A 452,164-nucleotide genomic window follows, 5' to 3' on the forward strand; every position below is an offset into this window, starting at 1 on the left:
AGCGTGCGCCGGCGCAGCTGCCACAGGCGGGAGCCAATCCGGTCATTGGCCAGGGTCGGGAACGTGTCGCCCCACCAGCCGTAACGCTGGTCATCGTCCAGCAGGTCGCCGGCCTCGGCGCGCCGCCAGGTCAACAGGCTGATCACCACGGCGCGCTGCCAGGCGCGTTCGGACTCGGCATCGAGCAGCGTCATGCCGTCACCACCGGCTTACCGCTCTGCTGGTTACCTTTCGCCACGCCCTCATGCGGGTGGTTGACCTGGCTGACGCCGGCGGCGATCTGGTCGCCCTCGGAAACGATCTGGCCCGTGGTGCGGATCACCGGCGTATCGAACTCCACGGCCTTCTCGGCCTTGACCTTGAGCGTCAGCGTCTGGATCTCAATCACGCGGCCACGCTTGAAGTGCAGGCAATCGCCCTCGTCGGTGTACACGGCCACCTCGCCGCTCTTGAGCGCCTGCAGGCGAAAGCGCCGGTCGGCGACGCACACGACCACCCCATGGGAGCGGTCGCCGCCCAGGAACGCCGCCAGCGCCTCGGCGCCGGGCAGCGGGTTGGACGTAAAGCCGTAGGGCTCGAAGTGCTCCATGCCGTCTTTTACTTCGTCGGCGGTAAGGCGCATCTGCAGGCCCTGCAGCTTGCGGCCAGCATCGACCAGGGCGACCACGCCTCGGGCGAGAAAATTTCTCATGGGTTTCATTGGCCAGGCTTCCAGTCGGCGGGGATCAGGTATTCGAAGTTGTCGGCCTTGCCGCCCTTCTTGAGCTTGCGCGACTTGTGCGGGTCTTTCGGCTCAGGGTCGAAGCCATCCGGCGGGCCTACCACGATGTTGGCCACGGTGCCGGCGTCATCGAGCACGTACTCGATTTCGCTGATGAGCATGTCGCGGTCGATGCCGATCAGCGGGTCGACCACGCGCACGATCATGTTCGGCACCCACAGGGCGCCGGTGGACTGCCGCCACCCTTGAATCTTGTAACGCAGTGTCAGCGCCTTGCCCATGCGGCTCCCGCGCTCCCAGTTGGCCCGCGCCTGGGCCAGCTCCGGGGTCATCTGGCCACTTTCGTGGATCAGCAGCACCCGGCGCCGGGTGGCGCGCGGATCGGTGACGCCGGCCTTCACTTCGCTGGCCGCCGCGCCGTAGTCAGTGTCGGTGCCCGAGCGCTGACCGGTAACGCGGTACTCGGAAAACACCCCCGAAAAATCCAGCTCAGCGCTGCCGGTCAACAGGTTCTGTCCCAGTTCCAGGCGGTCGACGGCACGGCCGGCGCTGCCCGGTTTGATGATCACCACCCGCCCCCGGGCGTCATCGGTCGACAGCAGCCGCGAAAGCGTCAGCAGGCGGTCGATGGACTCGAAGGCAGTTTCGCCCGGTTCTATCTGGTGGTCGGCCAGCTTGGTGGTTTCCGCCACCTCACTCAGCACCCGCACCTCGTAGGGCTCGGCCAGCGCCTGCACGATCTTCTGCACGCTCTGCCCGCGCCACTGGCCGGGCTTGTTCACCGCCGAGCAGTCCACCAGGTCGGCAGTCAGCGAACGGCCGGCGACCGAGCGTTCGACGCTGCGGGCGTCGTAGCTGATCGGCGTGCCGAACACCCAACCCGTCAGCACCAGGTCGGCACCGATCCGCACTTCGCAGCGGTCGCCCTGGCGCACCGGGATTTCCTGCACCTGGCCCGGCCAGCTCCACGTCACACCCAGGCGAAAATCCCGGGCCTGGCGTTCGATACCGGCGCTGATGCTGACTTTCTTCCAGCCGCGATAATCCAGGCCGTTCACGCTCAGCGTGACAGCGTTTTGATGATCCATGGTTTCACTCTCGGGCGATGGTCAGCGCGCCCACGGGCAGGAAGCCCGGGTGCTGCACCTTGTTACGCGTAACGATTTCCTCGGCGCGGGTGGCATCGCCGTAGCGCTGGTACGCCAGCACCACCGCCGGCAGACTTTCCCGCGTGGTCACTTCACTCAGCCGCACGCCGGCGCGGGCCACTTCGGTCAGGTGCGCCCGCACCTGGTTGCGCACCACCTCCAGCCGCTCGACATGCTCGACCGGCGACGCCAGGGCGGCCAGCCACAGGGCGTCGCTGATGGCGTCACGCAGCGCGACCACGTCTGCAGTCACCGGCACCTCGGGGCGCTGAATCGGGGCCACCACCTGCTGCTCCAAGGTGGCGAAGCCGGTCAACGGCTCGGGCGCCTGCACCACCGGCATGGCCACCGCCTCGCGCACGGCCAACACGATCAGCGCGTCGCGCACCAGCTCGCGGGCAGCGGTGACCACGGCGGCGGTGTCGGTTCCTCCGGCCGGTGGCGGCGCGTTGGCCAACTGGCGGGCCTGCTCCACCTGGCCGGTGATGGCCCGGCCGGACTCGGCGAAGCTGGAAAACTCCGGCGTCGCCTCGGGCAGCGCCGCGACGGTGCGGGCAAACTCCGGATCGGCCTCCAGGCTGGCCGAGTCGCCGCCGCTGGACGGCCCCCAGCGATAGCCCGATGACCGTGAACTGCCGCCGACACTGGCGAACTGCCCTCGGATCATCGCCGCGAAGTTGCCCGGGGCGTTGATCAGCATGTCAGCCAGCGCCTCCACCGAGCTGACCAGACCCGTCAGTTGGCGAAGCTCCGAGGCAATGGCCATCTGCACCCCGGCCACACCGTTCTGCAGCGCGACCACGGCCAGGCGCGCCCGGTTGACCACCGCCATCGCGGCCTTGTACCGGGCAATCGCCGATTCCAGCAGGCTTTCCGATGAGTCCTCCAGCTGCCGCGCCGTGTTCGGCACGCCGGCAGGAAAGCCCTTCTCGCCGTCCTCCACAAACACCAGGTCAAAGCGGACCATGCCGCCTTCACGGCGCTCATGGCTGACGCTACAGACCGTCGCGGTGGCCGTCAGCCGGCCATACCAGGGGTGGACCAGCTCGCCCGCCCCGGGCTTGTCCAGGGCGTTGAGCAGGTTGTCACGCTGGAAATAGCAGTCCTCCCCGATTACGAAGGCGGCCAGCTTGATTTCCCGCGTGACGCGGCCCAGGTCTTCCACCAGCGGCTTGTCCCGCTGCGGATACTCATGCGTCTGTGTGCGCCGTCCCGCCGGCATGCTGTCGTTGTCGACGTGGAACGGCACGCCCCGGAATGAGGCCGGGTGCAGCTGATCCCGCCAGGTACTCATGACGCCCTCCCCAAGGATCGGTAGCCCACTTGCGGGCTGACCTGCAGCCCGGGTTGATTGGTGTCGGCCTGCTCCACCCGCATGCCCGGCGGTGCGTTGTCGAAGCGCACGACCATTTGCCCTTCCAGCTGGGCTTTGCTTGCCTGGGTCGCCTGCTGCACCAGGGAACCCCGCGACGCGGCCAGGGCACCGGGTGCCGGCGCCGACAGACTGGTTTGCCCAGGACGCGACAGCAGGCCCATTTCAGCGCGTTTCGCCGCCTCCTGCGGGGTCAGCCCTTTGGCCAGGCTTTCTTGTGCATGCTCGGCCATCTGCGAGGCCGACAGCGGCATCGCCGCCCACGGTCCCGGCTGATTCGGCGCACGCATCAGGCTGGCCACGCTGGTGGCTTCGGGCATCAGTTGCACCGGCTGCGTCATCGGCTTGACCAGCGCCCCCGGTACCGGCTCGCCGGCAGCGTTGCGCGCCTTCTGCTGCTCGGCCCAGTCGTTGACCTTGGCCGTCGCCGCGCTGATCACGCCGTCGCCGCTCGACTCACTGTCAAAGCCCAGGAATTTCATCATGGGCTCGATGATGGGTCGCAGCTTGTCCCAGATCCCCTTGAAAAAGCCGGTGATGGGCTCCCAGTGCTTGATGATCAAACCCAGCGGCGACCAGTCAAAGACCGACTTGAGGAAGTCGAAGAACGGCACCGACAGGGCTTTGACCAGTTCCCACAGCGCGCCGAAGAACGCCGTCAGCGGCTCCCAGTTGGCGACGATCTGGCCCAGCGGTGACCAGGCGAAAGCGGTTTTCATCCACTCCCACACCGCCATCGCCGGGGCCTTGATCTTGTCCCATACCGCTTGGAAGTACGGCGCCACGGTCGACCAGTTGGCAATCAGCACACCGGCGGCAATGGCGATACCCCGGACGATCATGCCCACCGGGCTCATGCTCGCGACCCCGTTCATCAGGGCCAGCGCCGCCGAGGCCCCGGCCGTGGCCAAGCGCAGTACGGTGAAGCCCACCGCCGCACCCAGCAGCCCTTTGATCAGCCAGGGATGCGCCCCGGCCAAGCTGGTCACGCCGCTGATGATCGGCCCCACCGTCGCCATGAAGTCGTTGAGCGGGGGCAGCAGCATGCTACCGACCGTGATACCCAGGCGGGTCACCCGGTTCTGCAACAGTTGCATGGCGTTGGCCGTGGTTTCCGACCGCGACTTGTACTCGGCTTCCATCGAGCCGGCATAGGCCGTGGCGTCGCCCACCTTCGTCAGGTTGCCACTCAGCAACTGCAGGTTGGTCACCAGTGGCGTAATGGCCGCCACCGACTCGCTGCCAAACAGATTGGTCAGCAGCGCCGGACGCTTGGCCGCGTCCACCTGGGAGATCCGCTTGAGCAGGTCCAACATGGTCGCCTGGGAATCTTTCTGCATCGCTTCCGCGACCTGCTTGGAATCCAGGCGCAACGACTTGAAGGCCTCGGCCTGCGACTTGGTGGCCGCCGAACCCTTGGTCATCGCCAACATGAAGTTTTTGATGCCGGTCGCCGCCACGTCCTGCTTGACGCCGACGCCGGCCATGGTCGCGCCGATGGCCGCCACCTGCGCGGATGACAGCCCCGCCACCTCGCCCAGCGCGCCCACTTCGGTAATGATCGCGGAAATTTGCTTGGTGTTCGCCGGCCCGGTGTTGCCCAGGTAGTTGATCCGGTCGGCCAGCGCGACCACCTCCGTCTGGTTCATGCGGAACGCCGTCCGCCACTTCGCCATCATTTCCCCGGACTCCGAGGCCGTCTGATCGAAGGCGACGCCCATTTTCACGGCGTCTTCGGCGAACTGGTTCAGCTCTTCCCGGGCAATGCCGGACTGGCCGCCGGCGGCGACAATCTGCGCGATGCCCTCAGCCGCCATGGGCAGCCGCTCGGACAGGTTCAGCACGTCGTCGCTCATGGCCTTGAACTGGGCCGGTGACTCGAAGTTGACCACCTTCTTGACGTCGGCCATGGCGCTTTCAAAACCGATAGCCGCCTTCACACCCATGACGAACGGGGCCGCAATCGCCCCGCCCTGCAGGGCCTCACCGAAGGTGATCTTGCCAAGGCCCGAGCTGTTCAACTGCTTGCGCAGCACTGCGGCGTTTTTGCGAACACCGTTAAGCACCGGTGACAGCTTGTCGACGCCGGTAATCAGCGCCTTGAGTTGGAATTTATCCGCCACCGCCTCCCCCATTCAGCGCGTTAATGCGCCACGCGTTTTCCTCACTCTCGAACAACGTGTCGAGGGTCCAGCCCAGCACCTCGCCCGGGGTGGCTTTCCACCACCAGGCAAGGTCGTAGGCCAGCTCGGTCAGGCCGCCGACTGCTTCGAATCTTGGGGCATGAAAAAACCCACGATCAGCCAGCCGATGGTGTTCAGGTCAGCAAGGTCCAGCTGGTTCACCGAACTGGCCGGGATGGCAGCGCAGATCGCGATGTACTTACCGACCGCTTCGACCTCCATGATCGGGTGGCCGCTCTCACCAACGACGTAGGGCAACGCCTTGATTGCGCGGCACTCCTGCACGGTCGGGCGGCGCAAGGTCAGTTCGGTGACCTCTTCACCATGGGCCTGGATTGGGGTAGCGAGGGTGTGAGTTACAGTGGTCATTACTGCCAGTCTCCTTGGATGCCTTCGAATTTGAGCGAGACCTTGGCGTCATCGCCGGTCACTTTGATTTCTTCCACCAGATACGCGCCGCTCAGCACGTACACCGAGCCGTCGGCCAGCTCGGCGGTGATGGTCATGCTGATCCCGTTGGCCAGCTTGGCCCGGGGGAAGTTGGGGGTTTTCACCGCGTCGACCACCACATAGGGGATCAGGTCTTCTTCCTTGAAGTAGCCCCGCGTGATCGTTTCGCGCTTTGTGTCCGACAGCGGGCATTCCACGCCGCCGGTGATCACCAGCTGATCACCGTCGACCTTCACAAAGCAGGTGCCCGCGACTTTCTGACCCATAAAGGGCACTCCCATAAAAAAGCCCGCACTGGGCGGGCTGGGGTTGAACGATGAGGGTTACGCCGCGTCCGGGTACTGCAGGCGGAACTGGTACAGCAGCGCGAACACTCGCAGCTGGTTCACCAGGTCCGGCGGGAACAGCACACTCAGGCGGTTCGGGTTCTTCGGGTCGCGCTCCACGATCAGGTACTGATTGAACGCCTCGGCGTTCTCGACAATGCCCTCACGCTCAAGCGCGCCATAGGCCGCGATCAGCTCGCCGCGAATCACCTTCGGCGTGACGATGGACTGGCCAGGGCCGAAGCGCGTCCCGTCGTTGGCCAGCTTGTGACGGCCGTACTTGCTGGTGATGATGCTGCGCAGGTAGCGAATCACGTAGGCCGACTGGTGCAGCGTCTCGCTGTCCAGATAGGAGTCATCCGGCTGGCCGTAGGCGTTACGCTGGTAGGTCGTAACGGCCCGCTCGATGCGGTAGCTGCCGCCGTTGTAGACGGCGGTGGCCACCCCGCTGGTCAGCAGCGATTGCCGCTCGGTCAGGGTAAAACGGTCACTCGCCTGCGCCGGGTCGATGCCCGTCAACGCGCCGGTCTGCGTCGGTCGCGCCGGGTCGGCACTGATGAACACAGCGGTACGTGCCGCCCAGGCCGCCGCCACTTCCCACGCCGGCTGCGGCACGCCGCGCTCGAAGCCATGCACGGAGACATGCGGATCGTTGCGCAGGCGCCCAGCGGCGACCAGCTGGCCCAACGTGCCGCGCTGCGCGCTGTACACATGGCCATAGAGCTGCTTCGCCCAGGACCAGCGGCCGGCGCTGTCGTCCATGGCGGTTTTCCAGGCGCCCAACGTGTCGGCATCGGTCCAGGGCTGGGCGATGAACTCGAATTCTTCGTCGCCCAGCGCGGCCAACGCCGCCGATACAGCCGGGGTGCCGGCGCCGTTGGTCATGGCCGTGGCCACCAGCGTCAGGCCGGCCGGCGTAGTCTCGCCATTGGCGCGCCCCAGGCGGTTCAGCTGGACTTGGATATCGTTGCCCAGCTCGCCCTTGAACTTGGCCTGCAGGGTGACCACGCCGGCGGCGGCCGTGGCCGTCACCGGCAGGTCAATGGCGGCATTGATGGCCGCCGCCAAGCTGGCCGCCACGGCCTCGGCCGAGGCCCCGACGACGGCATCGGCGCGCACACGCTGGCCAGCCACGTACAGATTGACCAGGCCGGCCGTGGCGACGCTGCCCGTTACGGTAACGGTGGCGGTCGCGGCCGCGCCGGTGGCCACCTTGAGCGGCAGACACCAGACCTCGCCGGCAACGTCGATGGCCCGCCAGCGTGCATGCATAGCGGCCAGCATCGAGCCGGTGCCGCCAATGTCCTTGGCGTCGCTGGTCTTCGACACCAGCACCAGGCGGCCGATTTCGTCGCTCTCGGCATCGTCGTTGACCTGGCCGACGATCAGCCGGCGCAGGCTGGACCCGCCGCTGTTGGCCATGGAGTTGTCGACTTCGGCATAGAACAGCGGCACGCGAATGTCGCTCGGGATGTTGCTGAAACTGACGCTCATCGCGCTTTGCTCCCCCGGGTGGTGGTCTTCTGTTCCAGGGCGTCGCCGTCGATGATACGGCGCTCCCAATAGGCATCACGGGGCACTGCAGCCCCCTCGGCGGGCAGGTACTTGCCCGGCTGATCCGGCAGCGGGCAATCGCGCCCCGGTGCCGGCTTGAGGTGAATCGTGGTCATGGGTTCAAGTCCTCACGGATGGTGAACTCGACCCGCCCGTCTGGCCCCGAGGCCGTGACGTTGGGGTCTTTCAGGGGGTTGAGGAAGTCCAAACGGGTGTCGATGCCTTCCAGGGCTGGCAGGCCGGCCAGCTGCCATTCCTGCCAGGTCTGCGGCTTGCCTTCGCCGGTCTGCTCCCAGCGGCCGAGCTGGAAGTCGGCATAGAAGCGATAGCGGTAGACCATGCGGTCGCGGTCGAGCAGCACCAGTTGACCGCCGTCGTACAGCAGCGACCCCGATTCGTCGTCCGGCTCGAAGCCCACCAGGGCACGCCACAGCTGGGCGCGCACGTCGTGCAGCACGTCGACTACCGACTGGCCGCGCTCATCATCGGTCGGCAGCACGACACACACGTCGATGACGTCGCGCACGGCCTGGGTGTAAACGTTCTGCGCTTGCGGCTCGTCGGCCGAGTCGCCAACAGCGATCACATAGGCCGCCGGCGGCTTCATCTTGGCGCTGTCGGCGGTCGGGTCCCAATCCAGTCCGCCGGCCACGCGCCCTTCGAATCCAGGCGCATAGGCGCGCAGCTGCTCGATCACAGGCGTGATTTTCATGTCAGGTACTCAGTTAAGCAGCGCGGCGGCAAAGGCCTGCTGCAGGATGCGCCGCACCTCGTCTCGGCTGTCGACAAGGGCGTCGGTCATGTAGTTGTCGCGGGGTTTGATCCGCCACCCGCCCCCACTCTTGCGGCGCACGCCGTAGTGCAGGTAGGCGGGATAGAAGGCCCTCATGCTCGCGGTCTTGCTGGGTGCGACACGCACCAGAAAGCCCGAGCGCGACACCTTGTAGCCGATGGAGTCGGTGGTGGCCCCGCTACGGTTTATGGGGTAGCCGTCCTGGCCACCGCCGAGCGCTAGATTCATCTGTGCCCGGCCTGTGATCAGCTGGCCAACCTTGCGCATGCCGGCGCGGATCTTTCGCTTGTTGAAGGCCTCTTGGTCGAACTTGTCAAAGCCCTCGACATGCAGATAGCCGTCAATCGAAACGGAGTTGGCCACGGCCACCTCCCGCCGGCGCATTCGCCGCCTGCAGCTCCTCGACCTCGATCACCGACCACACCTGCCGCCCGCGCATACCGGTAGCCCGCTTGACGCGGAACACCCGGCCGCCGGCGACCAGTTCATGCCGCGTGTCCAGGTCCCGCACGAATCGACAGTAGATGCGATGCGTAATGGTCGTCCCGGTCTGCACCGACCCGGTGTAGGTGGCCGTGCCTAACGGCTCGATCTTGCACCACCGCTTGGCCACTACCTCGAAATGCGAGTCCAGGCCGGAACCGCTGGGCGTGTCGTTGCGGATGCGCACCACCGCCCGGGTGCGCAGTTCGCCCGCTTCCGGCTCCCTCACAGCGTAAACCAGCGGTAAGGCTGCACCAGGGCGTCATAGGCCAGCGGCAGCGCCTTGGTGCCGTTGCTGGTCGACTCGGTGACCGGCTCGCGGTTGCGATGCCAGTGGGCGACCAACAGCAGCATGGCCAGCGCCACGTCATCCGTTACGGGTAACGCGTTCTCCGGCGCATCGATCGGCAGCAGCCCACGCAGGTAGGCTTCATCGCCGGTCGCGTCTGCCGGCGCGTCGGCCGGCAGCGTGACCCAGTACAACCGCCGGCCGCTGTCCTTCTCGACCTGGCGACGCGCTGCGCGGGCGTAGGCCTGCAGCAGCGTGTCTTCCTCGGTTTCGTCCAGCTCCAGCTTGCAATGGCTCTTGATCTGCTCAAGCGTCAGCATGGGCACCCCTCCCGTCAGGCGGTCTTGCCCACCAGGTGCTTGATGGCGGCCGTGTCCTGCAGCACCAGGCCGAAGCGCACGAACGCCAGGAAGCCGACCTGGCCGTACTCGGCGTAACGCTCCACCAGGCGCTTGAGGGTCAGGCTACGGACCGCGCGCAGCACCAGTTCGTTGAAGTCGCCGGCATACATGAATTTCTTGCCGGCGCCGATATCGGCGATGGCCTGATCGATCACGTACTGATACTTGAGGATGGTGGCCGGACGGTCGCTGTCGATGCCGGGCAGCCACAGCGGGCGATTGTTGGCGTCCACCATTTCTTCCATCGCCTGCAGCGTCTTGTCGTTGAACGCCAAGCGGAACTTGGCGGCCGCACGATACGCCGGGTCAACGGAGTGAATCAGGTTGTTGACCTCCTGCCAGGTGAAGGCGGTGGCCTTGGCGGTCATGGCACCTTGAGGGGTCGAGTATTCCAGGCCCTTCGGTTGCGCCGGCGTGTCGGCGGTTTCACCGGCGCCGGTGCCCTGGACGATCAGGCGGTTACGGGTACGCGACACGCGCTTACCGATACGGCCGGCCAGGTAGCCTTCCATGTCAATGCCCGAGTCCTGCAGCAGCTGTTCAGAGACGCGGATAATCTTCGAGCTGATGGTGTGCGACCCCATGGTGCCCATCCCGAACTCGACGTCCTTTTCGCCTGCTGCCTTGTTCTCGCCGATCAGCTCGCCTTCTTCCTCGCCGCCGTTGCTGGTGGCCCAGGCGATAGGCGCGCCGTTGTCGGTCTGCAGCAGTTGGCACACCGAAGCAATACCGCCGTAGGTCACCAGCGATTCGATCACCTTGGCCTGCAGGGTGGTCGGCACGGTGAAACCGCCCGCCTCGTTCGGATTGGTGCCTTGAGCACGCATTTCCAGAACCACGGAACGCTGCTCGGGGGTCAGATACTCCAGGCCGCGACGTACCCAGTTATCCCAGGCGCTGCGCTGCTCGGCCTCCGCCTCGTTCTTCGGTGCGCCGGCCGGACGCTCACGGTCCAGACCTTCGACAAAGCTCTGATCCTGGGCGCGCAGTTCTTCTTCACGCTCGATCTTCTCGCGCAGCCCCTTGAGGTCGGCTTTCATGCCTTCCCACTTGGCGCGGACTTCGCCGGTCCAACCGTCGTCCGGGGTGGTGTCATGCAGCGAGCGCATTTCGGCCGACAGCTTGTTATAGGCTTCTTTCATTTGTTGCAGGGTCATAGCTCCCCCTTGGGATCACAGTTCAGTTAGGTCAAGCAGGCGCTCGCGGGCCTCGCGCTCAAAATGTGCGCGGGCTTCGTCGCCTTCGGTTTGCGCCTGCTTCCAGGCAGTCAGGGAGCGCTGGGCAGCGCTGGAGTCGGGGTAAGCCGGGAACGCCACCGGCCCTACGTCGCGCAGCTCGGCAATCTTGAAGATCGTGCGCACGATCAGGCCGTCTTTCTCCTCGTGCCAGGTATCGCCGCCCTTGGCCACGCGCATGGCGAAGCTGCTGCCGCTCATGTCGCCACGGCGCAGCGGCTCGACCACCAGGTCGCGGATGGTCTGCGTATTGGGCGTATCGATTTCGTAGGCCAGGCCGCGCTCATCCACGGTCAGGCGCAACGTACCGCTGGCCGTGCGGCCCAGCAGGTAGGTCGGGTTGTGGTTGAACAGCGCTCGGGTGTCCTGGTTCAGCACGTCATCGAACGCGCCCGGGGCGATGATTTCCACGAAGGTGCCGCCCAGCAGGTCGCTACGCTGGTTGAAGACAGCGGCATAGCCGGCGATCTTTGGCGCGCTGCCCTGCTCATCCGACTGGACAGCACGAAGCTCGCAATGCTGCGCCTGCAGCATGCGTTGTTCGAATTCACTCATGGGTTATTCCTGCTTCGTTACGGGTAACGGCTTGCCGTCTGCGCCGAGCAACTGCGTGTTGACGTTGAGCAACATCGAGTCGAGGCCTTCCAGCTGGTTGAGGTCTTCCAGCACGCGCACTTCGTTGCGGCTCATCCAACCGTCTTGAATGGCGATGCGGTAGAACTCGGCGCGCTCTTTTGGGGTGCCGCGCAACAGGCCGGCCAGGTTGAACTTGACGTAGTAGCCGGCCATGCGCTCGGCGCGGGTGAAGACGCGGCGGTTTACTTCTTCCTCCCAGTTCTTCACCCACGGCATGACCGTGTGGCGCACGAACTGGATGGCCTGTTCGCTGATGTTCGAGAACGTGGCCTTTTCCAGGTCGTTGATCATGTGCGCCGGCACGTTGAAGATGCTGGCAATCTCGCTGCGGGTCAGCTTGCGAGTCTCGAGAAATTGCGCATCCTCGGGCGCGATGGTCAGCGCCTTGTAATCGAGGTCGGCGGGCAACAGCAGCGTCTTGTTGTCCGAACGCTTGAGCCGTTCCACGGCGGCGCGCCAGACCGTTTTCAGGCGCTCCCAGCTGGTGTTATCCAGCTTCCCGTCCTTGACGGTGACCAGGCCCGTGGGCCGGCCGCCGCCCTCGAAAAACTCCTTGCCGTAGCGCACAGTGGCCATGCCCAGGCCAATGGTGTCTGCGTTCTGCCGAATGGGGCTGATACCCATGCGCCGGTGCGAGCCGATGGCGCGCAGGTGGATCATGTCCTCGGGCGACACCGCCAGCGGCGCGCCGTCTTCATCCTGGGTCGAGTACACCCAGCGATTGCCGTTCTTTACCAGTTCGGTGTGTTGCGGCTCGTGCATTTCCAGCGACAGCAATTCACCGCGGCGGCTGCGCACCGTGCGGGTGTAGCCGTTGCCCCAGCCGAGCACATGGGCCTGCTTGGTTTCCCGCCAGCGGTAAGAGGTCTGCCAGGTGTTCGGCTCATCGTGAAGCAGGTAATGGGCCGGGTGGTCGGTGGCCACTTCGATCCGCCCGTTGACCTTACGCAACACGCTAAGCGGCAACTGGGCCATGGAGCTGGACAGCACGTAGATGCAGGCATACACCGCCGTCAGACGCATGGCCGAAGCCGGGCTGACGCTGATGCCCTGCCCTTCGAACAGGTATTCGGTCAGCTCCTTGCTGTTCATCGGCGTGCTGGGCACTTCCAAGCTGCTGCGCTGCTCGAACATCGCGCCCAGGATCATCGCCACACCGCCTTGGCGGCGCCGGCCACCAGCAGGCCGCCACCGACCATCAGGGCCACACCCGCCCCAAACTGGACGTAGAGGCCCGCGACGAACAGGCAAAAGCCTGCCGTCCCGATAGATTCAGGAAGCCATTTCATCGTAGGGGCTCACATAGCTAATAGGTCGTCTTCGGTCAGGCTGGCCAACAGCCCTTCCGGCTCAAATTCGCTGACCATGGCGCGGTTCATCGCCATCAGCGCGGCGACAATGCCGTCGATTTTGCGCATGTCGGTCTTGCCTTCGTCGGCCTTCATCGGCGTGATGCATCCCTTGAACGGACGCACCACGACGTTGCCGGCCTGCCAGGCCAACACTGGGTCGCTGGAGTGGCGCACGCGACCGGACAGCAGCGCCGCTTCCAGCTCGCGCATGGGCAGGTTCATGCTGGCCACGCCGCCGCCCATTTCGACTACCTCGGCGCCGTCCTTCTGCAACTGGTGGGCCAGCTGGGTGGCGCGCCATTTGTCGTAGGCCACTTCCTGCACATCGAACATGCCAGCGAATTCGCCCACCATGTCGCGCACCAGGTCGAAGTCCATTTCCTCGCCGTCGCACACCTCCAGCAACCCAGCGTTGGCCCAGGCCTCGTAAGCGGCCTTGTTGGGGCCGCCCCGCTCTATCGCGCCTTCGGGCAAGAACGACTTGCAGAAGATGGTCCAGCGGTTGACCCACTTGCCGCTCCCCGGGACCAGTTCCACCTTGTCCAGGAACACCAGCGACACCGCGCAGATATCCGACTTGCTGGCCAGGTCAATGCCGATCCAGCAGCGCTGGCCCAGGAACTGATCCAGGGTCAGCGTGGGGTCGCCGCACGCCTCCCAGTCGGCCATGTTCAGCCAGGCTTCCTTGGCGCTTACCCAGATGTTGAGGTGCTTGGTCTTGAACGCGTTTTGCCGTGACGGGTAACGCGTCGCGTCGGCCTGGCGCTTCAGCAGGTACTCAGCCCCGACTGAGACGCCGTAGTTGGGGTTGGCCTTGCGCAGGATCGCCGGGTCTTTCCAGTCGTCGTCCTCGTCAATCGTGTAGATGATCCCGAACAACTCGTCGTTCGGCACCGTCCCTTCCAGCTTGTCGATCACCTGGGCGCGCTGCAGGTAGCACGGCCCGGCGATGTTGTAGCCCGCCGTGGTGATGGCGAACATCATCGGCTGATCGCGGGCGCCCATGCTGGTCAGCATGGTTTCGTAGAGCGCGGCCGAGGTGTGTTCGTGGAACTCGTCCACGATGGCACAGCTCGGCGACTGACCGTCGCCGGGGTCGCCGATCAGCGGTTCGAACTTGCTTTCGTCACCGATCACCGACAGGTTCTTCGCCGCGACTTGGATGCCGAAGGCCTCGACCAGCTCGGGCGTGCGCCGCACCATCTGCCGCGCCGGCTTGAACACCTCCCAGGCCTGCCGCTCGGTGGTCGCACCGCAATACACCTCGGCGCCGAACTCCCCATCCATGACCAGCATGTACAGGCCGACACCAGCGGCCAGCACGCTCTTGCCGTTCTTGCGCGGCACCTCGATGTACACCTCGCGGTACCGTCGGCGGCGGGTCTTCTTATCGACCCAACCGAAGATGCTGCAGAAGATGAACAGCTGCCACGGCTCAAGCTTGATCAGCTCGCGCAGCGCCGCCCATTTGCCCTTGGCATGCGGCAGCAGCTGGATGAACACCGCCACCTGCTCGGCGGTATCGCGGTCGAAGGTCCAGCGAAAATTGCGCTTCTTCGACTTGGCCAGGTCATCCAGATGGAGCTGACAGGCCCGACGCACGTACTTGCATGCTGCGATCTTGCCGGCCACTACGTCGCGGGCGTACTTGTTCGCCGCGTTTACGTTCGGGTAGCTGGCCATGTCCTAACTCACTTAGAGGCCCGCCCTCCTTTGAGCACGATGAACGGGTTTTCTGGTTTCTCCGGCCCGCCACTGCCCATCAGGCGCGCACGGCTGGCCGGGTCCAGCCCGAGGGCTGCCCCGAAGCTGGCCAGCTGACGCAGCGCCTCATTGATCACGGTGCAGGCGGGGTTCTTCTTGAGCACGCCTTTGGCGTCCACGACGGTGATGCCCTTGCTGGCCACTTCTTCCTCAGCAAACCGCCACCGCTCGTAAGCGGCGCAAAAGACCGCCAGGTTGTGCGTGTCGGTGCGGGTCATGATCCCGGTCTGGGTCAACCACGGCGCAATGGCGCCCCACATTTCAACGGCCCATTCCCCCAGCCACTCCGGGGCGTCCGGGGTTTCCGCCAGGGGCGCCGGCGCGGGGCCGTCCTTCTTGAGTTTTCGCTTGCCGGGGTTGCCCTGCAGCAGCTTGAGGGCGGTAGGTTTCGCGGGTCGCCCCATCGTTCAGGCCTCCCGATTTTCTGGAATGCGATTTTTTTTAATTTCGCGGGTGTGTAAAAAAGGCTGGGCGATCGGTGGAGAGAGACGAAAGCTGTAGGGATTTTGCCCCGCCCCCTCATTTGGCCGATTTTTGACCACTTTTCGCTAATTTTGCCCGCAGACTCTCGCCATCGATTAAGGCAGTCAGATGTATAAACGGACGCTTTGGCACTCCGTCAGCGGCATGCATGTATGCGTCAATTGCTGCCACTAACTCATGTTGAACACGCGAAATCAGCTCTGGAATTCCAAGCTTATGAATGTTTTTCCAGCAGTACAGCGCTCGATCCAGGTGCCAGTCACCATGGCAGATCAGCTCGGTACTTCGGCTGCGCTTGATCGCTCTTTCGCGCAAACGCATTGCCTCACGCGCCAGGCGGACGGCCTGACCGAGCCCGTGCCGACTCTGCCGCCGTTTTGAACTTGTGGCAGTTTTCATTGATGGCAAACAGGTTGGATGGGTCATTCGTTCCCCCTTCGAACTTCGGTATGCGATGGTCAACCTCTGTTGCCGGCAGTCGCCGACCATTGCAGTCATGGCACTGGCACAGATAGCGATCTCGTTTGAGTACTGCCTTGGCAAGCTTGCGCCATGCCCAGTCATAGCCACGCTGCTCAGCAGTGCCACGGCTTGGGTTGCTCCAACCACTTGCAAGCGAGCCATGCGCGGTGCAGTAACCGTGGCTATCGCCGGTTTTGCCGGGACACATAGGAACACGACACGGGCGCTTGGCCTTGGGCGGCATAGATCAGCCCTCCACCTTCTTGCCCATGAAGCGGTCGGAGTACTCACGCAGCTTATCCACCCCCATGAAACCAACCATGCAACCGGCGAAGACCGAAAGGTTGGCAGGTAGAGCGAAGTACTCCAGCACTGGCAACAGGCTTACTGCTATAAGGCCGCAGATGGCGCCTTCGAGCAGAACTTTTCGGCCTCGGCCACCTCCATAAATGACTCGAAACATGGCCACTGCGGCGGCAATGCCGCCAGTGGAAAGCTGGGGTTGGTGCGCTATCAGCCAAGCTAGCGTTGCGGCCCAAAGGCCGGGATCTTTCTCAGGCATATGGGCCATCTCAGTTCCTCCCGCTATCGGGAGCGCAAATGAAAAAGGCCCGCCGGAGTGGCGAGCCTTTCGAAGTAAGTCGGAAGCGGGAGCTTACCGCATGATCGTCGGACGCTGGGTCAGCCACTGCGTGGAAGCGTCATTCGCAGAATGGAAACACCAACTCCTTGGCTGGGAACTGTCAGTGTCACGTTGCGTTGCCAGCCGGACACGCTGCTATGAAAACAGAGCGATTCCATATGGACAACCTTTGTTTTCGCGGCGAGGAATAAGGAATAGCGGCCAGGAGGTCCCGGGCTAGCCAAATGAAAGAGCCCAGCGGAAGCTGGGCTTTGGCCTAAGCAACGGGCGTTACTCATGTGGCATATCCGCCTCTTCTGGATTTACACGCTGCGTTTCGACCTCCTCATGATCCTCTTCCTCATCGATGAGTGGGTCGTCATCCACCGAGTCTGGCTCGGTAGCGATATTTGGATTCCTTCCGCCCGGTTCTCTTGGATCACTGCTCATAGCGGCATACCTCAAGTGGATTATCAGATGTCACACCTAATTTGATGACTACCGACACCAACCTGTTCGTTCTTATTTCAAGCCACCGGTCGCTTTGTTACAGGGCACCGCTCTCGCCCTACCGACTGTCTAAAACCTGGAACACTGGAGATAAACAACCACTCAAGGCTCAGCAATCAGCGAAACTGAGCATATCGCGTACAATGCAAAGCCCAGCGCATGGCTGGGCTTCTCTCTTTGGTAATCACCAGAAATAGGCGAATTCATAAACAAGCTCTTCAAATAGCCTTATGGAACAAATTCACAATTACTCCAGTGGGCGCTCGTTAAAGCTATAGCGCTCGGCATTGGATGCCCGCGATGGGTCCGGCGGACCTTGCTTCTGCCCGCCTCGAAATGGTCGCTTATCAATGTACTCATTGCGGCCGTCGGGACGAGCTGTTTTGGCATCCTCTTCTCGACCGTTTTGCAAGTCACCCTGCCCGTGTCTCCTGCCACCCTGGCCATTATTCCCTTCTCTGGTCATACACACCTCTCAATGCTCAGAAGTCCTGAGCTATATTGAGTATGCGCTTATTAAGACCAAGAAATTATTTATCGGACCACCGGCAAAAATAGAAAACACCAATTAACGAGCGTAGCAAAATATTCCTCTAAAGCGTTTCACGTCGAGGCGCAGGCTATAATTTCTTGTTGAAAGTCATCAGGATAATGTCCCACACAGGGTGATTGCCGCCATGGCAGAAGAGAGCGATTCGATACCCAGCAGCGATATTCTCTTCGACGATGCCGCCTGTGGATTGTTGCTGACGGCGGAAGGCGGCGCTATCAAGAGGGTCAATCTGACCTTTTGCCGCTGGATCGGGTACTCCAAACAGGAGCTTTTGAATCGTCAAATTCAGACCTTGATGAGCGATGAGGCGCGCGCCTTCCACCAGACCCATTGGCTCCCACTCATGCATGTACAGGGAGCAATTTCAGATGTGAAGTTCGACCTCGTTCACCGAGATGGCCACCTCATTTCAATGATGCTCAACGGCATCAGGTGCGAGCATGCAAGCGGTATTTTTCACGAGCTAACGCTTTTCAAGACGCGAGACCGCAACCGATATGAACGAGAGCTGCTCAATGCTCGCATGCTCGCAGAGCGGCACCTGGCAAACCACCTGAAATCCCAGCGAGCCCTGGACGTGGCCCAGGGCAAGTTGCGGCTGACCTATGCGGCAGCGGAAGACAGGGCCCTATTTGCGGAACAGATGATAGGCATCGTTAGCCATGACCTACGAAACCCATTGGCCGCAATCAAAATGGCTGCCAACCTACTGGCACGCAAGCACCTAGATTCCAAGACGTTGCAGACCGTAGGCCACATCACGCATTCGGTAGGCCGGGCACAGCGTCTGGTGGCGGACCTGCTCGACTTTACGTTGGTACAGGTTGGACGTGGCATCGCGGTGACAAGGGAGCCCGTCGATCTGCACATGCTGGTGGAGGAGTGCCTGGAAGAACTACGGTTAGTTTTCCCAGGCCACGAACTCATCCACCAGATCGCTGGGCAAGGAGAGTTCAGCGCGGACAGCGACCGGCTCTATCAGCTTCTTGGGAATTTGATTGCCAACGCTATCGCCTACGGCGCACCCAACGGCAGCGCGACCGTAGAATCCCGCATTTCTGATGAGGAGGTAATTCTCGCCGTCCACAACCTAGGCACGCCGATCCCTGAAGAGCTGATCAAGGATCTGTTCGAACCCATGATACGTGGAAGCCATGACAATGCAGGCCTCCGAAGCATCGGGCTGGGTCTTTTCATCGTGCGCGAAATAGTGAGAGCTCATTCCGGGGAAGTGATCGTGACCTCCTCCGCAGAGAAAGGCACGACGTTCACTGCGTCATTCCCCACACTGACGACTCTGGACCACTCAGCAGAACCACCTAATGACTAGGTCTGAGTACCGGCCCAAAAAGGCAGAAGGCTCCGTATTCCGCAGTAGACTTTCCCTCCCACAGAACGTAGTCATGCTGCTTCCCGACTAGCTTCCAGCACACAATCGATCCAGGCTACACCCGCCTTGATGAGTTCGCGAGCCTTCATCTCGCTGCAACCATAATGCCGCCCCACTCGTATGGCAGGCCACTTGGCACCATAGTAAAGCCAGACCATATCCCCCATCTGCTGATCACGCCGGCACAAGCGAGCCACGGCTCCGTCGACCGTCATAGCCAGTTCATCAGTAATCGAAAATGTCTTGGAAGCCGACGGCAAATGATCGCGCATCAGGGCAAAAGCTGGCGACGTGTAGCCGGGTATTCCCATGCCTTCCATCCGCCACCAACCCCATTGTTCAAGCATGTATTCAGTGTCCCCCAATGGGCGATGCAACGGTTTCCTAATGTTCATCCTTCAGTCCCCAGTGTAATTGGTGCCACCAGCGCCGAGCCGGTTGCTTTCCTGATACCCGGCCGCTGGCCCCGTGGCCCGCGCCATCCTCAACTGCTCGATCTGCCGTGTCGCCGCTTGCAGCCTCATGCTGAGCTGGGTCACCAGGTCATTCAGGGCCAAGGCCTCGCCGGTTGAAGCCGCCACCCAGCCCGAGGCGTTGCAGCGTTCGCATGACAGCTCGTAAAACACCCCCTTGATAAGCCCTCTCCCACGGCATTCAGGGCATTGAGCCAGCTCAATCACCGGCTTCTTCAGGGCCGGTCCGTGGCTCTTTTTCATGCTTTCGAATCCTCACTAGTAACAAATTCGGTAAGGTTGCTCGAAGCCGCGCCATTAGCGGGCTGCGCGCCGTTATGAGAAATCTCGGATAAGGCCTCTGTAAGGCCGTGAATGGCACCGAAGCCAATGCCGTCTAACCAGGCGTGCCACTTCTCCAGGGCTGCCCGGCGCTGCTGCATAGCCTGGGTGTGGATGTAGGTGCTGGCGATCTTTCCCAGCGAGTGATTCAGCAGCATCTCGCCAATGTGGCCGTCAATGCCGAGGTCGGTCCAAGTGCTGCGGGACACCTTGCGCAGGTCATGACTGGTCCACGCGCCCCGCCCCAGCCGGGTGAAGACAGCACTGGCCTGCGTCTCGCTGAGCGGCAGCCCGCGTCGACTCGGGAACAGGTAGGCGCCCTGGTAACCTTGAGCCTGCTGAATCGCCCAGTATCGGGTTAGCAGTGCTTGCAGCTGGGCGGTCAGAGGCAAGCGGTGCTCGGTGCGGGTCTTGGTGTTCGCCGCTGGGATAAACCACTCGGCCGCCGCTAACGAGACATCAGCCCAGCGCGCCACACGGGTCTCGCCGATTCGGGTGCCATGGGCCAACATCATCAGGGCCAGCATGGCGTCACCAGGGGTCGCGTCGAAGGCCTGGGCCAGTTGCTGCATCAGCTCGGGCAGTTGCACGTCACGCAGGCGCGCCGCCTTCGGCAGAATCTTGGCCTTGGTGAAGTCATTGAAGCGCATCCCGGCCATGGGGTTCCCATCGATCAGGCCCAGCTTCAAGGCCTGGCGGAAGGCGGTCAGCAACAGGGCGAACATCTGCCGCAGGTACGAGAGCGACACATCGGCCTGAGCCGGCCACATCAGTCGTTTGTCGAGAGAGTCGGCACTCACGTCCGTAAGGGCGAGATCCGCCAGTCGCGGTTTCAGGTGCTGAGCGATGGCAGACCGCGCGCCTGCCTTGCGCTTCGCCGACAACGAGCGATCGCGGGCCATCCGGTCGCCGTACCAATCCAGGAGCTGGCCCACGGTACCCATGCCGGACGCCACGGGCGCGGTGGCCGGATCTCGCAGCAGGCGCCGACGCAGCGCGGGCAGTTCGGCAATCACCGCTGCAACGCCCAAGTCGGGCCAACGTGCGACCGGCACCCACCTCTTGCCGCGCACCAGGTGCCAGGTGCCACGCTCGCGAGTGATCCAGAACCGCAGGTACAGGCCAGGGTGACGAGGGTCGCGCAGGTCGCGTACGGCCTTGTCGGCAGCCTGCCGGCGGACTTCGACCTCGCTGAACTTCACTTCCCGGGTCGCACTCATGCGATCAGCACCCCTTCGTTGATCAAAGAGGCCTGGGTACGCATCACGCCCTCAGCGTGGTACCGCCGCGCTGCGTCGCGGTCGACATTGCGGCTACGGCCATCACAGGCGTCATGGCAGGCGCTGCAGGCCCAAGCGCCCTGCATGTCGTGTGGTTTCATGCCGACACCGCAAGTGCCTGCCATGCGGTAATGCGCAAGCACGGTGGTTTCTGGATTGCCGTTACACACCCCGGGAATGCGTACTTGGCACTCCCGGCCGCGTGCGGCCTTGGTCAGCTTCGATTGCCGCATGGGCTGTCTTCTCCATGAAGGTCAATGACGGTGTAAGCGCTCGGCCACATGAGTTGGCCATGCGCGACGGCCGAGGCTTCGTCGCGATAGAGCGCAATGGGTGGATGCGAGGTACTGGAGAGCCCGAACAGGTCGGAGCGGCAGTACAGCGCGTATCGGTATTCGGTGAGGTCAGGTGCGGGAAGCTCGATCATCGGCCGAGCATCCTGGATCGGATCGCCGCCAGGGCTTCATTCCCCACTTTTGGCGTGCGCTGGCCTGGCACCTCCGCAGGGAGAGCCAGCGGCATCCTCTGCAACGGCTCACCTGCGACCAGGCGCCGAACGGCAATCGTGTAGTTGCGCTCGAACAGCTTGGCGCTCACATCGGTAGCCAGCTTGTTCAGGTTCTCGAAACCACTTTCCTTGGCGGCATGCCAGACCGCGTCATGGGTCCATTTGCCCTTCCCTGCCATGGCGGGATGCGCGTTACGGCAAGCTTCACGGAAGGCAGCAGCCAGCGGGGGAAGGCCCAGCATTTCCGGCGAAGGCTGGCACCACTCGATGAACTTCCCGGGCGCCGGGATGAACTCGCGGCCGGATTGCCGGCAGCGCATCAAACCGAACTGCAGTTGCTCCGGGGTGTTGATGCCAGCCTCGAGAAACGCAGTCAGCCATTGCTGCTTGGCGGCCTTGTACGTTGCTTCGTCCGGCCACGCTCGCTGCCAGGCGCTGCAGATCGTGCGCAGATCACGGAACAGATCGTTGATCACTGCCGCAGTTTTGCGATTGAGCTCGGCCTTCACATCGGCGGGCAGCGAGTAATCCGAGGGCACGTATTGGCCAGCCTGGACCTTTGCCCACAAGCCATGGGCCACGGTTGCAACCTGATTCATTGGCCGCCCCCTTCCCCGATCCACGATGTGTCATCGTCATCGAAGCTGGAGCGCTGCGATCCGCCGGTGCGAGCAACGGGCGAGCGCGCAGCACGGGCGAGATCGGACTTCACCCAACTGACCAGGGCGGCCAGCCACTGCTTTTCGGTTTGGGCCAGGCCCTTGGCATCGTGGTGGAGCACAAAGCCGGAAATGGCAACCGCGTTGAATTGATCCAGGGTCAAGCCTGCACGACGGGCATAGGCTTTCAGCAGTTCCGGATTCGGTTCCCAGTCAAGGGACATTGCGAACGGCTCGCGCTGAGAGAGAGTAGATTGGTTCAATGACGGATTGGGTGCAGCTCCTGCACCCCGTTCGGTCGTGAGCTGCACCCCGTTCTGCTGTGAGCTGCACCCCGTGCCTTGAGCTGCACCCCGTTCGGAACGAGGTGCACTAGTTTCACCCCGTTTGATTTGAAGGTCGTACACAACCGGACGACGGTCACGTCGGTCAATGTGGGCGGCCGCAATGGCTTGGTTGCCTTCCACTATCAGGCCTGCTTTTGCCAGCTCGCCAAGCTTGGTGCGTACGGTACGCTCGGACAGTCCAGTGTGTTCGGCGAGAGTAGCGGCAGACGGAAATGCGCCCCTACCACTTACACCGGCATAGTTCGCGAGACAAAGGAGCACATGCCTCGCCGGCGCATCTTTGAGCACGGATGTAGGTAGCTCCATCGCCCACGCCATAGCTTGGACGCTCACATCAACCCCCAAGTACGTAGTTGATTCGAGATAAGTGGAGCTGCAGGCGCAGAGTTGCCTGCACCAAAAGTAGGATGCATACTTGTCCCCGATAGAAGCTGTTGAAGAAGCCGGGCTGCCACCCGGTTTTTTTATGCCTGCGATTCAGGCGTTAGGGGTGTCCGATGCATCCGTGGTAGCTTTTTGCTTCCACACGAAAAGGTCCAAGGAGACCGGACATGTCAAAGGGTTTGCACATCAACCCCATTGCCGGATGGCAATTCAAAGCTGTTGAGCATCTGCAGCTGGTCTTGATGGAAATCAGCTATCTTTCCACTCCCTTCCAAAATCTTGATGAGGCTCAGAAAGCTCCGCTACTGGGCCTGACCGCTCAAGAAGCACGAGAGCTGAGTGAGGCACTGAGAAGATCTGCAGAGCATCTGGAAGGACTACAGATGAGATCACCTGAAGGTCCGAAGCACTAACGGTGAAACAGGCGGGTGCCACGCTCGCCTCTTTGTCATCCTTTCCCGACACCATCCCCCTCTCCTACTGGTTAGATTCACAGGTGTTTTGGTCATCTAGTGACTCATGACCCGACAAAGCAAAATTCCCTTGTCAGGCCACCAGTTCAGGCCAAATCACATGCCAGTCACTGGGGCGGAGCTGCCGCCTAGTCACCGAGCCAGCACTAGCTAGCTCGGTCTTAGCAGCCATCTCTGCTGAAGCGGACTTGTGTCCATAAGCAACCAGCCTCAGGTATGCCCGAGACGTTCCTGTTTGCGCGATCTGGTCATCAGTCGCCGTTTTGAGCCACTCCAGCAGCCCGTTCTTTCTGGTCCGCATGTCCGGGCCTCCATCATGGTCCATCGAATTATTACCGACAGGTAATGATTAAACAATACCTGCAGGGAATTTACCTTTTGGTAACGTTTTCAGATCATTGCTCAATGGAAATCTCAGATACCCGCCGCGACAATTTGCGGCTCCTCATGAACTCGCGCTTCGAAGGCAAGCAGGCCCGTATCGCTGACGCCCTAGGGAAAAGTGCGAACTACATTTCCCGGTGCCTCGCACGACCTGATAGCGCAGGCGCAAAGAAGATCGGGGAAGACCTTGCCCGCGAGATCGAGGAAACCCTCGGCCTCCCTCGCTATGCGATGGATCAACCTGGGCTATCTGCTAAGGGCGTGACAGAAATTCAGGCGAATGCCGAGGTAGTCGGCTCATTTGACGTCTGGGACGACAACACGCCGCTGGCTGACGACGAGGTCTATGTGCCGTTTCTCAAGGAAGTAGAGCTTTCCGCAGGCCGGGGCCGCACTGCAGTGGAACAGGCTAGCGGTCGTAAGCTTCGCTTCGGCAAGCTAACCCTGCGCCGGCAAGGCGTTCAGCCGAGCGATGCCGTATGTGTGACCGTAAGCGGGAACAGCATGGAGCCAGTCCTTCCAGATGGAAGCACCGTAGGAGTAGATCAAGGCAGAACCGCAGTGGTAGACGGCAAGATGTACGCCATAAATCACGGCGGCCAATTGCGCGTGAAAACGCTATACCGTCTGCCCGGTGGTGGGGTACGCCTACGTAGCTATAACCGTGACGAACACCCGGATGAGGAATATTCGGCGGAAGAGCTTGTCTCCAAGCAGATCCTAGTGATTGGTCGAGTGTTCTGGTACTCAGTGCTTCTATAGCCCGCACCCTCCAATCGAAGCCCGCCATCGCGGGCTTTTTTTCGCCCGCCCGAAAAAAGATTACCTATAGGTATTGACCAAACATGTTACCCAAAGGTAACTTTAATTCGTCGCCGGATCGACACCGGCCAGCAACGAAGGCAGCGATGAACAGGCCTCAACTGTTCAGAGGGGTGGCAACTGCCCTGGGCGTGCAGCGTAAAGCGCCAATGCAGTTTTCCAGCGGGTATGTGCCGCGGCTGGAGAGAAGATTTCACTGGCTGGCCTTGGGAACAGGGCCAGACGGGAAATCAACCGTCCTGAGAGCAAGACGATGACCAAGGCCGAACAGCTCCTGAACGCAACTGGCGAGAAAATCAAAGCCGCCGCGCTCCGCCGCGAGATCCTGGACCATGCCACGCAATTCACTTTCGACGACGGTAGCTCGATCCAGTGCCGAAAACTGTCTGGTCGATCTGCCTTCGCTCGCGGTGGCTGGCACCTGAAATCCAACTGAGCATCCAGCAAAACGTCAGCCTGACGTTAACTGCCCGATCGCCTGGTCTTCCCCAGCACCAGGCTGCATCGGAGAGCCCTTCCCGACCCTACATCAACATGTTCAGGGAGACAGGCGGGATAGGCTCTCCAATGCAGCCCACCAAGGACCACTCATGGAAACGATCACCTGCGGCACATGGACAGGCCACCTTGGCAAAGGGCTGGCTCCCCGCGAGCTGGAGGCGCTGCTTGGCGTCGCCCAGGGCATGACCGCCAAACAGATAGCCCAGCAGATGCAGATCACCCCGGGCACAGTCGCCAACCGCATCGAAAACGCCATGTTCAAGCTCGGCGTAGCGCGCCGAGCAGCTGCGGTGGCCGAAGCGATGCGGCGGCAGATCATCAGCCCGCTGTGTATCGCCCTTGCCGGCCTGATCGCTATGCATGCGGTTGTCAATGGCCATTAATTTTGACCCACTTTTGGCCAATAGAATTGACCCACTTGCTCACCGCTAACCGCCGGTTTTCTGCTTCAAACGATAGCTCTCACCTCCCAGCATAAAGATGTGTGAATGGTGGATCACGCGGTCGATGATGGGCACGGCCACGTTGTCGTCATGGAAGAACTCGCCCCAGCTGGTGAAGTCCTTGTTGGTGGTCAGGATGACCGAGCGGTACTCGTACAGGTTGTTGATTAACTGGAACAGGTTGTACCGGGCTTGGCGCGTCATCGGCAGGTAGCCCAGCTCATCGATGATCAGCACGTCGTATTTGCTCAGCTGATTAAGGCGCTTCTTCAGCTCGCCCTTCATTTCCGCCAGCTCCAGATCCTCGACCAACGCCAGAGCCGTGCGGAACAGCACCTTGTAGCCCGCCTGAACCGCCTTGTGGCCAATCCCAATGGCCAAGTGGGTCTTGCCCACACCCGGTGGTCCGATGAACACCAGGTTGTCGCGGTTGTCGATAAAGCTGAAGTCCAGCAAGGTGCTGACCTGGCGCTTGGTGATGGTGGTCTGGTGCCGGTAATCGAAGGCCTCCAGATGCTTCTCCGAGGGGAACTGCGCCTGCTTGAGGTTGCGGCTTACGCGGCTACTGGAGCGGGCGTTAAGCTCATGCTCGACCAGTGACTGGGCGAAGCTCAGGTAGGACAGTTCATTGGCTTCGGCTCTGGCCAGCAGGGTGGCCAGCTCACCCGCGGTCGCGCTGAGGCGCAGGCTTCGGTACTGCGCGATAGTGCTGTCGAGCAGGCTCATTGGGTCACCCCGTGGCCAGTCGACTGGCCAATGCGGGCATAAGCGTTCAGGTCGGCGTGACTAACCTGGCTACCGGCCTCTGGCGCATAGTCATGGTCGCCGATGATCCGGCCCCGCGCCTTGGCTTGCTGCCATGCTTCGAGGTAGCGCTTGAGCCCGGTGGCGGTCAGTTCACTGCGCTCGCACAACTCGCCGAGCAACGCCGTATCAACCGGCGCATGGGCCATGAGCAGGTCGCGTGCAGCAACCAGCTGATCCTTGTAGATACGCGGCGAAGTACGCTTGAGCAGTTGGCACAGGGTTGCCCCAAGGGCATCGGGCAGGATCGAGTCGATGCCGCGCTCCAGGTCGGTAATGCGCTGGGCATGGTCTCGGTAATGGTTGTTGTTCTTGATCATCCGGCCCTTGGCCTTGCACAGGTCATGGGTGGCTATGAGTTCACCGCTCTCCAGGTCATGGATCAGCAACTGGTTGTCCTGTGCGCTGACACCGACACGGGCTTGCTGCCAGGCCATGGGTACCGAGTACTTGTTGGCCTGCCATGAGATCAAGCCGGTCTTGTCGACCTTGCGGGTCTCCCTTGTCGGCGCCACGTGCAGCAGGTTCTGCGGGACGAGATAGGGCTTGAGCTGACTACGCTCCAGTGCCTCGAAATGCGCTCTTGGATGCTGCCCCGTCGTGCCGTGCACGCGTGCGTTGGCGACAGTCTCGAGCCAATCATTCAGGTGCTGTCGGACGGCGGCCTCGTCCTGGAAGTGCTCGCCGTAGAAGCAGTCACGCTTGACGTACTTGACCCCGGCCTCCACCTTGCCCTTGCTCTCCGGGTCATAGCCCTCGCAGGCATGGATGCGGTACCCGACGGTAGTCGCATACTGGTGGAAGCGCTGGTTCAGCGTCAGCTCACGGTACTGCTCGTTGATCACCACCATCTTGGTCTGATCGTAGATGCACTCCTCGGTGACGCCGCCGAAGTAGCGGAAGGCCTCGTCGTGCATCTGGATAAACCGTTCGGTATCCAGCGGCCGGAAGTTCAGACCGACATACATCAGCCGTGAACAGGACAGCACAAACACCACAAAATGAACGACACGCTCCAGGCCGCCAATCATGACGCCTCGCAGCTCACCGGGGTCGACCTGACACTGCACGCCAGGCACTGACTCAACGACCGGCTCGTAATAGCGCAACTGGCCACTGGCAACCTGCTGCTTGAGCGCTTGCACATAGCGGCGAATGCTCCGGTCTGACACCGCCAGCTCGGTGGTGCGCTCCCTCAGGCGACGGGCCAGCTTGACTGCGCTCAGGGCTGGAAACTGACCCAACTGATTAATCAGATAATCGCGGTGCTCGTCGAGCACCTTGGTGCGTGAAGGGTCAGCAATGGTAGCGCTGATCTGCATCTCATCCAGGTGGAGATACTTGCGTACGGTGTTCCGGGAAATCCCCAGCTCACGACTGATGGCACGGACCGACAGGCCTCGGCCCTGGTCATACAACCCCTTGATCTTGTGAATCACAACCCACTCCTTCAATGATCTGTCCCCGGCCTGTGCATAAGGCGGGTGACGCTACATGGTCGGTGGCCAATGCCACTATGGGTGGGTCAAAATTGTTGGCCAGAGGTGGGTCAGTTTAATTGGCCATTAACACATGCGGTCATCGATGACAGCGATCCACTGCGCCGCGACCGAAGAGCGCCCGAGCGGCGCACTGCCCAGATTCGAATCGTTCGCAAGGCCGAGGCCTTCGAGCACTACGCCTGAATCCCAACAGAGGATCATCCTATGCACCACTCCATGCAACGGCGCGTGGACGGCCTGGCCGCCCTACGTGCACGCTCCCTCATGGCTACCGCCGAGTTCTACGAGATGATTGGCCGCCCTGCCCCAGCGCCCGATGCTCTGTTTCAGGCAGTCGCCAAGGGCAAGGCTTGGCACATCATTGAGATTGCTACCGGCAAGACCAAGAGATTCTGCTTTAGCCACCGTGCGGCCATGCGTTTTATTGAGGCGATGGAAACAGGCAAGCGATCCAGCATTTCCCGCACCGCAGATTAAACGGAGGTGACGTATGGCGATGGACCAGGCAGAGCGCGACCGGCGCCGGCGCGAGAAGTCAGCAAAGCACCAGGAAGAGGACCTGCGCTTGAAGGTTCGACCAGGGACTAAACAGGCCCTGCTGGAGCTGATGGAGTGGTCCGGGATCGAGGAACAGGGCGAGGCTATGACGCTGATGATTCATCGCCTGCATGAGCTAACCCGAGACGAAGCGGTCAAGCTGCTCAAGCCTCCGCGCCACACGATTGAATTGAGCCATTCCGTGGCGCGAAAGCTAGACCGGTTCCGAATCAGTCGCGAACTTCGCACGTCCGGCCTGATGCTTGGCGATGATCCGGACGATTCCGGGATTTATGTTATAGATCAACTGAGCAGTGCTTGATCCATTGCCCAATCGCCAAAATCTACTTCGCTATCGTGACTTCATGCATTGCCAAACTGATGGCCATTGCTACATCTCCAGTACGACGCTGATCGATGGTTAGCACCTTGCCGCCTTCCTCTTCATTCAAGGCGCAAGCCCTATCATAAACTTCCCCCAAATTGACACCCAGGTCCTTTACGGCTGCGAGTACGCTTCTCAACGCCTGGTCTTTTATGCTTGCGAGCTCTTCGGACATCGTTCCTCCTTGTGCCCGGCCCCATGCCGGTCACCCGTAATACCCCATCCCACCCCAAATTGCCACCATGCCGCCACCAGCACGGAGGGCGGCGCATACATGGAGTACCGCAATGCAAGTCGAGACCTCGACAGTCACCAAGCTGCTGATCACTGAGGTACCGAACCTCGACCGAATCAGCGTGTACCTCGAAGACCTGGCGCCCTGCAAAGGCAAGATCACCGTCAGCTGCCACGACAAGACCTGGCACGCGTACTGGGGCGGCATGTGGGATGGCCTGAATGTGGCCCAGTTCTTCTGCAAGCTGCACGACGCCTACATCATCGGCTACTTCGACCGGTCGTTGAGCTCTCGCCGGTTCAGCGGTGAGGCTCTGGCCGACAAGGCGAGGAAGGTGATCGTACAAATGCGGCATGACCGGGACCTTGACGCAGAAGATGCCCGGAGCCTGTTCGACGAGGCCGAGGATGTTTGCCACACCAGTTCGCTTGACGAGTGCGGCGGCGCCCACCGCGAGTTCATGCATCGCGTGTTTGGTGACGACTGGTGGAACCTGCCGGCCGATGCCATGGAGCCAAATCCAGATTGGGCCTACCTCTGCCGCATCATCGCGACAGTGCAGCAGGCCCTAACCAAGCAGTACCCGATCGCCTCCTGACCCTCTGGCGCTGCTCGCCAGCGCCTTCCCCATCCAGCGATCGCGCCGAACCGGCGAGTACTGCGCGCCCGGCCAGTCAAAAAATTCGCTACTTTTTGCCGCGCTTGATGGCTTAGCTCCGTTCGCGCCTAAACCTCGGAATGTTGAGCTGATATTTTTTTGGATCGATTTTCGCCCTATACAGCTCGATCTTCACGACCCGATGTTTGTTAGCCTCTTTTACCGCTGTGCTCAACGCCGAAAAATGCTCCTCTGAAATATTACATCCAGCAATTACGCTTTTTATGATAGACGGTTCATAGCTGTAGATTCCTGGACCCCGAATGTAGTCAATTACCCTCTCCTCCTGCTCGTAGGCCCACTCCGTGCTCTTGGCGAGAAAAACATTTTCAACATCTCCATGGCTCATCTCGCTCCATCGCTTAATAACAGGCCGCTCGGCGACGTACTTCACGGGAAATGGCACTAACCATTTTGGGTGAGTGCCCTCTGCACCTGCCGAAAACTCATGTGGCTCTAAGAATTCAACGACAAATCCAGTGTGTTTATCGGCGTAATGGGACCACATCAACACATGCCATGGAGTCCTGCTGAGAGAAACGATGCCTACTCGGGACATAGACCCTTCCTGAAAGGCACCGCTATCAAAAGCTATGTTAGTTCTATTGACCGCTTTCTGGCGTGCGCGCAAGCGATCAGCTGGACTCTTATCTGGATTATTTATAAGCGCGAATAAATCTGGCCGATCGCTTTGCGGTGAGGCGCTAGACTTGTAATAAGGATTGCAGTCAAACGGATCATTGAAAGCGGAAGGCGCAGAGAACTTCATGCTGTATTGAGTAATCAAGTTCAATACAAGCATATCTTTATCAAATGAAACGTACTTATACAAATACCGCCCTATCACTTCCGCCCACTCCTTTGTTAATCGACCAGTAACTATACCGGCGAGGTATCCCCATGCCCACAGAAAACCGATCCAGCAACACAGAGATGGTCAGTGTGCCGCGTGAGCGCGCCCTGCAGCTAATCAACCTTCTGGCCGGGGTTGCCGGCGCCGCACACTGGCTTGCCGATGACAGCGAGGATTGTGGGGACGAAGGAATCGACTGCCAGCGAGTCTACTTCGAGGCCTTGAGCGACGCACTGGACAAATGCGAGGAGTTACCGGAGCTGCCTACCAGCGTGTACGTACGTGACGGCTGGCTACGTGCTGCTGACGAGCTGCGCGCTCTACTGGCTCAGCCATCCGAGCAGCATCAGGGTGAGCCGGTGGGCTATCAGCAGCGCACAATGACCGACAGACCAGGTTCACAGTGGACGCCGTGGCGCGAATGTTGCGACGCCACGCGAGCCAGGTACTCGCAAGAGGTTGGACAGTACAACCAGCACGGGATCATGCGCGAGATCCGACCTGTGTTCGCCAGCGCTGCCGATCCTGGCGAAGTTGAGCGCTTGCCCACTCGCTCCTATCGCTAACTTCTAGGGCAACTGATCGGGGTCGTGGCTCAGGGGATTAAGAGGGTCCGTCAGAACCTCGCCGGCAAACGTCCCATCCGAGGCCGTCAACCCGCTCTCAGGCGGATTGAGTGTCGCAGCATGAAGCATCCACTTTTCGAAAGCTTCTCGGTGCGCCACTTGCGACGCTAACCAGGCGGCGTCCCTAAATCGTCCGTACGCTACCTGGGCCATTATTGAAGACGTGATAGCTTCAAGCTCACGCAGCAATTGGTAAGCGATGTATCGCTCATCTGACTGTGGCATTTCGGTTCTCGCAATGAAACAACAGCCCCCTCCAAAGGAGGGACACTATATTGACATCAGCGATTCCAATTCGATCAATACTTTTTTCAGCCTGCTCGTAAGGAGCACATCTGTGAGCTGCCACCGGGAGAATACGCATCTTGGCCACCCGGCAAGCGCACGACTTAGGTAGAGCCGCCCAGCCAGATTTAAGTCGGTCTTGGACCCAAGACGACTGACTGAGCAACCAAACGAATCATGACGAACGCGCCGGGCGAGGTCTGTAGGAAAAGACTGATCCCTTCTAAGCCCGGCGACACCCCGACAGGACGCCCGCTAGAAGTAGCCCGGCACCTGGGCCCAGCAGCCCCACAGATGCATATCCAAAAGCAGCTTGGCCAGAGGCACCAACGGCGGCGAAGGCTGCGCCCACAGCAAGCAGGGGGATACCTACCAGGTAAAACGGTTTGGCTGTCTTGCCCATATCGATCCTCCTGAACAAGACCCCATTTAATCACACCTTGCCGCCATCGGCGGCGTGGAGACCATCACATGCAAACCGAGATTCTTTCGGACGAAGAGCTAGCCGAGCTGACTGGCTATAAGGCCAGGGGATATCAGCGTCGCTGGCTAGAGGAACGTGGCTGGGTATTCGTTGAAACCCGCAGCGGGCGCCCACTGGTTGGCCGCCATTACGTTCGTATGAAACTGGGCATGAGCCTTGGAGTAATGCCAACGGCGTCACCACCACCTGTAGTTCCTGCGTGGACACCTGACATTTCGAAGGTGAGGTGAAATGCGTCCTAGGAAGACCGAAAACAGGGATTTGCCTCCGGGTGTGTACCGAAGAAAGCGGACCAGTAAGAGCAAGAAAAATCCCGACAAGGAATGGATTAGCTACTACTACCGGGACAAGTCGGGCAAAGAGATAACGTTGGGCACCGATCTGAGCCTGGCCCGACTGAAGTGGGCAGAGCTAGAGGCAAAGGAGAAACCCAAAGACCTGGTCACCATGAGCGCCATCTTCGACCGCTACGAGCGCGACATCATCCCGAAGAAGGCGCAACGTACACAGAAGGACAACCTGGCAGAGATACGCCAGTTGCGAAACTACTTCGACAAGGCCCCAATCGACGGCATCACCCCTGCGCATGTGGCGAAGTATCGCGATGCCAGGACCGCCCCAGTCAGGGCGAATCGCGAGATCGCCACCCTATCGCACATCTTCAACATCGCCCGGGAATGGGGGCTCACAACCAACGAGAATCCGTGCCAGGGCGTGCGCAAGAACAAGGAAGTACCGAGAGACTTCTACGCCAACGACGCGATCTGGAACGCGGTTTACGCGAAAGCGGTGGGCGAATTGAAGGATGCCATGGATTTGGCGTATTTGACGGGCCAGCGTCCGGCGGACGTGCTGGTGATGAGGAGGGACGACATCGAGGACAAGGCCCTCGGCGTAAAGCAGAAGAAGACCCAGAAGAAACTGCGGATCATGCTTGAGGTGGACGGAGTAGAGAGCAGCTTGGGCGCGCTGATCAGAAAGATCCTGGAGCGCAACGCACCGCACAGCTCGCCATACCTACTGCTGACTGATAACGGGAAACGCGTTACGGCGCCGATGCTTCGCCACCGATGGGACGATGCCCGGGAGGAAGCCGTGAGGGAAGCGGTTGCCGCTGGTGACCAGGTGCTGGCCGGCCGTATCAGCCAATTCCAGTTTCGTGACATTCGCCCGAAAGCAGCCTCGGAAATCACCGATGTTGACCACGCTAGTCTGCTCCTGGGCCATACCAAGGGCGACATCACAGAGCGGGTTTATCGCCGAGTTGGAGCCCTGGCGAAACCCACCAAATAGGGAAAGTTTCGGAAGCGCTTCCACAATAAACCATTCCCAAGGGTGTTCCCACGGGTAGTTTTACTATGCCCCAAAAACGCAAAAAGCCCTGAAAAATCAGGGCTTTGAATGTGGCGGAAGCGTAGAGATTCGAACTCTAGGATAGTTGCCCATCGACGGTTTTCAAGACCGTTGCCTTAAACCACTCGGCCACGCTTCCAGCTGTTTTGCGGCGGCAATAATACCTTAATGTAACAAGCTGTCAAACTCTCTGTGTCGCGGCTTGCGACAGCTCTGATATGCTCTGCACCATACGTTCCACTACCGCAGGTCTCGGACCGCGGTCTCACCCCAAAGGAGTGCGCCATGCGCGAACAGGATTACGCCGTCCAACACGGCCAGCAGGTCGAGCAGCAGGAGGTCAGCAAGGTCCTGCGCAACACGTACAGCCTGCTGGCCCTCACCCTCGCCTTCAGCGGCATCATGGCCTTCGTCGCCCAGCAGATGCGTGTCGGCTACCCAAACATCTTCGTGGTGCTGATCGGCTTCTACGGCCTGTTCTTCCTCACCAACAAGCTGCGTGACTCGGCCTGGGGCCTGGTATCCACCTTCGCCCTCACCGGCTTCATGGGCTTCATCCTCGGCCCGATCCTCAACCGCTACCTGGGCATGGCCGGTGGCGCCGAAGTGGTCAGTTCGGCCTTCGCCATGACCGCCCTGGTGTTCGGCGGCCTGTCGGCCTACGTGCTGATCACCCGCAAGGACATGAGCTTCCTCAGCGGTTTCATCACCGCCGGCTTCTTCGTCCTGCTGGGTGCCGTGGTGGCCAGCTTCTTCTTCCAGATCAGCGGCCTGCAACTGGCGATCAGCGCTGGCTTCGTGCTGTTCTCGTCGGTCTGCATCCTGTTCCAGACCAGCGCCATCATCCATGGCGGCGAGCGCAACTACATCATGGCTACCATCAGCCTGTACGTGTCGATCTACAACCTGTTCGTCAGCTTGCTGCAGCTGTTCGGCATCATGGGCCGCGACGACTGATTTAAACGGTTGCCAACGCCTCAGGAAAAGCCCGCTTCGGCGGGCTTTTTCGTGCCCGTTGGACAGCGGCGGGCACCTCACAAACATTGACTTAAAAGTCAGCTTATTAGCGCCTTCCTCCGCGATTGTGCGCCCATCGTGCTTGCCTCTACCGCAATGGCCGTTCTGCCCGTAGAATGCGCTCCTTTTTTCTTCCGGGGCGGCATTTTCCCATGAGTTCACACGAACACGGCCCAGGCGCGGCGGCGCCTGCCAATGAACTGGTCCTTGGACTGGAGGACAAGCCTCGCCTGCTGATCGGCCTGCTGGCGGCTCTGCAGCACTTGCTGGCGATCATCGTGCCGATCGTCACGCCGGGCTTGCTGATCTGTCAGGCGCTGGGCGTGTCGGCGCGCGACACCAACCTGATCGTGTCGATGTCGCTGGTGATCTCGGGCATCGCCACCTTTGTCCAGTGCAAGCGCTTTGGGCCGTTCGGCGCCGGGCTGCTGATCGTGCAGGGCACCAGCTTCAACTTCGTCGGCCCGCTGATCGCCGGCGGCGCGCTGATGGTCAAGCAGGGCACGCCAGTTGAAGGCGTGATGGCGGCGATCTTCGGCGTGGTCATCGCCGGTTCGTTCGTGGAAATGGGCGTGTCGCGCATCCTGCCCTTCGTCAAGCGCCTGATCACGCCGCTGGTGACCGGCATCGTCGTACTGATGATTGGCCTGACCTTGATCAAGGTCGGCTTGATCAGCATGGGCGGCGGCTTTGGCGCCATGGCCAACGGTACCTTCGCCGATGGCGAGAACCTGCTGCTGTCGGGAGTGGTGCTGGCGATCATCGTCATCCTCAACCGTGTCCCGGTGGTATGGATGCGCAGCTGCGCCATCGTCATCGCCCTGGCGGTGGGCTACGCCCTGGCCGGCTACCTGGGCCGCCTGGACTTCACCGGCATGCACCAGGCCGCGCTGTTCCAGGTGCCGACGCCGCTGCACTTCGGCCTGGGCTTCTCCTGGTCGCTGTTCATCCCGATGCTGGTCATCTACTTGGTCACCTCGCTGGAGGCCATCGGTGACGTGACTGCGACCAGCAAGGTTTCGCGCCAGCCGGTCGAGGGCCCGGTATGGATGCAGCGGATCAAGGGCGGGGTGCTGGTCAACGGCGCCAATTCGCTGCTGGCGGGCCTGTTCAACACCTTCCCCAGCTCGATCTTCGCCCAGAACAACGGCGTGATTCAGCTGACCGGCATCGCCAGCCGCCATATCGGCATCTGGATCGCCGCCATGCTGATCCTGCTGGGCCTGTTCCCGTCGGTTGCCGGGGTGATCCAGGCAGTGCCGGAGCCGGTGCTCGGCGGCGCGGCCATGGTGATGTTCGGCGCCGTCGCGGCCTCGGGCATCAATATCCTCGCCAGCACCCGCCTCGACCGCCGTGCCCTGCTGATCATCGCCGTGTCGCTGTCGCTGGGCCTGGGCGTGGCCCAGGTACCGGAGTTCCTCGCGCATATGCCGGCGGCGCTGCGCAACGTGCTGGAGTCGGGTGTCGCCACCGGCGGCATCTGTGCCCTGGTGCTCAACTGGTTCCTGCCAGAAAGCAAAGACCAGGCCTGAGCCCCGCCAGCCAGAGCAGAAGCCCGTGCCCACCCGCACGGGCTTTTTGCTTTATCATGGCCGCATTCATTTGCTCGAGCCTTACATGAAATTCGCCATCGCGGTCTTTTCCCCGGCCCATGCGCCCTCCTCGCGCCGCGCCTTGCGCTTTGCCGAGGCGGTGCTGGCCGGCGGGCATGAAATTGCCCGGCTGTTCTTCTACCAGGACGGGGTACACAGTGCTTCGGCCAATATCGTCGCGCCCCAGGATGAGCTGGACGTGGCCGCGCAGTGGCGTGCCTTCGTCAGCGATCACCGGCTCGACGCCGTGGTGTGCATTGCCGCCGCCCTGCGTCGTGGGGTACTCGACGACACCGAGGCCAACCGCTACCAGCGCCCGGCGGTAAACCTGCCAATGCCGTGGGAGCTGTCCGGCCTGGGCCAGCTGCACGAAGCCGCGCAACTGGCCGACCGCCTGGTCTGCTTCGGAGGTGATTGAAATGGCCAAGTCCCTGCTGATCATCAGCCGCCAGGCGCCGTGGAGCGGCCCGTCCGCTCGCGAAGCGCTGGATATCGCCCTGGCCGGCGGCGCCTTCGATTTGCCGCTGGGCATGCTGTTCCTCGATGACGGCGTGTTCCAGCTCGCCGCCGCACAGCAGCCAGACGCCGTGCAACAGAAGAACCTGGCCGCCAATCTCCAGGCCCTGCCTATGTTCGGTGTGGAGGAGTTGTTCGCCTGTGGTCACAGCCTCGCCCGCCGAGGGCTGGACAACGACGCCCTGTCACTGCCGGTGGAAGTGCTCGACAACGCCGCGCTGACCGCACTGATTGCCCGTTTCGACCAGGTGGTGACGCTCTGATGACGACCCTGCATGTAATCGCCCATTCGCCCTTCGGTGACGAGCGCCTGGCCAGTTGCCTGCGTCTACTCGGCCCGCAGGACGCGCTGCTGCTGTGCGGTGACGCCACCTACGCGCTCCAGGCCGGCACCGAGCCCTTCGCTGCCCTGCAGGCCGCCAATCTCGGCGAGCGCCTGTTCGCCCTCGCCGAAGACCTGCAGGCCCGCGCCCTCGACAGCCAATTGGCCAAGGCAGTGGACTACCCCGCCTTTGTCGAGCTCACCCTGCACCACGACAAGGTCAACAGCTGGCTATGAGTACCCTGACTGTCGGCGATCGCAACATCGCCCTGGACAAGGACGGCTTCCTGGTCGAGCTGCAGGACTGGTCCCGCGAAGTCGCCGAGGCCCTCGCCACGCGGGAAAGCATCGCCCTGACCGCAGACCACTGGGAAATCCTCGAGCTGTTGCGCCAGTTCTACCAGGAGTACCAGCTGTCGCCGGCCACCCGCCCGCTGATCAAATACACCGCGCTCAAGCTTGGCGCCGAGAAAGGCAACAGCCCACACCTCAATCGCCTGTTCAACGGCACCCCCGCCAAACTTGCCGCCAAGCTGGCGGGCCTGCCCAAGCCGACCAACTGCATATGACCGAGCCACAGCTGAACGAAACACGCCCTTTGACCCTGGAAACCCCGGCCGAGCACCCGTTCGCCGAATTCGTGCGCATCCTCGGCAAGGGCAAGCGTGGCGCCCGCGGCCTGACCCGCGAGGAAGCCCGCGCCGCGATGACCCTGCTGCTCGAGGGCAAGGTCGAGGACACCCAGCTGGGTGCCTTCCTGATGCTGCTGCGGCAAAAGGAAGAAAGCGCCGAGGAGCTGGCCGGCTTCACCGAGGCCCTGCGCGCCCACCTGCACGCGCCCCAGATCACCGTTGACCTTGATTGGCCCAGCTACGCCGGCAAGAAGCGCCATCTGCCATGGTACCTGCTGGCGGCCAAGTGCCTGGCGGGCAACGGTGTGCGCATCCTGATGCACGGCGGCGGCGCCCATACGGCGGGCAGGCTGTACACCGAGCAACTGCTCGACCTGCTGGGTATTCCGCTGTGTCGCAACTGGACGGTCGTGGAGCAAGCCCTGGACAGTCGTCAACTGGCCTTCTTCCCGTTGCAGGACTGGGCGCCACAGCTTCAGCGCATGATCGACCTGCGCAACACCCTGGGCCTGCGCTCGCCCATCCACTCCTTGGCCCGGGTGCTCAACCCGCTCGGCGCCCGCTGCGGCCTGCAGAGCATCTTCCACCCCGGCTACCAGGCGGTGCACCGCGAGGCCAGCCGCATGCTCGGCGACCACACAGTGGTGATCAAAGGTGACGGCGGCGAGATCGAGGTCAACCCGGATGTCATCAGCCACCTGTACGGCACCTCGGCCGGCGAGGCCTGGGACGAGGAGTGGCCGGCCCTCAGCGCCCAGCGCCATGTGAAGCCAGCCAGCCTGCAGCCCGAGCACCTGCTGGCGGTATGGCGTGGCGAGGCACAGGACAGCTATGGCGAGCTGGCCGTGGTCGCGACCATGGCCCTCGCCCTGCGCGGGCTGGGCCAGGACCGCGAGCAGGCGTTCAGCCGCGCTCGCGACTACTGGACCAACCGCAGAAGCATCGAATAAGCCGATAGATAGGGCGCAGTCTTTGCGCTATTTATTCGAACGCTTTTCACTAGACTGAGCTCCAACGACAAACGACTTTGTTCCGAGGAGCTTTGCAATGGGCCTTTTGATCGATGGCCGCTGGCATGACCAGTGGTACCAGACCAGCCAGGATGGCGCGTTCAAGCGCGAGAACGCTCAACGCCGCAATCAACTGCCCGCCGCCGAGGCCGGCCGTTATCACCTGTACGTGTCACTGGCCTGCCCCTGGGCGCATCGCACCCTGATCTTCCGCGCCATCAAGGGCCTGGAATCGCTGATCGACGTCTCCGTGGTCAGCTGGCTGATGGGAGAGCACGGCTGGACCTTCGACCGGCAGCAGGGCTCCAGCGGCGATCATCTGGACGCATTGCAGTACCTGCACCAGCGCTACACCCAGGACGACCCGCACTACACCGGGCGCGTAACCGTGCCGGTGCTGTGGGACAAGCAAGAGAAGCGCATCGTCAACAACGAGTCTGCCGAGATCATCCGCATCTTCAACAGCGCATTCAACGAACTGACCGGTAACACCCTGGACCTTTACCCCGAGCCGCTGCGCGCTACCATCGATGGGCTCAACGAACGTATCTACCCGGCCGTGAACAACGGCGTGTACCGCGCAGGCTTCGCCACCTCGCAGGAAGCTTACGAGGCCGCCTTCGACGATGTCTTCAACGAACTGGACCACCTGGAAACACTACTGGGCCGCCAGCGTTACCTGGCCGGTGAGTACCTGACCGAAGCCGATGTGCGGTTGTTCACCACGCTGGTGCGTTTCGATGCGGTGTACCACGGGCACTTCAAGTGCAACCTGCGCCGCTTGAGCGACTACCCGAACCTGTCCAACTGGCTGCGCGAGCTGTACCAGTGGCCGGGCGTGGCGGGCACGGTGAACATGGAGCATATCCAGAAGCACTACTACATGAGCCACAAGACCATCAACCCGAACGGCATCGTGCCCAAGGGGCCGTTGCAGGATTTCGGCTTGCCGCATGACCGGGAGCGGTTAATGGGCAAAGGGATCTGGAAGGCTTGATAAAGCTGGGGCTGCTTTACAGCCCACCGTCGGCAAGCCGGCTCCCTCAGGGGCTTGTATGATCCTGTGCGAGCCGGCTTATCGTGGCGATGGGCCGCAAGGCGGCCCCAGTCATTTCAGGCGTCTTGCGCGCCTTCGAACCACGCCAGCTTCTCGCGCAACTGCACCACTTCCCCGACGATCACCAGGGTCGGCGCATGCACTTCGTGGCGTGCCACCAACGCTGGCAGGTCGGCCAGGGTGCCGGTGAACACCCGCTGGTTGCGGGTGGTGCCCTGCTGCACCAGCGCAGCCGGCGTACTCGCCGCACGGCCATGGCGGATCAACTCGGCGCAGATGGTCGGCAAGCCGACCAGGCCCATGTAGAACACCAGGGTCTGGGCCGGAGCCACCAGGTCATTCCAGGGCAGGTTGCTGGTGCCATCCTTCAGGTGGCCGGTAACGAAGCGCACCGACTGGGCATAGTCGCGGTGGGTCAGTGGAATCCCGCCATAGGCCGAACAACCACTGGCTGCCGTGATGCCCGGTACCACCTGGAACGGAATACCTTCGTCGGCCAGCTCCTCGATCTCCTCGCCACCCCGGCCAAAGATGAACGGATCGCCACCTTTGAGCCGCAGCACGCGCTTGCCCTGGCGAGCGAGGTCGACCAGCAGGCGATTGATCTTGTCCTGCGGCACGGCATGATCGGCGCGGCGCTTGCCGACATAGATGCGCTCGGCGTCACGCCGACACATATCGATGATGGCAGGAGCCACCAGGCGGTCGTACAGCACCACGTCGGCCTGCTGCATCAGGCGCAGGGCGCGGAAGGTCAGCAGGTCCGGATCGCCCGGCCCCGCGCCCACCAGGTACACCTCGCCGCCCTGCTGCACCGGCGCGCCATCGACCATCGTCTGCAACAGGCGCTCGGCCTCGGCGCCCTGCCCGGCCAGCTGGCGCTCTGCGATCGGCCCCTGGAACACGGTTTCCCAAAAGCCACGACGCTGGTTCACGTCAGGGTACAAGGCCTTGACCTTGTGACGGAAGCGCGCCGCCAGCCCAGCCAACTCGCCGTAGGCGGAAGGGATCCAGGCCTCCAGCCTGGCGCGGATCAGGCGCGCCAACACTGGAGCGTCGCCGCCGCTGGAAACCGCCACCACCAACGGTGAACGGTCGACGATGGCCGGAAAGATCACCGTGCACAGGGCCGGCGCATCCACCACGTTGACTGGCAGGCTGCGCGCCTGGGCCTCGGCCGAGACCTGGGCGTTGAGCGCCGAGTCGTCGGTCGCCGCGATCACCAGCCGACAACCGTCCAGGTCCGGGGCCTGGTAGCCACGCACCAGGACTTCGCCCCCGCCCTCTCGGGCCATTGCGGCGAGCTGGCTGTCGACCTCAGGCGCTACCACCCGCAGCGCGGCGCCAGCATCGGCCAGCAGGCGCGCCTTGCGCAAGGCGATCTCGCCGCCGCCGACGACCAGCACACGGCCACCCTGCAGCTTGTGGAACAGCGGCAGGTAGTCCATTCAGCGAATGACCTCGACGCCACCCATGTACGGTTTGAGCACTTCAGGCACACGGATCGAACCGTCGGCTTGCTGGTAGTTCTCCAGCACGGCGACCAAGGTACGACCGACGGCCAGGCCCGACCCATTGAGGGTGTGCACCAGCTCCGGCTTGCCGGTTTCCGGGTTGCGCCAGCGGGCTTGCATGCGGCGCGCCTGGAAGTCGCCGCAGTTGGAGCAGGAGCTGATCTCGCGGTACTTGTCCTGGCTTGGCACCCAGACCTCCAGGTCGTAGGTCTTCACCGCGCCAAAGCCCATGTCGCCGGTGCACAGCGCCAGTACGCGGTACGGCAGCTCCAGCAGCTGGAGCACGCGCTCGGCGTTGGCGGTCAGGCCTTCCAGCGCTTCCATCGACTTGGACGGCTCGACCACCTGGACCATCTCGACCTTGTCGAACTGGTGCTGGCGGATCATGCCGCGGGTGTCACGGCCCGAGGCACCGGCCTCGCTGCGGAAGCACGGGGTGTGGGCGACCAGCTTCAGCGGCAGCTGCTTGGCGTCGAGGATCTCACCCGCCACCAGGTTGGTCAGCGACACTTCGGCGGTCGGGATCAGGTAGAAGTCAGCCTCGCCTTCGCGGGTGATCTTGAACAGGTCTTCCTCGAACTTCGGCAGCTGGCCGGTGCCCTGCAGGGCCGGGGCCTGCACCAGGTACGGGGTGTAGTGCTCTTCGTAGCCGTGCTCGCCGGTGTGCAGGTTGATCATGAACTGCGCCAGGGCGCGGTGCAGGCGGGCCACCGGGCCACGCAGCACGGCAAAGCGGGCGCCGGACAGCTTGGCCGCAGCCTCGAAGTCCAGGCCACCGCTGACCTCGCCCAGGGCGACGTGGTCCTTGATTTCGAAATCGAAGGCCTTCGGCGTGCCCCAGCGGCGCACTTCGACGTTGTCGTCTTCGCTGGCGCCGACCGGCACGCTGGCGTCCGGCAGGTTGGGGATGGTCAGCAGGATGCCGTCCAGTTCCGCCTGGATGCCATCCAGCTCGGTCTTGCCGGCGGCCAGCTCGTTGGCCATGCGCTCGACGTCGGCCATCAGCGGGGCGATGTCCTCGCCCTTGGCCTTGGCCTGGCCGATGGACTTGGAGCGGGCGTTACGCTCGGCCTGCAGCTGCTCGGTGCGGGTCTGCACGGCCTTGCGACGCTCTTCCAGCGATTCGATGCGCGCGACATCCAGGCTGAAGCCACGGGAGGCCAGGCGGTCAGCCACTTCCTGAAGTTGGCCGCGTAACAGTTTGGAATCGAGCATATCGTTCTCTCGTTATAAGTAGGTGTTGGTTCAGAATCGGGTCAGGGACAGGCCAGCCCAGGTCGCGAGCAGGCCGCCCACCACGCTGATAATGGTATAGCCCAAGGCCAGCGGGACCTGCCCGCTTTCCATCAGGCGCACGGTATCGAGCGAGAAGGAGGAAAAGGTGGTCAGGCCGCCGAGAAAGCCGACGATCAGCCCGGCGCGCAGCTCGACCGGCACCAGCGGCTTGTGCAGGAACAGCCCGTACAATAGGCCGATCAGCAGGCAGCCAACCAGGTTGACCGCCAGCGTACCGGCATAGAAGTGTCGCGGCCAGTGGGCCGTGACCCAGTTGGCAGTGGCGAAACGCAACAGCGTGCCGGCGATGCCGCCGGCGCTGACTGCGGCAATCAGTGCAATCACGGTTTTCTCCGCTGGCGGGGGCTGGCGCGATCGAGCTCGGCCAGGTGCTTGAGTTTCTCGCCGATCTTCAGTTCCAGGCCACGGGGCACTGGCTGATAGTACTGGCGCGGTTCGAGCTGCTCGGGGAAATAGTCCTCGCCGGCGGCATAGGCGTCCGGCTCGTCGTGGGCATAGCGGTACTCCTCGCCATAGCCCAGTTGCTTCATCAGTTTGGTCGGCGCGTTGCGCAGGTGCAGCGGCACCTCCAGCGAGCCGTGCTCGGCGGCCTCACGCATCGCCGCCTTGAAGCCCATGTAAACGGCGTTGCTCTTCGGCGCGCAGGCGATGTAGGTGATGGCCTGGGCCACCGCCAGCTCGCCCTCGGGGCTACCCAGGCGCTCCTGCACGTCCCAGGCTGCCAGGCACAGGCTCAGGGCGCGGGGGTCGGCGTTGCCGATATCCTCGCTGGCCATGCGCACCACGCGCCGGGCGATGTACAGCGGGTCGCAGCCGCCGTCGAGCATGCGCGCATACCAATACAACGCACCGTCGGGGTTGGAGCCGCGCACCGACTTGTGCAGTGCCGAGATCTGGTCGTAGAACGCCTCGCCACCCTTGTCGAAGCGGCGGCGGCTGTCACCGAGCAGGCTCTGCAGCAGCTCGACGCCGATCTCGCCGCCATCTTCGGCCAGGTCCGAGGCGTTCTCGAGGAAGTTGAGCATGCGCCGGCCATCGCCGTCGGCGGCGGCCATGAGCATCTTGAAGGCTTCGTCACCCACCCGCAGGTTGCGCTTGCCCAGGCCGCGCTCCTCGCTCAGGGCGCGATCGACCAACTTGCGCAGCGCGGCCTCGTCCAGGCTCTTGAGCACATAGACCCGTGCCCGCGAAAGCAGCGCGTTGTTCAGTTCGAAGGACGGGTTCTCGGTGGTCGCGCCGATGAAGATCAGCGTGCCGTCCTCCACGTAGGGCAGGAAGGCGTCCTGTTGCGACTTGTTGAAACGATGCACTTCATCGACGAACAGGATGGTGCGCCGGCCATACTGTCCGGCCTGCTGCTTGGCCACCTCGACGGCCTGGCGGATCTCCTTGACCCCGGCCAGCACCGCCGACACCGTTTCGAAGTGGGCGTCGCAGAACTGCGCCAGCAGCCGCGCCAGGGTGGTCTTGCCCACCCCGGGCGGGCCCCAGAAGATCATCGAGTGCAGCGCACCCTGCTCCAGCGCCTCGCGCAGCGGCTTGCCGCGCGCCAGCAGGTGCTCCTGGCCGACGTACTCGTCCAGATTCGACGGGCGCAGGCGGGCGGCCAGGGGCTGGGCGACGGGTTCGCTTCGAAACAGGTCCATCACGGGCTCCGCTTACTCCTTGATGACGTCCGCGCCCTTGGGGATGTCGAACTGGAACTTGCTGTCCGGCACCGCCTGGTTGGCCTTGACGCCATTGAACAGGATGTTGGTGCGCTGGCCGACGCTGTCGATCAGCTGCATGTCATTGATCAGCCCCCGGCGGAACGACACGCGCAGCGAGTCGAACAGGGTGTCCTTGGTCTTGGGCTTCAAGGTGAAGTCCATGACCTCACCCTGCTCCTTGGAGGTGATGTCGAAGCTCTGGCTGATCTTCGACACATCGCCGGACAGCAGTAGCGCCGGGGTCTGGTTCAGGCGCACGTCGAGCTTCTTGACGGTGGCCTGCTCCAGGTCCGGGTCCCACAGGGTGACGTTCTTGCCGTCCGACACCACCACCTGCTCCTGGGGCGCGTCGGTGTGCCAGTAGAACAGGCCCGGGCGCTTGACGGTCATCTTGCCGTTGGTCTCCTGCAGGCTGGTGCCGCTGGCATCCAGGGTCAGCTGGGAGAAATTGGCCTCGATGGTCTGCGACTTCTCCAGCAATTGCGTCAGGCGCTGGACGTCCTGTTCGCCGGCGTGGGCCGACAGGCTGGCCGCAGCCAGGGCAGAAACCAACAGCATGCGAATCGCGCGCATGGAAATCCTCATTGCACAGTGAAGGGGCCGGGCGCCGTCTATGGCGCCCGGCAGGTTGTTCATCAATCGCGTGGGCCGCCCGGGGCAATCACTTCCCGCGAGCCGTTGCTGTTCATCGGCGTGACCACACCGGCCATTTCCATCGCCTCGATCATGCGCGCGGCGCGGTTGTAGCCGATCTTGAGCTTGCGCTGCACCGCCGAGATCGACGCCCGGCGGCTTTCCAGCACAAACTGCACGGCTTCGTCGTACAGGGCGTCGCTTTCCGAGTCTTCGCCATCGCCGCCGCCACCGCCACCGCCGTCGAAGCCGCTGCCGGCCTCTTCGACGCCATTGAGGATGTCGTCGTTGTAGTCCGGCGCGCCGCGCAGCTTCCATGCTTCGACCGTGCGGTGCACTTCGTCGTCGGAGACGAAGGCGCCATGCACGCGGATCGGCAGGCTGGTGCCCGGCGGCATATAGAGCATGTCACCGTGGCCGAGCAGCTGTTCGGCGCCGCCCTGGTCGATGATGGTCCGCGAGTCGATCTTGCTCGACACCTGGAACGCCATGCGGGTCGGGATGTTGGCCTTGATCAGGCCGGTGATCACGTCCACCGACGGGCGCTGGGTGGCGAGGATCAGGTGGATACCGGCGGCACGGGCCTTCTGGGCGATACGCGCGATCAGTTCCTCGACCTTCTTGCCGACGATCATCATCATGTCGGCGAATTCGTCGACCACCACCACGATGGTCGGCAGGGTCTTCAACGTCGGCGGCTCGTCGTCCATGCTCTCGCGACGGTACAACGGGTCATGGATGACTTCGCCGGCTTCCTGGGCGTCCTTGATCTTGCGGTTGAAGCCCGCCAGGTTGCGCACGCCCATGGCCGCCATCAGCTTGTAGCGCCGCTCCATTTCGGCGACGCTCCAGCGCAGGGCGTTGGCGGCATCCTTCATGTCGGTGACCACCGGGCACAGCAGGTGCGGGATGCCTTCGTAGATCGACAGTTCGAGCATCTTCGGGTCGATCATGATCAGCCGCGCGTCTTCCGGGCCGGACTTGAACAGGATCGACAGAATCATCGCGTTCACCCCCACCGACTTACCGGAGCCGGTGGTACCTGCCACCAGCAGGTGGGGCATCTTGGCCAGGTCGGTGATCACCGGCTTGCCGCCGATGTCGTGGCCCAGGGCCAGGGTGACCGGCGACTTGTTCTCGTCGAACTGCGGCGACGACAACACTTCGGAGAAGCGCACCATCTGGCGGTTCTCGTTGGGGATCTCGATGCCCACGGTAGTCTTGCCGGGGATCACCTCGACCACGCGCACGCTGGTCACTGCCAGCGAACGCGCCAGGTCCTTGGCCAGGTTGGCGATGCGGCTGACCTTCACGCCCGCGGCCGGCTGGATTTCGTAACGGGTGATCACCGGCCCCGGGTGGATCGAGTCCACCGCGACTTCCACGCCGAATTCCTTGAGCTTGATCTCCAGCAACTGGCCGACACCGGCCAGGGACTCAGGCGAGTACTCGATCTTCTTCTGCTCGGCCGGGTCGAGGATGGAAATGGACGGCAAGGTACCTTCCACCGCGCTGTCGATGAACAGCGGCGCCTGTTTTTCCTTCATGACCCGCTTGCTCGGCTCCGGCGCCTTGTCCGCGGTCGGCGGGATGATCACCGGGGCGGCGGGCTGTGCGCGAGCTACCACGGTTTCGCGCGGCGCGGCCGATTCGCGGGCCACCGCAGCTTCGCGCGGCACCACCGGGCGGGCCGGCGGCTCGTCACGCGTCATCACAGGTTCGGCGCGCTCGCGCAGCTGCGCCTTGGCCGGCTCGCGCCTGTCGCCTTTGCCGCCCAGGTCAAAGACCGGGTCGTCGACTTCACGCAGCTGGGCTTCCAGGCGCTTGCGCTCATTACGCGCCTCCCACCAGCGGCTGGCTGCGCCTTGCACCAGTTCGAACAGGTCGAGGGTGATCTTGCCCGTCAGGTCCATCACCTTGAACCAGGACAGGTCGGTAAACACCGTCAGGCCGAACAGGAACAGGGCAATGAACATCAGCGTGCTGCCCTGCACGTTCAGCAGGTTGCGCGCCAGATCGCCCAGGCTTTCGCCCAGGGCACCGCCGGCGGAGAACGGGATGTTCGCCGAGGGGTGGAAGTGGATATGCGCCAGGGCCGCGCCCGACAGCACCAGGAACACCAGGCCGATCAGCCGCCAGGAGAACAGCCAGCCGCTCCACTGCCAGGGCTGGTGGCGCTCGCGGAAGATCTGCCAGGTCTTGATCGCCAGCAGCAGCGGGAAGATGTAGGCGAAGTAGCCGAGCACCATGAACAGGATGTCGGCGAAATAGGCCCCGGCGCGGCCGGCGGCGTTCTGCACCTGCTCGGCGTTGCTGGTGTGGCTGAAGCCCGGGTCGGCGGTGTCATAGGTGACCAGTGCCATCCACAGGTACAGGCACAGGGCGCCGACGGCAATCAGCGCACCTTCCTTCAGGCGATAGTGCAGCTGCTGCCGCCACAGGGGCACTGGCAAGGGGGCTGGGGTTGCGGTGGATTTCTTCAAAACGCGTCTATTCCTGCGCGTGCTGCGCGTCCAATAGTGATTGGCCGGTCACCGGCCAATGAACCACTACTTTTAACATTACTGCCCACCCGCCGCCATGGCGGCACGCTGTATGGCGCGTGAACGGGGCGACTTTCATATTGATGCAATTTGAGCATGCATTTTCTTTTGTGACAAAGGCTTATGCTGTGTTTTTGCGCAGGTGTGACAGCAAATGTGCCAGATGGTGCCGGTGGCGGCTCGAATGGGTGGTTGATTGGCGGTAGATTCTGCCAGGTCCGGCCCTGTCGCGGGGCAAGTCGGGTCGCCGCATCGCCGCTCCCACGCGGACCGCGCCCGCGAGGACGGTCGTTGACCTCATCCACAAGCCACGCCATGCTGGAGGCCCTCCCCTCCCCCGCCGCTCAAGAACCCCATGCTCACCTGGCTGACCCGCGACTCGCTGACTTTCCCGCCCCTGGAAAAGGCCCTGCACGACCCCAACGGCCTGCTGGCCGCTGGTGGCGACCTGACCCCGGAGCGCCTGGTCGCAGCCTATCGCCACGGCTGCTTCCCCTGGTACCAGGACGGCCAGCCGATCCTCTGGTGGTCGCCCGACCCGCGCACCGTGCTGTTTCCGGACGAACTGCATGTCTCGCGCTCGCTGGCCAAGCTGATCCGCCAAGGCCGCTACCAGGTGAGCTTCGACAGCGACTTCGCGGCGGTGATTGCTGCCTGCGCCGCGCCCCGGGACTACGCCGATGGCACCTGGATCACCGACACCATGCGCGCCGCCTACTGCGAGCTGCATCGGCGCGGCATCGCCCACTCGGTCGAGGTACGCCGGGAGGGTGAACTGGTCGGCGGCCTGTATGGCCTGGCCATGGGCCGCCTGTTCTTTGGCGAATCGATGTTCAGCCGCGCCGACAATGCCTCCAAGGTGGGATTCGTGACACTGGTCGAACACCTGAAGCAGGCAGGCTTCGTGCTGATCGACTGCCAGATGCCCACCGACCACCTGCACAGCCTGGGCGCCCGCGCCATCAGCCGGGCCAGCTTCGCCGATTACCTGGCGCAACACCTGGATCAGCCCAGTGCGGCCAGCTGGGTTGCCTAGGCGAGTTCCCGGAGCTGGCTTACACTTAGATACAACGTCTCACCTAAGGGGTTGATCATGACAGAGCTGGCGCGGTTGAAGTTCTATGCCACTCAACCCCACTCCTGCAGCTACCTGCCGGATGAGCAGGCAACCACACTGTTTCTCGACCCTAGCCAGCCGATGGATGTGCATGTCTACGCCGACCTTTCGGAAATGGGCTTTCGTCGCAGCGGCGACCACCTCTATCGCCCGCATTGCCAGCAGTGCAACGCCTGCGTGCCGGCGCGCATTCCTGCTGCGCGCTTCATTCCCAACCGCCAGCAGCGACGCATCCTCAAACGTAACGCCGACCTGACCGTCACCGCCGCCCGTCCAGCGTACAAGGAAGAGTACTTCGACCTGTACCGGCGCTACATCGAGCAGCGCCACGCCGATGGCGACATGTATCCGCCAAGCCGCGACCAGTTCTCCACCTTCCTGGTGCGCGACCTGCCGTTCTGCTGGTTCTACGAGTTCCGCCTGGAAGGCCGACTGCTGGCCGTGGCGGTGTGCGATATGCTGCCCAACGGCCTGTCAGCGGTCTACACCTTCTACGAGCCCGAGGAAGAGCGCCGCAGCCTCGGCCGCTACGCGATCCTCTGGCAGATCACCGAAGCCCTGCGCCAAAACCTCGAGGCCGTTTACCTTGGCTACTGGATCAAGAACTGCAAGAAGATGAACTACAAGACCCAGTATCGCCCCATTGAACTGCTGATCAATCAGCGCTGGGTCACCCTCAACTGAAAGGCATTGGCTTGAAACACAATTTTCGGGCATAATCCACGCCACTTTTTTGCCCGGTGCAGTCGTGCGTCGGGCCATCACTGGATACCGAGGGCTTTACTGCATGTCGAAAGAAGACAGCTTCGAAATGGAAGGCACTGTCGTCGACACCCTGCCCAACACCATGTTCCGCGTGGAGTTGGAAAACGGGCACGTCGTTACCGCGCACATCTCTGGCAAGATGCGCAAGAACTACATCCGTATTCTCACTGGCGACAAGGTCCGCGTCGAACTGACGCCGTACGACCTGAGCAAGGGCCGCATCACCTACCGTGCGCGCTAAGCTCAAGCCATGAAAAAGCCCGGCCATTGTGCCGGGCTTTTTTGTGGACGCTTAAAAGCATCGCGGGGCCAGCCCGCTCCCACGTCAGTTTCTGCTGGCATGGGAGCGGGCTGGCCCCGCGATGGTCGTTACGCAACCTCGGCCGTGGTCTCGTAATCGAACACCAGCTCATCATCGCGCAGGTCGATGTGCACCACACCGCCATGCTCGGCCAGCTCACCGAACAGGATCTCTTCGGCCAGCGGCCGCTTGATCTTGTCCTGGATCAGCCGCGCCATTGGCCGCGCGCCCATCTGCACGTCGTAGCCCGAGGCCGCCAGCCAGCCGCGCGCGGCGTCGGTGACCTCCAGCAGCACACGCTTGTCTTCCAGCTGCGCCTGCAGTTCGATAAGGAACTTGTCGACAATGCTCTTGATCGTCTCGTGGGACAGGCGGCCGAACTGGATGATGGTGTCCAGGCGGTTGCGGAATTCTGGCGTGAAGCTCTTGCGGATGACCTCCATGGCGTCGGAGGAGTGGTCCTGATGGGTGAAGCCGATCGAGGCCCGCGCGGCAGTTTCGGCACCGGCGTTGGTGGTCATGATCAGGATCACGTTGCGGAAGTCCGCCTTGCGCCCGTTGTTGTCGGTCAGGGTCCCGTGGTCCATCACCTGCAGCAGCAGGTTGAAGACTTCCGGGTGGGCCTTCTCGATTTCATCGAGCAGCAGCACGCAGTGCGGCTGCTTGGTGATGGCCTCGGTCAGCAGGCCACCCTGGTCGAACCCGACGTAGCCGGGCGGCGCACCGATCAGCCGCGACACAGTGTGCCGCTCCATGTACTCGGACATGTCGAAGCGTACCAGCTCGACCCCCAGGGCCTTGGCCAGCTGCCGAGCAGCCTCGGTCTTGCCCACGCCGGTGGGGCCGGCGAACAGGAACGAGCCCACCGGCTTGTCCGGTGCCTTGAGGCCGGCACGGGACAGCTTGATGGCAGTGGCCAGCGAGTCGATCGCGGCATCCTGGCCGAACACGGTCAGCTTCAGGTCACGCTCAAGGTTGCGCAGCAGCTCCTTGTCGGAACTGGTGACATGCTTTGGCGGGATCCGCGCGATCTTGGCGACGATATCCTCGACCTGCGGCACGTCGATGCGCTTGACCCGGTTGGCTTCCGGCTGCAGGCGCTGATAGGCGCCGGCTTCATCGATCACGTCGATGGCCTTGTCCGGCATGTGCCGGTCATTGATGTAGCGCGAAGCCAGTTCGGCGGCGGCGCGCAGGGCCTCGTCGCTGTACTCGATGTTGTGGTGGCTTTCGAAGCGGCCTTTCAGGCCACGCAGGATGCCCACGGTGTCTTCCACCGACGGCTCGGTGACATCGACCTTCTGGAAGCGACGCGCCAGGGCACGATCCTTCTCGAAGATGCCGCGGAACTCCTGGAACGTGGTGGAGCCGATGCAACGGATCTCACCGGACGACAGCAACGGCTTGAGCAGGTTGGAGGCATCCATCACGCCCCCGGAAGCCGCGCCGGCACCGATGATGGTGTGGATCTCGTCGATGAACAGGATCGCCTGCGGCCGTTTGCGCAGCTCGCCGAGCAGCGCCTTGAAGCGCTTCTCGAAGTCGCCACGGTACTTGGTGCCAGCCAGCAGCGCGCCGAGGTCCAGGGAATAGACCACGCTCTGGGCCAGCAGGTCGGGCACCTGGCCATCGACGATGCGCTTGGCCAGGCCTTCGGCGATGGCTGTCTTGCCGACGCCGGCCTCGCCGACCAGCAACGGGTTGTTCTTGCGCCGACGAGCTAGGATCTGCGCGACGCGCTCGACCTCCTGCTCCCGGCCAACCAGCGGATCGATACGACCGGCACGGGCCAGTTCGTTGAGGTTGCTGGCGTAGGCGTCCAGCGGGTTGCTGGAAGAGGAAGCCTCGCCGCCCTCCTCATCCTGCATGTCCTGGTCGCTGTCGGTGTTCGGACCATGGCCCGGCACCTTGCTGATGCCATGGGCGATGTAGTTGACGACGTCGATACGCGCCACGCTCTGCTGCTTGAGCAGGAACACCGCCTGGCTTTCCTGTTCGCTGAAGATCGCCACCAGCACGTTGGCGCCGGTCACTTCGCGCTTGCCGGAGCTCTGCACGTGGAACACGGCACGCTGCAGCACGCGCTGGAAGCCCAGCGTCGGTTGCGTCTCGCGGTCCTCGTCATGCACGGGGATCAGCGGGGTGGTGGAATCGATGAACTCCTGCAGGTCGTGCTTGAGCTTGTCGAGATTGGCGCCACAGGCGCGCAGAACGGTCGCGGCAGCCTCATTGTCAAGGAGTGCCAGCAGCAGGTGTTCGACGGTCATGAACTCATGACGTTTCGAACGGGCCTCCTTGAAGGCCAGATTGAGGGTGACTTCGAGCTCGCGGTTTAACATAGCTTCACCTCATACCCAAGTGGTCGGCGATTAACCGTCCTTCTCGATTTCACAGAGTAGCGGATGCTGGCTTTCCCTGGCGTATTGGTTGACCTGCATGGCCTTTGTTTCGGCGATGTCACGGGTAAACAATCCGCACACTGCCCGCCCTTCGGTATGGACGGTCAGCATGATCTTGGTCGCCAGCTCGCGGTTCAGATTGAAGAACGTCTCGAGCACTTCGACGACGAAATCCATTGGCGTGTAGTCATCGTTGAACAAAACCACCTTGTACATCGGTGGCGCCTGCAGGATCGGCTTGGCCTCCTGGACGGCAAGGCCCGCGCCATCGTCCTCGTGCCCGTCCTCATGCGACTGCGGGCGATCCTGATTGAATGTTAGTCGAATCTCACTGAGTACATGCATGGAAAGAATTTCATCATGATCGACAGGTTAAGGTTGTGGGTTGACCGCGCAGGCCCCTCCCGGCGCGGGCGCCGGCTGACCTTGACTATCGGCAAAACGGTGTTACAACCAATAAGAACCCACCGTGGTCGATAAAGATCCGCGCAGTCAACCAGATTTTCTCGCAAGGTTCGTATGCGGATGAAGTGGATGATACTCCAGTGATGGAGTCCTTTGCAGAGGGACATAGGGATGGCAAGCGGTAAAGTCAAGTGGTTCAACAATGCCAAGGGCTACGGATTCATCAACGAGGACGGTAAGACCGATGATCTGTTCGCCCACTATTCAGCGATCCAGATGGACGGGTACAAGACGCTGAAAGCCGGCCAATCCGTGAACTTCGAGATCATCCAGGGCCCCAAAGGGCTTCACGCGACAGAGATCAAAAGCGCCACCAGCACGGTACAGGCCAGCGCCACGAACCCAGGCAGCACCGTCGAAGTCTGATCTCTGAGCTGTCTGCCGGTAAACGAAAAAACCGGTCGCCCCTTTAACAAAGAGGCGACCGGTTTTTTCACGCTTACATGTGCTTGATCAGCGCCTCGCCAAAGCCCGAGCTGCCGACCAGGGTCGCGCCCTCCATCAGGCGTTCGAAGTCGTAGGTCACGGTCTTGGCCGCAATGGCGCCATTGGTGCCCTTGATGATCAGGTCCGCGGCCTCGGTCCAACCCATGTGGCGTAGCATCATCTCGGCCGACAGGATCACCGACCCCGGATTGACCTGATCCTTGCCGGCGTACTTCGGCGCGGTGCCGTGGGTGGCCTCGAACATGGCCACGGTGTCAGACAGGTTGGCCCCCGGCGCGATGCCGATACCGCCCACCTCCGCCGCCAATGCGTCGGACAGGTAGTCGCCATTGAGGTTGAGCGTGGCGATCACATCGTACTCGGCCGGGCGCAGCAGGATCTGCTGGAGCATGGCGTCGGCGATGGCATCCTTGACGATCACCTCGCGGCCGGTCCGCGGGTTCTTGAACTTCATCCACGGGCCGCCATCGAGCAATTCGGCGCCGAACTCGTCGCGAGCCACCTCGTAGCCCCAGTCCTTGAAGGCACCTTCGGTGAACTTCATGATGTTGCCTTTGTGCACCAGGGTCAGCGACTTGCGGTCGTTATCAACGACATATTGCAGAGCCTTGCGCACCAAGCGCTTGGTGCCTTCCTTCGACACCGGCTTGACGCCGATGCCGCAGTCCTGGTCGAAGCGGATCTTGGTGACGCCCATTTCCTCCTTGAGGAACTTGATCACCTTGTTCGCCTCGGGCGAGCCGGCCTTCCACTCGATACCGGCATAGATGTCCTCGGAGTTCTCGCGGAAGATCACCATGTCGACGTCGCCTGGCTTTTTCACCGGGCTCGGCACGCCCTGGAACCACACCACCGGACGCAGGCACACATACAGGTCGAGTTGCTGGCGCAACGCCACGTTGAGCGAACGGATGCCGCCACCGACCGGTGTGGTCAGCGGCCCCTTGATCGACACCACGTAGTCTTTCACCGCATCCAGGGTTTCCTGGGGCAGCCAGGTGTCCTGGTCATAGACCTGGGTGGCCTTCTCGCCGGCATACACCTCCATCCAGGCGATCTTGCGCTTGCCGCCATAGGCCTTCTGCACGGCGGCATCGACCACCTTGATCATCACCGGCGAGACGTCCACGCCGATGCCGTCGCCTTCGATGTAGGGAATGATGGGGTTATCGGGAACATTGAGCGAATGGTCTGCATTGACGGTGATCTTGGCACCATCAGTCGGAACCTTGATTTTCTGGTATCCCATGCTGCACTACTCCGCTTTTCCTGGTGTGATTGGAAATCGTGCGATCCACTGAGCCTAAACCACATCCGCCGACCTGCAAGGCAGGAGCCCGCCAACACCGGCAAACAGGTGGCAAATGCCTGCGGCAACACGCCACATTGCCCCTACGTCTTTGGTCTTATAAATGCGCTGATACCACTTCGCCTTGCTGATTAGCCCAAAGGGTTTGATATACTCCGGCGCGACCATAGGGTCACCGGGGCGAACCCTAGGAAAATGCGGCTCGCCCTTGGTCATGAATGACCACAAAGCCTGGGTCGTTACCGCGGCCCAGCACTTGACGCTCGACTGATGCATCCACCATCACCGCTCGCAGCCTCTCGACTTTCCGCTCATGGCGTCGCCAGGGCGAAGCGCCTACCCTGCGCACCTCGAGACTCGAGTACGCTCAGCACATAGAGAGTTAACCCGCATGCCCACCCGTTCCAAGATCATCTACACCTTCACCGACGAAGCCCCCGCCCTCGCCACCTACTCGCTGCTGCCGATCGTCGAGGCCTTCACTGCCTGCGCCGACATCGCCGTCGAAACCCGCGACATCTCCCTGGCCGGCCGTATCCTCGCCGCCTTCCCGGAGCAACTGGGCAGCGAGAAGCAGGTAGGCGATCACCTGGCGGAACTGGGCCAGCTGGCCACCACCCCTGAAGCCAACATCATCAAGCTGCCGAACATTTCCGCTTCGGTTCCACAGCTGAAGGCCGCGATCAAGGAGCTGCAAGCCAAGGGCTTCAACATCCCCGACTACGCCGACGAGCCGGCCAGCGCCGAAGAGAAAGAATCGCGCGCCCGCTACGACCGCATCAAGGGCAGCGCCGTGAACCCTGTCCTGCGCGAAGGCAACTCCGACCGCCGCGCGCCGCTGTCGGTCAAGAACTACGCCCGCAAGCACCCGCACAAGATGGGCGCCTGGGCCGCCGACTCCAAGTCGCACGTTGCCCACATGACCCAGGGCGACTTCTACGGCAGCGAGAAGGCCGCGCTGATCGAGGCTGACGACAGCCTGCGCATCGAACTGGTCGGCAAGGACGGCAGCACCACCGTGCTGAAAGAAAAGACCGCCGTCAAAGCCGCCGAAGTGATCGACTGCGCCACCATGAGCCGCAAGGCCCTGAAAGCCTTCATCGCCGAGCAGATCGCCGATGCCAAGGCCTCCGGCGTGCTGCTGTCGGTGCACCTGAAAGCCACCATGATGAAGGTTTCCGACCCGATCATGTTCGGCGTGATCGTCGAAGAGTTCTACAACGACGTGCTCGTCAAGCACGCCGCCGCACTGGCCGAAGTGGGCTTCAACGCCAACAACGGCATCGGCGACCTGTACGCCCGCATCAAGGACCTGCCTGCTGAAAAGCAAGCCGAGATCGAAGCCGATATCCAGGCCCTGTACGCCGTTCGCCCGGCCCTGGCCATGGTCAACTCGGACAAGGGCATCACCAACCTGCACGTACCGAGCGACGTCATCGTCGACGCCTCGATGCCGGCGATGATCCGCGACTCGGGCAAGATGTGGAACACCGCAGGTGAGCTGCAGGACGCCAAGGCCGTGATCCCGGACCGCTGCTACGCCGGTATCTACCAGGCCACCATCGAAGACTGCAAGGCCAATGGCGCCTTCGACCCGACCACCATGGGCAGCGTGCCGAACGTTGGCCTGATGGCGCAGAAAGCCGAAGAGTACGGCTCCCATGACAAGACCTTCCAGATCAAGGCCGACGGCGTCGTGCGCGTGGTCGATGGCAAGGGCAAGGTCATCCTGGAGCAGAACGTCGAAGCCGGTGACATCTTCCGCATGTGCCAGACCAAGGACGCGCCGATCCAGGACTGGGTCAAGCTGGCCGTCAACCGCGCCCGCCTGAGCAACACCCCGGCGGTGTTCTGGCTGGACCCGGCCCGCGCCCACGACGGCGTGATGATCGAAAAGGTGCAGCAGTACCTGAAGGATCACGACACCGCCGGCCTGGATATCCGCATCCTGGCCCCGGTCGACGCCATCAAGTTCTCCCTGGCCCGCATCCGCGAAGGCAAGGACACCATCTCGGTGACCGGCAACGTGCTGCGCGACTACCTGACCGACCTGTTCCCGATCATGGAGCTGGGCACCAGCGCCAAGATGCTGTCGATCGTGCCGCTGATGAACGGCGGTGGCCTGTTCGAGACCGGCGCCGGTGGTTCGGCACCAAAGCACGTGCAGCAGCTGGTTGAAGAGAACTTCCTGCGTTGGGACTCGCTGGGTGAATTCCTGGCCCTGGCCGCTTCCCTGGAGCACTTGGGCAACACCTACGACAATCCGCGCGCCAAGGTCCTGGCCAACACCCTTGACCAGGCCACCGGCAAGTTCCTCGACACCAACAAGTCGCCTTCGCGCAAGGTTGGCGGTATCGACAACCGTGGCAGCCACTTCTACCTGACCCTGTACTGGGCAGAAGCACTGGCCGCCCAGTCCGACGACGCCGCCCTGCAGGCGCGCTTCGCCCCGCTGGCCAAGACTCTGAGCGAGAACGAAGCGACCATCGTCGCCGAGCTCAACGCCGTCCAGGGCAAGCCGGCCGACATCGGTGGCTACTACGCCCCGGATGCCGAGCTGACCGCCAAGGTGATGCGCCCAAGCCAGACCCTGAACAGCGCCATCGCCGCACTGTAAGGTTCGCTTGACGTAACAACACAAACCCCGGCCACGCACCGGGGTTTGTGCTTTCTGGGACTGGGTCTGCTGCGCAGCCCCCAGCATGCAAAAGGACAACCCCAATGACCTGGCAACCCCACATCACTGTCGCCACCGTCGTCGAACACGAGGGCAAGTTCCTTTTCGTCGAGGAATTCAAGGCCGGCCAGCATGTCTTCAACCAGCCCGCCGGCCACCTCGAAGCCAATGAAACCATCACCCAGGCCGCCCTGCGCGAAACCCTCGAGGAAACCGCCTGGGAAGTCGAGCTCACCGGCGTGGTCGGTATCTATCTGTACACCGCCCCCAGCAACGGCGTCACCTACCAGCGCATCTGCTTCGTCGCCCGCCCCGTGCGCCACCACCAGGACCGCGCCCTGGACAGCGACATCGTCCGCGCCGTATGGCTGACCCGCGACGAACTGCTGGCCGAGCCGTCGCGCTGGCGCAGCGAGTTGGTGCCACGCTGCCTTGACGACCACCTCCAAGGCCCACTGCACAGCCTTGACCTGCTGCGCGACTGACGCCGGTTTGATAGAATCGGCGTTTTTCCCCTCTGATACACATCGGTAGCCATGACCAGCCCAGCACTCAAAGACCCCGCCAAGACCCGCGTCATCGTCGGCATGTCCGGCGGCGTGGACTCTTCCGTCTCCGCCCTTCTGCTCATGGAGCAGGGCTACCAGGTGGAAGGTCTGTTCATGAAGAACTGGGAAGAGGACGACGGCACCGAATACTGCACCGCCCGCGAAGACCTGGCCGACGCCCAGGCCGTGTGCGACCGCATCGGTATCAAGCTGCACACCGCCAACTTCGCCGCCGAATACTGGGACAACGTGTTCGAGCACTTCCTCGAGGAGTACAAGGCCGGCCGCACGCCGAACCCGGATATCCTCTGCAACCGCGAAATCAAGTTCAAGGCCTTCCTCGACTACGCCCTGTCCCTGGGCGCCGACCTGATCGCCACCGGCCACTATGTGCGCCGCCGCGACACTGGCGAGCTGACCGAGCTACTCAAGGGCCTGGACCCGAACAAGGACCAGAGCTACTTCCTGCACGCCGTCGGCGGCAAGGAGATCGCCCGCACCCTGTTCCCGGTGGGCGAACTGGAAAAGCCCGAGGTACGCGCCATCGCCGAGAAACACGGCCTGGCCACCGCCAAGAAGAAGGACTCCACTGGTATCTGCTTCATCGGCGAGCGCCGCTTCAGCGACTTCCTCAAGCAGTACCTGCCGGCCCAGCCGGGCGAGATCCAGACCACCGAGGGTGAAGTGATCGGCCAGCACCACGGCCTGATGTACCACACCATCGGCCAGCGCCAGGGCCTGGGCATCGGCGGCCTGAAAGACGCCAGCGACGAGCCGTGGTACGTGCTGGAAAAGGACCTGTCGCGCAACGTGCTGGTGGTCGGCCAGGGCAACGAGCACCCGTGGCTGTTCTCCCGCGCCCTGCTGGCCTCGGAAATCTTCTGGGTCAACCCGATCGACCTGTCCAGCCCGCGCAAACTTACCGCCAAGGTGCGCTACCGCCAAGCCGACCAGCAGTGCACGCTGGAGCAGACCGCCAGCGGCTACCGCGCCGTGTTCGACGAGCCGCAGCGCGCCGTCACCCCGGGCCAGTCGGTAGTGTTCTATGACGGCGAGGTATGCCTGGGCGGCGGCGTGATCGAAGTCGCCGAGCCCTGGAGCCCGCGCCCATGAACAACCTCCAGGAGCAACTGATTGCCCTGGGCGGCGTGTTCCAGGCCGCCGTGCTGGTGGACCGCATCGCCCGCACCGGCCAGGCCAGCGAAGCCAATATCGGCTGCATGCTCGGCAGCCTGCTGGTGGTCGACCCCAAGGACACCCTGGAAGTGTTCGGCGGCGACGACATCAACCTGCGCGACGGCTACCGGGCGCTGGTCGGCGCCCTGGAGCGCGACCCCAGCAGCCTGCAACGCGAGCCGCTGCGCTACGCCCTGTCGATGCTGGGCCTCGAGCGCCAGCTGAACAAGCGTGGCGACATGCTCGATACCATCGGCAACCGCCTGCCGCAGATCCAGTCCCAGGCCGAGCATTTCGGCCTGGTTCATGAAAACGTCATCGCCTCCAGCGGAGCCTTGTACCAAGACACCCTGAGCACCCTGCGCCAGCGCATCCAGGTGCATGGCGACATGCGCTTCCTGCAGCAGGCCAGCAACGCTTCGAAGATCCGCGCCCTGCTGCTGGCCGGCATTCGCGCCGCGCGCCTGTGGCGCCAGCTGGGCGGGCACCGCTGGCAGCTGGTGTTCAGCCGGCGCAAGCTGCTCAACGAGCTGTACGGGATGATGCGTACCGCCGATTGAAATGAACCGTGGGAGCGGCGGTGCCCCGCCGCTCCCACGCCAGACACCACACGCTTCGAAATGGCCCGACCTTTGGTCAGCCACCCGACCCGGGCGCGTTTTTCATGTATGATATGCGCCCTTCCAAAAGCCTGACTGTCCGAGAACACCCCATGCAGCTCTCCTCGCTCACTGCGGTTTCCCCTGTAGACGGCCGTTATGCCGGCAAAACCCAGGCCCTGCGCCCCATTTTCAGCGAATTCGGCCTGATCCGTTTCCGCGCCCTGGTCGAAGTGCGCTGGCTGCAGCGCCTGGCCGCCCACCCGCAGATCGGCGAAGTGCCGGCGTTCAGCGCCGAAGCCAACGCCGTGCTGGACAGCCTGGCCACCGATTTCAAACTCGAGCACGCCGAACGCGTCAAGGAAATCGAGCGCACCACCAACCACGACGTCAAGGCCATCGAGTACCTGCTCAAGGAGCAGGCCGCGCAGTTGCCTGAGTTGGCCAAGGTCAGCGAGTTCATCCACTTCGCCTGCACCAGCGAGGACATCAACAACCTGTCCCACGCCCTGATGCTGCGCGCCGGCCGTGACGAAGTGCTGCTGCCACTGATGCGTCAGATCGCCGAAGCGATCCGCACCCTGGCCCACACCCACGCCGCCGTGCCGATGCTGTCGCGCACCCACGGCCAGCCGGCCTCGCCGACCACCCTGGGCAAGGAACTGGCCAACGTCGTCTACCGCCTGGAGCGCCAGATCGCGCAAGTGGCCGCCGTGCCGCTGCTGGGCAAGATCAACGGCGCCGTGGGCAACTACAACGCCCACCTGTCGGCCTACTCGCAGATCGACTGGGAAGCCAACGCCCGCGCCTTCATCGAGGACGAGCTGGGCCTGGTGTTCAACCCCTACACCACCCAGATCGAGCCGCACGACTACATCGCCGAGCTGTTCGACGCCATCGCCCGCTTCAACACCATCCTCATCGACTTCGACCGCGACGTCTGGGGCTACATCTCGCTGGGCTACTTCAAGCAGAAGACCGTTGCCGGCGAAATCGGCTCCTCGACCATGCCGCACAAGGTCAACCCGATCGACTTCGAGAACTCTGAAGGCAACTTAGGGATAGCCAACGCGCTGTTCCAGCACTTGGCCAGCAAGCTGCCGATCTCGCGCTGGCAGCGTGACCTGACCGACTCCACCGTGCTGCGCAACCTGGGCGTGGGCTTCGCCCACAGCGTCATCGCCTACGAGGCCAGCCTGAAGGGCATCGGCAAGCTGGAAGTCAACGAAGCCCGTATCGCCGCCGATCTGGATGCCTGCTGGGAAGTCCTGGCCGAGCCGATCCAGACCGTGATGCGCCGCTTCAACATCGAGAACCCCTACGAGAAGCTCAAGGAGCTGACCCGTGGCAAGGGCATCACCCCTGACGCGCTGCTGACCTTCATCGACGGCCTGGACATGCCGGCCGAAGCCAAGGCCGAGCTCAAGCAGCTGACCCCGGCGACCTACATCGGCAACGCGGTGGCCCAGGCCAAACGCATCTAAGCTGACCGTCGCGTGCAACGCCCGGCCTGGCCGGGCGTTTTTATTCCCGTACGAAAATTACGTTTTTTCAATAGGTTGAACATGAATTCTGATACTCCACTGCAACTGTTGGGCGGCCTCACGGCCCGTGAATTCCTGCGCGACTACTGGCAGAAGAAGCCACTGCTGGTACGTCAGGCCTTCCCTGACTTCGTCAGCCCCATCGACGCCGATGAGCTGGCTGGCCTGGCCCTGGAAGAGGAAGTCGAGTCGCGCCTGGTGCTCGAGCACGGCGAGCGCCCGTGGGAGCTGCGCCGCGGCCCGTTCGCCGAGGACGCCTTCAGCGACCTGCCCGAGCGCGACTGGACCCTGCTGGTACAGGCCGTGGACCAGTTCGTCCCGGAAGTGGCCGAGCTGCTGGAGGAATTCCGCTTCCTGCCCAGCTGGCGTATCGACGACGTGATGATCAGCTACGCCGCGCCTGGCGGCAGCGTCGGCCCGCACTTCGACAACTACGATGTATTCCTGCTGCAAGGCGACGGCACGCGCAACTGGAAAGTCGGCCAGATGTGCAACAGCGACAGCGCGCTGATCGACCACGCCGACCTGCGCATCCTCGCTGATTTCGAGCAGAGCGACGAGTGGACCCTGGAACCCGGCGACATGCTCTACCTGCCGCCGCGCCTGGCCCATTACGGCGTCGCCGAGAGCGAGTGCCTGACCTACTCGGTCGGCTTCCGCGCCCCAAGCGCCGCCGAAGTGCTGACCCACTTCACCGATTTCCTCGGCCAGTTCCTGCCGGATGAAGAGCGCTACAGCGATGCCGACGCCCAGCCGGTCAGCGACCCGCACCAGATCCAGCACGATGCCCTCGACCGCCTCAAGGCGCTGATCGACAAGCATATGTCCGACAAGGACCTGCTACTGACCTGGTTCGGCCAGTTCATGACCGAGCCGCGCTACCCTGAGCAGGTTGTCGGTGAAGAGCTGAGCGAGCAGGAGCTGATCAACTACCTCGAACAGGGCGCCGTGCTGATCCGCAACCCAAGCGCACGCATGGCCTGGTCCGAGCTCAACGACGACCTGATGCTGTTCGCCAGCGGGCGCAGCTGCCCACTGCCGGCCAAACTGCGCGAGCTGCTCAAGCTGGTGTGCGCCGCCGATGCCCTGCACATCGACAACCTTGGCCAGTGGCTGCAGGACGAAGACGGCCTGATGCTGGTACAACAGCTGGTCATGCAAGGCAGCCTGGGATTCGCCGATGAATAAGATCAGTGTTCGACTGGCCGACTGGCACAAGGACAATGCCGACATCCACCGCATCCGCAGCGCCGTGTTCGTCGCCGAGCAGCACGTGCCGCCGGAGCTGGAATTCGACGCGGAAGACCCGACCGCCGTGCACTTCCTGGCCCTGGAGGGCGACTACCCGATCGGTACTGCGCGCCTGCTGCCTGACGGCACCATCGGCCGGGTCTCGGTGCTCAGGGACTGGCGCGGCTTGAACGTGGGCGATGCATTGATGCGTGCGGTCATTGTCGAGGCGCAGAACCGCGACCTTACCAAGCAGATGCTCAGCGCCCAGGTACATGCCACTCCATTCTACGAGCGCCTGGGATTCCGCGTGGTCAGCGAGGAATTCCTTGAGGCAGGCATCCCGCACGTCGACATGGTGCGGGATTCGCGCGAAATCGCCTGAGCACTGGGCCGGCTAGCGCCGGCCATCGCCGGCAAGCCGGCTCCCACACCGACCGCGCCCCTCTCAAGCCAAGCGCCGTCGCTGTGGGAGCCAACTTGTCGTGCCGACGAACCGCAACCCCAGGATCAAGCAATCACGATCTGCCCATCCCCAACCCCCTGCCCCGCAATCCCCACCAGCGTCACGCTGTCCCCGCCGAACTTCAGCACCAGGTCATCCCCCACCTGGCTGGCATGGGCACGCCAGTCCGGCGCGGCGGTGCCGCCTTCCACGCCAATGAATACCAGCCGATCCTGGCCTGTGAAGTCCAGCACCCGGTCCTGGCCGAAATGGCCGCTGAACAGGAAGGTGTCGCGCCCGCCGCCACCCATCAGCACATCGTTGCCCGAGCCACCGACCAGCACGTCATTGCCGGCGCCGCCCTGCAGACGGTCGTCACCGCCCAGGCCGAACAGCCACTGCCCCTGATTACCCGCCACCAGCTGGTCGCTTGCCTGGGTGCCGTTGAGCGAGGACGCATAGGGGGTGATCTTGCCGCTTTCGAACAACCCCTGCGCCGCCACCGCGTGACTGACTTCCTTGCTGAAGATCAGCAGGCTGGACTCCTTGCTCACCAGGTTTTCGACATTGCGCACCAGGCTGATGCCGCCCTCGGCGTCACGCACGTACAGCGTGCCTTCGCCATCCCGGGCGATGCTCAGGTTGGCCAAGGCATCCTGCAGCTTCAGGGTGTCATGGCCGGCACCGCCGTCGATCAGGTTGAAACCGCCGTCATCGCGGAAGGTATCGTTGCCGGCCCGGCCTTCGAGGTAGTCGTTGCCGCGCCCACCACGGATCAGGTCGTCCTTGTCCGAGCCGATGATGAATGTGCTGCCCTTGTGCGGCTCGGCATTGCGGTTGAGGTCCTCGACCCAGGTCGAGCCACGGGTCACGTCCGATAGGTTGCTGACCAGGATGGTCGAGTCGCGGCTGGTCCACTGATAGAAGGAGGAGTCCAGCACACGCCCAAGGCCATCGGTGTAGGCCGTCGGCAGGTGCGACAGCCAGGTGGCGATGTTGCCGATGGAGAACGGCAGCAGGTTCCAGGCGTCGGACGCGTAGTGGTCATTGAAGTTGACGATGTTGTTGGTGGCCGAGGCCTTGGCGCCGTCGTGCACGCCCAGGGTGCCCCAGGTTGCCGAGGTGCCGTCGAGCACACGGAACACCGGGTCGTTCTCGTAGCCGATATTGAGCACCTTGCTGGCGTCGGCGGCCTGGGTTGGCGAGGCGAAGGCCACGTAGCGCGCATCCTGGTAGAAACCGCCCCAGCGCGAGCCGCTCAGGTCGGCCAGGCTGTTGACTGCCAGGCCGCCGAGGCTGTGACCACTGACGGTGATATCCGCGCCGCTCAGGCCGTTGGCCTTGGCAAAGGCCGCCACATCGGCGAGCAACTGCCCGAATGCGTTGCCGGCGTAATCACGGGCATAACCTGCCGGGCCGATCGCCGCCAGCAGGTCGTTGATGGCGTCGCCGATGGTGTCGCCCAGCAGGTTCTCGCGTGGGCCGCTGGTGCCGCGAAAAGCGATACCGATAGCGCTGAGCTGGCCGGCGGCATCATAGCGGCCGAGGATCTCCACCTGCGCCGAGGTGTAGCCCGGCGCTTCGCCGTGGAAGGTGCCGCGGGCGTCGGTCTTGCCCTGGTAGCCCAGTTGCGCCGCGCTGATCGGCGACCAGCCGGCGGCCTTGACCTGGGCCAGGGCCCGGGCTTCGGAGTCGGGGTTCCAGGGGATACCGGGGATCACGCCCTGGCTGTCGGTGCCGCCGATCAGCGCCTTGACCAGCGTGGCCGGCAGGCCAAGGCCGAAGCCGTATTTCTGGTAGCCGGCGCTGAAGCCATCGTCGATGCCATGGTAGGCGTAGGTGGCCAGCGCCATGGCGTCCTTGTACAGCGCAGAGGAGGCAGTGCTGTCGAGCTGTCGGTAATCGAATACGGGCATTGGTTTACATCCCTGTTGTTCTTGTAGGAAGGACACCCCAGCGACATCGTCCGGTGACACGACTGACGGGCGAAAGGCAAAGCTGGCACGCATTTGCCACCTCGTCCAACCCGAAGGGATGACGTCCCTGCCAAAGATGCAGGCAAAAAACCTGTACATGCATACAGATAAAACTTGCCTGCACGCCCTGCCTTGCGCATCCTAGGGGGCAACTTTCACGATGAAGCGTTTTCGGCCATGCGCCTCTTTCTCTGCGAAAAGCCCTCCCAGGCAAAAGACATCGCCAAGGTCCTCGGCGCCCAGCGCCGCGGCGATGGCTGCTGGCAAGGCACCGATGTCTGCGTGACCTGGTGCATCGGCCACCTGCTGGAGACCGCCCCGCCGGACAGCTACGACGAGCGCTACAAACGCTGGACCCTAGAAGACCTGCCGATCATCCCGAAAAAATGGAAGATGACGGTCAAGCCCAAGACCGCCAGCCAGTACAAGGCGGTCAAGCGCCTGCTGGGCGAAGCCCGCGAACTGGTGATCGCCACCGATGCCGACCGCGAGGGCGAGATGATTGCCCGCGAACTGGTCGAGCACTGCCGTTACCGCGGGCCGATCCAGCGCCTGTGGCTGTCGGCGCTGGACGATGCCTCGATCCGCAAGGCCCTTGGGCGCCTGCTGCCCGGCCAGGAGACCTTCAGCCTCTACCATTCGGCCCTGGGCCGCTCGCGGGCCGACTGGCTGATCGGCATGAACATGAGCCGCCTGTTCACCCTGCTCGGCCGCCAGTCCGGCTATCAAGGCGTGCTGCCGGTGGGCCGGGTGCAGACTCCGACACTGCGCCTGGTAGTGGACCGCGACCGCAGCATCGCCGATTTCGTACCCGTGCCGTTCTGGGCCATCGACGTGCAGCTGGAAAGTGCGGGCGCCGTGTTCAACGCCCAATGGCGCGCCCCCGAGGACGCCTGCGACGATCAGGGCCGCTGCCTGAAACAGGACCTGGCGCAACAAGCCGCTGCCGCCATGCAGGCTGCCGGCAGCGCCCGGGTGCTGAAGATCGCCACCGAACGGGTGCGCGAAGCCGCGCCGCTGCCCTTCGACCTCGGCACCCTGCAGGAACTGTGTTCAAAGAAGCTCGGCCTCGGCGCCCAGGAAACCCTGGACATTGCCCAGGCCCTTTACGAAACCCACAAGCTCATCACCTACCCGCGCAGCGACAGTGGGTACCTGCCCCTCAGCCAGCATGGCGAGGCCGCAGCCATCCTCGCCGCCTTGCAGCGCGCCGACAGCAACCTCGCGCCACTGCGGGACCACCTGGACCCACAGCGCCGTTCACGGGCGTGGAACGACCAGAAGGTCAGCGCCCACCACGGCATCATCCCCACCGCCGCCGCCAGCGACCCGGCGCGCCTGCCACCCAAGTACAAGGCGGTGTACACCCTGATCCGCGCTCGCTACCTGGCTCAGTTCCTGCCCAACCATGAGTACGACCGCACCCAGGCCGAGTTCGATTGCGCCGGCCATGCGTTGCGGGCGGTGGGCAAGCAGATCGTCGAACCGGGCTGGCGCCGGGCATTGCCTGAGGCGCTGGCCCCGGCCAAGGGTCGCGAAGCGCCACTGGCCCAAGTGCTGCCGGCGTTGCGCGAAGGCCAGGACTGTTCAGTGCGGGATCTGCAATTGAAGGACCTGTGGACCCAGCCCCCCAAGCCTTTCACCGAAGGCGACCTGATCAAGGCGATGAAGAACGTCGCCAAGCTGGTGGACGACCCCAGGCTCAAGCAGAAGCTCAAGGAAACCACCGGCATCGGCACCGAGGCGACGCGCGCCAGCATCATCCAGGGCCTGCTCGACCGTGGCTACCTGGTCAAGAACGGCAAGGCCCTGTCGGCCACGCCTGCCGCCTTCAGCCTGATCGACGCCGTGCCCCGGGCCATCGCCGATCCTGGCACCACGGCGATCTGGGAGCAGGCGCTGGACATGGTGCAAAGCGGGGAAATGAGCCTGGAGGAGTTCGTCGCCCGGCAATCGGCGTGGATGGGCAAGCTGGTGCAACGCTGCAGCGGCATGCGCCTGACCATCAGCGGGCCGGCGGCGGGCAAAGCCGCGGCACCTTGGAAGAAGAAGCGCAAAAGCGCTGGCAAGGGCAAGTCAGCAGCCGGCAAACCCCGACAGCCGCGGCGCAAGGCAGCTACCTAGCACGATGACGCCATCTACTGGCGAAATGAAAATCCTCTGCTATTTTTTCATGAAAATAATCAGAAAAAATTTCACGAGGCCCCGGCATGTTCAAGCAATCCGCCCAGCACGTCGCCAGCTACTACGCCCGCACCTACCCCGCCACCATCCCTTTGCGCCCCACCCTGCAGGGCGCCCACGACACCGACATCCTCATCGTCGGTGCCGGCTTCAGCGGCCTGCATACGGCCCTGCGCCTGACATTGGCCGGCCAGCGCGTGACCCTGCTGGAAGCCAGCCGGGTGGCCTGGGCCGCCTCGGGGCGCAACGGTGGCCAGGCACTGCTGGGCTGGTCGTGCGACATGCCCCCGCTGGAGCGAGCCCTGGGCCTGGAGCGCAGCCGGCGCCTGTGGGACAGCATGTGCTGGGCCGCCGGCGAGCTGCGCGAACTGCCCCTGCGCCATGGCTTCGACGTCGATTACCGCCTGGGCAGTCTGTGGACCGCCGTGTTGCCGCGCCGGGTAAAACTGCTGGAGGACGCCCAGCGTGAAGCACAGGAGAAGCTCGACTACGACTGCCTGCGCCTGATCGACCGCGAGGAACTGTCCGAGTGGGTCGACAGCCCCCGCTACCAGGCCGCGCTGTACGATCCCAATGGCGCCCACCTCAACCCGCTGAAGCTGGCCCAGGGCCTGGCCGCCGTGATCGAAGCGCATGGCGGGCGGATCTATGAGCAGAGCCAGGTGATGGGTTACCAGGAACACGCCGACGGCTTCGCCGCCCGAACCGATCAGGGCGAGGTGCGCAGTCGCGTAATGGTGCTGGCCTGCAACGCCTATATCGACCGCCTCGACCGCACGCTGTCGCGTCGTCTGCTGCCGGTGGGCTCATACCAGGTGGCCACGGCGCCGCTGGACGCCGACTTCGCCGCCTCGCTGCTGCCACGCAACAGTTGCGTGATCGACAACCAGTTCGTCCCCGACTATTTCCGCCTTACACCCGACCACCGCTTGCTGTTCGGCGGTGGCTGCACGTACCTCGGTGGCATCCCCAAGGACGTCGCCGGCGCCACCCGGCCGTACCTGGAACGGGTGTTCCCACAGTTGCAAGGGGTCGCCATCGAGCATGCCTGGGGCGGCCACATCGATTGCAGCATCCAGCGCACGCCGGATATCGGGCGCCAGGGCCAACGTTACTGGCTGCAGGGTTTTTCCGGCCACGGCGTACTGCCGACCCTGGCCGGTGCACGCGCGGTCAGCGACGCGATCCTCGGTGACGACGACCTGCTGAAGCTTTACCAGGGCATCGATAACGGCCGCTTCCCCGGTGGCGACCTGCTGGCCGCGCCGCTGGAGGCGGCGGCCAAGGCCTGGTACAGGATGCGCGATCATGTCTGACGATATCCAAACCCTCGCCCGCCAGGTCCGCGACCTGCGCAAGCATCGGGGGTTGACCCTCGACGAGCTGGCAACTCGCGTCAACCGCTCGCTGGGCTTCCTCTCCCAGGTCGAACGCGGCCTGTCGCGGCCGACGGTGGCCGACCTGACCGCCATCAGCGAAGCGCTGCGCGTACCGACCACCTATTTCTATCAGGCCGTGCCGCCCCGCGAGATCGACTGGGTGACCCGCCCCGGCGAGCGACGCACCCTGTACTACGCCGCCGGGGTCACCGACGTGCTGGTCTCGCCGACCCTCAATGGCCGCTTCGCCATGCTCGAAAGCCACCTGGCGCCCGGTGCCAGCAGTGGCGAGGGGCATCTGGACGACAGCTCGGAACAAGGCGGTTTCGTCCTCGAGGGCGAGCTGACCCTGTGGCTCGAGGGCCGCGACGACGCCGTCACCCTCAGGCCCAACGACAGCTTCCAGCTGCCACCCCACAGCCAGTTCCGCTACGCCAACCTGACCGCCCGAACGACCCGGGTTCTCTGGGTCTTCCGTTGAGAGCATGCCAATGACAAGTACAACAGGCTTCCCCGACCTGCTCAGCGAAGTGCGCGCCTTCCGCGCCCGACACCCCGACGTGCGCTACGTTGACCTGATCAGCCTGGACATCCCCGGGCATTTCTACGGCAAGCGCTACCCCATCGACATGCTGGAAAACGTCGCCGCCGGCAGCCCGCTCAAGCTGCCGCAGAACTGCGTACTGCTCGGCGTGCAGGGCGGGCTGTTCCCGATCGGCGACTACTGCTTCAACGACGGCGACCCGGACGCCCCGCGCCGCCTGGTACCCGGTACGCTCAAGCCGGTGAACTGGGAGCGAGAGCCGCTGGGGCAGATGCTGATCACCTCGGACGGCACTGCGGCGCCCATCGAATTCGAACCCCGCGAGGTGCTGGCCCGCGTCCTGCAACGCCTCGAAAGCCGAGGCATCCGCCCGGTGGTGGCGTTTGAACTGGAGTTCTACCTGTTCGACAGGACGCTGAAGGAGGGCCTTCCGCAGTTCCCCCGCGACCCGGCCAGTGGCGATGCCGACGACCAGCCGAACATGCATATCGAGCGCCTGTCGCGCTTTGCCGACGTACTGCGCGAAATGGTCGAGACCGCCAATGCCCAAGGAGTGGACGCCAATGTCATCACCGCCGAACTTGGCCCCGGCCAGTTCGAGATCAATTTCGGCCATTGCGACGATGGCCTGCGCGCCGCCGACTGGGCGGCGCTGTTCTGCCGCAGCACCCGGGGCGTGGCGCTCAAGCACGGGCTGCGCGCCTCGTTCATGAGCAAACCCTATCTGCACGCGCCGGGCAGCGGCATGCATGTGCATGTCAGCCTGTACGACCCGGCGGGCAACAACCTGTTGTCTGCCGATAACCAACGGCCGCTGCGTCATGCTGTGGCCGGTTGCCTGGCGTTGCTGCCGCATTGCATGCCGATATTCGCCGCCAACCATAATGCGTTTCGCCGCTACGGGGCCATGGTCAACGCCGCCAGCCGCGCCAGCTGGGGCTTCGAGGATCGCGACGCCTGTATCCGCATCCCTGAGTCGGATCCGCGCAACCTGCGGATCGAGCATCGGCTGGCCGGGGCGGATGCCAATCCGTACCTGGTGCTGGCGGCGATCCTGTGCGGCATGGAGCACGGGCTGGATGCCGCGCAGGAGCCCATCGCGCCGCTCAACGAGGACCGTGGCAGCGGGATCGATTTTCCCAAGGACATGCTCGGCGCGGTGGCGGCGATGCGTGGGCATCCGGCGGTCAACGAGGGGTTGGGCGCGGAGTTCGTGATGGTCTATTGCGAGAACAAGCGCCAGGACCAGCTGGCGTTTCTCCATGAGGTCAGCGCGCGGGAGTATCGCTGGTTCCTGTGACATCCCTCGCGGGGCAAGCCCGCTCCCACGCGCTACGAACAGACGTGGGCGCGGGCTTGCCCCGCGATGAGGCGGCACTGGCAACCCCTACCATCCGGGATTACCATGTGCCCCTCTAGCGCGGCCGTTTGCCGCACCCCGCCGTCCAGCCTGCCCGTGCCCTCATGCCCTTCGAACTCACCGTAGAACCGCTCACCCTGCTGATTCTCGCCCTGGTCGCCTTTGTTGCAGGTTTCATCGATGCCATCGCCGGTGGCGGCGGCCTGCTGACGACCCCGGCGCTGCTCACTGCCGGCATGCCGCCGCACCTGGTGCTGGGCACCAACAAGCTCAGCTCGACCTTCGGCGCGGCCACGGCCAGCATCACCTACTACCGGCGCAAGCTGTTCCATCCGGCGCAATGGCGCCTGGCGATCGTCGGTACCCTGGTAGGCGCGTTGATCGGCGCGGTGGTGGCTCACTACATGCCGGCCGAGTGGTTGAACAAGATGCTCCCGGTGATCGTGTTCGCCTGTGGCGTCTACCTGCTGTTCGGCGGAACACCGAAGGCGCCGGTGGATGCCGATGCGCCGATCAAAAGGAAGTGGCAGTTTCCGCAGGGCTTCACCCTGGGCTTCTACGACGGCGTGGCCGGGCCGGGTACCGGTGCTTTCTGGACCGTGAGCACGTTGCTGCTCTATCCCATCGACCTGGTTCGGGCCAGTGGTGTGGCGCGCAGCATGAACTTTGTCAGCAACATTGCGGCGTTGACGGTGTTTGTCATTTCCGGGCAGGTGGATTACATCGTTGGGTTGTGCATGGGGGTGTCGGTGATGGGCGGGGCGTTTTTTGGGGCGCGTACGGCGATCAGCGGGGGTAGCAAGTTCATTCGGCCGGTGTTTATTACTGTGGTGCTGGCGTTGACTGTGCGGTTGGCTTGGCAGCATTGGTTTGGGTAGGGATCAGAAATTTGGCTCTGGCCCTGGCTCGATTGTTTTGATTTTGCATACATCTTCTTGAAATGTATCGACATCTAGTCACCTTTTCGCCTTTACGTGAACTGACCCCCGAAAGTTGGACACCTGATCCCCAACCGGAGGGTGTTCCATGACGAAATACAACCTGGCACTCAAGCAGATACTCATCGAAGAGTGCCTTTCTGCCCGCAGTGTTCATGAGGTGGCGCTCAAGCATGACCTGAGTCCATCGCTGTTACGCCGCTGGGTAAAGGGCTACGAGCAACACGGTGCAGCCGGTTTGATTGCCAAGTACAGCCACTACGACGCGCAGTTCAAATTGAAGGTTTTGCAGTGCATTGAGCAAGACGGACTGTCCGCTCAGCAAGCTTGCGTGCAGTTTGATATCCGCGGCCCGAGTAGCATCAGGCAATGGAAAAGGTTGTACGATAAAGGCGGAGTAGAAGCCCTTCACCCGCGCCGTACCCGAGAGTTCAGCATGCCCCGCAAACCATCAAAACAGTCCAGCACAAGCCCGCCCACTCCAACGGACAGCGAGCTGACACCAAAGCAAATGCTCGAAGAGCTGGAATACCTGCGCGCGGAGAATGCTTATCTAAAAAAGCTCGATGCCTTGATCCAAGCGGACCCTCGAACTGCGCAGGCAAGAAAACGCAGGCTATCCAAGGATTGAGGCGCGGGCATCGACTTGCTCTGCTGCTACGTGCTGCAGGGCTGGCACGCAGTACCTTTTATTACCAAAGCAAAGTGCTGGTGGCTGACAAGCATGCTGCTCTCAAAGAGCGCATCAACAGCCTCTATCACGGAAATAAGGGGCGGTACGGCTATCGTCGCATCACTGCGGCCCTCGGGCACAATGGCGAGGTGGTCAACCACAAGAAGGTGCAGTGTCAATGGCCATTAATTTTGACCCACTTTTGGCCAATAGAATTGACCCACTTGCTCACCGCTAACCGCCGGTTTTCTGCTTCAAACGATAGCTCTCACCTCCCAGCATAAAGATGTGTGAATGGTGGATCACGCGGTCGATGATGGGCACGGCCACGTTGTCGTCATGGAAGAACTCGCCCCAGCTGGTGAAGTCCTTGTTGGTGGTCAGGATGACCGAGCGGTACTCGTACAGGTTGTTGATTAACTGGAACAGGTTGTACCGGGCTTGGCGCGTCATCGGCAGGTAGCCCAGCTCATCGATGATCAGCACGTCGTATTTGCTCAGCTGATTAAGGCGCTTCTTCAGCTCGCCCTTCATTTCCGCCAGCTCCAGATCCTCGACCAACGCCAGAGCCGTGCGGAACAGCACCTTGTAGCCCGCCTGAACCGCCTTGTGGCCAATCCCAATGGCCAAGTGGGTCTTGCCCACACCCGGTGGTCCGATGAACACCAGGTTGTCGCGGTTGTCGATAAAGCTGAAGTCCAGCAAGGTGCTGACCTGGCGCTTGGTGATGGTGGTCTGGTGCCGGTAATCGAAGGCCTCCAGATGCTTCTCCGAGGGGAACTGCGCCTGCTTGAGGTTGCGGCTTACGCGGCTACTGGAGCGGGCGTTAAGCTCATGCTCGACCAGTGACTGGGCGAAGCTCAGGTAGGACAGTTCATTGGCTTCGGCTCTGGCCAGCAGGGTGGCCAGCTCACCCGCGGTCGCGCTGAGGCGCAGGCTTCGGTACTGCGCGATAGTGCTGTCGAGCAGGCTCATTGGGTCACCCCGTGGCCAGTCGACTGGCCAATGCGGGCATAAGCGTTCAGGTCGGCGTGACTAACCTGGCTACCGGCCTCTGGCGCATAGTCATGGTCGCCGATGATCCGGCCCCGCGCCTTGGCTTGCTGCCATGCTTCGAGGTAGCGCTTGAGCCCGGTGGCGGTCAGTTCACTGCGCTCGCACAACTCGCCGAGCAACGCCGTATCAACCGGCGCATGGGCCATGAGCAGGTCGCGTGCAGCAACCAGCTGATCCTTGTAGATACGCGGCGAAGTACGCTTGAGCAGTTGGCACAGGGTTGCCCCAAGGGCATCGGGCAGGATCGAGTCGATGCCGCGCTCCAGGTCGGTAATGCGCTGGGCATGGTCTCGGTAATGGTTGTTGTTCTTGATCATCCGGCCCTTGGCCTTGCACAGGTCATGGGTGGCTATGAGTTCACCGCTCTCCAGGTCATGGATCAGCAACTGGTTGTCCTGTGCGCTGACACCGACACGGGCTTGCTGCCAGGCCATGGGTACCGAGTACTTGTTGGCCTGCCATGAGATCAAGCCGGTCTTGTCGACCTTGCGGGTCTCCCTTGTCGGCGCCACGTGCAGCAGGTTCTGCGGGACGAGATAGGGCTTGAGCTGACTACGCTCCAGTGCCTCGAAATGCGCTCTTGGATGCTGCCCCGTCGTGCCGTGCACGCGTGCGTTGGCGACAGTCTCGAGCCAATCATTCAGGTGCTGTCGGACGGCGGCCTCGTCCTGGAAGTGCTCGCCGTAGAAGCAGTCACGCTTGACGTACTTGACCCCGGCCTCCACCTTGCCCTTGCTCTCCGGGTCATAGCCCTCGCAGGCATGGATGCGGTACCCGACGGTAGTCGCATACTGGTGGAAGCGCTGGTTCAGCGTCAGCTCACGGTACTGCTCGTTGATCACCACCATCTTGGTCTGATCGTAGATGCACTCCTCGGTGACGCCGCCGAAGTAGCGGAAGGCCTCGTCGTGCATCTGGATAAACCGTTCGGTATCCAGCGGCCGGAAGTTCAGACCGACATACATCAGCCGTGAACAGGACAGCACAAACACCACAAAATGAACGACACGCTCCAGGCCGCCAATCATGACGCCTCGCAGCTCACCGGGGTCGACCTGACACTGCACGCCAGGCACTGACTCAACGACCGGCTCGTAATAGCGCAACTGGCCACTGGCAACCTGCTGCTTGAGCGCTTGCACATAGCGGCGAATGCTCCGGTCTGACACCGCCAGCTCGGTGGTGCGCTCCCTCAGGCGACGGGCCAGCTTGACTGCGCTCAGGGCTGGAAACTGACCCAACTGATTAATCAGATAATCGCGGTGCTCGTCGAGCACCTTGGTGCGTGAAGGGTCAGCAATGGTAGCGCTGATCTGCATCTCATCCAGGTGGAGATACTTGCGTACGGTGTTCCGGGAAATCCCCAGCTCACGACTGATGGCACGGACCGACAGGCCTCGGCCCTGGTCATACAACCCCTTGATCTTGTGAATCACAACCCACTCCTTCAATGATCTGTCCCCGGCCTGTGCATAAGGCGGGTGACGCTACATGGTCGGTGGCCAATGCCACTATGGGTGGGTCAAAATTGTTGGCCAGAGGTGGGTCAGTTTAATTGGCCATTAACAGTGCAGCGACTGATGCAGTTGATGGACCTCAAATCTCTGGTAAAAGTTAAGAAATATCGCTCGTACCGAGGCTCCGAGGGGGTTGTTGCATCTGATCTACTCAAACGCAAATTCAAGGCAGAAGCCCCCAATCAGAAATGGGCAACCGACGTGACAGAGTTCAAGGTAAAGGGGCAGAAGCTGTTTCTCTCGCCTGTGATGGACCTGTACAACGGCGAGATCCTTGCTTATCAGATCAACCGGCGTCCTGAGTTCAAGATGGTTTCGACAATGCTGGAGCAAGCCTTCGAGCGGCTGAATCCAGGTGACACACCGATACTGCATTCCGATCAAGGCTGGCAGTATCAACAGCCAACTTACCGGCATATGCTGGCTGGGAAGAATATCGAGCAGAGCATGTCGCGTAAGGGCAATTGCCTGGACAACGCCGCCATGGAAAGCTTTTTCGGCACGCTCAAGAGCGAGTTTTTTTACCTGGAGTCGTTTGAGAGTGTTGAGCAACTGGCATCAGGACTAGAGGATTACATCGCCTACTACAACCAAGAACGCATCAGTCTCAGACTGAATGGCTTGAGTCCGGTAGAATTCCGAACCCAAGCGCTGGCCGCATAGCGCTACCTGTCCAACTTTCGGGGGTCAGTTCAACGGCGACCTACTTTTGCTCTTGGGCAAAAGTAGGCAAAAACCGCTGGCTCCATTCATACGGCCCCTACGCTGCGCTCCGGGGTTCCCTCGCTCCGTTCTTGCTCCCGTGGGTACCGCGCTGTACGCCCCATCCTGGGGCGCAGCGCTCGACGGCCATCCATGGCCGTCGCCCCACTACGCAAGAACTCCACTCGGCCTCCTGAAGTCGCAATTGGCGGCGCCTGGAATATTGCGCGCTTAGAAGCAGAGCAAGAGCAAGAGCAAGAGCAAGAGCAAGAGCAAGAGCAAGAGCAAGAGCAAGAGCAAGAGATGAAAATTCAAACCTAGTTAACTGACAGTTAGTTATATATTGGCTGCCCAGCGACAATCGACAGATCAACTAAGCTTCCAACTAGCGACAGCTGCGCCAGTCCAGGCGCCGCTCGTAACTTCGCGACTTCAGGAGGCCGAACGGAGGTCTTGCGCAGCGCTTGACGGGCATGGATGCCCGTCAAGCGCTGCGCCCCAGGATGGGGCGTTCAGCGCGGTCCTCCCGGGAGCAAGGCCGGAGTGAGGGAACCCCGGAGCGAAGCGTAGGGGCCGTATGAATGGAGCGAGCGGCTTTGCCTACTTTGGCCAAGACCAAAGTAGGCCGCCGTAAGGGCGGAAAGGTGAATAAGCGTCGCCATCACAAATGAATGCGCATACAACTTCCAAAACCAACCAACCCAACTAAAACCAGAAACCAGAAACCAGAAACCAGATATCAGGCAGGCAAAACCGGCTCAGACATCCCCAACCGCCGCGCCACATACAAATCAATCAAATACCGCGCAATCGACCGCCCCGCCGGTAAAGGCGGCAACTCATGCACATTGAACCACTGCGCATCCTCGATCTCATCCGCCTGCATGACAATCTCCCCTCCCGCATACTCAGCATGAAACCCGAGCATCATCGAATGCGGAAACGGCCAGCACTGGCTGCCGACGTACTGGATGTTCTTCACCTCGACCGCCACCTCCTCACGCACCTCGCGCACCAGGCAATCCTCGGCCGACTCCCCCGGCTCGGCGAACCCGGCCAGGGTGCTGTAGACCCCGGTGACAAAGCGTGGCGAACGGGCCAAAAGCACCTCGTCGCCGCGAGTAATCAACACGATCATGCTCGGTGAAATCCGCGGATAGCTGCGCAAATCGCACGGCTGGCAGTACATCGCCCGCTCCCAGTGGATCTGCGTCATCGGCTGACCACAGCTGCCGCAGAACCGGTGCTCGCGAGCCCAGGTACCGATCTGCGCGGCGTAACCGAGCACCTTGTACGTATCGAAGTCGCCTTCAAGCATGAACCGCCGCAGCCCCTGCCAGCCGCAACCCGACACTTCGCTGGCACTGCGCAGCTCCAGCAGGAACACCGGCTCGCCGTCCAGGTGACCAATGCCATGCTCGCACAACACGTCCAGGTCCTGGCGCTTGAGCCAGTCACGGGGGAACAGCGCGCCGTTGGCGTCCATCAGGAACCCGTCCGGGCTGCGGGCGACGGCCAGCCCCCCGGTGGTCTGCGGGTCGAGTACTGCGGTTGTCCAGCGTGCTGACATGGTTCGGGTCCCTAAATGGCGCCCGCCACTGTCAGTCAGTCGGCGAACGTCGGTTGCTGTTTGCTCATGTGGGCGGCCATGGCCACGCGCAAGTCTTCGGACTGCAGCATGGCGGCGTTCCAGGTGGCGATGTACTCCAGGCCATCGTCGATGCGATGGTCGCGCATGTAGCTGATCATCTCTTTGGTGCCGGCCACGGCGATCGGTGATTTTGCGGCAATCTCGCGGGCAATGGCAAAAACCCCGTCGAGCAACGCCGCCTGGTCATCATAGACGCGGTTGACCAGGCCGATGCGCAGTGCTTCCTGGGCATCGACCATTCGACCGGTGTAGGCCAGTTCGCGCATGATGCCGTCACCGATGATACGCGGCAAACGTTGCAGGGTGCCGACATCGGCGGCCATACCCATGTCGATCTCCTTGATCGAGAACTGCGCGTCGCTGGCGCAGTAGCGCATATCGCAGGCCGAGACCAGGTCGATGGCGCCACCGATGCAGTAGCCCTGGATCGCCGCCAGCACCGGCTTGCGGCAGTTGTCCACGGCGTTGAACGAACCCTGCAGGCGCAAGATGGTGCGGCGCATCACCCGGGCGTTGCGGCCGACATCCTTGCCCAGCTGTTGAGCCAACGCGGCCAGCATCATCAGGTCGATGCCCGAGGAAAAATGCTTGCCGGCGCCGCTGAGTACCACCACCCTCACCGCGTCGGTGTCGTCGATCCACTGGAAGATCTGGACCAGCTCCTCCCAGAAGGCGGCGTTCATCGCGTTGATCTTTTCCGGGCGGTTGATCTGCACGTGGGCGATGTTGTCGGTCAGTTCGACCTTGAACGCGGTGTATTCGGTCACGGACGGCACTCCTGTGGGGAAAGGATTCACAACGGCGGATCTTAGCGCACCCGCAAGGCGGTGCATGTGCCAAAAGCCGGACTGGACAACTTGCACCCTGACGCACGATCCGGCACCGTGCGCCACTGCTGAATCAAAAGGATACAAATTCATGTCCCGTTCCCTGACCGGTGCCCTCGCCCGCAGCTTCCTGGGCCAGTCGCCGCGTTGGTACAAGGCCGTCATCTGCCTGTTCCTGCTGCTCAATCCCTTGCTGCTGGCGACCCTCGGCCCGGTGGTCACCGGCTGGGTGCTGGTGATCCAGTTCATCTTCACCTTAGGGATGGCACTCAAGTGCTACCCGCTGATGCCCGGCGGCCTGCTGCTGGTCGAGGCGCTGCTGCTGCGCCTGACCACGCCCGAAGCCCTGTACGAGGAGTTGCAGCACAACTTCCCGGTGATCCTGCTGCTGATGTTCATGGTCGCCGGCATCCATTTCATGAAAGAGCTGCTGCTGTTCCTGTTTTCGCGGATCCTGCTCGGAGTGCGCTCCAAGGCGGTGCTAAGCCTGCTGTTCTGCGTGTTGTCGGCGTTTCTCTCGGCGTTCCTCGATGCCCTGACCGTGACCGCGGTGATCATCAGCGCCGCAGTCGGCTTCTATGCCGTCTACCACCGGGTCGCCTCGGGCGCCAATCCGCGCGAAGAGTCGGCGCTGGACAGCGACCATGAGGTCGAGCAGTTGCACCGCGAAGACCTCGAGCAGTTCCGCGCCTTCCTGCGCAGCCTGCTGATGCATGGCGCGGTGGGTACCGCGCTGGGTGGCGTCTGCACCTTGGTGGGCGAGCCGCAGAACCTGCTGATCGGCCATGAAATGGGTTGGCATTTCGCCGACTTCTTCCGCAAGGTCGCGCCGGTGTCGATGCCGGTTCTGGCGGCGGGCCTGGTGACCTGCGTACTGCTGGAGAAACTGCGGCTGTTCGGCTATGGCACGCTGATGCCCGAGCGCGTGCGCCAGGTGCTGGCCACCTACGCCGCCGAGGACGATGCCGCGCGCACCCAGGCACAACGGGTGGCACTGGTGGTCCAGGGTCTGGCCGCACTGATCCTGATTGTCTGCCTGGGGCTGCACATTGCCGAAGTGGGCCTGATCGGCCTGCTGGTCATCGTGTTGATCACCGCCTTCACCGGCATCACCGACGAACATCGCCTGGGCCGTGCGTTCCAGGACGCCATGCCGTTCACCTCGCTGCTGGTGGTGTTCTTCGCCGTGGTCGCGGTGATCCACCAGCAGCAACTGTTCAGCCCGCTGATCGCCTGGGTGCTGGCGCTGCCCAGCGAGCAGCAGCCGGGCATGCTGTACCTGGCCAATGGGCTGCTGTCGGCGATCAGCGACAACGTGTTCGTCGCCACCATCTACATCACCGAGGTCAAGCAGGCGTTCGTCAATGGCGCGATGAGCCGCGAGCACTTCGAGACCCTGGCGGTGGCGATCAACACCGGCACCAACCTGCCCAGCGTGGCCACGCCCAATGGCCAGGCGGCGTTCCTGTTCCTGCTGACCTCGGCGATTGCGCCGCTGATTCGCCTGTCGTATGGACGCATGGTGTGGATGGCGCTGCCCTATACCGTGGTCATGGGCGGCCTGGGCTGGTGGGCGGTGACCTTCTGGCTGTGAAACACGTGGGAGCGGCGCTGCGCCGCTCCTCACTGGCCGGGGCTGGGAACGGCTAACCCGCCCGGTCCCGATCGAACCGCTCGAGATCCGCAAAAGCCGGCAACCACGCTTCGCGCCTGATCACCCACAGTTCATAGGTCGGCGTGAAGCGATCCGGCGCGTCCAGTGCCCCAAGGTGCACCTCCACTTCATCACCGCTGCGCGCGAACACCGACGAGCCGCAATGCGGGCAGAAATACCTGTCGCCGTAGTTCGAGGCTTCCCCGCTGATACTCACGGTCTGCTCGGCGAACATCGCAGAAGCGCCGAACAACGCACCGTGATGCTTGCGGCAATCCAGGCAATGGCACAGCCCGACCCGTCGCGGCCGCCCCTGGGCTTCGATACGTAACTGGCCGCACAGGCAGCCGCCGGTAACCTTGTCCATCACTCACCTCCTCTGGTGGTCCCATGCAATGGTTGAACCTCCACTATCGTTCAAGGTTCCTGTCGATTCATGCCACCCCCGTTCGACTATCCAGCACACCCAAGAGGAGGTTCACCCCATGCGCAAGCTCATCGTCGCCGCCTTCGTCACCCTCGACGGCGTCATGCAGGCCCCCGGCGGGCCGGAGGAAGACACCAGCGGCGGCTTCACATTTGGTGGCTGGATCCCGCCCCTGGCCGACGAGGCCTTCGGCCAGGCCATGCAGACCTTGTTCAGCCAACCGTTCGAACTGCTGCTGGGAAGACGCACCTACGATATCTTCGCCGGGTTCTGGCCAAAGGTCGGGCCCGAGGCGCCGGACCGGCCCTTGGCCGACCTGTTCAATGGCGTGGCCAAGCATGTCGCCACGCACCATCCCGAATCCATCGACTGGCAAAACAGTTACCCGTTGGGCGCTGACGTGCCTGGAGCTGTCCGCGCTCTCAAACAACAGGACGGCCCGACGCTGCTGACCCAAGGCAGCGGCGAACTGGTACGCCAACTGCTAGCGGCGGGCCTGGTAGATGAGCTGCGGTTGCTGATCCACCCCTTGCTTCTTGGGCGTGGCAAGCGCCTGTTCGGTGACGATGCCCAGGCTGTGGCCTTCACATTGGTGGAGTCGAGCAGCACGCCCAAGGGTGTATTGCTCGCCCACTACGTGCGCAGCGGCGAGGTGCAAACGGGATCGTTCTGACCAGTCAGTCGAGCAGGCGGTTGATGGCGCTGGCGAGGCCTGCGTCCGTTTGCCCCGGCGCCTTGTTATCATCCAGGCTCAACCGGGAGGGAACCCATGCTCGACATACGCCGCGCCAGCCGTCACGACGCGCTGGACACGTACGCCATCCGCCGCCAGGCGATCCTGTGGCAGTGCACCGAAGCCTACGATGCCGCCCTGGCCCAGGCCTGGGCCGACGTACCTTTCACCGAAGGTTACGCGGCCCTGGTCGCCGAGCATTTCCACCTCGCCTGCATGGGCGACACGATCGTCGCCACCGGCATGCTCGACCTGGACAGCGGTGAACTGGGTGCCCTGTTCGTGCTGCCGGCGTTCATGGGCCGTGGCATCGCCCGGGCGATGGTCGAACACCTCGAAGGCATCGCCAGGGCCGAAGGTCTGGAGGCGGTCAACCTGGACTCGACCCCGAACGCAGCGGCGTTCTATCGCCGCTGCGGCTACACCGGCGATGCGCTGTCGGTCTACCAATCCCCATTCGGCCTCGAACTGTCCTGCATCCCCATGCGCAAGGTGCTGGTCGGGGTATAAGATCAGGGCCCCCTGCGCCCCGGAGACTCGCCCCATGCTGCCCACCGCCACCTCCCAGCACAGTGCCCGTCGGGTCCGCTTGCAGGCCCTGCGCGGGCGGGTCGGCCTAGGGCTGGTGGCCGGATTGTCGGTGCTGGCCGGCATGACTGACGCCATCGGCCTGCTGGCGCTGGGCGACTTCGTGTCGTTCATGAGCGGCAACACCACGCGCCTGGCGGTGGCCATCAGCCAGGCGGACTTTTCGCTGATGCTGCGCCTGGCCCTGGCGATTCTCAGTTTCGTGCTGGGCAACACCCTGGGCGTATTGCTGGCCCGCCGCTTGCGCCGCCGCGCCGCGCCCTTGCTGCTGATCGTCGCCAGCCTGCTGGCGTTTGCCACGGCCTGGCCTGCCGCCACCACGTTCCCTGCACTAATCGCGGCCACCCTGGCCATGGGCATGCTCAATGCCGTAGTCGAACAGGTGAACGGCCTGCCAATCGGCCTGACCTACGTCACTGGCGCGCTGTCGCGTTTCGGCCGTGGCCTGGGGCGTTGGTTGCTGGGTGAGCGGCGCCACGGCTGGCGGGTACAGCTGGTGCCCTGGAGCGGCATGTTGCTAGGTGCCGCGCTCGGGGCTTGGCTGCAGCAACGGCTGGGCTTGCAGGCGCTGGCGGCCAGTTGCGCCCTGGCATGCGTGCTGGCGCTGGTGACGCTGTTCATTCCGCGAGCCTGGCAACTGGGCTACATGCCGCGCTGAGGGCCTAGAGCTTGCGCTGAACAGCAGGCGCGCAGCCGTCGATAGTCACTATCGAGCACAGCGATTTCCATCGTGCCACTGTGGCCAATAACCTGGGTTCATCGATCCGACAGCCCCCGGAATCATCCCGATGAACACCACCGCCCGCTTCCTCCTCGCCGCTCTGGCCATCGCTGTGCTGAGCGGTTGCGCCAGCCATCCTGAGCTACGCCCCTACAGCGCCGAGGAAGCCCGTCAACTGCAACTCGAAGCATTGCAACGCCAGGGCCTGAGCCAGGAAGAGTACGAACGCCGCAAACTGGCCGTGGTGCGCGCCGATCACCAGCAAGCCATGACCAACGCCGCCAGGGCCACGACCGCGATCAGCGGTTGACCTCGACGTGGTTCAGGAGCGTGAGCAGGTGCTCCTCGGCCGCCACCGGTTTTTCTACGGGCACCTCGCTCCACGGCCTTTTACGGCAACCTTGACCTTATCGCGGCCCCGCTAAAGCTGTTAGCCTTGCCCTGTTCAGGTCACCACGGACAGCCCATGGCCAACCACAAGATCGAAATCCGCCGGCGCAATGTCGAAAAGATCCTGCAAGCCGCCGAGCAGGTGTTCGCCGACAAGGGCTACGCCGCCACCTCCATGGGCGATATCGCCGAACGGGCGCAACTGCCGCGCTCCAACCTGCACTACTACTTCAGCACCAAGGACGACCTGTACCGCGCCGTGCTGCAGGACCTGCTGGATGTCTGGAAGCAGGATGCCCTGTGCTTCGAGCACTTCGACGACCCGCGGGTGGTACTGACCAGCTACATCCGCGCCAAGATGGGCCACTCGCGCTCGCGGCCGCTGGGCTCGAAGATCTGGGCCGAGGAGATTCTCCACGGCGCCCCGCTGCTGAGCCCCAGCCTGGACGAGATCCTGGTGCCCTGGGCGCAGCTCAAGCAGGCGAAGATCCGCAGCTGGGTCGAGGACGGACGCATCCTGCCGGTGGAACCATCGGCGCTGCTGTACATGATCTGGGCGGCGACCCAGCACTACGCCGACTTCGGTTTCCAGGTGACCCTGCTCAATGACGGTGAGCCGCTGTCGGACATGGCGTTCGAGCAAGCTGTGCAGACGGTGACCGGCGTCATCCTGCGCGGCATTGGCCTGGAGCCGTGAGCGGCGCCCTTAGCGCCCCAGGTGCTCGCACAGAAAATCGATGAACACCCGGGTCTTGCGCGGCACATGGTTGCTGTTCGGGTACACCACGCTGATCGGCTGCCTCGGCAGACTGTAGTCCGGCAGTACCCGCCGCAGGGTGCCGTCGGCCAGGTCCTGCTCGACCAGCCAGGCCGGCAGCACGGCCACGCCCAGGCCGGCGCAAGCCATCGCCCGGATGGCGTGCGACGCATTGGACTGGTAGGCCACCCGGCCGACGACGCTTGCACTCCCCGCCTGCGCGCTGTGCAAGGTCCAGGCGGTCGGGCCCTGTAGATTGCTGTTGGCAATCCAGGGTGTTTCCGTCAGTGCCTCGGGCCGTTCGATGGCATGGCGGGCGAGAAAGGCCGGGGCAGCCACCACCACAATGTCGTATTCGGCCAGCTGGCGACTGCGCAGGTTCGAATCCGGCAGCGCGCCAAGGCGCACCACCAGGTCGAGCCGTTCGGCAATCAGGTCGCTCAGCGACGAGTCGGTATCGTAGCTGAGTGACAACGCCGGATAGCGCGCGGCGAACAGCGGGATCAGCGGCAGGATGAAGCGCTCACCGTACTCCCCGGTGGTGCTGATGCGCAGCTTGCCCGATAGGCCGTTGTGCCGGTGCAGCACACTGGCGAAGGCGCCCTCGACATCGCTGACGATCACCTTGAAATCTTCATAGAAACTTTGGCCGGTTTCGGTCGGGGCGATAGCACGGGTGCTGCGCGCCAGCAGCGTCACCCCCAGAGCCTGCTCCAGCGCCTTGACGTGCTGGCTGGCCATGGCTTTGCTGATGCCGAGAAAGTCCGCCGCCTTGGTGAAGGAGCCGAAATCGACCACCGCCAGAAACGTCTGCACCCGGTTGAGCTGGGTGTGGAGGGCCGTGCGCGGCATTGTTCACTTCCATCAAACAGAGTTTCAAGGGTAGCGACATCGACAGGGACAGTCCACGACACCTACTCTGCGCGTCGAAAAGGAGTGGCAATGACGTACCGGTATCGCGTGGCAACGATCTTCCTGATGGGGTTCTTCATCGACTGCATCAACCTGTTCATGCCGACCGTGGCGTTGCCACGGATCGCCGCCGAGTTCGCCATTGGCAACGCCAGCAGCGCATGGGTTGGCAATGCCTACATGCTCGGGCTGACCCTGGCCGTGCCGGTGAGCACCTGGCTGGCCAATCGCTGGGGCGCACGGCGGCTGTTGAGCGCCGCCATGCTGGCGTTCAGCGTGGCGGTGTGGGGCTGCGGCGAAGCGCAGAGCTTTGCTGCATTGATTACCTGGCGCCTGGTCCAGGGCATGGCCGGTGGCTTGCTGATCCCCGTAGGACAGGCGCTGACCTTCGAGCTCTTCCAGGGCCCGGAGCGCGCCCGCGTGTCCACCCTGGTGATGGCCGTTGCGCTGCTGGCGCCGGCGCTGTCACCCACCCTTGGCGGATTGATCGTCGACCATGGCCGCTGGCCGTGGGTCTTCCACAGCAACATTCCGCTGACCCTGGTGACGGCGGCGCTGGCCTGGGCCTGGCTTGACCAAGCGCCGGGACCGACAGCGCCACGCCCGGACTTCAAGGGATTGCTGCTGGTCAGCGCCGCCCTGGCCTGCCTGCTGCTGGGCCTGTCGCTGTATGGTGCCGGCCATGGCGCCCTGCTGGCCATCGCCTGCCTGCTGGCGGGTGTATCCTGCGCCCTGCTGTACCGCACCCACTACCAACGCGCGGCGACAGGCATCGTCGAACTCAAACTGCTAGCCAGCCCGCGCCTGCGGGTCTCGATGCAGGTGTACCATGCGATCCCCGGGGTCTTCACCGGGGTCAACCTGTTGAACATCTTCTATCTGCAGGATGTGCTGCAGCTGAGCGCCCAGGCCACCGGCCTGTTCATGCTGCTCTACGCGGCCGGGGCGTTCGCCGCCATGTTGCTGGCCGGCCGCCTGTACAACCGCGTCGGTGCCGCCCGCCTGTTGCTGCTCGGCATGCTCATGCACAGCCTGGGTATCTGCCTGCTGGTCATGGTCGAGACGCCGGCGGACAACGCCCTACTGATGGCGGCCTACGGCCTCATGGGCATCGGCGGCGGCATCGGCGCCAACACCGCCCAGACCACCGCGCTGCTCGACTTCGGCGGCGAGCGGATGCAGCAGGCCAGCGTGCTGTGGAACCTCAATCGACAGATGGCCTTCAGCGTCGGCGCCGCCTTGCTGCTGATGATCTTCAACCTGTTGCTAGCAGGCCTGAGCACGCCGGACGCCTATCACCTGACCTTCAGCCTGGCCGCGCTGCTGGGGCTGGCGCCACTGATGACACTGCACACACTACCCCCGGAGAACCCTCGCCATGCCTGACCACGCGATTGCCCGCGCCGAGCGCAGCATTCATCACGTCCATGAGCTGATCCACAGAATCTTCACCCGCCCAGCGGCCGAGACCCAGGCAGTGCTCGGCGGGCTGATGGCGGTGTTCGCCGATGATTTCAGCATGGTCGGCACGGCGGGCACGGTGGTGACCCGCGCCCAGGTGGAGCAACTGTTCAAGGGCGCGGCCGGCGCACGACCGGGCCTGGAGATCGAGATCAGCGAGGTGCGGGTGGTCTGGCAAGCTGGGGTGAACGTGGCGGTGCGCTACAAGGAAATCCACCGATTGCAGGGGATGGTTCAGGCTCGCTACTCACTGGCACTGTTGGAGTGCAGCAATCGCGGCGTGGTGTGGCGCTGCTTGCATGAAACCGCGACTGCCTAGGCGTTTGCGCTCCTGCGACCCCTCGTCAATCATCCAGACAAGGACTGCTCCACAGCGCCATGCGTGCGCTCGAACTGCAACGGCGTCACCGTGACATGGCCACGCGCCAGTTCCGCCATTTCGCTGCCGGGCTCATCCTCGGTGCGGTGATTGTTCAACTGCAGCCAGTGGTACTCGAAGTGCCGCGGGTCGACCTCGGTACGCACCGATATGCTGTTCAACGGCCCGACGCCCTGGCGCGTCACTTTCAACGGCCGTACGGCCTCCAGGGCACAGTCAGGGAAGTTGACGTTGAGACAGGCATCGGCCGGCCATGGCATGTCCAGCACACCGAGAATCACCTCGGGCGCCAGGTTCAGGCCGATGTTCCAAGGCACCGCTTCGCGGTCGCTGTAGGCCTGGCTCAGGGCGATCGAGCGCACGCCCAGCAGCAACCCGGTCATCGCCGCGCCGACCGTTCCGGAGAACACGGTTTCAGTGCCCAGGTTCGCCCCACGGTTGATTCCGGACAACACCAGGTCGGGCCTGGCGCCCTTGAGCAGGTGCCCCAGCGCCAGCGCCACGCAGTCGCCCGGCGTGCCGGTGACGGCGAAGCGCCGCTCGCCATGACTGCTCACTCGCAGCGGCGCGTGCAGGCTCAGCGAGTGGGAGGTGCCGCTCTGGTCGCGGTGGGGAGCCACCACCCACACCTCCCTGGCCAGCCCTGCCGCCACCTGTTCCAGCACGGCCAGGCCGGGCGCGTCGATGCCATCGTCGTTGGTCAGCAGAATGCGTTCGAATCGGTAGGTCATGGTTAATCCTGTGAAGTTGCCGGTCAAAGTTGCCCCGGCAACGATAGCTCAGACATGCTCCTCCACCCGTCCGACCGCACGCACGCCCTGCTTCCACTCGAGCCCATCGGCACAGCTGGCGGCGTGGCGGCCATTGATCTCCAGCGCGGAGGTGAAGAAGAACTGGCCCACTGTCAGTTCGCCCACCGCATGGATCTGCCGGGAGCTGCCGGTACGGCCCTGCACGCGATAGCTCGTCGGGTCGATGCAGATCCCCCCCTGTGGATGGCGGGTGACCGTGCCATTGTCCAGCAAGGCAGCCAGCAACGGCGAGTCCAGCAGGTCGACGTCGCGCGGGGAACCGATGGCATGAATCAGCCGGTCATAGACATGGCGCCAGCCGCTGCCCTGCAGGACCAGCCCGTCGCCGCCCGGCTGCGGCGCGGCGAACGGACCGGTGACGAACTCCAGCTGGCCACTGCGCAGATAGCTGAGGATCTTGCGCGCATTCTGCGCCGGGATGGAAACCCGATAGGCCATGAAGAAGCTGAAGTACTCGCGCAGGAAGCGCGCCTGCGCGGCATCATCCAGTGCCTGCCAGATGTCCTCGACGAATTCGTTGGTGGCATAGAGGATTGCCTGCCAGATACGCGGTGAGCGGGCGTTTTCGAGTTCCCCTTCGATGAAAGAGGCGATGTCGGCCGGCGGCGCGGGCATGGGGATGACCGCGCTGGCCTTGCCCGGGTCCTGGAAAGCCAGCTCCTTGCGGAACAGGCCGACCAGGTCGCTGATCTGCAAACGGCCGTTCTGTGCCACCAGCGCATGGACGCCTTCACGGGTCAGGTAGCGCAGCGTGACCGGCTCCTGGGTGCCCCGCACCACGGGAAAGTAACCACTGCGCGAATGCATGCGGATGGGGCCTCTATGCCCCCGTTCGATCAACGCGATGACGGTGTCGATGGCGCTCAGTCGCGCGCCGACCACCGCCACCCGCTCGTGGGGCGCCACCACGCGCAGCAGACGGGAAACTGGATACGGCGTGTCCAGCACCCGTGGATCGCCGGACAATTCTGGCTTTTTGCCCAGCGGGCCACAGCACAGCACGACCTTGCCGGTCGGCAAGCTGAGGCCGCAACGGGTGCGCAGGGTTTCCACGCCATCGATCAGGTCGATCGCGCAGACCTCTGCCTGCAACTGCACCAGCTGGCAGCCCAGGGTCGCGCCACGCAATACGATCTGCTTGAGCTGATGCTGCAGATAGATACCGAACAGCGCCCGAGGCGCGAACCCGTCCGCCTCGGGGCGGAAATCGGGGTACGCGCGGCGCCAGGCCTGCGGGCTCTGCTGCAACCACTGCAGGAAATGCCCTGGCAGATGCGGGTATGGCGTGATGAGACCGGTCCTGGTGTTGAGCAGGTTGCTCTCCAGGTCAGCCTCGTAAGCCGCGCCGCGGCCGAAGTCATCCCGTTTCTCGAACAGGTGGATGACGCCGGCCGGCGCGCTGCCGGCGGCCACACGATCCAGATGGCGCTGCAGGAAGGCGATGGCCGTCGCACCGCAGCCGACGATTGCAAAGGCGTTTTTCATCAACTTGCGTCCCTCTCCAGTATTGCTTCCCTGTCCACGGATTGCGTTCCAGCCTCAGGCGAACTCGCCCAGGAAAGTCTTGATGCGCTCGGCACCGGCCAGGACTTTTCCGGCGTCGCCGGAATACGACAGCCGGGCATGCCCCGCCGTGCCGAAGAAACTGCCAGGGATCAGGGCAACGCCGAACTCCTTGAGCAGCACGTCGCAGAACGACTCGTCATCACCGATCATCTGGCCGCGGAACGACCGGCCCAGCGCCTGGCCGATGTCGAGAAACAGGTAGAACGCTCCGGCAGGCTCGCAGAAGCGCAGCAACGGCGCACCGCGCAACACTTCGAGCAAGGCCTCACGCTGCCCGGCCAGACGCTGCCGGGCGGCAATGGAGAAAGCCTGGTCACCCTCCAGTGCCGCTGTCGCCGCCGCAGCAGCGGGGGCCGGCAGGTTGGAGATCGAGTTGGAATTCAGCGTGGTGACCGCATCGGCGATGCGTCGATCCGCCGCCAGCAAGCCGACCCGCCACCCCGGCATGCCGTAGAGCTTGGAAACGCTGTCGATCTTGATGATGCGCCCGGCAAGATCCGGCGCCACCGTCAGCAGGTCGGGACAGCTGTCCATGTCATAGACGAAGCGCTGGTAGACGTCATCGCAAATGATCCAGACGTCATGTTTGCGCAGGACTTGCGCCAGCCCCAGGAGCTCCTCGGCCGAATACACAGCGCCCGTAGGGTTCCCGGGGGAATTGAGCAGCACCACCCGCACCTGTTCGTCGAGGGCCTGTTCCAGCGCCTGGGGGGACATCTTGTAGCCGCTGTGCGCGGTGCAGCGCACATCGACGACATCCGCCCCGACCAGTTCGGCGATATCGAAATAGGTTGGCCAGCACGGGGTCGAGACCAGCAGTTTGTCCCCCGGTCGGATGATCGCCCGCAGCACGCTGAACAACAGGTGCTTGGCGCCGAGGCCCGCGACCAGGTTGCGCTCGTCGAAATGCGTATGGCCAAGGCGACGCAGGTAGCCAAGGTAAGCCTTGAGCAACGCCGGGTCGCCACGACTGGCGCCATAGCCACCGGTGTCCTCGTGGGCCGCCCGCACCGCCGCCTCGACGATATGGGGCGCCGGCAAGAAGCCAGGTACGCCGACCCCAAGGTCGATGACCGGTTGTGGCGCTTCACTGACCTTCTGCGCCACCCCGAGGATCGGACAGAATCGAGCGAATTCCAGATCTGGTGAAAGCGAAGGCATGCAGGATTCTCCAGAAATTCCGTTTCAAGCGGCGCGCACGGCAGAGCGACCACGCGCCATTAGCGCAGCCATGTGGGTGGCCGTCGCGGTGATGATGTCGAGATTGCCGGCACTCGGATCAAGGTAGTCCCCCGCCCCCTCGACCCGCACCATGGTGAACAGGCGGCCTTCGCTGTAGTGCAGGTCGACGATCACCTCGTAGCCCGGAACGGCCTCGCGCACCAGCGCCACGGCCCGCTCCACCTCGCGTCGGGTGGCGGCCAGGTCGACTTGGGCGATCAGTGCCGAGACCGCCGTCTGCATGTAGACATTGGGCTTGGCCGGGTTGATGTTAAGGATCGCCTTGACCTGAGTGCAGCCGGTGAAGCGACGCAGCGCCTGCTCGGTGGTGGTGATGTAGTTGCTCAGGTTGCGGCGGGTGGCGGGGCCTGCGCTTTCGGCGCTGATCGACGACACCACCTCGATATAGCGCACCCCAGGGTTGGCCCGGGCGATGGCGGCTGCCAGCGGGATCGAGGCCTGGCCACCACAGGTGATCATGTTGACGTTGCTCGCTCCGGTCAGCTCCAGGCCGTTGAGCGAAGGCACGCACAGTTGACCCAGGGCTGCCGGGGTGAGGTTGATGATCACCTTGCCGGCCTCGATCAGGCGCGGCGCATGGCGCTCATGGTCGGTGGCCGAGGTGGCGTCGAACACCAGGTCGAACTCGCCGATCCGGGCGAACAGACCTTCGATACCGTCGGCGGTGATGGCGACCCCGCGCTCACGGGCGAAGGCAAGGCCCGCTGAGTGTGGGGAGCGTCCGGCGACCAGCGTGCAGTCCAGGTCCGGATGGGCCAGGACCTTGCACAGGATGTCGCAACCGATGTTGCCGCTGCCGATGATGGCGGTTTTCAGGGACATGAACGCACTCCAGAGTCAGGCAACGGAAGGTTGCGAAAGGCGGCTGGCCACCGAGATGATCAGGTCTTCCTGGCCGGCTACCGCATTGCACTGGGCCAGGGCTTCGTAGATTCGCCGTGGTTCGACGCCGAACTCGCTGGCGGCGCGCGCGACATGTTTTTCGAAACCACTGCACACGCCGTACAGGCCACTGATCAGGTTGGCGGTCTTGACGACCGTGGGCGTGCTGACCGGGGCGATGCTCTCCAACTGCTCGATGGCGCGGCACAGGGCGAAAATGTCCACGCCGGTGGCGAAGCGGTAACGCTCAAGCACCGCGCACAGGGTCTCCAGCTGGGTGTTGCCGGCACCGGCACCGAAGCCGCGCATGCAGCCGTCGACGATCGTCGCCCCGGCCTGGACCGCGGCCAGCGAGTTGGCGATGGCCAGGCCCAGGTTGTTGTGGCCATGGAAGCCCACCGGAATCGAAAGTTCGCTGCTGAGCAAGGCAATCCGCTCACGGGTGCTGTCCGGATCGAGGTGGCCAGCCGAATCCATCAGCACGATGGCGTTGGCACCATAGCCCTGTTGTTTCGTCGCCTCCTCGAGCAACCGCTCGGGGCTGGCCATGTGGCACATCATCAGTACGCCATGCACATACGCGCCGTTGGCGCGCGCATGCTCGATATAGCTTTCGGTCACGCTCGCCTCGGTGCAATGGGAGGCGATGCGCAACACCTCGACACCGATCCGCAGCGCGGTATCGATATCGTCCAGCCTGGCGAAGCCTGGAATCATGTGGATGCCCAGGCGCGTGCGACTGAGGTTGGCGCGCGCGGTCTCGAGCATCTCGGTGTCGGCGTGGCGGGCCAGCCCCAACTGCAGGGACGATGCTCCCAGGCCATTGCCGTGGCCGACCTCGACCACGCTCAGGCCGCAGCTGTCGACTGCACGGCAATAGGCGGCGATATCTTCCAGGCTCAACGAATGGGAGACGGCATGGTTGCCGTCGCGCAGGGTCGGATCATGAATGGCGATTGCAGCGGTCATCGAGATCAGGTCCTTGTGATCGAAGGTTCAGTTGCGCGGTGCGTCGGTAACCGGTTCGGGCTGGAGCAACCGCTTGGGCAGGAACGCCGGAGAGATATGAATGATCGACATGCGCACCACGTGGTTGAGCATGACGAAGGCAGGATCGAGCTTGAGCAACAGGGCGGCCGCGGTCATCACCTCGACACCGCCCGGCACCCAGGACATGAACAGCGCCAGGAAAGGTTTGCCGGTGAGCTGGGCGGCGAGCGCGGCCACCAGCAAGGTGGTGCAAAACGTCAGCGTGGTCACCACCAGGCCAGCACGCACGTATCGCAGTACGTCTCCCAAGGTGATGTCGCGCAGGCGAATACCGATCAAGCCACCCAGCAGGATCAACGCCACCATCGCCACCGGGTCGGGCACGTGCAGGTTGACCGACGGCATGCCGATGTTGACGGCGGCCGCACAGACCAGGCCGGTAAGCATGTACGGCGCGGGCACATCGAAGCGCTCCAGCAGATAGCCGGCGGCGACCGCGACCAGCGCCACCGGGACGATCCGCAGGTAGTCGCCCAGGGTGCCGGTGGCCGGCACCGCACTGTCGCCATGCCCGCCTGCGATCAGCGTCACCACCAGCAACAGCGCCAATAATCGGACGATATGCACGAAGGCGATTCGGCCAGAGGCCGGTCCCTCCTCCCCCGACACCGTCATCACCGCCGCCATGGCGCCGGGAATGGCACTGAGCAGGCTTTCGATATGGCCCCACTTCTCCATGCGGCGCAGCCAGTTGTAGCCCACCAGGATCTGTGTGGTCATGCACACCAGCAGCCCGAGCAGAATGCTGAAGTCAGTGAGCTCGTGCATCATCGAGGCGGTGACCGTGGAGCCGACACTGATCCCCAACAGCAACTGCACGGTGGCCACGAACGGGAATGGCATGCGCATGCGCACGCCCCACTTGCTCAACGCCGTGACCGCGCAGATGGCGCCGATCAGTTCACCGAGCGGCAGCCCGCTGAGAAATCCCAGCCAGGCCCCCAGGGCCGCGACCGGAATGGGGATGAGGCTCTCGATCAAAGGTTTCATGGCATCGTCACCTGTCTGCAGGCATGACCGTCCCGACTGGCGGCACGGTCAGCAAAAGTGATTGAGGAACAGGACAGTCAAGCGGCTAGACGGCGGCCGCTTCGTTGCCCGCCCAGTCGCAGCTTTCGTGGAACCAGCGCTCGACTTCGCCAAGCCGCAGTTGCAGCTCACGCTCGTTGCGCCCGGCGACGATGGCATTGAGGATTTCCGAGTTGGTGAACTCCATCGACCGGTAGGCGGTCATCCTGCTCGCCGATATGCGGTACTCCAGCACGCCGTCGAGCGGGCAGTCGCTCGGCACCTCGCGCAACAGGCCGACTCGCGGTGGAATGCTGATGTGCCCGACCATCTGCCGCGGTTCGATCATGGACGCCGGACGATACGCGGGATCGCGCAGCGCGCGCAGGAAGGTCATGCGCGGGTCCAGGCCCCAGGCATGGCTGATCTCCTGGTTGAAGAACACCCCGCCCAGCCTCGAGGCGATTTCGCACAGGACAATCTCGCCCGTGTCGGTGACGAACAGTTCAAGGTGGAACAGCAGGGTCGGCTCGGAAGGCAGCACATCCTCGACCAGCGCACGGGCATAGCGCACCAGCTTGTCGCGCATCGGATTGCTGGCATCGAGCATGTGCAGGTCGTGGGCCTTGCCGCCGAGGAAGTCCAGCGCCGAGGTCATCACCCGCACAGGCGACACAAGGATCGGCTTGCCGTCGATGTAAAGGCCGTTGACGATGTAGTGGCTGCCCCGCACATAGCGCTCGATCATCAGGTTGTGGAAGGTGGTGGCGCCACGCGCAGCCAGCCACTGGCGAAGCTGCGACATGTCCCTGAGTACTTCCACGCCGTTCGAGCCACGACCATCGCGCGGTTTGACCACCACCGGGAAGCCGTGCTGCTCACTGAACTGGATCGCTGCGGTGGCATGGGTCAGCGGCGCCATGTCGGCGACGGCGAAACCACGGTCGCGGGCCCTCTGCTTCATGAAGAACTTGTCGCGATAGAACATAGCGCGCCCCTCGGCGCCCTGGCTGACACCCAGCCGGTCGTTGATGCGCGCCACCCGCAGCACATCGATCTCGGCCAGTGCCACGCACAACGGATCGCGCATCTCGCGGGCCATGTCATGGACATCCACCTCGACCAGCGCGTTGTCGTTGAAATAGTCGAACAACCGGTACACCACTTGATCGCCAAGATGCGCGGTGATTTCCTGGGCGCGGGAGTTGCAGCTCAGCAGCATGCCTCCCGGCCCTAGGGCGTCGGCCCAGCTTTGCGCGCTGTGCTGGAGAATGATCTTGGGTGGGCAGAAGACGATCAGCTGCATGAGGCGTTCCTTGCGTGCTTGCATAAGTCAGAAAGTGACCAGGCACCAGGGCCAGGCTCACCACTGATTCTGCTGAGGAGTCGGCGGCCGATGCCAATACCGATTCAGTCGTTATTGATACTCCCCACCTAGCCCATGCAGGTGGTTTGCAAGGCGTGCGAAAGCGCTGCCATGTCGGGGAACATGGCAGGCGTCTTTCAGGCGGGACTCAGCCGGTCAGATCAGGCAGGCGGCGCAGTCGCGCATCACCTCGGCCTTGCGCTGCAGGTATTGGGCAAAGACTTCACGGGCCGTAGCCCTGTCCACGGCGATGCCCATGGCCTTGACGAAGACCTCGACCGCCTCGACCGCGTGGGCGAAATGATTGCTTTCGGTCCCCCCGGTGTGCACGGTGACCCAGGCCACAGTCTTGCGCACCTGCTCGGGCGGGACCCCCATGTCGCGCTCGAACCAGCGGGTGTACAACGGATGGATGTACTCCACCTCACCGTGGGTGTAGACCTCATGCACCAGCGTGGTCAGCAGGCCCTGGAGCAGGTCACGGTCACGCAGACGGCGGGTATCGGTCCAGTCCTTGAACGCCTGCGCCGACGGCAGGCAGTTTTCCTTGAGCAGCCACTGGTCGTCGCCACACAGTGGCGTGGCCATGTTGTAGAACAGGTCGGCATGCAAGATGTTGTCCAGCGCCCCCAGGTCCTCGTCGGTGATTCGCTGCAGGCTGCCGCACACCTGGTAGATCTGCTGCGCGGCGGCGCTGCCCTGCTCGGAACGCGCCAGCAGGGTCAAGCGATTGGCCAGGCCGGAGACGCTGGCGGCCGAGTTGTTGGTCTTCGACCAGCTGGCGAAGAACTTGCGTAACGCCGCGGCGTCATGGCGGCGCGAAGTCAGCACCTGGAACGCCTCCTCGATGTCGACCAGCGCGGCCTCCTGGTTGCGGAACTCATCCCATAGCGCCTGTTTCAGCACGCCGGCAGGCATCTCCTGCAACACCGGTTCAATCACACTCAGCAACTGGCTGTGCACGGTCGGCAAGTTACTCACGGTCATCTCACTCTTTTCCTTGTTGGATGATGATGTAGCGCGTTGAGGAAACGATTCATTGCAATGGCTGGACCGCCGGCCCGCGGACCGGCGCCACCCGCCAGCTGCCCCGCGCGATCAGCAGCGGCAGCAGCTGGAACACCACGATCAGGGCGACGCAGCCGCCCCAGCCCCAGCGTTCCCACAGGCCGCCGGGCACGAAGGCGCCGAAGCTGCCGCCAAGGTAGTAGCAGCTCAGGTACAGACCGACCGCGGCGGATTTCTGCCGTGGTGCCTGGGCGGTGATGAAGGCATTGGCAGCGGCCTGGGCGAGAAACACGCCGGTGGAGCTGAGCGCCAGGCCCAGCACGATCAACCATAGCGACGGGGAAAGGGTCAGGGCCGAGCCGGCGATGCCCAGGTATCCGGCCACCCGCACCAGGTCGGCATGGGGTCGCGCCTTGCTCAGGCGTCCGGCCAGCGGCACCACCACAAGCGCCAGCAGGAACACTGCGTAGATGGCACCCAGCGCTGCAGTGCCCAGGGCGAACGGGGCCTCGCTCAGGTGCAGGCCCACATAGGTGAAAGTCGCGACCTGGGCGAACAAGACACAGAACCCCACGGCATAGGCCCCCAGCAGCGGCCTGCTGGCAAGCTCGCCAAGCGCCAGCGGCTCACGCCGGGCCGCTGGCGGATTGCGCGGCAACAGCAGCGCGATGCCCAGCGCAACCGCCAGGCTGAGCCCTGCCTGGACCGTCAATGCCACACGCCAGTCGGCAAGCTCGGTGACCAGGCCGGTGAGGAAACGCCCGCAGAAACCGCCGAAGATCGTGCCGGCAACATAGACGCTGGTCATTTCGGTCACGGCACCGCCCTGCCAGCGCACGCCGATGTAGGCCACGCTGGTGGCGAACACCATCGGGATGAACAACCCCTGCACCGAACGCCACAGCAGGAATTCACCAAAGCTGCCCGCCCACGCCGCCAACAACGCCGGCAGCGCCAGCAACAGCGCCGCCCCGGCGATGACCCGATGCTGTTCACCCCGAGCCGTCAGCCAGCCGACAAAAGGCGCGGTCAAGGCCACGACCAGGATCGTCACGGTGATGCTCCAGCTGGCCTGTCGCAGCGTGACCGCAAAGGCACGGGTCAATTCAGTAAGCAGGCCTTGGGTGGAATACAGGTTTAGAAATGCGGCACATCCGCCAAGAAATAGGGCAATCCGGGGGAAGTCGGCGGAAAAACGCATGCAAACACTCGTAAAAAATTTTTACATGTTTATAAGGTAGGACGAATTTTGGATCCAATACCTATTGCCGACCGATTGATACTCAAGGAAGAACATCATGGATTTGCGCCGACTGCGCTGTTTCCTGGTTGTGAGCGAGGAATTGCATTTCGGCCGTGCGGCTGCGCGCCTGCACATGGCCCAGCCGCCGCTGACGCGACAGATATCGGCACTGGAGACTGAGCTTGGGTTTCGCCTGTTCGACCGCAGCACCCGCAATGTCAGCCTGACCACCGCGGGCCGTCACCTGCTGCCCTACGCTCGCGGCGTGCTCGAGCAGGTCGACCTGACCACAACGATCACCAGCAAGCTGGCGGCGGGCTCGGCCGGCCAACTGACGGTGGGCTACGCCAGTTCGATCGCCCTCTCGGACACCTTCAGCCATACCATCCAGGCGTTCTGCTCGAAGTACCCGGATGTGCAGTTGAATGTGGAGGAAGGTGCTTCCAGCACCCAGTGGACGCAACTGCTCGAAGGCCGCCTGGATATCGGCATGAGCCGCATGCACCCGCCGGGCGACAACCCTCAGGTCCAGGCCATCTGCCTGGACAACGAGCCGCTGGTCGCGGCCGTTCCCAGCGACAGCCCTCTCGCCGGGCAGTTGCAGGTCAACCTGGCCGAGCTCGGCGAACTGCCGCTGATCACCTTCCCCGCGGATTACGGCTCGGGCTTGAACGAAATCATCCTCGGCCTGTACCGCCGCCACGGGCTGACGCCACGGCCGGCTCCGAGCGGCCGGCAGATCACCTCGATCATCGCCCTGGTCGCTGCGGGCCGCGGCGTCGCGGTGGTACCGCAGTGCACCCGGTCCTTGGTCAGGCGTGGCGTGTCCTACCTGCCGTTGGCCGAGCCCGGCGCCTGCGCGCCGCTGCTGGTACTGACGCGCAGGCACGAGCGCAGTCCGCTGGTGCGGGCGTTCGTCGAGGTGATCGAGCAGACCTTGCGCAGTGGTCAGAGTGGTTAGACCAAATCTCCCACGAGAGACCTGCGTGAGGTCGGCGTCCCAGCGACCTCAACCCGCCTCGCGATAGGGGTTGCGCGGATCCTGCGTCCAGTTCATGTACGGCTTGCCGGTGTCCTGCGCCTGCATGTCGATGCAACCTTGCACCGGGCAGGTGATCTGGCACAGGTTGCAGCCCACGCACTCGGCCTCGATCACACTGTAGGCGTGGGTGCCGTCGGCCTTCAGGGTGCTGGCGATGGCCTGGTGCGAGGTGTCCTCGCAGGCGATGTGGCAGCGCCCGCAGCCAATGCAGGCGTCCTGGTCGATATGCGCCACCGACTTGTAGTTGATATCCAGGTACTTCCAGTCGGTGGTATGCCCAACGGCCTGGCCACGAAACGCCTCGAGGCTCCGGTGGCCATGCTGGTCCATCCAGCGCGCCAGGCCGTCCTGCATGTCTTCGACGATGCGAAAGCCATGCAGCATCGCTGCGGTGCAGACCTGCACCGCGCCGCTGCCCAGGGCAATGAACTCGGCGGCGTCACGCCAGGTGCCGATACCGCCGATGCCGCAGATCGGCAGCCCGCGGGTCTCAGGGTCGCGGGCAATCTCGGCGACCATGTTCAGGGCGATCGGCTTGACCGCCGAGCCGCAGTAGCCGCCGTGGGTGCTCTGGTCGCCGACGATGGGGTGGGCAACCATGCGGTCCAGGTCGACACTGGTGATCGAGTTGATGGTGTTGATCAACGACACCGCGTCCGCCCCGCCCCGGTGGGCAGCGCGCGCCGACTGGCGGATGTCGGTGATATTGGGGGTGAGCTTGACGATCACCGGCAGCGTGCAATGGGTCTTGCACCAGCGGGTGACCATTTCCACATACTCGGGCACCTGGCCGACGGCGGCGCCCATGCCGCGCTCGGGCATGCCGTGGGGGCAGCCGAAGTTGAGTTCGATGCCGTCGGCGCCGGTGGCTTCCACCAGCGGCAGGATGAACTTCCAGGATTCTTCGACGCACGGCACCATCAGCGACACGATCAGCGCACGATCGGGCCAGTCCTTCTTCACCTGGGTGATCTCGCGCAGGTTGATCTCCAGCGAACGGTCGGTGATCAGCTCAATGTTATTGATGCCCTGCACCTGGCGGTTGGCGCCGTAGTGCGCCGAGTAGCGCGACGACACGTTGACCGCCGCCGGGTCCTCGCCCAGGGTCTTCCATACCACACCACCCCAGCCGGCCTCGAAGGCGCGGACCACGTTGTAGGCCTTGTCAGTGGGTGGTGCGGAGGCCAACCAGAATGGATTGGGTGCCTTGATGCCGGCGAATACGATGGACAGGTCGGCCATTTACGCAGCCTCCACATTGAGCATGAGTTGGGCATGGATGGCTTCGGCGGCCAGCTTGCCATGTTGCACCGCCTGGACGGTGAGGTCCTGGCCCAGGGCGGTGCAGTCGCCGCCGGCGTAGATGCCGGGGATGGAGGTGCGCATGTGCGCGTCCACCTGGATGCGCTCGCCGTCGCGGGCCAGTTGCGCCGCCAGCGGATCGCCGAGGCCTTGCTCATCGAAGCGCTGGCCGATGGCCTTGAAGATCGCGTCGGCAGCCAGCTCGAAGGTTTCGCCGGTATCGCCCAGGCGTCCGTCGATCAATTGCGTGCGCGCAAAGCGCATGCCGCGCACGCGCCCGGCATCATCCAGCAGCACGGCATCGGGCCGGGCCCAGGTGTGCAGGCGTACCTGGTTGTGCTTGGCAATTTCCTGCTCATGGCCGGTGGCGCCCATGTCGGCTTCGCCGCGGCGATACACCAGGTTGACGTCGCGGGCGCCCAGGCGGCTCATCTGCACGGCCATGTCGATGGCGGTGTTGCCAGCGCCGAGCACCAGGCAGCGGTCGGCCAGCGGCAGCTGGGCGAGGTCGTCAGCCTGGCGCAATTCACGGATATAGTCGGTGGCGGCAAGCAGGCCCGGCGCGTCTTCGTCCGCCAGGCCCAGCTGGCGCACGGCCCCCAGGCCCAGGCCGAGGAACACCGCGTCGTACTGGCCATGCAGCTCGGCCAACGACAGGTTGCCGCCCAGGCGCTGGCCATGGCGGATCTCGATTCCGCCAATGCCCAGCAGGAACTCCACTTCACGCTGGGCGTAGTCGTCCACCAGCTTGTAGCGGGCGATACCGTATTCGTTGAGACCGCCGGCCTTTTCCCGCGCCTCGAAGATCATCACGTCGTGGCCGTGCATCGCCAGCCGGTGCGCGCAGGACAACCCGGCGGGGCCGGCGCCGACCACGGCGATGCGCTTGCCGCTGGCCGGCGAACGCTGGAACGGATGCTCGGTGAAGTCGGCATGATCCAGGGCGTAGCGCTGCAATTGGCCGATCAGCACCGGAGCGCACTCCTGGGCGTTGTTGCGCACGCAGGCTTGCTGGCAAAGGATCTCGGTGGGGCAAACCCGGGCACAGCTGCCGCCGAGGATGTTGGCCGAGAGAATGCGCTCGGCGGCGCCTTGCAGGTTCTCGTCGCTGATACGGTGGATGAACGAAGGGATGTCGATCTCGCTGGGGCACGCATTGACGCACGGCGCGTCGTAGCAGTACAGGCAGCGTGCACTCTCGACAGCGGCCTGACGGGCGGTGAGCGGGGGCGCGAGGTCGCTGAAGGCCTCGGCCAGCTGGTCGGCGCCGGCGCGGGGGCGCGTCAAGTGGTTCAGGGCATCGATCACGGTTGTAGCCTCTCTCGTTTTTATTGGAGGCGGCGGTGGTCAGGCGCCGGTCCGTTCTGGGGGGATGGCAGTCAACAGGAACATGTGTGTGGTTATCAGGGGGCGCCTTGCGCCCGTATCGCCGGCTTGCCGGCGATAGGGCTGCGCAGCAGCCCCAACTGCTTCAGCGCTGAACCGGCGTCGGTTTCTGCCGTTCGGCACGCCGCTCCAGCACCTCGTACACCGACGGATAGGCTGGGCGCTCCACGTAACGCCCCGCGCCCGGCTCGGCGCGCAGGTCGCCATCGGCCCAGAGCACCTTGCCCTGGCTGATGGTGTGGCTGGGGATGCCGCGCACCGTGCGGCCTTCGAAGATGTTGAAATCGACCCGCTGGTGGTGGGTCTGGGCGCTGATGGTACGGCTGCCCTGCGGGTCCCACAGCACCAGGTCGGCGTCGGCGCCGACACGGATCGCGCCCTTGCGCGGGAACAGGTTGAAGATCTTCGCGGTGTTGGTGGAAGTCAGCGCGACGAATTCGTGCATCGACAGGCGCCCGCTGTTCACCCCGGCGTCCCACAGCACCGCCATGCGGTCCTCGATGCCGGCGGTGCCATTGGGGATCCGGCTGAAGTCATTGCGGCCCATGGCCTTCTGCTCGGCGCAGAAGCAGCAGTGATCGGTGGCCGTGGTGTGCAGGTTGCCCGACTGCAGGCCACCCCACAGCGCGTCCTGGTGCTCGCGCGGGCGGAATGGCGGGCTCATCACATAGCCGGCGGCGGTGGCCCAGTCCGGATCACGGTAAACGCTGTCGTCGAGCAGCAGATGCCCCGGGAGCACCTCGCCGTACACCGGCTGGCCCTTGGCCCGGGCATAGGTGATCTCATCCAGCGCCTCGCGGCTGGAGACATGCACCAGATACAGCGGCGTGCCCAGGGTTTCGGCGATACGGATGGCGCGGCTGGCGGCCTCCCCTTCGACCTGGGACGGACGCGACAGCGGGTGTGCCTCGGGGCCGGTCAGGCCCTGGGCGAGCAATTTTTGCTGCAGGTGATAGACCAGCTCGCCGTTTTCGGCGTGCACCGTGGGCACCGCGCCCAGTTGCAGGCAGCGTTCGAAGCTGGCCACCAGGGTGTCGTCGGCGGCCATGATCGCGTTCTTGTAGGCCATGAAGTGCTTGAAGCTGTTCACCCCATGCTGGGCGACCAGCTCGCCCATCTCCTCGGCGACCTGCTCGCTCCACCAGGTGATGGCGACGTGGAAGCCGTAGTCGCTGGCGCTCTTTTGCGCCCAGCCGCGCCAGGTGTGGAAGGCCTCGAGCAGCGACTGCTGCGGGTTGGGGATGACGAAGTCGATGATCGAGGTGGTGCCGCCGGCCAGGCCAGCGGCAGTGCCGCTGAAGAAGTCCTCGCTGGCCACCGTGCCCATGAACGGCAGCTGCATGTGGGTGTGCGGGTCGATGCCGCCAGGCATCAGGTACTGGCCACTGCCGTCGAGGATCTCGCAATCGGTGGGGGCTTCGAGGTCTTTGCCGATGGCGCGGATCAGGCCATCGGCACACAGGACATCGGCGGGGTAGCTCTCTTCATGGGTAACCACAGTGGCGCCACGGATCAACAGGGACATGCCGTCTTCCTCGCAGGCTGACCGGTCTTCTGGCCGGTTCTTGGAATTGTGTTGGCCGGGCGCTGGAGGTGAGTTCATCAATCCTGTCAGGCCTGACAAGAATCGAGGCTAGTATCTGATCGGATATTGATCAAGAAAAAATATATGCAACCATTAAAAACACTAAATAACTGATTTTTAATGGTTTATTTAACAAATCACCAAAAAGTTACACCCCCTCACCATTTTGACGCACTTGACAGGAAGCCAAATTGGTCAAGATTTTCTACGCAAAATCAGGTGTTTGTTTCCTGGCTGGATGGCGCAGGCCGCGCCGGTGGTTTTCCAGGTTGCACCCGTTTGAATCACGCGGGTGATGGACCGGCCAGACAGACGGCATGCGCGGGCGCTCCCGCTTCGCCTGCCGTGTTGATGAATGCCTTTGCAGGTCAGTGAGTTACCTCCGGTCGGCGGCGGCCCGCCGGGAAGGCGCGGGCTTTCCCGGCACGTTTGTTGAAAACGCAGGCCATAACCGCCTGGCCGGGCCGGAGGTGCAGTACTGGTGGTGTGTGTACTCCGGCCATCGCGTCAGCCCGATGAGCGACAACTACAAGAAAAAGACCTGGAGAACCCCATGCAACAGAGCAGATCACATGTGGTCGAGCAGCATGGCCTGTACGAGCTCGACGCCGGCAGCGACGTCCTCGACAGCCCCCGCTACAACCACGACATCGCCCCGACCAAGGTGCACCAGCGCACCTGGAACAAGTGGCACATCACCGCGTTGTGGGTGGGCATGTCCATCTGCGTGCCCACCTACACCCTCGGTGGCGTGCTCACCGCCTACTTCGGCCTGAGTGTCGGCGAGGCGCTGCTGGCGATCCTGCTGGCCAACCTCATCGTGCTCATCCCGCTGACCCTCAACGCCTTCCCCGGCACCAAGTACGGCATCCCGTTCCCGGTGCTGCTACGCGCCTCGTTCGGCGTTTTCGGCTCCAACGTGCCATGCCTGATCCGCGCCGTGGTGGCCTGCGGCTGGTTCGGCATCCAGACGATGTTCGGCGGGCTGGCCATCCACCTGTTCCTCGGTTCGCTGTTCCCCGAGTGGAAAGCACTGGGCGGCACTGGCGAGGTGATCGGTTTCATGCTGTTCTGGTCGCTGAACCTCTGGGTGGTGCTGCGCGGCGCCGAGTCGATCAAGTGGCTGGAGACGCTCTCTGCCCCCCTGCTGGTGGCGGTCGGTGTCGGCCTGTTGTTCTGGGCGCTGCCGCACATGTCGATGAGCGAGCTGCTGGCGCAGCCGCCCAAACGCCCCGAGGGCGCCAGCGTGGTCAGCTACTTCTGCGCCGGGCTCACCGCCATGGTCGGTTTCTGGGCCACGCTGTCGCTGAACATCCCCGATTTCAGCCGCTATGCGAAAAGCCAGAAGGACCAGATTCTCGGGCAGATCTTCGGCCTGCCGCTGACCATGTTCCTGTTCGCCGCCCTGGGCGTGATCATGACCGCCGCCTCCGCCTCGCTGGTGGGCCAGACGGTGTCCGACCCGGTGAGCCTGATCGGCCATATCCAGAGCCCCGGCTGGGTGGCCCTGGCCATGGCGCTGATCATCATCGCGACGCTGTCGACCAACACCGCGGCCAACATCGTCTCGCCCACCAACGACTTCCAGAACATCGCCCCGCGCCTGATCGGGCGCAGCCGCGCGGTCTGGCTGACCGGTTTCATCGGCCTGGCGCTGATGGGCCACGAGCTGCTCAAGAAGCTCGGCTGGATCGTCTCCGACCTGAGCCTGGAGAGCGTGTACTCCAACTGGCTGCTGGGCTATTCCAGCCTGCTCGGGCCGATCGCCGGGATCATGGTGGTGGACTACTTCCTGGTCCGCCGCCAGCAGCTGGACCTCGCCGGGCTGTACCGCGACGACGTGTATCCGGCGTGGAACTGGGCCGGGTTCATCGCCTTCGGCGTACCGGTGGCGCTGACCGTGATGGCCATCGGCAACAGCAGTTTCAGCTGGTTCTACGACTACGGCTGGTTCACCGGCTCGCTGCTCGGCGGCGGGCTCTACTACGCCCTCGGCGGCATCGCGGTGCGCGGCCCGGCGCGGCTGGCCAAGCCGATGCCCTGATGCGCCGCATCGCGGGGCAAGCCCGCTCCCACGTGATGGTAAAAATAACAGCCTGAGGAGACACCCCATGACCATCCCCGCCAAGGAAATCCTGCAATCCAGCCAACGCAACATCGACAGCAACCGCCTGTGGCAATCGCTGATGGAGCTGGCCCGCCTCGGCGCCACGCCCAAGGGCGGCGTATGCCGCCTGGCGCTGACCGATCTTGATCGCCAGGCCCGCGACTTGTTCGTGCAGTGGTGCGAAGCAGCCGGTTGCACGGTGAGCATCGACGCGGTCGGCAACATCTTCGCCCGCCGCCCCGGGCGCAACGCCAAGCTGCCGCCAGTGATGACCGGCAGCCATATCGACACCCAGCCCACCGGCGGCAAGTTCGACGGCTGCTTCGGCGTGATGGCCGGGCTGGAGGTGATCCGCACCCTCAATGATCTCGGCGTGGAAACCGAAGCGCCGCTGGAGGTGGTGGTGTGGACCAACGAGGAAGGCTCGCGCTTCGCCCCGTGCATGATGGGTTCGGGGGTGTTCGCCAACAAGTTCACCCTCGAGCAGACCCTGGCCAAGCGCGACGCCCAGGGCGTGAGCGTCGGCGAGGCATTGAACGCCATCGGCTACGCCGGCAGCCGCGCCGTGTCCGGCCACCCGGTCGGCGCCTACTTCGAGGCGCATATCGAACAGGGCCCGATCCTCGAAGACCAGCACAAGACCATCGGCGTGGTGCTCGGCGCCCTCGGCCAGAAGTGGTTCGACCTGACCCTGCGCGGCGTCGAGGCCCACGCCGGCCCCACCCCGATGCACCTGCGCAAGGACGCCCTGGTCGGTGCCGCCGCCGTGGTCGAGGCGGTCAACCGCACCGCCCTCGCCCACCAGCCCCATGCCTGCGGCACCGTCGGTTGCCTGCAGGCCTACCCCGGCTCGCGCAACGTGATCCCCGGCGAAGTGCGCATGACCCTGGACTTCCGTCACCTGGAAGGCCAGCGACTGGAGTCGATGATCGCCGAGGTGCGCCAGGTGATCGAGGCCACCACGGCCAAGCACGGGCTGGAATACGACCTGGTGCCCACCGCCGACTTCCCGGCCCTGTACTTCGACAAAGGCTGCATCGAGGCGGTGCGTGATTCGGCGCGCAACCTGGGCCTGGCGCACATGGACATCGTCAGCGGCGCCGGGCACGACGCAATCTTCCTCGCCGAGCTGGGCCCGGCCGGGATGATCTTCGTGCCGTGCGAGGGCGGAATCAGTCACAACGAAATCGAGAACGCCGCCCCCGAGGACCTCGCGGCCGGCTGCGCGGTACTGCTGCGGGCAATGCTGGCGGCGTCGGAGGCGATTGCCGGCGGGCGGTTGGCGGCGTAGCGATGATCGCGGAACTGCGCGCGGCCGCTAGCGTTCAGCATCATCTGCGTGGGAGCGGCCGTGCGCCGCTGCCACGCAGCGCCACGACAAGGCTTGCCCCACGGTGAATCATGCCAGCCCCTTCCCGAAAGACGGCTTATCGCTATATATTTCGCAACATAACGATAATCCCCAGGAGCCGTCTTCATGCGTATTCGCTTGTCCCATATGGCCGCCAGCGCCCTTGCCAGCCTGATCTGCCTCAACAGCGCCTGGGCCGATGAAGTCCAGGTCGCCGTCGCGGCCAACTTCACAGCGCCCATCCAGGCCATCGCCAAGGATTTCGAGAAGGACACCGGCCACAAGCTGGTCGCTGCCTACGGCGCCACCGGCCAGTTCTACGCACAGATCAAGAACGGCGCGCCATTCGAGGTATTCCTCGCCGCCGACGACAGCACCCCGGCCAAGCTGGAACAGGAAAAGGAAATCGTTGCAGGCTCGCGCTTCACCTATGCCATCGGCACCCTGGCGCTGTGGTCGGCCAAGCCAGGCTATGTCGACGCCAAGGGTGACGTGCTGAAGAAGAACGAGTACAAGCACCTGTCCATCGCCAACCCCAAGGCCGCGCCCTATGGCCTGGCAGCCACCCAGGTGCTGGACAAGCTGAAGCTGACCGAAGCGACCAAGGCCAAGATCGTCGAGGGCCAGAACATCACCCAGGCCTTCCAGTTCGTCTCCACCGGCAATGCCGAGCTGGGCTTCGTCGCGCTGTCGCAGATCTACAAGGACGGCAAGGTCAGCGAAGGCTCGGCCTGGATCGTGCCCGCCGAGCTGCATGACCCGATCCGCCAGGATGCGGTGATCCTCAACAAAGGCAAGGACAACCCCGCCGCCAAGGCCTTGATCGATTACCTCAAGGGCCCGAAAGCCGCCGCAGTGATCAAGTCCTACGGCTATGAGCTCTGATGCCCCTCGACGCCAGTGACCTGGGTGCCATCTGGCTGACCATCAAGCTGGCCAGCCTCACCACCGCCATCCTCCTGGTGCTGGGCACGCCCATCGCCTGGTGGCTGGCGCGTACCCGCTCATGGCTGCGCGGGCCGATCGGCGCGGTGGTGGCCCTGCCCCTGGTGCTGCCGCCGACGGTAATCGGCTTCTACCTGCTGCTGGCCCTCGGCCCCCATGGCTGGATCGGCCAAGCCACCCAGGCCCTCGGCCTGGGCAGCGTGGTGTTCAGCTTCAGCGGGCTGGTGATCGGCTCGGTGGTGTATTCGATGCCCTTCGTGGTGCAGCCACTGCAGAACGCCTTCGGCGCCATCGGCCAGCGCCCCCTGGAAGTGGCCGCGACGCTGCGCGCCAGCCCGTGGGACACCTTCGTCAACGTGGTGCTGCCCCTGGCTCGCCCCGGCTTCATTACCGCCAGCATCCTCGGTTTCGCCCATACCGTCGGCGAGTTCGGCGTGGTGCTGATGATTGGTGGCAACATTCCCGACAAGACCCGCGTGGTCTCGGTGCAGATCTTCGATCACGTCGAGGCCATGGAATACAGCCAGGCCCACTGGCTGGCCGGGGCCATGCTGGTGTTCTCGTTCCTGGTGCTGCTGATGCTCTATGCCGGCCGCCGTGGCAAACCAGGCTGGAGCTGAAATGAGCGCATCGATAAAGGCACGCCTGAAGCTCGCGCGTGACGATTTCACCCTCGACGTCGACCTGAAGCTGCCCGGTCGCGGCATCAGTGCCTTGTTCGGTCACTCCGGCTCAGGCAAGACCTCGTGCCTGCGCTGCCTGGCCGGCCTGGAACGGGCCGCCAGCGCGTACATCGAAATCAATGGCGAGGTCTGGGAGGACAGCAGCCGCGGGCGCTTCATCCCACCACACCAACGCCCGGTCGGCTATGTGTTCCAGGAGGCCAGCCTGTTCCCGCACCTGTCGGTGCAAGGCAACCTGGAGTTTGGCTGGCGCCGGATTGCTCCCCAGGCCCGTAAAATCAGCCAGGAACAGGCATGCCAGTTGCTGGGTATCAGCCACCTGCTGGCGCGCAAGCCGGCCACGCTGTCCGGCGGCGAGGCACAACGGGTCGGCATCGCCCGAGCCTTGCTCAGCAGCCCGCGACTGTTGCTGATGGACGAGCCTCTGGCGGCCCTCGACAGCGCGCGCAAGCGCGAAATCCTTCCGTATCTGGAGCGCCTGCACAACGAGCTGGATATCCCGCTGATCTATGTCAGCCATGCCCAGGACGAAGTCGCGCGCCTGGCCGACCACCTGGTCCTGCTCGAGCAGGGCAAGGCGCTGGCCAGCGGGCCAATCGGCGAGACTTTGGCCCGCCTGGACCTGCCGTTGGCCCAGGGCGAGGATGCCGGAGTGGTGCTCGAAGGTGTGGTGGTGGGCCACGACCCGCACTATGGGCTTTTTGACCTGCGCCTGCCAGGCGCGGACGGGCAACTGTTGCGGATCGCCCACCCCGCCTTGCAGGTGGGGAGCACCCTGCGCCTGCAGGTCCAGGCCCGGGATGTCAGCCTGGCATTGGCTGCGCAGGGGGCCTCGAGCATTCTCAACCGCCTGCCGGTCCGGGTACGCGAATGCCACCCGGCGGAAAACCCGGCCCATGTGCTGATCAGCCTGGATGCCTCTGGCACTGCGCTGCTGGCGCGCATCACGCGCTATTCGGCGGACCAGCTCGATGTACGCCCAGGCCAGTTGCTGTGTGCGCAGATAAAGTCGGTGGCGCTGTTGGGCTGAGCAATGTCGCGGCCAATGCTGTCCATTGCAGCAAGAGTGTTCTCGATGGACTGCGCCGATGCCCGATTGCCCGTTGCCTGCCGCCCTGCATTATGTCGATGACAGCCAACCCGGCCTGACCCGCCGACGCTGGCGCGACCGCTTTCACTATTTCGACGCCGGGAACCAGCGGGTGCGCGATGAAGAAACCCTGGCGCGCATCGCCGCCCTGGTGATCCCTCCGGCCTACACCGACGTGTGGATCTGCGCCGACCCCCAAGGACATCTGCAGGCCACCGGCCGCGATGCCCGAGGGCGCAAGCAGTACCGCTACCACGCGCAATGGCGCGAAGTGCGCGATCAGCATAAATATGCACGCATGCTGGCTTTTGCCGAGGTACTGCCGAGGCTGCGCAAGCAACTGGACGCCCACCTGGCTTGCCCCGGCCTGGGGCGAGAGAAGGTCATGGCGCTGGTGATCAGCCTGCTCGACACCACGCTGATCCGCATTGGCAACCGCCAGTACCTGCGGCAGAACCGCTCCTACGGGCTGACTACCCTCGACACCCGCCATGTGCAGGTCAAGGGCAGCCGTATCCGCTTCCAGTTCCGCGGCAAACGCGGCGTCGAGCACAACGTCACCCTCACCGACCGGCGCCTGGCCGGCCTGGTCAAGCGCTGCATGGAGTTGCCCGGCCAGGCCTTGTTTCAGTACCTGGACGAACAGGGGCAGCGCCATGGCATCGGGTCCACCGAGGTGAACCAGTTCCTCCAGCAGTTGACCGGTGCCGATTTCACGGCCAAGGACTACCGCACCTGGGCCGGCAGCAGCCTGGCGCTGAACCTGCTCCAGCCGCTAGCCTGGGAACCCGATAGCGAGGCTCGCCGCCAGGTCGCCGCCATCGTCCGCCAAGTGTCCACGCGCCTGGGCAACACGCCAGCGGTCTGCCTACGCTGCTACATCCATCCCGCAGTCCTCGAGCATTTCCACCTTGGGCGCCTGTCTGCCTTGCCCCGCGCACGCCCACGCAAGGGGCTGGAAATCGAAGAAGTGGCATTACTGCGTTTCCTGCAGATGCTCGAGCGCCAAGACGAACATTGACGGTCACTATTTACTTCATCGAATAGAGAAATTTCCCATATGGCACCAAGCACCCTATCCTTGCCATCGAGCACCTTGCCGCGGGGTTGTGCCGCAGCCCCACTGGCGCCTGCAACTAAAGATCGACGACAGAATTTGTCTGGCGGGGAATTACTATCCGCCGAAAGCGTCTTTAATGAGAAGGAAGAGGGACAGGCTCCCACCGCAGAGCACCTGGCTCGGCGGTTTTCTACATCACCAAGGAGAACTACATGCTGATACTCACCCGCAAGGTTGGCGAAAGCATCGTCATCGACGATGACATCAAAGTCACCATTCTGGGCGTCAAGGGGATGCAAGTGAGGATCGGTATCGATGCACCGAAAGATGTCCAGGTGCACCGTGAAGAGATCTACAAGCGTATCCAGGCCGGTAGCCCCGCGCCCGAAAAAAGCAACGACGAGTAACCCGCAAGCCAACCGCATCATGCCGCACGGATGCGCCTGATCGATTGCCCGCCCATGCGGGGAGCCTCTCCTGAATCTCAGGTGCCCAGCAATTCGCGCACCGTGGCGATCATCCGGTCCATGTCGAATGGCTTGTCGAACACGGCCGCGAACTTCCCGGGGCAGGCCCGGCCCTGGCTGGCCTGGGCGCCGCTCATGAGAATGACCGGCAGGTCCGCCAGTTCCAGCTCTTCACGTATGGCCTGCAGCAGTTCTTCGCCATTGAGCACCGGCATCATGTAGTCGGTGATTACCAGGTCCACGCGCTTTTCCTTCAAGGCCTCCAGGGCCTTGCGCCCGTTGCTCGCCTTTTCAACCAGATAACCCTCATCCTCCAGGGCAAAACCGAGGATGTCGGCAATCAGGTACTCGTCATCGACGACCAGGATAGTGTTCACCCCATCACCGATCTCCCGGCGGTGTCGCCGAACCACTGAGCACGCCACTGGCACCATCGAACGCTCGCGCGAGGCTGATGCCATTTGGTCCAAGACTCAACGCCTGCAGGGCAGGGTCGTGGTCGCTGTCACGCACCTTGATGACCGACAGGGCCCGGTGCAGTTGCGCGTCAAGCTCGGCGAAGCGCATCAGGATCAGGTTGTCGACGATGCTCGACAGGTCGGGGGCCGGCGCGGTGATCTCCGAACCGAAGATGTCACGCATCTCCCAGGTCAGCAGCACTGTCACACCACGGGCACGCAATTCGCCGGTCAGCGCGCGGAAAAAGGCATTCAGACGGGCGGGCTCAAGGGCCAGTCGGCCGAACGCTCCCAGGCTGTCGACCACCACACGCCTGGCCCCGAGCGCCTCGACCTGCGCCAACAGCTGGGCGCCGAGTTGGTCCAGCAGGCCTTCGGTGGTCGATTGCCAGCTCAGTTGCACGCTGCCTTCACGCTCGAGTGCCGGCAGGTCGAAGCCCAGCGCGCAAGCCTTCAAGCGCAACCGCGCCGGCGTCTCGTAGAAACCGAAGTGCAGCCCCGGCGCAGCCTTGGTCGAAGCGGCCAGGAACGCGATGCCCAGCGCTGTCTTGCCCACGCCTGATGGCCCCATCAGCAGGGTCACCGACGCCTCGGCCAGTCCGCCACCGAGCATGGCATCGAGGTCGGCAACACCCGTGGCGACCCGGCTCAGGGTTTGCGCCCCTGCCTGGCTGGGGCGACTGTACAGCGACTCCAGGCGCGGGTAGACCTGCAACCCCGCCTCCGTGATCAGGCATTCGTGGCGCCCGGACAACGCGCCACTGCCACGCGTCTTGCGCAACTGGACATGGCGCACCGCCGTGCTGCCGACCAGGTGCTCGCCAAGTTCGATAACGCCATCGACCATGGTGTGCTCGGGGCTACCCTCGTCCAGCCGCGCACTGGTCAGCAGCAGCAACGTGCAGCCGGCAAACGCCGCATGCCCCTGCAGTTCGGAGACGAATTTCTTGGTGTCGAGGCTGGTTTCCGCCCTGGAGCGGGCATTAAGCAGCCCGTCGACGATCAGCAGGGTGGCCTGCTGCCGGGCAATTTCCTGGCGCAACAGCCTGACCACCGCGTCCAGGCCGTCCTGCTCGAGGGTGTCGAATGCGCTGACGAACTGGATGGTGTCGCCTACAAGCGCCGCGTCGAAGAAGCTCAGGGTCGACAGATACTGGAACAACCGTTCATGGGACTCGCTGAGCAACGTCGCCACCAGGACCCGACCACCCTCACGCACATGGTTGCACGCCAGCTGGTTGGCCAGGATGGTCTTGCCCGAGCCGGGATGCCCCTGAACGATATAAGAGGCGCCGACCACCAGCCCACCCTTGAGCAGCGCATCGAGCCCCTCGATGCCCGTGGCCAGTCGCTTCAGTTGCTCTACCATGGCTGTCTATCCGTCGGTCGAAAGCGAATCGGGGCCCGTCCGGGCTGGCAGGTACAAGCTCATACAGGTGCCCTCGCCAAGCCGGCTGGACACCTCGATCATGCCATTGCTCTGCCGGGCGAAGCCATAGGCCTGACTCAGGCCAAGGCCAGTGCCCTTGCCGAAGGCCTTGGTGGTGAAGAATGGCTCGAAGATCCGAGGCAGCACCTGCGGGTCGATGCCCTGGCCGTCATCACGCACATCGAAGCGCACGAACTGCCCGTACAACCCATCCACCTCCCCGGACAACTGCACACTTTCGACCACCAGACGGATCTGCCCGGTGGCGGCAATGGCGTCGCGGGCGTTGAACACCAGGTTCAGCAAGACCATCTGCAACTGCCCGGCGTCCACCTCGATCAGCGGCAAGTCAGGCTGTACCTGGGGTAGCAGTTCGATCTCCCGGGGCAATGCGTGCTCCGCCAGCCCACATATGATATCGATCGCCTCGGCCGGCACGATGCGCGTGATGCTGAGTTGCCGATGCCGGGCAAAGCTGAGCAGTTGCTGAGTCAACTGGGTGCCGCGCTGGCCGGCATCGAGGATATGCTCGAGCAAGCGCCTCACGCGTGCCGGATCCTGGCTGCTGCTGGCAAGCCGCGCAGAGCTGAGGATGATGGTCAGCAGGTTGTTGAAGTCATGGGCCAGGCCCCCGGTGAGTTGCCCCAGGGCCTCGAGCTTTTGCGCCTGGAACAGTTGCGCACGCATGCCATCGAGCTGCAGGGCCGACTCGCGGCGATCAGTGATGTCGCGGGTGACCTTGGCCAGGCCGATGACCTCGCCTTGTGCGTCGCGAATCACATCCAACGCCGCCAGCGCCCAGAACTGCGTGCCGTCCTTGCGCACGCGCCAGCCTTCGTCCTGCGCCTTGCCTTCTTCGAGTGCCTGGCGCAGCAAGCGTTGCGGGCGGCCGTCGGCACAATCCTGGGCGGTGAAGAACAGCGAGAAATGCTGGCCGATGATCTCATCGGCATCGTAGCCCTTGATCCGCTGCGCGCCAGCGTTCCAGGACACCACATGGCCGGTTGGGTCGAGCATATAGATGGCGTAGTCCACCACCGCCTGGACCAACTGCTCGTAGCGTGCCTCTGACATCACCGAATGGGTGGGGCGGTCTGTCGAAACCATGCGAGCTCCACAAGCACCGCGAAAGGACATATTGAGCGTAGTCAAAAGTCCAGCCTGTACTGCCCCTTATACGACGATCGTCAGCGCTCGCGTTCCACCACGGTCGGCACCAGCTTGCGCGGCATCGCCACCTTGAGCAGCCACCCCCCCACCAACAGGATCAGCGCTGCGCCTGCAAAGGCGAGCAAGCGCCTGGGCTGGGCAGCCTCCTGGTCGAAGCCGAGCATCAGCAGGTAACCACCCAGGCTGATGAAGCCCGCATACAGGAACGCCGCCAGCAGGCAGACCAGCAGGAACAGCAGGCGCCAGAACAACTTCGGGCGGATACGCCGCGTTGCGTCCGGGCCAGGGGAAAGCGATGACATGGCAACAGGCCTGGTTGGATCCAATGCGCGACAGTGGCGCAATGGCAGCATCCTGTCAATTGAACTATAGTGCCCGCGCCCCGGATCCCACAGGAACCATCATGACCTTTAACCTTCGCATGCAAGGGCTGCAGGACGACCTGATGCGCAGCGCCAGCGAACTCGATGAACTGAGCCAGGCGCTGGACGGCCATGTCCGTTACCTGCGTCATTCGATTCATCAAGCCGATGCGCACGCCATGGGTGGGCACGTCGATGACCTGCGCCATAGCGCCTGTGAGATGCGCGATATCGCGCGTGCTATCGAACCCTGAACATTAGGCTGGTTGACGCTTCTATAACAATGGGTTATAAAGCGCGCCTGATTGCCTGGGCCTTGCTGCCATGAAGCGCGCCAGCAATCGTGCGAGTGTGGTGGAATTGGTATACACAGCAGACTTAAAATCTGTCGGCGTGAGCCTTGCGGGTTCGAGTCCCGCCACTCGCACCATCTTCTGTCGATGAAGGCGCCCTTGCGGCGCCTTTTTCGTACACGCCGGAAATCCGCCGCGCAGCTGCTAGAGTGGAACCTGTCCCTGTTCACTGGAGCGCCGCCATGCGCTATAGCCTGCTCGACGGTCAACGCGACTTCATTCTGCTGCTCGCCCGCATCCTGCTGATGATCCTGTTCGTGCTCTCCGGCTGGAGCAAGCTGACCGGGTTCGAAGGCACGGTGGGCTACATGACCTCACTGGGTGCCCCCGCGCCGATGCTGGCTGCGGCGATCGCCGTGATCATGGAGCTGCTGGTCGGCATCCTGTTGATCCTGGGGTTCTACACCCGTCCCCTGGCCTTGCTGTTCGCCCTCTTCGTGCTCGGCACCGCACTGATCGGTCATCCGTTCTGGAACATGGTCGAACCTGAGCGCAGCGCCAACATGACCCAGTTCCTGAAGAACCTCAGCATCATTGGCGGTTTGCTGCTGCTGGCCGTCAGCGGTCCCGGACGGTTCTCCCTCGACCGCCGCTGAGGACTCGCGTCGACATCAGTCGTCGCAGTCGTCATGCCAGGCCGGGTGGTCCTCTTCCTCATCGAAGTCGTCGAGTGACTCTTCGTCCTCCTCGACTTCATCAAGAGCCCCGTAGGCATCCGCCTCGGGGTCGTAGCCCTCGTGGAATTCTGGGTCGAGCAGATGGTCGTGCTCAGGTTCGTGCAGATCGTCTTCGTCGTGCATTACAGGCTCCGGTAACAACGGCAGGCCTGTATAGGCGTATCGGCTCACCGGGTCAATCCTCATGGCACTTAACCCCGGCTTAACCGACCAGGCGCACAGTGCAGGCTCTCCCTTCAAAAACGTTCTTTGCCCGCCGCCCTGGCGGGCATTTTTTTGCCTGGGCCTCCCTCGCCCGATGAACCGAGTGCCCTTTCAGAGCTCGCATGCGGTACAGGATCTATATCATCAAGGAGGTTTTCAGCATGATCGTGAACATCGACAACCTGATCATCACTACCCCAGTGGCGAAGTCATCCAGCAACCCAGTGGCGCTGGAATTGACCGGCGTCCAGGCACTCGCCAGCCTGCCCCAGGTGATCAGCCGCCTGGCCGATGGCGCCGTGCGCATGAACGCACCGACCAAAGGGGCGGCGAGCAAGAGCACCCATCGCACCCGCTGCGAGTGGAAGGAAGCGGTCTACTGGACGCTGGCCAGCGCCGGCCGGCATGTCAATCACCAACGCATGGTGCTGGAGCGGGTCAACTCGGCACAGAAGGTGGTGATCGCGCAAATGCATGTAAAAGATGACGACAGCCCGGCGATCAAGGTGTTCTGGAACAAAGGGAAGATCACCCTCGGTTTTCGCCAGGACTTCAATCAGGTGACACCGACCAGCAGCACCGTCCTGGCCGATGTGCCGTTGGGCATGCCTTTCGACATCACCATCGAGGTCACTGCGACAGGCGCCGCTACGGTGTCGGCCGCCTGCACCGGCCGCACCGGCAGCAGCGGGATGCTGAAAATGGCCGCGAGCTGGAGTGAGCGAACATTCAACTTCCATGGCGGCGTCTATAACCAGGTGGATTTCAGTGACAGCACGCCCCCAACGGACGCTTCGACCTGTGTGATCAGCCAGCTCGATTTATTTCACCGCCAGGTCGATACATTCATCTGAATGCAATAAATCAAGGCATAGTGCCATCATCTCAGGTAGGATTCCGCCGCCTTGCCTTGGACTGCGAGGTAAATCACTGAAACGCCTAGGAATCCGCAATGCAATTTGCTCGTCATCTGATCGCCGCCAGCCTCATCGCCCTGACCACCGGGTGCGCCAGCGGCCTGAACTCCGTGCAGGAACAGGAGCTCGGCTACTACCGTGCGCAGAATCTCGAAGTGAGGGAGAAAAGCCCAGGTGCCGCAGCAGCCCTGGGCCTGCTGCCCGGTGGTGGTTCATTCTACGGCCGTGCCTATGGCTATGGCGTCGCCAACCTGCTGCTGTGGCCTGTCTCGATCTTCTGGGACCCAGTCAGTGGCTACAACGCGGCCGAATCGATCAACTACCAGGCCACCTGTGCCCATGTTTCACGCATGAAGAAAAGCCAGATGGATGCGCTCGACACCAGGTTGATCTCTGAAGAAATCGATCCCAAGCATTACGCCTTGGAAAGACGCAAGATTGATGAAAAATTCAGTAACGGTTACTAAGCCCCTCCAACCTGTGGCCTTCACGAAATTCTGACAATCGAGAAGGCAGACTGGCTTGGCTTCGATACGTTCTGTTCAACCCGCCGGTCTGGCGGGTTTTCTTTTTTCTGGGCCTTCATCAGCGCCCTGTTCGTTCGTTGACAACATTTTCACTTCCGCTGTGCCAAGGTGGAGCCTCATCCGTGAAACATCCTTGGCCCGCACTCCCCAGCGGGCCTTTCTTTGCCCGCTCAGTCGAAGGCACCCTTGAGCAGTTCGTGAATCTCGCCTGGGGCAACGGTTACCAGGATCAGGTCCTCACCCGCCTGCATCCACTCGTAGCCGTCAGAGTGCGGCAGCTGGTCCAGAAGCCGAGCATCGAGCGTCTTGGCAATACCCGGAGGAAGCGGCTTGCCACGGGCCAGATTCTGCTGGATTTCGGTTATCCGCATTGGTGCGCGAAGCCATGACCATGGCGCAAGATCTCGTAACATTTATTATTCGCCCGGTTTATGAACCCAGGTCGGGTCAATGCTGTCCGATTGCCATCGGTTACCGCCGAGGTCGTGAGCGCCATTAATGGTAGTGGCCTGAATCGACCTCGAACCCCGGTTCAACTGGCGCGCGCCTCCCTCTTTCGAGGACGGCGCCCTCATTTTTTCAAGGCTGAAAGAGCGCATCATGAAACATAACATCCTCCTCGTCGCCGTCTGTGCCGCCCTGCTCCAGGCATGTGCCCCGGCTTCCACCTCCCATGAAGGGACGCCTTCCATGCCGGCCACCACCTCGTCTGCCGCAACCCAGCCTGAGCTCTCGGCCTACTACTGGAACCTGGCATCGGCCAGCGATGCAGCCGGCAAGCCTATCGCAGCCCTGGCCACAAGCAACGAGCGCAAGTTGCGCCTGAATTTCGGTGACCAGCGCCTGAACATCAGCGGTGGCTGCAACAACCAGTTCGGTGGCTACAGCTACCAGAACGGTGTCCTGAAGGTGCAGCAACTGGCTTCGACCATGATGGCCTGCGACAAGCGCCTGATGGACCTGGATGCCGAGATCGGACGCCAGTTGAAAGGTGATCTGCGTGCAGCCTTCAGCGGCGAAACTCATGCACCTGTGCTGCAATTGACCACCCAGGACGGCTCGGTGCTGAAGTTCCAAGGCGAACCCACTCCGGAGACCCGCTATGGCAGCAAAGGTGAGACCAAGTTCCTGGAAGTTGCCGCCAAGACCGTCAAGTGCAGCCATCCGCTGATCCCCAACTATCAGTGCCTGCAAGTGCGCGAGCGCCGTTATGACGACGCTGGCCTGCAACTGCCGACCCAGGACAACTGGCACCCGCTGTACCAGTCCATCGAGGGCTACGAGCACCGTGATGGCGTGCGTACCGTGGTGCGTGTGAAGCAATACGAATGGAAGAACCCGCCGGCCGACGCTTCGTCGCAGGTCTATGTGCTGGACCTGGTGGTCGAGCAGGACGCTTCGGGCAAATAATTGTCTGTCAGCGCAGGCCGCCCTGCAGCGGCCTGCGCCTGGAGCCGACGGCGACCGTGAAACGGCTCAGGTAAGCGCCGCGTTGACCTGCGCACTGTCCACGTATTGCTCCATGCTGACGATCTTGCCGTTGTTCAGCCGGTACAGATGGGCAAAGCTAGCAGTCATCGCCTTCCCGGTCTTGCGATAGGTGCCCGAGTAGACGCCAAAGGCGGCGACGCGGTCGTCCTCGGCCAGATAGGTATGCACCTTGGCCTGGTAGCCATCCCATTCGGTGGCCAGACGATGAAACACACCCTCCATGATCGCCTGGGGGCCGACATAGGTACCGGCATAAGGGAAGCCAGCCGCCTCGGTCCAGGTCACGTCCGCAGCCAGTGCTGCCAGAAGATTACGGCCATTCTGTTCGGCTGAGCCTTCGTACGAGGCTCGAATGATGTCCAGGTTGCTCCTGCTCATGGATTTACCCCCACGTTCAGCTCGCGAATGAAAGCCTGCGGATCTGAAAAGATAGCGCTGGCAGGTAACAACTGCATGGCGCTGTCCGCTTGTTGCAGAACGAATGTCGGCACGCCTCGACCGCCCACGCGACGCAACAAGGCACGCCCCTGCCCCACACGATCATCGTTGGCCTGCAGCAAGCCCGAATCCGGACACGTCAGCCGCTGCGCGGCGGCATCCAGACCCAAGTCCTCCAGCACTGCTGTCAACGTCTCCAGTCGAGTCACGTCCAGGCCATCGACATAGCGCGCCGCCTGAATCGCCTTGAGCGCTTCGAACTCGTGCTCAGGCGAAGTCAGGCTCACTGCGCTGAGCGCCAGGGTAGACGGAGCACTGTCGAACCCCTGAAGACGGTCGGCGAGTATCTGGTCACGATAGCGTTCACTGAAGACCTGCCCGGTCAGGCGCTCGATACGCTGGTCGTTGCTCCAGGCGTAGGCCGCAAAGTCATCATCCATGGCGCGAGCACCGCTGCCAGAAAACAGCCCCGTCGGTATCAGGCGCAACGCAATGCCCGTGGATTCGAGAACCTGAGGCAGCGGTCCCCCTGCACCGTAGCACCAGCCGCACAGTGGATCGTAGAGGTAAACCAGGGTCTTGTTCATAGTGACGCGCCTTGAGGGGAATGCCTCGAATCTTATAGCGCGCGAATTGACATTTAAACGCATACAAAATAAACACACTGTATGTTATTGGCATACATCAAGGGTAAATCAATGACCGGCGCTTCCAGCCTGAACAGGCTTGCGTACTTCACCGCGGTGGTCGAAACCGGCTCCTTCACCGCCGCTGCCGAGCGCCTCGGCATCACCAAGGCCGTGGTCAGCCAGCAGGTGGCGCGACTGGAAAGCGACTGTCGCACCACACTGCTGGTTCGCAGCACGCGGAAAGTCCGCACCACCGAGGCGGGTCAACAGTTCTATCACCGCTGTGCATTGATCCTCAAGGAGGCTGAAGAGGCTTTCGAGGAATTGTCCGAAGCCGCCAGCGAGCCGACGGGCACCCTACGCCTGACCGCCCCTTTCGATTACGGCATCGGTGTCGTGGTGCCGGCCATTACCGCATTCTCGCAGCGATATCCGCAGTGCAAGGTCGAGGCACACTTCAGCGACCATACCCTGGATCTGGGCGCCAACGATCTGGACCTTTCCATTCGTGTTGGCTGGATTACCGAGCAACATCTGCAGGCACGGCGAATCGGCGAGTTTGCGCAACGATTGGTGGCCGGCCCTCAGTGGCAAGCGCGAGTGGACAAACTGCAGGCCCCGGCGGATCTGGCCGAGTTGCCGATCGTGGCGAACCTGGCGCTGCGAGAACCGACCCGTTGGCTATTTGCCAAGGGTGCCTCGCAGCGCGAAACAGTGGAGATGAAAGCCAGCCTGTCGCTCAACGCCACCTTGGCAGTGCGCGAAGCCACGCTGCTCGGGGCCGGGCTATCGGTCCTTCCGGACTATGTGGCTGAACCTGACCTGCAAGCAGGCCGGCTGATCGAAGTGCTGCCGCAGTGGTCGCTGCCCCGAGGCGAGATCCATGCGGTCTTTCCAACGGCCCGCTTTCGACCGGTCAAGGTGCGGGCGTTTATCGAGCTTCTGGCAAGCCGCCTGGCTTAATGACTGCTAGCCGGCAGCCAACTTCAGGATTGGCTCTTTTTAGCATGGAACGGCGCGAAGGTCATACCGAAGAACCAGCCGCCGATCATTGCCAGCCAGATCGATTTGTATCCCTCTACGTTGTAGGCGCACCAATAGTTGATTGCCGTTATCACAACGAACATCGAGAAAAACTGCTTGCGAGAGTACCTGTTCAGGTAACGGGTGGCGGCTGCGTCCAGTTCTTTGAGTTTCTTCATTGCGTTTCATCCTTGAATAACCAAAACCGCAGACCTGGATCTGCGGGGTTTTGAATGGTGGAGACCGAGACCGGAATCCAACCGACGTAAACGGACTTTGCTTTTAATGGCTCGAAGAGATCAAGTTTTCACAGAGTCTGCGAAGGCGCCTTTCCAGGTAGCTCAAGGCTGGAATCGCGTGGCGCACGCGTGGCATAGCCATGTGCGGCGCCATTCTTCCAGCTTGTCGTACTGCGCAACGTTGAACTTCCAGTGGCGCACAAATCCGATCACACCGATGGTGGCGAGCGTGGCTCCGATGAAGAACCTGGTCCAATCGACACCCCAGTAAGTGTTAATCAGCTTGAGACCATCGTAGAGGATGATGATACCTACTCCGGTCATGATCACAGGACCCAACAGGCGTTTGCCCGGGGGCGGACCTACGCTAGCAGCCAAATCGGTCTGATGCCGACCAGTTGTTTCTATCGTGACAGGACCATAGCTGGAGTTGGTCTGGTGAGTTGCTTGAATGCGAGTGGTACCAGCAGCGTGAATCACGGATAGCAGCTGGACATTTTGGCCTTGGCAATGCGGGCAGCAGATGGCGTTGTTGCTCACCACGTAATCATTCCTTTGAGGGGTGAAAAGCGGCCATTCTAAGGCAATTGCATACAGCAGGGCACTCAAAAAAGGGATCACCGAGCGCGTTTACCGTCGCGTCGGCGCAATCGCCACCCTGGCTGTGGCGAGCCTGAATCAGAAATGAAAAAAGCCCAGCGCGACGGCTGGGCTCTATTACGCAAGGAGATAGAAGATCATGGAGTCCAGTAAGCAATCTTGCCGGCTGCACCAACAGCTACAAAATTGCCGTTACCGTAGGCGACGCTGCGGATATCGGTTCCTGCGAAAGTGTTGGCTTGCTGAACCCAGCCGATCCCATCCTCGGAAACGGCTGTCTTGCCGCCGTCGCCGACAGCTACATACTTGCCATTACCGTAAGCAATGTCGCGGATGATGGTTCCACCGAAACTGGTATCTTCAACAGCAGTCCAGGTAAGCCCATCGGATGAATATGCCATCTTGCCATCCGCACCAACGATAAACATTTTCCCGTTGCAAAGCTTCATGGAAAGGATGGTGCTAGTGCCGAAGGTGCTGGTTCTGGTCGCGAATGATTGCGGATTACCCGTTGGCATCTTCACAGCGCTAAGCAGCTTCCCATTCGATCCCGCAATCAACACAAAAACGCCAATGACGTTGACGCAGTACACAGTCTCGCTAGAAGTGAAGGTCGTAGTGCGCTCCACCGTGCCTGACCAATCCTCATAACGGGAAAAGACTTTACCGTTAGACCCAACCAGTATCCAGGTCGCGATGTCGCCGTAAATTGGCTGATAATACACAATGCCATGCAAGTCTACATACGCGCGAGCAGCTGCCGTAAGGTCTGTCCAATCCCTTAAAGGGCGTGCAATGCTGCCCTGGACCACATTGCCGGATTGAGAAAGGCCTTGAAGCGTTGTCCCAAGACCGTTCCAGTACAGCTCGTTGAGGACCTTTCCGCTATCAGAGGTGACGGCGCCCTTGAGCTTGGTCCACGCTGTACCAGTTGCGTCTCCAGTGACAAGCTGAGTGGTTGTGGGAAGACCGTTGCCACCAGCCGCATAAAACTTGCCTTGCGCAAAAACCACGCGCCTAAGCATGCCGGTGTTCTCCACCGGGTCTACTTGAGTCCAAAGATCTTGCAAGGTTTGAGACGCCGAGTTTGCGTTATCCATTTTAAACTCCGTTACTGAGCTGATTTAAGTTCAGGCCTCTGTATTGGGCGTATGGCGCTCATGGGCGATGGTTCGAGACTCGAGGTCTTCTGGCGAAGATCAGGGGTGACGAGGTTTCACCAACCTCAGACCTGTCGCTGATGTAGGAAATTATGCCACACGAGCACTGTATATTCAACCAGTATTCTGAAGTTTTTATTCACTGAACTTCGACGCATCCACCGCGTTTGAGTGGATTCACATGCCTCAAAAACGCGAAAGCCCGACGTAGTAGCCGGGCTTTTGGCGCCACTCCTCAACACGCGCAGGAATGACAGGATGGGGATAATTTCGCTCAATCGCTCAGTGGTGTCAAGCCTAACGATACATTCGACCAGCAACCATTGCTCGACCTACCATCGTATTCAACCTGTCAGCTAGTTCGTCATTATTTCGATAAAATACAATTGGCTTTGATTGGACATCGAATGGCACTTGTGAATCGCTTTGAGCAAGAAGAACCACTTTTCATTTATCTCCAGCCTCCATCGACGGCGCGTGGACTCCGGCGTAGCACAAAGATCCCAGGTGTTCATGTCGTAGAAGCTCCGGCAGGGTGATCACACCCTCTTCAAGCGCCTCGATGCGCTTCTTCGCAGCCTGTCCTGCCGCAACCGCAGCTCTCACTGTGGCCTCACGGCGCCAAGCCGATGTACCCAACGGGACCTCCACTGTGTAGTGGTCAACTCATCCCGGACACGGTTTCGAGTTTTTCTTCAGCTTTCGCTGGAGCTAGTCCATCGTTGAATTGGTGGGGTCGGGAAGCGCATGAGCTGGGGGATGCTTCGCAACCGATGGGCAGAAGCAAGAGAGGCAGCCAGAGTGAAGGCTGAACTGGAGAAGAAACCCGACCTGGTCAACCGGATAGCGCAGTTCCAGTTCAGGGGCATCCGACCGAAGGCGGCGTCGGAGATCAACGATCTGAGCGATGCAAGTGTGCTGTTGGGCCACTCGAAAGAGGGAATCACCGAGCGCGTTTATCGTCGAGTCGGAGCGATCGCCAAGCCTTCAAAAGGCTAAAGTTTCGGAACTCCATGCCTTTTGTTTCGGAACTCTTGGCGTTTCTTGCGTACAAAGAAAAACCCCGCAGACCTAGATCTGCGGGGTTTCGAATAGTGGAGGCCGAGGTCGGAATCGAACCGGCGTAGACGGATTTGCAATCCGGAGCATAACCACTTTGCTACTCGGCCTCAAAGTCGGAGTCAGCTTTCGCTATCTCCTTGAAACCGCTGGGCTTTTTCAAGTCAGCTGCGTTTCGATGGAGGCCATTATGTCGGCATTGGATGGACCTTGCAACCCCCTTGAAGAAAAAAATCTTCAAGGGGTTCAAGGTGTTAGCGCAGACGCCCGAGTTTGCTCCACAAGCCAACCAGGGTGTTCTCCACTGCCCCGCTGGCAGCCACGCCGATGCGCTCCTGCAGGCTCTTGCGCTCGGCGAAGCGCAGGTGGAACACGTTGGCCTCGCGGGCGCTGCGGCTCAGGTATTCGTCACTGGTGCCCAGCTCGTCGACCAGCTGGCGATTGAGCGCAGCGATGCCGAGCCAGACCTCGCCGGTCGCCACTTCGTCTATATGAAGCTGCGGGCGGTAGCGGGCGACGAAATCCTTGAACAGCTGGTGGGTGATGTCCAGGTCTTCCTGAAACTTCTCCCGACCCTTCTCGGTGTTCTCGCCGAACACGGTCAGGGTGCGCTTGTATTCGCCGGCGGTGAGCACTTCGAAATCGATGTCATGCTTCTTCAACAGACGATTGAGGTTGGGCATCTGCGCCACCACGCCAATGGAACCGAGCACGGCAAACGGCGCGCTGACGATCTTCTCGCCGATACAGGCCATCATGTAGCCACCGCTGGCGGCGACCTTGTCGATGCAGATGGTCAGCGGGATACCGGCCTCGCGGATGCGCGCCAGCTGCGAGGCCGCCAGGCCATAGCTGTGCACCATGCCACCGCCACTCTCCAGGCGCAGCACCACCTCGTCACGTGGGGTGGCCAGGGTCAGCAGCGCGGTGATCTCGTTGCGCAGGCTCTCGGTGGCCGAGGCCTTGATGTCGCCGTCGAAATCGAGGACGAACACCCGGCGCTTGTCCTCAGGCTTTTTCTTCTGCTGTTTTTCCGCCTTGGCCTGCTGCTTGCGCACAGCCTTGAGCTGGGCCTTGTCGAGCAGGCCCGACTCCAGGCGCTCGCGCAGTTCCTTGTAGAACTCGTTGAGGCGGGTGACCTGCAGTTGCCCGCCCGGCTTGCGCCGCCCTTTGCCACGCAGGCCGGCGATGGCCGACAGCACCACAAGGATAGCGATCACCAGGGTGGCGGTTTTGGCGAGAAAGCTTGCGTATTCGGCAAGAAACTCCACATTGACTCCTTGATAAACCAGCGCCGCAAGGGCGCGAACTGGATGCAAGCATACCGGGGCGCCAGAGGCGCTGCCAGCGGGTGAAAATGCTGGCAATACAGTTCAAACGACCTTTTCAAACACTTGTATGTTTTTTCGTTGACAGCCCGCCTGGGGCAACCTAACCTCGCAACAACCTCCAACCGGGCCGGACTTCAACGTGGGAAACCTCTACCTGATCCGACATGGCCAAGCCTCCTTTGGTGCCGCCGACTACGACGTGCTGTCGCCCGTGGGCGAACGTCAGAGCCAGGCGCTGGGTGAACACCTCGCCCAACTGGGCCTGCGCCTGGACCGCTGCGTGGCGGGTACCTTGCGCCGCCAGCAGGATACCGCCCGCCTGGCCCTGGACGCGCTGCATGCCCATGGCAACCCGGTGCCGGCCATTGAGACCGATGCAGCCTTCAACGAGTTCGACGCCGATGGCGTGATTCGCGCCCTGCTCCCGCGCCTGCTGCCTGAAGAGCCCGAAGCCCTGCATGTACTGCGCAACGGTGCCCAGCACCGCAGCGAGTTCCAGCGCCTGTTCGCGCTGATGGTGCAGCGCTGGCACGATGGCGACCACGACCACGACGACCGCCTGGAAACCTGGCAGTCCTTCACTGGCCGGGTCGGCGACGGCCTGGAGCGCCTGCTCGACAGCGCCGCCAGCGGCGACAACATCGCCCTGTTCACTTCCGGCGGCACCATCGCCGCCCTGCTCCACCTGGTAAGCGGAATCACGCCGGCTCAGGCATTCACCCTGAACTGGCAGATCATCAACACGTCGCTCAGCCACCTGAAGTTCCGTGGCCGCGACGTCACCCTGGCTTCCTTCAACAGCCAAGCCCATGTGCGGCTGTTGCGGTTGCCGGAGCTCGTCACCTACCGATGAGCCCGGTCTGTTGTGTCCTTGCGGACGCGAATATCACTTAACAAGGAATACACCATGAGCGATGTAGCTAAAGCCGTCGAGGCGATGAAGGCAAAATTCAACCCTGCAGCTGCCGCCGGCCTGGACCTGGTGTTCGGCTTCAACATCACCGACGAAGACAAGCACTACGCCCTGCTGGTCAAGGACGGTACCTGCGAGATCCAGGAAGGCGAGAACGCCGACGCCAACTGCACCCTGGTAATGGACAGCGAAACCCTCAAGGGCATCGTCAGCGGTGACACCGACGGCATGCAGGCCTTCATGGGCGGCAAGCTGCGCGTCGAAGGCGACATGATGCTGTCGATGAAGCTCAGCGAGCTGTTCCCGGCCTGATTGGCGCGGTAGATCGCGAATGAAAAAGACCGAAGCCTGATGCGCTTCGGTTTTTTTTCGCCCGCGCAACGCCGGTCCATCAGGGCCATTGATCGGCCGGCAACACCCAGGCCAATAAGCGCCTGGCACGCTTGTACCAGCTTCGACAGGAAATTAGATTAGCCAATAGTCCTTGCTATCGATCATAAGGAAATCGCATGACGCTCACCGACCAGTCCACCCAGGTACGCCCCGGCGAAGAACTCGACGCGGCCGTCATCGATCCGTACCTCAAGGGTCATATACCTGGCCTGCAGGGCAGCCCGACCATCAGCCAGTTTCCCGGTGGCGCCTCGAACCTGACCTACCTGGTGGCCTACCCGGGCAAGGAATTCGTCCTGCGCCGCCCACCGTTCGGCCACAAAGCCAAGTCGGCCCACGACATGGGCCGCGAGTTCCGTATCCTCAACCAGCTCAACGCCGGTTTCCCCTATTGCCCCAAGGCCCACGTGCACTGCACCGATGAAGCCCTGATCGGCGGCGAGTTCTACGTGATGGAGCGGGTCAACGGCATCATCCTGCGTTCGGACATCCCCGCCGAACTCGACCTGGACGCCGGTCGGACCGAGGCACTGTGCAAGAGCTTCATCGATCGCCTGGTCGAGCTGCACCAGGTGGACTACCAGGCATGCGGCCTGGCCGACCTGGGCAAGCCGGAAGGTTATGTGCAGCGCCAGATCGAAGGCTGGGCCAGCCGCTATGAAAAAGCCCTGACCCCCGACGCGCCACGCTGGGAACAGGTGATCGCCTGGCTGCGCGAGAAAATGCCCGCCGACCACCCGCGCCCGGGCATCGTGCATAACGACTACCGCTTCGACAATGTCATCCTCGACAGCACCAACCCGATGCGCATCATCGGCGTGCTGGACTGGGAAATGGCCACCATCGGCGATCCGCTGATGGACCTGGGCAACAGCCTGGCCTACTGGATCGAGGCCGGCGACCCAGCGCCAGTACAGCTGATGCGTCGCCAGCCGAGCAATGCGCCGGGCATGCTGACCCGCCAGCAGTTTGTCGACTACTACGCCGAGCGCGCCGGCATCCGTATCGACAACTTCGACTTCTATTACTGCTACGGCCTGTTCCGCCTGGCCGGCATCGTCCAGCAGATCTACTACCGCTTCTTCCACGGCCAGACCCAGGACAAACGCTTCGCCCAGTTCATCCACATGAACAAGCTGCTGGAGCACATGAGCCTGCAACTGATCGGCAAATCCAGCCTGTAACCCGGCCCACAACAAGGAATACCCGAATGTCCAAGACCCACCTGTTCGACCTCGACGGCAAGATCGCCTTCGTTTCCGGTGCCAGCCGTGGCATCGGTGAAGCCATCGCCCACCTGCTGGCCCAGCAGGGCGCCCATGTGATCGTCTCCAGCCGCAAGCTCGACGGCTGCCAGCAAGTGGCCGAGGCGATCGTAGCCGCCGGCGGCAAGGCAACCGCGGTGGCCTGCCATATCGGTGAGATGGAGCAGATCCAGCAGGTGTTCGCCGGCATCCGCGAACAGTTCGGGCGCCTCGACATCCTGGTCAACAACGCCGCCACCAACCCGCAGTTCTGCAACGTGCTGGATACCGACCTGGGCGCTTTCCAGAAGACCGTCGACGTCAATATCCGCGGTTACTTCTTCATGTCGGTGGAAGCCGGCAAGCTGATGCGCGAGCACGGCGGTGGCAGCATCATCAACGTGGCCTCGATCAACGGAGTGTCACCGGGGCTGTTCCAGGGCATCTACTCGGTGACCAAGGCGGCCGTGATCAACATGACCAAGGTGTTTGCCAAGGAGTGCGCGCAGTTCGGCATCCGCTGCAACGCCCTGCTGCCGGGCCTGACCGACACCAAGTTCGCCTCGGCGCTGGTGAAGAACGACAGCATCCGCAATGCCGCGTTGCAGCAGATCCCGCTCAAGCGCGTGGCCGACCCGAGCGAGATGGCCGGGGCGGTGCTGTACCTGGCCAGCGACGCCTCCAGCTATACCACCGGTACCGCGCTCAATGTGGACGGCGGGTTCTTGTCCTGACGGTGCACCAGGCCTGACTGGCTTGTGGGAGCGGGCTTGCTCCCACAAAGCTTGCGGCCTAGACCTTTATTGCCTGCAACGTGTAGCTCAGCGGTAGCCGCCATGGCGCCTCGACCAGGCGCCACTCGCCGTCATCACCCAACGCCATCTGCCCAGGCAAGGCCTCCCAGGGAATGCTCTGGTGCTCGTCCAGGGCAGTGATGCGTAGGCCGTTGCGCAACAGCGCGGTGATCACCTCGCCGAGGCCATGGTTCCACTCATGGGTTTCAGTCTGCGTCAGGGCCTGGTCGGTGTCGACGTAGGTCTGGTCGCTGATCCACACAGTGGGCGCCTCGCGCTCGAAGTACGGATACTCCAGTTGCAAACGGTCCGCATGGTCTTCGTTGACCGCCATCAGCATCGGGTGGCCGTCGCGCAGAAACAGGCGTCCGCCCGGCTTGAGCAATGCCGCCACTGCCTGCGCCCAGCGCTCGATACTCGGCAGCCAGCACAACGCGCCGATACCGGTGTAGACCAGATCGAAACTATCGGCAGGCAGCACCTGTGCCGCCTGGTAGACGTCCGCTTCGACATAGGCAATACCAGCGCCGCACCGTTCGGCCAGGTCACGCGCCTGGGTCAGCGAGGCGGCAGAGAAGTCCAGGCCACAGACATCCGCACCCAGGCGCGGCAGCGACAAGGTGTCGGTACCGATATGGCATTGCAGGTGCACCGCGCGCAGGCCATGGATATCGCCCAGGCGCGGCAGGTCGAAACGCACCACCTCGGACAGATGGCCGGGTTCGGCGACAAAGCGTTCGACCTCGTAGTCCTTCGAGGCAGCGTGCAGTGGCGCCCGTTCATTCCAACTGGCGCGGTTGAGTTCCAGTGATCGGCTCATGCGGTGCATCCCTGTCCTGAATAGGTCAGGCGCCACGTTAACTGGCGCCGTCGGGCGCCGCAACCGCTCTGTCAACCTGAGGTTGACAGCTCAGGTATACTGAGCGCCTCGTCCATGCCCAAGGATCCAGCACCCATGACGGAAAACAGCTTCGCCTTTCGCCTCAAGGAACTGCTCGAACACCACAAGCTGACCCTGCAGGCGGTGGGCACGGCCCTTGGAATCTCGCGCACGGCGGTGCACAAGTGGACCCGCGGTGGCGAAATCGACTACACCAACCTGCGCAAACTGGCCGAGTTGCTCAAGGTCAACTGGATCTGGCTGCGCTACGGCGAGGAGGCCCTGCACAGCGTGCAGCAGGCCGAGGTGGTCGAGCTGCCGATGACCGACGTGCGCCGGCGCTACACCGCCGAAATCATGGAAAGCGAGACACGCATGAAGCTGGCGCAGGAGGGTGCGCGCATCGTCACCTGGGAGTGGAACCTGGTCACCGACGACGTGACCTACTCGCCCAATGTCGAGGCGGTATATGGCTGGCCACTACGGCGCAACGAGGACTTCTGGGAGCACATCCACCCCGAGGACGCCAGCCACATGCAGGGCATGTATGCCCAGGCCGTGGCCGACGGTACTGGCTGCGAGTGCGACTTCCGCATCACCCGCCCCGACGGCGGTCAACGCTGGATCGCCTCGCGCGCGACGGTGCTGGGCGACAGCGCCGGCCGCCCGGTGAAAATGGTTGGCATCAGCATGGACAATACCGAGCGCAAGGTGGCTGAAGAAGAGTTGCGCCAGAGCGAGGCGCGCTTTCGCACCATATTCGAACTGGCCTGGGGCGCGCTGGCCTACATTGACCCGGATGGCAGCTGGCAGCGGGTCAACGGCAGCCTTTGCGAACTGCTGGGTTACCGTGAGGACGAGCTGTACGGAACGACGTTCCAGCAACTCACCCACCCCGAGGACCTGCCGGACAACCTGGCGCTACTGCGGCGCCTGCTGGCCGGCGAGATCGAGCGATACGAAGTACAGAAGCGTGTTCGCCATAAAGACGGGCACTACCTCTGGGTGCGGGCACGCACCTCGCTGGAGCGCCGCGCCGACGGGCAGCCGGAACATCTGATCAGCGTGTTCGAGGAGATCGGCACCGAACGCGAGGCAAGCACGCGTCCTAACTGACACCTGCCCAGCGTCGAACCTGATAGGTACAGGTGACAGTCAGCGTTTGACGCCGTGCTGGATGACGATCGAGTCGGTGCCCAGCTTGGCCATCACCTCGGCCTTGCGCGCGTCCGCCTCGGCCTTGGCCGGGAACGGCCCCATCAGTACCACCGGCTTGCCGTCGCGGTATTCGACCCAGGACGGAATGCCCTTTTCGATCAGGCGTGCGGTCATGTCGGTCAGGGCGCCCATGTTCGGCCCCTGGATCACCTCGACATCCCAACCTTCCGGCGCCGGCTGGTCGGCCAGCGCCTCGGCGCGGCGCTGCAGGTCGGCGCCACCGCAGACTTCGCGGATTCGCAGGTTGTTGCCGGTCTCGTCGATGAGGATCTCGTACTGGCCATCGTGCTTGATCGCCACATAGCTGCGGTAAGGCTCGTACTGACCGGCATCATCCTTGCCGCGCACCTGGCCGCAGATGGAGCCCTGGGTGTCGAAACGCACGTTGGCGAACTTGGCCGTCTTGGGGTTGTTCAGGTGCTCGGCCACCTGCTTGTGCACGCCTTCGACCTCGTTGTTACAGCCCGCCAGGGCCAACACCGCCATTACCACCGCCAGTTTGCGCACGCCTGTACCTCCAGATTCGAAGGAGCGGATTCTAGCATGAGCGAACCGCTCGGCCGCAGGGATGAGGCGAAGGTGGAAAGTTGCAGCGTGTGTCGGCGGCCAGGAACGGCGGAAAGCAAAAAGGGCGATCCTTTCGGATCGCCCTCTTCTGATTTGGTAGGCACAATTGGACTCGAACCAACGACCCCCACCATGTCAAGGTGGTGCTCTAACCAACTGAGCTATGTGCCTGTCGTGTGGGGCGCATATTAGTGATCGACTGCGCGCCTGTAAAGCGTTTTTTTCAAAAAAATCAAAAACTTTGCGAAATTCATCCGAACCGCCCCGGCGACCTGCGGAAAAGGATTTTACCGGCCGAGCTCGCATCTGGTTCGCCCGCTGGACGCGACCAAAAGCAAAAAGGGCGATCCTTGCGGATCGCCCTCTTCTGATTTGGTAGGCACAATTGGACTCGAACCAACGACCCCCACCATGTCAAGGTGGTGCTCTAACCAACTGAGCTATGTGCCTGTCGTGTGGGGCGCATTCTACGCGATCCAGATACCCTGTCAACTGTTTTTTTCACGCTAAGCTACTGAATCTTAAACTATTTATAGAAAGGCCGAGCTTCAGGGGGGCGTAAAGGATTTTCACCGGACGACTAGCGGGTGTTTATTATTATTGATAGTATCGGTACATTCGTTAAAAATATAAAACACGAGGTTCCTCGAGCATGGCTAACACCCCCTACCCCCAGTCCTACTACGCCGCCTCGGCCAACCCGGTGCCGCCACGTCCGGCGCTGCAGGGTGAGGTGGAAACCGATGTGTGCATCATCGGTGCCGGCTACACCGGCCTGTCCAGCGCCCTGTTCCTGCTGGAGAACGGCTTCAAGGTGAGCATCGTCGAGGCCGCCAAGGTCGGTTTCGGCGCCTCGGGCCGCAACGGTGGCCAGATCGTCAACAGCTATAGCCGCGACATCGATGTCATCGAGCGCACCGTCGGCCCCAAGCAGGCGCAACTGCTCGGCCAGATGGCCTTCGAGGGCGGGCGTATCATCCGTGAGCGCGTGGCCAAGTATGACATCCAGTGCGACCTGAAGGACGGCGGCGTGTTCGCCGCGCTGACCAGTAAGCAGATGGGCCACCTGGAATCGCAAAAACGCCTGTGGGAACGCTTTGGCCATACTCAGCTGGAGCTGATGGACCAGAAGCGTATCCGCGAAGTGGTGGCCTGCGACAACTATATTGGCGGCATGCTCGACATGAGTGGCGGCCATATCCACCCGCTGAACCTGGCCCTGGGCGAAGCCGCCGCGGTCGAGTCGCTGGGTGGCATCATCTATGAGCAAACCCCGGCCGTGCGCATCGAACGTGGCGCCAACCCTGTGGTACACACCCCGCAGGGCAAAGTGCGAGCCAAGTTCATCATCGTCGCCGGCAATGCCTACCTGGGCAACCTGGTACCGGAGCTGGCTGCCAAGTCGATGCCCTGCGGCACCCAGGTGATCACCACCGAGCCGCTGGGCGAGGAACTGGCCCGCACCTTGCTGCCGCAAGACTACTGCGTCGAGGACTGCAACTACCTGCTCGACTACTACCGCCTGACCAGCGACAAGCGCCTTATCTTCGGCGGCGGCGTGGTATACGGTGCGCGCGACCCGGCAAACATCGAGGCAATCATCCGTCCGAAGATGCTCAAGGCTTTCCCGCAGCTCAAGAATGTCAAGATTGACTACGCCTGGACCGGCAACTTCCTGCTGACCCTGTCGCGCCTGCCCCAGGTCGGCCGCATCGGTGACAACATCTACTACTCGCAGGGTTGCTCGGGCCACGGCGTGACCTACACCCACCTGGCGGGCAAAGTGCTGGCCGAAGCCCTGCGCGGCCAGGCCGAGCGCTTCGACGCGTTCGCCGGCCTGCCGCACTACCCGTTCCCGGGTGGCCAGATGCTCCGTGTGCCGTTCAGCGCCATCGGCGCCTGGTACTACAGCCTGCGCGATCGCCTGGGCTTCTGATGTAAAGCCATCGCGGGGCAAGCCCGCTCCCACAAGGCCAATCTTGTGGGAGCGGGCTTGCCCCGCGATCATTTCAGCCTCAGCGTCCGAGGCTGGTGACAGCCTGCCTCGCCGCGATCTCCTGCCCCGAACGGGCCAGTTCATCCGCCGCCTGCAACCAGCGCTGGCGATCCACCTGGGCCGGCAATTGCCGTGGTGATTGCAGCAACACCGCCCAGTTACCCTCCTTGGCCCACGCCGACTCGAAATCATCGAAGGCCATCAACTGGCGCCGATGCATGCCCGAGCGCAGCAATACCCGCTGTTTGTAGCGGTCATAGCCGATCAGCACCGCATAGCGCGGCTCGCTCCACCACGCCGAACCTTCCTGATAACGCAGCAACACCGGGTAGCCCGCCGCCACCTGGGCAAGCAAGGCATCCAGATGTTTGTCCAGCGGGTAGACGACCCGGCCGTATTCACGGGCAACCCGAGGAATGCCGGTTTCCAGGGACTCGGCGGCGGCAGGCAGGCCCAGCGACTTGTCGAGCAGGCCCGGCGTGATCGGCGCGCCCTGCTGCGACAACACGGCGGCCAGGGCCATCGAGCCACTGTGGTTGGCGTTGCCGCCGTAGAAGGGAACCCTGCTGATCTCGACCCGCTGCGGCAGGCCCTTGAGCGCGGCCGGTGGCGCGCTGGCACAACCCGACAACGTGGCCGCCACCAGGCAGGCGGCCAACAGGCGACGTGGGCCCAGGGCCCGGGACGTGATGAGTTTTTGCAACATGGACACTCGCATGATCCAGCGCCAGGCAGGCGGTGCCCGGCCATGAGTGCCGATCATAGGGCGCGGGCGGCTTTGGGTATAGCCCGACGCGGGCTTGGAACGAAACGGCCCGAGCACGTGGGTTTGTATGAAAAGTAGCCGAGCGGCGATCAGGCAAGGCCAAAACAGGCGAGGATCGACCGGGGTCGCGCCCGACTTGACTGGTTGTCAATGAGCATTCCGACCGGGCTGGCGCACCAGACTGTTTTCTACGCAGCATGATCGTCGCGCAGGCACTTTTCGTACAAAGCCTAGACCTTCGGTCAATGGAACGTCACAGGTAAAAGGCTAGACTAAAGCAGTGTCTGGATGGCGGGCCTGGCTCGCCAGAGAGAAGGAGGCACACATGAGCCTGACAATGGCAATTCTAATGCTGGTTGGCATGTGGCTGAGCGTCGCAGCCGCCATGCTCTGGGGCGTACTGCGCATCGTGCGCCGGCATGCGCACCCACATCACCTACCCCCTCAAGCCCTGGTCAAACCACAACCTGTGCGCCGTGCGCGTCGGCATGCCGGGGCGCATTGAGCTGAAGCTTTCCTGAAACGCATCGCGGGGCCAGCCCGCCGCCACAAGCTACATGTCTTGTGGCGGCGGGCTGGCCCCGCGATGGTTCACGCCAGGTCAGCCCTCGGTCGCCTCACGTTTCAAGCGCGCCCGGCGGGCCATGATGTTGAGGATCTCGATCGCGGTCGAGAACGCCATGGCAGCGTATACGTAGCCTTTCGGCACATGGGCGCCGAAGCCTTCGGCGATCAGGGTCATGCCGATCATGATCAGGAAGCCCAGGGCCAGCATCACCACGGTCGGGTTGTCGTTGATGAACTTGGCCAGCGGGTCGGCGGCCACCAGCATCACGATCACGGCACTGATCACGGCGATGATCATGATCGGCAGGTGCTCGGTCATGCCCACGGCGGTAATGATGCTGTCGATCGAGAAGACGATGTCCAGCAGCAGGATCTGGAAGATCGCCGCGGTGAAGCCGATAGTCACGACGTTGCCGGCCTTGGACTCTTCCTTGGCGCCATGAGGGTCGACACTTTCATGGATCTCCTTGGTCGCCTTCCACAGCAGGAACAGGCCACCGGCAATGAGGATCATGTCCTTCCACGAGAACGTGTGGCCGAAGACTTCGATCACCGGCTCGGTCAGCTGGACAATCCAGGCCACCGTACTGAGCAGCGCCAGGCGCATGACCAGAGCCATGCTGATACCGATGCGCCGCGCCTTGGAACGATAGGCCTCGGGCAGCTTGTTGGTAAGGATGGAGATGAAGATCAGGTTGTCGATGCCGAGCACGACCTCCATGGCCACCAGGGTGGCAAGCGCTACCCAGGCGGTGGGGCTTGCGGCGAGTTCCAGCAAATATTCCATTGGTCAGTCCTGCTCTCAGATGTCCTGGGTGTCTTTCTTGTCGTCTTCGGTCTTGGCTTTCCCGCCATCGCCACCGATGGCGTCGCTCAAGGCCTGCTGGGCGGCGTCATTGGTCTTGTCGATGGCCTGCTTGGCCGATTCGGCGGCCTGGTCAAGCATCTGCTGGGCGGATTTTTCGGCCTGGTCGCAGCCAGACATGGCGAACAGGGCCAGGGCCAGCACCAGCGGTGTGCCAATGGATTTGAGTTGTAGCATGAGGTCCTCGCTTGTCGAATTCCGGGCGGCGCTTCATGCGCCTGATGGGGTGGCATTCTAGTGGGGCTGAAACATCCGGAAAATTCGTATTTTCAGCGTATATACTTCGGTTTTCCCGAATCGAGAAACGCATGCTCAACTATCGCCAGCTTCACTATTTCTGGGCGGTGGCCAAGACCGGCAGCATCGCCCGCGCCAGCGAACAGCTCAACCTCACCCCGCAGACCATCAGCGGCCAGATCAGCCTGTTCGAGCAGACCTGGAACCTGGAGCTGTTCCAGCGCGTCGGGCGCCAGCTGGAACTGACCGAGACCGGGCGCCAGGCCCTGGCCTACGCCGAGCAGATGTTCCAGATCGGCGGCGAACTGGAGGCCATGCTGCGGGCCGGACCGCAGGAGCAGATCCTGTTTCGCGTGGGCGTGGCCGATGTGGTGCCCAAGTCCATCGTCTACCGCCTGCTGGCGCCAACCATGGAATTGGACGAGGTACTGCGTATCAACTGCCGCGAGGACAAGCTCGAGCGCCTGCTGGCGGACTTGGCAATCCAGCGCCTGGACCTGGTGATCTCCGACAGCCCCATGCCCAGCCACCTGGACATCAAGGGCTACAGCCAGAAGCTCGGCGAGTGCGGCCTGAGCTTCTTCGCTACACCGGAATTGGCCGAGCGCCTGGTTCGGCCCTTCCCCGCCTGCCTGGACGATGCGCCACTGTTGATCCCGGGCCAGGAAACCGTGCTGCGCAGCCGGCTGCTACGCTGGCTGGCCGAGCAGCAGGTACAACCGCGAATCGTCGGCGAGTTCGACGACAGCGCACTCATGCAAGCCTTCGGTCAATCGGGCAGCGGCATTTTCGTCGCCCCCAGCGTCATCGCCGAAGAGGTCTGCCGCCAGTACGGCGTGCGCCTGATCGGCCAGACCGAGGCGGTGAACGAGTCGTTCTACGCCATATCGGTGGAGCGCAAGGTCAAGCACCCGGGGATCCTGGCGATCACCGAGGGCGCGCGGCGCGAGCTGTTTCACTGGTAGGACCGTGCCTACAGGCGCCAGCGTGGTCTGTGGTAAAGTCGCGCGCTTTCACGTAACTGGATTGCGCTGCACATGACCCCCATCCTCCGCCTCATCAACCGCACCGGCCTGGTGACGCAGATCTGCATCGGCCTGGTGGCCGGCATCGCCCTGGCCCTGCTCGCCCCCGACGTGGCCCGCGACCTGGGGTTCCTCGGCAAGGTCTTCGTCAGCGCCTTGAAGGCCGTGGCGCCGATCCTGGTGTTCATTTTGGTGATGGCCTCGATCGCCAACCACCGCCATGGCCAGGAAACCCACATCCGCCCGATCCTCTGGCTGTACCTGCTGGGCACCTTCGCCGCCGCGGTGGTGGCCGTGGTGGCCAGCATGCTGTTCCCCTCGAACCTGGTGCTGAGCACCGGCGAGGCCACGCTGAGCGCCCCCGGCGGCATCACCGAGGTGATGCAGAACCTGTTGCTCAGCGCCGTGGACAACCCGGTCAACGCATTGCTCAAAGCCAACTTCATCGGCGTGCTGACCTGGGCCATCGGCCTGGGCGTGGCCCTGCGCCATGCCGGTGACACCACCCGCACCGTGGTCGAGGACCTGTCCAACGGCGTGACCCTGATCGTGCGCATGGTGATCCGCTTCGCCCCGCTGGGCATCTTCGGCCTGGTCAGCGCCACCCTGGCGCAGTCGGGGCTGGACGCACTGCTCGGCTACCTGCACCTGCTGGCCGTGCTGATGGGCTGCATGCTGTTCGTGGCCCTGGTGATGAACCCGTTGATCGTTTACTGGAAGATCCGCCGCAATCCCTATCCACTGACCTTGCTGTGCCTGCGCGAAAGCGGCATTACCGCGTTCTTCACCCGCAGCTCGGCGGCCAACATCCCGGTCAACCTGGCGCTGTCGGAGAAGCTTGGCCTGCACGAAGACACCTATTCGGTGTCGATCCCGCTGGGCGCGACCATCAACATGGCCGGCGCGGCAATCACTATTACCGTGCTGACCCTGGCCGCCGTGCACACCCTGGGCATCCCGGTCGACCTGCCGACCGCGGTGCTGCTCAGCGTGGTGGCGGCGGTCTGCGCTTGCGGCGCCTCGGGCGTGGCCGGTGGCTCGCTGCTGCTGATCCCGCTGGCCTGCAGCCTGTTCGGCGTGCCCAGCGAGATCGCCATGCAGGTGGTGGCGGTCGGTTTCATCATCGGCGTACTGCAGGACTCGGCCGAGACTGCTCTGAACTCCTCGACCGACGTGCTGTTCACCGCCGCGGCCTGCCAGGCCATGGAGCGGCCCAGCAGCTGAAACCCCGGCCGTGCCAGCTCCAACGCCACAGGGGAGCTGGCTTGGCCGGCGACGCCAGCAGTGATTGCTTAAGCCCGGCGCTTTACCTAGGCTAGTGGCCTTTTCCTCGCAATGAGACAGGGCCATGTCAGAACACGAAAGCACCCGCGAAGGCCGTTTCAACAGCATCGAGATCCGCGTGCTCGGCTCACTGATCGAGAAACAGGCCACCAGCCCGGAAACCTACCCCCTGACCCTCAATGCCCTGGTCCTGGCCTGCAACCAGAAGACCAGCCGCGAACCGGTGATGAACCTCTCCCCCGGCCAGGTTGGCCAGGCCCTGCGCGCCCTGGAGAACCAGGGGATGGCTCGCCTGCAGATGGGCAGCCGCGCCGACCGTTGGGAACAGCGGGTGGATAAAGGCCTGGAGCTGGTACCGGCGCAGCTGGTGCTGATGGGCCTGATGTTCCTGCGTGGCCCGCAGACCCTCAGCGAACTGCTGACGCGCAGCAACCGCCTGCATGAGTTCGAGGATGTCGATCAGGTCCAGCACCAGCTCGAGCGCCTGGTCTCGCGGGGCCTGGCCTTGCACCTGCCGCGCCAGGCCGGCCAGCGCGAAGACCGCTACACCCACGCCCTGGGCGACCCGGCCGAGATCGAGGCGATCCTCGCTGCCCGCCAGCAGGAAGGCGGCACGCGCGCCAGCGCGGCGGACGAGCGCATCGAGGCGCTGGAAGCACGGGTCGCTGCGCTGGAGGCGCGCCTGGCCCAGCTCGAAGGTTGACTCAGGGCTTTTCGGCGTCGGGGAAGTTACGGCAACTCTTGCGTTCGGCCAGCTCCCGCTCACTGGGGCGCTGGTCGACGAACACGGTGCGGCCGTCGGCGTAGATTTCCAGGTAGCCCCAGTGCAGGTCTTGCTCGGTCTGCCCGGGCTTGGGCGGGACGAGCCACCAGGGTTCGCGGCTGATCAGGGTCATGGCGGGCTCCAGCGAATGTCTGGGGTAACTATAGAAGACAGACGGGCCCGACTAACCAGGCGGGGATTGTTCCGCAAAGAGCAATTATGAAGTGCCGAGAGCACCGATTCTCCCCACCTGCCGAACGGACTAATCTCGATCCTGCAAACCAAGCCTACCGACCTTGAGGATTGACCACGATGTCCCGCCCACCACTGCCCCCCTTCACCCGTGAAACCGCCATCGAGAAAGTCCGCCTTGCCGAAGACGGCTGGAACAGCCGCGACGCCGCCAAAGTGGCCCTGGCCTACACCACCGACACCCACTGGCGCAATCGCGCCGAGTTCTGCAGCAGCCGCGAAGAGGCCCAGGCCTTCCTCACCCGCAAGTGGAACCGCGAGCTCGAATACCGCCTGATCAAGGAGCTCTGGGCCTTCACCGACAACCGCATCGCCGTGCGCTACGCCTATGAGTACCGCGACGACAGCGGCCAGTGGTACCGCGCCTACGGCAACGAGAACTGGGAGTTCGCCGAGGACGGCCTGATGCGCAATCGCCACGCCAGCATCAACGAACAACCCATCAGCGAAGCCGAGCGCAAGTTCCGCTGGCCCCTGGGGCGCCGTCCGGACGATCACCCGGGCCTGAGCGACTTCGGCTTCTGAAGACCGACACCGGATCAGCGGGGCCGCTCGACGGCCCCGTTTCAGGTTTGGGAAACGGACTACGCGGCCTGGGGAAACAGTGAGCGCAGCGCTGTGCCAGACTTTGCGGCGAATCCACTTCAGGACAGCCCGATGACCCTCCTTGATGCCTTTTTACAGCGTCGACGCTATGATGCCTCCCATGTGCGCAAGCGGTTTCACATTGCGCGGAGGTGTCCAGCGATGGCAGCAAAAGCGAAGAAGGTCTCCGAACGGGACCTCGATACCCTTGAACAACAGATTCCCCTGCACGCCAGCGAGGCTACGCATTCGGCCTACCTGCGTGCCCTGCAGGCCAGCCAGCGCGGCGTGCTGTGTGTCGATGACGGTGAACTGGTGCGCGTCGGTGCCGATGGTGCCCGGACCGTGCTGGGCCAAGCCAGCCCCCGGCGCAAGGTCCGGGTCGGCGAAATAATCAGTGTACGCAGGGTCGATGACCAGACGGCCGGCGGGCGTGCCTAGGCTGCGTGTTTTTGCGGGCCCCAACGGCTCGGGCAAGAGCACCATCAAGGCAAGCCTGCCTGCGGCGCTGACACGCCTTTTTGTCAATGCCGACGAACTCGAGCAAGAGGCAAAGGACAGCGGCTTCGTCGACCTCGCCCCGTTTGGTATTCAGGCCACTCAGGCCGAACTGCTGACGTTCCATCTCGATCATCATCTGATTGCCTCCCGGCAACTGGCCATGCACGCCCGGCAACTGCAAGTGCTCGACAACCGGATCGACTACCGTGCAGTGCCAGTGGACTCGTACTTCGCCTCGGTGATCGCCGACTTCATTCGCCAGCGCCTGCTGGAGGCGAAGCAGAGTTTCACCTTCGAAAGCGTCATGTCGCACCCGAGCAAGATCGAATTCATGCGCCTGGCACAAACCCAGGGCTATCGCACCTACCTCTATTTCGTCTCGACCGAAAACCCGCGGATCAATATCGAGCGGGTCGCCATTCGCGTGCGCGCGGGCGGCCATCCCGTCAGGGACGATCTGGTGCGCAGCCGCTACGAGCGCTCCCTCGACCTGCTCCCGGAGGCCATCGCCGCCAGCCATCGTGCCTATGTGTTCGACAACTCCGGGCAGAGCGCGGTGTGGCTGGCGGAAATCACCGATGGCGTGCAACTGGAGTACCGCAACGAAGATATACCCGACTGGTTTTTCGAAGCCTACGTGGATGAAGTGGAGCAGCCAGCAGAGACCTAGGTTGAGATAGAGCCCCGCGACATCTGCCCACAGTTTGGCGATACTGCGCAGCCCTCATCCATGAAAAGGACTTCGCTGATGAAGCGACTGCTTACCCTCGCCCTCCTCACCCTGGCCATCGCCGGCTGCGACAAGGCCGAACAGACCGCTGCAGTGTCTGGCCAATGCGCCAAGGACACCGACTGCAAAGGTGAGCGCATCTGTGAAAGTGGACAGTGCATCAACCCCCAGCCGCAACCCGCGCTGCTGGCCAAACCGGCCAGCGCGCCACTGGCGCCGAGCATCGCCTACGAGCCGCTGCCAGTCGGCGACGAAGGCGCCGGGCCGTTCACCGTGCAAGGCATGGAACTGGGCACCGCGCTGAACTACCAGTCCCGGGCGGGCGTGATGAACGTCATGGAGGCCGTCGTCGCCGATGCCGAAAGCACCGGCTACGTTGCCATCGAAAAGGCCTATACGTTCGGCCCCAACCGCTATGTACTCGTTGTGTCCACGGGCGAAGGCGGCAATGCCTGCCCGGCGTCCACCTATGTCTTCAGCTTCGACACCGCCAGCGAGCATGTGGACGGCAAGGCGGAGGTGGACGGCTGTTCGGAAATGGTCGAAAGCATGGCCGAGGGCAACAAGCTGACCATCAAGAAGGACGGCGCCGCGACCGTGGTGTACAACGGCCAGGTGAAGTGATCAAGGGCGATCAGGTGGCCCGGCTCGCGCCAGGCGCAACGCACTGAAGTCGTTGATGATTCCGCCATGGGCCCGGCAGAACTTTTTCCGTTTTGCCGGTCTATTGGGTGAGTGCGCCACGCGGCTGTCCTGGCATCCGCTGGCCACACGCTCAATTGCCCACAGAGGTTGTCTTCACTGATGAAAATCCCTGCCCCATGCATGCTGCTCGTTGGCCTGTTCGCACTCGCGGCCGCAGGCTCGGCATCCGCCGCACCGATGAAGACTGTTGTACCTTCCGCCCTGGTCCTCGACGCGGCGAGCCATCCCGCAGCCGAACACCCCTGGCCCAGCCTGGCAAGCGCGCCATCGGCAGCGCTGCTGGCCCATGACGACCGCTACCGCCACGACGAGCGCTGGCATGACCACCGCGACGACTGGCGCCGAGAGCAGTGGCGCCGCGAACAATGGCGCCGGGAGCAGCACCGCCGGGCAATGGAGCGGCAACGCTACTGGGACCGCCACCATGATCGCGCCCTGCACCATCGCTATGACGACGAGCGTCGTTACTATCGCCGCTGATCAGCACCCCGTGTATTCAGCTCCGCGCTGAAGCTCCACTGGGGGCTGGAGTCCACCGCAACGCTTCGCTGGAATATCTTGAAAAATCGTGCAGGCCCGACCTGTTGAATGGCAATCTAGGGCGCGCAGCAAACCCTCTTCAGGATATTCGACGGAGTCATGCACTCATGGCAGCAATGGATCGCGTTTTTCATGACCTTCACCGGCAAGGGCTGTTGCTGCTGGCCAATGTGGCGGACGCCGGCGGTGCACGCCTGGTCGAGCGCCAGGGCAGCAAGGCAGTTGCCACCAGCAGCGCCGCCGTGGCCTGGTCCCATGGTTACCAGGATGGTGACAAGCTGCCCTTGGCGCTGCTGGCCGGCACCGTCGAGTCGATGGCAAGGGTACTCAACGTGCCGCTGACCGTTGATATAGAAGGCGGCTACTCGGACGCTCCCGAACAGGTCGCCAAGGTCGTCGAGACCGTCATCGCCGCCGGCGCGGTGGGCATCAACATCGAGGACGGCACCCACCCCCCCGAACAGCTCCTGCGCAAGCTCGACGCCGCCAGAAACGCCGCCAGCCAGCGCGGGGTCGACCTGTTCATCAACGTGCGCAGCGATGTCTACCTGAAGCACCTGCTGCCCGCCGAGCAACGCCTCGAAGAGCTCCTGCGTCGCGCCACGCAGTATGCCGCCGGTGGCGCAAACGGGCTGTTCGCCGCCGGCGTGGTCGAGCCCGGCGAGATCGCCACGCTGTGCCGGGAGGTGACGTTGCCGGTCAACCTACTCTGGCGCGCAGGCTTGCCCAGCTCTGCCGAATTGCAACGGCTTGGCGTTCGCCGCCTGAGCGCCGGTTCGAGCATCGCCGAGTTTCTCTACGGTGCCATGAGCGGCCTGACCCAGCGCTTCCTGGAAAACGGACAGCTCGACACCAGCGGGTTGAAGGCCCACAGCTATGCAGAACTCAACGCACTGATGGCCACCAAGGCTGATAACACCTGAACGAAGCAAAGGCTGCACGTGCAGAAGCTGAGGCTGCACGTGCAAACCTTCGCGGCTCCACACGCCGGGTCGCAACACATGAACGTCATACCGGTAGTGCCCCGCCCCCGACCCTGTGTATGCTGCTCGGGCGCGGCAAGCGGCCCACGGCGGCTTGCAGGACATCGCGCGGCCGCCCTGCGTGATCGGACCATGACCGGGCTACCCGTATCGGACACCCCCGCCCTATGCCCGTCGACCTGCAAGCGCTCTACCCCAGGCTGATCCACCTGATGCTGGACACCGTGTTCGTGGTCGACCGGGAGGACACCATCGTGTTCGTGAGCGATGCCTGCGAGGCCTTGCTCGGCTACCGCGCCGACGAGCTCACCGGCACCCCGATCACCCGCTACATGCACCCGGATGACCTGGAGGCCACCCGCGCCTCGATCGTGCGGGTGATGAACGGCAACGCCCACTGTGACTTTCGCAACCGCTATGTGCGCAAGGATGGCGAGATCGTGCACATTCTCTGGGCGGCCTCCTGGTCCGATGAAGTAGGCGCGCGGATCGGTGTGGCCCGCAACGTCACCGCCCTCACCCAGGCCGAGCAGGAACTACGCTTCCTCGCCCATCACGACCCGCTGACCAAATTGACCAACCGCTCGCTGTTCAACGATCGCCTCGCCACGGCCCTGCGCATGGCTCGCCAGCAGCGCCGACGGCTGGCCTTGCTGTTTCTCGACGTCAATGATTTCAAGGGCATCAATGATGTGCATGGCCATGCTGCTGGCGACCGCGTGCTGTGCACCATCGCCCGCCGGCTGCAGGACAGTGTGCAGGCGGCGGACACCGTGGCGCGGATCGGCGGCGACGAGTTCATCGTGCTGCTGACTGACGTGCCCTCGGAGGATGCCGTGTACGAGATGGTCGAGCAGATCGCCAAGGTCATGGAGCAACCGCTCGGCGCCGAGTTCGGCGAGGTCCTGATGCCTTCCTGCAGCATCGGCGTGGCCTGCTACCCCAGCGATGGCGAGGATGCCGACACCTTGCTCAGCCACGCCGATGGCCAGATGTACCTCAAGAAACGGCGGCGCGTACGCGTAGGGTGAGCCGACCTCATCGCGGGGCAAGCCCACTCCCACGCGTTCGGGTAATGGTCCAAGCGATTGCTCAGCCCTTCCAGGCCTCCACGACCACCCGCGTGGCTGCCGCGATCGTCTCGCTGTTCCATGGCGCATCCGCCTTGGTTCCACGGCTGAACACCACCACGATCCACGGCGCCCGGCCTTTGGGCCAGATGACCGCGACATCGTTGGCCACACCGTAGTCACCCGACCCGGTCTTGTCACCCACCACCCAATCCTTCGGCACACCGGCGCGGATGCGGGCATCGCCCGTGGTGTTGCCCTTGAGCCAATCCTGCAGCTGTTGGCGCTCGGCAGCAGCCAGGCCATCGCCCAGCAACAGACGCTGCAGGGTCACCCCCATCGCCAGGGGTGTGGTGGTGTCACGCGGATCGCCCGGCAAGGCGGTGTTGAGGGTCGGTTCGTTGCGGTCGAGGCGGAACCTCGGGTCACCCAGGCTGCGGGTAAACGCCGTAAGACCCGACGGGCCACCGACCAGCTCAAGCAACAGGTTGCCGGCAGTGTTGTCGCTGTACTGCACCGCGGCGGCGCAGAGCCCGGCGACGGTCATGCCGGCGCCCACGTGCTTTTCGGTGACCGGGGAATACACCACCAGCTGTTCGGCGCCGTAGGCGATACGCCGCTCCAGCAATCCCGGCTCGGCCTGGCTGCGGTGCAGGATGGCGCCGGCGAGGATGGCCTTGAAGGTGCTGCAGAACGCGAAGCGCTCCTCGGCGCGCCAGGCGAGTTGCTGGCCGCTGCCGGTGTCCAGGGCCCACAGGCCGATCGTGCTGCCGGTTGTGGCCTCCAGTTGCTGCAATGCTTTGCGCAGCGGGTCATCCGCCCAGGTTGGCAGGGCCAGCAGGGCCAAGCCGCCGAGCGCGCCCTGGAGCACGCGACGGCGGCTGAGGGTGGGAGTCATGCGGGTGTTCCTTACGGCAATGAGCAAAACGCAAAGGCTAGAACGTTTTAGCATGCGCGCCAAGCAGAGGATGCGCCCAGGCCTGCCTGCGCGGCGCATGACACGCGCCTCTCCTGTCACCGCCCCAGGACAATTCTTTTCGCGCCACCGCCCTGGCCACCCTTGCGCTGACCGGCAAAAGGCAGGACAGTAACCGGGTATTCCCGCAGAGAAACGGAGATTCGCCTTGACTACCGATCGCCTGAGCCTGCTCCAGTTCGAGCACCTCAGCCTGAAACCCGCCGCCGCCAGCCAGTTCGCCCTTTCGTTGAAGGAGCTTGAACAGCTGACCCTCCCCGAGCGCTACGCCTTTCGTGCAGCACACTACCTGGGCGACCTGGCCGAAGCGGAGAACAGCCAGCAACTGGCGGTCGCCAAGGATCAGGGCATCGGATTTACCCAGGGCCTGCTCACCGCCGCGGCAATCGAAGACGTACTGGCGAAAAGACTGATCGAGGTCTTCAATAACGCCAGCGAACGCGCCCACAAGCTGTTGCCTCAGTAATGCCTTCTAGAGCCCGGCCACATGCCGGGCTCTGCCCTGCCCCGACCCTGTCCTACCAGCTTCTGCGTCTCGCCTGGCATAGCCCAAGGAGTCCACATGCCCCTGGTACGCATCGACATCAAGCGCCACCCCGACCCGACCCGACCCACCTGCGCACGCTTGGCCAGATCGTCTACGACTGCCTGCGGCGCACGATCAATGTCCCCGAGCACGACAACTTCCAGGTCCTGACCGAGCACGACGGTGATCGCCTGGTGTTCGACCCGCAGTACCTGGGCATCCAGCGCTCCGACGGCCAGGTGTTCATCCAGATCACCCTCAGCGAAGGCCGCACCCTGGAGCAGAAGAAAGCGCTGTACCAGGCGATCGCCGAAGGCTTCGAACGCGAGGCCGGGGTCCGCCCGCAGGACGTGTTCATCAACCTGGTCGAAGTGCGCAAGGAGAACTGGTCGTTCGGCAACGGTATCGCCCAGTACGCGCTCTGAGGTAAAACGATCACCTGTCGCAGAGGACCTGCGTCCACCCCGGCATGACACGCACCCATTCAAGGAAGAAAAGAGATTGAAAACAGTTTTCGGCGCACTGTTGTGGGCTTGCCTGACGACGCTTGCCTTTGCCGATGAGAACGCCCATCGGCTTCCAATCCTCCACACTGCAGGATTCGCACACTGGCCGCCCACTGCAGATGGTGGTCTGGTACCCGACCGCAGCGACCACCACCGCGCAACTGATCGCCGACAATGCGTGCAAGCCTGGCGCACAGTCATTGCTCGAAGCGCAAGTGCCCGGCGATGGCATCTTTTGCCTGGACGGCGATAACGGCCGCGCCCGCGAGGTGATCCAGCAGCAGGTCACTTCACTGATAACAGCATTTCTCGCCCAGCCAGCCGGCAGAACAACAGGCAGTCTTTGAACTTGCGGTATTGACCGCGAGCTCACGCCCGCTCAATACCGACAACTGTCGTCATCGCGGTGGTTGCCTGTGTTGCCGCTGACCGCACGCCCTGCCCGAAGCAGCGACGATTGGTATACCGTTGCCGCGCCGAAACAATGTTCAACCCCTCCCCTGATTGATGGAGCACACGCGATGGCCAACGCGCCGTTCTTTCCCCTGCAGCCCCTGGCGGACGAACTGCTGCCCTGCCTGCCCGTTGCCAGCACCGACGGCTCCCACGACCTCGCCCATGTGCAGCGGGTGTGGAGCAACGTCCGGCGCATCCAGGCCAAGGAAGGTGGCGACCTTGAACTGCTGCTCGCCGCCACCGTGCTGCACGATTGCGTGGCGGTGGAGAAGAACTCGCCTCTGCGCAGCCAGGCCTCGACACTGTCGGCCGAACGGGCCGCCGCGATCCTCACTGACATGGGCTGGCCATCGGCACGCGTCGAACAAGCGGCCCATGCTGTGCAGACCCACAGTTTCTCGGCGGGCATCGCGCCGCTGAGCCTGGAGGCGAAGATCCTCCAGGACAGCGACCGCCTCGATGCCCTCGGCGCGGTGGGCGTCGCCCGTTGTTTTTATGTCGCGGGCCGCATGGGCTCGTCACTGTACGACTTCGAAAACCCCACCGCCGAAGGGCGAGACCACCAGGACAACCGGTACGCCATCGAGCATTTCCACACCAAGCTGCTCAAGCTCGCCTCGGGGTTCCAGACAACTGCGGGGGCTCGCCTGGCCATGCTGCGGCATGAACGGCTGGCGTCGTTCCTGGACGACTTCATGGATGAGATCGGCGTGGCCTGAGCTCGTCTCAGGTCGCCGGCACCTGCAAGCCGGTCTTCACATTGCTCATCGACACCAGCGTCTTGAAGCGCTTCACATTGTTGCTCTGGAAGAACAGCTCCCGCGTCAACTGGGTGTACTGCGCCATGTCCCGCACCAGCATGATCAACACGAAGTCGCATGCTCCCGCCACGTAGTAGCACTGCTGCACCTGCGGGCAGGCCATGAAGGTGCGCTTCATGGCGTCGAGCAGGTCGAGCCGCTCGTTCTCCACCTCCACTTCGGTGATCACCGTCAGCGTGTAACCCAGCGCCAGCGGATCGACCTGGGCCACGGTGCGCTGAATCACGCCGTCTTGGGTGAGTTTCTTCAGCCGGCGGTTAACCGCAGCCGACGACAGGTTCACCTGCACGCCTAGGTCGATCTGGGAAGTGCTGGCATCACGCTGCACGGCGTCGAGCAGTGCGCGGTCGAAGGGGCCAAGGCTCATGTAGGTGGGGTCCTGGCAGGCGTATGCACCCGCAATGAAATTACGCTTTTGGCCTGAAAATCAATCTTTCAGTTCAGCACAAGCAAATATCATTTCGCCCACACCGCTTGAACGAGGCCCTGGAGAAACGCATGATCAAACTGCACCTGAACGGCCCGAAACTGCTGGAACAGATCCGTGCACTGGGCGAGATCGGCGCCGATGCGCAGAACGGAGGCCGCACGCGCATCGCCCTCACCGACACGGACAAGGCCGGCCGCGACCGACTGGTTGCCTGGATGCGCGAGCTCGAACTGGAAGTCGCTATCGATCGCATCGGCAATATCTTCGGCACGCTGCGCGCCCCCGGCGATGCCGCACCGCTGATGATCGGTTCGCATATCGACAGCGTTACCAATGCCGGCGCCCTGGACGGCTGCTATGGCGTACTGGCCGGGCTCGCGGTACAGCGGGCCTACCGCGAGGCCGGCGTGACGCCCGCACGCTCGATTACCGTGGCGGCCTTCAGCAACGAGGAAGGCGTGCGCTACCAGCCGGACATGATGGGCTCGCTGGTGCATGCCGGCGGGCTCGCGCTGCAGACGGCGCTGGATACTCTCGGCACCGATGGCACCCGCCTGGGTGACGAGCTGCAACGCATCGGCTACGCCGGCGATATGGAACCTGGCGCGATCATGCCCCACGAGTACCTCGAGCTGCATATCGAACAGGGGCCGCTACTGGAAGCCGAGCAGACGCAGATCGGGGTGGTCGAAGATCTGCAAGGGATCTCCTGGCAGCAGGTGACGGTAACAGGCAACGCCAACCACGCCGGCACCACCCCGACCCGCTTGCGCCACGACGCAGGCTTCGTCGCCTGCGCCGCGGTCACCGAGCTGCGGCGCCTGGCCCGGGATAGCGGCACGACACTGGCCACCACCGGCTGCATGCGTTTCGAGCCCGACGTGATCAACGTGATCCCACGCCGCGCCACCTTTACTGTCGACCTGCGCGACCCGGATGAACAGCGCCTGCAACAGGCCGAGGCGCACCTGGCGCGGATACTCCGGGCGCTTGCCGAAGCCGAAGGGGTCACCCTCGAAACCGAACAGTTGGTGCGTTTCCAGCCGGTGACATTCGACGCCACGCTGGCCAACACCATCGAGGCCAGCGCCCGGCGCCTGGGCCTGAGCCATCGGCGCATGACCTCAGGCGCCGGGCACGACGCGCAGATGATCGCGCGTATCGCCCCGGCGGCGATGATCTTCGTGCCCAGCCAGGGCGGTATCAGCCATAACCCCCGCGAGCATACCGACGACGCCCAGTTGCTCGACGGCGCGCGGGTGTTGCTGGACGTGGTCACCACGCGGCTGAACCCCACACGCTGATCCCGCCCTGTTGCTCTACCTATTGGAGAATCACATGCTTTTCGCCAACCCCAACGCCACCCGCACGCCCTACCCTCGCGCCCTGCAAGCCCTGATGAACATCCGCCAGGCAAACGAGAGCCGCCAATGGCTGGCGCACTGGCCGCAACTGCGTGCCACGGGCACGCCACTCTACGACCTGCCGGACCTGGCCGCCGAACTGGGTGTCGGCCAGGTGCGGGTCAAGGACGAATCGGTGCGCTCACCCCTGGGCAGTTTCAAGGCATTGGGGGCGCCCATCGCCCTGGTGCGCCTGATCCTGCGCACCTTCCCCGGGCACGGTTTCACCGCCGCCGACCTGTTCGCCGGGCGGTACGCCAGCCAGCTGGCCGGTTTCAGCGTAGTCAGCGCCACCGACGGCAACCATGGTCGCGCCCTGGCCGCCGCCGCGCAAAGCGTGGGATGTCGCTGCGTCATCGTCCTGCACGCCCACGTCAGCATGGAGCGCGAACAGGCCATTGCCGCCTACGGCGCGCAGATCGTACGGGTCGAGGGCAACTACGACGCCTCGGTGGCGCACGCCGCGGGCTTGGCCCAGGCCCACGGCTGGCAGGTCGTTTCAGACACGTCCTACGATGGCTACGAACAGATTCCCGGCGATGTGATGCAGGGTTACGGAACCCTCGCCGCCGAACTGGTCGAGGCCAGAGGACAAGACCCGGCCTTCACCCATGTGTTCCTGCAAGGAGGCGTGGGTGGCTTGGCGGCGGGCATCGTCAGCTACCTGTGGGAGCTGATGGGTGAGCAGCGTCCGACCTTCATCGTGGTCGAACCTGAGCAAGCCGACTGCCTGCTGCAAAGCGCCATGGCCGGCCAGCCCGGTGCCGCCAGCGGCTCGGTGGACTCGTTGATGGCCGGGCTGGCCTGCGGGGAAACTTCACCGTTGGCATGGCGATTCCTGCAGCCGAGCGTCGACTTCTTCATGACCCTGGGTGACTGCGATGCCATCGCGGCGATGCGTCGCCTGGCGCAAGGCGGTGCCCGGGACATTCCGTTGCTGGCGGGTGAGTCGGCGGTGGCCGGGCTGGCAGGGTTGGTGCGGTTGATGGCGGTGCCTGCGCTGGCGGCCCGGGTGGGCCTCGGGCGCGATTCGAGGGTGTTGCTCATCAGCACCGAAGGGGCCACCGCGCCTAACCTGTATACCGAGTTGGTGGGGGAAACGCCGGCCTCGGTGCTGGCCAGGCAACGGGCGTGGGATTGAGTACCCCGAACATGCAAGCGTCAGATCCATGAAAGCCGACGGGCGTCTGGGGTTATCATGCCGACACGCTGAACCGCCCCAGGACATGGAGTGACCATGAACATCGAAAAGCTGCAGAACCGCCTGGACTTCCTGCGCCAGGCCGAACAACTCAAGAGCGTGCTGCGCAGCGCCCATACCTCCAGCGGCCGTGCCGAAAGCACCGCCGAGCACACCTGGCGGCTGTGCCTGATGGCCATCACCTTCGCCGACGAACTGGGCGACCTCGACCTGCTCAAGGTCCTGAAGATGTGCCTGGTCCACGACCTCGGCGAGGCCATCAGCGGCGACGTGCCCGCCGTCAGCAAGCAGGGTTTCCCCGACAAGAGCCAGCAGGAGCGCGACGACCTGCTGCAACTGATGGCGAGCCTGGATGCGCCCCTGCGCGAGGAGATCATGGGGCTGTGGGAAGACTATGAAGCCGCGACGTCCGCCGAGGCCCAGGCGGTCAAGGCCCTGGACAAACTGGAGACCCTGTTGCAGCACAACCAGGGCCGCAACCCTCCGGGCTTCGACTACGCCTTCAACCTCAACTACGGCAAGCGCTACACCGCCGCCACTCCGCTGTTCGAGGCCCTGCGCGGCCTGATCGACGCCGACACGCGCAGACACCTGGACAATGGCATCGCCCTGCGCGACGAACGCCCCGAAGACATCGACGCCATCGGCCAATTGACCGAAGCCGCCTTCGCCGACGCCGAGCACAGCAGCCACACCGAGCAGTTCATCGTCACGGCGTTGCGTCGGGCGGGGCAGCTCACTGTCTCGCTGGTGGCAGTGGAAGCCGGCACCGTCGTTGGCCATGTGGCGATTTCCCCGGTCACCCTGGCGTCGGGCGCCAGCGGCTGGTTCGGCCTCGGGCCGGTGTCGGTGTCGCCGGCGCGCCAAGGGCAAGGCATCGGCTCGGCGCTGATCAATGCCGCGCTGGCCCGGCTGCATGGGCTGGGCGGCCAGGGCTGCGTGGTGCTGGGCGACCCGCGCTACTATGCCCGCTTCGGCTTCAAGGCCCAGCCGGGCTTGACCTTGCCAGGCGTGCCTGCCGAGTACTTCCAGGCCCTGGCCTTCAGCGGTGATGTGCCGAAGGGCAGTGTGCAGTACGCCACGGCGTTCGAGGCAACCTCCAACGCGTAAAGCATGGTCGCTGCAGGCGCGGGGCAAGCCTGCGCCTGCAGGTAACGCATCATCACAAGAGTCGACGCGGGCAGATGTGCTCCACAGCCAGCGACCATCGTCTACCTGAACGTTTTCCACCGCGTCTTTCCTCCGCACCAGGTTTTCCGATGCAAGCACTCCTGCAAGAGATCCTCGACCACGTCCGCCCCCTGCTCGTCCAGGGCCAGGTGGCGCAGTACATTCCCGCCCTCGCCCAGGTCGACCCCAACCAGCTGGGCATCGCCGTGCAGAGCCTGGACGGCCAGTTGCACTGCGCCGGGGATGCGCGCACGCCGTTCTCGATCCAGAGCATCTCCAAAGTGTTCAGCCTGGTGCAGGCGATCAATCACAGCGGCGAGGACATCTGGTCGCGGCTGGGCTACGAGCCTTCGGGGCAGGCGTTCAACTCGCTGGTGCAGCTGGAGGTGGAAAAGGGCCGCCCGCGCAACCCGTTCATCAATGCCGGGGCGCTGGTGATCTGCGACATCAACCAATCGCGCTATGCCACACCTACCCTGTCGATGCGCGACTTCGTCCGCCGCCTGGCGGCCAACCCGCGTATCGTCAGCGACACGGTGGTGGCCGAGTCGGAGTACCAGCACCGCGCACGCAATGCGGCCATGGCCTACCTGATGCAGGCCTTCGGCAACTTCCACAACGATGTCGACGCGGTGCTGCGCAGCTACTTCCATCACTGCGCGCTGTCGATGAGCTGCGCCGACGTCGCCCGTGGCTTCGCCTTCCTGGCCAACAGCGGCTACTGCCCGCACAGCGGCGAGCAGGTGCTCAGCCCACGCCAGGCGCAGCAGGTGAACGCGATCATGGCCACCAGCGGGCTGTATGACGAGGCGGGCAATTTCGCCTACCGGGTCGGCCTGCCGGGCAAGAGCGGCGTGGGCGGCGGTATCGTCGCGGTGGTGCCGGGGCGCTACAGCATCTGCGTGTGGTCGCCTGCGCTGAACGCCTCGGGCAACTCACTGGCGGGATTGCGGGTTCTGGAGCTGTTGAGCGAACGGATTACCGGGTCGGTGTTTTCGGCGGTCTGAGCGAAGTCGTCGCCTAAGGAGGGCTTTCGCGCCAGGCCGACGGGCTCAGCCCGGTCCAGCCTGCAAGGCGGGACTGGCCCGCTTGCAGGGAGCAGAAGATGACGAGCGCTACATGGGATCGGGCTAGCCCGCTCCCACGTAGTCTCTCTTCAGGCTGGGGGGCACGAGGCGTGCCCCGTCAGCCCTTGTTGGTCAGGCCGTCAAGCTGACCTTCGACCGTCACCGGCCCGACCTTCAGCTTGCCGTCATCCAGCGATACGCTGGGCAGGCCGGCTTCAGGCAGCTTGGGCAGGTCGAGGGTGGCCTTGACCTGGTAACCGAGCGGTTTCACCTCGGCCCCGACCGTGTTCCCGCCCTGCTCCACGCCCTTGACCTGCAGCCCCAGCTCGCGCTGCGCCGTGATCTGCGACGTTTCCTGGACCCCGGCCTTGCGCACGAACTCGCCCTGGGCATTGAACGACGGCGTGTAGCCGAAGGCGGGCTTGGCTTCGCCCTCCTTGGCCTCGCCCGGCTTGCCGACCAGGCCGGCGCCCAGGTCGAGACGCACCGAGGTGGTGGTGTCCTGACGCTCCTGGATGCTGAGCCCGCCGTCGAGCTTGCCGCCGATGTGCTGGCCTTCGACACGGGCGCCGCTCAGTTGCGCCGCGCCCGTGCTGTTCAACGCCACCGTGTCGGCGGCGATCCGGCTGTTCTGCTGGGTGGTGCCCTGCAGATGATCCACATGCACCTTGCCGCCGAGGTCGAAATCATGGGACGCAGTGGCCTGCTGGCCGGCGTCGACCGGGGTATTGCGGCTCAGGTTGCCGCCGGCCTTCAGCTCGACGCCCCAGTTGTTGCGGCTCTGGGTGGACTGCGCCGATTCCAGCGCCAGGCCACCCTCGCCTGCGCCGACGTTGACGCCCCTAGCTGCGACCTGCGTGCCCTGCAGATGCACCGACTGGCCAGCCAGGTCCACATTGGCGTGGCTGTTCAGCTGGCCGCCGCTCAGGGTCTGCGAGCGTTCGTTGGTCTGGCCCACATTGAAGTTGCCGCCCAGCTTGCCGCTCAGGTCGCGGCCCTGCTCGCCGGTGGCTGCCTTGCCGCCGAGGTTGAGGCCGCCGCCCAGGTGGCTGCCGCTGACGGTCCGGGTGTCGCTGGCGGCCTGCAGGTCAAGAGCGCCACCGGTCTTGAGTTCGGCCGGGCCCGCCGCGTCGATGCGCGTACCTTGCAAGGTCTGGTCGCCACCGCTGCCCAGCCGCACCGGGCCGCTGCCGCTGATGCTCGCCACCTGGGCCTTGCTGTCGGCGCTGTGTGCGCCGGCATGGTCGAGTTGCAGCCCCGCGCCCAGGTCGACCTTGTCGCCCACCGGCAAGGTACCCACGGTCAGCGAAGCGCTGCCAGCGAGGCTGCTGGTGTCGCGACGCTCATGGTTGCTGGCCTGCTGCAGGGCCAGCTTGCCGCCAGTGTTGACGGCCACCGCGCCCTGGCCACCGTCGAGGCGGCTGCCTTCGAAGCGGGCATCGCCGCCGACCTGGATGTTCAGGCCCTGATTGCCAGTGAAGGTGCCGACCACGGCAGTGGAACGGTCTTCGGCCAGGCTCTTGCTCCCCCCCGAACCACTGGCGGTTACATTCAGGTCCTCGCCGGTCTTGGTGTAGACCCGGGCGGATACATCGGCATTCACCTGCTGCTCGCTGCGGCTGTGGGTGTTGCTGGCGGCGTCGGCCTGCAACGCGCCGGCCTTGATGTTCAGCGCGCCGCCATTGGCGTTGTACTGGGTCCCCTGGTCCTTCAGCGCACCGGCCACGTCCAGCTGGACGCCCTGGCCGTTGAACTGGCTGACCACCGCGGTGCCGGCCTGCTCGCCCTGCTGCTGGCTGGCATGGCCCACGGCCAGGTCGACGCCCAGGTTCGGCGTGCCGAGCTTGCCCAAGGCGTCGGTCAGCGTGGTATTGCCGGCAAGCACGTCCTTGACATCGCCCAGCGGCAGCTTGCCGTCGAGCGCGTCCTTCACCGATACCTTGCCGCCCACCACATCCTTGACCACCCCGGCGATCGGCCGGGCGATGTCCTTGTACTCGACATTGACGCCGACATCCGCCGTCCAGTTGCTCTGCTGGTGGCTGCTGCTGGTGGTGTCGCGAGCCGCGCGGTTGTCCACCTGGTTGGCGCTGACGCTGAGGGTGCCGGCGCTGTTGACCTGCGCGCCTTCACTGGCCAGGGTGTCGGCCTTGATGGTCAAGCTGCCGGCGCTGTCGATGCCGGTGGTCTTGGCAGTGCTGCTGTTCGAGGTGTCCTGCTGGGTGCCATGGGCGAATTCGACCCCGGCGCCGGCACGGTCGAGGCCGGCGGTGAGGTAGACGCCACCCCCGGTGTGGCTGCTGTCGCGGGACTCGCTGCGGCTGTCCTGCTCGGCCAGCAACGACACCTGCTTGCCGGTCAGGGTGGTATCGCCTGCGGTGGACTTCACCGCTGCGCCCTTGACGGTCAGGTCAGCGCCGGCGGTCAGCTGAACCTCGCTGCCGCTGAGGCTGGAACCCTGCTGGCTGACCTGGCTGCCAGTGGCGCTCTGGCGATCGCTCGCATAGCCGACGCCAGCGCGATACTGCCCCGAGCCCGACGCGGTCTCCTTGGCCGAGGCCACGAAACCACGGCTGCTGCTGGCGCTGCCATGCTCGCGGGTGTCCTGGGCCGAGGCGACTTTCAGGTCGCCCGCCGCGTCAGCGTTCAACGCGCCGGTGGCCTTGACCGTGGAGCCGACCACCTCGATGCTTTCGGCGCTGTTCAGGCCGACACTGCCACCGGCCACCAGCTCGCTGCGCACGGCGGTGCTTTCCCGGCTGTTCTGCTTGGCTTCGTTGTGGCTGACGCCGAAGAACTTGCTCTGCTGGTTCTGACTGTCGCGCTGGTCGGTGCGCGAGGCGTTGCTGATCTGCACCTGCTTGCCGGCGATGCGGATGTCCTGGCCGCTGGTCAGCTGGGCACCTTCAGCCAGCACCGAAGCCTTGGCCCGCAGTTCGATATCGCCGCCCTTGAGCTGGCTGGTGACGCTGCGCTGGGTTTCGCTGCGGTTGTCCCAGTCGGCCTTCCAGAAGCCCTTGGTGTGCTTGCCCTGGTCGCTGTTGACCTGGCGTTCGGTGGCGGCGGTCAGGCGCAGGTCGCCACCGCTGTTCAGACTCAGTTGGCCGGGCGCCTCGATGCTGGTGGCATTGACGGTGAGATCCTGGCCGGCGTTCGCCCGTACATCACGTTGGGCCACGACCTGCACCCCATGCTCGCGGGTATCACTGTCGGTCTGGGTGCGTTGGTAGGTTTCCCAATCGATGCCCAACGCGCCGCTGCGCCAGTTCTCGCGTTTTTCCTGAAGCTTGCGGCTTTGCACGGTGCTCAGGGTGAGGTTGCGCCCTGCGTCGAGCTTGACGTCGCGCCCGGCCACGTCGGCGGCTGCCAGGGTCAGGTCCTGGGCACCACGCAGTTGCACATTGCCCTGGCTGCTGCGCACGCCCGCGCGGGTCGCTTGCAGCGAGTCGGCCACGGCGGCGCCGCTGATGTTCAGGTCACCCGCCGAGTCGATGCGCACGCCGTCGCGGCCTTCGATCTGCTCCGGCCCGACCCGCACCCCGGCACCCTGCGCGGTGCTGACGATATTGATGCGCCCGGCCTGCATCGCGCCGAACAGGCTGGCGTCGATACGCTGCTCGCCGCTGGCCGCGCCCCCGTCAAGCACCTTGACCTGGCCGCTAGTGTAATCCACCTGGTTGCGGCCCACGGTGAGGTTGAGCTGGTCCCGGGCATCCAGGCGGCCCTGGCTGTCGATGCGCGGGGCGATCAGGTTGACCGAACCGCCGTCGTTGCGCAGGCCAGCGCCCTGCACCTGCAACCGGCCGTTGGCGTCCTGGGTGCCCAGGGCCTTGAGCCGGCCCGCTTCCAGCTCGGGCCGGCCCACCACCAGGCTGGCGTTGGGCGCGTTGATGAAGCTGGCGCCGTTGACCGAGATGCCGTTGGGGTTGGCCAGCACGTAGTCGGCGGCACGGCCGAAGATTTCCTGGGCGCCATTGATGGCGGAGGCATTGCGGCTGACCACTTCATTGAGGATCACGCTCGCCGCCTGGCCCTGGAACTGCGGGTTGGCCGCCAGCTCGCCGGCCAGCTGCGAGTGCCCGGCCTGCAGGGCGTTGTTCAGTACCAGGCCCTGGCGGTCAACGTTGTAGTCGAGGAACTGGTTATGCGACAGGCCCGCGCCGTTGGGGGCGACGATATTGACGATGGGCACGCCGCCCTGGGTCTGCAGTTGCGCCGTGCCCCCGGGCCCGGGGGCGACCACCACGCCGCCGGCCAGCGCCTGGGGCAGGCTGGTGGCCAGCAGCAGGCTGGCGATCGCCCAGCGCAGCTTGCCTTGCGGGGACAAATTGAAGGTAAAGGGGGTCTTGGGCATAGGTCACTCTCCATGTAGGTACTGCTGAATCGGTGCGCTCAAATCTGCACGGCGGCCCGCAACAGCCAGACTTCGGGCTCGCGCTGGTAACCGCGGGGAGTGTTGAGGCTGCGCTGGTAGTCGATGTCCAGCTGCAGCGCCTTCCAGCCCAGGTTCACGCCCAGGCTCGCGCCGCTCAGGCGCTGGCTGGCGGCGCCGTAGTCGGCCTTGATCCAGCCGTGGTCCAGGCCCAGCCGTGGCGTGACGCTCAACGGCCCCTGCGCCCGCAACGGCAGGCGCAGGGTGTTGCGCCATACCGCCCCACTGGCGCCGGACAGGCTGCTGATGCGGTAGCCGCGCACGGCCGAATCGTCGGTGCCGAGCAACTGCTCGATGGCCGGCAGCGGGTCGGGGCTGTACTGCAGGTTGAGCTGGCTCTGCCACTGCCAGGCCTGACCCAGCAGCTGGCCATTGCGCCACTGGCTGAGCCCGGCGCGGTACTTGTGGAACTGCGCCCTGGGCAGGTCGGGCACCGGGCGATCGGCGTCATCGTCGGCCCCGAACCAGTGCAGCCCCTGGGCGTAGTTGAGGTCCAGGTTCCACACCGCGCGGTCGAGCCAGAACAGGTTGAGCCCGGCCTCGGCCACGGTCAGTGTCGGGCTCTGCACGTCCAGGCGCACCTTGGCGAACTCGCTGTCGACATCCTTGTGCGCCAGTTGCAGGCTGGCGCTCAGTTGATGGCGCTGGTCGCGCCACAGCACGCGCTCGCCGCGCAGGCTGAGCTGGTCGGTGATGCCGCGGCTATGCAGGGTCAGCCTGCTGAGCTTGACCGGCGAGCGGTACTCGGCATGGCTGGCGAACAGGCTGAAGGTCCAGTATCCATAGGGGATCGCGTAGTACAGGCTGGCGTTGCGGCTGTAACGGTCGCCCTGGTTGAGGGTATCGCTGGCCGACAGGCTGAGCAGGTCGTTGAGTGCCAGCGGGTTGTCCAGGCCCAGGCTGAGCACGCGACGGTCGCGCCCGGTGCTGGCGCTGCCGAGGTTGTCCAGGCCCAGGCCCACGGCCACCCGTGGCTGGCCGGCGCTGCGCGGGCGCAGGATGATCCGCGAGGCGCCCGGCTGGCTGCCGGGGGCGATGTCGGCGGTCAGGTCGACCGAGCGCAGGCGGTTGAGCTGGTCCAGGCCCTGCTCCAGGTCACGCAGGTTCAGCGGCTCGCCGAGCATGCCGGGGAAGGCCCCGGCCAGGGACACCGGCAGGCGCTGGTCGGCCAGTTCGATGGCCTCCAGGTAGCCTTCGTCCACCAGGATGTCCAGCGACTGCCCGGCCGCCGGGGCGCTGGTCAGATACGGTCGGCTGGCGATATAGCCCTTTTCCAGATAGAGCGCGGTGATACTCGCCAGCAGCTGGTTGATCTGCCCCACGCCCATGCACGCCGCCACCAGCGGGTCGATGCGCGCATCGAGGGCGGCACGGTCGATCAGGGTGACGCCGCCCACCCGCACTCCGGCCAGCGGCCAGCAGTGCGTGTCCGGGGCCGCGGCCTGGGGGACCTGCGCGGAAGTATCGGGCCCTGTGAACGCACCGCGCTGCAATTGGCGGCGGCGTTGTTCCAGTTGCAGTTGCTGCAGGTCCTGTTGTTGCTGTTGCTGTTGGCGCAACACTTCCTGGCCGGGCACGAACGTCTCGGCACGCACGTTGCCCAGGGACAGGCAAGCCAGTACGACACACAGCGATACGCGACGGCAATCAATAGCAGACAGGTACGACATACAACACCCATTCGCAGGCAAAGGCACAGCGAGAATCGCAGCACTTGGAACTTCCCGGCACGGTTACCGAGAGTTATCGGCACACGTGCAATAACTTTAGAAAGTTGAGCGTTATTCACTGGAACGCTCACGGAAAAGTTAATGACTGGCAATTACCACCCGAAGCCTCGCATGACCACCTGGTCACCCGACACCCCGTATTGCAGAGGCTAGAGGGACTGACGCGCTAGATTGTCCAACAATCAAACTTGCCGACTGTTTGAGCCAACGGTACTTCTAGACACGAGCGGGAGACACCGGACTTTAGTCGTACGCGGCCTGCTGGTTCAACTTCCCGGTTTGCGGGCAGAAGGAAAACCTGGCGAACATCGATTAAAAACCAAACATCGCGTCACTGATCAAGTGTTCTGTGCCCCGGGTTATTCGAGCAGATAAAGGGGATGAGTATCACACAAGGGCTGCGCGCTATTCAGCACCCGCTCGAGCAAGCAACGTTCTAATTCGGTAGAATACGTCGCGCCGAAATCGAAAAAGGTCCCGGCGGGATTTCGCTGTACGTGAAACAAGCCGACTAGATTATCGCCATCACGTTCTAAAATCAGTTCAAGATGCGACTCGGCCCGCGTATTACCGACAAGATAAATGTACCCTGCTACCTCTGCCCGACCGCACCAGTTCAGTTCTGCCCAGAGCTGCAGACTGCCATCCCCGGCTGCTGCTTGAGGCAACGACCATGCCCCGGTACCGTTTGCCCACCCACGCAAGGCCGGTAGCAATCGCTCGAGGGACAAAACCTCAAGCATGTGCCCACGCAAACCGAAATGCGCAGCGTTGATTGTCGATTCAGGAGCAGCATCCAGTGCGACCACCCTGGCCTGCAGCACATGGCTGAAGGCGATTTCAGAAGGTTGCTCACTCCAGCCATTGAGATCAGAAACACTTGGGCACCAGATGAGCCGTACGGTTTCATCAATCTGAATGCGCTCATGACGCTCGAAATAGGCAAGCGTGACCGTCCCTACGACCGGCAACAGCGCATCGAGACGCACCTGCGGCGCGCTGTGATCGACCTTGCTGCTATTGGGCCAGAACAGTGGCCAGTAAGTCTGCATCAGAGCAAATCCTCAACCGCCCATGCGCTTGGTCAACGCTTCGCTACCCTTGGGCGGGTAGACCACCTCCTGGGTATCGAGGTCGCGAATCTCGGAGGTAATAGTGATGGTCATCGTCTCTCGCCCAGGTGGGCCATTGATGGCATCAACCGTATCAAAGTCGACGATGTAGCGCTTGCCTGCACGAAACTCGACGTCACGCGCGGTGAAACCGCATTTGCCGCCACCGGTTCCCAGCGCATTCATCGAGGCCCAGCACCAACTCAGCGAGTGCTTGCCCGGCGTCAGGCGCAGCGCCTGCTTGCCTGCAATATCGAGAATCGACCGGCGCCCGGCCCCTTCGAGCAACTGGTCATCGACATGGGTGGCCAGCAGTAGCCGATGGAACGGCACGCCCAAGGCTCGGTAACGGACAGTGGCGAAGTACACGACCGGTGCGTCGGCCTGGTTACCGGACAGATCATGGGGCGCCATCGTTTCCGGCGCCCAGTCGCCCTGGTATTCCTTGTAGTGGTAGTTGGAGCAGGCGCCGAGCAGGCCGGCAAGTGACAGGGCGACAACCGATTTGAAGCAGGACGACAGACGCATGGTTCTTCCTTGATAAATGCAGGCGCAAGGATAGCGGCTGCGCCCCCTGAAAATCAAAATGCCATCACCCTTATGATTCACGCCCCGAGGTGTATGCTTCGCGCAAAGGCCAGCAGCCACCTGCGGCCTCCCTGCCCCTGAAAAGGACATCGTCATGCCCCGCCTGGACTGGCTTGAACACCACATGGCCCACAGCGATACCCTCGCCCAGTGGCTGCACCAACAGTTCCACTACGAGTACGCGGACGTGCCGCTTAGCGACTGGCAACGCGAGTTCGCCGAGGGCCAGCGCAACGGCCAATGGCGATGCCTGGTCGCCCTCGACGGCGACCGCCTGCTGGGCAGCGCCGCCCTGGCCAGCGACGACCTGCCCGGGCGCGGCGACCTTGGTCCGTGGCTGGCCTGCGTGTTCGTCACCCCGCAAGCACGAGGGCAAGGCCTGGCGGAGCAACTGATCGCAGGCATCTGCGACCATGCACGCAGCAGCGGGGTCTCCACGCTCTACCTGCACACCCACGACCAGAGCGCCTACTACGCCAAGCGTGGCTGGGTGCCGCTGGAACCCTTCGAGGCCTGGGGGCAGCAGCACTGGCTGATGTCACGCACGCTCTGATCGCTTGCCCGATGGCCTATGTAGAAGCGGGCTTGCCCCGCGTCAGAGCCATCCGTGCCTCACACAAATGATCCAGCAGGGAATTATTTAGCGCGCCGTTGTATCTGACCCTAGGTACAAGGCTGGCCAAACCATGGCCATGCCCCCAAGCCTTCAAGGACAACGGCCCATGAAATCACGCAGAAAACCCGTCAAGCCCATCGGCCTGAAGGACATCACCATCGTCGACGACGCCAAGATGCGCAAGGCCATCACCGCCGCCGCGCTGGGCAACGCGATGGAATGGTTCGACTTTGGCGTCTACGGCTTCGTCGCCTATGCCCTGGGCAAGGTGTTCTTCCCCAACGCCAGCCCCGGCGTGCAGATGATCGCGGCGCTGGCCACCTTCTCCGTGCCCTTCCTGATCCGCCCGCTGGGCGGGCTGTTCTTCGGCGCCCTGGGCGACCGCTACGGGCGCCAGAAAGTGCTGGCCGCGACCATCGTGATCATGTCCCTGAGCACCTTCGCCATCGGCCTGATCCCCTCCTACGCCAGCATCGGCATCTGGGCGCCGATCCTGCTGTTGCTGGCGAAGATGGCCCAGGGCTTCTCGGTGGGCGGTGAATACACCGGGGCCTCGATCTTCGTCGCCGAGTACGCCCCGGACCGCAAGCGCGGCTTCCTCGGCAGCTGGCTGGACTTCGGCTCGATCGCCGGCTTCGTCCTCGGCGCTGGCGTGGTGGTGCTGATCTCGACGCTCCTCGGCGAGGAACAGTTCCTCGAATGGGGCTGGCGCCTGCCGTTCTTCCTGGCCCTGCCGCTGGGCCTGATCGGCCTGTACCTGCGCCACGCGCTGGAAGAAACCCCGGCCTTCCAGCAACACGTCGAAAAACTCGAGCAAGGTGACCGCGAAGGCCTGGCCAGCGGCCCGAAAGTTTCGTTCAAGGAGGTGGCGACCCAGCACTGGCGCAGCCTGCTGACCTGCATCGGCGTGGTGATCGCCACCAACGTCACCTACTACATGCTGCTCACCTACATGCCCAGCTACCTCTCGCACAACCTGCACTACAGCGAAGACCACGGCGTGCTGATCATCATCGCGATCATGGTCGGCATGCTGTTCGTGCAGCCGATCATCGGCCTGCTCAGCGACAAATGGGGGCGCAAGCCATTCATCATCATCGGCAGCGTCGGCCTGTTCGCCCTGGCGATCCCGGCGTTCATGCTGATCACCAGCGGCAAGCTGGCGGTGATCTTCGCCGGCCTGTTGATCCTCGCCGTGCTGCTGAACTTCTTCATCGGCGTGATGGCCTCGACCCTGCCGGCGATGTTCCCCACGCATATCCGCTACAGCGCCCTGGCCAGCGCCTTCAACATCTCGGTGCTGATCGCCGGCCTGACCCCGACCCTCGCCGCCTGGCTGGTGGAAACCACCGACAACCTGTACATGCCGGCCTATTACCTGATGGTGATCGCCGTGATCGGCCTGCTCACCGGCCTGACCATGAAGGAGACCGCCAACCGTCCGTTGCGCGGCGCCGCCCCGGCCGCCTCGGATATCGACGAAGCCCGCGAACTTTTGCAGGAGCACCACGACAACATCGAACAGAAGATCGAGGACATCGACGCGCAGATCGCCGAGCTGGAGGCCAAGCGCAAGACCCTGGCCCAGCAGCACCCACGCATCGATTGAGGAGGCTTGCGCATTCCGCCGGATTGCTTGCCTGATCCTCTGAACCTGCGGGGTGCATCGATTGCGCAACGGGGCCATGTGCTAGCGTTTCTGGATTGGGGAACAGCGTATTCCCCGCTTCCAGAACCGATGATCAGCAGGTGAGCCCATGGAACTAAGAATCAACCAGCAGACCTACCAGGTCGAGGCTGACGCCGACACGCCCTTGCTCTGGGTGATCCGCGACGACCTGGGCCTGACCGGCACCAAGTACGGTTGCGGCCTGGCCCAATGCGGCGCCTGCTCGGTGCTGGTGGACGGCAATGTGGTGCGCGCCTGCGTCACCCCGGTGGCCGGCGTGGTCGGTCGTGAAGTCACCACCATCGAGGCCATCGAAGCCGACGCCGTGGGCAAGCGCGTGGTCGCCGCCTGGGTCGAGCACCAGGTGGCCCAGTGCGGCTACTGCCAGTCCGGCCAGGTGATGGCGGCCACCGCGCTGCTCAAGCACACCCCCAAGCCCAGCACCGAACAGATCGACGCGGCCATGGTCAACCTGTGCCGTTGCGGCACCTACAACGCCATCCATGCCGCCGTGCACGAACTGGCCCAAGGGGAGAACGCCTGATGAACGCGCGTATCGACACCCCCGACGACCTGGCACGGCTGCGTAGCGGCGAAACGGTCAACCTGTCGCGCCGGCGTTTTCTTGCCGGCAGCGCCATCGGCGCCCTGGTGCTGGGCTTCGGCCTGCCGCTGGGCTCGGCGCGGGTGCAGGCCGCCACCGCGAACACCGAGCGCGGCACCCAGGTGCCAGCCTTACTGGAAATCCGCCCCGACGGCAGCGTGCACCTGCTCAGCCCGTTCATGGAGGGCGGGCAAGGCGTCAACACGGCCATGGCGCAGATCATCGGCGAAGAACTGGACGCCGACCCGGCCACCTTCGTGGTCGAAAGCGCGCCGGCGGGCGAGGCCTACGTGGTGATGGAGAACGGCCTGCGCATCACCGGCGGCAGCATGTCGGTGCGCATGAGCTACCCGACCATGCGCCGCCTCGGCGCCCTGGCCCGCGCCATGCTGCTGCAGGCCGGCGCCGAGCAGCTGGGGGTGCCAGTGGGTGAACTGAGCACCGAGCCTGGCAAGGTGGTGCACGCGGCCTCGGGCCGTGCGCTGGGCTACGGCGAACTGGCCGCCAAGGCCATGGACCTGCCTGTGCCTGACCCTGCCAGCGTCAAGCTGCGCGACCCCAGCCAGTTCCGCTGGATCGGCAAGCCGGTGCAGCGCCTCGACGCCTACGACAAGTCCACCGGCAAGGCCGTCTACAGCATCGACGTCAAGGTCGACGGCATGCTCCACGCCGCCGTGCAGCATGCCCCGCGCCTGGGCATGACCGTAGGCAACCTGCGCAACGAGGAACAGGTCAAGGCGATGAAGGGCGTGCACTCGGTGCATCAACTGCCCGGTGCGGTCGCCGTGGTCGCCGAACGCTGGTGGCACGCCAAGCGTGCGGTGGAAGCGCTGCAGGTGGACTGGAAGGAAGTGGCAGCCGACAGCCAGGTGCGGCCTATGCCTGCCGATTTCTCCAGCGATGGCTGGCGCGAACACCTGGCCGCCCAGACCGGGCCAAGCCGCGACGAGGAAAACCACGGCGATGTCGCCGGCGCCCTGGCCGCGGCCAAGACCAAGGTCGAAGCCACCTACCACAACCAGTTCCTCAACCACGCGCAGTTGGAACCGCCCTCCGCCACCGCCCGTTTCAACCCCGACGGCTCGCTGGAAGTGTGGCTGCCCAACCAGGCCCAGGACATGTTCCGCGACGACATCGCCAAGCGCACCGGCCTGGACCCGGCGCGGATCACCCTGCATTCGCCACTGCTCGGCGGTTTCTTCGGTCGGCACTTCCTGTACGACTCGGCCAACCCCTACCCGCAGGCCATCGCCCTGGCCAAGGCGGTCGGCAGGCCGGTGAAACTGATCTGGAGCCGCGAGGAGGAGTTCCTGCGCGATGCCATGCGCCCCATGGCTGTGGTCAAGTTCCGCGCCGCGCTGGACGAAAAAGGCCTGCCGGTGGCCATCGAGGCGATCAGCGCCACCGAAGGCCCGACTGAAGCCATTGCCGGCAAGCAGGGCGACACGGTAGACCCCACCGCCCTCGAAGGGCTGTCGGGCAAGGCCTACGCCATCGCCAACAAGCGCATCGCGCAGATCTATGTCAAAGGCCCGGCCATGCTCGGCTACTGGCGCTCGGTGGGCAATTCGCTGAACGACTTCTTCTACGAGTCGTTCCTCGACGAGCTGGCCGACAAGGGCGGCCACGATCCCTTCGAGCTGCGCCTGCAACTGCTGCGGGACAACCCGCGCCTGACCACCCTGCTGCAGGCGGTGGGCGAGCTGTCCGGCGGCTGGAAGCGCGGCCCGTTCACCGCCGAGGACGGCAGCAAGCGCGCCCGTGGCGTGGCCATGGCCTCGCCGTTCGGCTCGGAGGCGGCGGTCATCGCCGAAGTGTCGCTGGAGGGCGGCCAGGTCAAGGTGCACGACATCTGGCAGGCCATCGACCCGGGCAGCATCGTCAACCCGGCGATCATCGAGGCCCAGGTCAACGGCGCGGTATCCCTGGGTCTGTCCCAGGTGCTGCTGGAAGAATCGGTGTGGCTGAACGGCATGCCACGGGCGCGCAACTACGACCTCTACCCGGTGCTGCCGCCGTCGCGCATGGCCCGGGTGCATGTGCGCATCGTCGAGAGCGGGGCAAAGATGGGCGGCATCGGTGAACCGCCGCTGCCGGCGGTGGCGCCTGCGGTGGCCAACGCCGTGGCGCAGCTCACCGGCCAGCGCGTGCGCAGCATGCCCCTGAGCCGCCATACCTTCAGCTGACACGACAAGGACAGCCCATGAACAACAGCCGATTCGCAAGAACCGCAGGCTGGCTGGCCTTGCCGTGCCTGGTCGCGGCAGGCCTGCTGGCCTGGTACGTCACCCGCGAGCCTGCCACGCCCTTCAGCGCCTCGGACAGCGCCAACGCCGCCCTGGTCAGCCGCGGTGAATACGTCGCCCGCCTCAGCGACTGCGTGGCCTGCCACAGCCTGCCGGGCAAGGCGCCCTTTGCCGGAGGCCTGGAAATGGCCACGCCGCTGGGGGCGATCCATGCCACCAACATCACCGCGGACCGCGAGCACGGCATCGGCGCCTACAGCCTGGCCGACTTCGACCGCGCCGTGCGCCAGGGTGTCGCGCCAGGAGGTCGACGGCTATACCCGGCCATGCCCTACCCGTCCTATGCCAAGCTCAGCGACGACGATGTGCGGGCGCTCTATGCGTTCTTCATGAAGGGCGTGCAACCGGCAGCCGAAGCCAATATTCCCAGCAGCATTCCCTGGCCATTGAACCTGCGCTGGCCCATAGCCCTGTGGAACGGCCTCTTCGCGCCGACCACCGCCTATGCGCAGAAACCCGACCAGGATCCGCTGTGGAATCGCGGCGCCTACATCGTCCAGGGCCCCGGCCACTGCGGCAGTTGCCATACGCCTCGGGGCCTGGCCTTCAACGAGAAAGCCCTGGACGAAAGCGGCGCGCCGTTCCTCGCCGGGGCCCTGCTCGATGGCTGGTACGCGCCGAGCCTGCGCCAGGACCACAACACCGGGCTCGGGCGCTGGAGCGAAGCCGAGATCGTGCAGTTCCTCAAGACCGGGCGCAATCGCCATGCAGTGGTGTACGGTTCGATGACCGAGGCGTTCAACAACTCCACGCAGTTCATGAGCGACGACGACCTGAGCGCGATCGCCCGCTACCTCAAGGCATTGCCCGGTGAACCTCGGCGTGATGGTGCGCCCTGGCAGTACCAGGCGACGGCCGCAGCGCCTGATGCGCCCGGCGCGCACACCTACGCGACCCGTTGCGCCAGCTGCCATGGCGCCGATGGCAAGGGCCAGGCCGAGTGGATGCCGCCGCTGGCGGGAGCCACCTCGATGCTGGCCGCAGAGAATGCCTCGGCGATCAACATCACCCTCAACGGCTCGCAGCGCATCGTCGCCGCGGGGCTGCCGGACGCCTACCGCATGCCGGCGTTCCGTGAGCAGCTGTCGGACCGGGAGATCGCCGAGGTGCTGAGTTTCGCCCGCAGTGCCTGGGGCAATCAGGGTGGCGCGGTACAGGCCAAGGCGGTGGGCGAGCTGCGCGGGCATACCGACCCTGCCAGCAGTAGCCCGATCATCCTGCATATGCGCTGATACAACATTCTCAGCGTGGGCCACAGACAACCGAGGACACCATGGAAAGCATCGACCTGCTGGTCCTGCGTACCACCCAAGACTGGCTCCAGGCCGGGCACCGCGTGCTGCTCGCCACTGTCGCCCGCACCTGGGGCTCCTCCCCTCGCCCGGTCGGCTCGATGATGGCCCTGCGCAACGATGGCCGGGTGGTCGGCAGCGTGTCCGGCGGCTGCATCGAGGACGACCTGATCCATCGCTACACCACCGCCCATGGCGGCCCCGGCCTGCCCCTGGGCAGGCCCGAGGTGATCCGCTATGGCGTCAGCGCCGACGAGGCCCACCGCTTCGGCCTGCCCTGCGGTGGCACCCTGGAACTGATCCTGGAATTCGAACCGGCCGAGCTGCCCCTGCAGCAACTGCTGGATCACCTCGACCAGGGCCGGCTGATGCGCCGCCAACTGACCCTGCACAGTGGCGCGGTGAGCCTGGCCGCCACTGCCACCCCCGAGCAGTTCAGCTTCGATGGCCGACACATGATCAACACCCTCGGCCCCGGCTACCGCATGCTGCTGATCGGCGCCGGCGCGCTGGCCGAATACCTGGCGACCATGGCCTTGTTCAACGGTTTTCGCGTGGCGGTGTGCGACCCTCGCCCCGAACACATGGCGACCTGGGCGGTGGCCGGTGTCGAGCACCTCAAGGGCATGCCGGACGATGCGGTGCGCGCCTTCAACGCAGACCTGCGCACCTGCATCATTGCCGTCAGCCACGACCCCAAGCTCGACGACCTGGCGCTGCTCGAGGCCCTGCACAGCCCGGCGTTCTATATCGGCGCCATCGGTTCGCGGCGCAACAGCCAACTGCGCCGCGAGCGATTGATCGAGCACTTCGGCGAAACCGAACAGTCCCTTGAGCGCCTGCATGGCCCCATCGGCATCTACATCGGCAGCAAGACCCCAGCAGAAATCGCGGTGAGCGTGATGGCCGAGGTCCTGGCCGCCAAGAATGCGGTCGACCTGCCACGCACTGTCAGCGTTTCCACTGCCAAGGCGTGGCAACTGCCGATGGCTTAATCGGCCAGCAGCTTGTCCACGGTCAGCGGGAAGTCGCGCATGCGCCGGCCCGTGGCGTGCTGCACGGCATTGGCTACCGCTGCAGCGACACCAATGATGCCGATCTCGCCCACACCCTTGGAGCCCAGTTCATTGACGATGTCGTCCGGCTCGTCAACGAAGATAACCTCGATGTCACCGATATCGGCGTTCACCGGCATGTGATACTCCGCCAGGTTGTGGTTCATGAAGCGCCCGAGGCCATGGTCGGTCTGGGTATGTTCTTGCAAGGCCATGCCCAGCCCCCAGACCACTCCACCAAGAATCTGGCTGCGGGCAGTCTTGGGGTTGATTACCCGCCCAGCGGCAATGGCGCTGACCACGCGCGTTACCCTTACCGTGCCCAGCGCCTCGTCCACCCGCACCTCGACGAACACCGCTGAATGGGTGGCAGTGGCGAAACCCTGGCGACGCGCGGACGGCTCGGCGTCCACCTTCACCTCCAGCGCATGCCCCTGCAGGATCGTGTCCAGGGCGTAGCCGCTGTCACCGACCCACAGCTTGCCCTCGCGCACCACGAAGCGTTCCGGCGCTTCGCCAGCCAGCGCCGGATACTGCGCCTTGGCCGCCTTGACCAAGGCCCCGCGCAGCAGTTGGCACACCTGGCGCACCGCCGAGCCGACCGAGGACACGGTGAACGAGCCCCCTTGCAACGGCGCGGTCGGCAGCGCGCTGTCGCCCAGTTCGAAGGTCACGTCCGACACCGCCATAGAGGCAGCATCGGCAGCGATCTGCGTCATCACGGTGTAGGTGCCCGTCCCGATATCGGTCGTCGCGCTGCCCACCCACAGGTGGCCTTCACTGTCGAGTCGGGCCCGCGCACTGGCTTTCATCTGCATCGCCTCCCAGGCGCCGCCAGCCATCCCCCAGCCAATCAGCTCATGGCCCTCGCAGCGGCAGCGCGGCCGGGCTTCGCGCCTGTGCCAACCGAAAACGGCGGCACCCTGGTCGTAGCAAGCCAGCAGCGCCTTGCTGGAATAGGGCTTGCCCTCGTTGCCATTGATGTCGGTGAAATTGACCCGGCGCAAGGCCAGCGGATCCATACCGACTTGCCGCGCCAGTTCATCCATGGCGCACTCCAGGCCGATCAAGCCCAGCGCGGCTCCGGGGGCGCGCATGTCCAGCGGCGTGTAGACATCCAGCGGCACCAGCTTGTAGGCCATAGCCACGTTGTCGCAGCGATAGAGCATGCCGCTCCACTCCACCACGTGCTCGGTGAAATCCTCGAAGCGTGAAGTCTGGGCAATGGCCTCATGATGGATCGCCTGCAACCGGCCCTGGGCATCGGCGGCCAGGCGCAGGCGCTGCACGGTCCGGGGCCGGTAGCCAAAGGTGAACATCTGCTGACGGGTCAGGCTGACCCTGACCGACCGCTTGAGGTTCAGCGCGGCCATCGTCGCCAGCACCAGCTGGTACTGCGGTCGGAGGCCGGAACCGAACGCACCGCCGACGTAGGCGGCGCGTACCCGTACACGGTCCTTGGGCAAGTTGAACACCTGTACCAGGTAGTCCTGGCTGTTTTGCGTGCCCTGGGTCTTGTCATGCACCAGCAGGCTACCATCGTCTTGGTAGATCACCGTCGAGGCATGCGGCTCCATGGGGTTGTGGTGCTCCACCGGAGTGCTGTAGGTGGCATCGACCTTGAACGGCGCCTGGGCATATGCCGAGGCGAAATCGCCACGGGGCTTGGGCAACTCAACCGGCGCATCATGAGCCTGGTCGAAAGCGCAGAGCAAATCGGTCTGGTGGGGCTGTTCATCGATCTCGATCCGCACCAGGGTGCCAGCGTACCTGGCCAGTTCCAGTGTTTGCGCGACGACCAGCGCCAGCGGCTGACCGCTGTACAGCACCTGGTCGTTGAACAGGGGGCGAAACGGCTGGCCATCGGCAGCATCGGCGTCCTGGTAGGGCGCGTCGTCGCCGGCCATGGGTGGACGGTTCTGGTGATGCAGCACGGCGATCACGCCCGGTACTGCCAGCGCCGCAGAACAGTCGATGGCCCGCACGCTACCGCGCGCAATCGGGCTGCCGACCACGCTGCCATGCAGCAGGCCAGGCGCGGGATATTCGCCCGCATAGCGCGCCGTCCCTGTTACCTTGGCGGGCCCGTCGATGCGGTCCAGAGGTTGGCCGTTTGAAGGTTGTGGCAGGTTCATTGGCATTTCCCTCGTTGGGCCTGGATCAGGGCGCGGACGATGGCGTTGCGCGCAAGGCGAACCTTGAAGACGTTGCCTGGCAAGGGCCGGGCAGCACGCAACAGTGAGTCGGCGAAATGGGTATAGGTGTCTGCGGTGGCCGGCTGGCCAACGACCTGTCGCTCGAGCGCGGCATCGCGCCAGGGCTTATGGGCCACCCCTCCCAGCGCCACGTGCAGTGTACGGATGGCGCTGCCGTCGAGCTCCAGCGCCGCGGCCACGGACACCAGCGCAAAGGCATAGGAGGCGCGATCCCGGACCTTCAGGTAATGGCTGTACGCGGCGAAACGCGGCGCCGGGAGCTCGATGGCCAGGATCAACTCATCGTCGGCCAGGGTATTGTCACGTTCCGGCGTATCCCCAGGTAGCCGGTGAAAATCGGCAAAGGCCACGCATCGCTCGCCACTCCGTCCGCGGACGATCACCCGGGCCTCAAGGGCGGCCAGGGCGACGCACATATCCGATGGATGAACCGCCACGCACAGAGGGCTGGCGCCCAGAATCGCATGATTGCGGTTGAGACCGTCACGAGCCGGGCAACCGCTGCCAGGTGCCCGTTTGTTGCACGGTGTCGCCGTGTCGTAGAAGTAGAGGCAGCGGGTGCGCTGCAGCAGATTGCCGCCAGTGCTGGCCATGTTGCGCAACTGCGGGGAGGCACCGGCCAGGATCGCCTGGGCGAGCAACGGATAGCCCTGTTCAACGAGCGGGTTCCAGGCCAGCTCGGCATTGCTGACCAACGCGCCGATGCGCAGCCCACCGTCAGGAGTGGGGGAAATATCACGCAGCGGCAGGTCATTGATGTCGATCAACTGAGCGGGGCGGGCGACATTCTCTTTCATCAGATCGAGCAGGTTGGTGCCACCGGCGATAAAACGTGCGCCCGGCCCTGCGAGCTGCACAGCCTGGTCGATGCTGGAGGGTTTGGCGTAGGTGAAAGGCGTCATGGCCTGCAACCTCCCTGCCCATTCATCAGCGGCAACGCTTCCTCCACCGCTGCGGTGATGTTGGAGTAGGCGCCGCAGCGGCACAAATTGCCGCTCATGCCCTCACGAATCTCATCACGCGTATGCGCCCTGCCCTCACTCGCCAGGCCCAGCGCCGAACAGATCTGCCCTGGCGTGCAGTAGCCGCACTGGAAAGCATCATGGCGAATGAAAGCCTGCTGCAACGGGTGCAGCGTGCCCCCTTGGGCCACACCTTCGATGGTGGTCAACGTATCACCGTCGCACATGACAGCCAGGGTCAGACAGGCATTGACCCGCCGACCATTGCGCAACACCGTGCACGCCCCGCATTGGCCGTGGTCGCAACCTTTGCGGGTGCCCACCAGGTCGAGCTGGTCACGCAACAGGTCGAGCAAAGTCAGCCAGGGCGGCAGTTGCAACAGGTGATGCTGGCCATTGACGGTCAGTTGGATGGGCAGCAATGCTGCCAGGGGTTCGCAATCGCTCATGATCAAGGCCTCACGGTGGGTTCAGGCAGCAGCAGCGACGGCTGCTTTTTCAGGTGCGACCCAGGGTGGAGTCCGGCCGTTCAAAGCGATTGCCAGGAACGTGACACTGGGTAGCGTGCACATCGCAAGCCAATGACTATGCTTCACCTCGCAACCCCACCCTGGTATCGACCACAAGGAAGACAGGCCAATGACGCCAACCCGCTACTTCGCACGCGCTGTCGCTTTCGCCTCATTAGTGTCCGCCGCCAGCCTCAGCGCCCACGCAGCCGAACTGCCCATCGCCAGCGAGGCGCTGGAAAGCCATATCACCACCGAAGTGACCAAGATCGACCTGCCCAACCGCCAAGTCACGGTCAAGGGCCCCCACGACAAGGACGTGACCTTCCAGCTCACCGAACAGGCCAAGGCTCTGCCCAACCTCAAGGTCGGCGACCAGGTCGACATCAAAGTCACCCGTGCCATCGCCTATGTCCTGAACACCAATGTCGGCGGCGCGCCCAAGGCCTCCGAGGAATCGGGCACCATCCGCGCCACCGCGGCCAACCCAAACCCTGGTGGCGAGGCTTTCCGCCAGGTCAAGGTCACCTCGCAGATCAAGAAGATCGACCTCAACACGCATGAAGTCACCCTGCTGCCGCCCGAAGGCAAACTGCAGGTGGTCAAGGTCGAGAATCCCGAGCTGCAGGCACGCATGAAAAACCTCAAGGTCGACCAGACCGTCGAAGCCATCTTTACCGAAGTACTGAGCGTGGAAACTTCCCGCCCAGCCCAGTAAAACCTTTGGCCGGCCCGCGCATCGAAAGCCATGCGAGCCTTTCCCCCCTTCAGGAGGTTTCCCATGTCGATGCGCCTGGCCGTGCCGTTTTGCTGCTGTCTCACCCTCGTGCTCACGGGCTGCACCAGCGCCCGCGACGAGCAGCCACCACCCACCACGCAACAGGTCGAGCTCCAGCGCTACCAGGGCACCTGGTACGAACTGGCGCGCCTGCCGATGTTCTTCCAGCGCAACTGCGTGCAGTCCGAGGCCCGTTATGGCCTGCGCGAGGACGGGCGCATCGACGTCACCAACCGCTGCCTGGAAAACGACGGCCAATGGAACCAGGCCAACGGCATCGCCGAGGCGCAGGTGCCCGGCCGTACCGACAAGCTCTGGGTACGCTTCGACAACTGGTTCAGCCGCCTGGCACCGGACCTGACCAAGGGCGAGTACTGGGTGCTGTATCACGACGCGGATTACCGCGTGGCCGTGGTCGGCCACCCGAACCGCGAATACCTGTGGCTGCTGTCGCGCACCCCCACCGTCAGTGACCAGACCCGTGACCAGCTACTGGCGCTGGCGCGCAAGCAGGGTTATCCCACCGAGCAATTGATCTGGCGCCAGGCCATGCCCTAGTGTGGTGTTTCACAAATAACGACCATAACTCGCGGCGATTTCTGGTCGTAATTGCAAAACACCACACTAGCTGCCCACACCCACGCCCTGTAAGGTGAGCCAGCCGGCTCACCCAAAGGATCGCGTGCAATGATCACCTGCCACCTCAAGTACATCATCGACCCCTACCAGGTCCCCGCCTTCGAAGCCTACGGCAAGCTGTGGATCGGCCTGGTCAACCGCATGGGCGGCAGCCACCATGGCTACTTCCTGCCCAGCGAAGGCGCCAACAACGTCGCCTACGCGCTGTTCAGCTTCCCCAGCCTGGCGACCTACGAGGAGTACCGCAACGCCTCGGAAACCGACCCGGAGTGCATCGCCGCCTTCGCCCTGGCTACCGAGCAGCGTTTCATCCTCAGCTATGAACGAAGCTTCCTGCGACCCGTGCTCGACTGAATTTCCCAGGCAAGACCCAGGCTCCTGCAGGCGCCGGTAAAGCCAACGGCAAACGCCACTGAACTATTGCGCCTCGATCACGATCCTCATCTAAGCACCCTCGACCCAGGATCGTCGATCGACAAGGAGCCTAGCCAGTGACCACCACCACCCTCCCCCGTAGCACCCCAGGGCCGCTGCACGCGACCCTGCTCGCCGGCAGCGTGCCGCTGTTTCTAGGCGCCCTGCTCAGCGACATCGCCTACTACCAGAGCTACCAGATCCAGTGGAGCAACTTCGCCGCCTGGCTGATCGCCGGGGCCCTGCTATCCAGCGGCCTGGCGCTGCTGTTCGCCCTGGCCAACCTGATCCGTGCGCCACGCAAGGCCGGTCGCCCGCTGCTGTATGTGCTGTTGCTGCTTGTCACTTGGGTACTGGGCCTGGTCAACGCCTTCGAGCACGCCAAGGACGCCTGGGCCGTGATGCCCGCAGGCCTGGTGCTGTCAGTGGTGGTCACGATGCTGGCCATCCTCGCCACCTGGGCCGGCCTGACCCGCCTGCGCACGGAGGGCGAAGCATGAAGCACGCATTGAGCGCCCTGAGCATGGCCCTGCTGCTCAGCGCCTGTGGCGGCGATGGCGAGAAGACCCAGGCCCATGGCCCGGACCCAAAATTGCCGGCCCCCGAACGCGGGCTGCTGCCAAGCATGAAGATCGCCCAGCCGGCCGCCTGGGGTGAGCAAAAACCCCAAGTGCCCCAGGGCTACCGCGTCAGCGCCATCGCCACAGACCTGAAGATCCCGCGCCAGATCCTGGTGCTGCCCAATGGCGACATCCTCGTTGCCGAGGGGCGTGGCGGCAACGCCGCCAAACTCAAGCCCAAGGATGTGATCGCCAGCCAGATCAAGGCCAAGGGCAACACCCAGGTCAAGGGCGGCAACCGCCTTACCCTGCTGCGCGACGCCGACGGCGATGGCCGCTACGAACTACAGACGGTGTTCGCCGAACACCTCAATGCGCCCTATGGCCTGGCCTATGCCGACGGCAAGCTGTACGTGGCCAACCAGGACGCGCTGGTGCGCTTCGATTACCAGGACGGCCAGACCCAGGCCGGTGGCCCGCCGACCAAGGTCACCGACCTGCCCGCCGAGATCAACCACCACTGGACCAAGTCGTTGGCCATCAGCCCCGACGGTCGCTACCTGTACGTCGGCATCGGCTCCAACAGCAACATCACCGAGCGTGGCATGGAAGCGGAGGTCGACCGCGCGATGGTCTGGCAGGTCGATGCCGCGAGCGGCGCCCACCGGCCTTATGCCACCGGCCTGCGCAACCCGACCGCGCTAGCCATCCAACCGGGGGACGGCCAACTGTGGGCAGTGGTCAACGAGCGCGACGAACTGGGCCCGGACCTGGTCCCGGACTACCTGACCTCGGTGCGCGAAGGTGCGTTCTACGGCTGGCCGTACAGCTACTGGGGGCAGAACGTCGATGAGCGCGTGCGCCCGCAGAACCTGGACAAGGTGAAAGCCGCGATCAAGCCCGACTACAGCCTCGGCTCGCATGTGGCGGCGCTGGGCGTGGCCTTCTCCAACCCGGCCATGGGCGGAACCTTCGCCGACGGCGTGTTCGTGGGTGAACACGGCAGTTGGAACCGGCCCAACCCGGTGGGCTACAAAGTGATCTTCGTGCCGTTCCGTGACGGCAAGCCGGCCGGCGAGCCGGTGGATTTCGCCACCGGTTTCCTCGGTGAGGACGGCAAGACCCGTGGGCGCCCGGTGGGGGTCACGGTCGATCCGAAAGGCGCGCTAATCATCGCCGACGACCTGGCCAACACGGTTTGGCGGGTTACACGCAATCAGTAAGCGCCTGACGCTGAACAGCCCCTCTTGCGCGAAAGTCGCGCGGGAGAGGGCTCGGGTGCGGATAGCGCTGGCCAAGGTTCACAAAACAACAGTACTTCCCAGCAAAACCGGTATTTTTTCTGTAACGAAAATGTAAAATTCGTTTTCGCATACCTATAACAAGCTGGGAGCTTCACATGTTTGCCTTCTTCCGCCCTGCCGCGCACCAGGCGCCGCTGCCCGACGAGCGCGTCGACAGCACCTATCGCCGCCTACGTTGGCAAATCTTCGCCGGGATTTTCTTCGGCTATGCCGGCTACTATCTGCTGCGCAAGAACTTCTCCCTGGCCATGCCCTACCTCATCGAGGAAGAGGGCTACACCCGCGGCCAGCTGGGCCTGGCGATCTCCGCCATCGCCATCGCCTACGGTTTGTCCAAGTTCCTCATGGGCCTGGTCTCGGACCGCTCCAACCCACGCTACTTCCTGCCCTTCGCCTGCTGATCTCGGCCGGGGTGATGTTCATTTTCGGTTTCGCGCATTGGGCCACGTCCAGCGTGACGATCATGTTCGTGCTGCTGTTCATCAACGGCTGGGCCCAGGGCATGGGCTGGCCGCCAAGCGGGCGGACCATGGTGCACTGGTGGTCGCAGAAAGAGCGCGGCAGCGTGGTGTCGGTATGGAACGTCGCCCATAACGTCGGCGGCGGCCTGATCGGCCCGCTGTTCCTGCTGGGCCTGGCCTGGACCAACGACTGGCACGCGGCCTTCTATGTGCCCGCCACGGTTGCCGTGCTGGTGGCCGTGTTCGCCTTCGCCACCATGCGCGACACCCCGCAATCGGTCGGCCTGCCGCCGGTCGAGCAGTACAAGAACGACTACCCCCAAGGCTACGATGAGAGCCACGAGCAGGAGTTCAGCGCCAAGCAGATCTTCGTCCAGTACGTGCTGTGCAACAAACTGCTGTGGTACATCGCCCTGGCCAACGTGTTCGTCTACCTGCTGCGCTACGGCGTGCTGGACTGGGCGCCGACCTACCTGAAGGAAGCCAAGCATTTCAGCGTCGACACCACCTCGTGGGCCTACTTCTTCTACGAGTGGGCCGGCATCCCCGGCACCCTGCTGTGCGGCTGGATGTCCGACAAGATCTTCCGCGGCAACCGTGGCCTGACCGGCATCGTGTTCATGGCCCTGGTGACCGTGGCCACCCTGGTGTACTGGCTCAACCCACCGGGCAACCCGACCATCGACATGATCGCGTTGTTCGCCATCGGCTTCCTGATCTACGGTCCGGTGATGCTGATCGGCCTGCAGGCGCTGGAACTGGCGCCGAAGAAAGCCGCTGGTACCGCAGCCGGCTTCACCGGGTTGTTCGGCTACCTGGGCGGCTCGGTCGCGGCCAGCGCCGCGATGGGCTACACCGTCGACCACTTCGGTTGGGACGGTGGCTTCGTGATGCTGGTCAGCGCGTGCGTGCTGGCGATCGCGTTCCTGATTCCGACCTTGCGCCATACCAAGGTGGCCAGTGCCGGTCGTGAGGCAGTGGCCTGAAAGTTAATTCGGGTCAGCGGGGAGCCCAAGGAAAGGATCTGTCTTGGGCTTTTCTCTTCGTTTCTGCACCAGCCATTGGTGCATGCGCGCGCTCGCGCCATCAGAGAACACGGCTGCGAATCCCATCCACCGGCTCGCATAATAGCCATAGGCCACAAAATTTTCTTGACACCCATTTAAAACGACCTTAATGTCCATCGTCAGCTATACAGCAGTGCTGTATAGCCTTCCTAGATTACAAACTTAGACTGAGTAAATCGTAATCTAGGCCCTCAATGGGGGTAGCATAATAAGGAATAATGCGTTCCGCCTTAGGGTGGAAAGATGAGGGTTCGATTCCCTTCCCCCCCACCCTAAAGTGAAAAATGTGAACGAAAGCCAAATACTAGCCATTTATATGGCTCAAAGCGAAAATGTTCGATATCTTCGGAAATGCATAAACAACCTAATCAAAGATATTAATGTCGACATAAAGCGAAACTTTGACTTTCAGGTCACATCCAAAACAAAAATTCTTGCCCTTCTATACTCTGCATGGTCAGAGTCTCAATTCTTACAAATTGCCTTCACCGAACACGGCTTCAACTACTCTGAAATTTGTTCAATTCTTGCCAAAAAAGAAAATGGGATAGCAGATGGCTGGATAGAGATGAGCAATATTGCCATGAGCAAATCTACTGCCAGCCTATCAAGCCATATAAAATCTCAGCAGCTAACAAAAATCAAAAACACAATTACCACATATATCAAAGACCCAAGCAGCCTGAGAAATAAAATCGCGCACGGGCAGTGGGTAAATGCGTTAACCATAAAAAAGCCAAAAACCAACCAAAACTATACCGCCTCAGTAAACAACACTCTAAGCCACAAGCTCGCCGCACTCGACCCCGTAGAAATTCATAAACAGATTGAAATACACCAATTCCTAGGTGCCATCATTAGAAATTTAGTGCAATCACCTGAAAAAGGGCACGTACGCGACTACGCGGCCAATATATCAGCACTTGATGCATTCCTTGTGCGCACAGCCAATTGGTCATTACAGACAAAAAAAATGGAACTTAGCAAAAAGCCCACACGACCAAACCTTTAAGCAATACAGCACACCTGCAAGGTACTTGCTTATTTATTCACAAGTCGCCCGTTCCCGCACCGGACACTGCGCCCGGCGCAGGTTCAACGCCGTATTGATGATGCCAATATGGCTGAACGCCTGCGGAAAATTCCCCAGCATCCGTTTGCCCACCGGGTCGTACTGCTCGGCCAGCAATCCCACGTCATTGCACAAGGCCGTGAGCCGCTCATAAAGCGCCTGCGCCTCCTCCTGCCGCCCCAGCAGCACGTAGACATCCGCCAACCAGAACGAACACACCAGGAACGTCCCCTCCCCTGGCGTCAGGCCGTCGCTGCAACTGTCACTGTCGTAGCGCAGCAGCAGGCCGTTGCGCAGCAGGCGGGTTTCGATCTGTTCGAGGGTGCGCAGGAAACGTGGATCGTCGGCCGGCAGAAAACCGGTCAGGGCGATCTGCAGCAGGCTCGCGTCCAGCTCGGTCGAGCCGTAGGCCTGAACGAAGTGACGCCCGTCGGCATCCAGCCCGCGACGGCAGACCTCGTCACGGATCTGGTCCGCCACCTGGCGGTAATGTCGCCCCCGTTCACGCCCTTCCTCGGTGGTGTCGGCCAGGCTCGCCGAGCGGTCGAAGGCAACCCAGGCCATGACCTTGGAGTGCACGAAGTGCTGGCGACCGCCACGTACCTCCCACAGCCCCTCGTCCGGCTCGCGCCAGATGCTTTCGAGGTACGGCAGGATCGAGCGGGCGATGGCGGCGCTGCGCGGATGACGCGGCAGCCCACCCTTGATGGCCTGCGTCATGGCGTCGGCCAGTTCGCCGTAGATATCCAGCTGCAACTGCTCGGACGCGGCATTGCCGACCCGCACCGGCTGCGAATGCTCGTAACCGGGCAGCCAGGGCAGGCTGAACTCCGGCAGGTCGCGCTCGCCGGCCAGCCCGTACATGATCTGCATCTGCTCGGGGTTGCCCGCCACCGAGCGCAGCAGCCACTCGCGCCAGGCCTGGGCCTCGTCGAAGTAGCCGAGGTTCATCAGCGCCAGCAAGGTCATGGTGGCGTCGCGCAGCCAGCAGTAGCGGTAGTCCCAGTTGCGCTCGCCACCGACGCGCTCGGGCAGCGAGGTAGTGACGGCGGCGACCATGCCCCCGGTGGGCGCGTAGGTCATGGCCTTGAGGGTCAGCAGCGAACGGCGTACCCGCTCTGTGTATGGGCCGACGTCGGGGCAGCGGGCGGCGAAGGCCTGCCATTGGTTGATGGTCTGCTCGAGGTCGTGGTCGACATCGCAACCGGGCTGCACAGGCAGGTGCGAGGGCTGATGGCAAAGGCTGAACACCTGACGCTCACCGGCGCGCACGCGAAACCGGGCAACGCTGTGGTGGTCCCGGCCATGGGTCTCGGTGCTGCTGCGCAGGATAAGGCGATCGGGGCCGGCCACCGCGCTCAGGGTCAGCGGGTCGAGCTTCTCCACCCAGGGCACGCTGCGGCCATAGTCGAAGCGCAGCACCAGGTCCATCTCGAACGCCGTCTCGCCGGCCAGGCCCTCGACAATACGCAAAACCGCATTGGCCTCGCCCAGGGGCATGCAGTCGAGTACGCGGGCGCGGCCGCTGGCGGTGGTCCAGGTGGTTTCCAGTACCAGGGTGTCGTCGAGGTAGCGGCGCGCGCTGTGCTCGACCGGGTCGCTGGGGGCGATGCGCCAACGGCCGTTTTCCTCGTTGCCCAGCAACGCGGCGAACACTGCGGGGGCGTCGAAGCGCGGCAGGCACAACCAGTCGATGGCGCCGTCGCGGTTGATCAGGGCGGCGCTGCGGCAGTTGCCGATGAGGGCGTAGTCTTCGATCAGGGCGGGCATCTCGGATCCTCAGGCGGTGGGCGTGAGTTTGGATGCCGAAGCGCGATTGCCGGTTCCGTTGAGATGTACTTGGCGCAGGTTGCCGAGGCGTTGGAATCGATGCGCAGGAACATTGATCCACGGCACTGATTCACTGTTGCGCTGTGTTAGAAATACCGCGCCAGTGGTTGCTTATCAGGATGATTAAGCTTCTGCCCGTGCGCAACCATTGCGCTGAGTCACTACTTTCAACAAGGACGTTTTATGAAGATTGTCGGATTATCCGGAATACTGCCCTCACGCTGCGTCAGCAACCAGGACGTTATCAACCTGGTGGAAGAACACTCCCGCAACACTTTCCAGGAAGACTTGCCGAAAACACTGAAGACCATCGGCAAGTTGCTGGAAAAAAGCGGCAGCGACACCCGCCATTGGCTGGCGGCTGACGAGACGCCGATGCAATTGATGGAAGCGGCCTTCGACGCGGCGCTGGCCCAGGCCAATATCAGCAAGGCCGACCTGGACCTGCTGATCTACCCCAACGTCACCCGTGGCTTCATCGAGCCGGCCAACAGTACCTTCATAGCCAAGGCACTGGGGCTGAACTGCCGCAACTTCGATGTGGTCGACGCCTGCAACGGCTGGGTGACGGCGATGGACGTCATCAACAGCAAGATGCAGGCGGGTGAAATCCGCTACGCCGCCATCGTCAACATGGAGTTCGGCATGTCGGCGGGCGGGCCGGTGATGCCCAAGAACTTCTCGCTGCAGTCGCCGGCCGAACTGGCCTACAAGTTCCCGAGCTTTACCATCGGTGAAGCCGCCGTTGTCACCATCCTCAGTAATGAAGCAACGGACAACTTCAAGTTCTCGTACATCAACCGACCCGACCTGAGTGACTTGTCAACCATCTCGTTGCCGGATTGGAAACTGTTCTGCAACGAGGCGGATATCGCCAAGATCGAACTCACCGGTGGCCAATATCAATTCAACTCCTATGCCGCCGCCCTGCACGAAGATGGTCGTAACGAAGCGATCAAAGTCTTCAACCTGCAAAAACTCACCGCGGACGACGTGCACAAAGTGTTCATCCATACCGGCTCGCCAAAGATGTGGGAACATATTGGCCAGATGATCGGCGTCGATCACAAGTTGCATCACGTCGGGCACAAGACCGGCAACATCATTACCGCGTCGATTCCCTTCGGCATCTTTGATGCGATGAGCCGGGGCGAAGCCGAGCAAGGCCAGTTCTGCATGGGCTGGGCGGGCAGTGGCGGGATGGTGTTCTCGGCGCTGTCGTTCACTTTGTAGGGCATATTTGCGCGCCTACCGCCAACGGCGGTAGGTTGCTGCAAGCTCACCCCAGCGTATGCCACTCGCGCTTGTCCCGCGCCAGCAACTCATCACCGGCCTCGGGGCCATCCTCTCCCGCCGCATACTCATGCACCTCGCCACCCTCGGCCGCCCAGGCATCGAGGAACGGCTGCACGACACGCCAACCGTTCTCGATATTGTCGGCGCGCTGGAACAGGGTCTGGTCGCCGGTAAGGCAGTCGTAGATCAACGTCTCGTAGCCGGTCGCCGGGGTCATCTTGAAGAAGTCCTTGTAGGCGAAACCCAGCTCGACATTTTCCATCACCAGCTCCGGCCCAGGGCGCTTGGCCTGCAGGTCGAACCACATGCCTTCGTTGGGCTGAATCTGGATCTTCAGATAGTTGGGCTTGGGCCGCTCCAGTTCGCTTTCGCGGAACTGCGCGTAGGGCGCCGGTTTGAAGCAGATGGCGATCTCGGTGTCGCGCACGCTCATGCGCTTGCCGGTGCGCAGGTAGAACGGCACCCCCGCCCAGCGCCAGTTGTCGATCATCACCTTGAGCGCGACATAGGTCTCGGTCTGGCTGTGCGGGGCGACATTGGCTTCTTCGCGGTAGCCGGGCAGTTTCTTGCGTCCCTGCTTGCCGGTGCTGTACTGGCCACGCACGGAATTGCGCAGGGCCATCTTTTGCGACCAGGGACGGATGGCGCCGATCACCTTGGCCTTTTCACCGCGCACGGCATCAGCGCCGAAGGCCGCCGGCGGCTCCATGGCGACCATCGCCAGCAGCTGGAACAGGTGGTTGGGCACCATGTCGCGCAGAGCGCCGGTGTTGTCGTAGAACGCCCCGCGCGTCTCGACGCCGACGGTTTCGGCGGCGGTGATCTGCACGTGGTCGATGTAATGATTGTTCCAGAACGATTCGAACAGGCCGTTGGAGAAACGGCTGACCAGGATGTTCTGCACGGTTTCCTTGCCCAGGTAATGGTCGATGCGGTAGATCTGCCGCTCGTTCATCACCTTGAGCAGGCAAGCGTTGAGCGCTTCGGCGCTGGCAAGGTCAGTACCGAAGGGTTTCTCCACCACCACCCGGCGAAAGCCGCCGCCCGACTCGTCGAGCAGGCCGGCGTCGCCCAGGCGCTGGGCCACCTCGGGGAAGAAGCGTGGCGAGGTGGCCAGGTAAAAAATGGCATTGCCATGGCCGGTTTTAGCGATGCGCCGCGCCAGGGCCTGGTAAGTCTCGGGGTCGAGGAAGTCGCCGGTCTGATAGTCCAGGCGCTTGGCCAGGCGCGCCCAGAGCTTTTCGTCCAGGCACTTGGCACTCCCTTCCGCGCCCTTGTCCCGCGCCTGCATGAAGGCATGCAGGCGCGCGGCAAAGTCCTCGGCCGTGGCCGGGTTGTGGTCGACCCCGACGATACGCAGGTTGCGGTCGAGCAGGCCGTCACGGCTGAGGTTGTACAGCGCCGGCATCAGCAGGCGCTTGACCAGGTCGCCGTTGGCGCCGAACAGGAACAAGGTGCATGGCGGCGCCGCGGGGATGGTCGGTTTAGTCATTTAGTCCTTCTTTTTCTCGACGTGGCCGCCGAAGCCCAGGCGCATGGCGGAGAGGATCTTGTCACCGTAGGTGCCCTGCTGCTGGCGCGAGCGGAAACGGGCGAACAGCGCGCTGGACAGCACCGGCACCGGCACGGCCTGTTCGACGGCGGCGTCGATGGTCCAGCGCCCTTCGCCGCTGTCGGACACCGAGCCACTGAATTCGGTCAGTTGCGGGTCGGCCACCAGCGCGTCGGCGGTCAGGTCCAGCAGCCAGGAGGTGACCACGCTGCCGCGGCGCCAAACTTCGGCGATCTCGGCCACATTGAGGTCAAAGCGCTGCTCTTGCGGCAACTCCGGGCCACCCTTGCTGCGCAGCAGGTCGAAACCTTCGGCGTAGGCCTGCATCAGGCCGTACTCGATGCCGTTGTGCACCATCTTCACGTAGTGACCGGCGCCGGGCGGGCCAGCGTGGATGTAACCGTGTTCGGCGCGCTCGTGCTCGCCGCTGCGGCCCTGGGTGCGCGGAATGTCACCGACGCCCGGGGCGAGCGCCTTGAACAGCGGTTCCAGGCGCTCGAACACTTCTTTCTCGCCGCCGATCATCATGCAGTAGCCACGGTCCAGGCCCCACACGCCGCCGGAGGTGCCGACGTCGAGGTAGTGCAGGCCACGCTTGCCCAGCTCGGCGGCGCGGCGCACGTCGTCCTTGTAGAAGGTATTGCCACCATCGATGATCGCATCGCCCGGCTCGAGCAGGTCGGCCAGTTGCGCGATGGTCTGCTCGGTGATTTCGCCGGCGGGCAGCATGACCCACACCGCGCGCGGCGCCTTGAGTTTCTGCACCAGCGCCCCGAGGTCGTGGGCGCCGACGGCCCCTTCACTTTCCAGGGTAGTGATGGCTTCGCGGTTGCGATCGTGGACCACAGTGCTGTGACCTGCGCGCATCAGGCGCCTTGCGATATTGCCGCCCATGCGGCCAAGCCCGATGATTCCCAGTTGCATGTGCCGACGCTCCCGTTGGTTTTGCTTTACAACAATTGAAGATTTCAGATTAGTCCAGCGTTCTGGCGTAGGGTTCACCGACGAACGGGGCGACAACGATAAACAAAAAAGTTCCCAAGGGCCTGCAAAGAATTCAGAATGCGCGCCGCGTGAAGCGTCTACGCTTCAAAATGTCACCAGCCATACGAGGTGTGTCCATGGGTACCCTGATGCCTGCCACTCCCACCCAGACCCTCTATGTCACCGTGCGCCGCGACGAGCTGCGCCAGTTGAAGGATGAGCGCGATGACCTGCGCCAGCAGGTCGCCGAGCTGAACCTGCTGCTTGAACAGGCCCGCCTGCAAGGCAAGGCCGCCGGCCTCTGAATCAACGCCCCATCTGCGTGGGAGCTGCCAGGCTCCCACCTCTTCACAGTTTCCCGCTGTGCTCACCTTGTGCCGCGCCTGTGGCGAATCCGGATCGCCTACGCCGTCTACCCTCATATTTTGCAACAACTCGCCAACGTTTGCGCGGGCAAAGCATCGCCACAAAAATGACCAATGGGTCACTTTCATACCGCTTCGTCTCCTACACTCCAGTTTCGGCCCGCGTTTTGCTCGGAAAAAGTCAGGTAAAAAAGTCGAACTTTCCAAAACCCGGGCAGGTCAGGAATTAAGTAGGGCCGAAGCAAAAGGACTGCCTCACGCCAGGCCCACACCCCCAACCAGTCCATACGTTTTTCGGCGGGAATGCCGAGCGTGCCGTGCCTGCGCGCACGAATCTGGGGCAAGGAACGCACTACGAAGATGCAACAACGATCAGAGAGCAGACCCACGAGCCAACGCCAAGTACACAGAACAAGGGACGGAGAGAAGTATGATCAGTGCCGCTGTCGAACCTCACGTAGAGTCATTCAACCCGGATAACCGCGAGCCGCTGCCTGCGGCCCTCGCCCCGACAGGCAAGGCACCCGGCGCGCAGCGCCAGCATAACCCGAACAAGCGCAAGGTGTTGTTCGTCACCTCGGAGATCGCCGACCTGGTCAAGACCGGCGGACTGGGCGACGTGTCCGCTGCCCTGCCCCGTGCCCTGGCGCACCTGCACGATGTGCGCGTGCTGATCCCCGGTTACCGCCAGGTGGTCGAGAGCGACAACCCCATTCACATTGTCGGCGAACTGGGCGGCCACGCCGCGCTGCCGCCGTGCAAGATCGGCCGCATGGATCTGGCCGACGGCCTGGTTATCTATGTGCTGATCTGCCCCGAGCTGTACCAGCGCGACGGCACGCCCTACGGCGCCAACAACGGTCGCGACTGGCCCGACAATCACATTCGTTTCGCCCGCCTGGGCCTGGCGGCTGCAGAAATAGCCGCCGGCGAAGGAATGGCCCACTGGCGCCCCGACCTGGTGCACGCCCACGACTGGCCGGCCGGGCTGGCCCCGGCCTACATGCACTGGCGCGGCCTGAGCACCCCGACCCTGTTCACCATCCACAACCTGGCCTACCAGGGCGTGTACAGCCGTGGCTGCAGCCCGGAGCTGGCGATCCCAGACCACGCCATGCAGCAGGAAGGCATGGAGTTCTACGGCAAGCTGTCGTTCCTCAAGGCCGGGCTTGCATACGCCAGCCAGATCACCACGGTCAGCGCCACCTACGCCAAGGAAATCACCACACCCGAGTTCGGCTGTGGCCTGGACGGTTTTCTTGCCAGCAAAGCCCAGCAAGGCCTGCTCGGCGGCATCCCCAACGGTATCGACGAAAGCTGGGATTCGGCCACCGACCAGCACCTGGACTACAACTTCAGCATCAACGACTGGGAGGGCAAGGCACGCAATGCCGACCAGGTCCGTGCGCTGTTCGGCCTGGAAGCGAGCGAGGGACCACTGTTTGCCGTGGTTTCGCGACTGGTCTACCAGAAAGGCCTGGACCTGACCCTGGGCGTGGCCGACTACATCGTCGAGCAAGGCGGCCAGATCGCCATCATCGGCCGTGGTGAACCCGAGGAAGAACAGGCCATGCGCGACCTGGCCCTGCGTCACCCCGGCCGCATCGGCGTGCGCATCGGCTTCAACGAGACCGACGCCCGGCGCATGTTCGCAGGCAGCGACTTCCTGCTCATGCCATCGCGCTACGAGCCCTGCGGCCTGAGCCAGATGTACGCCCAGCGTTTTGGCTCGTTGCCGGTGGCACGCAATACGGGCGGCTTGGCCGACACCATCGAGAACGGCGTGACCGGCTTCCTGTTCGACGACTCCACCGTGGACAGCTACCGCGAGGCCCTGAGCCGCGCTTTCTACGTGTATGGCAAGAAGCACCTGCTCAATGCCATGCGCTGCCTGTCGATGACCCAGCCATTCAACTGGTGCCAGGCGGTGGAACCTTACGCGCGGCTGTACGAAGACCTGGTGAAGCAGACCCAGCACGCCTACTACTGAGCGGAGAGCCGACGATGCACAAGCATGGCGCACAGTTACTGGACGCCACGTCGGCGCGCTTCGCCCTGTGGGCGCCGGATGCGCGCAGCGTGAGCGTGACGATCGGGGAGCGGCCACCTGTGGCACTGCTGCCCGACGACGAGGGCTGGTATACCGGCGTCGCCCCCTGCCAAGCGGGCGAACGCTATCGGTTTCTGATCGACGATGAACTGCCGGTGGCCGACCCGGCCTCGCGCTGCCAGCCGGAGGGGGTACAGGGCCCCAGCGAACTGGTGGACCTGAGCGGTTATCCCTGGCGCCATCCCTGGCAGGGGCGGCCTTGGCACGAGGCAGTGATCCAGGAGCTGCACGTAGGCCTGCTCGATGGCTACGCCGGCGTGGCCCAGCAGCTGCCGCGCCTGGCCGAGCTGGGCATCAGCGCCATCGAGCTGATGCCCCTGGGGCAGTTCCCAGGTGAGCGCAACTGGGGCTACGACGGGGTGCTGCCATTCGCCCCGCAGCACAGCTATGGCCGCCCACAAGACCTGTGCGCGCTGGTCGACGCCGCCCACGCCGAGCGTCTGATGGTGCTGGTGGACGTGGTGTACAACCATTTCGGCCCGGACGGCAATTACCTGCACCGCTACGCCAGCCCGTTTTTCCGTGAAGACCGCCAGACACCTTGGGGCGCGGCCATCGACTTCCGTCGCGCCGAGGTGCGCGAGTTTTTCATACAGAACGCCCTGATGTGGCTGTGCGACTACCGCTGCGACGGCCTGCGCCTGGACGCGGTGCACGCCATCGACCAGCCGGACTTTCTCGTCGAACTCGCCCAGCGGGTACGCGCTGCGGTCGAGCCCGGGCGGGAGGTCTGGCTGGTGCTGGAAAACGAGCACAACCAGGCCAGGCTGCTGGAGCAAGGCTTCGACGCGCAGTGGAATGACGACGGCCACAACGCCCTGCACGTACTGTTGACAGGCGAAACCGAAGGCTACTACGCCGACTACAAGGATCGACCGATTGAGCAGTTGGCACGCTGCCTCGCCGAAGGCTTCGTGTTTCAGGGCCAGCCCGATCGCCACGGCAGGCCCCGCGGCGAGCCCAGTGGCCACCTGCCGCCCAGCGCGTTCGTGCTGTTCCTGCAAAACCACGACCAGGTCGGCAACCGCGCCCTGGGCGAACGGCTGTCCCGGCTCTGCCCGCCGCAGGCACTGAAGGCCGCCACCACCCTGCTGCTGCTGGCGCCGATGATCCCGCTGCTGTTCATGGGCGACGACGACGGCAGCCGCAAGCCGTTCCTGTTCTTCACCGACTTCCACGACGCGCTGGCCGATGCCGTGCGTGAAGGCCGGCGTGGCGAGTTCGCCCATTTCGAGGCCTTCGCCGACCCGCAGAAGCGCGAGCAGATACCCGACCCCAACGCCGAGACCACCTTCGAGACCTCCAAACCTAGGCAACAGGAGGTGCTGGCCGGATGGCACGGTTTGTACCAGCAACTGCTCGAACTGCGCAGGCGCCATGTCATCCCGCACCTGCCCGGCACCCGCGCCGAGGGCTGCGAGGTACTCGGCGCCAAGGCGCTGACCGCCCGCTGGCGCCTGGGCGACGGCCAGCAGCTGCGCATCGACCTGAACCTCGAGGCCCAGCCCCAGCCGGACACCCTGCCGGCCCTGCCCCGCCGCCTGTTCGACAGCAGCGACAACGCCCACCCCGACTCGATGCTCGCCGCGCACAGCTGCGTGGTGAGCCTGCTGCCCCCCGACCAGGAGATGCCATGAGCGCAGAGCCCCTTCACCGCCTGGCCGCCCGGGTGGGCCTGGCCCGCGACTGGATCGATGCCAACAACCGCCCGCAGCAGGTCAGCGATAACGTGCTGCGCCAGGTGCTCGCCGGCCTTGGCCACCCGGCCGGCAACGCTGCCGAGATCGACGCCAGCCTGCGCGCCGTGGAGCAGGCCGAAGACAGCGAGCACCTGCCACCGCTGCTGACCGTCGACATCGACCAGCCCCTGGACCTGCAGCGTTACTTCAGCGCCGCCAGCCAGGTCCGCTGCAGTCTGGAAGACGGCAGCCAGCGCAGTCTGACCCTGGACGCCCAGGCGCGGCTGCCGGCCGGCTTGCCCCTGGGCTATCACCGCCTGGATATCGATGGCCGGACCTGTACCGTGGCCGTGGCACCGGCGCGTTGCCATGCCTTGCAAGACTGCGTGGAGCAACCCCCGCCCCGTTGCTGGGGCCTTGCCGTGCAGCTGTACAGCCTGCGGCGCCCCGGCGACGGCGGCTTTGGCGACTGTCTGGCGCTGGAACAACTGGCGCGCCACGCCGCCGAGCGCGGTGCCGATGCCCTGGCGATCAGCCCGATCCACACCCTGTCGGCCTTCGACCAGCACCACTACAGCCCTTATTCGCCGTCCAGCCGCCTGCTGCTCAATGTGCTCTATGCCAGCCCCGGCGTGGTCTTCGGCGAACGCGAAGTGCGCATGGCCACCGAGGCCTGTGACCTGGACGCCACTCTCGAAGCCCTGGAGCAGCACACCTTGGTAGACTGGCCCAGGGCCGCCGAGGCCCGTTTGCGCCTGCTCGAAGCGCTCTACCGGCATTTCAGCCAGGGCGAGCACCCCCTGCGCGCAGACTTCGACAGTTTCCGCGCCAACGCCGGCGAGCAACTGGAACACCACTGCCGCTTCGAAGTGCTGCAGGCCGAGGCAGTGAGCAGCGGCCTGGGCGCGGACTGGCGCAACTGGCCCAAGGCCTGGCACGACCCCTACGACCCCGAGGTCGAAGCCTTCGCCAACGCCTATCCGGCGCGGGTTGAGTTCCATGCCTTCTGCCAGTGGCTGGCCGAGCGCAGCCTGCAGCGGGCCCAGGACGCGGCACGCGGCAACGGCATGGCCGTGGGCCTGATCGCCGACCTGGCAGTGGGCGCGGACGGTGCCGGCAGCCAGGCCTGGAGCCGCCAGGACGAACTGCTGGCGGAACTCAACGTCGGCGCGCCGCCCGACATACTCAATCGCGCCGGGCAAGACTGGGGCATCTGCGCGTTCTCCCCCGAAGGCCTGCGACGCAACGGCTACCGCGCCTTCATCGAGATGCTGAGGGCCAACCTGGCCCATGCCGGCGGCCTGCGCATCGATCACGTGATGGGCCTGCGCCGCCTGTGGCTGATCCCGCGTGGCGCCAAGCCCAGCGAAGGCGCCTACCTGGAGTATCCACTGGACGACCTGCTGCGCTTGCTGGCGCTGGAGTCGGCGCGGCACCAGGCGATCATCCTCGGCGAGGACCTGGGTACCGTGCCCGAGGGCCTGCGCGAACGCCTGGCCGACAAGGCCGTGCTGGGCATGCGCGTGCTGCCATTCGAGCAGCAGCCCCCCGGACGCTTCACACCGATCCTCGACTGGCCGGACAACGCCCTGGCCACCACCGGCACCCATGACCTGGCCCCACTCGCCGGCTGGCTGAGCGGCCGTGATATCGACTGGAGCCACCGCCTGCAATTGATCGATGCCGCCACCGAGCTGCACTGGCGCCATACCCGGGCGCTGGAGCGCGACGGCCTGCGCCGCACCCTGGAACAGAACTACGGGCCACTGCGCGACGATTCGGCACTGATCGACGCAGCGATCCGCTTTGTCGGCCATACCCGCGCGCCGCTGGTACTGGTGCCCCTGGAAGACCTGCTGGGCAACGACGAGCAACCCAACCTGCCCGGCACCACCACCGGCCATCCCAATTGGCGCCGCCGCTTCAAGGCGTCGGTGCGCGAACTGCTGGACGACGAGGACGCCGCCCGGCGTCTGGAACTGCTGGCCCAGGCCCGCGAACAAGCCTGGGAGCGTGACCGATGAAACCCTTGACCGCCACTCTGCGCCTGCAACTGCACAGCGACTTCACCCTCGACCACGCGGTGCCGCTGGTACCTTATTTTGCCCGGCTGGGAATCAGCCACTTGTACGCCTCGCCGATCCTCACCGCCCGCGCAGGCTCGCGCCATGGCTATGACGTGGTCGACCCGACCCGGGTCAATCCCGAACTCGGCGGCGAGGCAGCGCTCGAACGCCTGGTAGCGGCCTTGCGCCAGCATGGCATGGGGCTCATCGTCGACACGGTTTCCAACCACATGGCTGTAGGCGGCGCCGACAACCCCTGGTGGCAGAGCCTGCTGGCCTGGGGCCGGCGCAGCCCCTACGCGGAGTTCTTCGATATCCAATGGCACTCCAGCGATCCGTTGCTGGCCGGACAACTGTTGCTGCCGTTCCTGGGCAGCGACTATGGCGCCGCCCTGCACAACGGCGAGATCCCGCTGACCTTCGATGCGCACCACGGGCGCTTCGAAGTTGCCCACCATGAGCACCGTTTCCCGATCTGCCCCCTGGACTATCCCCGAATTCTCGGCCAGGCCGAGGACCCGCGCCTGCAAGCGCTGGCGGCGCATTTCAGCGCCCTCGGCGAAGCGGCAGAGCCGTTGCGCGAAGTCCAGCCCCTGCACCGCGAACTGGCGCGCCTGGCCGCTGCCGGCGCGGATCCGCAATCAGCCCTCGCCGCCTTCGACAGCCGCGCAGAAGCAGGCTTCAAGCGCTTGCACCTACTCCTCGAGCGCCAGACCTACCGCCTGGCCAGCTGGCGCACCGCCGCCGACGACATCAACTGGCGGCGCTTCTTCGACATCAACGAACTCGGCGGCTTGCGCGTGGAGCGTGCCGTGGTGTTCGAGGCCACCCACGCCAAGCTGTTCGAGCTGATCGAGCGCGGCCTGGTCGATGGCCTGCGCATCGACCATATCGACGGCCTGGCCGATCCACGCCGCTACTGCCGCAACCTGCGCCGCCGAGTCGACTCGCTCTTGGCGCGACGCCCCGTCGATGCCGCGTTGGCGCACTTCCCCATCTACGTCGAGAAAATCCTTGGCACGGACGAGCACTTGCACCGTGACTGGCTCACCGACGGCACCACCGGCTACGAGTTCATGAACCAGGTGTCGCTGCTGCAGCACGACCCTGCGGGCGAGCTCACCTTGGAGGAACTATGGCGCAGTACCAGCGAGCGTCCCGAATTCCCCGAGGAGGTTCGCATTGCCAGACTCCTGGTGCTCAACGCCAGCCTGGCCGGCGACTGCGAATCGGTGGCCCAGGCCCTGCTGCAAGTGGCCCGCGACGACTTGATGACCCGCGACCTCACCCTCGGCGCGATTCGCCGGGCGTTGCAGGCGCTGGTCGAGTACTACCCGGTGTACCGCACTTACATCAACGCCTGCGGCCGGCCCGCCGAGGACGAGGCGTTCTTCCAGCAGGCGCTGGCCGGGGCGCGCCAGTCGCTGGGTGAAGCCGACTGGCCGCTGCTCGAGCAACTCGAACGCTGGCTCGGCGGCCAACCCTGGCGGCACCTGCCGCCAGGCCGCCCGCGCAAGCATCTGCGCCACGCCTGTGTGCGCTTCCAGCAACTGACCGCCCCCAGCGCCGCCAAGGCCGTGGAAGACACCGCGTTCTATCGATCCGCCCGGCTGCTGTCGCGCAACGACGTGGGCTTCGACGCTGAGCGTTTCAGCGCCGACGCCGCCTGGTTCCACAACGAAGCACAGCGCCGCCTGCGCGACTTTCCCGACAACCTGCTGGCGACCGCCACCCATGACCACAAGCGCGGCGAAGACTGCCGCGCGCGGCTGGCCGTGCTCAGCGAACGCGCGCCCTGGCTGGCCAGCCGCGTCGAGCACTGGCGCGAGCTGGCCGCGCCGTTGCGCGAAACACTGGACGATGGGCAGGCGCCAAGCCCCGGCGACGAGCTGCTGCTGTTGCAGACGCTGCTCGGCAGCTGGCCGCTGGAGCTCGACCTGGAGGATGCGCAAGGCCTGCAGCGCTACGCCGAGCGTATTCGCCAATGGCAATGCAAGGCGCTGCGCGAGGCCAAGCTGCGCAGTAGCTGGGCGGCGCCCAATGAACGCTACGAGGCGGCTTGCGCGGCCTATGTCGACGGCCTGCTGCTGGCCGAGGAAAACCAGCAGCTGCGCCAGTCCCTGCATGAGGCCGCGCAGCGCCTGGCCTGTCCCGGCGCCTTGAATGGCCTGGTGCAGTGCCTGCTGCGCATGACCACCCCCGGCGTGCCGGATTTGTACCAAGGCAACGAATACTGGGACCTCTCGCTGGTCGACCCGGACAACCGCCGCCCGGTGGACTACCCGGCCAGGCGCGCCAGCCTCGACGACGGTACGCCACTCGCCGAGCTGCTCGCCCACTGGCGCGATGGCCGCATCAAGCAGGTCCTGGTGGCCCGCGTGCTGGACGCCCGCCAGGCCCATCCCGAGCTGTTCCAGCGCGGCGCCTACCTGCCACTGACCGTGCAGGGCCGCCACGCCGACCAGGTGCTGGCCTTTGCCCGCCTCGGCCAGGGCGAGCGCGCCGTCATCGTCGTGCCACGGCTGGCCAGCGCCCTGCTGGGCGCGGCCGCCACTCCGTTGATCCCGGCACAGAACTGGGACGATACCCGGCTTGTACTGCCGTTTGCCCTGTCGCCTGCCAACTGTTCGGGACTTTTCGGCGGCGGTGCGGTCAGCCCTTCAAGGGAGCTGATGTTAAGCACCGTGCTGGCGGAGTTTCCGGTCAATGTGTTGATTGATCATGCCTAACTGTATTCAGGAGCGTCGTGATGAGTGTCGATGAAAAGCGTATTCGCGAGTTCGCCTATCAGATCTGGGAATCGGAGGGTAAGCCGGAGGGTCGCGAGGAGGAACATTGGGACAAGGCGCGCAAGCTGGCCGAAGCCGAGGCGCTGGCCCCCAAGGCCCCCCCGCGCAAAAAGGCAGCGGCCAAGCCCAAGCCGCCTGCAGACCCCAAAGTGGCGGCGTTGCCGGGTGTGAAGCCGGCTGCGGCGGCTAAAAAACCGCGAGCGGCGAAGAAACCTGCCGCTGGTTGAGCCTTCTGCAGCCTGTACCGCCCTCATCGCGGGGCAAGTCGCATCGGCGCACCGCCGCTCCCACGCCTCAGTCACTGAGTGCTCGTGGGTGTGAGCGGGCGTGCCCCGCGATCCCTCTGTTCACGCATTCTCTGTTCACGCACTAAAGGAACGCCATGAGCCCCCGCACCCCGAAGAAAACCCGCTCCGTCGCCCCATCGCGCATCCGCGAAGGCCTGCCTTTCCCCCTCGGCGCCACCTGGGACGGCCTTGGGGTCAACTTCGCCCTGTTCTCAGCCAACGCCACCAAGGTCGAGCTGTGCCTGTTCGACGCCAGCGGCGAAACCGAGCTTGAGCGCATCGAGTTGCCCGAATACACCGATGAGATCTATCACGGCTACCTGCCCGACGCCCACCCTGGCCTGGTCTACGGCTATCGGGTGCACGGTCCCTACGAGCCGGAGAACGGCCACCGCTTCAACCCCAACAAGCTGCTGATCGACCCTTACGCCAAGCAATTGGTGGGCACGCTGAAATGGTCCGAGGCGTTGTTCGGCTACACCATCGGCCACCCCGACGGCGACCTGTCGTTCGACGAGCGCGACAGCGCGGCGTTCGTGCCCAAGTGCAAGGTCATCGACCCCGCCTTCACCTGGGGCCGCGACCAGCGCGTGTCGATCCCATGGGAGCGCACCATCATCTACGAGGCCCACACCCGCGGCATCAGCATGCGCCATCCGGCGGTGCCCGAGCACCTGCGCGGCACTTTCGCGGGCCTGGCCAACGACGAGCTGCTGGGCCATATCAAGGAGCTGGGCGTGTCGAGCATCGAGCTGCTGCCGATCCACGCCTTCGTCAATGATCAGCATCTGCTGGACAAGGGCCTGAACAACTACTGGGGCTACAACAGCATCGCCTTCTTTGCCCCCCACCCGCGCTATCTGGCCAGCGGCAAGATCGCCGAATTCAAGGAGATGGTCGCGCACCTGCACGACGCAGGCCTGGAGGTGATCCTTGACGTGGTCTACAACCACACCGCCGAAGGCAACGAACGCGGCCCGACCCTGTCGATGCGCGGTATCGACAACGCCTCGTACTACCGCCTGATGCCCGACGACCGGCGCTTTTACATCAACGATTCCGGTACCGGCAACACCCTAGACATGAGCCATCCACGTGTCCTGCAACTGGTCACCGACTCGCTGCGCTACTGGGCCGGAGAGATGCACGTGGATGGTTTTCGCTTCGACCTGGCGACCATCCTTGGCCGCTACCACGACGGCTACAGCGAGCGCCATGGCTTCCTTGTGGCCTGTCGCCAGGACCCGATGCTCAGCCAGACCAAACTGATCGCCGAACCCTGGGACTGCGGCCCGGGCGGCTACCAGGTGGGCAACTTCGCCCCAGGCTGGGCAGAGTGGAACGACCGCTTCCGCGACACGGTGCGCAGTTTCTGGAAAGGCGACGAAGGCATGCTCGCCGATTTCGCCGCGCGCATCACCGCCTCGGGCGACCTGTTCAACAACCGCGGCCGGCGCCCCTACGCTTCGGTCAACTTCGTCACTGCCCACGACGGCTTCACGCTACGTGACCTGGTGTCGTACAACGACAAGCACAACGAGGACAATGACGAGAACAACCAGGACGGCACCGACAACAACCTGTCGTGGAACTGCGGCGTCGAAGGGCCCACCGACGACCCGGCAATCAACGCCCTGCGCATGCGCCAGATGCGTAACTTCTTCGCGACACTGCTGCTGGCGCAGGGCACGCCAATGATCGTCGCCGGGGACGAATTCAGCCGCACCCAGCACGGCAACAACAACGCCTACTGCCAGGACAGCGAGATCGGCTGGGTGAACTGGGACTTGGATGAAGACGGTCTGGCGCTGATGGCCTTCGTCAAGCGCCTGACCCGGCTGCGCCTGGCCTATCCGATCCTGCGGCGTTCGCGCTTCCTGGTCGGCGACTACAACGAGGCGATCGGCGTCAAGGACGTCACCTGGCTGGCTCCGGACGCCAGCGAGATGACCGTCGAGCAGTGGGAGGATCCGCACGGGCGTTGCCTGGGCATGCTGATGGATGGCCGCGCCCAGGTCAGTGGCATCGCCCGCCCAGGCGCCGAGGCAACCATGCTGCTGATCGTCAACGCCTACCACGACGTCGTGCCATTCACCCTGCCGGCGGTGCCGGAGGGCGACTACTGGAGCTGCCTGGTCGACACCGACCGGCCCGAGCTGCGCAAGGCGCAGCACCTGGCGTTCGACACCGTGTTCGAGGTCAAGGGGCGGTCGTTGCTGCTGATGGTGTTGCAGCGGGAGGAGGACTAAACCCGAAACAGGAAGTCCTGTCCTAGACTGTGTCGAGCCAGTTGAACCTGGGGCTGCTGCGCAGCCCTCATTGAACAGGAGCGGTCGTGAACCTCGAAGCCGGCAGTCCAGGTTTCGCCAGCGTCAGCCAGGCCCCGGCCGTGCACCGGGTCAAGGTGCTGACGGTCAACACCCACAAGGGCTTCACCGCCTTCAACCGGCGCTTCATCCTGCCGGAGCTGCGCGAGGCGGTGCGCAGCACCGGGGCTGACATCGTGTTCCTCCAGGAGGTGCTCGGCAGCCACGACCGCCACGCCGCGCGCTACCCCGGCTGGCCCCAGACTTCGCAGTACGAATTCCTCGCCGACAGCATGTGGAGCGACTTCGCCTACGGCCGCAACGCGGTTTATCCCGACGGCCACCACGGCAACGCGCTGCTGTCCAAGTACCCGATCATCGAGCATCGCAACCTCGACGTGTCGATCACCGGCCCCGAGCGCCGCGGCCTGTTGCACTGCGTGCTGGACGTACCCGGCCAGCGCCAGGTGCATGCGATCTGCGTGCACCTGTCATTGCTCGAACGGCACCGGCAGAAGCAGCTGCATCTGCTGCGCCAACTGCTCGACGCCCTGCCCGCCGGCGCCCCGGTGATCATCGCCGGCGACTTCAACGACTGGCAACTGCGCGGCAACCGGACCCTGCGCCTGCACCGCGACCTGCACGAGGCGTTCGAGCGCCACCACGGCCTGCTCGCCCGCACCTATCCCGCCCGCCTGCCCCTGCTGCGCCTGGACCGCGTGTACCTGCGCAATGCCGACAGCCATGCGCCGAGAATCCTCGGCAACAAGCCCTGGACCCACCTGTCCGATCACCTCCCGCTGGCGGTGGAAGTGCGGTTGTAGCAACGATTCGGCATAGCCACGCGACGGGAAATCACCATTGTCGATATACCGAATTGAAACTTGTCATTATTCAACAAGTTAAATAGACAAACAGGCATTTCTCGATTATTTCACGCTTTCTTGACGCAACCGCCGTCCTCTCCTTAGCTGAACAGTAATCACCAGATGGAAAATCTCGTGCCGGGCCTCTAGCTCGCGCCCTCGTGCGCGTTCCAAGAAGCTGGCGCGCTGGTTTGGGTCGCCCCTGTTCTTGTCGTACAGCTCGTGACATCAGGCCAGGTATCGGGCTGTTCAATTCACACGTCAACAGGAGATCCGCCATGAAAAGCACCTCGAATCCCTCGCGCTTCGACGCTTTTTTCTGTGCGGTTTCCACGTCGCTGCTCCTGGCAACCCCGGTGGAAACCTTCGCCTTCGAACTGCAGGAGGGCGAGCCCTTCGCCCCCTACCTGGCGCAACCGGAGGTGCCGCGATTATCGCTCGACCCGGTCAGCGCTGGCGGCCTGAGCCAGGGTATGCTCAGCGCCTTTTCCGAGCGCATGGGTGAACGCCACGGCCAGCTTGACAGCAACCACATCGCCAGCCAGTGGGCGCAGTTCTTTCCCGGCGGGCCGCGCCCAGGTGCCCAGCCGCCGGCGCAAGTGGAAGCGCCGAGCCAGCAGATGATGATCGGCCCGGACTTGTTCGTGCGTGAAACCAGCGCCGGCAACGTCCACCGCGCCGGCATCTTCGTCGGCCACAACAACCTGCAGAGCAGTTTCAACGGCATGCGCCCGCTGCTCGGCGACAAACAGCGTGACGCGGTCAACCTCAGCGGCGAGAGCCTGGGCGTGTACTGGAGCATGACCCACGCGCAGGGTTGGCACGTGGACGCCGTGGCGATGGGCACGCGCATCGACGTCAATGGCCGCTCCCAGGCGGGCCAGCGCCTGGACGACAGCGGCCACGCGATGACTTTCTCAGTAGAGGGTGGCTATCCCATTGGCCTGGGCGCGGGCTGGGTGATCGAGCCTCAGGCACAGTTGATCAACCAGCAGTTTTTCCCTGGCAGCCAGGTGCAGGAAGAGACCTTGCAGGCATTCGACAGCCAGCCCAGCTGGAGTGGCCGGGTCGGCGCCAAGCTGTCGGCGCGTTACGAGGTGCGTGGCATGCCCATCGAACCCTATGTGCGTACCAACGTCTGGCATGACTTCAGCAACGCTGACCCGGTGAAGCTGGATCAGGTGGACAAGATCTCCAGCTCGCGCAGCGCCGCGACGGTTGAACTGGGGTTGGGTCTGGTAGCCCGGGTAACGCCGAGCGTGGCGCTGTTCGTCAGCGCCGACTACAGCTCCGATGTGGATGACAATGACCTCAATGGGCTGATCGGCAGCCTTGGAGTGCGGATGCGCTGGTAGCCGGGTAACCCATTGCGGGGCAAGCCCGCTCCCACGCCGAGGGCTAGGTAAAGGCGTGGGAGCGGGCTTGCCCCGCGATAGCGTCGGTACAGCCCCCGCCTCAGGCCGGTTTCATCACCAATACCCCCAGCGGCGGCAGGTTCAGCGCCAGCGACAATGGCTGGCCATGGCTGGCGACCTCATCGGCGACCACCGCCCCGAGATTGCCCACGTTCGACCCTGCATACAGTTCGGCATCGCTGTTGAGCAGTTCCACCCAGTGCTCGCCGAACGGCACGCCGATGCGGTAGCCCTCGCGCGGCACCGGGGTGAAGTTGGCCACCACCAGCAACGGTTCGCCCTGGCTGCTCCAGCGCAACCAGGCATACACGCTGTTGTGCGCATCGTCGCCGATCAGCCACTGGAAGCCCTGGGGCTGGCAGTCCTGCTCGTGCAGCGCGGGCAGGTCGCGGTACAGGCGGTTGAGGTCGGCCACCAGCTTCTGCACGCCCTGATGCTCGGGATACTGCAGCAGGTACCAGTCCAGTTGCTGGTCGTGGTTCCATTCGCGCCACTGACCGAACTCGCAGCCCATGAACAGCAGCTTCTTACCTGGATGCATCCACATGAAAGCCAGGTAGGCGCGCAGGTTGGCGAACTTCTGCCAGCGGTCGCCGGGCATCTTGTCAATCAGCGAATGTTTGCCATGCACCACTTCGTCGTGGGAGATCGGCAGGATGAAATGCTCGGAGTAGGCATAGATCAGCCCGAAGCTCATCTCGTTGTGGTGGTAGGTGCGGTGGATTGGGTCGTTCTGGATGTAATGCAGGGTGTCATGCATCCAGCCCATGTTCCACTTGTAGGCAAAGCCCAGCCCGCCCTGCTGCACCGGCTGGCTGACCCCAGGCCAGGCGGTGGACTCCTCGGCGATGATCAGCGCGCCCGGCGCCTCATGGGCGGCGACGCTGTTGAGGTGGCGGACGAAGTCGATGGCCTCGAGGTTCTCGCGCCCGCCATGGCGGTTGGGCACCCATTCGCCGGCCTTGCGCGAATAGTCGCGGTAAAGCATCGAAGCCACCGCGTCCACGCGCAGGCCATCAATGTGGAAGTGCTTGAGCCAGTGCAGCGCCGAGGCCAGCATGAAACCGCGCACCTCGTTGCGCCCGAGGTTGTAGATCAGCGTGTTCCAGTCCTGGTGGAAACCTTCCAACGGGTTGTCGTATTCGTACAAGGCGGTGCCGTCGAAGCGCGCCAGGCCATGCTCGTCGGTGGGGAAATGCGCCGGCACCCAGTCGAGGATCACGCCGATGCCGCCCTGGTGGCAGGCGTCGATGAAGAAGGCGAAGTCCTCGGCGCTGCCGTAGCGCGAGGTCGGGGCGAACAGCGACAGCGGCTGGTAGCCCCAGGAGCCGCCGAAGGGGTGCTCCATGATCGGCATCAGCTCGATATGGGTAAAGCCCAGTTCCTGCACGTAAGGCACCAGGCGCTCGGCCAGTTCACGCCAGTTGTAGTAGCGCGCGACCTCGCCGGCGTCGTCCAGCTCGCAGCGCCAGGAGCCGGCGTGCAGCTCGTAGATCGACAGCGGCGCGCTGTAGGCGTGGCGCTGGGCCCTGTGTTCCAGCCACTGGCCATCGCGCCATTCGTGGGCCAGGGCGCCGGCCACCTTGGAGGCGGTGCTCGGCGGCAGTTCGGTCGCGCGGGCCAGGGGGTCGGCCTTGAGGGGCAGCACGCCGTCCTGGCCGAGCACTTCGAACTTGTAGGTCTCGCCCACGCCGAGGCGCGGCACGAACAGCTCCCACACCCCGGCGCCATGGCGCAGGCGCATGGGGTGGCGACGACCATCCCAGTTGTTGAATTCGCCCACCACCGACACCCGTCGGGCATTCGGCGCCCAAACCGAGAAGCACACCCCGGCAACCCCATCCACTTCGGTCGGCTGGGCGCCGAAACGCCCGGACAGGTCGCGGTGGTTGCCCTCGGCGAACAGGTACATGTCCATCTCGCCCAACTGCGGGCCGAAGCTGTAGGGGTCCTCGGTGACCTGCTCGCCGCCGGCCCAGCCGATCTGCAGCAGATACGGGCCAGCCTGGTCCAGGTGCGCGGTGAACAGGCCGGGCACGCCACCCTGGCGCATCTCGGCGAGTACCCGGCCGTCGTCGCGGGCCAGCACGCGCACGCTCAGGGCACTGGGCAGGAAGGCCCGGATGAACTGGCCGCCCGCACCATCGGGGTGCGGGCCGAGTACGGCGAACGGGTCGGCGTGCTCGGCGCGGGCCAGGGCATCGAGGTCCCGTTGCCGAAGGCCGCCGTTGTCACGCGTGGTTGCATTCATCTATGACTCTCCCCAGGTACTGATCAATCCATGCAGGCCATGCAAAGGCACGGCCAGCCAACTTGGCCGGTTCTCGGCTTCATAGGTAATTTCGTAGGCGGCCTTCTCCAGGCAAAACAGCTCCAGCGCGGCGCGCTCGCCCTCGGCCTGCTGCCAGGCGTGGGGCATGGCGGCGGTGGCCAACCCGTAGGCTTCGACGAAGGCATGGCGCGACTGGTGCAGGTACTGCCGGGCGACCCGCTGCCGGGCCTGGCGCGCCGCCTCGGAGAGGTCTACCGCCGAGGCGCTGCGCAGGATCATCGCAGCAGCATAGTCGAAGGATCGCAGCACACCGCTGACATCCTTGTACGGGCTGTGTTTGGCCCGGCGTTCGTCCAGCGGCCGCGCCGGCTCGCCCTCGAAATCGATCAGGTAGGCGTCGCCCTGTACCACCAGTACCTGGCCCAGGTGCAGGTCGCCGTGCACCCGCATCAGCAGCCCGCCCTGGGCTTGGCGCGCGAGATTGTCGACATGCTGTTGCAGCCCTTCGCGCTGTTGCTGCAGGTCGTCGACCAGAGCCTGGCTGTCACTGTCGAGGGTGTCACGGTGTTGGGCGAGCAGGTCGAGGGCATGGCTCAGCTCGGCACTGATCTGGCGGCTCCAACGCTCGCTGTCGCGGGCGTCGCTCGGGCGTGAACGGAACGCTTCGTCGTCGCTCGGCGCGGCCAGCAGCAGGTGCATCTCGCCCAGGCGCTGGCCGAGCAAGGCGGCAAAACCGGTCAGCTCGGCCAGGGCATCGGTGTGCGCCTCCTGCTCAGTGCTGGCGGGTTCCATCTGGTCGCGGATCGCCCGTTCCAGGGTGTTCTGCGTCCAGTCCCAGGCATCGCCCTGGTTGCTCAGGTAGCCTTGGGCGATCATCAGCAGGTGCGACTGCTCGCTGTCGTCCACGCGACTGACCCAGGCCAGCAACGGTGAGATATTGGCAAAGCCGGCGGCGGTCAGGTAGGCGCTCATCTCCAGCTCCGGGTGAATACCCGGATTGACCCGGCGAATCAATTTGAGCACCAGGCTGCCGCCCACCACTACCGAGCTGTTGGACTGCTCGGCGCTCAGGTAGCGCACCTCGCTCTGCTCATCGAGCTGCAGCGCGGCCAACTGCTCGGTGCTGTGGAAGCGCAACTCGCCCAGGCCATCGCCACAGGCCAGCCGCAGGCCGTCCTGGCAGCCCTGGAGCACGGCGCGAATGAAGGGTTCGAGCACGAAGGCATCGGTGATCAGCCCCACCTGGCGGCCACGGCGTACCCGCGACAGCGCCAGCTGCTGCGGCAGCGCGGCATTGATCTGCTCCTCCGGCAACAGGCCGAAGGGCAGCTGGTAGTGGGTGACCACGCCTTCGCTGTGCACCTCCAGCTCGCCAAGCAGCACCGGCAACGCCGAGGTGGCCATGCGCACGCCATAGCGCAGGCGGACTTGGTCGATCGGCCCTTCCTTGCCGGCGAACCAGCGCCGCTTGGGCAGATACTGCGGCAGGATAGCGGTCTGCAATGCCTCGCGCGCCGGTGACTCGAGCAGTTCTTCCATGCGCTTGCGCAGCACCAGGGTGGTCAGCTCGGGCAGCCCCTCGCTGGGCTGGATATGCCAGCTGGGCATGCGGTCGTGGCTGGCCAGCAGGAACCAGTAGAAGCCATAGGGCGGCAACGTCAGCAGGAACGGCAGCTGGCCGATGGGCGGGAAGGCGCTGCCGCCTAGCATCTCCACCGGCACCTTGTCGGCATACTGCGACAGCTCCAGCTCGGCGGCCTGGGCGGCCCGCGAGACGTTGGCCACGCACAGCACGATCTCGACGTTGCCCTCGGCATCGGTGTATTCGCGGATATAGGCCAGCACCCGCCGGTTGCTCGGCGTGAGCATCTTCAGGCTGCCGCGACCGAAGGCCTTCTGCTGCTTGCGCACCGCCAGCAGCCGCCGGTTCCAGTTGAGCAGCGAATGCGGGTCGTGGGCCTGGGCCTCGACGTTGATCGTCTGGTAGCCGTACAGCGGATCCATGATCGGCGGCAGCACCAGGCGCTGCGGGTCGGCGCGGGAAAAGCCTCCATTGCGGTCCGGCGACCACTGCATGGGAGTGCGCACGCCATCGCGGTCACCCAGGTAGATGTTGTCGCCCATGCCCAGTTCGTCACCGTAGTACAGCGTCGGCGTGCCGGGCATCGACAGCAGCAGGCTGGTGAGCAGCTCGATACGCCGCCGGTCGCGTTGCAGCAGCGGCGCCAGGCGCCGGCGAATCCCCAGGTTGATGCGGGCGCGGCGGTCCTCGGCGTAGTAGTTCCACAGGTAGTCGCGCTCGCGGTCGGTGACCATCTCCAGGGTCAGTTCATCATGGTTGCGCAGGAAGATCGCCCACTGGCAGTTGGCCGGGATCTCCGGGGTCTGGCGCAGGATGTCGGTGATCGGGAAGCGGTCTTCCATGGCCAGGGCCATGTACATGCGCGGCATCAGCGGGAAGTGGAAGGCCATGTGGCATTCGTCGCCATCGCCCTCGCCGAAGTACGGGCGGGTGTCCTCGGGCCACTGGTTGGCCTCGGCCAAGAGCATGCGGTCGGGGTAGTTGGCGTCGATTTCGGCGCGGATCGCCTTGAGCACCACATGGGTCTCGGGGAGATTCTCGTTGTTGGTGCCGTCGCGCTCGATCAGGTAGGGGATGGCGTCCAGGCGCAGGCCGTCAACGCCGATATCGAGCCAGAAGCGCATCACCCCGATCACCGCCTTGAGCACCTGCGGGTTGTCGAAGTTGAGGTCCGGCTGGTGCGAGTAGAAGCGGTGCCAGAAGTACTGGCCGGCCACCGGGTCCCAGGTCCAGTTGGACTTCTCGGTATCGAGGAAGATGATCCGCGTGCCGTCGTACTTCTGGTCATCGTCCGACCACACGTAGAAGTCCCGGGCCTTGCTGCCGGGCTTGGCATGCCGGGCGCGCTGGAACCAGGGGTGCTGGTCGGAGGTGTGGTTGATGACCAGCTCGGTGATCACCCGCAGGCCGCGCTTGTGCGCCTCGGCGATGAAGCGCCTGGCGTCGGCCATGCTGCCGTAGTCCGGGTGCACGGCCTTGTACTCGGCAATGTCGTATCCGTCGTCGCGCCGTGGCGAGGGGTAGAACGGCAGCAACCAGAGGGTGTTGACGCCCAGTTCGGCGATATAGTCGAGCTTGCCGATCAAGCCCGCGAAATCGCCGATGCCGTCGTTGTTCGCATCGAAGAACGATTTCACGTGCAGTTGGTAGATCACCGCGTCCTTGTACCACAGCGGATCGTCGATGAAGGCTGCCGGGCGGGAACGCTTGGCCATTGGGGACTCCTTTGTGTCCGAGGGTTCAGCTTGAAGCCCATCGCGGGGCTAGCGCGATTTCTCGATGCGCCAGATACCGAACGGCTGGTGCCACGGCTCGATGCGCATCCATTGGGTCTTGCCATGCCAGGTCCAGCGCTGGCCGTTCATCAGGTCCTCGCCTTGCGTATCGGCGCTGTCGTCCAGCCCCAGCTCCCATAGCGGCAACTCGAAGCTGGCCTCCTGGGCGTTGTGCGGGTCGAGGCTGATGGCAACGAGGATGAAGTTGTCGCGCTCGGGGGTGCGCTTGGCGAAGTACAGAATGTTGTCGTTCCAGCAATTGAGGAACACCACCCCCAGATGGGTCTGCAGGGCGCGGTTCTGCCGACGGATGCGGTTGAGCTGGGCGATCTCGGCAACGATGTTGCCGGGCTGGGTGAAGTCCCGGGGGCGGATCTCGTATTTCTCCGAGTCCAGGTACTCCTCCTTGCCCGGCAGCGGCGTGCCCTCGCACAGTTCGAAGCCCGAGTACATGCCCCACAATCCCGAACCCATGGTCGCCAGCGCAGCGCGGATCAGGAAGCCCGCTCGCCCGGACGTCTGCAGGAAGAAGGGGTTGATGTCCGGAGTGTTGACGAAGAAATTGGGTCGATAGCACTGGCTCCACGGCGGCTGGTTGAGCTCCTCGAAGTATTCGCGCAGCTCTTGCTTGGTATTGCGCCAGGTGAAGTAGGTATAGCTCTGCGCGTAGCCGACCTTGCCCAGGCGCGCCATCATCGCCGGGCGTGTGAAGGCTTCGGCGAGGAAGATCACCTCGGGGTGCTGGCTGCGCACATTGGCGATCAGCCATTGCCAGAACGGCAGCGGCTTGGTGTGCGGGTTGTCGACGCGGAACGTCTTCACCCCCTCCTCGACCCAGCCGACAACCACGTCGCGCAGCGCCAGCCAAAGGCTGGGCACCGCCTCGGGGGCATAGAAGTCGACGTTGACGATGTCCTGGTATTTCTTCGGTGGGTTTTCCGCGTAGCGGATGGTGCCGTCAGGGCGCCAGCTGAACCAGCCGGGGTGCTCCTGCAGCCAGGGATGGTCCTGGGAGCACTGGATGGCGAAGTCCAGGGCGATTTCCAGGCCGTGCTCGGCGGCGGCGGCGACCAGGCGGCGGAAGTCCTCGCGGCTGCCCAGCTGCGGGTGGATGGCATCGTGCCCACCTTCGGGGCTGCCGATGGCATAAGGGCTGCCGGGGTCGCCGGGGTCGGCCTGCAAGGCGTTGTTGCGGCCCTTGCGGTGCTTCATGCCGATGGGGTGGATCGGCGGGAAATACAGCACGTCGAAGCCCATGTCGCGGATCATCGGCAAGCGCTGGTGCACATCATCGAAGGTACCGTGGCGCTCGGGGTCGTCGGTGACCGAGCGCGGGAACAGCTCATACCAGCTGGCGAACTGGGCCGCCTCGCGGTCGACGTCCAGCGGGAATTCGCGGCTGCGGGTGAGGTAGCTGCGATGTTCCGCCTCCCCCATCAGGCGTGCGGCGTCGGGGTGCAGCAACAATTTCACCTGTTCATCCACCGGCAAGCCAGGCAAGCGCTGTTGCAACTGCGCCAGTTGCTCGCGCAGCAGGCCGTCGCTGCGTTCGATGCCCTTGCCCAGCAGCAGGCGGCCCTCCTCCAGCTCCAGCTTCACCTCCACGCCGGCGGCATACTTCTTCTCCAGGTCGTGGCAATAGGTGGCCCAGGGGTCGATCCAGGCCTCGATGCTGAACAGGTGCAGGCCCAGCTCGGCAGGCGTGAAGTCGGCCAGCCACAGGTCGTTGCCCGGCGAATGCATGGCCACGCAGTGCCAGCGCCGGCTGTGGGCCTGGCGCCAGTGCAGGGTCACGGCCAGGCGATCGTGACCGTCGGTGTAGACCTTGGCGCCCACTTCGACCTTGTGACCGCGCACGGCCTTGGCGGCGAAGGTGCCGCCGTCGAGCACCGGGCTTGCGTCCTCGATCACGATACGCGGCGCCAGCAGGGCCTGGGACAGGCTGATGGCCTGGTCCGGGTGATCACCTGCCATCGGCACGCTTTCGAACGGCTCGTTACCAGACATCGACCTTGCTCCCTGGGCTGGTGGCGGTAAGGGTTCAGAGCCGTGCGCAAGCGCGAGGGTTCAAAAAAAATGAGCGCAGGGCGCAGGCCCGGGTCAAAGCCTGCGACACCCCTTCATTCATCACGCGAGGCCAGGCCCATGAACATTCCCATTCCACCGGAGACACCCGACCCGAACATCGACGACCCGACCTTGCCGCCGCCGGTGCCCGAGGAGGACCCGGACGAGCTGCCGATCAAGCCGACCGTGCCGCCAACCGTAGGCGACCCGCCGAGCCAGGAGCCGCCGGTGAAAGCTTGAGGATAGACAAGGCCGCGGAAATCTGACCACCTGGGCCGGCCCTGTCGCGGGGCCGGCACTGACAGCACAAAGCTGACGAAACCGCACCTGGCATTTCTACCAGTAGCACCTGCCCGCAAAGCCACGTACAGAGAGGCCTCACCCTCTGACGATCCTCTGGCATGCGCTCACGCCTCTACATCGCCTTCCACCTGCAATGGCTCCTCGCCTGCTTCCTGGAACAGAGCCTGCACAACATCCGCCCCGGCGCCGCCCTGGACGAACTGGGCGCCGACAGCTTCGACGTGGTCGAACTGCAGGCTATCGTCGAAGAGACGTTCAACATCCTCATTCCCCAGCCAATTCGCACCTACACCACCTTTGCCGAGCTGGTGGAGCTGGTGTACCGCTTGCTGCCGCCCCAGGGCAAAGCCCCATCGACCAGCTGAATTGCTCCTGCCGTACCTGGCATTTCTGCCAGTTGTGGGCGCTGACGGCACATTTTAAAAAGTAACTTCAAGACCCTTACGCATGGAGCAAAACGCAATGGCTGCCAAATCTTCCGTTGACCTCAAGCCAGCCGCGGATACCAACACCTTCCCGGTGCCCTACCAGATCAGCAACCAACCAGATGGTAGCCTGCCCGACATGCAGGACTTCGGCCTGGAGCGGGTGGGCAGCGTCGAAGGCGGATGGTACAGCCTGTGCCCGATCAAGGCCGGTCGTGCCCTGACCAAGGGCGAAACCATCAGCGCGTGCCTGGTGCACCGTCGCACCGGCGAACTGACTCGGGTCGACTACACAGCGACAGCCGACAAGCTGGACGCTACAAAGTGGCTCGCAGACTTCGCCGAACAGGTCGCCAAAGCCGGCAAGCCGATCACTGCGGGGGGCTGGAGCGACGATAATGAGTTTTCCAGCAGCCACGAGGCGCCGCGCCTGTGGTGCCAGGCCGACTACCGAGCGTTCAGCACTGCGCCGTTCAGCAGCAACATCGTCCAGGTGCTGGCCTGTGACGACAGTTTCTCGCTGGCCAAGGGCAAGACCCTGAGCCTGCAAGTGCGCGACCTCAAGACCCAGGCGCTGCACGAACAGCACTTCTTCACCGCCAAAGAGGACAGCGGCTGGAGCAAGGCCCTGTGCAAGCAGATCAACACTGGCAGCCACCTGTTGCGGGCTGGCGTGCTGGACGCGGCAACCTGCGCCGTGACACCCGGCGACAAAGGCAATGCCTTCTGGGGGCCGCAGCACGCCGAGCTGTGCGTGACCATCACCGAGGTAGACTGGTGGGCCAGCGATACGCTCGACGGCACCGCAGTACCCAGTGGCGGCACATTGCATGCCTGGGTCTACGACGCGTTCTCCCAGCGCCTGCTCGGGCACCATGCCTGGACCCCGGCCAAGGCGCAGCGAGCCAGTGGCAAATGGCTGGAGCCTTGGTCCACAGCGCTGGCAGGATCTGACGTTGCCCCCTACCTGCGCATCGATACCACCACGGCGTTGCTCGAACAGCGCGGCGACGGCCTGCGCATCTTCGCCACGCTGCCGGGTGATGAGCACACGGTCGAAGGCCCACTGCTGAAGACCGCCTTCAAGGCACCGGAAGATGCCGTACTGGTGACCGTGCGGCATCCCGGCAACCAGGCGTTGCTGCACCATGCGCTGTTCAGGCCTCAGGACTGCAAGACAGTCCCCAATGACCAGGCAACCTGGGTGAAGGCTTTGGCCGACTTCATCGAAGCGCAAAAATGGCCGCAGCTGAATGTCAAGGATGGCAAGCAGCTGTGGCTGCCACGGCATGCAGAACTGGCAATTGCGCTGGCAAACGTTGGCGACGGTCACGGCTGGAACGGCGATACCTATGGGCTCGAACTGCTGAGCGCCGATGAGTGGCCACGGACCGCTGCAGCCGAGCCGGGGAAGCTGGACACCTATTCTGAACCAGGCGTGACGAGGCTGATGGTCGAGTCGCTGGGCACAGAACTGGCGTTTCGCCTGAATAAAGCTGCACGCGACAAAGGCTACCGGGTGATGGCATGTGTGCCGTGGCAGAACGAGTTGGACCTCAGAGATGCCTACAATAGCTGGGCTGCTGCGACAGTCGCGGCGGGTGGCACCCTCGACGTACCATTCGCCGAACTCACGACCTTGGAGGGCACCGCCAAAATTGCCATGGCCGCTTGGCAGTATCTCGACACCACGAGTTATAAGAGCGAAGACACCATTGGCTGGGTAAGGGCAATCTGCTTCGCTGCACACCTCGATATCAAACGGGCTGCTCTCAAAGCCGCCTATGCGGCAAGCGACGCTGGCACCGCCGAAATCTACTGGAAAGATTTTGACGAAGAGATCTATGAATCCATTTACCTAAGTGCCCTCCATAAAGTTCTAGTGCCGCTCTACCCTATGCGAACACTCGATTACGACTTGAAATCTATTGAGCCTATCGCTATTGAAAATGCCAATTCTATCAAGCGCCTAGCCGACTTCTCCTTCTCAATTTCTTCCTGGGATAAGGTTTTTGATCTCGCTAAAACACAGGACGCCGTCATAACGGCCGTAGACAAGACACTCAAGGTAGCTTGCAGACTCGCTGCGACTTTCATTGAAAAATATGATCCCAATGCCGACTTCCTTGCCCTTGTTGATAGCTACACCGAAATCTTTAGAGAAATCTCTACTAAAGGATTAATGGAGGAGTTGATGAAATCAAAGGCCGCCGTCAGGCGAGCGGTCCTTGATGTATCTGGCGGGCACCCGGATGTATTAAATATGGTCGAGGATGAGGATGACTGCACGCTCGTCGAAACCATTAAACTCTTATCCTTAATTAGTATTGCTCAACGTACCCCCCCTACCAGTCTGGCCGTTGTCTGTCACTGCCGACACGATCATCTGGCAAGGGCCGCTGGCCAACCAGGGATACGATATTTACCTGGATTTCCCGCAGTCCGAGCGTGGCCAGAAGGCTTTGACCGTTGGCCATATCGGTACCTTGCACGCCACCGGGTTTTGGCACGCTCCAGAGGCTGTTACCTTCGAACCACCGAAGAAGCTCAAGAAGTGGGATGAAATCAGTTTCCTCTGCGAGGACTACAGCCAAACCAACCGCTCCGAACTGTTCGACACCACAGGCCACAGCGAAGCGGGTGTGGACCCGCGCACGGGCCTGTTCCACGCCCATTACCCGGTGGCCAGCCTGCAGGGCCTGCAAGGCCAAGGGCCAGCGTGCGACCTGACCTTGCACTATTCGGCACTGCGCGCCAACGAGGCCGGGTTGGGAGATGGCTGGGCCTGGCGCTTTTCCAGCGTGCAGGTACGCGACAGGCTGCTGACCTTGGCCGATGGCAATCAGGTCAAGTTCACCGACGCACAATGGGACGACCTGGGTAAAGGCGAGGCGCTCAAGCTGGCCTCATGCGTGGTGCGCAGCAACAAGAATCACAGCGAATTCACGCTTGACCTGCCCAGCGGCCGCCAGGAAACCCTGAAGGCGCCTGCAGCCGAAGGCAGCGACGACGAGGAGCCGAACAAAGAGTTTCATGACCTGGTCGTCAAGACGTTGAAAGCCATTCGGGACAAATCCAAACCTGACTTCCCGGCAAAACCGACGAATTGGCAGCAGTGGCTACTGATGTGCGTGCCCTGGTTCTATTATGCGACAGCAGCCATCGATTACGACGAGGCAGTCAAAGCGTGGGAGGGGGACGACAACATCAAGGAACTTAAAAAGCGCATCGCCGACTACGAAAAGCCCTTCGTGCTGCTGCTGCCCTCGACCCTCGAATCGCCCTATGGTGAACAGTTGACACTGGAGTGGAAGCGCCAGAAAGGTCAGTTCCTGCTGTTGGCGATCAACAGTGGCGATGAAGCCTTGTTCAAGGCCGAGTACGTCACGCCTCAGGAGAAAAAGGCCTCGCAGGTGAAGATGCAGGTCTGGCCGGACAGCGAGGCCGAGAAATACGAGGTGAACCTGGACCTCCAAGGTTATCTATTGCGCACCCTCAAACGCCTGCAGAATGGCAAGGTGCTGCAGCAGGTTGACTGTGATTACGATGACGACCTGGCCTTGGACCGAGTGCTGTGCGGCCTGCGAGAGCTGGATGGATCGGTCGAATGCGTGAAGTACCAAGCTGCCACGCAGGACAACGGCCGCCCTGGCCTGCCCCGCGTCAATCTGCACACCCTGCTGCCAGGGGATGGGCATGAGAACCAGGTGACGACCTACCGCTACGATGGGGAATTTCTGGAAACCGACCAGCGGATCGTCAGCGTCGAGTACGAATCCGGCGCGCATGGGGCCCGGGAGAAGCATCTGCTGGTGCACGGTCGTGTCAAGCACGATAAGCGTGTCGAGCGTTTCGAACTGCTGCGCGGCGTAGCCTCTGAGCAGGATCACTGGCTGGCCTTCAGCACCCGCAGCGACCAGAAAAAAAGCGACACGCATCGGTTGACCAAAGGCTACCGCTATACGGGCGCTGGGGATGAGTTTGCCGAACTGTTATACGCCATGACGGCCGGCGCTGACAGCGACGAGCCTGTGGTGAGAGGGGGGGGAGTGCTGATCGAACGCCAACATGAACTGCTGGCGTGGTTCTTCAATAAGTCAGATAACGCCGATCGCCCGAAACTGGCCGGCTGCATCACCCGGCTGTTGGCCAACATTCCCCACTCCGAACGCGAGGCACTGGGGCGCACGGTGGAAGTAGCCACGCAGGAAGAAGACCTGAACGGCAACATCCAGCGCCTGCACAAGAGCGACGAGCACACGCTTTACCGCTGCTACTACACCAAGGCCGGCGACAACCTGATCACGCTCAGCAAACTGGCAGGGTTGAAAGACCTCCCCACGCTAAAATGCCCCTTCATTCCGGACTATGCCGCCGCGCCGGTCATGGCGGAGTACCAGTGCGATCCATTCGGCAATCCCAAGGGTCTGCGCCTGTTCGGCTACCGCAAGGTCCAACGTGGCACTCGTGACATGCTGGAGCAGGCCGAGGTGGTCGTGATCGAGGGGGTCAAGGCTCAGCTCAAGGACGATCGGCTCGACGCCGACGCCACTTGGACGCTTGTCGGCGCCTCCTCACCGCTACTGTGGCGCCAGCGCAGCACCGAGGTCTCGGTAGTCAGCGCCAAGACAGCGCAAAGCAAAGTCATGCAGTGGTCGGTCAAAGATACCCAGGTCACTCACCTTGGCCAACTGAAGTTCGAGCTGAAGAACCTCCAGGCGTTCGAGGACAACCCGAATAACGCTGGCATCGTGGTCAGCGTAAGCGCCACCACCGAGGCCGGCACCGAAACGCTCAGCAAGGAACTGCGCTCACGCCATGCCCGGCGGCGCTTGGAACAGGTGGAGCAAGGCAAAGAAGTGCACTGGCAATACGATGCGCTGGGCCGCGTGACCCAGGAGACGCACTACCTGCTCAAGGCAGGCGGCAAGGGCAAGGAAAAGGACCAGAAAGCTGACGAGCAGACTGCCACCACCTATTCGGATGACGGCAAGATCGCCACCCACACCCATGCCAGCAAGGACGTCAGCCGCAGCTACCTGGATGGCTTGCAACGGGTTTGGCGCCGCGAGTGGCGCAAGCACGGCACCCAGCACTATGTCCCGCTGGAGCAATGCAGCCTGCAAGGCCTGGATGCATCGCAGTTGCTGGCCAGTTGCAGCTGGGACTACCTGCCTGGCGGCCAGGCCGTGATAGAGATGACCCCAGAGGTGTGGGCCATGGGGCCTCAAGCCTGGACGCGGGCACAAGGCGGTCTTGATGGGCCTGGCATGCGTAGCCTGCTGCAAGCCATGGCCAAGGACAAGGCCCCCGCAACGCAAAGCGCTCTGGTATTTGAAGCGCCGGGAACCCAGAACATCACCAGCCAGTGCCTGGTCGAACAGGGGCTGGATGATCAGTGCTTGTTCCAACGCAAAACCGATTACTCCTACCGCAAGGATGGCACCTTCGAGCAAGTGGATCGCCTGACCGACCCTGCTGGCAACACCAAGATGCAATTGCTCCGGCATTTCGACAGTTCGGGGCACGTCATCAAGTACCAACGCACTCTGGGCAAGCAGACCGATACCTATAACCTTGAACGGGACGCCTTGGGCCGGGTTACCCAGCTCACGCGCCCCGACAACTCCACCGTCGCGTACAGCTACCATGGCCTGAGCAACCACGCCACGCAGCTCAAGGTAGACAGCAAGGTGGTAGCAACACAGAAAGTGAGCAACGTCAGTACGCTGACGTCGCGCACCGTGGGCAAGCGCGCCTATGGTTTCACCGACACGACGGTTACCTTGCCCGACAAGACCATCCTCACCACTGCACAAGACGCCAAGGGCATGAGTTTTAAAGACCAGAAGCGGGCCCTCTCCAGCGTTACTCACGAGGACAACACGCTGACCTTGTCCTCGGACGCCAGCGACACCGCGATGTCCAGCGGCTGGACGCAGGCCTACCGTGACGAAAACCTGCCCGGTCGGCAGCAGGTTGAGCAAACTTCGCCACGCGCCACGCGCCAGGGCTACCGCTGGCAGAGCCTGCGTGGCCAGACACTGGCTTCGCTGCGCGCCGACGGCCACTGGCAACGGGAGTTCACCGATCGCCTGGGCCGGGTGCTGCGCACGTGCCAGGACCACGAGGAAGTACTGCATCGCTATGACGCACTGGGGCGCTTGCAGTCGCGTCAAGCCCAGGCACTCAAGGCTGGCGGCCGCTGGCAGGTATTCAGCGAATACGATGGGTTTGGCCAGGAAGTGACACGGCGCTTCCTGAGCAACGGCATCGAATGCTTCAAGCAGTGCCTGACCTGGCGCGGCGATGGCCGCCTGGCGAGCAAAACCAGCTATGAAAAAGGCACCCAACTGCGCGCCGAGCACTTCACCTACGACGCGCTTGACCGCCTGCAGAAGTATGAATGCAAGACCAGCGCCGCCGAGCATTGCCCGCAAGACTGCCAGGGCACGGCGGTCAAGGCCCAGGACTTCACCTGGGATGCCATGAGCAACCTGACCCAGTGCGTTACCACTGGCTTTGACGACAAGAAGCACACCGAGGACCTGGCCTATGCCGAGGCCGATCCGACCCAGCTGACAGGCGTCACCCGCGGCAAGGCCCCCCAAGAGGTGAAATGGAACAGCAATGGCTACCTGACCGACGCAGGCCAGCACTGCTTCAGCTATAACGCCGCCGGCCAGCTCGACAAAGTCCACGACAGCGAGAACAAGCTCCTGGCCCGGTACGAATACGACGGCAGCCAGCGCCTGGCGGCGCAGTACCTGGAGGCCGACAAGAGCACCCACGAGCTGCGCTACGACGGCGATGAACTGATTGGCGAGCTGCGTTACGACCAGGCCGGCAAGGTCAGCCAACGCACAAGCCTGAGCCGCGGCCTGGCGCAGTATGATGAAAACGAGGTGCGCTGGCTGATCGACGATCCCCAGGTCGGTGTCGCCGGGCAGGTCAAGGACGGTAAGCTGGAGCTGGCTCCGCTGCTGCCGTTCGGCGAGGGCAAGGCAGTGACCGGCCTTGTCAACGGCTACAACGGCATGCGCCGCGACCCCCTAACCGGCCACTACCACGCCGGCAACGGCTACCGCACCTACGACCCGGCCCTGCGCCGCTATGCCCAGCCTGACTGGCTCAGCCCGTTTGGTGAAGGAGGCGTCAACGACTACGCCCACTGCCCGGACCCCGTCAACCTGCACGACCCCAGCGGCGCCATCATGCTCAGTCGTTGGGACCAGGGAAAACAACTTGCGTCGTATCAACAGGCGCTGCAGGACACCCAGAAAATGCCGGTCGGCGGCCGCTGGCGAGGCCTGGCGTTCTCGGCATTGGTGGCCGTGGTGGGCGCGGTGCTGACCCTTTTCACCGGGGGCATGTCGGCGATCGTGCTGGGGTTCGTCACGGCGATGAGCGTGCTGTCGTTCGCCTTCGAAGTGGCGGCGGTGTTCACAGCAGACACGAACCCTGAACTATCCAGGAAATTGAGCATCGTTTCGGTCGCCACAGGGGTGCTGAGTACCTTGGGCTTCTCCGGGTTGTTCAAGCTTGGCTTTAATGGGCTGAAACTCATGGCAAGGGGGGCCAAGCTGCTCGGCAAAGGCGCCAAGGTGGTGTGGAACGCTGGCAAGACCTTTGCCCGCTACGGATTCAAGGGGTTGTCTGGCGCCAGACGCGCGGCCCGGGCGGGCGGCCGAGTGAGTACTTATGCCGATGAACTGCTGCGGGGAAGTGGGGTGTCCGGGGAGGTAGGTGGCCTTTGGCGGCGGGCGAAATCTCACCTGACAGGGACTGTTGAAATCTATACGAAGACCAACTTCGCAAATGCAGGCGCCATTGGAAAAATTGGCAGCTATATGCAAGCCAAGGGAATGCACCTCCCCCTGGTTAGCCGCCACCTGCCGACCCACCTCTCGCAGTCTGCCGTCTACGCGGCCGACATTGTCGGCAACGTACTTGACGCCAACCTCCTGCAAGGCACGATCCTGTCCAGCACCGGCCTGGAAGAACAGCGCCTGGCGCTGCTGGCGGAGGAACAGCCCGAGCGGGGGGCTGGGGGCCCGATCAGTGTACGGAACGCTGGGGATTCAACATCCGCGCGGGTCCCCCGACTTCCATACGTGGGTACAGTACGGCACAGGGTGCCACCGGCCACGCAGGGCGTGAGATTCTGGTGGTGAGCTTGCCCGCGGCTTGACAGTAGCCCGCGCAGCAGCGTTTTCCCAGCCCCGCGCTGGGGAAGCGCATCCGTAGGCAATGCCAACGAAGGTGGCAATCATGAGCGATACAAAGGGCAAGACCGGAAAAGTGGTGGAGTTCGATGACCACGAGGGCTACGGTTACATCGACTACAAACATCAAGGCACACGGGTGTACCTGCCCAAGGATCAGGCCGCGGGCCTGGAGGATGACGTCGAGGTGATTTTCGACATCAGACTGGTGGGAAACAAGCCGTACGCCATCAATGTGAGGCGCAAATAGACCCCGGCGTGCTGTAGCGTGCCCCGCTTCAAGGCGCGGGGCACGTTCACTCGAAAGCATCGACCAGTGCCCTCGCACGCCAGATCATCTGCCGCCGATTTGCGCGACGCTGATCTCGCGCATGCGAAACTTCTGCACCTTCCCCGTCACCGTCATCGGGAATTCATCGACAAAGCGGAAGTGCCTTGGCGCCTTGAAATGCGCCAGCCTAGCCTTGCACCACTGCTGCAACTCATCCGCCGTAGCGCTGTGCCCCGGGTGCAGGCGAATCCACGCCACCACCTCCTCGCCGTACTTGCTGCACGGAATCCCCACCACCTGCGCCTCGGCCACCGCCGGGTGGGTATGGAAGAACTCCTCCAGCTCGCGCGGATAGATGTTCTCGCCGCCGCGAATGATCATGTCCTTGTTGCGCCCGACGATCCGCACATAACCGTCGTCGTCCATCACCGCCAGATCGCCGCTGTGCATCCAGCCGGCCGGGTCAATGGCGTCATGGGTGGCCTGGAAGTTGTCCCAATAGCCGAGCATCACGCTGTAGCCGCGGGTGCACAGCTCGCCGATCTCGCCTTGCGCGACGATGCGCCCGTCGGCATCCACCAGCTTGGTCTCCAGATGCGGCTGGGTGCGGCCCACGGTGGTCACGCGCAACTCCAGGCCATCGTCGGGGCCGGTCTGCAACGACACCGGGCTGGTCTCGGTCATGCCGTAGGCGATCTGCACCTCGGCCATGTGCAACTGGTCGATCACCTTGCGCATCACCTCGATCGGGCAAGTGGCGCCGGCCATGATGCCGCTGCGCAGGCTGGAAAGGTCCATGGCCTGACGTGACGGATGGTCGAGCATGGCGATGAACATGGTCGGCACGCCATAGAGGATGCTGGCACGCTCCTCGGCCACGGCGCGCAGGGTCAGCTCCGGGTCGAAGGCGTCGTTGGGGTAGACCATGGTGCTGCCGTGGGTGATGCAGCCGAGGTTGGCCATGACCATGCCGAAGCAGTGGTACAGCGGCACCGGGATGACCATGCGGTCGCGCTCGGTCAGGCCCAGGCTCTGGCCGACCATGTAGCCGTTGTTGAGGATGTTGTAGTGGCTCAGGGTCGCGCCCTTGGGCGCGCCGGTGGTGCCGGAGGTGTACTGGATGTTCACCGGCTGGTCGAACTGCAGGCCCTGCTGTCGCGCCTGATAGGCGTCAACATCGACTGCCCCTGCCCGCCCGGCCAAGGCGGCCCAGGGCAGGAAGCCTGAAGGCGGCTCGGCGGCCAGGCTGATCACGCCGCGCAGGTCGGGCAGGCGTTCACTGGCCAGTTCGCCCAATGCGTGGCTCGCCAGATCCGGCACCAGTTCCTGCACCATCGCGTGGTAGTCGGAGGTCTTGAAGGCATCGGCGCACACCAGCCAGCGGCAACCGGACTGACGCAGCACGTATTCCAGCTCACCCACCCGGTAGGCCGGGTTGATATTGACCAGGATCGCGCCGACCTTGGCGGTGGCCAGCTGCAGGATGCACCACTGGGCGCAGTTGGGCGCCCAGATACCGACCCGCTCGCCCTCCTCCACCCCAAGCGCCATCAGCGCCCGGGCCTGCACATCGACCTCGGCGGCCAGCTCGCGCCAGCTGTAGCGCAGGCCCTGGTGGCGCACCACCAGCGCCTCGCGCTCGCCGTGGCGGGCGACGGTGGCATCGAAGGCCTGGCCGATGGTCAGGGTCAGCAAGGGGTGGTCCTGACGGCCGCGGGTATAGCTTGGTTGAGGCATGGTGATCCCTTCTTGTGGTTGTTCTGGGCATGACTGAAGCAGGCGGCAAATACTCTGGCGCAGATTTACGTTTACGTAAAGGTGACGATGCGATTGACAGCCCCGGACGGCAGGTTTACGTTAACGTCAACCACGAGCACCGACCCTGTGGGAGCGGGTTTGCCCGCGATGAGGCCGGACCAGACAACATCGCTGGCCGTTCTGACGGGCATCGCGGGCAAGCCCGCTCCCACAGGGTCGGTGCAGTACCTCGAATTTCAAGAACAACAAGGTGCCCCCATGCATTACCCCAGCCTGAACTTCGCCCTGGGCGAGACCATCGACATGCTCCGTGACCAGGTGCGCACCTTCGTTGCCGCCGAGCTGGCGCCGCGCGCCGCGCAGATCGACCATGACAACCTGTTCCCTGCCGACATGTGGCGCAAGTTCGGCGACATGGGCCTGCTGGGCATCACCGTGCCGGAGGAATACGGCGGCGCCGGCCTGGGCTACCTGGCCCACGTGGTGTCGATGGAAGAGATCAGCCGGGGCTCGGCGTCGGTGGCCCTGTCCTACGGCGCCCACTCCAACCTGTGCGTCAACCAGATCAACCGCAACGGCACTCACGAGCAGAAGCTCAAATACCTGCCCAAGCTGATCAGCGGCGAGCACATCGGCGCCCTGGCCATGAGCGAGCCCAACGCCGGCTCCGACGTGGTGTCGATGAAACTGCGCGCTGAAAAGCGCGGCGACCGCTACGTGCTCAACGGCAGCAAGACCTGGATCACCAACGGTCCCGACGCCAACACCTACGTGATCTACGCCAAGACCGACCTGGACAAGGGCCCCCACGGCATTACCGCGTTCATCGTCGAGCGCGACTGGAAAGGCTTCAGCCGCAGCAACAAGTTCGACAAGCTCGGCATGCGCGGCTCCAACACCTGCGAGCTGTTCTTCGATGACGTCGAAGTGCCGCAAGAAAACATCCTCGGCCAGCTCAACGGCGGCGTGCGCGTGCTGATGAGCGGCCTGGACTACGAGCGCGTGGTGCTGTCGGGCGGCCCGACCGGCATCATGCAGAGCTGCATGGACCTGGTCGTGCCGTACATCCACGACCGCAAGCAGTTCGGCCAGAGCATCGGCGAGTTCCAACTGATCCAGGGCAAGATCGCCGACATGTACACCCAGCTCAATGCCAGCCGCGCCTACCTGTACGCCGTGGCCCAGGCCTGCGATCGTGCCGAGACCACTCGCAAGGACGCCGCCGGGGTCATCCTCTACACCGCTGAGCGCGCCACGCAGATGGCCCTGGAAGCGATCCAGATCCTCGGCGGCAACGGCTACATCAATGAATTCCCGGCTGGCCGCCTGTTGCGCGACGCCAAGCTGTACGAGATCGGCGCCGGCACCAGCGAGATCCGCAGGATGCTGATCGGCCGCGAACTGTTCAACGAAACCCGCTGAGCATAAGGAACGGGCGCACATGGCTACCCTGCACACCCAGATCAACCCGCGCTCGGCGGAATTCGCCGCCAACAGCGCGGCCATGCTCGAACAGGTCCAGGCCCTGCGCGGCCTGCTTGCCCAGGTCAGTCAGGGCGGCGGGCCGAAGGCTCAGGAGCGGCATACCTCGCGGGGCAAGCTGCTGCCTCGCGAGCGTATCGACCGCCTGCTCGACCCGGGCTCGGCGTTCCTCGAGATCGGCCAGCTGGCCGCCCATGAGGTGTACGGCGAAGACGTGCCGGCCGCCGGCGTGATCGCCGGCATCGGCCGCGTCGAAGGCGTGGAATGCATGATCGTGGCCAACGACGCCACGGTCAAAGGCGGCTCCTACTACCCGCTGACCGTGAAGAAACACCTGCGCGCCCAGACCATCGCCCTGCAGAACCGTCTGCCATGCATCTACCTGGTGGACTCCGGCGGCGCCAACCTGCCTCGTCAGGACGAGGTGTTCCCCGACCGTGAGCACTTCGGGCGGATCTTCTTCAACCAGGCCAACATGAGTGCCCTGGGCATCCCGCAGATTGCCGTGGTGATGGGCTCGTGCACCGCCGGTGGCGCCTATGTGCCGGCCATGGCCGACGAAGCGATCATGGTGCGCCAGCAGGCGACCATCTTCCTCGCAGGCCCCCCCCTGGTAAAGGCCGCAACCGGTGAAGTGGTCAGCGCCGAGGACCTCGGCGGCGCCGACGTGCATTGCCGCACCAGCGGCGTGGCCGACCACTATGCCGACAACGACGAGCACGCCCTGGCCATCGCCCGACGCAGTGTCGCCAACCTCAACTGGCACAAGCAGGGCAAGCTGCAATGCCAGGAGCCGATTGCACCGTTGTATGGCGCAGAAGAGCTGTACGGCGTGGTTCCGGCCGACGCCAAGCAACCGTTCGATGTGCGCGAGGTGATCGCCCGCCTGGTCGATGGCTCGGTCTTCGATGAGTTCAAGGCGCTGTTCGGCACCACCCTGGTGTGCGGCTTCGCCCACTTGCACGGCTACCCGGTGGCAATCCTGGCCAACAACGGCATCCTCTTTGCCGAGGCTGCACAGAAAGGCGCGCACTTCATCGAACTGGCCTGCCAACGCGGTATCCCGCTGCTGTTCCTGCAGAACATCACCGGTTTCATGGTCGGCAAGAAGTACGAGGAAGGCGGCATCGCCAAGCACGGCGCCAAACTGGTGACCGCGGTGGCCTGCGCCCAGGTGCCGAAGTTCACGGTGATCATCGGCGGCAGCTTCGGCGCCGGCAACTATGGCATGTGCGGCCGCGCCTACGAACCGCGCTTCCTGTGGATGTGGCCTAACGCGCGTATCGGCGTGATGGGCGCCGAGCAGGCCGCTGGCGTGCTGGCCCAGGTCAAGCGCGAGCAGAGCGAGCGCAGCGGCGAGGTTTTCAGCAGCGAAGACGAGAGGAAGCTCAAGCAGCCGATCCTCGACCAGTACGAACGCCAGGGCCACCCCTACTACTCCAGCGCCCGGCTGTGGGACGACGGTGTCATCGACCCGGCGCAGACCCGCGACGTGCTCGGCCTGGCGTTGTCCGCCGCGCTGAACGCCCCGATCGAACAAAGCCGCTTCGGCATTTTCCGGATGTGACCCATGAGCGAATTCGCCACCCTTGAACTGGTCAAGGACCCTCGCGGCTTCGCCACCCTGTGGCTGAGCCGGGAAGACAAGAACAACGCCTTCAACGCGCAGATGATCCGCGAGCTGATCGTCGCCATCGACCAACTGGGCGAGGACGCCAGCCTGCGCTTCGTGGTGCTGCGCGGCCGTGGCCGGCACTTCAGCGCCGGTGCGGACCTTGCCTGGATGCAGCAGTCGGCGCAGCTGGACTTCAACACCAACCTGGACGACGCCCATGAGCTGGGCGAGCTGATGTACGCCCTGCATCGGCTCAAGGCGCCGACCCTGGCCGTGGTCCAGGGCGCGGCCTTTGGCGGCGCGCTGGGGCTGATCAGTTGCTGCGACATGGCCATCGGTGCCGAAGACGCGCAGCTGTGCCTGTCGGAGGTGCGCATCGGCCTGGCGCCGGCGGTGATCAGCCCGTTCGTGGTCAAGGCCATCGGCGAGCGCGCCGCCCGCCGCTACGCCCTCACCGCCGAGCGTTTCAGCGGCGTGCGCGCCCGCGACCTCGGCCTGCTGGCCGAGGTGTACCCGGCCGCCGAACTGGACGCCCAGGTCGAGGCCTGGGTCGATAACCTGCTGCACAACAGCCCGCAGGCGCTGCGCGCCACCAAGGACCTGTTGCGCGAAGTGGATGACGGCGAGCTGAGCCCGGCCCTGCGCCGCTACTGCGAGAACACCATCGCCCGCATCCGCGTCAGCGCCGAAGGCCAGGAGGGCCTGCGCGCCTTCCTGGAAAAACGCCGCCCTGCCTGGCAAGACAACAAGGAACCGCGCCCATGAGCCGACCCACGCTGACCACCCTGCTGGTCGCCAACCGCGGCGAGATCGCCTGCCGGGTGATGCGCACCGCCAAGGCCATGGGCCTGACCACCGTGGCCGTGCACAGCGCCACCGACCGCGACGCGCGCCACAGCCGCGAGGCTGATATCCGCGTCGACCTCGGTGGCAGCAAGGCCGCCGACAGCTACCTGGTGATCGACAAGTTGCTCGCCGCGGCCAAGGCCAGCGGCGCCCAGGCGATCCACCCGGGCTATGGCTTTCTGTCCGAAAACGCCGGTTTCGCCCGCGCCATCGAACAGGCCGGGCTGATCTTCCTTGGCCCACCGGCCAGCGCCATCGACGCCATGGGCAGCAAGTCGGCGGCCAAGGCGCTGATGGAAGCCGCCGGGGTGCCGCTGGTGCCGGGCTACCACGGTGAGGCCCAGGATCTGGAAACCTTCCGCGCCGCCGCCGAGCGCATCGGCTACCCGGTGCTGCTCAAGGCCAGCGCCGGCGGTGGCGGCAAGGGCATGAAGGTGGTCGAGGAGGAAAGCCAGCTGGCCGACGCCCTGGCCTCGGCGCAACGTGAAGCGCAGTCGTCGTTCGGCGATGCGCGGATGCTGGTCGAGAAGTACGTGCTCAAGCCACGCCATGTGGAGATCCAGGTGTTCGCCGACCAGCACGGCCACTGCCTGTACCTCAACGAGCGTGACTGCTCGATCCAGCGCCGCCACCAGAAAGTGGTCGAGGAAGCCCCGGCGCCGGGCCTGTCCCCCGAGCTGCGCAAGGCCATGGGCGAGGCTGCGGTACGCGCCGCCCAGGCCATCGGCTATGTGGGCGCCGGTACCGTGGAGTTCCTGCTCGATGCCCGCGGCGAGTTCTTCTTCATGGAGATGAACACTCGCCTGCAGGTGGAGCATCCGGTCACCGAGGCCATCACCGGGCTCGACCTGGTGGCCTGGCAGATCCGCGTGGCCTGCGGTGAGCCGCTGCCTTTGAGTCAAGAGCAGGTGCCGCTGATCGGCCATGCCATCGAGGTGCGGCTGTACGCGGAGGATCCGGCCAACGAATTCCTCCCGGCCACCGGCACCCTGGCGCTGTACCGCGAGTCGGCGCCGGGCGAAGGTCGTCGGGTGGACAGCGGTGTCAGCGAGGGCGATGTGGTATCGCCGTTCTACGACCCGATGCTGGGCAAGCTGATTGCCTGGGGGCAGGACCGCGAGCAAGCGCGCCTGCGACTGCTGGCGATGCTCGATGAGTTCGCCATTGGCGGGCTGAAGACCAACATTGCCTTCCTGCGCCGCATCCTGGCGCACCCGGCGTTTGCCGAGGCGGAGCTGGACACTGGCTTCATCCCGCGTCACCAGGATGTGCTGCTACCCCCGCCACAGGCGCTACCGGCGCAGTTCTGGGAGGCCGCCGCCGAAGCCTGGCTGCAAGGTGAGCCAGCGCAACTGCGCCAGGACGACCCTGCCTCGCCCTGGACCTTGCGCGATGGCCTGCGCCTGGGGCTGCCGGCACGCAGCAGCCTGCACCTGCAATGCGACGGACATGAGCAGGCGGTGGCGCTGGAGCGTAGTGCGCCTTCGACGTATCGCCTGGAGGGAGAGCAACTGTGCCATGAGCAGGACGGCCTGCGCCGTCGTCACCTGGCGGTTCGCCGGGGCGGCACGCTGTACGTACAGTGGCAGGGCGAATTGCACGCCGTCAGTGCCCATGACCCGATCGCTGCGGCGGAAGCCAGCCACAGCCACCAGGGCGGCCTGGGCGCGCCCATGAACGGTAGCATCGTGCGGGTGCTGGTCGAGCCGGGACAAGTGGTCGAGGCCGGCACTGCGCTGGTGGTGCTCGAGGCGATGAAGATGGAGCACAGCATTCGGGCGCCCCATGATGGGACGGTAAAGGCGCTGTTCTGCCAGGAGGGGGATATGGTCAGCGAGGGGACAGTGCTGGTCGAGCTGGAGGAGGCGTAACGGCGGCAATGTGTTCGCCGAAAGGGTTGTTTCGCCTATGAGATCGAGCGCCGCGCGGGCGGCGCTCGATCTAGAGAGCGCTGCAAGCCCCCCGCCTGGCACCTCGCAGCCCCAACACGGTCTGCGCGCGAACCTAGAGCACCCCGTGCATCCGCACCACAACGCCAATGAACTCGCACCCTTCCTCGCACACTAGCGTTGGATAGGCATTGTTGAGCGCCTTCAGATACCGCTGCCCACCCTCCTCGGTCAGCTGCCGAAAGATCGCGGACTTGCCAGGCAGCCGGGCAATCACCAGACGCCCCGGCTCGACGGCCACGCCGTCATCGACCAGGATTCGAACCCCTTCGGGCACGCTCCTGCCGCTGGCCGCGCTCATGGTGTCGTTCTCGACCCTCAGCCAGAACGCCTTGCCTTGGGCCAGGTAGTCGGTCTGTTCGAAGACATCGGATGCCTCCTCCTGCTCCTGACCCAACGCGGCCCACTCACGCAGCGGATAGCGGAAACACACGAAGTATTTCGCCTGCCCGTCGTCATCGTCCTCTTCCTCGAGGCCGTAACGCGCCGGCTCCTCACCCACCTGCCCCAACACACGCAGCTGCATGCTGACCTGGTAATGCGGCATGCCCAGCTCGATGAACGTACGGTTCATCGAGTCGACCCGAGGCTGACGGCGCTTCTTCAGCCAATGGCCGATGCTGCCTTGGGAAACCCCAACGCGCTCGGCAAGCTGCTCCTGGGAGATATCGAGCTCCTCGATCCGTTCCCGAACCAGGGCTATCCATTTGTCCATATTCATCGCAGGCACGATACGGACTGACTCCTTGCGTTCAATACACATCAAGTAGTATTTGCCCAAACACATTTAAATACTTTAGGTATTAGAATCGAGCTTCACCTTTCACCTACTGGTATTCGCAGGTAATCAGGATGAACATCTCGAAAGAAACGGAAACAGATCTCGACGAAGAAGCTGCTCGCCGCGCCCTCGATTTCTACCTCAACCCCACGCCCACGCCCCGCGACCTGGAACGTTCGCTGTGGACCCTGCGCGAAGGCGTCAGCAACGCGCAGGCCAGCGAACACGCCATGGCCCTGCTGCGATGCGCTGCAGCCACGGCACAGGAAACCGGCAACCATTTGCAGGGCACGACGCGGGAAGTGGTGTTTGCGCTGATGCACATGATCAACATGGCCCGCGCCCTGCTGGAGCAGTGCCACGCCACGGAAAAGGCAACGATCTGAAGGGAGAACGTGATAGCCGACGAACGGCAAAAGCCCCGATTGCCGGGGACGAGGAGTGCGTCAGGAAGAATTTTTTAGTCAATCGCTGAAAAATCATTTGACTGGCAAATGATAACGATTATTATTGCACTCAGCAGGTCGCGAGACCCGCTGGATAACCTGCAACGTCCTCAGGTCGGACGCTCAGATTATCTCCTCATCAGGCTAATCACGGTTTTTGACCCGGCTTTTTGCCGGGTCATTTTTTTTTGGCTCTTCAGGCTAATGAAGATCGTTTAATGGCAGCGATGATAGCAAAAGTGTGTCAGCACGTGAATGCTCATTACAAATCTTTGCGGAATCAGCACTTGAGAATCAATCTCGTTTAGCCTAAGCTGGCTCTGCATCAAGGAAGATGCCCCCACCCCTTTCCTTATGAGCAAGGAGCTGTCCATGACCCGCCTGCTGCTGCCCCTCGAGCACGATCCGCGCCCTGCCGAACTGCACGCTGAAGACGCGCTACTGCATGCACTAAAGCGCTTGCCGCGCCGGGTCCAGCAAGTTTTCCTGCTCAACCGCCTCGACCAACAGGGCTTTGCCGCCATCGCCGAGCGCCTGGACCTGCCACTGATCAGCATCGAGCGCCACATGAACCAGGCCCTGCAAACCGCCCGCGCCCCCGGCGACGCGCTGGCCAGCATCGCCGGCCAATGGTACGTGCGCCTGCAAAGCCCGCAGGTGACCGCCAGCGAACGCATCGACTTCCGCCGCTGGCTGGATGCCGACCCCGACCACCTGCGCGCCTTCCACGAAACCGAACTGCGCTGGCGCAGCCTGCTCGCCCCGGCGCGGCAATTGGGCCATGACGACTGGTACCGGCAAGGGCGCGCGGCGCTGTCGCTGGGTGGCTGCTCGATTGCCGTCGGGCTTGGTGTTGCTGCGCTTGTGGCGCTGGGGCTGCTGACCTGATTCGCAGGGGCGGACTCATCCACGACTGCGTCAATTAACCTGCGCACCCGCACCACCAGGCGGTGTAGAGTACGGTCACAACAACGCCAACAGGAGGCTGGCAATGACCGTGACGCTCTCCCCGCTGCACATCGACTGCGATTTCGACTCCGGCAACATCCTGGTCCTGGACGCCAGCGACCCTGCCCACGTCCACCTGAACATCCGCAAGGACAGTCACAGCGACCACTTCCAGTGGTTCCATTTCAAGGCCAGCGGCCTGACTCCGGGCCAGGTCCATCGCTTCAGCCTGGACAACGCCCACCAGTCCTCCTACAAGAACGCCTGGACCGGCTACCACGCCGTGGCCTCGTACGACCAGCAGACCTGGTTCCGCGTGCCCAGCCAGTTTGACGGCAAGGCCCTGAGCTTCGACGTCAAGGCCGAACAGCCACAAGCCTGGTTCGCCTACTTCGAGCCCTACCCCCGTGCACGCCACAACCAGTTGATCGAACGCGCCAAGCAGATCCCCGGCGTCGAACTGCTGGCCAGCGGGCGCAGCGTGCAGGGTCGGGATATTCCGCTGCTGCGCGCAGGCAACGGCGCGGCCGGCAAGCGCAAGCTGTGGATCATCGCCCAGCAGCATCCGGGCGAGCACATGGCCGAATGGTTCATGGAAGGTGTGATCGACGCCCTCGAGGCCAATGGCCCGGTCATCCAGCAACTGCTGGCCAAGGCCGACCTGTACCTGATCCCGAACATGAACCCGGACGGTGCCTTCCTCGGACACCTGCGCACCAACTTCAAGGGCAAGGACCTCAACCGCGCCTGGCAGGACGCCAGCGTCGAGCTGAGCCCCGAGGTGTTCTTTGCCCAGAGCCAGATGAAGCTGCATGGCGTGGACGCCTTCATCGATGCCCATGGCGACGAAGAGATCCCCCATGTGTTCACCGCGGCCTGCGAGGGCAACCCCGGCTACACGCCGCGCATCGCCAAGCTGGAAGAGCAGTTCCGCGGCACCCTGTGCAGCCTGACCCCGGACTTCCAGACGAAGTACGGTTACACCCGCGATGAGCCAGGCCAAGCCAACATGACCCTGGCCTGCAATGCCGTGGGCCAGGCCCATGACTGCCTGTCGCTGACCCTGGAGATGCCGTTCAAGGACCACGACGATGCGCCGAACCCGCGCACCGGCTGGTCGGGTGAGCGCTCCAAGGCGCTGGCCGGGGCGGTGCTTGAGACGTTGCTGAAGATGGTCGGCGATCTGCGCTGAGCTACGCCAGCACTCAGAACTGCACATCCAGAATCACGCTGTCGGTATAGGTCGCCGCCGGCGGCGTGGCCTGGTCGGTGTACACCTTGGCGTTGTAGTTGAACACCTGGCTGCCCGTGCCGGTCCCCGCCCCCGGATTCACTTCGGCATCGCTGCTCGAACGCCGCGCCGCGCCCACCGAGCCCCAGCGCACCGCGCCGGCGCTCTTGAAGATGTCATAGGCCAGGTAGTTACTGGCACTGGACTTCATTCGCCGCCGCCCGCCCGCACCATTCTGCCCGTCATCCAGCCCCACCGTGTAGTTGCTGCCCTTGGTGCACGACACGCTCAAGCTCTGGTTCACCGTGCCGAACCCGGCCACCACCGGGGCGCTGGCGAAACTGATGTTGGGCGTGGTGATCTGGCAGTCGTTGCTTACCGTCAGGCTGACATTCAGGGTATTGCTACCACTGCCAATATCGCGCCCCAGGCAGATACTGCCGATGCCGATACCCGAGCAGTAGTTCCAGCTCCAGGCGACGGTCAGCGTTTCCTGGTACAGGCCGGCGGCGACGTTGCTGCCGATCTGTGTACGCAGATAGATCGGTACTGCCTTGGGCGTCGTGCCATTGAGGAGGCCGAGCAGGTCGATGATGCCATTGCGGGCAAAGTCGAAGGCAACGCCCCGGGTGATCGGGTAGTTGACGCTGTTGTCGGCGTACAGGGTGTAGTTGATCACATCGCCGGTCGGGCCGACCAGGCCACCGGAGGCGGGCGTGATGGTTGCGTAGAAGTGGTCATTGCTGGACAGCAGGCTGAGCAGCGAGCCGGTGCACTGCAAGCCGGAATTGGTGGTAGAGGCAGTCTGCACGGTGGTACGTACCAGCGTCGAGTTGACGGTGCCGAACGCTGCTGGCGTGGTGGCCACCGATGAGCACAGTGCCCAGGCCGGGCATGGCGCCAGCAACAGGCCAAACAGCAGGCCGTGCCGTTGAACATTCACTGGCACACCAGCGGACCGATCAACGGGATCGGCCCCTCCCCTTCAGGCAGGTCGAACGCCACCTGGCACTGCCCACCGTCGGCCTTGTCCACCTGCAGGCGATTGTGCGGCGCCAGGTTTTCCAGGTAGACCAGCCCGTCCCAGCCCACCACCGCCTCGAGGCCGCTTTCCTGGTGGCGTACACGGCTGCCCAGCTTGAGCTCCTGTTGATTGCCGTCGACCAACACCAGGCTCGCCGCCATCACACGCTTGAGCGGGAACTCCAGCAGGTAGCCACTGCCACGGCGCACCGCCACTCGCTGTTCCACCTGCGGCGCCAGCACATCGGCGGGCAGGTCCATGGGGTCGATCTCGTATTTGCCGCGGTAATAGCCGCTGCTGTAGGGCACCAGCAAGTGGCCATTGCGGTCAGTGCGGCCGATCTGCTGGTTCTCGTAGCGCACCGGCACGTCGGCGTAGCCGCTGGTGCTGACCACCACAAAGGCGTCGTCGATGCGGTTGGCGGCGAACAGCCCCGCATCCATCAGCACCAGCGAACCGCTGGCGTCGGCCCAGCGGGTCATTTCGCCGCTGCTGCCGTAGGCACCCACCTGCAACTGCACCGACTGCAGGCGCCAGGTCAGGTCGGCCTGGCGGTAGTCGTCGCGGTTGCCGCCAGTGGCATAGCCCAGGTTGTAGCCCAGCCCACCACCCACCGGCACCGCCTGGCTGTAGTTGACCCGCTGCAGGTCCTGGCCGTCCTTGCCGCGCTCGGCGCTGAAGGCCAGCGTGCCGTGCAGGTCGAAGGGGATCACCAGTTGCGCCTGCACCGCCCACTGGCTGTCACCGACCTCACGGTTGGCCGACAGGTACAGGCTGCTGTTGCGCCACAGCGGCTTGCTCCAGCTGAGGTTGATCAGCCGCGTGCGCGTGCCGTCACCAGCGCGCACATCGAAGTAGCCGGCGCCGAGGCTGCCGTAACTGTCCAGGTTCAGGCTCAGGGTCGCCTGCTCGCTGCGCTGGCTCAGGCGCGTGTAGGGGCTGTCGACCCGCGACAGGTCGGCGTAGTCGCCATGGCGCTGCACGCGCTGGTAGTTGAAGCCGATGCGCCGGCTGTTGTACTGGTAGCCCAGCGCCAGCTGCTGGCCTGTATCGCCTTCGAAGCGGCTCTGGGTCACGGCCGCATTGAGCACGCCGAAGGTACCCAGGCGCAGGTTGCCACCCAGGCCACCGAGCATCAGCGACTCGGCGCTCTCGGCATGGGTTTCCACTGTGAAGTAATCGGACAACCCGTGGCGCAGGGTCGCCGAGGCCACACCCGGGCCATAGGCGAAATCGCGCACGGCGTAGTCGCGACGCAGGCTGCCGGCAGCCACCGAGAAGTCCGACAGGCCTTTGGCCAACAGGCTGCTGGTGACATAGAACGGCAAGGTGGTCGACACCTGCCGGCCCAGGGCATCGGTGGTGACCACCACCGCTTCGCCGGCGCCGTTGATGAACGGCACGTTGGTCAGGGTGTAAGGGCCAGGCTGCAACTCGGTACTGCTGCTCTTGTAGCCGTTGATGAACAGGTCCAGCGAGGTCGGCACAGCGGCTTCGCCGGCAAAGGCAGGCAGTGGATAGGTGACCAAGTCGGGACGGGCGCCGAAGTCGCGGGACAGTTGCAGGCCACCCACGCGCACCGAGGTGGTCCAGGGCAGCGCGCCGGTCACCAGGTCGCCAGCCTCATAGGTGAGCAGGCGCTGCTCGTCGGTGTAGCGGAAGGTGCTGTCGTAGCGCAGGAAGCCCTGCCGGCCCTGGGCCTGGGCGCCATTGAACGACTGGCGCCATTGCCCGGTGGTGGAAAAGTTGCCCCAGTCGTCGAACAGGCGCAGCTCGTTCCAGGCGGCCAGGTAGCTGCCGCCCTCATCGGTGTCGTTGAGGTAGGCGTCGTAGTTGAGCAAGGCACCGAAGCTGCTGCGGGCGTCGCTGGCGGGGTAGAGGTTGCGATCACCGACCTGCTGGTCGGGCAGCCAGGCTGGCGGCACCTGCAGCAGCAGGCGCTGGTTCTGGCTGTCATAGTCGCTGTGCAGGCCGGGGATATCGTCCAGGGCCACCTCGCCCTGAGGCTCGCCCGGCAGCCTGACGCCCGCCTCGCGCAGCACCTCGCTGGCCAGGTACAGCCGCCCGGCGCGCTGCTGGACCGGCACCAGCTCAGCCTTTGCCACCTGATTCACCAGCAGGTCGAGGTACAGCGTGGCGTCGGCGATGGCGGCATGTTCCGAGGGCGGCGGCGGCAGCTCGTCGGCCACGCCCAGGCCGGGCCCCAGCACCGCCAGGCCCAGCCACAACCGGTGCGTTGCCACCCGCACCCAGCTCACACACGATTTCCAACCATTACCGGGTCCTCCCTGGCCCCTGTGATCCGTTCAAGCGTGGGTCATTGCCCCTGTTTGATGGCCTGCGCCACCTCCTGGCCGTTGACCCGCCCTTTCAGCACGCTGGCGGCACCCGGCGTGGCCGGTGCCGGCCAGCGCATGCTGGCGCCGGGCAACACATAGCCGAGCAGCCCTTCGACCAATGGCCTGTCCTGGCCAGCCTGCTGCAGCACCACGTCGGTCAGGCGCGCATGCACAGGCCCCGTGTTGCGCAGCTCGACATAGGGCTTGCCCTGCACCGTGACCGCGCGCCAGCTCAGCTGCGGCTTGCCCACGCCTTCGGCGCTGCGCTTGCCCTCCGGGTCGGGCTTGCCCCACAGCCCTTCGCCGTAGACGAACAGCGGCACCGAATAACGCATCTGCAGGCGGATCGCCGCCTTCGGCCCTTCGCTGGCGGCATCAGCCGGCAACGGCGAGGGGATTTCGTCGATGATGATGCGGTACGCCTGCTCCTGGCCCGCGGGCGAACTGCCCGTGCGGGTCAGGCGGATCAGTTGCTTCTGGCCCGCCGGGATATTGGCCACCGGCGGGCTGCCGATTATCTCGCGCTGGGCCTGGAACTGCTCCTGGTACTCGCCCTGGCGCCAGGCGAACACCCGCACCTGCAGGCTGGCCGGCGCCGTGCCACGGTTTTCCAGCCACAGCGCACCGGCCTTCTGGTCGGCCTCCAGCACCGGGTCGATCGGCCAGATCAACACCGAAGTGGCCGCGAAAGCCGGTGCACTGGCCAACAGCAGCAGCCCGATGATCCCACGCGCCCAGTTAACGCCTGCCCCCATGCCCCTCTCCTTCTCTGTTATCCGCAGTAGCCTTTCACCAGGTCACCGTCACTTGCACGACATCGGTGTAGGTCCCTGCCGGCAAGGTGCCGGTCAGGGTGGTACGGCCATAGACCGGCAGTTTGATCGCGGTCGGGTCGCTGTAGCTCACCGCCACGCTGCTGCCGATACCCAGGCTCTGGCTGAAACCGGCATCGCGGTATAGCTGGTAGGCCAGCAATTGCGTACCGCCCGAACGCTTGAGGTTGCGCGTGCCGCTGGCGCTGTTCTGGCCGCCGTCCAGGCTCATGCTCAGGGCCACGCCGGGGGTGCACTGAAACGTCACCGTGCTGCCGCCCAGCGAAGTGCTCAGGGTGGCCGTGGACAGTGCCGAGCTGGTGCCGTAGTCGAGCACGCCATAGGCCGTCACGCCGCCGACGACCAGGCAGCCGGCGACGATCTGTGCCGTCACCTGGAAGGTGCTGGTGGTGACCGCGTGGGCGCCCTGGGTCAATGTCAGGCACAAGCCGACCGCCAGTAGCCGCGCAGTGCCTGGCATGGCTCAGAAACTCAGCTCGACCGCCACCGTGTCGGTGTACACCCCGGCCGGCAGGCCGGCTTTACCCCGGGCCTGGCCATACAGGTTGACGGTCTGCGCCACGCCGGTACTGGTCGGCAGGGTGATGGTGCCGTCGATCGCCAACAGCTGGGTGTGCCCGGCGTCGGTGTAGAAGTCGTAGGGCACGAAATTACCCGCGCCATCGGCCAAGGCCCGGGTCCCGCCGGCGGACTGCGAGTCATGGGCGCCGGCACGTACCTTGATCGTCGGCACCGTGCCTGCCGAGCAGAGAATGCTCATGGCCCCGCCACCACCGCCGAGCACCTGGCCATTGGCGGTGGTGAACAGTGAATCCTGGGTGCCGAAGTTGAGGCTGCCGAAATTCAGCCCGGAAGTGCCACCGCTGCCGTTGACCTGGCAGGCAGCGGTCAGGGTCAGGGTCGAGCTGATGGTGCCGGTTACGGTGGCGGCCTGGGCCTGGGCAGCCAGGGCGAGGCCAAGGCTGGCGAGGATGCAGCGGGTGAGGTGCTTGGGCATCAGAATCTCCTTGCGTGTTACCAGTCCAGGGTCACCCTGAGGGTGTCGCGATACAGCCCAGCGGGCAGCGCGCGCGGTTGCGCGACCACCACGCCGTAGATGGGCACGGGCACTTGCTGGGTACTGCTGATGGTGAAGGTACGGGCCTGGCCGATGCCGTAGCGGCTGTTGCCGCCCGGGTCGATGGCCAGCTGGTAGGGAATGAGTTCGCGGCCGTTGCTCAGGCGGCGCACGCCGTCGCTGCCGTTCTGCCCGGCATTGATGCGCACGCTGAACGCGCGTACCTGGGGCGAACAGCTGATCTGCAGGCTGCCCTCGCCGCCGGCCTCGTCAACCCGGCTGGTCAGGGGTTGGTCCCAGGTCGGCCCCCGCGCACCGAAGTCCATCAACCCCGGGTTGCCCAGGGTGGCCGGTTGCGGGTCGCTGCTGATCTGGCAGGCGGCGCTGATCACCAGGCGCGCCTGGATGAAACCGGTGGTGGTGCCGTGGGCCGCGCCACTGGGCAGCAGCAGCGGGCCAAGGGTGAGCAGCAGGATCGAACCACGGTGCAGCGCGTCCATTAGCATGAAGCCTCCCTACCAGGTGACCGTGACTTTGAGCAGATCGGCATACAGGCCAGCGCGGGGCACCCAGGCCAGCTTGTCGATGCGTGCGTAGAGGGGAAGCTCCACCGAGCCGCTGTCCGGCACCCGCGCCGATTGCGCAACGTCCACCGCTAGCGGCTGGCGCCAGGTGGCGTCGCGGTACAGCCGGTAGGGAATCGTTCGAGCTTGGGCGTCATGGCTTGCCAGATAGCGCAGCTCGCCGACACCGCCGTGCTGGCCGCCATCCACACGCACCTGGTAGGGGGTATCGGGGTTGCACTCCAGGCGCGGCGGGCGCCGGGCCAGCAGCACGCCACTCAACGGCGCATCGGGGCCATCCAGGCGCGCCGCGCTGCCCAGGTCGATGCGCCCCTGCGCCTGCGGGCCGGCATCGCGTTGCTGGTTGACCAGCATGCACCCGCGCTGCACGCGTACCTGCACTTCGACGAGAAAATCCGCTGCCATGGCGTTGCCACTCAACCACAGGCCCAACAGCATGGCCAGCCAGCGCTCAGTCACCGGTCGATCCTTGTGCGTATAGATTGAGCTTGAGCGTAGCAGCGCGATTGGATCCCAGCCGGGCCAGGCCTATCCCTCTTTGGCATTAATGAAAAGGCCAGGGCTGGCAAAATGCCTGGCGATTGCCGCATTCCGGGCTGCTGGGCACAGGTCGCGCACAACCGCGCTACCGGGAAAATTCAGACGCAGCAATGAAACCCTGGCGCCCGCCACCGTTCAAATAACCAGATTCCGGCAAAGCGGCCGCCATTCTGGTACCGTTCATCCGCCACATCCTGTGCAAACGCATGCACCATGCGTGGACGGGCCCTACAGGAGAGTCCCGTGACGACCGACCATAACCCTCTTGACCAGGCGATCGAACGCTGTGCCCAGGAGCCGATCCAGATTCCAGGCAGCATTCAGCCACAAGGCTTCCTCCTGACTGTCGACGACAGCACATTGCGCGTTCTCCAGGCGAGCGAAAACGTCGATCGATGGTTCGGCCTGCCCGCCAGTGAAATCCTGGGGCAATCGTTCGCCGAACTGGTCAGCGCGGACTTCGACCTGCGCGGCCAACTGGACTACCTGCCGGAGGCGGATGTCTTCCCCTTTCATATCGGCGACGTGCGGCTGCGCCAAGGCGCACCTGACCAGCCCCCCCTGCGCGTGCTCGCCCATCGCCATGACCAGGTGTTGATCCTGGAATTCGAGCCCAGTCAGAAAGCCGATGGGGTCTACAAAGGCGACTATTATCCGTTGGTGCGTGCGTTCGTCAGCTCGTTGCACCAGGCGACCAGCATCGAGGAACTACTGCTGCACTCGGTACGCCAGATCAAGCGCATTACAGGATTCGGCCGGGTAAAGGCCTACCGCTTCGATAGCGAAGGCAATGGCACCGTCCTGGCCGAATCAGTCGACCCCGGTTACCCGAGTTACCTGGGCCTGAGCTTCCCGGCCTCCGACATCCCTCGCCAGGCCCGGGAGCTCTACCGCATCAACCGTATCCGCCTGATCGAAGATGCCAACTATCAGCCTTCACCCTTGCTCCCTGCGCTCAATCCCCTGACCGGCAAGCCGCTGGACATGAGTTTCGCCGCGTTGCGCAGCGTGTCGCCCGTTCATTTGCAGTACATGCGCAACATGGGCACCCTGGCCTCCATGTCGCTGTCGATCGTGGTCGACGGACAACTGTGGGGGTTGGTGTCCTGCCACCACGAACGACCGCGGCAAGTGGATGTCCAGACCCGCACAGCCTGCGAATTGCTGGCCAGTGTCCTGTCGCTGCAGCTCGAATCGCGCGAGTCCCACGAGCGCACCCGTACCCTGCTCGACCTGCGCGAACGCATCGTGCGCATGTTGGCAGCGATGGCTGACCATGACAGCGTGAGCCTGGGCCTGCTCGAACAGCCCGAGGTATTGCTCGCGTTCGCCGGGGCCAACGGCGCGGCCATCATCAGCGCTGAACGCTGCGACCTGATCGGCGAGACGCCTACAGCGGCGCAGGTCAATGCCCTGGTGCACTGGCTGGGGCGACGCGGCGACGAGGTGATATTCCACACCGACAACGTGGGCCGTGACATCGAAGAACTGCCGGAGCTCGCAAGTCGAGTCGGCGGTATCCTGGCGGTCGCCATCTCGCAACTCCATTCGCATTACCTGGTATGGTTCCGCCCGGAACAGGCACGCTTGGTCAACTGGGCCGGGCAGCCGGAAAAAGCCATCAGTCCGCAGGGGCATCTGAGTCCACGTCATAGTTTCGACCGTTGGCAGGAAGAAGTACGAGGGTTCAGCGCTCCGTGGGACTCACTCGTCATCGATGGCGTGCTTGAACTGCGCATGGCCGTGTTGGGTATCGTCTTGCGCAAGGCCGAGGAGCTCGCACAGCTGACTGGAGAGCTCAAGCGGTCCAACAAGGAACTCGAAGCCTTTTCCTACAGCGTTTCCCACGATCTGCGCGCGCCCCTGCGCCACATTGCCGGCTACACCGAACTGCTGAACGAGATCGAGGGCGAGCATCTCAGCGAACGTGGTCGACGCTTCCTGTCCCATATCGATGAGGCGGCACGATTCGCCGGCTCGCTGGTGGACAATCTTCTAAACTTCTCGCAAATGGGGCGCTCGGCGCTGCGCTTGGCGGACGTCGATCTCAACACCTTGGTGCACGCCATCCGCCAAGAGCTCGAGCCCGATTACCAGGGGCGCGACATCGTCTGGGCTATCGCTCCACTGCCAGTCGTCATCGGGGATCCGGCGTTCATAAACATGGCCCTGCACAACCTCGTCGCCAACGCCATCAATACACCCGCGGACGCGCCCCTGCGCGAATCGAGATTGGCGCCATGCAACACGAGCAGGAAACCGAGGTGTATGTGCGCGATAATGGCGTGGGCTTCGACATGGCCTATGCCAACAAGCTGTTCGGTGTGTTCCAGCGCCTGCATCGCATGGAAGAGTTCGAAGGGACCGGCATCGGCCTGGCCAGCGTGCGCCGCATCATCGAGCGCCACGACGGCAGGGTCTGGGCTGAGGGCCAGGTCGGCCAGGGCGCCAGCTTCCATTTCACCCTCCCTCGCCATCAACCGTATTCCTGAGGCACTTGCACGTATCATGCTCAAACCCATTCTGCTGGTCGAAGACAACCCCAGAGACCTGGAGTTGACCCTCCTGGCGCTGGAACGCAGCCAACTGGCCAACGAAGTCATCGTGCTTCGTGATGGCGCCGAAGCGCTGGATTACCTCCTACGACGCAATAGCTACGCCGGACGTGACGATGGCAATCCGGCCGTATTGCTGCTGGACCTGAAACTGCCCAAGGTCGACGGCCTGGAAGTACTCAAGCAAGTGCGCGACACCGCCGAACTGCGCAGTATCCCGACGGTCATGCTGACGTCCTCGCGAGAGGAGCCGGACCTGTTGCGTGCATACGAACTGGGTGTCAACGCCTACGTGGTCAAGCCCGTCGAGTTCAAGGAATTCGTCGCCGCCATCTCTGATCTTGGCGTGTTCTGGGCAGTGCTCAACGAGCCACCGCCGGGTTCCCTGCGCCTGAACAGGCGCGGCAGCAATTGAGACATCCGACGATGCAAGGCGCCCCCCTGAGGCTGCTGCTGGTCGAAGACAGCTCGATGGACGCCGAACTCACGGTGCTTTGCCTGGAGCGCAGCGGGCTGCAGGTCCAGTCGCGTCTGGTGTACGACCATGTCGGCGTGGAACATGCCCTGCGCGAAGGCAGCTACGACTTGATCCTGTGCGACTGCGTGCTCCCGGGGTCATCGGGCACCGACGTACTGGCCATCGCCCAGCGCCTGTCCCCCGACCTGCCGTTCATCTTCCTCTCCGGCATCTATGGCGAAGAACACGCGGTCGAGATGATCCGCCTGGGCGCCACCGACTATGTGCTGAAGAAGAACCTGCCCCTGCTGCCCAAGGCAGTGCGCCGTGCCTTGACAGAAGTGCATGAGCGCCAGCGCCGGCGCCGCGCCGAGGAGGCACTGGCCGACGTCGAAGCCCGCGCACGCATCGCCATCGACGCGGCGGGCATGGGCACCTGGGAGTTTCGCCCCCAGGATGGACTGCTACTGTGGGATGACCGTTGCAAAACCTTGTTCGGCCTGCCCACCGATACGCAGATGAGCCTCGAGGTATTCTACGAGGGTATTCTTCCCGAAGACGTGCCTCAGGTACGCGAGGCCGTGGAGCAAGCCATGCGCCCGGACAGCGACGGGTTGTACCGCGTCGAGTTCCGTATCGCCCAACCCAATGGCCTGGAACCGCGCTGGTTGCTTTCCAGCGGTCAGACCCAGTTCGTCGATGAGCGCTGCGTGCGCTTTTCCGGCGTACTGCAGGACATCCACCAGCAACGTCAGGCCACCCGCGCCCTGGAACAGCTCAACGAGATGCTGGGCGAACGGGTCGAGCGGCGTACCCGTGAGCGCGATCGTGCCTGGGAACTGTCCCAGGACCTGCTGGCAGTGCTGAACCACGACCTTACCCCCGTCACTCTGAACCCGGCGTGGGAAGCCAGCCTGGGTTTCACCCGGGAGCGCCTGGGCCAGACGTCGTTGCTGCATCTGGTCCCCGAGTCCGATCAGCCTGCCCTGCTCAGCGAACTGGCGGCCTTGTCGTCGGGCAATACCAGCGCCCGCTTCGTCGGGCGCATCCTGCACGCCAATGGCCACCCTCGCTGGCTTTCCTGGGTGGTGGTTCCCGACGACAGGCTGCTGTACGTGGTCGCACGCGATATCACCAGCGAGCGCGAGGCGACGCTCGAACTGGCCAAGGCCAACGAATCCCTGCGCCAACAGATTGCCGAACGTGAACGTATAGAAGCGACGTTGCAGCAGATGCAGCGCCTCGAGGCGGTCGGCCAGCTCACCGCGGGTGTCGCGCACGACTTCAACAACCTGCTGACGGTCATCCTCACCGGCGCCAGCTTCCTCCAGCGGGACCTGGAAAAAGGCTCGCTGGACAAGGCCAGCACGCGCTTGCAGCATATCCGCGAAGCGGGCGAGCGTGGCGCGAAGCTGACCGCGCAATTGCTGGCATTCTCTCGCAAGCAGCGGCTGGAGCCGGTAGCGGTCAATCTGAACCGCACCCTGTCCGGGCTGGAAGAGCTGCTGCGACGCACCCTGGGCGGCAATATCTCGGTGCGGCTGGACCTTGATCCCCTCCTGTGGCAAGCCCTGACTGACCTGACCCAGACCGAAATGATCATCCTCAACCTGGCCATCAATGCGCGAGACGCAATGCCCGATGGCGGCCAACTGACGCTGGCCACGCGCAACGACAGGGTCAGCAATCGCCCACTGCGCCCCGAGGACCCGGAACCGGGCGAATACGTGGTGCTGTCGATCCGCGATACCGGCTGCGGCATGAGTGAGGAGGTACTGGCCAAGGTCTTCGAGCCATTCTTCACCACCAAGGACATCGGCAAAGGTTCACGCCTGGGCTTGGCCCAGGTGTTCGGGTTCGCCAAGCAGTCTGGCGGCGGCGTGCGCATCGATACCGCTCCGAGTCGCGGCACCCAGGTCAGTGTCTACCTGCCTGCGGTGCATCAAGCAGAGACGCTGACAACCCATGAACAGAGCGCGCCGCCTGTGTTCACGCAACCGGGCGGTGTGCGCAGCGTACTGCTGGTGGATGACGACCACCTGGTACGTGAAATGATGAGTGACGTCCTGCTTCGTCAGGGCTATCAGGTGCGCCAGGCGCAGAACAGCGAACAGGCGCTGGCATTGCTCGACGATCAGGTTGAGCTACTGCTCACCGATTTCGCCATGCCGGAATTCAATGGCGCGCAACTGGCGCATGCGGCGCGCCAGCGCTTCCCTGGCCTGCCCGTGGTAATTCTGACCGGTTATGCCGAGTTGCAGGGGCTGGAACTGCCCGGCAGCCTGGTCATTCAGAAACCGGTGAGCGAACAGGTATTGGCCCAGGCACTGGCCGATCTGCTGGAAAAGAGGTAGGCAGAAACGAAAAAATCGCCGAAAGGCGATTTGGGGGATAAATAGCTTGGTGATGGCAGGGGCGGCTGGATTCGAACCAACGCATGGCAGGATCAAAACCTGCTGCCTTACCGCTTGGCGACGCCCCTATATCGGCTGTGGCAAGTGACTGGCACTGCCTGGCTGACAATCCCTGGCAACTCCGTGTGTCGTCGCTCTGGAATGACCGGCACTTTAACAAGCTTTTTCCCAAGTGCAAAGCTTTTTTTTAAAAAAAACGCAGAAAAACAGCAAGTTAGTCAGTCACCCAGCTGTTCGCGCGCTTCCACGGAGGGGGCTTGGGACCGCCCGCCCAGGTCCTCCCCGGGTACTGCAGTGGCCTCGCGAATACGGATACACAACCACTCGTCGTAATTGCGCCGCTTCGCCTCAACACAATCGCGTTCCGCCATTCCAATCAGATAGATCCCACCGGCGCATTACAAGGAGGACGCCATGCCCGTTTCCCATGACCTCTACCAGGACCTGCACTACCCGCGCGAAATCGTCCAGCAGCGGCGGCAGCACGACCTAAAACTCGACCGCCTGCTGGACGAATACATGGACATCGACAACCAGGTGCTGGCAGCCGAGTCGATCTCGGCAGGCAACTTTGTGGACGAAGACCTGCGTCACCTCAAGGAACGCCGCCTGGCGGTGAAGTACCTGATCGAGCGGCAACTCGAGCAAACGTCCTGACCTATCGCCTTTCGCGATCGGTGCCCGACACATTCTCGATTGGTCAAAATGCCTCGCATCGCGCAAGCTGCGCCCTGCCCCAGACTCGGCCCGAGGAGCCTGCCAATTGCCCACCTGGATTCCCGCGCCCTTGCGCCAGATTCGCCAGCGCCTGCGCTGTGCCCCAGCCAAGGCCCCCACCTTGTTGACCCACTTCCAGAACATGGCCACCGCGCGTGGCTATGCCCTGAGCGACGGGCAGCTTCAGGTGATCGAGGCAATGGCGGGTCTGTTGGGCAGCCTCGACGCAGGCCCGCCGCGCAGCCTGTACCTGCACGGTGCAGTCGGCCGCGGCAAGAGCTGGCTGCTCGATGGCTTCTTTCAGGCAGTGCCGACGGCGGCCAAGCGCCGCCTGCACTTTCACGATTTCTTCGCCCGCCTGCATCAGGGCATGCACCATCACCGGGCCCAGGCCGATGCCCTGGGGGCCACTCTCGACGCACTGCTGGGCCACTGCCAGGTCCTGTGTTTCGATGAGTTCCATGTCCATGACATCGGCGACGCCATGCTGCTCACCCGGCTGTTCGATGCGCTGTTCGCCCGACGCGTGGTCTTGCTGCTCACCTCCAACTATGCACCTGAAGGGCTACTGCCCAACCCGCTGTACCACGCGCGCTTCTTGCCGGTGATCCGCCTGATCAACCGCCATATGCAGGTGCTGGAGGTAGCTGGGGATACCGACTTTCGCAGCCTGCCGGCCAATCGCGAACACCAGCGCTTTACCCAGGGGCACTATGTCTGGCCGGGCGATGCGCGGCAACGTACGGCGCTGCGGGTGCCCACACCGCAGAGGGTGCGGCTGGAGATCAACCAACGGCCCCTGCGGGCGCTGGCCAGCGAGGGGCGTCAAGTGATGTTCAGCTTTGACGATCTGTGCGAACAACCGACCGCAGTGATTGATTATCTGGCCCTGGCCGAGCGTTATGATCGTTGGATCATCGACGGCCTGGATGACCTGGCCGCGTGCTCCCTGGCGGCCCAGCAGCGCTTCGTCAACCTGGTGGATGTGCTCTACGACCAGGACCGGGAGGTGCTGGTGATCGGCAAGCAGGCGCTGGACAAGAGCCTGGGCGGCGCCATCGCCGACCTGATGCGGACACGCAGCCGCCTGGGTCAGTTGCACCAGCAAGGGCCAGCCTGAGCGCTTCAACGGCGACGCTTGGCGGCGATGAGACCGCGCCTGCTAGGCCGGCACGGCCGGCTGTTGCTCCACCAGCAACCAGCCCCCCTGCCCGTCCACCTCAAGACAATGGGAATGGAACCCCGCCAGGGTGCTGCGGTGCCCGACGCTGACCAGCAGCGTCGCCGGCAACACCTCACGCAGCAGCGAATACAACGCATGCTCCAGCCCTTCGTCCATCGCCGAGGTTGACTCGTCGAGGAACACCACCTGCGGCCGGTTGAACAGCACCCGGGAGAAAGCCAGGCGCTGCTGTTCGCCCAGCGACAAGATGCGCGACCAGTCACGCGGCTCGTCCAGTCGCTCAGCCAGGTGAGCAAGATTCACCTGGCGCAAGGCCTGTTGCATGCGCGCATCATCCCCAGACTCGCCCGGCGCCGGATAGGCGATGGCGGTGCGCAGGTCCCCCAACGGCAGGTACGGACGTTGCGAGAGGAATAACGCCTGTGTCCCCAGAGGGCGCCTGACCTCACCGTCGGCATAGGGCCACAGGCCCGCCAGGGCGCGCAGCAAGGTGGTCTTGCCGCTGCCCGAAGGTCCCTTGATCAGCAGCGCCTGGCCGCTGTGCAGGTTCAGGTCGAGATCGGCGATCAGCGCGTGGCCGTCGGGCCGGCGCACCTGCAAACCATGAATGCCCAGCGCGAGCGCTTGGTCCACCGTGGCCACGCGTGGCAAATCGCTGGCCTGCTGGTTGGCCTCGAGAAACCCGGTAAGGCGGTCGAGGGTGGCGCGATACTGGGCGAAGGTGTCGTAGGACTCTCGGAAGAACGACAATGAATCCTGCACCTGGCCAAAGGCCTGGGCGGTCTGCATCACGTCGCCGAGCTTGATCGCGCCACTGAAAAAGCGCGGCGCCTGGAGGATGAACGGGAACACCACCGCCACCTGGCTGACGCCCAGGTTGAAACCGCTGAACTTGAGGTTCCGGAATACCAGAGCCCAGGCATTGCCGATCAAGGCGAAGAAACGCCCGAGCAAGGTGCCGCGCTCCACCTGCGCGCCCTGGTAGAAGGCGATGTTCTCGGCGTTCTCGCGCAGGCGCATAAGTGCATAGCGGAAGTTGGCGGTGAGTTTTTCGTTGAGAAAATTCAGGCGGATCAGCGGCTGGCCGAGGCGAAAGGCGATCCAGGTAGCGATCAGCACATAGATGTAAACGGCAAACACCATCGCCCGGGGAATTTCGATGCCAGCCACTGCCAGTGGCGCCGACAGGCCCCACAGAATGCCGGTGAATGCCACCAACGACACCACCGCACTAACCGCCCCCAGCGCCAGCGCAACCGAACCTGTGACGAAGTTGTTCACATCCAGTTCAATACGCTGGTCGGGGTTGTCCACGGGCTCTGCGAGGAACTGCCCGCGGTAGTAGGCATCGCCGTGCATCCAGTCGGCGGTCAGGCGCTCGGTGAGCCAAACCCGCCAGCGAATGTTGAAGGCCTGGGTCACATAGAAGGTAAACAGCGAACGCAGTACATGGATGGTCGCCAGCACCGCGAACACCCCGAGCATGTACCAGAACGCAGTCTGGTCCAGGGCCTGCAAGGCACTGTAGAAACCGTTGTACCAGAACGAGAACAGCACGTTCAGCCGCACCGCGAACAACGTCAGCACCAGCAGCAGGGCGAAGGCCAGCAAGGGCCGCCAACTACGACGCAAACTGAAGTAGGGCCCGGCCAGTTGCCAGAACTGCGCGCCCCAGCGGGTATGGCGTACCGCCAGCAACGCAGTGGCGGTGAAACAGACAAGGGTGACCAACGAGGCGATCGCCAGCCAGCTCAGGCTTGCTTGCAAGGCCTGGTGCCAGTTCATGTCCATGGAGGGCTTCCGTCAGGGTGTTTTTGCGAGCGTAGCACCGGCTACTCGTTAACCCTGCGAACATGACGGACATTTCATCCAGGCCATGCGCTGCGCCGACATCTGTGCAGGACGTGTCCAGGCGCGGATAATCGCGGCACCTTCATCGCAGAGCCCCACCATGCATATTCGCCTTGCTGGACTACAGGACCTGCCGGCACTGATCGCCATTGACACCGTTACCCGCCAAGACCCGCAGCGTGCCGAGCAGATCGCCGACTGGCTCGGGCAGTACCGTTGCCTGGTGGCTGAGATACAAGGCAAGGTGGCCGCCTATGCGTTGATGCACCGGCACTTCTTCGGCTGTGCGTTCATCGAGATGCTGATGGTTGGCGAAAACCATCGGCGCGCTGGGCTGGGAGCTGCGCTGCTGGCCTGCATACAAGCCGATTGCCGTGGGCAGAAGCTGTTCACCTCGACCAATCGCTCCAATGCGCCGCTTGCTGGAGCGCCAGGGCTTCGTCGCAAGCGGTGTAGTCGAAAACCTCGACGAAGGGGATCCGGAGCAGATCTATTGCTGTAGATTGGATCAAAGTGAGCGCCCGCCGGCGGCCACAGGGCACCGCTGACGCGGCGCATCGCCGGCAAGCCGGCTCCCACAACGATCGCATCAGCCTCAAGCCATGCGCCATCCTGCGAGAGCAGGCGAGCTACGCCAAAGCCTCCCGCACCTTGGGGTCGAGCCCCTCGCCTGCATGGGCCTCGATCCACTCCAGCAACTGCCGGCGCATGGCCGGCGTCCAGAAGCTCTGCAGATGCTGCCTCACCCCCTGCACCGCCTTGGCATGATCCGGCTCACTGTCGAAGTAATGGCCGATCTGGTTGGCCATCTTCACCAGGTTGTCGCTGCTCATCGACGCACCTCCGCCTTTTCTGCCTGACGCCGCTCCTTGAGCAAGCGCCGCTGCTCGTCACTGAAGCTCTGGTAGCGCTTCTGCCATTCCGACGGCTGGAACACCTTCACTACCTCCACTGCGGTGACTTTGTATTCCGGGCAGTTGGTGGCCCAGTCGGAGTTGTCGGTGGTGATCACGTTGGCCCCCGACTCGGGGAAGTGGAACGTTGTATACACCACCCCCGGGGCCACCCGGCTGCTGACCCTGGCACGCAGCACGCTCTGACCGGCGCGGCTGCCCACGCCCACCCAGTCGCCGTCGGCGATGCCACGGCTCTCGGCGTCGCTGGGGTGGATCTCCAAGCGGTCTTCGTCGTGCCAGGCGACGTTGCTGGTGCGCCGGGTCTGCGCGCCGACGTTGTACTGGCTGAGGATGCGCCCGGTGGTCAGCAACAGCGGATAGCGACTGTTGACCTTCTCGTCGGTGGGCACATAGCCGGTGAGCATGAAGCGGCCCTTGCCGCGCACGAACTGCTCGATGTGCATGGTCGGCGTACCATCGGGGGCGGCGTCGTTGCAGGGCCACTGCAGGCTGCCGTGGCGGTCGAGCTCGGCATAGCTGACCCGGCGGAAGGTTGGGGTCAGGCGGGCGATCTCGTCCATGATCTGCGACGGATGCTGGTACTCCATGTGATAGCCCAGGGCGTCGGCCAGGGCCAAGGTCGCCTGCCAGTCGGCCTTGCCAGCCAGCGGTTCCATCACCTTGCGCACCCGCGAAATGCGCCGCTCGGCATTGGTGAAGGTGCCATCCTTCTCGAGGAACGAGCTGCCTGGCAGGAACACATGGGCGAACTTGGCCGTCTCGTTGAGGAAGATGTCCTGTACCACCACGCATTCCATCGCCAACAGCGCGGCAGTGACGTGCTGGGTGTTGGGGTCGCTCTGGGCGATGTCTTCACCCTGGCAGTACAACGCCTTGAAGCTGCCGTCCAGCGCAGCCTCGAACATGTTCGGAATGCGCAACCCCGGGTCAGGTTGCAGGGTCACGCCCCAGGCCTGCTCGAACTCGGCGCGCACGCTTTCGTTGGAGATATGCCGGTAGCCGGGCAACTCGTGGGGGAACGAACCCATGTCGCACGAGCCCTGCACGTTGTTCTGCCCGCGCAGCGGGTTCACCCCCACCCCTTCGCGGCCGATATTGCCGGTGGCCATGGCCAGGTTGGCGATGCCCATTACCGCGGTGCTGCCCTGGCTATGCTCGGTCACGCCCAGGCCATAGTAGATCGCCGCATTGCCGCCGGTGGCGTACAACCGGGCGGCGGCGCGGATCTGCTCGGCGGGCACGCCGCACACCGGGCCAAGCACTTCAGGGGCGTTGTCGGGTTGGGCGACGAAATCGCGCCAGCGTGCGAAATCCTCGGTCTCGCAGCGGGCATCGATGAAGCGCTGGTCGAGCAGGCCCTCGGTGACGATCACATGGGCCAGGGCATTGAGCATGGCCACGTTGGTGCCTGGACGCAGTTGCAGGTGCAATTCGGCACGAGCATGCGGCGAGTCGACCAGGTCGATACGCCGCGGGTCGATGACGATCAATCGCGCACCCTGGCGCAGGCGGCGCTTGAGCTGCGAGCCGAACACCGGGTGGGCGTCGGTGGGGTTGGCGCCGATCACCAGCACCACGTCGGCCAGCATCACCGAGTCGAAGCTCTGGGTGCCGGCGGACTCCCCCAAAGTCTGCTTGAGGCCGTAGCCGGTGGGCGAATGGCAGACCCGCGCGCAGGTGTCGACGTTGTTGTTGCCGAAGGCCGTGCGCACCAGTTTCTGCACCAGGTACGCCTCTTCGTTGGTGCAGCGGCTGGAGGTGATCCCACCGATCGAATCTCGCCCGTACTTGAGCTGGATGCGCCGCAACTCGCTGGCGGCATAGGTGACTGCCTCATCCCAGCTGACCTCTTGCCACGGGTCTTCCAGGCGTTTGCGAATCATTGGCTTGGTGATGCGGTCCGGGTGCGTGGCATAGCCCCAGGCGAAGCGGCCCTTGACGCAGGCATGGCCGTGGTTGGCGCCGCCATTCTTGTCCGGGACCATGCGCACCAGCTGGTCGCCCTTCATCTCGGCGCGGAACGAGCAGCCCACGCCGCAATAGGCACAGGTGGTGATTACCGCGCGCTCGGGCTGGCCGAGCTGGATCAGGCTTTTTTCGCTCAGGGTCGCCGTCGGGCAGGCCTGCACGCAGGCGCCGCAGGACACGCATTCGGAGCTGAGGAAATCGTCACCGCCGGCCGCCGCCACCCGCGAGTCGAAACCGCGCCCGGTGATGGTCAGGGCGAAGGTGCCCTGGATGTCTTCGCAGGCCCGCACGCAGCGGCTGCAGACAATGCACTTGCTCGGCTCGTAGTCGAAGTACGGGTTGGACACATCCTTGCCTTCGCCCAGGTGATTGGCGCCGTCGTAGCCATAACGTACCTCGCGCAAGCCGACCTGGCCGGCGACGGTCTGCAGTTCGCAGTTGCCGTTGGCCGAACAGGTCAGGCAGTCCAGCGGATGGTCGGAGATATACAGTTCCATCACGTTGCGGCGCAGATCGGCCAGGCGTGGCGTCTGCGTGCGCACCACCATGCCCTCGCCTACCGGGGTGGTGCAGGACGCCGGGTAGCCGCGCATGCCATCGATCTCGACCATGCACATGCGGCACGAGCCGAAGGCCTCGAGGCTGTCGGTGGCGCACAGTTTAGGGATGCTGGTGCCGAGCATGGCCGCGGCGCGCATCACCGAGGTGCCGGCGGGCACGCTGATCGAACGGCCGTCGATGACCAGGCTGACCTGCACCTCGCTGATGCGTTGCGGGGTACCCAGATCGAGGTCGCTACTGGGGTCGAAGTAATTGATCATTGCGCGGCCTCCAGGCCGAAATCGGCGGGGAAGTGCTTGAGGGCGCTGACCACCGGATACGGGGTCATCCCGCCCATGGCGCACAGCGAGCCGTACTGCATCGTGTCGCACAGGTCGCGCAGCAACCCCGCCTGGCTTTCGCGGTAGGCCGGGTCGGTGCTGGCGATCAGCCGATCGACCACTTCCATGCCGCGGGTCGAACCGATCCGGCACGGCGTGCACTTGCCGCAGGATTCTTCGGCGCAGAACTGCAGGGCGAAGCGAGCCATGCCGGCCATGTTCAGGGTATCGTCGGCCAACACCACACCGCCGTGGCCGAGCATCGCGCCAATGGCGGCGAAGGCCTCGTAGTCCAGCGGCGTGTCGAACTGTCCAGGCGGCACCCAGGCACCCAGCGGGCCGCCGACCTGCGCTGCCTTGACCGGCCGGCCACTGGCGGTTCCGCCACCGTAGCCTTCCACCAGCTCCCGCAAGGTCAGGCCGAAAGCGCGCTCCACCAACCCACCCTGGCGGATATTGCCGGCCAGCTGGAACGGCAAGGTGCCGAGCGAGCGGCCCATGCCGAAGTCGCGGTAATAGGCCGCGCCCTTGGCCAGGATGATCGGTACCGAGGCCAGGGTGAGCACGTTGTGCACCAGCGTCGGTTGGCCGAACAGGCCCTCCAGCGCCGGCAGCGGCGGCTTGGCCCGAACGATGCCACGCTTGCCCTCCAGGGACTCGAGCAACGCGGTTTCCTCGCCACAGATATAGGCACCCGCGCCGACCCGCACCTCCAGGTCGAAGGCCACGCCGCTGCCGGCGACATCCAGGTAACCGGCCTCGCGAGCCAGCAGGATCGCCTCGTTGAGCACACGCACGGCATCGGGGTACTCCGAGCGCACATAGATGTAGCCCTTGCTCGCTCCCACAGCGAGGCCGGCGATGATCATGCCCTCGATCAGCAGGAACGGGTCGCCCTCCATCAACATACGGTCGGCGAAGGTACCAGAGTCGCCCTCGTCGGCGTTGCACACCACGTACTTCTGCGCGGCCGACGCCTGGCGCACGGTGCGCCACTTGATGCCCGCCGGGAAGGCCGCGCCACCTCGGCCACGCAGGCCCGAATCGAGCACCGCCGCGACCACTTCGTCGCCGTCCAGCAACGTGGCCTGGCGCAGCCCCTCGAACCCACCGTTGGCGTGGTAGTCATCCAGCGACAGTGGCCGGGTGATGCCGGCTCGGGCGAACAACAGGCGCTGCTGGGTTTTCAGGTAGGGAATGTCCTCGACCGGCCCCAGCGCCAGCGCATGGCCGGCGTGGTCGCCCGCCAGGGCATCGAGCAAACCGGGGATATCCTCGGGCGCGACCGGCCCGAAGCCCAGCCGGCCTTGCGCGGTGTCCAGCTCCACCAGCGGCTCCAGCCAATACAGGCCACGGGAGCTGGTGCGCTTGATGCCTAGCGGCAGGTTGCGCTGCGCGGCCTCGTGGGTCAGTGCCTCGGCCACCTGATCGGCGCCCGCTGCCCGGGCCAGCGAATCACAGGAGATGCACAGGCTCAACATGCCTTGACCTCCTCTCGGCAGCTCGCCACCAGCGCCCGCAGGCGTTCCGGGGTGACGCGGGCGTGGAGCTGGCCGTCGAGTTCCAACGCCGGCGAGCAGGCACAGGCACCCAGGCAGTACACCGGGCGCAGGTCGAGCGCCCCGTCTTCGCTGCGGCCGTGATCATCCATCCCGAGCTGCTCGCGCAATTGCGCGGCCAGTGCCTCGGCGCCACGGCTCTGGCAGGACTCGGCGCGGCACAGGCGCAGGGTATGGCGAGCCGGCGGCGTGGTACGAAAATCGTGGTAGAAGCTGAGCACCCCGCGCACCTCGGCCTGGCTGAGGTTAAGGGCATGGGCGATCTCGCCGACGGCGATGTCGGGGATGTAGCCGGCGCCGGCCTGGATGGCGTGGAGGATCGGCAACAAGGCGCCGGGGTTGTCCTTTTCACGGGCCAGGACACGCTGGATCAGAGGCAGGTGGTTCAACTCATCAGGCATACAGCGGACCTCGGCAACCCGGCCCGGCCCTGATCGCGGGCCAGTGTCCGGCTGTGTTCAGCTGCGGTGCGCCGGCTGCGTCACGGTAGCGGCAGCCGGGCACCCTCCTTGCCTGTGGCCGGGCGTCTTGCTGCGCTCGGTCCACGGGCATCCTCAGAGCATGGCAGCTATTGCGCGAAGAGGTTGTGCGCGGGCGACCCGGCGCGTCCTGAAACCGACCATTGGAGGGGCGCGGAGCGGCCCCCGCATAGGCGGCCCTGACAGTCAGTCCACGACCACATGCGGCACGAACCGCGAGCTGTCCTTGGTGATCAGGGTGTCGTCTTCACGAATGCCGATCCCCGAGGCCAGATCACCGACCACCCACGAGCCGATCAGGGTGTAGCTGTCACCGAATTTTGGCAAAGGCGCGAAACCTTGCAGGATATACGGCGCATCATCGTAGGGCCCGTCCTCGAACACCCGCTGGTCATCGGTCGTGCGAATGTCCACATTGGCCCCCTCGCGGGAGAAATACGGCTTGCGCACCCAGCCCTTGGGCACCGGCCGCCGTGGGTCTTCGTCGAGGAAGGCCGGCAACAGGTTCGGGTGGCCCTCATGCCATTCCCACAACAACGGCAGGATGCCCTTGTTGGAGATAAGCGACTTCCACGCCGGCTCGACGAACTGAGTATTGCAACCGGCGATCGCCCGGCCGAACTCCTCGTGGAAGATGTGCTCCCACGCGTGCAGCTTGAACAACCGCGGGATCGGCCGCCCCTCGAGATCGACGAAGCGCCCGTCACCATCCAGGCCGATATCCTCGATGTCGATATGCCGGGTACTGATACCCACGTGCCCGGCCATCTTGCGCAGGAAATCCGTGGTGCCACGGTCCTCGATGGACCCGCCGATGGCCGAGAAGTAGAACGGGCTTTCACGCTCGAAGGCGGCAAAAGCCCGCACCAGGTCTTCAGCCAGGGTGTTGAACTGGCTGGCATGGGCCGGCAGCACGCCGCGTTCGATCTGCTGCTCAAGCCAGATCAGCTGGAACGCCGCTGCTTCGTACAGGGAGGTCGGCGTGTCGTAGTTGGCCTCGATCAGCTTGGCCGGGCCCGTACCGTCGTAGCTGAAGTCGAAACGCCCGTAGAGGTGCGCATGCCCCTCCTTCCACGAACGACGCACCAGGTCGAAGAACGCCGGCGCAATCGCCAGGCGGGTCATCAGCGCTTCGCTGTCGACGATGCGCGCCACCGCGTCCAGGCACATCGCGTGCAGCTCTTGGGTGGGCGCCTCCAGGTCACGGCTGACCTGGGCCTCACTGAACTGGTAGTAACCGCGCTCATCCCAGTAGCGTTCGCCATCGATGGTGTGGAAGGCGAAGCCCTCTCGCTCGGCGGTGGCGCGCCAGTCTGGGCGTTCGTCGCAGTGGATCTTGCGCATGCTCAACCGCCGAAACTGAAGCCGCCGCTGCTCTTGCCGCCCCAGCCGCTGCGCGCAGTGGCCTGGCTGCCGAAGCCGCCACGGGAGATCGACGAGGACACGCTGGAGCGGGTCGAAGTGCTGGCCTTGTAGCTGCGGCCGCTGGAGCTGCCAGAGTAATAGCTGGAGTAGCTGCCACCGCTCTGCTGGGCCTGGTCGGAGCGCTCGAAACGCTTACCCTGATCGATCTGCTGGCCGAGCGTGGTGTTGCGGTAGCCACCGCTGCTGTCTCGGTATTGGTAGACCGGCTGCGAGTAGTACTGGCGATTGCCGCCGCTGAGCACCTGGCCAAGCAGCAGGCCGGTCAGCAGGCCGTTGAAATTGCTGCCGCCGCTGCTGGCCTGGCCGCTGTTCTCGACCTGGGCGCGGGCCGCATCGACCTGTGACTGGCTGACCTCGCCCGATACCGCCAGCTCGAAACCGCCGAGGCGTGGCATGTAGCGGTTGTCGCTGGTGACCTGGCAGTAGTCCGGCACGAAGTCGGCCTCGCAGGCGGCCTTGTCGCCATAGGTCGGGGCGATGCGGCGGTGGTCGGCCAATGCCTGCATGTAGGCATCGGAACACACGTCCACCGGTATCTTGTCATCGACACAGGCCTGGACGGTGGAGTAATTGCTGCGCTTGCTGACCGTGTAGGTCTCCTCCGGCGCGCTGCACGCGGTGAGCGCCAGTGGCAGGGAACTGGCCAGCACCAGCTTGACGGAACTGCGTCTCATGTATGGCTCCTTGCGCGCAAACGGCTCAGACCGACGGGGTCATGCAGGCCGAATTGAGGAAGCCCACGCTGATCGCCACGGCGGCGGCGTAGATCGCGGCGGCCATCTCGCCCTTGGCGATGCGGCTGGCCAGGCCCTTGAGCACCAGGCTGGTGATACCGAAGGCCAGCAGTTGCACCACGGCGGCGATCACCACCCAGACCACGAAGTCGAGCAGGCTGACGCTGTAGGCGATGATGTTGCTGGCCGGCAGCGAGAAGCCGATCAGCGCACCACCCAGGGCGATGGCCGCGGCGCTGTTGTTGTCGCGGATCAGGGCGAATTCGCGGTGCGGGGTGAGGTGCGTGTAGATGAACTGGAACAGCCAGAACAGCACCAGCGCCACGCTGATGTAGAGAATGAAGCCGATCACTGCCTGGGCGTTGAGCGACATGCGAAGTGCGTCGAGCATGGTGAATCCTTGTCAGATGACGTTGAAGTCCGTTGATTGCAGGGTGACACCCACCGAAGTGGTCAGGCTGACATTGCCGTCCTCGTCTTCCTCCACCGACAGCAGGAGGAATTCGCGGCGATCGGTCAGGCCGGTTTCGCGGGCATACAGCATCGACAGGTGCTGGATGCGGTAGCTGGTCTCGGGGCTGGTGACCCACTCGCTGATCGGCGTGAGCTCGGTCTGCCCCTCTTCGCTGCCCCACTGGCGAACGAACTCGTAGCCTTCGTGCTCGTAGTACGGCAGGCCGATGTTCGACTCGGGGCCGACCAGGCGCTTGAGCTCCGCGTCGCTGGTGACCGGCACCACGCTGTAGTAGCCGAACAGGATGATGTCACGGACATCGTCAGCCGACGCGCCATTCATCACCACCTGCAGCCAGTAGTCCTCGTCTTCCATATAGAAGCGCGCCAGGCGCACCGACTGGCCGAGGTCGACTTCACCGACCGCCCAGACCACTTCCTGCTCGGGGACCTCCAGCTCGGAATGCCCGTCGAGCAGCAGCTTGAGCGAGCGATCGAGCTTGAGCATGCGCCCGCTGCCCAGGCCGAATGGCAGGTTGCCTTGGGCCTGGCTGCCGGCGGCAGGTTTGGGGGCTTCGAAGCCCATGAAGCGTTTCAACCAACCCACGGGGCATCTCCTGGGTGAGAGGGTGACGGAACAGGAGCCAGTACTGGAGCTGTAGCGAACAGGCTGGGCCTGTTGGAAGAAGGCGACATTGAAAATCCCTTGGGTCGCGGCAGTCCTTTGGCGGGGGCGACACGATACTGCTTTTCGTGTGCCCCGCCAACGGGTCTGCAGCAGGGTTTTGCGCCAGCCGGGCCAGCTCCATCGCGGGGCAAGCCCGCTCCCACGGACCCACGATAGGCCGGCCCGCTCAACGAATCACTCCGCCGGCTTGGCCGCCTTGGCCTTCAAGCGTGCCAGCACATCGTCGGCACCACTGTTGCTGGCGCCGATCCCGGCCGACTTCAGGCGTGCTTCCAGATCGCTGCCATCGGCCTTGGCCGCCAGCTCCGCCGCCGCTTCCAGCTCGGCGGCACGCTCGGTCTGGCGCTTCTTGATGCGGTCCAGCGAGCCGACCGCCGTTTCCAGGCTGCCATTGGCGCCGCCGGTGGCCGAGGCCGCACTGACCTGGGCACGCTGCACGCTCTCGCGGGCCTTGACCAGGTCTACCTGCTGCTTGAGGCCCTTGATCTGCGCCTCGGTCTTGCTCACGGTGGCGGTCAGGGTCGTCACCGACGCACCGAACTGGTCCGCCAGCGCCTGCTCGCTGTCACGCTGGTTGGTCAGGTCGGCGATGCGCGCCGCGCATTCGTGGGCCAGGCCCTCCTCGCCCTTGTCCAGCGCGGCAATGGCCTTTTGTTCCCAGTCGCCGATGGTCTTGTCGAACTCGGTGATGCGCTGCTGCGCGGTCTTGTGCTTGGCCATGATCTTGACCAGCTGGTTGCGCGCATCGATCAGGTTGTTGTCCGCGTCGCGGATCTCCTGGTCGAGAATGCGCAGGGCCTGGGAGTCGACGATCGCCTCACCGACTTCCGAAGCGCCGCCACGCAGGGCGGTGACGATCTTTCTCAACAAACTCATGGTGCAATCTCCGGAATCAGTGGGTGAAGTAGTCTTCGAAATCTTCGGCGGCGGTGATGACGTTGTCGGCCAGGGTGTGGATCTCCTGGACGATGTTGTCCAGCGACGAAGCCGCGCTCAGGGCGCCGAACATGGTGTATACCGACTCGCCCGAGGGCAGCGTGTGCAGGCCGATGGACGACAGCGGGAACACATCGCGGGTGCGCAGCACCGCATCGTTGAATGCAGCGCGGTCTTTCACCTGGCAGGCTTGCACCAGCAGCGTGTCGACCAGGATCTGCTCACCGGCCACGGCGATGTACAGCGGCAGGCCGTCCAGTTCGTTCATCACCAGCTTGAGGCTGGGCTCGGCGCCCTGTTGCAGGGACAGGCCGATCGACCCGCCGCGCACCTCGTCCAGGCCTTGCAGGGCGCCGTGCAGCGTTTCGATCGTCCAGTGGGTGTGCTCGGTCATGAAATCCTCCGTTCTGACCTGTTTGCCCGCGTGGGGCTGACGTAAAGCCTTCTCGATACCGCGCAGGGCGGCGGCGTGCTCGGGCAGGATCCACAGCTCACGCTTGACCAGGCCTGCGGCCTTGAGCCGGGCGCGCATGTCACGCATGTAGTCGGTGGAGCTTTTCTTGCCTGCCATCGAAGGGGGTGTCCTTGTCTCACATGTGATGTACGTTACGCCTGGATCATGGGCTGCGCAAGTCTCACATGTGAGGAGCGATGCCCGCGCGGTGCGCCCGCCCCGACCTACCCCGCCACACGCGTCAGCCGCTGCAGCGTCTCGATCACCTGCGGATCACGCGCCTCGAGCACATCCATCTGGATCCTTGCGATCACCGCCTTGAGCAGCTCGGTCTGACTCATCCGGGTTTGCCCCAGCAGCGTCAGGAAATCCTCGGCCATGTGCGCGTTGACCTTCATCGACAGCCGCCGCGTGGCTCCGGACGCCGGCAACCCCCGCTGACGCCGCTGCGCGTCGAGTGCCTGGACGAAGGCCTCGTGGCCGGGCTGCAGACCCGCCCCCTGGCGGGCCTGCACCAGCCAATGGAAATAATGGGCGAGGAACAGCTTGCGCAGGTGTGCCCCTGCCTCGCTGCTGACCGCTTGCATCGCCGCGTCGAGCACATCGAGATACACCGCCGGCAGCCGCGCCTCGATGGACTTGAGCTGCTGCTTGCGCGCCTCGCGGATTGCCGGGGTGGACTGCGGCGGGATGGCCACCACCGTATCGCAGCCGTCGCACACGCCCACCAGGATGTCCCGCGCCACGCCCAGGCCGTCACTGAAAGGCACGTCGCGCCGGGTGTAATGCATGGCGACCAACGCCTGGCAACGCTCGCACAGGGCCTGGCCGGTGTCGCCCTCGAACAGGATATTCATGCTTGGGTTACTCATTGGTGAACACTGATGAACCACGTCTGCGGCTCGATGAAATAGAACTTGATGTACCAGCCGGAGCGCCTGAGCACATGGACTTCGATGGCTGGCACGGCATGGTGTGGGCTGCAGCTGTAGTGAGTGCCATTGCAAGCACGGATGACCTCGATGACATCGCCCGCACTGAGCGCGCCAAGGGCCAACAGGTTCTTTACCTCGATATCGCCCCGCGCTGCATGCAGGTACTTCCCGGATTCGAGCGCGGCAATGACCGCGCTCTTGGCTGCCTTGAAGCCTTTTGGCATGACCCCTCCCTGGCATTACGAAAATCATCGTACATTTTTCTGACTGAATCCAGCTTGCGCTTCGACTCAGCCGACCAACGGCGCTGTCGTGCACCGATGAAACCTGGGCATGAACTATGGCCGCGGGCGCGCCACTGTGTGGCCTGGATGTGTAACCAGCGCTTTCGGGGATATACAGCGTGTTTCGCGCGATCCTTGCCGACTCGATGATGACCCGCTGATCCGTGCGCCTCGATTGCCAGGCAATGCGCTGCGCTAGCTGGGGCTGGCTGTCAAACGGCGATCCCGGAAACAGCATTGACGCCTTCCAGCGTCGCGAAGGACATATCCTTTGCCGTGAGCAGGAAGTCGCTTACATAAGGCACTTCGAGCATGTCGCTGCGGACCGCCGCATACAGTTTTGCCTGCAGCCCCTTCTGCCCCAGTCGCTTGGTGGTCACGTAACCGCGCGAGCTGTATTCATGCACGGCCCAGTTCGGCAGGCAGCACACACCGCGGCCGCTGGCCACCAGTTGCATCATCATGATCGTCAGCTCCGAGGTGCGCACTTGCGCCGGCTCGATATCGGCCGGGTCAAGGAAGCGGGTGAAGATGTCCAGCCTGTTGCGCTCGATCGGGTAGGTGATCAGCGTCTGGCCGGCAAGATCGGCGGGCTCCAGATACGGCTTCACGCACAAGGCGTGATGATTATCGATGGCCAGCAATGCCTCATAGCCGAACAGTGGCACATAGCTGATCCCCGGCAGTTTCATCGGGTCGGACGTCACCACCAGGTCCAGATCGCCCCGCTCCAACGCCGGCAGTGGCGCGAATGAAAACCCCGACGCCAGGTCCAGCTCGACCTCCGGCCAGGCACCGCGAAATTCGTCCACCGTCGGCATCAGCCACTGATAGCAGCTGTGGCACTCGATGGCGATGTGCAGACGCCCGGCCGTACCACCCGCCAGTTTGCCCAGGTCCCGCTCGGTGGCACGGATCTGCGGCAGTACCTGCTCGGCCAGCTCCAGCAGCTTGAGACCAGCGCTGGTAAAACGTACCGGCCTGGACTTGCGCACGAACAGCGGCATGCCAATACGGTCTTCCAGCTCGCGGAACTGGTGCGACAACGCCGATTGGGTCAGGTGCAGCCGTTCGGCGGCCTCGTACAGGCTGTCGGTTTCGCGCAAGGCATGGATGGTGCGCAGGTGCCTCAGATCGATCATGAGAAAAACTACACTTGTATGCAAAAAAAATGAGTTTGTCTCATGAAGAGCTGATCTTTGACAATCCTTCATCGAATTTGCGCAAGCGACAAAGGCAGGCATGGGCGCGGCACCCATGAATCTCAACCCTGGCCTTCCTTGCCTCGCTTAAGACATCAGGGCTCACCACCACCATGAATAACGAGTTTGCATTCACCCTCAAACGGATCTGTTTCGATGAACACTACCAGCCTTCGGACAAGACCCGCACCACCACCAACTTCGCCAACCTGGCCAGGGGCAAGAGCCGCCAGGAAAACCTGCGCAATACCTTGAGGATGATCGACAACCGCTTCAATGCCCTGGCGCACTGGGATAACCCCAAAGGCGATCGCTACAGGGTCGAACTCGACATCATTTCAGTGGAAATGGATATCGGCCTCTCGGGCGCCGCCCCCGCACTGCCGTTGATCGAAATATTGAAAACGACGGTAGTTGACCGGGAAACCAACGAACGTATCGACGGCATGGTCGGCAATAATTTTTCGTCATACGTGCGCGATTACGATTTCAGCGTGCTGTTGCAGGGGCACAACAAGGATCGGCACACCTTCAGCACCCCCGAGGACTTTGGCGACCTGCACGGAAAGCTGTTCAAGTGCTTCGTGAATTCACCCGTCTACAAAGCGCATTTCCGCAAGCTGCCCGTCATCTGCCTGAGCGTCTCGAGCAGCAAGGTGTATCACCGCACGGAAAACCAGCACCCGGTCCTGGGCGTGGAATACCTGCAGGCCGAATACTCGCTGACCGATGAGTACTTCAAGAAGATGGGCTTGAAGGTGCGCTACTTCATGCCGCCCAACAGTGCCGCGCCGCTGGCGTTCTATTTTGCCGGCGATCTGCTGGGCGACTACACCAACCTGGAACTGATCAGCACCATCAGCACGATGGACACCTTCCAGAAAATCTACCGGCCTGAAATCTACAACGCGAACTCCGCCGCCGGCAAAACCTACCAACCCAGCTTGCAGCACCAGGACTACTCGTTGACGCGCATCGTTTACGACCGCGAAGAGCGCAGCCGCCTGGCTGTCGAACAGGGCAAGTTCGCGCACGAACACTTCATCAAGCCCTACCAGGCCATTCTCGAGCAGTGGTCCGCCCGTTGCGCGCTTTGACTCAACCAGACACAAGGTTTTCCAGTATGAAAAAGCTGTTATCCACCTCCACTGCCGGCAGCCTGCCCAAACCCGCCTGGCTCGCCGAACCTGAGAAGCTCTGGTCGCCATGGAAGCTGGAGGGTGATGAACTGGTCGAGGGCAAGCAAGACGCGCTGCGCTTGTCCTTGCAAGAACAACAGCACGCCGGTATCGATATCGTCAGCGATGGCGAACAGACACGTCAGCATTTCGTCACGACCTTCATCGAACACCTCGACGGTGTCGATTTCGAGCAGCGCGAGACGGTCAGAATCCGTGATCGCTACGATGCGAGCGTGCCGACGGTCGTAGGCGCTGTTGCTCGCCGCCAGCCTGTGTTCGTCGATGACGCCAGGTTCTTGCGTCAGCAAACCTCACAACCCATCAAGTGGGCGCTGCCCGGCCCCATGACGATGATCGACACACTGTATGACGCCCACTACAAGAGCCGCGAAAAACTGGCCTGGGAATTCGCCAAGATCCTCAACCAGGAGGCCCGCGAACTCGAAGCGGCGGGTGTCGACATCATCCAGTTCGACGAACCCGCCTTCAACGTGTTCTTCGACGAGGTCAATGACTGGGGTGTGGCTACCCTGGAGCGCGCCATCGAAGGGCTCAAGTGCGAAACCGCCGTGCACATCTGCTACGGCTACGGCATCAAGGCCAACACCGACTGGAAAAAGACCCTGGGCTCGGAATGGCGGCAATACGAAGAAGCCTTCCCCAAGCTGCAGAAATCCAGCATCGACATCGTCTCGCTGGAGTGCCACAACTCCCACGTGCCGATGGACCTGATCGAGCTTATCCGTGGCAAGAAAGTGATGGTTGGCGCCATCGATGTCGCCAACCATGCCATTGAAACCCCCGAGGAAGTTGCCAATACCCTGCGCAAGGCCCTGCAGTTCGTCGACGCCGACAAGCTCTACCCTTGCACCAACTGCGGGATGGCGCCCCTGCCGCGCCAGGTGGCAAGAGGCAAGCTCAATGCGTTGAGCGCGGGCGCGGAGATTGTTCGCAGAGAGCTGGCAAACAAGCGCTGAGCCCAGGTCGGAGGTAACAGGTGGGGGCCCGGACAGATGCGGGCCTTCCCACCCCTTCGAGCGGTACCCATACCCAGGATCTACTATGTCACTCCCTATCGAGCCATCGAGCTTTCGCGAAGCGCTCGGGCACTACGCCTCCGGTATCACGGTCATTACATCGCACACCGATGACGAGCCGATCGGCTTTACTTGCCAGTCGTTCTACAGCGTGTCGATGAACCCGCCACTGGTGTCATTCAGCGTGATGTCCAGTTCGGCCAGCTACCCCAGGATTCGCCAGGCCGGTCGCTTCGCGGTCAACATCCTGGCGGGTGAGCAGGTCGAGATTTCCAACCAGTTCGCGCGGCGCGGTACGGACAAGTGGCACAAGGTGCAATGGCAACCGTCACCGTTGGGCAACCCGATCATTGCCGGCAGCCTGCACTGGATCGATTGCGAGATTCACGCTGAACACGCCGCGGGCGATCACCTGATCGTCATCGGTGAAGTGAAGGCGTTGAACCTGCAGCAAACCACGTCCTCGCAGCCTTTGCTGTATTTCAAGGGGCAGTATTGCAACCTCGCGGCGCCGGGAGCTGTGGGCGCCTGACGCTGTCGCGAGCACGCCCTGGCCATCAGTACAGCCCGCCCATGGTCAACGTCAGGCCACCGCCCGCCTGCACGCCGATGTTGAACCCGGCGGAGAGGATCACGCCCTTCGCCGAGCGCAGCAGGCGCGGCAAGGTTTCCTGCGGCAAAAACGCGCCACCCGCCCCTATCGCAGCGGTACCCAGGACCAACAGCTTGGGATCCAGGCCGAACAGCACGCCCGAGCCGCTGCCACCGCCAACCAGGCCCACCCCGCCTTCGAGGAACACGCACCCGCCCTTGAAGTCGTCGCGCACCAGGCCACGGGCCGCGACCGATTCAGCCACCAGTACCTTACCGATCGCCGGGAGGTCTGCGCTGGTGCCCACCGCGCCGACGCTTTTGCCACGCACCAGCAGGTTGATCTTGCCTACCCGCGGCAAACGCGCGCCTGCGCCAACGCCGACTCCGAGCGAACCGTAGCGAAACTGCTGTTCGGCCTTGTTCGGATCGGTCAAGGTCAGCAAGCCACCGCTGGCGGCGGCAAACATCACCGTCAACCCACCCCCGCTGGCGCTCTTGTACTCCCAGTCGCTGACACTCAGCGGCAATGTGATCTGCATGTGCACCTCCGTGTCGTGGCAGCGCCATTCGACGCGGCCGTTCCCTATGCCCAAATCGGCAACAGCATAGCAACCGGCACCTGGACAGCCCCATAGCCCCAATGAGCTATTGCCAAACTTCCCAATCGACTGACACATCTCATCCATAAGCGGATCGTTTGATCAGGCAAGGCGAAAACAGGCGAGAAACGGTAGGAGTCGCACCTGGCCTTGCTGATTGCACATGAAAACTCCGAACTTGTTTTCACCGCCGCATGACCGTCGTGCAGGCACTTTCGTACAAAGATCTCGCCTGGCCTTCGGATATCCTTTCCATTCCTTGGACACGGCTGGCCTCATGCCTGCTAGCGGTCCGTACAGGTCAAGGATCGGGCAATACGGAGGACGTCATTGTGTCGAACAGATCGAAAGCAGGGCTTGCCCGTCGTGCCGCGACCAGAAAAAAGCAACTCCTGCTGAAAGGCGGGAGAATGGAAGCGTTGCGCATCACGGCTGACGATCTCGTTGAAGATCTCGCAACGAAGACCCTATCTGGCGGTACTTGGGTTAACGTCAAGATTCACGGCAGGAATCGCCCCGCAAGAGCGCCGCATCTCTCCGATTTTGAACGAGACCTGTCAGAACAGAAAAAGCTTGTAGCCGCCCTGGCTATCCGTTCCGTTGCGCATGCCGAAGTCACTAGTGTTGATACCACAGGCATGACGGTTCTCGACGCTGAAACAGCCGAACAGATGCTCGATAACCCCCCTGAACCCACCAAGGCGCTCTGTAACTTACTCGCATTGCGCCAGGGCCTGTAGGAAATGTGTCTGCGTGAAAGTCAGACAAAGCGAAACGGGGGGAGTAAGCAGAATGAACTGGAGTACATGAGCATTCCCAGACTGTACTCAACGCAGCATGTACAAGTATCAAGGCTTTTCGTACAGAGCCTAACGGCGTGAAATACGCATGTGTGCACATGTGGGGCCAGTATGCACGCGGACAACACCTGGGGCTTGAAGTGCTGCATGCGCGAACTGACCATCAGCGCAATCCCGGCGTCACCCGTGATCGCCGGCTAACATGCAATGCCTCAGTCAGAACCCCGAGCGCTGCCATCGAGCGCCGAAGCCGCGAGCCTCGCCAACGCCAACCTGCCCTCAGGCTCAGCGCCGTCCTCGATCATCCAGGTCGCCGACAACCCTGCCCACGCCAGCACCCACTGCAACAGCCTGTGACGCTCGATACCGGCTGCCTGCGAAATGATCGCTATACGCCGTGAGAGGCGCCCCGGTGCCTGCGCACTGGCTTCGTCCGGATTGCAGAGGATGTTGGCAAAATCGAAGCCCCGCTCGCCGTACAACCCCTTGGGATCGATGGCGAGCCAACCGGCCGGCCCGAAATCCAGCACATTGCCGTGATGGATGTCGCCATGCAGCACCGCAGGGTCCTGGGGAGCTGCGAAAAGCGCCCTCGCTGCCTTTGCGCTGTGCTCCAGCACCCCACCGTGCGTCGCCGCCGCGCTCCACAATGCGTCGAACCATTGCTCCAGCGGCACCAGCGCAGGCCTCGGCGTAGACCGTGGCGCATGCAGGCGGGCCGCCACGGCACATAGAATGCGCGTGGCCTCGTCATCCCTGCCATCTGCGACCATCCTTGCAAGTGACGCCGCACCTTGCGCCCGCTTCATCAGCAACGCCTCGCCCGCGTGAGCCAGCACAGGGGCTGCACCGTCGCCTGCCCACCAGGCCATCAGCTGGCTGCCGGCCTGCTCCTCTGGCGCCTGCGAGATTTTAAGTATCGCCGGTGTATCGCCCCGGCGAACGGGCAATAGATTGCCATTAGGTGAAACGAAAGCCTCCCCATCAATGGTCAGCCCCCACTGCTTCAGGTATTGGTCGAACATAGGCTCGCTGGTACTCACGCTTTCCATTTACTATCGCCGTTTGCCCCTGTGGACCCAGGATTGCCAGGTACGGCCAGTGAAACATAGTCCCAAGGCGGTGACGGAGCACGATGAACAATATCCCGGGAATGAATGTGGTAGTGGTGGGGGCAGGTATCGTGGGGGCCTCCGTTGCCTACCACCTTTCCTGCCAAGGCGCGCAGGTGACCATCGTGGAGGCTGGCCATGTAGCGTCTGGCGTGACTTCCACTTCCTTTGCATGGATCAATACCACCTACAGTGACGCAGATCCTGCCGCCGCACTGCGGGCCGCAGCCGTATCGGACTATCGTCGCCTCGAAGCGCAACTGCCAGACTTACACATTCAATGGACCGGTTCGCTGACCTATGGCCTCCCGGAAGTAACGCCTGCCCCTGGGATATCAACGGTCTCGGGGGCTCAGATCCTCACCCTGGAACCTAATCTGAAACACCCTCCTGCCCAGGCCAACCATGCTCCAGAGGAAGGCGCGCTGAACGCAGTAGCGGCCACCTGGGCCTTGATCAAAGGCGCTCAAGCCCGAGGCGCCAGGTTGCTGGAGCAGACACAGGTGGAAGGGTTCACGGGTAGCGCAGATAAAGTCTCAGGTGTGAAAACCACCCACGGGGTAATCGACGCGGACCTGGTGGTGCTTGCGGCGGGAACGGGTACCACGCTATTGACGGACGTGTTGGGCTACTCACTTGCACTCGACGCCTCTCCTGCCATCTATATCCGCTACCACTCGCCGCCCCAACTTGTCCGAGGGATCATTTCCAATGCAGCCATGGAGGTGCGGCATGCTGATGACGGCAGCCTGCTGGCGGCAGAGGACTATCTGGACGATGCGGCAGATCACCAACCTAACGTCATCGCACTGAGAACCGCCGAGGCCATCAGAGCAGAGTTGCACGGCGTTGTGTCCCTCGACGTGGAACAGGCGTGCGTGGGTTTCCGGCCGATCCCCAAGGATGGCGCGCCGCTGGTTGGTTTTCTGCCGGGTATCAGCGGCGTTTACGTTTGTGTCATGCATCCCGGTGTCACGCTGGCCGCTACCGTAGGCCGCCTGGTGGGCATGGAAATCACCCGTGGCACGCCATCGCCTGATTTGGAGCCGTGCAGGCTGGGTCGCTTCAGGCGATGACTTGGGGGCTGCTCCTGTCTATTGCAATTTGACCCCTAGGCTCACGAGTGCGGCCAACTCCAGTGGGTTCAGCTCGTTGAAGCTCTTGATAGTGGGCGAGCCCGCCCTACCTTTCTCGGGCCTATCAAGCTTCGCGCGAAGCAGGTCGACCAGGCTATCGCTCAGGCTTTCGGCACGGGTCATGCGCGACAGAAGCTGATCGTCCTCATCGGCCAACCCCAAGAGCTCGTTGGCAAACCCCATAACCCCACTTGCCCGCTTGCCGAAAATACCCTCCAGTTGCTCAAGCATCTTGTCGGCCTCCTGGGCATCCAGTGTATCGATATGCTCCTGGAGCTTTTCGCTAATGAAGTCGTTCTGCGCTTGAGCGTCGATGCGCAGCTTCGGATTATTCATGGTTTTTTCGAACCATCGCGCCTCCTGCCCTTGCAGGAATGTCATAAGCCCATTCAGAAAGACGCTTGGGTCTGGACGGTCGGTGGCCACGTTTGCCAGCGCTGCCTCGATAGAAGGCTGACAATCTTCAGCCTTACGCATCAAGCTCAACGCGAGGGAACGCACACATTGCAAGTCCCCGCGGGTTTTCACCATCATCTCAATTGCTTTGAAATTTGCATGCCCCTCGACCATGGCATCTCGCAAGCAATTAATCTGCTCGGCTTCCAGCGTCACATCGAAGCGTTGGTGATCAACGCTGGCGGCAGTAGCGAGCAGGCTTACTGCCTCGAGCACGGTCTTGAAGCCATTGCCGAAACTGCAGCGAAAGAGCGCTGCGGTGCCGGCCTGTTCAGCATGTTGCAGGGGTAGATCATCCGACGCTCGCTGTGCAGCCCTACGCACACCGAGACAGCTGACCAGCCAGCGGAACAAGTCCGTCAGAGGCTGGGTTGTGGATACTTTCAGATGCTGGAGCAAACCTCTGTCTGAATTATATTCAATGTGCTTGGCCAAACGATCGGCCTCGGGCGAGGTAATGACTGATCGCACCTGCACTTCACCAACAGTCCATGAATGGGTCTGTTGGCGGATGTGCGTGGGCAGGTACTGGTAACTTTGGTATCCATTGATCAGCATAGGTAACTCCTTGGTTTAACCTAGCCATCAATCTAAGACCCTCGGCAACGCACAAGCTATCAATGCTGATCGGTTTGTTTTAGGCCGCGCGTTTCAAATGAGGACGAGCTGCCAGCGCACAGAGCATGCGCTGGCTGCCCGTCTGTTCCTGCGGTGATTGCATTCACTCATGGGCGGGGTCTTCACATTTGGGCGCAACAATGCCGTTCGGAAATGATTATCCTCGCGCGACTATCACCTGAGTACCCATCGATGCTATCCGCACACCAAGCCAGCGCCATAGTCCTCGACCATCTTGCAGACGTCATCAGGATGGACGGTCGCCCGGAACGGTTCGTCATCCAATCCTGCGAGCCGTCAGCGAAGGGTGACTACTGGGTCGTCCGCTGCAACAGCGAGGACTGTGTAGTACATGGCAAGACCGAGTACTGCTATGTCGGTGTCAACGCCTATCTGGTCAATGTCATCAGCGGCGCGCTCGAAACGGTCGCCAACTGCTTCACTGTCGAGGAGTACCTGCAGGACAAGCACGACCTCGAGGCCGCAGCGGGCAAAACCTATGTGCTGGCACCTGCTTTTTCTGGTTACAGTAAAACGGCGGTGATCAAGCTGCGCCGGAAGCTCGCCTACTCCTATCCCCACACCCTGTTCCTGCTGGCGGGGGCAGGCCGGCTGTGGCTCACGGGTATCCGCCGGCAACTTGAGCATGCCCAGCAAATGCTCGCCATCGAAGGCATTGCGACACAGCTCGAACTGCATGCCGACCCACTGGATGCCGTGCTGATCGGCCCGGAAACCTGGCATATCGACGCGGTATTCAATGCGCTTCGCAGAAAGCCACTTCACCCTGGTGAGCTTGCTCTCTCTTCACAATCGAATTAGGCGTGGCAAGTGCTGCGCACAAAGTGAGGCCTTGCTGGCCCGAACGGGACGTCGATTCAATCAGATCTGCGGAGGGTTCTTCGTGATCTTCGGTGTGTTGATCCCAGCGCATTAACAATGATCATGTGACCGCTTCGGGTCGAAAGCGGTCCGTCGTAGAATGACCTCCCCTATCTTCTTATGAAAATGGGCGATTCAGTAGGGTTGAGCCGGACGTGTTTGGATCCGTTCAGCCCGGCAGACGACTGGCATCCGCCCAAGGACAAAGCCAGCGCCCTTTCCTTACATCGAGTACTCACGACGGCCTGCCCATGCAGGAGCCTCGTTGCCCAGTTTTGCCACTGGAGGCTTCCGCCTGAACTTTACCTACGCCGCCGACTTCCTCTGCTTAGAGCCTCACCCCCAGCCTCCAAGCAGGAGTTGAACCTATGCGAGCATTGACTTATCACGGCGCCCAGGATGTCAGGGTGGATACCGTTCCCGATCCAGCACTCCAGGATGAGGACGACATCATTTTGCGGGTCACCGCGACCGCTATTTGCGGTTCGGACCTTCACCTCTATCACGGCAAGATTCCACAAACTGAAACAGGCGACATCTTCGGCCATGAGTTCATGGGCATCGTCGAGGACACCGGACGTGGCGTGACCAATGTAAAGGTCGGCGACCGCGTGGTGATCCCCTTCGTGATTGCCTGCGGCAGCTGCTTTTTCTGCCAGCTAGAGCAGTTTGCCGCCTGCGAAACCACTAACACAGGGCGCGGCGCCATCCTCAACAAGAAAGGTATCCCGCCAGGGGCTGCCTTGTTCGGCTACAGCCATTTGTACGGCGGCGTGCCTGGTGGCCAGGCGGACTACGTGCGCGTGCCCAAGGCCAACACGGGCCCGTTCAAGGTGCCTACGGCCCTTGCGGACGATCAGGTGCTGTTTCTCTCGGATATCCTGCCGACAGCCTGGCAGGCGGTGATCAACGCGCAGATCGGCCAGGGTTCGAACGTAGCCATCTATGGCGCCGGGCCGGTGGGGCTGCTGAGCGCGGCCTGCGCACGCATGCTCGGCGCGCAGACCATCTTCATGGTCGACGACAACGACTACCGCCTGGCGTTTGCCCGTGACGCATACGGTGTAGTGCCGATCAACTTCGAACAGGACGACGACCCCGCCGACAGCATCATTCGCCAAACCCCCGGCATGCGCGGCGTGGATGCCGTCATCGATGCGGTCGGCTTCGAGGCCAAGGGCAGCACCACCGAAACGGTGCTGACCGCGCTGAAAATCGAAGGCAGCAGCGGCAAGGCGCTGCGCCAGAGCATCGCCGCGGTGCGCCGGGGCGGCGTGGTCAGTGTGCCCGGAGTCTACGCAGGGTTCATTCATGCCTTCATGTTCGGCGATGCCTTCGACAAGGGCCTGACGTTCAAGATGGGCCAGACCCATGTGCAGCGGTTCCTGCCCGAACTGCTCGAGCACATCGAGGCCGGCCGTCTGGCACCGGAGCTGATCGTCACCCACCGCCTGGCGCTGGAAGAAGCCGCCATGGGCTACAAGCTGTTCGACCAGAAGCAGGACGATTGCCGCAAGGTCATCCTGGTTCCGGGCGCAGCGTCCGGCACCTTGGGTACCGCACACATGGTCGGGGGAACTCAGCCATGATCGACCCGACGATGGGCATGAAATCCGGCGAACGCTACCGCGTTGAGCACGTGGAGCGGGTACATCCCTTCACCGGGTTCTTCCAGGATGGCAACCATTATCTGGGGCCGGAATTGCTGACACGGCTTGCCAACCTGAACGGTTGGTTGACCCGCCGAGGTATCGACCGCAGCCAGGCGGCGGCAGCCTGTGACGGCAACCTGTTCGAACCACCGAGCCGTGCACGTGGCGTGCAGGACGGATGGCGCAGCGATCGATCACCGGCTTCCAGCCGGATGGCGGTGACCGCTCTAGTGCTGTTGAGCGGCTGCGCGCTGGCGATGCTGTGCCGCAAGCGGCGTTAAGCAGGCGTCGCATACCGCCCGTCGCGTCACTGGCGTGTTCGGCTCAACCCCAGGCAGTCGGTTGTTTCGAACGGATATGCACTTCCCAAACCTGCAGGAGCGACCGTCATGCGCGACTACCCCTCTCCCCCGTTTCCCTCCCAACCGCAGCCCGTCCCTGGCTCGCAGGCGAAAATGCAGCCGTATCCCGATTGTGGGGAGCAAACCTACACCGGCAGCGGCAGGTTGCAAGATAAGATCGCCTTGATCACCGGCGCCGACAGCGGTATCGGCCGGGCTGTCGCCATTGCTTACGCGCGGGAAGGTGCCGACGTGGCCATCGCCTACCTGGACGAGCATGACGACGCCAAGGAGACTGCCCGCTGGGTCGAAGCCGCTGGCCGACGGTGCCTGCTGCTGCCTGGCGACCTCGCGCAGAAGCAGCACTGCCAGGATATCGTCGAAAAGACCGTGGGTCAGTTCGGACGTATCGATATCCTGGTCAACAACGCAGCTTTTCAGATGTCCCACGAGACGCTGGAGGAAATCGACGACGATGAGTGGGTGAAGACCTTCGACATCAACATCACCGCGATCTTCAGGATTTGCAAGGCAGCCTTGCCATCAATGCCCCGGGGCAGTTCGATCATCAATACCAGCTCAGTGAATTCTGATGATCCTTCTCCCAGTCTGCTGGCATACGCCACGACCAAGGGCGCGATCGCCAATTTCACTGCGGGATTGGCGCAATTGCTGGGCAGCCAAGGAATTCGCGTGAACAGTGTTGCGCCAGGGCCAATCTGGACTCCGCTTATTCCTTCTACGATGCCGGACGAAGCCGTGCAGAACTTTGGCTCCAAGACACCGCTCGGCCGCCCGGGACAGCCGGTCGAAGTGGCGCCGATCTATGTACTGCTTGGGTCTGACGAGGGCAGTTACATCTCCGGCTCGCGCTACGCAGTGACTGGCGGGAAATCTATCCTCTGAGCCGCGAGGCAAGGGGCCGCGATTGCGGTCCCGTCGTGGTTTAATGTTTAGGCTGTGCGTGGCTACGTGCGGCCTTTTGGGCCGTTGAGTCATGCTCTGTGCCTGTCGAGCCGTCCGGACGACGAGCATCGTTGTCCCGCTCCTGCTCTCCACTGACGAGCGGCTTTGCCACGTCGGTTTTTTGCGTTTTGTCTGTTGAAGGCATGCTCACCACCTACCCCTTACTGTGTTCGGGCGAAGAAGGCCCAGTACCACGCTTGATACCGCGCGGCCCCATCACACCCCAGATAGCCAGGCCGACAACAGGCAGCGCTAACAACAGCAACGCCCACAACGCCTTCGTCACATCGGCCTTGTCACTGCGGAAAACGCTGACAATGGCCCAGAGATCAACTAGCAGGATGATCACTGCGACCGCGATCCAGAAATACGTCACAGGCTCGGTCATGATCGTTTCTCCTCTTCACATGTAGGAGGGGCTCCAGCGCTTGCGTGTTACTACAACCCCATACCTCTGCAGAAGCCAGGCGTTGGAACAAAGTTCAGGACGTTTTAATCGGTCATGACCGGCGGGCCGCCGCGCTGAACCAAACTCGCCGCAAACGCGTCCACCACAAAACATGCAAGGGGTGACGTGTGATGACCGTAGACCCTGTAGTCGAAGCACTGGATTACCTCAAGGCCCACAAGCTGCTGCTGACCACTGCCGAATCTTGCACGGCCGGCGCAATGGTCGCCCTGCTGGCGGAATTACCCGGCACCGGGGAGATCCTGGAAAGCGGCTATGTGGTGTATTCCCCTGCCGCCAAGCAGCGCCTGCTTGGGGTGAGCCCGCAGACCATCGAAAGTTATGGTCTAACCAGCGAAGCCGTTGCGTGGGAAATGGCTATGGGAGCCCTGAAGAACAGCGATGCCACAGTGGCCATTGCTACTACCGGGGTTGCCGGCCCCTCAGCGCAGGGCGGCGTCCCACCTGGCACATTGTGCTTTGCCTGGGCGTTTGCTGGTGAGCCAGGAGCAGTGTTTACCCTAAGTCAGCGCTTCTTTGGCGAGCGCGCGGATGTCATGCGCCAAGGCGCGCGCTTCGGCTTGTCGCGCCTGGCGCACTATCACCAACGCTGGTTGCGTGGCGAGCACGCATGAGGAACAGGACCATGGATGATGATGAACTGCTGTCCAGGCACTATCCGGTAGAAGAAAACATGCGCATGCAACAGCGCGTGTGGCGCTTCGAACGTGCGGGGTGGTGGTGCCTGGTACTGATGGTGGTGCTGGCGTTGCTCGGTCTGTTTGGCAACGGACCACTCAGTGACGCAACGGCCATCAGCACTGACGGCCGCGTGCAGGTGGAATATCAACGCCTCAGCCGCAGCGGCACCACTGACAACCTGCGTATCACCGTCCGCGGTACGTCCGCGGAGCCTGTGATGGTGCTGCTGGGCGGCAGCCTGCTGCGCGAAGCAAGTATAGAGACACTGCAACCTGAGCCACAGGCATCGCTTTCTCAGGGAAAGGCCCTGCTGCTGCAGCTTGGCACCAGTCGAGACGGCGTTGCCACGCTCTACCTGACATTGCGCAGCGAACATGTCGGGACGCTTGAAGGTGTCGTCAGGGCCGGGCCAAGCAGCACCGTTCGCTTTTCCACCTTCCTCTACCCGTAGGAGTGGGCCATGGACTCCATCCTTCGCGCAGCAGCCATGTATGTCGCCCTAATGCTGCTGTTTCGTGTGGCGGGTCGGCGCTCGCTGGCAGACCTGACCACGTTTGACTTCGTCCTTCTACTGATCATCGGCGAGGCGACCCAGCAGGCGTTATTGGGCGAGGACTTTTCCTTCACCAACGCGATACTGGTGATTGCTACGTTGATCGTGCTGGATGTGGGCCTGTCGCTCGCAAAGCTCAACGCAAAGCCCTTGGCGCGGCTGCTGGATGGCCACGCCACCCTGGTGGTGGAACAGGGACGCTTTCTGCATAGCCGCATGCGCCGAGCGCGGTTGACCGAAGATGACATCCTCGAGTCGGCGAGGGACAGCCAAGGCATAGAGCGTGTCGAGCAGATCAAGTTCGCCATCGTCGAGCGAAACGGCAAGATCTCCATCATTGCGCAGGAATGACCTCATCGTCGGGCCGCAGCAGGTACTCCATCAGGGCGAGAGCACAAGCGGATATTCCCTCCACCAGGACCATCTCGAAACCATGAGTGTTTTCGGTCGGAATAGCGATACACCCCGCTCGCGCATCGGTACCGGTGCTCAGCACCGCGCTCGCATCGGATGCGAAATCGACCAGTAACGCTGGCTGCGGCCTGTATCCGGCCTTGTGTGTCGCAGCCATCAAGGCCTGCACCACACTGCGGCTGTAGTAGCCCTTCTGGTCACCGGTGTTGATGATGGGGTCGGCTGACAGCTTGGTGCCATACTCATCGAGCACCGGTCCGACCTCCACGGCGATCGTGGTATCGCCGGGTAGCCTTGCTGCTGCGTACATGGCGCCGGCATTGGATTCTTCCTCCAGCGTTGTCAGCACGAACCACACATCCTGGCTCAGCTCGTTGCGGCGCTGCAGCAGCAGGTGCGCGCAATGAAGCACCGCCGCCAGCGGCGCGCGGTCATCGAGGAAATGCGCAGCGATGCAATCGTGAACCTTGAACGGCTTTCGCCAATGCTGGCTGAGCACCACGCGGGTACCCGGCCGAACGCCCGCCTTGTCCAGCACCTGCCTGGACTGACGTGTCACCACGTAGACATCCTGCCACTTCACAGCGCCTGCAAGGACGTCACGGCCATTGGCACTACTTCCGCTGTTGTGCATCGAGCCGTACGACAGCACGCCTGCAAGCACCTGCCCATCACCGAGGATATCCACCGGGCAGACGCCGAAGCTGATCGGCTGCGCACCGCCCAACGCCAAGACCTCCAAGGTGCCGTCCCGCCTTACCTTTTTGACGATCATCGCGATCTCGTCAAGGTGGGCCATGACCCGTATTGCCGCGTCCGGGCGGGCTCTGTTGGTGCTGCGAACAACGCCAACCAGGTTGCCGGCGTTATCGGTCGACAGCTCATCACAACAGGCAGCCATCGCCCTCCGAGCAACTTGACGCACCTCGTCCTCCTGGCCGCCAGGGCCGCGGGCGTTCAGCAATTCTTCCAGTAACGGCAAGATCTCCATGACCATCCCTCGTGGGTTCAGATACGCACCGGTAGACCCCCGCTCCTTGCCCATGTTCATGTCAGGTAGCTAGGGCGGCACTATCGGCTGCTCTAACCAACAGCGCGTTCGTACTTTCGTGCGCCACAAGTCGAGGAAATAAACCTTTGGTGCGTTTCGTCAGGCCTAGAGAAATTCGTTTGAGCGAAAGACCACCCAGGTGACGTCGGAAATTGAACACAGACTTTCCTGTGTGTGAACCGACATGAGGTGAAAGATCATGGCTAACAATCAAGGCAACCGTGGCAACCAAGGTGGTACTGCACAGAACAACCCAGGCAACTTTGCCAATGACCGGGAAACAGCATCGGAAGCCGGTCGCAAAGGCGGCCAGAACTCGGGAGGGAACTTCGCCAATGACCGTGAACGCGCATCGGAGGCTGGCCGTGTAGGTGGCCAGCATAGCCATGGCGGTGGACGCACGAGTGACGACAACCGCTAGCCTCAATGAAAGCCAGGGCGAACCTCCGCCCTGGCTTTTTTCATGCCTGCTTTTAACCGCAGCATCCGCCACCCAGCGGTGCGCTGATCGCCCGCTTGGAACCTTGCGGTTTGAACACCACTCCACCAGTAGCAACCGTACTTTAGCCACTGATGATGAGGTGACTTATGAATGCAATCGAATTGCTCATCCAGGACCATCAACTGGTCAAGAAGCTTCTTGAGGAGTTGTCCTCGACCACCGAGCGCGCGGTGAAAAAGCGCGCCGAACTGCTTGATCGTATCAAACAAGAGGTGAGTATCCACACCGCGCTCGAAGAAGAGATCCTGTATCCGGCGATCAAGCAGGCGGGCGGCAAGGAAGAAGCGAAGATGTACTACGAAGCCAAGGAAGAACACCGTACGGTCGACTCGCTGGTCTTGCCAGACCTGCTGCATACCGAAACCGGTACCGTGGAGTTCGCCGGCAGGGTCAAGGTAATGAAGGAGCTGCTGGAGCACCATATCGAAGAAGAAGAAAGCGAATTGTTCCCGACGGCCCGGAAGCTTCTGGGTAAACAGCAGCTGGAGGAACTGGGCCAAGCCATGGAGGTGCAGAAAAAGCTCCTCAAGAGCGAACAACGCGCCGCCTGATGCAGGCCTGCGCGTTCACTTGGGCGCGCAGGTCTTTTGCTCAAGTACCATTGCTTGTCGCAGGGGATTACCCAAACGTTTTCACCCGCAACGCGCTTTCCATGCGGTGTACCGACTGATCAACGGCTGAACGCTTAGGCCGTGCATCAGGATGCTCAATGCCACGACGGACAGCACCAGGTCAGTACTCTCTCCGGCGAGAGGTGTCGCAAGACCATGGTTTAACGCGTAGAACAGATAGTACAGGCTGCCGACCCCACGGATGCCGAGCCACCCCAAAAGCCCCCGCTGCAGCAATTTCAAAGATCCCCCTGAAGAAAGAATGAGCACGCTTAAGGGACGGATGACTATAAACAACGCGCCGCCAATGTAGAGCGCCCGCCAATCCCAATGCTCCAACAGGACGACGCCGAGCAAGGTCACCAGAAAGACTTCCATGGCCCGCTCGACCAAGCTACCAAACGCGAGCATATCGCCCAGCATGATGCCGGCAGCAACCTGAGATTCGTCGAGCTCTTTCACATTGCCTTTGACGGCAAGCTCCGGCGCCAGATGCTGATGGCCCACGACAGGTTGCACCAGGTGCTCGGCAGCCGGTTCGAGGGGCCCGGCGGAGGTTTGAACCTCGGCCTGGCGTAGGCCAAGTCCCGCCGCAAACACCGCGAGAAACCCATACCCCTGGAGCGACTCGGCAACGACATAGGCCAGCGCCACCAGGGCCAGGGCCAAGTAATCGTTGGGCGACACTGTACTGTCTTCGTTGCGCGTACGCAGGTAGAGGGTCAGTTTTCCCAATCCGCGCCCCATCCAGTAACCGCACAGAACGCCGCTTGCCACCGCCCAAAGCATGTCCTTGATAAGCCATTCGCTCAGCCAGGGCTGTGTATCACTCTGCTGCAGGATCAGACCAAGTATGACAAAGGGGAAGGCAACGCCATCATTCAGGCCAGCCTCTCCAGACAAGCTGAATCGGACGGGGTCGTCATCCTGGGCGTCGGATACCTGTACCAGCGTTGCGAGGACCGGGTCCGTCGGTGCAAGGATTGCCCCGATCAACACCGCAGCGCCCCAACTCAGGTCAAGCAAGTAATGCAGGGTCAGAGAGACGCCTGCGATACACAACACCATGACCGGACCTGCCAGAAGTAACGCAGTCCGCCATGCCCGGCTGCGCAAAGGTAACCGAAGTTTCAGTCCGCTGAAAAACAGTGAGAACAATACCGCTACTTCGGTCAGGTGCTCTAGCCAACCACTCGCTTCGGCGACCTCCAGATGAAGAAACCCCAGCCCAGGAGAACTGAGCGCCATACCCAGCCCCAAGCAGACCAAAGAGGTCGTCACAGGCATCCAGCGCAGGTACGAAGATGAGAGCGCAAGCAGAAGCAGGACGGTCCCGAGCATGGCGAACCAGACGATAAAGGTCATCTGAGCAACTGCCTTGAAAAGTTCTCGATGAGCTTTTGACTGATGGTGGCGCGGGGACGTTCCGCCGGGCCTTCAGTCCCCATCGGCTCGCCAAATGTAAAAAAGATTTCAAGCCTTTACTGCGGTCAGAACAGAAAGGCCCAGGAGAGAAGCATCATGAAATTCGCAAAGTTCTGCCAATGGCTCGCCAATCACGCCGGCAAGCCAAGCACATTTTTGATCGCCGTCTTTTTGATCGGTATGTGGGGGCTTTCAGGGCCATGGTTTCACTACAACGATACGTGGCAGCTCATTATCAACACCTCGACGACCATCATCACATTTCTCATGGTGTTCCTGATCCAGAACACCCAGAACCGTGACAACGACATCATCCACCTGAAGCTAGATGAGCTGATACGGGCCACAAAATCAGCCGCGCAATCGGTTTTGGATCTCGAGGATCTGGACAACCGCCAGCTCCACGCTCTGAGGAGAGAATACCGAGCCTTGGGCAGCAAATGCGAAAGCGACCCGGGTAAACCCCTTGATCCACAGCCTGGCAATTCCTCTCGCAACAACCACCAGCGCTAAGTGCGATTTGGGTCGTTTACGGCGTAACCACGGCTGCAGCAGATATCAAACCTTGAGAGAGCTTCTGATTGCGCCCGTAGCTTCTCAAGGGACCAGGGCTTAAAGAGATAACTGACCGGCGGAGTTACCCCCGAAGCATCAAGCTGATATCCAGAGGTAAGAATGGCAGGTAATCCAGGCCATTTTTCATGGACCATAGAGATAAATTCCATTCCTTTTATGCTGCCTGGCACGCCGTGATCGGCGACGATAAACGAGCACTCGCCATTTATGCCCATCAGATGAATCAGGGCATCTTCAGCAGTGGTAAAGGCATCGCAGTCGGCACCGAGTTGCAAGATATCTACAAGCACAGTGCGGAGCGTTCCGTCATCCTCCACCACAACAACCTTTTTCCCTGAGAGCGACAATCCTTCTGTGTTGAGCTTCATCGGTCCATTCCAATCCATGTGGATATTGGAGTGTTCCACTCATTGATTGACGAGTCGATGGCGGCGAAGCGCCAGTTGATTCACGATCCTTGGCAAAGGTAGTTCAGCTCAGTAGAGGCCTCTCGCATAAAGATCTCAATTGTCTTAGGGCCCACACCCTCAAAATTGAGTAGCCAGCGCGTAAACCCTTCGAGATCTTGAGTACGCTCATGCAGATCTCGTAGCTGATGGCCTAATTGCGTGTTCAACGCCCCGGCCAGCGCCTTTAGCCGCCGCGCCGTAGATAGGTCATACCGAGCGTAACCGGCTTCGCCGAGGATCCTCACGAGGGTCGAATGGTGGCAGCCTGCAAGCTTAGCCGGTGTATCCAGGCCGTGCTGATCGACCACCTTTGGTAGGCGTGCACTGCAATCGATGCGCGAATCCGCTTCCCCATAAGAAAACTGGCAACGAGCCATCGGTACAGTCCGTTTTCGCCCACCAACTCGATGCCCAGATCAGCTGCCGTAATGGTGTTCAACCTTTGGTACGATGAGGATCAGCTGATCGCGGATAGGTCCGTTCTTCATCGATAGTGCCGTCGGCTTTGTGAATTTTCACCGACGCTTTCTTGCCTTCAAAGAATGCTGGAAGTGCGCTCACCAACTCTTGTTTTGTCGCTGCCCGCATCGAGGCGCGGTCTGCACTGACCTTTCTCAACTCCCACCCATCGGCCGACGGGCTCACATGATATGTATCCATGGCGGTACTCCTTCTGGGATAAATTTCCGGCTCATTCAGCCTCGATGTCTTGTTCAGCCTCAACAGCATCTGTTTCTTCAGCATCATTTAACGCCGGCGAAGCGGGCTTCAGGGGATCATTGATGAAGGGAACGTTGCTTGGCCCCTTCTCTTCCGGACCGTCAGTTTCAGGTTGCATGGCTTGCTCTCCAAAGCTCACTTTCGGTGGACACAATGCCGAGCTATTTACATTCGGCCGCTACTGAGAATTTGCTGATATCAATGGGCTGCGGAACAAACTCGGGCCCTTGCCCCGCGGGCCGCCACTGTACATTCGAGATACCGTAACGCTCAGCCATAGGGCGGCTGACCAACTTGATCTTGTGCTGACCAAACCTCGGAATGATGCCAATGCCTGCGTCACAGCTAGCCCAGTGCCAGGCTAGGGTGTTGTCCATCTTTTCAAGACGAATGATGAATGTCCGACGCTCGCCGTGGACCTCGTACTCAATGACGTACAACTGCTGTCCAGCCACAAGAATCCCTCCCATTGAATCCACTTGCTATTGAGGTGGGAGGGAACTGAAAAATTCCTTCGAAAAGTCAGGCGGTAGCTGGAGGCAACGCTGGCAGATTAGCGCCCTCAAATCAGTTGCAGCGGATCATTTTTTCAGCCGGCTCACGCGAGGCCATTAGCCTTCAGCGACCGTGACTGCGCGCCGGGACCTCGGGATCAGTACTGCCCTGCGCTCTCGGATTGGCACGCATCGCGGCCTCCCTCGGAAGGCATTGCGAGATACCGCACCTGTTTGGAGAAAGACGGCTCATGGGCTCGGTCGATGTTCTGTCGCGCCATCAGTCGCCTTGGGGCCAGGCTTCGCAAAGGACGCGGCGATATCCCGTGCCAGCGCGACACCCCATGACATCGCGGTGGTCATGGATTGACCTGGCCTCGCCTTGTGCGCTTCCTCGTGGAGGCAAGCACCGTCCGGCCCATAGATGCCAATGAACAGTTCAGTGGCACCCACACGGGAAAGCCGGACCTGAACATCGATGGTCAACCCGAATTCGAGCACTTCAGTATGTGTACGACTGTGCAGCTTGGCATCCGCCCAATCCCAGAAGGTCTTGCCCCTCGATCTCATGACGTTCTCCGCTGGCATGAGATCCAAGTAAGGCACATAAAGCGAAGCGACCCTATGCCGGCCATCAGGACGGTCGGACAGTTGCGCCAGCTGATACATCGGGACAATCAATCAGGGAAAAAACGCATTGCCCGGTGAAGCTCGTTGATTGCATCACCAATATGCTCTTCATCCACCCAACGCCCGCGAGTGCCGGTGAGAAGGCCGCCAATGGCATGAAGCCGCAGATCGTTGGGAGGAATCCCCCTGACCGCTCCGGCAGCCAGTAACGCAAACACCACCTGTTCCAGTGCCGCTATTCGTTTCGCTTCGTCATCCATCACGTTCCCCCTCTGTCAGCCCTCAACAGTTCGGTCACTTTGCCAAGGGAAAGAGCGATCGATATGACCAGTGGCACGAAATACCGGGGTGCGTTGCAGCGCCAGCCCAAAAATCCCATTTTCCCCCTCTTCAATTATCATCTGCCCGCAGCTTTGATGATGAGTCGATACACATGTCCGATGCCATCCCAACCGACCGTAGCCCCTGGGCAGTGTTCTTGGTTTTTTTGCGCCTGGGGCTGACCTCCTTCGGCGGCCCGATTGCCCATTTGGGTTACTTCCGGGATGAACTGGTGGTGCGTCGACAGTGGCTGAGCGAGCGTTGCTATGCGGACTTGGTCGCCCTTTGCCAGTTTCTTCCGGGTCCGGCCAGTAGTCAGGTTGGTATCGCGGTTGGGCTGATACGTGCAGGCTATGGTGGTGCACTGGCTGCATGGGTGGGGTTTACCTTACCTTCGGCGGTCGCCCTTGTTCTGTTAGCGCTCGGCATCGCCAACCAGGGTGATGCCCTGCCTGCCGGGGTACTGCACGGTTTGCACGTAGTGGCGGTGGCGGTCGTGGCCCAGGCAGTGTGGGGTATGGCCCGCCATCTATGCCCGGATACGCCGCGGATCACCCTCATGGCAGTTGCGGCCTGCCTCATGCTGCTGATGCCTTACGCCTTGGCGCAAGTAGCGGTGATAGGCCTGGCGGCAGTCACGGGGCTGCTGCTGTTCAAGCCGCAGCCAAGTGGAGTGCATGAAGCACTCACCACGGGCCTGGGGCGTCGCGCGGGTCTTTTCTGGCTTGCCCTGTTCTTTGCATTGCTGCTTGGCCTGCCTTTCTTGGCAGGCCGGTTAAACTCCCAGTCACTGTCGATGATCGATTCCTTCTACCGCGCCGGCTCGCTGGTTTTTGGTGGTGGGCATGTCGTGCTGCCACTTTTGCAAGCGGAAGTTGTGCCTCCTGGCTGGGTTGATAATGATGTGTTCCTGGCTGGCTATGGGGCCGCCCAGGCTGTGCCAGGGCCGCTATTCACCTTCGCGGCCTTCCTCGGCGCCTCTATGCAGCAGGCACCCAATGGTTGGACAGGAGGCCTGATCTGCCTGCTGGCGATTTTCGCGCCTTCATTTTTCCTGGTGGTGGGCGCCTTGCCGTTCTGGCAGCATTTGCGCTGCAATGCCCGAGCCCAAGCGGCACTGCTGGGCATCAATGCTGCTGTCGTAGGTCTGTTGCTTGCCGCGCTGTATCAGCCGGTGTGGACGAGCGCAATCCACGCGCCGCAGGACGTTGGCCTGGCCTTGATGGCACTGGTTGCCCTGATGCTCTGGAAGTTGCCGGCGTGGTTGGTTGTGCTCGCCAGCGGGGTACTGGGGGCGCTGTTGGAAAACGCGCTGTGACGCCATGGTATGCTGCTGGCGGTCTTTATCAGTGCCTGGGCATTGATCATTTCAACAGGCGAGAACACGCCAGTACCGCGCAGGTGAAGACCTTGCGCAGCACTTTCAAGCGGTTATCCAGATGCTCATATCACCTTTACCGCGCGGCCAATGAACCTCACGGGCCCCGTCGGTAGCCCGGTAGGCGAGCCGCCGGATTTCTCCAATGTCAGCTCGAACAACTGGTTGGCCTCCAACGGGGGCAGGCGCTGTATCGGAACACGATAGGGTTCACCGGGTTTGACCAGCCCCAGCGACACCGGTGCTCGCCACTGCTCACCCTTGGTCCAGAACTGCAGGGCCATGCCTTCGGGGACGGCATCCTCGCCCAACGGAATCAGCTCGATCATGCGGCTGTCGCTGGTCTGCACCACCCAGCCGGGTGCCTGGTTGCCCGGCGCCACGAGAACCACCACGAATTGCGTGGTGGCCGGCGGCGCCGTCAACAACGCAAACGCCAGCAGTATGCTTGCAGCCAGCCCTGCAGCACTCAGTGCTTGCAACAGGCCGAGACGTTGCCACCAATGGGTTCGCTGCTGTTTCGAAGGCGTGGCCAGCTCGTTCAGGCTGCGCTGGATACGGCCCCATAGCCGGGCACTCGGTGGCTGGGGCGCAGCCAGCGCGGTCAGCTCCAGCAGACGTTCCTCCCAAGCATCCACCGCGGCACGCAGGGACGGGTCGACGCTCAGGCGCTCGGTCATCGTGGCGTGTTGCTCCGGTGACAACGTCCCCAGCACGAACTCGCCGGCAAGGGTGTCCAATGCTTCGGCAGTATCCGGCTTCATTCCAGGCACTCCCGCAGCGCCTTCAGGCTGCGCTTGATCCAAGCCTTGACGGTGCCTAACGGCGCACCCAGCAGGCCGGCTATTTCGGCGTGGCTGCAGCCGTCCACATAGGCGTGCAAGATGCAGCGCTGTGGCGTGGGCTGCAATTGTTCGAGGCAACGGTAGATTTTTGCCGAGCCTGACCAGAGGTCAATGTCATCGCCCCCTGCCGGCAATGCTGCCGAGCTATCGATGTCGGCGTCGTCCAGCACGGTTTCACGGCGACTGTCGCGAATTGCATTGAGCGCCAGATGGCGAGTGATGCTGTAGATCCAGCCGCGAGCCGAGCCACGCGCCGGGTCAAAGCTGGCAGCACGGGTCCAGATGCGGATGAACGCATCGTGGACGATGTCCTCGGCGGTGGCATCGTCACGCACGATGCGCCGGGCAACGCCGAGCAGGCGCGCACCTTCCTGATCGTAGAGTGCCTGCAGGGCTCGCCGGTCGCCCAGTGCACACGCCTCCAGGCAGCGTTGGAAGTCCAAAGGGGTGACAGACGCATTCAACGTTTGCGGCTTCCTTGTGTGAGGCAAGGGACCCCGGCCATCCAGCCGGGGGCTTGCCATCGAGCGTAGATCATCAACGGCGGAGTGTCGGCCTCGGGCACGTCACTTGGCTGTCCAGAACACGTAGTCTGCCTGGTACTGCACGACCTGCTTGGCACCTTTGTTCTGCGTCGTGCAGTCGCTTGCCGGCGCCACGCCACCACGGGTTGCCAGACGCTGGATATAGCTGACCCCTTGCATGGCGCCTTTGCCTTCGGCCGGGTTGGCCTTGACCAGCTGATAGGGGATGGCGCCTTTCTCCGCCTGGGCTACCGCCAGCTGCGTACCGGTGACTTTCGAGCCGTCCTTGGCTTGCCAAGTGGCGGGAGGGCCGAAGTAATCGCCTACCTGTTTGCCGGCGCGGTCATTGAGCACGGCCTTGGGGCCAACGAAAGTCCATTCGGTCTGGCCAGGCGCGGAGGCCTTGTCGCGGCATTCGTAGGTGATCTCGCCGACGCCGACAGTCTCGAGCATGACGCGATGGCCATCGGGGACCTTGACTGCCTCTGGCAGCGCAGATTGGGCGTGGGCTGGCTGCAGCGCAAGGATGAGGCTGCAAGCGAGCAGCATAGCGGAGAACTTGGGGCTCATGAGGTGTGCTCCTGACAGGTCATTGGCTGGGCAGTCACAGGCTGCCCATTAGTACTACCCATCAGCGATAGAACTGGATGCACGGCAGGGGAAAAATTGGTTTTGCCCGTGGTACGCCGAGCGCCAGCGATACATCAATGTGCACTCATCCTGGCCGAATCCATGAGCGGCTGCCGCTTCATCGTTCCAAAGGGGCCGGGTTGGCTCTGCCTGGCTCGCACCTGGCGTCGCCCAATTCGATCTCTCGTCGCTTCGCTCAGGCTTGAGCTGCCTGCTGGCGGGCGAAGGTCTGACACTCTTGGTAGACTAGGGCTCCTTTTTTCTTGAGGCGGATCCGGACGGTATGGATGACCGTTCCATCGGCCTTTTTCCTTGCTCTGATCGTTGCCATGTTTTCCGTTGGTACAAGCGTGAGTGGCGGTGGCAAATCGTACGCCATCACACCCAGAACGCCCGAAAAACCCCGGAAAATGGTACAAAACCGTGTAGACCAGAATGTCCCTAGAATCCGCTTCAACGCCATACACCACGCGCCCCGAGCCATCCCGCCGCTTCTCCGTGGCACCGATGATGGACTGGACAGACCGCCACTGCCGCTTCTTCCTGCGCCTGCTCTCAAGGCAGGCCCTGCTCTACACCGAAATGGTCACCACCGGCGCCCTGCTGCACAACGACGCCCAGCGTTTCCTGCGCCACGACGTGTCCGAGCACCCGTTGGCCCTGCAACTGGGCGGCAGCGTGCCAGCGGACCTGGCCGCCTGTGCGCGCCTGGCCGAGGATGCCGGCTATGACGAGGTCAATCTCAACGTCGGCTGCCCCAGCGACCGGGTGCAGAACAACATGATCGGCGCCTGCCTGATGGGCCATCCGGCGCTGGTGGCCGATTGCGTCAAGGCCATGCAGGACGCAGTCAGCATTCCGGTCACGGTCAAGCACCGCATCGGCATCAATGGCCGCGACAGCTACGCCGAGCTGTGCGACTTCGTCGGCCAGGTGCGCGACGCCGGCTGCCGCAGTTTCACCGTGCATGCACGCATCGCCATTCTCGAAGGCCTGTCGCCCAAGGAAAACCGCGAAATCCCGCCACTGCGCTATGACGTGGCGGCGCAGTTGAAGGCCGATTTCCCGGACCTGGAACTAGTGCTCAATGGCGGCATCAAGACCCTCGACGAATGCCGCACTCACCTGCAGACCTTCGATGGCGTGATGCTGGGACGCGAGGCGTACCACAACCCGTACCTGCTGGCCGAGGTCGACCAGCAGCTGTTCGGCAGCGCGGCGCCGGTGGTCAGCCGCGCCGAGGCCATTGCAAAGCTGCGCCCGTATATCGTCGCGCATATGCAAAGCGGCGGTGCGATGCATCACATCACCCGGCATATCCTCGGGCTGGGCCAGGGCTTCCCGGGGGCGCGGCGCTTCCGCCAGCTGCTGTCGGCGGACATTCACAAGGCCAGCGAGCCGCTGAAGGTGCTGGACCAGGCCGCCGAGCTGCTGCAGGGGCGCTGAGGGAACCTGCGGCGGGGTTGGCACTCGAAGGCAATGCCTTTTGCCGCAGCCCCGGTGTGAGCCGGGGCTGCTTTGCAGCCTGATGCGGGCAAGCGCGCGCCTACAGAAGGATCGCGTTGCCTGCGAAGGCTTTCCCGATACGCCTGCGACGGGCCTTGAGTGGCTGTCGGGGCTCGGGTAATGTCGAGTCATTGCACAGGACAGAGCACGCCCATGACCTCCAAGCTGGAACAACTCAAGCAGTTCACCACCGTGGTCGCCGACACTGGCGACCTGGATGCCATCACCCGCCTCAAGCCGGTCGACGCCACCACCAACCCGTCGCTGTTGCTCAAGGCCGCGGCCATTGCCGGCTACGCCGACCTGCTCAAGCAGGTCAAGGCCGATGCAAAGGGCAATGTCGACCTGGCCTGCGACAAGTTCGCGGTGTCGGTGGGCTCGGGCATTCTCAAGGTCATTCCGGGGCGCATCTCCACCGAAGTGGACGCGCGGCTGTCGTTCGACGAGCCGGCGCTGCTGAAAAAGGCCCGTCAGCTGATCGAGCTGTATGAAGCGGCCGGTGTGCCGAAAGACCGCGTGCTGATCAAGCTGGCCTCCACCTGGGAAGGCATCCGCGCCGCCGAGAAACTTGAGAAGGAAGGCATCCAGACCAACCTCACCCTGCTGTTCTCCTTCGCCCAGGCCCAGGCCTGCGCCGATGCCGGGGTGTTCCTGATCTCGCCGTTCGTGGGGCGTATCTACGACTGGTACAAGAAGAGCACCGGCAAGGAATACGTCGGCGCCGAGGACCCGGGCGTGGTATCGGTCACGCGCATCTACGACTACTACAAGACCAATGGCTACAACACCGTGGTCATGGGCGCGAGCTTCCGCAATATCGGCCAGATTGAACAGCTGGCCGGCTGCGATCGCCTGACCATCAGCCCCGAGCTGTTGCAGCAGCTGGCGGACGACCAAGGCGATCTGCCGCGCATCCTCAAGCCGGGCAATGCCGGCGAAGCCAAGCAGCAGTTGAACGAGAGCCAGTTCCGCTGGGCAATGAACGAGGACGCCATGGCCACCGAGAAGCTGGCCGAAGGCATCCGCCAGTTCGCCCGCGACCAGGAGAAGCTGGAAGCGCTGATGGCTGGCTGACAAAGCCTGATACATCTTCGGCTTGATCGACGGGCGGTTAATGCAGAGCATTTCCGCCCGTTTTCGTTGGGGCCGCATTCCCCATAACCAGTGGGAGCGGGCTTGCCCCGCTATAGCGTCATACCAGACAAAACCGAGCCATAGATGATCCCCAGCACCACCCTCCCCCTTGTCCTTGCCGGCCCGGTACTGCGCCGCCTGGAGCCGCAGCGTCTGGCGATCTGGCTGGTCGGTTCGCAACCGCTGCAAGCCGAATTTGTCCTGGAACAGGCCGGCATCAGCGCCACCGCGCATTGCGAAGTGATCGCGGTCGGTACGCACGCCTTCATCCACCTGCTGGATATTCACTTCGAACAGCCGCTACCCAGCGACGTGGCGCTCGAGTACGACCTGCGCCTGGCCAACGGCCAGGGCATCGCCGACTGGGCCCCGCACCTGCTCTACCCCGGCGCCAGTCGCCCCAGCTTCGTGCTGCGCGAGCGCCTCGACCAGGTGCTCCACGGCTCGTGCCGCAAGCCCCATCATCCGGCTGCCGACGGCCTGTTGTGCGCCGACCGCCTGCTGGCCGCCGGCCCGCGCCCCGAGGAGCGCCCCGCCGTGTTGCTGATGAGCGGCGACCAGGTGTATGCCGACGATGTCGCCGGCCCGATGCTGCGCGCCATCCACGGGTTGATCGAGCGTCTGGGCCTGTTCGACGAGGCGCTGGACGGCGCCCTGGTCGACAGCGGCGCCGCGCTCTACCAGCACCCGGCCTGCTATTACCACCGCGCCGACCTGCTGCCGGCCCAGGAAGGCAACGAAACCCTGCGTGAGCGCTTCTTTGGCGGCAAGCGCAAGCCGATCTTCTCCTCCAGCAACGCCGACAACCACCTGGTGACCTTCGCAGAAGTCATGGCCATGTACCTGCTGGCCTGGTCGCCGCTGCCGTGGTCCCTGGTGTGCATGCAGATGCCATCCGGCCTCACCGACAAGCGCCAGGCCCGCTACCGCCAAGAGCTGCCGCTCATCGAGGCCTTCCGCGATGGCCTCGGACAGGTGGCGCGGGTCATGGCCCACCTGCCCTGCCTGATGATCTTCGACGACCACGACATCACCGACGACTGGAACCTGTCGGCGCAGTGGGAGCAGACCGCCTACGGCCACCCGTTCTCGCGGCGGATCATCGGCAACGCGCTGCTCGGCTACCTGCTGTGCCAGGGCTGGGGCAACGACCCGGACGGCTGCGCGGCGCTGGTCCAACAGTGCCGCCAGTTGCATGAGGCGCGGGATGAACTGATCGGCGAACTGCTGCGCTTCCAGGGCTGGCAATACGCGCTGCCGAGCAACCCGCCGCTGCTGGTGCTGGACACCCGCACCCGGCGCTGGCGCAGCGAAAGCAACCTGGCCAAGCCTTCGGGCCTGCTCGATTGGGAGGCGCTGAGTGAACTGCAGCAGGCGCTGCTCGATCACCCCTCGGCGATCATCGTGTCGCCGGCGCCGATCTTCGGGGTCAAGCTGATCGAAACCGTGCAACGGGTGTTCAGCGCCCTGGGCTACCCGTTGCTGGTCGATGCCGAGAACTGGATGGCGCACCGCGGCGCGGCGCAGGTGGTGCTCAATATCTTCCGCCACTCGCGCACGCCTGGGCATTACGTGGTGCTGTCGGGCGACGTGCACTACTCATTCGTCTACGAAGTGCTGATCCGCCATCGCCAGCGCAGCCCGCACTTGTGGCAGGTGACCAGCAGCGGGATCAAGAACGAGTTCCCCCGGCGCCTGCTGGATGTGCTCGACCGGCTCAACCGCTGGCTGTATTCGCCGCGCTCGCCGCTCAACTGGTTTACCAAGCGTCGCCAGATGGAAGTGGTGCCGCGTACACCCAGCCGGAGCAAGGCCGGGGAACGGTTGTGGAACAGCGCGGGGCTGGGGCAGGTGTTCTTCGATGACCAGGGGCGGCCGGCGCGGGTGTATCAGTTGAATGCCGATGGTTCGCCAGCTACGGCGTTCATCAAGGACTGAAGCCATCACGGGGCAAGCCCGCTCGCACAAAGCCCCCTCGCACTGCCTGTGGGTGGGCTGAGTGGGAGCGGCGGTGCGCCGATGCGACTTGCCCCGCGATAGATCAGGATCTTTCCAGCGCGCTCACCAGGTCATGGAACGCTTCGCGGTTGGAGTCGTTCAAGCCCATGAGGATCTTGTGCGCCTCCAGCACCTTGGAGCGCACCACGCTCTCGTCCTGGTCCTGGGAAGGCAGGTCGGTCAGGCACTCCGGGCACGGCACCGGGCGGTCGACGATGTTGAACACCTGGTCGAAGCCCATGGACTGCAGCAGCCGGGAAATGTCCGGGTTGGTGGTGACCACGGTCGGCAGCAGGCCGACCTTCTGCCGGGACAGGATCGACAGCTTGGCCAGCAGGCCCAGGGTGGTGCTGTCGATGCTTTCGGTTTCGGTCAGGTCGATGACGATGGCCGAGAAGTTCAGCGCGGTGAAGATCTTCTCGATCGTCGCATCCAGTGCCGAACACAGGGTCAGGCGCACTTCACCGACAAATTTCAGAACGAAGGTCCCGCTTTGTTCGGCAAACTGGATTCTACCAGTACTCATTCAAGGTTCCTGCTCAACACCAATAGGGCGATATCATCCGGCATCTCCCCAAGCGTAGCCAATTCGAATCGTTGGCGCAGCCCGTCCAGGCTACCACCCGCCGCCTTGACGATCTCCGGCAAGGCCGCTTCCTTATCTTTGAGTGTGTCCCCGGGCAAAAGGTCCAGAATGCCGTCGGACATCAGGGTGAGGCTGAACTGCGCTGGCAGCTCCAGCACCAGGTCCTGGTAGCTGGCCTCGTCGAACAACCCCACCGGCAGGCCGCGGCCTTCCAGGTAACGGGCTTGCCCGGGGGTATACAGCACCGGCAGCGGCAAGTGGCCGCCGACGCTGTAGGTGAGCAGGCCGGTGTCCTCGTCGATGACCCCACCGACCATGGTCACATGCTTGCCCAGCTTGCAGTTGATCAAGCCACGGTTGATGTGGCTGAGTACCTGCGAAGGCTTGAACTCGCGCATCTTGCCGCCACGCTTGAATTCGAACAGCAAGCGCGTGGTCATGAACTTCAGCAGCACCGTGACGAACGCCGACGAGGCACCGTGGCCGGATACGTCCGCCAGGTAGAAGGCAATGCGCCGGTCGTCCACGCGGAAGTAGTCGGCGAAGTCGCCCGACAGGTACAGCGACGGGATGATCTGGTGCTCGAAGACGAAATCGCCGGCCACCCATGGGTTTTCCGGCAGCATGTTCATCTGCACCTGGCGGCCGGCAGTCTGGTCCTCCTGCAGCAGGTGCAGGCTGGCCTCCAATTCGCGGTTGGCGGCTTCGAGCTTCTCCCGGTAGCGCTGGTTCTCAAGCACCAGGCGCGAGCGGTCGAGCGCGCGGCGCACCGAGTGCTCGAGCACGGCCAGGTCTTCGAGGGGCTTGATCAGGTAGTCCGCCGCGCCCAGGCGCAAGGCTTCGACCGCGTCGCTCATTACGCCGGCACCGGACACCACGATCACCGGCAACTGCGGCGCGCGCTCGCTGATCCGGCGGATCAGTTCGAGGCCGCCCATCTGCGGCATGCGCAGATCGCAGATCACGAGGTCGGGCTGGTGTGCTTCGAAGACCTGGAGGCCCTGCTGGCCGTTGCCGGCCTGGAGGACGCTGAAGCCGCTGTCTTCCAGATAGGCGGCGAGGCTGGCACGGACCACCTCGTCGTCATCGATGATCAGCAGCGTTGCACTGGGTTTCTGCATGTGGGCGAACGGCGCCAGATTTGGGTTGGCGTAGCGGCTGTGGAGGACCGACAGACAGCTACTGGAATGCTCTCTAGCCACTCTCTATCTGAGTTGTAGGACAAGAAGACTGGTCCGGCAAATAGTGAGGTGCCCTGTAAGGCGCTGACGGTACTCCCATCCGCCTGGCGTTTCAAGCATGGGCAGGTAGACTTCCCTGCACTTTACAGGGCAAATCACCCGGCGTTATAAGAATGTGGAGCAACGCAACCTGACGAAAGGATGCAAGCATGTCCCAGCCACCCGTGGATTACAGCGAAAAACGTGATTTCATTCGCATGCGTATTGAAGCCGAGGTCCAGCTGCTGCAGGCCGACCAGGTGATCAGCGCTGTGTGCATCGACCTCTCAAGCACAGGCATGCAGGTGCAGGCGCCGCAGCGGTTCCAGGTGGGTGACCACCTGGAGGTACGCATCGACTCGGACCACACGGCCCTCGCTGGGCTGCATGCCAGCACCGAAGTGGTGTGGATCGCCGACCAGCCAGGCGGTGCGCAGCGCTTCGGCTTGCGCATCCTGGCGATGCATTGAACCGTTACATATTCGCGTAATGCAAAAGGGGCCGCCCTGCGACCCATCGCCGGCAAGCCGGCCCTCACAGAGTTATGCGATCCCCTGTGGGAGCCGGCTTGCCGGCGATGGGCTGCAAAGCAGCCCCATTACCTGACCGAAGCGGTCAGAAGTCGTCTTCGACCTGGCCGTCCTTGACCTTGAACTCGCGGTTCTGCAAGTAGGCATTGCGCAGGAAGATGTACTTGTCGCCTTGGATCAGCTTCTCCGCCGACAGCAGGCTGGCGCGGGTATCGATCACGTCCAGGGCGAAGATCGAATTGCGCGTCGGCACATGGTCGATATAGCGATAGGGTTCGGTGTAGGTGTCCGGGTACTTGGCCAGGCCGTCGCGCACGGTGCTTGGGCCAAGGAACGGGATGACCACATATGGCCCGCTGGGCACGCCCCAGTAGCCAAGGGTCTGGCCGAAGTCTTCATCGTTGCGCTGCAGGCCCATCTTGGTGCCGACGTCAAAGAAGCCACCCAGGCCGAAAGTGGTGTTGACGATCAGGCGCGCCGTATCGATGCCCGCCGCCCGAGGCTTGAGCTGCAACACGTTGTTGGCCAGGTTGGTGACGTCGCCCAGGTTGCGGAAGACATTGTGGATGCCATCCTCAAGGAACTGCGGGGTGATGAACTGATAACCCTGGGCCAACGGCTTGAGGGCATAGGTATCGAGAACGTCGTTGAACTTGAAGATCGGTCGGTTGACCGACTCCCACGGATCTTCCTCGGTGGCCGCCTGGGTTGCTGCCACGGGCGCCAGCAGCAAGCTGGCGCAGACACAGGCCTGGGTGACTCGCTCGATCACTCCGGCACCGAACCTACGCATAGATGTTTCTCCATCGGATTTCACGGCGGCAGCGGCGATTGGCACGCTGCTCGATAGGGCGCAAGTATACTGGCTTGCTTGCTGAACGATAGTTTTACATAACTCTGTCAAGATTTTGTGAACAACTGTTGCGTCATCCCCCGGTAACAAATGCCGGATAGCTTGCGGGCTATTTAGGGACGTTGCCATGCAAGAAGCACCCGCCTTCACCGCGGTACTGTTCGGACTGCGCGGCTGCCTGGTCCAGGCGCCCGACGGCAGCCCTCTGCCCGCCCCGGGCGCCCTTGACTCCCTTCACCGCCTGCGCGCCCAGCAAGTGCCCTGCATCTGGCTCGACGAAGTCAGTACCGCACAAGGCAAACGCCTGAGCGGCGTGCTGCCCGACTGGCTGCCGGGGCACTGCGCCAATGGCAGCAGATGGCCGACCCCCAACGCCTGCTGGCAAGCGCTGATGAGCCTGCAAAGCCAGCGCCTGGACGGCTGCGTGCTGGTCAGTGGCGTGCCACTGCTGTTGCAGTCGGGGCTCAACGCCGGTCTGTGGACGGTGGGGCTGGCGGCCTGCGACCAAGGCTCGGCGCAATGGCAGGCGCTGAGCCGCCAGGAACAGGAGCTGGCCCGCGGCAAAGCCACCCTGGCGCTGTTTGGCCTGGGCGTGCACTCGGTGATCGACCACCTCGAATCCCTCGATGCCTGCCTCGCGGACATCGCCCAGCGCCGGCACAAAGGCGAGAAACCCTGATACATCCCCGTTGATACGGGTCATGCAAAGCGTCGGCAGGTGGATTACGCTAGAGGTCAGGCCCGAACCTTTGCCGCTTCGCTGAGGTCCATGCCTTGCCAAGTCATTGATGGAGTAAGAACAATGCCTGCCCGCGAACTGCAAGAGCGCCTGAATAGCCTGCGCGAGCAACTGGATCGCAATGTGCCGCTTTCGGAAGAGGAACTGGCCAGCCTGCATGAAGAAGCCAGGCAGATCGAGGCCCAGCTGAAGCTTGAGGAAGCCACCCCGGACAACAACCTAGTCGACGGCGTGAACCTTGCCATCGAACGCTTTGAGGCCGAACATCCCGACCTCACCGCCACCCTGCGCAGCATTGCCAACTCGCTGCACAGCATGGGGATCTGAACCCAACGGGGCTGCGTTGCAGCCCCGTTACATTACTGCCGCACCAACCGCAGGTTCTGCGGGTTGATCGCCCCGGTGCTGCGGTACGGGTTGATATCCAGCCCACCCCGGCGCACATACCGTGCATACACCGTCAGGTGCTCAGGCTCGAGCAGGTTCTTCAGGTCCAGGTAGATCCGCTCCACGCACTGTTCGTGGAAGTCGGCGTGCTGGCGGAAGCTGATCAGGTAGGTCAGCAGGCTGGCATGGTCCAGCGCCCGCCCCTTGTATTCCACCACCACGCTGCCCCAGTCCGGCTGGCCGGTGACCGGGCAATTGGATTTGAGCAGATGGCTGTGCACGGTCTCTTCCACCACGCGATCCGCCGCACAGCGCAGCAATTCGGGCTGCGGTTGCTCGTAGTTGCTGATGCTCACATCCAGCGCATCGATGCACTGACCCGGCAAGGCAGTCACGCCTTGGCCTTCGACTTCGGCCAGGGTGCTGACCTTGACCGCCACCGGCTTGCCCGCGGCGCCAGACAGGTCTTTCACCAGGCAGGCCTGCAACTCGGCCACCGAGGCGAACACGGTCTGGTTCAGCGAGTTGAGGTACAGCTTGAAGGACTTGGACTCGATGATATTCGGCGAGTCGCAAGGAATGGCGAACTCGCCGATGGCCACCACCGGCTTGCCCGAGGGTAGCAACCAGGACAGCTCGAAGCAGTTCCAGAAATCCACGCCCTGCCACGGCAGCGTGTCGCCACTGACACCCAGCTCGGCCCACTTGGCCAGGCGCGGGATGGGGAACAGCAGCGAGGGGGTGTAGGTGGCGACGTATTCGCTGGACTTGCCCAGCGGGGAGTGTTCGGCGGCGGGATGCATGGAAACTGACCTGAAGGTTCGAAATTGCCCCTAGTCTACCGGTTTTGCACCCCGCCTTGGAGCCGATGTCACTCGATGGTCAACGGCCCGACCATGCCGGCCTGGTAATGGCCCGGCACGTTGCAGGCGAACTCGATGGGCGCCGATTTGCGGAAGGTCCAGGTCAGCTCCGCGCGCTGGCCAGGCTGCACCAGCACGGTGTTGCCGGTGTCGTGGCCATGGCCGCCGCCCATCATCTGGCTGTGGTCCATCTGCCCATGGTCCATGCCTTCGTGATTCATGCCGGCGGTAAAGATCTTGCCTTGCATGGCGACCATTTCCTTTTGATGCTCGGCGTGCATGGCCTTGTCGCCCAGGTTGAACTCGTGGGGCAGCTTACCTTCGTTGACCAGCACGAAACGTACGGTTTCACCGGCCTTGACCTTAATGCTCTTGGGTTCGAAGGCGATGTCCTTGAGTACCACCTCGACAGTGCGGGTGGCCTTGGCTGCCGGCGCCGGCTCGCCGAAGGCGAAGGGTTTGGCTTCGCCAGCGAAGGTGGGCAGGCTGGTCAGGGCAAGCGCGGCGGTGAGGAACAGGTGTTTCATGGGTGACTCCAGATCAATGCAGCGAAGATGGCGCCATTGTCGAAAAGGCTGGCTGGCAGCTGGCTGACGGGAAGATTACAACTTTGTCAGCTTGGGCAGGCCGCCAGATCGTCACGTATCATTTCGGCATCACGTTGGCCCGAACCGTTGGTAAACACATGAAACTGCTGATCGTCGAAGACCAGGCCAAGACCGGCCAGTACCTGAGCCAGGGCTTGAGCGAGGCCGGCTTCGCCACCGAACTGGCCAGCGACGGCGACACCGGCCAGCACCTGGCCCTGAGCGGCGACCACGACCTGCTGATCCTCGACGTGATGCTGCCGGGGCGCAACGGCTGGCAGATCCTCCAGGCGGTGCGCCAGGCCGGGCTGGACACCCCGGTGCTGTTCCTCACCGCCCGCGACGCCGTCGAGGACCGCGTGCACGGCCTGGAGCTGGGCGCCGACGACTACCTGGTCAAACCCTTTGCCTTCTCCGAACTGCTGGCCCGCGTGCGCAGCCTGCTGCGCCGTGGCGCCAGTGCCAGCCAGGATACCTGCCTGGCACTGGCCGACCTGCGCCTGGATCTGATCCGCCGCCGCGCCGAGCGCGCCGGCCAGCGCATCGACCTGACCGCCAAGGAGTTCGCCCTGCTCGAACTACTGCTGCGCCGCCAGGGCGAAGTGCTGCCCAAGTCGCTGATCGCCTCGCAGGTGTGGGACATGAATTTCGATAGCGATACCAACGTCATCGAGGTGGCCATCCGCCGCCTGCGCCTGAAGATCGACGACAGCCATGCAACCAAGCTGATCCATACCGTGCGTGGTATGGGCTACGTGCTCGAAGAGCGCCACGACTGATGCGCCGCCTGTCCCTGGGCAGCCGCCTCGCGCTGCTGTTCGCCGCCTGCACCGCTGCCGTGTCGCTGGGCGCCGGCCTGCTGTTCAGCCGTGCCAGCGAGCAGCATTTCGTCGAGCTCGACCAGCAATTGCTCAACGGCCGACTTTCGCTCATGAGCAGCCTGCTCGCCGGCGTCGCTACCCAGGAGCAACTGGCCATGCGCCTGCCGGCGCTGCTCAACGAGCTGAGTCACCAGTCCGACCTGGCCTTGCGTGTACGCGGCGCCGACGGTGCGACCTGGTTCGCCAGCCGCGGCGAACTACCGCAAGCCCCCGCCCCAACAGGCCTGGCCACACTGCACAGCAACGGGGTCGATTACCGTAGCCTCAGCGCGCCACTGATCGACGGCCAGCGTGCTTCGCCACAACTGACCCTGTTCCTCGACATCACCCACCACCAGCACTTCCTGCAAGGCATGCAGCGCTTGATCTGGCTCACCGTCGGCCTGTCGGCGCTGGCCACCGCGCTGCTCGGCGCCTGGGCCGTACGCCGTGGCCTGAAACCGCTGCGGCAGATGGGCAAGGTGGCCGCCAGTGTCACCGCCGGCTCGCTGACCACGCGCTTGCCGGCCGCCGAGATGCCCGAGGAACTGGCCGAGCTGGCCGGCACCGTCAACGCCATGCTGCAGCGCCTGGACGATGCCTTCCAGCGCCTGTCGGCGTTCTCCGCCGATATCGCCCACGAGCTGCGCACGCCGCTGTCCAACCTGCTGACCCACACCCAGGTCACCCTCACCCGCCCGCGCAGCCTTGAGGAGTATCGCGAGGCCCTGCACGGCAACCTCGAGGAGCTGCAATGGATGGCCCAGCTGGTCAACGACATGCTCTACCTGGCCAAGGCCGACCACGGCCTGCTGATGCCCAGCCGCCAGGCGCTGGACCTGGCGACGGAGGTCGATGCGCTGCTGGAGTACTACGCGCCGCTGGCCGAGGACGCCCAGGTGCGCTTGCTGCGTGAGGGCCAGGCCCACACCGAAGGCGACCGGCACATGTTGCGCCGGGCGCTGTCCAACTTGCTGGACAACGCCCTGCGCTTCACCCCTGCTGATGGTGAGATCCGGGTAAGCCTGGAGCCCGGGCTGCGCATCGTGGTGGCCAACACCGGGCCAGCGATTGCGCCGCAACTGCTTGAGCGATTGTTCGACCGCTTCTACCGGGCGGATCCGGCGCGCCAGGAAGGCAGCAGCGAGCATGCGGGGTTGGGGCTGGCGATCACCCGCTCGATCGTGCAGGCACACGGTGGGAAAATTCGGGCGGAGTGTGAAGATGGCTGGACGCGGTTCGTGATCGAGTTGCCCGCGTAGGGGCGCAAAGCGCCCCACCGGTGTTGCAATGTCTTACTCGTAACGCAACGCCATAGCCGGCTCGATCTGCGAGGCGCGGTAGGCCGGGTAGATCGTCGCCAGGAAGCTCATCACCAACCCCGCCACGCAGATAATCGCAACATCGCCCCATTGCAACTCCGACGGCAGGCTGCTGATGAAGTAGATGTCGGAGGTGAAGATATGCTGGCCGCTGACTCGCTCGAGCCAACCGACCACCGCGCTGACGTTCAGCGCCAGGATCACCCCCAGCACACCGCCAAGCAAGGTACCGACGATACCGATCAAGCTGCCCTGGACCATGAAAGTGCCCATGATCTGCGCCGGCGTGGCGCCAATGGTACGCAGGATGGCGATGTCCGCGCCCTTGTCGTTCACCACCATCACCAGGGTGGCGATGATGTTGAACGCGGCCACGGCGATGATCATCATCAGCAGCAGGCCGATCATGGTCTTTTCCATCTTCATCGCGCTGAACAGGCTGCCCTGGGTGTGCGACCAGTCATCGGCGTGGTAGCCCTCGCCCAGGCTCGCGGCGATGGACTTGGACACCTGCGGCGCGGCATACAGGTCATGCAGCTTCAGGCGCACGCCCTGCACCTGGCCCGGTGCCCAGCGCTGCATTTCGCCGGCATCGGCGACGTGGATGTAGGCCTGGGAGCCATCCAGCTCGGCACCTACCTTGAAGATGCCGACCACGGTCAGACGCTGCATGCGCGGGGTGATGCCGCCCGGCTCCTTGCTGATCTCCGGGACGATCAGGGTCAGCTTGTCACCGGTATTCAGGCGAAAACGCCGAGCGGTCAATTCACCGATGACCACGCCATACTCGCCCGGCACCAGGTCCTGCAGGCTGCCCTGGACGATGTGCTGGGTGACGATGGAGACCTTGCCCTCCTCGGCCGGCTCGATGCCGGCGACCTGAATCGGCTGCATCGCCCCCTTGTACGAGAGCATGCCCTCCATTTCGGTGATGGGCGCGGCGGCCATCACCGCCGGGTTGCCTTCGGCGGCGGCGGCGACCTTGCGCCAGTCATCCAGCGGTTGCGTCCCGAGGATGGCAGCATGAGGCACCAGGCCAAGCACACGCGAACTCATCTCGCGCTGGAAGCCGTTCATTACCGACAACACCGTGATCATGGCCAGCACGCCGAGCGACAGGCCGATCATCGAGGTCATCGAGATGAACGAGATGAAGTGGTTACGGCGCTTGGCACGGGTGTAGCGAGCACCGATGAACAAGGGCAAGGGTCTGAACATGAACGGGAACACCCAAGTAGAAAATGAACCGGGGCCACCTCACGGGGCCCCGCGCAAGCGACTCAGATCGCCACCAGGTGCCCGTCTTCCAGGCTCAGCACGCGGTCCATCTGGCGCGCCAGGTTGAGGTCGTGGGTCACCACCAGGAAGGCGGTCTGCGAGTGGGTCGACAGCTCGCGCATGAGTTCCTGGATGCCCTGGGCGGTGTGGTGATCGAGGTTGCCGGTGGGCTCGTCGAGCATCACCAGGCCCGGACGGTTGACCAGGGCGCGGGCAATCGCCACGCGCTGGCGCTCGCCGCCGGACAGCTCCGCCGGCTTGTGGTTAAGGCGGTGGCCCAGGCCGACGCGCTTGAGCAGCGCCTCGGCGCGCTCGCGAGCCTCGCTGATCGGGGTCTTGCCGATCAGCAGCGGCATGCAGGCGTTCTCCAGGGCGGTAAACTCTGCCAGCAGGTGGTGGAACTGGTAGACGAAGCCCAACGCGCGGTTGCGCAGCAGGCCACGCGCCCGTTCGCCCAGCGCCGACAGCTCTTCGCCGGCCAGCCAGACGCTGCCCTGCGTCGGCGTGTCGAGACCGCCCAGCAGGTTGAGCAGCGTACTCTTGCCCGAGCCGGAGCTGCCGACGATGGCCACCCGCTCGCCCGGGTGCATTTCGAGGTTCAACCCCGATAACACCTGCACCGACTCCGGGCCTTCCTCGTAGCTCTTGCCCAAGTTGCGGCAGCTCAACACGGCTTTATCACTCATGCGCGACTCACTCATAACGTAGCGCCTCTGCAGGCTGGGTGCGCGAGGCGCGCCAGGCCGGGTACAGGGTGGCGAAGAAACTCAAAACCAGCGCCGCACCGCAGACCATGTACACGTCCTGGGCCTGGATCTGCGACGGCAGGTAATCGATGAAGTACACGTCGGCATTGAGGAACTTGTGCCCGATCAGGGCTTCGATGCCGGCGATGGCGGCGCTCACGTTGAGCGCGCCGAGGATGCCCAGTACCGCGCCGATCAGCGTTCCGACCACGCCGATCACCGTCCCCTGGACCATGAAGATGGCCATGATCTGCCTGGGCGTGGCGCCCAGGGTGCGCAGGATGGCGATGTCGCCACGCTTGTCGTTGACCACCATCACCAGGGTGGAAATGATGTTGAACGCCGCCACCGCGACGATCAGCAACAACAGCAGGCCGATCATGGATTTCTCCATGCGGATCGCCTGGTACAGGTTGCCGTGGGTGCGGGTCCAGTCCCGCGGGTAGTACTCCTGCTCGCCCAGCTGCTGGGCGATGGCCCAGGTGGCGCGCGGCGCCTGGAACAGGTCGTCGAACTTCAGGCGCACGCCCTGGACCTGGTCGGCCTTCCAGCGATGCAGGCGCGACAGGTCGGCGATGTTGGTCAGGCCCAGGTAGCCATCGATCTCGCCGGCGCCGACATGGAAGGTGCCGACCACGGTGAAGCGCTTCATGCGCGGGAACATGCCCGCCGGGGTCACGCTCACCTCGGGGGCGACGAAGGTCAGCTTGTCGCCGATGCCCACGCCCAGCTTCTGCGCGGCCTTGTCGCCGATCATGATGCCCCACTCGCCCGGCGCCAGTTTGTCGAGACCGCCATCGAGGACGAACTTGTCGATGATCGACACCTCGCGCTCGCGGGCCGGGTCGATGCCATTGAGCAGCACCTTCTGCACCTTGCCCTCATGGGTCAGCAGGCCCTGCATCTGGGTGAAGGGCGCAACCGCCAGCACCTGCGGATTCTGCTTTACTTTAGAGGCGAGGGCCTGCCAGTCGTCGATCGGCTGGCCGGTCTCCAGCGTGGCGTGAGGAATCATCCCCAGCACGCGGGTACGCATCTCGTGGTCGAACCCGTTCATCACCGACAGCACCACGATCATCACCACCACGCCCAGGGCGAGGCCGATCATCGAGGTGAGCGAAATGAACGAGACGAAGTGATTGCGGCGCTTGGCACGGGTGTAGCGCGTACCAATGAATACGAATAGAGGTCTGAACATGTCGGGGCTTGTTCGGATGAAAGGGAACGTCCTTGTGGCGAGGCGCCTACGGCGGCTTTACACTCGGACCACCGCCGTAACCTTGGGTTCGCCATGACGACATTAGACGAAGAAGATCGCCGCGAATACTACCGCATCGAAGATCGGATCGCACTTCAAATCAGCCCCCTCAGCGCGGCCGAAGCCCTTGAGACAGAACTGTTGCAGGATGATTCGGAGCTGTTCAACCTGCTCAGCGAACTGCACCTGTCGGACTTCGAGTCGCAACACCTGCTGCGCCAGCTGAGCGAGAAGGACCGCACCCTGGCCGCCTTCCTGCGCGCCCAGAACAAACGCCTGGACCTGCTCAGCGCCGTGGTCGCGCAAACCCTGATCGGCGAAATCGGCCAGCCGATGCCAGTGATCATTTCCGAAGGCGGCATCGAGTTCACCCAGGCCCGGAAGATCGCGCCCGGCACTCGGGTCAAAGTGAAGATGGTACTGATGCCCCGTGCCCATGGCCTGCTGCTGCGCGGCCGGGTCACCCATTGCGACCCGCGCCCAGACGGCGACTTCGAGGTCGGCACCGAATTCATCGACATGACCGACGCCCAGCGCCAGCTCCTGGCCCGCTACATCCTGCAGCGCCAGCAGCAGCAACGGCGCCAGGCGCTGGAACAGAACCAGCCGGATGCATAAGCCCTTTTTCCCTGATTTGAAGGAACGAACGTGACCCTGATCTATGGCCACCGCGGCGCCAAGGGCGAAGCGCCCGAGAATACCCTGCAGAGTTTCCGCCAGTGCCTGTCCCATGGCGTGGACCGCTGCGAACTCGACCTGCACCTGTCGGCGGACAACGAGCTGATGGTGATCCACGACCCCACTCTCAAGCGCACCACCGGCCGGCGCGGCAAGGTGGTCGAGCACACCGCCGCCGAGCTGGTGACCTACGACGCTCGCAAGGGCGGGCCGGGCCATGTGCAGCCCTGCCCCATCCCACGGCTCGAGGAGCTGTTCGCCAAGTGCCCGTTCGAGCATTGGCAACTGGAGGTCAAGAGCGCCTCGCGTACCCGCGCCGCCAGCACGGTGCTGGCGATCCGTGAGCTGGCCCTGCAGCACGGCCTGCTGGACAAGGTGACCATCACCTCGAGCTCACGGGAAGTGCTGGGTGCCGCCCAGGAGCTGGTGCCGGACGTGAAGCGCGGGCTGGTCGCCGAGTATGCCTGGCTCGACCCGTTGAAAGTCGCGCAGAACTACGGCTGTGAGATGCTGGCATTGAACTGGACGCTGTGCACCCCCGAGCGCCTGATCAAGGCGCAGCGCCAGGGTTTGCACGTGTCGGTATGGACGGTCAACGAACCGGCACTGATGCGCCGGCTCGCTGACTTTGGCGTGGACAGCCTGATTACAGACTTTCCCGGTTTGGCCAGGACCACCCTCGGGTAGGGCTGAAATCGGTCTCCCCGACCGGCTCAGGCCACCGGTCGGAGCCGCTCAAAAAAGCCGGTTCAGACCATCATAGGCGGCTACCCGATAGGCCTCGGCCATGGTCGGGTAGTTGAAGGTGGTGTTGACGAAGTACTTCAGGTTGTTCTGTTCGCCCGGCTGGTTCATCACCGCCTGGCCGATGTGGACGATCTCCGAGGCCTGGTAGCCGAAGCAGTGCACACCCAGGACCTCCAGGGTCTCGCGGTGGAACAGGATCTTCAGCATGCCTTGCGGCTCGCCGGCGATCTGCGCGCGGGCCATGCTCTTGAAGAAGGCCTTGCCCACTTCGTAGGGCACCTTGGCCTGGGTCAGTTCCTGCTCGTTCTTGCCGATCGAGCTGATCTCCGGAATGGTGTAGATGCCGGTCGGCACGTCGTTGACGAAGCGCCAGCTGCCGTTGTCGACGATGCTGCCGGCCGCCGAGCGGCCCTGGTCGTGGGCGGCGCTGGCCAGGCTCGGCCAGCCGATCACATCACCGGCACCGTAGATATTCGGCACGCTGGTGCGGTAGGTCTCGTCGACCTCGATCTGGCCACGGCTGTTGACCTTGATACCGATGTTCTCCAGGCCCAGCTTGTCGGTGTTGCCGGTACGCCCGTTGCACCACAGCAAGGCGTCGGCCTTGATCTTCTTGCCCGACTTCAGGTGCAGGATCACCCCGTTGTCCAGGCCTTCGACACGGTCGTACTCCTCGTTGTGGCGCACGGTGATGTTGTTGTTGCTGAAGTGGTAGCTCAGCGCCTGGGAAATCTCCGAATCCAGGAAGCTCAGCAACTGGCCGCGGTTGTCGACCAGTTCCACCAGCACACCCAGGCCGCTGAAGATCGAGGCGTATTCACAACCGATCACCCCGGCGCCGTAGACGATCAGCTTGCGCGGGGTATGGCTGAGGCTGAGGATGGTGTCGCTGTCATAGACGCGCGGGTGGTGGAAGTCGATGTCGGCCGGACGGTACGGGCGCGAGCCGGTGGCGATGATGATGTGCTTGGCGTTGAGCTTCTCGACCACGCCGTTGGGGCACACCACTTCGACGGTCTGCTCGTCGGCGAAGCTGCCGGTGCCGACGAACACATCGACGCGGTTGCGCGCGTAGTAGCCGGTGCGCGAGGCGACCTGCTTGCTGATGACCTTCTCGGCACTCTTGAGCACGTCGGGGAAGGAGAACCAGCGCGGCTCGCCGATGGCGCGGAACATCGGGTTGGTGTTGAACTGCATGATCTGCCGCACGGAGTGACGCAGCGCCTTGGACGGGATGGTGCCCAGGTGGGTGCAGTTGCCACCGACCTGGCGACGGCTGTCGACCATGGCCACCTTGCGCCCTGCTTTGGCGGCGTTCATTGCCGCGCCCTCACCGGCCGGGCCGGAACCCAGCACCACTACGTCGTAGTTGTAGACAGCCATGCGTACTCCTTCAGAACTGGCCCGCCGGCCGGATGGCCGCGGGGCGCGATCATGTCGCCGGGGCGCCATGAGAAAATTCGGGTGCAGTCTAATCAAGCGTGAACGCCGCGCACATTAACCCTTGGTCGCGTCGTAGGCCATTATTGCCTGCACTACATGTCGTTTCACCGTTTCCCTGGCCTGGATCATCCGTGGCTTGCCTTTCACTCGCCTTTCACCCGCCGCTCGAAGGCCGGCGTGGAACGGGAGACGAAACCACCCTCGACCCGGGTCACCAGCACCGCGGCGATACCGTGGGCGATGGCGAAATCCCAGCCTTGCTGCGGCCCGAGGATCAACAGCAGGGTCGAGTAGCCGTCGGCCAGCAGCGCCGAGGCGTCCAGCACCGTCACCGCCGCCAGGTCGTGGGCGACCGGGCGCCCGAGGCGGGCATCGAAGGTGTGCGAATAGCGCCGGCCATTGTCCTCGAAATAGTGCCGATAGTCACCCGAGGTCGATACGGCCAGGTCCTGCACGTCGATGACCTGGCGGGCGATCTGGCGATCCTCGCGCGGCAGCTCCAGCGCCACCCGCCAGGCACTGCCGTCGGGCTTGCGGCCCACGGCCTTGAGTTCACCGGTGGCCTCGGCGAGGAAGTTGTCGATGCCCATGGCGCGCAGGCGCTGGGCGATCAGGTCAACGGCGTGGCCGGCGGCGATGCTGTTGAAATCCAGCTCGATGGCGGCGTCTTTGCACAGGGCCTCGCCCTCGAGGCGCAGGTGGCGGTAACCCACGCGCAGGCGCGCCCTGGCCAGCGCCTGCGGCTCCGGCACCTGCATTTCGCGAGCCTGCGGGCCGAAGCCCCAGAGGTCGAGTAGCGGCTCGACGGTAAGGTCGAAGGCGCCCTGACTCTGTTCGGCCAGGTGCTGGCCGAAAGTAACCAGCTCCAGCATGTCGGCATCGATGGGCAGGCACTGGTTGGCCGGCAACTGGTTGAAACGGCTGACGATGGAGTCGCCGCGGTAGGTGGAGTAATGCGCGTCGATCGCCTGCAGGATGCTTTCAACCGCTGCCTGCACTTGCTCCGGCGCCGGGCCGCCGGGCTGGCGCACGTACTGGATGCTGTAGCTGCTGCCCATGGTCGGGCCGCCAAAGCGCTCGAGGGTCGGGGTTGGTTTGCAGGCGGACATCAGGATGAGGATGCAGATTAAAAGCGCACGCAACTTTAGATCTCAAGTGTCAGGACTGCCCCACGCTGAGGCCAGGCGAAAAAAAACGGGAACCCGAAGGTTCCCGTTTTCTCAACGCATTACAAGCGGATCAGCGTGGAAACGCTGGCGGGTTCACACCGGCCATGTCTTCCATCACGCGCACCACCTGGCAGCTGTAACCGAATTCGTTGTCGTACCAGACGTACAGGACAACACGGTTGTCGTTGCAGATGGTCGCCTCGGCGTCGACCACACCGGCGTGGCGCGAACCGACGAAGTCGGTCGATACCACTTCCTGGGAGCTGACGTAGTCGATCTGCTTGTGCAGCTCGGAGTGCATGGCGGTCTGGCGCAGGTACTCGTTCAGCTCTTCGCGGTTGGTGGCTTTCTCAAGGTTCAGGTTGAGAATGGCCATCGACACGTTCGGCGTCGGAACACGGATCGCGTTACCGGTCAGCTTGCCCTTGAGCACTGGCAGCGCCTTGGCGGCGGCAGTGGCGGCACCGGTCTCGGTGATGACCATGTTCAGCGGCGCGGCGCGGCCACGGCGGCTGCCCTTGTGGAAGTTGTCGATCAGGTTCTGGTCGTTGGTGAACGAGTGAACGGTTTCGACGTGGCCGTTGACGATGCCGTACTGGTCGTTGATGGCCTTGAGCACCGGCACGATGGCGTTGGTGGTGCAGGACGCCGCCGAGATGATCTTGTCGTCGGCGCTGATGTCGCCGTGGTTGATGCCGTGCACGATGTTCTTCAGCGCGCCCTTGCCAGGTGCGGTGAGGATCACGCGGGCGGCGCCCGGGCAGGCCAGGTGCTGGCCGAGGCCGTCGGCGTCACGCCATACGCCGGTGTTGTCGACGATCAGCGCATCGTGGATGCCATACTGGGTGTAGTCGACTTCGCTCGGGCTCTTGGCGTAGATCACCTGGATCAGGTTGCCGTTGGCGGTGATGGTGTTGTTGGCTTCATCGATGACGATGGTGCCGTCGAACGGACCGTGCACCGAGTCGCGGCGCAGCAGGCTGGCGCGCTTGACCAGGTCGTTCTCGGCGCCCTTGCGCACGACGATGGCGCGCAGGCGCAGGCCGTCGCCGCCACCGGTCTTCTCGATCAGGATGCGCGCCAGCAGGCGGCCGATGCGGCCGAAGCCGTACAGGACGACGTCGGTGCCCTTGCGTGCGGAAGCGTTCTGCTGACCCACGACGTCGGCCAGCTCGTCACGGACGAACTGCTCGGCGCTGCGGCCATTGCCTTCGGCCTTGAACTTGTTGGCCAGCTTGCCCAGGTCCACCGAGGCGGCGCCCAGCTTCAGCTCGCTCATGGCCTTGAGCAGGGGGAATGTCTCGTGGACGGACAGCTCGGTCTCGTCGGTCTGACGGTGACGGGCAAAGCGGTGGGCTTTGAGGATCGAGATAACCGAACGGTTGATCAGGCTGCGGCCATAGATCGAGCTCACCACGTTGTTGTTGCGGTAGAGCTGACCGATAAGCGGGATCATCGCTTCAGCCAGGGCTTCACGATCGATCCACTCACCAAGACACTGGTCGGGCTTCTGAGTCACGGTAACCTTCCACATGTAGGGGAACAAAAAAGGGGCTACATTATGACGCCCCGCGGCGTATCGGGCAATGAGCGCCTGTCGCCGGCGCCAACCCCCGTCGCCAAGCCCTTTCGAACCTGACAGCGCGCCTCGTCACCGGTACAATCGACCTCTTTGCCGCAACGCTTGGAGTCCGATCTCCCGTGTCAGTTCTGCGCCTACCGCAAATGTCGGCCACGGCCGGCAAACAAACCTGGGGCAACCTGCCCGGCGCGGCCTTGAGCCTGGCCGTCGCCGAGGCTGCCAGTACCGCCGGTCGCTTCACCTTGCTGCTGACCGCCGACAGCCAGGCGGCCGACCGCCTGGAGCAGGAACTGCGCTTTTTCGCGCCGGAACTGCCGGTGCTGCCCTTCCCCGATTGGGAAACCCTGCCCTACGACCTGTTCTCGCCGCACCAGGACATCATCTCCCAGCGCATCGCCAGCCTCTATCGGTTGCCGGAGCTGAGCCATGGCATTCTCGTCGTGCCGATCACCACCGCCCTGCACCGCCTGGCCCCCACGCGCTTCCTGCTGGGCAGCAGCCTGGTGCTGGACGTGGGCCAGAAGATCGACGTCGAGCAGATGCGCGCGCGCCTGGAAGCCAGCGGCTACCGCTGCGTCGACACGGTCTACGAGCACGGCGAGTTCGCCGTGCGCGGCGCGCTGATCGACCTGTTCCCGATGGGCAGCAAGCAGCCGTACCGCATCGACCTGTTCGACGACGAGATCGAGACCCTGCGCACCTTCGACCCTGAGAGCCAGCGCTCGATCGACAAGGTCGACTCGATCCGCCTGCTGCCGGCGCGCGAGTTCCCCATGCAGAAGGACGAGGTGACGCGCTTCAAGGCGCGCTTCCGCGAACGCTTCGACGTCGACTTCCGCCGTAGCGCGATCTTCCAGGACCTCACCAGCGGCATCATCCCCGCCGGCATCGAGTACTACCTGCCGCTGTTCTTCGAAGAAACCGCCACCCTGTTCGATTACCTGCCGGCCGACACCCAGGTGTTCTCGCTACCGGGCGTGGAACAGGCCGCCGAACACTTCTGGAACGATGTGCGCGGGCGCTATGAAGAGCGCCGCGGCGACATGACCCGGCCACTACTGCCCCCTGCGGAACTGTTCCTGCCGGTGGAGGATTGCTTCGCCCGCCTCAAGCAATGGCCACGGGTGGTAGTCAGCGCCGAGGACCTCGACGCCGGCGCGGGGCGCGAGCGCTTCCCCGCCCGCGCCCTGCCCAACCTGGCCATCGAGGCCAAGGCCCACCAGCCGCTGGCGGAACTGGCCAACTTCCTCGACCAGTTCAGCGGCCGCGTGCTGTTCACCGCCGAGTCCGCGGGCCGGCGCGAAGTGCTGCTGGAGCTGCTCGAGCGCCTCAAGCTGCGCCCGCAGACGGTCGACAGCTGGGCCGACTTCGTCACCGGCGGCGAACGCCTGGCGATCACCATCGCCCCCCTGGACGACGGCCTGCTGCTGGACGACCCGGCCATTGCCCTGGTAGCGGAAAGCCCGCTGTTCGGCCAGCGCGTGATGCAGCGCAGGCGCCGCGAGAAACGCGGCGAGGCGGCCAACGACGCGGTAATCAAGAACCTCACCGAGCTGCGCGAAGGCGCGCCGGTGGTGCACATCGACCATGGCGTGGGCCGCTACCTGGGCCTGGCCACCCTGGAAATCGACGGCCAGGCCGCCGAGTTCCTCACCCTCGAATACGCCGAGGGCGCCAAGCTCTACGTGCCGGTGGCCAACCTGCACCTGATTGCCCGCTACACCGGCAGCGACGACGCACTGGCCCCACTTCACCGGCTGGGCTCCGAGGCCTGGCAGAAAGCCAAGCGCAAGGCCGCCGAGCAGGTGCGCGACGTCGCCGCCGAGCTGCTCGATATCTATGCCCGGCGCGCCGCGCGCAAAGGCTATGCCTTCGCCGACCCGGCCGCCGACTACGCCACCTTCAGCGCCGGCTTCCCGTTCGAGGAAACCCCCGACCAGCAGACCGCCATCGAGGCCGTGCGTGCCGACATGCTCGCCGGCCAGCCCATGGACCGCCTGGTGTGCGGCGACGTCGGCTTCGGCAAGACCGAGGTGGCCATGCGCGCCGCCTTCATCGCCGTGCACAGCGGCCGCCAGGTGGCGGTGCTGGTGCCCACGACCCTGCTCGCCCAGCAGCACTACAACAGCTTCCGCGACCGCTTCGCCGACTGGCCGGTGAAGGTCGAGGTGATGAGCCGCTTCAAGTCGGCCAAGGAAGTGGCCAGCGCCGCAGCGGATCTTGCCGAGGGCAAGATCGACATCCTCATCGGCACTCACAAGCTGCTGCAGGACGACGTGCGCTTCAAGGACCTGGGCCTGGCCATCATCGACGAGGAACACCGCTTCGGCGTGCGCCAGAAAGAACAGCTCAAGGCGCTGCGCAGTGAGGTTGACATCCTGACGCTGACGGCCACGCCGATTCCGCGCACGCTGAACATGGCCGTGTCGGGCATGCGCGACCTGTCGATCATCGCCACGCCCCCGGCGCGGCGCCTGTCGGTGCGCACCTTCGTCATGGAGCAGAACAAGAGCACGGTGAAGGAAGCGCTGCTGCGCGAACTGCTGCGCGGCGGCCAGGTGTACTACCTGCACAACGATGTGAAAACCATCGAGAAGTGCGCGGCCGAGCTGGCCGAACTGGTGCCCGAGGCACGCATAGGCATCGGCCACGGGCAGATGCGCGAACGCGAGCTCGAGCAGGTGATGAGCGACTTCTACCACAAGCGCTTCAACGTGCTGATTGCCTCGACCATCATCGAGACCGGCATCGACGTGCCAAGCGCCAACACCATCGTCATCGAGCGCGCCGACAAGTTCGGCCTGGCGCAATTGCACCAACTGCGTGGCCGGGTCGGGCGCAGCCACCACCAGGCCTATGCCTACCTGCTGACCCCGCCGCGCCAGCAGATCAGCGCTGACGCCGAGAAACGCCTGGAGGCCATCGCCAATACCCAGGACCTGGGCGCGGGCTTCGTCCTGGCCACCAACGACCTGGAGATCCGCGGCGCCGGCGAACTACTCGGCGAAGGCCAGAGCGGGCAGATCCAGGCGGTCGGTTTCACCTTGTACATGGAGATGCTCGAACGCGCGGTCAAGGCCATCCGCAAGGGCACCCAGCCGAACCTCGAACAGCCGCTTGGCGGCGGCCCGGAGATCAACCTGCGCCTACCGGCGCTGATCCCCGAGGACTACCTGCCCGACGTGCATGCGCGCCTGATCCTGTACAAGCGCATCGCCTCGGCAGCCGACGAAGAGGGGCTCAAGGACTTGCAGGTGGAGATGATCGACCGCTTCGGGCTGCTGCCGGAGCCGACCAAGAACCTGATGCGCCTGACCCTGCTCAAGCTGCAGGCGGAAAAGCTCGGCATCAAGAAGGTCGATGCCGGCCCCAACGGCGGCAAGCTCGAATTCGAAGCCGAAACCCCGGTCGACCCGCTGACCCTGATCAAGCTGATCCAGGGCCAGCCCAAACGCTACAAGTTCGAAGGCGCGACCCAGTTCCGCTTCCTGGTGCCGATGGAACGCCCCGAAGAACGTTTCAACACCCTGGAAGCGCTGTTCGAGCGCCTCACCCCACAAAATCCATAAGGAAGCTTCATGCGTGCCATCCGTTGCCTGACCCTGCTGCTGGCCCTGCTCACGCCAGTTGCCTTCGCCGCAGGCCCCTACCAGGTGGAAATGATCCTGGTGCGGCAGAACGCCGTGCCGGCGATCACCAGCCCGTTCGCCCCGGAAGACTGGAGCGCCGGCGCGCCGCGCCTGGAAAAAGGCGCCGAGCGCCCGACCGGCCTGGGTGACGAAGTCACCCGCCTGCAGGCCACCGCCGATTACACCGTGCTGCTGCACAAGGCCTGGCAGCAGGATGGCGAAACCGTTGCCCTGAGTGCCGGTGACGAACAGTTCGGCCACTTCCCGATCGAGGGCAACCTGAGCATCCAGGAAAGCCGCTTCATCGCCGTGGACGCCAACCTCTGGGTCAACCAGCTCGACAGCAATGGCAGCGTGCTGCGCAGCGAGCAATTCAAGCAGAGCAACAGCAACATGAAAGCCGGGCAGCTGACCTTCCTCGATGGGGGTCACCTGGCCGTGCTGCTCAAGGTATCTCCTGCCGGCATGCGCAAGATGCCACTGCCGGATCCGGAAATGATGGAGCAGTGAAACCGTGAACGCCGATGTGCAGAAGCTGGTAGCCGAGAATCGGAGCTGGAAGCGCGACTTTTCCGCGGCCACCCTGCAACGTGGCGAGCGCTACGCCGAACAGGGCCTGGTGCAGATCCAGTCCCACGGCGAATCTCGCATCGATTCAACCTGCCGCGGCAGCGGCGGCAATGTCTACCGCCAGCGGATCATCATCACTGCGCGGCCATCCGGGCAATGCCACGTGCGCGGCAACTGCTCCTGCCCGGTCGGCGAAAACTGCAAGCATTGCGCCGCCGCGCTCTACACCCTGGCCAGCAGCTACGGGCGTGGTGCGGCCAGCGGCGAGCAACTGCCTCATCACCTGCAGCATTGGCTGCAGGGCCTGGAGCAGCCCACCCCCAGGCAAGACGGCGCTGAAGACCGGCGCGGGCGCATGGTCTGTTACGAGTTGATGCTCGTCGATGACCACAGCAGCTGCGCGCTGCGCGTGCGCAAGGGTACTCGCGAAGAGCACGGCATCCGCTACAGCCGCATCCATTCGTTATACGAATTGCTTTACGAGCCGCCAAAGTACGTCAAGGAGGAAGACCTGCGCATCCTGCGCCAGCTCTCCGCGCAGAACGCACCCTACGGCCAGGAACGCGGCTACACGCTCAAGGGTCATGAAGGCGGCGAGTTGCTGCAGCGGGTGCTGGACACCGGGCGCCTGATGTTCATCGAAGGGCTGCCGCTGCTGCAACAGGGCGCGGAACGCCGGGCACAGTTCCGCTGGGTTCGCCTGGACAATGGTGACTACCGAGGCATGTGGTACTGCGGCGAGCAGCCGCTCAATTGCATACTGCCGCTGATACCGCTGTTCTATTTCGATATCGATACCAAGGAAGTCGGTACCGTCAGCCACGACCTGGACCCGCATACCGCCCTGCAGCTGTCCCTTGCCCCCGATGTACCGGAACACCTTATCGTGCCTCTCAGCCACAAGCTCAACGCGCTCAACCATCGCCTGCCGACCCCCACCGCCGTGCAGGAAGAACAGCTCGACGGCATCGAGCCAACCCCGCACCTGACCCTCGGCAGCCTCGAATTCAGCGCCTACACGCCCAAGACCGGGCGCATGCAACGCCAGATGCAGCACCGCGCCGCGCTGGCATTCGACTACGACGGCCTGCGTGCAAGCGGCAGCGACGACAAGCCACTCAGCCGCCTGGTGGGCACCACCAGCCAGCGCATCCAGCGCCAGCCACAGGCCGAGCAGGCCCTTCGCAAGGCCCTGCGCGACCACGGCTTCAAGGTGGCCACCCGCCAGAGCAAGGCCCTGCCCGACAGCGCCGGCGAAATGTACCAGTTGCCCGACGACGAAGCCTGGCTGCGCTTCGCCCGCGAGGGCCTGCCGCGCCTGCGCGAGGCAGGCTGGGTGATCGACGTGCACCGCGACTTCGCCTTCAACCTGCACGAGGTCGACGACTGGTATGCGACCATCGAGGAAGCGCCAGGCCACGAATGGTTCGACCTCGAACTGGGTATCGTGGTCGACGGCCAGCGCCACAGCCTGCTGCCAATTGTGCTGCAACTGCTGCGCACCAGCCCGGAACTGCTGCGGCCCAGCGAACTGGCGCGGCGCAATGACGACGAGCACCTGCTGATCGACCTCAACCGCGCCCGCCATGACGGCCCGGCGTTGCGGGTCGCCCTGCCCTACGGGCGCATCAAGGCGGTGATGGGCACCCTGGGCGAGCTGTACCTGCACGACGACGCCGTGGGCCCGAGCCTGCGCCTGGACCGCACCGATGCCGCGCGCCTCAATGACATCGACCACCTGCCGCTGCAATGGGAAGGTGGCAGCCATGTGCGCGACCTCGGCCGGCGCCTGCGCGACGCCCGCGACCTGCAGGTGACGCCGCCCGAAGGCCTGAACGCCACATTGCGCCCCTACCAGCAGCAGGGCCTGAACTGGCTGCAAGCCCTGCGCGAAATGGGCACCGGCGGCATCCTCGGCGACGACATGGGCCTGGGCAAGACCCTGCAGACCCTGGCCCACCTGCAACTGGAGAAGGAAAGCGGGCGACTGGAACATCCGGCGCTGGCGGTGATGCCCACCAGCCTGGTGCCCAACTGGCTAGACGAAGCCCGGCGCTTCGCCCCCGGCCTGCGCGTGCTGGCCTTGCATGGCCCGGGCCGCAACAAGCACTTCGCCAACCTCGCCGAGCATGACTTGGTGCTGACCACCTACGCCCTGGTCCCCCGCGACCTGGAGCCACTGAAGGCCCAGCCCTGGCACCTGCTGGTGCTGGACGAGGCGCAGAACATCAAGAGCAGCACCAGCAAGGCCGCCCAGGCCGTGCGCGAGCTGCAGGCCAGCCAGCGCCTGTGCCTGACCGGCACGCCGATGGAGAACAACCTCGGCGAGCTGTGGTCGATCTTCCATTTCCTGATGCCCGGCTGGCTGGGCGACAGCAAGCGCTTCACCCAGGAATACCGTACCCCGATCGAGCGCCACGGCGACGCCGAGCGCATGGCCCACCTGGCCAGCCGCATCCGCCCGTTCCTGCTGCGCCGCACCAAGGAACAGGTGGCAACCGAACTGCCGGCCAAGACCGAGATGATCCACTGGGTCGAGCTCAGCGACGCCCAACGCGACACCTACGAGGCGCTGCGGGTGGCAATGGACAAGAAGGTCCGCGACGAGATCGCCCGCAACGGCGCCGCGCGCAGCCAGATCGTCATCCTCGACGCACTGCTCAAGTTGCGCCAGGTGTGCTGCGACCTGCGCCTGGTCAAGGGCACCGAGGCCAAGGGTTCGTTCGCCGACAAGGGCAAGCTGGGCAGCCTGCTGGAGATGCTCGAGGAGTTGCTCAGCGAGGGGCGCAAGGTGCTGCTGTTCTCGCAGTTCACCTCGATGCTGGCACTGATCGAGTTCGAGCTGGAGAAGCGCGGCATCCGCTACAGCCTGCTGACCGGCGACACCCGCGACCGTCGCGCCCCCGTGCAGCAGTTCCAGAATGGCGACAGCGAGGTATTCCTGATCAGCCTCAAAGCCGGCGGCACGGGGCTTAACCTGACCGCCGCCGACACCGTGATCCACTACGACCCGTGGTGGAACCCGGCCAGTGAAAACCAGGCCACCGACCGCGCCTACCGCATCGGCCAGGACAAGCCGGTGTTCGTGTTCAAGCTGATCACCCGGGGAACGGTGGAAGAGAAGATCCAGCAGTTGCAGCAAGAGAAGGCGGCACTGGCAGCCGGGCTGCTCGATGGCGGGCAGGCCGGGCAATGGCGGTTGGGGGATGAAGAGATCGAGGCGCTGTTCGCGCCGCTGCCGGGTAAACGAAGCAAGTAGAAGCCCGCTGCCACTAACCCTCAGGGCTTCGTGGCAGCGGGCTTGCCCCGCGAGAAGGCCAGCGAGGTCAGTCGACCAGCTGGGCTTCCTTCAACGCCCCCAGCGCCTCCAGCCAACGCGGCTGCTGGCGGTAATCGGTACGCGCAAAGCCCTGCCCGCGCATCCGTGCAATCCGCGGCGACGGCTTGACCTTCATGCGCTGCGCCGCGCTCAGCGCCAGCTCGGCCGAAGCCCGGTCATTGCACACCAGGCCCATGTCGCAGCCCGCGCTCAGCGCGGCCTCGATGCGGCTGGCGGCATCGCCCACCACGTGGGCGCCAGCCATGGACAGGTCGTCGCTGAAGATCACCCCGTCGAAGCCCAGCTCGCCGCGCAGGATGTCCTGCAGCCAGCGCCGGGAAAAGCCGGCAGGCTGGTTGTCGACCTGCGGGTAGATCACGTGGGCCGGCATCACCGCCGCCAACTGGCCGCTCAGGCGGGTGAACGGCACCAGGTCGGCTGTGCGCAGCTGTTCCAGGCTGCGCTCATCGACCGGGATCGCCACATGGGAATCGGCCTCGGCCCAGCCGTGACCGGGGAAATGCTTGCCACAGGCGGCCATGCCCGCGGCATTCATACCACGGATGAAGGCGCCGGCCAGTTCGGTAGCCCGCTGTGGATTGCCTTCGAAGGCACGGCTGCCGACCACCGCACTGCGCTGATGGTCGAGGTCCAGCACCGGGGCAAAGCTCAGGTCCAGGCCTACCGCCAGCACCTCGGTGGCCATCAGCCAGCCGCACTGCTCGGCCAGGTATTCGGCATTGGCGTTGTCGGCGATGGCGCGCATGGCCGGCAGGCGCACGAAGCCCTGGCGCAGGCGCTGGACCCGCCCGCCTTCCTGGTCCACGGCGAGGATCAGCTCGGGACGGATGGCGCGGATCGAGGCGCACAACTCGCGCACCTGGCGCGGGCTGTCGATGTTGCGGGCAAAGATGATCAGGCCGGCCACTTCGGGCTGGCGCAGCAGATGGCGGTCTTCGGCGGTCAGCCATTTACCGGCGATGTCCACCATCAGGGAGCCTTGCAGGCTGGCAGTCATAGGGAGTCCTTCATTGGAGATCCGGAGGTCGCGCAGACGCACGCACACATCGGACAACGCGGTGTCCGATGGTTCAGTGGCGAAGCTGCCGTGCTGACGGGAATTGCGGCGGGGGCGAATTCAGGCATGGGCGCTAGCTTAGCGCAAGCGCCCTGCCCCGCCCAGTGCTCAGGCCTTGGCGGGCGCGCCGGACTTGCTGCGTGGGCGCAACTGCGCCGCGGCCATGGCCTGGTCGGTGACACCGCTGTCGGCACGCATGCCTGCGGCCAGAAACGGCACCATCAGGCGCATGACCTGCTCGATCGAGGTGTTGATTCCGAAGTCGGTTTCGGCGATGGCGCGCAGCGCCTTGATACCCGACATGCTGAACGCCGCGGCGCCGAGCATGAAGTGCACGCGCCAGAACAGCTCCAGTGGCGGAATGCGCGGCGCGGCCTCGTTGACCAGCAGCATGTAGCGGCGGAACACCTTGCCGTACATGTCTTCCAGGTAACGGCGCAGGTGCCCCTGGCTCTGGCTGAAGGCCAGGCCCAGCAGGCGCATGAAGATCGACAGGTCGTTGTTGCTGCGCGGTTGCACCACCAGGGCCTGCTCCACCAGCATTTCCAGCAGTTCCTCGAGCGAGGCCTTCTGCTCGGGACGCGCCTGGTGGCGGTCGAGCTCACGCTCCAGGCTGGCGCAGAAAGGGCCCAGGAATCGGGAAAAGACCGCCTGGATCAGGGCTTTCTTCGAACCGAAATGGTAGTTCACCGCCGCCAGGTTGACCCCGGCCTTGCTGGTGATCAGCCGCAATGAGGTTTCCGCGAACCCGCGCTCCGCGAACAGCTGCTCCGCCGCATCGAGGATGCGCTCAACGGTTTCCGATTGGGCCATGACTACTCCGCCTGACAAACAGTTGTTTGAAACATACGTTTCAAGCCTGATTATGTCAAGGCTCAGTGACTGGGTGGTCGCTCATTTAAACACAGCCACAAGGCATTGAATGCGCACGCTTTGCAGCTGTTGTGCGGCAAGGGTGCTTGCAGCTTGCCAGCCACTGTATATAATCCCAGTCACTGTATATAAAGACAGAGCCCTCGCCCATGCTGAAACTGACGCCACGCCAAGCCGAGATTCTGGCTTTCATCAAACGCTGCCTCGAAGACAACGGCTTCCCGCCGACCCGCGCCGAAATCGCGCAGGAGCTGGGCTTCAAGTCGCCCAACGCCGCCGAGGAGCACCTGAAAGCCCTGGCCCGCAAGGGCGCCATCGAGATGACCCCTGGCGCTTCCCGCGGCATTCGCATCCCCGGCCTCGAGCCCAAGCAGGAGGACAGCGGCCTGCCCATCATCGGCCGCGTCGCCGCCGGTGCGCCGATCCTCGCCGAGCAGCACATCGAGGATTCCTGCAGCATCAACCCGGCCTTCTTCCATCCGCGCGCCGATTACCTGCTGCGGGTGCACGGCATGAGCATGAAGGACATCGGCATCTTCGACGGCGACCTGCTCGCCGTGCACACCACCCGCGAAGCCCGCAACGGCCAGGTGGTGGTAGCCCGTATCGGCGACGAAGTGACCGTCAAGCGCTTCAAGCGCGAAGGCAGCAAGGTCTGGCTGATCGCCGAGAACCCCGAATTCGCCCCCATCGAAGTCGACCTGAAGGAACAGGAGCTGGTGATCGAGGGCTTGAGCGTCGGCGTCCTGCGCCGCTGAACCAGGAGGCGTCATGCAGCCGTTCACCCATGCACCCCAGCAAGCCCAGTTGCCGCTGTTCGAGGCCTTCCTTGCCCAGCCAGTGCTGCCAGGCCTCAAGCCCAGCGAGGCGCCGCGCAAGAGCAGCCAGCCAGAGCTGTTCAGCGAGCTGGCCCTGCGCGGCGCGCCAGGGCACTGCCAGAGCCTGCTGGCGCCGATCCTGCGCGAACTCAGCGAAGAAGACGACAGCCGTTGGCTGACGCTCATCGCCCCACCCAGCAGCCTCACCCAGGCCTGGCTGCGTGATGCCGGCCTGAACCGCGAACGCATCCTGTTGCTGCAACCCGGCGGCAGGCAGACGGCCCTGCAACTGGCCTGCGAGGCGCTGCGCCTCGGGCACAGCCATACCGTGGTCAGCTGGCTGGGCACCATCAACAGCAACGCCCGCCAACAGCTGCAGCGCGCAGCGGCCAGCGGAAACGCACAAAGCCTGAACATCCGCCTCGGCTGATGTTCAGGCTTTGCCTGTCAAACGCTTGAAACCCTGGGCCGCTACCGTGGCTCAGTGAAGGACGCGCGGCCCCTCTTCTCGCTCGAAGTCGCCTTCAACCAGGCGGCCGGCCATTTGCACACCAACGCTGAGCATGGCCTTGGCCACTTCCACATGCTGTCCTTGCAGGAATGCCTTGGCATCCTCGGAAAAATCCAAGGTTACCAGGGAGCCTTCATCTTCGGCGCGGCGCAGCTCGATCCGGCCATCAGGCAACTCGACAATTTCTAGAAAGGACGTTGACATAAAGGGCCTGCTTTTCACGAAAGGCCGTTAGTGTACCAGCCATGGAAGCGCTCAGCACTCACTCAGCGCATCGCGGAATCGTCTCACCAGGCTTTTCAGGTTCTGCCGCCAGGCCTCCAGTTCCTCCCGGGAAAGCTCTGCCGGCTCAGGCTCGTCCAGATTGACGGCCTGGATCAGCGGCTGGGTAACGTCACCCTTCACGGTTTTCTTGGCGACCGGTGGTCGGAACAAATCAGCATAAGCCGCCAGCAGACGTGCCAGCCAGGTTTCCGGCTGGCGGGCGAGCTCCAGCAGCTCGGCCATTTCCGGGATCGCCACGCTCTGCAGCACCTCGTCGCTGAACAGCAATTCCGCCCGTGCCGCCGAGGCCTGGGGCAGGCGGTAGAAGCCGGCGATCTCGTGGCACAGCCCAAGCAGCGCGCCATACAGGTGGAACAGCGCCGACTCGCGCTCGGCCTGGAGCAGCCCCTGGGCATTCAGCGCCTGGCTGTCCGCGGCCTTGGCCATGGACTCCAGCGCGAGGCCGGCGAAGAACAGTTTCTGGTTGGTGCGGGTGTAGAGTTCCTGGGCCATTTCGACTGACTCCTGAAGGCTGCAAGGCGATTGCCTGCAGTTTCAGGGATTGCGCTTTGCTTGTCATCAAATGACTGGGCCTGCGGAGCGGCCCCAGTCACGCCTTCAGATCAGCGCTTGTCTTCGACCTTCCACGCCTTGCCGTCGTAGAACGCCTTCCAGCCGGTAGGCTTGCCGTCCACCTCGGACTGCACGTACTGCTCCTTGGTCTTGCGGCTGTAGCGGATCACCGTCGGGCGCCCTTCCGGGTCCTTCTGTGGCGCTTCGCAGAGGAAGTGATACTTCGGATCGATCTCGTGCTTGTGCGGGACGATCTCCAGCACCAGCGGCGCACGGGTTTCGCGGTTTTTCGGGAACTGGCTGGCCGCCAGGAACAAGCCCGAGGCACCGTCACGCAGCACGTAGGTATCGTCGACCTTCTCGCACTTGAGCTCTGGCATGTCCACCTTGTCCATCTTCGGTGGCGCCGCCTCGCCGCTCTTGAGCAGCTTGCGGGTGTTCTTGCAGCTTGGGTTGGTGCAGCCGAAGAACTTGCCGAAACGGCCGGTCTTGAGCTGCATTTCGCTGCCGCACTTGTCGCATTCCAGGCTCGGGCCTTCGTAGCCCTTGATGCGGTAGTTGCCTTCCTCGATTTCGTAGCCGGCGCAATCCGGGTTGTTACCGCAGATGTGCAGCTTGCGCTTCTCGTCGAGCAGGTAGGCATCCATCGCCGTCGAACAGATCGGGCAGCGGTGCTTGCCGCGCAGCACCAGCGACTCGGACTCGCCCTCGTCGTCGGCGGCGATTTCGTCGCCCGGCACCAGGTTGACCGTCGCCTTGCAACGCTCCTTCGGCGGCAGGCTGTAACCCGAGCAGCCGAGGAACACACCGGTGGACGCGGTACGGATCATCATCGGCCGGCCACATTCCTTGCACGGAATGTTGGTCAGGGTCGGCTGGTTGGCACGCATGCCGTGCTCGCTGGACTCGGCGGTCTGCAACTTCTTGTTGAAGTCGCCATAGAACTCGTCGAGGACGTTCTTCCAGTCACGCTCGCCCTGGGCCACGTCGTCGAGGTTCTCCTCCATGCCGGCGGTGAAGCCGTAGTCCATCAGGTTGGCGAAGCTCTCGGACAGGCGCTCGGTGACGATGTCGCCCATCTTCTCGGAATAGAAGCGGCGGTTGTGCAGCGTGACGTAGCCGCGATCCTGGATGGTGGAAATGATCGCCGCATAGGTGGATGGGCGGCCGATACCGCGCTTCTCCATTTCCTTGACCAGGCTGGCTTCGGTGAAGCGCGCCGGCGGCTTGGTGAAGTGCTGGCTGGGATCGAGCTGGATCAGCTTGAGCGCCTCACCCTGGGCCATTTCCGGCAGCACATCGTCTTCGCCCGGCTTGCTCTGCTGCGGCAGGACACGGGTGTAACCATCGAACTTGAGGATCCGGCCCTTGGCGCGCAGCTCGAACTCACCCGCCACCACGGTGACGCTGGTGGACAGGTACTGCGCCGGCGGCATCTGGCAAGCCAGGAACTGGCGCCAGATCAGCTCGTACAGGCGCTCGGCGTCACGCTCCATGCCACTGAGCTTGGTGGGGTGGGTGCTGACGTCGGACGGGCGGATCGCTTCGTGCGCCTCCTGGGCCCCTTCCTTGCTGCCATAGACGATGGGCGCGGCAGGCAGGTACTGCTTGCCGAACTCCTTCTCGATGTAGCTGCGGGCCATCTCGACGGCGTCGGTCGACAGGTTGGTCGAATCGGTACGCATGTAGGTGATGTAGCCGGCTTCATACAGACGCTGGGCCATCATCATGGTCTTCTTCACCCCGAAGCCCAGGCGGTTGCTTGCGGCTTGCTGCAGGGTGGAGGTAATGAACGGTGCCGAAGGCTTGCTGCTGGTCGGCCGGTCCTCGCGCTTGCTCACGCTGTAGCTGGAGGCCTTGAGCTTCTCCAGCGCGGCCATGGCCTGGGCTTCGTTGAGCGGCTTGAACGCCTCGCCCTTCTCGCGGGCCACTTCGAAACGCACCTTGGCGTTCTTGGCAGTGCCCAGGTCGGCGTGGACTTCCCAGTATTCTTCCGGGTTGAAGGCACGGATCTCACGCTCGCGCTCGACCACCAGCTTCACCGCCACCGACTGCACGCGGCCGGCGGACAGGCCACGGGCGATCTTCGCCCACAGCAGCGGCGAGACCATGTAGCCGACCACGCGATCAAGGAAACGCCGCGCCTGCTGGGCATTGACCCGATCGATATCGAGCTCGCCCGGCTGGGAGAAGGCTTCTTGGATGGCTTTCTTGGTGATCTCGTTGAACACCACGCGCTTGTAGCGGCTGTCATCGCCGCCGATGGCCTCGCGCAGGTGCCAGGCGATGGCTTCCCCCTCGCGATCCAAGTCGGTTGCGAGATAGATGGTGTCGGCATCCTTGGCCAGGCGGCGCAGTTCCTCGATGACCTTCTCCTTGCCGGGAAGGATCTCGTACTTGGCCTTCCAGCCCGCCTCGGGGTCGACGCCCATGCGTGCGACCAGGGTGCGGCGCGCCTTCTCCTTCGGCGACAAGGCCGGAGCCTCGGCCGCGGCCTTGCCGCGCTTGGCCGCCGGTTCCTTGCTCGCACTGGCGGAACCGCTGGTGGGAAGGTCACGGATGTGGCCGATACTCGACTTCACCACGTACTGGCTGCCCAGGTACTTGTTGATGGTCTTGGCCTTGGCCGGGGATTCCACAATGACCAGCGATTTGCCCATGGATCGGAGTATTCCTGAATCTGAAGATGAAAAACGCGTCAGGTGCCGGACGCGGCACCGCTATATATAGTGGCAAAAGAGTGAGGTCAAGCGCGGTCTATCACTCGTGCGCCTTGCCCAGCCGCTCGCCGAGACCCTCTTCGACCTTGACCAAAGCAAAGCGTGGCACCTGCTCGCCGTCAACCTCGACGGACTCCTGGAACATCGAAAGTGGCCTGACCCAGAAGCTGTAGTCACCATACAGGCACTGGTAGAACACCATCCACTCCTCGCTCTCGGAGTGTCGCGCAGCGCTGAAAACACGGTACTCAGGGCCTTTGTAATGCCGGTACACACCAGGTTGTATCTGCATGTCGCTCGCCCTCTTGAACAAATCCTGTAAAAAACAAAAGCCGGGGCACATGGCCCCGGCTGCTGTCCTGCGCCGCGATCAGACGCGTTCGAAGACAGTGGTGATGCCTTGGCCCAGGCCGACACACATGGTGGCGACGCCCAGGGTACCGCCATTCTGCTTCATGACGTTGAGCAGGGTGCCGGAAATCCGCGCCCCCGAGCAACCGAACGGGTGACCCAGGGCGATAGCGCCGCCGTGCAGGTTAACCTTCTCATTCATCTTGTCGAGCACTTTCAGATCTTTCAGCACCGGCAGGGCCTGTGCGGCGAAAGCTTCGTTGAGCTCGAAGAAGTCGATGTCGGCGATGGTCAGACCAGCGCGCTTGAGGGCTTTCTGCGTCGACGGGACCGGGCCGTAGCCCATGATCGCCGGATCCACACCGGCGACCGCCATCGAACGGATGACCGCCAGTGGCTGGATCCCCAGGTCCATGGCGCGCTGGCCGGACATGACGATCATGCACGAGGCGCCGTCGGTGATCTGCGACGAGGTGCCCGCGGTAACAGTACCACCTTTCGGGTTGAACGCCGGCTTGAGCGACGCCAGGCCTTCGAGGGTGGTTTCCGGGCGAATGGTTTCGTCGTAGTCGAAGACCTTCAGGAAGCCGTTCTCGTCGTAGCCCTGCATCGGGATGATCTCGTCCTTGAACTTGCCTTCGACCGTCGCCTTGTGGGCGAGCTGGTGCGAACGCACACCGAACAGATCCTGTTGCTCACGGGTGATGCCGTGCATCTTGCCCAGCATCTCGGCGGTCAGGCCCATCATCCCGGAAGCCTTGGCAGCGTGCAAGGACAGGTGCGGGTTGGGGTCGACGCCATGCATCATGCTGACGTGGCCCATGTGCTCGACACCACCGATGACGAACACGTCACCGTTGCCGGTCATGATCGCCTGGGCGGCGGTGTGCAGCGCGCTCATCGACGAGCCGCACAGGCGGCTGACGGTTTGCGCGGCGGAGGTGTGGGGGATCTGGGTCATCAGCGACGCCATGCGGGCGATGTTCCAGCCCTGCTCCAGGGTCTGGTTGACGCAGCCCCAGATCACGTCCTCGACTTCCTTCGGGTCGACCTTGTCGTTGCGCTCCAGCAGCTTGCTGATCAGGTGCGCGGACATGTCTTCGGCACGGGTGTTGCGGTGCATGCCACCCTTGGAGCGGCCCATCGGCGTGCGACCGAAGTCGACAATCACCACGTCTCTTGGATTCAGGCTCATATCAATATTCTCGCTCTAGCTCGTGGGCGCTCAGTTGAAGAAGCGCTGGCCGTTCTTGGCCATTTCGCGCAGCTTCGCAGTGGGGTGGTACAGCGGCCCCAGGTCGGCGTACTTGTCGGCCAGTGCGACGAACTCGGCGACCCCGATCGAATCGATGTAGCGCAGCGCACCACCACGGAAGGGAGGGAAACCGATGCCGTAGACCAGACCCATGTCGGCCTCGGCGGCGGTGGCGACGATACCGTCTTCCAGGCAGCGCACGGTCTCCAGGCACAGCGGCACCATCATCCAGTTGATGATGTCTTCATCAGTGACTTCACGCTGCTCGAAGATGACCGGCTTGAGCACGTCGAGCACGCTGGCATCGGCGACTTTCTTCGGCTTGCCGCGCTTGTCGGTCTCGTAGGCGTAGAAGCCCTTGCCATTCTTCTGACCCAGGCGGTTGGCTTCGTACAGGGCGTCGACGGCGGAGCGACGATCGTCCTTCATGCGGTCCGGGAAGCCTTCGGCCATCACGTCGCGGCCATGGTGGCCGGTGTCGATGCCGACCACGTCCATCAGGTAGGCCGGGCCCATCGGCCAGCCGAACTTTTCCATCACCTTGTCGATGCGCACGAAGTCGACGCCAGCGCTGACCAGCTTGGCGAAGCCGCCGAAGTACGGGAACAGCACGCGGTTGACCAAAAAGCCCGGGCAGTCGTTGACCACGATCGGGTTCTTGCCCATCTTCTTGGCGTAGGCCACGGTGGTGGCCACGGCCACGTCGCTGGACTTCTCGCCACGGATGACTTCCACCAGCGGCATCATGTGCACCGGGTTGAAGAAGTGCATGCCGACGAAGTTTTCCGGACGCTTGAGCGCCTTGGCCAGCAGGTTGATGGAGATGGTCGAGGTGTTGGAGGCGAGGATCGCATCCTCTTTCACCTGGCCTTCCACCTCGGCCAACACGGCTTGCTTGACCTTCGGGTTCTCGACCACGGCCTCGACGATGATGTCGACATTGCCGAAGTCACCGTAGGACAGGGTTGGGCGAATGGCGTTGAGGGCCTCGGCCATCTTGGCCGGAGTCAGGCGACCCTTCTCGACACGCTTGCCGAGCAGCTTGGAGGCCTCGTTCAGGCCCAGCTGGATGGCTTCCTCGCGGATATCCTTCATCAGGATCGGGGTGCCCTTGACCGCCGACTGGTAGGCGATGCCGCCACCCATGATACCGGCGCCGAGCACGGCAGCCTGTTTCACGTCGTGAGCAATCTCGTCGTGGGCCTTGGCCTTGCGCTTGAGCTCCTGGTCGTTCAGGAACAGGCCGATGAGGCTCTCGGCGACCGAAGTCTTGGCCAGCTTGGCGAAGCCTGCGGCCTCGACTTCCAGAGCCTTGTCACGGCCGAAGTTGGCGGCTTTCTGGATGGTCTTGATGGCCTCGACCGGCGCCGGATAGTTCGGACCGGCCTGGCCGGCAACGAAGCCCTTGGCAGTCTCGAAAGCCATCATCTGCTCGATGGCGTTGAGCTTGAGTTTTTCCAGCTTGGGCTGGCGCTTGGCCTTGTAGTCCAGCTCACCGCTGATGGCGCGCTTGACCAGGTCCAGGGCTCCGGCCTGCAGCAGCTCGGGGGCGACCACGGCATCGACGGCGCCGACTTTCAGGGCGTCCTCGGCGCGGTTTTCCTTGCCGGACGCAATCCACTCGATGGCGTTGTCCGAGCCGATCAGGCGCGGCAGGCGCACGGTGCCGCCAAAGCCTGGGTAGATACCCAGCTTGACTTCAGGCAGGCCGATCTTGGCACTGCTGGACATGACCCGGTAGTCTGCGGCCAGGCACATCTCCAGGCCGCCACCCAGGGCGATGCCGTTGATGGCGACCACGGTCGGCACCTGCAGGTCTTCGAAGTCACTGAAAATGCGATTGGCTTCCAGGTTGCCGGCGACCAGTTCGGCCTCGGGCAGCTTGAAGTTGTCGACGAACTCGGTGATGTCGGCGCCGACGATGAACACGTCCTTGCCACTGCTGACGATCACGCCCTTGACCGAGGCATCGGCCTTGATCACGTCCACGGCCTGACGCAGCTCGTTCAGAGTGAGACGGTTGAACTTGTTGACGGACTCACCCTTGAGGTCGAACTTCAGTTCGACGATGCCGCTTTCAAGAGCCTTAACCGTGATGGCTTTACCTTCGTAAATCATCAACTGATCTCCACGATATGGAAGCTGAACAGTACACGTCGATCGCTGGCAACAAGAGCCGGTTCTACCGGTCCCTCGCCCCAGGCACACCCGTCGACGCGCTAATCGGGATTCTGTAAGAGCCGTCTGACATACAAACGCTCAATTCATACGCCCGTTTGACTTGGGTGTGCACACATTCCCCGAAAAGAACCGCGTTGTCAAATACTCGCGAAGGCCGTGAAAACGCGACTTTCCAGTCATCTTCTACCCTCTGGGTACGAAACATGATGACAGTGATTGCCCTTCATTCATGTCAGCGATAGACCATCCCTGCCGGCACACGTGCTTTTTTTTAAACGCATCCACCCAGGACGGCTACACTGCGCCTGATTGAAAGTATTTCCGGCCTGCCTGGCCTTTTGCTTCACGCTCAAACGCAAAACGGCGCACCGGAGCATGCTTGCTCCGGTGCGCCGTTTTGCCTTCTGCGATTTCAGGCGAGGGTTTGGAGGACTTGGGCAATATCCTGCAAAACAGATTTATCGCCCCGCTCGCTCCAGTACAGAGCAATCATGCGACTGTCGGCCTCGACCTTGTAGACCGTTGCCGGGAGGCGGGCGAATGCCTCGGCCAGGCGCTGATCCTCGCAGGGCTCGCGCCACTGGTTCCACCACACGCCCGGGGTGATCTGCCAGTAGCACCAGCTGTCCGCGCGCCCCTTGCGCCGCGCCCGATGGTACTGCGGACAAGGGCTGGGCGGTTCGTTTTCCAGCCAGTGCGGCCACTGTTGCGGCGCCAACTGCATGGCCAGCCCCATGCGCCGCCCCTCCAGGCGCAGGCTCATCTGCTCGCTCTGTTTGCGCGAAGGGCGCAACCAGGCCAACGGGCTGAGAATCAGCGCAAGGATTGACACCACCAGCCATACCGTCATATCTGTAGACCTTATAAAGCGTTGCAAATGAGCGGGTTAGTCAGGTTTCACGGAAGATCCGCGCGAAAGCGACCATACTTCTACTATCGCGATTGTCAGGAGTACTGCACATGTCCTATGAACATCTTCTGGTCGCTGTCGACCTGACCGAAGAATGCGACCCGGTGATCAAGCGAGCCAAGGCCATCGCCCTGGCCAGCGGTGCCAAGGTCTCCCTGGTGCACATCGTCGAGCCCATGGCCATGGCCTTCGGCGGCGACGTGCCGATGGACCTGTCGCAATTGCAGCAGCAACAATTCGACCAGGCCAAGGAACGCATGGAGCGCCTGTACAACAAGTACCCGGATATCAATCGCGGCGATTCGCACCTGGTCTACGGCCAGCCGCGCCAGGAGATCCACCAGCTAGCCAAGGACCAGCATTGCGACCTGATCGTGGTCGGCAGCCATGGCCGCCACGGTCTGGCCCTGCTGCTGGGTTCCACCGCCAACGACGTGCTGCACGGCGCGCCGTGCGATGTATTGGCGGTGCGGTTGCAGAAGAAGGCCGAGTAATACTTTCATCGCGGGGCAACCCCGCTCCCACAAAGTCCGTCAAACAGGGCTGCGTGGGAGCGGGCTTGCCCCGCGATGGCTTCAGCCTTCCAGCTCGGCCCAGCGTTCCACCAGCACGTCCAGCTCGCCCTGCAGCTTCTCGATCTTGGCCAGCACCGCCGCAGTCTCGGCAATCGGCCGCTGATAGAAGCCCGCCGCACTCACTTCTTCCTGCGCCTCGGCCATTCGCTGCTCCAGCGCATCGATCTGCCCCGGCAGCATCTCCAGCTCACGCTGCAGCTTGTAGCTGAGCTTCTTCTTGCTGGCATCGGCCGCAGGCGCAGCGGCAACAACAGGCGCCACCTCCTCCACCGGCGCCTGCACCACGGCGCTGTTGAGCTCGGACTTGCCGCCCTTGCTTTCGGTCACGCCGAGCAGCTTCGGCGAACCACCCTGGCGAATCCAGTCCTCGTAGCCGCCGACGTACTCGCGCACGCGCCCTTCACCTTCGAACACCAGGGTGCTGGTCACCACGTTGTCGAGGAAGGCCCGGTCGTGGCTGACCATCAGCACCGTGCCTTTGTAGTTGGACAGCACCTCTTCGAGCAACTCGAGGGTCTCGACGTCGAGGTCGTTGGTCGGTTCGTCCAGCACCAGCAGGTTGGCCGGTTTGCTGAACAGCTTGGCCAGCAGCAGGCGCGCGCGCTCGCCCCCGGACAGCGCCTTGACCGGCGTGCGCGCACGCTGCGGGCTGAACAGGAAATCGCCGAGGTAACTCAGCACATGACGGTTCTGGCCGTCGATCTCGATGAAATCGCGGCCTTCGGCCAGGTTGTCGATGACGGTCTTTTCCAGGTCCAGCTGATGGCGCATCTGGTCGAAGTAGGCCACTTCCAGCTTGGTGCCGCGCTCGACCTTGCCACTGGTGGGTTCCAGGTCGCCGAGCATCAGCTTGAGCAGGGTCGTCTTGCCGGTGCCGTTGGCACCCAGCAAGCCGATACGGTCCTGGCGCTGCAGCACCATGGAGAAATCCTTGACCAGCTTCGGCCCATTCTGGTGGGCGAAGCTGACGTCCTCCAGCACCATCACCTGCTTGCCGGACTTGTCCGCCACTTCGATCTGGATATTGGCCTTGCCCTGGCGTTCGCGGCGCTCACCACGCTCCACGCGCAGCGCCTTGAGCGCGCGCACGCGGCCTTCGTTGCGGGTGCGTCGGGCCTTGATGCCCTGGCGGATCCACACTTCTTCCTGGGCCAGGCGCTTGTCGAACAGCGCGTTGGCAGTGGCCTCGGCTGCCAGCTCGGCCTCCTTGTGCACCAGGAAGCTGGCGTAGTCGCCGTTCCAGTCGATCAGCCCGCCACGGTCCAGCTCGAGGATCCGCGTGGCCAGGTTCTGCAGGAAGGAACGGTCGTGGGTGATGAACAACACCGCGCCGCCGAAACCTTTCAGGGCCTCTTCCAGCCAGGCGATGGCGCCGATGTCCAGGTGGTTGGTCGGTTCGTCCAGCAGCAGCAGGTCGGGCTCGGACACCAGCGCCTGGGCCAGCAGCACGCGCCGGCGCCAGCCGCCGGAGAGCTCGGCCAGGGTCTTGTCGGCCGGCAACTGCAGGCGGCTCAGGGTGCTTTCCACCACCTGCTGCAGGCGCCAGCCGTCACGGGCTTCGAGCTCATGCTGGACGTGCATGAGCTTTTCGAGATCCTCGTCACCGTGGATGTTCTGGCTCAGATGATGGAACTGCGCCAGCAACTCGCCGACGCCGTCAAGGCCAGCGGCTACCACATCGAATACGCTACGCTCGTCGGCCACCGGCAGCTCTTGCGGCAGCTCGCCAATCTTCAGGCCCGGGGCGCGCCAGATATCACCGTCATCGCCCTTCTGCTCGCCCTTGACCAGGCGCAGCATGCTCGACTTGCCCGTGCCGTTGCGGCCGATGATGCACACCCGCTCGCCACGGGCGATCTGCCAGGACACTTTGTCCAACAGCGGCATGGCGCCGAACGCGAGGGACACATCGCTGAATTTGAGCAGGGTCATGATCATCTCCAAAAACCGGGCGCGCATTCTACCTGACTTACCCCTTCAGGGCATCAAAAGCCCGTTGCCGCGACAGGGCGTCGGATAACAACTCGATACAAGCACAGCGCTTTCGCCGGCCACCGGCAAACGGCTAAGCTAAGCAGTAATACTCAACAGTGCTGGCTCCGCCGTCACTTTCCATGGTTCCACTGCCCGGACGTATCATGCGCAGCCGCCTGTTACAAATTGCTTCCTGCCTGTTGCTGACCACCCTCGCCGCGAGCGTCGCACAGGCCGCCGACATCACCCAGCAACGTCAATACTACGACGAGGCCAAGCGCGCCCTGGCCAAGGGCGACAAGGGCCCCTACCTGCGCTATGCGCAGGCGCTGCGCGATTACCCGCTCACGCCTTACCTCACCTACGACGAGCTGACTGCGCGCCTCAAGAGCGCCAGCAACGAAGAGATTGAGGGCTTCCTCAAGGCCCACGGCGACCTGCCCCAGGCCAACTGGATGAAACTGCGCTGGTTGCGCTGGCTGGCCGAGCGCGGTGAATGGAACACCTTCACCCGCTACTACGACCCCAAGCTCAACTTCACCGAACTGGATTGTCTCAACGGCCAGTATCAGCTCTCCCATGGCCTGCGCGCCGAAGGCTTCGCCAGCGCGGAAAAACTGTGGAACGTCGGCAAGTCCCAGCCCACAGCCTGCGACACCCTGTTCGCCATGTGGGCCGCCGAAGGTCAGTTGACCGAGGCCAAGCGCTGGCAGCGCGCCAAGCTTGCGGCACAGGCACGCAATTACGGCCTGGCCAACAACCTGGTAAAAACCCTCACAACGCTCGCCCCCCAGGGCAAACTCCTGCTGGACGTGGCGCAGAAACCTGAGCTACTCAACCAGCCTTCGCGCTTCACACCCGTCAACGAGGCGATGTCCGATGTGGTCAGCCTTGGCCTTCGCCGCCTGGCCCGACAGAACCCGGAGCAAGCCATGGCGCTGCTCGACGACTATGCCCAGCGCATGCACTTCTCCCGTGACGAGAAAGTCGCCATCGCCCGCGAGATTGGCCTGACCCTGGCCCGCCGCTACGACCCGCGCGCCCTGGACCTGATGACCCGCTACGACCCGGAACTGCGCGACAACACCGTCAGCGAATGGCGCCTGCGCCTGCTGCTGCGCCTTGGGCGCTGGGAAGAAGCCTACGAACTGACCAGGCGCCTGCCCCAGGACCTGGCCAGCAGCAACCGCTGGAAGTACTGGCAGGCGCGCAGCCTGGAGCTGGCCCAGCCCAACAATCCCCAGGTCCCGCTGCTGTACAAGAACGTCGCACGCGAGCGCGACTTCTACGGTTTCCTCGCCGCCGACCGGGCACAAACGCCCTATCAGCTGAACAACAAGCCGCTGGCACTGAGCCAGGCGGTGACCAACAAAGTCCGCAACACCCCTGGCATCCGTCGTGCACTGGAGTTCCACGCCCGTGGCCAGATCGTCGAAGGGCGCCGCGAGTGGTATCACGTCAGCCGCCACTTCAACCGTGACGAAATGGTCGCCCAAGCCCGGCTGGCCTACGACATGCGCTGGTACTTCCCAGCCATCCGCACCATCAGCCAGGCCCAGTACTGGGACGACCTGGACATTCGCTTCCCCATGGCCCACCGCGACACCCTGGTACGCGAGGCCAAGGTTCGCGGCCTGCATTCGAGCTGGGTGTTCGCCATCACCCGCCAGGAGAGCGCCTTCATGGAAGACGCCCGCTCCAGTGTCGGCGCCAGCGGCTTGATGCAGTTGATGCCGGGCACCGCCAAGGAAACCGCACGCAAGTTCAGCATCCCGCTGGCTTCGCCGGCGCAGGTGTTCAATCCGGACAAGAACATCCAGCTTGGCGCCGCCTACCTGAGCCAGGTACACAGCCAGTTCAACGGTAACCGCGTGCTCGCCTCGGCCGCCTATAACGCCGGTCCCGGGCGTGTACGCCAATGGCTCAAGGGCGCCAAGCACCTGAGCTTCGATGTGTGGGTCGAATCGATTCCGTTCGACGAGACGCGCCAATACGTGCAGAACGTGCTGTCGTATTCGGTCATCTACGGGCAGAAGCTCAATTCACCGCAGCCGCTGGTGGATTGGCATGAGCGGTATTTCGACGATATGTGATCGGAATGCCATCACCCCGCTCCCACGCTAACGTGGGAGCGGCGGTGCGCCGATGCGACTTGCCCCGCGATGGCGCTACTCGAGGACCTCAACCGCCATCCCCACCTTAAGCTCTCCCTCGCCATCCACCGCCAGGTTCTGGCCAAACAGCACATCGCCTTCCTTCTCGCGGAACGTCTTGAGCGTGGTCAACGGCTCACGGTCCGGGCTGCGTTCGCCTGTGGCAGGATCGAGGGTGGTGAGGATGCAGCGCACGCTCGGCTTGAGCACGCGGAAGGTCATGTCGCCAATACGGATGCGCTTCCAGCAGTCCTCGGCAAAGGCCTCGGCCCCCTCGACCACTAGGTTCGGGCGAAACCGCAGCATGTCCATGGGGCGCCCCACCCGACGGCTCAACTCATCCAGCGAGGCCTGGCCGATCAGCAGCAGTGGAAAACCATCGGGAAAGGCTGCCCGGTCACTGTTGAGGCCGTAGCCGCTGGGCAAGTAGCGGGCCCGCTGCTCGGGGCAGTACACCAGCCTTACCGCCTTGCCCAGAAGCTCGCTGAGCCAGGCCGCGGCGGCATCGCCAGCATCGGGCACGCGCAAGGTGTCGCGCCAGATGGTGATACCGCGCAGGGCCTCGTCGGCGGGCGGTACCGGCACCTCCAAGGGCGTCTGCCCCGGCGTCTGAAGCAGCAGTTGACCCTGCTCGCCGTAACTGGCGCCAACCTGCCCCAGCCGGGGCCAGGCGCGCTGGGTCAGGAAGCGGCCGTTTTCCTGCTCCACCACCAGCCAGCGCCGGTCACCGTCCAGGCCCAAGTTGCCGACAGCGGACGCCTGCAGGCACTGGGCCCGAGCCGATTTTACCGGGTACCGATACAATGCACTGAGAAACATCCCTGCCACCTTGCGCCAGTCGAAACACCAAGCTTATACCGGACCGGTGCCGTCGTTACACCGTGGCTTTGTCCAGGCTCAGGCGTTGACGCACCACATCCACCAGGCGATCGGGTTGGAACTTGGAAAGGAAGTTGTCGCAACCGACCTTCTTGACCATGGACTCGTTGAAGCTACCCGACAGCGATGTGTGCAGCACCACATAGAGACCCCGCAGGCGCGGATCGTTACGGATTTCGGTGGTCAGCCGGTAACCATCCATCTCGGGCATCTCGGCGTCGGTGAAGACCATCAGCAGCTTCTCGCAGACATCCTCCCCGGCATCGGCCCAGCCCTTGAGCAGGCGCAGCGCCTTCAGACCGTCGCTGGCCACGTGCAGCTTCACTCCCAGTTGCGAAAGGGTATCGCGCAATTGCGCCAAGGCCACGGTGGAGTCGTCCACCAGCAGCACCTCGCGACCGCGGGCGCGGGCCAGCACCGGATCTTCGAGTTTGTCGCGGGAGACCTTGGCGTTGTAGGGCACGATTTCGGCCAGCACTTTCTCCACATCGATGACCTCGACCAACTGCTCGTCGACCTTGGTGATTGCCGTGAGGTAGTGCTGGCGGCCAGCACTGGCCGGCGGCGGCATGATGGCTTCCCAGTTCATGTTGACGATACGATCCACACCCCCCACCAGGAACGCCTGCACCGAGCGGTTGTACTCGGTGACGATGATGGTACTGTTCGGCCCCGGCTGCAGCGGGCGCATGCCGATCGCCTGGGACAGGTCAATCACCGGCAGCGTCTGGCCGCGCAGGTTGACCACGCCACAGACGAAGGAATGGCGCTGCGGCATGAGGGTCAGCTTGGGCAGTTGCAGCACCTCCTGGACCTTGAACACGTTGATGGCGAACAACTGCCGGCCAGCCAGCCGGAACATGAGGATTTCCAGGCGGTTCTCACCCACCAGTTGCGTGCGTTGGTCTACCGTGTCGAGAATGCCAGCCATTGGAAGCCCCCAGGCGTGAGTCGGGAAAAAGTGAATGCATCCCCCTGTATCGGCGGACAAGGGCACAGCTTGACCCCTGATGGAAAAAGCCATGCGGGGTGATTGATATCACTTTACCATCATGCTTTACTGCTGCCACATCCTGCCACCTCCGTCGTTCGCAACGAACGATCAGCCTGAAACCTCATCAGGGAAACCCTTAGTGGCAATCGGGTGCAACCTGATGTTCGCAATATCCATTAGCCATTAATGTGACGCCATTCTCACTGCATGAACGGAGTCAGGCTTTTGCGAGCGATCATCTTGGTACGGCAATCCCCGAGGGTGGGGAGCCATGATGGATAGCACTCCACTGCACACCACCGCCGTGGCGGCCTTTCTGCAGGATGCACAGGTCCTGCTGGCCAGGTCCCAGGAATGCCTGCAGCACCTGGAGTTGATCAGCAACGATCCTGATGCCTGCCAGAGCCTCAACGCGGCACTCGACACCCTGGCCCGGCGCGCCGATACCCTTGACCTGCACGAGGTGGCTCACTATGCGTTCACCTTGCAACAGCTGCTCGCGCCCGCATGTGCCCAGCAGCATCTGAGCGGCGACAGCCTGCCAGTGCTCGCCGCTTGCCTGACCCTGCTCGACTGGCAATTGGAGCTGCTCGATCCGCAGACCGGCCAGCTGGACATGGACACCGAGGAACAACAACTGCTATTAAGCGAGCTGGCCACCGCCTTGGGGCAGCCGTCCACGCAGCTGTGCACGGATTGCCGACAGACCGGCGCGCCCTGCGCTCATCCCCATCTGGATCAGGACCTCAGTGCGCCCACCCGAGCGCACTAACCGAGCTTTCGAGCTACAACTAACTCGCCCTGAAATGAACTTGGCAAAGTGCGCACAAGTTTTTTCAAATGTTTTCATCAGCGTGAATCGTTAGTTACTCAATGTACGATGGAAACATAATTTAATAATGGCACTCTGCTAGCCAAGCCCTTGTCCGCCAGGTCCGCCACAGCCCGGAAAATACGAGGTTTCAAGCAGTTATCCCCCGCGACCAAATTCAACCAAAGTGATAACATGCGCGCATTCGAACATGCGCGCCCAGGTTATCGGTGATTGGATCCGCACCTGAACTTGGACGAAGGTGGGCGGTAATACCTCTTTCAGACGTGTGCAACGCCCCTAACCGCTATAACACAGTGGCTTCCGTACCTATGCCTCCACGCTTGAAGTTTCTCCAGCATTGCCGCCCCAGAGCTGCCCTGCTCCGCTGGACGACTGCCCTGCTGTGCGTTACTTCCCTGGGAGCGAACCTGGTGGCGTACCTGCGCACCCTCCCCCTGTCGGCCAGCCTGCTACTGCTCCAGTTACTGGCGATGATCGGCATAGGTTGGCACCTGCGCCACTGGGCGCGCTCGATCAGCCTGCGCCCCGCCGAGCTGGCCACACGCATGCTCAAGGTTCAGGAAAGCGAGCGCCAGAGACTGAGCCGCGAACTGCACGACGACATTGGCCAACTCTTGACCGCAGCCAAGCTCCAGGTTGACTGGTTGCAACGCCGGGTACCGCCCGAACTGCAAGAGCAGTGCACCGCCCTGCGCAGCACGCTGGACCTGACCTTGAGCAACGTGCGCGATGTTTCCACAATCCTCAACCCGCGCCAGTTGGCCAGCCTGGGGCTGGAGGCGAGCCTGCGCGCGCACCTGCTACGGACCCTTGAAAACACCGAGGTGCACTGGAGCCTTGAATGCCACCAACGCCTGGGCGGCATCAGCGAGGAAGTCACCATGGCGGCTTTTCGCATCACTCAGGAAGCGGTCACCAACATGCTCCGCCACGCACATGCTCGCAACCTGGTGGTCCGCCTGCAGCGCACCTCGGCAGGTCTGGCCCTGTCGATCCAAGATGACGGCGGCGGTTTCATACCAGCGCAGGCCCCCGCGCAGAGCGGCCTGCGCGGCATGGCTGGCATGCAGGAACGGGTGACAGCACTGCAGGGCAGTCTCACCATCACCAGCCAACCTGGCCAGGGCACCCGGATCGACGCACTTTTCCCATGGCCACCCCGCAACCAAGAACGCGCCAGGACTCCTGCTACCGATGACCTGTAATCTCTTGCTGGTGGACGACCACTCCCTGATTCGCGCTGGTGTCAGGGCATTGGTATCGGACATTCCCGGCTATACCGTGATCGGCGAAGCCGATGACGGCGGACAACTCCTTGAGCAGGTCTTGCGCCTGGCGCCGGACATTGTCCTGCTGGATATTTCCATGCGCTCGACCAGTGGCCTGGACGCGCTAACGCAGCTACGCGCAAACGGTTGCACCTGCAAAGTCCTGATCCTGTCGATGCACACCGACCCGGAACTGATCATGCGCGCACTGGAAAGCGGCGCCCATGGCTACCTGCTCAAGGACACCACAGCCACCGAACTGGAACAGGCGCTGACTGCCCTGCGCAACGACGAACGCTACCTCAGTCCGGCCATCGCCCACACCGTGATCAACCAGGCGCTGCTGCGCGCCCAGAACGGCCGCCAGCCGAGCAACGACGGCCACAACCTGACCGCGCGTCAGCTGGAGATCCTGCGCTTGATCGTGCGCGGCAAATCGACCCGGGAGATCGCAAGCGGTCTGGGCCTGTCGATAAAGACCGTGGAAACCCACCGTTCGCAGATCATGAAGCGCTTGCAGATCTACGACGTAGCAGGCCTGGTGCTGTTCGCAGTGCGCGAAAAAATCATCAGCCTGGATGACTGAGCAACGGTGAATCCTTGGGCAAGTGCACACGCAACGCCCCTGGCAGCGCTTCAAAACGCAAGCTTGCCGCTTGCAGGGGCTCACCGTCGAGGTTCATGTCCAGCCCTTGGGCGCCCTTGATCTCCACCCACGGCAAACGGGCGCGCACAAACAACCCCTCACCAGCCAGCAGCTCGCGCAGGGCTCCAGCCATTTCCTGCGGCGCCGGCAGGATACCGACGTCCAGCAGGCCATCATCCACACTGGCCTCGGGGCACAATACGTGCCCGCCACCGGCCTGGCGACCGTTGCCGATCCCCAGCGCCAGCAACTCCCCCTGCCACTGGAACCCAGGCCCCTGCAGCTCCACCGAGGCCGCCTGCAGCTCACTGAAACGCGACAGCCCGGTGAACAGGTAGGCCGCAGCACCCAGCACTTTCTTCAGGTCTTCGGAGGTATTGGCGGTGACCTGGGTGCCGAATCCACCGGTCGCCATGTTCAGGAAAAGCTGGTCGCCCACCCGCCCCAAGTCGATCGCACGCGCCGGCACCTCCAGTAGGTCCAGGGCCGCTTGCGGTTCAAGGGGGACTCCCGCCGCCTTGGCGAAGTCGTTGGCCGTACCCAACGGCAACAGCGCCAGGCTGGCCTGGGTGGCCGCCAGCCCCATGGCTTCGGCCACGTCGCGCAATGTGCCATCCCCGCCGCCGGCCACCACGTGAGCATAGCCCTCCGCCAGTGCTTCCCCGACCAGGCGCTGGGCATCACCGCCCTCCCAGGTCAGGCGCACATCCAACTCCCAGCCACGCTCCCGCAGCTGGCCCACCGCGGCCCGCACGTCCTCGTTGGTGGCCTGCTTGCCATGCAGGATCAGCAATGCCTTGCGCTCGCTCATGTTGCCCTCCCGGAAAAATGCACAGAAATGCCCTACTGCAATCTCGACCATGAACGCACACGGATTGCTGCATGCCCCGTCCAAAAACCGCCGTTTCCCGTAATTGCCATTGAAAGCCGCTCGCGACAGGCGCATCATTCGACAAATATTTGGCCTTCATGGAAGATGCCGCCCAAAAAAGTCATTTTATTGACTTTGCGCCGCCAGACGCCTGACAGGTCGTGATTTCCTTGCATTGCGCTGCCCCGCAGCGCCCCGATTCGAGGCTGTGACTATGAGCGTTCTGATCCCTTGCATCATCGCTGGCGGCGCCGGCACCCGATTGTGGCCGGTCTCGCGCGAAGCGATGCCCAAGCCGTTCATGCGTCTTCCCGACGGCATGAGCCTGCTGCAGAAGACCTTCAACCGCGCCAGCAACCTGCCTGGGGTCGAGCGCGTGCTCACGGTGACCAACCGTGAGGTGGTATTCCGCACCCAGGACGAATATCGCCAGGTTGGCACCCAACGCGTAGCCCACGATTTCATTCTCGAGCCAATGGGCCGTAACACCGCCCCCGCCATCGCTGCTGCAGCGCTGCACTGCGCCGAACAGTACGGCGAGGATTGCCTGCTGCTGGTAATGCCTGCCGACCACCTGATCCAGGACCAGGAGGCTTTCCAAGCCGCTGTGTGCCAGGCCATGGCGCTCGCCGGGCAAGGCTGGCTGGCCACCTTCGGCCTGTTGCCGACCCGCGCCGAAACCGGCTTCGGCTATATCGAACAAGGCCAGACGCTGGCAGCCGGCGCTTTTCGGGTCGCCCGCTTCGTTGAAAAGCCTGACGCCGAGACCGCCCAGGGCTACCTCGAAGGTGGCCGACACCTGTGGAATGCCGGCATGTTCTGCCTGCGCGTCGGCACCGTACTGCAGGAACTGCAGACGCATGCCCCCGAAGTCCTGCACAGCGTGACCCACTGCCTGGAACACAGCCAGGTCAAGGAGGGACCGTCCGGCCTGCAAGTGGAACTCGATCCCGAATGCTTCGCCCTGACACCCGACATCTCCATCGACTACGCCCTGATGGAACAATCCGCCCAGGTGGCGGTGGTGCCATGTGACATCGGCTGGAGCGACATCGGCTGCTGGGAGGCGGTGCGTGAACTGCGCCCGACCGATGACCAGGGCAACCATTGCAACGGTGAAACCGTACTGCATGATGTCAGCAACTGCTACATCGACTCGCCACGACGCCTGGTCGGCGCGGTCGGCTTGGACAATCTGATCGTCATCGATACCCCCGACGCACTGCTGATCGCCGATGCCGCGCGCAGCCAGGAAGTCAAGGTGATTGCCCAGCAGCTCAAGCATCAGGGCCATGACGCCTACCGACTGCACCGCACCGTAACCCGCCCCTGGGGCCTGTACACCGTGCTCGAGGAGGGCCCGCGGTTCAAGATCAAGCGCATCATGGTGCGCCCGGGTGAATCGCTGTCACTGCAGATGCACCATCATCGCAGCGAGCACTGGATCGTCGTCAGCGGCATGGCCTGCGTGACCAATGGCGAGGAGGAGTTCTTGCTCGACACCAACGAATCCACCTTCATCAAGCCTGGGCGCAGCCACCGCCTGACCAACCCCGGTGTCATCGACCTGGTGATGATCGAGGTACAAAGCGGCGAATACCTGGGCGAAGACGACATCGTACGCTTTACTGATATCTATGGACGCGCCCCGGCGGCGGCAGCACCTGCCTGACTGCCAGAGGGCGCGTTTTTGCCATCCAGGGCCGGCAACCGGCCAACCGCGAGGATTCAGGCTCATGCGCATACTCTGGACCCTGCCCTACCTGCCCTGGCCCACCACCAGTGGCAGCAAGACCCGGCAGTACCACCTGCTGCGCACCCTGGCGCAGCATGGCCACCGGATCACCTTGCTGGTGCAGTCCAAGATCCCCTTGAGCGATAGCGCGCGTGAAGCCCTGGAACCCTTGGTGGAACGCCTGATCGTACTGCCCAGGCGAGCACTGAACAGCCCAATGAACCTGTTCGCCTCACCCATAATCGACTACCCCATGCGGGTCATCATCAATGGTTTGGCGCCTTGTCTGCGACACCAGTTCGAACAACTGCTGGACGAACCCTGGGATGTGATCCAGATCGAGCACAGCTACAGCTTCCAGCCGTTCGAGAGGGCCCTGCAGGCCAGGGGCCTGCCGTACATGCTCAGTGAGCATTACCTGGAGTCGGTGATGGGTGCCGCCTGCCATGACCGCCTGCCGTTGTGGTTGCGTCCGCTGAACGCCTTCGACCGCTGGCGCTATCGGCGCTGGGAACAACGGGTACTGCGCCAACCCAGCGAGGTGGTGGCGGTCAGCGCTCACGATGCCGAACTGATCGGCCAGATCAGCGGCCGCCCGGTAAATGTGGTGGTCAATGGCGTGGACTGCGACCACTACCAGGACGTATGTCCTACCCCACATAGCCAACGCCTGCTGTTTGTCGGCAACTTCGAGTACGGCGCCAACCTGGAAGCGATCGAGTGGGCGCTGGAAGAAATCCTGCCCCAGGTATGGATGAGCAACCCGGCGGTACGCCTGGCCATTGCCGGGCACGCATTGCCGGCCAGCTGGAAGCTGCACTGGAACGACCCACGCATCGAGTGGGTAGGTTACCGTCCCGACCTGCGTGAGCTGCAGCGCCGCTCGGCGTTGTTCTTCGCCCCCCTGCGCCATGCTGGAGGCTCCAAGGTGAAGATCCTTGAGGCCCTGGCTGCCGGGCTACCGGTCATCACCACCAGCAAGGGCGCCTCGGGTTTGGCCATGAACAACGGCGAGCACTACCTGGGTAGCGACGACAGCGGCCAACTGGCTCTGTTGATCACCCAACTGCTCAATCAGCCTTGGCGCATGGGCCAGCTAAGCGTCGCCGGGCGTCAGTTTGCCCGTCAACGTCATGACTGGAGCGTCGCCGCCCAGCAGTTGGAGAACGTGCACATGCGCCTGACCCAGTTGGCACCGGCAGGCGCAGGCGCCAACGGCGGTGTGCTAGCCAAGTAGCTCACTGAACGGGATGAACGTTACCGCATCGCCCTGCCTGGGCGTGCTGCCCTCCAGCACCTCCACCACCCCGTCGGCCCAGGCCGCGCTACGCAGCACACCAGAACTCTGGTTCTTGTAGATGCGTACAAGACCGTCCTCGATGCGCGCGCGCAGGTACTCGCGGCGGGATCCGGCCTTGGGCCAGTCGAAGCCCGCCGGCACGCTGAACCGCAAGGGCGCGACGTTGCCCACGCCCAGCCGGCGGAGCAGGTAGGGCCGCGCCAGCAGGCCGAAGGTCACCAACGTCGAGGCTGGGTTGCCCGGCAAGCCGATAACCGGCACCCCTTGGTAATGGCCGAAGGTCAGCGGCTTGCCTGGTTTGATCGCCAGCTTCCACAGCGCCAGCTCGCCCGCTTCGCGCAGGGCCAGGCCAAGAAAATCTGCCTCGCCCACCGACACACCGCCAGTGGAGAGGATCAGGTCGACGCTCCCCAACTCGGCCAGGGACTGACGGGTGCGCGCAAGATCATCGGGCAGGATCCCGGCGTCGACCACCTCGCAGCCGAGGCGTTGCAGCCAGCTGACCAGCAAGCGCCGGTTGCTGTTGTAGATCTGCCCAGGCCCCAGTGGCAAACCCGGCTCGACCAGTTCATCGCCGGTTGAAAGCACCGCGACCCGTGGTTGGCGGCGCACTTCAAGTGTACCGTAGCCCAGGGTCGCGGCCAGCCCGAGCTCGATCGGCCCCAACCGCGTGCCGGCGCTCATGACCTGTTCGCCGACACGGGTTTCCTGGCCCTTGGGGCGAACGTTCTGGGCCAGTGACAGGCTTTCGAGGAAGCGCACTCGCCCATCCGCGAGCACCTCGGTGTTTTCCTGCATCTCGACGCAATCGGCGCCTTCCGGTAGTGGCGCGCCGGTGAAGATTCGCGCGCAGGTGCCCGGCTCCAGCGGCTCCGGCGCATGCCCTGCGAAGATGCGCTGGGTCACCCGCAGCGGCTCGCCCTGCCAGTCGGCCAGGCGCAGGGCGTAGCCGTCCATGGCACTGTTGGGCCACGGCGGAAGGTCGAGGCCGGCCACCAGTTCATGGGCCAGGACCCGCCCTTCGGCTTCGGCCAGCGCGACGTGTTCGGTCTCGGCGATGGGCGCCTTCTCGGCCAGCGCCAGCAGCCGCTCCAAGGCCTCTTCCACCGGCATCAACGGCCGGGCCACCTCAACCACGGCTGTCACAGGCCGCTGCCTGCTTCAGGTGCGGCACGAAGTTGCACGGCCGGTGACGGGCATCCAGCTGCTCGGCGAGGATGCCGTCCCAACCGGTGCGCACGGCATTGGTCGAGCCCGGCAGGCAGCAGACCAGGGTGCCGTTGGCAAGGCCTGCCAGGGCACGGGACTGCACGGTGGAGGTGCCGATGTCGGCCACCGAGATCTGCCGGAACAGCTCGCCAAAACCCTCGACCTGCTTGTCCAGCAGGCACGCCACGGCCTCCGGGGTGCTGTCGCGCCCGGTAAAGCCAGTGCCGCCGGTGATCAGCACCACCTGCACATTATCATCGGCGATCCAGGTCGCGACCTGGGCGCGGATCTTGTACAGATCGTCCTTGAGCAGAACGCGCTCGGCCAGGTGATGGCCAGCGGCGCCGAGGCGATCGACGAACAGCTGGCCGGAGGTGTCGGTATCGAAGGTACGGGTGTCGCTGACCGTCAGCACGGCGATATTCAGCGCTACGAAAGGGGTATCTGCCTTGGCTTTCATGGGAGTCCGTCGCGGGGGAACAGGGAATGTGCGCTGTTATATCACAGGCCACGGCGCCCAGACCGCGACGTTGTTCTTGGTCAATGCCGGTGCGATGGCGCTATGCTGCACTGTGCAAGGAACTTGCGTGGACGCCCTGCGTCTTAATGACATCTAGCACCATCGCACTGGAGAAACACGATGATCCAACGGACCCTTCCCGCCTTCCTGCTTGCCCTGGGCCTGGGCGCCCTCGCCGGCTGCGCCTCGCCAACCGTCATCACCCTGAACGACGGCCGCGAGATCCAGGCGGTGGACACCCCGTCGTATGACGACGACTCCGGCTTCTACGAATTCGAACAGCTCGACGGCAAGCGCACGCGCATCAACAAAGACCAGATCCGTACCGTCAAGGAGCTGTGATCCAGCCCTGCGTTTTTGGCGCAACTCCTTTTTGCAACAAGGGGTTGCGTTGAAAAAATCGATGCAGTAGGATTTCGGACATCGGAGTGTAGCGCAGCCAGGTAGCGCGTCTCGTTCGGGACGAGAAGGCCGCAGGTTCGAATCCTGTCTCTCCGACCAAAACCTGCAAAAAACCCGCCTTGCGCGGGTTTTTTGTTGCCTGCGAAAAGGCAAATCACCGGTGGGAGCAGGCCAGCCTACTCCCACGCTTGTGCGCTTACTCCGGCAACACCGGCACATGCAGCAGCTGCAAGCGCGCACTGCTCCATTCGCGGGTCTTGTTGGTCAACTCAAGGTCGTTGTTCAGCTTCTGGCCGTAGGTCGGCACGATTTCCTTGAGCTTGGCCTGCCACTCGGCGCTCTTGATCCGATCCTTGAAGGTCTTCTCCAGCACGGTCAGCATGATCGGCGCGGCGGTCGAGGCACCGGGGGACGCACCCAGCAGCGCGGCGATGCTGCCATCCTCGGCGGCCACCACTTCGGTACCGAACTGCAGCACGCCACCGTGCTCGGGATCCTTCTTGATCACCTGCACGCGCTAGCCGGCCTGGAGCAGTTGCCAGTCTTCGTTCTTGGCGTTGGGGAAGTATTCGCGCAGGGCCGCCATGCGGTCGTCGAAGCTGAGCATCAGCTGGCCCATCAGGTAGGTGCTCAGGTCGATGTTGTCGATGCCGGCATGCATCATCGGGCTGATGTTGTGGGTGGTCAGCGAACTGAACATGTCCAGCAACGAGCCGTACTTGAGGTACTTGGTGGAGAAGGTCGCGAACGGGCCGAACAACAGCACCTCCTTGCCATCGATCACCCGGGTGTCCAGATGCGGCACCGACATCGGCGGCGCGCCGACCGAGGCCTTGCCGTACAGCTTGGCCTTGTGGCGGGCGACCAGGTCGGCATTGTCGGTCATCAGGAACTGGCCACCGACCGGGAAGCCGGCATAGCTCTCGGCCTCCGGGATGCCGGACTTCTGCAACAGCTTGAGCGCGCCGCCACCGGCGCCGATGAAGACGAACTTGGCTTTGACCGCAGTCTCCTTGCCACCTTTGGCCAGGTCGGCCACCACCACGTTCCAGCTGCCGTCGTCGTTGCGCACGATATCGCGCACTTCATGGCTCAGGTGCAGTTGCACGTTCGAGTTGCGGGTCATGGCGGCGAACAGCTGGCGGGTGATCTCGCCGAAGTTCACGTCGGTACCGATGCCCATCCGGGTCGCGGCCACCTTCTGCCCGGGGTCACGGCCTTCCATCACCAGCGGCACCCACTGGCGGATCTGCTCGTGGTCCTCGGTGATCTCCATGCCGCGGAACAGTGAGCTGTGTTGCAAGGCCTCGACGCGCTTGTGCAGGAAGGCGACGTTCTCGTCACCCCAGACGAAGCTCATGTGCGCCACGTTGTTGATGAACGAACGCGGGTTGCTCAGCACGCCCTGCTCGACCTGGTAGGCCCAGAACTGCTTGGACACCTCGAACTGTTCGTTGACATTGACCGCCTTGCTGATGTCGATGCTGCCGTCCTTGCCGACGCTGGTGTAATTCAGCTCACAGAACGCCGAGTGGCCGGTACCGGCATTGTTCCAGGCATTGGAACTCTCTTCGGCGACCTGGTCCATGCGCTCGTAGACGTCGACTTTCCAATTCGGTTCCAGTTCGGTGAGGTAGGTGCCGAGGCTTGCACTCATGATGCCGCCGCCGATCAGCAGGACATCGACGGACTTTTGTGGCTCCGCGGGCTTGGAGCAGCCGATGACGCTCAGGCACAGGAGCGTCAGCAGGATTCTTTTCATTAGCTCAATCCAATTGAAGTGAAGGATTGGCAGTCGTTGCCCCCGGTGTGCACGCCCGGTTGTTGTTGTGGTTGGCAGGAGTTTCGCGAAATCGGGGCACGATCGCCTCGGGCCTTGGCCCGGGGCGCCGTAAAGCAGGGAGTGTGCCAGCCCGGGCGGGGCCACGGCTGACGCCGCCCACAGCGTCCTCGGCCAACCAATGGATGGCGACAATCCGCCACAGGTAACTGATGCGACATGCGAATATGGCGGATTTCCCCACCCTCAAAAGCATCGCGGTGCAAGTCGCATCGGCGCACCGCAATGGCGATTCAAGCGGTCAATCGAGAAGTCACTTCGCCCAACTGACCCGACAGTCCATGCAGGCGCTGTCCGGCCTGCTCGGTTTGCTGCACCGCCTCCTGGTTGGCGGTGGCGATGCGGGTGATCTCGACCAGGTTGCGCGAGATATCCTCGGCGACGCTGGTCTGCTCCTCGGCTGCGGTAGCGATCTGCCGGTTCATGTCGCGTATCGCTTCAACTGCCGTGGTGATGCGCTGCAGCATCTGCCCGGCGTGCTGCACCTGCTCGGCGCCCTCCTCGCTGCGCTGCCGGCCACTTTCGATAGCCTTTACCGCCTCCACCGCACCCGACTGCACCGCCTCGATGATCTGGTGGATCTCGGCGATCGATGCCGCGGTGCGCTGGGCCAGGCTGCGTACCTCGTCGGCTACTACCGCGAAACCCCGCCCGGCCTCGCCAGCACGGGCGGCCTCGATGGCGGCGTTAAGCGCCAGCAGGTTGGTCTGTTCGGCGATGCCGCGAATCACTTCAAGCACCTTGCCGATGCGCGTGCTGTCGTTTTCCAGGTGGCGAATCACCGCTGCGGTGCCGGCGATCTCGCGGTTGACCACGGCAATGGTGTCGATGGTGCGCTGCATGACCTGCTCGCCCGCCTGGGCACTGTGGTCGGCCTCGTCCGCCGCGCGGGCGGCATCGGCGGCATGGCGGGCCACTTCCTGGGCGGTGGCGGACATCTCGTGCATGGCCGTGGCGACCTGGTCGGTACGCTGGAACTGATCATGGGTGCCATGGGCCATGTCGCTGGCGATACGGCTGAGCTGGCCGCTGGCGCTCTCCAGCTCCTCGGCGTTGTCCTTGAGCCGACCGACGGTGTCGGCAAGAAAATCACGCAGGGTGTTGGCCGCCAGCGCCAGGCGCCCGAGTTCATCCTCGCGACGGCTGTCGACCCGGGCGGCGAAACGCCCCTGGCTGAGCTGGGCGACGTAGTCGATCAACTGGCGGATTGGCTCGACCAGGCTGCGGTTGACCAACCACAGGCTGAACAGCCCGACCAGCACGGCCGAGGCCAGCATCACCAGAACGCCCAACCACACCGTTCGCTCGGCGCTGGCGCTGATGGCGTCGGCACGCCCGTGGGCATCGGCGCGCAGTTGCTCCACCAGAGCACTCATCTGGTCGCTGGTGGCGCGGTCCACGCCCTTGACCGCCAGGTCGCCGGCCACCGGGTCGCCACCGGCAGCCAGGAATGCCTGGCGCCCTTGCTCGTAGGCCGAACCCAGCTGGCGGTGGCTGGCCTTGAGCTGCTCCAGGCGCGCCTTGAGCGCCGGATCGCTGCTGTCGATCAATTGCCCCAGCAATTGCTGCACCTGCTGCTCGCGGGCCTGGAACTGCTGCCAGTACTTGTCCAGCTCCGCCGGTTGGCGACCACGCAGCAGCACGTTCTTCCATTCCTGCACCTGGATCTTGAACTGCAGGTTGGCTTCGTCGATCAGCTGCGAGGCACGCAACGGTCCGTCCACCAGCTCGGCGTAGCCGCGCACACTGGAGGACAGGAACTGGAAGCACACCAGGGCGATCAACAGGATCGCCACCAGGCTGCCACCGAGCAGGGAGAGAATTTGGACTCTGAGGGATTTACGCAAGATTGCGATCTCGGAACAAGGAAGAGGGAAACGACGCACGCCGGCACCGCCGACAGAGGCCTCCTTGTCCTCGTTCGCTGCCCCATCAACGCCGCCATCGTGGGATGGCAACCAGGGCAAGCACCTGCGCAACAGCCGAGGCAGATAGTCTCAGGCAATTGCTACAGATTTGTTACAGAACAGCGACAGCAAGACACTCAGCCCGAGTTGAATTGCAGTGCTGCCAGGCGGGCGTAGAGTGGGCTTTGCTCGATCAGTTGTCGATGGGTCCCGACGGCCGCCAGTCGGCCTTTGTCGATCACCGCGATACGGTCGGCATGCTGCACCGTCGCCAGGCGGTGGGCGATGACCAGAGTGGTGCGCCCGGCCATCAGTTGTGGCAATGCCTGCTGGATCAGATACTCGCTTTGTGCGTCCAGCGCGCTGGTGGCTTCATCCAGCAGCAGAATCGGCGCATCCACCAGCAGCGCCCGGGCGATCGCCAGGCGCTGGCGCTGACCACCGGACAAGCCCACGCCACCCTCGCCCAAGGGTGTCTGGTAGCCCTGGGGCAGCTGGATGATGAATTCATGGGCATGGGCACCGCGCGCAGCCGCCTCGACCTCGGCCAGGCTGGCCTCGGGCCGACCGTAGCGGATATTGGCCTCGACCGTGCCGCGAAACAGCGCCGGCTGCTGGGCTACCAGGGCAAACTGGCGACGCAGGTCGACAGGTGCCAGCCCGGTGATCGGCTGGCCATCGAGCAAAATCGCGCCACCTTGCGGGTCGTAGAACCGCAGCAGCAGGTCGAACAGGGTCGACTTGCCAGCCCCCGACGGGCCGACCAGCGCCAAAGTCTCGCCGGGGCGGATATGCAGGCTGAGGCCGTCGACGGCCGCCACTGCGGGCCGTGACGGGTAGGCGAAGCGCACCTCGCGCAGTTCGATGTCGCCACTGGTACGCCCGTGCGCCAACCCCACCGGCTGTGACGGCGCCAGGATCGCCGTCTGCGCCGCCAGCAGCTCGGCGATGCGCTCGGCGGCACCGGCGGCCCGTTGCAATTCGCCGATCACCTCGCTCAGGGTGCCGAAGGCGCTGCCGACGATCAGGCTGTAGAACACGAACGCGGCGAGCTCGCCACCCGAGATGCGCCCAGCGATCACATCCGTGCCACCCACCCAGAGCATTACCCCCACTGCGCCAAGCACCAGCACGATCACCAGGGTAATCAGCCAGGCACGCTGAGCGATACGCCGCCGCGCCACGTCGAACGCCGCCTCCACGGTGTCACCGAACAGTGCCTGGTCACGCGCCTGGTGGTTGTAGGCCTGCACCGTCTTGATCTGGCCAAGGGTCTCGGCGACATAGCTGCCCACATCGGCCACCCGGTCCTGGCTCTGCCGCGACAGGCTGCGCACGCGCCGGCCGAACAGGAGGATCGGCGCCAGCACCAGGGGCAGGGCCAGCACCACGATGCTGGTCAGCTTGGGGTTAGTGACGAACAGCAGGATCACCCCGCCGACCACCATCAGCGCATTGCGCAGGAACAGCGACAGCGACGAGCCGATGACGGACTGCAGCAGAGTGGTGTCGGCAGTCAGCCGCGACTGGATCTCCGAACTACGGTTGTCCTCGAAGAACCCCGGATGCAGCCAGACCAGGTGGTCGAACACTGCCCGGCGGATATCGGCCACGCAGCGCTCGCCGATCCACGACACCAGGTAGAAACGGGCGAAGGTCCCCACCGCCAGCGCCACCACCAGCAGCATGAAGAGGCCGATGGTCTGGTTGAGCTGGTGCGCCGAGCCGGTCATGAAGCCCTGGTCGACCAGCAGACGGATGCCCTGCCCCATGGACAAGGTAATGGCGGCGGTGACCACCAGCGCCAGCAAGGCCAGCAGCGCCTGGCGGCGGTAGGGCCGGACGAACTGCCAGCCCAGGTGCAGGGCCCGGCGCTGGCGAGAAGAGATTGGATCAGGCATGGCAAGGCCATTCGGCTGGGGGATAGCACAAGACTACCACTCGTCGGCCTTCTGCAACCCTGGGATTGTGTCGCCGTCCCATCATCGAGCGGGGCAGTAGTGACTATGCCCAATCGTTCTAACCCGGTACTGGAGCTTTGCCGCGCTTTCTGTTGGACTGATTTGGCAAGACGCCTAACAAGCTGTCACAGACCAGTCACGGCGAAGCATTACCTTGAGCTTGAACCTGAAAGAGGAGACAGGACATGAGCTTGCAGCACACCAATACGGCCACTACCCAGACGCGCCCGCAACCTCAGGTTTGCGGCTCGATCATCGATGCCCAAGGCCGCGAAGTCCCGATCACAGAACAGATGATCCAGAAAGCCTGCAAAGACCTGGAAGACAGTCGGGTAGAGAAAGTCCGCAAGGACTGACCCCCCTTGAATTGCGTGCAAACCCGGCGCCTGCGCCGGGTTTTTCTTTGTGTGCCCCAGCCTCAACTGCGGGTAAGGACTTGGCCCACGACCGCCATCACACCAGAACCGCCCCCAACGCGCTGACCACCTGCGCCAGTTGCGGCGCCTCCCCCCGCAGCCGTACGGCCAATCCCTCGATTTCACGGCGCACCGGATAATGCTTGCGCAGCAGGTCGAACGCGGCGCGTTGCTCGGCCGAGTCGTCGCTGAGGCTGCGACGAAAATCCGCATCGTCGCGACGCGGGTCGTACACCGCGCGGCACAGGGTGGCCAATGTCCACCCCGGCTCCGCGCTGGCGTCGAACTCGATCAGCGCCAAGCCCGTCGCCGGCAACAGGTCGGCCAGTCGCACCTGCTCGGGCAAGCCCTGCCAGCGGCAGAACGCCTGGTAGATCTGCGCCGTGCCACGCTGCTTGCCATCCAGGCTGTAACCGGCGATATGCGGCGTGGCCAGGGTGCACAGATCGGCCAGCGCCAGGTCCACCTGCGGCTCGCCCTCCCACACGTCGAGCACCGCATGCACGTCCTCGCGATCCAGCAGCAGTTCGCGCAGGGCCGCGTTGTCCACTACCGGTCCACGGCTGGCGTTGATGAGCCAGGCGCCGGCACGCAGGCGCGCCAGGCCAGGCTGGTCGAGCAGGTGCCAGGTCGGGTGCTCGCCGCCGCGTTGCAGCGGCGTGTGCAGGCTGATCACATCGCATTGTTCGAGGATCGTCTCGAGATCGACAAAGTCGCCGCCCTCGCTGGCCTGGCGCACCGGGTCGCACACCAGCACCTTCCAACCGAGACCGCGCAGCACCCGCACCAGCCGCCCGCCGACCTCACCCGCGCCGACCACGCCGTAGACGCGCTTGCCCAGGTCGGCCCCCTCGAGCTCGGCCAGGGTCAGCAGGCTGCCCAGCACGTAGTCCACCACGCCACGGGCGTTGCAGCCCGGCGCGCTGCTCCAGTTAATACCGGCTTCGGCGAAATGTTCGAGGTCGAGGTGATCGGTGCCGATGGTGCAGGTGCCGACAAAGCGTACCCGACTGCCCTCGAGCAGTTGCCGATCGACGCGAGTCACCGAGCGTACCAGCAGCACGTCGGCGTCCTTGACGCAGGCGGCGTCGATGGCCCGGCCGGGATAACGGCGGATTTCACCGAAACCGGCAAAGAAGGCATCGAGCAGCGGGATATTCTCGTCGGCAACTATCAGCATGGCGCTCTCCTGTCAGGGGAGCGCAGTGTAGCGCGATCGCGGCGGGCTCAGTCGGCCTTCTTGCGGATCCAGTACAGGTAGGTTCCGGCGTCTTCTTCCTGGCCGAGCAGCTCGTGGCCGAGGAAGATGCAGAACTTGGGGATGTCGCGGCGGGTCGACGGGTCGGTGGCGATGACCTTGAGCACGCCGCCGGATACCAGCTCGCGCACATGCTTGTGCAGCATCATCACCGGCTCTGGGCAGTTCAGGCCGGTGGCGTCGAGGATCGCGTCGTGGGTGAAATCGGTCATGAAAGGCTCCGCAAAATGCTCGTCATTGTGGCGTATCGGCCGAGGGGCGCCAAGCCCACCCCCGCAAGAGCCGGGTACGGTGGGAGAGGGCTTGCCCCGCGATCGGCTCAGCGCGGCTTCAGGTCCAGCCGGCGCAGATGGCAAGTGACTTCCTCACGGTCGTGATACAGCTGCTTGCAGGCGATCGACACCTTCACCTTGCGCGCCTTGAACCCAGCCTCGATGCGATCCAGCAGCTTGCGAACCTCGGCATGGCGTTGCTTCATCGGCAGCTTCAGGTTGACCACCGCCTCGCGGCACAAGCCCTCGCCCAGCCAGGTCTCGATCAGCGAAGCGGTGCGCGCCGGCTTCTCGACGATATCGCAGACCATCCAGTCCACCGTCTGCTTCGGCTGCCAGGTAAAGCCGTCGGCCATCAGATGAGTGACCAGGCCGGTATCCATCAGGCTCTCGGCCATCGGCCCGTTGTCGATGGCGGTCACCAGCATGCCGCGCTTGACCAACTGGTAGGTCCAGCCGCCGGGCGAGGCGCCCAGGTCGACACCCGTCATGTCGTCGTTCAGGCGCGCGTCCCATTGCTCGCGCGGGATGAACTGGTGCCAGGCCTCCTCGAGCTTGAGGGTCGAGCGGCTCGGGGCCTCTCGGGGGAACTTCAGGCGTGGGATGCCCATCGGCCACAGCGCCGAGTTGTCGGCTTCGGCCAGGCCGAGGAAGACCCGGCGGCCGCTGATGAAAGTCAGCAGCAGACGCGGACGGCGGGCGTCATCGACCAGGCGGCCGGCCTTCTCCAGGGCCTTGCGCAGCGGCACCTCGAACTTGCGGCAGAAGGTCGACAGCTCCTTGCCCTCGTTGCTGTCGAGCACCTCCAGCCACAGGCTGCCGCACACCGGCAGCGCAGCCAGGTGCTCGAGCAGCACGCTGATACGGTCGGTCTCCGGCAGCTCGACGTACGTGCCGCGGGCCCACTGGCGCGGGAAGATCAGCTGCGAAAAGCGCAGCGCCTGCATCATGCGTTCGGCGCCACCGGGCTCGGTGCAGACGAACTCGGCGCAGGCACTCTGCGGCTTGCCCTTGGCATAGCCGGGCACGCCCAAATGGGCGGCGTGTTCGCTGATTTCGGCGCAGACCTCGCCCTCGAAGCCGGGCCGGCAATGCATGAACAGGGTATTCATTTCTCACTCCACATCACTGGCGCAGACGGCGCCAGGGCGGCGAATGATAAAGGAAGTCGGGAACCAGCGACACGCCCCATCGGTCCAGAAAAGGGTCGGGACCGGCAAACCGGTCTAACCTGACTGTTCAGCCAGGTCCGTGCCGTGCGGACTGGTCCAGAGCGGTGACACCGGCGAGCAACCCGCAGTCGCCGGGCACCGGAGCACAAGGAGTTGTAAATGCCCTCGCTCGATAGCCTGAAAACCCTCAAGACCCTCCAGGTGGCCGACCGCGCCTACCACTATTTCAGCTTGCCCGACGCCGCCCGCCAGCTCGGCGACCTGCAACGCCTGCCCATGTCGCTCAAGGTACTGCTGGAGAACCTGCTGCGCTGGGAAGACGGCAAGACCGTCACCGGCGACGACCTCAAGGCCCTGGCCGCCTGGCTGCAGGAGCGCCGCTCCGACCGCGAGATCCAGTACCGCCCGGCTCGGGTGCTGATGCAAGACTTCACCGGCGTGCCGGCGGTGGTCGACCTGGCCGCCATGCGTGCGGCCATGGCCAAGGCCGGCGGCGACCCGCAGCGGATCAATCCGTTGTCGCCGGTGGACCTGGTGATCGACCACTCGGTGATGGTCGACCGTTATGCCACCCCGGCCGCGTTCGCCCAGAACGTCGACATCGAGATGCAGCGCAACGGTGAGCGCTACGCCTTCCTGCGCTGGGGCCAGAACGCCTTCGACAACTTCCGTGTGGTGCCGCCGGGCACCGGCATCTGCCACCAGGTCAACCTTGAATACCTGGGCCGCACGGTATGGACCCGCGAAGAGGACGGCCACACCTATGCCTTCCCCGACACCCTGGTCGGCACCGATTCGCACACCACCATGATCAATGGCCTGGGCGTGCTCGGCTGGGGCGTGGGCGGAATCGAAGCCGAGGCGGCCATGCTTGGCCAACCGGTATCGATGCTGATCCCCGAAGTCATCGGGTTCAAGCTCACCGGCAAGCTGCGCGAGGGCATCACCGCCACCGACCTGGTGCTGACGGTGACACAGATGCTGCGCAAGAAGGGCGTGGTGGGCAAGTTCGTCGAGTTCTATGGCGACGGCCTGGCCGACCTGCCGCTGGCCGACCGCGCGACCATCGCCAACATGGCCCCCGAGTATGGGGCCACCTGTGGCTTCTTCCCGGTCGACCAGGTGACCCTGGACTATCTGCGCCTGTCCGGCCGCCCCGAGGAAACCGTGCAACTGGTCGAGGCTTACTGCAAGGCCCAGGGTCTGTGGCGCCTGCCCGGCCAGGAGCCGCTGTTCAGCGACACCCTGGCGTTGGACATGAACGAGGTTGAAGCCAGCCTGGCCGGGCCGAAGCGTCCGCAGGACCGCGTTGCCCTGGGCCAGGTACGCCAAGCCTTCGACCACTTCATCGAGTTGCAACCCAAGCCCCTGGCCAAGGAGGTCGGTCGTCTCGAAAGCGAAGGCGGCGGTGGCGTGGCGGTGGGCAATGCCGACCAGGCCGGCGAGATCGACTACACCCACGACAACCAGACCCACACCCTGCGCGACGGCGCGGTGGTGATCGCCGCCATCACCTCCTGCACCAACACCTCCAACCCCAGCGTGATGATGGCCGCCGGGCTGGTGGCGAAGAAAGCCGTGGAGAAAGGCCTGCAACGAAAACCCTGGGTGAAGAGTTCGCTCGCCCCCGGCTCCAAGGTGGTCACCGACTACTACAAGGCCGCAGGCCTGACACCCTACCTCGACCAGCTCGGTTTCGACCTGGTCGGCTATGGCTGCACCACCTGTATCGGCAACTCGGGCCCCCTGGACGAGGCCATCGAGCAAGCCATCGGCAGCGCCGACCTCACCGTCGCCTCGGTGCTGTCGGGCAACCGCAACTTCGAAGGCCGGGTACACCCGCTGGTCAAGACCAACTGGCTGGCTTCGCCGCCGCTGGTGGTGGCCTACGCCCTGGCCGGCAGCGTGCGCGTCGACCTCAGCCAGGACCCGCTCGGCACCGGCAAGGACGGCAAGCCCGTGTACCTGCGCGACATCTGGCCAAGCCAGCAGGAAATCGCCGAGGCGGTCAGCAATGTCGACACCCGCATGTTCCACAAGGAATACGCCGAGGTGTTCGCCGGCGATGCCCAATGGCAGGCGATCGAGGTGCCACAGGCCGCGACCTATGTCTGGCAGGACGACTCCACCTATATCCAGCACCCGCCCTTCTTCGACGACATCGGCGGCCCACTGCCGGAGATCGCTGATGTGCGCAACGCACGCATCCTCGCCTTGCTCGGTGATTCGGTGACCACCGACCACATTTCACCGGCCGGCAACATCAAGGCCGACAGCCCGGCCGGGCGCTACCTGCGCGACAAGGGCGTGGAACCTCGTGACTTCAACTCCTACGGTTCGCGTCGCGGCAACCATGAAGTAATGATGCGCGGTACCTTCGCCAACATCCGCATCCGCAACGAAATGCTCGGCGGCGAGGAAGGTGGCAACACCCTGTACGTGCCCAGCGGTGAAAAGCTGTCGATCTACGATGCCGCCATGCGTTACCAGAAGGATGGCACGCCGCTGGTGGTGATCGCCGGGCAGGAATACGGCACCGGTTCCAGCCGTGACTGGGCGGCCAAGGGCACCAACCTGCTGGGGGTCAAGGCGGTGCTGGCGGAAAGTTTCGAACGCATCCACCGCTCCAACCTGGTGGGCATGGGCGTGCTGCCGCTGCAGTTCAAGGCGGGGGACGATCGCAAGCGCCTGGGGCTGACCGGCAGCGAGCGCATCGATGTGCTTGGGCTGACCGATGCGCAGATCCGCCCGGGCATGAGCCTGCCGCTGCGCATTACCCGCGAGGATGGGCGCCAGGAACAGATCGAGGTGCTGTGCCGGATCGATACGCTCAATGAGGTGGAATACTTCAAATCGGGGGGGATCCTGCATTATGTGCTGCGGCAATTGATCGCAGGGTAGGAACTCACTGCTCGCGCCCGCGCCTTTGGTGCGGGCTGTCGTGGGAGCGGGGTTGCCCCGCTCCCATGCCTGCGCCTTCATATCGTTGTTCCTGCAAAGCATGGTGTCCTGAAGCCGCTTGGCTGAGTCCTACCCTCCATGGACCCACCGGCACAAGGAAACCCAATGCCCCGTCTCCACTGGATCGCCCTGCTCCTGCTCGGCCTCGGCTACACCCTCGCACTGACCCACGGCAGTATCGGCCTGATCGCCCTGCCCGCCTTGCTCGCCCTGTTCTGCAGCGGCCTGCTGGCGCGCCGCCAGGTCCGCTGGCAACAGACCCTCGGCCACCTGCTCTTCGTCGTTCTCGCCATCGCCTTGGCGCTGCACTGGCTGCCCGGCTTCCATGGCGCCCGCGTCATCGACAAGGCCGTCCTCAGCGAAGGCGCGGTGCCCTTCTCCATGTACCTGAACCTCGACAAGCCGCTGATCGGCCTATGGCTGCTGCTGGCCTGCCCCTGGCTGGTAATGCTGCGCGCTCGCGGCCTGGCCATGAGCCTGGCGCTGATCCTGCCCCTTACCCTGTTCGCCTGCCTGGGTGGCGCCTGGACCCTGGGCCTGGTGGCCTGGGCACCGAAGTGGCCTGACCAGGCCTGGCTGTGGCTGGCCAACAACCTGCTGCTGGTGAGCCTGACCGAGGAACTGCTGTTCCGTGGCTATATCCAGGGCGGCCTGCAACGTCTGTTCAAGCATGAGGGGTTGGCCCTGCTGCTCGCCGCACTGTTGTTCGGCCTCGCGCACCTGGCTGGCGGCTGGCAGTGGTTCTATCTGGCCACCCTGGCCGGGGTGGGATATGGTCTGGCCTATCGCCATGGAGGGTTGGCTGCGGCAGTCGCGTGCCATGCCTGCGTCAACCTGGCGCACTTCGCCCTGTTCAGCTACCCGATGCTGGCCCCGAGCTGAACAATCGGTCATGATCAGACTTATTCGTCATAATTTATAAAGAAAACTGCAATATTGAAGGCAATGGCTGCGATCAGGATGGTTGCGATAGCTCAACCACACCGATGGCTCCTTGCCGTAGATCAAGGCAGTCAAATATTCATTCAATAAAACCAGAGGCTTGCCGATACCCGTCGAAAGCCTTGCGGATTGAACAGCCAATGCGTAACAACCAGCCGATTACCCAGAGAGAACGGACTTTCCCTGCCCAGCAGCGGTTGATCTCCACCACCAACGCCAAAGGCGTGATCACTTACTGCAACGATGCCTTCATCGAGATCAGCGGGTTTTCCCGCGAAGAACTGATGGGCGCACCGCATAATCTGGTGCGCCACCCCGACGTCCCGGCCGCCGTGTTCGCCCATATGTGGCAGACCCTCAAGCAGGGCCTGCCGTGGATGGGCATCGTCAAGAACCGCTGCAAGTCGGGCGACCACTATTGGGTCAATGCCTACGTCACGCCAATCTTCGACAGCAACCAGGTGGTCGGCTACGAGTCGGTGCGGGTCAAGCCCACGGCCGAGCAGATCCGCCGCGCCGAGGCGCTGTACCAGCGCATCAACCAGGGCAAGTCGGCCATCCCGAAACGGGACAAATGGCTGCCGGTGCTGCAGGACTGGCTGCCGTTCATCCTGGTCAGCCAGATCGGTTTCCTGATCGGCAACTGGCTTGGCCACTCCTGGGGCTTTGCCCTGGCCGCCGGCTTGTCGGTGCCGCTCGGCCTGCTTGGGTTGAGCTGGCAGCAACGGGGCCTCAAGCGCTTGCTGCGCCTGGCCGAGCAGACCACTTCCGACCCCCTGATCGCGCAGATGTATACCGACAGCCGCGGCGTCCAGGCACGCCTGGAAATGGCCATGCTCAGCCAGGACGCACGCATGAAGACCTGCCTGACCCGGCTGCAGGACAGCGCCGAGCAGCTCAGCGACCAGGCCCGCCAGTCCGACACCCTCGCCCACCAGAGCTCCACGGGCCTGGAGCGTCAGCGCGTGGAGACCGAGCAGGTGGCTGCCGCCGTCAACCAGATGGCAGCCACCACCCAGGAAGTGGCCAACCATGTCCAGCGCACCGCAGACGCGACGCAGGAGGCCAATCGCCTGACTAGCCAGGGCCGCAATATCGCCGGCGAAACCCGTGATGCCATCGAGCGGCTGTCGGCTGCCGTGGGCGAAACCGGGCTGACCGTCACTCAACTGGCCAAGGACAGCGACGAGATTGGCGGCGTGGTCGATGTGATCAAGGGCATCGCCGACCAGACCAACCTGCTGGCGCTCAACGCCGCCATCGAAGCGGCGCGTGCCGGTGAGATGGGCCGCGGCTTCGCCGTGGTGGCAGATGAGGTCCGCCAGCTGGCCCAGCGCACCGCTGAATCCACCGGGCAGATCCACACACTGATCGCCAAGCTGCAACAGACTGCCAACAACGCGGTGCAGACCATGGAGACCGGCCATCGCCAGGCCCAGGAAGGTGTCGAGCGGGTCATGCAGGCCGACGAGGCATTGGTGGGCATCAGTGAGGCCGTGGCCAACATCACCGACATGGCGACCCAGATCGCCGCGGCCACCGAAGAGCAGAGCGCGGTGGCCGAGGAGATCAGCCGCAACATCAGCACCATCGCCGACCTCGCCGACCAGACCGCCGGCCAGGCCCAGCGCTCGGCGCTGCTCAGCGAAGAGCTGACCAGCACGGCGGGTACCCAGTACTCGCTGGTGGAGCGCTTCAACCGCTGATGGCAAAAGGCGCCGCTTAAGCGGCGCATCGCCGGCAAGCCGGCTCCCACACTGACCGCGAAGCCCTCAGGCCAAGCGCCATCTCTGTGGTAGCCGACTTGCCGGCGATGTTTTTACCAGTCGAGCTTCAGCCGGCTCTCGAAGTAACGCACCTCACCCGTCAACGGATCCTCGAAACGCAGGCTTTGGGCCAGCAGCTTGAGTGGTCGTGCGTAATCATCCTGCTCGTTGACCAGTTGCGGATAGAACGGATCGTTGCAGATCCCCGCGCCCAGCGCCGCCATATGAACGCGTAACTGGTGGGTCTTGCCGGTGACCGGTGACAGGCCATAGCGCCACAGATCGCCATTTTTCTCCAGCACACAGGCATGGGTTTCGCTGTTGTCGACTCCTTCCACCTCATGCATGCGGAAGAACGGCTCGCCATGCACCAGACGGCTGCGATGCACCAACGGGTAATCATGCTGCGGCATGGCCGCGGCAATGGCCTGGTAATGCTTGTCGATACGCCGCTCGGGGAACAGACGCTGATAGGCGCCACGGCTCTGCGGATTGGCAGAGAACAGCACCAGCCCGGCAGTGTGCCGGTCGATGCGATGCAGCGGCACCAGGTGCGGGTTGTCCAGGCGCCGGATCAGCCGACGCAGCAGGGTCTGCTCGACGTACTCGCCGGTAGGCGTCACAGGCAGGAAATGCGGCTTGTCTGCCACCACCAGGTGCTCATCCACATGCAGGATTTCTTCCTGCACCGGGATCACCTTTTCATTGGGTACTTCACGAAAATAGTGGAGGCGCATCCCCCTACGATAGCGGGTGTCCGCTGCAATGGGCTGGCCCTCGGCATTCAATACCCGCCCTCGGGCGAAGCGATCGAGCCACTGCTCACGCGCGATGCCCTTGAAATGATCGCACAGGCAGTCGAGCACGTTGGCCCAGGGCCCCGGAGGCAGGCATACGGTACTGGCTTGCTGGCGGGCGGGGTCAAAAGGCGTGGTCATCATCAGGCTCGGTCAAGCAGGGGCAGGCATTATCCCCTACCCGGCGTACCTCAACCAGCCTCGCACGCCGGCTCGCAACGCGCCTTTAGCCAGCGCAGCACCTGAACCGCGTCCCAGCGCCCCGGATCGTAGAGGGCGTAGCTCATTCCCTGGTAGCCCACCACATCCAGCGGGCGGTGAAAACCGGCGCGCTGGAACAGCGCCTCGATCTCGGCGAAACAGGTATTGAAATGGACCTTGCCGAACGGTGTGCGCTCGTCGGTGACGATGCCATCGAGGCGCAGTTCCAGCACCGCCTCGCACACACGCTCGGGGGCCATGTGGTTGATGCTGTACTTGAGTTGCTCGACATTGAGCATGGTTTCACCTTGGATACTGTATTTATATACAGCATACGTAGCCAGCCACCGCGCCGTCAATGCGCCGCCGCTCAACCAAGGAAGGCCACCACCTGCTCGGCATCGAACGGCCAGCCCAGCTCGGCGCCGGTGTCACAGCGGCGCAGTACCGGGATGACCAGGCCGTAGCGTTCGAACAGCACCTCGTCCTCGGCGATATCGACCAGCTCGACCAACAAGCCGTGCTCGACGAATGGCATCAGCATGGCTTCGGCCACTTCGCACAGATGGCACCCGAGGGTGCCGAACAATTGGGTTTCAGGCAGCATGCTTCTATCCGCAAAATCGCAGGAAGGGATGCTCATTCTAGGTCCGCCTGCGCCTGCGTGCACCTGACGTGCCTCAATCCTGGCTGGTGGCGCCGATTCGATGCACAGACAAGTCGGCGCCCTGGAACTCCTGCTCATGGCTCAGACGCAGGCCATGCAACGCCTTGATCAACCCGTACACGGCGAAGCCACCGGCCAGGGCGACCAGTACCCCCGCCAGACTGCCCAACAGCTGGCTGACCAGGCTGACACCACCCAGCCCACCCAGGGCCACCTGCCCGAACAAGCCGCAGGCGATGCCACCCCAAACGCCACACAGCCCGTGCAGCGGCCATACCCCCAGCACGTCGTCGATCTTCCAGCGATTCTGCGCGGCAGTGAAGCACCAGACGAACAACCCGCCGGCCACAAGGCCGGTCACCAGCGCCCCCAGAGGATGCATCAGGTCGGAACCTGCGCACACCGCCACCAGGCCGGCCAACGGGCCGTTGTGCAGGAACCCCGGGTCGTTGCGCCCGGCCAGCAAGGCCGACAGGGTGCCACCGACCATGGCCATCAGCGAGTTGATCGCCACCAACCCGCTCACCCCTTGCAGGGTCTGGGCGCTCATGACGTTGAAGCCGAACCAGCCGATGATCAGGATCCACGACCCCAGCGCCAGGAACGGTATGCTGGAGGGCGCGAACGCCACCAGCCGGCCGTCTCGGTAACGGCCGCGGCGCGCGCCCAGCAGCAGCACCGCGGCCAGCGCCAGCCAGCCCCCCATGGCGTGCACCACCACGGAGCCGGCGAAGTCGTGGAAGGGTGCCCCGAAGCGCATATGCAGCCAGGCCTGCAGGCCGAAGTTGCCGTTCCAAACGATGCCTTCGAAAAACGGATAAATGAACGCCACGATCAACGCCGTCGCGCACAGTTGTGGCGCAAAGCGCGCCCGCTCGGCGATACCACCGGAAATGATGGCCGGGATGGCCGCGGCGAAGGTCAGCAGGAAAAAGCATTTGACCAGGGCGTAGCCATGGTCATCGGCGAGAGCCGCGGCAGGCTGCAGAAAGCTCACCCCATAGGCAATCCAGTAGCCGATGAAAAAGTACACCAGCGCGGATATCGCGAAATCGCTGAGGATCTTCGACAGTGCGTTTACCTGATTCTTGTGCCGCACCGTGCCGACCTCGAGAAAGGCGAACCCCGCGTGCATTGCCAGGACCAGGATCGCGCCCATGAGGATGAACAAGGTGTTGGAGCCGTGGACCAGTGAGTCCATCGCGCTATGGGTATTTTCCATGTAGGGCAGACCTGCAAAAAGCACCAGGACAGTTCAAGAACCGGCATCCATGCACCGCATCGGTGCCAGGCCCCTGCCCTGTTTCGGTGAGTTGGCAGCTGCCTGCGTGGTTTTTTCTTGGGTTTGTCGTGGATTGGGTTAAGGTTTAACGGTGTCCGACTCATGGGCGCATGATTTCGGCGCAGCCTAAGGCAGACACGCACCGCTTTTTAGCAAGCGCTGTACCAACACATCCCGCTGAACCTTCCGCGTCATCGATCACTCGAAATAGCCACACACATCCACAGGGAGAGGCCCACTCATGGCCAGCAAATCGGCAAAGACTGCACAAGACATACTGATGGCTGACTTCCAGGCCCTGGTCCGCGACACCGAAAAACTGCTGGCCGACACGGCCAACCTGGCCGGCGACCAGGCCGATGAACTGCGCGAGCAGATCCACGATCGCCTGGTCCAGGCTCGCGAAACCCTGCAACTGACCCAGGACTCGGTGCGCGCCCGTGGCCAGGCGGCCCTGGGCAGCGCCGAGCAGTACGTGCAGGAGAACCCGTGGCAGGCTATCGGCATCGCCGCCGGCGTCGGCCTGCTGATCGGTCTGCTGGCCAAGCGCTGAGGAACCTTCATGGACAACGAAGCCATCGGCACGGGCGCCTCCGGCAGGCGCCTGGGCGCGGCCGTGCTGGGCTTGCTGCACAGCCATATCGAGCTGTTCGGAATCGAGTTGCAGGAGCAGAAGGCCCGTACCTTGAGTCTGCTGTTGTTCGCCGGCCTGGCGCTGGTGTTCGCCCTGCTGCTGCTTACCGCCCTGTCGGGCCTGGTGCTGGTGCTGCTGTGGGACAGCTATCGCCTGGCAGGCATCATCGGCCTGTGCGCCTTCTACGGGATCGCCGCGCTGTACTGCGGCCTGCGCTTGAAAGCTGCGGTGTTCGACGAGTCCTCGCCCTTCAACGCCACCCTCGAGGAGTTGGCCAAGGATCGGGAGCGCCTGCTGCCATGAGCCTGCCAGAACTCCCCAACACTCGTAACCCGCGAGAACTGCGCAAGGCGCTGTTGCGCCTGCGCATGGAAATGCATCGCCAGCAAATCCGTCAAGAATCCGGGCAGTTGCTTGAACCAGTGCGACGCCTGCGTGGCATGGGTGGCTCGTTCGGTGACGGCCTGGGAGTCAAGCATGGCTCGCTGTGGGGCATTGGCGCCGTGGTTGCCTTGGGCTTTCTGACCGGCAAGGGCGTGCGCAGCGGCAACCTGACGCGTCTGGTACGCCTGGGTGCCAGCCTGGCACCCTTGATTCGCCTGATGCTCAGCCGCCGCCGCTGAAGCCCGAGCGCGCCCAGCCCTTGCGCGGGCGCGCCGGACACAGGAAGCTATCCCGACTCTACGATGGGAGACCACGCCTTGGACTGGCAAACCCTGCTGACCCGCGAACGACTGGGCAAGGCCCTCTACAGCCCCGAGGAGCTCGGACGCAGTCCTTTCCACAAGGATCACGACCGCATCATCTTCTCCGGCGCCTTTCGCCGCCTGGGGCGCAAGACCCAGGTGCACCCGGTGTCCAGCAATGACCACATCCACACCCGCCTCACCCATTCCCTGGAAGTCAGTTGCGTCGGCCGCTCGCTCGGCATGCGTGTCGGCGAAACCCTGCGGGGCCAACTGCCAGACTGGTGCGAGCCCAGCGACCTGGGGATGATCGTGCAGTCGGCGTGCCTGGCCCACGACATCGGCAACCCGCCATTCGGTCATTCGGGGGAGGATGCCATTCGTCACTGGTTCCAGCAGGCCGCGGGGCGGGGCTGGCTGGACGACATGAGCGACGAGCAGCGCGGCGACTTTCTCAATTTCGAAGGCAACGCCCAGGGGTTTCGCGTCCTCACACAGCTCGAATACCACCAATTCGACGGCGGCATGCGCCTGACCTATGCGACCCTGGGCGCCTACCTCAAGTACCCTTGGACTGCGCGCCACGCCGACGCACTGGGCTACAAGAAACACAAGTTCGGCTGCTACCAGAGCGAACTGGGGCTGCTCGAGCAGATCGCCGGCAAGCTCGGTCTGCCTCAGCTCGAACACCAACGCTGGGCGCGCCATCCCTTGGTGTACCTGATGGAGGCCGCGGACGACATCTGCTATGCCTTGATCGACCTCGAGGACGGGCTGGAAATGGAGCTGCTGCAGTACGCCGAGGTCGAAGCGCTGCTGCTGGACCTGGTGGGTGACGACCTGCCGGAAACCTATCGCCTGCTGGGCCCGGGCGAGTCACGTCGGCGCAAACTGGCGATCCTGCGCGGCAAGGCCATCGAGCACCTGACCAATGCCGCCGCCCAGGCTTTCGTCGAACAACAGAAAGCTCTGCTTGCCGGGCGACTGGCCGGTGACCTGGTAGAACACATGCACGGCCCCGCGCAACGCTGCGTGCTCCAGGCCAAGGACATGGCACGCAAGAAGATCTTCCAGGACAAGCGCAAGACGCTGCACGAGATCGGCGCCTACACGACCTTGGAGATCCTGCTCAACACGTTCTGTGGCGCGGCTCTGGAGCAGCACGGTGGGCGCACGCCGTCGTTCAAGAGCCGGCGGGTGCTGGACCTGATCGGCAACAATGCCCCCGACCCTCAAGGTTCGCTGCATGACGCGTTCCTGCGCATGATCGACTTCATCGCCGGCATGACCGATAGCTACGCCAGTGAAATGGCCCAGGAAATGACCGGGCGCTCCAGCCCGAAGTAACCTAGACGAGGCGGCAGACGAATGTTTGCCGCCCCACGTTTAATTTGTATGAAATTTCCTAAACCATTTTTTTATAAATAAACTTACCCACCCCCACCCCGGGCGAAAGTTATCAACTCCTGATAAAAGCCCGCCAATATCTACAACTGTCGTAGCAAAGTTTCACGGGCGCTGTAAGTTAATTCCTATATCCCGCATTTGGCACTTACCTCCCTGCCCGCCGCCATGCAACTGAGCTAATGTGCCGGCTGCCTTCACCTGCAGCTGGAATGTTGAATATGCACTCAGTCTTTATTGTTGATGACCATCCCGTTATACGCTTGGCGATACGGATGTTGCTGGAGAACCAGGGATACCGGGTGGTCGGTGAATCGGACAATGGCGTTGACGCCATGCAGCTTATCCGTGAGACCCCACCAGACCTGGTCATACTGGACATCAGCATCCCCAAGCTCGATGGCCTGGAAATGCTGTCGCGCCTGCAGGCCATGGCCATTCCGTTGAAGGTTCTGGTGCTGACGGCGCAATCCCCGGCACTGTTCGCGGTGCGCTGCATGCATTCCGGCGCGGCCGGGTATGTGTGCAAACAGGAAGATCTCAGCGAGTTGCTCAGCGCCATCAAGGCCGTGCTGTCCGGCTACAACTACTTTCCCAGCCAGGCACTCAATCCACCGCCAACAGGCAGCAACCAGGAACTGGAACTGTTCCGCCAGGTCAACGACCGGGAGTTGATGGTCCTGCAACTTTTTGCCCAGGGCCGCAGCAACAAGGAAATTGCCAAGGGCATGTTCCTCAGCAACAAGACCGTCAGCACCTACAAAAAACGCCTCATGCACAAATTGCGCGCCAGCACATTGGTAGAGTTGATCGATGTCGCCAAGCGCAACGCACTGGTTTGAAATGATGACGTGGAGGTACATCGCTATCTTGTTGCTCTGCCTGGGCACACCGCTGCAGGGTGGCGGCGTGACCGTCGACCTGGGCCGCACCTACACCTTGCTCAGCCGCTCGGCGCCGACCTCGGTCCGGCCGCCCTTGACAGCGGCCCAGCGCGACTGGCTCGCACAGCGCAAGGAGCTGGTGCTGGGCACCTCGGCGCCTGATTATCCACCCTTTGATATCGCCACGGGTGGACGCGAATACCAAGGGCTGACCGCCGACTACGCCGGCTTGATCGGCAGCGCCCTTGGCCTGCCTGTACGCGTGCAGCGTTTCCCCAGCCGCCCGGCGGCCGTGGCGGCGCTAAAGAGCGGCCATATCGATCTGCTGGGCAGCGCCAACGGTTACGAAGCCGTTACCCAGGGCTTGGCGCTGTCGCGCCCCTATGCCATTGACCAACCCGTGCTGGTGACCCGCGAGGACGAGAGCCGTGCGCTAGACACCGGCCTGGCGGGCATGCGTCTGAGCATGCTGTATCACTACCTGCCGCCAGGGGAAATCCACGCCAATTACCCCAAGGCCGAGCTCCTGACCTTCGAGTCATCCACCCAGGCCCTGAACGCCGTGGCCTTCGAACAGGCCGACGTGTTCATTGGCGACACCATCTCGACTCACTACCTGATCAGCCAGGGCCACCTGCCGCATGTGCGCATGGCCAACTTCGGCAAGCACGAAGCCGTAGGCTTCAGCTTTGCCATGCGCGAGGGCGAGCCTGTCCTCAAGGCCCTGGTGGATGCCGCGCTTGACGCGCAGTCCAGCATTACCCGCAACGATATCTTCAAACGCTGGAGCGCCAGCAGCGGCAGTTTGCTGACCGACCGCAAGCTGCAGTTGTCGACACGCGAAGAGCTGTGGCTGAGCCAACACCCGATCATGCGCGTGGTGGTCAACGACACCGCAGCGCCATTGACGTTCTTCGACAGCAATGATCGCCTGCGCGGGATAGTCGCCGACCTGCTCGAGCTCATTCGCCTACGCACCGGGCTTCGCTTCGAGATCCGCCGCGCCAGTGGCGACGGCGACATGATCGACCAGCTCGAATCCGGGCGTGCCGATATCATTGCCAGCTTGTCCACCGAGGCACGCCGGGGCAACCCTTTGCAGGTCAGCCGCCCCTATCTGGAGAGCGCCTATGTGCTGGTGACCCCTAGCGGCGCCGACCAACCCAACAGCCTCAAGCAGCTCAAAGGCAAGCGGGTCGCCGTTCCCCGCGACAGCACCGTGGCCGCCCTGCTTGCCGCTCGCCACCCGCGGATCCACCAGGTTGCCACCGAAAGCACCTATTATTCCATGGTGCTGCTGGGCAGCGGCGCGGTGGACGCGGCAATCGCCACCCTGATCGACGCCAACCACATGCTCGCCACCAGCAATAACCTGGTCATCCGCAGCACGGTCGGCACGGAACCCGCTGCCTTTTCCATGGCCACCGCCCCCGACGCCAGCGAGCTGGGCTCGATCCTCGACAAGGCGTTGCTGAGCATCTCGCCGGAGGAACTGGGGGTGATCAACAGCCGCTGGCGCGACCACGGCCTGCGTGACGACGCTTACTGGCGCAGCTACCTCCGGGTGATCCTGCAGGTGGGCGGGGTGATCGCCGTACTCCTGGTCCTGGCGCTGATATGGAATGCCCGGCTGCGCCGTCAAATCAAGCAGCGTCAACGGGCCGAACGGGCGTTGAACGACCAGCTGGAATTCATGGGCGCCCTGCTCAACGGCACCCCCCACCCCATGTATGTGCGTGATCGCGAGGGCCGCCTGCAAAGCTGTAACGACAGTTATCTGCAAGCGGTCGGCGCCAGCCGCGAACAGGTGCTGGGCAAACGCCTGGAAGACGCCCCCTATGGCGATTGTGACTATACCCAGCAGGTGCAGGACGACTACCAGCGGGTAATGGCACAGGGAACCCCGTTGATTCTCGATCGCCCATTGCACCTGAAAGACCGCGACCTGACGATCTATCACTGGATCCTGCCCTACCGCGACTCGCTGGGCGAAATGCAAGGAATCATCGGCGGTTGGATCGACATCAGCGAGCGCCGTAACCTGGTCCAGGACCTGCGCCTGGCCAAGCAGCAGGCCGATGACGCCAACCGGGCCAAGAGCACGTTCCTGGCCACCATCAGCCATGAGATCCGTACGCCGATGAATGCCCTCATCGGCATGCTGGAGCTGGCCCTCAAGCGCGCCGAGCAGGGTAAGCTGGATCGCCCCGCGCTAGAAGTCGCGCACCATTCGGCCAACGATCTGCTGGGTTTGATCGGCGACATCCTGGATATTGCCCGGATCGAATCCGGGCAGATGTCCCTGGCGCCCGAACCCGTCGACCTCGCGGCACTGGTCGAATCGGTCGGGCGGGTGTTCGACGGCCTGGCCAGACACAAGGGGCTGGTGCTGGATGTGGTGATTGCCCGCGAGGCCCGTTGCCATGCGCTGCTCGACCCGCTGCGCTTCAAGCAGGTCCTGTCGAACCTGGTCAGCAATGCGATCAAGTTCACCGAGCAGGGGCAGGTACGCATCACCGTCAAGCTGCGCACCGACGGCGAACCGACGTTGCCGGTGCTTGACCTGGAGGTCCGCGACAGCGGTATCGGAATTCATGAGAAGGACCTGCAGCGCCTGTTTTCCCCCTTCGTGCAGGCCAACCCCTACAGCGACGGCGCCAGGGCCGGCACGGGGCTGGGGCTGGTGATCAGCCGTGACTTGTGCGCGATGATGGGGGGCGAACTGACCCTGCAAAGCCTGCAAGGTGTCGGCACCCGCGTGCGCCTGGTGATGCCATTGCAGTGTGTCGAGCCGGTCGCGGACCTGCCGCGCCCCATGGCGCAAATCCTGCCACCGGACGAGCAACTGAACATTCTGGTAATCGACGACCACCCGGCAAACCTGCTGCTGATGGCCCAGCAGTTGAACTACCTGGGCCTGAAGCAGGAAAGCGCCGAAGAGGGCGGCGAAGGGCTGCGCAAATGGCGTGAAGGCTGTTTCGATGTGCTGATCGTGGACTGCAACATGCCACAGATGAATGGCTACGAACTGGCCCGGACCGTACGCACGGAGGAGCGCCTGCATGACCGACCGCGCTGCACCATTCTCGGTTATACCGCCAACGCCCAGCCCGAGGTACGCCAGCAGTGCCTCGACGCCGGCATGGATGATTGCCTGCTCAAACCCATCGGCCTGCAGGTGCTGGGGCAACGCTTGAGGGCCATCACGCCGCTTGCCCGGCAGTGCGTCCACCGCCATGGACCGGCCACAGGCTTTAACCTCAAAGGCCTTTCGACCATCGTCGGCGACAACCTCGCCGACCGCGACCGCATCCTGGAAACCCTGCTGCTGAGCCTGCGTCAGGACCTGAAGATCCTGATGGCCATAGATCCTCAGCACAACGGCAACGAGCTGGCCCTGCAGGCACACAAGATCCTCAGCGCGGGACGGATGCTGAATGCGCGGGCGCTGATCGAGGCTTGCCAAGCGCTGGAGGTAACGGACGTACCCCTGGCCGAACTGCGAAGGCGTCGTCAGGTGTTGGCGCGGCATATGCGCCGCGTGGAGAACGCCCTGGCCAGGCAGCTACAGCACCTGGCCAAGGTGGGATGAGTGCGGTACAGGACGTACCGCCGACATCAATCAGGAAGCCGGGTTGATCGGCTTTTCCGGATACCAGGCATCCAGCAGCGGGCTGACTTCAATATTGGTCAGCTCGCTACGGCCCTTGAGCCAGGCTTCGACAGCGGCGCGCTGCTCTTCGCTGACCGAGCCACGCTTGACGGAGCAGACCAGGCCGAAGTCATCACCGCCAACATAGTCCAGGCCGTTGGCATCCATGGCATCAGCCAGGAAAGCATCGAGGAAGGCATCGATGGCTTCATCGGACAGGTCTTCCTTGAAGCCCAGGTTCAGTTCGAAACCCAGCTCCTGGAATTCATCCACGCACAGTTTCTTGCGCAGGCGACGGGAACGGTTGGTAGCCATGAAACAATCCTCTCAATTAATTACGCGCGGCACTTTAACAGTTTCCGGCGCACAACGGCGCTTTTCCGTCGAACGAGGCCCATACAGAGCACGCTTGGGGCATAATGCGCACTATATTCGTCCTGGGGCCATCATTTCATACAGCCCCATTGTCTTTTCCCCTCGCCTGCAGGGTTTGTCCATTTATGATCAAGACGCTCCGCCCACTGTTGTTCGCCGGCCTGTTGCTGCCCTTGTCGCTGTCAGTCCAGGCCGCCACCGTAAACACCAACCTGTCACCGAAGGTGCAACAGGCGCTCAAAACCAACAAGCTGCAGGACTCGGCCCTGTCGCTGGTCATGCTGCCGCTGGACGGACCAGGCGCGGCAACCGTTTTCAACGCCGACGTTTCGGTCAACCCGGCCTCGACCATGAAGCTGGTCACCACCTATGCCGCGCTAGAGCTGCTGGGCCCCACCTTTCAATGGAAAACCGAGTTCTACACCGACGGCACACTGAGCAACGGCGTGCTCAATGGCAACCTGTATCTCAAGGGCGGTGGCGACCCCAAGCTGAACATGGAAAAGCTCTGGTTGCTGATGCGCGACCTGCGCGCCAACGGTGTGCGTACCGTGACCGGCGACCTGATCCTGGATCGCAGCCACTTCGTGCAACCCAACCTGCCGCAGTTCAACGATGACGGCGGCGACGACAACAAACCGTTTCTGGTCAAGCCGGACTCGCTGCTGGTCAACCTGAAGGCTCTGCGTTTCGTGGCCCGTAACGACGGTGGCAAGGTCAACGTGTCGGTCGAACCACCGATCGCCAGCATCCGTATCGACAACCAGGTCAAGGCCGTGGCGGGCAAGCAGTGCAATGGTGAAGTGCGCTACAACCCGGTGGTGCAGCCCGATGGTGTCAGCGTCACGGTCAGTGGCCAGCTCGCCGATGGCTGCAACTCGCAGACCTACCTGGCGCTGCTGGATCACCCGACCTATGCCGCCGGTGCGGTGCGGGCCATCTGGAACGAGCTGGGCGGCAACATCCAGGGCCGCGACCGCATCGAGAACGTGCCCAAGAGCGCACGCCTGCTGGCTCGGGCCTTCTCGCCAGACCTCGTGGAAGTGATCCGCGACATCAACAAATACAGCAACAACACCATGGCCCAGCAGTTGTTCCTCAGCCTTGGCGCGCAGTTCCGCACCGACGCTGACGGCGACGACGCCCGCGCCGCTCAACGTGTGGTGCGTCAGTGGATGGCCAAGAAAGGCATCACCGCGCCGCACCTGGTGATGGAGAACGGCTCGGGCCTGTCCCGTGCCGAGCGGGTCAGCACCCGCGAGATGGCCGCGCTGCTGCAGGCGGCCTGGAAGAGCCCGTACGCGGCCGAGTTCATCAGTTCGATGCCGCTGGTGGGCATGGACGGCACCATGCGCAAGCGGCTCAAGCGCACCGCCATGACGGGCGAAGGGCATATCAAGACCGGGACCCTGAATACCGTGCGGGCAATTGCCGGGTTCAGCCGTGACAGTAACGGGCACACCTGGGCGGTGGCGGCCATTCTCAATGATCCCAAGCCTTGGGGGGCTTCGCAGGTGCTGGATCAGGTGTTGCTGGATCTTTATCGGCAGCCGAAGGTGGGGAATGGGACTGTTGGGGTGATGCCTTGATTTGAATGGGGTGGGCTTTCAGGCTTTCAGGGTGTGGGTTTTGAGGGCTGTAAACACATGCATTGGCGAGGGCGACGCACAGTCACCTTTTCGCCTTTACGGCGACCTTCTTTTGCGCGGGCAAAAGAAGGCAAAAACCGCTGGCTCCATTCATCCGGCCCCTACGCTTCGCTTCGGGGTCCCCTCACTCCGGGCTCGCTCCGGGAGGACGCGCCGACGGGCCATCCATGGCCTGATCGGCGCTTGACGGGCATCCATGCCCGTCACCTCCCTGCGCAAACCCTGCGTTCGGCCTCCTGAAGTCGCAATTGGCGGCGCCTGAACTATTGCGCGCTTAGAAGCAGAGCAAGAGCAAGACGAAAAAGCACAAATGCTTGTCTGGCAGCTGATCATTGATTGGCTGTCGCATCGGTGCGCCGATGCGACTTGCCGTGATCTCGTAGGCGGGGCTCAGCGTGCGGGGGCGAGCTTGCCCTTGTCGTCGGAGAAGACGATCTCCACTCGACGATTCTGCGCCCTGCCCCGCTCCGAGGCATTGGCTTCCACCGGGTACTGGTCACCATAGCCCTCGACCTGGATGCGCTTTTCATCCACGCCCAGGTCAACCAGCATGTCGGCGACCGACTGGGCACGATCACGGGACAGCTTCAGGTTCTCTTCCGCCGCGCCGGTGCTGTCGGTATAGCCCTCGATCCGCACCACTCGACGCGGATTGAGCTGAAGGAACTGCACCAGCTTGAGCACAGTGCGGCTGGCCGAGTTCTTGAGGTCGGCCTGGCCGGTGTCGAACAGCACGTCACCCAGGGTCATCACCAGGCCGCGGTCAGTCTGCTCGGACGCCAGCGCGACAATCTGCGCCTCGACGAACTTGCCTTGCTGCTGCACGCTCGCCAGCTTGGCCTCGCGCAGGGCCAGCTGCAGGCGCTGGCGCTCCAGGTCGAGCTTGGTCAGTCGCTCCTGATTCAGCGCCAGCTTGGCATGCTCACTGGCGATCTCGCTGTAACGTTGGCTGAGGTAGGCGTAATGGCGTACATCGCTGCCGGTGCCGACATAACCGGCCAGGCGCTCCGCGCGCCCCAGCGACTCGCCGGCCCGGATCACATCACGGGGCGCGCTGCGCAGCACGTCGGAATTGTCCTTGACCTTCTGGAACGCGGCGCTCGCGTCGTCCAGCGCCGACTCGCTGCGCTGGCTGGCGCAGCCCTGCAACCCCACCAGGGCCAGCAAGGCCAACGCGGCCATGGGCTTGAAGCGGCTCATGGCTGCACCTCCAGCTGCTTGCGCAGACGCTTGATACGCGATTGCAACACCTGCAACTGCTCCTCGCTTTTCTGGTTCAGCACCCGCGCCTCAGCCAGGCGGGCATCGAGCTCGGCCTGCTCGGCGCGCATGCGTGCGTCGCGATAGCTTTCACCGAGCATGTTGCTCTTGGCGCGGGCCAGTTTGTCTTCGGCCAACTTGAACTCCGGCACCTGCTCGGTGGCACCGACCGCCCTGGCCTGCTCGAGCGCCTGCTCAGACAAGCGCAGCTGTTCATTGGGTGCCGGATCATTGGCACAGCCGGCCAGGCCAAGCACGGCCAGGGCGAGCATCAAGGGTTGGATTCTCACACACGCTTCCTACTGTTTGGGGGCACCCTGCGACGCCTGCATCTGCGCCTTCCAACGCTCGACATTGCGCTGCAGCACAGCCTCGCTCGCCCCGGAGATCGGCAATTCTGTCAGTTTTTTCGCCAGTTGTCCGCGCAACCAGCTGTCGTTGCAGGCCGAGTTGTGCGACACCGTCAGGTACAACCCCGGCCGGTCCACCGGCAAGCCCCGGGCGATGAGGTCGTTACCCACGCCCAGGCTCTGGGCCATGGCCATGCCCGAGTAACGCCCGGCCAGCACATAGTCGACCTGGCCAAGCACCAGTTTCTGGAAAGCCTGCGTCAAGTTCTGCGCCGGTTCCAGCTTTAGCTGGGCCTTGGCGAACGCCTCGAAGGCCGGGGTCAGGCGGGCCTTCTCCGACAGGGCGCCCTGGTAGCGGGCGAGGTCGGCCGGGCCGTCAAATACCAGGGGCGCGTCATGACGGGTCCAGACCAGGTATTCATTGAGCTGCAAGGCCGGATGGATATAGTCCAGGCTGGTCAGCTGGATTACCTGCATCGGCGTGTCAAGCAACAGGTCCATGCGCCCGCTGCGCACTTCCTCCAGCGCCTGTTCGCGCTTGCCGGCGTGCAGCACCTCGACCTTCACCCCAAGCTCGGCGGCGACTTGGCGAAGCAGGTCGACGTTGGCGCCGATCAGGTGCTTGGGGTCCTGCGGATCCTGCCAGGAATACGGTGGCGCATCCGGGCTGCCGGTGGCCACCAGGCGCTCGCATTTACCCACCGCCAAGGCCTGAGTCGACAGCAACGCCAGCACACAGGCCAGCCCTCCCTTGCTCCAGCGAAACGCCATGCACCCTCTCCCGCCCCTGAAAAAAATCATGAAAAAACCCGGACCGCCAGGGGCGGTCCGGGTTCTTTATAAGTGAAGCAGTCGGATCAGACCAGCTTTTCCAGCTCTGGAACCGCTTCGAACAGGTCGGCGACCAGGCCGTAGTCGGCCACCTGGAAGATCGGTGCCTCTTCGTCCTTGTTGATCGCGACGATCACCTTGGAGTCCTTCATGCCGGCCAGGTGCTGGATCGCGCCGGAGATACCGACGGCGATGTACAGCTGTGGCGCAACGATCTTGCCGGTCTGGCCGACCTGCATGTCGTTCGGCACGAAGCCGGCGTCGACCGCGGCGCGCGAGGCGCCCACAGCGGCACCGAGCTTGTCGGCCAGGGCGTACAGGTGCTTGAAGTTGTCACCATTGCCCATGCCACGGCCGCCGGAGACGACGATCTTGGCAGCGGTCAGCTCTGGGCGGTCGGACTTGGCCAGCTCTTCGCCGACGAAGGCCGACTTGCCAGCGTCGTGGGCGGCGGCGACGGCTTCGACGGCAGCCGAACCACCTTCGGCGGCCACGGCGTCAAAGCCGGTGGTACGCACGGTGATGACCTTCACGGCAGCGCTCGACTGCACGGTGGCAATGGCGTTACCCGCGTAGATCGGGCGCTTGAAGGTATCGGCCGATTCCACCGAGATGATCTCGGAGATCTGGTCGACGTCCAGCAGCGCGGCGACGCGTGGCAGGATGTTCTTGCCGTTGGTGGTGGCCGGGGCCAACACATGGCTGTAACCCTTGGCCAGCTCGACTACCAGCGGCGCGACGTTTTCCGGCAGGGCATGGGCGTAGGCGGCGTTATCCGCGACCAGCACCTTGGCGACGCCTGCGATCTTGGCGGCGGACTCGGCGACGCCACCGACGTTCTGGCCTGCGACCAGTACGTGGATATCACCACCGATCTTGGCGGCGGCAGCGACAGTGTTCAGGGTGGCCGGAGCTACGGCACCGTTTTCGTGTTCAGCGACAACCAGGATAGTCATTTAGATTACCTTCGCTTCGTTCTTCAGCTTCTCGACCAGTTCGGCCACCGACTTGACCTTGATACCCGCGCTGCGGGCGGCAGGTGCTTCGACCTTGAGGGTCTTGTTGGTGGAGGCGAGGGAAACGCCCAGCGCGTCTGGAGTAACGGTCTCCAGCGGCTTCTTCTTGGCCTTCATGATGTTCGGCAGCGACGCGTAGCGCGGCTCGTTCAGACGCAGGTCGGTGGTGACGATGGCGGGCAGGTTCAGCGCAACGGTCTGCAGGCCGCCGTCGATTTCACGGGTGACATTGACCTTGTCGCCTGCAACCTCGACCTTGGAGGCGAAGGTGCCCTGGGCAAAGCCGGTCAGCGCCGCCAGCATCTGGCCGGTCTGATTGTTGTCGCTGTCGATCGCCTGCTTGCCGAGGATGACCAGCTGTGGCTGCTCTTTGTCGACAACGGCTTTCAAGGCCTTGGCCACAGCCAGGGAGTTAAGTTCGTCGGCAGTTTCGACCAGGATGGCGCGGTCAGCACCCAGGGCCAGGGCGGTACGCAGTTGCTCCTGGGCTGTGGCCGGGCCAACGGAAACGACGACGATCTCGCTCGCAACGCCCTTTTCTTTCAGGCGTACGGCTTCTTCCACAGCGATTTCGCAGAAGGGGTTCATGGACATCTTGACGTTTGCAAGGTCGACGCCGGAGTTGTCCGCCTTGACGCGAACCTTGACGTTGTAGTCGACCACTCGTTTGACAGCTACAAGAACCTTCATGGATTCCTCGTTACTCTCCGGTGAAAAGAATGTCGCCTGGGGGCTGCCCGGCGAATGCGCGTGGGTACAAGGGCACCTCTAAAAACGTGTCGACACCGGCAACGTTCAAGTGACCGATCAGTCCTGTTACGACCATTGCAGGGTAAAACCTGCGGGTCATTTCCTGTGGTGCCGTGTAGACTCCACTACAAAGACTGATTCGGCCCGTAAACCCTGCTCTACGCCCGGTCTTTAGGGGTGCACCTGCGCCCGACGGTCAGCCTACGGCGAACGCGAAAGCGCTCGTATCTTGACCGTAACACCCAATCCGGTCAATACGGCAAATTGGCCAGGCTCCAGCCGCCTACCTGTGATTTTACGGGCCTCCGACAAATTCAAACAAACGTTTGTATTGGACCCGCCAAGTGGTGTAGATATAATGCGCGGCCAAGACAAAACGGTGTAGTCCATCACCTGCGAAGCTACAGCACCTGAACGCCGCACGTGACCGTGAACACCCATAAAAGACAAGCAACGCGATGAGCCTTGAGTAGGAGAGAACCTGTGGAACGCGAATACATGGAATTCGACGTGGTCATCGTCGGCGCTGGCCCGGCGGGCCTGTCCGCCGCCTGCCGCCTGAAGCAGAAGGCCGCCGAAGCCGGTAGCGAGATCAGCGTCTGCGTGGTCGAGAAAGGCTCCGAAGTCGGCGCCCATATCCTCTCCGGCGCGGTGTTCGAACCACGTGCCCTGAACGAACTGTTCCCCGACTGGAAAGAACTGGGCGCGCCGCTGAACACCGAAGTCAAACGCGACGACATCTATGTACTCAAGGATGCCGGCAGCTCGACAAAAGTGCCTGACCTGTTCGTGCCCAAGACCATGCACAACCAGGGCAACTACATCATCTCGCTGGGCAACCTGTGCCGCTGGCTGGCCCAGCAGGCCGAGAACCTCGGCGTTGAGATCTACCCGGGCTTCGCCGCCCAGGAAGCGCTGTTCGACGAAAACGGCGTGGTCCGCGGCATCATTACCGGTGACCTCGGTGTCGACCGCGAAGGCAACCCGAAGGACGGCCTGTACACCCCGGGCATGGAGCTGCGCGCCAAGTACACCCTGTTCGCCGAAGGCTGCCGTGGCCACATCGGCAAACAACTGATCAAGCGCTTCGACCTGGACAACGAGTCCGACGTCCAGCACTACGGCATCGGCCTCAAGGAAATCTGGGAGATCGACCCGGCCAAGCACGAACAGGGCCTGGTGGTGCACACCGCCGGCTGGCCGCTGGACGTGATGGCCAAGGACAATACCGGTGGTTCTTTCCTCTATCACCTGGAGAACAACCAGGTGGTGGTCGGCCTGATCGTCGACCTTTCCTACGCCAACCCGTACCTGTCGCCGTTCGACGAATTCCAGCGCCTCAAGCACCACCCGGTGATCAGCCAGTACCTCGAAGGCGGCAAGCGCATCAGCTACGGCGCCCGCGCCATCTGCAAGGGCGGCTTCAACTCGCTGCCGAAGATGGTGTTCAACGGCGGCGCGCTGATCGGCTGCGACCTCGGCACCCTGAACTTCGCCAAGATCAAGGGCAGCCACACCGCGATGAAGTCCGGCATGCTCGCCGCCGAAGCGGTGGCCGACGCACTGATCGCCGGCAGCGAGGGCGGTGACCAGCTCAACAGCTACGTCAGCGCGTTCAAGGCCAGTTGGCTGCATGAAGAGCTGTTCGCCAGCCGCAACTTCGGCCCGGCCATGCACAAGTTCGGCCCGATCCTCGGCGCTGCGTTCAACTACGTCGACCAGAACTGGTTCGGCGGCAAGCTGCCGTTCACCCTGCACGACACCAAGCCGGATTACGCCTGCCTCAAGCTCGCGGCGGATTCGCAAAAGATCGACTATCCGAAACCCGACGGCAAGCTCAGCTTCGACAAGCTCAGCTCGGTATTCCTCTCCAGCACCAACCACGAAGAGGAACAACCCTGCCACCTGAAGCTGGCCGACCCGAGCATCCCGATCGCCAGCAACCTGCCGCTGTACGACGAACCGGCGCAGCGCTACTGCCCGGCGGGCGTTTATGAAGTGATCACCCAGGAAGACGGCAACAAGCGCTTCCAGATCAACGCGCAGAACTGCGTGCACTGCAAGACCTGCGACATCAAGGACCCGGCCCAGAACATCACCTGGGTCACCCCTGAAGGCGCCGGCGGGCCGACCTACCCGAACATGTAGGCCCTGTCCCGCATCAAAAAGCCCCCAAGCCGTTTGGCCCGGGGGCTTTTTCGTATCAGGCGGTACCGACTTCCTTAAAAAGCCCTTGGCGTCGGTCGAACAGTTTGACCAGCGCGGCGTTTAGTCTTGCGCTCTACAGCTCAGCACTCACTGGCTCAATTGTCACCACACATGAGCGGCACTGGCTCGGCATCGAATGTCAGTAGCTCGCGACGCCCAAAATAGAGCGCCGTCAGCAACCCGACCATGCCCATGAACAGGCAGAAACCGACACACACCCACGGGCTCCACGGCATCAGCGCGATCAGCGCCAGCGGTGTGGTGCTGGCCCACAGGGCATAGGCGATGTTGTAGGTGAAGGAGATACCCGACACGCGGATATCGGCCGGGAACAGCCCGACCATCACCGACGGCACCACCCCGACCACGCCACAACACAGACCGGCCAGGGCATAGGCCAGCCAAGTCATGCCCCACTCCCCCACCAGGCTGGCGTACAGCGCCCCGATCCCCAGCGGCAGCAGCAGGCTATAGATCATCAATGCCCGCCAAGCCCCCATACGGTCCACCAGCAGCCCAGCCAGCACACAGCCAATATTGAGGAAGACGATGCCCACGCTGCTCAGCGCGAACGTATGCCCGGCGCTCATGCCAAAGCGCTGTTGCATGACGGTCGGGGTGATCACCACCAGCACCACCACCGCCGAGGTCAACACGCAGGTCAGCAGCGCCGCCGGAATCAATGCCCGACGGTGACGGCTCAGCACGCTGCGCAGCGGAAATGACAGCGGCTGCTCACGCTGGTCGCGCAACGCCAGGAACACGGGCGTCTCACTCAACCAGCGGCGCAGCCAGACACCAATCACGCCGAACACCCCACCCAACAGGAAGGGATAGCGCCATGCATAGTCGAGAATTTCCTGGGGTGTGAACACTTGCGCCAGCAAGGTCGCAGTCAGGGCCCCGAGCAGGTAGCCGAAGGTCAGCCCCGCCTGGAGAAAGCCCAGCGCATAGCCACGACGCCCCGCTGGCGCATGCTCGGCAACGAAGGTCCAGGCACTGGGCACCTCGCCGCCCACCGCCGCCCCTTGCAGGATACGCAGCGCCAGCAGGATCAACGGCGCGGCGTAGCCGATGTCGGCGTAGGTCGGCATCACGCCGATCAGCAGGCACGGCAGTGCCATCATCAGGATGCTCAAGCTGAACACCCGCTTGCGGCCCAGGTGATCGGCGAAATGGGCCATCAGGATGCCACCCAGCGGCCTGGCCAGGTAACCGGTGACGAATATCCCGAAGCTCTGCAGCAGACGCAGCCATTCCGGCATCTCGGGCGGGAAAAACAGCTGGCTGAGGACCAGAGCAAAGAACACGAAAATGATGAAATCGTAGATTTCCAAAGCGCCACCCAACGCGGCCAGCCCCAGGGTCCGGTGGTCGCTACGGCTGAACCGTGGCGGGCGTGTGGTATCGAGCGCAGTCATGGCAGCTTCCGCAACGTGGCAAAAGGCCAAGAGAATAGCAAAAGCCTTGGGCCTGTGGCCGTCCGCGCTTCAGGAGTTGCGGCAGAACACCGTCTGCGCGAGGTTGGTGCGCCGCCGCGAGGCGTTCGAAACCCCTGCCAAACCCGGCGGCAGGGGCAACTGCCCAACCAGTACCGGCAAATCGATGATCGCCATGAAGGACTCCAGCGCCTCGCTGTCAGGCGCGTGTGGCAGGCTGATGCTGACCGCATGCCGGTCACTCGGCGGCACCGCCGGTACCTTCAGGTGAGGCGAGTGATACAGCAGCGCGTGCTGGATCTGCGAACTGACCCGGCAGAAGCGCGCCAGGTCGACCCCTGCATGGCTGGCCAACTCGATGTTGCCCACCAGAAGGTTGAAAGGCTCCAGGGCGCTGTGCACCAGGCGCTGCAGGTCTTCGAACGTCTCCACCGGAGCGATCCGGTAGTAACCCAGGCCGTTGAGCATCCTCTCCAGTTGCAGGCGCTGGCCGGGATGCTCGTCGGCAATGAGGATGCGCATGGATTTGTTAGGCATCGTCCGGACCTGGGCAGTTGGATGGTGACGGTGGCTCCATGACCATACTGCGCCGGCAACGGCAACGTCAGGCGGAGCGCCTGGACGGGGGTCTTTATTGATAGTTGTCGTGAACCCGGGAGAAATCAAGTCACCCGCTTACGGAATTTTCACATCCGCCTGCAGGCGCTCAGGACTCCCACTGGCGCATGCGCACGCGACAGTGCTTCATCGCGTTGACGATGTGCTTTTCCACCACGCTACGGGAAATATCCAGGCGCTCGGCGATCTGCTGGTGCGACAGGCCCTCAAGCTTGCGCAGCAGGAAACTGTCACGACAAGGCGCGCTCAGCTCGCCCAAGGCCTGCTGCATCAGCGCCAGGCGCTGGTCGAGCTGCATGCTGTGCGTCGGTGCCGGACTGTGCCAGCGCTCGTCGCTGTCGAGTACCTCGAGTGGCTCGGCCTGACGTACCAGGTGCCGCCGATGATGATCGACCACCAGGTTCATTGCCGTGCGGTAAAGAAACGCACGCGGATGTTCGATCCGTTCGCCTTCCGTGCGCTCCAGCACTCGGATGTAGGCGTCATGGGCGACATCTTCGGCCGCCTGGCGATTGCCAAGCCGGGCGGACAGAAAACTCACCAACTCGCGATAGTAGTGTTCCACGACGGCACCTGTCGTCTCCGCTCAAGCGCTGACAGGCAGCGGCAGCAGGGCTGGATGATATCAGCGTGCGATCTTACAAATTATAATTATTCGCAGCAACACGCAGCCCCCAGCCCCGAGTTAAATCGTCATCAGTCACATTCGTTTAACTGGGATCCCCGAGCGCGTGCCGTGTTGCAGCACTCGGCCATTACCTCCGGCTGGAAGCCCGCATGACACGCACACCCAATACCCGCCGCCGAGTACTGATCGGCGCCCTGGGCCTGGCCAGCCTTTGCAGCCTGGTGGCCTGGCAGGTCCTGCCGCTGGGCGGCGCACCGGTCAGCACCGTGCCGGTGCTGCGCGCCGACATCGAAAGCAGCGTCACCGCGCTAGGCACCCTGCAACCACGACGCTACGTCGACGTCGGCGCCCAAGCCTCGGGGCAGATTCGCAAGCTGCATGTGGAGGCCGGTGACGAGGTGCGCCAAGGCCAGTTACTGGTGGAGATCGACCCGTCCACGCAACAGGCCAAGCTCGATGCCGCACGGTACTCGATCGACAACCTCAAGGCCCAGCTGGCCGAACAGCGTGCGCAGTACCAGCTAGCCCAGCAGCAATACCAGCGCCAGCAAGGCTTGGCCGCCGCCGGCGCCACCCGCCAGGAAGACCTGCAGACGGCGCAGGCGCAACTGAAGGTGACCCAGGCCCGCATCGACATGTACCTGGCGCAGATCCGCCAGGCCCAGGCCAGCCTGCGCAGCGACGAGGCCGAGCTGGGCTACACGCGCATCTACGCCCCCATGAGCGGCACGGTGGTGGCGGTGGATGCCCGCGAAGGCCAGACCCTCAATGCCCAGCAGCAGACCCCGCTGATCCTGCGGATCGCCAAGCTCTCGCCGATGACCGTCTGGGCCCAGGTGTCCGAAGCCGACATCGGCAAGGTCAAACCGGGCATGACCGCCTATTTCAACACCCTGGCCGGCGGCAAGCGCCGCTGGACCAGCACCGTGCGCCAGATCCTGCCGGTACCGCCCAAGCCGCTGGACCAGACCAGCCAGGGCGGTGGCAGCCCGGCCAGCGCCACCGCCGGCACCACCGGCAGCAAGGTGGTGCAATACACTGTGCTGCTGGACGTGGACAATCCCGACGGCGCCCTGATGGCGGAGATGACCACCCAGGTGTTCTTCGTCGCCGGGCAAGCCAGCCAGGTGCTCAGCGTGCCCCTGGCCGCACTGGACGACACTCCCGGCGACGGCGTGCGCCTGGCCCAGGTGCTGAACAGCAAGGGTCAGGTCGAGGCGCGCCAGGTGCGCACCGGTTTGAGCGACCGCCTGCGGGTGCAGGTGCTCGAAGGCCTGAACGAAGGCGAGCGCCTGGTCATCGGCCTGCCTGCCGCCAGTGGGGGTTGAGATGGCCACGCCCCTGATCGAGCTGTGCGACATCCGCAAGGTCTACGGCGGTGTCGATTCGCCCAGGGTCGAGGTGTTGCGCGGCATCAGCCTGAGCATCCACCCCGGCGAGTTCGTCGCCATCGTCGGCGCCTCGGGCTCCGGCAAGTCGACCTTGATGAACATCCTCGGCTGCCTCGACCGCCCCACCTCGGGCAACTACCGTTTCGCCGGCCGGGACGTCGCCGAACTGGACAGCGACGAGCTGGCCTGGCTGCGTCGCGAAGCGTTCGGCTTCGTGTTCCAGGGCTATCACCTGATCCCTTCGGGCTCGGCCCAGGAGAACGTCGAGATGCCGGCCATCTATGCCGGCACCCCGCCCGCCGAGCGCCATGCCCGCGCCCGTGCCCTGCTCGAGCGCCTGGGTCTGGCCAGCCGCACCGGCAATCGCCCGCACCAGTTGTCTGGCGGGCAGCAGCAACGGGTGTCGATCGCCCGGGCGCTGATGAACGGCGGGCACATCATCCTCGCCGACGAACCCACTGGGGCCCTCGACAGCCACAGCGGCGCCGAGGTGATGACCCTGCTAGACGAGCTGGCCAGCCAGGGCCATGTGATCATCCTCATTACCCACGACCGTGAAGTTGCGGCCCGTGCCCAGCGGATCATCGAAGTGCGCGACGGCGAAGTGGTCAGCGACTCCCCCAGCCAGCCGTCGGCCGACATTCCTCGGCAGCTGCAGGCCGACGACCTGCGCCAGCGCCTGGACCGCGGCGCCACCCAGCGCGGCGCCTGGAAAGGCGAACTGGTCGAGTCCCTGCAGGCCGCCTGGCGAGTAATGTGGATCAACCGCTTCCGCACCGCGCTGACCCTGCTCGGCATCATCATCGGGGTCGCCTCGGTGGTAGTCATGCTCGCGGTCGGCGAAGGCAGCAAGCGCCAGGTCATGGCACAGATGGCCGCATTCGGCTCGAACATCCTCTATCTCAACGGCAAGCACTCCTCCGAGGAACTGATGGGCATCGTCACCCTCGACGATGTCGACGCCATCGGCGAACTGCCCCAGGTCAAACGGGTCATGCCGGTGATCGGCGACAAGCTCATGGTGCGCCACGGCAACAAGGGCGAGCAGTTCTACGTTGGCGGCAACAACACCTGGTTCCCCGAGATCTTCAACTGGCCCGTGGTCGAGGGCAGCTTCTACAGCGAGGCCGACGAAGCCAACGGCGCCGCCGTGGCCGTGATCGGGCAGAAGGTGCGTGACAAGATGTTCGGCCCGGGCAGCAATCCGCTCGGGCAGTACCTGCTGATCGGCAACGTGCCGTTCCAGGTGATCGGCGTGCTCCAGGGCAAAGGCGCCAGCTCCGGCAGCGAGGACAGCGACGAACGCGTGGTGGTGCCCTACTCCGCCGCCTCCATCCGCCTGTTCGGCAGCCGCGACCCGGAATACGTCACCATCGCCGCCCAGGACTCCAGCCGGGTGAAGGAGACCGAGCAGGCGATCGAGCGCCTGATGCTGCAGCGCCACCAGGGCAAGAATGACTTCGTCCTGACCAACGACGCCGCACTGATCCAGGCCGAGGCCCGCACGCAGAACAGCCTGTCGCTGATGCTCGGCGCGATTGCCGCGATCTCCCTGCTGGTGGGTGGCATCGGCGTGATGAACATCATGCTCATGACCGTGCGCGAACGCACCCGCGAGATCGGCATCCGCATGGCCACCGGCGCGCGCCAGCGCGACATCCTGCGCCAGTTCCTCACCGAGGCGGTGATGCTGTCGATGGTCGGCGGCGTGACCGGCATCGTCCTGGCCCTGGCCATCGGCGCCAGCCTGTTGCTGGCCGACATCGCCGTGGCCTTCGCCCTGCCCGCCATCCTCGGCGCCTTTGCCTGCGCCGTGATCACCGGCGTGGTGTTCGGTTTCATGCCGGCCCGCAAGGCCGCCCGCCTCGACCCGGTCAAGGCCCTTACCAGCGAATAACCCATGACGATCCCCTGCCGTATCAGCTTGCTGGCCCTGAGCCTTGGCCTGGCCGCCTGCAGCACCCCACCGCCGCCTGCGGCGAACATCGACGCCCCAGCGGCCTGGCAAGGGCCGACCAGCCCCAACCAGGCGCTGCCGGACAACCAGTGGTGGCGCGCCTTTGCCAGCCTGGAACTGGACCGGCTGGTCGAGCGCGCGCGCTCGAACAGCCACGACCTGGCGGCGGCCGCGGCGCGGGTGCGCAAGGCCCAGGCCATCGCAGTGATCGCCGGCGCGCCATTACTGCCAGAAGTACAGCTCGGCCTGGATGGCAGCCGACAGCGCCTGTTGCGCGGTGAAGGCAACAGGCAGCTCGACGCCAGCAGCAGCGAGCGCACCAGCACCTCGTTCGGCACCCGCCTGAGCGCCAGCTACGAGATCGATTTCTGGGGCGGCCTGCGCGCCACCCGCGACAGCGCGCTGCGCGGCCTGGATGCCAGCCGTTTCGATCGCCAGACCGTCGAGCTGACCCTGGTCAGCGCCGTGGCCGACAGCTACCTGCAAAGCCTGGCACTCGACGAGCAACTGCGCATCGCCCAGCTCAACCTGGACAATGCCCGCGACGTGCTGGGCCTGGTCGAAGCCCGCGAACGTTCAGGCTCGGCCACCCGCCTGGAACTGGCCCAGCAGCGCAGCCTGGTGGCGGCCCAGGAACGCCAGCTGCCGCTGCTCGAACAGCGTCGCCAGGACAACCGCATCGTCCTCGCCACCCTGCTGGGCGACCCGGTTCAGGCCCTGCCCGACAATCGCGAAATGATCAGCAACTTACAATGGCCCAGCATCGGCAGCGGCGTGCCCAGCGAACTGCTCGGCCGGCGGCCGGACATCGCCGCCGCCGAGGCGCGCCTGGCGGCGGCCAGCGCCAACATCCAGGTAGCACGGGCGGCCATGCTGCCTCGCCTGATACTCGGCGCGAACCTGGGCAGCGGTGCACGCACCCTGCCCAATGTCCTCGACAGCCCCTACTACACCCTGACGGCCGGCCTCGCCGCGCCGATCTTCAACAACGGCCGACTCAGTGCCGCGCGGGACCAGGCCAGCGCCGAACAGGAGGAATTGCTGGAGCTGTACCGCGGCAGCATCCTGGCAGGTTTCGCGGATGTGGAGAAAGCCTTGAACGCCGTCGCCGGTGTCGAACGCCAGCGCCGCTGGCAGGACCAGGAGGTGGAGCAGGCACGCGTCGCCTTCGAACTGGCCCAGCAACGTTACGCCGCCGGCGCCGAGACCCTGCTGACGGTGCTCGAAACCCAGCGCACGCTGTACCTGGCCCAGGACCAGCAGGCACAGCTGCGCCTTGAGCAGCTGCAGGGCAGCGTGGCGCTGTACAAGGCATTGGGTGGGGGCTGGCAGACGCCGGTCAAGCTGTAGGTTACGCGAGTCCCTGCAAGCGTGGGTTTGCCCCCGCTTGCAGGGACATGGGGTGCATCAGGGCACGATGTTCTTCAGTGACAGGTGGCGCGCGTACCAAGGGCGTTGCGGCACCTTGCGCAGCAGGCCATCGAGCTTTTCCTCGTTACCGAACGTAATACGCAGGGCCAGCTTCATGGTCTCCACATCCATCTCCACCGACTTACCCAGGCGCATGCCTGGCTGGGTGCTGCAGCCATGGGTGTCCGGGCCCAGCCACGGGTCGCCGGCTTCGACCCAGCGACCTGGGGCGAACCAGGGCACGCCATTGACCTCCAGCCGCCGTACCTGGCCGGGGTGGTAGCGTTCATGGGCACGGAACCAGTCGTCGATGCGGTCGTCGATCCAGCCATGGAAACCCCAGAACACCGGATTGACATGGGACGAGAACGGGTCGCCGAGAAAGTCGTTTTCGGGCTCGAACCAGCGCGCGGCAAAGTCGGCCTGGTCACGGGCGAAAGGCACCGGCGCGCCATTGTTCGGATCACGCGGCACCGACGCCCAGCACATGTGCAGCCAGTCGTGCAGGTTCATCTCCAGTTCCGAACCGAAGGCGCCCAGGGTCAGCTTCGACAGGTACAACGGGTCCTGGTACTGCGACTCCCACACCTGGAAGTTGCTGCAATAGGTTTCGCCGGCCTTGATCGCCCCGACCCACTGACCATAGGCCTCGTCACCCGGCGCCTGCCAGGTCGGCGGCACACAGTAGCCGTCATGGTTGTCGAAATAGCGGGCAAAGCCTGCGCGATCGAACTCGACGCTCGGCTGCGGCAGCGGGAAGCGCTGCCAGGAGGGCAAGTCTTGCAAGGTGCGTGCATACATCAGCATGTGCCGGTGCATGAACAGGAAATCGATACCCGAGCCATTGCGGTGCTTGCGCGGGCCCCGGGCATCGCGCTCATGGTCTCTGGGCCCCGGCTGCCAGCCCAGGCCACGCAGAGCGTCCTGCTTGTTCCGCGGCAGCTTGTGCCACTGGTCACGGGTGGCATGCCAGAGCTGATGGAACAAGCGGTGTTCGGCACCGACCACCCAGGCCAGCATCTCGGGGGTATACGGCAGGCGCTCACGGGCCTCGGGGAACAACCGCTTGACCGCGACGAAGCGGCTGTCGGGCACAGGCAGGGTCAGCGGCCGATCCAGACGCTGCACGCGCCCGCTCAGCGTGCCGCTGCCGGCATTGGCGAACTCGGCCCAGACTTCGTCAAGGCTGGCCACGCACTCGTAGCCCGGCCCACCGTGCTGATTGACCAGGCGCCAGCGCACCTGGGCGCTGCTGGCGCCGACCAGGTCGCCCAGCACGCGGTAGGTCGGCTCGCCAGCCCCACGCAAACGCTCGCCGGTATCGACGAAACCGCGCAGGCCGCGCCCCTTGGTGGCGACGTCGAGGAACATCTCGACACCTTGCTGGGGTAGCCCATCCAGGCCGCGCTCGGCACCCTCGAAGCGGATATCCCAGACGCCGCGCAGTTGGTCCGCCAGCACCTGGCCTGCGTAGTCGGCCAGCTCGACACTGGCCTCGCCTGGCGTGACGATGTCGTCCTCGGGGTCGTGGGTCAGTTGCTTGTGCGCGTAATAGGCCGCCGTGCCTGTGGCGCCCGCCACAGCCAGGCCGGCGATGAATCCTCGTCGGGAAATTGTCATTGCGCCTCAATCCGTCTTCGCGTGCCGCGACTGCTATCCAAGCTAGAACGTAGGTGGGCCAGGGAAATTTAGGCGCGGTACACACCGGCTAATTAACCGCGCATTGCGCTCGTCTGATGGGTATCTCCCGCTGACAGAGGCATGCCCATGACCTCCCCGCTTGCCCGCCTGGCACCTGCTGCCCAGGCAACGCCCTACCGGCTCTTCGACCTCGACCTCAAGGCCATCGAACCCCTGAGCCCCTCACTGACGCGCTTCGTCTTCACCGGCGAGGACGTCGCGCTGATGACCACCCTGGCCCCCGACCAGCGTGTGAAGTTGCTGTTTCCGACCCCTGCCGGCGCGCCATCCAACCTGCCCAAGCACGCGCAATGGCAGCAGGCGCGGCGCGAACTGCCGGCGCAAGACATGCCGCCCATGCGCACCTACACCATCCGCGCCCTGCGCCGCGAGGCGCTGGAGGTGGATGTGGACTTTGTCCTGCACGGCGTCAATGGCCCGGCATCGGCCTGGGCCACCCACGCCCGCGTCGGCGACCGCCTGCAGATGGTCGCCCCCAACCTGGCATATGCCGACGACCCCGGCGGCTATGAATGGAAACCGCCACGCAGCGCCCGGCGCATTCTGCTGATCGGCGACGAAACCGCCCTGCCGGCGATTGCCGGCATCCTCGAACAGCTGGTCACGACCGCGCCGGAGCTGGCAGTCGAAGCCTTCATCGAAGTCCCGTTGGAAGCCGACTGTCTCGACCTGCGCCAGAGCCCGGCCACCCGCCTGCACTGGCTGCCACGCGACCTGCTGCGCAGCGAGCACGGCCAAGGCATGCAGCACGCCGTGCGCGAGCTGGCCAGCCTGCCGGCGCTGCGTGGCGCGTCGACGGTCGAGCTGGAAGACGTGGATATCGACGAAAGCATCCTGTGGGAACAGGCCTGCGGCGAACACGGCGACTTCCATGCCTGGATCGCCGGGGAGTCGGGGACTGTCATGGATATCCGCCGCTACCTGATCAAGGAGCGCGGACTGCCGCGAGAAAGCCTGACGCTGATGGGCTACTGGCGCGCCGGGCGCGTGTTCGACTGAGCATGAGCAGGGGCGCCTTGCGCCCCATCGCAGGCTTGCCGGCGATGGGGCCCTGACCAGCAATAGACCAAGGGGCCGAACACAGCCCCCGAATATCAACCGGCCTTGACCGCCGCCGCTACGGCTTCGGCAAATCTGGCGGCCACTTCATCGATCTGCTCGGCACTGATGATCAACGGCGGCAGGAAGCGCACCACAGCACCATGGCGGCCGCCCAGCTCGAGGATCAGGCCGCGGCGCAGGCACTCGCGCTGCAGCTTCGGCGCCAGGCTGCGGCATGCCGGCGGATGCCCCTGCGCGTCGCGCTTGCCCGCCGGGTCCACCAGCTCCACGCCCAGCATCAAGCCACGGCCACGAATGTCGCCCAGCTGCGGATAGTCCTGCTGCAACCGTTGCAGATGCCCACGCAAGCGTTGGCCCATGGCCTCGGCATGCTCGCACAGGCGATGCTCTACCAGGTACTTCATCACCGCAGAGCCCGCCGCCATGGCCATCTGATTACCACGGAAAGTGCCGGCATGGGCGCCCGGCGACCACTGGTCAAGCCAGTCGCGATAGACCATCACCGCCAGTGGCAGGCTGCCGCCGATGGCCTTGGACAGGGTAACCACGTCAGGCACGATGCCGGCGTGCTCGAAGGCGAACATCTTGCCGGTGCGGGCGAAGCCGCTCTGGATCTCGTCGACGATCAGCGCCACCCCGGCCTGCTCGGTGATCCGACGCAGCCCGCGCAACCACTCGATATCGGCAGGGATCACACCGCCCTCGCCCTGCACCACCTCGACGATCACTGCAGCCGGCAGCGCCACCCCGGCTTCGGGGTCGTTCAGCAGGTTCTCCAGGTAGTGCAGGTTGGCGCGCACGCCCGCCTCGCCACCCAGGCCGAACGGGCAACGGTAGTCATAGGGGTAAGGCAGGAACTGCACGCCATTGTTCAGCAGCGCGCCAAGGGGCTTTTTCGGCCCAAGGCTGCCCATCAGGCTCAGGGCGCCCTGGGTCATGCCATGGTAGGCGCCCTGGAATGCCAGCACGGTGCTGCGCCCGGTCACGGTACGCACCAGCTTGAGCGCGGCCTCCACCGCATCGGTGCCGGTCGGGCCGCAGAACTGGATCTTGGCTTCACCGCGCAGGCCCTCGGGCAACAGGCCGAACAGGTCCTGGACGAACTGGTCCTTGACCGGCGTGGTCAGGTCCAGGGTATGCAGTGGCAGCTCGTCGGCCAGCACGCGCTGGATGGCATCGATCACCACCGGATGGTTGTGGCCCAGGGCCAGCGTGCCGGCACCGGCCAGGCAGTCGATGAACTGGCGGCCCTCGACGTCCTCGACGTACAGGCCACGGGCGCGCTTGAGCGCCAGCGGAATGCGCCGCGGATAGCTACGGGCGTTGGACTCCTGCTGTTGCTGGCGCAGCAGCAGCGGTGAGTCCTCGAATTCATACAGCGGGCGCGGCGCGGTGGCCGGCAGCACCTGGGCAAGGCTGGAAGCGGTCGACATCGGAAAATCCCTCGCAAGCAAGCGAATGTGCCCGCCACGCGCCCTGTAACCGGATGTGTGTCGGGTTCTTATCGCTTGAAAAACGCTTCAGCGAGGTGCGGATTTAGCGGTTGCCGTCGGATTTGTTGCGGATCAACCCCCTGAGCGTGCCGGCACCTGCAGGCGCACCCGCAAGCCATCGGCCTGGCTGTCGAAACGCAGGCTGCCGGCACAGCGCTGGACGATGGCCTGGACGATCGCCAGCCCCAGGCCGCAGCCGCCGCTCTGGCCGTTGCGCCAGAAACGCTCGGTCAAGTGTTCGAGATCGCCCTGCGCGATGCCCGGGCCATGGTCGCGGACGAGGAAGTCCACCTGGCCGTCCTGCGCCTGCACATCCAGCTCCACGGCGGCATCGCCGCCATGGCGCAAGGCGTTGTCCAACAGGTTGCGCAGTGCCGCCACCGCCAGCGGCGCCGGCATGCTCAGGTAGACCTTGGCCGCCTCCTCGGGCAGATGCAGGTGAATGCGCCGGTTGTCGCCGCCACCGGCATCCTCGATGGCCTGTTGGGCAACCTGGGCGGCACTGCACTGCACGCCGTCATCGAACGACAGGCTGCCCTCGACCCGCGCCAGCATCAGCAATTGCTCCAGCGTGCGGTGCATGCGGTCGGTACCCTGCTCGGCGTGTTCCAGGGCCTGTTCGCGCACCGCGCCGTCAGTCATGCGCGCCACCTGCAGGTGGGTCTTGATCGCGGTCAACGGGCTGCGCAGTTCGTGGGCGGCGTCGTCGGTCAGGCGGCGTTCACGCTCGAGGGTCTGGGCGATGCGCAGGAACAGCTGGTTCTGGGTGTCGAGCAACGGTTGCAGCTCGCTGGGCAAGCCGGCCACCTGCAGGGGTTCGACACTGTCTGCGCGGCGCCTGCGCAAGGCATCGCGCATCCGATTGAGCGGTTCCAGGCCTTTGCCAAGGCCGATCCACAACAACCCCAGGCTACCCAGCAGAGCCATCAGCACCGGTGCCGAGGCCGCCAGCAGGATCGACTGGTTCAGCGCCTCGCGCTCCTGGTGACGGTCGGCGGTGGTGATGCGCACATCGCCATGGTTATAGGTGAAGGTACGCCATGAGGCGCCATCGATGGTCTGGTCACGGAACCCGCTGCGCTCGTCGTCCATGGCGCCATCGTGCTTGTGATTGCTGGCGAGGATTTCGCCGCGCAACGAGCTGACCTGGCAAGCCATGCCATCCGGCACGCTGAACTGGTCGGCGGAGAAATGCGCATCCTGGCCCTTGGCGGTCAGCGGCTGCGGCAACTGGTCGATCAGCCCCGCGACCATGCGTGCCGAGGCCACCAGCCGCTGGTCGAGGGAGAACATCATCTGTTGGCGCAGGTCACGCAGCATCCACGCTGCCGCCAGCACCCAGATGACGATGAACACGCTGCCAAGGATCAGCGACAGGCGTACCCGCAGGCTCATGTTGCGGCCTCCTCCGGCGCCTGGGCCGGGCCCAGGCGGTAACCCAGGCCGCGCACGGTCTCGACGATGCTGTTGCCCAGCTTGCGCCGCAGGTGGTGGATATGCACGTTCAGCGCATTGCTCTCGACTTCGTCGCCGAAACCATAGACGCAGTCCTTGAGCTGCTCGCTGGAGAGCACGCGCCCCGGGTTCTGCAGCAACGCCTGGAGCAGCGCCTGTTCGCGCCGCGACAGGTCCAGTGGCCGCCCAGCCAGGCTCGCCTCGCAACTGCTGGGGTCGTAGCGCAGCGGACCATGCTCAATCACGTTCACCGCCCGCCCGGCCACCCGGCGCAGCAGGGTGTGCAAGCGGGCGGCCAGTTCGCGCAGGTCGAAGGGTTTGAGCAGGTAATCGTCGGCGCCGGCCTGCAGGCCATCGACCCGGTCGGTGACCGCGTCACGAGCGGTGAGCACCAGCACCGGCAGGATCTCGCCCTGCTGGCGCAGGCGGCGCAGCAGCTTAAGGCCGTCTTCGTCGGGCAGGCCCAGGTCGAGGATCATCACGTCGAACTTGGCGGTCTGCAGCATCTGCCGGGCCTGCGAGGCGCTGGCCACCCGGTCCACGGTCAGGCCTTGGGCCGAGAGGCCGGCGCAGATGCCGCTGGCAATCAGGTCGTCGTCCTCGCAGAGCAGAACGTGCATGGGGAGCTCCTGGGTGGGGAAGATGGCATTGCACAGGTTCATCATTAAGGGGGGATTATGAACCGGTTTGGCGACGTTCGTCGGGCTGATAGCATCGAGCGCTGTAACTCTCCCACCAATGGTCCTAGGACCAGCTTAACCTTCAGTTAATACCCCAAGGCCAGCATGGCCTCCTTCAAAGTTCTGCCAAGGCGTCGACATGCGTGTTCTCCTGCTTTTCCTGACATTCCTGCTCGCCGGCCCTCTACAGGCCAACCCGTTCGCGGTCAAACCGGACTTCCTGCCGGTGAACGAAGCCTTCGTGCTGACCCACGACCGCCTGGAAAACGGCCAGATGCGCCTGCATTTCCAGATCAAGGACGGCTACTACCTTTACCAGAAACGCCTGAAGTTCGACGGCCTGCCCCCCGAGCAGCACCCGCCCCTGCCCCAGGCCGAGAACCACCACGACGAGTTCTTCGGCGACAGCGCGGTCTACCGCACCGAACTCGAGCTGCTGCTGCCGGCCAACGCCAGCGGTGAACTGCGCCTGGGCTGGCAAGGCTGCGCGGACGCAGGGCTATGCTATCCGCCACAGACCACCCCGATCGCCCTTGGCGGGGCGGCTGCGGCAACGCCGGCTGCCGACCAGGCCAGCGACCAAGCCCTGGCCGGCACCCTGCAACACGACAGCCTGGCCTGGAGCCTGCTGGCCTTCTTCGGCCTGGGCCTGCTGCTGGCCTTCACCCCCTGCTCGCTGCCGATGCTGCCGATCCTCGCCGGGCTGGTCCTGGGCAATGGCGCCAGCGCTCGCCGTGGCTGGTGGCTGGCCGGCGTCTATGTGTTGAGCATGGCCCTGGTGTACGCCGCACTCGGCGTGATTGCCGCGCTGCTGGGCGCCAGCCTGCAGGCCTGGCTGCAACAACCCTGGCTGCTGGGTAGCCTGGCCGGGCTGTTCGTGCTGCTCGCCCTGCCGATGTTCGGTGCCTTCGAACTGCAACTGCCCGCCGCCCTGCGTGACCGCCTGGACCGCGCCGGCCAAGGCACCCGTGGCGGCAACCTGTACGGCGCGGCGTTACTGGGCGCCCTGTCGGGCTTGCTGCTGGGCCCCTGCATGACCGCGCCACTAGCCGGCGCGCTGCTGTTCATTGCCCAGAGCGGCGACGTGCTGCAAGGGGCACTGGTGCTGTTCGCCCTCGGCCTGGGCATGGGTGTCCCGCTGTTGCTGCTGGTCACCCTGGGCAATCGCTACCTGCCACGCCCGGGCGCCTGGATGAACCTGGTCAAGGGCTTGTTCGGCTTCGTGTTCCTGGCCATGGCCCTGTACACCGTGCGCGGCCTGCTGCCGGAAACGCTGGTACTGGCCCTGGCTGGCGCCTGGTTGATCGCCCTGGGCTGGGCCGCCTGGCCTGCCCTGCAGCGTTTGCCCGCCTTGCGTGCGATCCCCCTGCTGGGCGCGCTGTGGGGTGGCCTGCTGCTGGTGGGCGCCGCAGCCGGTGGCAACGATGTGTGGCAGCCTTTGCAGCCTTTTGCCGGCAAGAGCACGGCCACGGCCCCCGCCAGCGGCCACGACGCCTTTGTCACCGTCAGCGCACCGGCCGAGCTGCAACGTGAACTCGATGCCGCCAAAGCCCGTGGCCAATGGGTGCTGGTGGACTATTACGCCGACTGGTGCGTGTCATGCAAAGTCATGGAGAAGCAGGTGTTCGCCCGTGCCGATGTCCAGGCCAGCCTTGACGATGTGCACCTGCTGCGCCTGGATGTGACCGCCGACTCCCCAGCCAGCCGCGAGCTGCTGCAACGCTACCAGGTCCCGGGCCCGCCCAGCCTGATCTGGGTCGGCCCGGAGGGCGAGGAACGTCGCGCCCGCCGCATCACCGGTGAAATCGACGCCGCCGGGTTCCTCCAGCACTGGGCCCAGACCAGGAGCCAAGGCTGATGCTCACCATCACCCTCGGGCCGCTGACCATGGCCCTCAACCACCTGCTGCTGCTTGCCGCACTGGGCATCGCCAGCCTGGTCGGCTGGCGGGTCGCAAGGCGCGGCGGCGAAAACCCCGAGTCGGCGCTGTTCAACCTGTTCCTGCTGGGCTTGCTGTTCGCCCGCCTGGGTTTTGTCCTCGCCTACTGGCCGATGTACCGTGACGACCCGCTGCAGATCATCGATATCCGCGACGGCGGCTTCCTGCTCTGGGGCGGGCTGCTGGGCATCGTCCTCGGCACCTTGTGGCAAGGCTGGCGCCGCCCGGGCCTGCGCCGCCCGCTGGGCTGGGCGCTGTTCAGCGGCGCCCTGTTCTGGGGGTTGGCCAGCCTGGCCAGCCACCTCTACAGCAAAGGCACCGAGCTGCCCGACATGAGCCTGCGCGACAGCCGCGGCCAGGCGGTGGCCCTGCACGACTACCGCGGCCGCCCGCTGGTGATCAACATCTGGGCCACCTGGTGCCCACCCTGCCGCCGCGAGATGCCGGTGCTGCAACAGGCCGAGGACGACTATCCCCACGTGACCTTCCTGTTCGTCAACCAGGGGGAGACCCCCGAGAACGTTAGCACCTTCATGGCCACCACCGGCCTGACCCTCTCCAACGTGCTGTTCGACGGCACCGGCGAGCTGGCCCGCAAGGTCGGCTCCATGGCCCTGCCCACCACCCTGTTCTACAACGCCGAAGGGCGGCTGGTCGGCAGCCACCTGGGCGAACTGTCGCGCGCCAGCTTGCGCCACGCCCTGGAACCCTTCGAACGCGCCAACGCGCCCGCCCCACAAGGAAACTGACATGCGATTGAATGCGCTGCTGCCCCTGACCCTCGCCCTGCTCGCCGCCCCCTCGCTGCAAGCAGAGGAACTGCCCAAGGCGATCCAGCAACTGCAAGCCAAGGGCGCCGTGATCAAGGGCAGCTTCGACGCCCCCAATGGGCTGCGCGGCTATGCCGCCGAGTACCACAACAACGGCATCGCCCTGTACCTCACCCCCGACGGCAAGCACGTGCTGGTCGGCAGCCTGTTCGACGAGCAAGGCAAGGACCTCAGCGCCGAGCCACTGGAAAAACTGGTGTACGCACCGATGAGCAAGGCCGTGTGGGCGAAGATGGAAAAGACCGCCTGGATCCAGGACGGCAAGGTCGACGCGCCGCGTACCGTCTACCTGTTTAGCGACCCCAACTGCCCCTACTGCAACATGTTCTGGCAACAGGCCCGTCCTTGGGTCGAGTCAGGCAAGGTGCAGCTGCGCCACATCATGGTCGGCATCATCCGCGAGGACAGCCCGGGCAAGTCCGCCGCGCTGCTCGCCGCCAAGGACCCGGCCAAGGCCTTGCAGGAACACGAGAAGGCCGGCAAGGCCAGCACGCTCAAGGCACTGGACAAGGTGCCGGAGGCGGTACAGAAGAAGCTCGAGGCGAACCTGGCGCTGATGGAGGAACTGGGCCTGGCGGCAACCCCGGCGATCTTCTATCAGGACGAGCAGGGGCAGCTGCAGAGCCAACAAGGCGCCCCGCGGCCGGAGATGCTCGGGAAGATCCTCGGCAAACGCTGAAAACCATCGCGGGGCAAGCGGCACAGAGTCGATGCGACTTGCCCCGCGATGACCGTTACAACGCCTCCAGCTCCGCCATCAGGTCGCTCAACCTATCGACCTTGGCGTCATCCAGCGCGCTGTCCTGCAGCCCGCGCACATAGTCCGCCAGCTCTTGCACCGTACTGCACTCGAACATCGCCCGCAGCGGCACGTTCAACTGCAGGGCCTTCTGCACCCGCGATGCGATCTGCGTTGCCAGCAGCGAATGCCCGCCCAGCTCGAAGAAGTTGTCGCGCACACCCACCCGCTCGGCCTTGAGCACATCGGCCCAGATCCCGGCGAGGGTCTCTTCAAGCTCGTTGCGCGGCGCCAGGTAGGCCTGGCTGTGCTGGCCACCGATATCGATGGCCGGCAGCGCCTTGCGGTCAAGCTTGCCGTTGGCGTTGTGCGGCAGGCTGTCGAACCAGCCCCAGTGCAGCGGCACCATGTACTCCGGCAACTCGGCGCGCAGGCGCTGCTTGAGCTGGTCGAGCAGCGCGGCGTCGGCACTGACGCCCTGGTGCGCCACCAGGTAGCCAACCAGATGCTTGCCGTTGACGCCTTCCTGCACGCCCACCGCGGCATCGCGCAGCTCCGGCTGTTCGTGCAGGCGCGCCTCGATCTCGCCCAGCTCGATGCGGTAGCCACGGATCTTCACCTGATGGTCGATACGCCCGACGTACTCCAGCACGCCATCCGGACGGCGCCGCGCCAGGTCGCCGGTGCGGTACAGGCGCTCACCAGGCGCACCGTACGGGTGCGGGATGAACGCCTGCGCCGTGCGCAGCGGGTCGCCGACATAGCCACGGCCCACACCGGTACCAGCGACGCACAGCTCGCCCACTGCGCCCAGCGGCACCAGGGTCTGGTCCTCGCCGAGCAGGTACAGGCGGTTGTTGTCGGTCGGCGTGCCTATCGGCAGGTAGCTGCCCTGGGTCGAGGCGGCATCGACGCGGAAGAACGCCACGTCGTCCGAGCACTCCGCCGGGCCGTAGGCGTTGACCAGGCCGATGGCCGGGTAGCGTTGCAGCCACTGCGCGGCCAGCTCGGGCGGCATGGCCTCGCCGGTCGGCAGCATCCAGCGCAGGCCATCGAGCGCCTGGTGATCGTTGGCCAGCATGCCCTGGATCAGCGACGGCACACTCTCCAGCACGGTGATGCCGGTGGCCTGCACATGGCTCAGCAGGCCTTGCGGATCATGGGCGATGGCGTTCGGCACGATCTCCACGCGGGCCCCGAACAGCGGCGCGGCGAGGAACTGCCACACCGAGATGTCGAAGCTCTGCGAGGCGGTCTGGGCAATTACGTCCTGCTCGTCCAGGGCCAGGTACGGCACCTTGCTCAGCTGATTGTTGAGCATGCCGCGCTGCTCGACCATCACGCCCTTGGGCAGGCCGGTGGAGCCGGAGGTGTAGATCACGTAGGCAAGGTTGTCCGGAGCGCTGTGGATGCCAAGGTTGTGGCTGGCCACGTTGCTTGCCTGCACGTCTTCCCAGACCAGCAGCTTCGGCCGCGCCGCGCCTGCCACTTCATCGAGCAGCTGGCGCGCCTGCTCGGCGCAGGCCGCGCTGCACACCAGCACCGGCGTGCGGCTCAGCTCGACGATGCGTTGCAGGCGCGCCGCCGGCAGGCCCGGATCCAGCGGCAGGTAGCCGGCGCCGGCCTTGAAGCTGCCGACGATCATGCCCAGCAGCGCCAGGCCGCGCTCGGCCAGCAGCGCCACCGGTTGGTCGATAGCCACGCCAGCCGCAACCAAGGCATGACCCAGCCGGTTGGCCGCCACGTTCAGGCCCGCATAGTCGTAAGCGGCCGTCTCGCAACGGGCGACGGTGCGCTGCGGATGCGCGGCCACCCGTGCCTCGAACAGCTCGACGTAGCTCTGCTCCAGCGCATAGTCATGCTCGGTACGGTTGCAGTCCTCGAGCAGGAAACGTTGTTCGTCGGCCCCCAGCAGCGGCAGCTCGCCGACCTCGCCCTCGAAGCCCTCGACCAGCGCCAGCAGCAGGCGCTTGAATTCGGCGAGCAGGCGCTCGACGGTCGGGTAGTCGAAGTAGCGCTGGTCGAACGACAGGTGCAGGCCCAGGTCATCGCCCGGGTAGCACACCGCGGTCAGCGGGAAGTTGGTGTGGGTCCGGCCCGAGTCGGAGCTGGCGTCCAGATGCTGGGCGTGGTCGAGCACCGCAGTTTCCACCGGGGCGTTCTCGAACACGAACAGGCTGTCGAACAGCGGCTGGCCCTTGGGCAGTTCGCTGCATTCCTGGATCGCCACCAGCGGCAGGTACTCGTATTCACGCAACTGCATGTTGCGATCGAGCAAGCCCTGCAGCCACTGACGCACGCTGCTGCGCTCGCCCGGCTGCGGCAACTGCACGCGCAGGGCGATGCTGTTGATGAACAAGCCGACCGTGCGCTGCATCTGCGGCAGGCTCACCGGGCGCCCGGCCACGGTGACGCCGAACACCACGTCGCGATCGCCGCTGTAGCGCGCCAGGGTCAAGGCCCAGGCCGCCTGGGCGAAGGTGTTGACCGTCAGTTGGTGGGCCTGGGCCAGTTCACGCAGGCGGGCGCCCTCGCTCACTTGCAGGCGGGTGTAGCAGTCACCCACGACCATGCCGTCACCGGCGTGGTCATGGCGCAGCGGACGGTCGCTGGGAATCGCCGTGGCGCGCTCGAAGCCGGCCAGGTTGGCCTGCCACCACTGGCGCGCCTGGTCGAGATCCTGGCGCTGCAGCCAGCCGATATAGTCGCGGTAGCGCGGCGGTACCGGCAACTGGGCCTGGCGCCCTTCGCCCAGGGCCTGGTAGATCTCGAAGAAGTCGTTCATCAGCAGCGAGCGGCACCAGGCATCGATGAGGATGTGGTGGTTGCTCATCATGAACCAGTAACGCGCATCGTCCACGCGCACCAGGCGCAGGTGGAACGGTGCTTCGCGCAGCAGCTCGAAGCCGGCCTCGCGCTCCTCCTTGTGCAGCGCTTGCAGGCGCGCTTCCTGGGCGTGCTCGTCAAGGCCGCGCCAGTCCTGGTAGTCCACCGCGGTCTTGCCGGGTTTGTGGATGATCTGCAGCATCGCTTCGCCGGCGTTCCAGCTGAACGAGGCACGCAACGCCTCGTGGCGCGCCACCACCGCCTGCCAGGCCTGGGCGAAGCGCTCGGGGTCGAGGGCGCTGTTGATGCGGTAGCGGTCCTGCATGTAGTAGATGCCGGTGCCCGGCTCGAGCAGGGTGTGCAGCAGCAGGCCTTCCTGCATCGGCGTCAGCGGGTAGACGTCCTCGATCTCGGCGGCCGGGATCGGCAGCGTGTCGATCTGCTCCTGGGTCAGTTGCGCCAGGGGGAAGTCCGAGGGGGTGAAGCTGCCGTTGCCGTCCGCCAGGCAATGGGCGACCAACGCCAGCAGCTCCTGGCGATAGGCCTCGGCCAGACGGGCGATGGTCGCCTCGTCATAGCGCTCGGCACTGTAGCTCCAGCGCAGTTGCAGTGCGCCGCCGTAGACCTGGCCATCGACGCTCAGCCAGTTCGGCAGCGGCGCATCCAGGTCATGGGCCAGGCCCACCGGGGCGTCCAGCGGCTGGAACAGTGCCGCCTGGTCGAACTGTTGGTCGAACTGACCGAGGTAGTTGAAGGTGATCCGGGCCTGGGGCAAGGCGGCCATGCGCTCACGCCCTAGCTCGTCGGCCAGGTAGCGCAGCACACCGTAGCCCTGGCCTTTGTGCGGCACGTGGCGCAGTTGTTCCTTGATGCGCTTGATCGACGTGGCGCGACCAACTTCGCCATCAGCCATTACGGGGCTCAGGCTCAGTGGGTAGGCGTTGGTGAACCAGCCGACGCTGCGGGTCAGGTCCATGTCCTCGAACAGACCATCGCGACCATGGCCTTCCAACTGCACCAGCACCTGCTCGTCGCCGCTCCAGTGGCACAGTGTGCGCGCCAGGGCAGTCAGCAGCAGATCGTTGACCTGGGTGTGGTAGGCCGCCGGCGCCTGTTGCAGCAGTTGGCGGGTCTGTTCCACGTTCAGGTCGATGGCAAGGCTGCGGGCATGGCGGTGCAGGTTGCCGCCTTGAGGGTGGTCGCAGGGCAGTTCGCGACGGGCGCTGCCCAGTTGCGCTTCCCACCAGCCCAGCTCGTCGCGCAGCGAATCGCTGCCGGCATAGCTGGCCAGGCGCGCCGCCCAGTCGCCCATGGCATGGGTCTTGGCGGCCAGGGTTTCACCGCGGTACAGCGCCTGCAGGTCTTCCAGCAAGACGCGCCAGGACACGCCATCGACCACCAGGTGGTGGATCGCCAGCAGCAGGCGCTGGACGCCCTGGTCATCACTGACCAGTAAGGCGCGCAGCAGCGGCCCCTCGGCCAGGTCCAAGCTGCGCTGCACATCGGTATACAGTGCCTGGCAGTCGTCGAAATCGCTCACCGTCGCGGTCCACAGCAACGGCTGTGTGCTCGGCTGGGCGTACTCGGCCTGCCAGCGGCCGTTGGCCTGGCCAAAGCGCAGGCGCAGGCTGTCGTGGTGTTGCACCAGCGCGGCCAAAGCCCGCTCCAGCGCCTCGGCCTGCAATGGCTGGCGCACACAGAGCAGCACCGCCTGGTTCCAGTGCTGCGGTTGCGGCACTTCGCTGTCGAAGAACCAGTGCTGGATCGGCGTCAGGCCGGCGCTGCCCTGACGTGCGCCCTGCTCGATAGCGCTCGGCGCCTCGCTGCGGGTCACCACTGCCGCCAGGGTCTGGATGGTCTGGTGCTGGAACAGGTCACGTGGGGTGAACTGCAACCCCAGCTGGCGGGCACGGCTGACCACCTGGATCGACAGGATCGAGTCGCCGCCCAGTTCGAAGAAGTTGTTTTGCACGCCGATGCGCGGCAAGTTGAGCACCTCGCGCCAGATCTGCGCCAGCTGGCTTTCCAGCTCGTTGGCCGGGGCCTGGTAGTGCTGACGCGCCTGCTCCAGGTCCGGGGCCGGCAACGCTCGGCGGTCGAGCTTGCCGTTGCCCATCAGCGGCAGGCTGTCGAGCAGCACCAGGTGCGCCGGCACCATGTAGTCGGGCAGGTGCCGGCGGGCATCGGCCTTTACCGCCTCGCGCAGCAGGGCCTGGGCCTCGCCGTCGGCGCTCGCCTGTGGGCACACCAGGTAACCCACCAGTTGCCTGCCGCCCGGCAGGTCGAGGGCCAGGACCACTGCCTCCTCGACGTCGGCGTGCTCCTGCAGGCGGCTCTCGATCTCGCCCAGCTCGATACGGAAGCCACGGATCTTCACCTGCTGGTCGGCCCGCCCGACATACTCCACCAGGCCATCGGCGCGCAGGCGCACCAGATCGCCGGTACGGTACAGGCGACCGCCGGCATGGCTGAACGGGTCGGCGACGAAACGCTCGGCACTCAGGCCCGGACGGTCGTGGTAGCCCTGGGCCAGGCCGGCACCGCCGACGTACAGTTCTCCGATGCCGCCTTGCGGCAGCAGCGCCAGGTCCTCGTCAAGGATATAGGCGGTGCGGGCACCGATAACCCGGCCGATCGGCACACTGCCGGCGTCGACCGGTATCTGCTCCGGTGCCAGGCAGGCCAGCGGCATCACCACCGTTTCGGTCGGGCCGTAGGCGTTGAAGAACTGTTGCGGCGCAAAGGCCTGGCGGATGCGTTGCAGGTGCTCGCCGGTCAAGGCCTCGCCACCGGTGATCACCAGGCGCACCGGTAATTGCTCGCCCTGCCCGGCCAGGTACTGGGCCAACTGGCTGCCGTAGCTCGGGGTGAAACCGAGCACACTGACTTGCTGCTCGCGCACCAGCTGGCAGATTTCCTCGGCGCCCCACTGGCCCTGGGCACGCAACACCACGCGGGCACCGCACAGCAGCGGCACCAGCAGGCGCTCGCTGGCGGCGTCGAAGTTGATCGAATAGAAGTGCAGCTCGCAGTCGTCGCTGCGCATGCCGAACTCGGCGATCACCGCCTTGCAGTGCATGGCAATTTCACCGTGGCTGACCACCACGCCCTTGGGCTTGCCAGTGGAACCGGAGGTGTAGATCAGGTAGGCCTGGTGCTGCGGCAGGTTGAGGTTGTCCAGGGCGGCGTCGCTGTAGGCGGAAAGGCTCGCGGCATCGTCCTCCAGGCTCCAGCGGGCAACGCCTGGCGGCAGTTCGCCCAGGGTGTCGAGCAACGCCCGCTGGCCGATCAGCAGGCCCAAGCGGCTGTCCTCGATCATGTAGCGCAGGCGGTCGAGCGGGTATTCCGGGTCCAGCGGCACGTAGGCGCCACCGGCCTTGAGGATGGCCAGCAGGCCGACCACCATCTCCAGCGATCGCTCCAGCGCCAGGCCTACCCGCACCTGCGGGCCGACGCCGCGCTCGCGCAGGGCGCGGGCCAGGCGGTTGGCCTGCTGGTCGAGCTCGGCGTAGCTCAGGTGCTGGCCGGCGAAGGTCAGGGCCAGGGCCTGCGGGGTCCGCTCAGCCTGGGCGGCGAACAGCCCGTGCAGCGTTTGGTCCAGTGCGAAGTCCTGCTCGCCCTGCAGCTGGCCGATCAGCACCTGCTGCTCGGCTTCAGCCAGCATCGGCAGTTCGCACAGGCGCTGCTGCGGATCGTCGATCAGCGCCACCAGCAACTGCTGCCAGTGCTCGGCCATGCGCGCGATGCGCGGCTCATCGAACAGGTCGCGGCTGTAGGTGAAGCAGCAGCCCAGGCGGCCATCGAGGTCGGTGACCTCAAGGTACAGGTCGAATTTGGTGGCGCTGGCGTCGTTGACCAGGTAATCCACCTGCATGCCCACCAGTTCACGGCTCTGCTGGAAGGCCCAGCGCTGCACGTTGCACATCACCTGGAACAGCGGGTTGTAAGCGCTCGAGCGCGGCGGCTGCAAGGCCTCGACCAGTTGCTCGAATGGCAGGTCCTGATGCGACTGGCCATCGATGATGGTCTGGCGCACTTGGTCGAGCAACGCGCCGGCGCTCATCTGCCCGTCCAGTTCGCAACGCAGCACCTGGGTGTTGAGGAAGGCGCCGATCAACCCCTCGCTTTCCGGGCGAATACGGTTGGCCACCGGCGCGCCGATGCGCAGGTCGCGCTGGCCGCTGTAGCGGTGCAGCAACGCGGCCAGGGTAGCGGTCATGGTCATGAACAGGGTCAGGCCGCGCTGGCTGTTGAAGGCGTGCACGCGCTTGACCAGCGCCGGATCCAGGTCGAAGCGGTACAGCTCGCCGCGGTGGCTCTGCACTGCCGGGCGTGGACGATCGGCGGGCAGCGCCAGCACCGGATGCTCATCGCCCAGGCGGTCCTTCCAGTAGGCCAGCTGGCGATCGCCCTCGCCGCTTTCCAGCCACTGGCGCTGCCATACGCTGTAGTCGAGGTACTGCACCGGCAGCGGCGCCAGCGGCGACTCGCGCTCGTCGACGAAGGCCTCGTACAGCTCGCCCAGTTCGCGGGCGAAGATGTCCATGGCCCAGCCTTCGGTGACGATATGGTGCAGGGTCAGGACGAAGTAGTGCTCGCGCTCGCCGGCCTTGACCAGGCAGGAGCGCAACAGCGGACCGCGCTCCAGGTCGAACGGCTGGTGCGCCTGGTCGTCGGCCAGTTGCTGCAGGCGTTGCTGGCGGGCCTCGCCGGCCAGGGCGCTGAAGTCATGCCAGTGCAGTTGCACGTGGCTGTGATCGGCCACGCACTGGTAAGGCTTGCCGTCGATGCTGGGGAAAGTGGTGCGCAGGGTTTCGTGACGCACGATCAACGCCTGCAGGGCGCGCTCGAAGGCATCCACATGCAGCAGGCCCTGGAAGCGAGCCATGCCGCCGACGTTGTAGGCGGGGCTATGCGGATCCATCTGCCAGAGGAACCACATGCGCTGCTGCGAGTACGACAGCGGCACCGCCTGGCGGCGGTCGACACGGGCGATGGCACCTTGCAGGTTGTGTGCGCCGCAACCCTGCAGACGGGAAATTTCGGCGCAGAACGCGCCCAGCTCGCTGGCCTCGAACAAGGCCTTGAGCGGCAACTCGACATCCAGCGCCTGGCGAGTGCGCGAGACGATCTGGGTGGCCAGCAGCGAGTGGCCGCCGAGGGCGAAGAAGTCATCCTGCAAGCCGACCTGCGGCCGGCCCAAGACCTCGCGCCAGATCGCCGCGACCTGTTGTTGCAATGCACTTTGCGGCTCGACATGTTCATGTTGCTGCCAGACCGGTGCCGGCAGCGCCTTGCGATCGACCTTGCCGTTCGGCCCCAGGGGCATCTGCGCAAGATGGATGAGTTGTGCCGGCACCATGTAGGCCGGCAGGCGCTCGGCCAATGCGGCCAGCAGCGCCTCGGTCTGCTCGACACCGCTGTAATAGCCCACCAGCTGGGCACCGACGGCATCCTTGTGGATCAGTACCAGTGCCTGGGCGACACCCGGCTCGGCCAGCAGCACAGCCTGCACCTCCTCCGGCTCGACGCGGAAGCCGCGCACCTTCACCTGCTGGTCGAGGCGCCCCAGGTACTCCAGGGCCTGGCTCTGCACATGCCAGCGGGCGCGGTCGCCGCTGCGGTACAGCCGTGCGCCGTCGCCATCGGGCTGCGGCACGAAGCGCTCGGCGGTCAGCCCAGGGCGGCCGAGGTAGCCGCGGGCCAGGCCCGCGCCACCCAGGCACAGCTCGCCGGGCACGCCCGGCGCGGTCAACTCGAACTCATCGTCCAGCACCCGGCACAGCACGTTGCCCAGCGGGCGGCCGATAGGCGAGCGCTCGCCGTCATGCGCCTGGCAGTGCCAGTGGGTGACGTTGATCGCGGTTTCAGTCGGACCATAGCGGTTGTGCAGTTGCACCTGTGGCAGCAGTTGCAGCACGCGGTCACGCAACGCGGCGGACAACGCCTCGCCACCGGAGAACAACCGGCGCAGGCTGGTGCAGCCGGCGGCCAACGGCTCCTGGACGAACACCTGCAGCAACGGCGGGACGAAGTGCAGCGTGGTCACCGCGTGTTGCTGGATCAGTTGGGCGATGCGCTGCGGATCGCGATGTTCGCCGGGGCCAGCCAGGACCAGCTTGCAACCGGTGACCAGCGGCCAGAAGCACTCCCACACCGACACGTCGAAGCTGATCGGCGCCTTCTGCATCAGCACGTCGCTGTCAACCAGCGCATAGCTGGCCTGCATCCACTGCAGGCGCTCGGCCAGCGCCGCATGGGTGTTGCCCACGCCCTTGGGCTGGCCGGTGGAGCCGGAGGTGTAGATCACATAGGCGAGGTTGTCGCCGTGCAGGTGCAGGCCGGGGGCCTGGCTTGGCCAGCTGTCCAGGTGCAACTGGTCGAGGGCGATGGCGCTCACGCCTTCGACCTGCGGCAGTTTGTCGAGCAGGCTGCTGTGGCTGAGCAGCAGGCCGGCCTGGCAATCACCGAGCATGTAGGCCAGGCGCTCGGCCGGGTAGTCGGTGTCCAGCGGCACGTAGGCGCCACCGGCCTTGAGAATGGCCAGCAGGCCGACCAGCAGCTGCGGCGAACGCTCCAGGGCAATCGCCACGCAAGTGTCCGGACCGACGCCCTTGTCGCGCAGGTAGTGCGCCAGGCGGTTGGCCTGCTGGTGCAGTTCGGCATAGCCCAGTTGACCGCCCTCCCACACCAGCGCGGTGCGCTCGGGGCTCAGGCGCGCCTGTTCGTTGAGTTGCTCGACCAGCAGGCGCGGCGCGCTCACCATGGGCGCCTGGCCCCACTCGAGCAGTTGCGTCTGGCTGTGTTCGTCGAGCAGGCGCACCTCGCCAATGGCCAGCTGCTGCTCGGCGCAGACCTGTTCGAGCAAGGCCAGCAGATGGCTGGCCAGGCGCTTGACGGTGGCCGCCTCGAACAACCCGGCGGCGTAGTCGAAGGCCAGCGTCAGGCGGCCCTGGTGGTCTTCCTCGCTGTGCAACTGCAGGTCGAACTTGGCTTCGCGGCTGTGCCACGGCAGCTCTTCGGCGAGCAGGCCGGGCAGGCGACGCAAGGCCGACAGGTCGCGTTGCTGGTGGTTGAACATGACCTGGAACAGGCCTTGTTCACGGGCCTGCGGCAGCGCCTCGAGCAGTTGCTCGAAGGGCAGGTCCTGATGGGCCTGGGCCTCCAGGGTGGCTTGGCGCGCCTGGGCCAGCAGCCCGGCGAACGGCAAGCGGCCGTCGAGTTCGGCGCGGAGCACCTGGGTGTTGATGAAGAAGCCGACCATGCCCTGGGTTTCCAGGCGCGGACGGTTGGCGTTGGGCACGCCGACGCGGATGTCGCCCTGGCCGCTGTAGCGGTGCAGCACAGCCTGCCAGCCGGCTAGCAGGACCATGAAAAGGCTGGCCTGCTGCTCGCGGGCCAGGTCCTTGAGGGCGCTGGTCAGTGCCGCAGGTACCTTGAGGCTGTGGCGCGCGGCGCGGCTGTGCTGCTGGCTGGCGCGGGGCTGGTCGGTGCACAGGTCGAGCACCGGCAGTTCGTCACCCAGCTTGTTCTTCCAGTAGTCGAGCTGGCGGGCGCTTTCGCCCTCGGCCAGCCACTGGCGCTGCCACTGGCCGTAGTCGGCGTAGCCCAGCGTCAGTTCGGGCAGTTGCACGGCCTGGCCCTGTGCGGCGTACAGGCGAGCGAACTCATCCAGCAGGATGTTCAGCGACCAGCCGTCGGCGACGATGTGGTGCAGGGTCACCCACAGCTGGTGCTCTTCGTCGTCCAGGCGCGCCAGGGTCACCCGCAGGAGCGGGCCCTGGCGCAGATCGAACGGCTGCTGCGCCTCATCCTCGCGGCGCGCGGCCACCTCGGCGGGAGACTGCCCTTCGAGGTCCAGATGACGCAGGGTGAACGCCTGGCTCGGCAGGATGCGTTGCACGGCCTGGCCATCGACTTCGTCGAACAACGTGCGCAGGGATTCATGGCGTGCCACCAGGGCCTGGAAGCTGGCCTGCAGCGCCGCGACATCCAGCTCGCCGCGCAGGTGCAGCCCGGCGGGGATGTTGTAGGCGGCGGACTGCGGCTCCAGCTGCCACAACAGCCACAAGCGGTTCTGTGCCAGTGACTGCGGCAGGGCCTGGTCGCGGGCCTGGGTTTCGATGGTGCCGGCGGCGCTGCCACCTTCGGCGAGGACGGCCGCCACGGCGGCGCTGTATTCGGCCAGGGTCGGTGCTTCGAACAGGGTGCGCAGGCTGAGCTGGATGCCCAGTTCGTCGCCCAGGCGCGCGGTCACCTGGGTGGCCGCGATGGAGTTGCCGCCCAGCAGCAGGAAGTGATCGTGCGCCGCCACCGCCTCGACCTTGAGCAGCTCACGCCAGATTCCCGCGATCCGTACCTGCAGGTCGTCACCGGCCACGCCATTGCCCTGCTCCGTCTGCGCCATCGGGAAACGCGCATAGATATCCAGGCTGCCGTCGTTCATGCGCAGGCGGCAGGCCGAGCGCTGCAGCTTGCCGCTGGAGGTCTTGGGCAAGGCGCCCGGGTTGAGCAGCAACACCACGGCCGGCGCCTGGCGACAGGCATCGGCAGTGACCCGGCGCAGGGTATTGATCAGCGCCTCGGGCGTGTGCGCCTTCTGCACATTGCGGCTGATCTCCACCGCCACGCCGATGCCCTCCTCGCCCTGATCGTCGACGGCGAACACCGCCACCCGGCCCTTGCGCAGCACATCGACTTCACGCTCGAGGGTCTTTTCCAGGTCCTGCGGGTAGATGTTCTGGCCACGGACGATAAGCATGTCCTTCAAGCGCCCGGTGACGAACACTTCGCCATCGCGCATGAAGCCGAGATCGCCGGTGCGCAGCCAGGTCTGGCCGTCACGCTCGACAAAGGTCCGGGCGCTGGCCTCGGGGTTGCGCCAGTAGCCTAGGGCGATGCTCGGGCCGCCGGCCCAGATCTCGCCGACCCGGTTGTCCTCCAGCACCTCCAGGCGCTGCGGGTCGACAATGCACACCGCATGGCCCGGCTGCGGGTAGCCGCAGCTCATCAGCACGCTGCCCTGGCCGGGCTCGGCGCGGTTGGCGGCGAAGGCCTCGGCATCCAGCTCCAGCGCGCCGATACCCTGGCCACGGCGGCTGCCGCTGACGAACAGGGTGGCCTCGGCCAGGCCATAGCTGGCGAAGAAGCTGCTGGCGGTGAAGCCGCAGGCGGCAAACTTTTCAGCGAAGGTATCGAGACTGTCCTGGCGGATCGGCTCGGACCCCGAATAGGCCACGCGCCAGCGGCTCAGGTCCAGGCCGGCGAGCGCGGCCTCGCTGACCCGCTCGCTGCACAGCCGGTAGGCGAAATCCGGACCGCCACTGATGGTGCCGCCGTACTCGCTGATCGCCTGCAGCCAGCGCAATGGCCGGGCGAGGAAATAGCCCGGCGACATCAGCACGCAGGGCACGCCACTGAAGATCGGCTGCAGCAGGCCACCGATCAGGCCCATGTCGTGGTACAGCGGCAACCAGCTGACGATCACGTCGTCCGGATTCAGATCGATGCCGAAACCGTGGCGAATCAGCTGTTCGTTGGCCACAAGGTTGCCATGACTGACCTGCACGCCCTTGGGCAGCGCGGTGGAGCCGGAGGTGTATTGCAGAAAAGCGATGTCGCTGCCTTCCAGCACCGGCTCGTGCCATTGCGCGGCCAACTGCGGATCCAGGCTGTCCACGGCCAGCAGGCCCGGAGCCTTGGCGCCAGCCAAGGCGTCGAGACCCTGCAAGCTGTCTTCCAGCGCCTTTACCGTCAGCAGCAAGCGCGGTTCGGCGTCGTCGATGATCGACAGCAGGCGTTCCTGATGGTGCTGACGCGACGACTCCGGCGGGTAGGCCGGCACGGCGATCACCCCGGCATACAGGCAGCCGAAGAACGCCGCGACGTAGTCCGGCCCACTGGGAAACAGCAGTACGGCACGCTCGCCGAACCCGGCCTGCGACTGCAACGCCGCCGCGATGGTCCGTGCGCGCTGGTCGAGGTCCCGATAGCTGAGCACTGCCTGCTCGCCGGGCGCATCGGCCAGGAAGCGCAAGGCAATGCGCTCCGGGGTCTGGGCGGCGCGTTGCGCCAAGGCCTGGACCAGCGAGTGCGGGAGTTCGAAGGCGTCCGTCATGGAATGTTCCTGCCAGTGTCTGGGTGAGTCGCGCCTGACTGGTCCGCGCGACTGGCGGGCAGTGTTGGGCAGCCGAGATGTACACAGGGGAACGGATGGGCGGGAAAAGAAATTAGGCCCATCGGAAGGCCGCAAAGGGCGAACGCAGAGGCAAAAGTTGAAGCGTTTCACACAGCGAAGCTTAGAACTGAAATGTATGAAAACTCATTAACTTTCGTATTTGACAATCATTATCATTACGAATAGCTTGTCGCACGTCGTAGGAAGCCTCCTTAAGAGGTGCGCTCCCTCTCCTCTCTGAGACAAGGTGATTTCCATGGCGGAACAACTATCCACAGGTAAGTGCGATTCACCGTTACTCCAGGCATTCGTCGACAACCGCAGCATCCTGGTCAAGATCGCAGCCCGCATTACCGGCTGCCGCTCGCGCGCCGAGGATGTGGTGCAGGATGCCTTCTTCAGGCTCAGCGCCGCCCCGCAGATCACCTCATCGTTCAAGGCCCAGCTCAGCTACCTGTTCCAGATCGTGCGCAACCTCGCTATCGATCACTACCGCAAACAGGCCATGGAACTGAGGTACTCCGGCAGCGAAGAGGAAGGGATGAACGTGGTCATCCAGAACGCTTCACCTGAAGCCACCCACATCAACCTCGCCACCCTGGAACACATCGCCGACGCCCTCGAGGAATTGCCCAAGCGCACCCGCTACGCCTTCGAGATGTACCGCCTGCATGGCGTGCCGCAGAAAGATATCGCCAAGGAGCTGGGCGTCTCGCCGACACTGGTCAACTTCATGATCCGCGATGCGCTGATCCATTGCCGCAAGAGCAGCCGCCTGGGGTGAGGCCGTTGGAGTTGGGTAAACCCGCTCTTGCAGGGCCGCGTTTACCTCAGCGACCGTGCCACCACTCCTTACTGAATACGCGAGGGTCTTGCCAGAATTTAGTCGTGGGGCGCTTCGACGGTGATCTGGTACGGTCGGAAGATGCGCAGCAGTTCGCCATTTTCCCGCAACTGGCGCAGCAGGCTGGCGAACGCCTCGGGGCTGATGGACGCCCCAGGACGCAGCAGCGCGTAGTGGTGGTAGACCTGGTCGACCCGCTGCGATGCCAGCAACTGGCTGGAACTGTCCGGGTTGCGCTTGAGGAAATCGCTGAGATAGGAACGGGTGACCAGAGCGATGTCCGCACGCCCACGCTCGACCATGTTCAGGTTGCTGTCGTGGGAATAGGTCAGGGTCGCCCTGTAGCGCTTCTTCAACCACGCCGGGTCCGGATTGAAATCGGCGAAGGCGTAGTGGTAGCCATTGAACAACGCCAGGCGCTTGCCTTCGAGGTCGTCGAAGTAGTGCTGGTCACGCCCGGCCTGCTGGCGGCTGACGAAGATCTCGGCATCCTCCAGCCCCATGTCCACGGTATTGTGGGCAATTTCCTGCCAGCCCCACTGCGGGTTCTCGAAAATCGCCATGTCGGTGCGGCCTTGCTGGAAATCGCCAAAGCGCCGGGGGATCGAGGTGGGCACCAGGACGAAACGGTGCCGGGACTGCAAACGGTTCAACGCCTCGACCAATTGCGGCAGCAAACCGGTGTCGGCGCCCTGCTCGGGGCGCACGGTATAGGGTGGGAAGTGCGCCGCCCCGATCTTCACTTCCAGCACCTCGTCGGCCCGCGCCGCACTGCCCAGCGATACCGCGGCCAACAATAACAGGGAGGACGATACCTTGACGCTGGACAGTGGAATCAAGTCGGGACACTCATCACGGGTGGGGGCCTTAATGCGCCTAAGCTAGGCGTTTTCCCACACGGGCACAACCGCCGAATATGCCAAAGTGCCAGGGGATGCCGTGGCCCTCGACTTTGGCTACGCTCTACGGGCCGGCAGGCTCTAAAGAGTCCGTCGGCCTTCATGCATTGAAAGGGAGCCTGGCATGGGCCACTGGTTGGTGATCGACCTGGAAGCCACCACCGACGACGGTGGCTGGCCGGTCACGGAAATGGAAATCATTGAAATCGGCGCGAGCCTGGTCACCCGCGAAGGGCGCGAGGTCGATCACTTCCAGCGTTTCGTACGCCCCAGGCGGCGCCCGCAGTTGACGCCATTCTGCTGCCAACTGACCCACATCGCCCAGGCCGACGTCGATGGCGCAGAAAAATTCGACCTGGTCTGGCGCCAGTTCGAACAATGGCTGCAACCGCACCAGGCGCAGTTGCACGCATGGGTCAGCTGGGGCGACTACGACCGCAAGCAGTTGCTGCAGGAGTGGCAACTGCATCATGTGCGCAGCGTGCTGGAGCAGCTGCCGCATATCAACCTCAAGCAACGTTTCGCCAAGGCCCGCCATCTGCAGCGCCCGGCTGGCCTGAACAGTGCCCTGCAACTGGCCGGCCTGCAGTTTTCCGGGCAGCAGCACCGAGCCTTGGAAGACGCGCGCAACACCGCCCGCCTGCTGCCCTCGAGCCTGCCGCCGGGCACCGCCTGAAACAGATGACGCTGGGGCGGGCCTTGGGCATACTGGCCAGCCTTTTTTCATCCCTTTTCAGGAGTCGCCCGATGTTCAAGGTCAATGAGTACTTCGATGGCACCGTCAAGTCGATCGCCTTCGAAGGCAAGGAAGGTCCGGCCACCGTAGGCGTGATGGCCCCAGGCGAGTACGAGTTCGGCACCGCCAAGCGCGAGATCATGCATGTGGTTTCCGGCGCCCTGAGCGTGAAGCTGCCGGGTAGCGACAACTGGGAAACCTTCAACGCTGGCGACAAGTTCAACGTGGCCGCCGACAGCAAGTTCCAACTGAAGGTAGCCGTGGACACTGCCTACCTGTGCGAGTACCGCGACTAAGCACCAACCTGTAACGCCCTCATCGCCGGCAAGCCGGCTCCCACAGGGACGGCGCTTGGCTTTAGGGCAGCGTGGCCGGGGTGGGAGCCGGCTTGTCGTGGCGACGAACCGCAGCGATGGGCTGCAAAGCAGCCCCAAGCGGTCTAGACCTTGAGAAACGCCGCCACCCGCTCCGCCGCCGCCTGCATATGCTGCTCGTGGCTGAACCCCGAGGCCTTCAGCGGCTTCAGATCATGGTCCGCCGCCGCCAGCCAGCTCACCTCGATCGCCGGCGATAGCGCATACCCCTCGACCGCCTCGCGATTGCCCAGGGCATCCCGCTCGCCCTGCACGATCAGCGTGCGTGTGCGCAGGCCCGCAAGATGCTCCACGCGGGGTTTCTCCGGCTTGCCAACGGCATAGAACGGATACCCCAGACACACCAGCGCATCGGCGCCCAGTTCATCAGCCAACAGGCTGGCCATGCGCCCCCCCATGGACTTGCCACCTATGGCCAACGGCCCTGCGACTAAACGCCGCACCTGTTCGTATACAGTCCGCCAGGACTCCAGCAACACCTTCTGCGGATTGGGCGGCCGCTTGCCGCCATTCATCCGCCGTTCGGCCATGTAGGGAAACTCGAAGCGCACCACCCCTACCCCTTGCCCCGCCAGCCTTTGCGCCATGTCCTCCATGAACCCGCTGTCCATCGGCGCACCGGCGCCGTGGGCCAGGATCAGGCAGCCGCAAACGCCGCGATCCGCCGGAATTTGCGGAGGATCGCAGCGCAAGCCTGGGACATTTCCGATCTTCGCCCATTGATCCCCGTCAATACCGGCACTTTGCCCATTAATCATGCTTGCCTCGCTGTCTAGCCTGCCTATAACCGTGGATGGGAACCCATACATGAACACAACCAGCAGTACCGCCTACAACTACCAGGTGGTCCGCCAATTCGCCATCATGACGGTGGTGTGGGGCATCGTCGGGATGGGGCTCGGCGTCTTCATTGCCGCCCAGCTCGCCTGGCCCGCCTTCAACCTTGACCTGCCGTGGACCAGCTTCGGCCGCCTGCGACCCTTGCACACCAACGCGGTGATCTTCGCCTTCGGCGGCTGTGCCCTGTTCGCCACCTCGTATTATTCGGTGCAACGCACCTGCCAGACCACCCTGTTCGCGCCACGCCTGGCCGCGTTCACCTTCTGGGGCTGGCAACTGGTGATCCTGCTGGCGGCCATCAGCCTGCCGCTCGGCTACACCAGCACCAAGGAATACGCCGAACTGGAGTGGCCGATCGACATCCTGATCACCATCGTCTGGGTCGCCTATGCCGTGGTGTTCTTCGGTACGCTGATGAAGCGCAACACCAAGCACATCTATGTCGGTAACTGGTTCTTCGGCGCCTTCATCCTGACCGTGGCGATCCTGCATATCGTCAACAACCTGGAAGTGCCGGTCAGCCTGACCAAGTCCTATTCGCTGTACGCCGGCGCCACCGATGCCATGGTGCAGTGGTGGTACGGCCACAACGCCGTGGGCTTCTTCCTGACCGCCGGCTTCCTGGGGATGATGTACTACTACGTGCCCAAGCAGGCTGAACGCCCGGTGTATTCGTATCGCCTGTCGATCGTGCACTTCTGGGCGCTGATCACCCTGTACATCTGGGCCGGCCCGCACCACCTGCACTACACCGCCCTGCCCGACTGGGCGCAGTCGCTGGGCATGATCATGTCGCTGATCCTCCTGGCCCCGAGCTGGGGCGGCATGATCAACGGCATGATGACCCTCTCGGGCGCCTGGCATAAGCTGCGCAGCGACCCGATCCTGCGCTTCCTGGTCGTCTCCCTGGCGTTCTACGGCATGTCCACCTTCGAAGGCCCGATGATGGCCATCAAGACGGTCAACGCCCTGTCCCACTACACCGACTGGACCATCGGCCACGTTCATGCCGGCGCGCTCGGCTGGGTAGCGATGATCTCCATCGGCGCGCTGTACCACACCATTCCAAAAGTGTTCGGCAAGGAGCGCATGTACAGCCTCGGGCTGATCAACGCGCACTTCTGGCTGGCAACCATCGGCACCGTGCTCTACATCGCCTCGATGTGGGTCAACGGCATCGCCCAGGGCCTGATGTGGCGCGCGGTCAACAGCGACGGCACGCTGACCTATTCGTTCGTCGAAACCCTGGTGGCCAGCCACCCAGGCTTCGTCGTGCGCTTCGTCGGCGGCGTGATCTTCCTCAGCGGCATGTTCCTGATGGCCTGGAACACCTGGCGCACCGTGCGTGCCCCGGCTGACGAGCAAGCCACCGCCAATGCCCAGCTGGCTTGAGGAGTAGAGCCTGATGAAACACGAAGTCGTTGAGAAAAACATAGGCCTGATGGCCCTGCTGATGGTGTTCGCCGTCAGCATCGGCGGCCTGACCCAGATCGTCCCGCTGTTCTTCCAGGACGTCACCAACAAGCCGGTCGAAGGCATGAAGCCCTACACCGCCCTGCAGCTCGAAGGCCGCGACATCTACATCCGCGAAGGCTGCGTTGGCTGCCACTCGCAGATGGTGCGGCCATTCCGCGCCGAAACCGAGCGCTACGGGCACTACTCGGTGGCCGGCGAGAGCGTCTGGGACCACCCGTTCCTGTGGGGCTCCAAGCGTACCGGCCCGGACCTGGCCCGGGTCGGCGGCCGCTACTCGGACGACTGGCACCGCGCGCACCTGTACAACCCGCGCAACGTGGTGCCTGAGTCGAAGATGCCGTCCTACCCGTGGCTGGTGTCCTCGCAGGTCGACAACAGCCACACCGACGTCAAGATGCGCGTGCTGCGCAGCCTGGGCGTGCCGTACACCGACGACGACATCGCCGGGGCCAAGGACGCGGTCAAGGGCAAGACCGAGATGGACGCGCTGGTCGCCTACCTGCAGGTGCTCGGCACCGCGATCAAGAACAAGAGGTGAGTGCGATGGAAATGGACATCGGCATGATCCGCGGCCTGGGCACCCTGGTGGTGATGATCGCCTTCATCGGCCTGTCGCTCTGGGTGTTCAACCGCCGCCGCGACCGTGATTTCGCCGAAGCGCGCCTGCTGCCCTTCGTCGACGACCGCCTGCCCCCCGCCGGGCAGGAACCTGCTGCAATGAGGAGTACCCGGCAATGACCACCTTCTGGAGTACGTACATCAGCGTACTGACCATCGGCAGCCTGATCGGCCTGACCTGGCTGCTGCTCGGCACCCGCAAGGGCCAGAGCAGCGACACCACCGACCAGACCATGGGCCACAGCTTCGATGGCATCGAGGAGTACGACAACCCGCTGCCGAAATGGTGGTTCTGGCTGTTCGTCGGCACCCTGGTGTTCTCGGTCGGTTACCTGATCCTCTACCCGGGCCTTGGCAACTGGAAAGGCATCCTGCCCGGCTACGAGAACGGCTGGACCCAGGTGGATGAATGGCAGAAAGAAATGGACAAGGCTGACGCCAAGTTCGGCCCGATCTTCGCCAAATACGCCGCCATGCCCGTGGAGGAAGTGGCCAAGGATCCGCAGGCGCTGAAGATGGGCAGCCGGCTGTTCGCCTCCAACTGCTCGGTGTGCCACGGCTCCGACGCCAAGGGCTCGTACGGCTTCCCCAACCTGACCGACAAGGACTGGCGCTGGGGCGGCGAGCCGGAGACCATCAAGGCCTCGATCATGAACGGCCGCCACGGCGTGATGCCGGGCTGGGCCACGGTGATCGGCGAGCAGGGCGTGGCGGATGTCGCTGCGTTCGTGCTGACCAACCTCGATGGCCGCAGCCTGCCGGAAGGCGTCAAGGCCGACCCGGCCAAGGGCCAGGAGATCTTCGCCAGCAACTGCGTGGCCTGCCACGGCCCCACCGGCAAGGGTACCCCAGCCATGGGCGCACCCGACCTGACCCACCCGCAGGCGTTCATCTACGGCTCGAGCTTCGCCCAGCTGCAGCAGACCATCCGTTACGGCCGCCAGGGCCAGATGCCGGCGCAGCAGGATATCCAGGGCAATGACAAGGTCCACCTGCTGGCGGCCTATGTCTACAGCCTGTCGCAGGATGAAGTGCCGGAAACCGTAACCGCCAAGTAAACAAGCGCAACACCCCTGTGGGAGCCAGACCGCTCCCACAGGCCCGCTCCACCCTCCCCGCCTTGCACCCCCTCCGAACACAACTAAGCTTGTTGCCACAGTGGCTCCGCTCGCAGCGACCGGAACAGACGTGGTGCACAGCCTGACATCACGCACCGATCCTGGACGCTCGAGCCTGCGGCTTTGGGATGTGCCTTGCGTGCCCGTCCCAGAAACAAAAGCTTGACCGATCGATCAGAAAAACCTGGAAAACGGTACACATTACAAATATTTATTTGTGTACAATCGTTCAACCCCCAACGCCACGGGACGGTGGCGAAAAGGGTCCGGACACGGGTCGGCGTACATGACTTGCGTTGCCATAACCCTGGTGGTTATCAATACTGGCGCCGATTTACCAACCAACAAGAACACCCAAACCGTGGAACCTTAGAATGAGCACTGCAATCAGTCCGACTGCTTATAACTATAAGGTCGTCCGCCAGTTCGCCATCATGACGGTGGTCTGGGGGATCCTTGGCATGGGGCTCGGCGTCTTCATCGCCTCGCAACTGGTATGGCCCCAGCTCAACCTGGACCTGCCATGGACGAGCTTCGGCCGCCTGCGCCCGCTGCACACCAACCTGGTGATCTTCGCCTTCGGTGGCTGTGCCCTGTTCGGCACCAGCTACTACGTGGTGCAGCGCACCTGCCAGACCCGCCTGATCTCCGACAGCATGGCCGCCTTCACCTTCTGGGGCTGGCAGGCGGTGATCGTCGGCGCGCTGATCACCCTGCCGATGGGCTTCACCACCACCAAGGAGTACGCCGAGCTCGAATGGCCGCTGGCGATCCTGCTGGCCATCGTCTGGGTCACCTACGCCCTGGTGTTCTTCGGCACCATCGTCAAGCGCAAGACCAAGCACATCTACGTCGGCAACTGGTTCTACGGCGCCTTCATCGTGGTCACCGCGATGCTGCACATCGTCAACCACATCTCGCTGCCGGTGAGCCTGTTCAAGTCCTACTCGGCCTACGCCGGGGCCACCGACGCGATGATCCAGTGGTGGTACGGCCACAACGCCGTGGGCTTCTTCCTCACCACCGGCTTCCTGGGGATGATGTACTACTTCGTGCCCAAGCAGGCCGAACGCCCGATCTACTCCTATCGCCTGTCGATCGTGCACTTCTGGGCGCTGATCACCCTGTACATCTGGGCCGGCCCCCACCACCTGCACTACACCGCGCTGCCGGACTGGGCGCAGTCGCTGGGCATGGTGATGTCGATCATCCTCCTGGCGCCGAGCTGGGGTGGCATGATCAACGGCATGATGACCCTGTCCGGCGCCTGGCATAAGCTGCGCACCGACCCGATCCTGCGCTTCCTCGTGGTGTCGCTGGCCTTCTATGGCATGTCCACCTTCGAAGGCCCGATGATGGCCATCAAGACGGTCAACTCGCTGTCGCACTACACCGACTGGACCATCGGCCACGTCCACGCCGGCGCCCTTGGCTGGGTGGCGATGATCTCGATCGGCGCGGTCTACCACATGATCCCGAAACTCTACGGCCGCCAGCAGATGCATAGCATCGGGCTGATCAACGCACACTTCTGGCTGGCAACCATCGGCACCGTGCTGTACATCGCCTCGATGTGGGTCAACGGCATCACCCAGGGCCTGATGTGGCGCGCCATCAACGACGACGGCACCCTCACCTACTCCTTCGTCGAAGCCCTGCAGGCCAGCCACCCGGGCTTCATCGTTCGCGCCCTGGGCGGTGCGTTCTTCGCCTCCGGCATGCTGCTGATGGCCTACAACGTGTACCGCACCGTACGCGCCGCCAACCCGGTGGAGGCTGAGGAAGCCACCAAGATCGTCGTTGTGGGAGCCCACTGATGAAGCATGAAGCAGTCGAGAAGAACATTGGCCTGATGGCCTTCTTCATGGTCATCGCCGTCAGCGTCGGCGGCCTGACCCAGATCGTCCCGCTGTTCTTCCAGGACGTCACCAACAAGCCGGTCGAGGGCATGAAGCCACGCACCGCGCTGGAGCTCGAAGGCCGCGACATCTACATCCGCGAAGGCTGCGTCGGTTGCCACTCGCAGATGATCCGCCCGTTCCGCGCCGAGACCGAGCGCTACGGCCACTACTCGGTGGCCGGCGAAAGCGTGTGGGACCACCCGTTCCTGTGGGGCTCCAAGCGCACCGGCCCGGACCTGGCCCGCGTCGGCGGGCGCTACTCGGACGACTGGCACCGCGCGCACCTGTACAACCCGCGCAACGTGGTGCCTGAGTCGAAAATGCCGTCGTACCCGTGGCTGGTCGAGCACAAGCTCGACGGCAAGGACACCGCCAAGAAGATGGAAGTGCTGCGCACCCTGGGTACCCCCTACACCGATGAAGACATCGCCGGCGCCGCCGACGCGGTCAAGGGCAAGACCGAGATGGACGCGCTCGTCGCGTACCTGCAAGGCCTTGGCACCCTCATCAAGAGCAAACGGTGACCGTGATGGATATCGGGATGATTCGCGGCCTGGGCACCGTCGTGGTGCTGGTGGCCTTCGTGGGCCTGGCGCTGTGGGTGTTCAGCCCACGGCGCAAGCGGGAATTCGACGAGGCAACGCAATTGCCGTTCGCGGACGACCCCGAAGCCACCCGTCACGTCGAGCAAGCACAAGCTTCTAGGAGCAAAAAACAATGACAACCTTCTGGAGTCTGTACGTCACCGTCCTGACCCTGGGCACCATCTTCGCCTTGACCTGGCTGCTGCTGTCGACCCGCCGGGGCCAGCGCGAAGAGATTACCGACGAAGTCGTCGGCCACGCATTCGACGGCATCGAGGAGTACGACAACCCCCTGCCGAAGTGGTGGTTCTGGCTGTTTGTCGGCACCGTCGTCTTCGCCCTCGGCTACCTGGTGCTCTACCCGGGCCTGGGCAACTGGAAAGGCATCCTGCCGGGCTACGCATACGTCGACAACGAAAAGAAGACCGAGTTTTCCAACGGCCAGGCCGGCTGGACCGGCGTGCACGAATGGGAAAAGGAAATGGCCAAGGCCGACGCCCGCTTCGGGCCGATCTTCGCCAAGTTCGCGGCCATGCCGCTGGAGGAAGTGGCCAAGGATCCGCAAGCCCTGAAGATGGGCGCGCGCCTGTTTGCCTCCAACTGCTCGGTATGCCACGGCTCCGATGCCCGCGGCGCCTACGGCTTCCCCAACCTGACCGACAACGACTGGCGCTGGGGCGGTGAACCAGAGACCATCAAGACCACCATCATGAACGGTCGCCATGGCGTGATGCCAGGCTGGGCCACGGTGATCGGCGAACAGGGGGTGGCCGATGTGGCGGCCTTCGTGCTGACCAACCTTGACGGCCGCAAGCTGCCCGAGGACGCCAAGGCCGACCCGGCCAAAGGCAAGGAAATCTTCGCCACCAACTGCGTGGCCTGCCACGGCCCCGAAGGCAAGGGCACCCCGGCGATGGGCGCGCCCAACCTGACCCACCCGCAGGCGTTCATCTACGGTTCGAGCTTCGCCCAGTTGCAACAGACCATCCGCTATGGTCGCCAGGGCCAGATGCCGGCCCAGGCGCAGATGCAGGGCAACGACAAGGTGCACCTGCTGGCGGCGTACGTGTACAGCCTGTCGCATCAGGAGCAACAGCAGGCAGCAAAGGCCGAGTAACCCATGGGAGCGGCGGTGCACCGCTGCGACTTGCCCCGCGATGGTCGCGAAGCTGGCGACGCCATCGCGGGGCAAGCCCGCTCCCACGCCCACTTACAGGGCAAAAAGCTCAGACGACTGACCTGAATCAATTGACACCCGCCATAACACGATTCACACCACGAACCCAACGCGACTAAGTGTCGCAGTGCGCCCCGCATGCGCCATCACAGGCGTATCATGGGCCGCAGAGCGCTAGCAGAACGCGCGAGACTGCGGCCGGCACGCACTGGCCGCGGCATTTCTCCACTGCCGTGGGACTTGATGATGAGCAAGCAAATTCCGGTACATGATGTCACCCCGCCTGCCAGCAAAGGGAAGGATTCCGTCGACCTCTACGCCTCGCGCGAAAAAATCTACACCCGCGCCTTCACCGGACTCTTTCGCAGGTTGCGGATGGTCGGCGGCGCTGCTCTGTTCCTGCTGTATTTCGGCACCGTCTGGCTGAACTGGGGCGGTCACCAGGCCGTGTGGTGGAACCTGCCCGAGCGCAAGTTCTACATCTTCGGCGCCACCATATGGCCACAGGACTTCATCCTGCTCTCGGGCATCCTCATCGTCGCCGCCTTCGGCCTGTTCTTCATCACCGTGTACGCCGGTCGGGTCTGGTGCGGCTACACCTGCCCGCAGAGCGTGTGGACCTGGGTGTTCATGTGGTGCGAGAAAGTCACCGAGGGCGACCGCAACCAGCGCATGAAGCTCGACAAGGCGCCCATGAGCGCCAACAAGTTCCTGCGCAAGCTGGCCAAGCACAGCCTGTGGCTGTTGATCGGCTTCGTCACCGGCATGACCTTCGTCGGCTATTTCTCGCCGATCCGCGAGCTGGCCATCGAGTTCTTTACCGGCCAGGCCGATGGCTGGGCCTACTTCTGGGTCGGTTTCTTCACCCTGGCCACCTATGGCAACGCCGGTTGGCTGCGCGAGCAGGTGTGCATCTACATGTGCCCGTACGCGCGTTTCCAGAGCGTGATGTTCGACAAGGACACCCTGATCGTTTCCTATGACCCGCGCCGCGGCGAGACCCGCGGCCCGCGCAAGAAGGACATCGACTACAAGGCCAAGGGTTTGGGCGACTGCATCGACTGCACCATGTGCGTACAGGTCTGCCCCACCGGCATCGACATCCGTGACGGCCTGCAGATCGAGTGCATCGGCTGCGCCGCCTGCATCGACGCCTGCGACAGCATCATGGACAAGATGAACTACCCCAAGGGCCTTATCAGCTACACCACCGAGCACAACCTGTCCGGGCAGAAGACCCACATGCTGCGCCCGCGCCTGATCGGCTATGCCTTGGTGCTGCTGGTGATGATAGGCGCCCTGGTGACCGCCTTCGCCACCCGTTCGCTGGTGGGCTTCGACGTGGCCAAGGACCGCGTGCTCTATCGCGAGAACGCGCAAGGACGGATCGAGAACGTCTACAGCCTCAAGGTGATGAACAAGGATCAGCGCGACCACATTTACGTGCTCGACGCCGCCGGCCTGCCCGACCTCAAACTCGAGGGCCAGCGTGAGATCCGTGTGGCCGCCGGCGATATCGTCAACCTGCCAGTGCAATTGTCGGTCGCACCGGAACAGCTGCCCTCGACCACCAACGAAATCACCTTCATCCTCAAGGACGCCGACGACGGCGCCAGCCAGGTTGAAGCCAAGAGCCGCTTCATCGGCCCACAGATCCGCTGAGAGAGAACCTAGACAATGCCTGCCGCCACCGCCGCCAGCCCCTGGTACAAGCACCTCTGGCCCTGGATCATCATCGGCATCCTGGCCACCTCGGTATGCCTGAGCCTGACCATGGTCAGCATCGCCGTGCGCAACCCGGACAACCTGGTCAACGACAACTACTATGAGGCCGGCAAAGGCATCAACCGCTCGCTGGACCGTGAACTGCTGGCCCAGACCCTCAACCTCAAGGCCAGCGTGCACCTGGACGAGCTGACCGGCGAAGTCGAAGTGCGCCTGACCGGCAACAGCGACCCGCAGGTGCTGGAGCTGAACCTGATCTCGCCGACCCAGCCGGCCAAGGACCGCAAGGTGCAGCTGGCACGCACCGAGCCAGGCCGCTATGTCGGCCAGCTGGACGACAAGGTCGACGGCCGGCGCTTCGTCGAACTGCTCGGCAGCCAGGACGACCATGTGTGGCGGTTGTTCGAGGAGGAGAAGGTCGAGCATGGGGTAACCTTGCAACTGGGCGATGAAGCCATTCAAGGGGCCGAGCACCAGTAACAACGACACACCACACCTCGTGGGGGCGGGCCTGAAAACCAGCATTCCAGGCCCATCGCGGGGCAAGCCCGCTCCCACGAACCCGCTGTAGCACGAAGAGATGTCGATGAGCCAACCCACCCCCTGCTACCACTGCGCCCTGCCCGTTCCCGCCGGCAGCCGCTTCACCGCTGTGGTGCTAGGTGAGGCCAGGGCATTCTGCTGCCCAGGCTGCCAGGCAGTGGCAGAGTCCATCGTCGCCGGGGGCCTGGAGCACTACTACCAGCACCGCAGCGACACCAGCGCCAACCCCGAGGCCCTGCCCCGTCAACTCCAGGACGAGCTGGCCCTGTACGACCGCAGCGACGTGCAGCAAACCTTCGTGCGCCATGACGGCCAAATGGCCGAGGCCACCCTGCTGGTCGAGGGCATCAGTTGCGCTGCCTGCGGCTGGTTGATCGAAAAGCACCTGCGCACCCTGCCCGGCGTCGCCGATGCCCGCCTGAACCTGTCCAACCATCGCCTGCTGGTCAACTGGGACGACCAGCAACTGCCACTGTCGCAGTTGCTGGCTGGGCTGCGCCGCATCGGCTACGCCGCCCACCCCTACCAGCCCGACCAGGCTGCCGAACAGCTGGCCCGGGAAAATCGCAGCGCCCTGCGTCGCCTGGGCGTGGCCGGGCTGCTGTGGTTCCAGGCGATGATGGCGACCATGGCCACCTGGCCGGAATTCAACATCGACCTGTCGCCCGAGCTGCACACCATCCTGCGCTGGGTCGCGCTGTTCCTCACCACACCCATCGTGTTCTACAGCTGCGCACCTTTTTTCAAGGGCGCGGCCCGCGACCTGCGCACCCGTCACCTGACCATGGACCTGTCGGTGTCGCTGGCCATCGCCCTGGCCTACTGCGCCGGGATCTGGACCGCCATCACCGGCCACGGCGAGCTGTATTTCGACACCGTGGGCATGTTCGCACTGTTCCTGCTCACCGGCCGCTACCTGGAGCGCCGTGCCCGCGAACGCACCGCCGCGGCCACCGCGCAGCTGGTCAACCTGCTGCCGGCGTCGTGCCTGCGCCTGGACGCCAACGGCCAGGGCGAGCGCATCCTGCTCGGCGAACTGCAGTGCGGCGACCGCGTGCAGGTGCTACCTGGGGCCGTCATCCCGGCCGACGGGCTCATCGTCGACGGCCGCTCCAGCGTCGACGAATCACTGCTGACCGGTGAGTACCTGCCCCTGCCGCGCCGCGTCGGCGACCGGGTGACCGGTGGCACCCTCAACGTCGAAAGCACGCTGACGGTCGAGGTCCAGGCCCTGGGCCAGGATTCGCGCCTGTCGGCCATCGTCCGCCTGCTGGAGCGCGCCCAATCGGAAAAACCGCGCCTGGCGGAAATCGCCGACCGCGCCTCGCAATGGTTCCTGCTGTTCACCCTGGTCGCCGCCGCGGTGATCGGTGTCGTCTGGTGGCAGCTCGATGCGCCCCGGGCGTTCTGGATCGTCCTGGCCATGCTGGTCGCCACCTGCCCCTGCGCCCTGTCGCTGGCCACCCCTACCGCCCTCACCGCCGCCACCGGCAGCCTGCACAAGCTCGGCCTGCTGGTGACCCGCGGGCATGTGCTCGAAGGCCTCAACCAGATCGACACGGTGATCTTCGACAAGACCGGCACCCTCACCGAAGGCCGGCTGGCCCTGCGCAGCATCCGCCCGCTGGGCCGACTGGACGCTGACCAATGCCTGGCGCTGGCGGCGGCGTTGGAGAACCGCTCCGAACACCCCATCGCCCGTGCCTTCGGTCGCGCAGCGCAAGCGGCTGAAACCGTCACCGCCGTGCCTGGGCTGGGCCTGGAAGGCATGCTGGCAAGCCAGCGCCTGCGTATCGGCCAGGCGACCTTCGTCTGCGCACTCAGCGGCGCCGAGGTACCCACCGTGCCGGAGCCACACGGGCAATGGCTGCTGCTCGGGGACCGGCAAGGGCCACTGGCCTGGTTCGGCCTGGATGACCACCTGCGCGACGACGCCCAGGACCTGGTGACGGCCTGCAAGGCACGCGGCTGGAGCACGCTGCTGCTGTCCGGCGACAGTTCGCCGATGGTCGCGCAGGTGGCCGCGCAACTGGGCATCGACCAGGCCGTCGGCGGCCTGCGTCCGGATGACAAGCTCGCCCGCCTGAAAACGCTGCAAGGCGAAGGGCGCAAGGTGCTGATGCTTGGCGACGGCGTCAACGATGTACCGGTGCTGGCCGCCGCCGACATCAGCATCGCCATGGGCAGCGCCACGGACCTGGCCAAGACCAGCGCCGACGCGGTGCTGCTGTCCAACCGCCTGCAGGCGCTGGTGCAGGCCTTCGACCTGGCCCGCCGGACCCGCCGCAACATTATCGAGAATCTGCTTTGGGCGACGCTGTACAATGGCCTCATGCTGCCGTTCGCCGCGCTCGGCTGGATCACCCCGGTGTGGGCGGCAATCGGCATGTCGGTCAGTTCGCTGATCGTGGTGCTCAACGCCTTGCGCCTGACCCGGCTGCCCTTCGCAGCAGCCCCCATCGTGCGTGAGCCGGTGTCGCTCGAAAGGAAACCGCTATGCCCGCCCTCTACGTGATGATCCCCGCCGCCCTGCTGCTGGTCGGCATCGCTGTGTACATCTTCTTCTGGGCAGTGGACAGCGGCCAGTACGACGACCTGGAAGGCCCGGCCCACAGCATCCTGTTCGATGACCAGGACCCCTGCCACCAGGCGGCCGTGAAGCCTGAGGGCGAAAAGCCCAAAGACCAGGACACGATCCCGCGTGCCTGAACTGATCCCCCTGCTGGGCTCGGCGCTGGTCCTGGGCCTGCTCGGTGGCGGCCATTGCCTGGGCATGTGCGGCGGCCTGATGGGCGCGCTGACCCTGGCCATCCCCCCCGAGCAGCGCAGCCGGCGCCTGCGCCTGCTGCTGGCCTACAACCTCGGGCGTATCCTCAGCTATGCCGCCGCCGGCTTGCTGCTGGGCCTGGCTGGCGTGGCCTTGGCCAGCAGCCCGCTGGCGACCGGTTTGCGGGTCGCGGCCGCGTTGCTGCTGATCGCCATGGGCCTGTACCTGGCCGGCTGGTGGAGCGGCCTGACCCGTATCGAGGCACTCGGGCGCGGGCTTTGGCGGCACGTGCAGCCGCTGGCCACCCGTTTGCTGCCAGTGTCCAGCCTGCCCCGAGCCTTGCTGCTCGGCGCCCTGTGGGGCTGGTTGCCGTGCGGCCTGGTGTACAGCACCCTGCTGTGGGCGGCGAGCCAGGGCGACGCACTACACAGCGCTGCGCTGATGCTGGCGTTCGGCCTGGGCACCTGGCCGGTGCTGCTGGCCACGGGGCTCGCCGCAGAGCGCTTCGGCGCTCTGTTGCGCAAACGCGGGGTACGCATGGCCGGTGGCATGCTGGTTATCCTGTTTGGTTTGTGGACGCTGCCTGGCCCGCATCAGCACTGGTTGATGGGACACTGATCGCGGGGCAAGCCCGCTCCCACGCCAGGCTTGTAACAGGGTCGCCAACTCACCTTGATACAAATCAACACGACTTCTTACATCCGCCCCTAGACTCCGGACACTGCAGCTCTATCCGGGGATTACCCACATGCTCGACGACCTACGCTGGGACGCCGACCTGATTCGTCGCTACGATCTGGCCGGGCCACGCTACACCTCCTATCCAACCGCCGTGCAACTGCACGGCGAAGTGGGCTCGTTCGACCTGCTCCACGCCTTGCGCGAGAGCCGCCGCGCCACACGCCCCCTGTCGCTGTACGTGCACGTGCCGTTCTGCGCCAACATCTGCTACTACTGCGCCTGCAACAAGGTCATCACCAAGGACCGTGGCCGCGCCGCGCCCTACCTGCAACGCCTGGAGCAGGAAATCCAGCTGATCGCCTGCCACCTCGACCCTAAACAAGTTGTTGAGCAACTGCACTTCGGTGGCGGTACGCCGACCTTCCTGAGTCATGTGGAACTGCGCCAGCTGATGGCCACCCTGCGCCAGCACTTCCACCTGCTGGACGATGATTCCGGCGACTACGGTATCGAAATCGACCCACGCGAGGCCGATTGGTCGACCATGGGCCTGCTGCGCGAGCTGGGCTTCAACCGCGTCAGCCTCGGCGTGCAGGATCTGGACCCCGCCGTGCAGCGCGCGGTCAACCGCCTGCAAAGCCTGGAGCAGACCCGCACCCTGATCGAAGCGGCGCGCACCCTGCAGTTCCGCTCGATCAACCTGGACCTGATCTACGGCCTGCCCAAGCAGACACCGGAAGGTTTCGCCCGCACCGTCGAAGAAGTGATCCGCCTGCAGCCCGACCGTTTGTCGGTGTTCAACTACGCGCACCTGCCCGAACGCTTCATGCCCCAGAGACGCATCGACAGCAGCGACCTGCCAGCTCCGGCGGCCAAACTGGAAATGTTGCACGCCACCATCGACCAACTGACCGCCGCTGGCTACCGCTACATCGGCATGGACCATTTCGCCCTGCCCGACGACGAGCTGGCCATCGCCCAGGAAGAAGGCACACTGCAACGCAACTTCCAGGGCTACACCACCCACGGCCACTGCGACCTGATCGGCCTGGGCGTGTCGGCGATCAGCCAGATCGGCGACCTCTACTGCCAGAACAGCAGCGACCTCAACACCTACCAGGACACCCTCTCCACCGCGCAACTGGCGACCCAGCGCGGCCTGATGTGCAACCAGGACGATCGCCTGCGCCGGGCGGTAATCCAGCAATTGATCTGCCACTTCGAACTGGATTTCGAAGCGATCGAACAGGCCTTCACCATCGATTTTCGCGGCTACTTCAAGGAGCAGTGGCCGCAACTGCAGGCCATGCAACGCGACGGCCTGATCAGCCTGGACGCCAAGGGCATCCGCATCCTGCCGGCCGGCCGCCTGCTGGCGCGCTCGGTGTGCATGGTATTCGACGCTTACCTCGCGCAGCAGAATCGCCAGCGTTTCTCGCGGGTGATCTGAGGCGATTGAGGCGTTTCACCGCATGGACAGACCGCCTTTCGAGGCACACTATGGACAGTTGAACGGTGTCGGGACACACCTTCCACACCGCTGCTAGCGTGCACCAAAAATGCGCACACTGGCCTACAGCCCATGCCGCGGGTTATCCTTACGGCTTATGTGTGCTTTCCCACAAGGATCGAAAGAAATGTCCGAGCCAGTAAAACTGCGCCCACACAACCAGGCCCACTGCAAGGATTGCAGCCTGGCCCCCCTGTGCCTGCCCCTGTCCCTGAACCTGGAAGACATGGACGCACTGGATGAAATCGTCAAACGCGGCCGCCCACTGAAGAAAGGCGAGTTCCTGTTCCGCCAGGGTGACAATTTCGGCTCGGTCTACGCAGTACGTTCCGGTGCCCTCAAGACCTTCAGCCTCAGCGACAGCGGCGAGGAGCAGATCACTGGCTTCCACCTGCCCAGCGAGCTGGTCGGCCTGTCCGGCATGGACACCGAGGCCTACCCGGTGTCGGCCCAGGCCCAGGAAACCACCTCGGTGTGCGAGATCCCCTTCGAGCGCCTGGATGAACTCTCGGTACAGCTGCCGCAGCTGCGCCGCCATCTGATGCGGGTGATGAGCCGCGAGATCCGCGACGACCAGCAGATGATGCTGCTGTTGTCGAAGAAGACCGCCGACGAGCGCATCGCCACCTTCCTGGTCAACCTGTCGGCGCGCTTCCGCGCCCGTGGTTACTCGGCCAACCAGTTCCGCCTGAGCATGTCGCGCAACGAGATCGGCAACTACCTGGGCCTGGCGGTGGAAACCGTGTCGCGGGTGTTCACCCGCTTCCAGCAGAACGGCCTGCTCAAGGCCGAGGGCAAGGAAGTGCACATTCTCGATCCGATCCAGCTGTGCGCGCTGGCCGGTGGTGCACTCGAGGTCTGACCGCCGCGCTAAAAGGGTATACTGACGCGGAGTTTTTCCAGGATACCCGCCCCATGCACAGCGACACCTTCGACCTCAAAGCCCTGATCCGCCCGGTAGTGGACTTCCCCAAGCCGGGCGTGATCTTCCGCGACATCACCCCGCTGTTCCAGTCGCCGCGCGGGCTGCGCTATGTCGCCGACCAGTTCATCGAGCGCTATGTCGAGGCCGAGTTCAGCCATATCGGCGCCATGGACGCGCGAGGCTTCCTGATCGGCTCGATCATCGCCCACCAGCTGAACAAGCCGCTGATCCTGTTCCGCAAGCAGGGCAAGCTGCCGGCCGATGTGCTGTCCGAGGGCTATCAGACCGAATACGGCGAGGCCTTCCTGGAAGTGCATGCCGACAGCCTCTGCGACGGCGACTCGGTATTGATCTTCGATGACTTGATTGCCACCGGCGGCACCCTGCTGGCCGCGGCCAACCTGGTGCGCCGCACCGGCGCCCAGGTCTTCGAGGCGGCGGCGATCATCGACCTACCGGAGCTGGAAGGCTCGCGTCGCCTGCAGGCGGCCGGCGTGCCGACCTTCTGCCTGACCGAGTTTTCCCTGAGCGAATACTGAGTTCGCTTTCAAAACGATCGCGGTGCGCCGATGCGACTGGCCCCGCGATGCGTTTACAGGTTTACAACGTGATTGGCCTGCGCCCGGCAAATGCATGGGCCAGCGTCCCGCCATCTACCAATTCCAGCTCGCCACCCAACGGCACACCATGGGCGATGCGCGTGGCAGTCAGGCCCTTCTCGGCCAACAGCTGGGCAATGTAGTGCGCCGTCGCCTCTCCTTCCACCGTGGGGTTGGTGGCCAGGATCACCTCACTGAAGGTGCCCTGCTCCTCGATCCGCGCCATCAGCTGTGGAATGCCGATGGCATCCGGCCCCAGCCCGTCCAGCGGCGAGAGGTGCCCCTTGAGCACGAAGTAGCGACCGCGATAGCCGGTCTGCTCCACCGCGTACACATCCACCGGCCCCTCGACCACGCACAGTTGCGTGTCATCACGGCGCGGGTCGGCGCATTGCGGGCACAGTTCCTGCTCGGTCAAGGTCCGGCACTGGCGGCAATGACCGACGCCTTCCATGGCCTGGCTCAGGGCCTGGGCCAGGCGCGTGCCGCCACTGCGGTCGCGCTCCAGCAGTTGCAGGGCCATGCGTTGGGCGGTTTTCTGACCGACGCCGGGCAGGATGCGCAGGGCGTCGATCAGTTGGCGGATCAGGGGGCTGAAGCTCATGTGTGCAGGCCTGCCAATTCAGGAAACAGAATGAACAAGGGAGCAACGACCGTCGGGCCGTTGCTCCCCATTTGAAGCCAGAAGCCGATCAGAACGGCATCTTGAAACCAGGCGGCAGCTGCATCCCGGCGGTCATGCCACCCATCTTTTCCTGGCTGCTCTGCTCGATCTTGCGCACGGCATCGTTCAGCGCGGCGGCGATCAGGTCCTCGAGCACTTCCTTGTCGTCAGCGTCGGTCGACATCAGGCTATGGTCGATGCTGACGCGCTTGACGTCGTGGCGACCGGTCATCACCACACTGACCAGGCCGCCACCGGACTGGCCGGTGACTTCCGCATTGGCCAGCTCTTCCTGCATCTTCTGCATCTTTTCCTGCATCTGCTGGGCCTGCTTCATCAGGCCGGCCATGCCACCTTTCATCATGGGGTATACCTCGATTGGGTCATGTGATGCGGCCCGGCACAGGGCCGGCCGCATGGTTATCCGTTCATTGGCCCTGGCTGGCCAGGGCGTCTACAGGCTCAATAGTATCCTGCCTGACCGTCGCACCGAACTGCCGGATCATCTGCTGGATGAGCGGGTCCTGTTCGATCGACACCACGGCGTCATGCTGGCGCTCGGCGCGCTTGCGCGAGGCGGCTTGGGCCGGGGTTTCCTGCTCGGGGCGGATCAGCTCGATCTTCAGGCGGATCTCGCGGCCCAGTTGCTGGTTCAGTGCGTCGTTCAGCCTGCGCTGCTGCGTCGAGTTGAACAGCGCGCCCTGCCCCGGGTCCAGGTGCAACAGCCAGTCATCACCCTCGGCGGCGATCAGCGTACAGTTTGCGGCGATGTTGCCTGTCATACCGGAGACAGGCAACTGTGGGAATAATTCCAGCCATTGCAGGGCCAGGCCGGTCGCGGGCATGGCCGCCGGCAGTGGCTCCGGCGCCTGGGCAGGTGCCTCTTCCTGGACGTGCTCGGCCAGCTCGTCCAGGTAGCTGAAGCCGACCGGGTCGCTGTCGGGTGCGTAGTAGTCCTCGTCCGCCGGCGGCTCGTCGTCACGCTCCATGCCCGCCGGGCTGTAGGCCGACGGGTCGAACGGCGGTTCGTCATCGTCCGGCTGCTGGGTGGCGGCCTCGACCGCGGGTGCCGGCTCGGGCAACTGCTCGGGCGCAACCGGCGCCGGAGTGGCAACCGGCTCCTCCCACGGCAGATCGATGACCTCCTCGACGGGCTGCGGCTCGGGCTCGGGCTGCGCTGGCGCTTGCGGCGCCTCGACAACCTCGGCAACGGGCGGCACCTCGACGACTGGCGGCTCAGCCTGTATGGATGGCTCAGCCACGGGCAGCGGCGCGGCCACTTCAGCGACAGGACTGGCGGCAACGGACGGCGCCACGGCCACAGCCGCTGCCGCCACCGGTTGGGTCGGATCAGCTGTGGCCTGGCTGATCCCCGTCGGCTTTAGTACCGGCCTCGGTGCGTCGTCGCTATCGGCCGGGCGGAACGCCAGCATCCGCAGCAGGACCATCTCGAAACCGCCGCGCGGGTCCGGCGCCAATGGCAGGTCACGGCGGCCGATCAACCCCATCTGGTAGTAGAACTGCACGTCTTCGGCCGGCAGGGCCTGGGCCAACGCCAGCACGCGGTCACGGTCGCCCTGGCCGTTGTCCACCGCCTCCGGCAGGGCCTGGGCGATGGCCACACGGTGCAGCACATTGAGCATTTCCGACAGCACGCCGTTCCAGTCCGGGCCTTGCTCGGCCAGGTCACGCACCGCGGCCAGCAGCGCCCGGGCATCGCCTTCGAGCAGGGCCTGGAGCACGCCATACACCTGGCCGTGATCGAGGGTACCGAGCATCGCCCGCACGTCGGCGGCCAGCACCCGCCCCTCGCCAAAGGCGATGGCCTGGTCGGTCAGGCTCATGGCGTCGCGCATGGAGCCGTCGGCGGCGCGGCCGAGCAACCACAGGGCATCCTCCTCGAACGGCACGTTCTCGGCGCCCAGCACGTGGGTCAGGTGCTCGACCACGCGCTCCGGGCTCATGTTCTTCAGCGAGAACTGCAGGCAGCGCGACAGGATGGTCGCCGGCAGTTTCTGCGGGTCGGTGGTGGCGAGGATGAACTTGACGTAGGGCGGCGGCTCTTCCAGCGTCTTCAACAGGGCGTTGAACGAGTGGGTGGAGAGCATGTGCACTTCGTCGATCAGGTAGACCTTGAAGCGCCCGCGGCTCGGCGCGTACTGCACGTTGTCGAGCAGCTCGCGGGTGTCCTCGACCTTGGTGCGGCTGGCAGCGTCGATCTCGATCAGATCGACGAAACGGCCCTCATCGATCTCCCGGCATACCGAGCAGGTGCCGCACGGCGTCGAGGTGATGCCGGTCTCGCAGTTCAGGCACTTGGCGATGATCCGCGCAATGGTGGTCTTGCCCACGCCCCGGGTCCCGGTGAACAGGTAGGCATGGTGCAGGCGCTGGTTGTCCAGGGCGTTGATCAAAGCCTTGAGCACATGGGTCTGGCCGACCATTTCGCGGAACGAGCGCGGACGCCATTTACGTGCAAGAACCTGATAACTCATCAAAAAACCATCGTGACCGGAGCGGGCGGAAAGAGCGCTAATGCTAGCGGAGCGGGGCCAAAATTGCACCCTGCCGATCTCGTCTAAGCTCAGTGACGGGCACACGGACGACGGATCAGGGAGGATGAGGCGTGCGGCGAGTCCTGGCCACCCTGTCATTTTGGATATCGTTGTGGGCTACCCACGGCGTGGCGCAACCGCCGGTGTTGCGCTTCTCCATCGCCGAAAGCTGGAGCATGCCGCTGATGCGCATCGAGGACCAGCAGCCGGCGGAAGGCATCCTGCTGGAGCTGATGCAGGCCATCGCCCGGGAGGTCGATGCCCGCCCCCAATACCATGTGCTGGCCCGCCTGCGCCTGCAGGAGGCGATGCAGGCCGGCGAAATCGACGTACGCTGCTACGTTTCCACGCGATGGCTGACCGATCGGCCCGGCGACTATCTCTGGAGCATCCCGCTCATCGAGCAGCGCGACCTGCTGGTCGGCCGCCCCGGCGACAGCGGCCCCGTCAGCCCGGACGCACTGCCACCCCAGGCCATCGGCACCGTGCTCGGCTACACCTACCCCACGCTCGAGCCGCTGTTCAGCCAGGCCCGCCTGCAGCGCGAAGATAGCCGCAATCAATTGCTGGTCCTGCAGAAACTCCAGGTCGGGCGCTTGCGCCATGCCGTGAGCAACCAGCTGTCGCTGCAATGGTACAACCGCTCCCTACCGCCGGCTCGACACCTGCAGCCCCTGGCCGTGCTTGAAGAACAGGCGCTGGGCTGCATGGTGCGCAACGACCCCCAACTGCCGACCCAAGGCGTGCTCAGGGCGCTGGTGCGGATCAGGGAGTCCGGGGAGATGCAGCGGATCGTCGAGCGTTATACCGAGCCCCATCCGTTCGCAGGTGATGACAGCCCTCAGTTACCCGCAGCCGCGACACCCAATGCCGCCAGGTAGAGGCCCAAACCGAACACGCAGTGCGTCGCCAGGCTGCGCAGGCAGCTCTTCAGGGGCGCGGGTGTGTTCGTCGCGAAATACCCGGCTCCCAACGCAGGTTGCACCACGCACAACGGCACGAGCACCGAGACCACCCCGAACAGCAAGGCTGGCCACAGTGTCGGCCCGCGCAACCACCCCTCCCCTGCAATAGCCGCCAGCAGCGCCGCGAACACCAGCCCAGTGGCGTAGTGAAGCAACCAGCCCCACGCCAGCTCCCCCCTGACCGGCGCAGCCTTGCCGATCGCCGCATGCCGCCAGCGCCCTTCGCGCAGGTGCCCCGCCCAGCGCCCGACCATGGCGTAGTTCAGGGTGGTGACGCCCAGATACCTGAGCAACACGGTCCACAGGTCCATGACCAGGGTGGCGCCGATGCCGATGAACAGGATGGAAAGCACAAGCGAGGAGATGGTCATGATGAGAGCCCTTGGCAGATTGACGGAAAGGTCGATGCCAAGCAGCATGCAAGTTGAAGTCAACTTCAAGTCAAGAGGGGTTGCAATGGACATTGCCGATGTCGCCAGGCGCACCGGAGTGCCGGCGTCGACATTGCGTTACTACGCGAACAAGGGCTTGCTCAGATCACTGGCCAGCCATGGGCAACGCCGCCAGTTCCCGCCAGACACCCCCGAGCGCCTGGCGTTGATCGCGCTGGGACAGGCGGCTGGCTTTTCGCTGGACGAAGTAGCCGCCATGCTTGACGAGCAAATGGTCGACCGCGAGTTGCTGCTGGCCAAGGCCGACGAGATCGACCGCCGGATCAAACGGCTGCAGGCGATGAGCAAGGGGTTGCGCCATGCGGCGCAGTGCCCCGAGGAGAGCCATCTGCAATGCCCGACCTTTCAGCGGCTGATGCAGATGTCGGCCAGCCAGGGCAGGCGTGGAGGCCTCAGTAGCCGTGCAACTCGCGGAACGGCTGGCCCTTGTGGTAGTTGATCCACTCTTCCACGTCATACGGCAGGTACAGCTGCCGACGCGCCCGCGACAGGGCGATATACACTGCGCAGATCCGCGCATCGAAGGCGTAGGCGTCCTTGAAGCGGTCGGTGGTCATCAGTTCCGGTGTCAGCAGCACCTGATCGAACTCCAGGCCGCCAGCCTCCTCGGCCATCAACAGTATCAGGCTGTCGGGCCTTGCAGCGATGCGCGCCTCCAGCAGCGTCAGGTCCGCAAGCTTGAAACCCGCCTCAAGGCGCTCCTCGACCCAGAGGAACGCGGCATCGAACCGCTCGGACTCACGCACCTGCTGCCAGTCGAGCAGGTGCGCGAAGTACGGATGCGGCCCTTCGGCATCCTGCCCCGGGGCATAGAACGCAGCCCTGAACAGGCCGATCGCGGTGGCCATGAAGCGGCGCATCTGCGGCCAATCGGGGAAATTCAACAAGCAGTTGGACTTGGCCAACTCCATGGCCCAGCGCATCGTGTCCCAGCGCGAGGCGGTCAGCACCACGCAGCCCTCTGGCGGGACGAACCCTTCGGGGAAGTGCTCGATGCCGACATCGACATGGCGCGCAGCTTCGAAGGCAACCTTGGACTTCTTCGAATGCACGCCGATCAACGGGTTGATCAGGCGTTCCACCTTGGGCCCGCAACGCACGGCAAAGGCCATGTCCTTCTGGCGCACCTGACGCTCGCGCCTGACCACCTCGCCGGAGGCCTTCTGGTACTCGTCGCCCAGGGTGATCAGCACCTGGCGACCCCGCTCGATAACCTGCAGCAGCGAGGCCGGCACGTCCTGGCTCTCGTCGATGATCACGTGGCTGAAACGCCCCGGCACGCTGCAACCAGCCAGGCTCGCTCGCTTGAGCAGCAGCAACGCCTCGAACCCGGTCTGCGCGCCCCAGGCCGGTTGCGCCTCCAGATAGCGCCATAGCCGGCTGGCGTACTCGAGCAGGACCTGGGCATCGACGCCGGAGAGCGCTTGGCGAAAATACGGCAGATGACGATTCGACAGGCTGTAATCCCGCGAATCGCAGTAGTTGCGCAGCACTTCCAGGCAGATATCCAAGGCATGCTCGGCGTCGTACTGGCGCAAGCCGACGATCCCCAGTTCCTCGGCCAGCCTTCGCTTGCCAGGGCCGCGCTGCGCCGTCCGGGCGGAAACTGACCGGGTATCCTTGAGCAGGGCCCGGGCGAACTGGCCGAAGGTCATGCCGACCTTGGCCTGCTCATCCAGCCCCATGCGTCGACGCAAGGTGCCGAGCTTCGCGGGCGTGCGTGCCAGGGCCAGCACCCGGCCACGGGGCAGGCAGTCCATCAGCGCGCCAAGCAGGTAGCTCTTGCCGATCCCGGCATAGCCCTGCACGTGGATGTCTTCGTCGAGGTTGGCCTGAATGATCTTGAGCAGCTTGTCCTGCTCGACGGTTAACCAGCGCTCGCTGTCGAAACCGGTGGTCACCCGCTGGCTGAACGGGTTGTCCCTGTGATGCAGGCGTATGCGGTAGTCGAAATCCCACTTGCCATCGGCCAGCAGGTATTCCCGCGCCTGAACCTGCTCCACGTCGAGCAGACGCAGCTTCGAACCCTTGATCACCTCAAGGCCGAAATAGAGCTTGCGCGCATCGAACAGCCTACGGGCCTCGGACAACAACCCCACGCCAGGCGAATGCGCGCCATCGACCGCCCACGCCAACAGCTTGCCCAGCACCTTCTCCGCCGCCCGCGCATCGACCTGGCCTTGTGCCTGCGCCAGGTTCTGTATTACCAGCACCGCCGCCAGCTCCGGCTCGCTCAGAGCGCCGAGCGCAGACGCACCGTCGGCCAGCAAGGCCTGGCACACCTCTGCGGTGACCGGCAAGTACACGGGATGGGAAAAGTCGAAGTGCTCGGGCTGCATGTCGGTACGTGTCCGCAGATCACTCAAGGTTTGTCGGATTCAGCGGTCTGCCCCACCACCAACTCAAAACGGTAGGCACCCAAGGACCCAGCCATGTCGCCGGGATAACTGCCACCCGCCTGCGGTGCGTCAAGCATGTCATCTAGCTCATGCAGGGCGAGCTCCAGCAGCTTGCGCAAGTCCCGCACCGAGCGCGCCGACACCTGCAGCTCCAAGGCCACCGTATCAGCCTTCACCGTCGCTGGCGGAGCCGCCTCCTCGAGGATGCGCTCGTGCTCTTCTTCCATCTGGTCGAGCACCTGCGACAGCTCCAGCACACGCTCGGGGCTGGCGGCCATCTGATCCTTGATTTCCAGGCGGCGCATTTGCCACTCGCGAATCTTCTGACGGGTGAGGTCGTCGACATGTTCCACGGTCGCTATCTCCTGGCTGAATGGGTCGACACGATGGGATGCATGATAAGGCGCTGCGCGGGATCGTGCAGGCGGAAAACAGTGCGAGGGTGTAAAGAAACGCGTCTGATATGCGACGCCTGACAGGTACGCCGGAAAAATCCTGCGCCCAAAATGGAGGCGGCCCCACCAGCCACACCCCGGCACTCGATGTTCCCGCTATGGCTGCTCCCTTCCGGGCCTGACCAGGTTAACGGGTAATCAATGCGGGGGGACCGATGGGGCCACCACGACGGCTCGCCAGCTGACGAGCCGCGCCATTGTACAACGCCAGGGCGAAGTTACAACCTTTGATCGTGAAAAAACCATCATTTCTCAAGGACTTGTGGCAAATCCATCGTAGGGAGAACCCGACCCTAGGTGCAATCACCCGTGGGAGCGGGCTTGTCCGCGATAAGGCCACCGGCCTCAGACGTCGATTCCACGCTCCGCAAGGAACGCCACGAACGCCTCCTCGTCCATTACCGCCACGCCCAGCTCGCTGGCCTTGGCCAGCTTGGAACCCGCGCCGGGCCCGGCCACCACGCAATGGGTCTTGCCGGATACTGAACCCGCCACCTTGGCTCCCAGGCTTTCCAGCTTTTCCTTGGCGATATCGCGGCTCATGCGCTCCAAGGTACCGGTTAGCACCCAGGTCTGGCCAGCCAGGGGCAAACCCTCGGCGGATTTCTTCTCGCACGACCAGTGCATGCCGAAGTCCAGCAACTGGGCTTCGATGGCACGGGCCAACTGCTGGTTGGCCTCGACCTTGAAGAACTCGCGTACCCCATCGGCGGCTTTGGTATTCAGGGCCTGGCGCAAGTCGATGCCATCGGCGGCGATGATCTTGTCCAGGGTGCCCAGCTTGTCTACCAGCTTCTCGGCGCCGGTCGGGCCGACCGACGGGATATCGAGCTTGGCGAGCATCCCGGCCAGGGTGGTGCTGGCGGCGAACTCGGCGCCCAGCCCACCTTCATCCTGCAGTTGCATACCGCTGTCCAGCAGCTGCTTGATCACCGCACGGTTGTGCTCGTCCTCGAAGAAGTTATGGATCTCGTAGGCGACTTCCAGGCCGATGTCCGGCAGGTAGGTCAGCACCTGGGGCAGCGCCACCTGCACCCGCGCCAGGCTGCCCAGGGAGCGGGCCAGGACCTTGGCGGTCTCCTCGCCGACATCGGGGATGCCCAGGGCGTAGATGAAACGCGCCAGGCTCGGGCGCTTGCTGGCCTCGATGGCTTCGAGCAGCTTGCGACTGGAGACCTCGGCAAAGCCTTCAAGGGCGACCACTTGCTCGAACTCCAACTTGTAGAGGTCGGCCGGCGAGCGGATCAGGTTCTCATCGACCAGTTGCTCGACACTCTTTTCGCCCAGGCCATCAATGTCCATGGCCCGGCGCGACACATAATGGATGATCGCCTGCTTGAGCTGGGCGGCGCAGCTCAGGCGCCCCACGCAGCGGTACACTGCGCCTTCGCTGGTGGTTTCCTTGCCCTTGCTGCGCTTGACCAGCTGGGTGCGCTCGACCTGCGAGCCGCACACCGGGCATTGGCTCGGCACCTGCACCGCGCGAGCGCCTTGCGGACGGCGCTCGAGCACCACCTGCATGACCTGCGGGATCACGTCGCCGGCACGGCGGATGATCACCGTATCGCCAATACGCAGGCCCAGGCGCGCGATCTCGTCCATGTTGTGCAGGGTGGCATTGGAGACGGTCACACCGGCCACCTTGACCGGTTTGAGACGGGCCACTGGAGTCACCGCGCCAGTACGCCCGACCTGGAACTCGACATCAAGCACCTCGGTGAGCTCTTCCATGGCCGGGAACTTGTGGGCGATCGCCCAGCGCGGTTCACGGGCACGGAAACCCAGCTCACGCTGGGAGGCCAGGGCATTGACCTTGAACACCACCCCATCGATCTCGTAGGGCAGGCTGTTGCGGCGCGCTCCGATGTCCCGGTAATAGGCCAGGCACTCGTCGATACCGGCGGCGTGCCTGAGCTCGCGGCTGATCGGCAGCCCCCAGGTCTTGAGTTTCTCCAGGATACCGATATGGCTGTCGCCAAACGGCTCGGACACCTGGCCGACGCCATAGCAGCAGAATTCCAGCGGGCGGCTGGCGGTGATCTTCGAGTCCAGCTGGCGCAGGCTGCCGGCGGCGGCGTTGCGCGGGTTGGCGAAGGTCTTGCCGCCGGCCTCGGCCTGGGCCGCATTGAGCCGGTCGAATCCGGCCTTGCTCATGTACACCTCGCCGCGCACTTCCAGCACCGCCGGCCAGCCCTCGCCCTGCAGCTTGAGCGGGATGTTGCGCACGGTGCGCACGTTGGCGCTGATGTCCTCACCGGTAGTGCCGTCGCCACGGGTGGCGCCCTGCACCAGCTGGCCGTCGCGGTACAGCAGGCTTACCGCCAGGCCGTCGAGCTTGGGCTCGCAGCTGTAGTCCACGGCCGCCTGATCGCCGCCCGGCAGGTCCAGGCCTTCGACCACGCGGCGACCGAAGTCGCGCAGGTCGTCTTCCTCGAAGGCGTTGCCCAGGCTGAGCATCGGTATTTCGTGACGCACCTGGCTGAAGGCCGCCAACGCCGCGCCGCCGACGCGCTGGGTCGGCGAATCCGGTGTCACCAGGTGCGGGTGCTCGGTTTCCAGAGCCTTGAGCTCATTGAACAGGCGGTCGTATTCGGCATCGGGCACGCTGGGTTCATCGAGCACGTAGTAGCGGTAGTTGTGCTGGTCGAGTTCGGCGCGCAGTTCGTGGATTCGGGATTCGGCGTTCATTTCTGGTCTTCTCTTGCAAAGCAAAAGAGCAGCCCCTGGCTGCTCTTTCGTTTCAATCATTGCGGCGCGGACCGAGGCAGGGTCCGCCCGCTCGGGTGTATCAGCGTTTCTGCGTCAGGGCGCGGCGCTCGAACTCGACGATGCGCTGGCGGTAGTGCTCGATGGTCTGGGCGGTCAGCACGCTGCGCTGGTCATCCTTGAGTTCGCCATTGAGCTCGTGGGCCAGTTTGCGGGCGGCGGCGACCATCACGTCGAAGGCCTGCTTGGGGTGACGCGGGCCTGGCAGGCCGAGGAAGAAGCTCACCGCACGGGTGCTGAAATGGTCGATGTCGTCCAGATCGAACACGCCGGGCTTGACCGCATTGGCCATGGAGAACAGCACTTCGCCGTGGCCGGCCATGCTCTCGTGGCGGTGGAAGATGTCCATCTCGCCGAAGCGCAGGCCGCTTTCCAGGATGTTCTGCAGCAGCGCCGGCCCCTTGAAACCGCCTTCGTCGCGGGAGATGACACTGATCACCAGCACTTCCTCGGCCGGCGGCAGCTCCTTGGCCGGCGTGGAAGCGGCAGTGAAACCGCTGTTGCGGGTGTTGTCGGCGGCGAAGTCGTCGTCGCCAGTATCGAACAGGTCCGGCTCACGCGGCTCGGCGGCCAGCTTCAGGTCGCCCTGTTGCTGCTCGCTGTTGTTGCGCTTGCCGCGCTTGGCCTTGGCCGGTTTGGCTTCGCGTTCGCGCTCCCGCAGCGGGGCGCTGACCGATGGCAGGTCGCTCTCATCCAGCTCGGGCTCTTTATGGGTTTCCAGCACACGCGAAGGGCCGAGCACCTCGGCGCCGCCGCTGTCGTCGTCCGGGGCGTTGGCGTAGCTACGGTCCAGACGGAACTTCAACTTGCCCTTGCCGCCGCGCATGCGGCGCCAGCCGTCGAAAAGAATACCGGCGATGACAATGATGCCGATGACGATCAGCCACTCGCGCAGACCGATTTCCATGTAATCCCGTGCCTCTATAAAAAATATGCTTGAAAACAAAGGCTTCAAAGGCCTTTAACACGTGGCGCCAACTCTATGTTCTGACAGGCGTTTTACCCACGCAAAAAACAAGTGACATTAAGCTAGCACGACCAAAGGCAACTTTACACCGTCTGTCGCGTCTGCTGAGGCTTTTGCCTACATGTTCACACCCTTTCTTTACCCCTTATGCGTCAACCATGGCCATCGCTTCTTCCACATCAACTGCAACAAGGCGTGAACAGCCAGGCTCGTGCATGGTCACCCCCATCAGCTGGTCGGCCATTTCCATGGCGATCTTGTTGTGGGTGATGTAGATGAACTGCACGGTTTCGCTCATTTCCTTGACCAGGCGCGCATAGCGCCCGACGTTGGCATCGTCCAAAGGCGCGTCGACCTCGTCGAGCATGCAGAACGGCGCCGGGTTCAGCTTGAAGATGGCGAACACCAGGGCCAGGGCCGTCAGTGCCTTCTCGCCACCGGACAGCAGATGGATGGTGCTGTTCTTCTTGCCCGGCGGGCGAGCCATAATCGTCACCCCTGTATCGAGTAGATCTTCGCCCGTCAGTTCCAGATAAGCGCTGCCACCACCGAAAACTTTTGGGAAAAGTGCCTGTAATCCGGCATTTATCTGATCAAAGGTATCCTTGAAGCGGTTGCGGGTTTCCTTGTCGATCTTGCGGATGACGTTTTCCAGGGTCTGCAGTGCCTCGACCAGGTCGGCGTCCTGGGCATCCAGGTAGCGCTTGCGCTCGGACTGCTGCTCGTACTCTTCGATGGCCGCCAGGTTGATCGCGCCCAGGCGCTGGATACGCGCCTCGACCTGCTCCAGTGCCTGTTCGGTCCCCTGCTCGCTGGCCTCGGCCTCGAGCGTGGCGAGCACGCCCTGCAGATCATAGCCGTCGGCGAGCAGTTGCTCCTGCAAGGTCTTTCGCCGCACGTCCAGCCCCTGGGACTCCAGGCGCTGCTGCTCCAGCTGGCCGCGCAGCAACTGGGCCTGCTGCTCGGCCTGGGTGCGGCGGCGCTCGGCATCGCGCAGTTCGCGGTCTGCCTCGTCCATGTGCAGCCGCGCTTGGCGCATCTCTTCATCGACGCCCATGCGTCTCTCAAGCAACTCCTCGAGTTTCAGGCGCAACTCTTCGAGCGGTGCCTCGCCCTCCTCGAGATTCAGGTTCAGTTGCTCCTGACGCTCGTTCAGGCGCGCGGCCTGCTGCTCCAGGCGCTCGAGCGCCTGGCGGGTGGAATCGTGCTGGGCGCGCAACGAGCCCAGGCGCACGGCCAGTTGATGGGCATGGTCCTTGTGCTGGCGGGCCTCCTGGCGTACCCGGTCGAGGCCTTCGCGCAGGGTGTCGCGGCACGCCATGAGTTGCTCGCGCTGCTCGGTGTCCTGGGCCATCAGGTCGAGGGATTCCTGCAACAGCAGGCGTGCCTCGCCCAGCTGCTCATGCTCCAGGGCGCGCTGCTCCTGGAGCTCGGCCAGTTCTTCGTGCAAGCGTCGGCGGCGCAGTTCGAGCTGTTCGGCGCGGGCCCGGCCAGCGGACAGGCGCGCCTTGAGCTCACCGTGCTGGCGGCTCTCGTCCTGGCTGCGACGGCGCAATTGCTCGCGCTGCTCCTCCAGGTCGAGCTGTTGTTCACGCAGGCGCTGCAGTTGCTCGTCAAGCTGTTCGAGCGACGCCTCCTGCTCCAGTTGTTCCTGGGCCAGGCGTTCGATTTCCTGGCCCCTGGCCAGCACGCCGCCCTGGGCTTCACCACCGCGGCTGACCCGCAGGAAATGCCGCCCGACCCAATATCCGTCGCGGCTGACCAGGCTTTGCCCAGCAGCCAGCGACGCTCGCTGCGCCAACGCCTGCTCCAGCGTTTCAACCGGCCTGACCTGCCCCAGCCAGGCCGACAGGTCGGCCCGCCCCTCGACCTTGTCGAGCAGGCTGCCGGGAACACGCGGGCCCTCGCCCCCTGCCAGCAGCAGGCGCAGATCGCCCTGCTCCAGCGCGGCGAAGTCCAGGCCGGCGAAGTCGTCCAGCAGCACTGCCTGCAGGTCGGCGCCAAGCACGGTTTCCACCGCCAGCTCCCAGCCGGGCTCGACCCGCAGCCCCTCGGCCAGGCGCGGGCGCTGCTCCAGACCCTGGGCGCGCAGCCAGTCGGCGGCACCCACACCGGGCTCCAGCGCAGCCTGCTGCAAGGCCTCCAGCGAGGCCAGGCGCCCGCCCAGGCGCTGCAGATCACCCTGCTGTTGCTGTTGCACCTGGCTGGTCTGTTGCAATTGTTCGCGCAACCCTTCCAGGCGCTCGACCACCTGCTGCTCTTGCAGGTGCAGCTCTTCGAGCAGCAACTCGCTGCTGGCCACTTGCTCGCCCAGATCGGACGTCTCGGTGTCCTGGGTATCACCACCGAGCTGCTCGCCCTCCTCGCCCAGCTTGCGCTGGCGCTCGGCCAGGCGCTCCAGGCTGGATTCGAGCTGCGCCAGGCGCGCCTGCTGCACCTCGGCCTGACGGCGCGGCTCGGCGGAGCGGGTGTTGAAGCCGTCCCACTGCTCCTGCCAGCCATGCATGCCAAGCTCAGCTTCCTCCAAGGTCGCGGCGGCTTCCTCGGCTGCGGCCAGGGTCAGCTCCTGCTCCGGCTCGAGCATCGCCAGTTCTTCGCCGAGGGTCGCCAGCAAGGTGCGGTCGTGCCCCAGGTGCGATTCGGTTTCCAGGCGGCTGCGTTCGGCTTCCTTGAGGTCGTCCTGCAATTGGCGCAAGCGCTGCTGGCCATGCTGGATGCTCTGCTCGACGCGAGCGATATCACCGGCCACCGAATAGAAGCGGCCCTGCACCTGGTTGAAGCGCTCGGACAACTCATGGTGACCGTCGCGCAGTCGCTCGATGCTGGCGTCGGCGTTGCGCTGCTCGGCCACCAGCGCCTCGAAGGCGACCTCCTGGTCGCCGATCACCGTCTCACGCTGGCGTACCCGATCATCCAGGTCGCGCCAGCGCAGGGCTGCCAGGCGTGCCTTGAGCTGACGCTCCTCGGCCTTGTACTCACGGTATTTCTCGGCAGCCTGGGCCTGGCGGTGCAGGCGCTCGATCTGGCGTTCCAGCTCTTCGCGCAGGTCGGTCAGACGCGCGAGGTTTTCCTGCGTGCGGCGGATGCGGCTCTCGGTCTCGCGGCGACGCTCCTTGTACTTGGAGATGCCCGCCGCTTCCTCGATGAAGTTGCGCAGCTCCTCGGGCTTGGCCTCGATCAGCTTGCTGATCATGCCCTGCTCGATGATCGAATAGCTGCGCGGCCCCAGGCCGGTGCCGAGGAAGATATCGGTGATGTCACGACGCCGGCACTTGGTGCCGTTCAGGTAATAGGTGTTCTGCCCGTCGCGGGTGACCTTGCGGCGGATCGAGATCTCGGCGTAGGCGGCGTACTCGCCCACCAGGCTGTTGTCGCTGTTGTCGAACACCAGCTCGATGCTGGCCTGGCTGACCGGCTTGCGGCTGGTGGAGCCGTTGAAGATGACATCGGTCATCGACTCGCCACGCAGGTTCTTCGCCGAACTCTCGCCCATCACCCAGCGCACCGCGTCGATGATGTTGGATTTACCGCAGCCGTTGGGGCCGACCACGGCGGCCATGTTGCTGGGGAAGTTGACCGTGGTCGGGTCGACGAACGACTTGAACCCGGCCAGGCGGATGCACTTCAGGCGCACCGGTCAGACTCGCGCCAGCGCCGCCAGAACCAGTTCGCAACTGCGCTGGCAATAGGCGGTGAGCACCTCGCGGATGCGCGGCAGGTCGCGGGCGACCACGGCTTCGAGCAGGCGGGCGAACAGCTCCAGGTAATCGACCATGTTGGCCTGGCGCTGGTCCAGGGCCAGGTAGTAGGCGCGGCTCATGGCTGGTTGCAGGTTCTCGACGGTTTCCTGCAGGTACGGGTTGTTGGCGAATGGATAGGCGGCGCGCATCACCGCGAAGCTGTCGCCGACGAAGGCCTTGATGTCCTTGCCGGCATGGGCCTGCTTGAGGCGCTGCTGGATGTCCAGGAACGGGCGCAGGTCGCCCTCGGTGCGCCAATGCTGGGCAACGGCATTGCCCAACAGGATGTAGAACTCGCCCATCAGGGCGCACAGGCTGCGCACGCTGTTCTCGTCGAGTTCGGTCACATGGGCGCCGCGGCGCGGCAGGATGGCCACCAGGTGCCGGCGCTCGAGGATGAGCAGCGCCTCGCGCACCGAACCGCGGCTGACGTTGAGGGCCTGGGTGACCTTCTGCTCCTGGATGCGCTCGCCGGGTGCGAGTTCGCCGCGGATGATCCGCTCGGCCAGGTAGTGGGCAATTTGCTCGGAGAGGCTGTCCGGCGCCTTGAACGTCATGGTTTTCCTTCGCAATCTGGGTAGCTGTGCACAAGGACGCGATTGTAGCGCACTTGCCAGGCGCTCGCGCAGCGGGACTGCGTGCTTTGTGCGACTGGCGGGTCAACTTTCCTGCACGGCGCGAACTATGCTTTGGAAAAGGCTCGATGAGGCGGTCAGGAAGGCCTTCGTGCAAATTCTTGACCTTTGGGTCAGAAAATTATTGACCCAGAGGTCAGCCGTTGCTTAGAGTCCGCCGGAACAACAATAAAACCATTGCGAGGCCCTCCCCCGTGATCCAGTTTCTCGTCAACCAGGAGCTGCGCAGCGAGCACGCCCTGGACCCGAACATGACGGTGCTGCAATACCTGCGCGAGCACCTGGGCAAACCCGGCACCAAGGAAGGCTGCGCCAGTGGCGACTGCGGTGCCTGCACCGTGGCTGTCGGCGAACTTGTGCAGGACGACAAGGGCGGCGACAGCATCCGCTACCGCAGCCTCAACTCGTGCCTGACCTTTGTCTCTTCCCTGCACGGCAAGCAACTGATCAGCGTAGAGGGCCTCAAGCACCAGGGCGAACTGCACAGCGTGCAAAAGGCCATGGCCGACTGCCATGGTTCGCAATGCGGCTTCTGCACGCCCGGTTTCGTCATGTCGCTGTTCGCCCTGCAGAAGAACAGCCAAGGCCACGACCTGCACCAGGCCCAGGAGGCCCTGGCCGGCAACCTGTGCCGCTGCACCGGCTACCGGCCGATCCTCGAGGCCGCCGAGCAGAGCTGCGCACGCCCCTGCCGCGACCAGTTCGACGCCCAGCAGGCACAGACCATCGCCCGCCTCAAGGCCATCGCCCCGCAACAGACCGGCGAGCTCAACAGTGGCGACAAGCGCTGCCTGGTGCCACTGACCGTGGCCGATCTGGCCGACCTGTATAGCTCGCACCCCGAGGCACGCCTGCTGGCCGGCGGGACCGACCTAGCGCTGGAAGTCACCCAGTTCCACCGCACCCTGCCGGTGATGATCTACGTCGGCCATGTCGCCGAGCTCAAGCGCATCGACAAGACCGCCAGCCACCTGGAGATCGGCGCCGCGACCCCGCTGACCGACTGCTACACCGCACTCAACGAGGAATACCCCGACTTCGGCGACCTGCTGCACCGCTTCGCCTCGCTGCAGATCCGCAACCAGGGCACCTTGGGTGGCAATATCGGCAACGCCTCGCCGATCGGTGACTCGCCACCTCTGTTGATCGCCCTCGACGCACAGATCGTCCTACGCCAGGGCGAGCGCCAGCGCACCCTGGCGCTGGAAGACTACTTCATCGACTACCGCATCACTGCACGCCAGGACAGCGAGTTCATCGAGAAGATCATCGTGCCGCGCGCAAGCAACGACTGGGCCTTCCGCGCCTACAAGGTGTCCAAGCGCCTGGACGACGATATTTCCGCGGTGTGCGCGGCGTTCAACCTGAGCATCGAGAACGGTGTGGTCAGCGGCGTGCGCATCGCCTTTGGCGGCATGGCGGCAATCCCGAAACGCGCCCGCGCCTGCGAAGCCGCGCTGCGCGGCAAGCCCTGGAACCAGGCCAGCGTCGAACGCGCCTGCCAGGCCCTGGCCGAGGACTTCACCCCGCTCAGCGACTTCCGCGCCAGCCGCGAGTACCGCCTGCTGACCGCGCAGAACCTGCTGCGCAAGTACTTCATCGAACTGCAAACGCCGCATATCAAAACCCGGGTGACCGCCTATGTCTAACCATCACGCCGTCAAGAGCCAGGCCGAGATGGCCGCACTGTTCAGCCAGGACCTGACCACCGGGGTCGGCCGCAGCCTCAAGCACGACAGCGCCGACAAGCACGTGGCCGGCGAGGCGGTGTACATCGACGACCGCCTGGAATTCCCCAACCAGCTTCACGTCTATGCACGCACCGCCGACCGCGCCCATGCGCGCATCCTGCGCATCGACACCACGCCCTGCTACCAGTTCGAAGGCGTGCGCATCGCCATCACCCATGAGGACATCCCGGGGCTCAAGGATATCGGCCCAGTGGTGGCTGGCGACCCGTTGCTGGCCATCGACAAGGTCGAGTTCTTCGGCCAGCCGGTGCTCGCGGTTGCCGCCTGCGACCTTGAGACCGCCAGGCGCGCCGCCATGGCCGCCATCATCGAGTACGAAGACCTGGAGCCGGTGCTCGACGTGGTCGAGGCCCTGCGCAAGAAGCACTTCGTGCTCGACAGCCACACCCACCAGCGCGGCGACTCGGCTGCTGCATTGGCCACTGCCCCGCACCGTATCCAGGGCACCCTGCACATCGGCGGCCAGGAACACTTCTACCTGGAGACCCAGATCAGCTCGGTGATGCCCGGCGAAGATGGCGGCATGATCGTCTACTGCTCGACGCAGAACCCCACCGAGGTGCAGAAGCTGGTGGCCGAGGTGCTCGACGTGCCGATGCACAAGATCGTCGTCGACATGCGCCGCATGGGTGGCGGTTTCGGCGGCAAGGAAACCCAGGCCGCCAGCCCCGCGTGCCTGTGCGCGGTGATCGCGCGCCTGACCGGCCAGCCAACCAAGATGCGCCTGCCGCGGGTCGAAGACATGACAATGACCGGCAAGCGTCACCCGTTCTACGTGGAATACGACGTCGGCTTCGACGACAGCGGCCGCCTGCACGGGATCAATTTCGACCTGGCCGGCAACTGCGGCTACTCGCCGGACCTGTCCGGCTCGATCGTCGACCGCGCCATGTTCCACTCCGACAACGCCTACTACCTGGGCGATGCCACGGTGCACGGCCACCGCTGCAAGACCAACACGGCCTCCAACACTGCCTACCGCGGCTTCGGCGGCCCGCAGGGGATGGTCGCCATCGAGCAGGTGATGGACCATATCGCCCGTCACCTGGCCCTCGACCCGCTGGCGGTGCGCAAGGCCAACTACTACGGCAAGACCGAACGTAACGTCACCCACTACTACCAGACCGTCGAGCACAACATGCTCGAGGAGATGACCGCAGAGCTCGAGGCCAGCAGCGACTACCATGAGCGCCGCGAGTCGATCCGCCGTTTCAACGCCAACAGCCCGGTGCTGAAAAAAGGCCTGGCGCTGACCCCGGTGAAGTTCGGCATCTCGTTCACCGCCACCTTCCTCAACCAGGCAGGTGCCTTGATCCACATCTACACCGACGGCAGCATCCACCTCAACCACGGCGGCACCGAGATGGGCCAAGGCCTGAACACCAAGGTCGCGCAGGTGGTGGCGCAGGTGTTCCAGGTCGACTTCAATCGTATCCAGATCACCGCGACCAATACCGACAAGGTGCCCAACACCTCACCGACAGCCGCGTCCAGCGGCGCCGACCTGAACGGCAAGGCAGCGCAGAACGCCGCCGAGATCCTCAAGAAGCGCCTGACAGAGTTCGCCGCCCGGCACTACAACGTCACCGAGGAAGACGTCGAGTTCCGCAACGGCCATGTGCGCGTGCGCGAGCAGATCGTCAGCTTCGAGCAGTTGGTGCAGCAGGCATACTTCGCCCAGGTATCGCTGTCGACCACCGGTTTCTACCGTACGCCGAAGATTTTCTACGACCGCAACCAGGCCCGTGGCCGCCCGTTCTACTACTTCGCCTTCGGCGCCGCCTGCGTGGAGGTTATCGTCGATACCCTCACCGGTGAATACAAGATGCTGCGCGCCGACATCCTGCATGACGTGGGCGACTCGCTGAACCCGGCCATCGACATCGGCCAGGTGGAGGGTGGTTTCGTCCAGGGCATGGGCTGGCTGACCACCGAGGAACTGGTGTGGAACGCCAAGGGCAAGCTGATGACCAACGGCCCGGCCAGCTACAAGATCCCGGCAGTGGCCGACATGCCGATCGACATGCGCGTCAAGCTGGTGGAAAACCGCAAGAACCCCGAGGACACCGTGTTCCATTCCAAGGCCGTGGGCGAGCCGCCGTTCATGCTCGGCATTGCCGCCTGGTGCGCGATCAAGGACGCAGTGGCGAGCATCGCCGACTACCGCGTGCAGCCGAACATCGACGCGCCATCGACGCCGGAGCGAGTGTTGTGGGGTTGCGAGCAGATGCGCAAGGCGGTGGCTGCGGCGCAGCCTGCCGAACAGCAACTGGAACCTGTGACGCACTGACGCCACGCTCCCTGTAGACGCGACCTTGCGTTGCGCCTACAGGGGACCGAGGAGGACTGAAGACATGCATCAATGGATCAACGCCCTCGCCGACCACCAAGCCCGTGGCGAACCCTGCGTGTTGGTGACCATCATCGAGGAGCGCGGCTCCACTCCGCGCAACGCCGGCTCGAAAATGGTAGTCAGCACCAGCGCGCTGTACGACACCATCGGCGGCGGCCACCTGGAGTTCAAGGCCCTGCACATCGCCCGGCAGATGCTCGCGGAACACCGCAGCACCCCGCATCTGGAGCGCTTCAGCCTCGGCGCCAGCCTCGGCCAGTGCTGCGGCGGCGCCACCGTGCTGCTGTTCGAGCCGATGAGTGGCGTGCAGGCCGAGATCGCCGTGTTCGGCGCGGGCCATGTCGGCCGCGCTCTGGTACCCTTGCTCGCCGCGCTGCCCTGCCGGGTGCGCTGGATCGATTCGCGCGAGCAGGAATTCCCCGCGCTCATCCCCGACGGGGTGAGCAAGATCGTCAGCGAAGAGCCGGTCGACGAAGTCGCCGACCTGCCCGCCGGCAGCTACTGCATCGTCATGACCCATAACCACCAGCTGGACCTGGAGCTGACCGCCGCGATCCTCAAGCGCAACGACTTCACCTGGTTCGGCCTGATCGGTTCGAAGACCAAGCGCGTCAAGTTCGAGCACCGCCTGCGCGAGCGCGGCTTCGAAGACGCGCTGATGGCGCGCATGCGCTGCCCGATGGGCCTGGCCGAGGTCAAGGGCAAGCTGCCGATCGAGATCGCCGTGTCCATCGCCGCCGAAATCATTGCCACCTACAACGCCTGCTTCGGCCAGCACGACGCTGCCGCCAATTCAGGCCCCATCGCCCAGTTGCTGCCGTCCTCGCGACGCAGCCAGACCCTTTGACGAGAGCCCCATGAGCGCAACCCGCAAAGCCTACCGAGCCGCCATCCTGCACAGCATCGCCGACCCCGCCGAGGTCGGCCTGGAGGCGTCCTGCGAATACTATGAAGACGGCCTGCTGGTAGTCGACGGCGGCCGCATCAGCGCCCTGGGCCATGCCAGCGAGCTGCTGCCGACCCTCGACGCTGACATCCCGGTGCAACACTACCAGGACGCCCTGATCACTCCGGGCTTCATCGACACCCATATCCACTTCCCGCAGACCGGCATGATCGGCTCCTATGGCGAACAGCTGCTGGACTGGCTGAACACCTACACCTTCCCCTGCGAAAAGCAGTTCGCCGACAAGGCCCACGCCGACCAGGTGGCGAAGATCTTCCTCGCCGAACTGCTGCGCAACGGCACCACCACCGCGCTGGTGTTCGGCAGCGTGCACCCCGAGTCGGTCAACGCCCTGTTCGAGGAGGCCGAGCGCCTGGACCTGCGCATGATCGCCGGCAAGGTGATGATGGACCGCAACGCGCCCGACTACCTGACCGACACCGCCGAGTCCAGCTACCGCGACAGCAAGATGTTGATCGAGCGCTGGCACGGCAAGGGCCGCCTGCACTACGCGGTCACCCCCCGCTTCGCGCCGACCAGCACGCCGGAACAGTTGAGCGTGGCCGGTCAGTTGCTCAAGGAGCACCCGGGCGTGTACATGCACACTCACCTGTCGGAGAACCTCAAGGAAATCGACTGGGTCAAGGAACTGTTCCCCGAGCAGAAAGGCTACCTTGACGTCTACGACCACTTCGAGCTGCTCGGCGAGCGCTCGGTGTTCGCCCACGGCGTGCACCTGTGCGACGACGAGTGCCAGCGCCTGGCCGAAACCGGTTCGGCCATCGCCTTCTGCCCGACCTCCAACCTGTTCCTCGGCAGCGGCCTGTTCAACCTGCCCCAGGCCGAGCGCTTCAAGGTCAACGTCGGCCTGGGCACCGATGTCGGCGCCGGCACCAGCTTCTCGCTGCTCAACACCCTCAACGAGGCGTACAAGGTGATGCAGCTGCAAGGCGCGCGCCTGCACCCGTACAAGTCGCTGTACCTGGCTACCCTAGGCGGCGCCCGCGCCCTGCGCCTGGACGACCGCATCGGCAGCCTGCGCCCGGGCAATGACGCCGACTTCGTGGTGCTCGACTACAAGGCCACCCCGTTGTTGGACTACCGTCTGCAGCAGTCGAAGAGCATCGAGGAGACCTTGTTCGTGCTCACCACCCTGGGCGACGACCGCACCGTGCGTGAAACCTACGCCGCCGGGCGTTGCGTGCACCAGCGCTAAGGCTGTTTCGCCAACCCTCGGTACAGTGCGCCGCCGATCGCTGCCCCGATCAGCGGCGCCAGCCAGAACAACCACAGCTGCTGCAGCGCCCAGCCACCCACGAACAAGGCCGGCCCTGTGCTGCGTGCCGGGTTGACCGAGGTGTTGGTGACCGGAATCGAAATCAGATGTATCAGGGTCAGCGCCAGGCCAATCGCAATTGGCGCAAAGCCGGCCGGTGCCCTGGCATCGGTGGCGCCCATGATGATCACCAGGAACATCGCGGTCATCACCACCTCACTGGTGAAGCCTGCCGCCAGCGTGTAGCCGCCCGGCGAATGCTCGCCGTACCCGTTCGAGGCCAGGCCGCTGGCCAGTTCGAAGCCGGCTTTGCCACTGGCGATGAAGTAGATCACCGCTGCGGCCAGGATGGCGCCGATCACTTGGGCAATCACATAGGGCAGCAGCTCTTTTGCCGGGAACCGCCCGCCCACCACCAAACCGAACGACACGGCCGGATTGAGGTGACAACCCGAGATATGGCCGATGGCGAAGGCCATGGTCAGGACAGTCAGGCCGAACGCGAAAGCGACACCGAGAACGCCGATGCCAACGGGAGAACTGGCGGCCAGCACGGCACTGCCGCACCCGCCAAGGACCAGCCAGAAAGTGCCGACCAGCTCGGCACCCATGCGCACACCCAGAGATGAAGTCATGAACCCTTCCTCAAGTAATTGGACGCAACGACTGCGCAAGCCCAACTGCTTGATGAAGGTTTGCTGGTGTGAAATCTAGCAGAGCTTTGGCCAAGGGCCAGTAACGACGAAGGGCCGCTAAGCGGCCCTTCGGTCATCAAGGCAAACGTTCAACCCTTGGCGGTAGCCTTGGGCTTTTTCAGCAGGTGCGAGAACACCGCGTGCAGGTCGTCCGAGGCGCTCTCCTCGTCGAGATTGAGCTTGCTGTCGATATGGTCCATGTGATGCATCATCAGGCTTACCGCCTGCTCGGCATCACGGGCCTCGATCGCATCGATCAGCTGCATGTGCTCATCGTACGAGCAGTGCGAGCGGTTACCGCTTTCGTACTGGGCGATGATCAGCGAAGTCTGCGACACCAGGCTGCGCTGGAAGCTCACCAGTGGCGCATTGCCGGCGGCTTCGGCCAGCTTGAGGTGGAACTCGCCGGACAGGCGGATACCGGCGCCACGGTCGCCACGGGAGAAGCTGTCACGCTCCTCGCGGACCATCTGGCGCAGTTCGTTGAGCTGTTCGAGGGTGGCGTGCTGCACGGCCAGCTCGGTGATCGCGCGCTCGACCATGCGCCGCGAGAAGAACACCTGCCGCGCCTCCTCGACCGTAGGGCTGGCCACCACCGCACCACGGTTGGGCCGCAACAGCACCACGCTCTCATGGGCCAGGCGCGACAGGGCGCGGCGGATGATGGTGCGGCTGACGCCGAAGATCTCGCCCAGTGCTTCCTCGCTCAACTTGGTGCCCGGTGCCAGACGCTGCTCGAGGATCGCCTCGAAGATATGCGCATAGACGATGTCGTCCTGGGTACCGCTGCGGCCGGCCTTGCCAGTGCGCACAGGTTTTTTCAGAGGTTGCAGCTGTTCGTTCATGGGCTCTCGAGCACAAAGGATCTGCCAGTCGGACCGTGACTGTAATACCGGTCAGCGGGGGGATGGCAAGTCCTGGAAGAAGAAAAGGGGCCAAGGTATGGCGCCATTGTACACAGGCTGACCCGTTTCTGCAGGTGGCCTTTTACCTATATAGCCGTTGTACGGCAGTTTGTGAGCACAAAAGATAAAACATTATTTGCATTCTTTGTACACAAACGCATAATCCTGCGAGCAACTTCCTGACCCAAAAGTCAACAAAATGGTCGGACGTCTGCCACACCCCCTCGCGAAGCCCCCCAGTGCATGGCTCAGGACCAGGCTTCGAACAACAAGAAAGACTTGAGGAGTACTCGCTGTGGAAAGCCGCAAATCCGAAGCACCTACGCTGGATCTCGCCCCACCGCTCGAAACGGGCTGGCTGGAGCGGATTTTCAAACTCAAGCAGCATGGCAGCACTGTCCGCACCGAGCTGATCGCCGGGGTGACCACCTTCATCACCATGGCCTACATCATCTTCGTCAACCCCAACATCATGGCCGACGCCGGCATCGACCACGGCGCGGCGTTCGTCGCCACCTGCATCGCCGCCGCCCTCGGCTGCCTGCTGATGGGGCTGTACGCCAACTGGCCGGTCGGCCTGGCGCCGGGCATGGGGCTCAACGCCTTCTTCACCTACACCGTGGTCGGCACCATGGGCTACAACTGGGAAACGGCGCTGGGGGCGGTGTTCGTCTCTGGCGTGTTGTTCATGTTCCTGACCGTCTCGCGCGTGCGTGAGTGGCTGCTCAACAGCATCCCGCTGAGCCTACGCCATGCCATGGGGGCCGGCGTCGGCTTGTTCCTCGGGCTGATCGGCCTGAAGACCGCCGGCATCATCGTCGACAGCCCGGCAACCCTGGTCAAGCTGGGCTCGCTGCATGAGCCCGGCCCGCTGCTGGCGGCCGTGTGCTTCCTGCTGATTGCCATCCTCAGCTACAAGCGGGTGTTCGGCGCGATCCTGATCAGCATCATCGGCGTCACCCTGGCCGGCTGGGGCCTGGGCCTGGTCAAGTTCGGCGGGGTGGTGTCGATGCCGCCGAGCCTCGCACCGACCTGGATGGCCATGGACGTGGTTGGCGTGTTCAACGTCAGCATGATCAGCGTGGTGCTGGCGTTCCTGTTCGTGCACATGTTCGACACCGCTGGCACGCTGATGGGCGTGGCCCAGCGGGCCAACCTGGTGGCACCGGACGGGCGTATCGAGAACTTGTCGCGGGCACTGAAGGCCGACAGCACCTCCAGCGTGTTCGGCGCGGTGGTCGGCGTGCCGCCGGTGACCAGCTACGTGGAAAGTGCCGCAGGTGTCGCGGCAGGTGGACGCACCGGCCTGACCGCCGTGGTGGTTGGCGTGCTGTTCATCGCCGCGATGTTCTTCGCCCCGCTGGCGGGAATGATTCCGGCCTATGCCACCGCCGGCGCGCTGATCTACGTGGCGATGCTGATGATGGGCAGCATGGCGCATATCGAGTGGGATGAAGCCACCGACAGCATTCCGGCGATCGTCACGGTGATCATGATGCCGCTGACCTTCTCGGTGGCTGATGGCATCGCCCTTGGTTTCATCAGCTACGTGGCGCTCAAGGCGGGTACCGGCAAGTTCAAGGAGATCTCGGCCAGCCTGTGGGTGCTGTGCGCGATCTTTATCGCTAAGTTTGTGTTTCTCTAATCTTCACAGCTTCAACAAAGGGCGCTTCGGCGCCCGCACTTTTTACTACCGTAGCTCCCGCTGAAGATGCGAATTTTCCTGTTCTAGGCAGATTAGCTGACTCCACACCCGGGGGAACCTCTTCGAGCACAGTGAGGAAACCATAGCCCGCCGGATTGACCGCTGTTACATCAAACACATCCTTACTAAAGTGCTTCTCCGGTACCAACACCCCTTCAGGCGCAACCACTGCCAAGATAACGCCATCGATAGCTTTATCCTTATACGGCTTGACGTAATCACGAGTTGACCCGATATAAAAAGCCTCCCCTTGAGCTCGCCTATCAGGCCGTGAATGACCTCGGGAAACTCCCTGCAACAACCCTTTTACATTAAACGCATCTGTCGCGTGATACCCAAGCAGTACAAGCCTCGGCACCTTGCTCAATAACATCGCAGACACTTTAACATGACCGCTTGGGTCTTTGTTGTTCACTGGATCTCTCTGACAGTAGCCGTATCCATTCAAACCACCTTTGGCGAACGGACTCATACTGTCCGGGCTATTGAAATTCATCAAAACCGGATTGTACGCTCTGTAACCATTACCCAAAAGGTAATGACCAGTTGCCCTTTCCACTAACTCGCCAGTGAACCCGAGAGAAACTTGAGCGAGCCTATGGTAGCCATAGGGCGCGTATGCATATTGAGTGCTCATCAGGCCGGCTGCTCAGCTGACTGAAAGGCCGATGGTCTCAAACGACCGACACACAGACCACTGACAAAAATGTCAGGGGCACGCTGGGCCCACCTGAAAGCATATTCAGCAGACGAAAAAAAGCCCGCCAGTGTGAGAGCGGGCCAAGGACCTACGAAGATTCTTCTAGCGACCAACTAGCTTCCACGATAGGTCGAATAGCTGTACGGCGAGATCAGCAGCGGCACGTGGTAGTGCTCCTGCTGCTCGTCGATGCCGAAGCGCAGCACGACCACGTCGAGAAACGCGGTGTCCGGCAGCTTCACACCCTTGGCGCGGTAGTAGTCACCGGCGCTGAACTGCAATTGATAGACGCCGGTGCGGTAATCGTCGCCCTGCAGCAGCGGCGCATCGACGCGGCCATCGCTGTTGGTCAGGGCGGTGTTCACCAGTTCCAGTTGCTGGCCTTCGACGCGGTACAGCTCGACCTTGATCGAGCTGCCCGGGCAGCCATGCGCGGCGTCCAGTACGTGTGTGGTCAAACGTCCCATTTGCTTGTCGCCTCTTGTCATCTACGTGGGCAAAAAATACACGGCAACAGGCTGGCACCGTGCGGGAATGCAGTCATTAAGACAGTTTAACGATAGATTGTACACAATTTTTTCTGCATCCTCGGTCAACACTCCACGAACACTCCATCAGTCGCAAAGACACGCCCGATGCCGACCCTCACGGCATTAGCTGACCAATCAGGCAGGTTTCTTGCAAGCCATTCTCAGGCGACAAATGGGAAGAAATGCGGAAAAACAGGCTTACAAAGTATTTAAGAAGTTGTATACAATCAGCCCATCCGGTGGTGCGACATCCCGACGCGGCCCGCCCACCACCCGCACATACGTACAAGAAGGAAGACTGCAGTGAGCGCTGACTACCCTCGCGACCTGATCGGTTACGGCAACAACCCACCTCATCCGCAATGGCCGGGGAATGCCCGCATTGCACTGTCCTTCGTGCTCAACTACGAAGAAGGTGGCGAGCGCAACATCCTGCATGGCGACAAAGAGTCCGAAGCGTTCCTTTCCGAAATGGTCGCCGCCCAGCCGCTGCAAGGCGCGCGCAACATGAGCATGGAGTCGCTCTACGAATACGGCAGCCGCGCCGGCGTATGGCGCCTGCTCAAGCTGTTCAAGGACAGCGGCGTGCCGCTGACCATCTTCGCCGTGGCCATGGCCGCCCAGCGCCACCCCGACGTGATCCGCGCCATGGTCGAGGCCGGCCACGAGATCTGCAGCCACGGCTACCGCTGGATCGACTACCAGTACATGGATGAAGCGCAAGAGCGCGAGCACATGCTCGAAGCCATCCGCATCCTCACCGAGCTTACCGGCGAACGCCCGCAAGGCTGGTACACCGGCCGCACCGGCCCGAACACCCGGCGCCTGGTGATGGAGGAAGGCGGCTTCCTCTACGACAGCGACACCTACGACGACGACCTGCCCTACTGGGAGCCGAACAACCCGACCGGCAAGCCGCACCTGGTGATCCCCTACACCCTCGACACCAACGACATGCGCTTCACCCAGGTGCAGGGCTTCAACTGCGGCGAGCAGTTCTTCCAGTACCTGAAGGACGCCTTCGACGTGCTCTACGAGGAAGGCGCCGAGGCGCCGAAGATGCTCTCCATCGGCCTGCACTGCCGCCTGGTCGGCCGCCCGGCGCGCCTGGCCGCGCTCAAGCGTTTCGTCGACTACGCCAAGAGCCACGAGCAGGTCTGGTTCGCCCGACGCGTGGACATCGCCCGCCACTGGCACGCCACCCACCCGTACAAGAAAGAGAACGCCTGATGACTGCCTTCAAGACCCTCAAGCCCTCCACCCTGGACCGCGCCGCCTTCGTCGCGGCCTTCGCCGACATCTACGAGCACTCGCCGTGGGTCGCCGAGAAAGCCTACGACCTGGGGCAACTGGCCGAGCTGGACGAGATCGAGGCGCTGCATCAACGCATGAGCGACATCCTGCTCAGCGCCAGCCATGCCGAGCAACTGGCACTGATCAATGCTCACCCGGACCTGGCCGGCAAGGCCGCCATCCAGGGCGAGCTGACCGAATCGAGCACCAACGAACAGGCCGGCGCCGGTATCCACCAGTGCACCGCTGAAGAGTTCGCCCGCTTCACCGAACTCAACGACGCCTACAAGGCCAAGTTCCAGTTCCCGTTCATCATGGCGGTCAAGGGCAGCAACCGCCACCAGATCCTCGCGGCCTTCGAAAAGCGCATCCACAACGGCACGGATGCCGAGTTCAAGGAAGCCCTGGCGCAGATCAACCTGATCGCCCTGTTCCGCCTGCAGCAGCTGTAAGGCGCTGGCAGCGCCCTGGCCCGAGTGCGTGACGCGTCCGCACCCAGGGCCTCGGCCCGCCAGGCCACCAAAATCCAGAACAACGAATAGAAGAGATAACCGCATGCGCACCCTGATGATCGAGCCCCTGACCAAAGAAGCCTTCGCCCCCTTCGGTGACGTGATCGAAACCGACGGCAGCGACCACTTCATGATCAACAACGGCTCGACCATGCGCTTCCACAAGCTCGCCACGGTCGAGACCGCTGAGCCGGAAGACAAGGCGATCATCAGCATCTTCCGCGCCGACGCGCTGGAAATGCCGCTGACCGTGCGCATGCTGGAACGCCATCCGCTGGGCAGCCAGGCTTTCATCCCGCTGCTCGGCAACCCCTTTCTGATCGTGGTCGCGCCACTTGGCGATGCACCTGTATCAGGCTTGGTCCGCGCCTTCCGCAGTAATGGCAGGCAGGGCATCAATTACCATCGCGGCGTCTGGCACCACCCGGTGCTGACGATCGAAAAGCGGGATGACTTCCTGGTGGTTGATCGCAGTGGTTCCGGCAACAACTGCGATGAGCATTACTTCCCCGAGGAACAGATGTTGATCCTCAATCCCCACCAATAAGAAAAGGTCGGTCACCCAGGTCCGCCTGAACCGTGACCGGCGAGAGGTACATACTGTGGAAGCACACCTTCACGAATGGCTGAACCTGAGCATTCGCTGGGTTCACATGATCACCGGCGTGGCCTGGATCGGTGCATCGTTCTACTTCGTCTGGCTGGAGAACCACCTGAATCGAAGCAACCCGCGCGATGGGTTGTCGGGTGACCTCTGGGCCATCCACGGTGGTGGCATTTACCACCTGGAAAAATACAAGCTGGCCCCGCCGAAGATGCCCGAGAACCTGCACTGGTTCAAATGGGAAGCCTACTTCACCTGGATGTCCGGGATCGCCCTGCTGTGCGTGGTGTTCTACTGGAACCCGACCCTGTACCTGCTGGCACCCGGCAGCACCCTCAGCGGTGCCGAAGGCGTGGCCATCGGTATCGGCTCGCTGATCGCCGGCTGGTTCATCTACGACTTCCTCTGCGACTCGCCTCTGGGCAAGAAGCCGGCGCTGCTCGGTGCCGTGCTGTTCGTGCTGATCATCGCCGCCTGCTGGGGCTTCAGCCTGGTGTTCAGCGGCCGCGGCGCCTACCTGCACACCGGCGCGATCATCGGCACCATCATGGTCGGCAACGTGTTCCGCATCATCATGCCGGCGCAGCGCCAGCTGGTGGCGGCCATCGAGAACAACCAGACCCCCGACCCGGTGCTGCCGGCCAAGGGCCTGCTGCGCTCGCGCCACAACAACTACTTCACCCTGCCAGTGCTGTTCATCATGATCAGCAACCACTTCCCGAGCACCTACGGCAGCCAGTACAACTGGCTGATCCTGGCCGGGATCGCGGTGGCCGCAGTATTGATCCGTCACTACTTCAACACCCGCCACGACAGCAACAAGTACGCCTGGACCCTGCCTGTCGGCGCCCTGGCGATGATCTGCCTGGCGTACGTGACCGGCCCGAAACCACTGCCGAGCGCACCTGAGCAGGCCGCCGCCAAGGTCGAGTACCAACCGCTGCCGGCCACCGCCGTGGGCGGCAAGACCGCCGCCGAACTGCGCGCCGAGGAAGCCGCCAAACCTGCGCCCCCCGCCGAGGCTCCGGCCCAGGCCACAGCCCAGGCTGGCGGTGAAACCTTCGACAAGATCCACACCGTCATCCAGGAACGCTGCACCGTGTGCCACTCGGCCAAGCCGACCAGCCCGCTGTTCAGCGCCGCACCTGGCGGCGTGATGTTCGACACCCCGCAGCAGATCCAGGCGCAGGCCGCGCGCATCCAGGCGCAGGCCGTCGCCAGCCAGATCATGCCGCTTGGCAACATCACCCAGATGACCGTCGAGGAACGCAAGCTGGTCGGCGACTGGATCGCCAAAGGCGCGCAGGTCAACTGAGACACCCCACGACTGCGTGGGAGCGGGCTTGCCCCGCGATGAGGCCGGTACTCCCGGCCTCGCTTCCAAGCTCTACGTAACAAGCAAGCATCGAGCGGTCGGCTTCACGCGGAAACCCCAGCCTCCTTTACCGGAGACTGCCACGTGAAGCCGCCCGCTTGGATCCGAGAATAAAAACAAAACTCGAGGTGCTGCATGTCCGAGTCACCCAAGGCGTACATCCCTGTTGCGCCGCCACGACAGCCCCTGCCTTTGTTCCAGCTGATCCTGGTGGGTCTGCAACACGTTCTGCTGATGTACGGCGGCGCCATCGCGGTGCCGCTGATCATCGGCCAGGCGGCGGGCCTGTCCCGCGAGGAAGTCGCCTTCCTGATCAACGCCGACCTGCTGGTCGCCGGCGTTGCCACCATCATCCAATCCTTCGGTATCGGCCCGGTCGGCATTCGCATGCCGGTCATGATGGGCGCCAGCTTCGCCGCCGTCGGCAGCATGGTGGCCATGGCCGGCATGCCCGGTGTCGGCCTGCAGGGGATCTTCGGCGCGACCATCGCCGCCGGGTTCTTCGGCATGCTGATCGCGCCGTTCATGTCCAAGGTCGTGCGCTTCTTCCCGCCGCTGGTGACCGGCACGGTCATCACCTCCATCGGCTTGTCGCTGTTCCCGGTGGCGGTCAACTGGGCCGGCGGCGGCCATGACGCCGAAGCCTTCGGCGCGCCGATCTACCTGATGGTCGCCGGCCTGGTGCTGGCGGTGATCCTGCTTATCAACCGCTTCATGCGCGGGTTCTGGGTCAACGTGTCGGTACTGGTGGGCATGGGCCTGGGCTACGTGCTCGCCGGCTCCATCGGCATGGTCGACCTGTCGGGCCTGAGCGAGGCGCCGTGGCTGCAGGTGGTCACCCCCCTGCACTTCGGCATGCCGACCTTCAGCCTGGCGCCGATCCTGTCGATGTGCCTGGTGGTGGTGATCATCTTCGTCGAGTCCACGGGCATGTTCCTCGCCCTGGGCAAGGTGACCGACCGTGAAGTAACGCCGGGCATGCTGCGGCGCGGCCTGCTGTGCGATGCCGGCGCGTCGTTCATCGCCGGCTTCTTCAACACCTTCACCCACTCCTCGTTCGCCCAGAACATCGGACTGGTGCAGATGACCGGGGTGCGCTGCCGCTACGTTACGGTGATGGCCGGCGCGCTGCTGATCCTGCTCAGCCTGCTGCCCAAGGCGGCATTCCTGATCGCTTCGATCCCGCCTGCGGTACTGGGCGGCGCGTCCATCGCCATGTTCGGCATGGTCACCGCCACCGGGATCAAGATCCTCCAGGAGGCAGACATCTCCGACCGACGCAACCAGCTGCTGGTCGCCGTCAGCGTCGGCTTTGGCCTGATCCCGGTGGTGCGCCCGGAGTTCTTCGCGCAGATGCCGCAGTGGATGGAACCCATCACCCACAGTGGCATCGCCATGGCCACCCTCAGCGCCCTGGTACTGAACCTGCTGTTCAACATCCTCGGCGGCGCCGACCGCGCCGCGCACAACGATGCCTGTCACCAGCATTGAGTGACCAGGGGCGGCGCCGCTCTGGCCGCCCCGCTTCAACCCTGTGGTAACGCAGTACCGTCGGCCCGCCGGAATGGGCCGTCCGGGGCGCCTGCGCGCCGAAAAAGCCCTTACAAAAACAATAAGTCCGGGAATCACAACATGAAGCGCATCACCACCTCCGTCCTGCTGGGCAGCAGCCTGCTGGCCACCCTCCCCGCCCATGCCGGCGAATGGCTGCAGTGGCACGGCGAAAGCCTGTCCTATCTCTACGGCAAGGACTTCAAGGTCAACCCCGATATCCAGCAGACCATCACCTTCGAGCACGCCAACAAGTGGAAGTACGGCGACACCTTCCTGTTCGTCGACAAGATCTTCTACAACGGCAAGGCCGACCCCGGCAAAGGCGTGACCACCTACTACGGTGAGTTCAGCCCGCGCCTGTCGTTCGGCAAGATCTTCGAGCGCAACCTGGCCTTCGGCCCGGTCAAGGACGTGCTGCTGGCCATGACCTACGAGCGTGGCGAGGGCGACAACGAGGCCTACCTGATCGGCCCCGGCTTCGACCTGAACGTGCCCGGCTTCAACTACTTCACCCTGAACTTCTACCTGCGCAACACCGAAGGCAGCCGCCCCGGCGACAACGTCTGGCAGATCACCCCGGCCTGGTCCTACACCATCCCGGTGGGCAAGTCCGACATTCTGATCGACGGTTACATCGACTGGGTGGTCGACAACGACCAGACCCGTCGCGGCACCTACCACGCCAACCTGCAGTTCAACCCACAGGTCAAATACGACCTGGGCAAGGCCCTGAACCTGGGCGCCAAGCAGCTTTACGTCGGCTTCGAGTACAGCTATTGGAAGGACAAGTACGGCATCGACAGCCACGGCAACGTGGACAGCAACCAGAGCGTGGCCAGCGCCCTGGTGAAGGTGCACTTCTGAAAAACTGACCGAACGCCCAAATTTGCACCACCGTGCTCCAGGACGGAGCACTTGAGGCCCGGCGCGCAAGTGAGTAATCTGCGCGCCCCCTCGATCGGGGCGGGAAGGATCCCGCCCGCGTTTGCTGACCGCTCAGTCAATGTTTCCGGGCGGTTGGCCAACGTGTTGCCAGCGTGAAATACCCATTTCATCCGTTCAGAAAGACGTCGAGCAGGATGGTTGTGCCCAACGTGGAAAAGTTGGCGCAGCTCTTGCCAAACAGCTGTGGCCAATTGAAAAAAGCTGACCCAAAAGACAAGAACAGCGCCCGAGCGCTGACAACAGATCCAATAAAGGGAGCGACACACGCAATGCGTACCATCAATAGCCTGATCCTCGCCGGCGGCCTGCTGGCCTGCGGCGCCAGCCAAGCCGGTGACCTGCTGCAATGGCAGAACAACAGCCTGACCTACCTGTGGGGCAAGAACTTCAAGGTCAACCCCGAGATCCAGCAGACCGTGACCTTCGAGCACGCCGATGCGTGGAAGTACGGCGACAACTTCTTCTTCCTCGACAAGATCTTCTATCAAGGCAAGAAGGACGCCAGCAACGGCCCGAACACCTACTACGGCGAGTTCAGTCCACGCCTGTCGTTCGGCAAGATCTTCGACCAGAAGCTCGAGTTCGGCCCGGTCAAGGACGTGCTGCTGGCCATGACCTACGAGTTCGGCGAGGGTGACACCGAGTCCTACCTGATCGGCCCCGGCTTCGACCTGGCGATCCCAGGCTTCGACTACTTCCAGCTGAACTTCTACCAGCGCACCACCGACGGCAGCCGTCCGGGCGACAATGTCTGGCAGATCACCCCGGTCTGGTCCTACACCATCCCCGTGGGTTCGTCCGACATTCTCATCGACGGCTTCATGGACTGGGTGGTGGACAACGACGAGAACCGTCGCGGCACCTACCAGGCGAACCTGCACTTCAACCCGCAGGTCAAGTACGACCTGGGCAAAGCGCTGCACCTGGGCGAGAAGCAGTTGTACGTGGGTATCGAGTACGACTACTGGAAGAACAAGTACGGCATCAAGGACAGCGATGCCTTCACTACCGATCAGAACACCATGAGCTTCCTGGTCAAGGTTCACTTCTGATCCGAGTGTAAGCCGGCCCCACAGTGATCGTGCTGTTCCTGTGGGAGCCGGCTTGCCGGCGAACCGGGGCAAGCCCCGGCCAGGCGCCTCAGTTCGCGGGTCTTAGCGCCCGCCAGAACTTGCTCACGACAGCAACCACCGCCAGCACCACAGCCCCCGCAATCACCCCCGCCACACCATTGAGCAGTGCCCCGGTCAACGCCCCGCCCCGTCCTTCGCTGAACGCCTCGATGGCGTGATGCAGCGGCGCGATGCCATGCACCAGGATGCCGCCACCGACCAGGAACATCGCCGCGGTGCCGATCACCGACAGGCTTTTCATCATGTACGGCGCGGCGCGCAGGATGCCGTTGCCCACCGCCTGGCTCAGCGCCGAGGCTTTCTTGGTCATCCACAGCCCCAGGTCATCGAGCTTGACGATGCCTGCCACCAGGCCATACACCCCCAGGGTCATGACGATGGCGATCCCCGACAGCACGATGATCTGCTGGCTCAGCGGCGCATCGGCCACGGTGCCAAGGGTGATGGCGATGATCTCGGCGGAGAGGATGAAGTCGGTGCGCACAGCGCCCTTGATCTTGCTCTTCTCAAAGGCCACCAGGTCGACCTGCTCGTCGGCCACGGCCGCCTTGCGCGCTTCATGCTGCGCGTCGTCCTCGGCCTTGCTGTGCAGGAACTTGTGCGCCAGCTTCTCGAAGCCCTCGAAGCACAGGTAGGCGCCACCGACCATCAGCAGCGGAATCACCGCCCAGGGAATGAACGCACTGATCAGCAGCGCCGCCGGCACCAGGATCGCCTTGTTCACCAGCGAGCCCTTGGCCACCGCCCACACCACCGGGATCTCGCGTTCGGCGCGCACACCGGTGACCTGCTGGGCGTTGAGCGCCAGGTCGTCGCCCAGCACCCCGGCGGTCTTCTTCGCCGCGACCTTGGTCATCAACGAGACATCGTCGAGGACCGTGGCGATATCGTCGATCAATACCAGTAAGCTGCTTCCTGCCATGTCAAAATGTTTCCAGTAGGTTCGAATGGCCGGGATTCTAGCCCAAAGACGCTGCCTTGAGCGCCCGTCCGAGCGGGTGCTACCATGCCGGACCCCTCTTGGAGGGGCCAGACCCGAGGAAGATTCCCGACAATGAGCACCATTCGCGAGCGCAACAAGGAATTGATCCTGCGCGCAGCCAGTGAAGAATTCGCCGACAAGGGCTTCGCCGCCACCAAGACCAGCGATATCGCGGCCAAGGCCGGCCTGCCCAAGCCGAACGTGTACTACTACTTCAAGTCGAAGGAAAACCTCTACCGCGAGGTGCTCGAGAGCATCATCGCGCCGATCATGCAGGCCTCGACACCGTTCAACGCCGACGGCGATCCGAAAGAAGTGCTCAGCGCGTACATCCGCTCGAAGATCCGCATCTCCCGCGACCTGCCCCACGCCTCCAAGGTGTTCGCCAGCGAGATCATGCATGGAGCGCCGCACCTGTCGCCGCGCCAGGTGGAGCAGCTCAACGAGCAGGCCCGCCACAACATCGAGTGCATCCAGCGCTGGATCGAGCGCGGCCAGATCGCTCACGTCGACCCGCACCATTTGATGTTCAGCATCTGGGCGGCGACGCAAACCTACGCGGATTTCGACTGGCAGATCGCCGTGGTGACCGGCAAGGCCAAACTGGCCGACAGCGACTACGATGCAGCGGCGGAGACCATCATCCGCCTGGTGCTGAAGGGCTGCGAGCCAGAGGTGGCCTGAACCATCGCAATCGCGAGGCAAGCCCGCTCCCACGACCTGAACTGCCCTAAGCATTCAATACCTTAGGGAAAAGTCCAGGTCATGGGAGCGGGCTTGCCCCGCGATAGTTCTAAAGCCTGATCAGGCTGCAACCCCCGCGTCCGCCGTCAGCCCCACCTCTTCGATCGCACTGATCGCGCACTGCTCGTCGATATCCGACGTATCCCCGCTGATCCCCACCGCCCCCAGCACCTTGCCCTCCTGATCACGGATCAGCACGCCCCCTGGCACCGGCACCACAGGTCGCTCGCCGAGCCCGTTCAAAGCCGCATAAAAGGCGGGGCGCTGCTGCGAGTCCAGCGCCAGCAGGCGCGAACCCTTGCCCAGCGCCACCGCGCCCCAGGCTTTGCCAATGGCCACCTCGGGGCGCAGCAAACTGGCGCCATCCTCGCGCTGCAACGCCAGCAGATGCCCGCCGGCGTCGAGCACCGCCACGGTCAAGGGCGCGGCGTTGATCTTGCGGCCTGCGGACAACGCGGCATTTACCACGCCCACGGCCTGTTTGAGGGTCAATGCGTTCATGAAAAGGTCCTCTTCTTGTTGTGAGAAGCCCTGAGGGCAGTTGAAAACCAATAGACAAGATAGAACACAACAAAGACACTGTTTGTATACAATTTTCTGATCCAATGTGTCTCACTGCGACGAAATGCCGCCCTTTTTCGCCATGACCAGCAAGTCAAACCCACCGACGAAAATGGATTGACCTTTTGCGTCGACCATGAATACACTCTGCCGCAACGCAAGTTGTATACAATTACAAAATCGATGAGGCACAAACCATGAGCAAAATGAGAGCAATCGATGCAGCCGTTCTGGTCATGCGCCGTGAAGGTGTAGATACCGCGTTCGGCATTCCCGGCGCCGCGATCAACCCGCTGTACTCGGCCCTGAAAAAAGTCGGTGGCATCGATCACGTCCTCGCTCGCCACGTCGAAGGCGCCTCGCACATGGCCGAGGGCTACACCCGCGCCAACCCGGGCAACATCGGCGTGTGCATCGGCACCTCCGGCCCTGCCGGCACCGACATGGTCACCGGCCTGTACAGCGCCTCGGCCGACTCCATCCCGATCCTGTGCATCACCGGCCAGGCCCCGCGTGCCCGCCTGCACAAGGAAGACTTCCAGGCCGTCGACATCACCAGCATCGTCAAGCCGGTGACCAAGTGGGCGACCACCGTGCTGGAGCCGGGCCAAGTGCCCTACGCGTTCCAGAAGGCCTTCTTTGAGATGCGTACTGGCCGCCCAGGCCCGGTGCTGATCGACCTGCCGTTCGACGTGCAGATGGCCGAGATCGAGTTCGACATCGATGCCTACGAGCCACTGGCGATCAACAAGCCAGCCGCCACTCGCGTACAGGCCGAAAAAGCCCTGGCCCTGCTCAATGACGCCGAGCGCCCGCTGCTGGTAGCCGGCGGCGGCATCATCAACGCCGACGCCAGCGACAAGCTGGTCGAGTTCGCTGAACTGACCGGCGTACCGGTAGTGCCAACCCTGATGGGCTGGGGCACCATCCCGGACGATCACGAATTGATGGTCGGCATGGTCGGCCTGCAGACCTCGCACCGCTACGGCAACGCGACCATGCTCAAGTCCGACCTGGTGTTCGGTATCGGCAACCGCTGGGCCAACCGCCACACCGGCTCCGTCGACGTCTACACCGAAGGCCGCAAGTTCGTGCACGTGGACATCGAACCGACCCAGATCGGCCGTGTGTTCACCCCTGACCTGGGTATCGTTTCCGACGCCGGCAAGGCCCTGGACGTGTTCCTCGAAGTGGCCCGCGAGTGGAAAGCCGCAGGCCTGCTCAAGTGCCGCAAGGCCTGGCTGGAAGACTGCCAGGAACGCAAGGCTACCCTGCAGCGCAAGACCAACTTCGACAACGTCCCGGTCAAGCCACAGCGCGTGTACCAGGAAATGAACGAAGTGTTCGGCAAGGACACTACCTACGTCAGCACCATCGGCCTGTCGCAGATCGCCGGCGCGCAGTTCCTGCACGTGTACAAGCCACGCCACTGGATCAACTGCGGCCAGGCCGGCCCGCTGGGCTGGACAATCCCTGCCGCGCTGGGTGTGGTCAAGGCCGACCCGAAACGCAAGGTGGTCGCGCTGTCCGGTGACTACGACTTCCAGTTCATGATCGAAGAGCTCGCGGTGGGCGCGCAGTTCAACCTGCCCTACGTCCACGTGCTGGTGAACAACGCCTACCTCGGCCTGATCCGCCAGGCGCAGCGTGGTTTCGACATGGATTACTGTGTACAACTGGCGTTCGAGAACATCAATTCCACCGACGCCGCCACCTACGGTGTCGACCACGTCGCCGTGGTCGAGGGCCTGGGCTGCAAGGCCATCCGCGTGTTCCAACCGGCCGAGATCGCCCCTGCCCTGCTCAAGGCGCAGAAGATGGCCGAAGAGTTCCGCGTGCCGGTGGTGGTCGAAGTGATTCTCGAGCGTGTGACCAACATTTCCATGGGCACCGAGATCAACGCGGTCAATGAGTTCGAAGACCTCGCCCTGGTCGGCAACGACGCGCCGACCGCCATCTCGCTGCTGGACTGATCGCCTGACGCCCCCGCGCCGCGCGCGGGGGCAATCAACGCAAGGAGACGACTTATGCCTCGCTTCGCCGCCAACCTGTCCATGCTGTTCACCGAACAGGACTTCCTGGCTCGCTTCAAGGCCGCCGCCGACGCTGGTTTCAGCGGCGTCGAATACCTCTTCCCGTACGATTTCAGCGCCGCCGAGATCAAGCAGCAGCTCGACGCCCATGGCCTGACCCAGGTGCTGTTCAACCTGCCGGCCGGCGACTGGTCGAAAGGTGAGCGCGGCATCACCTGCCACCCCGACCGCGTCGAAGAGTTCCGCGCAGGCGTCGACAAGGCCATCGAGTACGCCAAGGTGCTGGGCAACACCCAGGTCAACGCCCTGGCCGGCATCCGTCCGCAAGGCCCGGACTGCGCCACCGTGCGCAAGACCTTCGTGGAAAACCTGCGCTACGCCGCCGACAAGCTCAAGGCCGCCGGCATCCGCCTGGTCATGGAAATGATCAACACCCGCGACATCCCGGGCTTCTACCTGAACACCACGAAACAGGCCCTGGAAATCCAGGCCGAGGTGGGCAGCGACAACCTGTTCCTGCAGTACGACATCTACCACATGCAGATCATGGAAGGTGACCTGGCGCGCACCCTGGAAACCAACCTCAAGCTGATCAACCACGTGCATCTGGCCGACAACCCGGGCCGCCACGAGCCGGGTACCGGCGAGATCAACTACCGCTTCCTGTTCGAGCACCTGGACCGCATCGGCTACCAGGGCTGGGTGGGCGCGGAGTACAAGCCCAAGACCACCACCGAGGCGGGTTTGGGCTGGCTGAAGACGCATAACGCAATCTGAAGGCCGAGCGCAGGCCCGCTCCTGAAAGGCCTGCA

General features: G+C 64.0%; 411 protein-coding genes, 8 tRNA genes, 1 other RNA gene and 18 pseudogenes (1 of these 438 cut by a window edge). 228 read left to right on the forward strand and 210 right to left on the reverse strand.

The window, feature by feature from the left end:
• The 22 genes from C3F42_RS05035 to C3F42_RS05130 all read right to left on the reverse strand — a co-directional run.
• Positions 1 to 194, reverse strand: partial view of a phage GP46 family protein gene (locus C3F42_RS05035; RefSeq protein WP_104444098.1) — the beginning only. Its footprint begins 205 nt before the window's first position; the window shows 194 of its 399 coding nt (coding positions 1-194); its start codon is at positions 192 to 194; its stop codon lies off the left edge, out of view.
• Positions 191 to 700 (reverse strand): phage baseplate assembly protein V, encoded by a 510-nt coding sequence (locus tag C3F42_RS05040; protein ID WP_104444099.1) that lies wholly within the window; start codon positions 698 to 700, stop codon positions 191 to 193. The genes C3F42_RS05035 and C3F42_RS05040 overlap by 4 nt, the downstream gene beginning before the upstream one ends.
• A complete protein-coding gene (locus C3F42_RS05045; protein ID WP_104444100.1) occupies positions 697 to 1,809 on the reverse strand; it encodes a phage baseplate assembly protein in 1,113 nt (370 codons plus the stop codon). Before C3F42_RS05045 ends, C3F42_RS05040 begins: the two co-directional genes overlap by 4 nt.
• Before the next feature lie 4 nt (positions 1,810 to 1,813).
• Positions 1,814 to 3,163, reverse strand: coding sequence for a DNA circularization protein (locus C3F42_RS05050; RefSeq protein ID WP_104444101.1), 1,350 nt, complete (start codon positions 3,161 to 3,163; stop codon positions 1,814 to 1,816).
• Positions 3,160 to 5,364, reverse strand: a complete 2,205-nt coding sequence (locus tag C3F42_RS05055; RefSeq protein WP_104445282.1) for a phage tail tape measure protein — start codon at positions 5,362 to 5,364, stop codon at positions 3,160 to 3,162. The genes C3F42_RS05050 and C3F42_RS05055 overlap by 4 nt, the downstream gene beginning before the upstream one ends.
• A 129-nt stretch (positions 5,365 to 5,493) precedes the next feature.
• The gene (locus C3F42_RS05060; protein ID WP_104444102.1) at positions 5,494 to 5,793 is read right to left on the reverse strand and encodes a phage tail assembly protein; all 300 of its coding nucleotides are present in this window, start codon (positions 5,791 to 5,793) and stop codon (positions 5,494 to 5,496) included.
• Positions 5,793 to 6,140, reverse strand: a complete 348-nt coding sequence (locus C3F42_RS05065; RefSeq protein WP_104444103.1) for a phage tail tube protein — start codon at positions 6,138 to 6,140, stop codon at positions 5,793 to 5,795. Before C3F42_RS05065 ends, C3F42_RS05060 begins: the two co-directional genes overlap by 1 nt.
• A gap of 57 nt (positions 6,141 to 6,197) precedes the next feature.
• On the reverse strand, positions 6,198 to 7,694 hold the full coding sequence (locus tag C3F42_RS05070; RefSeq protein ID WP_104444104.1) for a phage tail sheath subtilisin-like domain-containing protein: 1,497 nt from the start codon (positions 7,692 to 7,694) through the stop codon (positions 6,198 to 6,200).
• Positions 7,691 to 7,870 carry a DUF2635 domain-containing protein gene (locus C3F42_RS05075; protein WP_104444105.1) on the reverse strand — a complete coding sequence of 60 codons (180 nt, stop codon included), beginning with the start codon at positions 7,868 to 7,870 and terminating at the stop codon, positions 7,691 to 7,693. Before C3F42_RS05075 ends, C3F42_RS05070 begins: the two co-directional genes overlap by 4 nt.
• Positions 7,867 to 8,466, reverse strand: a complete 600-nt coding sequence (locus C3F42_RS05080; protein WP_104444106.1) for a hypothetical protein — start codon at positions 8,464 to 8,466, stop codon at positions 7,867 to 7,869. Before C3F42_RS05080 ends, C3F42_RS05075 begins: the two co-directional genes overlap by 4 nt.
• Positions 8,467 to 8,475: 9 nt before the next feature.
• Positions 8,476 to 8,910, reverse strand: a complete 435-nt coding sequence (locus C3F42_RS05085; RefSeq protein ID WP_177410831.1) for a hypothetical protein — start codon at positions 8,908 to 8,910, stop codon at positions 8,476 to 8,478.
• Positions 8,888 to 9,259, reverse strand: a complete 372-nt coding sequence (locus C3F42_RS05090) for a head-tail adaptor protein (RefSeq protein ID WP_158216155.1) — start codon at positions 9,257 to 9,259, stop codon at positions 8,888 to 8,890. Before C3F42_RS05090 ends, C3F42_RS05085 begins: the two co-directional genes overlap by 23 nt.
• Entirely contained in the window at positions 9,256 to 9,639 is a 384-nt protein-coding gene (locus C3F42_RS05095; RefSeq protein WP_088852979.1) for a head-tail connector protein, read from the reverse strand. Before C3F42_RS05095 ends, C3F42_RS05090 begins: the two co-directional genes overlap by 4 nt.
• Before the next feature lie 14 nt (positions 9,640 to 9,653).
• Positions 9,654 to 10,877, reverse strand: coding sequence for a phage major capsid protein (locus C3F42_RS05100; protein ID WP_104444108.1), 1,224 nt, complete (start codon positions 10,875 to 10,877; stop codon positions 9,654 to 9,656).
• Between the two features lie 15 nt (positions 10,878 to 10,892).
• Positions 10,893 to 11,510: an HK97 family phage prohead protease gene (locus C3F42_RS05105; RefSeq protein ID WP_104444109.1), complete on the reverse strand. Its 618-nt coding sequence runs from the start codon at positions 11,508 to 11,510 to the stop codon at positions 10,893 to 10,895.
• A 3-nt stretch (positions 11,511 to 11,513) separates the two neighbouring features.
• Positions 11,514 to 12,740 (reverse strand): phage portal protein, encoded by a 1,227-nt coding sequence (locus C3F42_RS05110; protein WP_104444110.1) that lies wholly within the window; start codon positions 12,738 to 12,740, stop codon positions 11,514 to 11,516.
• Positions 12,737 to 12,880: a hypothetical protein gene (locus C3F42_RS29570; protein ID WP_052896001.1), complete on the reverse strand. Its 144-nt coding sequence runs from the start codon at positions 12,878 to 12,880 to the stop codon at positions 12,737 to 12,739. The genes C3F42_RS05110 and C3F42_RS29570 overlap by 4 nt, the downstream gene beginning before the upstream one ends.
• 9 nt (positions 12,881 to 12,889) lie before the next feature.
• Positions 12,890 to 14,626, reverse strand: a complete 1,737-nt coding sequence (locus C3F42_RS05115) for a terminase large subunit (protein ID WP_104444111.1) — start codon at positions 14,624 to 14,626, stop codon at positions 12,890 to 12,892.
• Between the two features lie 8 nt (positions 14,627 to 14,634).
• On the reverse strand, positions 14,635 to 15,111 hold the full coding sequence (locus tag C3F42_RS05120; RefSeq protein WP_104444112.1) for a phage terminase small subunit P27 family: 477 nt from the start codon (positions 15,109 to 15,111) through the stop codon (positions 14,635 to 14,637).
• Between the two features lie 115 nt (positions 15,112 to 15,226).
• Complete coding sequence (locus tag C3F42_RS29280) at positions 15,227 to 15,616, reverse strand: hypothetical protein (protein ID WP_177410822.1); 390 nt, start codon at positions 15,614 to 15,616, stop codon at positions 15,227 to 15,229.
• Positions 15,516 to 15,896: an HNH endonuclease gene (locus tag C3F42_RS30165; RefSeq protein ID WP_104444113.1), complete on the reverse strand. Its 381-nt coding sequence runs from the start codon at positions 15,894 to 15,896 to the stop codon at positions 15,516 to 15,518. Before C3F42_RS30165 ends, C3F42_RS29280 begins: the two co-directional genes overlap by 101 nt.
• Positions 15,897 to 15,899: 3 nt before the next feature.
• A complete protein-coding gene (locus C3F42_RS05130) occupies positions 15,900 to 16,223 on the reverse strand; it encodes a phage holin, lambda family (protein WP_104444114.1) in 324 nt (107 codons plus the stop codon).
• Between the two features lie 1,238 nt (positions 16,224 to 17,461).
• Between C3F42_RS05130 and C3F42_RS05145 the strand changes: the two genes are divergently transcribed.
• Positions 17,462 to 18,667, forward strand: a complete 1,206-nt coding sequence (locus C3F42_RS05145; protein ID WP_104444117.1) for a PAS domain-containing sensor histidine kinase — start codon at positions 17,462 to 17,464, stop codon at positions 18,665 to 18,667.
• Positions 18,668 to 18,738: 71 nt separating this feature from the next.
• Here the strand turns inward: C3F42_RS05145 and C3F42_RS05150 are convergent, their stop codons facing one another.
• The 8 genes and pseudogenes from C3F42_RS05150 to C3F42_RS30175 form a co-directional block, all read right to left on the reverse strand.
• Positions 18,739 to 19,122 carry an antiterminator Q family protein gene (locus C3F42_RS05150; RefSeq protein WP_104444118.1) on the reverse strand — a complete coding sequence of 128 codons (384 nt, stop codon included), beginning with the start codon at positions 19,120 to 19,122 and terminating at the stop codon, positions 18,739 to 18,741.
• A gap of 3 nt (positions 19,123 to 19,125) precedes the next feature.
• Positions 19,126 to 19,443, reverse strand: a complete 318-nt coding sequence (locus tag C3F42_RS05155; protein ID WP_104444119.1) for a hypothetical protein — start codon at positions 19,441 to 19,443, stop codon at positions 19,126 to 19,128.
• Positions 19,440 to 20,741 carry a site-specific integrase gene (locus tag C3F42_RS05160; RefSeq protein WP_104444120.1) on the reverse strand — a complete coding sequence of 434 codons (1,302 nt, stop codon included), beginning with the start codon at positions 20,739 to 20,741 and terminating at the stop codon, positions 19,440 to 19,442. Before C3F42_RS05160 ends, C3F42_RS05155 begins: the two co-directional genes overlap by 4 nt.
• Positions 20,738 to 21,034, reverse strand: coding sequence for a DUF1364 domain-containing protein (locus C3F42_RS05165; RefSeq protein ID WP_104444121.1), 297 nt, complete (start codon positions 21,032 to 21,034; stop codon positions 20,738 to 20,740). Before C3F42_RS05165 ends, C3F42_RS05160 begins: the two co-directional genes overlap by 4 nt.
• On the reverse strand, positions 21,016 to 21,228 hold the full coding sequence (locus tag C3F42_RS05170; protein WP_082337785.1) for a hypothetical protein: 213 nt from the start codon (positions 21,226 to 21,228) through the stop codon (positions 21,016 to 21,018). The genes C3F42_RS05165 and C3F42_RS05170 overlap by 19 nt, the downstream gene beginning before the upstream one ends.
• Complete coding sequence (locus C3F42_RS05175) at positions 21,225 to 21,908, reverse strand: replication protein P (protein WP_104444122.1); 684 nt, start codon at positions 21,906 to 21,908, stop codon at positions 21,225 to 21,227. Before C3F42_RS05175 ends, C3F42_RS05170 begins: the two co-directional genes overlap by 4 nt.
• Positions 21,905 to 22,192, reverse strand: coding sequence for a DnaT-like ssDNA-binding domain-containing protein (locus C3F42_RS30170; RefSeq protein WP_371920588.1), 288 nt, complete (start codon positions 22,190 to 22,192; stop codon positions 21,905 to 21,907). The genes C3F42_RS05175 and C3F42_RS30170 overlap by 4 nt, the downstream gene beginning before the upstream one ends.
• A 303-nt stretch (positions 22,193 to 22,495) precedes the next feature.
• A pseudogene (locus C3F42_RS30175) lies at positions 22,496 to 22,633 on the reverse strand (helix-turn-helix domain-containing protein); the annotation flags it as partial.
• 233 nt (positions 22,634 to 22,866) lie between these two features.
• Between C3F42_RS30175 and C3F42_RS05185 the strand changes: the two are divergent.
• From C3F42_RS05185 to C3F42_RS05205, 4 genes and pseudogenes are all read left to right on the forward strand, one after another.
• Positions 22,867 to 23,112: a hypothetical protein gene (locus tag C3F42_RS05185; RefSeq protein WP_104444124.1), complete on the forward strand. Its 246-nt coding sequence runs from the start codon at positions 22,867 to 22,869 to the stop codon at positions 23,110 to 23,112.
• Between the two features lie 507 nt (positions 23,113 to 23,619).
• Entirely contained in the window at positions 23,620 to 24,318 is a 699-nt protein-coding gene (locus C3F42_RS30080; protein WP_104445283.1) for a helix-turn-helix transcriptional regulator, read from the forward strand.
• 313 nt (positions 24,319 to 24,631) lie between these two features.
• A complete protein-coding gene (locus C3F42_RS05200; RefSeq protein WP_104444126.1) occupies positions 24,632 to 24,814 on the forward strand; it encodes a hypothetical protein in 183 nt (60 codons plus the stop codon).
• A 154-nt stretch (positions 24,815 to 24,968) separates the two neighbouring features.
• Positions 24,969 to 25,250: pseudogene (locus tag C3F42_RS05205) on the forward strand (helix-turn-helix transcriptional regulator); the annotation flags it as partial.
• Positions 25,251 to 25,307: 57 nt separating this feature from the next.
• Here the strand turns inward: C3F42_RS05205 and istB (C3F42_RS05210) are convergent.
• Positions 25,308 to 26,048 carry an IS21-like element helper ATPase IstB gene (gene istB / locus C3F42_RS05210; RefSeq protein WP_064491510.1) on the reverse strand — a complete coding sequence of 247 codons (741 nt, stop codon included), beginning with the start codon at positions 26,046 to 26,048 and terminating at the stop codon, positions 25,308 to 25,310.
• Entirely contained in the window at positions 26,045 to 27,565 is a 1,521-nt protein-coding gene (istA, locus tag C3F42_RS05215) for an IS21 family transposase (RefSeq protein WP_081273177.1), read from the reverse strand. Before istA (C3F42_RS05215) ends, istB (C3F42_RS05210) begins: the two co-directional genes overlap by 4 nt.
• Before the next feature lie 132 nt (positions 27,566 to 27,697).
• Between istA (C3F42_RS05215) and C3F42_RS29780 the strand changes: the two are divergent.
• From C3F42_RS29780 to C3F42_RS05230, 3 genes and pseudogenes are all read left to right on the forward strand, one after another.
• Positions 27,698 to 27,811, forward strand: a pseudogene (locus tag C3F42_RS29780) (helix-turn-helix transcriptional regulator); the annotation flags it as partial.
• A gap of 21 nt (positions 27,812 to 27,832) precedes the next feature.
• Positions 27,833 to 28,105: a hypothetical protein gene (locus C3F42_RS05225; protein WP_104444127.1), complete on the forward strand. Its 273-nt coding sequence runs from the start codon at positions 27,833 to 27,835 to the stop codon at positions 28,103 to 28,105.
• Between the two features lie 13 nt (positions 28,106 to 28,118).
• Positions 28,119 to 28,487 (forward strand): hypothetical protein, encoded by a 369-nt coding sequence (locus C3F42_RS05230; RefSeq protein WP_104444128.1) that lies wholly within the window; start codon positions 28,119 to 28,121, stop codon positions 28,485 to 28,487.
• A 22-nt stretch (positions 28,488 to 28,509) separates the two neighbouring features.
• On the opposite strand, the gene C3F42_RS05235 is transcribed toward C3F42_RS05230, so the two are convergent.
• A complete protein-coding gene (locus C3F42_RS05235; protein ID WP_104444129.1) occupies positions 28,510 to 28,725 on the reverse strand; it encodes a hypothetical protein in 216 nt (71 codons plus the stop codon).
• Positions 28,726 to 28,837: 112 nt separating this feature from the next.
• Here C3F42_RS05235 and C3F42_RS05240 point away from each other — a divergent pair, with 112 nt between their 5' ends.
• On the forward strand, positions 28,838 to 29,383 hold the full coding sequence (locus C3F42_RS05240) for a hypothetical protein (protein ID WP_104444130.1): 546 nt from the start codon (positions 28,838 to 28,840) through the stop codon (positions 29,381 to 29,383).
• A gap of 112 nt (positions 29,384 to 29,495) precedes the next feature.
• On the opposite strand, the gene C3F42_RS29575 is transcribed toward C3F42_RS05240, so the two are convergent.
• Complete coding sequence (locus C3F42_RS29575) at positions 29,496 to 30,002, reverse strand: DUF2971 domain-containing protein (protein WP_177410832.1); 507 nt, start codon at positions 30,000 to 30,002, stop codon at positions 29,496 to 29,498.
• Between the two features lie 341 nt (positions 30,003 to 30,343).
• Between C3F42_RS29575 and C3F42_RS05250 the strand changes: the two genes are divergently transcribed.
• The 3 genes from C3F42_RS05250 to C3F42_RS05270 all read left to right on the forward strand — a co-directional run bounded on the left by C3F42_RS05250 (position 30,344) and on the right by C3F42_RS05270 (position 32,984).
• The gene (locus C3F42_RS05250) at positions 30,344 to 30,862 is read left to right on the forward strand and encodes a hypothetical protein (RefSeq protein WP_158659531.1); all 519 of its coding nucleotides are present in this window, start codon (positions 30,344 to 30,346) and stop codon (positions 30,860 to 30,862) included.
• An 816-nt stretch (positions 30,863 to 31,678) separates the two neighbouring features.
• Positions 31,679 to 31,921 (forward strand): DUF4224 domain-containing protein, encoded by a 243-nt coding sequence (locus C3F42_RS05265; RefSeq protein WP_088852954.1) that lies wholly within the window; start codon positions 31,679 to 31,681, stop codon positions 31,919 to 31,921.
• 1 nt (position 31,922) lies between these two features.
• On the forward strand, positions 31,923 to 32,984 hold the full coding sequence (locus tag C3F42_RS05270; RefSeq protein ID WP_104444134.1) for a tyrosine-type recombinase/integrase: 1,062 nt from the start codon (positions 31,923 to 31,925) through the stop codon (positions 32,982 to 32,984).
• 111 nt (positions 32,985 to 33,095) lie between these two features.
• Here the strand turns inward: C3F42_RS05270 and C3F42_RS05275 are convergent.
• Positions 33,096 to 33,183 (reverse strand) — tRNA-Ser (locus C3F42_RS05275).
• A 146-nt stretch (positions 33,184 to 33,329) separates the two neighbouring features.
• Between C3F42_RS05275 and C3F42_RS05280 the strand changes: the two genes are divergently transcribed.
• The 8 genes from C3F42_RS05280 (at position 33,330) to C3F42_RS05315 (ending at position 39,130) form a co-directional block, all read left to right on the forward strand.
• A complete protein-coding gene (locus C3F42_RS05280) occupies positions 33,330 to 34,001 on the forward strand; it encodes a Bax inhibitor-1/YccA family protein (protein WP_028692373.1) in 672 nt (223 codons plus the stop codon).
• Positions 34,002 to 34,213: 212 nt separating this feature from the next.
• Positions 34,214 to 35,593, forward strand: coding sequence for a nucleobase:cation symporter-2 family protein (locus C3F42_RS05285; RefSeq protein WP_038705848.1), 1,380 nt, complete (start codon positions 34,214 to 34,216; stop codon positions 35,591 to 35,593).
• Between the two features lie 85 nt (positions 35,594 to 35,678).
• Positions 35,679 to 36,071, forward strand: coding sequence for a sulfurtransferase complex subunit TusD (gene tusD, locus C3F42_RS05290; RefSeq protein ID WP_023632843.1), 393 nt, complete (start codon positions 35,679 to 35,681; stop codon positions 36,069 to 36,071).
• A 1-nt stretch (position 36,072) separates the two neighbouring features.
• The gene (gene tusC, locus C3F42_RS05295; protein ID WP_094010420.1) at positions 36,073 to 36,432 is read left to right on the forward strand and encodes a sulfurtransferase complex subunit TusC; all 360 of its coding nucleotides are present in this window, start codon (positions 36,073 to 36,075) and stop codon (positions 36,430 to 36,432) included.
• Positions 36,432 to 36,728 (forward strand): sulfurtransferase complex subunit TusB, encoded by a 297-nt coding sequence (gene tusB, locus C3F42_RS05300; protein ID WP_104444135.1) that lies wholly within the window; start codon positions 36,432 to 36,434, stop codon positions 36,726 to 36,728. Before tusC ends, tusB begins: the two co-directional genes overlap by 1 nt.
• On the forward strand, positions 36,725 to 37,060 hold the full coding sequence (locus C3F42_RS05305) for a TusE/DsrC/DsvC family sulfur relay protein (protein WP_023632846.1): 336 nt from the start codon (positions 36,725 to 36,727) through the stop codon (positions 37,058 to 37,060). Before tusB ends, C3F42_RS05305 begins: the two co-directional genes overlap by 4 nt.
• Positions 37,057 to 38,073: a glycosyl transferase family protein gene (locus tag C3F42_RS05310; RefSeq protein WP_104444136.1), complete on the forward strand. Its 1,017-nt coding sequence runs from the start codon at positions 37,057 to 37,059 to the stop codon at positions 38,071 to 38,073. The genes C3F42_RS05305 and C3F42_RS05310 overlap by 4 nt, the downstream gene beginning before the upstream one ends.
• Before the next feature lie 97 nt (positions 38,074 to 38,170).
• Positions 38,171 to 39,130: a glutathione S-transferase family protein gene (locus C3F42_RS05315; RefSeq protein WP_104444137.1), complete on the forward strand. Its 960-nt coding sequence runs from the start codon at positions 38,171 to 38,173 to the stop codon at positions 39,128 to 39,130.
• Between the two features lie 116 nt (positions 39,131 to 39,246).
• Here C3F42_RS05315 and cysG read toward each other — a convergent pair whose 3' ends face one another.
• The 6 genes from cysG to C3F42_RS05345 all read right to left on the reverse strand — a co-directional run bounded on the left by cysG (position 39,247) and on the right by C3F42_RS05345 (position 46,825).
• Positions 39,247 to 40,638, reverse strand: coding sequence for a siroheme synthase CysG (gene cysG / locus C3F42_RS05320; RefSeq protein ID WP_104444138.1), 1,392 nt, complete (start codon positions 40,636 to 40,638; stop codon positions 39,247 to 39,249).
• Complete coding sequence (gene serS / locus C3F42_RS05325; protein WP_038705845.1) at positions 40,639 to 41,919, reverse strand: serine--tRNA ligase; 1,281 nt, start codon at positions 41,917 to 41,919, stop codon at positions 40,639 to 40,641.
• Positions 41,920 to 41,949: 30 nt separating this feature from the next.
• Positions 41,950 to 42,324: a fluoride efflux transporter CrcB gene (gene crcB / locus C3F42_RS05330; RefSeq protein WP_023630958.1), complete on the reverse strand. Its 375-nt coding sequence runs from the start codon at positions 42,322 to 42,324 to the stop codon at positions 41,950 to 41,952.
• Positions 42,321 to 43,646, reverse strand: a complete 1,326-nt coding sequence (locus C3F42_RS05335) for a replication-associated recombination protein A (protein WP_038705844.1) — start codon at positions 43,644 to 43,646, stop codon at positions 42,321 to 42,323. The genes crcB and C3F42_RS05335 overlap by 4 nt, the downstream gene beginning before the upstream one ends.
• Positions 43,647 to 43,658: 12 nt before the next feature.
• Positions 43,659 to 44,282, reverse strand: coding sequence for an outer membrane lipoprotein chaperone LolA (lolA, locus tag C3F42_RS05340; protein ID WP_031315274.1), 624 nt, complete (start codon positions 44,280 to 44,282; stop codon positions 43,659 to 43,661).
• Between the two features lie 62 nt (positions 44,283 to 44,344).
• Complete coding sequence (locus C3F42_RS05345) at positions 44,345 to 46,825, reverse strand: DNA translocase FtsK (RefSeq protein WP_052062188.1); 2,481 nt, start codon at positions 46,823 to 46,825, stop codon at positions 44,345 to 44,347.
• Positions 46,826 to 47,240: 415 nt separating this feature from the next.
• On the opposite strand from C3F42_RS05345, the gene aat reads away from it, so the two are divergent.
• From aat to infA, 3 genes are all read left to right on the forward strand, one after another.
• Entirely contained in the window at positions 47,241 to 47,921 is a 681-nt protein-coding gene (gene aat / locus C3F42_RS05350) for a leucyl/phenylalanyl-tRNA--protein transferase (RefSeq protein WP_023630956.1), read from the forward strand.
• Positions 47,922 to 47,978: 57 nt separating this feature from the next.
• Positions 47,979 to 48,686 carry an arginyltransferase gene (locus tag C3F42_RS05355; RefSeq protein ID WP_104444139.1) on the forward strand — a complete coding sequence of 236 codons (708 nt, stop codon included), beginning with the start codon at positions 47,979 to 47,981 and terminating at the stop codon, positions 48,684 to 48,686.
• Between the two features lie 103 nt (positions 48,687 to 48,789).
• The gene (infA, locus tag C3F42_RS05360) at positions 48,790 to 49,008 is read left to right on the forward strand and encodes a translation initiation factor IF-1 (protein WP_002553999.1); all 219 of its coding nucleotides are present in this window, start codon (positions 48,790 to 48,792) and stop codon (positions 49,006 to 49,008) included.
• Between the two features lie 128 nt (positions 49,009 to 49,136).
• Here the strand turns inward: infA and clpA are convergent, their stop codons facing one another.
• Both clpA and clpS read right to left on the reverse strand, forming a co-directional pair.
• Positions 49,137 to 51,407, reverse strand: a complete 2,271-nt coding sequence (gene clpA, locus C3F42_RS05365; protein ID WP_038705843.1) for an ATP-dependent Clp protease ATP-binding subunit ClpA — start codon at positions 51,405 to 51,407, stop codon at positions 49,137 to 49,139.
• Between the two features lie 30 nt (positions 51,408 to 51,437).
• On the reverse strand, positions 51,438 to 51,812 hold the full coding sequence (clpS, locus tag C3F42_RS05370) for an ATP-dependent Clp protease adapter ClpS (protein WP_023630410.1): 375 nt from the start codon (positions 51,810 to 51,812) through the stop codon (positions 51,438 to 51,440).
• Positions 51,813 to 52,043: 231 nt separating this feature from the next.
• On the opposite strand from clpS, the gene cspD reads away from it, so the two are divergent.
• A complete protein-coding gene (gene cspD, locus C3F42_RS05375; protein ID WP_023630409.1) occupies positions 52,044 to 52,298 on the forward strand; it encodes a cold shock domain-containing protein CspD in 255 nt (84 codons plus the stop codon).
• 73 nt (positions 52,299 to 52,371) lie between these two features.
• Here cspD and icd read toward each other — a convergent pair whose 3' ends face one another.
• Positions 52,372 to 53,628 (reverse strand): NADP-dependent isocitrate dehydrogenase, encoded by a 1,257-nt coding sequence (icd, locus tag C3F42_RS05380; protein WP_023630408.1) that lies wholly within the window; start codon positions 53,626 to 53,628, stop codon positions 52,372 to 52,374.
• Positions 53,629 to 54,079: 451 nt separating this feature from the next.
• Between icd and C3F42_RS05390 the strand changes: the two genes are divergently transcribed.
• From C3F42_RS05390 to C3F42_RS05420, 7 genes are all read left to right on the forward strand, one after another.
• Positions 54,080 to 56,305 (forward strand): NADP-dependent isocitrate dehydrogenase, encoded by a 2,226-nt coding sequence (locus tag C3F42_RS05390; protein WP_104444140.1) that lies wholly within the window; start codon positions 54,080 to 54,082, stop codon positions 56,303 to 56,305.
• Between the two features lie 104 nt (positions 56,306 to 56,409).
• Positions 56,410 to 56,850 carry an NUDIX hydrolase gene (locus tag C3F42_RS05395; protein WP_104444141.1) on the forward strand — a complete coding sequence of 147 codons (441 nt, stop codon included), beginning with the start codon at positions 56,410 to 56,412 and terminating at the stop codon, positions 56,848 to 56,850.
• Between the two features lie 51 nt (positions 56,851 to 56,901).
• Positions 56,902 to 58,026 (forward strand): tRNA 2-thiouridine(34) synthase MnmA, encoded by a 1,125-nt coding sequence (mnmA, locus tag C3F42_RS05400; protein WP_023630404.1) that lies wholly within the window; start codon positions 56,902 to 56,904, stop codon positions 58,024 to 58,026.
• Positions 58,023 to 58,649 carry a high frequency lysogenization protein HflD gene (hflD, locus tag C3F42_RS05405; RefSeq protein WP_038705842.1) on the forward strand — a complete coding sequence of 209 codons (627 nt, stop codon included), beginning with the start codon at positions 58,023 to 58,025 and terminating at the stop codon, positions 58,647 to 58,649. Before mnmA ends, hflD begins: the two co-directional genes overlap by 4 nt.
• A 152-nt stretch (positions 58,650 to 58,801) precedes the next feature.
• On the forward strand, positions 58,802 to 60,172 hold the full coding sequence (gene purB, locus C3F42_RS05410; protein ID WP_046856178.1) for an adenylosuccinate lyase: 1,371 nt from the start codon (positions 58,802 to 58,804) through the stop codon (positions 60,170 to 60,172).
• 81 nt (positions 60,173 to 60,253) lie between these two features.
• A complete protein-coding gene (locus tag C3F42_RS05415; RefSeq protein ID WP_038705840.1) occupies positions 60,254 to 61,420 on the forward strand; it encodes a cupin domain-containing protein in 1,167 nt (388 codons plus the stop codon).
• Entirely contained in the window at positions 61,413 to 61,847 is a 435-nt protein-coding gene (locus C3F42_RS05420; protein ID WP_023631510.1) for a GNAT family N-acetyltransferase, read from the forward strand. Before C3F42_RS05415 ends, C3F42_RS05420 begins: the two co-directional genes overlap by 8 nt.
• A gap of 125 nt (positions 61,848 to 61,972) precedes the next feature.
• On the opposite strand, the gene C3F42_RS05425 is transcribed toward C3F42_RS05420, so the two are convergent.
• Positions 61,973 to 63,823 carry a polyurethanase gene (locus tag C3F42_RS05425; RefSeq protein ID WP_104444142.1) on the reverse strand — a complete coding sequence of 617 codons (1,851 nt, stop codon included), beginning with the start codon at positions 63,821 to 63,823 and terminating at the stop codon, positions 61,973 to 61,975.
• 237 nt (positions 63,824 to 64,060) lie between these two features.
• Between C3F42_RS05425 and C3F42_RS05430 the strand changes: the two genes are divergently transcribed.
• From C3F42_RS05430 to C3F42_RS30180, 7 genes are all read left to right on the forward strand, one after another.
• Positions 64,061 to 66,007, forward strand: coding sequence for a DNA topoisomerase III (locus C3F42_RS05430; protein WP_104444143.1), 1,947 nt, complete (start codon positions 64,061 to 64,063; stop codon positions 66,005 to 66,007).
• An 86-nt stretch (positions 66,008 to 66,093) separates the two neighbouring features.
• Positions 66,094 to 67,383 carry an FAD-binding oxidoreductase gene (locus C3F42_RS05435; RefSeq protein ID WP_104444144.1) on the forward strand — a complete coding sequence of 430 codons (1,290 nt, stop codon included), beginning with the start codon at positions 66,094 to 66,096 and terminating at the stop codon, positions 67,381 to 67,383.
• Positions 67,376 to 67,927, forward strand: a complete 552-nt coding sequence (locus C3F42_RS05440) for a helix-turn-helix domain-containing protein (RefSeq protein WP_104444145.1) — start codon at positions 67,376 to 67,378, stop codon at positions 67,925 to 67,927. Before C3F42_RS05435 ends, C3F42_RS05440 begins: the two co-directional genes overlap by 8 nt.
• 10 nt (positions 67,928 to 67,937) lie before the next feature.
• The gene (locus C3F42_RS05445; RefSeq protein ID WP_023632200.1) at positions 67,938 to 69,290 is read left to right on the forward strand and encodes a glutamine synthetase family protein; all 1,353 of its coding nucleotides are present in this window, start codon (positions 67,938 to 67,940) and stop codon (positions 69,288 to 69,290) included.
• Between the two features lie 164 nt (positions 69,291 to 69,454).
• Entirely contained in the window at positions 69,455 to 70,228 is a 774-nt protein-coding gene (locus tag C3F42_RS05450; RefSeq protein ID WP_104444146.1) for a TSUP family transporter, read from the forward strand.
• A gap of 148 nt (positions 70,229 to 70,376) precedes the next feature.
• On the forward strand, positions 70,377 to 70,919 hold the full coding sequence (locus C3F42_RS05455; RefSeq protein ID WP_023631905.1) for a helix-turn-helix domain-containing protein: 543 nt from the start codon (positions 70,377 to 70,379) through the stop codon (positions 70,917 to 70,919).
• Between the two features lie 80 nt (positions 70,920 to 70,999).
• The gene (locus tag C3F42_RS30180; protein WP_158659532.1) at positions 71,000 to 71,245 is read left to right on the forward strand and encodes an IS3 family transposase; all 246 of its coding nucleotides are present in this window, start codon (positions 71,000 to 71,002) and stop codon (positions 71,243 to 71,245) included.
• Here C3F42_RS30180 and istB (C3F42_RS05465) read toward each other — a convergent pair.
• Together istB (C3F42_RS05465) and istA (C3F42_RS05470) are read right to left on the reverse strand one after the other, a co-directional pair.
• Positions 71,196 to 71,936 (reverse strand): IS21-like element helper ATPase IstB, encoded by a 741-nt coding sequence (istB, locus tag C3F42_RS05465; RefSeq protein WP_064491510.1) that lies wholly within the window; start codon positions 71,934 to 71,936, stop codon positions 71,196 to 71,198. The genes C3F42_RS30180 and istB (C3F42_RS05465) overlap by 50 nt on opposite strands.
• Positions 71,933 to 73,453 (reverse strand): IS21 family transposase, encoded by a 1,521-nt coding sequence (gene istA / locus C3F42_RS05470; RefSeq protein WP_081273177.1) that lies wholly within the window; start codon positions 73,451 to 73,453, stop codon positions 71,933 to 71,935. Before istA (C3F42_RS05470) ends, istB (C3F42_RS05465) begins: the two co-directional genes overlap by 4 nt.
• Positions 73,454 to 73,582: 129 nt before the next feature.
• Between istA (C3F42_RS05470) and C3F42_RS05475 the strand changes: the two are divergent.
• Both C3F42_RS05475 and C3F42_RS29290 read left to right on the forward strand, forming a co-directional pair.
• A pseudogene (locus C3F42_RS05475) lies at positions 73,583 to 74,197 on the forward strand (IS3 family transposase); the annotation flags it as partial.
• Positions 74,198 to 74,389: 192 nt separating this feature from the next.
• Complete coding sequence (locus tag C3F42_RS29290; RefSeq protein WP_158659534.1) at positions 74,390 to 74,557, forward strand: hypothetical protein; 168 nt, start codon at positions 74,390 to 74,392, stop codon at positions 74,555 to 74,557.
• A gap of 418 nt (positions 74,558 to 74,975) precedes the next feature.
• On the opposite strand, the gene nudC is transcribed toward C3F42_RS29290, so the two are convergent.
• Positions 74,976 to 75,806, reverse strand: coding sequence for an NAD(+) diphosphatase (nudC, locus tag C3F42_RS05480; RefSeq protein ID WP_104444149.1), 831 nt, complete (start codon positions 75,804 to 75,806; stop codon positions 74,976 to 74,978).
• Positions 75,807 to 75,841: 35 nt separating this feature from the next.
• The gene (locus C3F42_RS05485; RefSeq protein ID WP_023630716.1) at positions 75,842 to 76,654 is read right to left on the reverse strand and encodes a crotonase/enoyl-CoA hydratase family protein; all 813 of its coding nucleotides are present in this window, start codon (positions 76,652 to 76,654) and stop codon (positions 75,842 to 75,844) included.
• Between the two features lie 151 nt (positions 76,655 to 76,805).
• Here C3F42_RS05485 and nhaB point away from each other — a divergent pair, with 151 nt between their 5' ends.
• Positions 76,806 to 78,308 (forward strand): sodium/proton antiporter NhaB, encoded by a 1,503-nt coding sequence (gene nhaB / locus C3F42_RS05490; protein WP_094010432.1) that lies wholly within the window; start codon positions 76,806 to 76,808, stop codon positions 78,306 to 78,308.
• 52 nt (positions 78,309 to 78,360) lie between these two features.
• Here nhaB and C3F42_RS05495 read toward each other — a convergent pair whose 3' ends face one another.
• Positions 78,361 to 78,735: a GFA family protein gene (locus tag C3F42_RS05495; RefSeq protein ID WP_094010433.1), complete on the reverse strand. Its 375-nt coding sequence runs from the start codon at positions 78,733 to 78,735 to the stop codon at positions 78,361 to 78,363.
• Positions 78,736 to 78,853: 118 nt separating this feature from the next.
• Between C3F42_RS05495 and C3F42_RS05500 the strand changes: the two genes are divergently transcribed.
• The 5 genes from C3F42_RS05500 (at position 78,854) to C3F42_RS05520 (ending at position 81,924) form a co-directional block, all read left to right on the forward strand.
• Positions 78,854 to 79,468, forward strand: coding sequence for a dihydrofolate reductase family protein (locus tag C3F42_RS05500; RefSeq protein WP_094010434.1), 615 nt, complete (start codon positions 78,854 to 78,856; stop codon positions 79,466 to 79,468).
• A 96-nt stretch (positions 79,469 to 79,564) separates the two neighbouring features.
• On the forward strand, positions 79,565 to 80,038 hold the full coding sequence (locus C3F42_RS05505) for a GNAT family N-acetyltransferase (RefSeq protein ID WP_104444150.1): 474 nt from the start codon (positions 79,565 to 79,567) through the stop codon (positions 80,036 to 80,038).
• Between the two features lie 34 nt (positions 80,039 to 80,072).
• On the forward strand, positions 80,073 to 80,774 hold the full coding sequence (locus C3F42_RS05510; protein WP_038705833.1) for a YoaK family protein: 702 nt from the start codon (positions 80,073 to 80,075) through the stop codon (positions 80,772 to 80,774).
• 130 nt (positions 80,775 to 80,904) lie between these two features.
• Positions 80,905 to 81,147 (forward strand): hypothetical protein, encoded by a 243-nt coding sequence (locus tag C3F42_RS05515; protein ID WP_094010436.1) that lies wholly within the window; start codon positions 80,905 to 80,907, stop codon positions 81,145 to 81,147.
• A gap of 156 nt (positions 81,148 to 81,303) precedes the next feature.
• Entirely contained in the window at positions 81,304 to 81,924 is a 621-nt protein-coding gene (locus tag C3F42_RS05520) for a TetR/AcrR family transcriptional regulator (RefSeq protein ID WP_023631488.1), read from the forward strand.
• A 9-nt stretch (positions 81,925 to 81,933) separates the two neighbouring features.
• Here C3F42_RS05520 and C3F42_RS05525 read toward each other — a convergent pair whose 3' ends face one another.
• Positions 81,934 to 82,836, reverse strand: coding sequence for a LysR family transcriptional regulator (locus C3F42_RS05525; RefSeq protein ID WP_094010437.1), 903 nt, complete (start codon positions 82,834 to 82,836; stop codon positions 81,934 to 81,936).
• 90 nt (positions 82,837 to 82,926) lie between these two features.
• On the opposite strand from C3F42_RS05525, the gene C3F42_RS05530 reads away from it, so the two are divergent.
• Together C3F42_RS05530 and C3F42_RS05535 are read left to right on the forward strand one after the other, a co-directional pair.
• Complete coding sequence (locus C3F42_RS05530) at positions 82,927 to 84,282, forward strand: MFS transporter (RefSeq protein ID WP_094010438.1); 1,356 nt, start codon at positions 82,927 to 82,929, stop codon at positions 84,280 to 84,282.
• Positions 84,275 to 84,676: a DUF4440 domain-containing protein gene (locus C3F42_RS05535; RefSeq protein WP_023631690.1), complete on the forward strand. Its 402-nt coding sequence runs from the start codon at positions 84,275 to 84,277 to the stop codon at positions 84,674 to 84,676. The genes C3F42_RS05530 and C3F42_RS05535 overlap by 8 nt, the downstream gene beginning before the upstream one ends.
• A 29-nt stretch (positions 84,677 to 84,705) precedes the next feature.
• Here C3F42_RS05535 and surE read toward each other — a convergent pair whose 3' ends face one another.
• The 9 genes from surE to C3F42_RS05580 all read right to left on the reverse strand — a co-directional run bounded on the left by surE (position 84,706) and on the right by C3F42_RS05580 (position 94,871).
• Positions 84,706 to 85,467 carry a 5'/3'-nucleotidase SurE gene (gene surE, locus C3F42_RS05540; RefSeq protein WP_094010439.1) on the reverse strand — a complete coding sequence of 254 codons (762 nt, stop codon included), beginning with the start codon at positions 85,465 to 85,467 and terminating at the stop codon, positions 84,706 to 84,708.
• A gap of 48 nt (positions 85,468 to 85,515) precedes the next feature.
• Complete coding sequence (locus C3F42_RS05545; RefSeq protein ID WP_104444151.1) at positions 85,516 to 87,033, reverse strand: FAD/NAD(P)-binding protein; 1,518 nt, start codon at positions 87,031 to 87,033, stop codon at positions 85,516 to 85,518.
• A 54-nt stretch (positions 87,034 to 87,087) separates the two neighbouring features.
• Positions 87,088 to 88,275, reverse strand: a complete 1,188-nt coding sequence (locus tag C3F42_RS05550) for a pyridoxal phosphate-dependent aminotransferase (RefSeq protein WP_104444152.1) — start codon at positions 88,273 to 88,275, stop codon at positions 87,088 to 87,090.
• 24 nt (positions 88,276 to 88,299) lie between these two features.
• Positions 88,300 to 89,178, reverse strand: coding sequence for an acetaldehyde dehydrogenase (acetylating) (locus C3F42_RS05555; RefSeq protein ID WP_023630165.1), 879 nt, complete (start codon positions 89,176 to 89,178; stop codon positions 88,300 to 88,302).
• A 15-nt stretch (positions 89,179 to 89,193) separates the two neighbouring features.
• Positions 89,194 to 90,207, reverse strand: a complete 1,014-nt coding sequence (dmpG, locus tag C3F42_RS05560; RefSeq protein ID WP_104444153.1) for a 4-hydroxy-2-oxovalerate aldolase — start codon at positions 90,205 to 90,207, stop codon at positions 89,194 to 89,196.
• A 27-nt stretch (positions 90,208 to 90,234) separates the two neighbouring features.
• Positions 90,235 to 91,278, reverse strand: a complete 1,044-nt coding sequence (locus C3F42_RS05565; RefSeq protein WP_023630163.1) for an AbrB family transcriptional regulator — start codon at positions 91,276 to 91,278, stop codon at positions 90,235 to 90,237.
• A gap of 85 nt (positions 91,279 to 91,363) precedes the next feature.
• A complete protein-coding gene (locus C3F42_RS05570) occupies positions 91,364 to 92,602 on the reverse strand; it encodes an acetyl-CoA carboxylase biotin carboxylase subunit family protein (protein WP_094010443.1) in 1,239 nt (412 codons plus the stop codon).
• Between the two features lie 216 nt (positions 92,603 to 92,818).
• Positions 92,819 to 93,649: a hypothetical protein gene (locus C3F42_RS05575; protein WP_104444154.1), complete on the reverse strand. Its 831-nt coding sequence runs from the start codon at positions 93,647 to 93,649 to the stop codon at positions 92,819 to 92,821.
• 49 nt (positions 93,650 to 93,698) lie between these two features.
• A complete protein-coding gene (locus tag C3F42_RS05580) occupies positions 93,699 to 94,871 on the reverse strand; it encodes an MFS transporter (RefSeq protein ID WP_038705829.1) in 1,173 nt (390 codons plus the stop codon).
• 94 nt (positions 94,872 to 94,965) lie between these two features.
• On the opposite strand from C3F42_RS05580, the gene C3F42_RS05585 reads away from it, so the two are divergent.
• On the forward strand, positions 94,966 to 95,874 hold the full coding sequence (locus tag C3F42_RS05585; RefSeq protein WP_094010445.1) for a LysR family transcriptional regulator: 909 nt from the start codon (positions 94,966 to 94,968) through the stop codon (positions 95,872 to 95,874).
• Between the two features lie 48 nt (positions 95,875 to 95,922).
• Here the strand turns inward: C3F42_RS05585 and preA are convergent, their stop codons facing one another.
• From preA to hydA, 3 genes are all read right to left on the reverse strand, one after another.
• Complete coding sequence (gene preA / locus C3F42_RS05590; RefSeq protein WP_094010446.1) at positions 95,923 to 97,197, reverse strand: NAD-dependent dihydropyrimidine dehydrogenase subunit PreA; 1,275 nt, start codon at positions 97,195 to 97,197, stop codon at positions 95,923 to 95,925.
• Positions 97,198 to 98,565, reverse strand: coding sequence for an NAD(P)-dependent oxidoreductase (locus C3F42_RS05595; RefSeq protein ID WP_104444155.1), 1,368 nt, complete (start codon positions 98,563 to 98,565; stop codon positions 97,198 to 97,200).
• 163 nt (positions 98,566 to 98,728) lie between these two features.
• The gene (gene hydA / locus C3F42_RS05600) at positions 98,729 to 100,168 is read right to left on the reverse strand and encodes a dihydropyrimidinase (protein WP_038705825.1); all 1,440 of its coding nucleotides are present in this window, start codon (positions 100,166 to 100,168) and stop codon (positions 98,729 to 98,731) included.
• 613 nt (positions 100,169 to 100,781) lie between these two features.
• On the opposite strand from hydA, the gene C3F42_RS05605 reads away from it, so the two are divergent.
• From C3F42_RS05605 to csrA, 7 genes are all read left to right on the forward strand, one after another.
• Positions 100,782 to 102,272, forward strand: coding sequence for an NCS1 family nucleobase:cation symporter-1 (locus C3F42_RS05605; RefSeq protein ID WP_104444156.1), 1,491 nt, complete (start codon positions 100,782 to 100,784; stop codon positions 102,270 to 102,272).
• 67 nt (positions 102,273 to 102,339) lie between these two features.
• Positions 102,340 to 103,626: a Zn-dependent hydrolase gene (locus C3F42_RS05610; protein ID WP_104444157.1), complete on the forward strand. Its 1,287-nt coding sequence runs from the start codon at positions 102,340 to 102,342 to the stop codon at positions 103,624 to 103,626.
• A 186-nt stretch (positions 103,627 to 103,812) separates the two neighbouring features.
• Positions 103,813 to 104,571 carry a molybdate ABC transporter substrate-binding protein gene (gene modA, locus C3F42_RS05615; protein WP_104444158.1) on the forward strand — a complete coding sequence of 253 codons (759 nt, stop codon included), beginning with the start codon at positions 103,813 to 103,815 and terminating at the stop codon, positions 104,569 to 104,571.
• Entirely contained in the window at positions 104,571 to 105,251 is a 681-nt protein-coding gene (gene modB, locus C3F42_RS05620) for a molybdate ABC transporter permease subunit (RefSeq protein ID WP_038705823.1), read from the forward strand. The genes modA and modB overlap by 1 nt, the downstream gene beginning before the upstream one ends.
• Position 105,252: 1 nt before the next feature.
• Complete coding sequence (gene modC / locus C3F42_RS05625; RefSeq protein WP_038705822.1) at positions 105,253 to 106,344, forward strand: molybdenum ABC transporter ATP-binding protein; 1,092 nt, start codon at positions 105,253 to 105,255, stop codon at positions 106,342 to 106,344.
• 58 nt (positions 106,345 to 106,402) lie between these two features.
• Complete coding sequence (locus C3F42_RS05630) at positions 106,403 to 107,425, forward strand: DNA topoisomerase IB (RefSeq protein WP_104444159.1); 1,023 nt, start codon at positions 106,403 to 106,405, stop codon at positions 107,423 to 107,425.
• Positions 107,426 to 107,676: 251 nt separating this feature from the next.
• On the forward strand, positions 107,677 to 107,871 hold the full coding sequence (gene csrA, locus C3F42_RS05635) for a carbon storage regulator CsrA (protein ID WP_023628788.1): 195 nt from the start codon (positions 107,677 to 107,679) through the stop codon (positions 107,869 to 107,871).
• 77 nt (positions 107,872 to 107,948) lie between these two features.
• On the opposite strand, the gene C3F42_RS05640 is transcribed toward csrA, so the two are convergent.
• The 4 genes from C3F42_RS05640 to C3F42_RS05655 all read right to left on the reverse strand — a co-directional run bounded on the left by C3F42_RS05640 (position 107,949) and on the right by C3F42_RS05655 (position 111,290).
• Positions 107,949 to 108,308: a response regulator gene (locus C3F42_RS05640; protein WP_104444160.1), complete on the reverse strand. Its 360-nt coding sequence runs from the start codon at positions 108,306 to 108,308 to the stop codon at positions 107,949 to 107,951.
• A gap of 4 nt (positions 108,309 to 108,312) precedes the next feature.
• Positions 108,313 to 109,758 carry an ATPase domain-containing protein gene (locus C3F42_RS05645; RefSeq protein ID WP_104444161.1) on the reverse strand — a complete coding sequence of 482 codons (1,446 nt, stop codon included), beginning with the start codon at positions 109,756 to 109,758 and terminating at the stop codon, positions 108,313 to 108,315.
• Between the two features lie 6 nt (positions 109,759 to 109,764).
• Complete coding sequence (locus tag C3F42_RS05650) at positions 109,765 to 110,925, reverse strand: nitrogen regulation protein NR(II) (RefSeq protein WP_023628791.1); 1,161 nt, start codon at positions 110,923 to 110,925, stop codon at positions 109,765 to 109,767.
• Between the two features lie 80 nt (positions 110,926 to 111,005).
• Positions 111,006 to 111,290 carry a hypothetical protein gene (locus C3F42_RS05655; RefSeq protein ID WP_031314446.1) on the reverse strand — a complete coding sequence of 95 codons (285 nt, stop codon included), beginning with the start codon at positions 111,288 to 111,290 and terminating at the stop codon, positions 111,006 to 111,008.
• Positions 111,291 to 111,391: 101 nt separating this feature from the next.
• On the opposite strand from C3F42_RS05655, the gene C3F42_RS05660 reads away from it, so the two are divergent.
• From C3F42_RS05660 to C3F42_RS05670, 3 genes are all read left to right on the forward strand, one after another.
• Positions 111,392 to 111,604: a hypothetical protein gene (locus C3F42_RS05660; protein WP_023628792.1), complete on the forward strand. Its 213-nt coding sequence runs from the start codon at positions 111,392 to 111,394 to the stop codon at positions 111,602 to 111,604.
• A gap of 91 nt (positions 111,605 to 111,695) precedes the next feature.
• Positions 111,696 to 111,780: transfer RNA gene (locus tag C3F42_RS05665), tRNA-Leu, on the forward strand.
• A gap of 105 nt (positions 111,781 to 111,885) precedes the next feature.
• Positions 111,886 to 112,299, forward strand: a complete 414-nt coding sequence (locus C3F42_RS05670; protein WP_023628793.1) for a DoxX family protein — start codon at positions 111,886 to 111,888, stop codon at positions 112,297 to 112,299.
• Between the two features lie 15 nt (positions 112,300 to 112,314).
• On the opposite strand, the gene C3F42_RS05675 is transcribed toward C3F42_RS05670, so the two are convergent.
• A complete protein-coding gene (locus C3F42_RS05675) occupies positions 112,315 to 112,503 on the reverse strand; it encodes a hypothetical protein (protein WP_023628794.1) in 189 nt (62 codons plus the stop codon).
• Between the two features lie 242 nt (positions 112,504 to 112,745).
• Between C3F42_RS05675 and C3F42_RS05680 the strand changes: the two genes are divergently transcribed.
• Both C3F42_RS05680 and C3F42_RS05685 read left to right on the forward strand, forming a co-directional pair.
• On the forward strand, positions 112,746 to 113,438 hold the full coding sequence (locus C3F42_RS05680; protein WP_104444162.1) for a polysaccharide lyase family 7 protein: 693 nt from the start codon (positions 112,746 to 112,748) through the stop codon (positions 113,436 to 113,438).
• A gap of 98 nt (positions 113,439 to 113,536) precedes the next feature.
• Positions 113,537 to 113,968: a hypothetical protein gene (locus tag C3F42_RS05685; RefSeq protein ID WP_104444163.1), complete on the forward strand. Its 432-nt coding sequence runs from the start codon at positions 113,537 to 113,539 to the stop codon at positions 113,966 to 113,968.
• A 230-nt stretch (positions 113,969 to 114,198) separates the two neighbouring features.
• Here C3F42_RS05685 and C3F42_RS05690 read toward each other — a convergent pair.
• Positions 114,199 to 114,384 (reverse strand): annotated as a pseudogene (locus tag C3F42_RS05690) (anti-virulence regulator CigR family protein); the annotation flags it as partial.
• Positions 114,385 to 114,628: 244 nt separating this feature from the next.
• On the opposite strand from C3F42_RS05690, the gene C3F42_RS05695 reads away from it, so the two are divergent.
• Positions 114,629 to 115,438 carry an META and DUF4377 domain-containing protein gene (locus C3F42_RS05695; RefSeq protein ID WP_023628799.1) on the forward strand — a complete coding sequence of 270 codons (810 nt, stop codon included), beginning with the start codon at positions 114,629 to 114,631 and terminating at the stop codon, positions 115,436 to 115,438.
• A gap of 66 nt (positions 115,439 to 115,504) precedes the next feature.
• On the opposite strand, the gene C3F42_RS05700 is transcribed toward C3F42_RS05695, so the two are convergent.
• Together C3F42_RS05700 and C3F42_RS05705 are read right to left on the reverse strand one after the other, a co-directional pair.
• Entirely contained in the window at positions 115,505 to 115,897 is a 393-nt protein-coding gene (locus C3F42_RS05700) for a nuclear transport factor 2 family protein (RefSeq protein WP_023628800.1), read from the reverse strand.
• Positions 115,894 to 116,544 carry a DsbA family protein gene (locus C3F42_RS05705; protein ID WP_094010460.1) on the reverse strand — a complete coding sequence of 217 codons (651 nt, stop codon included), beginning with the start codon at positions 116,542 to 116,544 and terminating at the stop codon, positions 115,894 to 115,896. The genes C3F42_RS05700 and C3F42_RS05705 overlap by 4 nt, the downstream gene beginning before the upstream one ends.
• Before the next feature lie 111 nt (positions 116,545 to 116,655).
• Between C3F42_RS05705 and C3F42_RS05710 the strand changes: the two genes are divergently transcribed.
• Positions 116,656 to 117,549 carry a LysR family transcriptional regulator gene (locus C3F42_RS05710; RefSeq protein ID WP_023628802.1) on the forward strand — a complete coding sequence of 298 codons (894 nt, stop codon included), beginning with the start codon at positions 116,656 to 116,658 and terminating at the stop codon, positions 117,547 to 117,549.
• 23 nt (positions 117,550 to 117,572) lie between these two features.
• On the opposite strand, the gene C3F42_RS05715 is transcribed toward C3F42_RS05710, so the two are convergent.
• From C3F42_RS05715 to C3F42_RS05725, 3 genes are all read right to left on the reverse strand, one after another.
• Complete coding sequence (locus C3F42_RS05715) at positions 117,573 to 117,788, reverse strand: hypothetical protein (protein WP_094010461.1); 216 nt, start codon at positions 117,786 to 117,788, stop codon at positions 117,573 to 117,575.
• 162 nt (positions 117,789 to 117,950) lie between these two features.
• The gene (locus C3F42_RS05720; RefSeq protein ID WP_158659535.1) at positions 117,951 to 118,457 is read right to left on the reverse strand and encodes a hypothetical protein; all 507 of its coding nucleotides are present in this window, start codon (positions 118,455 to 118,457) and stop codon (positions 117,951 to 117,953) included.
• A 128-nt stretch (positions 118,458 to 118,585) separates the two neighbouring features.
• Positions 118,586 to 119,548: a hypothetical protein gene (locus C3F42_RS05725; protein ID WP_094010463.1), complete on the reverse strand. Its 963-nt coding sequence runs from the start codon at positions 119,546 to 119,548 to the stop codon at positions 118,586 to 118,588.
• Between the two features lie 798 nt (positions 119,549 to 120,346).
• Between C3F42_RS05725 and C3F42_RS05735 the strand changes: the two are divergent.
• A pseudogene (locus tag C3F42_RS05735) lies at positions 120,347 to 120,607 on the forward strand (integrase); the annotation flags it as partial.
• Positions 120,608 to 120,703: 96 nt separating this feature from the next.
• Here C3F42_RS05735 and C3F42_RS05740 read toward each other — a convergent pair.
• A tRNA-Cys gene (locus C3F42_RS05740) sits at positions 120,704 to 120,777 on the reverse strand.
• Between the two features lie 144 nt (positions 120,778 to 120,921).
• Positions 120,922 to 121,938 (reverse strand): protease SohB, encoded by a 1,017-nt coding sequence (sohB, locus tag C3F42_RS05745; protein ID WP_094010465.1) that lies wholly within the window; start codon positions 121,936 to 121,938, stop codon positions 120,922 to 120,924.
• Positions 121,939 to 122,137: 199 nt separating this feature from the next.
• Here sohB and C3F42_RS05750 point away from each other — a divergent pair, with 199 nt between their 5' ends.
• From C3F42_RS05750 to C3F42_RS05765, 4 genes are all read left to right on the forward strand, one after another.
• A complete protein-coding gene (locus tag C3F42_RS05750; protein WP_038705820.1) occupies positions 122,138 to 122,851 on the forward strand; it encodes a histidine phosphatase family protein in 714 nt (237 codons plus the stop codon).
• A gap of 54 nt (positions 122,852 to 122,905) precedes the next feature.
• A complete protein-coding gene (locus C3F42_RS05755) occupies positions 122,906 to 123,223 on the forward strand; it encodes an SCP2 sterol-binding domain-containing protein (protein ID WP_023630010.1) in 318 nt (105 codons plus the stop codon).
• A 197-nt stretch (positions 123,224 to 123,420) separates the two neighbouring features.
• Positions 123,421 to 124,488 carry a phosphotransferase family protein gene (locus C3F42_RS05760; protein WP_094010466.1) on the forward strand — a complete coding sequence of 356 codons (1,068 nt, stop codon included), beginning with the start codon at positions 123,421 to 123,423 and terminating at the stop codon, positions 124,486 to 124,488.
• 26 nt (positions 124,489 to 124,514) lie between these two features.
• On the forward strand, positions 124,515 to 125,282 hold the full coding sequence (locus tag C3F42_RS05765) for an SDR family oxidoreductase (RefSeq protein WP_046856224.1): 768 nt from the start codon (positions 124,515 to 124,517) through the stop codon (positions 125,280 to 125,282).
• 58 nt (positions 125,283 to 125,340) lie between these two features.
• Here the strand turns inward: C3F42_RS05765 and C3F42_RS05770 are convergent, their stop codons facing one another.
• Positions 125,341 to 126,162 carry a class I SAM-dependent methyltransferase gene (locus C3F42_RS05770; RefSeq protein WP_104445285.1) on the reverse strand — a complete coding sequence of 274 codons (822 nt, stop codon included), beginning with the start codon at positions 126,160 to 126,162 and terminating at the stop codon, positions 125,341 to 125,343.
• Between the two features lie 135 nt (positions 126,163 to 126,297).
• On the opposite strand from C3F42_RS05770, the gene C3F42_RS05775 reads away from it, so the two are divergent.
• Positions 126,298 to 127,338, forward strand: coding sequence for a helix-turn-helix transcriptional regulator (locus tag C3F42_RS05775; RefSeq protein WP_094010467.1), 1,041 nt, complete (start codon positions 126,298 to 126,300; stop codon positions 127,336 to 127,338).
• Positions 127,339 to 127,377: 39 nt separating this feature from the next.
• Here the strand turns inward: C3F42_RS05775 and C3F42_RS05780 are convergent, their stop codons facing one another.
• The 3 genes from C3F42_RS05780 to C3F42_RS05790 all read right to left on the reverse strand — a co-directional run bounded on the left by C3F42_RS05780 (position 127,378) and on the right by C3F42_RS05790 (position 128,457).
• Positions 127,378 to 127,947: an SPOR domain-containing protein gene (locus tag C3F42_RS05780; protein ID WP_038705819.1), complete on the reverse strand. Its 570-nt coding sequence runs from the start codon at positions 127,945 to 127,947 to the stop codon at positions 127,378 to 127,380.
• 154 nt (positions 127,948 to 128,101) lie between these two features.
• Positions 128,102 to 128,178: transfer RNA gene (locus C3F42_RS05785), tRNA-Val, on the reverse strand.
• Positions 128,179 to 128,380: 202 nt separating this feature from the next.
• Positions 128,381 to 128,457, reverse strand: a tRNA-Val gene (locus tag C3F42_RS05790).
• 202 nt (positions 128,458 to 128,659) lie between these two features.
• On the opposite strand from C3F42_RS05790, the gene C3F42_RS05795 reads away from it, so the two are divergent.
• Positions 128,660 to 129,943, forward strand: a complete 1,284-nt coding sequence (locus C3F42_RS05795; RefSeq protein ID WP_094010468.1) for an FAD-binding oxidoreductase — start codon at positions 128,660 to 128,662, stop codon at positions 129,941 to 129,943.
• A gap of 79 nt (positions 129,944 to 130,022) precedes the next feature.
• Here the strand turns inward: C3F42_RS05795 and C3F42_RS05800 are convergent, their stop codons facing one another.
• A complete protein-coding gene (locus tag C3F42_RS05800; RefSeq protein ID WP_094010469.1) occupies positions 130,023 to 130,766 on the reverse strand; it encodes a peptidase C39 family protein in 744 nt (247 codons plus the stop codon).
• Between the two features lie 328 nt (positions 130,767 to 131,094).
• Between C3F42_RS05800 and C3F42_RS05805 the strand changes: the two genes are divergently transcribed.
• Entirely contained in the window at positions 131,095 to 131,274 is a 180-nt protein-coding gene (locus C3F42_RS05805) for a hypothetical protein (RefSeq protein ID WP_081941225.1), read from the forward strand.
• A 96-nt stretch (positions 131,275 to 131,370) separates the two neighbouring features.
• Here the strand turns inward: C3F42_RS05805 and C3F42_RS05810 are convergent, their stop codons facing one another.
• Both C3F42_RS05810 and C3F42_RS05815 read right to left on the reverse strand, forming a co-directional pair.
• Positions 131,371 to 132,123: a TerC family protein gene (locus tag C3F42_RS05810; RefSeq protein ID WP_038705807.1), complete on the reverse strand. Its 753-nt coding sequence runs from the start codon at positions 132,121 to 132,123 to the stop codon at positions 131,371 to 131,373.
• 15 nt (positions 132,124 to 132,138) lie between these two features.
• The gene (locus C3F42_RS05815) at positions 132,139 to 132,378 is read right to left on the reverse strand and encodes a hypothetical protein (protein ID WP_023632245.1); all 240 of its coding nucleotides are present in this window, start codon (positions 132,376 to 132,378) and stop codon (positions 132,139 to 132,141) included.
• A gap of 131 nt (positions 132,379 to 132,509) precedes the next feature.
• Between C3F42_RS05815 and nhaR the strand changes: the two genes are divergently transcribed.
• From nhaR to C3F42_RS05830, 3 genes are all read left to right on the forward strand, one after another.
• Entirely contained in the window at positions 132,510 to 133,403 is an 894-nt protein-coding gene (gene nhaR / locus C3F42_RS05820; RefSeq protein ID WP_104444164.1) for a transcriptional activator NhaR, read from the forward strand.
• Between the two features lie 72 nt (positions 133,404 to 133,475).
• Positions 133,476 to 134,687, forward strand: coding sequence for a serine/threonine transporter SstT (sstT, locus tag C3F42_RS05825; protein WP_038705806.1), 1,212 nt, complete (start codon positions 133,476 to 133,478; stop codon positions 134,685 to 134,687).
• A gap of 124 nt (positions 134,688 to 134,811) precedes the next feature.
• On the forward strand, positions 134,812 to 135,450 hold the full coding sequence (locus C3F42_RS05830; RefSeq protein WP_038705805.1) for a YceH family protein: 639 nt from the start codon (positions 134,812 to 134,814) through the stop codon (positions 135,448 to 135,450).
• 1 nt (position 135,451) lies between these two features.
• On the opposite strand, the gene C3F42_RS05835 is transcribed toward C3F42_RS05830, so the two are convergent.
• Complete coding sequence (locus C3F42_RS05835) at positions 135,452 to 135,643, reverse strand: hypothetical protein (protein ID WP_023631521.1); 192 nt, start codon at positions 135,641 to 135,643, stop codon at positions 135,452 to 135,454.
• A 179-nt stretch (positions 135,644 to 135,822) separates the two neighbouring features.
• Between C3F42_RS05835 and C3F42_RS05840 the strand changes: the two genes are divergently transcribed.
• From C3F42_RS05840 to C3F42_RS05870, 7 genes are all read left to right on the forward strand, one after another.
• Complete coding sequence (locus C3F42_RS05840) at positions 135,823 to 136,287, forward strand: DUF1348 family protein (RefSeq protein WP_046856235.1); 465 nt, start codon at positions 135,823 to 135,825, stop codon at positions 136,285 to 136,287.
• Between the two features lie 222 nt (positions 136,288 to 136,509).
• Positions 136,510 to 136,788, forward strand: coding sequence for a hypothetical protein (locus C3F42_RS05845; protein WP_023631519.1), 279 nt, complete (start codon positions 136,510 to 136,512; stop codon positions 136,786 to 136,788).
• On the forward strand, positions 136,760 to 137,518 hold the full coding sequence (locus C3F42_RS05850) for a zeta toxin family protein (RefSeq protein WP_104444165.1): 759 nt from the start codon (positions 136,760 to 136,762) through the stop codon (positions 137,516 to 137,518). The genes C3F42_RS05845 and C3F42_RS05850 overlap by 29 nt, the downstream gene beginning before the upstream one ends.
• Positions 137,519 to 137,596: 78 nt before the next feature.
• On the forward strand, positions 137,597 to 138,202 hold the full coding sequence (locus C3F42_RS05855; RefSeq protein WP_094010471.1) for a hypothetical protein: 606 nt from the start codon (positions 137,597 to 137,599) through the stop codon (positions 138,200 to 138,202).
• A gap of 180 nt (positions 138,203 to 138,382) precedes the next feature.
• Complete coding sequence (locus tag C3F42_RS05860; protein WP_094010472.1) at positions 138,383 to 138,763, forward strand: hypothetical protein; 381 nt, start codon at positions 138,383 to 138,385, stop codon at positions 138,761 to 138,763.
• Between the two features lie 167 nt (positions 138,764 to 138,930).
• Complete coding sequence (locus C3F42_RS05865) at positions 138,931 to 139,746, forward strand: isocitrate lyase/phosphoenolpyruvate mutase family protein (protein WP_094010473.1); 816 nt, start codon at positions 138,931 to 138,933, stop codon at positions 139,744 to 139,746.
• 227 nt (positions 139,747 to 139,973) lie between these two features.
• Complete coding sequence (locus tag C3F42_RS05870) at positions 139,974 to 140,837, forward strand: sensor domain-containing diguanylate cyclase (RefSeq protein ID WP_094010474.1); 864 nt, start codon at positions 139,974 to 139,976, stop codon at positions 140,835 to 140,837.
• 61 nt (positions 140,838 to 140,898) lie between these two features.
• On the opposite strand, the gene bla is transcribed toward C3F42_RS05870, so the two are convergent.
• The gene (bla, locus tag C3F42_RS05875) at positions 140,899 to 141,774 is read right to left on the reverse strand and encodes a class A beta-lactamase (RefSeq protein ID WP_104444166.1); all 876 of its coding nucleotides are present in this window, start codon (positions 141,772 to 141,774) and stop codon (positions 140,899 to 140,901) included.
• Positions 141,775 to 142,000: 226 nt separating this feature from the next.
• On the opposite strand from bla, the gene C3F42_RS05880 reads away from it, so the two are divergent.
• From C3F42_RS05880 to C3F42_RS05895, 4 genes and pseudogenes are all read left to right on the forward strand, one after another.
• Positions 142,001 to 142,318 (forward strand): hypothetical protein, encoded by a 318-nt coding sequence (locus C3F42_RS05880; RefSeq protein WP_023632462.1) that lies wholly within the window; start codon positions 142,001 to 142,003, stop codon positions 142,316 to 142,318.
• Between the two features lie 96 nt (positions 142,319 to 142,414).
• A pseudogene (locus C3F42_RS05885) lies at positions 142,415 to 142,803 on the forward strand (tautomerase family protein).
• A gap of 134 nt (positions 142,804 to 142,937) precedes the next feature.
• A complete protein-coding gene (locus C3F42_RS30185) occupies positions 142,938 to 143,231 on the forward strand; it encodes a hypothetical protein (RefSeq protein ID WP_371041473.1) in 294 nt (97 codons plus the stop codon).
• 174 nt (positions 143,232 to 143,405) lie between these two features.
• Positions 143,406 to 144,059, forward strand: a complete 654-nt coding sequence (locus C3F42_RS05895; RefSeq protein WP_094010476.1) for an HD domain-containing protein — start codon at positions 143,406 to 143,408, stop codon at positions 144,057 to 144,059.
• A gap of 7 nt (positions 144,060 to 144,066) precedes the next feature.
• Here the strand turns inward: C3F42_RS05895 and C3F42_RS05900 are convergent, their stop codons facing one another.
• The gene (locus C3F42_RS05900) at positions 144,067 to 144,528 is read right to left on the reverse strand and encodes an Lrp/AsnC family transcriptional regulator (RefSeq protein WP_104444167.1); all 462 of its coding nucleotides are present in this window, start codon (positions 144,526 to 144,528) and stop codon (positions 144,067 to 144,069) included.
• A gap of 131 nt (positions 144,529 to 144,659) precedes the next feature.
• On the opposite strand from C3F42_RS05900, the gene C3F42_RS05905 reads away from it, so the two are divergent.
• The 5 genes and pseudogenes from C3F42_RS05905 to glsB all read left to right on the forward strand — a co-directional run bounded on the left by C3F42_RS05905 (position 144,660) and on the right by glsB (position 149,372).
• The gene (locus C3F42_RS05905; protein ID WP_094010477.1) at positions 144,660 to 145,895 is read left to right on the forward strand and encodes a Zn-dependent hydrolase; all 1,236 of its coding nucleotides are present in this window, start codon (positions 144,660 to 144,662) and stop codon (positions 145,893 to 145,895) included.
• A 34-nt stretch (positions 145,896 to 145,929) separates the two neighbouring features.
• Positions 145,930 to 147,135 (forward strand): diaminopropionate ammonia-lyase, encoded by a 1,206-nt coding sequence (locus C3F42_RS05910; RefSeq protein WP_094010478.1) that lies wholly within the window; start codon positions 145,930 to 145,932, stop codon positions 147,133 to 147,135.
• A gap of 96 nt (positions 147,136 to 147,231) precedes the next feature.
• Positions 147,232 to 147,789 (forward strand): annotated as a pseudogene (locus C3F42_RS29785) (HD family hydrolase); the annotation flags it as partial.
• Between the two features lie 9 nt (positions 147,790 to 147,798).
• A complete protein-coding gene (locus tag C3F42_RS29790; protein ID WP_237750150.1) occupies positions 147,799 to 148,305 on the forward strand; it encodes a GNAT family N-acetyltransferase in 507 nt (168 codons plus the stop codon).
• A 149-nt stretch (positions 148,306 to 148,454) separates the two neighbouring features.
• Complete coding sequence (gene glsB / locus C3F42_RS05920) at positions 148,455 to 149,372, forward strand: glutaminase B (RefSeq protein ID WP_038705799.1); 918 nt, start codon at positions 148,455 to 148,457, stop codon at positions 149,370 to 149,372.
• A 178-nt stretch (positions 149,373 to 149,550) separates the two neighbouring features.
• On the opposite strand, the gene C3F42_RS05925 is transcribed toward glsB, so the two are convergent.
• The 4 genes from C3F42_RS05925 to C3F42_RS05940 all read right to left on the reverse strand — a co-directional run bounded on the left by C3F42_RS05925 (position 149,551) and on the right by C3F42_RS05940 (position 157,234).
• Complete coding sequence (locus C3F42_RS05925) at positions 149,551 to 153,786, reverse strand: hemagglutinin repeat-containing protein (protein ID WP_104444168.1); 4,236 nt, start codon at positions 153,784 to 153,786, stop codon at positions 149,551 to 149,553.
• A 38-nt stretch (positions 153,787 to 153,824) separates the two neighbouring features.
• Positions 153,825 to 155,534, reverse strand: coding sequence for a ShlB/FhaC/HecB family hemolysin secretion/activation protein (locus tag C3F42_RS05930; RefSeq protein ID WP_094010482.1), 1,710 nt, complete (start codon positions 155,532 to 155,534; stop codon positions 153,825 to 153,827).
• 419 nt (positions 155,535 to 155,953) lie between these two features.
• Positions 155,954 to 156,646: a hypothetical protein gene (locus tag C3F42_RS05935; RefSeq protein WP_104444169.1), complete on the reverse strand. Its 693-nt coding sequence runs from the start codon at positions 156,644 to 156,646 to the stop codon at positions 155,954 to 155,956.
• Between the two features lie 12 nt (positions 156,647 to 156,658).
• On the reverse strand, positions 156,659 to 157,234 hold the full coding sequence (locus C3F42_RS05940) for a hypothetical protein (RefSeq protein ID WP_094010484.1): 576 nt from the start codon (positions 157,232 to 157,234) through the stop codon (positions 156,659 to 156,661).
• Positions 157,235 to 157,388: 154 nt separating this feature from the next.
• On the opposite strand from C3F42_RS05940, the gene C3F42_RS05945 reads away from it, so the two are divergent.
• The 6 genes from C3F42_RS05945 to C3F42_RS05970 all read left to right on the forward strand — a co-directional run bounded on the left by C3F42_RS05945 (position 157,389) and on the right by C3F42_RS05970 (position 164,776).
• On the forward strand, positions 157,389 to 157,847 hold the full coding sequence (locus tag C3F42_RS05945; RefSeq protein WP_094010485.1) for a GNAT family N-acetyltransferase: 459 nt from the start codon (positions 157,389 to 157,391) through the stop codon (positions 157,845 to 157,847).
• A gap of 169 nt (positions 157,848 to 158,016) precedes the next feature.
• A complete protein-coding gene (gene proP / locus C3F42_RS05950; RefSeq protein WP_023631310.1) occupies positions 158,017 to 159,519 on the forward strand; it encodes a glycine betaine/L-proline transporter ProP in 1,503 nt (500 codons plus the stop codon).
• Positions 159,520 to 159,667: 148 nt separating this feature from the next.
• Entirely contained in the window at positions 159,668 to 160,123 is a 456-nt protein-coding gene (locus C3F42_RS05955; RefSeq protein ID WP_023631311.1) for a (2Fe-2S)-binding protein, read from the forward strand.
• On the forward strand, positions 160,123 to 162,369 hold the full coding sequence (locus tag C3F42_RS05960) for a molybdopterin cofactor-binding domain-containing protein (protein WP_104444170.1): 2,247 nt from the start codon (positions 160,123 to 160,125) through the stop codon (positions 162,367 to 162,369). Before C3F42_RS05955 ends, C3F42_RS05960 begins: the two co-directional genes overlap by 1 nt.
• 17 nt (positions 162,370 to 162,386) lie before the next feature.
• The gene (locus C3F42_RS05965) at positions 162,387 to 163,721 is read left to right on the forward strand and encodes a cytochrome c (protein ID WP_104444171.1); all 1,335 of its coding nucleotides are present in this window, start codon (positions 162,387 to 162,389) and stop codon (positions 163,719 to 163,721) included.
• A 41-nt stretch (positions 163,722 to 163,762) separates the two neighbouring features.
• On the forward strand, positions 163,763 to 164,776 hold the full coding sequence (locus C3F42_RS05970; protein WP_094010488.1) for an XdhC family protein: 1,014 nt from the start codon (positions 163,763 to 163,765) through the stop codon (positions 164,774 to 164,776).
• On the opposite strand, the gene C3F42_RS05975 is transcribed toward C3F42_RS05970, so the two are convergent.
• From C3F42_RS05975 to C3F42_RS05985, 3 genes are read right to left on the reverse strand one after another with little or no spacing between them, the layout of a single operon-like run.
• Positions 164,773 to 166,971 carry a xanthine dehydrogenase family protein molybdopterin-binding subunit gene (locus C3F42_RS05975; RefSeq protein ID WP_094010489.1) on the reverse strand — a complete coding sequence of 733 codons (2,199 nt, stop codon included), beginning with the start codon at positions 166,969 to 166,971 and terminating at the stop codon, positions 164,773 to 164,775. The two genes, C3F42_RS05970 and C3F42_RS05975, sit on opposite strands and share 4 nt — an antisense overlap.
• Positions 166,968 to 167,954: a xanthine dehydrogenase family protein subunit M gene (locus tag C3F42_RS05980; RefSeq protein WP_038705792.1), complete on the reverse strand. Its 987-nt coding sequence runs from the start codon at positions 167,952 to 167,954 to the stop codon at positions 166,968 to 166,970. Before C3F42_RS05980 ends, C3F42_RS05975 begins: the two co-directional genes overlap by 4 nt.
• On the reverse strand, positions 167,951 to 168,463 hold the full coding sequence (locus tag C3F42_RS05985) for a (2Fe-2S)-binding protein (protein WP_023629408.1): 513 nt from the start codon (positions 168,461 to 168,463) through the stop codon (positions 167,951 to 167,953). The genes C3F42_RS05980 and C3F42_RS05985 overlap by 4 nt, the downstream gene beginning before the upstream one ends.
• A 190-nt stretch (positions 168,464 to 168,653) precedes the next feature.
• On the opposite strand from C3F42_RS05985, the gene C3F42_RS05990 reads away from it, so the two are divergent.
• The 8 genes and pseudogenes from C3F42_RS05990 to C3F42_RS29300 all read left to right on the forward strand — a co-directional run bounded on the left by C3F42_RS05990 (position 168,654) and on the right by C3F42_RS29300 (position 174,758).
• Entirely contained in the window at positions 168,654 to 169,241 is a 588-nt protein-coding gene (locus tag C3F42_RS05990; protein ID WP_023629409.1) for a hypothetical protein, read from the forward strand.
• Between the two features lie 63 nt (positions 169,242 to 169,304).
• Positions 169,305 to 169,859, forward strand: a complete 555-nt coding sequence (locus C3F42_RS05995; RefSeq protein ID WP_023629410.1) for a lipocalin family protein — start codon at positions 169,305 to 169,307, stop codon at positions 169,857 to 169,859.
• 129 nt (positions 169,860 to 169,988) lie between these two features.
• The gene (locus C3F42_RS06000) at positions 169,989 to 170,294 is read left to right on the forward strand and encodes an NIPSNAP family protein (protein ID WP_104444172.1); all 306 of its coding nucleotides are present in this window, start codon (positions 169,989 to 169,991) and stop codon (positions 170,292 to 170,294) included.
• 137 nt (positions 170,295 to 170,431) lie between these two features.
• Positions 170,432 to 170,854, forward strand: coding sequence for a DUF2231 domain-containing protein (locus C3F42_RS06005; RefSeq protein ID WP_023629411.1), 423 nt, complete (start codon positions 170,432 to 170,434; stop codon positions 170,852 to 170,854).
• Positions 170,851 to 172,137 carry a sorbosone dehydrogenase family protein gene (locus C3F42_RS06010; protein WP_104444173.1) on the forward strand — a complete coding sequence of 429 codons (1,287 nt, stop codon included), beginning with the start codon at positions 170,851 to 170,853 and terminating at the stop codon, positions 172,135 to 172,137. The genes C3F42_RS06005 and C3F42_RS06010 overlap by 4 nt, the downstream gene beginning before the upstream one ends.
• Positions 172,138 to 172,313: 176 nt before the next feature.
• Positions 172,314 to 173,665 (forward strand): annotated as a pseudogene (gene glpT, locus C3F42_RS06015) (glycerol-3-phosphate transporter).
• A gap of 277 nt (positions 173,666 to 173,942) precedes the next feature.
• A tRNA-Pro gene (locus C3F42_RS29295) sits at positions 173,943 to 174,016 on the forward strand.
• A gap of 16 nt (positions 174,017 to 174,032) precedes the next feature.
• Complete coding sequence (locus C3F42_RS29300) at positions 174,033 to 174,758, forward strand: hypothetical protein (protein WP_158659536.1); 726 nt, start codon at positions 174,033 to 174,035, stop codon at positions 174,756 to 174,758.
• Between the two features lie 33 nt (positions 174,759 to 174,791).
• Here C3F42_RS29300 and C3F42_RS06020 read toward each other — a convergent pair whose 3' ends face one another.
• Positions 174,792 to 176,588: a glycoside hydrolase family 15 protein gene (locus tag C3F42_RS06020; protein ID WP_104444174.1), complete on the reverse strand. Its 1,797-nt coding sequence runs from the start codon at positions 176,586 to 176,588 to the stop codon at positions 174,792 to 174,794.
• Between the two features lie 312 nt (positions 176,589 to 176,900).
• On the opposite strand from C3F42_RS06020, the gene C3F42_RS06025 reads away from it, so the two are divergent.
• Positions 176,901 to 177,881 carry a 3-oxoacyl-[acyl-carrier-protein] synthase III C-terminal domain-containing protein gene (locus C3F42_RS06025; RefSeq protein WP_256586274.1) on the forward strand — a complete coding sequence of 327 codons (981 nt, stop codon included), beginning with the start codon at positions 176,901 to 176,903 and terminating at the stop codon, positions 177,879 to 177,881.
• Positions 177,882 to 177,927: 46 nt separating this feature from the next.
• Here the strand turns inward: C3F42_RS06025 and zwf are convergent, their stop codons facing one another.
• Both zwf and gnd read right to left on the reverse strand, forming a co-directional pair.
• Positions 177,928 to 179,436 carry a glucose-6-phosphate dehydrogenase gene (gene zwf / locus C3F42_RS06030; RefSeq protein WP_104444176.1) on the reverse strand — a complete coding sequence of 503 codons (1,509 nt, stop codon included), beginning with the start codon at positions 179,434 to 179,436 and terminating at the stop codon, positions 177,928 to 177,930.
• Entirely contained in the window at positions 179,437 to 180,420 is a 984-nt protein-coding gene (gene gnd / locus C3F42_RS06035) for a phosphogluconate dehydrogenase (NAD(+)-dependent, decarboxylating) (protein ID WP_038705789.1), read from the reverse strand.
• A 197-nt stretch (positions 180,421 to 180,617) separates the two neighbouring features.
• Here gnd and C3F42_RS29590 point away from each other — a divergent pair, with 197 nt between their 5' ends.
• From C3F42_RS29590 to C3F42_RS06075, 9 genes are all read left to right on the forward strand, one after another.
• Positions 180,618 to 180,785, forward strand: coding sequence for a DUF6026 family protein (locus tag C3F42_RS29590; RefSeq protein WP_023632543.1), 168 nt, complete (start codon positions 180,618 to 180,620; stop codon positions 180,783 to 180,785).
• Between the two features lie 490 nt (positions 180,786 to 181,275).
• Entirely contained in the window at positions 181,276 to 182,835 is a 1,560-nt protein-coding gene (gene glgA, locus C3F42_RS06040) for a glycogen synthase GlgA (protein ID WP_094010496.1), read from the forward strand.
• 14 nt (positions 182,836 to 182,849) lie between these two features.
• Complete coding sequence (treZ, locus tag C3F42_RS06045; protein ID WP_104444177.1) at positions 182,850 to 184,592, forward strand: malto-oligosyltrehalose trehalohydrolase; 1,743 nt, start codon at positions 182,850 to 182,852, stop codon at positions 184,590 to 184,592.
• Positions 184,589 to 186,658: a 4-alpha-glucanotransferase gene (gene malQ, locus C3F42_RS06050; RefSeq protein ID WP_104444178.1), complete on the forward strand. Its 2,070-nt coding sequence runs from the start codon at positions 184,589 to 184,591 to the stop codon at positions 186,656 to 186,658. The genes treZ and malQ overlap by 4 nt, the downstream gene beginning before the upstream one ends.
• Entirely contained in the window at positions 186,655 to 189,429 is a 2,775-nt protein-coding gene (locus tag C3F42_RS06055; protein ID WP_094010498.1) for a malto-oligosyltrehalose synthase, read from the forward strand. Before malQ ends, C3F42_RS06055 begins: the two co-directional genes overlap by 4 nt.
• Positions 189,430 to 189,446: 17 nt before the next feature.
• Positions 189,447 to 189,716: a DUF2934 domain-containing protein gene (locus C3F42_RS06060; protein ID WP_038705784.1), complete on the forward strand. Its 270-nt coding sequence runs from the start codon at positions 189,447 to 189,449 to the stop codon at positions 189,714 to 189,716.
• 155 nt (positions 189,717 to 189,871) lie between these two features.
• Positions 189,872 to 192,025 carry a glycogen debranching protein GlgX gene (gene glgX / locus C3F42_RS06065; RefSeq protein ID WP_023632104.1) on the forward strand — a complete coding sequence of 718 codons (2,154 nt, stop codon included), beginning with the start codon at positions 189,872 to 189,874 and terminating at the stop codon, positions 192,023 to 192,025.
• 86 nt (positions 192,026 to 192,111) lie between these two features.
• Positions 192,112 to 192,906 carry an endonuclease/exonuclease/phosphatase family protein gene (locus C3F42_RS06070; protein ID WP_104444179.1) on the forward strand — a complete coding sequence of 265 codons (795 nt, stop codon included), beginning with the start codon at positions 192,112 to 192,114 and terminating at the stop codon, positions 192,904 to 192,906.
• Between the two features lie 320 nt (positions 192,907 to 193,226).
• Positions 193,227 to 194,303, forward strand: coding sequence for an autotransporter outer membrane beta-barrel domain-containing protein (locus C3F42_RS06075; RefSeq protein ID WP_104444180.1), 1,077 nt, complete (start codon positions 193,227 to 193,229; stop codon positions 194,301 to 194,303).
• Between the two features lie 100 nt (positions 194,304 to 194,403).
• Here C3F42_RS06075 and glgB read toward each other — a convergent pair whose 3' ends face one another.
• Genes glgB through C3F42_RS06090 form a run of 3 tightly spaced genes read right to left on the reverse strand, consistent with a single transcriptional unit; the run spans position 194,404 to position 201,999 of the window.
• Positions 194,404 to 196,614: a 1,4-alpha-glucan branching protein GlgB gene (gene glgB, locus C3F42_RS06080; protein WP_094010501.1), complete on the reverse strand. Its 2,211-nt coding sequence runs from the start codon at positions 196,612 to 196,614 to the stop codon at positions 194,404 to 194,406.
• Entirely contained in the window at positions 196,615 to 199,932 is a 3,318-nt protein-coding gene (treS, locus tag C3F42_RS06085) for a maltose alpha-D-glucosyltransferase (protein ID WP_104444181.1), read from the reverse strand.
• Between the two features lie 48 nt (positions 199,933 to 199,980).
• Positions 199,981 to 201,999, reverse strand: coding sequence for an alpha-1,4-glucan--maltose-1-phosphate maltosyltransferase (locus C3F42_RS06090; RefSeq protein ID WP_094010503.1), 2,019 nt, complete (start codon positions 201,997 to 201,999; stop codon positions 199,981 to 199,983).
• 138 nt (positions 202,000 to 202,137) lie between these two features.
• Between C3F42_RS06090 and C3F42_RS29595 the strand changes: the two genes are divergently transcribed.
• From C3F42_RS29595 to C3F42_RS06110, 5 genes are all read left to right on the forward strand, one after another.
• A complete protein-coding gene (locus C3F42_RS29595) occupies positions 202,138 to 202,299 on the forward strand; it encodes a hypothetical protein (protein WP_167388392.1) in 162 nt (53 codons plus the stop codon).
• A gap of 161 nt (positions 202,300 to 202,460) precedes the next feature.
• Complete coding sequence (locus tag C3F42_RS06095; protein ID WP_094010504.1) at positions 202,461 to 202,727, forward strand: acyl carrier protein; 267 nt, start codon at positions 202,461 to 202,463, stop codon at positions 202,725 to 202,727.
• Between the two features lie 97 nt (positions 202,728 to 202,824).
• On the forward strand, positions 202,825 to 205,350 hold the full coding sequence (locus C3F42_RS29795) for a hypothetical protein (RefSeq protein WP_104444182.1): 2,526 nt from the start codon (positions 202,825 to 202,827) through the stop codon (positions 205,348 to 205,350).
• A gap of 4,474 nt (positions 205,351 to 209,824) precedes the next feature.
• Positions 209,825 to 210,961 (forward strand): RHS repeat-associated core domain-containing protein, encoded by a 1,137-nt coding sequence (locus C3F42_RS29800; RefSeq protein ID WP_256586311.1) that lies wholly within the window; start codon positions 209,825 to 209,827, stop codon positions 210,959 to 210,961.
• Positions 210,962 to 211,058: 97 nt separating this feature from the next.
• Entirely contained in the window at positions 211,059 to 211,262 is a 204-nt protein-coding gene (locus tag C3F42_RS06110) for a cold shock domain-containing protein (RefSeq protein WP_158659538.1), read from the forward strand.
• An 84-nt stretch (positions 211,263 to 211,346) separates the two neighbouring features.
• On the opposite strand, the gene C3F42_RS06115 is transcribed toward C3F42_RS06110, so the two are convergent.
• The gene (locus C3F42_RS06115) at positions 211,347 to 213,020 is read right to left on the reverse strand and encodes an AMP-binding protein (protein ID WP_094010507.1); all 1,674 of its coding nucleotides are present in this window, start codon (positions 213,018 to 213,020) and stop codon (positions 211,347 to 211,349) included.
• A 279-nt stretch (positions 213,021 to 213,299) separates the two neighbouring features.
• Between C3F42_RS06115 and C3F42_RS06120 the strand changes: the two genes are divergently transcribed.
• The 4 genes from C3F42_RS06120 to C3F42_RS06135 are packed head-to-tail and all read left to right on the forward strand — an operon-like array spanning position 213,300 to position 218,855.
• Positions 213,300 to 214,463 (forward strand): isovaleryl-CoA dehydrogenase, encoded by a 1,164-nt coding sequence (locus C3F42_RS06120; protein ID WP_023631987.1) that lies wholly within the window; start codon positions 213,300 to 213,302, stop codon positions 214,461 to 214,463.
• A 19-nt stretch (positions 214,464 to 214,482) separates the two neighbouring features.
• The gene (locus C3F42_RS06125) at positions 214,483 to 216,090 is read left to right on the forward strand and encodes a carboxyl transferase domain-containing protein (protein WP_094010508.1); all 1,608 of its coding nucleotides are present in this window, start codon (positions 214,483 to 214,485) and stop codon (positions 216,088 to 216,090) included.
• A 3-nt stretch (positions 216,091 to 216,093) separates the two neighbouring features.
• Entirely contained in the window at positions 216,094 to 216,903 is an 810-nt protein-coding gene (locus C3F42_RS06130) for a gamma-carboxygeranoyl-CoA hydratase (RefSeq protein ID WP_094010509.1), read from the forward strand.
• A complete protein-coding gene (locus C3F42_RS06135; RefSeq protein ID WP_104444184.1) occupies positions 216,900 to 218,855 on the forward strand; it encodes an acetyl/propionyl/methylcrotonyl-CoA carboxylase subunit alpha in 1,956 nt (651 codons plus the stop codon). The genes C3F42_RS06130 and C3F42_RS06135 overlap by 4 nt, the downstream gene beginning before the upstream one ends.
• 133 nt (positions 218,856 to 218,988) lie before the next feature.
• Here the strand turns inward: C3F42_RS06135 and C3F42_RS06140 are convergent, their stop codons facing one another.
• The gene (locus tag C3F42_RS06140; RefSeq protein ID WP_031316878.1) at positions 218,989 to 219,696 is read right to left on the reverse strand and encodes a S24 family peptidase; all 708 of its coding nucleotides are present in this window, start codon (positions 219,694 to 219,696) and stop codon (positions 218,989 to 218,991) included.
• Between the two features lie 89 nt (positions 219,697 to 219,785).
• On the opposite strand from C3F42_RS06140, the gene C3F42_RS06145 reads away from it, so the two are divergent.
• From C3F42_RS06145 to C3F42_RS06155, 3 genes are all read left to right on the forward strand, one after another.
• The gene (locus tag C3F42_RS06145; RefSeq protein ID WP_023632873.1) at positions 219,786 to 220,100 is read left to right on the forward strand and encodes a DUF6124 family protein; all 315 of its coding nucleotides are present in this window, start codon (positions 219,786 to 219,788) and stop codon (positions 220,098 to 220,100) included.
• 432 nt (positions 220,101 to 220,532) lie between these two features.
• Complete coding sequence (locus C3F42_RS06150; RefSeq protein ID WP_104445286.1) at positions 220,533 to 221,048, forward strand: DUF4880 domain-containing protein; 516 nt, start codon at positions 220,533 to 220,535, stop codon at positions 221,046 to 221,048.
• A 103-nt stretch (positions 221,049 to 221,151) separates the two neighbouring features.
• On the forward strand, positions 221,152 to 222,300 hold the full coding sequence (locus C3F42_RS06155; RefSeq protein ID WP_023632070.1) for a M14-type cytosolic carboxypeptidase: 1,149 nt from the start codon (positions 221,152 to 221,154) through the stop codon (positions 222,298 to 222,300).
• 13 nt (positions 222,301 to 222,313) lie between these two features.
• On the opposite strand, the gene C3F42_RS06160 is transcribed toward C3F42_RS06155, so the two are convergent.
• The 7 genes from C3F42_RS06160 to C3F42_RS06190 form a co-directional block, all read right to left on the reverse strand.
• Complete coding sequence (locus C3F42_RS06160; RefSeq protein ID WP_094010511.1) at positions 222,314 to 223,282, reverse strand: spore coat U domain-containing protein; 969 nt, start codon at positions 223,280 to 223,282, stop codon at positions 222,314 to 222,316.
• A complete protein-coding gene (locus C3F42_RS06165; protein WP_177410846.1) occupies positions 223,279 to 225,612 on the reverse strand; it encodes a fimbria/pilus outer membrane usher protein in 2,334 nt (777 codons plus the stop codon). The genes C3F42_RS06160 and C3F42_RS06165 overlap by 4 nt, the downstream gene beginning before the upstream one ends.
• Before the next feature lie 68 nt (positions 225,613 to 225,680).
• Entirely contained in the window at positions 225,681 to 226,457 is a 777-nt protein-coding gene (locus tag C3F42_RS06170) for a molecular chaperone (RefSeq protein WP_038705773.1), read from the reverse strand.
• 34 nt (positions 226,458 to 226,491) lie between these two features.
• On the reverse strand, positions 226,492 to 226,995 hold the full coding sequence (locus C3F42_RS06175; protein ID WP_023632358.1) for a spore coat U domain-containing protein: 504 nt from the start codon (positions 226,993 to 226,995) through the stop codon (positions 226,492 to 226,494).
• A 3-nt stretch (positions 226,996 to 226,998) separates the two neighbouring features.
• Positions 226,999 to 227,532, reverse strand: a complete 534-nt coding sequence (locus C3F42_RS06180) for a spore coat U domain-containing protein (protein ID WP_023632357.1) — start codon at positions 227,530 to 227,532, stop codon at positions 226,999 to 227,001.
• 17 nt (positions 227,533 to 227,549) lie between these two features.
• Complete coding sequence (locus tag C3F42_RS06185; protein ID WP_038707477.1) at positions 227,550 to 228,083, reverse strand: spore coat U domain-containing protein; 534 nt, start codon at positions 228,081 to 228,083, stop codon at positions 227,550 to 227,552.
• Positions 228,084 to 228,107: 24 nt separating this feature from the next.
• Positions 228,108 to 228,635 (reverse strand): spore coat U domain-containing protein, encoded by a 528-nt coding sequence (locus tag C3F42_RS06190; RefSeq protein ID WP_094010513.1) that lies wholly within the window; start codon positions 228,633 to 228,635, stop codon positions 228,108 to 228,110.
• Positions 228,636 to 228,929: 294 nt separating this feature from the next.
• Between C3F42_RS06190 and C3F42_RS06195 the strand changes: the two are divergent.
• The 3 genes and pseudogenes from C3F42_RS06195 (at position 228,930) to C3F42_RS06205 (ending at position 234,082) form a co-directional block, all read left to right on the forward strand.
• Positions 228,930 to 231,208: pseudogene (locus C3F42_RS06195) on the forward strand (ATP-binding protein).
• A gap of 88 nt (positions 231,209 to 231,296) precedes the next feature.
• Positions 231,297 to 231,686, forward strand: a pseudogene (locus C3F42_RS06200) (response regulator); the annotation flags it as partial.
• An 11-nt stretch (positions 231,687 to 231,697) separates the two neighbouring features.
• Positions 231,698 to 234,082, forward strand: a complete 2,385-nt coding sequence (locus C3F42_RS06205; protein ID WP_104444186.1) for a response regulator — start codon at positions 231,698 to 231,700, stop codon at positions 234,080 to 234,082.
• 53 nt (positions 234,083 to 234,135) lie between these two features.
• Here C3F42_RS06205 and C3F42_RS06210 read toward each other — a convergent pair.
• Positions 234,136 to 234,210: transfer RNA gene (locus tag C3F42_RS06210), tRNA-Gln, on the reverse strand.
• Between the two features lie 346 nt (positions 234,211 to 234,556).
• On the opposite strand from C3F42_RS06210, the gene C3F42_RS06215 reads away from it, so the two are divergent.
• Together C3F42_RS06215 and zapE are read left to right on the forward strand one after the other, a co-directional pair.
• Positions 234,557 to 234,799 carry a hypothetical protein gene (locus C3F42_RS06215; RefSeq protein WP_023630739.1) on the forward strand — a complete coding sequence of 81 codons (243 nt, stop codon included), beginning with the start codon at positions 234,557 to 234,559 and terminating at the stop codon, positions 234,797 to 234,799.
• A gap of 106 nt (positions 234,800 to 234,905) precedes the next feature.
• A complete protein-coding gene (gene zapE, locus C3F42_RS06220) occupies positions 234,906 to 235,979 on the forward strand; it encodes a cell division protein ZapE (RefSeq protein ID WP_038705770.1) in 1,074 nt (357 codons plus the stop codon).
• 42 nt (positions 235,980 to 236,021) lie between these two features.
• Here the strand turns inward: zapE and C3F42_RS06225 are convergent, their stop codons facing one another.
• The gene (locus C3F42_RS06225) at positions 236,022 to 237,833 is read right to left on the reverse strand and encodes an ABC transporter ATP-binding protein/permease (protein WP_104444187.1); all 1,812 of its coding nucleotides are present in this window, start codon (positions 237,831 to 237,833) and stop codon (positions 236,022 to 236,024) included.
• A gap of 160 nt (positions 237,834 to 237,993) precedes the next feature.
• Between C3F42_RS06225 and C3F42_RS06230 the strand changes: the two genes are divergently transcribed.
• Positions 237,994 to 238,395 carry a GNAT family N-acetyltransferase gene (locus tag C3F42_RS06230; RefSeq protein ID WP_256586275.1) on the forward strand — a complete coding sequence of 134 codons (402 nt, stop codon included), beginning with the start codon at positions 237,994 to 237,996 and terminating at the stop codon, positions 238,393 to 238,395.
• A gap of 127 nt (positions 238,396 to 238,522) precedes the next feature.
• Here C3F42_RS06230 and C3F42_RS06235 read toward each other — a convergent pair whose 3' ends face one another.
• The 13 genes from C3F42_RS06235 to C3F42_RS06295 all read right to left on the reverse strand — a co-directional run bounded on the left by C3F42_RS06235 (position 238,523) and on the right by C3F42_RS06295 (position 250,748).
• Entirely contained in the window at positions 238,523 to 238,726 is a 204-nt protein-coding gene (locus C3F42_RS06235; RefSeq protein WP_023632932.1) for a formate dehydrogenase subunit delta, read from the reverse strand.
• Complete coding sequence (gene fdhF, locus C3F42_RS06240) at positions 238,723 to 241,599, reverse strand: formate dehydrogenase subunit alpha (RefSeq protein WP_104444188.1); 2,877 nt, start codon at positions 241,597 to 241,599, stop codon at positions 238,723 to 238,725. The genes C3F42_RS06235 and fdhF overlap by 4 nt, the downstream gene beginning before the upstream one ends.
• A complete protein-coding gene (locus C3F42_RS06245; protein ID WP_104444189.1) occupies positions 241,596 to 243,140 on the reverse strand; it encodes an NADH-quinone oxidoreductase subunit NuoF in 1,545 nt (514 codons plus the stop codon). The genes fdhF and C3F42_RS06245 overlap by 4 nt, the downstream gene beginning before the upstream one ends.
• Positions 243,134 to 243,619 carry a formate dehydrogenase subunit gamma gene (locus C3F42_RS06250; protein ID WP_104444190.1) on the reverse strand — a complete coding sequence of 162 codons (486 nt, stop codon included), beginning with the start codon at positions 243,617 to 243,619 and terminating at the stop codon, positions 243,134 to 243,136. The genes C3F42_RS06245 and C3F42_RS06250 overlap by 7 nt, the downstream gene beginning before the upstream one ends.
• Before the next feature lie 264 nt (positions 243,620 to 243,883).
• The gene (locus tag C3F42_RS06255) at positions 243,884 to 245,041 is read right to left on the reverse strand and encodes a glutathionylspermidine synthase family protein (protein WP_023631080.1); all 1,158 of its coding nucleotides are present in this window, start codon (positions 245,039 to 245,041) and stop codon (positions 243,884 to 243,886) included.
• A gap of 2 nt (positions 245,042 to 245,043) precedes the next feature.
• On the reverse strand, positions 245,044 to 245,796 hold the full coding sequence (locus C3F42_RS06260; RefSeq protein WP_023631081.1) for a DUF1190 domain-containing protein: 753 nt from the start codon (positions 245,794 to 245,796) through the stop codon (positions 245,044 to 245,046).
• A gap of 25 nt (positions 245,797 to 245,821) precedes the next feature.
• Entirely contained in the window at positions 245,822 to 246,247 is a 426-nt protein-coding gene (locus C3F42_RS06265) for a DUF350 domain-containing protein (RefSeq protein WP_023631082.1), read from the reverse strand.
• Between the two features lie 12 nt (positions 246,248 to 246,259).
• Complete coding sequence (locus C3F42_RS06270; RefSeq protein WP_046856318.1) at positions 246,260 to 246,916, reverse strand: DUF2491 family protein; 657 nt, start codon at positions 246,914 to 246,916, stop codon at positions 246,260 to 246,262.
• Between the two features lie 255 nt (positions 246,917 to 247,171).
• Complete coding sequence (locus C3F42_RS06275; RefSeq protein WP_038705765.1) at positions 247,172 to 247,873, reverse strand: PspA/IM30 family protein; 702 nt, start codon at positions 247,871 to 247,873, stop codon at positions 247,172 to 247,174.
• Between the two features lie 16 nt (positions 247,874 to 247,889).
• The gene (locus C3F42_RS06280) at positions 247,890 to 248,504 is read right to left on the reverse strand and encodes a YjfI family protein (protein ID WP_023631917.1); all 615 of its coding nucleotides are present in this window, start codon (positions 248,502 to 248,504) and stop codon (positions 247,890 to 247,892) included.
• Between the two features lie 107 nt (positions 248,505 to 248,611).
• The gene (locus tag C3F42_RS06285; RefSeq protein ID WP_104444191.1) at positions 248,612 to 249,244 is read right to left on the reverse strand and encodes a hypothetical protein; all 633 of its coding nucleotides are present in this window, start codon (positions 249,242 to 249,244) and stop codon (positions 248,612 to 248,614) included.
• Between the two features lie 11 nt (positions 249,245 to 249,255).
• Positions 249,256 to 249,546, reverse strand: a complete 291-nt coding sequence (locus C3F42_RS06290; RefSeq protein WP_104444192.1) for a hypothetical protein — start codon at positions 249,544 to 249,546, stop codon at positions 249,256 to 249,258.
• 272 nt (positions 249,547 to 249,818) lie between these two features.
• On the reverse strand, positions 249,819 to 250,748 hold the full coding sequence (locus tag C3F42_RS06295; protein WP_104444193.1) for a LysR family transcriptional regulator: 930 nt from the start codon (positions 250,746 to 250,748) through the stop codon (positions 249,819 to 249,821).
• 173 nt (positions 250,749 to 250,921) lie between these two features.
• On the opposite strand from C3F42_RS06295, the gene C3F42_RS06300 reads away from it, so the two are divergent.
• The 3 genes from C3F42_RS06300 to C3F42_RS06310 all read left to right on the forward strand — a co-directional run bounded on the left by C3F42_RS06300 (position 250,922) and on the right by C3F42_RS06310 (position 253,558).
• Positions 250,922 to 251,905: a DUF1852 domain-containing protein gene (locus C3F42_RS06300; protein WP_104444194.1), complete on the forward strand. Its 984-nt coding sequence runs from the start codon at positions 250,922 to 250,924 to the stop codon at positions 251,903 to 251,905.
• A gap of 26 nt (positions 251,906 to 251,931) precedes the next feature.
• Positions 251,932 to 252,966, forward strand: coding sequence for a methionine synthase (locus C3F42_RS06305; protein ID WP_104444195.1), 1,035 nt, complete (start codon positions 251,932 to 251,934; stop codon positions 252,964 to 252,966).
• A gap of 85 nt (positions 252,967 to 253,051) precedes the next feature.
• Positions 253,052 to 253,558, forward strand: a complete 507-nt coding sequence (locus tag C3F42_RS06310; RefSeq protein WP_023630563.1) for a flavin reductase family protein — start codon at positions 253,052 to 253,054, stop codon at positions 253,556 to 253,558.
• A 25-nt stretch (positions 253,559 to 253,583) separates the two neighbouring features.
• On the opposite strand, the gene C3F42_RS06315 is transcribed toward C3F42_RS06310, so the two are convergent.
• Entirely contained in the window at positions 253,584 to 254,159 is a 576-nt protein-coding gene (locus C3F42_RS06315; protein ID WP_104444196.1) for a hypothetical protein, read from the reverse strand.
• A gap of 254 nt (positions 254,160 to 254,413) precedes the next feature.
• Between C3F42_RS06315 and C3F42_RS29305 the strand changes: the two genes are divergently transcribed.
• Positions 254,414 to 254,959 (forward strand): hypothetical protein, encoded by a 546-nt coding sequence (locus C3F42_RS29305; RefSeq protein WP_158659539.1) that lies wholly within the window; start codon positions 254,414 to 254,416, stop codon positions 254,957 to 254,959.
• Positions 254,960 to 255,231: 272 nt separating this feature from the next.
• Here C3F42_RS29305 and C3F42_RS06325 read toward each other — a convergent pair whose 3' ends face one another.
• Entirely contained in the window at positions 255,232 to 256,044 is an 813-nt protein-coding gene (locus C3F42_RS06325) for an aminoglycoside phosphotransferase family protein (RefSeq protein ID WP_104445287.1), read from the reverse strand.
• Positions 256,045 to 256,154: 110 nt separating this feature from the next.
• Between C3F42_RS06325 and C3F42_RS06330 the strand changes: the two genes are divergently transcribed.
• On the forward strand, positions 256,155 to 257,207 hold the full coding sequence (locus C3F42_RS06330) for an FAD-binding oxidoreductase (protein ID WP_104444198.1): 1,053 nt from the start codon (positions 256,155 to 256,157) through the stop codon (positions 257,205 to 257,207).
• A gap of 18 nt (positions 257,208 to 257,225) precedes the next feature.
• Here C3F42_RS06330 and C3F42_RS06335 read toward each other — a convergent pair whose 3' ends face one another.
• Positions 257,226 to 258,281, reverse strand: coding sequence for a hypothetical protein (locus C3F42_RS06335; protein ID WP_094010528.1), 1,056 nt, complete (start codon positions 258,279 to 258,281; stop codon positions 257,226 to 257,228).
• Positions 258,282 to 258,494: 213 nt separating this feature from the next.
• On the opposite strand from C3F42_RS06335, the gene C3F42_RS06340 reads away from it, so the two are divergent.
• From C3F42_RS06340 to C3F42_RS06360, 5 genes and pseudogenes are all read left to right on the forward strand, one after another.
• Positions 258,495 to 259,163, forward strand: a complete 669-nt coding sequence (locus tag C3F42_RS06340) for a hypothetical protein (RefSeq protein ID WP_094010529.1) — start codon at positions 258,495 to 258,497, stop codon at positions 259,161 to 259,163.
• Positions 259,148 to 259,278 (forward strand): annotated as a pseudogene (locus C3F42_RS29805) (LysE family translocator); the annotation flags it as partial. The gene C3F42_RS06340 and the pseudogene C3F42_RS29805, both read left to right, overlap by 16 nt.
• A 313-nt stretch (positions 259,279 to 259,591) precedes the next feature.
• Positions 259,592 to 260,812 carry a zinc-dependent alcohol dehydrogenase gene (locus C3F42_RS06350; protein ID WP_094010530.1) on the forward strand — a complete coding sequence of 407 codons (1,221 nt, stop codon included), beginning with the start codon at positions 259,592 to 259,594 and terminating at the stop codon, positions 260,810 to 260,812.
• Positions 260,809 to 261,156 (forward strand): hypothetical protein, encoded by a 348-nt coding sequence (locus C3F42_RS06355; protein ID WP_094010531.1) that lies wholly within the window; start codon positions 260,809 to 260,811, stop codon positions 261,154 to 261,156. Before C3F42_RS06350 ends, C3F42_RS06355 begins: the two co-directional genes overlap by 4 nt.
• Positions 261,157 to 261,264: 108 nt before the next feature.
• Entirely contained in the window at positions 261,265 to 262,122 is an 858-nt protein-coding gene (locus C3F42_RS06360; RefSeq protein WP_094010532.1) for an SDR family oxidoreductase, read from the forward strand.
• Positions 262,123 to 262,336: 214 nt separating this feature from the next.
• Here the strand turns inward: C3F42_RS06360 and C3F42_RS06365 are convergent, their stop codons facing one another.
• Positions 262,337 to 262,570, reverse strand: a complete 234-nt coding sequence (locus C3F42_RS06365) for a PLDc N-terminal domain-containing protein (RefSeq protein WP_023629589.1) — start codon at positions 262,568 to 262,570, stop codon at positions 262,337 to 262,339.
• Between the two features lie 191 nt (positions 262,571 to 262,761).
• Here C3F42_RS06365 and C3F42_RS06370 point away from each other — a divergent pair, with 191 nt between their 5' ends.
• Genes C3F42_RS06370 through C3F42_RS06380 form a run of 3 tightly spaced genes read left to right on the forward strand, consistent with a single transcriptional unit; the run spans position 262,762 to position 264,236 of the window.
• Positions 262,762 to 263,265 carry a CinA family protein gene (locus tag C3F42_RS06370; protein WP_094010533.1) on the forward strand — a complete coding sequence of 168 codons (504 nt, stop codon included), beginning with the start codon at positions 262,762 to 262,764 and terminating at the stop codon, positions 263,263 to 263,265.
• An 11-nt stretch (positions 263,266 to 263,276) separates the two neighbouring features.
• Positions 263,277 to 263,783 (forward strand): hypothetical protein, encoded by a 507-nt coding sequence (locus C3F42_RS06375; protein WP_094010534.1) that lies wholly within the window; start codon positions 263,277 to 263,279, stop codon positions 263,781 to 263,783.
• 9 nt (positions 263,784 to 263,792) lie between these two features.
• A complete protein-coding gene (locus C3F42_RS06380) occupies positions 263,793 to 264,236 on the forward strand; it encodes a DUF421 domain-containing protein (protein ID WP_094010535.1) in 444 nt (147 codons plus the stop codon).
• Here the strand turns inward: C3F42_RS06380 and C3F42_RS06385 are convergent.
• Entirely contained in the window at positions 264,220 to 265,290 is a 1,071-nt protein-coding gene (locus C3F42_RS06385) for a M28 family peptidase (RefSeq protein WP_104444199.1), read from the reverse strand. The genes C3F42_RS06380 and C3F42_RS06385 overlap by 17 nt on opposite strands.
• A 283-nt stretch (positions 265,291 to 265,573) precedes the next feature.
• Here C3F42_RS06385 and C3F42_RS06390 point away from each other — a divergent pair.
• Together C3F42_RS06390 and C3F42_RS06395 are read left to right on the forward strand one after the other, a co-directional pair.
• Positions 265,574 to 265,771, forward strand: a pseudogene (locus C3F42_RS06390) (general stress protein); the annotation flags it as partial.
• Positions 265,772 to 265,938: 167 nt separating this feature from the next.
• Entirely contained in the window at positions 265,939 to 266,403 is a 465-nt protein-coding gene (locus C3F42_RS06395) for a hemerythrin domain-containing protein (protein ID WP_023629595.1), read from the forward strand.
• 81 nt (positions 266,404 to 266,484) lie between these two features.
• Here the strand turns inward: C3F42_RS06395 and C3F42_RS06400 are convergent, their stop codons facing one another.
• Positions 266,485 to 267,828: a sodium:proton antiporter gene (locus C3F42_RS06400; RefSeq protein WP_094010538.1), complete on the reverse strand. Its 1,344-nt coding sequence runs from the start codon at positions 267,826 to 267,828 to the stop codon at positions 266,485 to 266,487.
• A gap of 156 nt (positions 267,829 to 267,984) precedes the next feature.
• Here C3F42_RS06400 and C3F42_RS06405 point away from each other — a divergent pair, with 156 nt between their 5' ends.
• Entirely contained in the window at positions 267,985 to 268,401 is a 417-nt protein-coding gene (locus C3F42_RS06405) for a low affinity iron permease family protein (RefSeq protein ID WP_094010539.1), read from the forward strand.
• On the opposite strand, the gene C3F42_RS06410 is transcribed toward C3F42_RS06405, so the two are convergent.
• The 7 genes and pseudogenes from C3F42_RS06410 to C3F42_RS29310 form a co-directional block, all read right to left on the reverse strand.
• Entirely contained in the window at positions 268,398 to 268,832 is a 435-nt protein-coding gene (locus tag C3F42_RS06410; protein ID WP_094010540.1) for a response regulator, read from the reverse strand. The two genes, C3F42_RS06405 and C3F42_RS06410, sit on opposite strands and share 4 nt — an antisense overlap.
• An 80-nt stretch (positions 268,833 to 268,912) precedes the next feature.
• A pseudogene (locus C3F42_RS29810) lies at positions 268,913 to 269,352 on the reverse strand (DNA methylase).
• Positions 269,349 to 269,573 carry a DUF2188 domain-containing protein gene (locus C3F42_RS06420; RefSeq protein WP_104444200.1) on the reverse strand — a complete coding sequence of 75 codons (225 nt, stop codon included), beginning with the start codon at positions 269,571 to 269,573 and terminating at the stop codon, positions 269,349 to 269,351. Before C3F42_RS06420 ends, C3F42_RS29810 begins: the two are co-directional and overlap by 4 nt.
• Positions 269,574 to 269,604: 31 nt before the next feature.
• Entirely contained in the window at positions 269,605 to 269,751 is a 147-nt protein-coding gene (locus C3F42_RS29600; protein WP_177182887.1) for a hypothetical protein, read from the reverse strand.
• 43 nt (positions 269,752 to 269,794) lie between these two features.
• Positions 269,795 to 270,088 carry a DUF6555 family protein gene (locus tag C3F42_RS29815; RefSeq protein ID WP_031314751.1) on the reverse strand — a complete coding sequence of 98 codons (294 nt, stop codon included), beginning with the start codon at positions 270,086 to 270,088 and terminating at the stop codon, positions 269,795 to 269,797.
• Between the two features lie 288 nt (positions 270,089 to 270,376).
• Positions 270,377 to 270,796 (reverse strand): hypothetical protein, encoded by a 420-nt coding sequence (locus tag C3F42_RS06430; protein WP_023629601.1) that lies wholly within the window; start codon positions 270,794 to 270,796, stop codon positions 270,377 to 270,379.
• 8 nt (positions 270,797 to 270,804) lie between these two features.
• Positions 270,805 to 271,017, reverse strand: a complete 213-nt coding sequence (locus C3F42_RS29310; protein WP_023629602.1) for a hypothetical protein — start codon at positions 271,015 to 271,017, stop codon at positions 270,805 to 270,807.
• A 173-nt stretch (positions 271,018 to 271,190) separates the two neighbouring features.
• Here C3F42_RS29310 and chrA point away from each other — a divergent pair, with 173 nt between their 5' ends.
• On the forward strand, positions 271,191 to 272,396 hold the full coding sequence (chrA, locus tag C3F42_RS06435; RefSeq protein WP_177182888.1) for a chromate efflux transporter: 1,206 nt from the start codon (positions 271,191 to 271,193) through the stop codon (positions 272,394 to 272,396).
• A gap of 125 nt (positions 272,397 to 272,521) precedes the next feature.
• On the opposite strand, the gene C3F42_RS06440 is transcribed toward chrA, so the two are convergent.
• The 4 genes and pseudogenes from C3F42_RS06440 to C3F42_RS29820 all read right to left on the reverse strand — a co-directional run.
• Complete coding sequence (locus C3F42_RS06440) at positions 272,522 to 273,220, reverse strand: anti-sigma factor domain-containing protein (protein ID WP_104444201.1); 699 nt, start codon at positions 273,218 to 273,220, stop codon at positions 272,522 to 272,524.
• On the reverse strand, positions 273,217 to 273,765 hold the full coding sequence (locus C3F42_RS06445; RefSeq protein ID WP_023629604.1) for a sigma-70 family RNA polymerase sigma factor: 549 nt from the start codon (positions 273,763 to 273,765) through the stop codon (positions 273,217 to 273,219). The genes C3F42_RS06440 and C3F42_RS06445 overlap by 4 nt, the downstream gene beginning before the upstream one ends.
• A 102-nt stretch (positions 273,766 to 273,867) precedes the next feature.
• On the reverse strand, positions 273,868 to 274,395 hold the full coding sequence (locus tag C3F42_RS06450; protein ID WP_094010542.1) for a DUF3455 domain-containing protein: 528 nt from the start codon (positions 274,393 to 274,395) through the stop codon (positions 273,868 to 273,870).
• A gap of 259 nt (positions 274,396 to 274,654) precedes the next feature.
• Positions 274,655 to 274,786 (reverse strand): annotated as a pseudogene (locus C3F42_RS29820) (site-specific integrase); the annotation flags it as partial.
• Between the two features lie 104 nt (positions 274,787 to 274,890).
• Between C3F42_RS29820 and dusA the strand changes: the two are divergent.
• The 3 genes from dusA to C3F42_RS06470 all read left to right on the forward strand — a co-directional run bounded on the left by dusA (position 274,891) and on the right by C3F42_RS06470 (position 279,033).
• Entirely contained in the window at positions 274,891 to 275,901 is a 1,011-nt protein-coding gene (dusA, locus tag C3F42_RS06460) for a tRNA dihydrouridine(20/20a) synthase DusA (protein WP_104444202.1), read from the forward strand.
• Positions 275,902 to 276,114: 213 nt separating this feature from the next.
• A complete protein-coding gene (gene tal, locus C3F42_RS06465; protein WP_094010544.1) occupies positions 276,115 to 277,035 on the forward strand; it encodes a transaldolase in 921 nt (306 codons plus the stop codon).
• Positions 277,036 to 277,179: 144 nt separating this feature from the next.
• Entirely contained in the window at positions 277,180 to 279,033 is a 1,854-nt protein-coding gene (locus C3F42_RS06470) for an alkaline phosphatase D family protein (RefSeq protein ID WP_104444203.1), read from the forward strand.
• A 103-nt stretch (positions 279,034 to 279,136) separates the two neighbouring features.
• On the opposite strand, the gene rssC is transcribed toward C3F42_RS06470, so the two are convergent.
• Positions 279,137 to 279,619 carry an anti-sigma factor antagonist RssC gene (gene rssC / locus C3F42_RS06475; RefSeq protein ID WP_023631332.1) on the reverse strand — a complete coding sequence of 161 codons (483 nt, stop codon included), beginning with the start codon at positions 279,617 to 279,619 and terminating at the stop codon, positions 279,137 to 279,139.
• Positions 279,616 to 280,800: a two-component system response regulator RssB gene (gene rssB, locus C3F42_RS06480; RefSeq protein ID WP_104444204.1), complete on the reverse strand. Its 1,185-nt coding sequence runs from the start codon at positions 280,798 to 280,800 to the stop codon at positions 279,616 to 279,618. The genes rssC and rssB overlap by 4 nt, the downstream gene beginning before the upstream one ends.
• Positions 280,801 to 281,069: 269 nt before the next feature.
• Here rssB and C3F42_RS06485 point away from each other — a divergent pair, with 269 nt between their 5' ends.
• Positions 281,070 to 281,369, forward strand: coding sequence for a PilZ domain-containing protein (locus tag C3F42_RS06485; RefSeq protein ID WP_104444205.1), 300 nt, complete (start codon positions 281,070 to 281,072; stop codon positions 281,367 to 281,369).
• 145 nt (positions 281,370 to 281,514) lie between these two features.
• Here C3F42_RS06485 and C3F42_RS06490 read toward each other — a convergent pair whose 3' ends face one another.
• On the reverse strand, positions 281,515 to 282,222 hold the full coding sequence (locus C3F42_RS06490) for a VacJ family lipoprotein (protein WP_023631335.1): 708 nt from the start codon (positions 282,220 to 282,222) through the stop codon (positions 281,515 to 281,517).
• A gap of 187 nt (positions 282,223 to 282,409) precedes the next feature.
• On the opposite strand from C3F42_RS06490, the gene C3F42_RS06495 reads away from it, so the two are divergent.
• Together C3F42_RS06495 and C3F42_RS06500 are read left to right on the forward strand one after the other, a co-directional pair.
• Positions 282,410 to 282,961 (forward strand): hypothetical protein, encoded by a 552-nt coding sequence (locus C3F42_RS06495; protein ID WP_038705757.1) that lies wholly within the window; start codon positions 282,410 to 282,412, stop codon positions 282,959 to 282,961.
• Positions 282,962 to 283,084: 123 nt separating this feature from the next.
• Positions 283,085 to 283,348 carry a DUF4404 family protein gene (locus C3F42_RS06500; protein WP_031315272.1) on the forward strand — a complete coding sequence of 88 codons (264 nt, stop codon included), beginning with the start codon at positions 283,085 to 283,087 and terminating at the stop codon, positions 283,346 to 283,348.
• Positions 283,349 to 283,380: 32 nt separating this feature from the next.
• Here C3F42_RS06500 and queF read toward each other — a convergent pair whose 3' ends face one another.
• Positions 283,381 to 284,211: an NADPH-dependent 7-cyano-7-deazaguanine reductase QueF gene (queF, locus tag C3F42_RS06505; RefSeq protein ID WP_023630950.1), complete on the reverse strand. Its 831-nt coding sequence runs from the start codon at positions 284,209 to 284,211 to the stop codon at positions 283,381 to 283,383.
• A 68-nt stretch (positions 284,212 to 284,279) separates the two neighbouring features.
• On the reverse strand, positions 284,280 to 284,798 hold the full coding sequence (locus C3F42_RS06510; protein WP_023630949.1) for a plastocyanin/azurin family copper-binding protein: 519 nt from the start codon (positions 284,796 to 284,798) through the stop codon (positions 284,280 to 284,282).
• A gap of 158 nt (positions 284,799 to 284,956) precedes the next feature.
• On the opposite strand from C3F42_RS06510, the gene C3F42_RS06515 reads away from it, so the two are divergent.
• Together C3F42_RS06515 and C3F42_RS06520 are read left to right on the forward strand one after the other, a co-directional pair.
• Positions 284,957 to 285,637: a heavy metal response regulator transcription factor gene (locus C3F42_RS06515; RefSeq protein WP_038705756.1), complete on the forward strand. Its 681-nt coding sequence runs from the start codon at positions 284,957 to 284,959 to the stop codon at positions 285,635 to 285,637.
• Positions 285,637 to 286,980 carry a heavy metal sensor histidine kinase gene (locus C3F42_RS06520; protein ID WP_177410833.1) on the forward strand — a complete coding sequence of 448 codons (1,344 nt, stop codon included), beginning with the start codon at positions 285,637 to 285,639 and terminating at the stop codon, positions 286,978 to 286,980. Before C3F42_RS06515 ends, C3F42_RS06520 begins: the two co-directional genes overlap by 1 nt.
• Positions 286,981 to 287,013: 33 nt before the next feature.
• Here C3F42_RS06520 and C3F42_RS06525 read toward each other — a convergent pair whose 3' ends face one another.
• The 3 genes from C3F42_RS06525 to C3F42_RS06535 all read right to left on the reverse strand — a co-directional run bounded on the left by C3F42_RS06525 (position 287,014) and on the right by C3F42_RS06535 (position 290,262).
• Complete coding sequence (locus C3F42_RS06525; RefSeq protein WP_104445289.1) at positions 287,014 to 288,258, reverse strand: lipoprotein-releasing ABC transporter permease subunit; 1,245 nt, start codon at positions 288,256 to 288,258, stop codon at positions 287,014 to 287,016.
• Positions 288,259 to 288,320: 62 nt separating this feature from the next.
• On the reverse strand, positions 288,321 to 289,004 hold the full coding sequence (lolD, locus tag C3F42_RS06530) for a lipoprotein-releasing ABC transporter ATP-binding protein LolD (protein WP_177182890.1): 684 nt from the start codon (positions 289,002 to 289,004) through the stop codon (positions 288,321 to 288,323).
• A 7-nt stretch (positions 289,005 to 289,011) separates the two neighbouring features.
• The gene (locus C3F42_RS06535) at positions 289,012 to 290,262 is read right to left on the reverse strand and encodes a lipoprotein-releasing ABC transporter permease subunit (protein WP_038705753.1); all 1,251 of its coding nucleotides are present in this window, start codon (positions 290,260 to 290,262) and stop codon (positions 289,012 to 289,014) included.
• 93 nt (positions 290,263 to 290,355) lie between these two features.
• On the opposite strand from C3F42_RS06535, the gene C3F42_RS06540 reads away from it, so the two are divergent.
• Positions 290,356 to 290,940 carry a PilZ domain-containing protein gene (locus C3F42_RS06540; protein ID WP_023631591.1) on the forward strand — a complete coding sequence of 195 codons (585 nt, stop codon included), beginning with the start codon at positions 290,356 to 290,358 and terminating at the stop codon, positions 290,938 to 290,940.
• Between the two features lie 30 nt (positions 290,941 to 290,970).
• Positions 290,971 to 291,687 (forward strand): glycerophosphodiester phosphodiesterase family protein, encoded by a 717-nt coding sequence (locus C3F42_RS06545; protein ID WP_038705752.1) that lies wholly within the window; start codon positions 290,971 to 290,973, stop codon positions 291,685 to 291,687.
• A gap of 48 nt (positions 291,688 to 291,735) precedes the next feature.
• Here the strand turns inward: C3F42_RS06545 and sthA are convergent, their stop codons facing one another.
• The 3 genes from sthA to C3F42_RS06560 all read right to left on the reverse strand — a co-directional run bounded on the left by sthA (position 291,736) and on the right by C3F42_RS06560 (position 295,893).
• Positions 291,736 to 293,130 carry a Si-specific NAD(P)(+) transhydrogenase gene (gene sthA / locus C3F42_RS06550; RefSeq protein WP_023631920.1) on the reverse strand — a complete coding sequence of 465 codons (1,395 nt, stop codon included), beginning with the start codon at positions 293,128 to 293,130 and terminating at the stop codon, positions 291,736 to 291,738.
• Between the two features lie 203 nt (positions 293,131 to 293,333).
• Positions 293,334 to 294,299 carry an FAD:protein FMN transferase gene (locus C3F42_RS06555; protein WP_371041479.1) on the reverse strand — a complete coding sequence of 322 codons (966 nt, stop codon included), beginning with the start codon at positions 294,297 to 294,299 and terminating at the stop codon, positions 293,334 to 293,336.
• A 130-nt stretch (positions 294,300 to 294,429) separates the two neighbouring features.
• A complete protein-coding gene (locus tag C3F42_RS06560) occupies positions 294,430 to 295,893 on the reverse strand; it encodes a glyceraldehyde-3-phosphate dehydrogenase (RefSeq protein ID WP_038705750.1) in 1,464 nt (487 codons plus the stop codon).
• Between the two features lie 167 nt (positions 295,894 to 296,060).
• On the opposite strand from C3F42_RS06560, the gene mfd reads away from it, so the two are divergent.
• From mfd to C3F42_RS06575, 3 genes are read left to right on the forward strand one after another with little or no spacing between them, the layout of a single operon-like run.
• Positions 296,061 to 299,510, forward strand: a complete 3,450-nt coding sequence (gene mfd / locus C3F42_RS06565; protein WP_038705749.1) for a transcription-repair coupling factor — start codon at positions 296,061 to 296,063, stop codon at positions 299,508 to 299,510.
• A 9-nt stretch (positions 299,511 to 299,519) separates the two neighbouring features.
• On the forward strand, positions 299,520 to 300,080 hold the full coding sequence (locus tag C3F42_RS06570; RefSeq protein WP_104444208.1) for a CsiV family protein: 561 nt from the start codon (positions 299,520 to 299,522) through the stop codon (positions 300,078 to 300,080).
• Positions 300,081 to 300,084: 4 nt separating this feature from the next.
• Positions 300,085 to 303,399, forward strand: coding sequence for a DEAD/DEAH box helicase (locus tag C3F42_RS06575; protein WP_104444209.1), 3,315 nt, complete (start codon positions 300,085 to 300,087; stop codon positions 303,397 to 303,399).
• A 67-nt stretch (positions 303,400 to 303,466) separates the two neighbouring features.
• Here C3F42_RS06575 and nagZ read toward each other — a convergent pair whose 3' ends face one another.
• Both nagZ and C3F42_RS06585 read right to left on the reverse strand, forming a co-directional pair.
• The gene (nagZ, locus tag C3F42_RS06580; protein ID WP_177410847.1) at positions 303,467 to 304,465 is read right to left on the reverse strand and encodes a beta-N-acetylhexosaminidase; all 999 of its coding nucleotides are present in this window, start codon (positions 304,463 to 304,465) and stop codon (positions 303,467 to 303,469) included.
• A 180-nt stretch (positions 304,466 to 304,645) separates the two neighbouring features.
• Entirely contained in the window at positions 304,646 to 305,350 is a 705-nt protein-coding gene (locus tag C3F42_RS06585) for a TetR/AcrR family transcriptional regulator (RefSeq protein ID WP_046856397.1), read from the reverse strand.
• Between the two features lie 209 nt (positions 305,351 to 305,559).
• Between C3F42_RS06585 and lexA the strand changes: the two genes are divergently transcribed.
• Complete coding sequence (lexA, locus tag C3F42_RS06590) at positions 305,560 to 306,168, forward strand: transcriptional repressor LexA (protein ID WP_023632613.1); 609 nt, start codon at positions 305,560 to 305,562, stop codon at positions 306,166 to 306,168.
• Between the two features lie 13 nt (positions 306,169 to 306,181).
• On the forward strand, positions 306,182 to 306,658 hold the full coding sequence (sulA, locus tag C3F42_RS06595; RefSeq protein ID WP_104444211.1) for an SOS-induced cell division inhibitor SulA: 477 nt from the start codon (positions 306,182 to 306,184) through the stop codon (positions 306,656 to 306,658).
• Between the two features lie 51 nt (positions 306,659 to 306,709).
• Here the strand turns inward: sulA and C3F42_RS06600 are convergent, their stop codons facing one another.
• The 7 genes from C3F42_RS06600 to C3F42_RS06630 all read right to left on the reverse strand — a co-directional run bounded on the left by C3F42_RS06600 (position 306,710) and on the right by C3F42_RS06630 (position 314,933).
• Positions 306,710 to 306,943, reverse strand: a complete 234-nt coding sequence (locus tag C3F42_RS06600) for a hypothetical protein (protein WP_023630868.1) — start codon at positions 306,941 to 306,943, stop codon at positions 306,710 to 306,712.
• Positions 306,944 to 306,994: 51 nt separating this feature from the next.
• Positions 306,995 to 307,516, reverse strand: a complete 522-nt coding sequence (locus C3F42_RS06605) for a DUF6586 family protein (protein ID WP_023630869.1) — start codon at positions 307,514 to 307,516, stop codon at positions 306,995 to 306,997.
• Between the two features lie 110 nt (positions 307,517 to 307,626).
• Entirely contained in the window at positions 307,627 to 310,236 is a 2,610-nt protein-coding gene (topA, locus tag C3F42_RS06610) for a type I DNA topoisomerase (protein WP_038705745.1), read from the reverse strand.
• A 100-nt stretch (positions 310,237 to 310,336) separates the two neighbouring features.
• Positions 310,337 to 310,588 carry a DUF1653 domain-containing protein gene (locus C3F42_RS06615; RefSeq protein ID WP_031314692.1) on the reverse strand — a complete coding sequence of 84 codons (252 nt, stop codon included), beginning with the start codon at positions 310,586 to 310,588 and terminating at the stop codon, positions 310,337 to 310,339.
• A gap of 78 nt (positions 310,589 to 310,666) precedes the next feature.
• Positions 310,667 to 311,842, reverse strand: a complete 1,176-nt coding sequence (gene fadA / locus C3F42_RS06620) for an acetyl-CoA C-acyltransferase FadA (protein ID WP_023629457.1) — start codon at positions 311,840 to 311,842, stop codon at positions 310,667 to 310,669.
• A gap of 30 nt (positions 311,843 to 311,872) precedes the next feature.
• Positions 311,873 to 314,020, reverse strand: a complete 2,148-nt coding sequence (gene fadB, locus C3F42_RS06625) for a fatty acid oxidation complex subunit alpha FadB (RefSeq protein ID WP_038705744.1) — start codon at positions 314,018 to 314,020, stop codon at positions 311,873 to 311,875.
• A 475-nt stretch (positions 314,021 to 314,495) separates the two neighbouring features.
• On the reverse strand, positions 314,496 to 314,933 hold the full coding sequence (locus C3F42_RS06630) for a hypothetical protein (RefSeq protein WP_038705743.1): 438 nt from the start codon (positions 314,931 to 314,933) through the stop codon (positions 314,496 to 314,498).
• Between the two features lie 110 nt (positions 314,934 to 315,043).
• Between C3F42_RS06630 and C3F42_RS06635 the strand changes: the two genes are divergently transcribed.
• Positions 315,044 to 315,487 (forward strand): universal stress protein, encoded by a 444-nt coding sequence (locus C3F42_RS06635; RefSeq protein ID WP_023631394.1) that lies wholly within the window; start codon positions 315,044 to 315,046, stop codon positions 315,485 to 315,487.
• 81 nt (positions 315,488 to 315,568) lie between these two features.
• Here C3F42_RS06635 and C3F42_RS06640 read toward each other — a convergent pair whose 3' ends face one another.
• On the reverse strand, positions 315,569 to 317,500 hold the full coding sequence (locus C3F42_RS06640; protein ID WP_038707471.1) for an ATP-binding cassette domain-containing protein: 1,932 nt from the start codon (positions 317,498 to 317,500) through the stop codon (positions 315,569 to 315,571).
• A 206-nt stretch (positions 317,501 to 317,706) separates the two neighbouring features.
• On the opposite strand from C3F42_RS06640, the gene C3F42_RS06645 reads away from it, so the two are divergent.
• Positions 317,707 to 319,635: a transglycosylase SLT domain-containing protein gene (locus C3F42_RS06645; protein WP_038705742.1), complete on the forward strand. Its 1,929-nt coding sequence runs from the start codon at positions 317,707 to 317,709 to the stop codon at positions 319,633 to 319,635.
• A gap of 75 nt (positions 319,636 to 319,710) precedes the next feature.
• Here C3F42_RS06645 and C3F42_RS06650 read toward each other — a convergent pair whose 3' ends face one another.
• Together C3F42_RS06650 and C3F42_RS06655 are read right to left on the reverse strand one after the other, a co-directional pair.
• Positions 319,711 to 320,514 (reverse strand): MOSC domain-containing protein, encoded by an 804-nt coding sequence (locus C3F42_RS06650; protein ID WP_038705741.1) that lies wholly within the window; start codon positions 320,512 to 320,514, stop codon positions 319,711 to 319,713.
• Between the two features lie 55 nt (positions 320,515 to 320,569).
• Positions 320,570 to 321,505, reverse strand: coding sequence for a chemotaxis protein CheV (locus C3F42_RS06655; protein ID WP_104444212.1), 936 nt, complete (start codon positions 321,503 to 321,505; stop codon positions 320,570 to 320,572).
• 337 nt (positions 321,506 to 321,842) lie between these two features.
• On the opposite strand from C3F42_RS06655, the gene C3F42_RS06660 reads away from it, so the two are divergent.
• The 3 genes from C3F42_RS06660 to C3F42_RS06670 all read left to right on the forward strand — a co-directional run bounded on the left by C3F42_RS06660 (position 321,843) and on the right by C3F42_RS06670 (position 324,257).
• Positions 321,843 to 322,340 (forward strand): hypothetical protein, encoded by a 498-nt coding sequence (locus C3F42_RS06660; RefSeq protein ID WP_031314870.1) that lies wholly within the window; start codon positions 321,843 to 321,845, stop codon positions 322,338 to 322,340.
• A 371-nt stretch (positions 322,341 to 322,711) separates the two neighbouring features.
• Entirely contained in the window at positions 322,712 to 323,608 is an 897-nt protein-coding gene (locus C3F42_RS06665; protein ID WP_023629955.1) for a sensor histidine kinase, read from the forward strand.
• Positions 323,598 to 324,257, forward strand: a complete 660-nt coding sequence (locus C3F42_RS06670; protein ID WP_023629954.1) for a response regulator transcription factor — start codon at positions 323,598 to 323,600, stop codon at positions 324,255 to 324,257. The genes C3F42_RS06665 and C3F42_RS06670 overlap by 11 nt, the downstream gene beginning before the upstream one ends.
• Here the strand turns inward: C3F42_RS06670 and yegS are convergent.
• Positions 324,241 to 325,128 (reverse strand): lipid kinase YegS, encoded by an 888-nt coding sequence (gene yegS / locus C3F42_RS06675; protein WP_104444213.1) that lies wholly within the window; start codon positions 325,126 to 325,128, stop codon positions 324,241 to 324,243. The two genes, C3F42_RS06670 and yegS, sit on opposite strands and share 17 nt — an antisense overlap.
• A gap of 274 nt (positions 325,129 to 325,402) precedes the next feature.
• Between yegS and C3F42_RS06680 the strand changes: the two genes are divergently transcribed.
• Together C3F42_RS06680 and C3F42_RS06685 are read left to right on the forward strand one after the other, a co-directional pair.
• A complete protein-coding gene (locus tag C3F42_RS06680) occupies positions 325,403 to 326,860 on the forward strand; it encodes a mannose-1-phosphate guanylyltransferase/mannose-6-phosphate isomerase (protein ID WP_094010559.1) in 1,458 nt (485 codons plus the stop codon).
• Positions 326,861 to 326,924: 64 nt separating this feature from the next.
• Positions 326,925 to 328,160 carry a glycosyltransferase family 4 protein gene (locus C3F42_RS06685; RefSeq protein WP_104444214.1) on the forward strand — a complete coding sequence of 412 codons (1,236 nt, stop codon included), beginning with the start codon at positions 326,925 to 326,927 and terminating at the stop codon, positions 328,158 to 328,160.
• On the opposite strand, the gene glp is transcribed toward C3F42_RS06685, so the two are convergent.
• Positions 328,149 to 329,336: a gephyrin-like molybdotransferase Glp gene (gene glp / locus C3F42_RS06690; protein WP_104445290.1), complete on the reverse strand. Its 1,188-nt coding sequence runs from the start codon at positions 329,334 to 329,336 to the stop codon at positions 328,149 to 328,151. The two genes, C3F42_RS06685 and glp, sit on opposite strands and share 12 nt — an antisense overlap.
• Before the next feature lie 16 nt (positions 329,337 to 329,352).
• Positions 329,353 to 329,892, reverse strand: a complete 540-nt coding sequence (gene moaB, locus C3F42_RS06695) for a molybdenum cofactor biosynthesis protein B (RefSeq protein ID WP_038705737.1) — start codon at positions 329,890 to 329,892, stop codon at positions 329,353 to 329,355.
• A 180-nt stretch (positions 329,893 to 330,072) separates the two neighbouring features.
• Between moaB and C3F42_RS06700 the strand changes: the two genes are divergently transcribed.
• Together C3F42_RS06700 and C3F42_RS06705 are read left to right on the forward strand one after the other, a co-directional pair.
• Positions 330,073 to 330,294 carry a YgdI/YgdR family lipoprotein gene (locus tag C3F42_RS06700; RefSeq protein WP_023632528.1) on the forward strand — a complete coding sequence of 74 codons (222 nt, stop codon included), beginning with the start codon at positions 330,073 to 330,075 and terminating at the stop codon, positions 330,292 to 330,294.
• Positions 330,295 to 330,376: 82 nt separating this feature from the next.
• Positions 330,377 to 330,453: transfer RNA gene (locus C3F42_RS06705), tRNA-Pro, on the forward strand.
• A gap of 97 nt (positions 330,454 to 330,550) precedes the next feature.
• On the opposite strand, the pseudogene mqo reads toward C3F42_RS06705, so the two are convergent.
• The 4 genes and pseudogenes from mqo to C3F42_RS06720 form a co-directional block, all read right to left on the reverse strand.
• Positions 330,551 to 332,116: pseudogene (mqo, locus tag C3F42_RS06710) on the reverse strand (malate dehydrogenase (quinone)).
• Between the two features lie 311 nt (positions 332,117 to 332,427).
• Positions 332,428 to 333,195: a methyl-accepting chemotaxis protein gene (locus tag C3F42_RS30190; RefSeq protein ID WP_371041490.1), complete on the reverse strand. Its 768-nt coding sequence runs from the start codon at positions 333,193 to 333,195 to the stop codon at positions 332,428 to 332,430.
• Between the two features lie 165 nt (positions 333,196 to 333,360).
• A pseudogene (locus C3F42_RS30195) lies at positions 333,361 to 333,570 on the reverse strand (methyl-accepting chemotaxis protein); the annotation flags it as partial.
• 668 nt (positions 333,571 to 334,238) lie between these two features.
• The gene (locus C3F42_RS06720) at positions 334,239 to 336,002 is read right to left on the reverse strand and encodes an ABC transporter transmembrane domain-containing protein (protein ID WP_094010562.1); all 1,764 of its coding nucleotides are present in this window, start codon (positions 336,000 to 336,002) and stop codon (positions 334,239 to 334,241) included.
• 245 nt (positions 336,003 to 336,247) lie between these two features.
• Here C3F42_RS06720 and C3F42_RS29605 point away from each other — a divergent pair, with 245 nt between their 5' ends.
• Positions 336,248 to 336,418 (forward strand): PA1571 family protein, encoded by a 171-nt coding sequence (locus C3F42_RS29605; protein ID WP_023631968.1) that lies wholly within the window; start codon positions 336,248 to 336,250, stop codon positions 336,416 to 336,418.
• Between the two features lie 97 nt (positions 336,419 to 336,515).
• Here the strand turns inward: C3F42_RS29605 and pdxB are convergent, their stop codons facing one another.
• From pdxB to rlmM, 3 genes are all read right to left on the reverse strand, one after another.
• Positions 336,516 to 337,658, reverse strand: a complete 1,143-nt coding sequence (pdxB, locus tag C3F42_RS06725; protein WP_094010563.1) for a 4-phosphoerythronate dehydrogenase PdxB — start codon at positions 337,656 to 337,658, stop codon at positions 336,516 to 336,518.
• A 47-nt stretch (positions 337,659 to 337,705) separates the two neighbouring features.
• Positions 337,706 to 337,948 (reverse strand): sulfurtransferase TusA, encoded by a 243-nt coding sequence (gene tusA, locus C3F42_RS06730; RefSeq protein WP_023632607.1) that lies wholly within the window; start codon positions 337,946 to 337,948, stop codon positions 337,706 to 337,708.
• A gap of 107 nt (positions 337,949 to 338,055) precedes the next feature.
• The gene (gene rlmM, locus C3F42_RS06735) at positions 338,056 to 339,120 is read right to left on the reverse strand and encodes a 23S rRNA (cytidine(2498)-2'-O)-methyltransferase RlmM (protein ID WP_038705734.1); all 1,065 of its coding nucleotides are present in this window, start codon (positions 339,118 to 339,120) and stop codon (positions 338,056 to 338,058) included.
• A gap of 219 nt (positions 339,121 to 339,339) precedes the next feature.
• On the opposite strand from rlmM, the gene acnA reads away from it, so the two are divergent.
• The 3 genes from acnA to C3F42_RS06750 all read left to right on the forward strand — a co-directional run bounded on the left by acnA (position 339,340) and on the right by C3F42_RS06750 (position 344,789).
• A complete protein-coding gene (acnA, locus tag C3F42_RS06740) occupies positions 339,340 to 342,081 on the forward strand; it encodes an aconitate hydratase AcnA (RefSeq protein ID WP_104444215.1) in 2,742 nt (913 codons plus the stop codon).
• Between the two features lie 165 nt (positions 342,082 to 342,246).
• Positions 342,247 to 343,023 (forward strand): type II CAAX prenyl endopeptidase Rce1 family protein, encoded by a 777-nt coding sequence (locus tag C3F42_RS06745; protein WP_023630970.1) that lies wholly within the window; start codon positions 342,247 to 342,249, stop codon positions 343,021 to 343,023.
• Positions 343,024 to 343,223: 200 nt separating this feature from the next.
• Complete coding sequence (locus C3F42_RS06750; RefSeq protein WP_023630969.1) at positions 343,224 to 344,789, forward strand: PAS domain-containing methyl-accepting chemotaxis protein; 1,566 nt, start codon at positions 343,224 to 343,226, stop codon at positions 344,787 to 344,789.
• A gap of 113 nt (positions 344,790 to 344,902) precedes the next feature.
• On the opposite strand, the gene C3F42_RS06755 is transcribed toward C3F42_RS06750, so the two are convergent.
• The 4 genes from C3F42_RS06755 to C3F42_RS06770 all read right to left on the reverse strand — a co-directional run bounded on the left by C3F42_RS06755 (position 344,903) and on the right by C3F42_RS06770 (position 347,736).
• Positions 344,903 to 345,787: a pseudouridine synthase gene (locus C3F42_RS06755; protein WP_094010566.1), complete on the reverse strand. Its 885-nt coding sequence runs from the start codon at positions 345,785 to 345,787 to the stop codon at positions 344,903 to 344,905.
• A 50-nt stretch (positions 345,788 to 345,837) separates the two neighbouring features.
• Complete coding sequence (locus C3F42_RS06760) at positions 345,838 to 346,146, reverse strand: hypothetical protein (protein ID WP_023630967.1); 309 nt, start codon at positions 346,144 to 346,146, stop codon at positions 345,838 to 345,840.
• Positions 346,147 to 346,217: 71 nt separating this feature from the next.
• Positions 346,218 to 346,454, reverse strand: coding sequence for a glutaredoxin family protein (locus tag C3F42_RS06765; protein ID WP_023630966.1), 237 nt, complete (start codon positions 346,452 to 346,454; stop codon positions 346,218 to 346,220).
• A 73-nt stretch (positions 346,455 to 346,527) separates the two neighbouring features.
• Positions 346,528 to 347,736 carry an ammonium transporter gene (locus C3F42_RS06770; RefSeq protein WP_104444216.1) on the reverse strand — a complete coding sequence of 403 codons (1,209 nt, stop codon included), beginning with the start codon at positions 347,734 to 347,736 and terminating at the stop codon, positions 346,528 to 346,530.
• A gap of 301 nt (positions 347,737 to 348,037) precedes the next feature.
• Between C3F42_RS06770 and C3F42_RS06775 the strand changes: the two genes are divergently transcribed.
• The 6 genes from C3F42_RS06775 (at position 348,038) to C3F42_RS06800 (ending at position 354,996) form a co-directional block, all read left to right on the forward strand.
• Complete coding sequence (locus C3F42_RS06775; protein WP_023631678.1) at positions 348,038 to 348,349, forward strand: YqjD family protein; 312 nt, start codon at positions 348,038 to 348,040, stop codon at positions 348,347 to 348,349.
• A 9-nt stretch (positions 348,350 to 348,358) separates the two neighbouring features.
• Positions 348,359 to 348,733: a phage holin family protein gene (locus tag C3F42_RS06780; RefSeq protein ID WP_023631677.1), complete on the forward strand. Its 375-nt coding sequence runs from the start codon at positions 348,359 to 348,361 to the stop codon at positions 348,731 to 348,733.
• Positions 348,730 to 349,053, forward strand: a complete 324-nt coding sequence (locus C3F42_RS06785; protein ID WP_038705731.1) for a hypothetical protein — start codon at positions 348,730 to 348,732, stop codon at positions 349,051 to 349,053. Before C3F42_RS06780 ends, C3F42_RS06785 begins: the two co-directional genes overlap by 4 nt.
• Before the next feature lie 78 nt (positions 349,054 to 349,131).
• Positions 349,132 to 350,463 (forward strand): deoxyguanosinetriphosphate triphosphohydrolase, encoded by a 1,332-nt coding sequence (locus tag C3F42_RS06790; protein WP_031315750.1) that lies wholly within the window; start codon positions 349,132 to 349,134, stop codon positions 350,461 to 350,463.
• A 278-nt stretch (positions 350,464 to 350,741) separates the two neighbouring features.
• Positions 350,742 to 351,362, forward strand: coding sequence for a response regulator transcription factor (locus C3F42_RS06795; RefSeq protein ID WP_031315749.1), 621 nt, complete (start codon positions 350,742 to 350,744; stop codon positions 351,360 to 351,362).
• A gap of 1 nt (position 351,363) precedes the next feature.
• Positions 351,364 to 354,996, forward strand: coding sequence for a transporter substrate-binding domain-containing protein (locus C3F42_RS06800; RefSeq protein WP_104444217.1), 3,633 nt, complete (start codon positions 351,364 to 351,366; stop codon positions 354,994 to 354,996).
• A 30-nt stretch (positions 354,997 to 355,026) separates the two neighbouring features.
• Here C3F42_RS06800 and C3F42_RS06805 read toward each other — a convergent pair whose 3' ends face one another.
• Complete coding sequence (locus C3F42_RS06805; RefSeq protein ID WP_094010569.1) at positions 355,027 to 355,371, reverse strand: YggL family protein; 345 nt, start codon at positions 355,369 to 355,371, stop codon at positions 355,027 to 355,029.
• 185 nt (positions 355,372 to 355,556) lie between these two features.
• Here C3F42_RS06805 and dacB point away from each other — a divergent pair, with 185 nt between their 5' ends.
• A complete protein-coding gene (gene dacB, locus C3F42_RS06810) occupies positions 355,557 to 357,020 on the forward strand; it encodes a D-alanyl-D-alanine carboxypeptidase/D-alanyl-D-alanine-endopeptidase (RefSeq protein WP_094010570.1) in 1,464 nt (487 codons plus the stop codon).
• 450 nt (positions 357,021 to 357,470) lie between these two features.
• Here the strand turns inward: dacB and C3F42_RS06820 are convergent, their stop codons facing one another.
• The 5 genes from C3F42_RS06820 to C3F42_RS06840 form a co-directional block, all read right to left on the reverse strand.
• Positions 357,471 to 358,280, reverse strand: coding sequence for an OmpA family protein (locus tag C3F42_RS06820; protein ID WP_046856439.1), 810 nt, complete (start codon positions 358,278 to 358,280; stop codon positions 357,471 to 357,473).
• A complete protein-coding gene (locus C3F42_RS06825) occupies positions 358,277 to 358,630 on the reverse strand; it encodes a DUF4398 domain-containing protein (RefSeq protein ID WP_023631441.1) in 354 nt (117 codons plus the stop codon). Before C3F42_RS06825 ends, C3F42_RS06820 begins: the two co-directional genes overlap by 4 nt.
• 9 nt (positions 358,631 to 358,639) lie before the next feature.
• A complete protein-coding gene (locus tag C3F42_RS06830; RefSeq protein WP_104444218.1) occupies positions 358,640 to 359,461 on the reverse strand; it encodes an ABC transporter substrate-binding protein in 822 nt (273 codons plus the stop codon).
• Between the two features lie 86 nt (positions 359,462 to 359,547).
• On the reverse strand, positions 359,548 to 360,477 hold the full coding sequence (locus C3F42_RS06835; RefSeq protein WP_038705728.1) for an electron transfer flavoprotein subunit alpha/FixB family protein: 930 nt from the start codon (positions 360,475 to 360,477) through the stop codon (positions 359,548 to 359,550).
• Positions 360,478 to 361,227 carry an electron transfer flavoprotein subunit beta/FixA family protein gene (locus C3F42_RS06840; RefSeq protein WP_094010573.1) on the reverse strand — a complete coding sequence of 250 codons (750 nt, stop codon included), beginning with the start codon at positions 361,225 to 361,227 and terminating at the stop codon, positions 360,478 to 360,480.
• A gap of 543 nt (positions 361,228 to 361,770) precedes the next feature.
• Here C3F42_RS06840 and C3F42_RS06845 point away from each other — a divergent pair.
• Positions 361,771 to 363,435, forward strand: a complete 1,665-nt coding sequence (locus C3F42_RS06845; RefSeq protein WP_094010574.1) for an electron transfer flavoprotein-ubiquinone oxidoreductase — start codon at positions 361,771 to 361,773, stop codon at positions 363,433 to 363,435.
• Between the two features lie 155 nt (positions 363,436 to 363,590).
• Here the strand turns inward: C3F42_RS06845 and C3F42_RS06850 are convergent, their stop codons facing one another.
• The 3 genes from C3F42_RS06850 to C3F42_RS06860 form a co-directional block, all read right to left on the reverse strand.
• Positions 363,591 to 364,916, reverse strand: a complete 1,326-nt coding sequence (locus C3F42_RS06850) for an MFS transporter (RefSeq protein WP_094010575.1) — start codon at positions 364,914 to 364,916, stop codon at positions 363,591 to 363,593.
• A 69-nt stretch (positions 364,917 to 364,985) separates the two neighbouring features.
• Complete coding sequence (locus tag C3F42_RS06855) at positions 364,986 to 365,471, reverse strand: histidine kinase (protein ID WP_094010576.1); 486 nt, start codon at positions 365,469 to 365,471, stop codon at positions 364,986 to 364,988.
• A 169-nt stretch (positions 365,472 to 365,640) separates the two neighbouring features.
• Positions 365,641 to 366,117: a sigma-70 family RNA polymerase sigma factor gene (locus tag C3F42_RS06860; protein WP_023631448.1), complete on the reverse strand. Its 477-nt coding sequence runs from the start codon at positions 366,115 to 366,117 to the stop codon at positions 365,641 to 365,643.
• Between the two features lie 212 nt (positions 366,118 to 366,329).
• On the opposite strand from C3F42_RS06860, the gene C3F42_RS06865 reads away from it, so the two are divergent.
• From C3F42_RS06865 to C3F42_RS06875, 3 genes are read left to right on the forward strand one after another with little or no spacing between them, the layout of a single operon-like run.
• Positions 366,330 to 367,508 carry an efflux RND transporter periplasmic adaptor subunit gene (locus C3F42_RS06865; RefSeq protein ID WP_094010577.1) on the forward strand — a complete coding sequence of 393 codons (1,179 nt, stop codon included), beginning with the start codon at positions 366,330 to 366,332 and terminating at the stop codon, positions 367,506 to 367,508.
• Position 367,509: 1 nt separating this feature from the next.
• Entirely contained in the window at positions 367,510 to 369,468 is a 1,959-nt protein-coding gene (locus C3F42_RS06870; RefSeq protein ID WP_038705726.1) for a MacB family efflux pump subunit, read from the forward strand.
• 3 nt (positions 369,469 to 369,471) lie between these two features.
• Entirely contained in the window at positions 369,472 to 370,878 is a 1,407-nt protein-coding gene (locus C3F42_RS06875) for an efflux transporter outer membrane subunit (protein WP_094010578.1), read from the forward strand.
• A 57-nt stretch (positions 370,879 to 370,935) separates the two neighbouring features.
• Here the strand turns inward: C3F42_RS06875 and C3F42_RS06880 are convergent, their stop codons facing one another.
• Complete coding sequence (locus tag C3F42_RS06880) at positions 370,936 to 372,558, reverse strand: twin-arginine translocation signal domain-containing protein (RefSeq protein ID WP_038705724.1); 1,623 nt, start codon at positions 372,556 to 372,558, stop codon at positions 370,936 to 370,938.
• A gap of 147 nt (positions 372,559 to 372,705) precedes the next feature.
• Between C3F42_RS06880 and C3F42_RS06885 the strand changes: the two genes are divergently transcribed.
• Entirely contained in the window at positions 372,706 to 373,638 is a 933-nt protein-coding gene (locus C3F42_RS06885; protein ID WP_094010579.1) for a siderophore-interacting protein, read from the forward strand.
• Positions 373,639 to 373,733: 95 nt separating this feature from the next.
• Here the strand turns inward: C3F42_RS06885 and C3F42_RS06890 are convergent, their stop codons facing one another.
• The 3 genes from C3F42_RS06890 to C3F42_RS06900 form a co-directional block, all read right to left on the reverse strand.
• On the reverse strand, positions 373,734 to 375,134 hold the full coding sequence (locus C3F42_RS06890) for an aspartate aminotransferase family protein (protein WP_094010580.1): 1,401 nt from the start codon (positions 375,132 to 375,134) through the stop codon (positions 373,734 to 373,736).
• A 132-nt stretch (positions 375,135 to 375,266) separates the two neighbouring features.
• Complete coding sequence (locus C3F42_RS06895; RefSeq protein WP_094010581.1) at positions 375,267 to 376,589, reverse strand: ATP-binding protein; 1,323 nt, start codon at positions 376,587 to 376,589, stop codon at positions 375,267 to 375,269.
• Positions 376,586 to 377,269, reverse strand: coding sequence for a response regulator transcription factor (locus C3F42_RS06900; protein ID WP_038705721.1), 684 nt, complete (start codon positions 377,267 to 377,269; stop codon positions 376,586 to 376,588). Before C3F42_RS06900 ends, C3F42_RS06895 begins: the two co-directional genes overlap by 4 nt.
• 199 nt (positions 377,270 to 377,468) lie before the next feature.
• On the opposite strand from C3F42_RS06900, the gene dsbD reads away from it, so the two are divergent.
• Genes dsbD through dsbG form a run of 3 tightly spaced genes read left to right on the forward strand, consistent with a single transcriptional unit; the run spans position 377,469 to position 380,777 of the window.
• Entirely contained in the window at positions 377,469 to 379,187 is a 1,719-nt protein-coding gene (gene dsbD, locus C3F42_RS06905) for a protein-disulfide reductase DsbD (protein WP_038705720.1), read from the forward strand.
• The gene (locus C3F42_RS06910; RefSeq protein WP_094010582.1) at positions 379,187 to 380,017 is read left to right on the forward strand and encodes a TlpA disulfide reductase family protein; all 831 of its coding nucleotides are present in this window, start codon (positions 379,187 to 379,189) and stop codon (positions 380,015 to 380,017) included. Before dsbD ends, C3F42_RS06910 begins: the two co-directional genes overlap by 1 nt.
• A 1-nt stretch (position 380,018) precedes the next feature.
• The gene (gene dsbG / locus C3F42_RS06915; RefSeq protein WP_094010583.1) at positions 380,019 to 380,777 is read left to right on the forward strand and encodes a thiol:disulfide interchange protein DsbG; all 759 of its coding nucleotides are present in this window, start codon (positions 380,019 to 380,021) and stop codon (positions 380,775 to 380,777) included.
• Positions 380,778 to 380,832: 55 nt separating this feature from the next.
• Here dsbG and C3F42_RS06920 read toward each other — a convergent pair whose 3' ends face one another.
• Positions 380,833 to 393,780: a non-ribosomal peptide synthetase gene (locus C3F42_RS06920; RefSeq protein WP_104444219.1), complete on the reverse strand. Its 12,948-nt coding sequence runs from the start codon at positions 393,778 to 393,780 to the stop codon at positions 380,833 to 380,835.
• Positions 393,781 to 394,096: 316 nt separating this feature from the next.
• Between C3F42_RS06920 and C3F42_RS06925 the strand changes: the two genes are divergently transcribed.
• A complete protein-coding gene (locus C3F42_RS06925; RefSeq protein ID WP_023632290.1) occupies positions 394,097 to 394,624 on the forward strand; it encodes an RNA polymerase factor sigma-70 in 528 nt (175 codons plus the stop codon).
• Between the two features lie 98 nt (positions 394,625 to 394,722).
• On the opposite strand, the gene C3F42_RS06930 is transcribed toward C3F42_RS06925, so the two are convergent.
• On the reverse strand, positions 394,723 to 395,523 hold the full coding sequence (locus C3F42_RS06930; protein WP_094010585.1) for an ABC transporter substrate-binding protein: 801 nt from the start codon (positions 395,521 to 395,523) through the stop codon (positions 394,723 to 394,725).
• A 184-nt stretch (positions 395,524 to 395,707) separates the two neighbouring features.
• On the opposite strand from C3F42_RS06930, the gene C3F42_RS06935 reads away from it, so the two are divergent.
• On the forward strand, positions 395,708 to 396,259 hold the full coding sequence (locus tag C3F42_RS06935) for an exonuclease domain-containing protein (protein WP_094010586.1): 552 nt from the start codon (positions 395,708 to 395,710) through the stop codon (positions 396,257 to 396,259).
• Between the two features lie 71 nt (positions 396,260 to 396,330).
• Positions 396,331 to 396,615: a pyrimidine/purine nucleoside phosphorylase gene (locus C3F42_RS06940; RefSeq protein WP_038705716.1), complete on the forward strand. Its 285-nt coding sequence runs from the start codon at positions 396,331 to 396,333 to the stop codon at positions 396,613 to 396,615.
• Between the two features lie 143 nt (positions 396,616 to 396,758).
• Here C3F42_RS06940 and C3F42_RS06945 read toward each other — a convergent pair whose 3' ends face one another.
• On the reverse strand, positions 396,759 to 397,451 hold the full coding sequence (locus tag C3F42_RS06945) for an alpha/beta family hydrolase (RefSeq protein ID WP_094010754.1): 693 nt from the start codon (positions 397,449 to 397,451) through the stop codon (positions 396,759 to 396,761).
• Positions 397,452 to 397,500: 49 nt separating this feature from the next.
• Here C3F42_RS06945 and ccoN (C3F42_RS06950) point away from each other — a divergent pair, with 49 nt between their 5' ends.
• The 16 genes from ccoN (C3F42_RS06950) (at position 397,501) to C3F42_RS07030 (ending at position 413,097) form a co-directional block, all read left to right on the forward strand.
• Positions 397,501 to 398,925 (forward strand): cytochrome-c oxidase, cbb3-type subunit I, encoded by a 1,425-nt coding sequence (gene ccoN / locus C3F42_RS06950; RefSeq protein WP_038705715.1) that lies wholly within the window; start codon positions 397,501 to 397,503, stop codon positions 398,923 to 398,925.
• Positions 398,926 to 398,938: 13 nt separating this feature from the next.
• Positions 398,939 to 399,547 carry a cytochrome-c oxidase, cbb3-type subunit II gene (gene ccoO, locus C3F42_RS06955; protein WP_038705714.1) on the forward strand — a complete coding sequence of 203 codons (609 nt, stop codon included), beginning with the start codon at positions 398,939 to 398,941 and terminating at the stop codon, positions 399,545 to 399,547.
• Positions 399,548 to 399,552: 5 nt separating this feature from the next.
• Positions 399,553 to 399,747, forward strand: coding sequence for a cbb3-type cytochrome c oxidase subunit 3 (locus tag C3F42_RS06960; protein ID WP_023632287.1), 195 nt, complete (start codon positions 399,553 to 399,555; stop codon positions 399,745 to 399,747).
• Positions 399,744 to 400,685, forward strand: coding sequence for a cytochrome-c oxidase, cbb3-type subunit III (ccoP, locus tag C3F42_RS06965; RefSeq protein ID WP_038705713.1), 942 nt, complete (start codon positions 399,744 to 399,746; stop codon positions 400,683 to 400,685). The genes C3F42_RS06960 and ccoP (C3F42_RS06965) overlap by 4 nt, the downstream gene beginning before the upstream one ends.
• Positions 400,686 to 401,119: 434 nt before the next feature.
• Entirely contained in the window at positions 401,120 to 402,562 is a 1,443-nt protein-coding gene (gene ccoN / locus C3F42_RS06975; RefSeq protein ID WP_023631368.1) for a cytochrome-c oxidase, cbb3-type subunit I, read from the forward strand.
• Positions 402,562 to 403,170: a cytochrome-c oxidase, cbb3-type subunit II gene (gene ccoO / locus C3F42_RS06980; RefSeq protein WP_023631369.1), complete on the forward strand. Its 609-nt coding sequence runs from the start codon at positions 402,562 to 402,564 to the stop codon at positions 403,168 to 403,170. The genes ccoN (C3F42_RS06975) and ccoO (C3F42_RS06980) overlap by 1 nt, the downstream gene beginning before the upstream one ends.
• 5 nt (positions 403,171 to 403,175) lie before the next feature.
• On the forward strand, positions 403,176 to 403,367 hold the full coding sequence (locus C3F42_RS06985) for a CcoQ/FixQ family Cbb3-type cytochrome c oxidase assembly chaperone (protein WP_031315534.1): 192 nt from the start codon (positions 403,176 to 403,178) through the stop codon (positions 403,365 to 403,367).
• A complete protein-coding gene (gene ccoP, locus C3F42_RS06990) occupies positions 403,364 to 404,347 on the forward strand; it encodes a cytochrome-c oxidase, cbb3-type subunit III (RefSeq protein WP_038705712.1) in 984 nt (327 codons plus the stop codon). Before C3F42_RS06985 ends, ccoP (C3F42_RS06990) begins: the two co-directional genes overlap by 4 nt.
• A 306-nt stretch (positions 404,348 to 404,653) precedes the next feature.
• Positions 404,654 to 406,069, forward strand: a complete 1,416-nt coding sequence (ccoG, locus tag C3F42_RS06995; RefSeq protein ID WP_023631365.1) for a cytochrome c oxidase accessory protein CcoG — start codon at positions 404,654 to 404,656, stop codon at positions 406,067 to 406,069.
• A 15-nt stretch (positions 406,070 to 406,084) separates the two neighbouring features.
• On the forward strand, positions 406,085 to 406,612 hold the full coding sequence (locus C3F42_RS07000) for a FixH family protein (RefSeq protein WP_094010587.1): 528 nt from the start codon (positions 406,085 to 406,087) through the stop codon (positions 406,610 to 406,612).
• A 106-nt stretch (positions 406,613 to 406,718) separates the two neighbouring features.
• Positions 406,719 to 409,190, forward strand: coding sequence for a heavy metal translocating P-type ATPase (locus tag C3F42_RS07005; protein ID WP_094010588.1), 2,472 nt, complete (start codon positions 406,719 to 406,721; stop codon positions 409,188 to 409,190).
• Positions 409,172 to 409,384, forward strand: coding sequence for a cbb3-type cytochrome oxidase assembly protein CcoS (gene ccoS / locus C3F42_RS07010; RefSeq protein WP_023633108.1), 213 nt, complete (start codon positions 409,172 to 409,174; stop codon positions 409,382 to 409,384). Before C3F42_RS07005 ends, ccoS begins: the two co-directional genes overlap by 19 nt.
• Entirely contained in the window at positions 409,377 to 410,060 is a 684-nt protein-coding gene (locus C3F42_RS07015) for a sulfite exporter TauE/SafE family protein (RefSeq protein ID WP_094010589.1), read from the forward strand. The genes ccoS and C3F42_RS07015 overlap by 8 nt, the downstream gene beginning before the upstream one ends.
• A gap of 130 nt (positions 410,061 to 410,190) precedes the next feature.
• Positions 410,191 to 411,573 carry an oxygen-independent coproporphyrinogen III oxidase gene (gene hemN / locus C3F42_RS07020; protein WP_038705709.1) on the forward strand — a complete coding sequence of 461 codons (1,383 nt, stop codon included), beginning with the start codon at positions 410,191 to 410,193 and terminating at the stop codon, positions 411,571 to 411,573.
• 187 nt (positions 411,574 to 411,760) lie between these two features.
• Positions 411,761 to 412,495: a Crp/Fnr family transcriptional regulator FnrA gene (gene fnrA, locus C3F42_RS07025; RefSeq protein ID WP_104444220.1), complete on the forward strand. Its 735-nt coding sequence runs from the start codon at positions 411,761 to 411,763 to the stop codon at positions 412,493 to 412,495.
• Between the two features lie 53 nt (positions 412,496 to 412,548).
• Entirely contained in the window at positions 412,549 to 413,097 is a 549-nt protein-coding gene (locus tag C3F42_RS07030; RefSeq protein WP_038705708.1) for an adenine phosphoribosyltransferase, read from the forward strand.
• 61 nt (positions 413,098 to 413,158) lie between these two features.
• Here C3F42_RS07030 and recR read toward each other — a convergent pair whose 3' ends face one another.
• The 3 genes from recR to dnaX form a co-directional block, all read right to left on the reverse strand.
• Positions 413,159 to 413,761 (reverse strand): recombination mediator RecR, encoded by a 603-nt coding sequence (gene recR, locus C3F42_RS07035; protein WP_023632784.1) that lies wholly within the window; start codon positions 413,759 to 413,761, stop codon positions 413,159 to 413,161.
• A gap of 88 nt (positions 413,762 to 413,849) precedes the next feature.
• Complete coding sequence (locus C3F42_RS07040) at positions 413,850 to 414,185, reverse strand: YbaB/EbfC family nucleoid-associated protein (protein WP_094010590.1); 336 nt, start codon at positions 414,183 to 414,185, stop codon at positions 413,850 to 413,852.
• Positions 414,186 to 414,249: 64 nt separating this feature from the next.
• The gene (gene dnaX, locus C3F42_RS07045; RefSeq protein WP_094010591.1) at positions 414,250 to 416,316 is read right to left on the reverse strand and encodes a DNA polymerase III subunit gamma/tau; all 2,067 of its coding nucleotides are present in this window, start codon (positions 416,314 to 416,316) and stop codon (positions 414,250 to 414,252) included.
• 131 nt (positions 416,317 to 416,447) lie between these two features.
• Here dnaX and C3F42_RS07050 point away from each other — a divergent pair, with 131 nt between their 5' ends.
• Entirely contained in the window at positions 416,448 to 417,257 is an 810-nt protein-coding gene (locus C3F42_RS07050) for an ABC transporter substrate-binding protein (protein ID WP_094010592.1), read from the forward strand.
• Here C3F42_RS07050 and C3F42_RS07055 read toward each other — a convergent pair.
• Positions 417,218 to 417,712 (reverse strand): DUF2938 domain-containing protein, encoded by a 495-nt coding sequence (locus tag C3F42_RS07055; RefSeq protein WP_094010755.1) that lies wholly within the window; start codon positions 417,710 to 417,712, stop codon positions 417,218 to 417,220. The genes C3F42_RS07050 and C3F42_RS07055 overlap by 40 nt on opposite strands.
• Positions 417,713 to 417,797: 85 nt before the next feature.
• Here C3F42_RS07055 and C3F42_RS07060 point away from each other — a divergent pair, with 85 nt between their 5' ends.
• On the forward strand, positions 417,798 to 418,232 hold the full coding sequence (locus tag C3F42_RS07060) for a helix-turn-helix domain-containing protein (protein WP_094010593.1): 435 nt from the start codon (positions 417,798 to 417,800) through the stop codon (positions 418,230 to 418,232).
• Here C3F42_RS07060 and C3F42_RS07065 read toward each other — a convergent pair.
• The 7 genes from C3F42_RS07065 to C3F42_RS07095 form a co-directional block, all read right to left on the reverse strand.
• The gene (locus tag C3F42_RS07065) at positions 418,186 to 420,132 is read right to left on the reverse strand and encodes a hypothetical protein (protein ID WP_094010594.1); all 1,947 of its coding nucleotides are present in this window, start codon (positions 420,130 to 420,132) and stop codon (positions 418,186 to 418,188) included. The two genes, C3F42_RS07060 and C3F42_RS07065, sit on opposite strands and share 47 nt — an antisense overlap.
• A gap of 23 nt (positions 420,133 to 420,155) precedes the next feature.
• Positions 420,156 to 420,545, reverse strand: a complete 390-nt coding sequence (locus C3F42_RS07070; protein WP_094010595.1) for a hypothetical protein — start codon at positions 420,543 to 420,545, stop codon at positions 420,156 to 420,158.
• Positions 420,546 to 420,708: 163 nt separating this feature from the next.
• Positions 420,709 to 420,805: signal recognition particle sRNA small type (gene ffs / locus C3F42_RS07075), an RNA gene on the reverse strand.
• Positions 420,806 to 420,992: 187 nt separating this feature from the next.
• On the reverse strand, positions 420,993 to 423,335 hold the full coding sequence (gene ligA, locus C3F42_RS07080; RefSeq protein WP_094010606.1) for an NAD-dependent DNA ligase LigA: 2,343 nt from the start codon (positions 423,333 to 423,335) through the stop codon (positions 420,993 to 420,995).
• A 100-nt stretch (positions 423,336 to 423,435) separates the two neighbouring features.
• Positions 423,436 to 424,320 (reverse strand): cell division protein ZipA, encoded by an 885-nt coding sequence (gene zipA / locus C3F42_RS07085; RefSeq protein WP_094010607.1) that lies wholly within the window; start codon positions 424,318 to 424,320, stop codon positions 423,436 to 423,438.
• Between the two features lie 205 nt (positions 424,321 to 424,525).
• The gene (smc, locus tag C3F42_RS07090) at positions 424,526 to 428,014 is read right to left on the reverse strand and encodes a chromosome segregation protein SMC (protein ID WP_094010608.1); all 3,489 of its coding nucleotides are present in this window, start codon (positions 428,012 to 428,014) and stop codon (positions 424,526 to 424,528) included.
• Between the two features lie 3 nt (positions 428,015 to 428,017).
• On the reverse strand, positions 428,018 to 428,677 hold the full coding sequence (locus C3F42_RS07095; RefSeq protein ID WP_023631392.1) for a GntR family transcriptional regulator: 660 nt from the start codon (positions 428,675 to 428,677) through the stop codon (positions 428,018 to 428,020).
• 272 nt (positions 428,678 to 428,949) lie between these two features.
• On the opposite strand from C3F42_RS07095, the gene xdhA reads away from it, so the two are divergent.
• From xdhA to guaD, 4 genes are all read left to right on the forward strand, one after another.
• Positions 428,950 to 430,404: a xanthine dehydrogenase small subunit gene (gene xdhA, locus C3F42_RS07100; RefSeq protein WP_094010609.1), complete on the forward strand. Its 1,455-nt coding sequence runs from the start codon at positions 428,950 to 428,952 to the stop codon at positions 430,402 to 430,404.
• Entirely contained in the window at positions 430,397 to 432,796 is a 2,400-nt protein-coding gene (gene xdhB / locus C3F42_RS07105; RefSeq protein ID WP_094010610.1) for a xanthine dehydrogenase molybdopterin binding subunit, read from the forward strand. Before xdhA ends, xdhB begins: the two co-directional genes overlap by 8 nt.
• Positions 432,797 to 432,860: 64 nt before the next feature.
• The gene (xdhC, locus tag C3F42_RS07110; RefSeq protein WP_023631389.1) at positions 432,861 to 433,706 is read left to right on the forward strand and encodes a xanthine dehydrogenase accessory protein XdhC; all 846 of its coding nucleotides are present in this window, start codon (positions 432,861 to 432,863) and stop codon (positions 433,704 to 433,706) included.
• Between the two features lie 10 nt (positions 433,707 to 433,716).
• Positions 433,717 to 435,021: a guanine deaminase gene (gene guaD / locus C3F42_RS07115; RefSeq protein ID WP_038705703.1), complete on the forward strand. Its 1,305-nt coding sequence runs from the start codon at positions 433,717 to 433,719 to the stop codon at positions 435,019 to 435,021.
• Here guaD and aqpZ read toward each other — a convergent pair.
• Together aqpZ and C3F42_RS07125 are read right to left on the reverse strand one after the other, a co-directional pair.
• Entirely contained in the window at positions 435,018 to 435,716 is a 699-nt protein-coding gene (aqpZ, locus tag C3F42_RS07120) for an aquaporin Z (protein WP_038705702.1), read from the reverse strand. The genes guaD and aqpZ overlap by 4 nt on opposite strands.
• A 149-nt stretch (positions 435,717 to 435,865) precedes the next feature.
• Positions 435,866 to 436,621: a GntR family transcriptional regulator gene (locus C3F42_RS07125; RefSeq protein WP_038705701.1), complete on the reverse strand. Its 756-nt coding sequence runs from the start codon at positions 436,619 to 436,621 to the stop codon at positions 435,866 to 435,868.
• 355 nt (positions 436,622 to 436,976) lie between these two features.
• On the opposite strand from C3F42_RS07125, the gene C3F42_RS07130 reads away from it, so the two are divergent.
• Positions 436,977 to 438,326, forward strand: a complete 1,350-nt coding sequence (locus C3F42_RS07130; RefSeq protein ID WP_046856485.1) for an NCS2 family permease — start codon at positions 436,977 to 436,979, stop codon at positions 438,324 to 438,326.
• 442 nt (positions 438,327 to 438,768) lie between these two features.
• Here C3F42_RS07130 and C3F42_RS29825 read toward each other — a convergent pair.
• Both C3F42_RS29825 and uraH read right to left on the reverse strand, forming a co-directional pair.
• Positions 438,769 to 439,017, reverse strand: a pseudogene (locus C3F42_RS29825) (RHS repeat-associated core domain-containing protein); the annotation flags it as partial.
• A gap of 182 nt (positions 439,018 to 439,199) precedes the next feature.
• A complete protein-coding gene (uraH, locus tag C3F42_RS07140; protein WP_028692847.1) occupies positions 439,200 to 439,553 on the reverse strand; it encodes a hydroxyisourate hydrolase in 354 nt (117 codons plus the stop codon).
• 366 nt (positions 439,554 to 439,919) lie between these two features.
• Here uraH and puuE point away from each other — a divergent pair, with 366 nt between their 5' ends.
• The 7 genes from puuE (at position 439,920) to C3F42_RS07175 (ending at position 446,951) form a co-directional block, all read left to right on the forward strand.
• On the forward strand, positions 439,920 to 440,846 hold the full coding sequence (puuE, locus tag C3F42_RS07145) for an allantoinase PuuE (protein ID WP_046856486.1): 927 nt from the start codon (positions 439,920 to 439,922) through the stop codon (positions 440,844 to 440,846).
• Positions 440,846 to 441,361 (forward strand): 2-oxo-4-hydroxy-4-carboxy-5-ureidoimidazoline decarboxylase, encoded by a 516-nt coding sequence (gene uraD, locus C3F42_RS07150; protein WP_094010612.1) that lies wholly within the window; start codon positions 440,846 to 440,848, stop codon positions 441,359 to 441,361. Before puuE ends, uraD begins: the two co-directional genes overlap by 1 nt.
• Before the next feature lie 103 nt (positions 441,362 to 441,464).
• Positions 441,465 to 441,968, forward strand: coding sequence for an ureidoglycolate lyase (locus C3F42_RS07155; protein WP_023631381.1), 504 nt, complete (start codon positions 441,465 to 441,467; stop codon positions 441,966 to 441,968).
• Between the two features lie 55 nt (positions 441,969 to 442,023).
• A complete protein-coding gene (locus tag C3F42_RS07160) occupies positions 442,024 to 443,340 on the forward strand; it encodes a urate hydroxylase PuuD (RefSeq protein WP_094010613.1) in 1,317 nt (438 codons plus the stop codon).
• Between the two features lie 195 nt (positions 443,341 to 443,535).
• On the forward strand, positions 443,536 to 444,891 hold the full coding sequence (locus tag C3F42_RS07165) for a nucleobase:cation symporter-2 family protein (protein WP_046856489.1): 1,356 nt from the start codon (positions 443,536 to 443,538) through the stop codon (positions 444,889 to 444,891).
• Between the two features lie 141 nt (positions 444,892 to 445,032).
• Positions 445,033 to 445,818: an outer membrane protein OmpK gene (locus C3F42_RS07170; protein ID WP_046856490.1), complete on the forward strand. Its 786-nt coding sequence runs from the start codon at positions 445,033 to 445,035 to the stop codon at positions 445,816 to 445,818.
• Between the two features lie 350 nt (positions 445,819 to 446,168).
• Complete coding sequence (locus C3F42_RS07175; RefSeq protein ID WP_023629829.1) at positions 446,169 to 446,951, forward strand: outer membrane protein OmpK; 783 nt, start codon at positions 446,169 to 446,171, stop codon at positions 446,949 to 446,951.
• An 88-nt stretch (positions 446,952 to 447,039) separates the two neighbouring features.
• Here C3F42_RS07175 and C3F42_RS07180 read toward each other — a convergent pair whose 3' ends face one another.
• Entirely contained in the window at positions 447,040 to 447,954 is a 915-nt protein-coding gene (locus tag C3F42_RS07180; protein ID WP_023629828.1) for a DUF808 domain-containing protein, read from the reverse strand.
• Positions 447,955 to 448,086: 132 nt separating this feature from the next.
• On the opposite strand from C3F42_RS07180, the gene C3F42_RS07185 reads away from it, so the two are divergent.
• On the forward strand, positions 448,087 to 448,698 hold the full coding sequence (locus C3F42_RS07185) for a TetR/AcrR family transcriptional regulator (protein ID WP_023629827.1): 612 nt from the start codon (positions 448,087 to 448,089) through the stop codon (positions 448,696 to 448,698).
• Between the two features lie 120 nt (positions 448,699 to 448,818).
• Here C3F42_RS07185 and C3F42_RS07190 read toward each other — a convergent pair whose 3' ends face one another.
• Complete coding sequence (locus tag C3F42_RS07190; protein ID WP_038705698.1) at positions 448,819 to 449,259, reverse strand: heme-binding protein; 441 nt, start codon at positions 449,257 to 449,259, stop codon at positions 448,819 to 448,821.
• 257 nt (positions 449,260 to 449,516) lie between these two features.
• On the opposite strand from C3F42_RS07190, the gene gcl reads away from it, so the two are divergent.
• A complete protein-coding gene (gene gcl / locus C3F42_RS07195) occupies positions 449,517 to 451,292 on the forward strand; it encodes a glyoxylate carboligase (protein WP_046856494.1) in 1,776 nt (591 codons plus the stop codon).
• Positions 451,293 to 451,346: 54 nt separating this feature from the next.
• The gene (gene hyi, locus C3F42_RS07200; RefSeq protein ID WP_104444221.1) at positions 451,347 to 452,129 is read left to right on the forward strand and encodes a hydroxypyruvate isomerase; all 783 of its coding nucleotides are present in this window, start codon (positions 451,347 to 451,349) and stop codon (positions 452,127 to 452,129) included.
• Positions 452,130 to 452,164: the final 35 nt, after the last annotated feature.

Source organism: Pseudomonas sp. PONIH3, from assembly GCF_002934345.1.
In the GTDB taxonomy this organism is placed as follows: Bacteria; Pseudomonadota; Gammaproteobacteria; order Pseudomonadales; family Pseudomonadaceae; genus Aquipseudomonas; species Aquipseudomonas soli.

Bases quoted from the DNA above. Each gene is read 5' to 3' on its own strand.
- C3F42_RS05040 (WP_104444099.1), bottom strand. From the start codon at position 700: ATGAAACCCATGAGAAATTTTCTCGCCCGAGGCGTGGTCGCCCTGGTC.
- C3F42_RS05045 (WP_104444100.1), bottom strand. From the start codon at position 1,809: ATGGATCATCAAAACGCTGTCACGCTGAGCGTGAACGGCCTGGATTAT.
- C3F42_RS05050 (WP_104444101.1), bottom strand. From the start codon at position 3,163: ATGAGTACCTGGCGGGATCAGCTGCACCCGGCCTCATTCCGGGGCGTG.
- C3F42_RS05060 (WP_104444102.1), bottom strand. From the start codon at position 5,793: ATGACCACTGTAACTCACACCCTCGCTACCCCAATCCAGGCCCATGGT.
- C3F42_RS05065 (WP_104444103.1), bottom strand. From the start codon at position 6,140: ATGGGTCAGAAAGTCGCGGGCACCTGCTTTGTGAAGGTCGACGGTGAT.
- C3F42_RS05070 (WP_104444104.1), bottom strand. From the start codon at position 7,694: ATGAGCGTCAGTTTCAGCAACATCCCGAGCGACATTCGCGTGCCGCTG.
- C3F42_RS05075 (WP_104444105.1), bottom strand. From the start codon at position 7,870: ATGACCACGATTCACCTCAAGCCGGCACCGGGGCGCGATTGCCCGCTG.
- C3F42_RS05080 (WP_104444106.1), bottom strand. From the start codon at position 8,466: ATGAAAATCACGCCTGTGATCGAGCAGCTGCGCGCCTATGCGCCTGGA.
- C3F42_RS05095 (WP_088852979.1), bottom strand. From the start codon at position 9,639: ATGCTGACGCTTGAGCAGATCAAGAGCCATTGCAAGCTGGAGCTGGAC.
- C3F42_RS05100 (WP_104444108.1), bottom strand. From the start codon at position 10,877: ATGACCCTGCAACAAATGAAAGAAGCCTATAACAAGCTGTCGGCCGAA.
- C3F42_RS05105 (WP_104444109.1), bottom strand. From the start codon at position 11,510: ATGAGTGAATTCGAACAACGCATGCTGCAGGCGCAGCATTGCGAGCTT.
- C3F42_RS05110 (WP_104444110.1), bottom strand. From the start codon at position 12,740: ATGATCCTGGGCGCGATGTTCGAGCAGCGCAGCAGCTTGGAAGTGCCC.
- C3F42_RS29570 (WP_052896001.1), bottom strand. From the start codon at position 12,880: ATGAAATGGCTTCCTGAATCTATCGGGACGGCAGGCTTTTGCCTGTTC.
- C3F42_RS05115 (WP_104444111.1), bottom strand. From the start codon at position 14,626: ATGGCCAGCTACCCGAACGTAAACGCGGCGAACAAGTACGCCCGCGAC.
- C3F42_RS05120 (WP_104444112.1), bottom strand. From the start codon at position 15,111: ATGGGGCGACCCGCGAAACCTACCGCCCTCAAGCTGCTGCAGGGCAAC.
- C3F42_RS29280 (WP_177410822.1), bottom strand. From the start codon at position 15,616: ATGACCCATCCAACCTGTTTGCCATCAATGAAAACTGCCACAAGTTCA.
- C3F42_RS30165 (WP_104444113.1), bottom strand. From the start codon at position 15,896: ATGCCGCCCAAGGCCAAGCGCCCGTGTCGTGTTCCTATGTGTCCCGGC.
- C3F42_RS05130 (WP_104444114.1), bottom strand. From the start codon at position 16,223: ATGGCCCATATGCCTGAGAAAGATCCCGGCCTTTGGGCCGCAACGCTA.
- C3F42_RS05145 (WP_104444117.1), top strand. From the start codon at position 17,462: ATGGCAGAAGAGAGCGATTCGATACCCAGCAGCGATATTCTCTTCGAC.
- C3F42_RS05150 (WP_104444118.1), bottom strand. From the start codon at position 19,122: ATGAACATTAGGAAACCGTTGCATCGCCCATTGGGGGACACTGAATAC.
- C3F42_RS05155 (WP_104444119.1), bottom strand. From the start codon at position 19,443: ATGAAAAAGAGCCACGGACCGGCCCTGAAGAAGCCGGTGATTGAGCTG.
- C3F42_RS05160 (WP_104444120.1), bottom strand. From the start codon at position 20,741: ATGAGTGCGACCCGGGAAGTGAAGTTCAGCGAGGTCGAAGTCCGCCGG.
- C3F42_RS05165 (WP_104444121.1), bottom strand. From the start codon at position 21,034: ATGCGGCAATCGAAGCTGACCAAGGCCGCACGCGGCCGGGAGTGCCAA.
- C3F42_RS05170 (WP_082337785.1), bottom strand. From the start codon at position 21,228: ATGATCGAGCTTCCCGCACCTGACCTCACCGAATACCGATACGCGCTG.
- C3F42_RS05175 (WP_104444122.1), bottom strand. From the start codon at position 21,908: ATGAATCAGGTTGCAACCGTGGCCCATGGCTTGTGGGCAAAGGTCCAG.
- C3F42_RS30170 (WP_371920588.1), bottom strand. From the start codon at position 22,192: ATGTCCCTTGACTGGGAACCGAATCCGGAACTGCTGAAAGCCTATGCC.
- C3F42_RS05185 (WP_104444124.1), top strand. From the start codon at position 22,867: ATGTCAAAGGGTTTGCACATCAACCCCATTGCCGGATGGCAATTCAAA.
- C3F42_RS30080 (WP_104445283.1), top strand. From the start codon at position 23,620: ATGAACTCGCGCTTCGAAGGCAAGCAGGCCCGTATCGCTGACGCCCTA.
- C3F42_RS05200 (WP_104444126.1), top strand. From the start codon at position 24,632: ATGACCAAGGCCGAACAGCTCCTGAACGCAACTGGCGAGAAAATCAAA.
- istB (WP_064491510.1), bottom strand. From the start codon at position 26,048: ATGAGCCTGCTCGACAGCACTATCGCGCAGTACCGAAGCCTGCGCCTC.
- C3F42_RS05225 (WP_104444127.1), top strand. From the start codon at position 27,833: ATGCACCACTCCATGCAACGGCGCGTGGACGGCCTGGCCGCCCTACGT.
- C3F42_RS05230 (WP_104444128.1), top strand. From the start codon at position 28,119: ATGGCGATGGACCAGGCAGAGCGCGACCGGCGCCGGCGCGAGAAGTCA.
- C3F42_RS05235 (WP_104444129.1), bottom strand. From the start codon at position 28,725: ATGTCCGAAGAGCTCGCAAGCATAAAAGACCAGGCGTTGAGAAGCGTA.
- C3F42_RS05240 (WP_104444130.1), top strand. From the start codon at position 28,838: ATGCAAGTCGAGACCTCGACAGTCACCAAGCTGCTGATCACTGAGGTA.
- C3F42_RS29575 (WP_177410832.1), bottom strand. From the start codon at position 30,002: ATGTCCCGAGTAGGCATCGTTTCTCTCAGCAGGACTCCATGGCATGTG.
- C3F42_RS05250 (WP_158659531.1), top strand. From the start codon at position 30,344: ATGCCCACAGAAAACCGATCCAGCAACACAGAGATGGTCAGTGTGCCG.
- C3F42_RS05265 (WP_088852954.1), top strand. From the start codon at position 31,679: ATGCAAACCGAGATTCTTTCGGACGAAGAGCTAGCCGAGCTGACTGGC.
- C3F42_RS05270 (WP_104444134.1), top strand. From the start codon at position 31,923: ATGCGTCCTAGGAAGACCGAAAACAGGGATTTGCCTCCGGGTGTGTAC.
- C3F42_RS05280 (WP_028692373.1), top strand. From the start codon at position 33,330: ATGCGCGAACAGGATTACGCCGTCCAACACGGCCAGCAGGTCGAGCAG.
- C3F42_RS05285 (WP_038705848.1), top strand. From the start codon at position 34,214: ATGAGTTCACACGAACACGGCCCAGGCGCGGCGGCGCCTGCCAATGAA.
- tusD (WP_023632843.1), top strand. From the start codon at position 35,679: ATGAAATTCGCCATCGCGGTCTTTTCCCCGGCCCATGCGCCCTCCTCG.
- tusC (WP_094010420.1), top strand. From the start codon at position 36,073: ATGGCCAAGTCCCTGCTGATCATCAGCCGCCAGGCGCCGTGGAGCGGC.
- tusB (WP_104444135.1), top strand. From the start codon at position 36,432: ATGACGACCCTGCATGTAATCGCCCATTCGCCCTTCGGTGACGAGCGC.
- C3F42_RS05305 (WP_023632846.1), top strand. From the start codon at position 36,725: ATGAGTACCCTGACTGTCGGCGATCGCAACATCGCCCTGGACAAGGAC.
- C3F42_RS05310 (WP_104444136.1), top strand. From the start codon at position 37,057: ATGACCGAGCCACAGCTGAACGAAACACGCCCTTTGACCCTGGAAACC.
- C3F42_RS05315 (WP_104444137.1), top strand. From the start codon at position 38,171: ATGGGCCTTTTGATCGATGGCCGCTGGCATGACCAGTGGTACCAGACC.
- cysG (WP_104444138.1), bottom strand. From the start codon at position 40,638: ATGGACTACCTGCCGCTGTTCCACAAGCTGCAGGGTGGCCGTGTGCTG.
- serS (WP_038705845.1), bottom strand. From the start codon at position 41,919: ATGCTCGATTCCAAACTGTTACGCGGCCAACTTCAGGAAGTGGCTGAC.
- C3F42_RS05335 (WP_038705844.1), bottom strand. From the start codon at position 43,646: ATGGACCTGTTTCGAAGCGAACCCGTCGCCCAGCCCCTGGCCGCCCGC.
- lolA (WP_031315274.1), bottom strand. From the start codon at position 44,282: ATGCGCGCGATTCGCATGCTGTTGGTTTCTGCCCTGGCTGCGGCCAGC.
- aat (WP_023630956.1), top strand. From the start codon at position 47,241: ATGCTCACCTGGCTGACCCGCGACTCGCTGACTTTCCCGCCCCTGGAA.
- C3F42_RS05355 (WP_104444139.1), top strand. From the start codon at position 47,979: ATGACAGAGCTGGCGCGGTTGAAGTTCTATGCCACTCAACCCCACTCC.
- infA (WP_002553999.1), top strand. From the start codon at position 48,790: ATGTCGAAAGAAGACAGCTTCGAAATGGAAGGCACTGTCGTCGACACC.
- clpA (WP_038705843.1), bottom strand. From the start codon at position 51,407: ATGTTAAACCGCGAGCTCGAAGTCACCCTCAATCTGGCCTTCAAGGAG.
- clpS (WP_023630410.1), bottom strand. From the start codon at position 51,812: ATGCATGTACTCAGTGAGATTCGACTAACATTCAATCAGGATCGCCCG.
- cspD (WP_023630409.1), top strand. From the start codon at position 52,044: ATGGCAAGCGGTAAAGTCAAGTGGTTCAACAATGCCAAGGGCTACGGA.
- icd (WP_023630408.1), bottom strand. From the start codon at position 53,628: ATGGGATACCAGAAAATCAAGGTTCCGACTGATGGTGCCAAGATCACC.
- C3F42_RS05390 (WP_104444140.1), top strand. From the start codon at position 54,080: ATGCCCACCCGTTCCAAGATCATCTACACCTTCACCGACGAAGCCCCC.
- C3F42_RS05395 (WP_104444141.1), top strand. From the start codon at position 56,410: ATGACCTGGCAACCCCACATCACTGTCGCCACCGTCGTCGAACACGAG.
- mnmA (WP_023630404.1), top strand. From the start codon at position 56,902: ATGACCAGCCCAGCACTCAAAGACCCCGCCAAGACCCGCGTCATCGTC.
- hflD (WP_038705842.1), top strand. From the start codon at position 58,023: ATGAACAACCTCCAGGAGCAACTGATTGCCCTGGGCGGCGTGTTCCAG.
- purB (WP_046856178.1), top strand. From the start codon at position 58,802: ATGCAGCTCTCCTCGCTCACTGCGGTTTCCCCTGTAGACGGCCGTTAT.
- C3F42_RS05415 (WP_038705840.1), top strand. From the start codon at position 60,254: ATGAATTCTGATACTCCACTGCAACTGTTGGGCGGCCTCACGGCCCGT.
- C3F42_RS05420 (WP_023631510.1), top strand. From the start codon at position 61,413: ATGAATAAGATCAGTGTTCGACTGGCCGACTGGCACAAGGACAATGCC.
- C3F42_RS05425 (WP_104444142.1), bottom strand. From the start codon at position 63,823: ATGCCCGTATTCGATTACCGACAGCTCGACAGCACTGCCTCCTCTGCG.
- C3F42_RS05430 (WP_104444143.1), top strand. From the start codon at position 64,061: ATGCGCCTCTTTCTCTGCGAAAAGCCCTCCCAGGCAAAAGACATCGCC.
- C3F42_RS05435 (WP_104444144.1), top strand. From the start codon at position 66,094: ATGTTCAAGCAATCCGCCCAGCACGTCGCCAGCTACTACGCCCGCACC.
- C3F42_RS05440 (WP_104444145.1), top strand. From the start codon at position 67,376: ATGTCTGACGATATCCAAACCCTCGCCCGCCAGGTCCGCGACCTGCGC.
- C3F42_RS05445 (WP_023632200.1), top strand. From the start codon at position 67,938: ATGACAAGTACAACAGGCTTCCCCGACCTGCTCAGCGAAGTGCGCGCC.
- C3F42_RS05450 (WP_104444146.1), top strand. From the start codon at position 69,455: ATGCCCTTCGAACTCACCGTAGAACCGCTCACCCTGCTGATTCTCGCC.
- C3F42_RS05455 (WP_023631905.1), top strand. From the start codon at position 70,377: ATGACGAAATACAACCTGGCACTCAAGCAGATACTCATCGAAGAGTGC.
- istB (WP_064491510.1), bottom strand. From the start codon at position 71,936: ATGAGCCTGCTCGACAGCACTATCGCGCAGTACCGAAGCCTGCGCCTC.
- C3F42_RS29290 (WP_158659534.1), top strand. From the start codon at position 74,390: ATGGCCGTCGCCCCACTACGCAAGAACTCCACTCGGCCTCCTGAAGTC.
- nudC (WP_104444149.1), bottom strand. From the start codon at position 75,806: ATGTCAGCACGCTGGACAACCGCAGTACTCGACCCGCAGACCACCGGG.
- nhaB (WP_094010432.1), top strand. From the start codon at position 76,806: ATGTCCCGTTCCCTGACCGGTGCCCTCGCCCGCAGCTTCCTGGGCCAG.
- C3F42_RS05495 (WP_094010433.1), bottom strand. From the start codon at position 78,735: ATGGACAAGGTTACCGGCGGCTGCCTGTGCGGCCAGTTACGTATCGAA.
- C3F42_RS05500 (WP_094010434.1), top strand. From the start codon at position 78,854: ATGCGCAAGCTCATCGTCGCCGCCTTCGTCACCCTCGACGGCGTCATG.
- C3F42_RS05505 (WP_104444150.1), top strand. From the start codon at position 79,565: ATGCTCGACATACGCCGCGCCAGCCGTCACGACGCGCTGGACACGTAC.
- C3F42_RS05510 (WP_038705833.1), top strand. From the start codon at position 80,073: ATGCTGCCCACCGCCACCTCCCAGCACAGTGCCCGTCGGGTCCGCTTG.
- C3F42_RS05515 (WP_094010436.1), top strand. From the start codon at position 80,905: ATGAACACCACCGCCCGCTTCCTCCTCGCCGCTCTGGCCATCGCTGTG.
- C3F42_RS05520 (WP_023631488.1), top strand. From the start codon at position 81,304: ATGGCCAACCACAAGATCGAAATCCGCCGGCGCAATGTCGAAAAGATC.
- C3F42_RS05525 (WP_094010437.1), bottom strand. From the start codon at position 82,836: ATGCCGCGCACGGCCCTCCACACCCAGCTCAACCGGGTGCAGACGTTT.
- C3F42_RS05530 (WP_094010438.1), top strand. From the start codon at position 82,927: ATGACGTACCGGTATCGCGTGGCAACGATCTTCCTGATGGGGTTCTTC.
- C3F42_RS05535 (WP_023631690.1), top strand. From the start codon at position 84,275: ATGCCTGACCACGCGATTGCCCGCGCCGAGCGCAGCATTCATCACGTC.
- surE (WP_094010439.1), bottom strand. From the start codon at position 85,467: ATGACCTACCGATTCGAACGCATTCTGCTGACCAACGACGATGGCATC.
- C3F42_RS05545 (WP_104444151.1), bottom strand. From the start codon at position 87,033: ATGAAAAACGCCTTTGCAATCGTCGGCTGCGGTGCGACGGCCATCGCC.
- C3F42_RS05550 (WP_104444152.1), bottom strand. From the start codon at position 88,275: ATGCCTTCGCTTTCACCAGATCTGGAATTCGCTCGATTCTGTCCGATC.
- C3F42_RS05555 (WP_023630165.1), bottom strand. From the start codon at position 89,178: ATGTCCCTGAAAACCGCCATCATCGGCAGCGGCAACATCGGTTGCGAC.
- dmpG (WP_104444153.1), bottom strand. From the start codon at position 90,207: ATGACCGCTGCAATCGCCATTCATGATCCGACCCTGCGCGACGGCAAC.
- C3F42_RS05565 (WP_023630163.1), bottom strand. From the start codon at position 91,278: ATGAAACCTTTGATCGAGAGCCTCATCCCCATTCCGGTCGCGGCCCTG.
- C3F42_RS05570 (WP_094010443.1), bottom strand. From the start codon at position 92,602: ATGCAGCTGATCGTCTTCTGCCCACCCAAGATCATTCTCCAGCACAGC.
- C3F42_RS05575 (WP_104444154.1), bottom strand. From the start codon at position 93,649: ATGACCGTGAGTAACTTGCCGACCGTGCACAGCCAGTTGCTGAGTGTG.
- C3F42_RS05580 (WP_038705829.1), bottom strand. From the start codon at position 94,871: ATGCGTTTTTCCGCCGACTTCCCCCGGATTGCCCTATTTCTTGGCGGA.
- preA (WP_094010446.1), bottom strand. From the start codon at position 97,197: ATGGCCGACCTGTCCATCGTATTCGCCGGCATCAAGGCACCCAATCCA.
- hydA (WP_038705825.1), bottom strand. From the start codon at position 100,168: ATGTCCCTGTTGATCCGTGGCGCCACTGTGGTTACCCATGAAGAGAGC.
- C3F42_RS05605 (WP_104444156.1), top strand. From the start codon at position 100,782: ATGCAACAGAGCAGATCACATGTGGTCGAGCAGCATGGCCTGTACGAG.
- C3F42_RS05610 (WP_104444157.1), top strand. From the start codon at position 102,340: ATGACCATCCCCGCCAAGGAAATCCTGCAATCCAGCCAACGCAACATC.
- modA (WP_104444158.1), top strand. From the start codon at position 103,813: ATGCGTATTCGCTTGTCCCATATGGCCGCCAGCGCCCTTGCCAGCCTG.
- modB (WP_038705823.1), top strand. From the start codon at position 104,571: ATGCCCCTCGACGCCAGTGACCTGGGTGCCATCTGGCTGACCATCAAG.
- modC (WP_038705822.1), top strand. From the start codon at position 105,253: ATGAGCGCATCGATAAAGGCACGCCTGAAGCTCGCGCGTGACGATTTC.
- C3F42_RS05630 (WP_104444159.1), top strand. From the start codon at position 106,403: ATGCCCGATTGCCCGTTGCCTGCCGCCCTGCATTATGTCGATGACAGC.
- csrA (WP_023628788.1), top strand. From the start codon at position 107,677: ATGCTGATACTCACCCGCAAGGTTGGCGAAAGCATCGTCATCGACGAT.
- C3F42_RS05645 (WP_104444161.1), bottom strand. From the start codon at position 109,758: ATGGTAGAGCAACTGAAGCGACTGGCCACGGGCATCGAGGGGCTCGAT.
- C3F42_RS05650 (WP_023628791.1), bottom strand. From the start codon at position 110,925: ATGGTTTCGACAGACCGCCCCACCCATTCGGTGATGTCAGAGGCACGC.
- C3F42_RS05655 (WP_031314446.1), bottom strand. From the start codon at position 111,290: ATGTCATCGCTTTCCCCTGGCCCGGACGCAACGCGGCGTATCCGCCCG.
- C3F42_RS05660 (WP_023628792.1), top strand. From the start codon at position 111,392: ATGACCTTTAACCTTCGCATGCAAGGGCTGCAGGACGACCTGATGCGC.
- C3F42_RS05670 (WP_023628793.1), top strand. From the start codon at position 111,886: ATGCGCTATAGCCTGCTCGACGGTCAACGCGACTTCATTCTGCTGCTC.
- C3F42_RS05675 (WP_023628794.1), bottom strand. From the start codon at position 112,503: ATGCACGACGAAGACGATCTGCACGAACCTGAGCACGACCATCTGCTC.
- C3F42_RS05680 (WP_104444162.1), top strand. From the start codon at position 112,746: ATGATCGTGAACATCGACAACCTGATCATCACTACCCCAGTGGCGAAG.
- C3F42_RS05685 (WP_104444163.1), top strand. From the start codon at position 113,537: ATGCAATTTGCTCGTCATCTGATCGCCGCCAGCCTCATCGCCCTGACC.
- C3F42_RS05695 (WP_023628799.1), top strand. From the start codon at position 114,629: ATGAAACATAACATCCTCCTCGTCGCCGTCTGTGCCGCCCTGCTCCAG.
- C3F42_RS05700 (WP_023628800.1), bottom strand. From the start codon at position 115,897: ATGAGCAGGAGCAACCTGGACATCATTCGAGCCTCGTACGAAGGCTCA.
- C3F42_RS05705 (WP_094010460.1), bottom strand. From the start codon at position 116,544: ATGAACAAGACCCTGGTTTACCTCTACGATCCACTGTGCGGCTGGTGC.
- C3F42_RS05710 (WP_023628802.1), top strand. From the start codon at position 116,656: ATGACCGGCGCTTCCAGCCTGAACAGGCTTGCGTACTTCACCGCGGTG.
- C3F42_RS05715 (WP_094010461.1), bottom strand. From the start codon at position 117,788: ATGAAGAAACTCAAAGAACTGGACGCAGCCGCCACCCGTTACCTGAAC.
- C3F42_RS05725 (WP_094010463.1), bottom strand. From the start codon at position 119,548: ATGGATAACGCAAACTCGGCGTCTCAAACCTTGCAAGATCTTTGGACT.
- C3F42_RS05755 (WP_023630010.1), top strand. From the start codon at position 122,906: ATGAGCGATGTAGCTAAAGCCGTCGAGGCGATGAAGGCAAAATTCAAC.
- C3F42_RS05760 (WP_094010466.1), top strand. From the start codon at position 123,421: ATGACGCTCACCGACCAGTCCACCCAGGTACGCCCCGGCGAAGAACTC.
- C3F42_RS05765 (WP_046856224.1), top strand. From the start codon at position 124,515: ATGTCCAAGACCCACCTGTTCGACCTCGACGGCAAGATCGCCTTCGTT.
- C3F42_RS05770 (WP_104445285.1), bottom strand. From the start codon at position 126,162: ATGAGCCGATCACTGGAACTCAACCGCGCCAGTTGGAATGAACGGGCG.
- C3F42_RS05775 (WP_094010467.1), top strand. From the start codon at position 126,298: ATGACGGAAAACAGCTTCGCCTTTCGCCTCAAGGAACTGCTCGAACAC.
- C3F42_RS05795 (WP_094010468.1), top strand. From the start codon at position 128,660: ATGGCTAACACCCCCTACCCCCAGTCCTACTACGCCGCCTCGGCCAAC.
- C3F42_RS05800 (WP_094010469.1), bottom strand. From the start codon at position 130,766: ATGATCGGCACTCATGGCCGGGCACCGCCTGCCTGGCGCTGGATCATG.
- C3F42_RS05805 (WP_081941225.1), top strand. From the start codon at position 131,095: ATGAGCCTGACAATGGCAATTCTAATGCTGGTTGGCATGTGGCTGAGC.
- C3F42_RS05810 (WP_038705807.1), bottom strand. From the start codon at position 132,123: ATGGAATATTTGCTGGAACTCGCCGCAAGCCCCACCGCCTGGGTAGCG.
- C3F42_RS05815 (WP_023632245.1), bottom strand. From the start codon at position 132,378: ATGCTACAACTCAAATCCATTGGCACACCGCTGGTGCTGGCCCTGGCC.
- nhaR (WP_104444164.1), top strand. From the start codon at position 132,510: ATGCTCAACTATCGCCAGCTTCACTATTTCTGGGCGGTGGCCAAGACC.
- sstT (WP_038705806.1), top strand. From the start codon at position 133,476: ATGACCCCCATCCTCCGCCTCATCAACCGCACCGGCCTGGTGACGCAG.
- C3F42_RS05830 (WP_038705805.1), top strand. From the start codon at position 134,812: ATGTCAGAACACGAAAGCACCCGCGAAGGCCGTTTCAACAGCATCGAG.
- C3F42_RS05835 (WP_023631521.1), bottom strand. From the start codon at position 135,643: ATGACCCTGATCAGCCGCGAACCCTGGTGGCTCGTCCCGCCCAAGCCC.
- C3F42_RS05840 (WP_046856235.1), top strand. From the start codon at position 135,823: ATGTCCCGCCCACCACTGCCCCCCTTCACCCGTGAAACCGCCATCGAG.
- C3F42_RS05845 (WP_023631519.1), top strand. From the start codon at position 136,510: ATGGCAGCAAAAGCGAAGAAGGTCTCCGAACGGGACCTCGATACCCTT.
- C3F42_RS05850 (WP_104444165.1), top strand. From the start codon at position 136,760: ATGACCAGACGGCCGGCGGGCGTGCCTAGGCTGCGTGTTTTTGCGGGC.
- C3F42_RS05855 (WP_094010471.1), top strand. From the start codon at position 137,597: ATGAAGCGACTGCTTACCCTCGCCCTCCTCACCCTGGCCATCGCCGGC.
- C3F42_RS05860 (WP_094010472.1), top strand. From the start codon at position 138,383: ATGAAAATCCCTGCCCCATGCATGCTGCTCGTTGGCCTGTTCGCACTC.
- C3F42_RS05865 (WP_094010473.1), top strand. From the start codon at position 138,931: ATGGCAGCAATGGATCGCGTTTTTCATGACCTTCACCGGCAAGGGCTG.
- C3F42_RS05870 (WP_094010474.1), top strand. From the start codon at position 139,974: ATGCCCGTCGACCTGCAAGCGCTCTACCCCAGGCTGATCCACCTGATG.
- bla (WP_104444166.1), bottom strand. From the start codon at position 141,774: ATGACTCCCACCCTCAGCCGCCGTCGCGTGCTCCAGGGCGCGCTCGGC.
- C3F42_RS30185 (WP_371041473.1), top strand. From the start codon at position 142,938: ATGAGAACGCCCATCGGCTTCCAATCCTCCACACTGCAGGATTCGCAC.
- C3F42_RS05895 (WP_094010476.1), top strand. From the start codon at position 143,406: ATGGCCAACGCGCCGTTCTTTCCCCTGCAGCCCCTGGCGGACGAACTG.
- C3F42_RS05900 (WP_104444167.1), bottom strand. From the start codon at position 144,528: ATGAGCCTTGGCCCCTTCGACCGCGCACTGCTCGACGCCGTGCAGCGT.
- C3F42_RS05905 (WP_094010477.1), top strand. From the start codon at position 144,660: ATGATCAAACTGCACCTGAACGGCCCGAAACTGCTGGAACAGATCCGT.
- C3F42_RS05910 (WP_094010478.1), top strand. From the start codon at position 145,930: ATGCTTTTCGCCAACCCCAACGCCACCCGCACGCCCTACCCTCGCGCC.
- glsB (WP_038705799.1), top strand. From the start codon at position 148,455: ATGCAAGCACTCCTGCAAGAGATCCTCGACCACGTCCGCCCCCTGCTC.
- C3F42_RS05925 (WP_104444168.1), bottom strand. From the start codon at position 153,786: ATGCCCAAGACCCCCTTTACCTTCAATTTGTCCCCGCAAGGCAAGCTG.
- C3F42_RS05930 (WP_094010482.1), bottom strand. From the start codon at position 155,534: ATGTCGTACCTGTCTGCTATTGATTGCCGTCGCGTATCGCTGTGTGTC.
- C3F42_RS05935 (WP_104444169.1), bottom strand. From the start codon at position 156,646: ATGCAGACTTACTGGCCACTGTTCTGGCCCAATAGCAGCAAGGTCGAT.
- C3F42_RS05940 (WP_094010484.1), bottom strand. From the start codon at position 157,234: ATGCGTCTGTCGTCCTGCTTCAAATCGGTTGTCGCCCTGTCACTTGCC.
- C3F42_RS05945 (WP_094010485.1), top strand. From the start codon at position 157,389: ATGCCCCGCCTGGACTGGCTTGAACACCACATGGCCCACAGCGATACC.
- proP (WP_023631310.1), top strand. From the start codon at position 158,017: ATGAAATCACGCAGAAAACCCGTCAAGCCCATCGGCCTGAAGGACATC.
- C3F42_RS05955 (WP_023631311.1), top strand. From the start codon at position 159,668: ATGGAACTAAGAATCAACCAGCAGACCTACCAGGTCGAGGCTGACGCC.
- C3F42_RS05960 (WP_104444170.1), top strand. From the start codon at position 160,123: ATGAACGCGCGTATCGACACCCCCGACGACCTGGCACGGCTGCGTAGC.
- C3F42_RS05965 (WP_104444171.1), top strand. From the start codon at position 162,387: ATGAACAACAGCCGATTCGCAAGAACCGCAGGCTGGCTGGCCTTGCCG.
- C3F42_RS05970 (WP_094010488.1), top strand. From the start codon at position 163,763: ATGGAAAGCATCGACCTGCTGGTCCTGCGTACCACCCAAGACTGGCTC.
- C3F42_RS05975 (WP_094010489.1), bottom strand. From the start codon at position 166,971: ATGAACCTGCCACAACCTTCAAACGGCCAACCTCTGGACCGCATCGAC.
- C3F42_RS05980 (WP_038705792.1), bottom strand. From the start codon at position 167,954: ATGACGCCTTTCACCTACGCCAAACCCTCCAGCATCGACCAGGCTGTG.
- C3F42_RS05985 (WP_023629408.1), bottom strand. From the start codon at position 168,463: ATGAGCGATTGCGAACCCCTGGCAGCATTGCTGCCCATCCAACTGACC.
- C3F42_RS05990 (WP_023629409.1), top strand. From the start codon at position 168,654: ATGACGCCAACCCGCTACTTCGCACGCGCTGTCGCTTTCGCCTCATTA.
- C3F42_RS05995 (WP_023629410.1), top strand. From the start codon at position 169,305: ATGTCGATGCGCCTGGCCGTGCCGTTTTGCTGCTGTCTCACCCTCGTG.
- C3F42_RS06000 (WP_104444172.1), top strand. From the start codon at position 169,989: ATGATCACCTGCCACCTCAAGTACATCATCGACCCCTACCAGGTCCCC.
- C3F42_RS06010 (WP_104444173.1), top strand. From the start codon at position 170,851: ATGAAGCACGCATTGAGCGCCCTGAGCATGGCCCTGCTGCTCAGCGCC.
- C3F42_RS06020 (WP_104444174.1), bottom strand. From the start codon at position 176,588: ATGCCCGCCCTGATCGAAGACTACGCCCTCATCGGCAACTGCCGCAGC.
- zwf (WP_104444176.1), bottom strand. From the start codon at position 179,436: ATGACTAAACCGACCATCCCCGCGGCGCCGCCATGCACCTTGTTCCTG.
- gnd (WP_038705789.1), bottom strand. From the start codon at position 180,420: ATGCAACTGGGAATCATCGGGCTTGGCCGCATGGGCGGCAATATCGCA.
- C3F42_RS29590 (WP_023632543.1), top strand. From the start codon at position 180,618: ATGGGTACCCTGATGCCTGCCACTCCCACCCAGACCCTCTATGTCACC.
- glgA (WP_094010496.1), top strand. From the start codon at position 181,276: ATGATCAGTGCCGCTGTCGAACCTCACGTAGAGTCATTCAACCCGGAT.
- treZ (WP_104444177.1), top strand. From the start codon at position 182,850: ATGCACAAGCATGGCGCACAGTTACTGGACGCCACGTCGGCGCGCTTC.
- malQ (WP_104444178.1), top strand. From the start codon at position 184,589: ATGAGCGCAGAGCCCCTTCACCGCCTGGCCGCCCGGGTGGGCCTGGCC.
- C3F42_RS06055 (WP_094010498.1), top strand. From the start codon at position 186,655: ATGAAACCCTTGACCGCCACTCTGCGCCTGCAACTGCACAGCGACTTC.
- glgX (WP_023632104.1), top strand. From the start codon at position 189,872: ATGAGCCCCCGCACCCCGAAGAAAACCCGCTCCGTCGCCCCATCGCGC.
- C3F42_RS06075 (WP_104444180.1), top strand. From the start codon at position 193,227: ATGAAAAGCACCTCGAATCCCTCGCGCTTCGACGCTTTTTTCTGTGCG.
- glgB (WP_094010501.1), bottom strand. From the start codon at position 196,614: ATGAATGCAACCACGCGTGACAACGGCGGCCTTCGGCAACGGGACCTC.
- treS (WP_104444181.1), bottom strand. From the start codon at position 199,932: ATGGCCAAGCGTTCCCGCCCGGCAGCCTTCATCGACGATCCGCTGTGG.
- C3F42_RS06090 (WP_094010503.1), bottom strand. From the start codon at position 201,999: ATGTCTGGTAACGAGCCGTTCGAAAGCGTGCCGATGGCAGGTGATCAC.
- C3F42_RS29595 (WP_167388392.1), top strand. From the start codon at position 202,138: ATGAACATTCCCATTCCACCGGAGACACCCGACCCGAACATCGACGAC.
- C3F42_RS06095 (WP_094010504.1), top strand. From the start codon at position 202,461: ATGCGCTCACGCCTCTACATCGCCTTCCACCTGCAATGGCTCCTCGCC.
- C3F42_RS29795 (WP_104444182.1), top strand. From the start codon at position 202,825: ATGGCTGCCAAATCTTCCGTTGACCTCAAGCCAGCCGCGGATACCAAC.
- C3F42_RS29800 (WP_256586311.1), top strand. From the start codon at position 209,825: ATGCGCCGCGACCCCCTAACCGGCCACTACCACGCCGGCAACGGCTAC.
- C3F42_RS06110 (WP_158659538.1), top strand. From the start codon at position 211,059: ATGAGCGATACAAAGGGCAAGACCGGAAAAGTGGTGGAGTTCGATGAC.
- C3F42_RS06115 (WP_094010507.1), bottom strand. From the start codon at position 213,020: ATGCCTCAACCAAGCTATACCCGCGGCCGTCAGGACCACCCCTTGCTG.
- C3F42_RS06120 (WP_023631987.1), top strand. From the start codon at position 213,300: ATGCATTACCCCAGCCTGAACTTCGCCCTGGGCGAGACCATCGACATG.
- C3F42_RS06125 (WP_094010508.1), top strand. From the start codon at position 214,483: ATGGCTACCCTGCACACCCAGATCAACCCGCGCTCGGCGGAATTCGCC.
- C3F42_RS06130 (WP_094010509.1), top strand. From the start codon at position 216,094: ATGAGCGAATTCGCCACCCTTGAACTGGTCAAGGACCCTCGCGGCTTC.
- C3F42_RS06135 (WP_104444184.1), top strand. From the start codon at position 216,900: ATGAGCCGACCCACGCTGACCACCCTGCTGGTCGCCAACCGCGGCGAG.
- C3F42_RS06140 (WP_031316878.1), bottom strand. From the start codon at position 219,696: ATGTGTATTGAACGCAAGGAGTCAGTCCGTATCGTGCCTGCGATGAAT.
- C3F42_RS06145 (WP_023632873.1), top strand. From the start codon at position 219,786: ATGAACATCTCGAAAGAAACGGAAACAGATCTCGACGAAGAAGCTGCT.
- C3F42_RS06150 (WP_104445286.1), top strand. From the start codon at position 220,533: ATGACCCGCCTGCTGCTGCCCCTCGAGCACGATCCGCGCCCTGCCGAA.
- C3F42_RS06155 (WP_023632070.1), top strand. From the start codon at position 221,152: ATGACCGTGACGCTCTCCCCGCTGCACATCGACTGCGATTTCGACTCC.
- C3F42_RS06170 (WP_038705773.1), bottom strand. From the start codon at position 226,457: ATGGGGGCAGGCGTTAACTGGGCGCGTGGGATCATCGGGCTGCTGCTG.
- C3F42_RS06175 (WP_023632358.1), bottom strand. From the start codon at position 226,995: ATGCCAGGCACTGCGCGGCTACTGGCGGTCGGCTTGTGCCTGACATTG.
- C3F42_RS06180 (WP_023632357.1), bottom strand. From the start codon at position 227,532: ATGCCCAAGCACCTCACCCGCTGCATCCTCGCCAGCCTTGGCCTCGCC.
- C3F42_RS06205 (WP_104444186.1), top strand. From the start codon at position 231,698: ATGCAAGGCGCCCCCCTGAGGCTGCTGCTGGTCGAAGACAGCTCGATG.
- C3F42_RS06215 (WP_023630739.1), top strand. From the start codon at position 234,557: ATGCCCGTTTCCCATGACCTCTACCAGGACCTGCACTACCCGCGCGAA.
- C3F42_RS06225 (WP_104444187.1), bottom strand. From the start codon at position 237,833: ATGGACATGAACTGGCACCAGGCCTTGCAAGCAAGCCTGAGCTGGCTG.
- C3F42_RS06230 (WP_256586275.1), top strand. From the start codon at position 237,994: ATGCATATTCGCCTTGCTGGACTACAGGACCTGCCGGCACTGATCGCC.
- C3F42_RS06235 (WP_023632932.1), bottom strand. From the start codon at position 238,726: ATGAGCAGCGACAACCTGGTGAAGATGGCCAACCAGATCGGCCATTAC.
- fdhF (WP_104444188.1), bottom strand. From the start codon at position 241,599: ATGATCAATTACTTCGACCCCAGTAGCGACCTCGATCTGGGTACCCCG.
- C3F42_RS06245 (WP_104444189.1), bottom strand. From the start codon at position 243,140: ATGTTGAGCCTGTGCATCTCCTGTGATTCGCTGGCCCGGGCAGCGGGC.
- C3F42_RS06250 (WP_104444190.1), bottom strand. From the start codon at position 243,619: ATGCCTGATGAGTTGAACCACCTGCCTCTGATCCAGCGTGTCCTGGCC.
- C3F42_RS06255 (WP_023631080.1), bottom strand. From the start codon at position 245,041: ATGCGCAAGATCCACTGCGACGAACGCCCAGACTGGCGCGCCACCGCC.
- C3F42_RS06260 (WP_023631081.1), bottom strand. From the start codon at position 245,796: ATGAGACGCAGTTCCGTCAAGCTGGTGCTGGCCAGTTCCCTGCCACTG.
- C3F42_RS06265 (WP_023631082.1), bottom strand. From the start codon at position 246,247: ATGCTCGACGCACTTCGCATGTCGCTCAACGCCCAGGCAGTGATCGGC.
- C3F42_RS06275 (WP_038705765.1), bottom strand. From the start codon at position 247,873: ATGAGTTTGTTGAGAAAGATCGTCACCGCCCTGCGTGGCGGCGCTTCG.
- C3F42_RS06280 (WP_023631917.1), bottom strand. From the start codon at position 248,504: ATGGCAGGCAAGAAAAGCTCCACCGACTACATGCGTGACATGCGCGCC.
- C3F42_RS06285 (WP_104444191.1), bottom strand. From the start codon at position 249,244: ATGAATATCCTGTTCGAGGGCGACACCGGCCAGGCCCTGTGCGAGCGT.
- C3F42_RS06290 (WP_104444192.1), bottom strand. From the start codon at position 249,546: ATGCCAAAAGGCTTCAAGGCAGCCAAGAGCGCGGTCATTGCCGCGCTC.
- C3F42_RS06295 (WP_104444193.1), bottom strand. From the start codon at position 250,748: ATGATCGATCTGAGGCACCTGCGCACCATCCATGCCTTGCGCGAAACC.
- C3F42_RS06300 (WP_104444194.1), top strand. From the start codon at position 250,922: ATGAATAACGAGTTTGCATTCACCCTCAAACGGATCTGTTTCGATGAA.
- C3F42_RS06305 (WP_104444195.1), top strand. From the start codon at position 251,932: ATGAAAAAGCTGTTATCCACCTCCACTGCCGGCAGCCTGCCCAAACCC.
- C3F42_RS06310 (WP_023630563.1), top strand. From the start codon at position 253,052: ATGTCACTCCCTATCGAGCCATCGAGCTTTCGCGAAGCGCTCGGGCAC.
- C3F42_RS06315 (WP_104444196.1), bottom strand. From the start codon at position 254,159: ATGCAGATCACATTGCCGCTGAGTGTCAGCGACTGGGAGTACAAGAGC.
- C3F42_RS29305 (WP_158659539.1), top strand. From the start codon at position 254,414: ATGACCGTCGTGCAGGCACTTTCGTACAAAGATCTCGCCTGGCCTTCG.
- C3F42_RS06325 (WP_104445287.1), bottom strand. From the start codon at position 256,044: ATGTTCGACCAATACCTGAAGCAGTGGGGGCTGACCATTGATGGGGAG.
- C3F42_RS06330 (WP_104444198.1), top strand. From the start codon at position 256,155: ATGAACAATATCCCGGGAATGAATGTGGTAGTGGTGGGGGCAGGTATC.
- C3F42_RS06335 (WP_094010528.1), bottom strand. From the start codon at position 258,281: ATGCTGATCAATGGATACCAAAGTTACCAGTACCTGCCCACGCACATC.
- C3F42_RS06340 (WP_094010529.1), top strand. From the start codon at position 258,495: ATGATTATCCTCGCGCGACTATCACCTGAGTACCCATCGATGCTATCC.
- C3F42_RS06350 (WP_094010530.1), top strand. From the start codon at position 259,592: ATGCGAGCATTGACTTATCACGGCGCCCAGGATGTCAGGGTGGATACC.
- C3F42_RS06355 (WP_094010531.1), top strand. From the start codon at position 260,809: ATGATCGACCCGACGATGGGCATGAAATCCGGCGAACGCTACCGCGTT.
- C3F42_RS06360 (WP_094010532.1), top strand. From the start codon at position 261,265: ATGCGCGACTACCCCTCTCCCCCGTTTCCCTCCCAACCGCAGCCCGTC.
- C3F42_RS06365 (WP_023629589.1), bottom strand. From the start codon at position 262,570: ATGACCGAGCCTGTGACGTATTTCTGGATCGCGGTCGCAGTGATCATC.
- C3F42_RS06370 (WP_094010533.1), top strand. From the start codon at position 262,762: ATGACCGTAGACCCTGTAGTCGAAGCACTGGATTACCTCAAGGCCCAC.
- C3F42_RS06375 (WP_094010534.1), top strand. From the start codon at position 263,277: ATGGATGATGATGAACTGCTGTCCAGGCACTATCCGGTAGAAGAAAAC.
- C3F42_RS06380 (WP_094010535.1), top strand. From the start codon at position 263,793: ATGGACTCCATCCTTCGCGCAGCAGCCATGTATGTCGCCCTAATGCTG.
- C3F42_RS06385 (WP_104444199.1), bottom strand. From the start codon at position 265,290: ATGGAGATCTTGCCGTTACTGGAAGAATTGCTGAACGCCCGCGGCCCT.
- C3F42_RS06395 (WP_023629595.1), top strand. From the start codon at position 265,939: ATGAATGCAATCGAATTGCTCATCCAGGACCATCAACTGGTCAAGAAG.
- C3F42_RS06400 (WP_094010538.1), bottom strand. From the start codon at position 267,828: ATGACCTTTATCGTCTGGTTCGCCATGCTCGGGACCGTCCTGCTTCTG.
- C3F42_RS06405 (WP_094010539.1), top strand. From the start codon at position 267,985: ATGAAATTCGCAAAGTTCTGCCAATGGCTCGCCAATCACGCCGGCAAG.
- C3F42_RS06410 (WP_094010540.1), bottom strand. From the start codon at position 268,832: ATGAAGCTCAACACAGAAGGATTGTCGCTCTCAGGGAAAAAGGTTGTT.
- C3F42_RS06420 (WP_104444200.1), bottom strand. From the start codon at position 269,573: ATGGATACATATCATGTGAGCCCGTCGGCCGATGGGTGGGAGTTGAGA.
- C3F42_RS29600 (WP_177182887.1), bottom strand. From the start codon at position 269,751: ATGCAACCTGAAACTGACGGTCCGGAAGAGAAGGGGCCAAGCAACGTT.
- C3F42_RS06430 (WP_023629601.1), bottom strand. From the start codon at position 270,796: ATGTATCAGCTGGCGCAACTGTCCGACCGTCCTGATGGCCGGCATAGG.
- C3F42_RS29310 (WP_023629602.1), bottom strand. From the start codon at position 271,017: ATGGATGACGAAGCGAAACGAATAGCGGCACTGGAACAGGTGGTGTTT.
- chrA (WP_177182888.1), top strand. From the start codon at position 271,191: ATGTCCGATGCCATCCCAACCGACCGTAGCCCCTGGGCAGTGTTCTTG.
- C3F42_RS06440 (WP_104444201.1), bottom strand. From the start codon at position 273,220: ATGAAGCCGGATACTGCCGAAGCATTGGACACCCTTGCCGGCGAGTTC.
- C3F42_RS06450 (WP_094010542.1), bottom strand. From the start codon at position 274,395: ATGAGCCCCAAGTTCTCCGCTATGCTGCTCGCTTGCAGCCTCATCCTT.
- dusA (WP_104444202.1), top strand. From the start codon at position 274,891: ATGTCCCTAGAATCCGCTTCAACGCCATACACCACGCGCCCCGAGCCA.
- tal (WP_094010544.1), top strand. From the start codon at position 276,115: ATGACCTCCAAGCTGGAACAACTCAAGCAGTTCACCACCGTGGTCGCC.
- C3F42_RS06470 (WP_104444203.1), top strand. From the start codon at position 277,180: ATGATCCCCAGCACCACCCTCCCCCTTGTCCTTGCCGGCCCGGTACTG.
- rssC (WP_023631332.1), bottom strand. From the start codon at position 279,619: ATGAGTACTGGTAGAATCCAGTTTGCCGAACAAAGCGGGACCTTCGTT.
- rssB (WP_104444204.1), bottom strand. From the start codon at position 280,800: ATGCAGAAACCCAGTGCAACGCTGCTGATCATCGATGACGACGAGGTG.
- C3F42_RS06485 (WP_104444205.1), top strand. From the start codon at position 281,070: ATGTCCCAGCCACCCGTGGATTACAGCGAAAAACGTGATTTCATTCGC.
- C3F42_RS06490 (WP_023631335.1), bottom strand. From the start codon at position 282,222: ATGCGTAGGTTCGGTGCCGGAGTGATCGAGCGAGTCACCCAGGCCTGT.
- C3F42_RS06495 (WP_038705757.1), top strand. From the start codon at position 282,410: ATGCAAGAAGCACCCGCCTTCACCGCGGTACTGTTCGGACTGCGCGGC.
- C3F42_RS06500 (WP_031315272.1), top strand. From the start codon at position 283,085: ATGCCTGCCCGCGAACTGCAAGAGCGCCTGAATAGCCTGCGCGAGCAA.
- queF (WP_023630950.1), bottom strand. From the start codon at position 284,211: ATGCATCCCGCCGCCGAACACTCCCCGCTGGGCAAGTCCAGCGAATAC.
- C3F42_RS06510 (WP_023630949.1), bottom strand. From the start codon at position 284,798: ATGAAACACCTGTTCCTCACCGCCGCGCTTGCCCTGACCAGCCTGCCC.
- C3F42_RS06515 (WP_038705756.1), top strand. From the start codon at position 284,957: ATGAAACTGCTGATCGTCGAAGACCAGGCCAAGACCGGCCAGTACCTG.
- C3F42_RS06520 (WP_177410833.1), top strand. From the start codon at position 285,637: ATGCGCCGCCTGTCCCTGGGCAGCCGCCTCGCGCTGCTGTTCGCCGCC.
- C3F42_RS06525 (WP_104445289.1), bottom strand. From the start codon at position 288,258: ATGTTCAGACCCTTGCCCTTGTTCATCGGTGCTCGCTACACCCGTGCC.
- lolD (WP_177182890.1), bottom strand. From the start codon at position 289,004: ATGAGTGATAAAGCCGTGTTGAGCTGCCGCAACTTGGGCAAGAGCTAC.
- C3F42_RS06535 (WP_038705753.1), bottom strand. From the start codon at position 290,262: ATGTTCAGACCTCTATTCGTATTCATTGGTACGCGCTACACCCGTGCC.
- C3F42_RS06540 (WP_023631591.1), top strand. From the start codon at position 290,356: ATGACGACATTAGACGAAGAAGATCGCCGCGAATACTACCGCATCGAA.
- sthA (WP_023631920.1), bottom strand. From the start codon at position 293,130: ATGGCTGTCTACAACTACGACGTAGTGGTGCTGGGTTCCGGCCCGGCC.
- C3F42_RS06555 (WP_371041479.1), bottom strand. From the start codon at position 294,299: ATGTCCGCCTGCAAACCAACCCCGACCCTCGAGCGCTTTGGCGGCCCG.
- C3F42_RS06560 (WP_038705750.1), bottom strand. From the start codon at position 295,893: ATGTGGAAGGTTACCGTGACTCAGAAGCCCGACCAGTGTCTTGGTGAG.
- C3F42_RS06570 (WP_104444208.1), top strand. From the start codon at position 299,520: ATGCGTGCCATCCGTTGCCTGACCCTGCTGCTGGCCCTGCTCACGCCA.
- C3F42_RS06585 (WP_046856397.1), bottom strand. From the start codon at position 305,350: ATGGCCCAATCGGAAACCGTTGAGCGCATCCTCGATGCGGCGGAGCAG.
- lexA (WP_023632613.1), top strand. From the start codon at position 305,560: ATGCTGAAACTGACGCCACGCCAAGCCGAGATTCTGGCTTTCATCAAA.
- sulA (WP_104444211.1), top strand. From the start codon at position 306,182: ATGCAGCCGTTCACCCATGCACCCCAGCAAGCCCAGTTGCCGCTGTTC.
- C3F42_RS06600 (WP_023630868.1), bottom strand. From the start codon at position 306,943: ATGTCAACGTCCTTTCTAGAAATTGTCGAGTTGCCTGATGGCCGGATC.
- C3F42_RS06605 (WP_023630869.1), bottom strand. From the start codon at position 307,516: ATGGCCCAGGAACTCTACACCCGCACCAACCAGAAACTGTTCTTCGCC.
- topA (WP_038705745.1), bottom strand. From the start codon at position 310,236: ATGGGCAAATCGCTGGTCATTGTGGAATCCCCGGCCAAGGCCAAGACC.
- C3F42_RS06615 (WP_031314692.1), bottom strand. From the start codon at position 310,588: ATGCAGATACAACCTGGTGTGTACCGGCATTACAAAGGCCCTGAGTAC.
- fadA (WP_023629457.1), bottom strand. From the start codon at position 311,842: ATGAGCCTGAATCCAAGAGACGTGGTGATTGTCGACTTCGGTCGCACG.
- fadB (WP_038705744.1), bottom strand. From the start codon at position 314,020: ATGATTTACGAAGGTAAAGCCATCACGGTTAAGGCTCTTGAAAGCGGC.
- C3F42_RS06630 (WP_038705743.1), bottom strand. From the start codon at position 314,933: ATGACGGTATGGCTGGTGGTGTCAATCCTTGCGCTGATTCTCAGCCCG.
- C3F42_RS06635 (WP_023631394.1), top strand. From the start codon at position 315,044: ATGTCCTATGAACATCTTCTGGTCGCTGTCGACCTGACCGAAGAATGC.
- C3F42_RS06640 (WP_038707471.1), bottom strand. From the start codon at position 317,500: ATGACCCTGCTCAAATTCAGCGATGTGTCCCTCGCGTTCGGCGCCATG.
- C3F42_RS06645 (WP_038705742.1), top strand. From the start codon at position 317,707: ATGCGCAGCCGCCTGTTACAAATTGCTTCCTGCCTGTTGCTGACCACC.
- C3F42_RS06650 (WP_038705741.1), bottom strand. From the start codon at position 320,514: ATGTTTCTCAGTGCATTGTATCGGTACCCGGTAAAATCGGCTCGGGCC.
- C3F42_RS06655 (WP_104444212.1), bottom strand. From the start codon at position 321,505: ATGGCTGGCATTCTCGACACGGTAGACCAACGCACGCAACTGGTGGGT.
- C3F42_RS06660 (WP_031314870.1), top strand. From the start codon at position 321,843: ATGGATAGCACTCCACTGCACACCACCGCCGTGGCGGCCTTTCTGCAG.
- C3F42_RS06665 (WP_023629955.1), top strand. From the start codon at position 322,712: ATGCCTCCACGCTTGAAGTTTCTCCAGCATTGCCGCCCCAGAGCTGCC.
- C3F42_RS06670 (WP_023629954.1), top strand. From the start codon at position 323,598: ATGACCTGTAATCTCTTGCTGGTGGACGACCACTCCCTGATTCGCGCT.
- yegS (WP_104444213.1), bottom strand. From the start codon at position 325,128: ATGAGCGAGCGCAAGGCATTGCTGATCCTGCATGGCAAGCAGGCCACC.
- C3F42_RS06680 (WP_094010559.1), top strand. From the start codon at position 325,403: ATGAGCGTTCTGATCCCTTGCATCATCGCTGGCGGCGCCGGCACCCGA.
- C3F42_RS06685 (WP_104444214.1), top strand. From the start codon at position 326,925: ATGCGCATACTCTGGACCCTGCCCTACCTGCCCTGGCCCACCACCAGT.
- glp (WP_104445290.1), bottom strand. From the start codon at position 329,336: ATGCCGGTGGAAGAGGCCTTGGAGCGGCTGCTGGCGCTGGCCGAGAAG.
- moaB (WP_038705737.1), bottom strand. From the start codon at position 329,892: ATGAAAGCCAAGGCAGATACCCCTTTCGTAGCGCTGAATATCGCCGTG.
- C3F42_RS06700 (WP_023632528.1), top strand. From the start codon at position 330,073: ATGATCCAACGGACCCTTCCCGCCTTCCTGCTTGCCCTGGGCCTGGGC.
- C3F42_RS30190 (WP_371041490.1), bottom strand. From the start codon at position 333,195: ATGGCCCATGGCACCCATGATCAGTTCCAGCGTACCGACCAGGTCGCC.
- C3F42_RS06720 (WP_094010562.1), bottom strand. From the start codon at position 336,002: ATGCCTGATCCAATCTCTTCTCGCCAGCGCCGGGCCCTGCACCTGGGC.
- C3F42_RS29605 (WP_023631968.1), top strand. From the start codon at position 336,248: ATGAGCTTGCAGCACACCAATACGGCCACTACCCAGACGCGCCCGCAA.
- pdxB (WP_094010563.1), bottom strand. From the start codon at position 337,658: ATGCTGATAGTTGCCGACGAGAATATCCCGCTGCTCGATGCCTTCTTT.
- tusA (WP_023632607.1), bottom strand. From the start codon at position 337,948: ATGACCGATTTCACCCACGACGCGATCCTCGACGCCACCGGCCTGAAC.
- rlmM (WP_038705734.1), bottom strand. From the start codon at position 339,120: ATGAATACCCTGTTCATGCATTGCCGGCCCGGCTTCGAGGGCGAGGTC.
- acnA (WP_104444215.1), top strand. From the start codon at position 339,340: ATGCCCTCGCTCGATAGCCTGAAAACCCTCAAGACCCTCCAGGTGGCC.
- C3F42_RS06745 (WP_023630970.1), top strand. From the start codon at position 342,247: ATGCCCCGTCTCCACTGGATCGCCCTGCTCCTGCTCGGCCTCGGCTAC.
- C3F42_RS06750 (WP_023630969.1), top strand. From the start codon at position 343,224: ATGCGTAACAACCAGCCGATTACCCAGAGAGAACGGACTTTCCCTGCC.
- C3F42_RS06755 (WP_094010566.1), bottom strand. From the start codon at position 345,787: ATGACCACGCCTTTTGACCCCGCCCGCCAGCAAGCCAGTACCGTATGC.
- C3F42_RS06760 (WP_023630967.1), bottom strand. From the start codon at position 346,146: ATGCTCAATGTCGAGCAACTCAAGTACAGCATCAACCACATGGCCCCC.
- C3F42_RS06765 (WP_023630966.1), bottom strand. From the start codon at position 346,454: ATGCTGCCTGAAACCCAATTGTTCGGCACCCTCGGGTGCCATCTGTGC.
- C3F42_RS06770 (WP_104444216.1), bottom strand. From the start codon at position 347,736: ATGGAAAATACCCATAGCGCGATGGACTCACTGGTCCACGGCTCCAAC.
- C3F42_RS06775 (WP_023631678.1), top strand. From the start codon at position 348,038: ATGGCCAGCAAATCGGCAAAGACTGCACAAGACATACTGATGGCTGAC.
- C3F42_RS06780 (WP_023631677.1), top strand. From the start codon at position 348,359: ATGGACAACGAAGCCATCGGCACGGGCGCCTCCGGCAGGCGCCTGGGC.
- C3F42_RS06785 (WP_038705731.1), top strand. From the start codon at position 348,730: ATGAGCCTGCCAGAACTCCCCAACACTCGTAACCCGCGAGAACTGCGC.
- C3F42_RS06795 (WP_031315749.1), top strand. From the start codon at position 350,742: ATGCACTCAGTCTTTATTGTTGATGACCATCCCGTTATACGCTTGGCG.
- C3F42_RS06800 (WP_104444217.1), top strand. From the start codon at position 351,364: ATGATGACGTGGAGGTACATCGCTATCTTGTTGCTCTGCCTGGGCACA.
- C3F42_RS06805 (WP_094010569.1), bottom strand. From the start codon at position 355,371: ATGGCTACCAACCGTTCCCGTCGCCTGCGCAAGAAACTGTGCGTGGAT.
- dacB (WP_094010570.1), top strand. From the start codon at position 355,557: ATGATCAAGACGCTCCGCCCACTGTTGTTCGCCGGCCTGTTGCTGCCC.
- C3F42_RS06820 (WP_046856439.1), bottom strand. From the start codon at position 358,280: ATGAGCCGCTTCAAGCCCATGGCCGCGTTGGCCTTGCTGGCCCTGGTG.
- C3F42_RS06830 (WP_104444218.1), bottom strand. From the start codon at position 359,461: ATGGCGTTTCGCTGGAGCAAGGGAGGGCTGGCCTGTGTGCTGGCGTTG.
- C3F42_RS06835 (WP_038705728.1), bottom strand. From the start codon at position 360,477: ATGACTATCCTGGTTGTCGCTGAACACGAAAACGGTGCCGTAGCTCCG.
- C3F42_RS06840 (WP_094010573.1), bottom strand. From the start codon at position 361,227: ATGAAGGTTCTTGTAGCTGTCAAACGAGTGGTCGACTACAACGTCAAG.
- C3F42_RS06850 (WP_094010575.1), bottom strand. From the start codon at position 364,916: ATGACTGCGCTCGATACCACACGCCCGCCACGGTTCAGCCGTAGCGAC.
- C3F42_RS06855 (WP_094010576.1), bottom strand. From the start codon at position 365,471: ATGCCTAACAAATCCATGCGCATCCTCATTGCCGACGAGCATCCCGGC.
- C3F42_RS06865 (WP_094010577.1), top strand. From the start codon at position 366,330: ATGACACGCACACCCAATACCCGCCGCCGAGTACTGATCGGCGCCCTG.
- C3F42_RS06870 (WP_038705726.1), top strand. From the start codon at position 367,510: ATGGCCACGCCCCTGATCGAGCTGTGCGACATCCGCAAGGTCTACGGC.
- C3F42_RS06875 (WP_094010578.1), top strand. From the start codon at position 369,472: ATGACGATCCCCTGCCGTATCAGCTTGCTGGCCCTGAGCCTTGGCCTG.
- C3F42_RS06880 (WP_038705724.1), bottom strand. From the start codon at position 372,558: ATGACAATTTCCCGACGAGGATTCATCGCCGGCCTGGCTGTGGCGGGC.
- C3F42_RS06885 (WP_094010579.1), top strand. From the start codon at position 372,706: ATGACCTCCCCGCTTGCCCGCCTGGCACCTGCTGCCCAGGCAACGCCC.
- C3F42_RS06890 (WP_094010580.1), bottom strand. From the start codon at position 375,134: ATGTCGACCGCTTCCAGCCTTGCCCAGGTGCTGCCGGCCACCGCGCCG.
- C3F42_RS06895 (WP_094010581.1), bottom strand. From the start codon at position 376,589: ATGAGCCTGCGGGTACGCCTGTCGCTGATCCTTGGCAGCGTGTTCATC.
- C3F42_RS06900 (WP_038705721.1), bottom strand. From the start codon at position 377,269: ATGCACGTTCTGCTCTGCGAGGACGACGACCTGATTGCCAGCGGCATC.
- dsbD (WP_038705720.1), top strand. From the start codon at position 377,469: ATGCGTGTTCTCCTGCTTTTCCTGACATTCCTGCTCGCCGGCCCTCTA.
- C3F42_RS06910 (WP_094010582.1), top strand. From the start codon at position 379,187: ATGCTCACCATCACCCTCGGGCCGCTGACCATGGCCCTCAACCACCTG.
- dsbG (WP_094010583.1), top strand. From the start codon at position 380,019: ATGCGATTGAATGCGCTGCTGCCCCTGACCCTCGCCCTGCTCGCCGCC.
- C3F42_RS06920 (WP_104444219.1), bottom strand. From the start codon at position 393,780: ATGACGGACGCCTTCGAACTCCCGCACTCGCTGGTCCAGGCCTTGGCG.
- C3F42_RS06925 (WP_023632290.1), top strand. From the start codon at position 394,097: ATGGCGGAACAACTATCCACAGGTAAGTGCGATTCACCGTTACTCCAG.
- C3F42_RS06935 (WP_094010586.1), top strand. From the start codon at position 395,708: ATGGGCCACTGGTTGGTGATCGACCTGGAAGCCACCACCGACGACGGT.
- C3F42_RS06940 (WP_038705716.1), top strand. From the start codon at position 396,331: ATGTTCAAGGTCAATGAGTACTTCGATGGCACCGTCAAGTCGATCGCC.
- C3F42_RS06945 (WP_094010754.1), bottom strand. From the start codon at position 397,451: ATGATTAATGGGCAAAGTGCCGGTATTGACGGGGATCAATGGGCGAAG.
- ccoN (WP_038705715.1), top strand. From the start codon at position 397,501: ATGAACACAACCAGCAGTACCGCCTACAACTACCAGGTGGTCCGCCAA.
- ccoO (WP_038705714.1), top strand. From the start codon at position 398,939: ATGAAACACGAAGTCGTTGAGAAAAACATAGGCCTGATGGCCCTGCTG.
- C3F42_RS06960 (WP_023632287.1), top strand. From the start codon at position 399,553: ATGGAAATGGACATCGGCATGATCCGCGGCCTGGGCACCCTGGTGGTG.
- ccoP (WP_038705713.1), top strand. From the start codon at position 399,744: ATGACCACCTTCTGGAGTACGTACATCAGCGTACTGACCATCGGCAGC.
- ccoN (WP_023631368.1), top strand. From the start codon at position 401,120: ATGAGCACTGCAATCAGTCCGACTGCTTATAACTATAAGGTCGTCCGC.
- ccoO (WP_023631369.1), top strand. From the start codon at position 402,562: ATGAAGCATGAAGCAGTCGAGAAGAACATTGGCCTGATGGCCTTCTTC.
- C3F42_RS06985 (WP_031315534.1), top strand. From the start codon at position 403,176: ATGGATATCGGGATGATTCGCGGCCTGGGCACCGTCGTGGTGCTGGTG.
- ccoP (WP_038705712.1), top strand. From the start codon at position 403,364: ATGACAACCTTCTGGAGTCTGTACGTCACCGTCCTGACCCTGGGCACC.
- ccoG (WP_023631365.1), top strand. From the start codon at position 404,654: ATGAGCAAGCAAATTCCGGTACATGATGTCACCCCGCCTGCCAGCAAA.
- C3F42_RS07000 (WP_094010587.1), top strand. From the start codon at position 406,085: ATGCCTGCCGCCACCGCCGCCAGCCCCTGGTACAAGCACCTCTGGCCC.
- C3F42_RS07005 (WP_094010588.1), top strand. From the start codon at position 406,719: ATGAGCCAACCCACCCCCTGCTACCACTGCGCCCTGCCCGTTCCCGCC.
- ccoS (WP_023633108.1), top strand. From the start codon at position 409,172: ATGCCCGCCCTCTACGTGATGATCCCCGCCGCCCTGCTGCTGGTCGGC.
- hemN (WP_038705709.1), top strand. From the start codon at position 410,191: ATGCTCGACGACCTACGCTGGGACGCCGACCTGATTCGTCGCTACGAT.
- fnrA (WP_104444220.1), top strand. From the start codon at position 411,761: ATGTCCGAGCCAGTAAAACTGCGCCCACACAACCAGGCCCACTGCAAG.
- C3F42_RS07030 (WP_038705708.1), top strand. From the start codon at position 412,549: ATGCACAGCGACACCTTCGACCTCAAAGCCCTGATCCGCCCGGTAGTG.
- recR (WP_023632784.1), bottom strand. From the start codon at position 413,761: ATGAGCTTCAGCCCCCTGATCCGCCAACTGATCGACGCCCTGCGCATC.
- C3F42_RS07040 (WP_094010590.1), bottom strand. From the start codon at position 414,185: ATGATGAAAGGTGGCATGGCCGGCCTGATGAAGCAGGCCCAGCAGATG.
- dnaX (WP_094010591.1), bottom strand. From the start codon at position 416,316: ATGAGTTATCAGGTTCTTGCACGTAAATGGCGTCCGCGCTCGTTCCGC.
- C3F42_RS07055 (WP_094010755.1), bottom strand. From the start codon at position 417,712: ATGACCATCTCCTCGCTTGTGCTTTCCATCCTGTTCATCGGCATCGGC.
- C3F42_RS07060 (WP_094010593.1), top strand. From the start codon at position 417,798: ATGGACATTGCCGATGTCGCCAGGCGCACCGGAGTGCCGGCGTCGACA.
- C3F42_RS07065 (WP_094010594.1), bottom strand. From the start codon at position 420,132: ATGCAGCCCGAGCACTTCGACTTTTCCCATCCCGTGTACTTGCCGGTC.
- ligA (WP_094010606.1), bottom strand. From the start codon at position 423,335: ATGAACGCCGAATCCCGAATCCACGAACTGCGCGCCGAACTCGACCAG.
- zipA (WP_094010607.1), bottom strand. From the start codon at position 424,320: ATGGAAATCGGTCTGCGCGAGTGGCTGATCGTCATCGGCATCATTGTC.
- C3F42_RS07095 (WP_023631392.1), bottom strand. From the start codon at position 428,677: ATGACGTTCAAGGCGCCGGACAGCCTCTCCGAGCAAATTGCCCACTAC.
- xdhB (WP_094010610.1), top strand. From the start codon at position 430,397: ATGTCTAACCATCACGCCGTCAAGAGCCAGGCCGAGATGGCCGCACTG.
- xdhC (WP_023631389.1), top strand. From the start codon at position 432,861: ATGCATCAATGGATCAACGCCCTCGCCGACCACCAAGCCCGTGGCGAA.
- guaD (WP_038705703.1), top strand. From the start codon at position 433,717: ATGAGCGCAACCCGCAAAGCCTACCGAGCCGCCATCCTGCACAGCATC.
- aqpZ (WP_038705702.1), bottom strand. From the start codon at position 435,716: ATGACTTCATCTCTGGGTGTGCGCATGGGTGCCGAGCTGGTCGGCACT.
- C3F42_RS07125 (WP_038705701.1), bottom strand. From the start codon at position 436,621: ATGAACGAACAGCTGCAACCTCTGAAAAAACCTGTGCGCACTGGCAAG.
- uraH (WP_028692847.1), bottom strand. From the start codon at position 439,553: ATGGGACGTTTGACCACACACGTACTGGACGCCGCGCATGGCTGCCCG.
- uraD (WP_094010612.1), top strand. From the start codon at position 440,846: ATGACTGCCTTCAAGACCCTCAAGCCCTCCACCCTGGACCGCGCCGCC.
- C3F42_RS07155 (WP_023631381.1), top strand. From the start codon at position 441,465: ATGCGCACCCTGATGATCGAGCCCCTGACCAAAGAAGCCTTCGCCCCC.
- C3F42_RS07165 (WP_046856489.1), top strand. From the start codon at position 443,536: ATGTCCGAGTCACCCAAGGCGTACATCCCTGTTGCGCCGCCACGACAG.
- C3F42_RS07170 (WP_046856490.1), top strand. From the start codon at position 445,033: ATGAAGCGCATCACCACCTCCGTCCTGCTGGGCAGCAGCCTGCTGGCC.
- C3F42_RS07175 (WP_023629829.1), top strand. From the start codon at position 446,169: ATGCGTACCATCAATAGCCTGATCCTCGCCGGCGGCCTGCTGGCCTGC.
- C3F42_RS07180 (WP_023629828.1), bottom strand. From the start codon at position 447,954: ATGGCAGGAAGCAGCTTACTGGTATTGATCGACGATATCGCCACGGTC.
- C3F42_RS07185 (WP_023629827.1), top strand. From the start codon at position 448,087: ATGAGCACCATTCGCGAGCGCAACAAGGAATTGATCCTGCGCGCAGCC.
- C3F42_RS07190 (WP_038705698.1), bottom strand. From the start codon at position 449,259: ATGAACGCATTGACCCTCAAACAGGCCGTGGGCGTGGTAAATGCCGCG.
- gcl (WP_046856494.1), top strand. From the start codon at position 449,517: ATGAGCAAAATGAGAGCAATCGATGCAGCCGTTCTGGTCATGCGCCGT.
- hyi (WP_104444221.1), top strand. From the start codon at position 451,347: ATGCCTCGCTTCGCCGCCAACCTGTCCATGCTGTTCACCGAACAGGAC.